At 60.0% G+C, this 390,372-nt stretch carries 364 protein-coding genes, 3 tRNA genes, 2 rRNA genes and 4 pseudogenes (2 of these 373 cut by a window edge); 172 read left to right on the plus strand and 201 right to left on the minus strand.

Annotation, left to right across the window (positions count from 1 at the left end):
- Nucleotides 1–1,659, minus strand: the 5' portion of a protein-coding gene (rpoD, locus tag O9X91_RS05005; RefSeq protein WP_077983090.1) for an RNA polymerase sigma factor RpoD. Its footprint begins 396 nt before the window's first position; only the first 1,659 of its 2,055 coding nucleotides appear in the window; its start codon is at nt 1,657–1,659; the stop codon falls past the left edge of the window.
- Between the two features lie 393 nt (nt 1,660–2,052).
- Nucleotides 2,053–4,038 carry a DNA primase gene (gene dnaG, locus O9X91_RS05010; protein ID WP_142911708.1) on the minus strand — a complete coding sequence of 662 codons (1,986 nt, stop codon included), beginning with the start codon at nt 4,036–4,038 and terminating at the stop codon, nt 2,053–2,055.
- A gap of 232 nt (nt 4,039–4,270) precedes the next feature.
- Here dnaG and O9X91_RS05015 point away from each other — a divergent pair, with 232 nt between their 5' ends.
- Together O9X91_RS05015 and O9X91_RS05020 are read left to right on the plus strand one after the other, a co-directional pair.
- Nucleotides 4,271–4,456: a BrnT family toxin gene (locus tag O9X91_RS05015; RefSeq protein WP_244614211.1), complete on the plus strand. Its 186-nt coding sequence runs from the start codon at nt 4,271–4,273 to the stop codon at nt 4,454–4,456.
- Nucleotides 4,407–4,739 (plus strand): BrnA antitoxin family protein, encoded by a 333-nt coding sequence (locus tag O9X91_RS05020; protein WP_142911709.1) that lies wholly within the window; start codon nt 4,407–4,409, stop codon nt 4,737–4,739. The genes O9X91_RS05015 and O9X91_RS05020 overlap by 50 nt, the downstream gene beginning before the upstream one ends.
- 381 nt (nt 4,740–5,120) lie before the next feature.
- Here the strand turns inward: O9X91_RS05020 and O9X91_RS05025 are convergent, their stop codons facing one another.
- On the minus strand, nt 5,121–5,573 hold the full coding sequence (locus O9X91_RS05025; RefSeq protein ID WP_077983088.1) for a GatB/YqeY domain-containing protein: 453 nt from the start codon (nt 5,571–5,573) through the stop codon (nt 5,121–5,123).
- Between the two features lie 335 nt (nt 5,574–5,908).
- Between O9X91_RS05025 and carA the strand changes: the two genes are divergently transcribed.
- Nucleotides 5,909–7,114 carry a glutamine-hydrolyzing carbamoyl-phosphate synthase small subunit gene (gene carA, locus O9X91_RS05030; RefSeq protein ID WP_077983104.1) on the plus strand — a complete coding sequence of 402 codons (1,206 nt, stop codon included), beginning with the start codon at nt 5,909–5,911 and terminating at the stop codon, nt 7,112–7,114.
- A gap of 37 nt (nt 7,115–7,151) precedes the next feature.
- Here the strand turns inward: carA and O9X91_RS05035 are convergent, their stop codons facing one another.
- Entirely contained in the window at nt 7,152–8,549 is a 1,398-nt protein-coding gene (locus O9X91_RS05035) for an MATE family efflux transporter (protein WP_142911710.1), read from the minus strand.
- A gap of 329 nt (nt 8,550–8,878) precedes the next feature.
- Here O9X91_RS05035 and mcpU point away from each other — a divergent pair, with 329 nt between their 5' ends.
- Entirely contained in the window at nt 8,879–10,969 is a 2,091-nt protein-coding gene (mcpU, locus tag O9X91_RS05040) for a methyl-accepting chemotaxis protein McpU (protein WP_142911711.1), read from the plus strand.
- Between the two features lie 122 nt (nt 10,970–11,091).
- The gene (locus O9X91_RS05045; RefSeq protein ID WP_142911712.1) at nt 11,092–11,571 is read left to right on the plus strand and encodes a DUF2938 domain-containing protein; all 480 of its coding nucleotides are present in this window, start codon (nt 11,092–11,094) and stop codon (nt 11,569–11,571) included.
- Between the two features lie 39 nt (nt 11,572–11,610).
- Here O9X91_RS05045 and ypfJ read toward each other — a convergent pair whose 3' ends face one another.
- Both ypfJ and O9X91_RS05055 read right to left on the minus strand, forming a co-directional pair.
- On the minus strand, nt 11,611–12,519 hold the full coding sequence (gene ypfJ / locus O9X91_RS05050) for a KPN_02809 family neutral zinc metallopeptidase (protein WP_142911713.1): 909 nt from the start codon (nt 12,517–12,519) through the stop codon (nt 11,611–11,613).
- A gap of 97 nt (nt 12,520–12,616) precedes the next feature.
- Entirely contained in the window at nt 12,617–13,105 is a 489-nt protein-coding gene (locus tag O9X91_RS05055) for a DUF2306 domain-containing protein (protein ID WP_142911714.1), read from the minus strand.
- A gap of 92 nt (nt 13,106–13,197) precedes the next feature.
- Between O9X91_RS05055 and O9X91_RS05060 the strand changes: the two genes are divergently transcribed.
- The 3 genes from O9X91_RS05060 (at nt 13,198) to O9X91_RS05070 (ending at nt 18,153) form a co-directional block, all read left to right on the plus strand.
- Nucleotides 13,198–14,019, plus strand: a complete 822-nt coding sequence (locus O9X91_RS05060) for a LytTR family DNA-binding domain-containing protein (protein WP_137410739.1) — start codon at nt 13,198–13,200, stop codon at nt 14,017–14,019.
- 157 nt (nt 14,020–14,176) lie between these two features.
- Complete coding sequence (gene carB, locus O9X91_RS05065; RefSeq protein ID WP_077983083.1) at nt 14,177–17,665, plus strand: carbamoyl-phosphate synthase large subunit; 3,489 nt, start codon at nt 14,177–14,179, stop codon at nt 17,663–17,665.
- Between the two features lie 299 nt (nt 17,666–17,964).
- On the plus strand, nt 17,965–18,153 hold the full coding sequence (locus O9X91_RS05070) for a type II toxin-antitoxin system antitoxin (protein ID WP_031233516.1): 189 nt from the start codon (nt 17,965–17,967) through the stop codon (nt 18,151–18,153).
- Between the two features lie 79 nt (nt 18,154–18,232).
- Here the strand turns inward: O9X91_RS05070 and O9X91_RS05075 are convergent, their stop codons facing one another.
- The 3 genes from O9X91_RS05075 to O9X91_RS05085 form a co-directional block, all read right to left on the minus strand.
- Nucleotides 18,233–19,372: a GGDEF domain-containing protein gene (locus O9X91_RS05075; protein ID WP_142911715.1), complete on the minus strand. Its 1,140-nt coding sequence runs from the start codon at nt 19,370–19,372 to the stop codon at nt 18,233–18,235.
- A gap of 151 nt (nt 19,373–19,523) precedes the next feature.
- Nucleotides 19,524–20,972: a UdgX family uracil-DNA binding protein gene (locus O9X91_RS05080; protein ID WP_269834284.1), complete on the minus strand. Its 1,449-nt coding sequence runs from the start codon at nt 20,970–20,972 to the stop codon at nt 19,524–19,526.
- Nucleotides 20,972–22,204 carry a putative DNA modification/repair radical SAM protein gene (locus tag O9X91_RS05085; protein ID WP_269833376.1) on the minus strand — a complete coding sequence of 411 codons (1,233 nt, stop codon included), beginning with the start codon at nt 22,202–22,204 and terminating at the stop codon, nt 20,972–20,974. The genes O9X91_RS05080 and O9X91_RS05085 overlap by 1 nt, the downstream gene beginning before the upstream one ends.
- A gap of 221 nt (nt 22,205–22,425) precedes the next feature.
- On the opposite strand from O9X91_RS05085, the gene greA reads away from it, so the two are divergent.
- Together greA and O9X91_RS05095 are read left to right on the plus strand one after the other, a co-directional pair.
- Complete coding sequence (greA, locus tag O9X91_RS05090; protein ID WP_003522847.1) at nt 22,426–22,902, plus strand: transcription elongation factor GreA; 477 nt, start codon at nt 22,426–22,428, stop codon at nt 22,900–22,902.
- 90 nt (nt 22,903–22,992) lie between these two features.
- A pseudogene (locus tag O9X91_RS05095) lies at nt 22,993–24,045 on the plus strand (glycosyltransferase family 4 protein); the annotation flags it as partial.
- Nucleotides 24,046–24,082: 37 nt separating this feature from the next.
- Here O9X91_RS05095 and O9X91_RS05100 read toward each other — a convergent pair.
- Nucleotides 24,083–24,550 (minus strand): Lrp/AsnC family transcriptional regulator, encoded by a 468-nt coding sequence (locus O9X91_RS05100; RefSeq protein ID WP_004430414.1) that lies wholly within the window; start codon nt 24,548–24,550, stop codon nt 24,083–24,085.
- A 250-nt stretch (nt 24,551–24,800) separates the two neighbouring features.
- Here O9X91_RS05100 and trxB point away from each other — a divergent pair, with 250 nt between their 5' ends.
- The 4 genes from trxB (at nt 24,801) to O9X91_RS05120 (ending at nt 28,822) form a co-directional block, all read left to right on the plus strand.
- Nucleotides 24,801–25,775 (plus strand): thioredoxin-disulfide reductase, encoded by a 975-nt coding sequence (gene trxB, locus O9X91_RS05105; protein ID WP_077983077.1) that lies wholly within the window; start codon nt 24,801–24,803, stop codon nt 25,773–25,775.
- A gap of 24 nt (nt 25,776–25,799) precedes the next feature.
- Nucleotides 25,800–26,696 carry a LysR family transcriptional regulator VtlR gene (locus O9X91_RS05110; protein WP_046798419.1) on the plus strand — a complete coding sequence of 299 codons (897 nt, stop codon included), beginning with the start codon at nt 25,800–25,802 and terminating at the stop codon, nt 26,694–26,696.
- 600 nt (nt 26,697–27,296) lie between these two features.
- Nucleotides 27,297–27,587 (plus strand): ArsR/SmtB family transcription factor, encoded by a 291-nt coding sequence (locus O9X91_RS05115; protein WP_137411041.1) that lies wholly within the window; start codon nt 27,297–27,299, stop codon nt 27,585–27,587.
- Nucleotides 27,588–27,709: 122 nt separating this feature from the next.
- Complete coding sequence (locus O9X91_RS05120; RefSeq protein WP_077983076.1) at nt 27,710–28,822, plus strand: alkene reductase; 1,113 nt, start codon at nt 27,710–27,712, stop codon at nt 28,820–28,822.
- A 54-nt stretch (nt 28,823–28,876) separates the two neighbouring features.
- Here O9X91_RS05120 and O9X91_RS05125 read toward each other — a convergent pair whose 3' ends face one another.
- Together O9X91_RS05125 and O9X91_RS05130 are read right to left on the minus strand one after the other, a co-directional pair.
- Nucleotides 28,877–29,266: a DUF6220 domain-containing protein gene (locus O9X91_RS05125; protein ID WP_142911718.1), complete on the minus strand. Its 390-nt coding sequence runs from the start codon at nt 29,264–29,266 to the stop codon at nt 28,877–28,879.
- The gene (locus O9X91_RS05130) at nt 29,266–30,303 is read right to left on the minus strand and encodes an NAD-dependent epimerase/dehydratase family protein (RefSeq protein WP_269833375.1); all 1,038 of its coding nucleotides are present in this window, start codon (nt 30,301–30,303) and stop codon (nt 29,266–29,268) included. The genes O9X91_RS05125 and O9X91_RS05130 overlap by 1 nt, the downstream gene beginning before the upstream one ends.
- An 88-nt stretch (nt 30,304–30,391) precedes the next feature.
- On the opposite strand from O9X91_RS05130, the gene O9X91_RS05135 reads away from it, so the two are divergent.
- A complete protein-coding gene (locus tag O9X91_RS05135; protein ID WP_077983073.1) occupies nt 30,392–31,336 on the plus strand; it encodes a LysR family transcriptional regulator in 945 nt (314 codons plus the stop codon).
- Between the two features lie 58 nt (nt 31,337–31,394).
- Here O9X91_RS05135 and O9X91_RS05140 read toward each other — a convergent pair whose 3' ends face one another.
- Entirely contained in the window at nt 31,395–31,661 is a 267-nt protein-coding gene (locus O9X91_RS05140; RefSeq protein WP_077983072.1) for a DUF2188 domain-containing protein, read from the minus strand.
- Nucleotides 31,662–31,855: 194 nt separating this feature from the next.
- On the opposite strand from O9X91_RS05140, the gene O9X91_RS05145 reads away from it, so the two are divergent.
- Entirely contained in the window at nt 31,856–32,962 is a 1,107-nt protein-coding gene (locus O9X91_RS05145) for a calcium:cation antiporter (RefSeq protein WP_142911721.1), read from the plus strand.
- Between the two features lie 58 nt (nt 32,963–33,020).
- Here O9X91_RS05145 and O9X91_RS05150 read toward each other — a convergent pair whose 3' ends face one another.
- Nucleotides 33,021–34,223: a pyridoxal phosphate-dependent aminotransferase gene (locus O9X91_RS05150; protein WP_077983070.1), complete on the minus strand. Its 1,203-nt coding sequence runs from the start codon at nt 34,221–34,223 to the stop codon at nt 33,021–33,023.
- A gap of 211 nt (nt 34,224–34,434) precedes the next feature.
- Between O9X91_RS05150 and O9X91_RS05155 the strand changes: the two genes are divergently transcribed.
- From O9X91_RS05155 to O9X91_RS05170, 4 genes are all read left to right on the plus strand, one after another.
- Entirely contained in the window at nt 34,435–35,361 is a 927-nt protein-coding gene (locus tag O9X91_RS05155; RefSeq protein WP_077983069.1) for an EAL domain-containing protein, read from the plus strand.
- Nucleotides 35,362–35,507: 146 nt separating this feature from the next.
- Nucleotides 35,508–35,819 carry a hypothetical protein gene (locus tag O9X91_RS05160; RefSeq protein WP_077983068.1) on the plus strand — a complete coding sequence of 104 codons (312 nt, stop codon included), beginning with the start codon at nt 35,508–35,510 and terminating at the stop codon, nt 35,817–35,819.
- A gap of 151 nt (nt 35,820–35,970) precedes the next feature.
- Nucleotides 35,971–36,873 carry a DMT family transporter gene (locus O9X91_RS05165; protein WP_269833374.1) on the plus strand — a complete coding sequence of 301 codons (903 nt, stop codon included), beginning with the start codon at nt 35,971–35,973 and terminating at the stop codon, nt 36,871–36,873.
- Nucleotides 36,874–37,318: 445 nt separating this feature from the next.
- Entirely contained in the window at nt 37,319–37,534 is a 216-nt protein-coding gene (locus O9X91_RS05170) for a cold-shock protein (RefSeq protein WP_003494703.1), read from the plus strand.
- Nucleotides 37,535–37,686: 152 nt separating this feature from the next.
- On the opposite strand, the gene O9X91_RS05175 is transcribed toward O9X91_RS05170, so the two are convergent.
- Entirely contained in the window at nt 37,687–38,331 is a 645-nt protein-coding gene (locus O9X91_RS05175) for an MBL fold metallo-hydrolase (RefSeq protein WP_142911722.1), read from the minus strand.
- A gap of 231 nt (nt 38,332–38,562) precedes the next feature.
- On the opposite strand from O9X91_RS05175, the gene O9X91_RS05180 reads away from it, so the two are divergent.
- The 4 genes from O9X91_RS05180 to O9X91_RS05195 all read left to right on the plus strand — a co-directional run bounded on the left by O9X91_RS05180 (nt 38,563) and on the right by O9X91_RS05195 (nt 42,030).
- Complete coding sequence (locus tag O9X91_RS05180; RefSeq protein WP_142911723.1) at nt 38,563–39,162, plus strand: DUF1236 domain-containing protein; 600 nt, start codon at nt 38,563–38,565, stop codon at nt 39,160–39,162.
- 240 nt (nt 39,163–39,402) lie between these two features.
- A complete protein-coding gene (locus O9X91_RS05185; RefSeq protein ID WP_077983063.1) occupies nt 39,403–39,903 on the plus strand; it encodes a MarR family winged helix-turn-helix transcriptional regulator in 501 nt (166 codons plus the stop codon).
- 2 nt (nt 39,904–39,905) lie between these two features.
- Nucleotides 39,906–40,619, plus strand: a complete 714-nt coding sequence (locus tag O9X91_RS05190; protein WP_077983101.1) for a response regulator — start codon at nt 39,906–39,908, stop codon at nt 40,617–40,619.
- Nucleotides 40,620–40,650: 31 nt separating this feature from the next.
- Nucleotides 40,651–42,030 (plus strand): ATP-binding protein, encoded by a 1,380-nt coding sequence (locus O9X91_RS05195; RefSeq protein ID WP_269834285.1) that lies wholly within the window; start codon nt 40,651–40,653, stop codon nt 42,028–42,030.
- A gap of 14 nt (nt 42,031–42,044) precedes the next feature.
- Here O9X91_RS05195 and O9X91_RS05200 read toward each other — a convergent pair whose 3' ends face one another.
- The 4 genes from O9X91_RS05200 to O9X91_RS05215 form a co-directional block, all read right to left on the minus strand.
- Nucleotides 42,045–42,386: a tRNA-binding protein gene (locus O9X91_RS05200; RefSeq protein WP_003522868.1), complete on the minus strand. Its 342-nt coding sequence runs from the start codon at nt 42,384–42,386 to the stop codon at nt 42,045–42,047.
- Nucleotides 42,387–42,398: 12 nt separating this feature from the next.
- The gene (gene proC / locus O9X91_RS05205) at nt 42,399–43,217 is read right to left on the minus strand and encodes a pyrroline-5-carboxylate reductase (protein WP_142911724.1); all 819 of its coding nucleotides are present in this window, start codon (nt 43,215–43,217) and stop codon (nt 42,399–42,401) included.
- A gap of 1 nt (nt 43,218) precedes the next feature.
- Entirely contained in the window at nt 43,219–43,719 is a 501-nt protein-coding gene (locus O9X91_RS05210) for a type III secretion system chaperone family protein (protein ID WP_052818067.1), read from the minus strand.
- Nucleotides 43,720–44,145: 426 nt separating this feature from the next.
- Nucleotides 44,146–44,409, minus strand: coding sequence for an accessory factor UbiK family protein (locus O9X91_RS05215; protein WP_077983100.1), 264 nt, complete (start codon nt 44,407–44,409; stop codon nt 44,146–44,148).
- A 310-nt stretch (nt 44,410–44,719) separates the two neighbouring features.
- Here O9X91_RS05215 and lgt point away from each other — a divergent pair, with 310 nt between their 5' ends.
- The 6 genes from lgt (at nt 44,720) to O9X91_RS05245 (ending at nt 50,723) form a co-directional block, all read left to right on the plus strand.
- Nucleotides 44,720–45,532 carry a prolipoprotein diacylglyceryl transferase gene (lgt, locus tag O9X91_RS05220; RefSeq protein WP_162520317.1) on the plus strand — a complete coding sequence of 271 codons (813 nt, stop codon included), beginning with the start codon at nt 44,720–44,722 and terminating at the stop codon, nt 45,530–45,532.
- A 15-nt stretch (nt 45,533–45,547) separates the two neighbouring features.
- Nucleotides 45,548–46,648, plus strand: a complete 1,101-nt coding sequence (locus O9X91_RS05225) for a class I SAM-dependent methyltransferase (protein WP_142911726.1) — start codon at nt 45,548–45,550, stop codon at nt 46,646–46,648.
- Between the two features lie 150 nt (nt 46,649–46,798).
- Nucleotides 46,799–47,593: a peptidoglycan editing factor PgeF gene (pgeF, locus tag O9X91_RS05230; protein WP_269833373.1), complete on the plus strand. Its 795-nt coding sequence runs from the start codon at nt 46,799–46,801 to the stop codon at nt 47,591–47,593.
- A 1-nt stretch (nt 47,594) separates the two neighbouring features.
- Nucleotides 47,595–48,746: a M24 family metallopeptidase gene (locus O9X91_RS05235; RefSeq protein WP_080790155.1), complete on the plus strand. Its 1,152-nt coding sequence runs from the start codon at nt 47,595–47,597 to the stop codon at nt 48,744–48,746.
- An 89-nt stretch (nt 48,747–48,835) separates the two neighbouring features.
- Entirely contained in the window at nt 48,836–49,570 is a 735-nt protein-coding gene (locus O9X91_RS05240; protein WP_173989848.1) for a hypothetical protein, read from the plus strand.
- A 220-nt stretch (nt 49,571–49,790) separates the two neighbouring features.
- A complete protein-coding gene (locus O9X91_RS05245) occupies nt 49,791–50,723 on the plus strand; it encodes a ribose-phosphate pyrophosphokinase (protein ID WP_010972147.1) in 933 nt (310 codons plus the stop codon).
- 250 nt (nt 50,724–50,973) lie between these two features.
- Here O9X91_RS05245 and O9X91_RS05250 read toward each other — a convergent pair whose 3' ends face one another.
- The 4 genes from O9X91_RS05250 to O9X91_RS05265 are packed head-to-tail and all read right to left on the minus strand — an operon-like array spanning nt 50,974 to nt 54,442.
- A complete protein-coding gene (locus O9X91_RS05250; protein ID WP_269833372.1) occupies nt 50,974–51,822 on the minus strand; it encodes a phosphatase PAP2 family protein in 849 nt (282 codons plus the stop codon).
- Nucleotides 51,812–53,320 carry an ArnT family glycosyltransferase gene (locus tag O9X91_RS05255; RefSeq protein WP_269833371.1) on the minus strand — a complete coding sequence of 503 codons (1,509 nt, stop codon included), beginning with the start codon at nt 53,318–53,320 and terminating at the stop codon, nt 51,812–51,814. Before O9X91_RS05255 ends, O9X91_RS05250 begins: the two co-directional genes overlap by 11 nt.
- The gene (locus tag O9X91_RS05260; RefSeq protein WP_269833464.1) at nt 53,295–53,582 is read right to left on the minus strand and encodes a lipid-A-disaccharide synthase N-terminal domain-containing protein; all 288 of its coding nucleotides are present in this window, start codon (nt 53,580–53,582) and stop codon (nt 53,295–53,297) included. The genes O9X91_RS05255 and O9X91_RS05260 overlap by 26 nt, the downstream gene beginning before the upstream one ends.
- Before the next feature lie 20 nt (nt 53,583–53,602).
- Nucleotides 53,603–54,442 (minus strand): glycosyltransferase family 2 protein, encoded by an 840-nt coding sequence (locus tag O9X91_RS05265; protein ID WP_077983054.1) that lies wholly within the window; start codon nt 54,440–54,442, stop codon nt 53,603–53,605.
- A gap of 198 nt (nt 54,443–54,640) precedes the next feature.
- On the opposite strand from O9X91_RS05265, the gene O9X91_RS05270 reads away from it, so the two are divergent.
- Both O9X91_RS05270 and O9X91_RS05275 read left to right on the plus strand, forming a co-directional pair.
- Nucleotides 54,641–56,905 carry a methyl-accepting chemotaxis protein gene (locus O9X91_RS05270; RefSeq protein WP_269833370.1) on the plus strand — a complete coding sequence of 755 codons (2,265 nt, stop codon included), beginning with the start codon at nt 54,641–54,643 and terminating at the stop codon, nt 56,903–56,905.
- Between the two features lie 92 nt (nt 56,906–56,997).
- Complete coding sequence (locus O9X91_RS05275) at nt 56,998–58,368, plus strand: IS1182 family transposase (RefSeq protein WP_269834286.1); 1,371 nt, start codon at nt 56,998–57,000, stop codon at nt 58,366–58,368.
- Nucleotides 58,369–58,599: 231 nt separating this feature from the next.
- Here the strand turns inward: O9X91_RS05275 and adh are convergent, their stop codons facing one another.
- The 3 genes from adh to O9X91_RS05290 form a co-directional block, all read right to left on the minus strand.
- Nucleotides 58,600–60,117: an aldehyde dehydrogenase gene (gene adh, locus O9X91_RS05280; RefSeq protein WP_191217506.1), complete on the minus strand. Its 1,518-nt coding sequence runs from the start codon at nt 60,115–60,117 to the stop codon at nt 58,600–58,602.
- Nucleotides 60,118–60,290: 173 nt separating this feature from the next.
- The gene (locus O9X91_RS05285; RefSeq protein ID WP_077981636.1) at nt 60,291–61,250 is read right to left on the minus strand and encodes a helix-turn-helix domain-containing protein; all 960 of its coding nucleotides are present in this window, start codon (nt 61,248–61,250) and stop codon (nt 60,291–60,293) included.
- A gap of 107 nt (nt 61,251–61,357) precedes the next feature.
- Nucleotides 61,358–63,439 carry a putative bifunctional diguanylate cyclase/phosphodiesterase gene (locus O9X91_RS05290; RefSeq protein ID WP_269833994.1) on the minus strand — a complete coding sequence of 694 codons (2,082 nt, stop codon included), beginning with the start codon at nt 63,437–63,439 and terminating at the stop codon, nt 61,358–61,360.
- 302 nt (nt 63,440–63,741) lie between these two features.
- On the opposite strand from O9X91_RS05290, the gene O9X91_RS05295 reads away from it, so the two are divergent.
- The 5 genes from O9X91_RS05295 (at nt 63,742) to O9X91_RS05315 (ending at nt 69,042) form a co-directional block, all read left to right on the plus strand.
- On the plus strand, nt 63,742–64,350 hold the full coding sequence (locus O9X91_RS05295; RefSeq protein WP_137410757.1) for a 50S ribosomal protein L25/general stress protein Ctc: 609 nt from the start codon (nt 63,742–63,744) through the stop codon (nt 64,348–64,350).
- Nucleotides 64,351–64,658: 308 nt separating this feature from the next.
- Entirely contained in the window at nt 64,659–67,046 is a 2,388-nt protein-coding gene (locus O9X91_RS05300; protein WP_269833993.1) for an EAL domain-containing protein, read from the plus strand.
- Nucleotides 67,047–67,063: 17 nt separating this feature from the next.
- Nucleotides 67,064–67,777 carry a substrate-binding periplasmic protein gene (locus O9X91_RS05305; RefSeq protein ID WP_077981583.1) on the plus strand — a complete coding sequence of 238 codons (714 nt, stop codon included), beginning with the start codon at nt 67,064–67,066 and terminating at the stop codon, nt 67,775–67,777.
- A gap of 88 nt (nt 67,778–67,865) precedes the next feature.
- Nucleotides 67,866–68,582 carry an aminoacyl-tRNA hydrolase gene (gene pth, locus O9X91_RS05310; RefSeq protein WP_077981582.1) on the plus strand — a complete coding sequence of 239 codons (717 nt, stop codon included), beginning with the start codon at nt 67,866–67,868 and terminating at the stop codon, nt 68,580–68,582.
- Between the two features lie 7 nt (nt 68,583–68,589).
- Nucleotides 68,590–69,042, plus strand: a complete 453-nt coding sequence (locus tag O9X91_RS05315) for a GNAT family N-acetyltransferase (protein WP_142911732.1) — start codon at nt 68,590–68,592, stop codon at nt 69,040–69,042.
- Between the two features lie 3 nt (nt 69,043–69,045).
- Here the strand turns inward: O9X91_RS05315 and clpS are convergent, their stop codons facing one another.
- Entirely contained in the window at nt 69,046–69,360 is a 315-nt protein-coding gene (gene clpS / locus O9X91_RS05320; RefSeq protein WP_373692756.1) for an ATP-dependent Clp protease adapter ClpS, read from the minus strand.
- A gap of 238 nt (nt 69,361–69,598) precedes the next feature.
- Between clpS and ychF the strand changes: the two genes are divergently transcribed.
- The 3 genes from ychF to O9X91_RS05335 all read left to right on the plus strand — a co-directional run bounded on the left by ychF (nt 69,599) and on the right by O9X91_RS05335 (nt 71,939).
- On the plus strand, nt 69,599–70,702 hold the full coding sequence (gene ychF, locus O9X91_RS05325) for a redox-regulated ATPase YchF (RefSeq protein WP_035260423.1): 1,104 nt from the start codon (nt 69,599–69,601) through the stop codon (nt 70,700–70,702).
- 299 nt (nt 70,703–71,001) lie between these two features.
- On the plus strand, nt 71,002–71,475 hold the full coding sequence (locus tag O9X91_RS05330) for a MaoC family dehydratase (RefSeq protein WP_080790123.1): 474 nt from the start codon (nt 71,002–71,004) through the stop codon (nt 71,473–71,475).
- Entirely contained in the window at nt 71,472–71,939 is a 468-nt protein-coding gene (locus O9X91_RS05335; RefSeq protein ID WP_077981578.1) for a MaoC family dehydratase, read from the plus strand. Before O9X91_RS05330 ends, O9X91_RS05335 begins: the two co-directional genes overlap by 4 nt.
- A gap of 44 nt (nt 71,940–71,983) precedes the next feature.
- On the opposite strand, the gene O9X91_RS05340 is transcribed toward O9X91_RS05335, so the two are convergent.
- From O9X91_RS05340 to petA, 4 genes are all read right to left on the minus strand, one after another.
- Entirely contained in the window at nt 71,984–72,526 is a 543-nt protein-coding gene (locus tag O9X91_RS05340; RefSeq protein WP_077981577.1) for an adenine phosphoribosyltransferase, read from the minus strand.
- Nucleotides 72,527–72,780: 254 nt separating this feature from the next.
- On the minus strand, nt 72,781–73,692 hold the full coding sequence (locus O9X91_RS05345; RefSeq protein WP_077981634.1) for a cytochrome c1: 912 nt from the start codon (nt 73,690–73,692) through the stop codon (nt 72,781–72,783).
- 22 nt (nt 73,693–73,714) lie between these two features.
- Entirely contained in the window at nt 73,715–75,037 is a 1,323-nt protein-coding gene (locus O9X91_RS05350; protein WP_077981576.1) for a cytochrome b, read from the minus strand.
- A gap of 14 nt (nt 75,038–75,051) precedes the next feature.
- A complete protein-coding gene (petA, locus tag O9X91_RS05355; RefSeq protein ID WP_035220195.1) occupies nt 75,052–75,630 on the minus strand; it encodes a ubiquinol-cytochrome c reductase iron-sulfur subunit in 579 nt (192 codons plus the stop codon).
- Between the two features lie 309 nt (nt 75,631–75,939).
- Here petA and O9X91_RS05360 point away from each other — a divergent pair, with 309 nt between their 5' ends.
- Nucleotides 75,940–76,872 carry an endonuclease/exonuclease/phosphatase family protein gene (locus O9X91_RS05360; protein ID WP_142911733.1) on the plus strand — a complete coding sequence of 311 codons (933 nt, stop codon included), beginning with the start codon at nt 75,940–75,942 and terminating at the stop codon, nt 76,870–76,872.
- A 9-nt stretch (nt 76,873–76,881) separates the two neighbouring features.
- On the opposite strand, the gene O9X91_RS05365 is transcribed toward O9X91_RS05360, so the two are convergent.
- Both O9X91_RS05365 and O9X91_RS05370 read right to left on the minus strand, forming a co-directional pair.
- The gene (locus O9X91_RS05365; RefSeq protein ID WP_269833995.1) at nt 76,882–78,750 is read right to left on the minus strand and encodes an ABC transporter ATP-binding protein; all 1,869 of its coding nucleotides are present in this window, start codon (nt 78,748–78,750) and stop codon (nt 76,882–76,884) included.
- 124 nt (nt 78,751–78,874) lie between these two features.
- The gene (locus O9X91_RS05370) at nt 78,875–80,725 is read right to left on the minus strand and encodes an ABC transporter ATP-binding protein (protein ID WP_142911734.1); all 1,851 of its coding nucleotides are present in this window, start codon (nt 80,723–80,725) and stop codon (nt 78,875–78,877) included.
- Between the two features lie 378 nt (nt 80,726–81,103).
- Here O9X91_RS05370 and O9X91_RS05375 point away from each other — a divergent pair, with 378 nt between their 5' ends.
- Nucleotides 81,104–81,565 (plus strand): tRNA (cytidine(34)-2'-O)-methyltransferase, encoded by a 462-nt coding sequence (locus O9X91_RS05375; RefSeq protein ID WP_191217501.1) that lies wholly within the window; start codon nt 81,104–81,106, stop codon nt 81,563–81,565.
- Between the two features lie 173 nt (nt 81,566–81,738).
- A complete protein-coding gene (locus tag O9X91_RS05380) occupies nt 81,739–83,391 on the plus strand; it encodes a Na/Pi cotransporter family protein (RefSeq protein ID WP_077981573.1) in 1,653 nt (550 codons plus the stop codon).
- A 104-nt stretch (nt 83,392–83,495) separates the two neighbouring features.
- Here the strand turns inward: O9X91_RS05380 and O9X91_RS05385 are convergent, their stop codons facing one another.
- Nucleotides 83,496–83,771 carry a hypothetical protein gene (locus O9X91_RS05385; protein ID WP_077981631.1) on the minus strand — a complete coding sequence of 92 codons (276 nt, stop codon included), beginning with the start codon at nt 83,769–83,771 and terminating at the stop codon, nt 83,496–83,498.
- Nucleotides 83,772–83,900: 129 nt separating this feature from the next.
- Here O9X91_RS05385 and hemF point away from each other — a divergent pair, with 129 nt between their 5' ends.
- The 3 genes from hemF to O9X91_RS05400 all read left to right on the plus strand — a co-directional run bounded on the left by hemF (nt 83,901) and on the right by O9X91_RS05400 (nt 85,511).
- Nucleotides 83,901–84,812, plus strand: a complete 912-nt coding sequence (gene hemF / locus O9X91_RS05390) for an oxygen-dependent coproporphyrinogen oxidase (protein ID WP_142911736.1) — start codon at nt 83,901–83,903, stop codon at nt 84,810–84,812.
- 123 nt (nt 84,813–84,935) lie between these two features.
- The gene (locus O9X91_RS05395) at nt 84,936–85,205 is read left to right on the plus strand and encodes a hypothetical protein (RefSeq protein ID WP_142911737.1); all 270 of its coding nucleotides are present in this window, start codon (nt 84,936–84,938) and stop codon (nt 85,203–85,205) included.
- A gap of 120 nt (nt 85,206–85,325) precedes the next feature.
- Nucleotides 85,326–85,511 (plus strand): DUF1059 domain-containing protein, encoded by a 186-nt coding sequence (locus tag O9X91_RS05400; RefSeq protein ID WP_004442982.1) that lies wholly within the window; start codon nt 85,326–85,328, stop codon nt 85,509–85,511.
- Nucleotides 85,512–85,537: 26 nt separating this feature from the next.
- Here O9X91_RS05400 and O9X91_RS05405 read toward each other — a convergent pair whose 3' ends face one another.
- Genes O9X91_RS05405 through O9X91_RS05415 form a run of 3 tightly spaced genes read right to left on the minus strand, consistent with a single transcriptional unit; the run spans nt 85,538 to nt 88,049 of the window.
- Complete coding sequence (locus O9X91_RS05405) at nt 85,538–86,794, minus strand: CCA tRNA nucleotidyltransferase (RefSeq protein ID WP_142911738.1); 1,257 nt, start codon at nt 86,792–86,794, stop codon at nt 85,538–85,540.
- On the minus strand, nt 86,791–87,423 hold the full coding sequence (locus O9X91_RS05410) for an NUDIX hydrolase (RefSeq protein WP_142911739.1): 633 nt from the start codon (nt 87,421–87,423) through the stop codon (nt 86,791–86,793). Before O9X91_RS05410 ends, O9X91_RS05405 begins: the two co-directional genes overlap by 4 nt.
- Nucleotides 87,420–88,049, minus strand: a complete 630-nt coding sequence (locus O9X91_RS05415) for a DUF1285 domain-containing protein (RefSeq protein ID WP_077981568.1) — start codon at nt 88,047–88,049, stop codon at nt 87,420–87,422. The genes O9X91_RS05410 and O9X91_RS05415 overlap by 4 nt, the downstream gene beginning before the upstream one ends.
- A gap of 138 nt (nt 88,050–88,187) precedes the next feature.
- Between O9X91_RS05415 and O9X91_RS05420 the strand changes: the two genes are divergently transcribed.
- The 5 genes from O9X91_RS05420 to O9X91_RS05440 all read left to right on the plus strand — a co-directional run bounded on the left by O9X91_RS05420 (nt 88,188) and on the right by O9X91_RS05440 (nt 95,559).
- Nucleotides 88,188–89,198, plus strand: coding sequence for an AAA family ATPase (locus tag O9X91_RS05420; RefSeq protein ID WP_077981567.1), 1,011 nt, complete (start codon nt 88,188–88,190; stop codon nt 89,196–89,198).
- Between the two features lie 38 nt (nt 89,199–89,236).
- A complete protein-coding gene (locus tag O9X91_RS05425; RefSeq protein ID WP_077981566.1) occupies nt 89,237–90,163 on the plus strand; it encodes a DUF58 domain-containing protein in 927 nt (308 codons plus the stop codon).
- A complete protein-coding gene (locus O9X91_RS05430) occupies nt 90,160–92,970 on the plus strand; it encodes a DUF4159 domain-containing protein (protein WP_269833992.1) in 2,811 nt (936 codons plus the stop codon). The genes O9X91_RS05425 and O9X91_RS05430 overlap by 4 nt, the downstream gene beginning before the upstream one ends.
- Before the next feature lies 1 nt (nt 92,971).
- The gene (locus tag O9X91_RS05435) at nt 92,972–95,056 is read left to right on the plus strand and encodes a hypothetical protein (protein WP_137410770.1); all 2,085 of its coding nucleotides are present in this window, start codon (nt 92,972–92,974) and stop codon (nt 95,054–95,056) included.
- A gap of 89 nt (nt 95,057–95,145) precedes the next feature.
- Nucleotides 95,146–95,559, plus strand: a complete 414-nt coding sequence (locus O9X91_RS05440; RefSeq protein WP_269833991.1) for a GNAT family N-acetyltransferase — start codon at nt 95,146–95,148, stop codon at nt 95,557–95,559.
- Nucleotides 95,560–95,577: 18 nt separating this feature from the next.
- On the opposite strand, the gene O9X91_RS05445 is transcribed toward O9X91_RS05440, so the two are convergent.
- Entirely contained in the window at nt 95,578–96,531 is a 954-nt protein-coding gene (locus tag O9X91_RS05445) for a LysR family transcriptional regulator (RefSeq protein WP_142911742.1), read from the minus strand.
- A gap of 88 nt (nt 96,532–96,619) precedes the next feature.
- Here O9X91_RS05445 and O9X91_RS05450 point away from each other — a divergent pair, with 88 nt between their 5' ends.
- Nucleotides 96,620–97,585 (plus strand): MBL fold metallo-hydrolase, encoded by a 966-nt coding sequence (locus O9X91_RS05450; RefSeq protein WP_142911743.1) that lies wholly within the window; start codon nt 96,620–96,622, stop codon nt 97,583–97,585.
- A gap of 59 nt (nt 97,586–97,644) precedes the next feature.
- On the opposite strand, the gene O9X91_RS05455 is transcribed toward O9X91_RS05450, so the two are convergent.
- Complete coding sequence (locus O9X91_RS05455) at nt 97,645–98,958, minus strand: MFS transporter (RefSeq protein ID WP_137410774.1); 1,314 nt, start codon at nt 98,956–98,958, stop codon at nt 97,645–97,647.
- A 124-nt stretch (nt 98,959–99,082) separates the two neighbouring features.
- Nucleotides 99,083–99,652 carry a GNAT family N-acetyltransferase gene (locus O9X91_RS05460; RefSeq protein ID WP_077981559.1) on the minus strand — a complete coding sequence of 190 codons (570 nt, stop codon included), beginning with the start codon at nt 99,650–99,652 and terminating at the stop codon, nt 99,083–99,085.
- 295 nt (nt 99,653–99,947) lie between these two features.
- Between O9X91_RS05460 and O9X91_RS05465 the strand changes: the two genes are divergently transcribed.
- On the plus strand, nt 99,948–100,940 hold the full coding sequence (locus tag O9X91_RS05465) for a glutathione S-transferase family protein (protein ID WP_077981558.1): 993 nt from the start codon (nt 99,948–99,950) through the stop codon (nt 100,938–100,940).
- Nucleotides 100,941–100,957: 17 nt separating this feature from the next.
- Here O9X91_RS05465 and O9X91_RS05470 read toward each other — a convergent pair whose 3' ends face one another.
- Nucleotides 100,958–101,434: an NUDIX domain-containing protein gene (locus O9X91_RS05470; RefSeq protein WP_202048244.1), complete on the minus strand. Its 477-nt coding sequence runs from the start codon at nt 101,432–101,434 to the stop codon at nt 100,958–100,960.
- 81 nt (nt 101,435–101,515) lie between these two features.
- Here O9X91_RS05470 and O9X91_RS05475 point away from each other — a divergent pair, with 81 nt between their 5' ends.
- Nucleotides 101,516–102,481 (plus strand): metallophosphoesterase family protein, encoded by a 966-nt coding sequence (locus O9X91_RS05475; RefSeq protein ID WP_137410777.1) that lies wholly within the window; start codon nt 101,516–101,518, stop codon nt 102,479–102,481.
- A gap of 42 nt (nt 102,482–102,523) precedes the next feature.
- On the opposite strand, the gene leuA is transcribed toward O9X91_RS05475, so the two are convergent.
- The 4 genes from leuA to O9X91_RS05495 all read right to left on the minus strand — a co-directional run bounded on the left by leuA (nt 102,524) and on the right by O9X91_RS05495 (nt 106,258).
- Nucleotides 102,524–104,233 (minus strand): 2-isopropylmalate synthase, encoded by a 1,710-nt coding sequence (gene leuA, locus O9X91_RS05480; RefSeq protein WP_077981555.1) that lies wholly within the window; start codon nt 104,231–104,233, stop codon nt 102,524–102,526.
- A gap of 317 nt (nt 104,234–104,550) precedes the next feature.
- On the minus strand, nt 104,551–104,793 hold the full coding sequence (gene brnA, locus O9X91_RS05485; RefSeq protein WP_020808480.1) for a type II toxin-antitoxin system BrnA family antitoxin: 243 nt from the start codon (nt 104,791–104,793) through the stop codon (nt 104,551–104,553).
- Nucleotides 104,750–105,043 (minus strand): BrnT family toxin, encoded by a 294-nt coding sequence (locus O9X91_RS05490; protein WP_142911745.1) that lies wholly within the window; start codon nt 105,041–105,043, stop codon nt 104,750–104,752. The genes brnA and O9X91_RS05490 overlap by 44 nt, the downstream gene beginning before the upstream one ends.
- Before the next feature lie 36 nt (nt 105,044–105,079).
- Entirely contained in the window at nt 105,080–106,258 is a 1,179-nt protein-coding gene (locus O9X91_RS05495) for a benzoate/H(+) symporter BenE family transporter (RefSeq protein ID WP_269833990.1), read from the minus strand.
- A gap of 277 nt (nt 106,259–106,535) precedes the next feature.
- Between O9X91_RS05495 and O9X91_RS05500 the strand changes: the two genes are divergently transcribed.
- A complete protein-coding gene (locus O9X91_RS05500; RefSeq protein WP_142911747.1) occupies nt 106,536–107,618 on the plus strand; it encodes an esterase-like activity of phytase family protein in 1,083 nt (360 codons plus the stop codon).
- 73 nt (nt 107,619–107,691) lie between these two features.
- On the opposite strand, the gene O9X91_RS05505 is transcribed toward O9X91_RS05500, so the two are convergent.
- The 3 genes from O9X91_RS05505 to O9X91_RS05515 form a co-directional block, all read right to left on the minus strand.
- Nucleotides 107,692–108,336: an NrsF family protein gene (locus O9X91_RS05505; RefSeq protein WP_142911748.1), complete on the minus strand. Its 645-nt coding sequence runs from the start codon at nt 108,334–108,336 to the stop codon at nt 107,692–107,694.
- Nucleotides 108,333–108,848, minus strand: a complete 516-nt coding sequence (locus tag O9X91_RS05510) for a sigma-70 family RNA polymerase sigma factor (RefSeq protein WP_162520318.1) — start codon at nt 108,846–108,848, stop codon at nt 108,333–108,335. Before O9X91_RS05510 ends, O9X91_RS05505 begins: the two co-directional genes overlap by 4 nt.
- 237 nt (nt 108,849–109,085) lie before the next feature.
- Entirely contained in the window at nt 109,086–109,667 is a 582-nt protein-coding gene (locus tag O9X91_RS05515) for an ATP-dependent Clp protease proteolytic subunit (RefSeq protein WP_077981551.1), read from the minus strand.
- A gap of 235 nt (nt 109,668–109,902) precedes the next feature.
- Here O9X91_RS05515 and O9X91_RS05520 point away from each other — a divergent pair, with 235 nt between their 5' ends.
- Complete coding sequence (locus tag O9X91_RS05520) at nt 109,903–110,493, plus strand: HupE/UreJ family protein (RefSeq protein WP_269833989.1); 591 nt, start codon at nt 109,903–109,905, stop codon at nt 110,491–110,493.
- A gap of 100 nt (nt 110,494–110,593) precedes the next feature.
- Complete coding sequence (locus tag O9X91_RS05525; RefSeq protein ID WP_142911750.1) at nt 110,594–111,340, plus strand: DUF2076 domain-containing protein; 747 nt, start codon at nt 110,594–110,596, stop codon at nt 111,338–111,340.
- A 24-nt stretch (nt 111,341–111,364) separates the two neighbouring features.
- On the opposite strand, the gene queF is transcribed toward O9X91_RS05525, so the two are convergent.
- The 4 genes from queF to O9X91_RS05545 form a co-directional block, all read right to left on the minus strand.
- Nucleotides 111,365–111,829, minus strand: coding sequence for a preQ(1) synthase (queF, locus tag O9X91_RS05530; protein WP_137410785.1), 465 nt, complete (start codon nt 111,827–111,829; stop codon nt 111,365–111,367).
- Nucleotides 111,830–111,845: 16 nt separating this feature from the next.
- A complete protein-coding gene (locus tag O9X91_RS05535; protein WP_137410786.1) occupies nt 111,846–112,760 on the minus strand; it encodes a cation diffusion facilitator family transporter in 915 nt (304 codons plus the stop codon).
- 156 nt (nt 112,761–112,916) lie between these two features.
- Nucleotides 112,917–113,318: a glyoxalase superfamily protein gene (locus O9X91_RS05540; protein WP_269833988.1), complete on the minus strand. Its 402-nt coding sequence runs from the start codon at nt 113,316–113,318 to the stop codon at nt 112,917–112,919.
- 67 nt (nt 113,319–113,385) lie between these two features.
- Nucleotides 113,386–114,492 (minus strand): branched-chain amino acid ABC transporter substrate-binding protein, encoded by a 1,107-nt coding sequence (locus O9X91_RS05545; RefSeq protein ID WP_077981545.1) that lies wholly within the window; start codon nt 114,490–114,492, stop codon nt 113,386–113,388.
- Between the two features lie 285 nt (nt 114,493–114,777).
- Here O9X91_RS05545 and O9X91_RS05550 point away from each other — a divergent pair, with 285 nt between their 5' ends.
- Nucleotides 114,778–115,953: a DUF3095 domain-containing protein gene (locus tag O9X91_RS05550; RefSeq protein WP_269833987.1), complete on the plus strand. Its 1,176-nt coding sequence runs from the start codon at nt 114,778–114,780 to the stop codon at nt 115,951–115,953.
- Nucleotides 115,954–116,083: 130 nt separating this feature from the next.
- Here O9X91_RS05550 and O9X91_RS05555 read toward each other — a convergent pair whose 3' ends face one another.
- From O9X91_RS05555 to O9X91_RS05570, 4 genes are all read right to left on the minus strand, one after another.
- Nucleotides 116,084–116,404, minus strand: coding sequence for an ArsR/SmtB family transcription factor (locus tag O9X91_RS05555; protein WP_006314636.1), 321 nt, complete (start codon nt 116,402–116,404; stop codon nt 116,084–116,086).
- 543 nt (nt 116,405–116,947) lie between these two features.
- A complete protein-coding gene (gene choV / locus O9X91_RS05560) occupies nt 116,948–117,994 on the minus strand; it encodes a choline ABC transporter ATP-binding protein (protein ID WP_077981543.1) in 1,047 nt (348 codons plus the stop codon).
- Nucleotides 117,991–118,842 carry a choline ABC transporter permease subunit gene (choW, locus tag O9X91_RS05565; protein WP_077981628.1) on the minus strand — a complete coding sequence of 284 codons (852 nt, stop codon included), beginning with the start codon at nt 118,840–118,842 and terminating at the stop codon, nt 117,991–117,993. The genes choV and choW overlap by 4 nt, the downstream gene beginning before the upstream one ends.
- Nucleotides 118,843–119,127: 285 nt before the next feature.
- The gene (locus tag O9X91_RS05570) at nt 119,128–120,030 is read right to left on the minus strand and encodes a choline ABC transporter substrate-binding protein (RefSeq protein WP_374635826.1); all 903 of its coding nucleotides are present in this window, start codon (nt 120,028–120,030) and stop codon (nt 119,128–119,130) included.
- An 8-nt stretch (nt 120,031–120,038) separates the two neighbouring features.
- Here O9X91_RS05570 and O9X91_RS05575 point away from each other — a divergent pair, with 8 nt between their 5' ends.
- The 4 genes from O9X91_RS05575 (at nt 120,039) to O9X91_RS05590 (ending at nt 122,955) form a co-directional block, all read left to right on the plus strand.
- On the plus strand, nt 120,039–120,389 hold the full coding sequence (locus tag O9X91_RS05575) for a hypothetical protein (RefSeq protein ID WP_165691079.1): 351 nt from the start codon (nt 120,039–120,041) through the stop codon (nt 120,387–120,389).
- 25 nt (nt 120,390–120,414) lie between these two features.
- A complete protein-coding gene (locus O9X91_RS05580; RefSeq protein WP_269833986.1) occupies nt 120,415–120,996 on the plus strand; it encodes a thymidine kinase in 582 nt (193 codons plus the stop codon).
- A 113-nt stretch (nt 120,997–121,109) separates the two neighbouring features.
- A complete protein-coding gene (locus O9X91_RS05585; protein WP_077981540.1) occupies nt 121,110–121,562 on the plus strand; it encodes a pseudoazurin in 453 nt (150 codons plus the stop codon).
- Nucleotides 121,563–121,797: 235 nt separating this feature from the next.
- Nucleotides 121,798–122,955: a DUF2333 family protein gene (locus tag O9X91_RS05590; protein ID WP_077981539.1), complete on the plus strand. Its 1,158-nt coding sequence runs from the start codon at nt 121,798–121,800 to the stop codon at nt 122,953–122,955.
- 27 nt (nt 122,956–122,982) lie between these two features.
- Here the strand turns inward: O9X91_RS05590 and O9X91_RS05595 are convergent, their stop codons facing one another.
- Nucleotides 122,983–123,699 (minus strand): helix-turn-helix transcriptional regulator, encoded by a 717-nt coding sequence (locus O9X91_RS05595; RefSeq protein WP_269833985.1) that lies wholly within the window; start codon nt 123,697–123,699, stop codon nt 122,983–122,985.
- Nucleotides 123,700–123,792: 93 nt separating this feature from the next.
- A complete protein-coding gene (locus O9X91_RS05600; protein ID WP_077981537.1) occupies nt 123,793–124,314 on the minus strand; it encodes a TIGR00645 family protein in 522 nt (173 codons plus the stop codon).
- Nucleotides 124,315–124,656: 342 nt separating this feature from the next.
- On the opposite strand from O9X91_RS05600, the gene O9X91_RS05605 reads away from it, so the two are divergent.
- Entirely contained in the window at nt 124,657–126,897 is a 2,241-nt protein-coding gene (locus O9X91_RS05605; RefSeq protein WP_269833984.1) for a TonB-dependent hemoglobin/transferrin/lactoferrin family receptor, read from the plus strand.
- 56 nt (nt 126,898–126,953) lie between these two features.
- Here O9X91_RS05605 and O9X91_RS05610 read toward each other — a convergent pair whose 3' ends face one another.
- Nucleotides 126,954–127,877, minus strand: a complete 924-nt coding sequence (locus O9X91_RS05610; RefSeq protein ID WP_142911759.1) for an extensin-like domain-containing protein — start codon at nt 127,875–127,877, stop codon at nt 126,954–126,956.
- A gap of 282 nt (nt 127,878–128,159) precedes the next feature.
- On the opposite strand from O9X91_RS05610, the gene O9X91_RS05615 reads away from it, so the two are divergent.
- On the plus strand, nt 128,160–130,349 hold the full coding sequence (locus O9X91_RS05615) for an anthranilate synthase (protein ID WP_142911760.1): 2,190 nt from the start codon (nt 128,160–128,162) through the stop codon (nt 130,347–130,349).
- A complete protein-coding gene (locus O9X91_RS05620) occupies nt 130,346–130,858 on the plus strand; it encodes a GNAT family N-acetyltransferase (protein ID WP_162520306.1) in 513 nt (170 codons plus the stop codon). Before O9X91_RS05615 ends, O9X91_RS05620 begins: the two co-directional genes overlap by 4 nt.
- On the opposite strand, the gene O9X91_RS05625 is transcribed toward O9X91_RS05620, so the two are convergent.
- Complete coding sequence (locus tag O9X91_RS05625) at nt 130,855–131,802, minus strand: cyclic di-GMP phosphodiesterase (RefSeq protein WP_142911761.1); 948 nt, start codon at nt 131,800–131,802, stop codon at nt 130,855–130,857. The genes O9X91_RS05620 and O9X91_RS05625 overlap by 4 nt on opposite strands.
- 271 nt (nt 131,803–132,073) lie before the next feature.
- Here O9X91_RS05625 and ade point away from each other — a divergent pair, with 271 nt between their 5' ends.
- Nucleotides 132,074–133,768 (plus strand): adenine deaminase, encoded by a 1,695-nt coding sequence (gene ade, locus O9X91_RS05630; protein WP_142911762.1) that lies wholly within the window; start codon nt 132,074–132,076, stop codon nt 133,766–133,768.
- 65 nt (nt 133,769–133,833) lie between these two features.
- On the opposite strand, the gene O9X91_RS05635 is transcribed toward ade, so the two are convergent.
- The 3 genes and pseudogenes from O9X91_RS05635 to bglA form a co-directional block, all read right to left on the minus strand.
- Nucleotides 133,834–134,385, minus strand: coding sequence for a hypothetical protein (locus O9X91_RS05635; protein WP_142911763.1), 552 nt, complete (start codon nt 134,383–134,385; stop codon nt 133,834–133,836).
- A gap of 305 nt (nt 134,386–134,690) precedes the next feature.
- Nucleotides 134,691–135,148 (minus strand): annotated as a pseudogene (aac(6'), locus tag O9X91_RS05640) (aminoglycoside 6'-N-acetyltransferase).
- Nucleotides 135,145–136,809: a beta-galactosidase BglA gene (gene bglA / locus O9X91_RS05645; protein ID WP_142911764.1), complete on the minus strand. Its 1,665-nt coding sequence runs from the start codon at nt 136,807–136,809 to the stop codon at nt 135,145–135,147. The pseudogene aac(6') and the gene bglA overlap by 4 nt, the downstream one beginning before the upstream one ends.
- Nucleotides 136,810–136,965: 156 nt before the next feature.
- Between bglA and O9X91_RS05650 the strand changes: the two genes are divergently transcribed.
- Together O9X91_RS05650 and O9X91_RS05655 are read left to right on the plus strand one after the other, a co-directional pair.
- Nucleotides 136,966–137,886, plus strand: coding sequence for a sugar kinase (locus O9X91_RS05650; protein ID WP_162520307.1), 921 nt, complete (start codon nt 136,966–136,968; stop codon nt 137,884–137,886).
- A gap of 258 nt (nt 137,887–138,144) precedes the next feature.
- Complete coding sequence (locus O9X91_RS05655) at nt 138,145–139,194, plus strand: bifunctional monoglucosyl/glucuronosyl diacylglycerol synthase (RefSeq protein WP_077981528.1); 1,050 nt, start codon at nt 138,145–138,147, stop codon at nt 139,192–139,194.
- Nucleotides 139,195–139,362: 168 nt separating this feature from the next.
- On the opposite strand, the gene O9X91_RS05660 is transcribed toward O9X91_RS05655, so the two are convergent.
- The 4 genes from O9X91_RS05660 to O9X91_RS05675 all read right to left on the minus strand — a co-directional run bounded on the left by O9X91_RS05660 (nt 139,363) and on the right by O9X91_RS05675 (nt 143,150).
- Nucleotides 139,363–139,971: a DUF2026 domain-containing protein gene (locus O9X91_RS05660; protein ID WP_142911765.1), complete on the minus strand. Its 609-nt coding sequence runs from the start codon at nt 139,969–139,971 to the stop codon at nt 139,363–139,365.
- Between the two features lie 204 nt (nt 139,972–140,175).
- Nucleotides 140,176–141,606 (minus strand): ribosome biogenesis GTPase Der, encoded by a 1,431-nt coding sequence (der, locus tag O9X91_RS05665; RefSeq protein WP_077981526.1) that lies wholly within the window; start codon nt 141,604–141,606, stop codon nt 140,176–140,178.
- A gap of 132 nt (nt 141,607–141,738) precedes the next feature.
- Entirely contained in the window at nt 141,739–142,410 is a 672-nt protein-coding gene (locus tag O9X91_RS05670) for a tetratricopeptide repeat protein (protein ID WP_142911766.1), read from the minus strand.
- Between the two features lie 155 nt (nt 142,411–142,565).
- Nucleotides 142,566–143,150, minus strand: a complete 585-nt coding sequence (locus O9X91_RS05675) for an NnrU family protein (protein ID WP_142911767.1) — start codon at nt 143,148–143,150, stop codon at nt 142,566–142,568.
- A gap of 149 nt (nt 143,151–143,299) precedes the next feature.
- On the opposite strand from O9X91_RS05675, the gene O9X91_RS05680 reads away from it, so the two are divergent.
- Nucleotides 143,300–144,283 (plus strand): polysaccharide deacetylase family protein, encoded by a 984-nt coding sequence (locus O9X91_RS05680; protein WP_142911768.1) that lies wholly within the window; start codon nt 143,300–143,302, stop codon nt 144,281–144,283.
- 50 nt (nt 144,284–144,333) lie between these two features.
- Here the strand turns inward: O9X91_RS05680 and bacA are convergent, their stop codons facing one another.
- The 4 genes from bacA to O9X91_RS05700 form a co-directional block, all read right to left on the minus strand.
- The gene (gene bacA, locus O9X91_RS05685) at nt 144,334–145,608 is read right to left on the minus strand and encodes a bacteroid development protein BacA (RefSeq protein WP_077981522.1); all 1,275 of its coding nucleotides are present in this window, start codon (nt 145,606–145,608) and stop codon (nt 144,334–144,336) included.
- A gap of 181 nt (nt 145,609–145,789) precedes the next feature.
- Entirely contained in the window at nt 145,790–146,980 is a 1,191-nt protein-coding gene (locus O9X91_RS05690; RefSeq protein ID WP_142911769.1) for an MFS transporter, read from the minus strand.
- 293 nt (nt 146,981–147,273) lie between these two features.
- Nucleotides 147,274–148,026, minus strand: a complete 753-nt coding sequence (map, locus tag O9X91_RS05695; RefSeq protein WP_142911770.1) for a type I methionyl aminopeptidase — start codon at nt 148,024–148,026, stop codon at nt 147,274–147,276.
- Between the two features lie 54 nt (nt 148,027–148,080).
- Complete coding sequence (locus tag O9X91_RS05700; protein ID WP_142911771.1) at nt 148,081–149,142, minus strand: LLM class flavin-dependent oxidoreductase; 1,062 nt, start codon at nt 149,140–149,142, stop codon at nt 148,081–148,083.
- A gap of 220 nt (nt 149,143–149,362) precedes the next feature.
- Between O9X91_RS05700 and O9X91_RS05705 the strand changes: the two genes are divergently transcribed.
- The 5 genes from O9X91_RS05705 (at nt 149,363) to O9X91_RS05725 (ending at nt 156,307) form a co-directional block, all read left to right on the plus strand.
- The gene (locus O9X91_RS05705) at nt 149,363–150,139 is read left to right on the plus strand and encodes a 3-hydroxybutyrate dehydrogenase (protein WP_142911772.1); all 777 of its coding nucleotides are present in this window, start codon (nt 149,363–149,365) and stop codon (nt 150,137–150,139) included.
- A gap of 139 nt (nt 150,140–150,278) precedes the next feature.
- Nucleotides 150,279–151,748: a xanthine dehydrogenase small subunit gene (gene xdhA, locus O9X91_RS05710; protein ID WP_142911773.1), complete on the plus strand. Its 1,470-nt coding sequence runs from the start codon at nt 150,279–150,281 to the stop codon at nt 151,746–151,748.
- A 3-nt stretch (nt 151,749–151,751) separates the two neighbouring features.
- Complete coding sequence (xdhB, locus tag O9X91_RS05715) at nt 151,752–154,091, plus strand: xanthine dehydrogenase molybdopterin binding subunit (protein WP_162520308.1); 2,340 nt, start codon at nt 151,752–151,754, stop codon at nt 154,089–154,091.
- 194 nt (nt 154,092–154,285) lie between these two features.
- A complete protein-coding gene (gene xdhC / locus O9X91_RS05720) occupies nt 154,286–155,140 on the plus strand; it encodes a xanthine dehydrogenase accessory protein XdhC (protein ID WP_162520309.1) in 855 nt (284 codons plus the stop codon).
- 237 nt (nt 155,141–155,377) lie between these two features.
- Nucleotides 155,378–156,307 carry a LysR substrate-binding domain-containing protein gene (locus tag O9X91_RS05725; RefSeq protein ID WP_142911775.1) on the plus strand — a complete coding sequence of 310 codons (930 nt, stop codon included), beginning with the start codon at nt 155,378–155,380 and terminating at the stop codon, nt 156,305–156,307.
- Here O9X91_RS05725 and O9X91_RS05730 read toward each other — a convergent pair.
- Nucleotides 156,283–156,621: a hypothetical protein gene (locus O9X91_RS05730; protein ID WP_162520310.1), complete on the minus strand. Its 339-nt coding sequence runs from the start codon at nt 156,619–156,621 to the stop codon at nt 156,283–156,285. The two genes, O9X91_RS05725 and O9X91_RS05730, sit on opposite strands and share 25 nt — an antisense overlap.
- 507 nt (nt 156,622–157,128) lie before the next feature.
- Here O9X91_RS05730 and puuD point away from each other — a divergent pair.
- The 4 genes from puuD (at nt 157,129) to O9X91_RS05750 (ending at nt 161,934) form a co-directional block, all read left to right on the plus strand.
- Entirely contained in the window at nt 157,129–158,391 is a 1,263-nt protein-coding gene (gene puuD / locus O9X91_RS05735; RefSeq protein WP_142911776.1) for a urate hydroxylase PuuD, read from the plus strand.
- Nucleotides 158,388–159,698, plus strand: a complete 1,311-nt coding sequence (gene guaD / locus O9X91_RS05740) for a guanine deaminase (RefSeq protein WP_142911777.1) — start codon at nt 158,388–158,390, stop codon at nt 159,696–159,698. Before puuD ends, guaD begins: the two co-directional genes overlap by 4 nt.
- Nucleotides 159,699–159,970: 272 nt before the next feature.
- The gene (locus tag O9X91_RS05745; protein WP_269833983.1) at nt 159,971–160,720 is read left to right on the plus strand and encodes a sulfite exporter TauE/SafE family protein; all 750 of its coding nucleotides are present in this window, start codon (nt 159,971–159,973) and stop codon (nt 160,718–160,720) included.
- Nucleotides 160,721–160,800: 80 nt separating this feature from the next.
- Nucleotides 160,801–161,934, plus strand: coding sequence for an alpha-hydroxy acid oxidase (locus O9X91_RS05750; RefSeq protein ID WP_162520311.1), 1,134 nt, complete (start codon nt 160,801–160,803; stop codon nt 161,932–161,934).
- A gap of 182 nt (nt 161,935–162,116) precedes the next feature.
- Here O9X91_RS05750 and O9X91_RS05755 read toward each other — a convergent pair whose 3' ends face one another.
- Both O9X91_RS05755 and O9X91_RS05760 read right to left on the minus strand, forming a co-directional pair.
- Nucleotides 162,117–162,461: a DMT family transporter gene (locus O9X91_RS05755; protein WP_137410809.1), complete on the minus strand. Its 345-nt coding sequence runs from the start codon at nt 162,459–162,461 to the stop codon at nt 162,117–162,119.
- Nucleotides 162,461–163,042, minus strand: a complete 582-nt coding sequence (locus O9X91_RS05760; protein ID WP_269833982.1) for a TetR/AcrR family transcriptional regulator — start codon at nt 163,040–163,042, stop codon at nt 162,461–162,463. The genes O9X91_RS05755 and O9X91_RS05760 overlap by 1 nt, the downstream gene beginning before the upstream one ends.
- A gap of 189 nt (nt 163,043–163,231) precedes the next feature.
- Between O9X91_RS05760 and O9X91_RS05765 the strand changes: the two genes are divergently transcribed.
- Nucleotides 163,232–164,497 (plus strand): D-alanyl-D-alanine carboxypeptidase, encoded by a 1,266-nt coding sequence (locus O9X91_RS05765; RefSeq protein ID WP_162520319.1) that lies wholly within the window; start codon nt 163,232–163,234, stop codon nt 164,495–164,497.
- Nucleotides 164,498–164,500: 3 nt separating this feature from the next.
- Here O9X91_RS05765 and O9X91_RS05770 read toward each other — a convergent pair whose 3' ends face one another.
- The 9 genes from O9X91_RS05770 to O9X91_RS05810 all read right to left on the minus strand — a co-directional run bounded on the left by O9X91_RS05770 (nt 164,501) and on the right by O9X91_RS05810 (nt 170,447).
- The gene (locus tag O9X91_RS05770; RefSeq protein ID WP_077981508.1) at nt 164,501–165,244 is read right to left on the minus strand and encodes a metallophosphoesterase family protein; all 744 of its coding nucleotides are present in this window, start codon (nt 165,242–165,244) and stop codon (nt 164,501–164,503) included.
- Between the two features lie 5 nt (nt 165,245–165,249).
- The gene (uraH, locus tag O9X91_RS05775; RefSeq protein WP_077981507.1) at nt 165,250–165,606 is read right to left on the minus strand and encodes a hydroxyisourate hydrolase; all 357 of its coding nucleotides are present in this window, start codon (nt 165,604–165,606) and stop codon (nt 165,250–165,252) included.
- Complete coding sequence (locus tag O9X91_RS05780; RefSeq protein ID WP_077981506.1) at nt 165,603–166,103, minus strand: ureidoglycolate lyase; 501 nt, start codon at nt 166,101–166,103, stop codon at nt 165,603–165,605. Before O9X91_RS05780 ends, uraH begins: the two co-directional genes overlap by 4 nt.
- 3 nt (nt 166,104–166,106) lie before the next feature.
- A complete protein-coding gene (locus O9X91_RS05785) occupies nt 166,107–166,469 on the minus strand; it encodes a HepT-like ribonuclease domain-containing protein (RefSeq protein WP_077981505.1) in 363 nt (120 codons plus the stop codon).
- The gene (locus tag O9X91_RS05790; protein WP_035220685.1) at nt 166,466–166,756 is read right to left on the minus strand and encodes a nucleotidyltransferase family protein; all 291 of its coding nucleotides are present in this window, start codon (nt 166,754–166,756) and stop codon (nt 166,466–166,468) included. Before O9X91_RS05790 ends, O9X91_RS05785 begins: the two co-directional genes overlap by 4 nt.
- 53 nt (nt 166,757–166,809) lie before the next feature.
- Nucleotides 166,810–167,307, minus strand: a complete 498-nt coding sequence (gene uraD, locus O9X91_RS05795; RefSeq protein WP_137410812.1) for a 2-oxo-4-hydroxy-4-carboxy-5-ureidoimidazoline decarboxylase — start codon at nt 167,305–167,307, stop codon at nt 166,810–166,812.
- Complete coding sequence (gene puuE, locus O9X91_RS05800) at nt 167,307–168,230, minus strand: allantoinase PuuE (RefSeq protein WP_077981503.1); 924 nt, start codon at nt 168,228–168,230, stop codon at nt 167,307–167,309. The genes uraD and puuE overlap by 1 nt, the downstream gene beginning before the upstream one ends.
- A 204-nt stretch (nt 168,231–168,434) precedes the next feature.
- Entirely contained in the window at nt 168,435–169,142 is a 708-nt protein-coding gene (locus O9X91_RS05805) for a DUF1045 domain-containing protein (protein WP_142911782.1), read from the minus strand.
- A gap of 96 nt (nt 169,143–169,238) precedes the next feature.
- A complete protein-coding gene (locus O9X91_RS05810) occupies nt 169,239–170,447 on the minus strand; it encodes an NAD(P)/FAD-dependent oxidoreductase (protein ID WP_142911783.1) in 1,209 nt (402 codons plus the stop codon).
- Between O9X91_RS05810 and mnmC2 the strand changes: the two genes are divergently transcribed.
- Nucleotides 170,446–171,201, plus strand: coding sequence for a tRNA (5-methylaminomethyl-2-thiouridine)(34)-methyltransferase MnmC2 (gene mnmC2, locus O9X91_RS05815; protein ID WP_269833981.1), 756 nt, complete (start codon nt 170,446–170,448; stop codon nt 171,199–171,201). The genes O9X91_RS05810 and mnmC2 overlap by 2 nt on opposite strands.
- Nucleotides 171,202–171,231: 30 nt before the next feature.
- Here the strand turns inward: mnmC2 and O9X91_RS05820 are convergent, their stop codons facing one another.
- On the minus strand, nt 171,232–174,906 hold the full coding sequence (locus tag O9X91_RS05820) for a PAS domain-containing hybrid sensor histidine kinase/response regulator (protein ID WP_269833980.1): 3,675 nt from the start codon (nt 174,904–174,906) through the stop codon (nt 171,232–171,234).
- Nucleotides 174,907–175,407: 501 nt separating this feature from the next.
- Between O9X91_RS05820 and O9X91_RS05825 the strand changes: the two genes are divergently transcribed.
- The gene (locus O9X91_RS05825; protein WP_080789972.1) at nt 175,408–176,880 is read left to right on the plus strand and encodes a DEAD/DEAH box helicase; all 1,473 of its coding nucleotides are present in this window, start codon (nt 175,408–175,410) and stop codon (nt 176,878–176,880) included.
- A 253-nt stretch (nt 176,881–177,133) separates the two neighbouring features.
- Here O9X91_RS05825 and O9X91_RS05830 read toward each other — a convergent pair whose 3' ends face one another.
- The 4 genes from O9X91_RS05830 to O9X91_RS05845 all read right to left on the minus strand — a co-directional run bounded on the left by O9X91_RS05830 (nt 177,134) and on the right by O9X91_RS05845 (nt 180,427).
- Nucleotides 177,134–178,042 (minus strand): DMT family transporter, encoded by a 909-nt coding sequence (locus O9X91_RS05830; protein WP_269833979.1) that lies wholly within the window; start codon nt 178,040–178,042, stop codon nt 177,134–177,136.
- 161 nt (nt 178,043–178,203) lie between these two features.
- Nucleotides 178,204–178,593: a DoxX family protein gene (locus O9X91_RS05835; protein WP_165691093.1), complete on the minus strand. Its 390-nt coding sequence runs from the start codon at nt 178,591–178,593 to the stop codon at nt 178,204–178,206.
- A 241-nt stretch (nt 178,594–178,834) separates the two neighbouring features.
- Nucleotides 178,835–179,452: a L,D-transpeptidase gene (locus O9X91_RS05840; protein ID WP_077981495.1), complete on the minus strand. Its 618-nt coding sequence runs from the start codon at nt 179,450–179,452 to the stop codon at nt 178,835–178,837.
- Between the two features lie 78 nt (nt 179,453–179,530).
- On the minus strand, nt 179,531–180,427 hold the full coding sequence (locus O9X91_RS05845; RefSeq protein WP_269833978.1) for a DMT family transporter: 897 nt from the start codon (nt 180,425–180,427) through the stop codon (nt 179,531–179,533).
- Between the two features lie 444 nt (nt 180,428–180,871).
- On the opposite strand from O9X91_RS05845, the gene O9X91_RS05850 reads away from it, so the two are divergent.
- The 7 genes from O9X91_RS05850 to O9X91_RS05880 all read left to right on the plus strand — a co-directional run bounded on the left by O9X91_RS05850 (nt 180,872) and on the right by O9X91_RS05880 (nt 186,372).
- Entirely contained in the window at nt 180,872–182,281 is a 1,410-nt protein-coding gene (locus O9X91_RS05850) for a circularly permuted type 2 ATP-grasp protein (protein WP_162520313.1), read from the plus strand.
- A gap of 3 nt (nt 182,282–182,284) precedes the next feature.
- Entirely contained in the window at nt 182,285–183,226 is a 942-nt protein-coding gene (locus O9X91_RS05855) for an alpha-E domain-containing protein (RefSeq protein WP_077981493.1), read from the plus strand.
- Nucleotides 183,227–183,247: 21 nt separating this feature from the next.
- On the plus strand, nt 183,248–184,069 hold the full coding sequence (locus O9X91_RS05860) for a transglutaminase family protein (protein WP_077981492.1): 822 nt from the start codon (nt 183,248–183,250) through the stop codon (nt 184,067–184,069).
- A gap of 4 nt (nt 184,070–184,073) precedes the next feature.
- Nucleotides 184,074–184,670, plus strand: coding sequence for a class I SAM-dependent methyltransferase (locus O9X91_RS05865; protein WP_191218307.1), 597 nt, complete (start codon nt 184,074–184,076; stop codon nt 184,668–184,670).
- Between the two features lie 117 nt (nt 184,671–184,787).
- On the plus strand, nt 184,788–185,246 hold the full coding sequence (locus O9X91_RS05870; protein WP_142911790.1) for a GNAT family N-acetyltransferase: 459 nt from the start codon (nt 184,788–184,790) through the stop codon (nt 185,244–185,246).
- A gap of 55 nt (nt 185,247–185,301) precedes the next feature.
- Nucleotides 185,302–185,718, plus strand: a complete 417-nt coding sequence (locus tag O9X91_RS05875) for a VOC family protein (RefSeq protein WP_269826904.1) — start codon at nt 185,302–185,304, stop codon at nt 185,716–185,718.
- Between the two features lie 18 nt (nt 185,719–185,736).
- Nucleotides 185,737–186,372 (plus strand): histidine phosphatase family protein, encoded by a 636-nt coding sequence (locus O9X91_RS05880; protein WP_269833977.1) that lies wholly within the window; start codon nt 185,737–185,739, stop codon nt 186,370–186,372.
- 97 nt (nt 186,373–186,469) lie between these two features.
- Here the strand turns inward: O9X91_RS05880 and araD1 are convergent, their stop codons facing one another.
- The 4 genes from araD1 to chvE form a co-directional block, all read right to left on the minus strand.
- A complete protein-coding gene (gene araD1 / locus O9X91_RS05885) occupies nt 186,470–187,465 on the minus strand; it encodes a 2-keto-3-deoxy-L-arabinonate dehydratase AraD1 (protein ID WP_269833976.1) in 996 nt (331 codons plus the stop codon).
- Between the two features lie 120 nt (nt 187,466–187,585).
- Complete coding sequence (gene gguB, locus O9X91_RS05890; RefSeq protein WP_077981486.1) at nt 187,586–188,782, minus strand: sugar ABC transporter permease GguB; 1,197 nt, start codon at nt 188,780–188,782, stop codon at nt 187,586–187,588.
- Entirely contained in the window at nt 188,779–190,317 is a 1,539-nt protein-coding gene (gene gguA / locus O9X91_RS05895; protein WP_077981485.1) for a sugar ABC transporter ATP-binding protein GguA, read from the minus strand. Before gguA ends, gguB begins: the two co-directional genes overlap by 4 nt.
- A 90-nt stretch (nt 190,318–190,407) precedes the next feature.
- Nucleotides 190,408–191,472, minus strand: coding sequence for a sugar ABC transporter substrate-binding protein ChvE (gene chvE, locus O9X91_RS05900; RefSeq protein WP_077981484.1), 1,065 nt, complete (start codon nt 191,470–191,472; stop codon nt 190,408–190,410).
- 255 nt (nt 191,473–191,727) lie between these two features.
- Here chvE and O9X91_RS05905 point away from each other — a divergent pair, with 255 nt between their 5' ends.
- Together O9X91_RS05905 and O9X91_RS05910 are read left to right on the plus strand one after the other, a co-directional pair.
- Complete coding sequence (locus O9X91_RS05905; RefSeq protein ID WP_089153201.1) at nt 191,728–192,732, plus strand: LysR family transcriptional regulator; 1,005 nt, start codon at nt 191,728–191,730, stop codon at nt 192,730–192,732.
- A 75-nt stretch (nt 192,733–192,807) separates the two neighbouring features.
- The gene (locus O9X91_RS05910; RefSeq protein WP_191218311.1) at nt 192,808–193,284 is read left to right on the plus strand and encodes a hypothetical protein; all 477 of its coding nucleotides are present in this window, start codon (nt 192,808–192,810) and stop codon (nt 193,282–193,284) included.
- A gap of 55 nt (nt 193,285–193,339) precedes the next feature.
- Here the strand turns inward: O9X91_RS05910 and O9X91_RS05915 are convergent, their stop codons facing one another.
- Nucleotides 193,340–193,603, minus strand: a complete 264-nt coding sequence (locus O9X91_RS05915) for a hypothetical protein (protein WP_077981480.1) — start codon at nt 193,601–193,603, stop codon at nt 193,340–193,342.
- Between the two features lie 260 nt (nt 193,604–193,863).
- Entirely contained in the window at nt 193,864–194,370 is a 507-nt protein-coding gene (locus O9X91_RS05920) for a MarR family winged helix-turn-helix transcriptional regulator (protein WP_077981479.1), read from the minus strand.
- 519 nt (nt 194,371–194,889) lie between these two features.
- Here O9X91_RS05920 and O9X91_RS05925 point away from each other — a divergent pair.
- A tRNA-Arg gene (locus O9X91_RS05925) sits at nt 194,890–194,966 on the plus strand.
- Nucleotides 194,967–195,017: 51 nt separating this feature from the next.
- Here O9X91_RS05925 and O9X91_RS05930 read toward each other — a convergent pair.
- Nucleotides 195,018–196,208 (minus strand): IS481 family transposase, encoded by a 1,191-nt coding sequence (locus O9X91_RS05930; protein ID WP_269834263.1) that lies wholly within the window; start codon nt 196,206–196,208, stop codon nt 195,018–195,020.
- A 336-nt stretch (nt 196,209–196,544) separates the two neighbouring features.
- Complete coding sequence (gene uppW, locus O9X91_RS05935) at nt 196,545–197,867, minus strand: Wzy-type polysaccharide biosynthesis protein UppW (RefSeq protein ID WP_269824461.1); 1,323 nt, start codon at nt 197,865–197,867, stop codon at nt 196,545–196,547.
- A gap of 459 nt (nt 197,868–198,326) precedes the next feature.
- Between uppW and O9X91_RS05940 the strand changes: the two genes are divergently transcribed.
- Nucleotides 198,327–198,467 carry a hypothetical protein gene (locus O9X91_RS05940; RefSeq protein ID WP_103036226.1) on the plus strand — a complete coding sequence of 47 codons (141 nt, stop codon included), beginning with the start codon at nt 198,327–198,329 and terminating at the stop codon, nt 198,465–198,467.
- Nucleotides 198,468–198,698: 231 nt separating this feature from the next.
- Here O9X91_RS05940 and O9X91_RS05945 read toward each other — a convergent pair whose 3' ends face one another.
- From O9X91_RS05945 to O9X91_RS05975, 7 genes are all read right to left on the minus strand, one after another.
- On the minus strand, nt 198,699–200,645 hold the full coding sequence (locus tag O9X91_RS05945) for a methyl-accepting chemotaxis protein (RefSeq protein ID WP_269834221.1): 1,947 nt from the start codon (nt 200,643–200,645) through the stop codon (nt 198,699–198,701).
- Nucleotides 200,646–201,025: 380 nt separating this feature from the next.
- Nucleotides 201,026–202,228: an MFS transporter gene (locus O9X91_RS05950; RefSeq protein WP_269834220.1), complete on the minus strand. Its 1,203-nt coding sequence runs from the start codon at nt 202,226–202,228 to the stop codon at nt 201,026–201,028.
- Nucleotides 202,229–202,366: 138 nt separating this feature from the next.
- A complete protein-coding gene (locus O9X91_RS05955; protein WP_269834219.1) occupies nt 202,367–203,281 on the minus strand; it encodes a homocysteine S-methyltransferase family protein in 915 nt (304 codons plus the stop codon).
- Between the two features lie 19 nt (nt 203,282–203,300).
- Entirely contained in the window at nt 203,301–203,990 is a 690-nt protein-coding gene (locus O9X91_RS05960) for an ABC transporter permease (protein WP_142913663.1), read from the minus strand.
- 11 nt (nt 203,991–204,001) lie between these two features.
- Complete coding sequence (locus O9X91_RS05965; protein ID WP_142913662.1) at nt 204,002–204,724, minus strand: ABC transporter permease; 723 nt, start codon at nt 204,722–204,724, stop codon at nt 204,002–204,004.
- A gap of 12 nt (nt 204,725–204,736) precedes the next feature.
- Nucleotides 204,737–205,513 (minus strand): transporter substrate-binding domain-containing protein, encoded by a 777-nt coding sequence (locus O9X91_RS05970; RefSeq protein ID WP_137410828.1) that lies wholly within the window; start codon nt 205,511–205,513, stop codon nt 204,737–204,739.
- A 42-nt stretch (nt 205,514–205,555) separates the two neighbouring features.
- On the minus strand, nt 205,556–206,335 hold the full coding sequence (locus tag O9X91_RS05975) for an ABC transporter ATP-binding protein (RefSeq protein WP_269834217.1): 780 nt from the start codon (nt 206,333–206,335) through the stop codon (nt 205,556–205,558).
- A 745-nt stretch (nt 206,336–207,080) separates the two neighbouring features.
- Here O9X91_RS05975 and O9X91_RS05980 point away from each other — a divergent pair.
- Nucleotides 207,081–208,151 (plus strand): GNAT family N-acetyltransferase, encoded by a 1,071-nt coding sequence (locus O9X91_RS05980; RefSeq protein WP_162520570.1) that lies wholly within the window; start codon nt 207,081–207,083, stop codon nt 208,149–208,151.
- Nucleotides 208,152–208,193: 42 nt separating this feature from the next.
- Here O9X91_RS05980 and uppG read toward each other — a convergent pair whose 3' ends face one another.
- Together uppG and uppI are read right to left on the minus strand one after the other, a co-directional pair.
- A complete protein-coding gene (gene uppG / locus O9X91_RS05985; protein WP_162520569.1) occupies nt 208,194–209,273 on the minus strand; it encodes a polysaccharide biosynthesis glycosyltransferase UppG in 1,080 nt (359 codons plus the stop codon).
- A gap of 2 nt (nt 209,274–209,275) precedes the next feature.
- Nucleotides 209,276–210,343: a polysaccharide biosynthesis UDP-hexose transferase UppI gene (uppI, locus tag O9X91_RS05990; RefSeq protein WP_142913658.1), complete on the minus strand. Its 1,068-nt coding sequence runs from the start codon at nt 210,341–210,343 to the stop codon at nt 209,276–209,278.
- Nucleotides 210,344–210,520: 177 nt separating this feature from the next.
- Here uppI and uppH point away from each other — a divergent pair, with 177 nt between their 5' ends.
- Together uppH and uppJ are read left to right on the plus strand one after the other, a co-directional pair.
- Entirely contained in the window at nt 210,521–211,432 is a 912-nt protein-coding gene (gene uppH / locus O9X91_RS05995) for a polysaccharide biosynthesis endo-1,4-beta-xylanase UppH (RefSeq protein WP_142913657.1), read from the plus strand.
- An 8-nt stretch (nt 211,433–211,440) separates the two neighbouring features.
- Nucleotides 211,441–212,385 (plus strand): polysaccharide biosynthesis UDP-hexose transferase UppJ, encoded by a 945-nt coding sequence (gene uppJ, locus O9X91_RS06000; protein WP_142913656.1) that lies wholly within the window; start codon nt 211,441–211,443, stop codon nt 212,383–212,385.
- 23 nt (nt 212,386–212,408) lie between these two features.
- On the opposite strand, the gene O9X91_RS06005 is transcribed toward uppJ, so the two are convergent.
- Nucleotides 212,409–212,657 carry a hypothetical protein gene (locus tag O9X91_RS06005; protein WP_162520568.1) on the minus strand — a complete coding sequence of 83 codons (249 nt, stop codon included), beginning with the start codon at nt 212,655–212,657 and terminating at the stop codon, nt 212,409–212,411.
- Between the two features lie 176 nt (nt 212,658–212,833).
- Entirely contained in the window at nt 212,834–213,634 is an 801-nt protein-coding gene (gene uppL, locus O9X91_RS06010; RefSeq protein ID WP_142913677.1) for a polysaccharide biosynthesis UDP-hexose transferase UppL, read from the minus strand.
- Between the two features lie 245 nt (nt 213,635–213,879).
- Here uppL and O9X91_RS06015 point away from each other — a divergent pair, with 245 nt between their 5' ends.
- The gene (locus tag O9X91_RS06015; protein WP_003509414.1) at nt 213,880–214,089 is read left to right on the plus strand and encodes a hypothetical protein; all 210 of its coding nucleotides are present in this window, start codon (nt 213,880–213,882) and stop codon (nt 214,087–214,089) included.
- Between the two features lie 22 nt (nt 214,090–214,111).
- On the opposite strand, the gene uppM is transcribed toward O9X91_RS06015, so the two are convergent.
- A complete protein-coding gene (gene uppM / locus O9X91_RS06020) occupies nt 214,112–215,734 on the minus strand; it encodes a polysaccharide biosynthesis protein UppM (protein WP_162520565.1) in 1,623 nt (540 codons plus the stop codon).
- A gap of 257 nt (nt 215,735–215,991) precedes the next feature.
- Between uppM and uppO the strand changes: the two genes are divergently transcribed.
- The 3 genes from uppO (at nt 215,992) to O9X91_RS06035 (ending at nt 218,321) form a co-directional block, all read left to right on the plus strand.
- Nucleotides 215,992–217,407, plus strand: a complete 1,416-nt coding sequence (gene uppO / locus O9X91_RS06025; protein ID WP_142913654.1) for a polysaccharide biosynthesis phosphomannomutase UppO — start codon at nt 215,992–215,994, stop codon at nt 217,405–217,407.
- 150 nt (nt 217,408–217,557) lie between these two features.
- Nucleotides 217,558–217,959 carry a globin domain-containing protein gene (locus tag O9X91_RS06030; RefSeq protein ID WP_142913653.1) on the plus strand — a complete coding sequence of 134 codons (402 nt, stop codon included), beginning with the start codon at nt 217,558–217,560 and terminating at the stop codon, nt 217,957–217,959.
- The gene (locus O9X91_RS06035) at nt 217,956–218,321 is read left to right on the plus strand and encodes a DUF423 domain-containing protein (protein ID WP_269834216.1); all 366 of its coding nucleotides are present in this window, start codon (nt 217,956–217,958) and stop codon (nt 218,319–218,321) included. The genes O9X91_RS06030 and O9X91_RS06035 overlap by 4 nt, the downstream gene beginning before the upstream one ends.
- A 6-nt stretch (nt 218,322–218,327) precedes the next feature.
- Here the strand turns inward: O9X91_RS06035 and O9X91_RS06040 are convergent, their stop codons facing one another.
- From O9X91_RS06040 to O9X91_RS06050, 3 genes and pseudogenes are all read right to left on the minus strand, one after another.
- Nucleotides 218,328–218,618 carry a hypothetical protein gene (locus O9X91_RS06040; protein ID WP_142913651.1) on the minus strand — a complete coding sequence of 97 codons (291 nt, stop codon included), beginning with the start codon at nt 218,616–218,618 and terminating at the stop codon, nt 218,328–218,330.
- Nucleotides 218,599–218,922, minus strand: a pseudogene (locus O9X91_RS06045) (DUF2325 domain-containing protein); the annotation flags it as partial. The gene O9X91_RS06040 and the pseudogene O9X91_RS06045, both read right to left, overlap by 20 nt.
- A gap of 260 nt (nt 218,923–219,182) precedes the next feature.
- The gene (locus O9X91_RS06050) at nt 219,183–219,824 is read right to left on the minus strand and encodes a TetR family transcriptional regulator C-terminal domain-containing protein (RefSeq protein ID WP_269834214.1); all 642 of its coding nucleotides are present in this window, start codon (nt 219,822–219,824) and stop codon (nt 219,183–219,185) included.
- A gap of 259 nt (nt 219,825–220,083) precedes the next feature.
- On the opposite strand from O9X91_RS06050, the gene O9X91_RS06055 reads away from it, so the two are divergent.
- The 11 genes from O9X91_RS06055 (at nt 220,084) to O9X91_RS06105 (ending at nt 233,783) form a co-directional block, all read left to right on the plus strand.
- Nucleotides 220,084–221,331: a Zn-dependent hydrolase gene (locus O9X91_RS06055; RefSeq protein WP_269834213.1), complete on the plus strand. Its 1,248-nt coding sequence runs from the start codon at nt 220,084–220,086 to the stop codon at nt 221,329–221,331.
- Entirely contained in the window at nt 221,328–221,954 is a 627-nt protein-coding gene (locus O9X91_RS06060; RefSeq protein WP_269834212.1) for an endonuclease domain-containing protein, read from the plus strand. The genes O9X91_RS06055 and O9X91_RS06060 overlap by 4 nt, the downstream gene beginning before the upstream one ends.
- Nucleotides 221,951–223,408, plus strand: a complete 1,458-nt coding sequence (hydA, locus tag O9X91_RS06065; protein ID WP_269834211.1) for a dihydropyrimidinase — start codon at nt 221,951–221,953, stop codon at nt 223,406–223,408. Before O9X91_RS06060 ends, hydA begins: the two co-directional genes overlap by 4 nt.
- On the plus strand, nt 223,405–223,848 hold the full coding sequence (locus tag O9X91_RS06070) for an NUDIX hydrolase (RefSeq protein ID WP_162520564.1): 444 nt from the start codon (nt 223,405–223,407) through the stop codon (nt 223,846–223,848). The genes hydA and O9X91_RS06070 overlap by 4 nt, the downstream gene beginning before the upstream one ends.
- Complete coding sequence (locus tag O9X91_RS06075) at nt 223,845–224,639, plus strand: ABC transporter ATP-binding protein (RefSeq protein ID WP_142913646.1); 795 nt, start codon at nt 223,845–223,847, stop codon at nt 224,637–224,639. The genes O9X91_RS06070 and O9X91_RS06075 overlap by 4 nt, the downstream gene beginning before the upstream one ends.
- A 351-nt stretch (nt 224,640–224,990) precedes the next feature.
- Entirely contained in the window at nt 224,991–225,866 is an 876-nt protein-coding gene (locus tag O9X91_RS06080; protein WP_142913645.1) for an ABC transporter permease, read from the plus strand.
- Nucleotides 225,863–226,735, plus strand: coding sequence for an ABC transporter permease (locus O9X91_RS06085; protein WP_142913644.1), 873 nt, complete (start codon nt 225,863–225,865; stop codon nt 226,733–226,735). Before O9X91_RS06080 ends, O9X91_RS06085 begins: the two co-directional genes overlap by 4 nt.
- Nucleotides 226,736–226,756: 21 nt before the next feature.
- Nucleotides 226,757–227,749: an ABC transporter substrate-binding protein gene (locus tag O9X91_RS06090; RefSeq protein WP_137410845.1), complete on the plus strand. Its 993-nt coding sequence runs from the start codon at nt 226,757–226,759 to the stop codon at nt 227,747–227,749.
- 360 nt (nt 227,750–228,109) lie between these two features.
- The gene (locus O9X91_RS06095; RefSeq protein WP_080789910.1) at nt 228,110–229,303 is read left to right on the plus strand and encodes an efflux RND transporter periplasmic adaptor subunit; all 1,194 of its coding nucleotides are present in this window, start codon (nt 228,110–228,112) and stop codon (nt 229,301–229,303) included.
- A gap of 13 nt (nt 229,304–229,316) precedes the next feature.
- A complete protein-coding gene (locus O9X91_RS06100) occupies nt 229,317–232,637 on the plus strand; it encodes an efflux RND transporter permease subunit (protein ID WP_142913643.1) in 3,321 nt (1,106 codons plus the stop codon).
- 456 nt (nt 232,638–233,093) lie between these two features.
- Nucleotides 233,094–233,783, plus strand: coding sequence for a Crp/Fnr family transcriptional regulator (locus tag O9X91_RS06105; RefSeq protein ID WP_269826881.1), 690 nt, complete (start codon nt 233,094–233,096; stop codon nt 233,781–233,783).
- A gap of 52 nt (nt 233,784–233,835) precedes the next feature.
- Here the strand turns inward: O9X91_RS06105 and ureG are convergent, their stop codons facing one another.
- From ureG to O9X91_RS06200, 20 genes and pseudogenes are all read right to left on the minus strand, one after another.
- Nucleotides 233,836–234,447 (minus strand): urease accessory protein UreG, encoded by a 612-nt coding sequence (gene ureG / locus O9X91_RS06110; protein WP_006315013.1) that lies wholly within the window; start codon nt 234,445–234,447, stop codon nt 233,836–233,838.
- Between the two features lie 250 nt (nt 234,448–234,697).
- Entirely contained in the window at nt 234,698–235,369 is a 672-nt protein-coding gene (locus O9X91_RS06115) for an urease accessory protein UreF (protein WP_269834210.1), read from the minus strand.
- A gap of 3 nt (nt 235,370–235,372) precedes the next feature.
- Nucleotides 235,373–235,882, minus strand: a complete 510-nt coding sequence (gene ureE, locus O9X91_RS06120; RefSeq protein ID WP_269834209.1) for an urease accessory protein UreE — start codon at nt 235,880–235,882, stop codon at nt 235,373–235,375.
- A 148-nt stretch (nt 235,883–236,030) separates the two neighbouring features.
- A complete protein-coding gene (locus O9X91_RS06125) occupies nt 236,031–236,567 on the minus strand; it encodes a peroxiredoxin (protein WP_010972294.1) in 537 nt (178 codons plus the stop codon).
- Nucleotides 236,568–236,721: 154 nt separating this feature from the next.
- Nucleotides 236,722–237,387 carry a TIGR02117 family protein gene (locus O9X91_RS06130; protein WP_142913640.1) on the minus strand — a complete coding sequence of 222 codons (666 nt, stop codon included), beginning with the start codon at nt 237,385–237,387 and terminating at the stop codon, nt 236,722–236,724.
- A gap of 11 nt (nt 237,388–237,398) precedes the next feature.
- Complete coding sequence (gene ureC / locus O9X91_RS06135) at nt 237,399–239,108, minus strand: urease subunit alpha (protein ID WP_173990028.1); 1,710 nt, start codon at nt 239,106–239,108, stop codon at nt 237,399–237,401.
- A 4-nt stretch (nt 239,109–239,112) separates the two neighbouring features.
- Entirely contained in the window at nt 239,113–239,757 is a 645-nt protein-coding gene (locus O9X91_RS06140; protein ID WP_269834208.1) for a Urease operon accessory protein, read from the minus strand.
- A gap of 4 nt (nt 239,758–239,761) precedes the next feature.
- Entirely contained in the window at nt 239,762–240,178 is a 417-nt protein-coding gene (locus O9X91_RS06145) for a lysozyme inhibitor LprI family protein (protein ID WP_269834207.1), read from the minus strand.
- A gap of 3 nt (nt 240,179–240,181) precedes the next feature.
- Nucleotides 240,182–240,538 carry a GFA family protein gene (locus tag O9X91_RS06150; protein ID WP_080789901.1) on the minus strand — a complete coding sequence of 119 codons (357 nt, stop codon included), beginning with the start codon at nt 240,536–240,538 and terminating at the stop codon, nt 240,182–240,184.
- A gap of 1 nt (nt 240,539) precedes the next feature.
- Nucleotides 240,540–240,845 (minus strand): urease subunit beta, encoded by a 306-nt coding sequence (locus tag O9X91_RS06155; protein ID WP_063948241.1) that lies wholly within the window; start codon nt 240,843–240,845, stop codon nt 240,540–240,542.
- Nucleotides 240,846–240,898: 53 nt separating this feature from the next.
- The gene (locus O9X91_RS06160) at nt 240,899–241,201 is read right to left on the minus strand and encodes an urease subunit gamma (protein ID WP_269834206.1); all 303 of its coding nucleotides are present in this window, start codon (nt 241,199–241,201) and stop codon (nt 240,899–240,901) included.
- A gap of 106 nt (nt 241,202–241,307) precedes the next feature.
- Nucleotides 241,308–242,162: an urease accessory protein UreD gene (locus O9X91_RS06165; protein WP_162520561.1), complete on the minus strand. Its 855-nt coding sequence runs from the start codon at nt 242,160–242,162 to the stop codon at nt 241,308–241,310.
- Nucleotides 242,066–243,322, minus strand: a complete 1,257-nt coding sequence (locus O9X91_RS06170) for a CE1 family esterase (RefSeq protein WP_269834205.1) — start codon at nt 243,320–243,322, stop codon at nt 242,066–242,068. Before O9X91_RS06170 ends, O9X91_RS06165 begins: the two co-directional genes overlap by 97 nt.
- A gap of 255 nt (nt 243,323–243,577) precedes the next feature.
- Nucleotides 243,578–244,273 carry an urea ABC transporter ATP-binding subunit UrtE gene (urtE, locus tag O9X91_RS06175; protein ID WP_142913633.1) on the minus strand — a complete coding sequence of 232 codons (696 nt, stop codon included), beginning with the start codon at nt 244,271–244,273 and terminating at the stop codon, nt 243,578–243,580.
- A 128-nt stretch (nt 244,274–244,401) separates the two neighbouring features.
- Nucleotides 244,402–244,470, minus strand: a pseudogene (locus tag O9X91_RS23870) (propionyl-coenzyme A carboxylase alpha polypeptide); the annotation flags it as partial.
- Complete coding sequence (gene urtD / locus O9X91_RS06180; protein ID WP_137410856.1) at nt 244,467–245,228, minus strand: urea ABC transporter ATP-binding protein UrtD; 762 nt, start codon at nt 245,226–245,228, stop codon at nt 244,467–244,469. The gene urtD and the pseudogene O9X91_RS23870, both read right to left, overlap by 4 nt.
- 4 nt (nt 245,229–245,232) lie before the next feature.
- A complete protein-coding gene (gene urtC / locus O9X91_RS06185) occupies nt 245,233–246,396 on the minus strand; it encodes an urea ABC transporter permease subunit UrtC (RefSeq protein WP_077981429.1) in 1,164 nt (387 codons plus the stop codon).
- Nucleotides 246,393–248,006 carry an urea ABC transporter permease subunit UrtB gene (gene urtB / locus O9X91_RS06190; protein ID WP_269834204.1) on the minus strand — a complete coding sequence of 538 codons (1,614 nt, stop codon included), beginning with the start codon at nt 248,004–248,006 and terminating at the stop codon, nt 246,393–246,395. Before urtB ends, urtC begins: the two co-directional genes overlap by 4 nt.
- Before the next feature lie 283 nt (nt 248,007–248,289).
- Nucleotides 248,290–249,579: an urea ABC transporter substrate-binding protein gene (urtA, locus tag O9X91_RS06195; RefSeq protein WP_077981427.1), complete on the minus strand. Its 1,290-nt coding sequence runs from the start codon at nt 249,577–249,579 to the stop codon at nt 248,290–248,292.
- A 346-nt stretch (nt 249,580–249,925) separates the two neighbouring features.
- The gene (locus O9X91_RS06200) at nt 249,926–250,132 is read right to left on the minus strand and encodes a DUF2735 domain-containing protein (RefSeq protein WP_162520560.1); all 207 of its coding nucleotides are present in this window, start codon (nt 250,130–250,132) and stop codon (nt 249,926–249,928) included.
- 482 nt (nt 250,133–250,614) lie between these two features.
- On the opposite strand from O9X91_RS06200, the gene O9X91_RS06205 reads away from it, so the two are divergent.
- The 5 genes from O9X91_RS06205 to O9X91_RS06225 all read left to right on the plus strand — a co-directional run bounded on the left by O9X91_RS06205 (nt 250,615) and on the right by O9X91_RS06225 (nt 257,811).
- Nucleotides 250,615–251,649, plus strand: coding sequence for a glutamine synthetase beta-grasp domain-containing protein (locus tag O9X91_RS06205; protein WP_077981426.1), 1,035 nt, complete (start codon nt 250,615–250,617; stop codon nt 251,647–251,649).
- Between the two features lie 218 nt (nt 251,650–251,867).
- Entirely contained in the window at nt 251,868–252,638 is a 771-nt protein-coding gene (locus tag O9X91_RS06210) for an SDR family oxidoreductase (RefSeq protein WP_137410858.1), read from the plus strand.
- 31 nt (nt 252,639–252,669) lie between these two features.
- On the plus strand, nt 252,670–256,065 hold the full coding sequence (locus tag O9X91_RS06215) for a hybrid sensor histidine kinase/response regulator (protein ID WP_269833974.1): 3,396 nt from the start codon (nt 252,670–252,672) through the stop codon (nt 256,063–256,065).
- Nucleotides 256,062–256,991, plus strand: coding sequence for a response regulator (locus tag O9X91_RS06220; protein ID WP_077981423.1), 930 nt, complete (start codon nt 256,062–256,064; stop codon nt 256,989–256,991). The genes O9X91_RS06215 and O9X91_RS06220 overlap by 4 nt, the downstream gene beginning before the upstream one ends.
- A gap of 283 nt (nt 256,992–257,274) precedes the next feature.
- Nucleotides 257,275–257,811: an AAA family ATPase gene (locus tag O9X91_RS06225; protein WP_077981422.1), complete on the plus strand. Its 537-nt coding sequence runs from the start codon at nt 257,275–257,277 to the stop codon at nt 257,809–257,811.
- Between the two features lie 130 nt (nt 257,812–257,941).
- On the opposite strand, the gene O9X91_RS06230 is transcribed toward O9X91_RS06225, so the two are convergent.
- The 6 genes from O9X91_RS06230 to O9X91_RS06255 form a co-directional block, all read right to left on the minus strand.
- A complete protein-coding gene (locus O9X91_RS06230) occupies nt 257,942–259,060 on the minus strand; it encodes a branched-chain amino acid ABC transporter substrate-binding protein (RefSeq protein ID WP_077981421.1) in 1,119 nt (372 codons plus the stop codon).
- Between the two features lie 117 nt (nt 259,061–259,177).
- Entirely contained in the window at nt 259,178–259,531 is a 354-nt protein-coding gene (locus O9X91_RS06235) for a DUF6867 family protein (protein WP_077981420.1), read from the minus strand.
- Between the two features lie 182 nt (nt 259,532–259,713).
- Nucleotides 259,714–260,442 carry an ABC transporter ATP-binding protein gene (locus O9X91_RS06240; protein WP_077981419.1) on the minus strand — a complete coding sequence of 243 codons (729 nt, stop codon included), beginning with the start codon at nt 260,440–260,442 and terminating at the stop codon, nt 259,714–259,716.
- On the minus strand, nt 260,442–261,320 hold the full coding sequence (locus O9X91_RS06245; RefSeq protein WP_077981418.1) for an ABC transporter ATP-binding protein: 879 nt from the start codon (nt 261,318–261,320) through the stop codon (nt 260,442–260,444). Before O9X91_RS06245 ends, O9X91_RS06240 begins: the two co-directional genes overlap by 1 nt.
- Nucleotides 261,320–262,672, minus strand: coding sequence for a high-affinity branched-chain amino acid ABC transporter permease LivM (livM, locus tag O9X91_RS06250; protein WP_373692762.1), 1,353 nt, complete (start codon nt 262,670–262,672; stop codon nt 261,320–261,322). The genes O9X91_RS06245 and livM overlap by 1 nt, the downstream gene beginning before the upstream one ends.
- A 49-nt stretch (nt 262,673–262,721) precedes the next feature.
- Nucleotides 262,722–263,624 carry a branched-chain amino acid ABC transporter permease gene (locus tag O9X91_RS06255; protein WP_077981416.1) on the minus strand — a complete coding sequence of 301 codons (903 nt, stop codon included), beginning with the start codon at nt 263,622–263,624 and terminating at the stop codon, nt 262,722–262,724.
- A gap of 334 nt (nt 263,625–263,958) precedes the next feature.
- Here O9X91_RS06255 and cysQ point away from each other — a divergent pair, with 334 nt between their 5' ends.
- The 4 genes from cysQ to O9X91_RS06275 all read left to right on the plus strand — a co-directional run bounded on the left by cysQ (nt 263,959) and on the right by O9X91_RS06275 (nt 267,109).
- Nucleotides 263,959–264,747 (plus strand): 3'(2'),5'-bisphosphate nucleotidase CysQ, encoded by a 789-nt coding sequence (gene cysQ / locus O9X91_RS06260; protein ID WP_077981415.1) that lies wholly within the window; start codon nt 263,959–263,961, stop codon nt 264,745–264,747.
- 348 nt (nt 264,748–265,095) lie between these two features.
- Nucleotides 265,096–266,136 carry a DUF2793 domain-containing protein gene (locus O9X91_RS06265; RefSeq protein ID WP_269833973.1) on the plus strand — a complete coding sequence of 347 codons (1,041 nt, stop codon included), beginning with the start codon at nt 265,096–265,098 and terminating at the stop codon, nt 266,134–266,136.
- Between the two features lie 191 nt (nt 266,137–266,327).
- Nucleotides 266,328–266,603 carry a CtrA inhibitor SciP gene (gene sciP, locus O9X91_RS06270; protein ID WP_004430042.1) on the plus strand — a complete coding sequence of 92 codons (276 nt, stop codon included), beginning with the start codon at nt 266,328–266,330 and terminating at the stop codon, nt 266,601–266,603.
- Between the two features lie 224 nt (nt 266,604–266,827).
- Nucleotides 266,828–267,109 (plus strand): GNAT family N-acetyltransferase, encoded by a 282-nt coding sequence (locus tag O9X91_RS06275; protein WP_003522924.1) that lies wholly within the window; start codon nt 266,828–266,830, stop codon nt 267,107–267,109.
- A gap of 219 nt (nt 267,110–267,328) precedes the next feature.
- On the opposite strand, the gene O9X91_RS06280 is transcribed toward O9X91_RS06275, so the two are convergent.
- Together O9X91_RS06280 and O9X91_RS06285 are read right to left on the minus strand one after the other, a co-directional pair.
- The gene (locus tag O9X91_RS06280; RefSeq protein WP_077981414.1) at nt 267,329–267,532 is read right to left on the minus strand and encodes a DUF1059 domain-containing protein; all 204 of its coding nucleotides are present in this window, start codon (nt 267,530–267,532) and stop codon (nt 267,329–267,331) included.
- Between the two features lie 287 nt (nt 267,533–267,819).
- Nucleotides 267,820–268,170 (minus strand): flagellar export protein FliJ, encoded by a 351-nt coding sequence (locus O9X91_RS06285; RefSeq protein WP_003491821.1) that lies wholly within the window; start codon nt 268,168–268,170, stop codon nt 267,820–267,822.
- Between the two features lie 480 nt (nt 268,171–268,650).
- Here O9X91_RS06285 and ctrA point away from each other — a divergent pair, with 480 nt between their 5' ends.
- Nucleotides 268,651–269,355: a response regulator transcription factor CtrA gene (gene ctrA / locus O9X91_RS06290; RefSeq protein ID WP_003491823.1), complete on the plus strand. Its 705-nt coding sequence runs from the start codon at nt 268,651–268,653 to the stop codon at nt 269,353–269,355.
- A 204-nt stretch (nt 269,356–269,559) separates the two neighbouring features.
- The gene (locus O9X91_RS06295; protein ID WP_173990064.1) at nt 269,560–270,075 is read left to right on the plus strand and encodes a GNAT family N-acetyltransferase; all 516 of its coding nucleotides are present in this window, start codon (nt 269,560–269,562) and stop codon (nt 270,073–270,075) included.
- Nucleotides 270,076–270,214: 139 nt separating this feature from the next.
- Here the strand turns inward: O9X91_RS06295 and O9X91_RS06300 are convergent, their stop codons facing one another.
- From O9X91_RS06300 to chpT, 4 genes are all read right to left on the minus strand, one after another.
- Nucleotides 270,215–270,553 (minus strand): DUF6616 family protein, encoded by a 339-nt coding sequence (locus O9X91_RS06300; RefSeq protein ID WP_269833972.1) that lies wholly within the window; start codon nt 270,551–270,553, stop codon nt 270,215–270,217.
- A 23-nt stretch (nt 270,554–270,576) separates the two neighbouring features.
- Nucleotides 270,577–271,098, minus strand: coding sequence for a MarR family winged helix-turn-helix transcriptional regulator (locus tag O9X91_RS06305; protein ID WP_269834287.1), 522 nt, complete (start codon nt 271,096–271,098; stop codon nt 270,577–270,579).
- Nucleotides 271,099–271,197: 99 nt separating this feature from the next.
- Nucleotides 271,198–271,725 (minus strand): GNAT family N-acetyltransferase, encoded by a 528-nt coding sequence (locus O9X91_RS06310; protein WP_269833970.1) that lies wholly within the window; start codon nt 271,723–271,725, stop codon nt 271,198–271,200.
- A gap of 86 nt (nt 271,726–271,811) precedes the next feature.
- A complete protein-coding gene (gene chpT / locus O9X91_RS06315) occupies nt 271,812–272,459 on the minus strand; it encodes a histidine phosphotransferase ChpT (protein WP_077981411.1) in 648 nt (215 codons plus the stop codon).
- A 248-nt stretch (nt 272,460–272,707) separates the two neighbouring features.
- On the opposite strand from chpT, the gene O9X91_RS06320 reads away from it, so the two are divergent.
- Entirely contained in the window at nt 272,708–273,304 is a 597-nt protein-coding gene (locus O9X91_RS06320) for a DUF1134 domain-containing protein (RefSeq protein ID WP_162520559.1), read from the plus strand.
- A gap of 309 nt (nt 273,305–273,613) precedes the next feature.
- Complete coding sequence (locus O9X91_RS06325) at nt 273,614–274,840, plus strand: coiled-coil domain-containing protein (protein ID WP_269833969.1); 1,227 nt, start codon at nt 273,614–273,616, stop codon at nt 274,838–274,840.
- A 236-nt stretch (nt 274,841–275,076) separates the two neighbouring features.
- Here the strand turns inward: O9X91_RS06325 and O9X91_RS06330 are convergent, their stop codons facing one another.
- Nucleotides 275,077–275,931, minus strand: coding sequence for a TrmH family RNA methyltransferase (locus O9X91_RS06330; protein WP_269833968.1), 855 nt, complete (start codon nt 275,929–275,931; stop codon nt 275,077–275,079).
- Nucleotides 275,921–276,313, minus strand: coding sequence for a hypothetical protein (locus tag O9X91_RS06335; RefSeq protein ID WP_137410868.1), 393 nt, complete (start codon nt 276,311–276,313; stop codon nt 275,921–275,923). Before O9X91_RS06335 ends, O9X91_RS06330 begins: the two co-directional genes overlap by 11 nt.
- A gap of 38 nt (nt 276,314–276,351) precedes the next feature.
- Here O9X91_RS06335 and O9X91_RS06340 point away from each other — a divergent pair, with 38 nt between their 5' ends.
- The 3 genes from O9X91_RS06340 to rpoH all read left to right on the plus strand — a co-directional run bounded on the left by O9X91_RS06340 (nt 276,352) and on the right by rpoH (nt 279,540).
- On the plus strand, nt 276,352–277,374 hold the full coding sequence (locus O9X91_RS06340; RefSeq protein WP_269833967.1) for an RluA family pseudouridine synthase: 1,023 nt from the start codon (nt 276,352–276,354) through the stop codon (nt 277,372–277,374).
- A gap of 271 nt (nt 277,375–277,645) precedes the next feature.
- Nucleotides 277,646–278,470: a class I SAM-dependent methyltransferase gene (locus tag O9X91_RS06345; RefSeq protein WP_077981407.1), complete on the plus strand. Its 825-nt coding sequence runs from the start codon at nt 277,646–277,648 to the stop codon at nt 278,468–278,470.
- Between the two features lie 167 nt (nt 278,471–278,637).
- Nucleotides 278,638–279,540, plus strand: a complete 903-nt coding sequence (rpoH, locus tag O9X91_RS06350) for an RNA polymerase sigma factor RpoH (protein ID WP_080789876.1) — start codon at nt 278,638–278,640, stop codon at nt 279,538–279,540.
- Nucleotides 279,541–279,837: 297 nt separating this feature from the next.
- On the opposite strand, the gene O9X91_RS06355 is transcribed toward rpoH, so the two are convergent.
- On the minus strand, nt 279,838–282,144 hold the full coding sequence (locus O9X91_RS06355) for a hypothetical protein (RefSeq protein ID WP_269833966.1): 2,307 nt from the start codon (nt 282,142–282,144) through the stop codon (nt 279,838–279,840).
- A gap of 70 nt (nt 282,145–282,214) precedes the next feature.
- On the minus strand, nt 282,215–283,513 hold the full coding sequence (locus O9X91_RS06360) for an adenylosuccinate synthase (RefSeq protein WP_077981405.1): 1,299 nt from the start codon (nt 283,511–283,513) through the stop codon (nt 282,215–282,217).
- 240 nt (nt 283,514–283,753) lie between these two features.
- Here O9X91_RS06360 and O9X91_RS06365 point away from each other — a divergent pair, with 240 nt between their 5' ends.
- On the plus strand, nt 283,754–284,641 hold the full coding sequence (locus O9X91_RS06365) for a DMT family transporter (RefSeq protein ID WP_162520557.1): 888 nt from the start codon (nt 283,754–283,756) through the stop codon (nt 284,639–284,641).
- Between the two features lie 91 nt (nt 284,642–284,732).
- Here the strand turns inward: O9X91_RS06365 and O9X91_RS06370 are convergent, their stop codons facing one another.
- Nucleotides 284,733–285,266: a transglutaminase-like cysteine peptidase gene (locus O9X91_RS06370; RefSeq protein WP_142913615.1), complete on the minus strand. Its 534-nt coding sequence runs from the start codon at nt 285,264–285,266 to the stop codon at nt 284,733–284,735.
- Between the two features lie 675 nt (nt 285,267–285,941).
- Between O9X91_RS06370 and O9X91_RS06375 the strand changes: the two genes are divergently transcribed.
- Entirely contained in the window at nt 285,942–286,526 is a 585-nt protein-coding gene (locus O9X91_RS06375) for a transglycosylase SLT domain-containing protein (protein WP_142913614.1), read from the plus strand.
- Between the two features lie 196 nt (nt 286,527–286,722).
- Here the strand turns inward: O9X91_RS06375 and O9X91_RS06380 are convergent, their stop codons facing one another.
- From O9X91_RS06380 to O9X91_RS06400, 5 genes are all read right to left on the minus strand, one after another.
- The gene (locus O9X91_RS06380) at nt 286,723–287,337 is read right to left on the minus strand and encodes an alpha/beta hydrolase (RefSeq protein WP_077981400.1); all 615 of its coding nucleotides are present in this window, start codon (nt 287,335–287,337) and stop codon (nt 286,723–286,725) included.
- A gap of 240 nt (nt 287,338–287,577) precedes the next feature.
- On the minus strand, nt 287,578–288,522 hold the full coding sequence (locus O9X91_RS06385; RefSeq protein ID WP_137410874.1) for a VOC family protein: 945 nt from the start codon (nt 288,520–288,522) through the stop codon (nt 287,578–287,580).
- Nucleotides 288,523–288,686: 164 nt separating this feature from the next.
- On the minus strand, nt 288,687–289,763 hold the full coding sequence (locus O9X91_RS06390) for a siderophore-interacting protein (RefSeq protein ID WP_137410875.1): 1,077 nt from the start codon (nt 289,761–289,763) through the stop codon (nt 288,687–288,689).
- A 71-nt stretch (nt 289,764–289,834) separates the two neighbouring features.
- Nucleotides 289,835–290,548, minus strand: a complete 714-nt coding sequence (gene ung, locus O9X91_RS06395; RefSeq protein WP_142913613.1) for a uracil-DNA glycosylase — start codon at nt 290,546–290,548, stop codon at nt 289,835–289,837.
- An 18-nt stretch (nt 290,549–290,566) separates the two neighbouring features.
- Complete coding sequence (locus O9X91_RS06400; protein WP_142913612.1) at nt 290,567–290,962, minus strand: VOC family protein; 396 nt, start codon at nt 290,960–290,962, stop codon at nt 290,567–290,569.
- A 253-nt stretch (nt 290,963–291,215) separates the two neighbouring features.
- Between O9X91_RS06400 and O9X91_RS06405 the strand changes: the two genes are divergently transcribed.
- Nucleotides 291,216–291,572 carry a YbaN family protein gene (locus O9X91_RS06405; protein ID WP_077981397.1) on the plus strand — a complete coding sequence of 119 codons (357 nt, stop codon included), beginning with the start codon at nt 291,216–291,218 and terminating at the stop codon, nt 291,570–291,572.
- A gap of 16 nt (nt 291,573–291,588) precedes the next feature.
- Here O9X91_RS06405 and O9X91_RS06410 read toward each other — a convergent pair whose 3' ends face one another.
- The 3 genes from O9X91_RS06410 to O9X91_RS06420 are packed head-to-tail and all read right to left on the minus strand — an operon-like array spanning nt 291,589 to nt 294,346.
- Complete coding sequence (locus O9X91_RS06410; RefSeq protein ID WP_137410876.1) at nt 291,589–292,371, minus strand: heme ABC transporter ATP-binding protein; 783 nt, start codon at nt 292,369–292,371, stop codon at nt 291,589–291,591.
- Nucleotides 292,368–293,456, minus strand: coding sequence for a FecCD family ABC transporter permease (locus tag O9X91_RS06415; RefSeq protein ID WP_077981395.1), 1,089 nt, complete (start codon nt 293,454–293,456; stop codon nt 292,368–292,370). Before O9X91_RS06415 ends, O9X91_RS06410 begins: the two co-directional genes overlap by 4 nt.
- Nucleotides 293,453–294,346 (minus strand): heme/hemin ABC transporter substrate-binding protein, encoded by an 894-nt coding sequence (locus O9X91_RS06420; RefSeq protein ID WP_269833965.1) that lies wholly within the window; start codon nt 294,344–294,346, stop codon nt 293,453–293,455. Before O9X91_RS06420 ends, O9X91_RS06415 begins: the two co-directional genes overlap by 4 nt.
- 187 nt (nt 294,347–294,533) lie before the next feature.
- On the opposite strand from O9X91_RS06420, the gene hmuQ reads away from it, so the two are divergent.
- Nucleotides 294,534–294,881, plus strand: coding sequence for a heme-degrading protein HmuQ (gene hmuQ / locus O9X91_RS06425; protein ID WP_003522597.1), 348 nt, complete (start codon nt 294,534–294,536; stop codon nt 294,879–294,881).
- 9 nt (nt 294,882–294,890) lie between these two features.
- Complete coding sequence (gene hutX, locus O9X91_RS06430) at nt 294,891–295,415, plus strand: heme utilization cystosolic carrier protein HutX (RefSeq protein WP_269833964.1); 525 nt, start codon at nt 294,891–294,893, stop codon at nt 295,413–295,415.
- A gap of 90 nt (nt 295,416–295,505) precedes the next feature.
- On the opposite strand, the gene O9X91_RS06435 is transcribed toward hutX, so the two are convergent.
- Nucleotides 295,506–296,573 (minus strand): ABC transporter substrate-binding protein, encoded by a 1,068-nt coding sequence (locus O9X91_RS06435; RefSeq protein WP_077981599.1) that lies wholly within the window; start codon nt 296,571–296,573, stop codon nt 295,506–295,508.
- Between the two features lie 80 nt (nt 296,574–296,653).
- Between O9X91_RS06435 and O9X91_RS06440 the strand changes: the two genes are divergently transcribed.
- Together O9X91_RS06440 and O9X91_RS06445 are read left to right on the plus strand one after the other, a co-directional pair.
- Nucleotides 296,654–297,334: a response regulator gene (locus tag O9X91_RS06440; protein ID WP_003491888.1), complete on the plus strand. Its 681-nt coding sequence runs from the start codon at nt 296,654–296,656 to the stop codon at nt 297,332–297,334.
- Complete coding sequence (locus O9X91_RS06445) at nt 297,331–298,725, plus strand: sensor histidine kinase (RefSeq protein ID WP_077981392.1); 1,395 nt, start codon at nt 297,331–297,333, stop codon at nt 298,723–298,725. Before O9X91_RS06440 ends, O9X91_RS06445 begins: the two co-directional genes overlap by 4 nt.
- A gap of 26 nt (nt 298,726–298,751) precedes the next feature.
- Here the strand turns inward: O9X91_RS06445 and purU are convergent, their stop codons facing one another.
- Nucleotides 298,752–299,636 carry a formyltetrahydrofolate deformylase gene (purU, locus tag O9X91_RS06450; protein WP_269833963.1) on the minus strand — a complete coding sequence of 295 codons (885 nt, stop codon included), beginning with the start codon at nt 299,634–299,636 and terminating at the stop codon, nt 298,752–298,754.
- Nucleotides 299,637–299,868: 232 nt separating this feature from the next.
- A complete protein-coding gene (locus O9X91_RS06455) occupies nt 299,869–300,645 on the minus strand; it encodes a YbaY family lipoprotein (protein WP_269824506.1) in 777 nt (258 codons plus the stop codon).
- 491 nt (nt 300,646–301,136) lie between these two features.
- Here O9X91_RS06455 and O9X91_RS06460 point away from each other — a divergent pair, with 491 nt between their 5' ends.
- The 9 genes from O9X91_RS06460 to dps all read left to right on the plus strand — a co-directional run bounded on the left by O9X91_RS06460 (nt 301,137) and on the right by dps (nt 309,246).
- Complete coding sequence (locus tag O9X91_RS06460; protein ID WP_142913607.1) at nt 301,137–302,081, plus strand: Bug family tripartite tricarboxylate transporter substrate binding protein; 945 nt, start codon at nt 301,137–301,139, stop codon at nt 302,079–302,081.
- Nucleotides 302,078–302,572, plus strand: a complete 495-nt coding sequence (locus O9X91_RS06465; protein ID WP_077981388.1) for a tripartite tricarboxylate transporter TctB family protein — start codon at nt 302,078–302,080, stop codon at nt 302,570–302,572. Before O9X91_RS06460 ends, O9X91_RS06465 begins: the two co-directional genes overlap by 4 nt.
- Before the next feature lie 106 nt (nt 302,573–302,678).
- Complete coding sequence (locus O9X91_RS06470; protein ID WP_077981387.1) at nt 302,679–304,196, plus strand: tripartite tricarboxylate transporter permease; 1,518 nt, start codon at nt 302,679–302,681, stop codon at nt 304,194–304,196.
- A gap of 127 nt (nt 304,197–304,323) precedes the next feature.
- Nucleotides 304,324–304,581 carry a hypothetical protein gene (locus tag O9X91_RS06475; RefSeq protein ID WP_077981386.1) on the plus strand — a complete coding sequence of 86 codons (258 nt, stop codon included), beginning with the start codon at nt 304,324–304,326 and terminating at the stop codon, nt 304,579–304,581.
- A 284-nt stretch (nt 304,582–304,865) separates the two neighbouring features.
- The gene (locus tag O9X91_RS06480; RefSeq protein WP_142913606.1) at nt 304,866–305,804 is read left to right on the plus strand and encodes a siderophore ABC transporter substrate-binding protein; all 939 of its coding nucleotides are present in this window, start codon (nt 304,866–304,868) and stop codon (nt 305,802–305,804) included.
- A 149-nt stretch (nt 305,805–305,953) separates the two neighbouring features.
- Entirely contained in the window at nt 305,954–306,919 is a 966-nt protein-coding gene (locus O9X91_RS06485) for an ABC transporter permease (protein ID WP_142913605.1), read from the plus strand.
- Nucleotides 306,912–307,880 (plus strand): iron chelate uptake ABC transporter family permease subunit, encoded by a 969-nt coding sequence (locus tag O9X91_RS06490; protein WP_142913604.1) that lies wholly within the window; start codon nt 306,912–306,914, stop codon nt 307,878–307,880. The genes O9X91_RS06485 and O9X91_RS06490 overlap by 8 nt, the downstream gene beginning before the upstream one ends.
- Nucleotides 307,877–308,635, plus strand: coding sequence for an iron ABC transporter ATP-binding protein (locus tag O9X91_RS06495; protein ID WP_137410886.1), 759 nt, complete (start codon nt 307,877–307,879; stop codon nt 308,633–308,635). The genes O9X91_RS06490 and O9X91_RS06495 overlap by 4 nt, the downstream gene beginning before the upstream one ends.
- Nucleotides 308,636–308,757: 122 nt before the next feature.
- Entirely contained in the window at nt 308,758–309,246 is a 489-nt protein-coding gene (gene dps / locus O9X91_RS06500; protein WP_137410887.1) for a DNA starvation/stationary phase protection protein Dps, read from the plus strand.
- A gap of 77 nt (nt 309,247–309,323) precedes the next feature.
- On the opposite strand, the gene O9X91_RS06505 is transcribed toward dps, so the two are convergent.
- Entirely contained in the window at nt 309,324–309,545 is a 222-nt protein-coding gene (locus tag O9X91_RS06505; RefSeq protein WP_004443464.1) for a hypothetical protein, read from the minus strand.
- A gap of 383 nt (nt 309,546–309,928) precedes the next feature.
- Here O9X91_RS06505 and O9X91_RS06510 point away from each other — a divergent pair.
- Nucleotides 309,929–310,003, plus strand: a tRNA-Gly gene (locus O9X91_RS06510).
- A 150-nt stretch (nt 310,004–310,153) separates the two neighbouring features.
- Here O9X91_RS06510 and O9X91_RS06515 read toward each other — a convergent pair.
- Complete coding sequence (locus tag O9X91_RS06515) at nt 310,154–310,987, minus strand: aldo/keto reductase (protein WP_077981380.1); 834 nt, start codon at nt 310,985–310,987, stop codon at nt 310,154–310,156.
- A 61-nt stretch (nt 310,988–311,048) separates the two neighbouring features.
- Complete coding sequence (locus O9X91_RS06520) at nt 311,049–312,230, minus strand: MFS transporter (RefSeq protein ID WP_142913673.1); 1,182 nt, start codon at nt 312,228–312,230, stop codon at nt 311,049–311,051.
- Nucleotides 312,231–312,480: 250 nt separating this feature from the next.
- Here O9X91_RS06520 and O9X91_RS06525 point away from each other — a divergent pair, with 250 nt between their 5' ends.
- Nucleotides 312,481–313,380, plus strand: a complete 900-nt coding sequence (locus tag O9X91_RS06525; protein WP_077981378.1) for a LysR family transcriptional regulator — start codon at nt 312,481–312,483, stop codon at nt 313,378–313,380.
- A 9-nt stretch (nt 313,381–313,389) separates the two neighbouring features.
- Here O9X91_RS06525 and O9X91_RS06530 read toward each other — a convergent pair whose 3' ends face one another.
- Entirely contained in the window at nt 313,390–314,289 is a 900-nt protein-coding gene (locus O9X91_RS06530; RefSeq protein WP_003522616.1) for a LysR family transcriptional regulator, read from the minus strand.
- 134 nt (nt 314,290–314,423) lie between these two features.
- On the opposite strand from O9X91_RS06530, the gene O9X91_RS06535 reads away from it, so the two are divergent.
- The 4 genes from O9X91_RS06535 (at nt 314,424) to O9X91_RS06550 (ending at nt 320,294) form a co-directional block, all read left to right on the plus strand.
- Nucleotides 314,424–315,233 (plus strand): alpha/beta hydrolase fold domain-containing protein, encoded by an 810-nt coding sequence (locus tag O9X91_RS06535; RefSeq protein ID WP_077981598.1) that lies wholly within the window; start codon nt 314,424–314,426, stop codon nt 315,231–315,233.
- A gap of 56 nt (nt 315,234–315,289) precedes the next feature.
- The gene (locus O9X91_RS06540) at nt 315,290–316,480 is read left to right on the plus strand and encodes an efflux RND transporter periplasmic adaptor subunit (RefSeq protein WP_142913603.1); all 1,191 of its coding nucleotides are present in this window, start codon (nt 315,290–315,292) and stop codon (nt 316,478–316,480) included.
- Nucleotides 316,481–316,612: 132 nt separating this feature from the next.
- On the plus strand, nt 316,613–319,807 hold the full coding sequence (locus tag O9X91_RS06545; protein ID WP_142913602.1) for an efflux RND transporter permease subunit: 3,195 nt from the start codon (nt 316,613–316,615) through the stop codon (nt 319,805–319,807).
- Between the two features lie 289 nt (nt 319,808–320,096).
- The gene (locus tag O9X91_RS06550; RefSeq protein WP_162520556.1) at nt 320,097–320,294 is read left to right on the plus strand and encodes a hypothetical protein; all 198 of its coding nucleotides are present in this window, start codon (nt 320,097–320,099) and stop codon (nt 320,292–320,294) included.
- Between the two features lie 33 nt (nt 320,295–320,327).
- Here the strand turns inward: O9X91_RS06550 and O9X91_RS06555 are convergent, their stop codons facing one another.
- Together O9X91_RS06555 and O9X91_RS06560 are read right to left on the minus strand one after the other, a co-directional pair.
- Entirely contained in the window at nt 320,328–321,173 is an 846-nt protein-coding gene (locus O9X91_RS06555; RefSeq protein ID WP_077981596.1) for an endonuclease/exonuclease/phosphatase family protein, read from the minus strand.
- A gap of 49 nt (nt 321,174–321,222) precedes the next feature.
- A complete protein-coding gene (locus tag O9X91_RS06560; protein ID WP_142913672.1) occupies nt 321,223–322,683 on the minus strand; it encodes a phospholipase D-like domain-containing protein in 1,461 nt (486 codons plus the stop codon).
- A 224-nt stretch (nt 322,684–322,907) separates the two neighbouring features.
- Here O9X91_RS06560 and pdxY point away from each other — a divergent pair, with 224 nt between their 5' ends.
- Nucleotides 322,908–323,783, plus strand: coding sequence for a pyridoxal kinase PdxY (gene pdxY, locus O9X91_RS06565; RefSeq protein WP_077981374.1), 876 nt, complete (start codon nt 322,908–322,910; stop codon nt 323,781–323,783).
- Between the two features lie 171 nt (nt 323,784–323,954).
- Nucleotides 323,955–324,596: a carbonic anhydrase gene (locus O9X91_RS06570; RefSeq protein WP_077981373.1), complete on the plus strand. Its 642-nt coding sequence runs from the start codon at nt 323,955–323,957 to the stop codon at nt 324,594–324,596.
- Nucleotides 324,597–324,879: 283 nt separating this feature from the next.
- Here O9X91_RS06570 and O9X91_RS06575 read toward each other — a convergent pair whose 3' ends face one another.
- Nucleotides 324,880–325,695: a lytic murein transglycosylase gene (locus O9X91_RS06575; protein ID WP_077981372.1), complete on the minus strand. Its 816-nt coding sequence runs from the start codon at nt 325,693–325,695 to the stop codon at nt 324,880–324,882.
- A 215-nt stretch (nt 325,696–325,910) separates the two neighbouring features.
- Nucleotides 325,911–326,945 carry an aspartate-semialdehyde dehydrogenase gene (locus tag O9X91_RS06580; protein WP_142913601.1) on the minus strand — a complete coding sequence of 345 codons (1,035 nt, stop codon included), beginning with the start codon at nt 326,943–326,945 and terminating at the stop codon, nt 325,911–325,913.
- 498 nt (nt 326,946–327,443) lie between these two features.
- On the opposite strand from O9X91_RS06580, the gene O9X91_RS06585 reads away from it, so the two are divergent.
- From O9X91_RS06585 to O9X91_RS06595, 3 genes are all read left to right on the plus strand, one after another.
- The gene (locus O9X91_RS06585; RefSeq protein ID WP_269824513.1) at nt 327,444–329,327 is read left to right on the plus strand and encodes an MFS transporter; all 1,884 of its coding nucleotides are present in this window, start codon (nt 327,444–327,446) and stop codon (nt 329,325–329,327) included.
- A 188-nt stretch (nt 329,328–329,515) separates the two neighbouring features.
- The gene (locus tag O9X91_RS06590; RefSeq protein ID WP_269833962.1) at nt 329,516–331,090 is read left to right on the plus strand and encodes a Re/Si-specific NAD(P)(+) transhydrogenase subunit alpha; all 1,575 of its coding nucleotides are present in this window, start codon (nt 329,516–329,518) and stop codon (nt 331,088–331,090) included.
- Nucleotides 331,091–331,110: 20 nt separating this feature from the next.
- Nucleotides 331,111–332,556 carry an NAD(P)(+) transhydrogenase (Re/Si-specific) subunit beta gene (locus tag O9X91_RS06595; RefSeq protein ID WP_077981369.1) on the plus strand — a complete coding sequence of 482 codons (1,446 nt, stop codon included), beginning with the start codon at nt 331,111–331,113 and terminating at the stop codon, nt 332,554–332,556.
- A 68-nt stretch (nt 332,557–332,624) separates the two neighbouring features.
- On the opposite strand, the gene rutF is transcribed toward O9X91_RS06595, so the two are convergent.
- The 7 genes from rutF to O9X91_RS06630 all read right to left on the minus strand — a co-directional run bounded on the left by rutF (nt 332,625) and on the right by O9X91_RS06630 (nt 337,876).
- Nucleotides 332,625–333,149 carry an NADH-dependent FMN reductase RutF gene (rutF, locus tag O9X91_RS06600; RefSeq protein WP_269833961.1) on the minus strand — a complete coding sequence of 175 codons (525 nt, stop codon included), beginning with the start codon at nt 333,147–333,149 and terminating at the stop codon, nt 332,625–332,627.
- 26 nt (nt 333,150–333,175) lie between these two features.
- Nucleotides 333,176–333,796 (minus strand): malonic semialdehyde reductase, encoded by a 621-nt coding sequence (locus O9X91_RS06605; RefSeq protein WP_269833960.1) that lies wholly within the window; start codon nt 333,794–333,796, stop codon nt 333,176–333,178.
- A gap of 20 nt (nt 333,797–333,816) precedes the next feature.
- Complete coding sequence (gene rutD, locus O9X91_RS06610) at nt 333,817–334,605, minus strand: pyrimidine utilization protein D (RefSeq protein ID WP_269833959.1); 789 nt, start codon at nt 334,603–334,605, stop codon at nt 333,817–333,819.
- 13 nt (nt 334,606–334,618) lie between these two features.
- Nucleotides 334,619–335,005 (minus strand): pyrimidine utilization protein C, encoded by a 387-nt coding sequence (gene rutC, locus O9X91_RS06615; protein WP_137410895.1) that lies wholly within the window; start codon nt 335,003–335,005, stop codon nt 334,619–334,621.
- A gap of 26 nt (nt 335,006–335,031) precedes the next feature.
- A complete protein-coding gene (rutB, locus tag O9X91_RS06620; protein ID WP_077981366.1) occupies nt 335,032–335,772 on the minus strand; it encodes a pyrimidine utilization protein B in 741 nt (246 codons plus the stop codon).
- On the minus strand, nt 335,769–336,860 hold the full coding sequence (gene rutA / locus O9X91_RS06625; protein ID WP_269833958.1) for a pyrimidine utilization protein A: 1,092 nt from the start codon (nt 336,858–336,860) through the stop codon (nt 335,769–335,771). Before rutA ends, rutB begins: the two co-directional genes overlap by 4 nt.
- 404 nt (nt 336,861–337,264) lie before the next feature.
- Nucleotides 337,265–337,876, minus strand: coding sequence for a biliverdin-producing heme oxygenase (locus tag O9X91_RS06630; RefSeq protein WP_173990113.1), 612 nt, complete (start codon nt 337,874–337,876; stop codon nt 337,265–337,267).
- Nucleotides 337,877–338,182: 306 nt separating this feature from the next.
- On the opposite strand from O9X91_RS06630, the gene O9X91_RS06635 reads away from it, so the two are divergent.
- The 9 genes from O9X91_RS06635 to O9X91_RS06675 all read left to right on the plus strand — a co-directional run bounded on the left by O9X91_RS06635 (nt 338,183) and on the right by O9X91_RS06675 (nt 347,107).
- Entirely contained in the window at nt 338,183–339,067 is an 885-nt protein-coding gene (locus O9X91_RS06635; RefSeq protein WP_137410897.1) for a dihydrodipicolinate synthase family protein, read from the plus strand.
- Between the two features lie 20 nt (nt 339,068–339,087).
- Complete coding sequence (locus O9X91_RS06640) at nt 339,088–339,744, plus strand: GntR family transcriptional regulator (RefSeq protein WP_077981362.1); 657 nt, start codon at nt 339,088–339,090, stop codon at nt 339,742–339,744.
- 105 nt (nt 339,745–339,849) lie between these two features.
- Nucleotides 339,850–341,178, plus strand: a complete 1,329-nt coding sequence (locus O9X91_RS06645) for an ABC transporter substrate-binding protein (protein WP_142913596.1) — start codon at nt 339,850–339,852, stop codon at nt 341,176–341,178.
- Nucleotides 341,178–342,116, plus strand: a complete 939-nt coding sequence (locus O9X91_RS06650) for a carbohydrate ABC transporter permease (protein WP_173990117.1) — start codon at nt 341,178–341,180, stop codon at nt 342,114–342,116. Before O9X91_RS06645 ends, O9X91_RS06650 begins: the two co-directional genes overlap by 1 nt.
- Before the next feature lie 14 nt (nt 342,117–342,130).
- On the plus strand, nt 342,131–342,952 hold the full coding sequence (locus tag O9X91_RS06655) for a carbohydrate ABC transporter permease (RefSeq protein ID WP_170985582.1): 822 nt from the start codon (nt 342,131–342,133) through the stop codon (nt 342,950–342,952).
- A gap of 27 nt (nt 342,953–342,979) precedes the next feature.
- Nucleotides 342,980–344,038 carry an ABC transporter ATP-binding protein gene (locus O9X91_RS06660; RefSeq protein WP_269824522.1) on the plus strand — a complete coding sequence of 353 codons (1,059 nt, stop codon included), beginning with the start codon at nt 342,980–342,982 and terminating at the stop codon, nt 344,036–344,038.
- 20 nt (nt 344,039–344,058) lie between these two features.
- The gene (locus tag O9X91_RS06665) at nt 344,059–345,018 is read left to right on the plus strand and encodes a sugar kinase (RefSeq protein ID WP_269833957.1); all 960 of its coding nucleotides are present in this window, start codon (nt 344,059–344,061) and stop codon (nt 345,016–345,018) included.
- Between the two features lie 144 nt (nt 345,019–345,162).
- Nucleotides 345,163–346,221, plus strand: coding sequence for a P1 family peptidase (locus tag O9X91_RS06670; RefSeq protein WP_269824524.1), 1,059 nt, complete (start codon nt 345,163–345,165; stop codon nt 346,219–346,221).
- Nucleotides 346,222–346,240: 19 nt separating this feature from the next.
- Nucleotides 346,241–347,107 (plus strand): D-amino-acid transaminase, encoded by an 867-nt coding sequence (locus O9X91_RS06675; RefSeq protein ID WP_077981356.1) that lies wholly within the window; start codon nt 346,241–346,243, stop codon nt 347,105–347,107.
- Nucleotides 347,108–347,114: 7 nt separating this feature from the next.
- Here the strand turns inward: O9X91_RS06675 and O9X91_RS06680 are convergent, their stop codons facing one another.
- The 7 genes from O9X91_RS06680 to O9X91_RS06710 form a co-directional block, all read right to left on the minus strand.
- Nucleotides 347,115–348,011, minus strand: coding sequence for a LysR substrate-binding domain-containing protein (locus tag O9X91_RS06680; protein WP_269833956.1), 897 nt, complete (start codon nt 348,009–348,011; stop codon nt 347,115–347,117).
- A 243-nt stretch (nt 348,012–348,254) separates the two neighbouring features.
- A complete protein-coding gene (locus O9X91_RS06685; RefSeq protein WP_142913590.1) occupies nt 348,255–349,766 on the minus strand; it encodes a serine hydrolase domain-containing protein in 1,512 nt (503 codons plus the stop codon).
- A 232-nt stretch (nt 349,767–349,998) separates the two neighbouring features.
- On the minus strand, nt 349,999–350,739 hold the full coding sequence (locus O9X91_RS06690; protein WP_004443516.1) for an ABC transporter ATP-binding protein: 741 nt from the start codon (nt 350,737–350,739) through the stop codon (nt 349,999–350,001).
- A complete protein-coding gene (locus O9X91_RS06695; protein ID WP_137410907.1) occupies nt 350,736–351,566 on the minus strand; it encodes an ABC transporter ATP-binding protein in 831 nt (276 codons plus the stop codon). The genes O9X91_RS06690 and O9X91_RS06695 overlap by 4 nt, the downstream gene beginning before the upstream one ends.
- A gap of 3 nt (nt 351,567–351,569) precedes the next feature.
- Nucleotides 351,570–352,472: a nickel transporter permease gene (gene nikC, locus O9X91_RS06700; protein ID WP_004443520.1), complete on the minus strand. Its 903-nt coding sequence runs from the start codon at nt 352,470–352,472 to the stop codon at nt 351,570–351,572.
- A complete protein-coding gene (locus O9X91_RS06705; RefSeq protein WP_063950297.1) occupies nt 352,469–353,482 on the minus strand; it encodes an ABC transporter permease in 1,014 nt (337 codons plus the stop codon). The genes nikC and O9X91_RS06705 overlap by 4 nt, the downstream gene beginning before the upstream one ends.
- A gap of 2 nt (nt 353,483–353,484) precedes the next feature.
- Entirely contained in the window at nt 353,485–355,080 is a 1,596-nt protein-coding gene (locus O9X91_RS06710) for an ABC transporter substrate-binding protein (RefSeq protein WP_142913589.1), read from the minus strand.
- Between the two features lie 234 nt (nt 355,081–355,314).
- Here O9X91_RS06710 and O9X91_RS06715 point away from each other — a divergent pair, with 234 nt between their 5' ends.
- Nucleotides 355,315–356,355, plus strand: a complete 1,041-nt coding sequence (locus tag O9X91_RS06715; protein WP_142913588.1) for a dipeptidase — start codon at nt 355,315–355,317, stop codon at nt 356,353–356,355.
- 58 nt (nt 356,356–356,413) lie between these two features.
- On the opposite strand, the gene O9X91_RS06720 is transcribed toward O9X91_RS06715, so the two are convergent.
- A complete protein-coding gene (locus O9X91_RS06720) occupies nt 356,414–356,707 on the minus strand; it encodes a hypothetical protein (RefSeq protein ID WP_077981591.1) in 294 nt (97 codons plus the stop codon).
- A gap of 275 nt (nt 356,708–356,982) precedes the next feature.
- Between O9X91_RS06720 and mprF the strand changes: the two genes are divergently transcribed.
- The 3 genes from mprF to telA all read left to right on the plus strand — a co-directional run bounded on the left by mprF (nt 356,983) and on the right by telA (nt 362,515).
- A complete protein-coding gene (gene mprF / locus O9X91_RS06725; protein ID WP_137410911.1) occupies nt 356,983–359,583 on the plus strand; it encodes a bifunctional lysylphosphatidylglycerol flippase/synthetase MprF in 2,601 nt (866 codons plus the stop codon).
- Nucleotides 359,580–360,965, plus strand: coding sequence for a virulence factor (locus O9X91_RS06730; RefSeq protein WP_416172083.1), 1,386 nt, complete (start codon nt 359,580–359,582; stop codon nt 360,963–360,965). The genes mprF and O9X91_RS06730 overlap by 4 nt, the downstream gene beginning before the upstream one ends.
- A 221-nt stretch (nt 360,966–361,186) precedes the next feature.
- Entirely contained in the window at nt 361,187–362,515 is a 1,329-nt protein-coding gene (gene telA, locus O9X91_RS06735; protein WP_142913586.1) for a telomere resolvase TelA, read from the plus strand.
- Between the two features lie 87 nt (nt 362,516–362,602).
- On the opposite strand, the gene O9X91_RS06740 is transcribed toward telA, so the two are convergent.
- The 7 genes from O9X91_RS06740 to graD all read right to left on the minus strand — a co-directional run bounded on the left by O9X91_RS06740 (nt 362,603) and on the right by graD (nt 369,208).
- A complete protein-coding gene (locus tag O9X91_RS06740) occupies nt 362,603–363,889 on the minus strand; it encodes an MFS transporter (RefSeq protein WP_269824534.1) in 1,287 nt (428 codons plus the stop codon).
- Nucleotides 363,890–364,074: 185 nt separating this feature from the next.
- On the minus strand, nt 364,075–364,413 hold the full coding sequence (locus O9X91_RS06745; RefSeq protein WP_269824535.1) for a YciI family protein: 339 nt from the start codon (nt 364,411–364,413) through the stop codon (nt 364,075–364,077).
- A complete protein-coding gene (gene graB / locus O9X91_RS06750; RefSeq protein WP_137410914.1) occupies nt 364,410–365,297 on the minus strand; it encodes a hydroxyquinol 1,2-dioxygenase in 888 nt (295 codons plus the stop codon). Before graB ends, O9X91_RS06745 begins: the two co-directional genes overlap by 4 nt.
- A 15-nt stretch (nt 365,298–365,312) precedes the next feature.
- On the minus strand, nt 365,313–366,368 hold the full coding sequence (gene graC / locus O9X91_RS06755) for a maleylacetate reductase (protein WP_269833955.1): 1,056 nt from the start codon (nt 366,366–366,368) through the stop codon (nt 365,313–365,315).
- A gap of 3 nt (nt 366,369–366,371) precedes the next feature.
- Nucleotides 366,372–367,355 (minus strand): gamma-resorcylate decarboxylase, encoded by a 984-nt coding sequence (gene tsdA, locus O9X91_RS06760; RefSeq protein WP_077981343.1) that lies wholly within the window; start codon nt 367,353–367,355, stop codon nt 366,372–366,374.
- A gap of 46 nt (nt 367,356–367,401) precedes the next feature.
- Nucleotides 367,402–368,631: an FADH(2)-dependent resorcinol hydroxylase oxygenase component gene (gene graA, locus O9X91_RS06765; protein WP_269833954.1), complete on the minus strand. Its 1,230-nt coding sequence runs from the start codon at nt 368,629–368,631 to the stop codon at nt 367,402–367,404.
- A 37-nt stretch (nt 368,632–368,668) separates the two neighbouring features.
- Nucleotides 368,669–369,208, minus strand: a complete 540-nt coding sequence (gene graD, locus O9X91_RS06770) for an FADH(2)-dependent resorcinol hydroxylase reductase component (protein WP_269833953.1) — start codon at nt 369,206–369,208, stop codon at nt 368,669–368,671.
- A 206-nt stretch (nt 369,209–369,414) separates the two neighbouring features.
- Here graD and O9X91_RS06775 point away from each other — a divergent pair, with 206 nt between their 5' ends.
- Entirely contained in the window at nt 369,415–369,846 is a 432-nt protein-coding gene (locus O9X91_RS06775) for a MarR family winged helix-turn-helix transcriptional regulator (RefSeq protein ID WP_004433168.1), read from the plus strand.
- Between the two features lie 130 nt (nt 369,847–369,976).
- On the plus strand, nt 369,977–370,366 hold the full coding sequence (locus O9X91_RS06780) for a hypothetical protein (RefSeq protein ID WP_142913583.1): 390 nt from the start codon (nt 369,977–369,979) through the stop codon (nt 370,364–370,366).
- A gap of 124 nt (nt 370,367–370,490) precedes the next feature.
- Here the strand turns inward: O9X91_RS06780 and O9X91_RS06785 are convergent, their stop codons facing one another.
- The 4 genes from O9X91_RS06785 to O9X91_RS06800 all read right to left on the minus strand — a co-directional run bounded on the left by O9X91_RS06785 (nt 370,491) and on the right by O9X91_RS06800 (nt 374,283).
- Nucleotides 370,491–371,120 carry an outer membrane protein gene (locus O9X91_RS06785; protein WP_142913582.1) on the minus strand — a complete coding sequence of 210 codons (630 nt, stop codon included), beginning with the start codon at nt 371,118–371,120 and terminating at the stop codon, nt 370,491–370,493.
- A 253-nt stretch (nt 371,121–371,373) separates the two neighbouring features.
- Complete coding sequence (locus O9X91_RS06790) at nt 371,374–372,768, minus strand: sensor histidine kinase (RefSeq protein WP_193559325.1); 1,395 nt, start codon at nt 372,766–372,768, stop codon at nt 371,374–371,376.
- Nucleotides 372,769–372,803: 35 nt separating this feature from the next.
- Nucleotides 372,804–373,478 (minus strand): response regulator transcription factor, encoded by a 675-nt coding sequence (locus tag O9X91_RS06795; protein WP_142913580.1) that lies wholly within the window; start codon nt 373,476–373,478, stop codon nt 372,804–372,806.
- A gap of 172 nt (nt 373,479–373,650) precedes the next feature.
- On the minus strand, nt 373,651–374,283 hold the full coding sequence (locus tag O9X91_RS06800; protein WP_162520551.1) for a TetR/AcrR family transcriptional regulator: 633 nt from the start codon (nt 374,281–374,283) through the stop codon (nt 373,651–373,653).
- A 139-nt stretch (nt 374,284–374,422) separates the two neighbouring features.
- Here O9X91_RS06800 and O9X91_RS06805 point away from each other — a divergent pair, with 139 nt between their 5' ends.
- Nucleotides 374,423–376,459 carry an NADH:flavin oxidoreductase gene (locus O9X91_RS06805; RefSeq protein WP_142913579.1) on the plus strand — a complete coding sequence of 679 codons (2,037 nt, stop codon included), beginning with the start codon at nt 374,423–374,425 and terminating at the stop codon, nt 376,457–376,459.
- Nucleotides 376,460–376,534: 75 nt separating this feature from the next.
- Here O9X91_RS06805 and O9X91_RS06810 read toward each other — a convergent pair whose 3' ends face one another.
- From O9X91_RS06810 to O9X91_RS06825, 4 genes are all read right to left on the minus strand, one after another.
- Nucleotides 376,535–377,596 carry an ABC transporter ATP-binding protein gene (locus tag O9X91_RS06810; protein WP_142913578.1) on the minus strand — a complete coding sequence of 354 codons (1,062 nt, stop codon included), beginning with the start codon at nt 377,594–377,596 and terminating at the stop codon, nt 376,535–376,537.
- On the minus strand, nt 377,593–379,824 hold the full coding sequence (locus O9X91_RS06815) for an ABC transporter permease (protein WP_077981588.1): 2,232 nt from the start codon (nt 379,822–379,824) through the stop codon (nt 377,593–377,595). The genes O9X91_RS06810 and O9X91_RS06815 overlap by 4 nt, the downstream gene beginning before the upstream one ends.
- Before the next feature lie 98 nt (nt 379,825–379,922).
- The gene (locus O9X91_RS06820) at nt 379,923–380,948 is read right to left on the minus strand and encodes an ABC transporter substrate-binding protein (protein ID WP_077981331.1); all 1,026 of its coding nucleotides are present in this window, start codon (nt 380,946–380,948) and stop codon (nt 379,923–379,925) included.
- Nucleotides 380,949–381,059: 111 nt separating this feature from the next.
- Nucleotides 381,060–382,058: an ABC transporter substrate-binding protein gene (locus O9X91_RS06825; protein ID WP_142913667.1), complete on the minus strand. Its 999-nt coding sequence runs from the start codon at nt 382,056–382,058 to the stop codon at nt 381,060–381,062.
- A gap of 239 nt (nt 382,059–382,297) precedes the next feature.
- On the opposite strand from O9X91_RS06825, the gene O9X91_RS06830 reads away from it, so the two are divergent.
- Nucleotides 382,298–383,032, plus strand: a complete 735-nt coding sequence (locus tag O9X91_RS06830) for a response regulator transcription factor (protein WP_137410927.1) — start codon at nt 382,298–382,300, stop codon at nt 383,030–383,032.
- Nucleotides 383,029–385,134 (plus strand): sensor histidine kinase, encoded by a 2,106-nt coding sequence (locus O9X91_RS06835; protein ID WP_137410928.1) that lies wholly within the window; start codon nt 383,029–383,031, stop codon nt 385,132–385,134. The genes O9X91_RS06830 and O9X91_RS06835 overlap by 4 nt, the downstream gene beginning before the upstream one ends.
- Here the strand turns inward: O9X91_RS06835 and O9X91_RS06840 are convergent.
- Nucleotides 385,131–386,465, minus strand: coding sequence for an aspartate aminotransferase family protein (locus tag O9X91_RS06840; protein ID WP_142913577.1), 1,335 nt, complete (start codon nt 386,463–386,465; stop codon nt 385,131–385,133). The genes O9X91_RS06835 and O9X91_RS06840 overlap by 4 nt on opposite strands.
- Nucleotides 386,466–386,568: 103 nt before the next feature.
- On the opposite strand from O9X91_RS06840, the gene O9X91_RS06845 reads away from it, so the two are divergent.
- The gene (locus tag O9X91_RS06845) at nt 386,569–387,417 is read left to right on the plus strand and encodes a LysR family transcriptional regulator (RefSeq protein WP_193559324.1); all 849 of its coding nucleotides are present in this window, start codon (nt 386,569–386,571) and stop codon (nt 387,415–387,417) included.
- Nucleotides 387,418–387,584: 167 nt separating this feature from the next.
- Here the strand turns inward: O9X91_RS06845 and O9X91_RS06850 are convergent.
- The 3 genes from O9X91_RS06850 to O9X91_RS06860 form a co-directional block, all read right to left on the minus strand.
- Nucleotides 387,585–387,661, minus strand: a tRNA-Met gene (locus O9X91_RS06850).
- 240 nt (nt 387,662–387,901) lie between these two features.
- Nucleotides 387,902–388,016, minus strand: a 5S ribosomal RNA gene (gene rrf, locus O9X91_RS06855).
- A 396-nt stretch (nt 388,017–388,412) separates the two neighbouring features.
- Nucleotides 388,413–390,372, minus strand: a 23S ribosomal RNA gene (locus O9X91_RS06860); it runs 1,099 nt beyond the window's last position.

Raw genomic sequence — 390,372 nt, forward strand, 5'->3', positions numbered from 1 at the left:
CTCTTCCGGGGTCGGTTCGCGGCCGATCTCGTGCAGCATCTGGCGCGACGTGCGAACGATCTTGTTGATCGTTTCGATCATATGCACCGGAATACGGATCGTGCGGGCCTGGTCGGCAATCGAACGGGTGATCGCCTGCCTGATCCACCAGGTCGCATAGGTCGAGAACTTGTAACCACGGCGATATTCGAACTTATCAACCGCCTTCATCAGGCCGATATTGCCTTCCTGAATGAGATCGAGGAACTGCAGACCGCGATTGGTGTATTTCTTCGCAATCGAGATCACCAGACGCAGGTTGGCCTCGACCATCTCCTTCTTGGCGATCCGCGCTTCGCGCTCGCCCTTCTGCACCATCGAAACGATGCGGCGGAATTCGGCGATGGAAATGCCGGTTTCCGTGGAGAGGTTCTGGATTTCCTGACGGATTTCCCGGATCGTGTTGCTTTCCTCGCGAGCGAATTCCTTCCAGCCGCGGGCGGCCAGATTGGCAATCGACTTCATCCAGTTCGGATCGAGTTCCGCACCGTGATACTGCTCAAGGAAGCTGTCACGCTTGACGCCATAGGATTCGGCAAGGCGCAGCAGCCGGCCTTCATTCTGCATCAGGCGCTTGGAAATATCGTAGAGCTGCTCGACAAGGCTGTCGATACGGTTCTGGTTCAGCGACAGCGACTTGACGGCCGTGATCAGCTGATCCTTCAGTTCCTTGTACCGACGCTCCTGGCCGGAAGACAGGGTGCCGGTGCAGGCGAGACGCGCTTCCACCTGCTGATCCTGAAGCTTGCGCAGCTTCTTGTAGGTGTCGGCGATGGTGTCGAGCGTTTCCATGACCTGCGGGCGCAGTTCGGCTTCCATCGCGGCAAGCGAAAGATTGGACTCGTCGTCGTCCTCTTCTTCCTCTTCTGGCGGAAGGCCGTCACCACCCACATCCGTCACGTCATCGTCACCGGAAGGTGCACGCAGCTTGCGGGTCTTTTCCTTCTCTTCGGCGGCCTTGCGGTCGGCCTCGATCTTTTCCGGACTCTGGAACTGGGGAGCCGCCTTGGCTTCCGGACCGGAATAGGTGGTTTCGAGATCGATGATCTCACGCAGCAGCGTCGTACCTTCGTTGAGTTCGTCGCGCCAGATAATCAGCGCCTGAAACGTCAGCGGGCTTTCGCACAGGCCGGAAATCATAGTTTCACGGCCGGCCTCGATGCGCTTGGCAATGGCGATTTCGCCTTCGCGCGACAGAAGCTCGACGGAACCCATCTCACGCAGATACATGCGCACGGGGTCGTCAGTGCGGTCGGTCGGTTCTTTCTTCTTTGCGGTCGCAAGCGCGGTGCCGCCGGAAGGAGCGAGTTCGCCGCCCTCGGATTCCTCACCATCGGAATCGCCGTCGTCGTCACTGCCGGCAGCTTCCTCGGCGTCCTCGTCCTCGATGACGTTGATGCCCATGTCGGACAGCATCGCCATCGTGTCCTCGATCTGCTCGGAGGTCACCTCTTCGGACGGCAGGACGGAATTCAACTCGTCCATCGTTACATAGCCGCGCTTCTTGGCGGCCTTGATCATTTTCTTGACCGCGTCATCCGAAAGGTCGAGAAGCGGGCCGTCCGTCGCACCGTCGCGTTCGTTTTCTGCTTCTTCGTTTTCTTTGACTTTGGTTGCCATCTATCTCGTCGCTTTCCCTGACGCTAACACCTGTTCCGCAGCATCGCCGTCCGCCCCTTGAGCATCCAGCGTTTGCCGCGAATCACTGTCAGACACCTAACGGAGTGATCTTTAATTGCCGATTAACCACGGCAGCCTCAGGCAGAATGCAAAGACAGTGCACCCGGAAATGCTTGCTCATGCAATTTCTATCCGCCAAGGCTCATTCCACTTTACTATTCATGAAATGGTGATTCCCGCTATTTCCCCCCCCGTCAAGCCTTTAAGGGCGAGACAGCCAAGGAAATTCTTAAAAAGAGCCGCATTTTGCGGGTTATCACCAGACTAACCCCTATTTAGGACGCCTGCCGCAAAAGGCAACCCCACCCGCCTTTCAATTCTTGGCCAGGCCTCTCAGCCATGGCCGAAGGCCGGCCCCTTCACCCGGCCGGACATGACCCCGAAACCATCGATGATAGCCTCCTGATTTTCCATACGACCGATTTCAAGCTGAACTTCGGCCAGCGCCCGCACCAGAAGTGTGCCGCGCTCGTCGTCTGTCGCTTCGGCGATTTCGCGCTCCAGTTCCTTTTTTTGCCAGAGCAGGGATTTCGTCCTCTTATGCAGGGAAAGAGCCTGCACGTATCCCTCGCGCGCATCCTCCATCGCCGCCTGCTCCGTCGCCGTCCACAGGCGGGCATTGCGAACCTGCTGATCCATCGCCTTCAGAAGCACCTCGAAACCCTGTTGCGACAGGCGCTCGATCAACCCGGCCCGCGAAATATCCGCCGCACTTTCCGCCGCATATGTCAGCACCGTCGACCACAGGCGCTGCAGATCGCGGTTCTCGTAATCGATGGCGGCGATCTCGTCATATTCCTCGAGCAGCAATTCGGGATGATTGACGATGGTGATGGCGAGAACGCTTTCCCGGAGCGAAGGCTTGGTCTGGTAACCCCTGACGAGACCCGATTGCGCCAGCCGGTCTGAAATGCTGCTGGCCGGTGCGGCCATCGCCCCGCCCCGCCCCGGCGCATTGCGCTGGAAACCGCGTCCCGCCGGCTGAGCGCCATTGCGACGGAAATTGCCGCCCTGTGCTCCGCCCTGCTGAAAACGCGGCTGGAAAAAGCCGTTCAGCCTCTCGCGCATATCCTGTTGGTAAAAGCGGCGCACCGTCTCGTCGCCGATCACGGCCACGATCTGCCGCAGCCGGCTTTCGAGCTGGGCGCGCTTTTCCGGCGTATCGAAAGTGACGCCGGAGGTCTCACGGCTCCAGATCATCGCGGCAAGCGGCTTGGCTTCCGAAAGCACCCGGTCGAAGGGCGCACGCCCCTCCAGCCGCACGAGATCGTCCGGGTCCTTGCCATCGGGCAGAAGCGCGAAGCTGACGGAACGATCCGGCTTGATATGCGGTAAGGCGAGATCGGCCGCACGGTTTGCGGCGCGAATGCCAGCGCCATCGCCATCGAAGCAGAGGACCGGCTGCGGTGACATTTTCCAGAGAAGGTCGAGCTGGCTTTCGGTCAGCGCCGTGCCGAGCGGCGCGACGGCATTTTCCACACCCGCCTGATAGAGCGCGATAACATCCATGTAACCTTCGACGGCAATGACCGAACCGCCTGCCGCCTGCGAGGCGCGCCGTGCGCGGGCGAAATTATAGAGAACATTGCCCTTGTGAAAGAGCTCGGTCTCGTTGGAATTGAGATATTTCGCCACCGCATCCGCCGCCATGGCGCGGCCGCCGAAAGCAATCACCTTTTCCCGTGACGACAGGATCGGGAACATGATCCGGTCGCGGAACCGGTCATAGGAGACGGGCACATTCTCATGCACCACCAGCCCGCAGGCTTCCATCTGCTCCTTCGTCACACCCTTGCTCGCCAGATGCTCCTTCAGCGCATTGCGGCTATCGGGCGCATAACCCAGCCGGAACGTCTCGATGGTGCGCCCGGTCAGCCCACGATCACGCAAGTAAGCCCGCGCCCGAGCGCCAAGCGCCGTTTGCAGCTGATCCTGAAAGAACAGCGTCGCCATTTCCATGACGTCCTGCAGCGAGGTCCGCTCGCGTTCCCGCTTTTCCGCCTGCGGATCGGGCTGCGGCATGGAAATGCCGGCCATATCGGCGATCTGCTGCACGGCCTCCGGAAAACTTAAGCCCTCAAGCTCGGTCAGAAAGCGGAAGTGATCGCCGGAAACGCCGCAACCGAAGCAATGGTAGCGCCCCTTGCGATCCTCGCAATGGAAGCTCGGGCTTTTCTCGCCATGGAACGGGCAGCAGGCCCAATAATCCCCGCGCGACGTATTGGTCTTCTTCTTATCCCAGGACACACGTCGGCCGATCACATCGGAGATGCTCACGCGGTCGCGTATCTCATCGAGGAAAGAATTGGAAAAGCGCATGGGTTACCTGTTCGAGGCCAGTCTTTCATATAAGCGCATAAGAGCCGCAATACAAAATGGAGAGATAAACAATACCCACTATTCACAGGCGGCATTGACATGGTGTATATACAGAAGAACATACGGGTGTATATACATATTCGACGCATGCGTGCCTATGAACTGACATCAGTTGTAGGCAGCGCATGGAATCGATTTCGAGGACGCTGTCGAGGCACTGTTCGAGCCTCATATCGAATTACCTTCTGACCAAAATGGAGAGGTTCGCATACGCGCTATTTGCCCATTCACGGGGCGCCTCATAGCTGTCGTTTATACGATGCGGGGCGAGACATGTCGGATCATATCGGCGCGCGCGGCGAGAAAAAATGAGCAACAACTCTATAATGCGAACTACCCTGGAAGAAATTCGCGCTAAGCGCGCTCGCGGCGAGAAGAGCGCGACCGACTGGGCGCGCGTCGACGCCCTGACCGACGAGGATATCGACCGCGCCACGCGCGATGATCCCGATTGGGCCGGCTTTGAAGATATCGATTGGTCGAAGGCCGAAGTGGTTTTCCCTACTCCCAAACAGTCAATTTCCATTCGCGTCGATCAGGATGTCGTGGATTTCTTCAAGGCCACAGGAAAGGGTTATCAAACCCGCATGAATGCCGTCCTGCGCCACTATGTGCACGAGCAAAAAAAGCGGCAAGGCTAAGGGCGGCAAAGCCCTTTCGCCTGCTTTGGGCAAATTTGTGGCACTGCATCATCACTAAAAATTATGTTTTTGTAATTTGAGCAGTCTCTCCGCGCGATGTAAAAACATAGCCACAGTCAAAGAAACGAAATCGCAGAAATCTGCCGACGCCCGCAGGCACGTCCCCCGAAAAACGCCTGCGTTTGAGAGCATTCTGATCCGCCGGAATGCGTTTTTGTCGACAGAAAAAAGGCAGGGCAGCCCACATCTGCCCTGCCTTTACTTTTTAGAGTGTTTTTCGCTTATCTTCGAATCGCAAAAATACTCTTACTCTTTGTTTTGGCGCATTTCCGGACGGAAAACCGGGTTCCACTTTTCCTGGAAGTGCTTGGATCCCCGAACTTACTTCAGCAAATCCTTGACGACGCCGGAAGCCTTCGCGAAGTCGATCTGGCCGGGATAACGCTCCTTCAGCGCGTTCATGCACTTGCCCATGTCACGCAGGCCGGCGGCGCCGGTCTCGGCTATGACGGCTTGGCAGAGTTCGCGCACCTTCTCGGCCGGGATTTCCTCCGGCATGAATTCCTTGATGATGACGATTTCCTCGCGCTCCTGAGCGGCAAGCTCGGGACGGCCGGCGCCTTCATAGATATTTGCGGATTCTTCCCGCTGCTTCACCATCTTGGTCAGAATCTGCATGATATCTTCGTCGCTGACGGGGTCCTTGCCCACGCCGCGATTGGCGATATCCCGATCCTTGATGGCAGTCTGGATGAGACGCACGGTCGAGGTGCGGCGTGCATCACGACCCTTCAATGCGTCCTTCAAAGCGGTTGCGAACGTGTCGCGCATCATTTTTCTTCTCCTTGGGAAAGCGCTTTCCGCAGCGTCTTGATACGGAAACTTTCCACCTCATTTTGCGAAACGACATAAACGAGCAGACACGCTCAAGCAAATCAAATGCATAAGACCTTGAAAATACGGTGGTTTAATTCCGCGTAAATCTTGGCCCTGCGGTTGACCGCTTGGGCTGCTTTCGTTATTTTCCGGCACCTGCACGAGATTTTAACGAAGGGTCGGAACGCGAGCTTTATCGCGCGCCCCTTTATGTCACGAAGCCTGCGACAAAAATGGCCCCTTACCCCCTGCCTTTCAAGAGGCGGGGTGCGAAGCGGCAGAAACGGAACGAGATGACCGAGACAGCGCCCTGGACTACCCGCAAACCGACCGCAATGCTTGTTCTTGCCGATGGCACGGTGATTGAAGGAACGGGCATCGGCGCAACCGGCAAGGTTCAGGCCGAGGTCTGCTTCAATACGGCGCTGACGGGTTACGAGGAAATCCTCACCGACCCTTCCTATCTTGGCCAGATCGTTACCTTCACCTTCCCGCATATCGGCAATGTCGGCGCCAATGACGAAGACATTGAAGACCTCACACCCGCCGCCCGCCGCGGCGCCGTCGGCGTCATCTTCAAGGCCGATATCACCGACCCTTCGAATTTCCGCGCCGTCAAGCATCTGGATGCCTGGCTGAAGGCCCGCGGCGTCATCGGCCTCTGCGGCATCGACACCCGCGCGCTGACGGCCTGGATCCGCGAAAACGGTGCGCCGAACGCGGTCATCGCCCATGATCCGAACGGCGTTTTCGACATCGAGGCGCTGAAGGCGGAAGCCAAGGCATGGAGCGGTCTCGTCGGCCTCGATCTCGCGATCGAAGCGACATCCGGCCAGTCCTCCACCTGGACGGAAACGCCATGGGTATGGAACAAGGGTTACGGCACGCTCGGCGAAGCCGATGCGAAGTACCACGTCGTCTGCGTCGATTTCGGCGTCAAGCGCAACATCCTGCGCCTCTTTGCCGGTTTGGACTGCAAGGTTACGGTCGTTCCGGCGCAGACGTCTGCGGAAGACATCATGGCGCTGAAGCCGGATGGCGTGTTCCTCTCCAACGGTCCGGGAGACCCGGCTGCGACGGGCGAATATGCCGTTCCCGTCATCCAGAACCTCATCAAGACCGACCTGCCGATCTTCGGCATTTGCCTCGGTCACCAAATGCTCGGTCTTGCCGTGGGCGCAAAGACCGAGAAGATGCATCAGGGCCATCACGGCGCGAACCACCCGGTGAAGGACTTCACGACCGGCAAGGTTGAAATCGTTTCGATGAACCACGGCTTTGCGGTCGATACCAAGTCGCTGCCCGAGGGCGTCGAGGAAACCCATATCTCGCTGTTCGATGGCACCAATTGCGGCCTGCGCATCACCGGCAAGCCGGTCTTCTCCGTCCAGCACCATCCGGAAGCATCGCCGGGCCCGCAGGACAGCCACTATCTCTTCCGCCGCTTCGTCAACCTGCTGCGTGAAAAGAAGGGTGAGGCAGCGCTCGCCGAGCGCTGATACTTTTCCAATCCGGAAGTTACATACGGCCCGCTTCTCAGCGGGCCGTTTTCATTTCACGCTTCACAAGCAACACGAAGCGGATGGTGAGAAGAACGGCAGCCGTCGAAAGACCGATCACGAAGCCGAACCAGACACCGCGTCCGCCAAAGCCGAGCGGAAAAGCCATGGTCCAGGCAAGCGCCAGGCCGATCGGCCAATAGGAAATCAGTGCCAGCATCGCCGGTATGCGTGCATCCTTCAACCCGCGCAGCAGGCCCGCCGTGACCGCCTGAATACCATCCACCAGCTGGAAGATGCCGGCAATCACCACCAGACTGCTGGCATAGGCAAGCACTTCCGCCGCCTCGGGCAATTTCGCATCCAGGAACCATTTCGCCAGGAATTCCGGCACGGCCGCAAACAGGATGCCGCCGCAAATGGCGATGCCGCAGGCAATGGCGTAAATCATGATCGAGGCACGGATGAGGTTCTTGAAATCCCCCTGCCCCCGCGCCACGCCTACACGAACCGTTGCCGCCTGGGAAAGACCGAGCGGTATCATGAAGGCGATGGAGGCGAGCTGCAGGGCAATACCATGCGCCGCAAGCTGCACGGTGCCGATCTGCCCCATCAAAATGGAGGCTGCAGCAAACAGCGTCACTTCGGCAAGAATGGTGATGCTGATCGGCAAACCAAGGCGCAGCACTTCGAAAAGCGCATGCCAATCCGGTCGCCAGAAGCGCACGAAGAGCTCGTATTTCTTCGTTTCGTCACGCGTCTGCACATAAGCGACGATGAAGATGAAGCTGAAAGCGTTGACGATGACGGCAACGACGGCTGCGCCATTCATGCCCATGGCCGACAGGCCGAAATGGCCGAACACGAGCGCGTAAGCCAATATACCATTCATGACGAGCATGATGATGGTTACATAAAGAATGACGCCAGCTCGGCCGATAGCGCTGACAAGCCCGCGCAGCACATAAAACAGCAATGCCGGTAGCAGGCCGAATTTGGCGATGGCAAGATAATGACCTGTCAATGCGGCCACGTCAGGGTTTTGCCCAAGCGCGAGCAAAATGCGCTCGGCATTCATGAAGATCGGGAGAGCCAGCAGCCAATAGGCGATCGCCACCCACATGCCCATGCGCAGCGATCGGCGCGCGGACGTTGCATCGCCCTGCCCGTAAGCCTGCGCTACCATCGGCACGACGGCGACGGAAAAGCCGGAGCCGAAAATGAAGACGACGAAAAAGAACTGCCCGGCCAACACCATCGCCGCCAGCTTCTCGGCTCCAAGCTGGCCGACGATGACCATATCCGTTGTATGGATGCCAAGCTGTGCGAGCTGCGCACCGATGAGCGGAATTCCGAGCGCAAGCGTAGCCTTAAAATGCGAAAACCACGACCCCGATCCGGAAGGAACGGTTCCTGCAACAACCGACGAAGACATTGTAATTCACCTGAACTTTGGCCGTTGCCCGCGAATTGCGCAACGGCAGCACAGGGATGAATAAAATAATCGCTGTCTGCATGCAACCGGCAGCAGTGCATGGTTAAAAATTACGCAGATCGGCAGCCAGGCGAAATCCGACCGTATTGCGCCCTGACGAAAGACAAATTTAGTCCAATTTTACCATTCGCCTCTATTTATTAGAACATCGGATAGTTCTTTAAAATCATAAGCTGCATGACGCAGAATATTCCCGCCTTTGAGGCATGTTTCCCCCATCAATGTTGAAGATGACCTCGACGGTACATCCGGCTTCAAGGATCTGTAGCTTGCCGAAGAAAACAAATCTCATGACGCGCATTCTTGTTGCCGCGTCATCTCTCGTCGTCGCAGCCTTTGCAGGCTTTTCCTATTACATCGACAGCCTACAGCATCGGGTTACGACCGAAGCAGTCGCGGAAAACATTGATTCCTCCGGCAAGCAGGCTGCGCAAAGCATCGCCAACTGGCTGAATGGCCGCATCATGCTGACGGAAACGGTGGCAGCGACCTTGGCCAAGCTCCCGGAGGACGACGCGAAGCTGCGGTTTCTGGAAAACGACGTGCTGACGGCACAGTTCATGTCGACCTATTTCGGCAATGCCGAGACAGGCACCTTTACAACCTTCCCGAAGACACCGCTGCCGGAAGGCTACGATCCGCGAAAGCGTCCGTGGTATCTGGATGCCGTGAAAGCCGGCAAGACGGTTCTGACCGAACCCTACAACGACGCCTCCACCGGCGGCCTCATCATCACCGCCGCCATTCCCGTTTCCATCGACGGCAAGCTTGCTGGTGTGACAGGCAGTGACTTCTCGCTGGATTCGCTGGTGAAGATGATCAAGTCGGTGGATGCCGGCACGGATGGATACGCCTTCCTCGTTAGCAAGGACGGCAAGATCCTCATCCATCCCGACCCAAAATTCGTCGACAAGCCGCTGGCCGATCTCTTCAAGGTCGACACGCCGGCGATTTCCTCCGCGATTTCAAAGACCGAGATCGACGGCAAGGGCAAGATCACCAGCTTCATTCCCGTAGCCGGCCTGCCTTCGGTCGACTGGTATCTCGGTTTCGTGGTCGATTCCGACGTCGCCTACAGCGCAATCGGCCAGTTCCGGCTGGCGGCAACCATCGCCACGATCCTCGCAGCCACGATCATGATCGGACTTCTCGCAACCGTCCTTTCCCGCTTCATCGTCCGCCCCGTCACGCAGATGACGTCGGCCATGGAAGGGCTTGCCGCCGGCAATCTCGATGTCGCCATTCCCGGTCAGGAACGCACCGACCAGATCGGCTCGATGGCCGCAGCCGTTGCCGTGTTCCGCTCGAACGCCATGGAACGCCTGCGCCTCGAAGACGACGCCGAGCAGAACCGCACGCTTTCCGAACAGGAGCGCAGCGACCGCGAGAGACTGGCGGCAAAAGATGCGGCGGACATCCAGTTCGCGGTCGACTCGCTTGCCAAAGGTCTGGCGCATCTTTCCGACGGTGATCTCAACTATCGCATCGATACGCCTTTCGTCTCCCGCATCGATCGCCTGCGCAACGACTTCAACAATTCCGTTGCCAAGCTGAATGCAGCGCTCAGCACCGTCGGCCAGAACGCCCGCGCCATCGACGCCGGCGCCGGCGAAATCCGCCAGTCCGCCGACGATCTCGCACGGCGCACCGAACAGCAGGCGGCGTCCGTGGAAGAGACTGCGGCGGCGCTTGAGGAAATCACCACCACCGTCAAGGATTCCGCCCGCCGTGCCGAAGAAGTCGGCCGTCTGGTCGACCGCGCCCGCAGCAACGCCGAACAGTCCGGCGTCATTGTCGAAGATGCGGTTCGCGCCATGGAGGGCATCGAAAAATCATCGTCCGAGATCAGCAACATCATCGGCGTGATCGACGAAATTGCCTTCCAGACGAACCTGCTCGCGCTCAACGCCGGTGTAGAGGCCGCCCGTGCCGGTGAGGCCGGCAAGGGTTTTGCCGTCGTCGCGCAGGAAGTACGCGAGTTGGCTCAGCGCTCCGCCAATGCGGCCAAGGAGATCAAGACGCTGATCAACGCCTCGACATCGCAGGTGCAGTCCGGCGTCGATCTCGTCGGCAATGCCGGCAAGGCGCTGGAAACCATCGTCCGCGAAGTGCAGGAGATCAATCGCCACATCGACGCTATCGTGACCTCATCGCGCGAACAGTCGACCGGCCTTCAGGAAATCAACACAGCCATCAACACCATCGATCAGGGTACGCAGCAGAATGCCGCCATGGTCGAGGAACAGACGGCCGCAAGCCATGGGCTCGCCTCTGAAGCGGCAGCGCTCAACGAGCTGCTCGCACAATTCCAGCTTGCTACGGCAACCCAGCGGCAAGCGGAATATGGGCGGGCTGCGTGATGGCAAAAAAGAAAATGGCCGGAGCGATCCGGCCATTTTCTTGTCCGCCCCGGCAATAGCCGGTTTCCGCCACCGGCGCGATCCGCTAGAGCTTGATCGATCATGATCATGCGGAGGGATTCATGCTGGAACTGATTTGGCGCGGCATTGCCATGGGCATTGGCGGCACCGTGTTTATGGATATATGGGCAATCGTGCTGCACCGGTTCTTCGGCCAGTCCGCGCCGAACTGGGCGCCGGTCGGCCGCTGGTTCTGGCACGTGCCGAAGGGCCGGATATTTCACCACAGCATCGCCACGGCTGAACCCTATGAGCACGAACTGGCACTCGGTTGGATTTCGCATTACGCCGTCGGCATTCTTTATGGCATCGTTCTTGCTCTGGTGGTCCCGGCCGCGTGGTTTGCCAATCCTTCCTTCATTGCGCCGTGGGTCGTCGGCATCATAACGGTCGGCGCGGGCTGGTTCCTGTTGCAGCCGGGACTCGGTATTGGCTGGGCGGCGTCGAAGACCCCCAACCCGAACAAGGTCCGCTTCCTCAACCTTGTGGCCCATACGGTTTTCGCCCTTGGCATGTATGTCGTGGCGCTTTTGATGCGCTAAATGAAAAGGGGGCTGAAAAGCCCCCTCTCCTGTTGATTCTCAGATATTCGCCGAAAACGTATCGCAATCCTCGACACGGCCGCTCTGGAAACCGCGCTTGAACCACTCCATGCGCTGAGCCGACGTGCCGTGGTTGAAGCTGTCAGGCACCACATAACCTTGCGTCTGCTTTTGCAGCGTATCGTCACCGATCTGGTGAGCCGCGTTCAACGCTTCCTCAAGATCGCCGGCCTCGAGAATGCCCTTCTGCTCGGTAAACTTGCCCCAGATGCCGGCATAACAATCCGCCTGAAGCTCGACACGCACCGACATCCTGTTGGCATCCACCTGGCTCATCGACTGGCGGCGACGGTTGAACTCCGGCAGGACACCGGTGAGATTCTGTACGTGGTGGCCGACCTCATGCGCAATGACGTAAGCCTGCGCGAAATCGCCGGCGGCTCCGAAACGCTGATCCAGTTCCTTAAAGAAGTTGGTATCGAGATAGACCTTGCGGTCACCAGGGCAATAAAACGGGCCGCTGGCAGCGGAAGCATTGCCGCAGGCGGAAGACACCTGGCCGGAGAACAGCACCAGTGTCGGTTTTTGATAGGTTTCACCGGCAGACTGGAAGATACCGCTCCAGGTATCCTCGGTCTCCGCCAGCACGGTGCGTACGAAGGCGGTCGTCTCGTCGGACGACTGGCCCTGCGGACGCGTGCCGGACTGCTGTTGCGTCGTGCCGCCGCCGTCCATCGACAAATCGCCGCCGGTCAGCAGCGTCAGCGGGTTGATCCCAAGCACCCAGCTGATCAACAGAATGACCAGAAGACCGCCGATCCCTATACCGCCGCCGCGACGCCCGACAGGTATGCGCATCCCGCCACGGGAAAAAGGATCGCCCGATCCCGCCGACATGCCGCGCCGGTCCTCGATATTGTCCGACTGGCGGCGCCCTCTCCATTCCATGCTCTTCTCCCGGCGGTTCCGCCTCAACAAGCTGCCTTATAACGGCACTATAATACATCTTGTTCCGGAAGAAAGCAGAGGCGGCAAACGGAGTCTCTCACGCAGTCCTGCGTCTTTGTTTCAGCACGATCACAAACAGGAAGGTAAACAGGACAGCGCCAGCCAAAAGCGCCACAAATCCGGCTCTGCCATCACCAAAAGCAACCTCGTGCATGATGCGTCCCGGAACGAAGGTGAAGCCTCCGGCAATCACGATGCCGCCGAGATAAACGCTCTGCATGATCCGCATGTGACGGGCGATAGCGCCGCGGCGCGCAAAATGGACCGATTGCAGACATCCATAAAGGGTGAAGGCGGAGAGCAGGTGGATGGGGCTGAAACCATAAAACATCTTCAGCTCATGGATGAAGAAGGTTGAAATGGAAGTCGTCACCATCAGCATCACCCAGATCTTGCCGAGCAGCCGGTGAACGGCGTCGCCCTTGGGACGCAGGAAAATGAAGGCGCCGAGAATGGCCGCAGGAACGACAGTGGCGACATGGAATTGCACGGCAAGCGGTGCGTCTAACAATGGCTGAAGTGACATGGGCGCTGTTTCGGCTCGGTTGAAATCACCGGCAATTTCGGCAAAACATGCGCTCAGGAAAAACGGATTGACGCCAACCGCAGGAAAACTTCGTGGATCACCCGTATCTGCAGTCCACGCTTCGTGAAATGCACGCCATCCTGCAATCGTCCAGGCTATGGCTGACATTTCTCGCGGTGCTGGCGATCTTCATCGTGACCGGACCTTTCGGCACGAGCGAAACCATGAGCTTCGCCGAGCGGCTGCTTTACTGGACAATCGTACAGGCCGGCGCCTGGATACTTGCCATATCCTTTTCCATCGTCGCCAACCGCGTCTTCGCCGATAATATCAGGAATATGCTGGCGCGCATGATGATCGGCTCGCTGACGGCCGCCCTGCCGATAGGGCTCCTGCTTACCATCACCAACCGGATCTTTTCGGGCACGGAAATGGGTTTCGGCCCATTTCTACAAAGCAGCCTGTCATCCCTGCCTCTTTGCGCCATCTTCTGCCTGCTAAGCTATCTCACCGCCAGCCAGTCGCTTGCAACAGCGCCAATCGCCATAATGGGCACAGGCAAAAACACCGGATGCGAGGTGAAAAGCACCGCGCCGCTGCTGGAGCGACTGCCGCCGCAAAAGCGCGGCGAATTGCTGCGACTGTCAGTGCAGGACCACTATACTGAAATCGTCACCACGCGCGGGCGTCATCTCGTTCTGCTGCGTTTCTCCGACGCGCTGAAGGAAATAGGCCATACGGAAGGCTTGCAGGTGCACCGGTCGCACTGGATTGCCGATGCCGACGTTACCTTGCTGCGCAAACGAGCCGGTCGCCTGCACGTGATCACGAAAGACGGTACGGAAATCCCCGTCAGCCGCTCCTATAGTGCAGCGGTCCAGGCCCGTTTCACCGCACATGCCCCTGCCCGTTAAGAGTTTCTGTCGATTCCGGAATTTATGGGGTTCCGTTCTCAAAAACATTTGCCTATAAGCCGCTTCTAGCCTGAAAACATTTGAATTGCGCTCCCCGGCCGGTGATCTTCCACCCTGGCCGGTGTTTTGCGCAACCAAAAAGCGGAACGAGAGAGCCATGCCGAAGCGCCAAGATATCAAGTCCATCCTCATCATTGGCGCAGGCCCGATCGTCATCGGTCAGGCATGTGAATTCGACTATTCCGGCACGCAGGCCTGCAAGGCGCTTAAGGAAGAAGGTTACCGGGTCATTCTGGTCAACTCCAACCCGGCCACGATCATGACCGATCCGGGCCTTGCCGACGCAACCTATGTCGAGCCGATCACCCCTGAAGTCGTCGCCAAGATCATCGCCAAGGAGCGTCCGGACGCGCTTCTGCCGACGATGGGCGGCCAGACGGCGCTTAACACCGCGCTTTCTCTCAAGCGCATGGGCGTTCTCGATCGCTACAACGTCGAAATGATCGGCGCGAAGCCCGAAGCCATCGACATGGCGGAAGATCGCGCGCTCTTCCGCGAGGCCATGGCCCGCATCGGCCTTGAAACCCCGCGCTCGATGCTGGCCAACGCCACCGAAATCAAGGATGCCGACCGCAAAAAGCACGAGGCCGCCCGCACCGAGCTGAAGAGCAAGCTTTCAGGCCCCGATCTCGACAAGGCGCTGGACGATCTCGAAAACCAGTGGAACCTCGGCGAAACCGACCGCAAGCAGCGTTATATGGCCCACGCCATGGCGATTGCCGCTCAGGCCATCGATCATGTCGGCCTGCCCGCCATCATCCGCCCGTCCTTCACGCTCGGCGGCACCGGCGGCGGCATTGCTTATAACCGCTCGGAATTCTTCGATATCGTCTCGGGCGGTCTCGACGCCTCGCCGACGACGGAAGTTCTGGTCGAAGAATCGGTGCTCGGCTGGAAGGAATATGAGATGGAAGTCGTCCGCGACAAGGCGGACAATTGCATCATCATCTGCTCCATCGAAAACATCGATCCGATGGGTGTCCACACGGGTGACTCGATCACCGTTGCACCGGCGCTGACCTTGACCGACAAGGAATACCAGATCATGCGCAACGCCTCGATTGCGGTGCTGCGCGAGATCGGCGTTGAGACCGGCGGCTCGAACGTGCAGTTCGCCGTCAATCCCAAGGATGGCCGCCTCGTCGTCATCGAAATGAACCCACGCGTCTCGCGCTCGTCTGCTCTCGCATCGAAGGCAACCGGCTTCCCGATTGCCAAGATCGCCGCCAAACTCGCTATCGGCTATACGCTGGACGAACTCGAAAACGACATTACCGGCGGCGCGACCCCGGCATCGTTCGAACCGTCGATCGATTACGTCGTCACCAAGATCCCGCGTTTCGCCTTCGAAAAGTTCCCGGGCGCGTCGCCGATCCTCACCACCGCCATGAAGTCGGTCGGTGAAGTCATGGCCATCGGCCGCACCTTTGCGGAATCGCTGCAGAAAGCGCTGCGTGGCCTCGAAACCGGCCTCACCGGTCTCGATGAAATCGAAATCCCCGGTTACGAAGAGGGCGAAGGCTCCAAGAACGCGATCCGCGCCGCCATCGGCACACCGACGCCAGACCGCCTGCGCATGGTCGCCCAGGCGCTGCGCATGGGCATGACCGAAGAGGAGGTCCACGAAAACTCCAAGATCGACCCGTGGTTTATCGCCCAGTTCAAGGCCATCGTGGATACGGAAGCCCGCATCCGCGAGCACGGCCTGCCGCAGGATGCCGAAAACCTGCGCATGTTGAAAGCCATGGGCTTCTCCGATGCCCGCCTCGCCAGCCTGACCTCCAAGCGCCCGAAGGAAGTGGCCGAGCTGCGCAACAGCCTGAACGTCCGCCCGGTCTTCAAGCGTATCGACACCTGTGCGGCCGAATTCGCGTCGCCGACCGCTTACATGTATTCGACCTATGAAATTCCCTTCGTCGGCGCAGCCCGCTCGGAAGCGCAGGTCTCCGACCGTAAGAAGGTCGTCATCCTCGGCGGTGGCCCGAACCGTATCGGCCAGGGCATCGAGTTCGACTACTGCTGCTGCCATGCCGCCTTCGCGCTGAAGGATGCCGGCTTTGAAGCGATCATGATCAACTGCAACCCGGAAACCGTTTCCACCGACTACGACACCTCCGACCGTCTCTATTTCGAGCCGCTGACCGCCGAAGACGTGATCGAGATCATGCGCGCGGAACAGGAGAAGGGCGAACTCGTCGGCGTCATTGTGCAGTTCGGCGGCCAGACCCCGCTGAAGCTTGCCGAAGCGCTGGAAAAGAACGGTATCCCGATCCTCGGCACCGCGCCTGACATGATCGACCTTGCCGAAGACCGCGACCGCTTCCAGAAGCTCTTGATGAAGCTCGATCTTGCCCAGCCGAACAACGGCATCGCCTATTCGGTCGAGCAGGCCCGCCTCGTTGCCTCGGAAATCGGCTTCCCGCTGGTGGTTCGCCCGTCCTACGTTCTGGGTGGCCGCGCCATGCAGATCATCCATTCGGAAGGCCAGCTCCAGACCTATCTGCTCGACACGGTTCCGGGCCTCGTACCCGAGGACATCAAGCAGCGTTACCCCAACGACAAGACCGGCCAGATCAACACCCTGCTCGGCAAGAACCCGCTGCTGTTCGACAGCTACCTGACCAACGCCGTTGAAGTGGACGTCGATGCGCTGTGCGACGGCGAAAGCGTCTTCGTCTCCGGCATCATGGAGCACATCGAAGAAGCCGGCATCCATTCGGGCGACTCGGCCTGCTCGCTGCCGGTCCGTTCGCTGTCGAAGGAAATCGTCGACGAGCTGGAGCGTCAGACGACGGCGCTCGCCAAGGCTCTCAATGTCGGCGGCCTGATGAACGTGCAATACGCCATCAAGGACGGCACGATCTACGTTCTCGAAGTCAATCCGCGCGCCTCGCGCACCGTGCCTTTCGTGGCCAAGACCATCGGCGCGCCGATCGCCAAGATCGCCGCCCGCGTCATGGCCGGCGAGAAGCTCGATCCGGCGATTGCCGCCTATGGCCAGAAGCCCGATCCGCGCAACCTCAAGCACATTGCCGTCAAGGAAGCTGTCTTCCCCTTCGCGCGCTTCCCCGGCGTCGACATTCTGCTCGGACCGGAAATGCGCTCGACCGGCGAAGTCATCGGCCTCGACACGGATTTCGCGCTCGCCTTCGCCAAGAGCCAGCTCGGCGCCGGCGTCGACCTGCCCCGCTCCGGCGCGGTCTTCGTCTCGGTGCGTGACGAGGACAAGGAAGGCGTTCTGCCGGCCATCCGCATTCTCGTGGAAAGCGGCTTCAAGGTGCTGGCCACCGGCGGCACCCAGCGTTTCCTCGCCGAAAAGGGCATCAACGCCGAAAAGATCAACAAGGTGCAGGAAGGCCGTCCGCATATCGAAGACGCCATCCGCAACCGTCAGGTCCAGCTCGTCATCAACACCACCGACAGCAACAAGGCGATTTCGGACTCGAAGTCCTTGCGCCGCGCGACGCTGATGCAGAAGGTGCCTTACTACACGACGATGGCGGGTGCGGAAGCAGCAGCGCTTGCCATCCAGGCGCTGAAGGCCGGCAATCTGGAAGTGAAGCCGCTGCAGAGCTACTTCCAGTAAGCTGCGGGAACCGCAGGTTCCAACGCTGAATGAAAACAAAGCGCCGCAGGTCACCATGCCCGCGGCGTTTTGCATTGCGTAATCCTGCTGCAATTCATTGCCGGTATCAAAACATCAGTTCGAACGAGGTCCATGATATCCCTATTGCGCAATGACGGATCGCCCGCAGCCATTCGCCGCGCCGTTGCCGAAGCTGAGGTCAAACGCTCCATGAAGATGCTGAAGCGCCCCGCCACAGGGACCCAGCGATGGGAACACCTGGCCCTGATGGGCCAAAACACCGCCTTGAGGACCTGATCATGGCTGGACGTCCACCGGGACCGGAGCGGGTGGCTTTTCCGTTGCGGATCGAACCCGCAATATTGAACATGATCCGGCACACCGCGAGCGGCGAACTGCGCAGCGTCAATGCCCAGATCGAGGTTCTTCTGAAAGAGGCCCTGTCCCGCCGCGCTACGGCGGATGAAGCAGACAAGCCGCCCTTTTAGACCGCAGGGTGACAACGACGCTACAAGACACAAAGATGCGAGGCGGTCCTGCGGAAAGATCGCCGGCCCGCAGCCCCGCCTACGCCGCCAGCGCCTCGCGAACGCAATTGCGCCCCTCGGTCTTTGCCCGGTAAAGCGCACGATCTGCCTTTTCTGCGAGCGTCTGGAGATCGCAGCGCATGTCGCCGGTGGCGGCAACGCCGATGCTGATGGTCACCCCGACACGCAGACCGCCGCAATCGACCTCATTTATCGCAACCGCGTTACGAATGCGTTCGCCGATCATGCAGGCCTTGTCCACACCGGCGCCCGGCAGGAAGATGATGAATTCCTCGCCGCCATAACGCGCCAGCACGTCTCCGCCACGGATGCTGCCGCCGATGCGCCTTGCCACTTCCTGTAGCACACTGTCGCCGACGGCATGGCCGAAGCGGTCGTTGATCGACTTGAAGTGATCAATATCAAGCAGCATGGCCGCGTCGTTGGGATCGGGGACGGCAGGCATCGTCTGAAAGAAGAAACGCCGGTTCTTGACGCCCGTCAGCGGATCGGTATTCGCCAGAACCAGCAATTTCCGCTCGGATCGCTCCGCCACCAGCATCATCACGAAGAGCGAGATGGCGAAGTTCAGCATGATAATGAAGAAGAACGCATTGACTAGGTTGATGCTGGCATAAGCGGGGAAAAGCACGCTTTTCATCACCGCAAGCGATATCAGGCCGGAGACGCCGGTAATCGCACCAAGCGCCAGCCGCGAAAGAAGCGGCTCTTTCCGCCACCGGGCAAAAAGCACACCCGCCCCGCCAAGATAGGCCAGAGCCGCGCAGCCATTAAAAAGCGCCGCGCGAAACGCGTTGTTGCCGGCCACCTGCAACGCAACGCCAATCGCCAGCACTGCAATAAGACAGGTGAACAGGATGGTTTTGCGATTGACGAAACGTCCATCGCTCAATGTCTTTAGACCCAGCCAGATAAGCGCATATCCGGCAATACCGAACAAAACGCTGCCAAGCTCCCAAACGATCGGCGACAATATTTTCCATTCGCCATAACCGGCAAGCGTCGAACCGACCGTCATCGCCGCAAAACCCGCAGCAAGAGGAATGGGCCCCGGTAGACCGCGGCTACTCATTTTGAGATAGATAAAGCTTAACAGACCAACGATGTAAGAACATTTTTGCATCAGTATTACTGTCGCGAGGTCGAGCTCACCCAAAATTAATTGTCCATACAATGAATAAATTTAAAACAACCAAATACAATATCAATTATAAAATTTCAATAAAAATAACGGAAAACCAATCGTTAAACGATAATACCGGAAGTTATGGCTCAAGTTTTCGATAAATCTCCGATATACACATCGAAATCTATTCGAATATTCTAATAAACTTTATATCCTCAACGAACCGCGTCATTTCCGCCTCTTTCGCCCGCCCACCAGCAAGGCGCAGGAGATAGGAGGGGTGCACGGTGACAAAAAGCGTTCGGCCCTCCTCCATCGGTATAGGACGACCCCTGATCTCCGAGAGCCTTTCTTTGCCGCCGGTCAGCGCATAAAGCGCAGTTGCGCCCATGGCAACGATCAGTTTCGGCCGGACGAGCGCGATTTCCTGATTGAGCCACCAGCGGCATTGCTCCACCTCGCCTGCATTCGGCCGTTGATGGATGCGTCGTTTGCCGCGCGTTTCATATTTGAAGTGTTTGACGGCATTGGTGACGTAGAGCTTTTTGCGCTCAATACCGACATCGGCAAGAGTCCGGTCGAAAAGCTGGCCAGCCGGGCCGACAAAAGGCTTTCCGGCGAGATCTTCACGATCGCCCGGCTGTTCGCCAACGATCATGATTTCCGCATCCTCCGGCCCGGAACCGAAAACCGTTTGCGTGGCGCTGCAATGCAGGGGACAGCGGGTACAGTGGCCAGCCTCCCGCGCCAGCGACGCAAGCGTTCCGTCTGGCGCCAGTTGCGGCATCTCCCGTGCAGCGGCCGCAGCCTGCAGGCGATGATGAAAGGGCTGCGGCTGGCTCGCCGTTCTGGCGGCCATTTCCAGCACCCGCGCCTCCGCACCGAGAATGAGGTCGGGAATGAGATCGGCTTCCGGCAGGTTCTTCCAGTATTTCTTTGGCATCTCCGCCGTCATGGCTTTGATCTTGAGGCGCGCCGGATTGAATATATTGGCATAATAGGTCCGCCAGAGTTCATCCGTCTCGTCCGTCAGATCAAGCTTCGCCGCCGCCTCCCGAGAGGTTTGCAGCTCGCTTCCATCCCATCGGGCGGACCCTTTCGGCGTGGCGATCAGCCAGTCCATATCGGTAAACCGTCGCTGGAAAAACGCTGCCGTTCGCTCGACGATGAAATGATCCGGCTCGAACCAGGCCACGAACCGCCGTCGCCCGCCCTGCCCCTGCGGCAAGCACAACTCCTTGAAACGGACGAAGGCCGTCATCTTGTGACAATCCCGACGCACCGATTTCTCGAGCAAACGGGCCTCTGCAACATCCGGATCGGACTTGAACTGCAACAGGGCGCGATCCCGCTTCAGCCGCCACAACAACCGGTAAAGCAGCGCAAACCGGCCGGGATCGCCATGGCAGATGACGGCCTGCGCCAGCGCCAAAAACGAGGCCGGAACGGAAACCTGCCCATTGCCGGCATCGACCGTCGGTAATGGCTCACCGGCGAAATCCAGCAGCCCTGCCCCGTAATCCTGCAACCGCCAGTCAATCGTCTCCGGTCGAATATCGGCGGCAAGGGCCGCACGCGCGGCATCGCGCCACTCGCCGAAATCGCCCCGCCCTTCCAGCACCGGGCAGTACATCACAACAGCGACAATTGTTCGGGCTGCGGTGCAAACATCGCCCGCAAATCCGGCCGCTCGGTCAGCTTGCCCGGCGTCCAGCCCTCTGCGACGATAAAAGCCTTCACCTTTTTCAGGGAAACGCCGAAACGCGCAATATCCTCCAGCCGCAGCCGCCGGAACCGCCGTGACGAGAGAACGGAGGCCACCGTCTTGGTGCCGAAACCGGGCACCCGCAGCAGCATTTCCCGATCCGCCGCATTAACGTCCACCGGGAAACGGTCGCGATGTTTCAGCGCCCAGGCCAGTTTCGGGTCGATATCGAGATCGAGCATGCCGTCCCCCCCGATCGCCGTTATCTCGCCAATGTCGAAGCCGTAAAAGCGGTAAAGCCAATCCGCCTGATAAAGCCGGTGCTCCCGCATCAGCGGCGGTTTGATCAGCGGCAGGTTTTTCGACGAATCCGGAATGGGGCTGAAGGCCGAATAATAGACGCGCCGTAAACCGTAGCTGCCATAAAGCCGGGCACTGGTGGAGAGAATGGTGTTATCGTCAGCGCCATCCGCCCCCACGATCATCTGCGTGCTCTGCCCGGCCGGCGCAAAGCGCTTGGTCTTTTTCGTCCTGACGGTCGGCTCCCCCGCCTCCTCAATCTTCAGGCGGATATCGGCCATGGAGCGGCGAATATTGGCGGGCTGCTTTTCCGGCGCGAAACGACCAATGCCGCTATCGGTCGGCAATTCGATATTGATCGAGAGACGATCCGCGTAAAGCCCCGCCTCCTCGATGAGCCTGGGCGACGCCTCCGGAATCGACTTCAGATGGATATAGCCTCGAAAACCATGCGTAACGCGCAGCTCGCGTGCAACCCGCACCATCTCTTCCATCGTATGATCCGACGACCGGATGATGCCCGACGATAGGAAGAGCCCTTCAATATAGTTGCGCCGATAAAACTCGAGCGTCAGCCACACCACCTCTTCCGGCGTGAAACGCGCCCGCTCCACATTGCTTGACGACCGGTTGATGCAATAGGCACAATCATAGATGCAGAAGTTGGTGAGCAGAATCTTCAAGAGCGAAATGCAGCGTCCATCGGGAGCATAAGCGTGGCAAATGCCCGACCCCTCCGTGGAGCCCAGACCGCCTGATGCTGCAGAGTTTCGCTTGGTCGTGCCGCTCGATGCGCAGGACGCATCGTATTTTGCCGCGTCGGAGAGAATGGCCAGCCGTTGCTTGATCGACTTCTTCATAGGTATGTTCACTATATGTTCTGACGACGAATGTCAATGAAACTGGTTAAGGCATTGATTACGAGAGGAAATATGCGCACCTCAAATTTGCTGGCATTTCGCTGCCGTCTTCTGATATAGTCGGCTCAGTTTTGATTTTGGCATGGTTCCGGAGTTCCTCTCCGGAACCTGTTTCTTTTTGTGTCTGCAAGTATAGCGACCGGAATGCGAAGGATAAAAAAATGGTAGAAAAAGTACCGATGACTCAGGGTGGATTCGTCAAGCTTCAGGAGGAGCTGCGCTGGCGCCAGCAGGAGGAACGCCCCCGTATCATCGAGGCGATTGCGGAAGCGCGCGCCCATGGCGACCTTTCGGAAAACGCCGAGTACCATGCTGCCAAGGAAGCACAGAGCCACAATGAAGGCCGCATCACCGAACTCGAAGACCTGACCGCGCGCGCGGAAGTCATCGATCTCTCCAAGATGTCGGGTTCGAAGATCAAGTTCGGCGCCACCGTCAAGCTGGTCGACGAGGATAGCGATGAGGAAAAGACCTATCAGATCGTCGGCGACCAAGAAGCCGATGTGAAGGCCGGCCGCATCTCCATCTCCTCGCCCATCGCCCGCGCGCTCATCGGCAAGGAAGTCGGCGACAGCATTGAAGTTAACGCTCCGGGCGGCGCCAAGGGCTACGAGATTCTCGCGGTTCAGTGGGGCTGACGCCCCCACATGCAATGCGCCCCATGCGGGCGCATTGCTTTTCTTGAAGTCTTCAATCCCCAAAATTAGCCGCAAAGACGGAAGCCCATCTTGTCCCACGTCAGTCTGAAAGATGTGCAGGTGCTTGCGCCGAACTTCAAACGCAGGCTCTCCGGCGTCACCTCAACCATCGTTCAGCTGATACCGGTGCAGAACCGGCTGGGACAGCAGGTCGCCGTCATCGGCCCCGGCCTGCCGCCGCATCTGCCGCATGTGCGCTTTCGTGATCTGTGGCGGCTCTGGCAGGACGGTCCGCAGGGCGGCCCGCGCATCTGGCATGCCCGGCGAAATCTTGAAATGTTGCCGGGTCTTCTCATGCGTGACGTGCTGCGCATGAAGGTGAAGCTTCTGTTCACCTCGGCAGCGCAGAGACGGCATTCCGCCTATACACGCTTTCTGATTTCGAAGATGGACGCCGTGGTTGCGACCAACGCGCGCTCCGGCTCGTTTCTGGAAGTGCCCCACCGCGTCGTCATGCATGGCGTCGATACCGAGCTGTTCCACCCCGCCACCGGCCCAGAAGACACGATCGCGGCAACCGGCCTGCCGGGGGAATATCTGATCGGCTGTTTCGGGCGGGTGCGCCACCAGAAGGGCACTGATCTCTTCGTGCGCGCCATGATCGAGCTTCTGCCCCATTACCCGCAATGGACCGCTGTAGTTTCCGGCCGCATCACAGCAGAACACAAGGCCTTTGGTGATGCGCTCAAGGCCGATGTGACCGCAGCCGGCCTTTCCGACCGAATCGTCTTTCAGGGAGAAGTTGACGACATCAAGCCCTGGTACCGGCGGCTGACGCTTTATGTCGCCCCGTCCCGCAACGAAGGCTTCGGCTTAACACCGCTCGAAGCCATGGCCTCGGAGACGGCCGTTGTCGCCAGCAACGCCGGCGCTTATGAGGAAATGATCGTCAGGGGCGAGACCGGGGCGGTTGTCGATGCGGGTAACTATGTCGCGCTGAGAGATGCGATAAAGATTTATCTCGCCGATCCTGCTCTGGCCAAAGCCCACGCAAGTGCCGGACTTGCGCACGTGCGCAGCACTTTTCCGCTGGAAAAAGAAGCGACAAGTCTCGGCGAAGTCTACGAGGCGTTGCGGCGGGGGGTAATGCCCCCTCCGAAGTCGACGAAAAGCCGGCCGATCAGATTTCCACCAGACCGACGCGCTTCACCTGACGGATGGTGAGCATGGTGCGCACCGTATCGACATTTTCGTCCGCCGTCAGAACCTCGATGACGAAATCCTGAAATTCCGTCAGGTTTTTGGCCACGCAATGCAGCAGAAAGTCGCTTTCGCCCGACACCATCCACGCCTGCCGCACCAGCGACCAGCCAGCGGTTGCCGCCGCAAAAGCCTTCAGATTGCTGTCCGACTGGCGTTTGAGACCGATCATGCAGAAGGCGACGAGATCGAAACCGAGCTTCGGCGCGTTCAACATGGCGTGATAGCCCTCGATCACACCCGCCTCTTCCAGCTTGCGGACGCGCCTGAGGCATGGCGGCGCGGATATACCGACCCTTTCGGCCAGCTCCACATTGGTCATGCGCCCGTCGCGCTGCAATTCGCGCAGGATTTTCAGATCGATGGCATCGAGTTCGACGCTGGTCACGGAGGAGTACCTCGTTAAGCTGTAGAACTTCCTTGTACTATTCGGCGCGGGATTCGCAACATTATGCCACCGCCCGGTCACAAAATTGCGCGCGCATCCACAACTGCCTTGTTGGTAACGCAAGGCTGCCCTTGAATAAAGACACTAGACAACCTTAAATACCGGGCAACGAAGGGGTTGCGGCCCGTCCGCCGTCCTGCGGCTGGAAGGCCCTCGAGCGAAGACCCCGTTATTGAGAAGGAATATTTCCATGTCTGCCCGCCATACGAAGGTATTGATCATAGGCTCTGGTCCCGCCGGCTATACGGCAGCGATCTACGCGGCCCGCGCCATGCTGAAACCCGTGCTGATTGCCGGCATGGAACAGGGCGGGCAATTGATGATCACCACGGACGTGGAAAACTATCCGGGTTTCGCCGATCCGATCCAAGGCCCATGGCTGATGGACCAGATGCTGAAGCAGGCGACGCATGTGGGGGCGGAAATCGTCAGCGACCTCGTCACCGAAGTTGACACCACCGTACGGCCTTTCGTGGTCAAGACCGATTCCGGTCAGGTCTGGACGGCCGATACGCTGATCATCGCCACCGGCGCCAAGGCCAAGTGGCTCGGCATCGAAAGCGAACAGCAATTTCAGGGCTTCGGTGTTTCCGCCTGCGCTACCTGCGACGGTTTCTTCTATCGCAACAAGGACGTGATCGTGGTCGGCGGCGGTAATTCCGCCGTGGAAGAAGCGCTCTATCTCGCCCATATCGCCAAATCCGTGACAGTGGTGCACCGCCGCGACAGCTTCCGCTCCGAAAAAATTCTGCAGGAGCGCCTGTTCGCCAAGGAAAACGTCAAGATCCTCTGGAACACGGAAATCGCCGAAATCACCGGCGCACCGGCCAAGCCGCCCATGCCGCCTTCTGTCTCCGGCGTGAAGCTGCGTGATACCAAGACCGGCGCGATCAGCGAATTCCCCATCGACGGTGTCTTCGTCGCCATCGGCCATGCGCCGGCAGTCGAGCTGTTCAAGGGCAAGGTGAAGCTGAAAGACAACGGCTACATGTGGACCGCCCCCGATTCCACCGCTACCGACGTGGAAGGCATTTTTGCAGCCGGTGACGTTACCGACGACATTTACCGCCAAGCGATCACCGCCGCCGGCATGGGCTGCATGGCGGCGCTGGAAGCGGAACGTTATCTCACCGCGCAACAACCGCTCGCGGTCGCAGCGGAATAACCGAAAGGCAGGATAGGCATGGCAATGCCATTGGACTGGGATAAACTGCGCATTTTCCATGCCGCAGCCGAAGCTGGGTCTTTCACCCACGCTGCCGACAAGCTGCATTTGTCCCAGTCGGCCATCAGCCGTCAGGTCAGCGCGCTGGAGCAGGATGTCGGCGTCAAGCTGTTCCATCGCCACGCTCGCGGCCTCATCCTCACCGAACAGGGTGAGCTGCTGTATCGCACCGCCCACGACGTGCTGCTGAAGCTCGAAACGGTGAAGATGCAACTCACCGAAACGACGGAAAAGCCGAGCGGCAAGCTGCGCGTGACGACAACCGTCGGTCTCGGCCAGGGGTGGCTGACGGACAAGGTACAGGAGTTCCTGCAGCTCTACCCGGAAATGTCGATCCAGCTCATCCTCGACAATGAGGAGCTGGATGTGAACATGCGCCACGCCGATTGTGCCATCCGCCTGCGCCAGCCGCAGCAGTCGGACCTCATTCAGCGCAAGCTGTTCACGGTGCATATGCACGTCTATGCCGCACCGTCGTATATCAACCGTCACGGAGAGCCACAGTCGATCGAGGATCTCGACAATCACCGCATCATTTCCTTCGGTGAACCGGCGCCAAACTACCTGCTAGACGTCAACTGGCTGGAGAATGCTGGGCGCTCCTCTGACAACACACGCATTCCACATCTGCAGATCAACAGCCAGACCTCGATCAAGCGGGCCTGTCTGCTGGGGATAGGTATCGCTTGTTTGCCGGATTATATCGTCGGTCGCGATCCTGGCCTCATCCAGCTGTCGCTCGCGGCAGATATTCCGTCATTCGATACCTATTTCTGCTATCCAGACGAAATGAAAAACGCTGCAAAGCTGAAGGCTTTCCGCGACTTCATCGTCGCCAAGGCGCGGAACTGGAACTTCTGACGTTAAAATAATCGACGTCAAAGAATAATCTTTCAAATTCAAAGCCTTACAAAGGCAGACGCAAGAGGGGCGTACAGGCGCCCCTTTTCAGCTTTGCACATAAAATATACCGGAAATATCGAGGGCTGCGCGGCGCGCATGTCTGACCTGCACAAAAAAGAGTTGTTTCGTGCACAAAAAAGCACCATATCGCTCTCAGCTGATGCACACGGTGGCTTTTCCTCCCAGTTCCACCGCATCAGCTGTTCCCCTCTGGAGGTTTTTGACCTTCACACTTAAAGGGCCCTGGATCTATCCGGCGGCCCTCTTTTTTTACCCGCAAGAATTTTCTCCGAATTGGCGAAATATCGCACGATGCAACCTTGTTTTGCATTGTTCCCACACCCATATCTTAGTTGGCTGTCACGTTCGCCCAAGGCACGCGACAGCTGTTCCCCTCTGGAGGTTTTTGACCTTCAAACTTGTCAGGCCGCGGAGAGATCCAGCGGCCTTCTTTTTTGGAACAGCCTTTTCGTCCCCGCAACGTTCACAGAGACGTGACTTGTATATCGATAATGATCGATATATATATCGGTCATGTCAGATATTAAAGAAGCACCGATGAACCCGGAGGAAGTCCTCAAGGCCCTTTCACACCCGGCACGGCTGAAATTCCTGGAATGGCTGAAAAACCCTGAAAATCATTTCTGCCAGGAGCATCCGCTCAGCATGGGGGTGTGCGCCAACCAGTTTCAGATCAGCGGCCTGTCGCAATCCACCGTCTCGTCGCATCTGGCGGTGTTGCAGGCAGCCGGCCTCATCCGGTCGAAAAAAGTTGGGCAATGGGTGTTTTTCGAGCGGAACGAAGAAACCATCGATGCCTTCCGCCATTATCTGCAAGCCAATCTCTGAGCCTCCCAAGCTTTGAGCCCCGGGGTGCCGGACTAGAGACCGCAGCGGGTTTCACGCCGGCACCCGAAAAACAAAGCGCGTCCACCGCGCAATTTCGCCAACCGACCAGAAAGTGAAGTCGCATGACCAGTCTTTTCGAACCGGCACAGGCCGGCGATATCGTGCTCGCCAACCGTATCGTCATGGCTCCCCTCACCCGCAACCGTTCGCCGGGCGCCATTCCCAACAATCTCAACGCTACCTATTACGAGCAGCGCGCCACGGCCGGGCTGATCGTCACCGAAGGCACGCCGATTTCCCAGCAGGGCCAGGGCTACGCAGACGTTCCCGGCCTTTACAAGCGGGAAGCGATCGACGGCTGGAAGAAGATCACCGACGGCGTGCATTCTGCCGGCGGCAAGATCGTTGCGCAGATCTGGCATGTGGGCCGCATTTCCCACGTCTCACTACAGCCGCATGGCGGCCAGCCGGTTGCTCCTTCCGCCATTCCGGCGAAGTCGAAGACCTATATCATCAATGATGACGGCACCGGCGCCTTTGCCGAAACCTCCGAGCCGCGCGCGCTCACCATCGACGATATCGGTCTCATCCTCGAGGATTACCGCAGCGGCGCACGCGCAGCACTGGAAGCCGGTTTCGATGGTGTCGAAATCCATGCCGCCAACGGTTACCTGATCGAGCAGTTCCTGAAATCCAGCACCAACCAGCGCACGGATGATTATGGCGGCTCTATTGAAAACCGCGCCCGCTTCCTGCTGGAAGTCGTTGATGCGGTTGCGGAGGAGATCGGCGCCGGCCGCACTGGCATCCGTCTTTCCCCCGTTACCCCGGCCAACGATATTTTCGAGGCCGACCCGCAGCCGCTCTACAATTACGTGGTGGAACAGCTCGGCAAGCGCAATCTCGCCTTCATCCATGTCGTTGAAGGCGCAACCGGCGGCCCGCGCGATTTCAAGCAGGGCGACAAGCCTTTCGATTACGCAGCCTTCAAGGCGGCTTATCGCAATGCCGGCGGCAAGGGCTTGTGGATTGCCAATAATGGTTATGACCGCGAGAGCGCCATCCAAGCCGTGGAGAGCGGCAAGGTCGATGCCGTCGCCTTCGGCAAGGCCTTCATCGCCAATCCGGATCTGGTCCGCCGCTTCAAGGACAACGCGCCCTTGAATGAACCGAACCAGCCTACCTTCTATGGCGGCGGGGCCGAGGGTTACACTGACTACCCGGCGCTCGCCTGATAAAGGATAAAACAAAGACGCCGCATTGCCTGAAAGCGATGCGGCGTTTTTCTCTCAGCACGGCCTTCGCGCCTGCCGCGCGGCGAAGTCGGAAAACGCGCCCATGACAAAAGCGTTGGGCACATGCAGCGCCTGCAGAAAACCATTGCCCGTTTCCCTGCCAATGCTCATCAGCGCCACCTGAAAACAATAGAGACCGAGCAGGACCAGCGCGCGGCCAAGATTGGGCCGCAACTCGTCGTATCGCAGAGCGAGGATTACCAGTGACAGGATCGGAACCGAAATCAGGAGACCGAGCCCCTTGTGCAGCGAAATCAGCGATCCGTCATAATAGATAGATAGCCCGGCCAGCAGCACCTGCGCGAAAATGAGTAACGGCACACTTGCCGAGATCACGACAAACAGGCGACGCCAAACCGACACCCCAATCCCGACCGTCGCCATCACACCCTGCCCCCGGCATCGACCGGTTGAGCAAGGCTCGCCGCACCCTGCCTTTGCTCGAGGCAGCCGAGGCTCGCCAATGTCGTCGATATCGCGACATCGATCGGTGTTCTGGGCTCCGTTCCGAGGAAATCCGTAAGCTTGCGATTGCTCATCCGGATCGGCATATGCCAGAGATATTGCATTTCCAGTACTTCACGGAACAGGGGAACGAAGGGCGCGGCCAATTTGATGCCCGCCCAAGACAGCCTCCGCCTCTTGACCGGATGACCGACAACCCGCTCGATGGCTTCAACCAGTTGCAGCCCGTCGAAATCCCAGAAACCCTCCATGTGATAGACGGCAAAAGCCGGAAGCTCATCTGCCCGGTCCAGCAGCCGACCGATCGTCTCCGCCACGTCAGGCAGATAGGCCCATTGGTGTCCTGCATGAGGGGCAGCCGGATTCTGGACGCTGCGAACCGGCTTTCCGGGCTTCACCAGCATCTGCGAAAACCAGTTGTTTCTGGCATCCGGCCCAAAAAAATCCCCTGCCCGAACAATCAGCACCGGCACGCCACGCATCGACGCCATTTTCAGCCGCCGCTCCATCTCCGCACGCAACGCGCCCTTGCGCGTAAACGGCGTTTGCGGGTTCTCTTCGGTCAGCAGCGGAAAGGCGTCCGAACCGAAATTATAGACCGTACCGGGAAAGACTATCCTGGCGCCGCAGCTTTCGGCGGCGGCGATCGTGTTGTCCAGCATCGGCACGACCTGCTTCTCCCAATCGCTATAGCCGGGAGGATTAACCGCATGGACGATGAGCTGAGCGCCCTGCGCCGCCTTGAGAACATCCTGCCGGTCCATCGCATCGCCTGTCACGAATTCAATGTCGCCAGCGACTTCAGACGCTGGCTTTCGGCGAGTCATCGCCCTTAGCCGCCAGCCCCTTTGCAGCAGCATTCGCGAAACCTGACCACCGACGCCGCCGTTCACTCCCAAGACGAGAGCCAGAGGCCGCCGATCCTGCACTGCACTTGCATCGTTCTCGATTGACATTGTCATACTCCTTTGTGTGTCTGGAGTATCGACCCGATGTGCGATATACGAAATTGTCGAAATCAGTGGAGCGGCTATACAAAATATTATGACGAAGAACCGCGATATCAGCTGGGATTTCTACCGCACCTTCCTCAGCGTGCTGAGCGACGGTTCATTGTCTGCCGCCGCCCGCGAGCTTGGCATCACCCAACCGACGGCGGGACGCCATATCGGCGCGCTGGAGGAGGCCGTTGGTTTTCCGCTGTTCATCCGCTCGCCCCACGGGTTGATGCCGACGGAAGCAGCACTTGCGCTCCGTCCCTATGCGGAAAATCTGGCAGCGACGACCGCCGCCCTTATGCGCGCCGCCTCCGGCGAAGTCGGCAAGATCGAAGGCACGGTGCGCATCAGCGCATCCGATATCATCGGTGTGGAAATGCTGCCGCCGATCATTACCGCCATGCAGGAGGTTCACCCGCGGCTTGAAATCGAGCTTTCGCTATCCGATACGCTGGAAGACCTTTTAAGGCGCGAGGCGGATATCGCCATTCGCATGACCGAACCGCTGCAGGATGCAATCGTCATGCGTTACATCGGCAATTTCCGCCTGGGATTTCACGCGACGCGCGACTATCTGGCAAGAGCCGGCGCCCCGGCGAGCATGGAAGATCTGAACCGCCACCGGATGGTCGGTTTCGACCGCAAGACGCCCTTTATCCGAGCGGCCATCCAGCGAATGCGCTCGCTTGACCCCGAAATACCCGATATTGAAGAAATTTCCTTCGAAATCCGCGCCGACAGCAATCTCGCCCAGCTTGCCATGATCCGCGCCAGCGCGGGCATTGGCGTCTGCCAGATCGGCCTTGCACGCAAGGACCCACGGCTGGTTCAGGTTCTCCCAAACATCGATATCCCGCTCCACACCTGGGTCGCGATGCACGAAAACCTCAAGACCTCGCCGCGATGCCGTGCCGTCTTCAGCGCCCTCGTCGAAGGCCTCAAGGGGCATCTTAAGGAAACCGACCCAAGTGCTCCGCCCAAACGGCGCTAATGCCGAACAACTCTCGGCGAAGTGATCCCGGCTTTGCTGGAAATCCACGGATCGCGCATCAAAACGGTCTGGCCTGCTGCGTCGTCTTGTCGACCACCTCGGCTTCCGGCCGGTCGCCGCCCTGGCTGTATTCTTCATGCCAATGGCCGCTCTCATCCTGATAGCTGATTTCCTCGTCATCGCCGCCCACCTGCTGTTCGGCAGCGACAATACGCGCAGCCTCACGGGCATCGGCATAGGTGGGAAACGTCTCGGAATAAGCGCCGTTCATGCGGTAGGCGAAGCCTCCGTCATGTTCGACGATCTCGTACACCACTTTGGTCATGCATGGTCCTCCTGTATCGGTAGGCGACATGGCAACCACAACCGCGTTTCAAGCATTGCACCCGATGGGACAGCGCGGCATGAGCAGCATGTCCTGCGACACCACTATCCTACCAAAAGCATTCAAGCGCAAATCCTGCTTGATCTGAAGGACGATACGTCACAGCCTGAGCCGATCAGGGGGAAAGGAAATCAATGGCGGGTTCTATTTTGAAACAGGAGCGGATGCTCTTGCTGGCTATACCGGCGGCAATCCTCGCCTATCTGGCCGAACATGCAATATTCGAAGCTGGAAAGACGGCGGCGCTGATTGCCGCGATAGCGCTGATCGGGCTCATCGTCCTCGTCTCGATGCGGGTTGCCCATCACGCCGAAATCCTTGCCACCAAGGTCGGCGATCCTTACGGTACCATGATACTGACGTTGTCGGCCGTCGCGGTAGAAGTGCTGATCCTCGCCATCATCATGAGCGAGTCCGCTTCGCCTACTCTGGTGCGGGATACGATTTACTCCGCCGTGATGATCGACATCAACGGCATTCTGGGTCTTGCAGCACTTCTCGGCGGTCTTCGCCACGGCGAGCAGCCCTATAATGACGATTCCGGCAAGACCTATGGCGTAATGATCCTCACCGCCATGGGTATTTCGATGATCGTGCCGGAATTCATTCCCAAGGAAAGCTGGCATGTCTACTCCGCCTTCACCATCGTCGCGATGATCGCGCTTTATGCGCTCTTCCTCAAAATGCAGGTTGGCCCGCACAGCTATTTCTTCAGCTATGCCTATCCCCGGAAGGCACATCCGGCCGGCCAGACATCCGACGGCCACGCGGAAGAGGAGGACGAAGGCAGCGTGCCCCTTTCCATCGGTCTCATCGTCGCTGGCGTGGTGTTGATCGGCGTATTGGCGGAATTCATGTCGACCTTCCTGAGCGAAAGCCTTGAGGGCACAAGCGCGCCGCCGGCGCTGATGGCGGTGGTGGTGGCCACGATCTCGGCATCGCCGGAAATCCTCACCGCGCTCCGCTCCGCCTTGCGCAACCGCATGCAGGCCGTGGTCAATATCGCCATGGGCGCATCCCTGTCGACGGTCATCCTCACCGTGCCCGTCATGGAGGGCATCGCGCTCTATACCGGTCAGCCCTTCATCATGGCGATGACACCGGTTCAGACCGTCATGGTCTTCATAACCCTCATCGCCGCCGCCATCAATCTCAATGACGGCGAAACCAACGCGATCGAGGGAATGACGCACTTCATTCTCTTCGCCACCTTCATCATGCTGCTGTTTCTGGGGCTTTGACCAAAACGAAAAAAGCCCGGCGTCGCTGCCGGGCTTCCTCATTTGAGATCATAACCGATCAGCGGCAATCGGCACAGAAGCGCTGAATGCGCTTGCAGGCCTCTTCCAGCAGCGCTTCGGACGTGGCGTAGGAGATGCGGAAGTTCGGGCCGAGGCCGAAAGCCGATCCCTGCACGACGGCGACACCTTCGGCTTCCAGAAGCTCGGACACGAAATCCGTATCGGTCTCGATGACCTTGCCCGACGGCGCGGTCTTGCCGATCAGGCCGGCGCAGGACGGGTAAACGTAGAATGCGCCTTCAGGCGCCGGGCAGCTGATGCCCTTGGCCTGGTTGAGCATGGAGACAACGAGGTCGCGACGGCCTTCGAAGATCTTCTTGTTTTCCGGAATGAAATCCTGCGTACCGTTCAGCGCTTCGACAGCGGCCCATTGGGCAATCGAGCTTGCGCCCGAGGTCTGCTGACCCTGGATCATGTCCATGGCCTTGATCAGCGGCAGCGGGCCGGCGGCATAGCCGATACGCCAGCCGGTCATGGCATAGGCCTTGGAAACGCCGTTCATGGTCAGCGTGCGGTCATAGAGCGAAGGCTCTACTTCCACAGGGGTGACGAATTTGAAATCGCCATAGGTCAGGTGCTCATACATGTCGTCCGTCAGCACCCAGACATGCGGATGCTTGACCAGCACGTCCGTCAGCGCCTTCAGCTCGTCATGCGAATAGGCCGCACCCGAGGGGTTGGACGGCGAGTTGAACACGAACCACTTGGTCTTCGGCGTGATCGCCTTTTCTAGCGCTTCCGGCTTCAGCTTGAAATTGTCTTCCAGCGTGGCGTTAACGAAAACCGGCGTACCGCCGCAGATCGCCACCATTTCCGGATAGCTGACCCAGTAGGGCGCCGGGATGACGACTTCATCGCCCGGGTTCAGCGTGGCCATGAAGGCGTTGAAGAGAATCTGCTTGCCGCCGGTGCCGACAATCGTCTGCTCCGGCTTGTAGTCCAGGCCGTTTTCACGCTTGAACTTGTCGGCAATGGCCTTGCGCAGTTCCGGAATACCCGAAACCGGCGTGTATTTCGTTTCGCCGCGCTTGATGGCGTCGATGGCCGCTTCCTTGATGTTTTCGGGCGTATCGAAATCCGGCTCGCCGGCGCCAAGGCTGATCACATCGCGGCCCTTCGCTTTCAGCTCACGGGCTTTCTGGGTAACGGCGATGGTGGCGGATGGCTTTACGCGGGAGAGAATGTCGGCAAGGAAGGCCATTTTTAATCGGTCCTATTGGGGTTGACATCAGCAGAGGTTGGAAAACTTGTCATCTGCGGCATTTTCTATGTCGAAAGACAGGCCTTCTTTCAAGGTCAAAAGCCGGCTTATGTGCCGCAGCGGAGAATTTAAACCTTCCTTAACCCGGAAGTAACGCTTGATACGCTACATTGGCGAGCCTAGGGGTCGTGTCTCTATAGCTGGTTGAAAAATGGCGCCCAAAAGCATCTTTTCCAGTCTTGTCCGCGAGGTCGATGGCACATGGTCCACGGCCTATCGCACCTTCAACCTGAAATCGGCCCTGCAGCCGATTTTCCGCCGCACGGCAAGTGGCAGGCTCGACATCGATTCCTTCGAAGGTCTGGTGCGGCCGCACCGCAACGGCGAGCCGGTGACGCCAGGTGAATTCTTCTCGCTTGTGGCGTCTGAAGACATCGAAAATATCGATAGCATCCTGCGCACGATCCACATTCTCAACACCGGCAGGCTCAACCGGTCCCGCGCCCGCATCTTCGTCAATTTCCATCCGGGCCTGTTCCAGACGCCGGCCAAGATGCGCCAGGAAGTGGAGCGCATGCGTCTTGCCGCTCACGAGGCGGGCATGACGGCGGACCGCATCGTCTGCGAAATCTCCGAGAAAAAAGCCTCCGACACGCAGATGGTCGCTGACTTCGCCTATCACATGCACGATATCGGCTTTCGCGTCGCGCTCGATGATTATGGCGCCGGCGATTCCGACATTGACCGGGTAAAGCTCATCAAGCCGGACTATGTGAAATTCGAAGCCGGCTGGGTGCGCGATTTCATGCAGAATTCAGCGGGCGCCGCCCTTCTGCGCGTCATCGTCAGCCAGTTTCGCGCCGATGGCATAGAGCCGGTCTTCGAGGGATTGGAAGCAGCATGGCAGGTCGATCTGTGCGAGGAACTCGGCGTCCTGCTGATGCAGGGCTACGTGCTGGCAAAGCCCGAACTTGCCCCCACCAGTTTCGACGCGCGTTTCCCGGAACTCGGCAGTGAATATCTCACCCCGCCCCGGGCGGAGAGGGGTCCTGCGCCACCGGCATTTTTCGGGGAAGAACGCCCGGCCGAGCCGCATCCGCTGCGCCAGACCCGAACCTTCGGAAAACGTCGCCTCTGACGCCATGGGCGACCAAACGGCTTCCATATCAGGCTTAGCCACAATATTGCCGCAATAAATACCGCAGAACGCCAGAATTCCGTCTCCAAGCCGTCCATTTCGAAGCCTCTCTTATAATTTAAGAACAGGGACAAGAGGCGATAGCCATGTTTACCAACGATCGGACTTCCGTTGAAAGGTTAAGGGCGCAGAGAACGCTGTTTTCCCTCTGGATGGCCGTTGCGGCTTTTCTCGTCATCGTCACCATGGCCGCCGGCATAGCAACGTCGGCGAACGCCGCCACGCAGGCGGTCGATACCCTGCATACGTCCGCCATCCCGCAGGTAGCCGCGACCACGCAGGCCGGGCCTCATATCCTGCTCATTGTCCTTTCGGCCGCAGCCTTCATCGGCCTTGGCGTCGGCGGCCTGATGCTCACCCGGCGCAGCCTGAAGGATGAGGCCCGCCGCTATAAATAAGCGGCCCTCCCCTCGACTTGCGGCCTCGGCATGTTGCTGCTAAAGCAGCCGGAAACAATCGTCCGCTTCGCGGATCGATATTTCAAAATTCCCCTGTTTGCCACGGCCGCGACTGAATGATCTTCCGGCCCTGCTGTGCTGGTGCCAAATAATGACGCGTATTCAGGCCAATATGCTGCTTCTGCTCGCCGCAGCAATCTGGGGCGGCGGCTTTGTCGCGCAATCCTCCGCCATGGCCTCGATCGGCCCTTTCTGGTTCGTCGGCCTGCGTTTCGCCATCGCCGCCATCGCCGTGCTGCCCTTCGCGCTCATGGAAACACGATCGCTGAAATCGCCGCCGCGCCGGCGCGAAATCGGCAGTTTCATCCTCGTGGGACTTGCCCTGTTCGGCGGGGCCACCACCCAGCAGGTCGGGCTTCTGACCACGACCGTCACCAATTCCAGCTTCCTGACCGGGCTTTACGTCATCTTCGTACCCGTGATCGCCGTCGTGCTTTACCGCCGCCATCCCCACTGGATCGTCTGGCCGGGCGCACTGATGATGTTGGGCGGCATATTCCTCCTCTCCGGCGGCGCTTTCGAGGCGCTGACCACGGGCGATATTCTCAGCATCATCTGCGCCTTCTTCTGGGCGATCCAGATCACGCTGGCCGGGCGCTTCGTCTCCGAAAGCGGAAGGCCGCTCGTGCTTTCCTGCACCCAGTTCGCCGTTTGCTCCCTTCTTAGTTGCATGATCGGTGTCGTGTTCGAACCGATCAGCATGGCCTCCATCGAAGCATCGCTGGCGGAAATCCTCTATGTCGGCCTCGTCTCCTCCGGCCTCGCCTTCGTGCTGCAGGTCATCGGCCAACGTTACACTACTGCCCCGCAGGCCGCGATATTCCTGTCATCGGAGGCGCTTTTCGGCGCTTTGCTGGCCTCGATTTTCCTGAAGGAAACCATTTCCGGCGCCGGCTATGTCGGCTGTCTGATCATATTCGTCGCGATCCTGATCGTCGAACTGGTGCCGGAACTGACGCGAAAACGGCAAAAATCCATGGCCGGAGCGGCCTGACGTAAAAAGAACTCATTTTTCTCATCCCGCCCCTAAATCCGGGCGTTGCACTCAAATTTTGTCGCAAAATCCTGCGGAGAACGGCTTTTATTTCATCGATTATCACTTCTGCGGAAAAATTATGCGATTACGCGCCGTTATTCTACCGCAGGTTTTTTATCTGACAAAAAGCCCGTGAAAACTTTTGCTTGCCAATTTTCGATAAACGCATCACTCTACCGCGGTTCGGGCAATTTGCGAGCATGGGAAGGCCTATAAATTTGCGCACTGGGGACGCTATAAACCTCGGGCGGTGGGACGAAAAACGTTGGATGAGAACGCCATTACTTCCCGCTGCGAAGGTCCTTTTTCTCAATAGTCAAAAACTGCCTGCCAACGCCCACGCGGGGCAAAACTGTAATGCTGCCTGTAGCTGAACGCGGGCAGAGCGAAAAGGACCTGATGCATGGCCGAAACTGGCACCGTAAAATTCTTCAATACAGACAAAGGCTTTGGCTTCATCAAGCCAGATAATGGTGGCGCTGATATCTTTGTTCACATCTCTGCCGTACAGGCTTCCGGCCTGTCCGGACTTTCAGAAAATCAGAAAGTGAGCTTCGACACGGAACCGGATCGTCGCGGCAAGGGGCCGAAGGCAGTCAATCTGCAGATTGCTGGCTGACCCTAAAACGGCTTTCTTTTCTAGTTGAAGCCCGGCAGGAATGCCGGGTTTTTTTGTGCGGTCCCGCAGGCCTTTGAGCATTTCCAGGAAAAGTGGAATTCGGTTTTCCGTCCGGAAAGGCGCCAAAACAAAGAGTTCTAATAGGCCGGCGCTCAGAGCCCTTTGAGATAGGGGTTGGTGAGCCGTTCCTCACCCAGCCGTCCTCCCGGGCCGTGGCCGCAGATGAAACCGACATCGTCGCCCAGCGGCAGGAGCTTGTCGCGAATGGACGCCATCAATTGCTCGTGGTTTCCGCCCGGCAGGTCCGTGCGCCCCACCGATCCCGAAAACAGCACATCGCCGACATGGGCAAAGTTCTGGTCGCGGTTGTAATAGATGACGTGGCCGGGCGCGTGGCCCGGACAATGATAGACTTCGAAGACGTGGTCCCCGAAAGATACCCTGTCGCCGTCCTTGAGCCATTTGTCGGGCGCGACATTCCGAAGGCCGCTAACGCCGTATTTTTCGGCCTGCGCCTCAATCCTTTCGAGCAATGGACGGTCGTCCTCATGCGGCCCGATGACCGGTAGCGACAGCTTCTCACGCAGTTCGTCAGCACCGCCGGCATGGTCAAGATGCCCATGCGTCAGCCAGATCTCCTTCAGCGTGACGCCATTTTCAGCGACGACCTGGAGAATGACGTCCACGTCCCCACCGGGATCGAAAACGACGCCCTCCTTGGTGTCCTGATCGAACAGGATAGTGCAATTCTGCTCGAATGGCGTAACCGGAATAATGCCCGCCTGCAACTTTCCCATATCCTGCGTCTCCTGTCTGAAAGCTCCCGCCTCCTATAGCCCGCGACCGGTTACGGCACAATGGCGACAGGTGACGCCCATTTTCAGCCCACCAATTCGTTAAGAAAATCCCTATGCCATACAGGCAGATAGCACGAACACGCCCTGTCTGTAGGCATCATCTCGTCGAAAAATGTGGAACGCCCGGATGGTTGCGACGTTGTAGCACCAGTCTTGAAAGGAGTGAGACACATGGACAAGACGCTTAAAATGCTGATCGCTGGTGGCGCCTTTGCCTTGATGGCAGGCTATGCAAATGCCGCCATGGTCGCAACAACCGCCTCGGATATTTCTGTTCGTTCCGGCCCCGGTGAGGATTATCCCGAAATCGGCCTTGCCACGCGTGGCAGCAACGCCGTGCTTGATGGCTGCATGGATGGCAGCAGTTGGTGCCGCATCGAGGTGAACGGCCTGCGCGGCTGGGCTCATGCGGATTACCTGAACGTGATGTATGAAGGTTCGCCCGTCATTCTGAAGGAACGCCGCGCGGAACTGAGCGTGCCGGTCGTAACCTATGAAAAGACCTCAAGCGTTCAGGCGGAGCCTAACCCCGGTGACCCGAACCTTGGTCGTGTCGGTGAAGTCGATCCGCCGCAGTCGGTCATTACCTATATTGATGAACACCCTGCCGATACCGTCACCTATGATGGCGATATTGCCATAGGTAGCGTCCTGCCGGCCGATACCCGCCTTGTGGAGGTACCTGACTATCAGTACCGCTATGTCCGGGTGAATGACGTGCCTGTTCTCGTAGAACCTTCGACCCGTCGTATTGTCTACGTTTACCAGTAACATCGTCATTACGACAAAAAATGAAGGAGAGCGCGGAGTTTCCGCGCTCTTTTCTATTTCAGGTAAGTGTCACTCAGGATTCCAGTTGCACCCGCACCCGCGCCATATTATCCACCGCAACAGAAAATGATCGGCGGCATTCTCCCGAGCGGACGCATTTTCGGCTATGTTTACAGAATATTGGCGCATCGACGCCTGTCAGCCTATGATCAGACAGCCGCAGGATATGAAGGAACCGCAGTGCCACCGCAATCGCTCAAAACCGCCGCCTCCAGGCAAACACCGGCACTCCCGAAGGTTGACGACGGCAAGATCGACTTCGACACGATCGAGGCGCTGTTTTTCGCCTATCGCGATTTCGTCTCCGATCCCGATGTCATTTTATCGAAACTGGAATATGGGCGGGCCCATCACCGGGTGGTCTATTTCGTCAGCCGGCAGCCGGGCATGACGGTGGCGGATTTGCTCGATACGCTGCAGATCACCAAGCAGAGCCTTGCCCGTGTGCTGAAGCAATTGATCGACGACGGTTACATTCGCCAGATGGCAGGTCCGGAAGATCGCCGTCAGCGCAGGCTTTACCCCACGCTGACGGGCCGCGAACTGGCGCTGGCGCTGAGCGAGCCGCAATCGCGCCGCATCGACCGCGCGCTGGAAGGTCTCGGGCCGGACGCCCGCGCCTGCGTGCGCAAATTCCTGGCGCAGATGCGCAGCCCGACGACGACCGTGGAGGACGAGTGACGATGGCGCAAGCACCGACAAAACGTCCACCGGCGGATGACGATGCGGCCCATCTCCTGATCGTTGACGACGACGCCCGCATTCGCGATCTCCTGCAGCGTTTTCTGGGCGACAAGGGCTATCGCATTTCCGTGGCGGCCGATGCGGCCGAAGCCCGGCGCAAAATGATGGGCATCCGTTTCGACCTGCTCATCCTCGACGTGATGATGCCCGGCGAGAACGGGCTTTCGCTCACCCGCTCGCTGAACGAGAACAAATCCGTGCCGGTCATCCTTCTGACCGCCCGTTCGGAGGCGGATTCGCGCATCGCCGGGCTGGAGGCGGGAGCGGACGATTATCTCGCCAAACCCTTCGACCCGCGCGAACTCGTCCTGCGCATCAACAATATCCTGCGGCGCAATACCTCGCCCGATACCCCCAAGATCGAACAGATCATGTTTGGCCCCTACAGCTTCTCCATCCCCAAGAAGGAATTGCGGCGCGGCCCCGAAACAATCCGCCTGACGGATCGCGAGCAGGAGATCATGCTGCTTTTTGCGCTGCGCGCCGGCGATACCATTCCCCGCCATGAGCTGGTGGAAGCGGAATCGGAAGTGGGCGAAAGAACCATCGACGTGCAGATCAACCGTCTTCGCCGCAAGATCGAGGACGACCCTGCCAATCCTGTCTATCTGCAAACGGTGCGCGGCATCGGTTACCGCCTGAGCGTGGACTGACGAGCAACCAACGAAGGGCGAACGCACGGTCATGGCGAGCCTCGATTTTCTGAGCACGGTCAAAAAAAGCGGCGTGGCCAGGGCCTGGCGCCTTTCCGGCAGGTGGTTGCGCCATTGGCTGCCCACCGGCCTTTACACACGCTCTCTGCTCATCATCATCCTGCCGATGATCTTGCTTCAGGGCGTGGTCGCTGCGGTCTTCATGGAGCGGCATTGGCAACTGGTAACGGAACGCCTCTCCTCCGCCGTGACGCGCGATATCGCCGCGATCATTGAGCTTTTGCAGACGGACCCGGAGGAAGACGACTATCAGCGCGTCATCCGCATTGCCCGCGACAAGCTGGGGCTGAGCGTCTATATCGAACCGAAGGCGGATCTGCCTGCTCCAAGACCGGAACCGCTGTTTTCCATTCTCGACAGAATCCTGGCAGATCAACTCACCCAGCAGATCGGCAGGCCTTTCTGGATCGACACTTATGGCAACGGTTCGCTTGTGGAAATCCGCGTACAGCTGGAAGACAAGACACTGCGCGTCTTTACCAGCCGCAGCGCGGCCTATGCCTCGAACACACATATCTTCCTTGTCTGGATGGTCGGCGCATCGCTGGTGCTGATCGCCATTTCGATCCTGTTCCTGCGTGGCCAGATCAAGCCGATCGAAGCCCTTGCCAAGGCGGCCGAAAACTTTGGCAGGGGCCAGAAGATCAGCGGTTATTCCCCACGCGGCGCGGACGAGGTGCGGCGCGCCGGCCTCGCCTTCATCCTGATGCGCGAGCGTATCGAGCGGCAGATGGAGCAGCGCACCGCCATGCTGAACGGCGTCAGCCACGATCTGCGCACCATTCTCACCCGTTTCAAGCTGCAACTGGCGCTCGCAGGCGAAAATCCCAATCTCGAGGGGCTCGACAAGGATGTCGAGGACATGCAGTCGATGCTGGAGGCCTATCTGACCTTCGCCCGTACCGATGTCGAAGAGGATGTCGGCACGCTGGAGCTTCCAGCCCTTCTTGAAAAAATCGGTCATGATTTCGAGCTGCACGGCAAGAAATTCAGCTACGAACTCTATAATATCGAGAGGATCATCGCGCGGCCCAATGCGCTGTCCCGGCTTGTCGCCAATCTGGCGGAAAATGCAAGGCGCTACGCCAGTAATCTCCACATCGATATCCGCAAGGCGCCGCGTTCCATCATCATGACATTTGACGATGACGGGCCGGGCATACCGGAGAATTCACGCGAGGATGTGTTCAAGCCGTTCTTCCGGCTGGACGAAGCGCGCAACCTCAATGCTTCGGGCACCGGCCTTGGCCTCTCCATCGTTCGCGACATCGCTCGCAGCCATGGCGGCGACGTGTCGCTGGATGAAAGCCCGATGGGGGGATTGCGGGTAATCGTCAAAATTCCGGCCTAGCGGCAGACCGGCCTTCAGCACATTTTCTCGCCGTTCGGCACCGGGCGCTCAACGGCCGCAAGCACGATATCGCCATTGGCATCGGCAAAACCGAGCGTCAGGACCTCGGACCGGAAAGGGCCGATCTGGCGCGGTGGAAAATTCACCACGCCCAGAACCTGCCGGCCGACAAGGCTTTCCAGCGTATAATGCACCGTGATCTGCGCCGACGACTTCTTGACGCCGATCTCCGGCCCGAAATCGATCTTCACCTTGAAAGCAGGCTTGCGCGCTTCGGGAAAAGGCTCTGCCTCGATGATGGTGCCGACGCGGATATCGACCTTCTCGAAATCGGCATAGGAAATTTCACCGCTCATGACCTTGCCCCTTCAGCCCGCCAGCTCTTCGGCGCGGGCTTTTGCGGCAGCGACCGCCCGGTCGAAAAGGGGCTGCATGCCGTCATCGGCCATCAACACGGAGAGCGCCGCAGCCGTGGTGCCGCCCGGCGAGGTCACATTCTGGCGCAGGCGCGCCGCCTCGTCGGAGGACTGATGCAGCAGCTCGCCAGCGCCGGCCACGGTTTCGCGCGCCAGACGCATGGCCACATCCGCTGGCAGACCGGCCTTGCGGCCGGCTTCGGCCATGCATTCCACTAGATAAAAGACATAGGCAGGGCCGCTACCCGAAACCGCAGTCACCGCGTCGATATCGCTTTCGGCATCCACCCATTCGACCGGGCCGCTGACTTTCAGCAGCCCGTCCACCACCGTTTTAAGCTCCGGCGTCACCAGTTCGTTGGCATAGGCACCCGTGACGCCACGGCCGACCATGGCCGGTGTGTTGGGCATGGCCCGCACGGCGGCAACCCTGCCGAAATGCGAAACGAACGTCCCGATGGTCGTACCCGCCGCGATCGAAACAACGACAGTATCCGCGCCGAGCAGGGGTTTCAGCGAGGGCAGCACGGCTTCCATCATCTGCGGCTTCACCGCCACGAAAAGAATACCGGCTTTCACGCCCTCGGGCACGCTTTCGCTGTGGGCAGCTCCGGCTTCCGCAATCGTCGTCCGCATGGCATCGGAAGGGCGCGGATCGATGACCATGACCTGCGATCCCGGCACACCTTTTTTCAGCCAGCCTGAAAGCAGAGCGCCGCCCATATTGCCGGCGCCCACCAGGACGAGCGGCCCGGAAGCCTTATACGCCATCTTACGCTTCTCCGACGGTCTCGAACATGACCGCTTCGATTGCACTTTTTGCATCCAGCCCAGACCAGACGACGAACTGGAATGCCTGATAATATTGTTCGCAGGCCTCCAGCGCGCTGGAAAGCAGCACTTCCACCTGCTGGTTGTTCGGCTCGGCGCCGCCCGCCAGAAGCAGGGATTGGCGGAAGATCACCACATCTTCCTGGCGCCACAGATCGAAATGCCCCATCAGCACCTGACCGTTGACCTGAGAAAGCAGACGAATGACTTCGTTGACCCGCTGGTCCGGCACCTTGATGTCGAAGGCACAGGCAAGATGCAGAGCTTCGAAATCCTCCATCCACGCAAAGGAAACGTGGTAGTCGGCCCAGTGGCCCGCCACAGTCATGGCAATCTCGTCTTCGCCCGACCGCTCGAAAGACCAGTCATTCGAGGCAGCGACAATCTCGATCATGTCGACTGGATTGGACTGACGCTCAATTTCAAATTCTATCAGACTCATGCGGCACCTTCTCAGCCGGTAGGGATGTCCTGTTTTGAACGCCGGGCACAAAACGCACATACAAACCGGGATAAACATTTGAGACGATTGCCCGACACCACCAGAATTACGCATTGACCCTGTCTGGAGCTTACCGGTCTTTTCGAATCATCATTTAAAATCAGTGTATAATGGCCGAGTCCTGCTGCCACCCCTTCCCCGCCATTTTTGCCTTTTGAACAGTGGATATCTCCTCCCCCATCACCTCAGGCGAGAGTCTTAAGCGACTCTGCCGATTGTGTTTTTTGGAAGTGTCCACAGGCCCAAAAAATTCGCGTCCGAGCACGACTTTCGGCAACCGGAGGTCAAGTCGGCCAAAGGGAGCCGAAAAACAAAAAGCCCCGGAATCGCCTGCGATCCGGGGCTTCTGAGAAAAGTGATGAAAAATCAGTCCTTGGCGGCCGAAAGCTTTGTTTCGAGAGCCTCGATGCGGGCGCGCAGCGCGTCGTTTTCATCCCGCGCCTGGATGGCCATCTCGCGGACCGCGTCGAATTCCTCACGGCGGACGACATCCAGGCTGTTCAGCCAGCGATCCGCCTGCGCGTGAAACGCCGCTTCGGCTTCCTTGCGCACACCCTGCGCGGCACCTGCCGCATCGGTCATCAGCTTGGCGAATTCATCCAGAAAACGGTTGGTGCCTGTCGTGCTCATGGCGCTCATCCTTCGTCGGTTCAGGGGCATCGTCTTGCCCGCTGTTGCTAGCCTTCAGGTAGGCACTCCATCGCCGCCTTGCAAGCGAAATCGAAAAATCACAAGAGCTTGCGTGACCCACGGTATCTTGAGCCGGAGCTTGAAGAATCACCTTGACCGCCGCCATCGCAATCGCCATTTTCCTTGGCGTCAGGGAGACCGGTGAGCATCATCGCCCGGCCCCTTGAGACAATGGCTCGTTCCGTTGTCCTCCCAACAACGATGACGGAATATATACGGATTGATAGCCGCTCCCACCCAACTCGCCATCATGCCCTTCCCCAATATCGATCCGGTGGCACTGTCCCTCGGCCCGCTCTCGATCCACTGGTACGGCATCGCCTATGTCGCCGGCATCATGCTCGGCTGGTTCTACGCCCGCCGCCTCGCCCGTACGGATCGGCTGTGGCCGAACGAAACGTCGCCGATCTCGGCGCAGCATCTTGACGATTTCATCCTCTGGGCAGCCGGCGGCATCGTGCTCGGCGGCCGCATCGGTTACATCCTGTTTTACGATCTCGCCGCTGTCGCTGCCAATCCCGTCAGGGCGTTCGAGATCTGGAACGGCGGCATGTCTTTCCATGGCGGCCTGATCGGCACCACCATCGCCATGATCCTTTTCGCCCGCAAGAACGGCATTCCGGTCTGGAGCATGTTCGACGTCGTCGCGGCCGTAGCCCCCATCGGCCTGCTGTTCGGCCGCATCGCCAATTTCATCAATGGCGAACTGTGGGGCCGCATTGCCGATGTGCCATGGGCGGTCGTCTTCCCGACCGGCGGCCCCTTTGCGCGGCACCCGAGCCAGCTTTATGAAGCGGGCCTCGAAGGGCTCGTGCTCGTCATCGTTCTTGCAATCGCCATCTATGCCTTCAGGGCGCTGAAGACGCCCGGCACCGTCACCGGTATTTTCGTCTGCGGTTACGCGCTGTCACGCATCTTCGTGGAATTTTTCCGCGAACCGGACGCCCAGATCGGTTATCTCGCCGGCAACTGGCTGACCATGGGCATGGTGCTCTCCACCCCGATGTTCGCCCTCGGCCTCTGGGCGGTCCTGCGGGCTCGCCGTGCGACAAAAAGCGCCTAAACGGTATGATTGCCCATGACGACACCGCTTGCGCAACGTATTAAATCACTTATCCGGCTCAACGGTCCGCTCAGCGTTACCGACTATTTTTCGCTCTGCCTCGCCGATCCTGAACACGGTTATTACAAGAGTCGCGAACCCTTCGGTCGTTCGGGTGATTTCATCACCGCGCCAGAAGTCAGCCAGCTTTTCGGCGAAATGCTCGGGGTCTTCGTGGTGCATGCCTGGCAACGGCATGGCGCTCCCGCACAAACGCAGCTGGTGGAAATCGGCCCCGGCCGCGGCACCATGATGTCGGATATGCTGCGCGTCATCCGCCGCATCGCACCGCCGCTCTATGCGACGATGCGAGTGCATCTGGTCGAAACCAGTCCCCGCCTTTCCGCCATCCAGAAGGAAACGCTGGCCGAACATTCAGGTCGGCTGACATGGCATGACAGTTTCGACAATGTGCCGGATGGTTTCCTGCTGCTTGTCGCCAACGAACTCTTTGACGCCATTCCCATCCGTCAATTCGTCAGAACACCGCAGGGTTTTCGCGAGCGCGTGGTCAACCTCGATGCCAATGACGAACTCGTCTTCTCAACGGGCCTTGCCAGCATAGACCCGTCCCTGCTGCCGCCGCAGCCCGAACGGCAGCCGCTCGGCACCATATTCGAGATTTCGCCGGCCCGCGAGGCAGTGATGACCGCGATCTGCCAGCGCCTCTCCGCCCATGGCGGCACGGCGCTCGCCATTGATTACGGCCATCTGGTTGCCGGTTATGGCGATACGCTGCAGGCCATGCGCAACCATGCCTTCGACCCGGCGCTTGCGCATCCCGGCGAAGCCGATCTGACCAGCCATGTCGATTTCGAAAGCCTCGTGAAAACAGCGGAAGCGACCGGCGTTCACGTCAACGGCGCGCTGCGACAGGGCGATTTCCTATATGGCCTCGGCCTCAAGGAACGGGCAGGCGCGCTTGCCGCCAAGGCGACGCCCGACCAGACGCTTGAAATTGCCGAAGCGGTCAATCGCCTCGCCGGCGAAGGCGCCGGCAAGATGGGGGAACTTTTCAAGGTCATCGCCGTTTCAAGTCCCGCGCTTCACCTTTTGCCGTTTCGAGCGGTGGATTGACAGCGCAATGGCCTCTGGGCCAACATCGCCGCGACACACGAAGCAGGCACACTGCATCACATCGCCGCGCAATGCCGCGGCAACAGGAAACATCTCGCTTAACCCTATTCCACTGGCCAACAGCGACATTCTCCAAGGAATTCCCACACCATGCAGAACGCAACGCTGCCGCTCCCGCTCCAGTCCCCCTTGCTCGCCGCGTCAGGCGAAAACCGTGTCCGCCACGGCTTCTTCACCCGGCAGGGCGGCGTCTCGGAAGGGCTTTATGAGGGCCTCAATGTCGGCCTCGGCTCCCATGACGAACCCGAAAAAGTGCAGGAAAACCGCCGGCGCGTAACGCAATGGTTCGGCCTGCCGCCGGGGCGCCTCGCCACCGTGCATCAGGTCCACTCCCCCGACGTCGTCGTTGTCGATGACAATTACGACGGCAGCCGTCCGCAGGCCGACGCGATGGTCACGGCAACCCCCGGTTTCGTGCTGGGCGTGCTGAGCGCCGATTGCGGGCCCATCCTGTTTGCGGATGCGGAAGCAGGCGTCGTGGGTGCGGCCCATGCCGGCTGGAAGGGCGCGCTCTTCGGCGTGCTCGAAAACACCATTGAGGCCATGACGAAGCTCGGCGCCAGCCGGGAGCGCATCGCCGCCTCACTTGGCCCGTCTATCAGCCAGGACAATTATGAGGTCGGGCCGGAATATGTGGCGCGCTTCACCGATATCGATCCGGCCTACGCGGATTATTTCGCTGGGACGGAAAGGCAAGGCCACGCCTTGTTCGACCTCAAGCAATTCACCGTCGACCGGCTGACGAAAGCCGGCGTGAAGACGGAAAACCTCGGCCTCTGCACCTATCCCGACGAACATCGCTTCTATTCCTACCGCCGCACCACCCACCGCGCCGAACCCGACTACGGCCGGCAGATTTCCGCAATCGCAATTCTGGAGGACTGACATGGCCCTGCATTTCGAGCTTTCGGAATTCGATGCCCGCCGCGAGCGTCTGCTCGCGAAAATGGCCGAGGAGAAGCTGGACGCCCTGCTGCTTTTTGCGCAGGAGAGCATGTATTGGCTGACCGGCTACGACACGTTCGGCTACTGCTTCTTCCAGACGCTGGTGGTGAAATCGGACGGCTCCATGACGCTTCTGACCCGCTCGGCGGATCTGCGGCAGGCGCGCAATACCTCCATCATCGAGAATATCCAGATCTGGGCCGACCGGCCCAATGCCGACCCGACGCTCGACCTCAAGAACCTGCTGAGCGATCTTGACCTTTTGGGTGCAAAGATCGGCGTCGAATACGACACACACGGCATGACCGGCCGCGTCGCCCGGCTGCTGGACAACCAGCTCGCCAGCTTTTGCCAGATGAGCGACGCTTCCTATTTGGTCAGCACCCTGCGGCTGGTCAAAAGCCCCGCCGAGATCGCCCATGCGCGCAAGGCGGGCCAACTGGCCGATGCCGCGCTCGACGCGGCGCTTCCGCTCATCAGGCCCGGCGCGGACGAGGCCGCGATCCTGGCAGCGATGCAGGGAGCGGTTCTGGCCGGCGGCGGCGATTACCCCGCCAATGAATTCATCGTCGGTTCCGGCGCGGATGCGCTGCTGTGCCGCTACAAGGCCGGCCGCCGCAGGCTCGACGCCAAAGACCAGCTGACGCTGGAATGGGCCGGCGTCAGCGCCCATTACCATGCCGCCATGATGCGCACGGTGGTGATCGGCGAACAGGATTTCCGCCAGAAGGAGCTTTACAGCGCCTGCCTGCAAAACCTCACCGCCATCGAAGAGGTGCTGCGACCGGGCAAGACCTTCGGCGATGTCTTCGACGTTCATGCCCGCGTGATGGATGAACGTGGATTGACGCGCCATCGGCTAAACTCCTGCGGTTATTCGCTGGGCGCGCGCTTCTCGCCATCCTGGATGGAGCATCAGATGTTCCATACCGGCAATCCGCAGGAGATCACCGCCGACATGACGCTCTTCGTGCATATGATCGTGATGGATTCCGATTCCGGTACGGCCATGACGCTCGGCCAGACCTATCTCACCACCGACGGCGCGCCGGAGCCGCTCTCGCGCCACAACCTCGATCTTCTCACAGCTTAAATCGCCGCCGGGTTTGACAGAGCGGGAAGACCGCCCTTACATTGCGCCACCTTGGGCAAGAAGGAGCGGAACATGAGAGGGAAAATCGCATGAGCCGGATGGGGTTTACCCCCCTTTTTCCAGCCATCATTGTTCCAGCGATGATGCTGGCCCTGTCAGGCTGCAACACGACGGAAGCGCTGACACCACAGGTGGATGTCGGCCATAACACCTCGCAATCGACACCCGTAACGCAGGGCGACCTCGACCAGATGGCCGCCGCCGCCGACCGCGCCCCCGCTGGCGCTCCGGCAACCGCGACATCCGTTCCTGCCTACGCACCGCAGAACTCGTTGCAGGCGCAGGCGCAAGCCCTGTCCAATGGCAGCCAATATGGCGAACCGCTTCGCCAGAGCCAGACCGCCGCCGCTCAACCCGCACCCGCACAGCAGACGGCGTCACTTGCGCCTGCGACCTCCGGTAATTCCATCCGCTTCCTGCCGATCATCGGTGCACCGGTTCAGGCGGTCACGCCGCTGTCGCGCCAGCTCGGGGCCGAAGCGCGGGCGAAGGGGCTGACCATCCGGGCCTCCAACGACAATTCGGCTGAAAACATCCTGAAGGGATATTTCTCCGCCTTTGCCGATGGCGGCAAGGTCAACATCGTTTACGTCTGGGACATTCTGGACGCCAATGGTGTGCGGCTGCACCGCCTGCAGGGACAGGAAAGCGTCGTAGCAAAAGGCAGCGATCCATGGGCCGCCGTGACCGACAGGGTCATGCAGGATATCGCTGCAAAAACGCTGGGTGAGTATACGTCATGGAAGCAGTCTCAACGCGGATGAGGTGAAACGGCGGGAGAAGTCACAGAGATTTCACGAAAATCATTGCGAAAGCGCGGAGTCCTCTTGCAATCGGAAGCAACAGCGCTATTAAGGCGCGCATGGCAACAAGGCGTATCCGGCAAAGGCTTTTCAGCCGGATGTTCCTCCCCTTGAACGACGCTTGGTTACGGTGGATTGAGCCCCGTAATGCAAGGCGATGGCATGGAAACAGGCGGCCGCAATGAAGGTTTTCGCAGGCAATTCGAACCGGCACCTTGCCGAAGCGATCTGCAAGTATCTGAACGTTCCTCTCGGAAATGCCACTGTAAAGCGGTTTGCTGACCAGGAAATATTCGTAGAAATCAGCGAGAACGTGCGCGGCGAGGACGTTTTCATCGTCCAGTCCACCTCCTTCCCGGCAAATGATCATCTGATGGAACTGCTCATCATGATCGATGCCATGCGCCGCTCCTCGGCAAAACGTATCACCGCGGTGCTGCCCTATTTCGGTTATGCCCGCCAGGATCGCAAGGCAGGCCCCCGCACCCCGATTTCCGCCAAGCTCGTCGCCAATCTGATCACCGAAGCCGGCGCCGACCGCGTTCTCACCCTCGATCTGCATGCTGGCCAGATCCAGGGCTTTTTCGACATCCCCACCGACAATCTCTTCGCAGCGCCCATTCTCGCCCGCGACGTGAAGGACCATTACGACACCAACAATGTCATGGTGGTTTCACCTGACGTCGGCGGCGTGGTGCGCGCCCGTGCCCTGTCGAAGCGTCTCGACTGTCTTTTGGCCATCGTCGACAAGCGCCGTGACCGTCCCGGCGAATCCGAGGTCATGAACGTCATCGGCGACGTCTCCGGCAAGGATTGTATCCTCATCGACGACATCATCGATTCCGGCGGCACGCTCTGCAATGCCGCAGAAGCCCTGTTGAAAAAGGGCGCGACCAGCGTTACCGCCTATATCACCCACGGTGTACTTTCCGGCGGCGCGGTTGCCCGCGTTGCCTCCTCGAAGCTGCGCGAACTCGTCATCACCGACAGCATCCAGCCGACCACCGGTGTCCAGTCCGCGCACAATATCCGCGTGGTCAGCACCGCCGGCCTGCTCGGCGAGGCGATCAACCGCACCGCGCAGGAACAGTCGGTATCCGGCCTGTTCGACTGAGAAGCTGCGGCAAACCTCGGCAATCATTCTGCGGCCTGGCGAATTGCCGCCCGGTTCAGATTTCCGGGCAGGCTGCGGTCCATCTCGAAATCGCTGGTTCCCTCGACGTCATCCTCGGCCCTGTGCCGAGGATCTTATCGCGGTGAATAAAATCAATAGGCCGCGGATCCCCGGGACAAGTACGAGGGTGGCGCAGGAGTATCTGGCGCGCTCGCCATTCACCTCATTGAAGCGAACTCCGAAGTTCCTCTTAAGACGATGCCGCACCCGCGTCCGGCGGCCGCTGCAGACGTGAGGCTGCAGCCTTGATTTTCGGCCACCAGCGCCGAAGCCGCGTGTAGACAGCATGGCGACCATTACGCCAGATGCTGACCGTATCGGCTCTGACCGCATTGACGGTGAACAGGTGACGGTGACGGTTTACCGCCAGCAGCCGATAGAGGAACAGGGTCGTCAAGGCGGAAAACAGGATCGACATCACCACATCGCTGAGGAAATGTCCGCCGGCCGCAATGCGCAAGCCGGACATAAGGACGATCATGCCGGCGGCGATGCTTCCCATCGCCAAGCGTCCGCGCCGTTGCAGCCGGGGCCAGACGAGCACGCAGAGCGGCAGGAAGAAACTGGCGATCAGCGCGGTTTCGCCGGAAGAAAACGAGCAGTTCGAATAACATTGCGCACTGTACTGGAAAGGCGGCGTGAAAAGCTGCTGACCGCCGAATTCGGTGACGCTGAATGGGCGGGCGCGACCGATAGTCGCCTTCAGCACACCATTGACGAGAAGCCCGGCACAAAGGATCACCGGCCCGCACAGGAAGGCCCACACTCGCCAGCCGGTTCTTTGCAGCGTACCCAGCCTAAGATTGCCGACAAGGATCATGAAAGCCAGAAGAGTGGCAAGCTCCGTACCTTCGCGCAGCGTATCCCGCAACCATTCGGGAAACGGTTCACGGCCGGACCATGGCTGCTCGACGGGCGAGAAAAACAGGGCGGAGAAGCTGAGATCGATGGAGGGAAAGGTCGCGAACAGGATGACGAGCGCCAATGTCGCGAATGTCACCCAGATCGTGATCCGCATATGCGAAAGATCATTGTCCATTGCTGCCCTCCGGCATGCATCGCGGCAGCAGGCGCCAGAGGCCGATTTCCCTGCCCTCGAGGAAGCCCGGCCCGGCGGTCCAGCGGGCGACCGGCGCCTCACCGGCAAGGCACGCCGGCAGGCCATCCGCACTTGCCAGGAACAAGGGATATTTCGCCTCGCCGGGTTTCAGCGGGTAAAGAAGGGCATAATGACTGGAAGGCACGCCGGTTTCGGGCAGTGCGCGCGTCTTCACCTGTTTTTCGTCCCGTAATTGATAAAAGAGCTCGGCGAGTATCGAACGGTCCGTAGCGACAATGGCGTCCGCCCCCGCCTCGCGCGCCCGTAACAGACCGGTCGACACCAGGTCGGCGCGCCCCAGATACCGCTTCATCGCCAGTTCACCACTCGGCAGGCGCAATTGCGTTCCGGCAATGGTCATCAGCGGCAGCGCCACGGCCACGATGCCGCCGAGCACGAGAGTGGACACGATGAGCCAGCGCCGCGACGCCAGGACCGGCACCGCCAGAAGCACGCCGGCCGCATAGGCCCCGACCGCCCAGTTGGCGAGCGCCCGCGACATCAAACCCTGCGCGGTGATCAGCAGAACAATCGGCACCGAAAGAGCGACCAGCGCCCGGGTTTCAGCATTCTTCGCACGAATTGTTGCGACGATCATGCCGACAAAAACGAATGGGCCGACCACGCCCGCCTGGGAGAAGAAGAATTCCAGCGCGGAACCGATCTTCAGCCGGACGCCATGCCAGTTCGCATTATCCGCCGTATGGCGTGCGGTCATGAAATCATGCGCCGCGTTCCACCACAGATTGGGCGCAATGACGACAACGCAGACGAGCGCGGCAAATGCCGCGTCACGCAGCCGGATGCGCCACGCCTCGCAGAGCCAGCCGGCGGCGATGAAGCAGGGCAGAAAATAGATCATCGCATATTTCGACATCAGCCCGAGGCCGAAGCACAGACCGAGGGCGATGCTCCAGCCCGACGACGCCCTGCCCTCGTAGCGGGCGAGCGCAAGCTTGCGCACGGAGATCATCGACAGCACGATGAACAGCATCATCGGTGTATCGGTGGAGATCAGCAGGCTACCGAGCGTTACCGCCGGCAAGGTCAGATAGATAAGGGCGGCCAGGGATGCCAGCCTGACATCATAGATCATGCGGCCGAGGCCAAGGATGGCCGCCGCCGCCACGCCATGCACCACGGGTGCGACCAGCCGCACCTGAAAAGTGCCCTCGCCGCCGCCCAGAACGGTTGCCGCGCGGATAAGCCAGCCGATCAAGGGCGGCTTGGAATAGGCGCCGAACGCCATCTCCCTGCCCCATAGCCAATATTGCGCCTCATCGACGAAAAGGTCGGTCCGGTTGAAGGCCAGCGCAAGGACGCGCAGCGCCGTCACGAGGACGATCGCCGCGAATGCAAATGTCAGCCACCGACGCTCATCGCCTGCCTGCGCATAAGGCAGGGTCGTCGCCTCATGCATGCTGGCGGCGTTCTGCATGAATCAACCAGAGATTTCGGGCATAGATAAAAAGGCCGGACGCCTGGCCCAGAATGAAGACCGGATCGCGCCGCCAGATGGCGTAGGAAAGCAGCACCAGACCGCCGAGAACGGAAAAATACCAGAACGCCACCGGAATGACCGAGCGGTTTGCCCGTTCCGAAGAAATCCATTGAACAAGAAAGCGCATGGTGAACAGCATCTGGCCCATGAAGCCGGTGCAGACCCACAGAAATTCATTCCAGCTGTTCACATGCAGCATGGACCATAAAGCCGGTGCGTTCACGGCGATGTCTCCGTTTTGAAAGTTTCAGCCCAGCTTGACCGCTTTCGCCGGCGCAGCAGCCAGGCGACGCCGATCAGATCGTGGATGCCGACAAGCGCGCGGCCGATATTGGTGTAATGGGAATTCCCGTGCAGCCGTGCCCGGTGCGTGACGTCGACATGGGCGACCTGCCAGCCGTCGCGATTGAACAGCGCCGGGAAATAGCGATGGTGATGATCGAAATAGGGCAAGGCGAGATAGGCGTCGCGGCGGAAGGCCTTTAGCCCGCAGCCGGTGTCACGCGTGCCGTCCTTTAAGATCCGCGCCCGAAGCCCGTTGGCAAAGCGGGAGGAAAGGCGTTTTCCGAGCGTATCGCGCCGGCCGACGCGCTGGCCGGCCACGAGACCGAGCCGGCTGGAGGCGCCTGCGGAGAGAAGCGGCGCAAGAAGTGCCGGCAGATTGTCCGGCGGGTTCTGCCCGTCTCCATCCAGCATGCAAATGACCGGCGCACGCGCCGCCTGCACGCCGCTGTGGATCGCCGCAGACTGGCCGCCCTGGCGATCGTGCCGGACGAGCCGCAGCATCGGATAACGGTCCCCGAGCGCAAGCACCGCGTCGACCGTGCCGTCGGAAGACGCATCGTCCACAACCACGATCTCGAAGGCGCCGACCGGCTGACAGGCGACGAAAATCTCCGCCACGAGCGTTTCCACACTCGCTTGCTCATTGTGCATGGGCACGACAACGGCGAAATCCGGCCTCGGTTTCACGCTGGCTCCGTCATATCCGTCTGCATTCAGTCCGCAGACATCATCGATAGTGGCGAGAGAAGGAGCGCGAAAAGCTTGCATGAACATGAACAGCCGTTGATCTTCGCTCGATATGCGCCTGTTCTATTGCAGTTTTATAACGGCACGTTTCGATGGAACCTCGATTGCTGTCGAAGTTTTTCTCACGGCATGCGGGAAATAATCCTACAATTCGCAACCCTTTAACGCGACCGTAAGCAATTTTTGCCACCGTGCGGCTACGTTTTTTTTGGGGGAGGGAACAGGATGCCGGGTGCAAATCCGACTGCTGTCAAAGCTAAATCATTGTCGATCAAGGCCAAATTCGCAGCGCTCGTCACGGGCGCGACGCTGGTCTCCTGCCTGTCCGTGGGGCTGTTATCCTACGAGATGGGCAAGTCGGGTCTTATAGACGCCAGCGAAATCAGGCTCGAAACAGTTGCAAGCAACCAGTCCAAGCAGCTTGATGCCTATACTCTGCGTGTCGAACAGAGCATCTCCGAACTGTCGCAGAATGCTGCAATCGCACAGGCGCTGGAAACGATGACCACCGTTGTGCCGACGGAAAAGGACGCCATCATCCAGGCTTTCCGCCGCGAGGGCGTTTCCGAGGAGGAGCGCGCCTCCTTCAACGGCGAAGGCCTGCGACTGCTTTACGCCATTCGCCACGCCACCATCAACGCCGCCATCGCCAGCGTCTGGCGCAACACCCGTGTCAGCGACATCTACGTGATCGACAAGACCGGCCTCATTATTTACACCGTGACCAAGGGGAAGAACTTCCTCACCAGCGTGACGGAACCGCAGAACGCTGCGATCAAGGAGCTGTTCGACCGCATCGAGGCCGGCAAGGACGGTGTCGTCAGCACCACCGGCTTCAGCGGTGGGGAAAATGATTCGGCCATGATCGGCATGCCGCTCGCCGTTTCCAACTGGGGCCAGATTCAGCGCAAGGGCGCCGTCATCATGCGCATCGCCGCCGACCGTATCGGCGCCGTTGTCACGCCCGAGGAAACCGGCAAGACCATCGATGACGCCGTTCTTCTGAGCGCGGAGGGCAAACGCCGCGCCGGGGTCCTCTCGGGCGGTGCGGATGCCACCGTTTCCGAAAATCTCGCGGCGCTGTCGGGCGCAAGCGATGCCGGAATGGTGATGGCGCAGACGCCTGCCGGTAACATCTTCTATGCCTATCGCCCGGTCTCCGTTTTCGGACAGAAACATCTTCTGGCCATCGGCCAGCAGGAAAGCAAGGTGCTGGCCGCCGCCAACGATCTCGCCTTCTGGGCAACCATCGCAACACTGGCGGTACTCGCGATCATGACGCTGATCGGTATTTTTGTGTCCGCCAGCCTCACCAAGCCATTGACCGGCCTTGCCGCATTGATGGAACGCCTGAACGGCGGTGATAGCAATATCGAGATCAAGGCCGTTTCCCGCGGCGACGAGATCGGCACCATGGCGCGCGCGCTGGAATCCTTCCGCCAGGGCATTCTGGACAAGCAGCGCATGGAAGAAGAAGCCCATCGCAAGGGCGAGGAACTGGACGAGGAACGCGCCCAGCGCGAGATGGAAAAGGCAAGAAGCGCCAAGGAACTGGAAGAGGCTGTCGACGCACTCGCCACCGGTCTTGCCAATCTTGCGGCCGGCAGGCTCGATCTCCGCATCGACAAATCCTTCGTGCCGTCGCTCGATCACCTGCGCGTCGACTTCAACAACTCCATGGCGGGCCTGGAAGCGACCATCTCCAACATCGGCGAAAGCGCCAATGCCATCCGCTCCGGCTCCGGCGAATTGAAAAGCGCATCGGAAGACCTGTCGCGTCGCACCGAACGCCAGGCCGCAGCCCTTGAGGAAGCGGCAGCAGCGCTCGGAGACATGACGCAGGCCGTCAATCTCTCGCTGTCGCGCTGCAATGTCGCCGTCGAGGCAACGGCCGGCACGATGCAGGACGCCCATAAATCCACCGCTGTCGTGAAAGAAGCGATTGTCGCGATGGAACGTATCGAGACCTCGTCGGCCAAGATCCGCCAGATCATCGACGTCATCGACCAGATCGCCTTCCAGACCAATCTTTTGGCGCTGAATGCCGGTGTGGAAGCCGCGCGCGCCGGGGAGGCCGGAAAGGGCTTCGCGGTCGTGGCGCAGGAGGTTCGTGAATTGGCCCAGAAATCGGCGGCCGCCGCGCGTGACATCACGACGCTGATCGCAACCTCTGCAGGCGATGTGGAAAGCGGCGTGGCGCTGGTGCTGAAGACCGGTGAAAGCCTCGAGCAGATCCAGAAACGCATCCAGTCGGTCAACGACCAGATCGGCGAGATCGCCACCGCATCGCGCGATCAGTCCGGCCGTCTCAGCGAAATCAACGCCTCCGTCAACGAACTCGACCATGTGACGCAGCAGAATGCGGCCATGGTGGAGGAAACGACGGCCGCCGCCTTCTCGCTGTCCAGCGAGGCCGACGGCCTGACCGAACAGGTGGGGCAGTTCTCGGTCGGCAGCCTCCGCCAACAAGACCAGCGTTACGCGGCATAAACCGCAACGAAAAAAGGCCGGAGGCAGAACCTCCGGCTTCAGACTGCTGACAAACCTCTGGCGTGAGCTGGGGGTTTATGATTCATTGGGACATGTTGAAGAAACCTGCTCCTGAACAGACCGCTCTCGAGATGGTGACGCTCGATAGCCTGGTCCCGAAAGATCACCTGCTTCGCAAGATCGACGCGGTGATCGACTTCTCATTTATCCATGATCGTGTTGCCGGTCTTTACTGTGCCGACAACGGCCGTCCGCCGCTCGATCCCACACGCATGTTCAAGGCGCTGTTCATCGGCTACCTGTTCGGTGTTCGCTCGGAGCGGCAGTTGATGCGCGAGATCGAGGTGAACGTCGCCTATCGCTGGTTTCTGCGCCTGAAGCTGACCGATCCTGTCTTCGATGCCTCGACGCTGTCGCAGAACCGCCGCCGTCGCTTCAACGGGACCGAGGTGGCACAGGACATCTTCGATGCCATCGTGGAGCAGGCGATCAAGCACGGTCTGGTGGATGGGACCGTGCTTTATACGGATTCGACCCATCTGAAGGCCAATGCCAATAAGGGCAAATACGATTTAGCCCTGCTCCAGAAGTCGCGGGCCGACTACTGGGCCGATCTCGACCGGGCAATCGAGGCGGAGCGCGCAGCCCATGGGCAGAAGCCGTTGAGGGAGAAACAGCGCGAGCCGGAGGTGAAGGAGACGAAGGTCAGCCGTACCGATCCCGATAGCGGTTATATGGTGCGCGACGGCAAGCCCAAGGGCTTCTTCTATCTCGATCACCGCACTGTTGACGGCCGCCATGCGATCATCACCGATACGCATGTAACGCCGGCCAATGTGCATGACAGTATCGTCTACCTGGAGCGGCTCGACCGGCAGCGCCAACGCTTCGACTTTCATGTCGGGGCGGTCGGGCTGGACGCAGGCTATGCCACGGCAGGCATTGCCAAGGGTCTGGAGGACAGAGATATCCTCGGCGTGACCGGCTATCGCAACCCGACCCCGCCCAAAGACGGGATGATGCGCAAGTCGAAGTTCGTCTACGAACCAGAGACCGATGGCTACCACTGCCCTGAAGGACAACTGTTGACCTATGCGACGACCGACCGCAGCGGTTACAGGCACTATCGCTCAGACCCCTCCATCTGCCGTGACTGCCCGCTTCTTGCCTCCTGCACGTCCAATGCCGGCTCGATACGAACCATCACCCGGCATGTCTGGCAAGATGCACGCGAACGCACGGATGTTCATCGAAAGACGGCGTGGGGCAAGGCGATCTACAAGCGGCGCAAGGAAACGGTGGAGCGCTCCTTCGCCGATGCCAAGCAGCTCCACGGGCACCGCTATGCCCGCTTCCGCGGCTTGATCAAGGTTAGATGGCAGTGCCTGCTCGCCGCGAGCGCCCAGAACATCAAGAAAATAGCGATGGCGCTCACGAAAGCACCCAAACCCGCCTGGGGATGAGGAAACGAGGCTCATCTTATCTCCCGTTCACCCGCAAAAGACGACAACAAAACGTCATCATCCCGAAAAAGAAAAAACCCGCCGAAAATATCGACGGGTTTGTCAGCGGTCTGAGGCCGGAGGCAGAACCTCCGGCCTTTCTGTTTGAAGCCGGGTTCCCAGGGGCCGAAACCCCTGGGAACACGCCGGCGATCTGGCGCCACAGCCCCTCGCCGGCTTCCGGGGAGGACCTCAGAAGAAACCGACCTTGTTCGGGCTGTAGGACACGAGCAGGTTCTTGGTCTGCTGGTAGTGATCGAGCATCATCTTGTGGGTCTCGCGACCGATGCCCGACTGCTTGTAACCGCCAAAGGCAGCACCCGCCGGATAGACATGGTAGCAGTTCGTCCACACACGGCCCGCTTCGATGCCACGCCCGGCCCGATAAGCGATGTTCGTGTCGCGGCTCCAGACGCCCGCACCCAGACCGTAAACCGTGTCATTGGCAATTTCGAGCGCTTCTTCCACCGTCTTGAAGGTGGTGACGGAAACGACAGGACCGAAGATTTCCTCTTGGAAAATCCGCATCTTGTTATTGCCTTCAAATACGGTCGGCTGGATGTAATAACCGTCCTTCAGGTCGCCCGTCAGCGTCTTGCGGTCGCCGCCGGTCAGAACCTTGGCACCTTCCTTCTTGCCGATCTCCAGATAGCTCATGATCTTGTCGAACTGTTCCTGCGAGGCCTGCGCGCCCAGCATGGTCGACGGGTTGAGCGGATCGTCCTGGCTTATGGCCTGAACGCGCTTGATCGCCTTTTCCATGAAGCGGTCATAGATCGATTCATGCACCAGCGCACGCGAGGGGCAGGTGCAGACTTCGCCCTGGTTCAGCGCGAAGAAGGCGAAACCTTCGAGCGCCTTGTCGAGGAAGGCATCGTCCTCGTTCATCACGTCGGCAAAGAAGATGTTCGGCGACTTGCCGCCCAGCTCCAGGGTGATGTTGGTGACGTTGTCAGCCGCATAGCGCATGATTTCCTTGCCGACCGATGTCGAACCGGTAAACGCGATCTTGGCGATGCGGTTGCTCTGCGCCAGCGGCTTGCCGGCTTCAAGGCCCGTGCCGTTGACGATGTTGAGAACGCCGGGCGGCAGCAGATCTTCAATCAGCTCCATTACGATGAGAATCGAGGCAGGCGTCTGTTCCGCAGGCTTCAGCACCACGCAATTGCCGGCAGCAAGCGCAGGCGCCAGCTTCCAGGCAGCCATCAGTATCGGGAAGTTCCACGGAATGATCTGGCCGACGACACCGAGCGGTTCATGGAAGTGATAGGCGACGGTATCGTTGTCGATTTCGCCGATCGTGCCTTCCTGAGCGCGGATGCAGCCCGCGAAATATCGGAAATGATCGATGGCGAGCGGAATATCCGCATTGGTGGTTTCACGCAGCGGCTTGCCATTGTCCCAGGTTTCTGCCCGGGCGATGAGATCGAGATTGTCTTCGATCCGCTGGGCGATCTTGAGCAGGATGTTGGAGCGCTCGGTTATGCTGGTCTTGCCCCATTTGTCGCGGGCCTTGTGTGCTGCGTCGAGCGCGAACTCGATGTCGGACGCATCCGAGCGCGGAACTTCGCAGATCTTGTGGCCGGTCACCGGCGAGAGATTATCCATGTAGCGGCCGGACTTCGGCTCCACCCACTTGCCGCCGATGTAGTTGCCGTATTTCAGCTTGAAGGGCGCTTCGCCCGCTTTCTGCTGAACCTGAATGTTCATGATTTCATCCTCCCTGATGAAAACGATCCTGAGCGGACCGCATGGGAGGAAGGTGGGCCTAGATGATGCGGTTCGGTAGAGGGGCGGCGCCGTTCCGCAGCGCACATTGTCTCACATCTGCGACAAAGACGCCGCGATCCGGCATGATTGGCCGGATCGTAACCGCGAGGACCTTAGTGCACGCCGAATTTCTTCATCTTGCGGTGAAGCGTGGCGCGGCTGATGCCGAGCAGCGAGGCCGCCTGCGTGACATTGCCGTTGGTGCGCGACAAGACGCGGCGAAGCGCCGAACGTTCCGCTTCCGCAAGGTCTGAACCGCTGTCGTGGCGCTGTTCCTGAAGAACATCCGCGGCAGGCAGTCCCTGCGCGATCCGGGCATCGTCCAGCTTCAGCGCAAGGCGTGCGGCGCGGGTCGCCCCCAGCACGAGATCGTCCTGATCCACGGCAAGCAGCGAAAGCGCCGCCCCGAAACCGCTCGGCACGACAACGATGCGCGCACCCGGAAAGGCCCGGCGGAAAAGATTGCCCTCGATTCGCTGCGCCGCATCCTTCACCGCCTGGGTGACGAAGGAGAAGGTCATCTCGTTGATATCGTCGCGGCAGGTGGAAATATCGAGGGCGCCGGTCACCCGGCCGGTATGGTCACGGATGGGCGCTGTCGTGCAGCAGAGTTCGGTATTCGACGTAAAGAAATGCTGATCGCGGTAGACCACCACCGAGCGCTCATCAACGAGCGCCGTACCGATGCCATTGGTGCCCACGCTCGCTTCGCTCCAGACCGCCCCGGACCAGAGACCAAGTGCCCGGAAATCACGATCATCGCCCGAGGCACCACGCCGCTCCAGCGCAACGCCCTGCGCGTCGGTCAAAAGCAGGCAGCAGCCGGATTTGCCGACGCTTTGGAAAATGCGGTCGAGTTCATCCGTGCTTTCGGCAATCAGGCCAGCCGCACTCTCACGGGCGCGGCGGAATTCAACCTCGCTAAGAAAGATCGGCTTGCGGTTTTCCTCGGGTGCAAGGTGATGTTTGACCATGCAGCGACGCCAGGAGGCCACAATCGGAGAACTTGCGGCGGCAGAACGGTGTCGCGCGGTTTCATACACGCGTTCCGCATGGGCGATGTCTGTCGGCATACGCTCCTCCCAAAGCTTTTGTGCGATGGTGCGCTGGAAGCGGCCATGTTTCAACAAAAAATTTCGAGACTGGCTTTGCCGGGCGCAAGCGTGGCTGCGCTAGACTGTCAGACGGCCTTGAAATAACGCCGGCCGGCGGTCACTTCCGTTTCGTCCTCGGCCGAGAGGAAGGTGTCGTCCACGAGATTGGCAATCGAGGTCAGCGGACCGGGTTTGCCGAAAAAGAAGCCCTGAACCTGCAGGCAGCCTTCACGCCGCAGGAACTCGATATGGGCCTTGGTTTCGACCCCTTCCGCAAGCACCGGAATATTGAGGCTGTGCGCCAGGATGAGCGTCGAGCGAACGATCGCCTCCGACTGCACGTTGGTCGAGAGGCCGTCAATGAAGGCACGGTCGATCTTGATCTTGTCGAAGGGGAAGCTCTGCAGGGTCGAAAGCGAGGAATAGCCCGTGCCGTAATCGTCCATGGCGATCTTGACGCCGAGCGCCTTGAGTTTGCGGATGGTGACGAGCGCGTGGCGATGATCGGCGATGATGCTGCCTTCGGTGATTTCAAGCTCCAGCCTCTCCGGCGCAAGCCCGGTTTCGGCAAGAATTCTCTCAACCTTGTCGGGGAAATCGTTGTCCGCAAGCTGCTGCGGCGCGACGTTGACGGCAATGGCGAGTGACTTTTTCCACCTCGCCGCCTGCGCGCATGCCTCTCTCAGAACCCACTCGCCCAATTCCACGATGAAGCCGGTCTGTTCGGCGATCGGAATGAATTCGACGGGAGAGACCATGCCGCGTTCGGGATGGTTCCAGCGCAAAAGCGCCTCGAAACCGACGATGCTGCCGCTTTTGGTGTCGTTTTGCTGCTGGTAATAAAGCTCGAACTCATTGTTGGCGAGGCCGCTGCGCATGGCGATGGCAAGTGCATTGCGCTCGCGCGCGGCCTCGTCCATGGATTTGTCATAGAAGCAGATCGTGTCCGAAGTACCGCTTTTTGCCCTGTACATCGCAACATCCGCCTGCGCCATCAAGGTATCGGCATCGATAGCACCAGTGTTACGCACAGAGATGCCGATGCTGGCGCCGACAGAAAATGTCTGGCCGTTCCACTCGACCGGCCTGCTGATTTGCTCGATCAGTCGTTGCGCGAATTCTGCCCCATCGGCCCGGGTGTAATAGGAATGGGTCATCGCCACGAATTCATCGCCGCCCATGCGCGCCAGGAACTCCCCGGCCTTCAGCACGGAACTCGCGCGGTCTGCGATGGCGCGCAGCACAGCGTCACCCGCCGCATGGCCATGCACGTCGTTGATTTCCTTGAAACGATCGAGATCGATCGACAGAAGCGCGGTATGCGCGCCTAACGAAATATGGAGTGTGCGGCGATTGAGATGTTCGATAAAGGCCGCCCGGTTGGGAATGCCCGTTAGCGGATCGTGCAACGAAAGATGACGATAGCGCTCGACCGCCTGCTGGGTGGACTGGGCATCGATGACATAGGTGGAAAGTCCGAGCGCCAGAAGCAGCAGCGTCACGGCGATTGCGCCCCCGCCCATGATGGCCGGCGGCAGCAGATTTTCCGGAATGACGATGCGCGGATCGAAAGCGAAGGACATGGAAGCCATGCCGGTATAGTGCATCGACGCAATGGCGAGGATGAGAAATGTCACCGCGCCATATTGGCAGAAACGGTTGAGAGGCCGGGCAATGCGATTGACTGCAAGGGCGCCAAGCACTGCCCCGAGCAACAGCGAAGCGATGACATAAGCCTGATCCCAGAAGATCATGCCTTGAACATTGTAGGCCGCCATGCCGGTATAATGCATTGCCGCAATGCCGAGCCCGAGGATCATGCCGCCGGCTTCCACCAGCACGCTGCGCCCTCCATAGGCGGAAATGCCGAAGCCGGCAGTCGTTGTGGTAATGGCGATCAAAAGCGACAGCCCGGTCAGATAAGGATCATACCCCACCTCACCGGCCGCGACATAGCCCAGCATCGCCACGAAATGGGTGGTCCATATCGCCGCCCCGCCATTGACGCCCGCCAGGAACAACCAGTTGACCTTCTGCACACCCGTCGCCAGACGCGCCTTCGAAAAAAGGCGCATCGAAACGAAACTGCCCAGCATGCAGACGAAGACTGCTGCGGCAGTGTATCGATAGTCGTGATCTATGGTGAGGCACTCGAGAACTTTGAGCATTGTCATCTACGCAATTGGAATTTTGCATAGCCTTATCATTCGCCAAGTTTTCACCGGGTTTATGTGCATGGATAAGCATATATTAAAGGTTGCAACAAACGGGTGAATTAGCGAATTCTAATAAAATTACAAAGCGTCAGCAGCCAAAACCTGGCCACTCTTGTCTTTGTCTGCCGTTTGTATTATAGCGCCCGCACCCGTGTAGACACCCTTGGAGGCAACGCGGGTGGGATGGTGCTTGCACCTCCCCAGTTCAGCGCCCGCGGGCATGAACTCTCCATATAACCTCGAAAGGAATTGCCATGAGCAAAGAATCGTATGAGCTCAAGGCCGAGGCGCGCGAACGAGTTGGTAAGGGGTCCTCTCGTGAACTTCGCCGCAACGGTTTGATTCCCGCTGTCATCTATGGTGACAAGCAGGCCCCCATTTCCATCGCTCTGTCGACCAACGAAGTCACCAAGCGTATCCACGCTGGCGGTTTCATGACGACGGTTGCGACCATCGACGTCGACGGCAAGAAGATCAAGGTTCTCCCGAAGGATTACCAGCTTGATCCGGTCCGCGACTTCACCATGCACGTCGACTTCCTGCGCGTTTCGGGCAACACGCTCGTCAACGTTGAAGTTCCGGTTCACTTCGAAAACGAAGAAAAGTCGGACATCAAGATCGGCGGCGTTCTGAACATCGTTCGCCACACCGTGGAGTTCCACTGCCCGGCCAACGACATTCCGGAATTCATCACGGTCGATCTCGCTGGTCTGAAGATCGGCGACAACGTCCACATTTCGAATGTGAAGCTGCCGAAGAACATCACGCCGGTCATCGCCGACCGTGACTTTACGATCGCAACGATCGTTGCTCCGGCTGCTGGCGTCGCTGAAGAAACGACCGAAGAAGCTTCCGAGGAATAATCGGCGGCCGTAAGGCCGTACGACTTTGAAGACAGCTTTGAAAAATGAGGCCCGTTCCGTATTCGGAACGGGCCTTTTAGTTTTCATGAACTTTAAAACCAGAAAGCTCGCCATCCTGACCTGATACGGAAACCGTTTCAGTGTCGATTAACACTTCCATGAAACGATACCCTCGCGCTGTCGTGGAACACCGGCCGGGCTGAGGAAATGCGTGGTGAAACGGGCTTTCGCCGGAAACCCTGCAAAACCCTCCGGGCGGACGAAACGCGGCGCAGCAAGTTTGGGGCAAAGGGTAGCTGCAATTTAACATGGCTCATTCCGTCGAAAGCCGCTTTATCGCGATAGTTTCCGGCGCACTTCTTACAGTGGTCGCCCCGCTCTTCACGCTTTTGCTGACGCTGTCCTATCACGAAGCCATTCGCAGCCAGCGTAACCACCTTGAGATTCTGCTGTCGACCAATGCGCAGGCGCTTGGACGACCACTGTGGGATCTTGATGACGACACCATAAACCAGATTACCGGAACGCTCATTTCCGACCCCGTGATCAGGATGGTCGAGGTCAGGGATACGTCCGGCCAACTCGATGTCGTCCAGACAGCCGGCAGCGACATCATTCAGGATGCAGCCTCGACGACGCGCGAAGTAACCTACAAGACCACGAAGGGCTCCGTCACCGTCGGGCAACTGACGATCTATTACGACAATGTCAGCCTTATGACCTCTTTGAGCCGCACCGAACTGGCTTTCATTACGATTTTCATCCTCGCCGTCCTCACTATCGTTCTCGCCGCCATCGCCGGCAACCGCTTCATGGTCATCCGTCCGCTGATGCGGCTTGCGGCGGCAATAGAAGCGACGCGGCGTCTCGGCTCGCGCCACCACGTCGACTGGCGTTCGAAAGACGAAATCGGCAGGCTGGCGAAAAGCTTCAACGAAATGCAGTCCCAGCTTGAAAAGGAAGAACTGGAGATCAAGAACGCACACGAGCGCAAGACGGAGATCTACAACCGGACGCCCGCCATGCTGTTTTCGCTCGACAGGCACGACCGCATTGCCGCCGTCAGCGACTATTGGGTGCAGGCGACGGGCTACGATCGTTCCCGGATACTCGGCCTGAACTTCGCCGATCTCATCCATCCCGATGACAGGCTTCTCTTCCAGCAGCGCAAGACCGCGCATCCCTTGCCCGATGCCTCGCATAGCGGCATTACCGTGCGTTTCCATTGCATGGATGGCGGCGTCATGGACGCTCTCATCCTGGAAAAGTCTCTTGATTCCGGCGATGCGGCCCATCAGAGCATCTGCCTCTGCGTCATGACCGACGTAACTGAACTGCGCCAGTCGGAAAAGCGCAACCGACAGCAAGCCATTTCAGACCACCTGACCGGCCTCTTCAACCGGCAGGGCTTCGAGGCGATTCTCGACGTGCAGATCCGCGATGCGGATCGCAATGGTAGCGAGTTGGCCTGCCTGTTCATCGACCTCGACCGGTTCAAGGCGATCAACGACAATCTCGGCCACGCTGCGGGCGACGCCGTGCTCAAACAATTCACGCTGAAGCTCGAACCGCTGCTGACGCCGCTGGACAGCGCATCGCGGCTCGGCGGCGACGAATTCGCCATTCTTCTGGCCGGTGACAAGGTGGAAGAGCGCGCCCTGCAATTCTGCGAGCGCATCTGCGCCATGCTGGACACGCCTTTCGAGATTGAAAGCAACAGCATCCGCCTCAGCGCCAGCATCGGCATGGCGGTCTATCCCCTGCACGCCGCCAGCGCCTCCGAGCTTCTGCAGAATGCCGACATGGCGATGTATACCCGCAAGCGCACGGGCAAGAACGGCTCGCAGGTCTTCGACAGCTCGATCATGGACCGGGCGCGCGAACATGCGGAGCTGGAACGGGATATCGCGCAGGCGCTTTCCGAAGACTGGTTCGAGGCCTATTTCCAGCCGATAGAAAACCTCGCCACCGGCCAGACGGCGGGTTTCGAGGCGCTGCTGCGTCTCAACCACCCGGACAAGGGCTTGCTTTCCCCGGCCGCGATCGTCAGCCTTGCGGAAGAAAACGGCACTATCCACCGCATCGGCAATGTCATTCTCGATCAGTCGATCGCCAATCTCGCCAGGCTGTCGCGCCTGCCGGGTATGGAACAGACCTATGTGGCGGTGAATTTCTCGCCGCTGCAATTCGAACCGGGATTGCCGACCCGCATCGCCGGCGTTCTGCACCGCCACGGCATTCTTCCGAAACGGTTGGTCATCGAGATCACCGAAGCCGTTATCATGAAGGACGATCCGCAAATCCGGGCGATCCTCAACGCCATCCACCAGCTCGGCTGCCGCATCGCGCTGGATGATTTCGGCACGGGTTATTCCTCGCTCAGCTATCTCAGCCGTTTTCCGGTCGATATCGTCAAGATCGACCAGTCCTTCACCCGCTCGATCTGCGACGACAGGATGGACATCAGGCAACGCAACCGAATGCTGGTCGAAGGCATCGCGGCCATTTCGCACAAGATGAACTGCGCTGTCATTGCCGAGGGTGTCGAGACGGAAGAACAGAAAGCGCTCCTGACCGACATAGGCGCTGATTTCGGACAGGGATATTTCTTCGCACGCCCGCAACCCGTGGAAAAACTGATCGCATCACTCGACACCGCGTCCGGGCAAGACCGCGCCGCGGCGCGACAAGCGTGAACCGCAGGGGGCCAGCCATGGGACTGATCCGCTTTTGCCTGATCTTCCTTGCGCTCGCCACTCCGGCCAGCGCCGCCAAGCTGTTCCTGACCACCGAGATTTATCCGCCCTATAATCTGCAGGCCAGCGACGGCAGCGTGCGGGGTGTCTATTTCGACCAGCTCAGAACCGTGCTCGAAGACACCGGTACCAGCTACGAAGTCGCCGTCATGCCCTGGGCAAGGGCCATCGCACTGGCCAGAACGCAGGCCATGCACTGCGTCTTCGCCGCTGCCAGAACGCTGGAGCGGGAGAAGCAGTTCAAATGGGTCACGCCGATCCATATCGACCGCAACATTCTCGTGGCGCGCCGCGACGCGAATATCGAAGCCTTCAGCCTCGAGGACGCGAGGAAATATCGGGTGGGAACCCAGCGTGGAGATTACACCGAGGCGCTTCTCGAAAAGCTCGGTTTCCCGCAGGTGGATGTCGGCGCAGATTTCGAGATCACCCTTCACAAGCTGAATGCCGGCCGCATTGACCTGATGCCCATGTCGGAGAGCACCTTCAAAAGCCTGCCGGCCGACACGTTCAGGGAAGTGATAACCCTCTCACGGCAGCAGCTTGGCCTTGCATGTAACAAAAGCGTACCAGACGAGGTGATCGCAAAATTGCAGGCCCGGCTGGACAGGTTGATCGCCGATGGAACACAGCAGCGAATATTCGACCGCTACAATCTCGTCAGTCCCTGAACCATCCGAAACTCCATAAAAAGATTGACAGCCGGCGGTTTTCGGGGTGGTGACAACAGCATCATCAGGCAAAACGCGGACATGCCCCATGAAGATCATCGCAGGACTTGGTAATCCCGGTGCGCAATATGCGGGAAACCGTCACAATATCGGCTTCATGGCCGTCGATGCGCTGCAGCGCCTGCCGTCCTTTGCGCCCTGGTCGAAAAAATTCAAGGCGGAGATTTCCGAAGGCGAGATCGGCGGTGAAAAGGTTCTGCTCATGAAGCCGCTGACCTATATGAACCTTTCGGGTGAGTCCGTCGGCGAGGCCATGCGCTTCTTCAAGCTTGCGCCGGCGGACATCATCGCCATCCATGATGAACTGGATTTGCCGGCCGGCCGCGCCCGTATCAAGACGGGCGGCGGCCATGGCGGCCATAACGGCCTGAAATCGCTCGACGCCCATTGCGGCAAGGACTATCGCCGCCTGCGCCTCGGCATCGGCCATCCCGGTGACAAGGAGCGGGTGCACAGCCACGTGCTCGGCGATTTCGCCAAGGCAGACCGGGTCTGGCTCGATCCGCTTCTGGACGCCATTGCCGACAATGCCGCCATGCTGGTGAAAGCCGAGGATTCGCAGTTGATGAACAAGCTGGCGCTGGCTACGGGCAGCAAGCCGGAGTCCGAAAAACCGGCCAAGGCAGCCAAACCCGCCGCACAGTCCCATATCCATCAGGCACGCAACAGCGCCCAGCCGAAAAAGCTGCCGGAAACCGGCCCTATGGCCGAAATGCTAAAGCGTATGTTCAGCAAGAAGGACTAGATCGCGAATGTCTTCGAAGCCCATCGTCCTGCGCGCAGCCGGAGCCGGCGATCTAGCCGGTTTGCTTGAACTCTACCGGGCGCTCAATCCGTCCGACCCTGAAATGACGGCAAAAGAAGCGAGCGCGGCTTTCGCGGCCATGCTCGCCCAGCCCGGCCTGACCGTGTTTCTTGCGACCGAAGGCGAAGAAGCGGTCGCCACCGCCACGCTCCAGATCGTGCCGAACCTGACGCGCGCCGCCCGCTCCTATGCCCTTATTGAAAACGTGGTGACGCTCGAAAACCGTCGCGGCCATGGATATGGTCGCGCGGTGGTGTGCCATGCCGTCGAGGCCGCTTTTGCAGCGAACTGCTATAAGGTGATGCTGCTGACCGGGCGACAACGCCCGGAGGTCCATGCATTTTACGAAAGCTGTGGCTTTGTGCAGAACAAGACGGGTTTCCAGAAAAGGCAGGATTAACGCTCACTCTTCCGGCTCAGTGGTGAACATCAGCGGAAATCCCGCTTCCTTGCCGAGATCGGTCGCTTCCTTGGCCTTGGTCTCGGCAATATCGCGCTCGCAGACAACGACGACCGCACTTCCGAAGCGGTGCGCCGTCATCATCACCCGGTGGCCGGTTTCCTCGCTCATGCGGAAGACAGCTTTCAACACCACGGTAACGAACTCACGCGGCGTATAGTCGTCATTCAGTAGAATGACCTTGTAGAGCTTCGGCCGCTCCAGCTTCGGTTTGACTTTCGGTTTCGGTTTGAGATCGACAGGACTGTCACCCATCATGGTCGCTCGTGCCTGTCGCTCATCGCGGTTGTTCATGGGAAAACCCCGTTGATGACGAAAGATCGGTCGCTTGACCCGCTTATATTGCGCCGCAACCGCGGCATCGGCAACCCTGCCAGAAATTCCGCACCATTAAAGGGGCTTTGCCCGCACAAATCCGCCCGCGGGCTTGACCTTGCCCTGCCGTTTCCGCAAAAGGCTCCTCAACGAATTCTTTCAAACGGGCAGGTTTCAAGCCATGGGCTTCAAATGCGGTATCGTTGGATTGCCAAATGTCGGCAAGTCCACTCTCTTCAACGCGCTGACGAAAACGGCAGCGGCGCAGGCGGCCAACTATCCCTTCTGCACCATCGAGCCGAATACCGGCGAAGTGGCGGTTCCGGATGCGCGCATGAAAATCCTCGCCGACATTGCCGGCTCGAAGGAAATCATCCCCACCCGTATCTCCTTTGTGGATATTGCCGGCCTGGTGCGCGGCGCATCGAAAGGCGAAGGCCTCGGCAACCAGTTCCTCGCCAATATCCGCGAAGTGGACGCTGTGGTGCACGTTCTGCGCTGCTTCGAAGATGACGACATCACCCACGTCGAAGGCCGCATCAACCCCGTGGCCGACGCCGAGACCATCGAGACCGAGCTGATGCTTTCCGATCTCGAAAGCCTTGAGCGCCGCACGGAACAGACCCGCAAGCGCGCCACCGGCAAGGATAAGGAATCGCTGGCGCAGCTGCCGCTGATGGAGGCCTCGCTGAAGCTTCTGAACGAAGGCAAGCCGGTCCGCACCCTGCTCTCCACGCTGGATGCCGAGGAGCTGCGCATCCTTCAGGGCCTCAACCTCCTGACCGCGCATCCGGTCCTCTACGTCTGCAACGTCGCCGAAAGCGACGCCGTCGACGGCAACGAACACACGAAAGCCGTTGCCGAAATGGCCAAGGCCCAGGGCGCCGAATCCGTCGTCATCTCTGCGGCGATCGAATCCGAAGTCGCGCAGCTTCCCGATGAAGAGGCGAAGGAGTTCCTTTCGGCCCTCGGGCTCGAGGAAGCAGGCCTCGACCGCCTGATCCGCGCAGGCTACAAGCTGCTCGATCTCATCACCTATTTCACCGTCGGCCCGAAAGAATGCCGCGCCTGGACGATTGAGCGCGGCACCAAGGCCCCGCAGGCCGCCGGCGTCATCCACTCCGATTTCGAACGCGGCTTCATCCGCGCCAACACCATCGCTTACAACGACTATGTCGCCTTCAAGGGCGAAGTCGGTGCGAAGGAAGCCGGCAAGGCTCGCGACGAAGGCAAGGAATACGTGGTTCAGGACGGCGACGTCATCCACTTCCGTTTCAATACCTGATCTGGCCTTTGGCGGCCTCGATAGGGTCGCTGAGAAGGGTAAGCCGAACATCGCGGCACGGTTTCTTCTCCCCGCCGGGGAGAAGGTGGCCCGAACGGTCGGATGAGGGGGCAAGCTCTCCGAATATCTCTACCCTCGCCCCCTCATCCCGCTGCCGCGACCTTCTCCCCTCGGGGAGAAGAAACAAGCGGCAGCCGCCTCGCCCCATTCCTCCGCAGCGCATCCCCGATTTGACCTTTACGTAAAGGGAAAAATCGTTTTAGATGCAGCCGATATTGACTGTGCGAAGGGAGGACGCCATGACGCCGGTCGCGACTTATGCCTATGAGGATTTTCCCGTCGGACAGGAATTTCCCCTTGGACCGCAATCGATTTCCGCAGAGCAGATCGTTGCTTTTGCGAGTGAATTCGACCCCCAACCCATGCACCTGTCCGAAGAGGCCGGACGCCAGAGCATTCTCGGCGGGCTAGCGGCTTCCGGCTGGCACACTTGCAGCCTGCTGATGCGGATGATGGCGGATAGCTACATTTCGAACTCGACCTCGGAGGGCAGCCCGGGCATCGATTTCGTTGACTGGAAAAAACCGGTTTTGGCGGGCGATACGCTTGCGGGAAAATCCATTGTTCTGGAACAGCGGCCCTCCGCGTCGCGCCCCGGCATCGGCCTCGTGAAACTACGCCACGAGCTTTATAACCAACACGGCGTCCTAGTATCGCACGGCGAAAACACCGTGATGTTCCGCATGCGCGACAATGGGGGCGCTGCAGCATGAAACTGGCAGAACTTTCTCCTATCGGCGAACGCGTCACACTCGATACGCTGCATTTCTCCGCCGAAGACATCATCCGTTTCGCCCGCGATTTCGATCCGCAGCCCTTTCATCTCGACGCGGAAGCCGCAAAGAACAGCATTTTCGGCGGTCTTTGCGCTTCCGGATGGCACACAGGTGCTGGCTGGATGAAGTGCTTCCTCTCCCACTGGGCCAAGGAGGTGAAGAGGCTGAAACTACAGGGCCTTGAGCCGCCCAAACTCGGCCCCTCGCCCGGCTTTCGAGAACTGAAATGGAAAAAACCGGTCTTTGCCGGAGACGATGTCACCTATTTCGTGACCCTGCTCGACACCCGGGCGCTGGAATCCAGAGCCGGCGTCTGGCTGAACACTACATTTAACGAGGGCGTCAACCAGTCAGGAGAAACGGTGCTGACCTTCCGGAGCGGGGTTCTGGAATTCGAATAGAATGAGCGCCGGGGCAATAGCGTCACCATTGCCCCGCTACCATCTCAATGGCCGGAAAATTCCACCAGCGTCCGCACCTCGACACCAAGGTTTTCCAGCTTCTTGCGGCCGCCAAGATCGGGCAGATCGATGACGAAGCAGGCGGAAACGATCTCCGCTCCCATCTGCCGCAACAGCTTGACCGCACCTTCAGCGGTGCCGCCCGTGGCAATCAGGTCGTCGACCAGAATGACCTTCTCACCCGGCTGGACCGCGTCCACATGCATTTCCATTTCGTCCACGCCGTATTCAAGGCTGTAGGCGACGCGGACGGTGGTGTGCGGCAGCTTGCCCTTCTTGCGGATGGGCACGAAACCGGCCGATAGCTGATGCGCCACCGCCCCTCCCAGAATGAAGCCACGTGCTTCCATGCCAGCGATCTTGTCGATCTTCGTACCCGCATAGGGCTGCACGAGTTCGTCCACGGCGCGGCGAAAGGCGCGCGGGTTGCCGAGCAGTGTCGTGATGTCGCGGAAGATGATGCCCGGCTTCGGATAGTCGGGAATGGAACGGATGGCAGCGGAAAGCTCCGAAGCGATAACGGTCATGGTATTTCCAGTTGAGATAAGGGAAATGGATCAGAAGGTTCAGGCCACCCTATCAACTTGGCGGCTGCGGACCAACTAAAAAGGACCCGCGCTCATTCCCTGGCATTGCTGTGACCGGGGCTCCGGCCCTGCGGCGTCTCTCAGCCGGGCAACCGATGCTTGCCGTTATCACCAGCACCCATGAAAAGGCACCCATGAAAAGGCCCCCACGAAAGACCGTGGGGGCCAATGACTGACAGGCATCTGGATATCGATCAATGTTCCTTGTTGGCGTAGACCGATTTCTTGGTGAGATAGATCAGCGCCGTAAAGATGAACAGGAACACCATGACCATGAAGCCGGTGCGCTTGCGCTCTTCCAGATGCGGTTCTGCGGTCCACATCAGGAACGCAGCCACATCCTTGGAATATTGGTCCACGGTCTGCGGCGCGCCGTCGTCGTAAGTCACTTGATCGGCGCTGATTGGCGGCGCCATCTTCAAGGAGGTGGCGCCGACGAAATAAGGGTTGAAGTGGGTGCCTTCAGGCACGGTGTAGTCCGAACCATCCGTGTTTTTAATGCCGGCCGGCGCGTCCTGATAACCAGTCAGCAGCGCGTGGATGTAGTCCGGCCCGCCTTCCTGATAACCGCCGATGATCGGGATCATGTCGATGATAAATTGCGGGAAACCGCGCTCTACGCCGCGCGCCTTGGCGAGCAGCGACATGTCCGGCGGGGCCGCCCCGCCATTTGCGGCGGCTGCCGCCTCATGGTTCGGGAAAGGCGAAGGGAAATGATCGGAAGGTACGGCCTTGCGATTATACATTTCACCATCGGCGTTCGGCCCGTCCTGCACTTCGTACTCAGCCGCGAAAGCCTTCACCTGGTCGTCCGAATAGCCGAGGTCACCCAGTGTGCGGAAGGAAACCAGGTTCATGGAATGGCAGGCGGAGCAGACTTCCTTGTAGACCTTCAGACCGCGCTGCAGCTGGCCCTTGTCATATTTCCCGAAGGGACCGGCAAAAGACCAGTTCTGTTCCTCGGGCTTAATGATCGGGAAGTGGTTGCCGGCGATAGCATGCGTGGCCTGTGCGGCGAGATCATGGCTCTCTTCCGCCGCCGAAACGACGGTGACGGAACAGCCGATGGCGGCGAAAAGCGCGATGCTTGTTACAAGCTTCTTCATTGTCGTCATCCTTCCTTCGCGCTCAGACTTCGGCAGCCGCAGATGCGGCACCCGTCTTGGCGGCGTTCTTTTCGAGAACGGCCTCGGTAATCGAATTCGGAATACGCCGGGGCGTTTCGACCAGACCGAGGATCGGCATGATGACGAGGAAGAAACCGAAATAATAAAGCGTGCCAAGCTGAGAATAGCCGACATAATTGCCTTTCAGATCGCCGGTGAGAAGACCAATCAGGCCCGTTCCTTCCGCCGGGCGCGAACCCAGCCAGCCGAGCATGATGGCATTCACCACGAAGACCCAGAAGAACATCTTGTACCAGGGACGATAAACGGCGGAGCGAACCTTCGACGTATCGAGCCAGGGCAGGAAGAACAGCACGACGATCGCGCCGAACATCACGAGAACGCCGCCAAGCTTGGAATCGATGACCCAGATGTTGAAGGTGATGGCGCGTAGCATGGCGTAGAACGGCAGGAAGTACCATTCCGGAACGATATGCGCCGGCGTCTTCAGCGGATCTGCCATGATGTAGTTGTCGGGGTGGCCGAGGAAGTTCGGCATATAGAAGACGAACCAGGCATAACCGATCAGGAACACGGAAACGCCGAGCGCATCCTTCAGCGTCGCATAGGGCGTGAAGGGAACCGTGTCGGTCTTGCTCTTGACTTCAACGCCGGTCGGGTTGGTCTGACCGGTGACGTGCAGAGCCCAGATGTGCAGGATAACGACGCCTGCGATCATGAAGGGCAGCAGATAATGAAGCGCGAAGAAGCGGTTCAGCGTCGGCTGGTCAACGGCAAAGCCGCCAAGCAGGAACTGCTGGATCCATTCACCGATGGCGGGGAATGCCGTGAAGAAGCCGGTGATGACGGTCGCGCCCCAGAAGGACATCTGGCCCCAGGGCAGAACGTAGCCCATGAAACCCGTCGCCATCATCAGCAGGAAGATCACGCAACCGAGAATCCAGAGGATTTCGCGCGGCGCCTTGTAGGAGCCGTAATAAAGGCCACGGGCAATGTGCAGGTAAACCGCGATGAAGAAGAACGACGCACCGTTGGCATGCATGTAGCGCAGCAGCCAGCCATGGTTGACGTCACGCATGATCTTTTCGACGGAATTGAACGCGACCGTCGTTTCGGCCGCGTAATGCATGGCCAGCACGACGCCGGTGAGGATCTGCACGATGAGCATGACGGAAAGCATCGCGCCGAACGTATAGGCGTAGTTCAGGTTACGCGGGACAGGGTAGGCAACGAAGCTGTCATAGATCATGCGCGGCAAGGGAAGCCGCGAATCGATCCACCTCTCGATGCCGGTGGACGGCTGATAACTGGAATGACCACTCATGAATATCTGTCCCCTTATCCGATCTTGATCACGGTATCGGATGTGAATGCAAATGTCGGGATGGCGAGGTTCTGCGGCGCCGGACCCTTACGTATGCGGCCCGCCGTATCGTAGTGCGAGCCATGGCAGGGACAGAACCATCCGCCGAAATCGCCGGCCTGGCCAAGCGGAACGCAACCGAGATGGGTACAGGAACCGACCATGACGATCCAGTTTTCCTTGCCCTGGCCGGCGGAGCGGTCGATATCCGTCGCCTGCGCGTCCGCGGCGATGTTGGCGTTGCGCGCCACGGGATCCTTCAGATCGCCGAGAGCGACGGCCTTGGCTTCCTCGATTTCCTTCTCCGTGCGGTTGCGGATGAAAATCGGCTTGCCGCGCCACTTCACGGTGAGCGACATGCCCGGCTCGACGGCCGCGACATCCACTTCGATCGAGGCAAGCGCCAGTGTCGATGCATCGGGACGCATCTGGTCAATAAAAGGCCATGCTACTGCGGCGGCACCAACGGCACCCGCCATTCCCGTCACTAGATAAAGAAAATCGCGACGGGTCGGTTCACCCGAAGCGTCGTGATTGGTTACGTGCTCGCTCACCGCTACACCATCCTCTGCGCTGTTTTTGCCGTAAATCGCATGAGTCCTCCCGCTAAGATTTGATCCAGGACAAACTCCGTCCCACCGTCCTGGACACAACTGCGGCATCAAGAAACCGCGTCACTCTGTGTGATCGCAAAATATTGACCGACTTGGCAAGAGCAAAGCACACAAAGCTGCCGTAATTCTGCCGGAGGGGGCCAATTTGGCTCTCATTTTTTCGCCGTACTCGGCAGGCGGGCAACATTGTGCGCATCCGTGCACCATGTTAGGAGACTTCAAGGGAGAGCACGGAAAGCAGGGATTCGGATGACGGCGAAGCTCTCTTGCATGGTCTCCACGGCAGTGGCTGCCGTTCTTTTCGTCGCCAGCCTGCGCTACCTCACCGATTTCTGGCTTCTCGCCTTCGTCACCAGCTTTCAGCTCCATATCGCCATCGTCTGCATCCTGCTGTCATGCCTCGTCTTCTGGCTGACGCGCGATGCGGTTTCGGCGCTCCTCGTGGTCTGGTCGCTTGCGCTCGCCATCCACGCCATTGCCATGCTCCTGGAATTTCCCACATCCGCCGCCCCCGCGCCGGGCGCCAAACCCTTCCGGCTGCTGTCCTTCAACGTGCTGATGGACAATGCCGCCAATGCCGATGCAATTGCCGACAAAATTCTCGAATCGGGCGCGGATGCGGTCTATCTCTTCGAAGCGGCGGCGCTTGAATCGGCCCTGCCGCGACTGCAGCAAACCTATCCGCACAGGCTTGGCTGTTACGCCGGCACGCCCGGATGCGATCTGGTCATCCTGTCAAAAAGACCATTGCTGGAAGGCCGTTTCCACAGCCTCAGCGATCTTCGGCGGGATCGGTTCGCCATAGCCCATATCGACCTCGACGGCACGGAACTGACGCTCGCCGCCGGGCATATCACCAAGCCCTATTTCGACGATTATCATCGCGACGAACTCGACGAAGTGAGCGAAATTCTCTTTCGTGTCACCGGGCCGCTCATTCTGGCCGGAGATTTCAATTCGGCCAGCATCGCGCCTGACATGCGCGCTTTCCTCGCCGCCAACGATCTGAAGAAGGCGACCTTCGAACCCGCCACATGGCCGACGGAGGCCGGTCGCTTCGGCATCGCCATCGACCACATCTTCGCCCGCGAACCGGCGACGCTGATGAAAACCACCCGCCTGCCCGACAGCCTCGGCTCCAATCACTTTGGACTGATGGCGGATTTCATGATCGGGAAATAGCCGAAGGCCCTATTGCGCCGCTTCGTCCGCGGCAAGAAAACCGCCCGACTGCCGCGCCCAGAGTTCCGAATAAAGACCGCCCTGCATGACCAGATCGGAATGGCTGCCCTCCTCCACGATGCGCCCCTGATCCATCACGATCAGCCGGTCGAGAGCAGCAATCGTCGACAGGCGGTGGGCAATGGCCAGCACCGTCTTGCCCTGCATCAGCTCATCCAGATTGCTCTGGATCGCCGCCTCCACCTCCGAATCGAGCGCCGACGTCGCCTCATCGAGCACGAGGATCGGTGCGTCCTTCAGCATCACGCGGGCGATTGCGATGCGCTGGCGCTGGCCGCCGGACAATTTCACGCCGCGTTCGCCCACATGTGCATCGAACCCCTTGCGACCGCGCTGATCCTCAAGCCTGGCGATGAAATCATCCGCCTTGGCGCGCCGCGTCGCCTCCTGCAATTGTGCTTCGGTGGCGTCGGTGCGGCCGAACAGGATGTTGTCGCGAATGGAGCGATGCAGCAGCGACGTATCCTGCGTGACCATGCCGATATGGGCGCGCAGCGATTCCTGCGTCACCCTGGCGATATCCTGCCCGTCGATCAGGATACGGCCTTTTTCGACATCGTAAAAACGCAAAAGCAGATTGACGAGGGTGGATTTTCCCGCCCCGGAGCGTCCGACGATGCCCACCTTCTCGCCCGCCCGGATATCGAGATTGAGATGGTCGATGACGCCGTTCGCGCGCCCGTAGTGGAAACTGACATTTTCGAAACGGATGCCCGGCTTCTTCACCTCCAGCACCGTCGCCTCCGGGGCGTCGACGAGACCGATCGGCTGCGAAATCAACTCGGCGGCATTCTGCACCGTGCCGAAATTGCGCATGATGCCGTTGAACTGCGTCATCAACCGGCCGAGCAGGAAGTTGAGGCGCAGCACCAGCGCCAGCGTGAAGGCGACCGCGCCGGAACTGATCTTGCCGGACAGCCACAGATCGGTGCAGAGCGCGGCCATGGATGTGATCATCACGCCCGACAGAAGCGCCATGGAGGCGCGCACGCCGGTAATGAAGCGCGTGAACGTCATGGTCGCATGCTGGAAAATGTCGAAGCCCTGCCGCATATAGCGGTCATTGGCGTCGTCGCGCCCGAACAGCCGCAGCGTCTGGATATTGCTATAGGCGTCCACCATGCGGCCGGAAAGCATCGAGGCGGCTTCCGCCGTTTCCTTGGAGTGGTGGCGGATACGCGGCACGAAATACCGCGCCAGCAGCGAGAATATCCCCACCCAGACGATGACAACGACCGCAAGACGCCAGTCCAGCCCGCCAATCAGGAACAGCATGGACACGGAATAAATGCCGACGAACCACACGCTTTCCATCAGCGATGTAACGAGATCGCCCGCCGCCTGTCCGCCGGACCAGACCTTGGTCACGATGCGGCCGGAAAAATCGTTCTGGAAGAAGGTCAGCGATTGCCGCGCCACATGCATGTAGGATTGCCAGCGCACCAGATTGTAAAAACCGGGAGTAATGATCTGCTGATCCACCAGCGCGGTCACCATGGTGACGATAAAACGCACGACGGCGATCAGCACCAGCATGCCCACCAGTTCGCCGCCATGGGCCGCAAGCAGCCCCGCCCAGCCCTCTTCCGGCTTTACCGTCGAGAGAATATCAACGAGCCGCCCGACGAACCAGAACAGCGCCGCCTCGATGGCCGCCGTCAGACCGCCCAGCACCAGCATGGCGAAAAACGGCGCCTTGGCCTGCGAGATATAAAACCAGATGAAGGCAAATGTGCTTTCAGGCGGCCGCACATCGTCCTTGCGGGCGAAGGGCTTTATCCAGTTCTCGAAATACTCGAAGATGCGGGTAATGACCATGATCGGGATATAGGCGGATTCCCGACTTGGGAACAGCCGTAGCGGCTTCGGGGAAAGATTATATTTCGGTAACATCAGGAAAATGAAAGAGGGCGGGGAATGTTCCTCGCCCTTTCGCTTTTGCTTACTCCGCGGCCACTTCCGCCTCGTGGTCGGCGATAAAGCCGCCGGACTGGCGACGCCACAGGTCGGCATAAATGCCGCCCATCGCCGCCAGCTCCGCGTGGCTGCCCGCTTCCACGATCCGGCCCTTGTCGAGAATGATGAGCCGGTCCATTTCGGTCAGCGTCGAAAGGCGGTGGGCGATGGCAATCACCGTCTTGCCTTCCATCAGCGCGAACAGGTTTTCCTGGATCGCCGCCTCGACTTCCGAATCGAGCGCCGAAGTAGCCTCATCAAGCACCAGGATAGGCGCGTTCTTGAGGAAAACGCGGGCGATCGCAATACGCTGACGCTGGCCGCCGGACAGCTTGACACCACGTTCGCCCACCTGGGCATCGAGACCCTGACGGCCATGCATGTCCACAAGCGTTTCGACGAAGTCCCAGGCATTCGCCCGCTTCGCCGCCGCGATCACCTGCTCGTCCGTGGCCTCGGGATGACCATAAGCGATGTTGTCGCGGATCGACCGGTGCAGCAGGGAGGTATCCTGCGTCACCACGCCGATCAGTTCGCGCAGGCTGTCCTGCGAGACCTTGGAGATGTCCTGCCCGTCGATGGTGATCCGGCCACCTTCGAGATCATAAAAGCGCAGCAACAGGTTCATCAGCGTGGTCTTGCCCGCACCCGAGCGCCCGACCAGACCGACCTTTTCGCCCGGCTTGATGTCGAGCGTCAGCCCGTCGATCACGCCCTTGTTCTTGCCATAGTGGAAACGGACGTTGTCATAACGGATGGCGCCCTGCGGTGCGGCAAGCTCAGGCGCCTTCGGAACGTCAACGATGTCATGGGGCTTCGTCATCATCGACATGCCGTCATAGACCGTGCCGATATTTTCGAACAGCGACGTGACTTCCCACATGATCCACTGCGACATGCCGTTGACGCGCATGGCAAGGCTGATCGCAATGGCGACCGAACCAGCCGTGACCGAACCCTGCATCCAGAAATAAAGACCGAGCGCCGCCGTGGAAAACAGCACCACGGCATTGTTGAGGTCGATCAGGATGTTGAAGCCGGAAATCTTGCGCATCTGGCGGTGAACGGTTCCAAGAAACACGTTCATGCCCTCACGCGCATATCTTTCCTCGCGCCCCGCATGGGAAAACAGCTTGATCGTCGAGATATTGGTGTAGCTGTCGACGATCCGGCCCGTCATCATCGAGCGCGCATCGGCCTGTTCCTGCGCCAGCCGGCCGAGTTTCGGCACGAAATAGGTGAGGATGCCCATATAGATACCGAGCCAAACCAGCAGCGGAATGACCAGCCGCCAGTCCGCCGCAGCCACCATGAACAGCATCGAAACCACGAAGCTGATGGCATAGACGAAGACGTCGATCACCTTCAGCGCCACTTCGCGGATTGCCAGCGCCGTCTGCATCACCTTGGTGGAAACCCGGCCGGCAAACTCGTTGGCAAAAAAGTTCATGGAATGGCGCAGCAGGAAACGGTGCATTTTCCAGCGTGCGATCATGCCGAAATTGCCGGCAAGCGTCTGGTGCATCGTCATGGTGTGGACCGCGCCCATCAGCGGCAGCACGATAAGCACCAGCCCTGCCATGCCGATCAGATGCCAGCCCTCATCGGCAAAAAACGTCTCGCGATTGGCCGTGGAAAGCCAGTCGACGATGTTGCCGAGGAATTTGTAAAGCATGGCTTCGGCAATGGCGATGCCCATCGACATCAGGCCGAGCAGCAGCAACCACGGCCAGGCGGGCTTCACATAGTGCCACAGGAACGGCAAAAGCTTCTGTGGCGCCACTGACGGCGCCGAAGCGGGAAAAGGATCGAGGCGTTTTTCAAACCAGCCAAACATAGGCCAAGCTCCGGCAATCAATCGCTCCATCGTCACAGGGTGAGCAGACACAAATATGGCTCACGACGGAACGGAAAAGTCTTTGAACATGGCCGCAACAGCCACATGGTGAATCAAAAAAGGGGAACGCGGCAGCGCCGCGGGATACCACCTAAGCCAGCAGGCGAACCACTGGGGCCGGGAGGCGAATGCGAATGTCATTTGGCATGAGAACCTCCTTTGGCTGGTGTTGAAGACGCCGATCTTTTATCGCAAAAGAAGACGAAACACCAGCCGCCTGCCTCAAAAAAGTGCAACCGTATATCGGCACGGATTTGCCCGTTCGATTTTCCCGGCAGTGCGATCTGGATTTGCCCGCAAAACATGGATCAGGAGACCATGCAGACAATCAGGATCGCCCTCTACCAGCCCGATATTCCAGGCAATACCGGCACCATCCTGCGGCTGGCCGCCTGTCTTGGCCTTGGCGTCGACATCATCGAGCCGGCGGGTTTCGATATTTCCGACCGCAATCTCAAACGGGCAGGCATGGATTACATCGCGGCGGCGGCGCTGACGCGCCATGTCAGCTGGGACCGTTTCGAGGAATGGCGGGCAACCACCGGCCGCCGCCTCGTTCTCGCCTCCACCAAGGCCGCCTTGCCCTATACGGATATCACCTATCGCGCCAACGATATCCTGCTGTTTGGCCGGGAAAGTGCTGGTGTGCCTGATCATGTGCATGACAAGGCGGATGAACGAATCATCATCCCGATGATGGCCGGACAGCGCTCGATCAACGTCGCCATGTCGGCGGCGATGGTCACCGGCGAAGCCCTGCGCCAGGTGGCATGGTCCTAATCTGCCATCTTTACAGCCAATTTTTCAGGCAAATATGAAAATTGAACGTTTTTACCGCGGAACTGTCGCAACCCGGCCTGTACCGAAGGCGTTCACGCTCCTATACTGATTAGCCGGACAACAAAAATCGTGCTCGCCGGAACCATCTGCCGGCGGGTGTGAGGAGACGTCGCATGCAATCCACCATTGTCATCGTCAACCTTCTCGGCGCCGTCGCGTTGCTGCTCTTCGGCCTTGCCCAGGTGAAGGACGGTGTCACCCGCGCTTTCGGCATGAAACTGCGAAGCGTGCTGGCCACAGGCACCCAGAACGGTCCGCGCTCCTTCTGTTCCGGCTTCTTCGCCACCGTCGCCCTGCAAAGTTCGACCGCGACGGCGCTGACAGTCGCTTCCTTCGCGGAACGGGATCTCATCAAGCCACGCATGGCACAGGTCGTGCTGCTTGGCGCCAATGTCGGCACCGCCGTTACCGCATGGATCGTCGCCGCCGGCGTCGAGTGGCTTTCGCCGCTGCTGATCCTTGCCGGCATTATCCTGAAAAAAGGCAGTTCCAATGCCAGACAGGGCGGCGGAACCGCCGTCATCGGTATCGGCCTGATGCTTCTGTCACTGCATCTCTTAAGCGGCGCCACCGAACCCATGCGCGCCTCTCCGGCGCTCGGCGTCTTCATCGGCCTGCTGGATGGCGCATGGCCAGTCGCGCTGATCTTTTCCGCCGTGCTCGCCTTCGTCTCCTCCTCCAGCCTCGCCGTCGTGGTGCTGATCCTGTCACTGGCCGCCACCGGCACCCTGTCCACGGGACTCATCATCGTTCTCATCCTCGGCGCCAATCTCGGCGGCGCCATTCCGCCCGTCATCGCCACGCTGTCCGGCCCGGCATCGGCGCGGCGCATCACCATCGGCAATCTTGTCGTTCGCACCATCGGCTGCCTGGTTGCCATGCCGCTCGCCTCCTATGGCGCAACATATCTACAGCAATTGCCGCTTTCGCCCGCCAAATTGCCCGTCGACGCCCACCTCATCTTCAATGTCATCCTCGCGGCGCTGGCCTGGCCCTTCTCCGGCCTGATTTCCGACCTGATGACAAAGCTGGTGCCGGGTGATCCGAAAGCCGAAGACGGGCCGAATTTCCTCGACCAGCAGGCGCTGGATATGCCGGTCGTTGCGCTTGCCAACGCCACCCGCGAGGTCTTAAGCGTCGGCGACAGCATCGAGCGGATGCTGATCCGCGCCGAAAACGCCTTCAAGCACAATGATCTGGCACCGCTTCAGGAAGTGTCCCTGCTCGAAAAGAAGGTCGACCGCCGCCAGCAGGAGGTGAAGGTCTATCTCTCGCAACTGGGCCGCAAAGGGTTGACCGACGAGGAAGCGCGTCGTTCGATCGCCATCATCGATTATGCCATCAACCTCGAACATATCGGCGATATCATCGAAAAGGGCATCTGCGAGCAGATCCGCAAGAAGGTGCTGAACAGCTTCAAATTTTCCGATGACGGTTATGAGGAGCTGAAGACCCTGTTCGACATGACCATCGAGAACCTGCGCGCCGCCCAGAGCATTCTGGTGACCGGCGATTTCGAGCTCGCCCGCCGGCTGATGGAAAGCAAGGTGGATATACGCCGCCTCGAAAAACAATCCTCCAACCGCCATCTGGAGCGGCTGCGCGACGGGTTGGCGGAAAGCATGCAAACCAGTTCGCTGCATCTGGACATGCTGCGGGATTTGAAGCGCATCAACGCCCATATCGTGACGGTGGCGCATCCCATTCTGGATGAAAGCGGCGTGCTGATCGAAAGCCGCCTGCGTTACGCGGAGCCACGCGCCTAGAGCATTTCCAGGAAAAGTGGCCCCGGTTTTCCGTCCGGAAATGCGACAAACAAAAAAATTAGAGCGTTTTCGCGACCCGAAGAAAAGCGAAGACGCTCCAAAATTCAATCGGCGGAGGGCAGACGCCGCATGGTGAATTCGATGCGGTCGCCTTCCAGCTGCCGCCAGCTTTCCACTTCCGTCCAATAGGCCGCTTTGGGAAAGCTGTCGAACCATTCGCGCGCCTTGGCGCGGGCTTCCTCGCGGCCAAGACAGAACGTCTGGCGCACGAACATGCCGTCGCGCTTTTGTTCACCGCCGGCGCTTTCACGTTCCCTGCGATGATTGGTGATCCTGCGCTTCAGCCCGTCGAGCGGCGGCGGTCCGGTAAATTTCGTCATGATATTCACCTCTGGCACCTACATCGATAAAGATAGTGCCCGCATGTGAACTTGGCGAGTCGAATTTGTGCGCGGGGCCTGCACCTGCTAGACGCGACAGGGAATCGACGTCACCAAAGGAGAATACGCATGGAACGGCCAATCTTGCCGAAGGGCTTGCCCGACGACATCGAGGACAAGAAGGCCCTTGCCCAAGCCTGGTTCCAGCATCTTCGCGACACCATCGTCGCCTCCTTCGAGACCCTCGAAAGCGACCTGACGGGCCCTCTTTCCGATCAGGAGCCCGGCCGTTTCGTGCAGAAGGACTGGCTGCGTGACAATGGCGAGGGCGGCGGCGGGAAGATGTCGATGATGGAAGGTCGCGTCTTCGAAAAGGTCGGCGTCCACACCTCCACCGTCTATGGCGAATTCTCGCCGGAATTCCGCAAGCAGATACCGGGTGCGGAAGAAGACCCGCAGTTCTGGGCGTCGGGTATTTCGCTCATCGCCCATCCGGTCAACCCTCATGTGCCGGCCGTGCACATGAACACCCGCATGGTCGTCACCACCAGCCACTGGTTCGGCGGCGGCGCGGATCTGACGCCGGTGCTGGGACGCAGACGGACGCAGGAAGACCCGGACAGCCAGCTTTTCCACCGCGCCTTCGAAATTACCTGCAACCGCCATCCGGTCGCCGATTATCCGCGCTACAAGACGTGGTGCGACGAGTATTTTTTCCTGAAGCACCGCAACGAAGCCCGCGGCATCGGCGGCATCTTTTTCGACTGGCTGCACCCACAGGAGGAAAATGGCGGCTGGGACGCGAATTTCGCCTTCGTGCAGGATGTCGGCCGCGCCTTCAATCTGGTCTATCCGAAAATCGTCCGCGCCAATTTCAACCAGAACTGGACGGAAGCGGACCGCGACGAGCAGCTTATCCGTCGTGGCCGTTACGTGGAATTCAACCTGCTTTACGATCGCGGCACGATCTTTGGCCTCAAGACCGGAGGCAACGTCGAATCGATCCTGTCCTCCCTGCCGCCGGTGGTGCGCTGGCCCTAAAGAACCTCACATAAATTTGACGCTTATCAGCCATTTCGTCGCAAATAGCGCAAATTAGGACTTATGGAAAAATCAAGGCAATGATAGTCTCCTCCTCGCAGACGTACTGGAGGAGCTATCGTCATGATTACTTCGAACAGCATGCCTATCTCTGCTTCCCCCGAGGGAGCACAGCAATCCATCGATACCCCGGAATTGATCGACCGCCTGGCAGCGGAAATGCGCGCCACGGGTGATCGCGAACTGCCGCATTCCTTTTATGTCGAACAGGTAAAACGCTCCCTTGCCGGACAAAAGACGGCGCGGCGGGCGGACAATGACGAAATGCCTCGTACAAAAATTCCGGCAGCCGGCACATCCTCTGTTTTCCAGTGCTGGGCGATGCCCGAATAGGGGCTTGAATAAGGTCGAGGGACGCCGCTGTGGAACATAAGCGGTGAACTTTCGTTTCTTGTTGGAGGGACAGCAGGCAATTGAATTGCTGTCCCTCAATCAAAACAGGGAGGCAAGACCATGAGACTGTTTGAATGTGGAACGCTCGTGCCCGGCTGCGCCTGGCACACCCGCGCAGACGACGATGCCGAAGTCGTGCGCCGAACCGTTGAACATATGCGCTCGGCCCATGGCGAAACCGTCATCCGCGAAAATATGATCGAAAACATCAAGGCGCGCATCCGCGACGAAGCGAATGCGGCGTAAGCCGAAGCGCCGCCACTATTGCGGCTTCAATTCTCCAGCATATCTTTCAGCCGGGCGGTCAAGGCTGCCCGGTCCAGCGAGAAGTTGACGTCGATCCACTTTTCCTCGAGGCTTTTCAGCACTTCGCCCACCTTCGGGCCGGCCTCGACGCCAGCGGCCATCACATCCGCGCCGCTCAGAGGAAAGCCCGGTTTGTGGAATTTTTCCGCCCGCGCCAGCAATGTCGAAAGCCGCGCCACTTTCCGCATGGCCGTGTCGCCAGCCGAAAGATCGGCGCGGGCTGAAGCAAGCGCCAGTTTCAGCCGCGTCTTCACGCCCTCCAGACCCTGGCGATATAGCAGCCGGTCGAGCGCCGTCTCCTTCAACTCAGGGTCAGCCGCCGGAGCCGAGGCCCAGTGGTTAAGATAAGCCGCTTCGGCTTTCGACAGCCGGAGGCGCGCGGCAAGGGCAGCCAGCCTGTCCCTGTCCGGCGGCACGATGGCGGCAAGCCGCAGCATCGGGTCCACCGCCCAGCCGAGAGTCTGCTCCGTCGCCACCAGTCCATAAATGGCGTCGATGCCCCATTTTTCCGTTTCGGGAAGAATTTCCGCCAGAACGCCCGATTGCCGCATCCACAAAAGGGCGCGCGAAGGATCGCGGGCGGAAAGCAGCTTTTTCAATTCGCTCCACACCCGCTCGGCCGAAAGGGTGCCCAGCTTGTCCTTGGCCCGCGCGCTTGCCCGCAAGCCGTCCGCATCCGGGCGGCCGGAACCGTAATGGGCAAAAAAGCGGAAAAACCGGAGAATCCGCAGATAATCTTCCGAAATCCGCATCGCCGCATCGCCGATGAAACGCACTGTGCCGGTCTCGATATCGGGAAGACCATCGACAAGATCGATGATCTCGCCCTTTTCATCGGCATAGAGGGCATTGATGGTGAGGTCACGCCGCTCGGCGTCGGTCTGCCAGTCGGTGCCGAAGGCCACCTGTGCGTGGCGGCCATTGGTTTCGACATCGCGGCGCAGCGTCGTTACCTCGAAACCTTCGCCATCGATTACCAGCGTTACAGTGCCGTGCTCGATGCCGGTCGGCACCGCCTTGATGCCCACAGCCTTCGCCCGCTCCACCACCACGTCCGGAGTGAGCGTCGTCGCCATGTCGACATCGACGACCGGCAGGTCCATCAGCGCATTGCGCACCGCGCCGCCGACGATCCGCACCTCGCCGCCATCGGCATTCAGAAGCGTAAAGATGCGCTTCAGCGCCGGTTTTTGAAACCAGTCCCGCCCGGCAAGGCTGCTCATGAATAAAACCTCTCGTAAATCGTCCTGACGATGCCCGCCGTAATGCCCCAAATGTAGCGTTCGCCATAGGGCATTTCGTAGAAAAACCGCTCCTTCCCCTGAAAGATGCGGCTGCCGCGCCCGTGATTGGCCGGGTCCATCAGGAAGGACAACGGCACCTCGAAAACCTCGTCCACTTCAGTGGGATTAAGCGTCAAATCAAAGCCGGGGCGAACGACCGATAGCACCGGCTTGATGCGAAATCCCGTCCCGGAAATGTAGTCCGGCAGACGCCCGACCGTCTCCACGAAAGACCGCGAAAGGCCGATTTCTTCTTCCGTCTCCCGCAACGCTGCCTCTTCCGGCGTGCGGTCCTCGGCATCAATGCCGCCGCCGGGAAAGGAAATCTGGCCGGAATGTTTGCGCAGGGTTGCCGTACGCTGAGTGAAGATCACCCGCGCATCGTTGCCATCGTCGATGACAGGTATCAGCACGGCGGCATCCTTCAGCCGGATGCCGTTGCCAGAAAGCACCACGCCCGGATTGAGCACATGGTCGCCATTTTCCCGCTCGGCCACGCCCTCGCCTTCCTGCAGCACCCGGCGGCGGAAATCGCTGGCGGTAAAACCTTTGAATGTCGTCATTGTCATTGCGAAAGCCGTTCCAGTTCCTTGGCGGGCATCACGGGAAAGATCACCCCGCCCGAGCGCAGGGCAAACATCTCAACGCCATCCACGTCGATCACCTCGCCAAGGGCGACGAGGTCATACATCACGGCCCGCGAGACGAGCGCTTCCAGCCTACCGCGCACCAGAAGATAGGGCTTCAATTCCCGGTTCTCACCGAAAACCTCGAACCGCAGCGGGTGCTCCGGCCCCGCCTCCACCACGTCGCCGACATTGGTGCGGAAGGTCAGCAGCGGCTCGCCATCGTCCTCACCCGCCGTCACCTTCATTTCCACGGCGACGAAAGGCGCGTCCACCACGCGGATGCCGACTTTTTCCACAGGAGTTACGAGATAGGTCTTCCCGTCCTCATCCTTGCGCAGAACGGTGGAAAACAGCCGCACCAGCGGCGCTCTGCCAATGGGCGTGCCGAGATAGAACCAGGTGCCGTCAGCCCGGATTTCCATGTCCAGATCACCACAATAAGGTGGATTCCAGCGTTCCACCGGCGCCGGCCCGCGCTTCGCATCGCCGGTCTGTTCCGCGGCGCGGGAAATCATCGCCGCAAGCCCGGCCGCATCGCCTGCCGAATTTATCGTCTCCGCTGCCATATTCGAGTCTCGCTTTGCCGATAAGGAAATACTAAGTCACGACATAGTCATTCGAATGGCGCTTGTCAGCGGCCAAGAGAGCAATAAGCTGTAAGCGGGGCGATATAGGCCCGGTGGCGAAGGTATGAGGAGAGCGACATGGGCGTGATGAATACCGGCGAAACCCTTGATGAAAAGGCCATCGTCGCTGCGGCCGAAAAGGCGCTTTCCGACATTGCGGCCATCCGCACGGAAGTCTCCAAGGTCATTTTCGGCCAGGAAAAAGTGGTGCAGAACACGCTTCTTGCCATCCTCTCGGGCGGCCACGCGCTGCTCGTCGGCGTTCCCGGCCTCGCCAAGACCAAGCTCGTCACCACGCTCGGCACCGTAATCGGCCTCGATGCCAATCGCATCCAGTTCACACCGGACCTGATGCCGTCAGATATTCTCGGCTCCGAAGTCATGGATCAGGACGAGAACGGTCGCCGTTCTTTCCGCTTCATCAAGGGTCCGATTTTCGGCCAGTTGCTGATGGCCGACGAAATCAACCGCGCCAGCCCGCGCACGCAGTCCGCCCTTTTGCAGGCCATGCAGGAATATCACATCACCATGGCCGGCCAGACCTACGAGCTGCCGAAGCCGTTCCACGTTCTGGCCACACAGAACCCGCTGGAACAGGAAGGCACCTATCCGCTGCCCGAAGCCCAGCTCGACCGCTTCCTGCTTCAGGTCGATGTCGGTTATCCCGAACTTGCCGCCGAGCGACAGATCCTTCTCGACACGACAGGCGCCGCCTCGGGCGAAGCGCGCGGCGTGATCGATGCCGGGCGTCTGATGGAAATCCAGTCCCTGATCCGCCAGATGCCGGTCAGCGACAAGGTGGTGGATGCGATCCTTTCGCTCGTCCGCTCCGCCCGCCCCGGCCATGGCAACAAATTGACCGACAAGCACGTTGCCTGGGGACCGGGTCCGCGCGCCGGCCAGTCGCTGATGCTGACGGCCCGCGCCCGTGCTCTTTACGAAGGCCGGCTCGCTCCGTCGCTGGACGATGTCCATGCGCTGGCCGAACCGGTGCTGGAACACCGCATGGCGCTGACCTTTGCGGCCCGCGCCGAAGGCATGTCGGTGCGCGATGTCATCGCAGCGCTTGTGGAGCAGGCGAAGAACTGAACGCATCCCAGGCCCAAATTTTCGCGAAAGGACGGCATGTGGCATCCATCGGCCAGATCGTAGACAAGACGCCGGGTAGCGAAGTTCTGGCGCGTGCACGACAGCGCGCCGCCCTGGTGCCGGACTGCATGGTCGAGGCAAAGCGCATCGCCAACACCGTTATCGCCGGCTGGCACGGCCGCCGCAAGCGCGGCATCGGCGAAAATTTCTGGCAGTTCCGCCCCTATGCCGAAGGTGAGAGCCTGTCACGCATCGACTGGCGGCGCTCGGCCCGCGACGACCACACCTATGTGCGAGACCGGGAATGGGAAGCGGCCCACACCATCTGGCTTTGGGCCGACATGTCGCCGTCTATGATGTTCAAATCCACCCTTGGCTCTGTTTCAAAGGAAAGCCGGGCGCTGGTGCTGATGCTGGCGCTTGCGGAAATCCTCGCGCGCTCGGGTGAGCGCATCGGTTGCCCCGGCATCATGGAGCCTGTGTCGGCCAGAAACGCCGCCGAACGACTGGCCGCCGCCATCATGCACGCGCCGCTGACCACTGGCATGCCGGAAACGGGCATGATCCGCGGCGCGAGCGACATCGTGCTGATCGGTGATTTTCTCGATGATGCACAGACCGTGATGGAGCGCATTTCGCCGCTCGCGCGGCGCGGCCTGCGCGGTCATGTGGTGGAAATTGCCGATCCGGCCGAAGAGACTTTTCCCTATTCCGGCCGCACCGAATTCACCGATCCGGAAACCGGTGAAAAACTGGTGTCGGGCCGTGCCGAAACCATTCGCGAGGATTACACCCGCGCCTATCTCGCAAGGCGTGAGGCTCTGTCCTCCTCGTTGCGCCGTCTCGGCTGGAACTTCGTGTTCCACCGCACCGATCATCTCGCCTCCGAGGCGCTCGTCGCCGTTCACATGTATCTTTCCGGCGCGCCGGCACAGGGCGGTGGGCAAGGCGGTGGCCGTCGATGAGCGCATTGCCTTTCGTCTTCACCAGTCCCTATATCCTCTTCGGCCTGCTGGCGCTGCCCGCCATCTGGTGGCTGCTGCGACTGACGCCGCCGCGCCCCAAGGCGGAAGTGTTTCCGCCGCTTAAGATATTGGCGACGGTGCTGAAACGCGAGGAAACGCCCTCGAAAAGCCCATGGTGGCTGACCCTCCTGCGCATGGCGCTCGCCGCCGCCGTGATTTTCGCGCTCGCCGATCCGGTGGTGAACCCGCGCAACAACAGCATTGCCGGCAGCGGCCCGCTGGTGCTGGTGGTCGACAACAGCTGGGCCTCCGCGCCAGACTGGGAAAGACGCGTTGCAACCGCTGAGGCCCTGATCGGCGATGCGGAACGGGCCGACCGCCCCGTCTCCATCAGCTTCACCGCCGATGCAGAACATGACGCTGTACCGGGAACGGCAGGCGTTGCACTGGAAAAGCTCGCCGCAGCAAAGCCGAAGCCGCTCGTGCCGGACCGCGTGCGCACGGCAGAAGCCATCACAGAGGCGCTGAACGGCACGCCCCCCGGCACGCTCGCTTATATCGCCGATGGCGTTCAAACCGCGCAGGATGAAAGCGCACTGAGGACGCTCGCCAGCCTCTCACCCGCCGAATTCCGCATTGTGAAAGGCGACGGCAAGGCGATCAACGCCATTACCGGCGCCAGCAACAATGCCGATGCCATGAGCGTCACACTGTCACGGCCCGACACGGCCGAAGCCGCCCGGCTGACCGTCAATGCGCAGGACAGCCAGGGCCGTATCCTCGCCAACGGCATCGCAAACTTCGCGCCCGGCGCGGCCGAAACCACGGCGACGGTGGAAGCGCCCTTCGAACTGCGAAACGATTTCGCCCGTCTCTCCCTCGAAGGTGTTTCGACGGCAGGCGCGGTGCATCTTCTCGACGACGGCTTCCGCCGGCGTCGCGTGGCGCTGCTGGCCGGCGAAACCGGCAATGATTTCCAGCCGCTGCTACAACCGCTTTATTATATCAGCCGTGCACTTCAGCCCTTCGTTGATCTCATTCCGCAGCGGCAGGCCGATCTCGCGCAGGCGATCCCGGAAATCCTGCAATCCAATCCTTCGGTCATCGTCATGGCCGATATCGGCCGCCTGCCGCAGGAAACCTATGAGCCGATGCAAAAATGGCTTGCGGGCGGCGGCACGCTCATCCGTTTTGCCGGACCGCGCCTTGCCGCAGCACCGGCCGACGATCCGCTGGTGCCTGTAACACTCAGACAGGGCGAACGCGCGCTTGGTGGCGCGCTCTCCTGGGCCGAGCCGCAGCCGCTGGCCGATTTCCCGAATTTCGGCGCTTTCGCCGGCATGCCGAAGGCCGATGGCGTCCTCGTCAAACGCCAGGTTCTGGCCGAGCCGACACCCGATCTGGCTGAACGCACATGGGCGAGCCTTGCAGACGGCACGCCGCTCGTCACCACCCGCAATGTCGAGGCAGGCCGCATCGTGCTCTTCCATGTCAGCGCCGAAGCGAGTTGGTCCGACCTGCCGATCTCAGGCCATTTCGTCGATATGCTGCGCCGTATCGTGCAATTGTCGAAGGCGGGCGGCGCTTCTGCCAACGCAAACGCCCCGGCCGCTGCCCTGCCCCCCTTCCGGCTGCTGACGGCCGAAGGCGCGCTTTCCGCCGAAATCGGCACTGCCCGGCCGCTGGAAATGCGCGCCGGCCAGCCGCCCCGCTCCGGTTTCGACAATCCCCCCGGCCTCTATGGCACAGAGGATGGTTTCGTGGCTCTCAATCTTCTGCCGGCTGGCGCCACGCTTCGCCCGCTCGATACCTCGGTCGCCGGTGTCAACACCACCAGCGAAGCACTGATCGGCGAAACGGCGAAATCGCTGCGCCCGGCCTTGTTCATCGCTGCCTTCCTGATGCTGATTGCCGACAGTCTCATCGTGCTCTTCATGAACGGCGCCTTCGCACGCCTGCCGAAAGCCCGCAGCGCGACCGCCGCCACCGTGCTTCTGGCGCTCGGCGCCTTTGCCGCCATGTCTCCAACGGACGCCCGCGCCGACGACCCCAAACCCGGTGACGAGCAGATTTTCGAGCGGCTGGACACGACGCATCTCGCCTATGTCCGCACAGGCGAAGACGATGTCGACCGCATTTCCGAGCAGGGTCTCCAAGGTCTCAGCGAATTCCTGACCTGGCGCACGACGCTGGAACCCGGCCAGCCTGTCGGACTCGATATTTCCAAGGATGAATTGTCCTTTTATCCCATCATCTACTGGCCGGTTTCGGCCTCCGCCCCGATGCCGTCTAGCGCCGCTATATCGCGCATCGATGCGTATATGCGTGCCGGTGGCACTGTTCTGTTCGATACGCGCGACCAGTTTTCTTCGCTCGACACCGGCGCGACCAGCCCCAACGGCGAACGCCTGCAGGCGATCCTTGCCAATATCGACATTCCGCCGCTGGAACCTGTGCCGGAAGACCATGTTCTGACGCGCTCCTTCTACCTGCTCACCAATTTCCCCGGCCGTTACAACGGCTCACCGCTATGGGTGGAATCGCGACAGGGAGCGGCGAAGACCACCTCCGGTCTCTCCTCCTCCGGCGATGGCGTGACGCCGATCATGATAACGGGCAATGATTTCGCCGGTGCCTGGGCCGTCGACGCGCAGGGCGCTCCGGTTCTGCCCACTGTGCCGCCAGACGAATTGCAGCGCGAACATGCTTTCCGCTCCGGCGTCAACATCATGATGTATATGCTGACCGGCAACTACAAGGCCGATCAGGTCCATGTTCCGGCACTTCTCGAACGGTTGGGGCAGTGACATGACATTGACCTTCGCCCCCTTCCTGCCGTGGATCGTGATTGCCGTTCTGGCTGTCGCCGCCCTTGTCCTCTCCTTCATCGGCCTGTGGCGCGGTGTCCGCGGCGCATGGCTGCGCGGGCTGGCGCTCGCCGCTTTGCTTGCCGCCATCGCCAATCCGCTTTTGACGCAGGAGGAGCGCGAACCGCTTTCCACCATCGTTCCCGTCATCGTCGACCGCTCGCAGAGTCAGGATGTGCAGGACCGGCCGCAAATGACCGACACCGCCCTGAATGCGCTGCAAGACCGGCTGTCCCGCTTCCCGCGCATCGAGCCGCGCATCGTGGAAGTGCGTGACAATGGTGAGAGCGATTCACCCTCGACGCAGCTTTTCTCGGCCCTTTCCTCCGCCGTTTCGGATGTCTCGCCATCCCGCGTCGGCGGCGCGATCTTCCTCAGCGACGGCCAGATTCACGATATCCCGAATGCCCTGCCCAATGCCGAACAGGTGCTGGGCTTCCGCGCCCCCGTCCACGGACTGATCACCGGCAAGGCCGATGAATTCGACCGCCGTATCGAGATCGTCCGCGCCCCGCGCTTCGGCATCGTCAACGAGGAACAACAGCTGACCTTGCGCGTCTTCGATGACGGTCGCCCCGCCGGCGGCGGTGCTGCGGAAGTGACGGTGAAGATGAACGGTGAGGAAATCGCGACGCTTCAGGCGACACCCGGCCAGCCGACGCCGTTCAGTTTCAAGGTTCCGCGCGGCGGCAACAATGTCATGGAATTTTCCGTCGCCGAGCTTCCCGGTGAAGTGACGGCTGCCAATAACCGCGCCGTTCACCTGATCGAAGGCATTCGCCAGAACCTGCGCGTGCTGCTCGTCTCCGGCGAACCCCACGCCGGGGAACGGGCGTGGCGTAACCTCCTGAAATCCGATGCCTCGGTCGATCTGGTGCATTTCACCATTTTGCGCCCGCCGGAAAAGCAGGACGGCACCCCAATCAACGAACTCTCGCTGATCGCCTTCCCCACCCGCGAGCTGTTCGTCGAAAAAATCGAGGATTTCGATCTCATCATTTTCGACCGTTACCAGCATCGCGGTGTGCTGCCGATCCTCTATTACGATTACATCGCCCAATATGTCGAAAAGGGCGGCGCGCTGCTGATCGCCGCCGGTCCGGAACATGCCGGGCAGGATTCGATCGCAATGACACCGCTCGCCTCCGTGCTGCCGGCGCAGCCGACCGGGCAGGTGCATCAGGCCGCTTTCTACCCGCGCCTTTCGGAAGCGGGCAAAAAACACCCTGTCACCCGTGGGCTGGATGGATCTGGCGCCGAGCCGCCGCAATGGGGCCGCTGGTTCCGCACCATCAGCGTCGACCCGCCGCAGGGCCAGACGGTGATGCTGGGCGACGGGCAGGACCCGCTTCTGGTGCTGAACCGCCAGGGCGAAGGCCGTGTTGCCATGCTGCTGTCGGATCAGGGCTGGCTCTGGGCGCGTGGTTATGAAGGCGGCGGCCCGCATGTGGCGCTTTACCGCCGTATCGCCCACTGGCTGATGAAGGAGCCCGAGCTTGAGGAAGAGGCTCTGACGGCGCGTGCCAATGGCCGTACCTTGCAGATCACCCGCCAGACTATCGGCGACGATCCCGGTCAGGCAAGCGTGCGTTTCCCTTCGGGCAAGACGGAGAACATGGCCTTCACCAGCACCGAGCCCGGTCTTTACAAAATCGAGCGCCGCATGGATGAAACCGGCCTGTTCGAGATCAAGAACGGCGATTTCACCACTCTCGTTCATGTCGGCGCGGTGGATGCGCCGGAATTCAAGGCGATGATCTCGACGACCGAAACGCTGAAACCGCTGGCCGATGCCACCAGGGGCAGCGTGCACCGGGTGGCCGATAGTTCCGGCCGCATCGCCCTTCCCGATATATTGCCGGTGCGCGGAGATATCAGGGTTGCCGATGAGGATCGCATGCTGATACGCATGACCGACGAGACGGTGCTGAAAGGCGTCAACACCCTGCCGCTCTTTGCCGGTTTTGCCGGGCTTGGCGCGTTGCTGCTTGCCTTTTCCGCGCTTTGGTGGCGTGAGGGCCGGTAAGGGCGTTTCAAGCGCAGAGCTTAAGACGATTCACGTCTCGGAACGGAAAACGGGAAACGGCTGCCGCCCGGCGGCCCGGGAAGATGAACATGAATTTCGTTTTGAGCGATGTCGCGGATGCAGAGGCCGAAAAGGCCATTCGCGATCCGCTGGTGGCCTATAATCTCGCCCGTTTCGGTGAAAGCGACAAACGTGAACTCAACATCACCATCCGCGACGACGAAAACATCGTCACCGGCGGCCTGGTGGGCCACACCGCTCGCGGCTGGCTTTACGTCCAGCTTCTTTTCGTGCCGGAAACCATGCGCGGTCAGGGCATAGGCCCGAAGCTGCTTGCCATGGCGGAGGCGGAAGCCAGAAAACGCGGCTGCATGGGCGCCTATATCGATACGATGAACCCGGATGCCCTGAGAACCTACGAACGCTACGGTTTTATCAAGATCGGCTCGCTCGGCCCCCTCTCCAGCGGCCAGTCGATCACCTGGCTGGAGAAGCGCTTCTAGAGCATCCGCTAAGCGCCTCTAAGCGGCGATCCCCGATACCCCACCGTCGACCGTTCGGCCCATGGCCTCGCGGATTTGCTGGCGAAGCCACACGGCTCCGGCATCCGCGTCAGTCTGCAATGTCCAGACCATGGCGACGGGCGGGAAACTGAGCGTCACCGGCACGGGGCTTATTTCCAGCCCCAGCATTGGCGCGTAACGAAGGGCGATGCGTGAGGACACGGTCGCCAGCACCGCTGAGGATCGCGCCGTCGCCAGAACCGAAAGGAAATCCGGCGCAGCCGCAACGACATCGATTTCCAAGCCGCTCAGTTCCAGTGCATCCTTGATGCAGCCATGCAGGCTGTCCGTCTGCGATATGACCGCATGTTTGGCCTCGATATAGGCGTCCAGTCCCACGGGATTGGGCAGATCGAGCAAAGCCGGGTTGAAGCAGCACAGCACGCTGGAGGAATAAAGCGGTTCGCAACGGTGGCGCTGCTCCTTCGAATAGGTGCATCCAACAGCCATGTCGATCACGCCCGTATCCAGCATCGCCGTGATCTCCTGCTCCTGCCCGCTGCGGGCCAGAATGCGGATGCCGGGCGCGATTTCGCGCAGCCGCGCCGTCAGATCCGGCAAAAGCAACAGCTCCACCTCGCTAGACATGCCCAGCCGGAACGTGCGGCGCTCGGTGGCCGGATCGAACACATCCGCCGTCAAAACCGCCGCCTGCGCCTGCCGGAGCGCCTGCCGCACCGGGCCAGCCAGATGGAGCGCTCGCGCCGTCGGCTTCATCTCCTGCCCCACGCGGATAAAAAGCTCGTCCTGAAACAGCGTCCGCAGGGTGGAGAGATTATGGCTCATCGCCGGCTGCTGGATTTTCAGCCGCCGCGCGGCGCGCGTAACGTTCATCTCCTCCATCATCGCATCGAAAGCGATGAGAAGATTGAGGTCGAAGGAACGGAGATTGAAATGATCGATAGTTTGCATAAGTCACATCGATTTGATTGCTGACCTGTCTACACTTAGCTGGAGTGCGGAAAGTTTCAAGACATTCCTTCAACCCAGGAGTCCCCCAATGCCGTCACGTCGCTCACTTCTAAAAGGCGCCGCCAGCGCCATCTTCGCCGCGCCTTTTGTTGCACCCGCCGTCGCATTCGCCAAGGCGCCCCTTGCCGCCACACAGGCCCCCGGCTTTCATCGGCTGATGGTCGGCAAGGCGGAAGTCACCGCCCTCTCGGACGGAGTCATCGCGCTGCCACTCGCCAAGATTTACACCAACACCACACCGGAACACGCCTCGAAGGTCTTACAGGACGCCTTCCTGCCGGAAGAGACGCCCACCTCAGTCAATGCATTTCTCGTCAACACAGGAGACAGGCTGGTGCTGATCGACGCCGGCACCGGCGCCTATCTCGGCCCGTCCCTCGGAAGGCTCGTCGCCAATATTGAGGCCTCCGGTTATAAAAGCGCTGAAATAGATGACGTTGTCCTCACCCATATCCATACCGACCACTCCGGCGGGCTATCGGCCGATGGCAAACGTGTCTTTGCCAATGCGACCCTGCACGTCAACGAGCGCGAAGCCGCCTTCTGGCTCGATGCGGCAAAGGCCAAGGCGGCCCCCGAAGCGCTGAAGAAGGGTTATGCCGAAGCGAAGGAGAGCATCCAGCCCTATATCGATGCCGGCAAATTCGAGACATTCGGCGATAATGCCGCGCCGGTTGCCGGTCTCGGCTCTGTCCTTTACGCCGGCCACACGCCCGGCCACAGCGCTATTGTTCTCGAAAGCGACGGCCAGAAAATCGTCTTCTGGGGCGATATCACCCATGGCGATATCCTCCAGTTCGATGAGCCGGATGTGGCGATCGAATTCGACGTCGACCAGAAGGCCGCCGTCGTGGCGCGTGATCTGGCGTTCCGGCAGGCGGTGGAAGGCAGATATCTGGTGGCTGGCGCACATATAGCCTTCCCCGGTATCGGCCATGTGCGCAGCGACAGCACCAATTACGATTGGCTGCCGGTCAATTATACGGCGCTCTAAGGGGCGAAACAGCCTGGCCTGATCCTCAACGGGTCAGGCCTTTGCGCGGGAACGACGCGTCAGGTCAGCGCCACCTGCCGCGTTTCCGCATTGATCATCGTCGCGGCAATGGCGGCAAGCACCAGCAGACCGGCGAAAATGCCGATTGCGACGCCAAAACCCTGCGCTATGGCATAGCCAAGCAGAGACGGCGCCAGCAGGCCGCCCAGCCTTGCCATGGCGCCCGCAGCCCCCATGCCGGTTGCGCGCGATTCGGTCGGGTAAAGCTCCGGCGTAAAGGCGTAGAGCGCGCCCCAGGTGCCGAGAAGGGCAAAACTCATGATCAGCAGCGAAGCGGCAATCATAACGCCGCCGACCGCGAGTGTGAACAGCAGGCAACCGAGCGCCGAGAGCAGGCAAAAACCGATCAGCGTCGGCTTGCGACCCCATTTTTCAACGCCATAAGCGGCAAGCGCATAACCGGGGATCTGCGCCAGCGCCACCAGCACCAGAAACCCGTAACCGCGCACGAAACCGAAACCGTCGCCCGCCAGTTTCGCCGGCATCCAGGTGAAGACGCCGTAATAGGAAACAGAGACGAGGAACCAGATCGCAAGGATCATGAGGCTGCGCTGCCTGAGCGCCGGTGAAAATATCCCCTGGCCCTTAGCCACATCAGGCTGGAAAAGCGCCGTCCCGGCATCGAGCGGCGCGCGCCCATTCGTCACCAGCATGCGGTTGACGACGGCCTTGGCTTCCTCCAATCGCCCGCTGCGCAGCAGGTAAAGCGGCGATTCCGGCACCAGAAAACGTAAGCCCAGCCCCAGAACGGCCGGGAACGCCGTCACGGCAAAAATGTAACGCCAGGCATCGGCGACGCCGGCAAGGCTCGCGCCCCAGGCCGCCAGCGCCACGATCAGCGTGCCGACAGCCCAGAAACCCTCCAGAAAGACCAGCCAGCGGCCACGATTTTTGGCGGGCAGGAATTCGGCCATCATCGCATAATCCACCGGCAGCGTGCCGCCCACGGCGGCCCCGGTGAGAAAACGCAGGACGAGCAGGATGGTAAAATCGGGAGCGAACACCGAAAGCACGCCGAACAGCGCATCGCAGGCCACGGTGACGATCAGCACACGGCGACGCCCGTAACGATCCGCCAGCCGCCCGAAACCGGCAGCACCCAGCAACATGCCGAAAAAGAACGCCGTTCCGGTCTGCAAGGCCTGCGGCACCGTCAGCCCGAAGGTTGCGGCAATCGAGGCGGCGGTGAAGCCGACGGCGAGAACCTGCATGGCATCCGCGGCCCAGACGAGGCCGAATATGCCCATCAGCCGCCGCTGATAGGCGCCTGCGCCCGCGCGCTCCAGCGCATCGTTCATGGTGATAGCCGTCATGCCCCGCCCCTTTGCAGAAATCGACTTTGACTTGCTATCGTATAGGGGGAGGAAACGGAATTGAATTCTGTGGAGGGTTTGCACGGTTGGAACGAAATGCACGCCGCAACGATAGACGAACCCCTCAGCCGTAAACCCTGAGCGGCTCCTCAAAACCCTCATCTGCCGCCATGGCGGCCGGCATGACGGCCTGGCAATTGCGCCAGCCGATCTTGCCCTTCAGCCGCTGATGCACGTCGTCTCCAATTGGCACCACCAGCACCCGGCTCGGGTCCACCGGACCCGGAAAATCGAGCGCCGCATAAGCGACCTTCTCGAAACCGAGCGGCATATAATAGGGCGGATCGCCAATCAGGATCACGGCTTCCGAGCCGTTGCGCCGGGCGGCGGCAATGGCGATCCGGACGAGTTCCCGGCCGATGCCCTTGTTCTTGTGCGAGGGCCGAACGGCAAGGGGCCCGAGCATATGGCCCTTCACCCCGCCGGCCAGAACCGGCGTCATGCGCACCGAAGCAATCGTCTCGCCATCATCGGCGCAGACGAAGGACAGCGACCGGTCATGCGGCCCCTGCTCGCGGATGCGCGCGGCCGCACGGGTATGCCGGCCGGGACCGAATGCTTCTTCGTTGATGACGTCGATGATGGCGTCGTGCGACGCGTCCTCGGTGAGGTAGACAAGATCGTGCTTGGACATGAAGAGACCGAAACTTCCAGAATACGGATGCGACAATAGATGACGGCTGCGCCGGTAAGGGCGTTCAGGAGCGTCAGCGTCGTCGGAGCATCCGTGGTTCGATCATAATCAAAAATTTCCTCAGAATTGTGAAAATCGCAATTATCAGGAAAATAACGGTCCGTCCAGAACAAATCGCTACGCCGTGCCATTCCCGCTATGCGAGGCGGAAACGCATTGTTCAATACCTGGCGGGTTCGCGCCTGACCGTGAAACGGGTAGGATCGGCCACAAGGAAACAACCAAGGAGATCATCATGGGTATGCTCGTGGAAGGCGTATGGAAAGACGTCTGGTACGACACCAAGGAAACCAAGGGGCACTTTAAGCGCAGTGCCTCGCAATTCCGCAACTGGATTACAGCCGACGGCGCACCCGGCCCTTCCGGAGAAGGCGGGTTCGAGGCGGGGAAGGACCGTTACCACCTCTACGTCTCCCTCGCCTGCCCCTGGGCGCACCGCACCCTGATCTTCCGCAAGCTGAAGAAGCTGGAAGACCTGATTTCCGTCTCCGTCGTCGATCCGCTGATGCTGGAAAACGGCTGGGAATTCAAGCCTGAGGGCGAGCGCACACCGGGCGCGACCGAGGATCACCTCTTCGGCTCCTCGGCGCTCTGGCAGGTCTACACCAAAGCAGACCCCAAATATTCGGGGCGTGTCACCGTGCCAGTGCTGTGGGATAAAAAACGCGGCACCATCGTCTCCAATGAATCGGCGGAAATCATCCGCATGTTCAACGTGGCCTTCAACGATCTCACCGGCTCGCAGGCCGATTATTATCCTGAAGCACTGCGCTCGGAAATCGACGCACTGAACGAGGTAATCTACGACACCGTCAATAACGGTGTTTACAAAGCCGGTTTCGCCACCACGCAGGATGCCTACCAGCAGAACGCCGTAAAGGTATTCGAAACGCTGGATATGCTGGAGGACCGCCTGAAGGATCGACGTTTCCTGTTCGGCGCGGAGCAGACGGAAGCGGACTGGCGGCTATTCACCACGCTGGTGCGGTTCGATCCTGTCTATGTCGGCCATTTCAAGTGCAACATCCGCCGCATCCACGACTATCCGCACCTGACAGCTTATCTGCGCGATCTCTACCAGACGCCGGGCGTACCTGAAACGGTCGATATGCGCCACATCAAGGAACATTATTACCGCAGCCACCGCACCATCAATCCGACCGGCATCGTGCCCGTTGGCCCGGAACTGGACCTGACCATGGCCCATGGCCGCGAGGCACTTGCCTGACGGCAGAAATGCCGCCGCTACCAGTAGTCGGCAATCGCCGCTTTGCCGGAAAGTTCGGCAAGGCGGCGGCGGGTGGCGGGTGTCACATTTTCCGGCAGGTCTGAGAGATCGAAAAAACCGCTTTCAGTGATTTCATGATCCGGTTTTTTCGGCGTGGTCTGGGTGACCTGAAGCCGGTAGAGCGCCACATGATCGCGGTTACTGCCTTCCAGATTGAGGTAGACATGCAAAAGCTCCGGCTTCGAGGAAGCCTCAAGATTGCCTTCCTCGCGAATTTCCTTGTGTAATGCCGCGAGCAGGGTTTCGCCGCGTTCCACCCCGCCGCCCGGCAGATACCAGCCGGGCAGATAGGTGTGCCGCACGAGAAAAATCCTGCCCTGTTCATCGTAGCAAGCGGCGCGCACGCCAAGGGTTGCACCGCGCGTGAACAGGAAAACGAAATGCAGAATGCGGATCAGCAGGCGCGTGTGGAACGGGCGGGCGTCCCGCCGCATTGTCTCATCACTCACTCTGGTTTCTCCCCGTCGGCAGGCTTTTGTTGGACGTGTGGCATATCATAGGTTATCTCTCCCGCCATGTTCAAACTTGCGCATATTTCAGACGTCCATTTGGGGCCTTTGCCGAAACTCACTTTCCGGGAACTTGCATCGAAACGGATCACCGGTTTCGTCAACTGGCATCGCAACCGCCGCAAGCATCTCTTCACCGATACGCTTGAAAAGCTGCTCGACGATCTCGAGACAAAATCGCCGGATCATCTGGCTATCACCGGCGATCTCGTCAATCTTGCGACCGGCATCGAAATCCGCGCCGCCGCCGATTGGCTGGAGGAAGTGGGCGATCCCGAAAAGACCTCCGTCGTTCCCGGTAATCACGACGCCTATGTGTCCGGCGCGCACGACAAGGCCATGCAGGCCTGGTATCCTTACGTGCGCGGTGATGGCGACCCTGCGGAATGGGATGATGACCGCAAGATTTTCCCCTATATGCGCGTGCGCGGCCCCGTCGCACTGATTGGCTGCTCCACCTCTATTGCCACACCGCCCTTCTCCGCAACGGGATATTTCGGTAACCGGCAGGCCCGCGCCACGGCGGAACTCTTAAAAAAAGCCGGTGAACAGGGTTTGTTCCGCGTGGTGATGATCCATCATCCGCCGATCCGGGGTGCCACTGCCGCCCACAAGCGCATGTTCGGCGTTCGCCGTTTTGCAGCGGCACTGGGCGTCGGCGGTGCGGAGCTGGTGTTGCATGGGCATACCCATTTGAACACGGTTTACTGGCTGAATACGCATCATGGGCTGGACCACATCCCGGTCGTCGGCATTTCCTCCGCGAGCCAGGGGCCGGGCGGCGAAAAACCGCGGGCGGCCTATAATCTCTTCAACATTTCCGGCGGTCCCGGCACCTGGAACGTTGCCTGCGAACGGCATAGCCTCAATGAGGCCGGCACGGGTGTGGCGCTTGAGGATATCAGGGTGTTTTATGAGAATGGTAGGCCGCTGGGCTTTTCGCGTCCTGCGGAGCAGAGTCCGGAGGAGTAAAGCGACGGAGGGTGGGGGGGTAAACCCACCCTCCAAGCAAGCTCACTTCGCCCGCTCTTCCAACACCCGGTTGGCCGCCGAAACGATTGCCTCCAGCGAAGCCGCCACGATATTCGTGTTGATCCCCGCGCCGAACAACTTACCACCCGGATGCTCCATCTCGACATAGGCGATGGCCGAAGCATTCGAGCCATGCTGCAGTGAATGCTCCGAATAATCGTTTACCGACAGATCAACCCCGAGATAAACCGACAGCGCATTGATGAACCCGTCGATCGGACCCGTTCCCTTGCCCTCGATGCGCTTCACCTCGCCATTGTCGGTGATCTCGGCGGCGACGATGCGCACGCCCTTGAAATCGCCGGCCGGATAGGTGTGGTGATCCACGAACTTGATGCGCGCATTCGGCTGTGTCACGTAGCGCTCGATAAAACGCTCGTAGATGCGCTTGGCCGGCAGTTCCACGCCCTCTTCATCGGTGATGCGCTGGATGTCCTCACGGAACTCCACCTGCAAATTGCGCGGCAGGTTGATGCCGTAATCCTGCTGGAGAATATAGGCGATACCGCCCTTGCCGGATTGTGAGTTGATGCGAATGATCGCCTCATAGGAGCGGCCGACATCCTTCGGATCGATCGGCAGATAGGGCACTTCCCAAACAGGGTGGTTGGCGACCTTGATCGCCTTCATGCCCTTGTTGATCGCATCCTGATGCGAGCCGGAGAAGGCCGTATAGACCAGTTCGCCCACGTAAGGGTGGCGCTCCGGGATCGTCATCTCGTTGGAATATTCGTAGACATCCTTGATGCGCTCGATATCGCGGCAGTCCAGCTCAGGATCCACACCCTGCGTATACATGTTCAGCGCCAGCGTCACGACGTCGACATTGCCGGTGCGCTCGCCATTGCCGAACAGCGTGCCTTCGACGCGATCCGCACCCGCCATCAGACCCAGTTCGGTCGCGGCAATGCCGGTACCACGGTCATTATGCGGATGCAGCGAGATGATGACGTTTTCGCGGTTATCGATATTGCGGCACATCCATTCGATCTGGTCGGCATAGATGTTCGGCGTCGCCATTTCGACGGTCGAGGGCAGGTTCAGGATCAGCTTGTTGTCCGCCGTCGGCTTCACCACCTCGACCACGGCATTGCAGATTTCCAGCGCCACTTCCAGCTCGGTGCCGGTAAAGCTCTCGGGCGAATATTCGAAACGATAACCGCCGCCAGCCTTCGCCGCCATATCGGTGATCATCTTGGCGGCATCGACGGCGATCTGCTTGATGCCATGCACATCCTTGCCGAACACCACGCGGCGCTGCAATTCCGACGTGGAATTGTAGAAATGGATGATCGGCTTGTTGGCGCCTTCCAACGCCTCGAAGGTGCGGCTAATCAGCTCCGGGCGGCACTGCACCAGCACCTGCAGGGAGACATCGTCGGGCACGTTGCCCTCTTCCACGCACCAGCGGGCGAAATCGAAATCCGTCTGCGAGGCGGAAGGGAAACCGATCTCGATTTCCTTGAAACCCATTTCGAGCAGCAGCTTGAACATGCGTGCCTTGCGGTCGTGACCCATGGGGTTGACCAGCGACTGGTTGCCGTCGCGCAGGTCCACCGAACACCAGATCGGCGCCTTGTCGATGGTCTTACCCGGCCATGTGCGGTCGGGAATATTGATGGTCGGGTAAGGGCGATACTTCACGCTAGCGTCAGCCATGCCCTTGGAAATATTGGTGATCTTACCGTCCATTTCGCTTCCTCCTTGCGCAGTCCGCGGGCGTCTTTCGCCATCGGCGGATGCGCGGCCCTTCAGGGCCTAAATCCAGTATAAAATGAGATTTCGAGATGAGGAGCGTTTGCGCCAGCGGGCTTTCGGCCGCCGGGCGCTCCTCACTGGACCCGGCAACCGCGTGTAAGGTCGAGGCTAAGAAGCGAGAGTGCACCGCACGGCGAGGCCTTCGCAGAAATCTGCGCGCTCATGCCAAAAATGGTTGCGATGCTGTTGCTCATGGCGATGTGTATAAACAGCGGCTGGCGGTCTGACAAGTGATCTTGTGATGCGCAGGCTTATTTTGCTTGACGGCCAGTCTCCAGCCTTTCAGCGATCCACAATTTGACAAGCGATTGCCGGGTCACACCGAGACGACGTGCTTCGTTGTCGAGATCGTTGACGACCCACGTCGGAAAATCGATGTTCACGCGCTTGGGTTCGATGTTCAGATGGCGCGCCGTCGACCAGTCGAGATATTCGCTGATGTCTTCGCCGTCATCGGCCATCCTGTCGAATTCTTCTGCGCTTATTGTCTTCATAATGATACCTCTCTAATTCTCGGACACGTCGCACGGAAATGATGCGAATACGGCCACCCCGCACTGTATGGACAGCCAACCACAACTTCTCGCCGAGAAGTGCGATGAGGGCGAACCGCTCTTCTCCAATATTCTGCGCTGTAACCGTCAAACCGTATTTATCGTGCCACAATGCCTGTGCATCGACAAAATCGATGCCGTGTTTGTCTTTATTGCCAGCGCTCTTTATCGGATCAAATTCGAATACCATAGGAATATAATATAAAAACTATACCATTTCCACCATCTAACCACGCTTCACCACCCGCTGCAACGCCATCATCAGCCCGCCACCGATCAGCCCCCAGAAGGCTCCGGAAATACCGCCGAAGGAAAGCCCGGACGCCGTGATGAGGAAAGTGATGGCCGCCGCCTCGCGAGTTTCCGGCTCCCTGAACGCCGCGACAGCCGAGCCGGAAAAGGCGCCAACCAGTGCCAGCCCCGCCACCGCCTGAACGAGGATGGGCGGCGCCAGCGCCACGAAGGCGGTGACCACGCCCGCCAAAAGACCGAAAATAATATAGCCGACACCGCCGATGATCGCCGCCCAGTAACGCCGCGTTGGATCGGGATGGGCGTCCTCGCCCGCGCACATGGCCGCCGTAATCGCCGCGAGATTGACCGCATGCCCGCCAAACGGCGCAGAGAGCAGCGAGAAAAAGCCGGTCGAGGCGAAAAGCGGTCCGGGCTGCGGATTGTAATGATTGACCTTGAGCACCGCGATACCGGGAATATTCTGCGAGGCCATGGTGACGATGAAGAGCGGCAGCGCGATGGAAACAACCGCGTGGAGACTGAAGACAGGCGTTACCCACTCCATCGGCGGCGTCAGCGATTGCGCCACGCTGTCCAGCGCACCCGCCGGAATGTCGACGCCGAAAATCATCACCAGCACGAAGGCGGCAAGGGCGGCGGGCACAGCGAACAGCCGTTTGAAGGCTCCCACCACGATCCAGGCAAGGATGATGGGCAATCCAAGCGCCGGGTTGAAACCGATTGCCTTGATGGGCGCGAAACACAGGCCGATGATGACGCCCGAAAGCATGGCGTTGGCAAGCGGCGCAGGAATGGAGGCGACAGCCTTTCCCAGCGGCCTGAATAGGCCCGCGATGATGATCAGGATGGCGCAGATGATGAAACCGCCGACGGCCGCCGGAAAGCCGCCCTCAATAACGCCGGTGGTCGCAAGCAGCGCAGCGCCCGGCGTCGACCAGGCGATGCTGATGGGAAGCCGGGTGGCGGCGGAAAGGATAATGGCGCAAAGCCCCATTGCTACCGAAAGCGCCATCAGCCCCGACGCCGCCTCGAAATCCGTCGCACCGACAGCTTTCAGGCCCTGCAGCACGACGGCGAAGGAGCTGGCGAAACCGACAAAGGCGGTGAGGCAGCCCATGAACAGGCTCTGGACGGAAAAATCTTTCAGCATGAAGCACTCTGCGGCCTGCTGCCTGTCGCAAACAACCGCAACGGTCCACATTGGCGACAGGCAGAAACAAAACTGAAGCGTGACGCGCGAATCCGGGGATGGCGACACGCTTCGGATGAAGCGTGATTATATTCAGGATCAAAAAAGACGCCGCTTGGCAAGATGAGCCGCCAGACTTCAGGTACGGCGGAGCGGAAAACGTCATCAAAGTTTAGCGGCGCGGCGCTAATCCTGCCTGCATCACGACCGATCATGCACAACAAGAGGGACCCTTGCCATGCTCCGCACCGTCACCATCGTCGCCTGCTGTTTTGCAGCTCTGCCGGCCGTAGCCCAGACCCCGCCGCCACCGGCGTTTCTGGGCCAGATCGTCGTTCCATCGGGTCTTTCCATTGATGGCGTTACCTTCGGCGGCATTTCCGATCTCGCCTTTGACAGCGAAACCGGACGTTATCTCGCAATTTCCGATGACCGCGTGGAAAAAGGGCCGGCCCGTTATTACGAGCTGGAACTGGCCGTGACGGAAGGCGCCGCCACGCTCAACATCGCCGCCACGCGCGAACTGAAGGATGAGACTGGCGCCGCTTATGCGCCGAAGGGCATCGATGCGGAGGGCGTCGCGCTCGACCGCAAGGGCGGCAAGCTCTACTGGTCGTCCGAACGCGACCTGAAGAACCAGCCGGCTCTCTACGTCGCGGACCTCGACGGCAGCAATGTGAAGCGGCTGGAGCTGCCGGCCGCCTATCTCGTCGACGACGCAAAGACCAAGGGCGTCCAGAACAACCTCGCTTTTGAAGGCCTGACCCTGATGCCCGGCCGGCTGATCGCCGCCACCGAAAATGCTCTCATCCAGGACGGCCCCAAGGCGACGCCGCAGGCGGGCAGCCCGGCCCGCATCCTCGTCATCGACACGGCGACGCTGAAGCCGGTCGCCGAGCACGTCTATGTCACCGAGGCAATCTCGAAGACGCCGACGGCCGCCGAGCCGAAATATAACGACAACGGCCTTTCCGCCATCGCCGCACTGCCGGATGGTCGTTTTGTCGCCGTCGAGCGCAATTTTGCCTCCGGCGTCGGTAACCACATCCGCTTTTTCATCGCCGACATGTCCCGCGCCGACAATATTCTCGGCAAGGACAAGATCGATCCGGCATCCGTGGCCGCCGTATCCAAATCACCCTGGTTTGAAATCAACGAAGGCGATTTCGGCCTCGATATCGATAATATCGAAAGCTTCGCCTTCGGCCCGGTGGTGGATGGCAAGCAGCTCTTCGTCATCGCCTCCGATGACAATTTCAACACGGGCAAGCAGTTCACCCAGTTTGCAGCTTTCGCAATTCCCGCCAACCTCAGTCAGTGAAATCCGCCAGAAGCGGAATGCCGGCTCTTAAACAGCTCAGAGCCGGCATCGGCAATTATTCCGAGAGGCGTCTTCACCAGCGAAGCAGACGTGAGCCGGCAAAAGCGCCGACGATGCCGGTCACCAAGATGCCCAGCGAATACCAGATCAACACGAAAGCCATGCCGTTTTCGGTGCAGAACCACGAATAGACCCAAGCTCCGGCCGCACCCGCGGCAATGCCTGCGGCAAATCCCGCAAGCGTGGGATCAGCGGGAGCCGAACGCTTGAGAACCGCAAAATTCGCCATAAACAGCGGCAGTGCAAAAGCAACGATGAAAAACGGGCAATGCAGCGCCGACGACCCGATAATAAGGGTGCTGTAGGTGCCGGGCACGGCAAATCCGAGTTGAACGAGCGCGATAAGCGCCATGGCGACAAAAATCAGCGCAAGCCACACAAACAGGAAACCCCGCTCGCCTTCCGGCCGCGCAAGCCGCATGACGGCGAAAAAGGCAACCGTGGCAAGAACGGCGTTATAGGCGGATTTGACCCAGAAACCCGGTTCGGTCATGGCGTCACTCATGTCGACGCGAAGCCCCAGAATGGCCAGCATCAGCACCAGCGAAAGGCCGAGCGCAGGCAAGACGGCGAACGCCAACCTCCGCTCCAGCGCGAAAGCGGCAACAGGTTTCAGATCGCCCGCCAATTGTTCGATGATGTCTTCCGTCTTCTTCACGTGTCCCCCCGCAACTTTGCCGCCAGGACTTTCAGCGTTCTGTGAATACCGACCCTCGCCGCAAGCTCGGTCTGGCCGGACTGTTGCGCCGCTTCGGCAATTGAGTGACCTTCTAGCTTCACCCTTCGAATGAGATCCCGTTGCCGTTCCGGCAGTTCGTCGAGCAACCGCTCCACATCCATGCGGGCTGTGACCGCGTCAACAGACGGTTCCGCCTCCAGCGTTTCATCAAGTTCGACTTCCGCCAACAGGCGCGCACCCCGGCCCCGATAGTGATCGATGAGCTTGTAGCGCGCTATCGAAAAGAACCACGCCGTGAAAGGTCGCGCACGATCATAGGTCTCTCGTTTGGCGTGAAGCGACAACAGGGTTTCCTGCACAATATCTTCGACATCGCCTCTGGCGGCGGCGGCCATGCGCCTGCCGTAATAGGCGATCAGCAGCCGTCTCAGGGCATGAAGCAAATGCCTGTAGGCACCTTCGTCCCCATCGAGGGAACGCAGCATCAGCATTTTCAGTGTCTCTTCCGAAGGGCTGCCTGTCATCGTCACTATCGGGTTATTCGCGCTCGGGAGGATATTGTTACATGGTGACTCAAAAAAAATCTCGCTCGAACTTGCCCTCACAAGCACGTGAAGATGCAACGGCCGGCCCAAGGCCTGCGACATGATGAAATAACACCGACCTTAAACGAAAAGCCCGCACCGGCTTCCACCGATACGGGCTTTCTCAACTGAAAAATCGAAAGCTCAGAGTTCCGACTGGCTCTCGACGATCTTGCCGACGAGGCCGTAATCCCTGGCCTCTTCCGCGCCGAGCCAATAATCGCGATCGATATCCTTGGCGATCTTTTCTTCGCTCTGGCCGGTGGCCTTGGAGAAGATCTTGATCAGGCGCTGGTTCATCTTGATGATTTCGCGGGCCTGGATTTCGATGTCGGAGGCCATGCCGCGCGTACCGCCGGAGGGTTGATGCAGCAGGAAGCGGGTGTTCGGCAGGCACAGGCGCCGTTCCTTCGGCACCGAAACGTAAATCAGCGCGCCGGCGGAAGCGACCCAGCCCGTGCCGATGATATAGACCTTCGGCTTGATGAACTTGATCATGTCATGGATGGAATCACCCGATTCGACATGGCCGCCCGGCGAATTGACATATACGCGAATATCGTCGTCGCTGGCGGCGGCAAGGGCCACGAGCTGCGTGCAAACCTTCTGCGCCAGTTCCTGCGTGATGCCACCATAGATGAAGATCGAACGCGACTTGAAAAGATTCGCTTCCGTTTCCTTGCCGATCGGCAGTTCCTTGCTCTTGTCGTCTTCGTCTTCGTTCATCAACGGCTCTCTCCAGCAAAATTCGTGCATGCCCTTCGGACATAGTGCGACTTGTTACGTAAGGCAATGAGCGAAAAAGGCAAGGTTTGCCCTCCAACAATAAACAGCACCACCGGCAGATGACGCATGGACAGCCTGTCTGCCTTCGCGATATCGTTGACGCCTCATTACAGCGCCGCCGGCTGCGGGAAGCCCAAGATCCCGTTGCGGGCGGTCATAATCTCAAGAGGGAACCATGCTGAAAAGACTAAGCCTCGCAGCCGCCGCGCTGGGCGTTACCGCCCTGCCCGCTTTCGCCCATTTGAACCCGGAAGAACACGGCTCCGTCATGGCCGGCGTCTCCCACCCCTTCTTTGGTGCGGATCACATTCTGGCGATGGTGGCCGTCGGCATCTGGGCCTCGCAGATCGCCGTGGCGCAGAACGACCGCAAGGCGCTGTGGATCGTGCCTTCCGCCTTCGTCGGCACCATGGCCGTCGGCTTCCTGATGGCGGTTTACGGCATCGGGCTTCCCTTCGTCGAACCGGCCATTCTCGCCTCCGTCATCGGTCTCGGCCTGCTCGTCGCCATGGCGACAAGGCTTCCCACGGCAGCGGCGGCGGCCGTCGTCGGCGCTTTCGCGCTTTTCCATGGCCATGCCCATGGCGGTGAACTCGGCAGCGCCGGCGCGCTTCAATTCGGCATCGGCTTCATGATCGCCACCGCCATCCTGCATGCGGCCGGCATTGCGCTCGGCCTCGGCATTGCCCGTTTCGGCTCAGTAGCCAGCCGCACCGTCGGCGCCTTGACAGCGATTGCGGGTCTCTCGCTCGCCTTCGGCGGCTGACGATCATTACCGAAATTTAAAATTCGGGCCGCTTTGAAAAGCCGGAATTGAGGCCTACCTCCTTATCGTGGATTTTCGCTTCACGGTAAGGAGGCAGCATATGTCACCGGAAGAAAGTCAGCTTCTCAAGGGCCTGTTCGAAAGAACCAGGGCCGCATCCGCCACCCCGCGTGACCGCGAGGCGGAAACATTGATCGCAGACGCCGTGCGCGATCAGCCCGCGGCCCCCTATTATCTCGCCCAGGCGGTCATCGTTCAGGAAAAGGGACTGGAAGCGGCCGCAGCCCATATCAAGCAGCTCGAAGACCGTATCCACGCGCTGGAAAGCGGCAATAGCGCCCCACAGGCCGCAGCGCAGGGCGGCTTTCTGAGTTCCATCTTCGGAACCGGCCAGTCACAGCCGCCAGCACCGACACCCGTCCCTGCCCCGCAAGCCTCATGGCGCAACGATACCGCCGGCCAGACGGCGGGTCCCTGGGGATCGCCCGCAGGCCAGCAACCCGGCGGCCCCTGGAGCCAGCAGCCCGCCGCATTCGGGCGCACATCAGGCGGTGGTTTTCTACAGGGGGCGCTCGGAACCGCCGCGGGTGTCGCCGGCGGCATGCTGCTCGCCAATTCGTTGAGCGGCATTTTCGGCGGCCACATGTCGTCGCTCGGCCTTGGCTCTCCCTTCGGCGGCAATAGCGGCATCGGCAACGCGCCAGTCGAGGAAACCGTCATCAACAATTATTATGGCGACAGCGCCAGCCCGCAAAACAACGACGATGACGATATCCAGCAGGCCGATTACGACGACAACGCCGACGATGCGGATTTCGATTCAGGCGACGACGGTTCGTTCGCCTGAATCATCGATCCCGACAAAGCCGGATCAGCCGCGACCGCGATAGGTGGGAACGCCCTGATCCGGCAGCCACACACCTTCAGGCGCCGGTCCGGTCTGCCAGAAGACGTCGATCGGAATGCCGCCACGCGGATACCAGTAAGCGCCGATGCGCAGCCATTTCGGCTGCAGCAGCTCCACCAGCCGCTTGGCAATATAGACCGAGCAATCCTCATGGAATGCGCCGTGGTTGCGGAAGGACTGCAAAAACAACTTCAGCGACTTGGATTCCACCAGGAAATCACCCGGAATATAGTCGATGACGATATGGGCGAAATCCGGCTGGCCGGTCATCGGGCAAAGCGATGTGAATTCGGGCGCAGTGAAGCGCACGACATAATCGGTGCCGGCATTGCCGTTCGGCACTTTTTCGAGCACGGCCTTTTCCGGGCTCTCAGGCGTATCGACCTTCGTGCCCAGCTGCGACAGGCCGGAAACATCCGTCACGGACATGGAAAACTCCTGTTTTTCAAACAATCACTTTGACGCCATGCGCCTTTTCGCCCTCAGGCTCGACGTGAATGGCAAGGCTGGCGCCGGGTATGACGTCCCTTATGGCATCTTCGAGGCGGTCGCAAATATCATGCGCCTCGCGCACCGTCATGACAGCAGGGACCACGACGTGAAAATCGATGAAGGCGGCCGAGCCGGCGCGACGTGTCCGCAGATCGTGTACGCCAATCACACCGCCGGAATGTTCGGCGATGGCCTTCTTGATCGCCTCGTCCTCTTCCGGCTCCACGGCCCGATCCATCAGCCCGCCAAGCGAATGCAGAATGACCTTCGATCCCTGGAACAGGATGTTTATGGCCACCAGAATGGCAAGCAGCGGATCGAGAATGGCGTAGCCCGTCAGCAATGCAAGGACAAGGCCGACGAGAACACCCGCCGAGGTAACGACATCCGACATGATGTGGTGGCCATCGGCCGCAAGCGCGGGTGAGGAATGTTTTTTGCCGACGCGAATCAGGATTATCGCCCAGACAGCATTAACGATACCGGCCACGGCATTGATCGCAAGACCAAGCACCGGCGCTTCCGGCAATCTCGGATTGAACAGAGCGCCCCAGGCCTCCTGCACGATCAGGAGCGCGGCAACGACGATGAGTACACCCTCCACGACCGCGGAAATATATTCCGCTTTATGGTGGCCGAACTGGTGGTCGTCATCGGCCGGCTTCTGCGCATAGCGAATGACGAAATAGGCGATGAAGGCCGCGACCACGTTCACGGTCGATTCCAGACCGTCCGATAAAAGCGCGACCGAGCCCGTGACCCACCAGGCCACGAGCTTCAGGCCAAGGACGCCGAAAGAAAGCGGGATGCCCCAGAATGCGAGCTTGCGAACCAGCGCCCCGCCCGGCATATTGCCTTCATTGTTCATTTTCTGCCCCCATGCGGATGCGAACGAATTGCATCATCAAGTGCCAAAACGCACGAACCGCGCGCACGGGGTCTCCGTGCGCGCGGTTCGCTATTTGCGCGTTCTATCCTTCAAACGGAGAACAAGGTCAAGGGCCTTGAGCCCTCGTCCAAAACGTCATGCTTCGCTTTTTTGCTCGCAGAAACGAATGCGGTTGCCAAACGGATCGGTCACTTCCATCACATCGCCCCATGGCAGTTCTTCAACGCCCGGCTTCATGAAGCGATAGTCCGTCGCCGCCAGTTCCTGTTGATAGGCGTGAACGCCGTGCATGGTGACGAAGATGTTGGAACCCGGCGTCGCATCCCCATGATGGCCGCTGAGGTGAAGCCCCATTCCGGCTCGTGAAACCTGCAAATAGAGCGGGAAATTATCGCCGAATCGGTGTTCCCAATCGACCCCGAAACCGAGAAAATCGACATAAAACTCCCGCGCCTTGGCCTCGTCGAAGATCCGGACAATCGGGAACGTCCGTCCGAAGCCGATGTCTCCAAAAATCTGTTTCCCGGCGTCGCCCATGCTGCCTTGACCCATTTTCGGCCGCAAAAATGAAACCGGCCGCACAGGTGCGGCCGGTAGGATCAGCTTATTCGGCTGCGACGATCTTGCCGTCCTGCCACTTGAAAAGCGAGAAGGCCTGCGAGGTCAGGTCGCCGTTTTCGCCGTAGGTCACCTTGCCGATTGCGGTCGGGAAAGCATCACCGCTTTTCAGGGCCGTGGCGACGGCTTCGGAATCCTTGGCGCTTCCGGCCTTCTCGATGCCGGCCTTCAGCACTTCAACAGCGGCATAGGCGTTGAGCGTGAAGGCTTCCGCCGGAATGTTGGCGGCCTTCAGCGCTTCGGCAGCGGCCTTGGAATCGTCGTTCTTCAGCGCGTCGGAAGCGTTGGTGAAGATCGTGCCTTCGCCAGCCTGCGAGCCGATGTTCCAGAACTCGCTGTTCGACAGGCCGTCACCGCCGATAACGGCAGCCTTGGAGCCGATATCCTTCAGCTGACGCACCAGAAGACCCGCTTCCGGATGGTAACCGCCGAAATAGACGATGTCGACATTGTCGGACTTCAGACGGGCCGTCAGCGCACCGAGATCCTTTTCGCCGGGCGTCAGCGCGTCGTAGAGCACTTCGGTCACGCCGCCGGCGTTCAGCGTGGTCTTGAAGGCGTCTGCCAGACCTTTGCCGTAAGCGCCCTTGTCGTGAATGATGGCGATCTTCTTATCCTTGAGGTTGGCGAGAACATATTTCGCCGCAACCTCGGCCTGCTGGTCGTCACGACCGCAGGTGCGGAAAACGTTGGAAAGGCCGCGGTTGGTCAGGCCCGGCGCGGTCGCCGTCGGCGTCACCATCAGCACGCCGTTTTCGGCAAAGACATCCGATGCCGGAATGGCGACGCCGGACGTCACAGGACCGACGACGAAGTGGATGCCCTCGGCAACAAGCTGGTTGGCCGCGGAAACGCCCTGCTTCGGCTCACCGCCGTCGTCGGCAAGCTTCAGCACGACCTGTTCGCCGAGGATGCCGCCCTTCTTGTTGATTTCATTGACTGCCGTCTGGGCGCCGTTCTTCACCTGGTCGCCATAGGCGGCGACAGGACCGGTGAGCGGCGCAATCAGGCCGATGACGATCTCGGCATGAGCAAGGGGTGCGAATGCGAAGGACGCTGCAAGCGTCACGCTGGTCAATGTCTTCAGTTTCATCCTGGTGTCTCCTTAAAGGGGGTCGCGGGACCCGGTGAGCGCCATGGGCGCCGACCGAATGAAACTATCGGACGCCTCCCGGCGAAAACTCGTTCCATTTTTGAATTCCGAGCCTTCCACTCAACTCATACGGAAGGTTTGATGATTTATGCAAGTCACCTTTGCTGGATTAGCTCTATTAGCGGTAAATCAATCGCCGGATCGACCGTGATTGCGCCATCGGAAAGGACGCATCGGCTTTCCGTAAACGCTTGGCGTTTGGTCGCCGCTGGAGGATAATACGCCATGATCGCAGCAGATGAAGAATTTCTGACGGGCCTGCCCGTCTTCCGGCATTTTGAAGATGTGGCCGACCCGACGCTTTATCGCGCCCTGCCGCCGGGATGGGGGCTGGCCATGGCCGATATCGTCGATTCGACTTCGGCCATCGGCACCGGCCGCTACAAGGCCGTCAATATGGCGGGTGCGGCGGTCATATCAGGCGTATCGAACAGTCTCGGGCGTCACGACCTGCCCTTCGTTTTCGGCGGCGATGGCGCCGCCGTCACGGTGCCGCCCCAGGGGCTGCCTGTCGCACGAACGGCACTTTCGAATGTGCAGCGTTGGGTAAAGGACGATCTCGATCTTGCCATGCGCGTGGCGCTGGTTCCCATCGAGGATATTCGTGAGAATGGTTTCGATATTCGCGTCGCGCGCTTTCAGGCAAGCGAGGATGTTTCCTACGCCATGTTCTCAGGTGGCGGCAACAGCTGGGCGGAAGCGCGGATGAAGGACGGGCAATATGCCCTGCCTGCCGCAGAAACGGGCGAACGCCCCGATCTCACCGGTCTTTCCTGCCGCTGGAACCCCATTCCGGCAACCCACGGCAAGGTGGTGTCGATTATCGCCGTGCCGGGACCGTCGCGGGACATGCCGGCATTCCGTCAGCTGGTCATCGATCTCGTTGATCTCGCCGAGCAGGATGCAAGACACGGCCACCCCGTGCCGGAGGATGGGCCGAAACTCGGTTTCGTGCGCGAGGGTCTTAGCCTCGAAGCCCGGGCTGGCGCTGCCTATCACGATGCCTGGGGCAGGATGCGCCGCTCGTTTCGCATCCTGGGTGAAAGCTTCCTCGTCAATCTCCTCGGTTTGACCAAACTGTCGCTTGGACGATTTAATGCGGATCGTTACAGACGCTCGGTCGCCAGCAACACCGATTTCAGGAAATTCGACGACGGTCTGAAGATGACCGTTGATATCGACGCCGCCCGACTCGAAAATATCCGCGCGCGGCTGGAACAGGGGCGCCTGTCGGGAAGCTGTTATTACGGCCTGCACGAACAGGATACCGCATTGATGACCTGTATTGTTCCATCTCCGCTTTCGAGAGACCACATGCATTTCGTGGATGGCGCCGACGGCGGATATGCCGCTGCAGCAACCCGCCTCAAACAACAGATACAAACGGCTGCGCCGGTATGAAAACCGCGCTAATACGCAGCCCCGATCCCTGTGCCGGAGGCAGCCGCGGGAAGGCCGCTGAAAAGAAAAACCGGCGTCGTGCGCCGGTTTCAATTGGGTGATGCTGCCGGGCCTTAACAGGACCTTGGGATCAAGCCGCAGTCTTGCTGCTTTTCTGCGCCTGGCAGTAGATGTCCTCGAGTGAAGCAAGGATCTTCTTCACGGATTCGGAGTTGCTGGAGTAATAGATGGTCTGCGCATCCCGTCGTGTCTTCACCAGTCGCTGCGCACGCAATTTCGACAAATGCTGCGAGAGAGCGGACTGACTGAGGCCAACCTGAGAAGCGAGAACACCAACAGGCACTTCCGTATCCACCAGCGTGCACAAGATCATCAGGCGCTTTGGGTTCGCCATCGCTGAGAGCAAGTCTGCAGCGGCGATGCTGTGTTCCGACAGAGATTGATTATCCATACGCTCAAGTCTCCTGATGACAGTCCGAGAGACGGTCATGGTGGCAATAATAGGTGTTCTAAAGGTGTTTTTATAATTCGGTCGATACGTTGTATATACCTAAATCTTGCTTATATCGCGCCCCTTCCAAAGACTATTCTTGACCGATTATTTACTTAATAAATTGTGATTAATTTATCGGCGTTTCGCCTGATTTTATGAAAAATATAATAAAATTATGTATTAGAAATAGCATCCATAAGAAATAAGAGATTAAAAATTAAGCACTTCAATACCAACGCTCGATGCCGGATTTTGACGCCACAATCTATTACCACCTTAAATTTAATAGCGAACCAAAGAATCTAGATTAACATTGCGCAATTTTCGCCGAATTTGCAATATGATTTTTATTAGTAATTATTTTAATGCATAACTTGTGAGGTCAAAAAATATTCTTTGCTGCCGTGGGAAGGTATAATTTGCGCCGCAGAGACCTCCCGGAAAAGACGAAGGGCCCTCCACGACGGAAGACCCTTTCTTTTTTGGGGGAGAGGCGAATCGCTATTTCTTGCGGTGACGCGTCAGCCCCGCCACAACTTCATCGGCGGAAATCGTGCCGACGATCGCACCATTGTCGACAACGCCGATCGCGCCGGAATGTTTTGAAAGCGCATCGAGAATATCGATCAGCGGCGATGACGGACGGGCGGTGGCGGCGACTGCCATTTGCCCATTGCGTTCGTCCACGCCCTTTTTCATCACATCGGCGGCGGTCAGCATGGAGATCGGGTTCATGTTCTGCACAAAATCCGCGACATAGGGCGTGGCCGGCTGCTTGACGATCTGCTGCGGCGTTCCGCACTGGATGATGCGTCCGCCTTCCATCATGGCGATACGGTTACCGATGCGGAAGGCCTCGTCCAGATCGTGGCTGACGAAGAGAATCGTTTTCTTCAGCCGGCTCTGGAATTCCAGAAGCTCGTCCTGCAGGCGGCTTCTGATGAGGGGATCGAGCGCCGAGAACGGCTCGTCCATCAACAGGATCGGCGCGCCGGTGGCGAAGGCTCTCGCCAGCCCCACGCGCTGCTGCATGCCGCCGGAAAGCTCGCCCACCTTGCGGTCGGCCCAGGCGGAAAGATTGACCAGTTCGAGCTGCTCGGCGACCATGCGCTTGCGCTCGGCTTCCGGCACGCCGGAAAGCTCAAGCCCGAAGCCGACATTGTCGGCCACATTGCGCCAGGGCAGCAGGCCGAATTGCTGGAAGACCATGGAGACCGTGTGCATGCGCAGGTCACGCAACGTTTTCGCAGGGCAGCGATAGGGATCGACATAACCCGAACTGGTCTTCACGCCGACATTGCCGCGCACCACGGGCGCAAGCCCGTTGACGGCCCGGAGCAGCGTCGATTTGCCGGATCCGGAAAGCCCCATGAGGACGAGAATCTCGCCTTCCTTGACGGACAGCGAGGCATTGGCGACACCGAGCACCAGCCCGGTTTCGGCATTAATCTCCTCACGCGTACTGCCCTTGTCGATCAGCGGCAAAGCAGCATCGGGCCGGTTGCCGAAAACGATATCGACATTTCCGAAGATGATAGCATCACTCATAGATCATCCTCCGCGCCGGGAAGTCGGAAAAGTCGGTCGAGAACGATCGCCAGTATGACGATGCACAATCCCGCTTCGAAGCCCATGGCTATATTGACGGTATTGAGCGCACGCACCACCGGCACCCCCAGGCCATTGGCGCCCACAAGCGCGGAAATGACCACCATCGACAGCGACAGCATGATCGTCTGGGTGAGACCGGCCATGATCTGCGGCGCGGCGAAGGGAAGCTCCACCTTGCGCAGAACCTGCGATGGCGTGGCGCCAAAGGCGACGGCCGCCTCCACCAGCGCCGGCGGGGTCGAGACGATACCGAGACGGGTCAGCCGCACGGGAGCTGGAATGGCGAAGATGACGGTGGCGATGAGCCCCGGAACCATGCCGAGACCGAACAGCACCAGCGCCGGGATGAGATAAACGAAGGTGGGGATGGTTTGCATCAGGTCCAGCACCGGGCGCATACCGGCATAAATCCATTTGCGCCTTGCCGCCAATATGCCGAGCGGTATGCCGATGATCATGCACACGGTGCTGGCGGCGATGACAAGCGCCAGCGTCTCCGTCGTCGCCTTCCAGTAGCCAAGGTTGATGATGAGCAGCAGGCCGAGCGCGGTGAAGACGGGCATGCCGACGGAGCGGCGCGTCCAGGCCGAAAGCGCCGTCAGGATCGCCACGATGATGAGCGGATGCGGCGCCTGCAACACATAAAGCAGGGCGTTGATGACACCTTGGAAAATGAAGGAAAGCCAATCGAAGAAAAAAGCGAGATTGCCGGTCAGCCAGTCGATGGCCTCCTTGGCATATCGGCCGACGGGCAGGCGGTTTTCAGAAGCGCTGAGCCATTCCACGGTAAGAAAAGACCTTTCGTGAACTAAAACAATTCCGGCAAAACTGCAGAGCGGTTTTGCCTCCGGAATTGCGCAGACAACAAAGAAATAGAGCATCGTCATCCCGTTTCACCGGGATTGCTCCAATGCAAAAATGACGGCCGGCAACAAAACTGCCGGACGCGGTGCTGGCGCATGACCTTCAATGTCTGAAAATTCACAGGCAAGGTCATGCATGGGCATCGTTATTTCCCGCTGATCCGGCCTGCCGCGCAGGCCGGATACAGTCATGCATCGTCTTGCGGCTTAGAGGCCGAGAGCTTTCTTGGCGGCAGGCAGGGCATCAGCGCTGCCGTCCTTGGTCTTGACATTGGCGAGCCAGGGCTCGATCGCCGTCGGATTGGCCTTCAGCCAGGCGGTTGCAGCCGCCTCGCCCTCAAGGCCGTCATTCAGGATTTTGCCCATGATCTCGTTTTCCATGGGCAGGGAAAATTGCAGGTTCTTGAGGAAGGCGCCCACATTCGGGCATTCCTCGACGTAGCCCTTGCGGACATTGGTATAGATCGTCGCGCCACCGAGATTGGGGCCGAAGACATCGTCGCCGCCGGTCAGATAGGTCAGTTTGAAATTCGCATTCATGGGATGCGGTTCCCAGCCGAGGAAGACGATGGGCTCGCCGGATTTTTCAGCGCGGGCCACCTGGGAGAGCATACCCTGTTCGGACGACTCGACCACCTCGAACGACTTCAGACCGAAGCTGTCCTTGGCCACCATGTCGAGAATCAGGCGATTGCCGTCATTGCCCGGCTCGATGCCATAGATCTTGCCGCCGAGCTCGGCGCTGTGGGTGGCGATGTCCTTGAAGTCCTTGATACCGAGTTCGGCGCCCTTGGCGTTGGTCGCCAGCGTGTATTTCGCGCCGGTCAGGTTTTCCCGTAGCGTCTCGACGGATTTGTCTTCGCGGTAAGGCGCGATATCGCCTTCCATGGTCGGCATCCAGTTGCCGAGGAAGACGTCGATGTCCTTGTTTTTCAGGGATGTGTAGGTGACGGGTACGGAGAGAAGCTTGACGTCAGTTTCATAGCCAAGGCTTTTCAGAAGCACGGTGGCGGTCGCCGTCGTGGCGGTGATGTCGGTCCAGCCGACATCGGAAAAGCGCACTGTGCCACAGCTTGCCGGTTCCGCAGCACCGGCCGCACTGAACGTCATGGAGGAGATTGCTGCGGCCAGGGCCAGACAGCGGCTTCTATTTGCAAACATATGGCTTGCTCCCTGTTTTTCGTTCCCTTGCCATTATCAATATCTGCCGGACACAATCAACTCGCGCGCATTTGCGTGCTTTGGCGCACCGTTTGCGACAAAATCGTGAAAATGTCGGTATTCAGCGGAGCAATGTCGAAAAAGGACAGACCGTAGAAATCTGTGTTTTTCACATAGCCATACTTTTCAACCCGCCTCTTCGCCGTCAAAAGACGCTGAATGCAGCATCGGCTGGAAATCCGGGACCGATTGTGAAACACGGTGTGCCGATTGATGAGGCTGGAGCATTCAAACGCACGTCGGAATGACGAAACGGTGCTCCTGGAGTGGATAATGGCAAAACTCTATTTCAATTATTCGACGATGAATGCCGGCAAATCGACCATGCTGCTGCAGGCCTCCTATAATTATCAGGAGCGCGGCATGCGCACGCTGATTTTCACCGCTGCCTTTGACGACCGGGCCGGCGTCGGCCGTGTTGCTTCGCGCATCGGTCTGTCCTCCGACGCCCTGACCTTCGATGACAAAACCGACCTGTTCGCCGAGGTATCGGCCCTCACCGCCGAAGCGCCGGTCGCCTGCGTTTTTGTCGATGAAGCCAACTTTCTCTCCGAACACCATGTCTGGCAGCTTGCCGACATTGTCGACAAGCTGAACATCCCGGTCATGACCTACGGCCTGCGCACGGACTTTCAGGGCAAGCTCTTCCCCGCCTCGAAAGAACTGCTCGCTATTGCCGACGAGCTTCGCGAAATCCGCACCATCTGCCATTGCGGCCGCAAGGCGACGATGGTGGCCCGCTTCGACAGTGAAGGAAAGGTCGTGACGGAAGGCGCGCAGATCGATGTCGGCGGCAACGAGAAATATGTTTCCTTCTGCCGCCGCCACTGGGTGGAGACGTTTAAGGGCGAGTGAACATCTGCGTCCGGTTGCCGCATTTGATTTTCCGCAAAGATGGCCGCCCTGCTCCCGGGCTAAGACGACGGCGACACATTCGCGTGGATGTGCTTTCTCTCAGGAGCAAAACTATGCAGAACAGAACTGCCAAATTCGCCGGCCTTGCCATTCTCGCAGGTCTTTTCGCCTTTCCCGCCCTTGCTGCCGAAATCGAAGTGAAGATGCTCAACAAGGGCAGCGACGGCCAGGCGATGGTCTTCGAACCCGCAACCGTCAAGGCCGCCGTCGGCGACATCATCACCTTCGTCCCGGTCGACAAGGGCCATGATGCGGCCGCCGTGAAGGACATGATCCCCGAGGGCGTCGCAGACTTCAAGGGCAAGATGAACGAAACGGTGAAGGTGATCGTCGAGAAGGAAGGCGCCTACGTCGTCAAATGCACACCGCATCTCGGCATGGGCATGATCGCCCTTGTCGTCGTCGGCGATGCGGCGCCGGCCAATCTTGACGCCGTCAAGAACGGCAAACTGCCGAAAAAGGCGCGCGACCGCCTGAATGACGAGATCGCCAAGCTCGGCCTCTAACCACATATGCCTTCGGTTCCGCGGCGGCTGTTCCACAATCCGTGTGAAAAGCCATGACGGCCGGCGCGGACCGCAGGTTGAGAAAAGTTTCGCAATCATGTTGTATCCCGGTTGACCGGGACATATCTGGAAGACAGTAAATGACCGCGGTTGACAGGCAACGCCAAAGGCACCCTGCCGAACCGCGGATTTTTCTTGCCGCATCCGGCCCACGGGCAGAGGAGACGATGACGACATGATAGACCGGATCACCGCTTTGATTCAGGCAGGTTTCAGCGCCATCGGCAAGGCTGCCGGTCTTCTCGTCGCATGGCTGTTATGGCCCTTCATGGCCGCGCATGGCTGGTACAGCGGTCGCAACTGGCTCATCAAGGGCCCGATTGCTCTGATCGTCATCCTGCTGGCCGGTTTCTACGGATATTTTGTCTGGCAGACGCAGGTCTGGACGAATTTCGATCCGGATTACATTTCCCGTTACAAACTTGCCGAACGCACCGTGCCCCCCGGACAGGAATTGCCGGCCGTAACCCCTGCTGCCGCCGCCGGCGCAACCGGTGTAGCCGCAAACACATCCGCGCCGGTCTGCCAGCGTTCGGCCATCGTTGACGCGGCCGCCGATCTCACCGATTTCAACGTCAACCAGAACGCATGGATTTCCTCCATGCTGCTCTATCGCCTCGGCCTCTTCGGCATGGACTGGGACAGCACGCCGTTTCTGGACAACAAGGCGTCTTTCCAGCGCGGCGTAAACCAGGCCGTGCGCCGCACCTCGGTGGAACTGGTGGATACGCTCGGCCGCGTGCGCGGAACCTCCGGCATCAACAACAATCTCCAGGAAGCACGCGGGAACATGCAGTTCAGCGAATATTCCTGGTATTTCGGCCTCGATCCCTTCGGCCCGAAGACGCCGACCCCCAGCTATTACCGCGCCGCCATCCGCAGCTTCCAGGCCTTCAACGGCGAACTCACGGCCTGCAAGGCGGTTTTTGACACCCGCGCCGACAACCTGATCCAGTTCATCGACCGTATCGCTGGCGACATCGGTTCGACTTCGGCGATCCTTCGCGAACGTTCGGAAAACTATAATGGCGGCTGGTTCGATACCCGCGCCGATGACCGCTTCTGGTTCGCCTATGGCCAGCTTTACGGTTATTACGGCGTGCTTTCCGCGGCCGGATCGGACTTCGCGCAGGTCATCCGCGAGCGCAACCTGACCAACCTGTGGAACGACACGCTGTCGCAGACCCGCGCAGCTCTGCGCATACAGCCGGCGATCATTTCCAATGGTGAGGAAAGCGGCTGGATCATGCCCTCGCACCTCGCCACCATGGGATTTTACGTCCTGCGGGTTCGCTCGAACCTCGTTGAACTTCGCTCTGTTCTCGACCGGTAATAGGAAAGCCGGTCCGTTGCGGCCGGCTTATTCTATCAGCCGCAAACGGATGGTCTTGGCCACCAGCTGTGTGCGATTGACGCAGTCGAGCTTGCGCATGGCATTGTTCATGTAAGTATTGACGGTGTGCTCCGAGATGGAGAGAAGCTCGGCAATCTCCACGGAGGTCTTCCCCTGCGCCGTCCAGCGAACCACATCGAGCTCCCGCTTCGTCAAAGGCGACGGCCCTTTCGAAGCGACGCGGCAAAGGCGGTCATAGGTTTCCAGCGCATGCAGCGCGATCATGCAAAGTTCGTTCAGAGACGCCTGCGGCAGGGTATCGCGATCGCCCGCGAAATTCATCAGATGCCGGTTTCCGGACATGCCGTTCACCGGCACCATGAGACCGGAAGTAATGCCCATGCTGCCGACCGAATCTACCGCTTCCACCAGCGACCCGCAGGCCATGTCCGGGTCTTCCAGCGACCAATATTGCGGCAACATCGACGAGGCACCACGCTTGATGACCGGACAGTCTCCAAGCGCACAATCCTTGGTCATCGCATTCACGACCCAGACCGGCAGGCTGCTTTCAACAACCACCGGCAAAGCAAAACCGTTCGGTCCGCCGGGTAACTTCAAGAGGGTGACATGGGCATAGCCAAATGCGTGCATCACCTCCTGTAGCGCCTCCAGCCACTGGAATTTATCGGCGGCGGCCGACAGATCCCGGCACAGTCTGGCCTGACGCTCCGTCTTCACCATTCACGCACCGCCGCCATGCCGGACTGGCCGGAGCGAAGAACAGGTGAGCGGTTCAAACGGGGGGCGACCTTCATGACGAGCCGACCAGATGACCTAAAGCACCGGCTTTTCGGATTTGCCTTTCGGCTTGGCCATCAGTTTTTCCAGGAAACCGAGCATGACCGCCGAGACGACAAAAGCCAGATGAATGATGGTGAACCACATCAACTTGCTGTCCGAATATTGACTGGCGTTGAGGAAGATTTGCAGCAGGTGGATCGACGAGATCGCCACGATCGACGACGCGACCTTGATCTTCAGGCTGCCGGAATCGAGCTTGCCCAGAAAGGAAACCTCGGCATCGGCATCGTCGAAGCGGCTGACGAAGTTCTCGTAACCGGAAATCATCACCATGACGATCAGGCTGGCAACCAGCGCCGCATCGATCAGACCCAGCATGGCGAGGATCATGTCCGCTTCGTCATAGGTGAAAACGTTCTTGGCAACTTTCAGAAACTTGAGCGCGAAGGAAAACGCATAAACCGCCAGCGCCGCGACGAGCCCGAGATAAAAAACGACGAGCAACCAGCGGCTGGAGAGGATGATCCGCTCAACGAGCAGTTCAAGAGACTTCATTTCCGTATCCGATTAATAGTCCATTTATTGTACCGCCATGTAAACTGGCTGCGAATATCCTAGCAAGCCGCCATGTCCGGACTTTGACCATACCGTGGCGTTTTCCCACCTATTCACCGATCAGGTCCGAGAACGGATAAGCGTCATATTTTTGCAACATGCCGTTATGCTTTAAAACATGATTGAAAAAATCATATATAATATGTTGACAGTTATCATCATGTTTTTTAGTCCTCGCTTATCGGCTCGCCCGTAACAATCAAAACAGTTTCAGCCGCAGCGGCAAGCGCGGCGTGCCTTCGCACGCCGCGGCCCGTTCGCGCGCCTACCTGGGGGTAATTAATGTCCATTTCGCGCACGCATTCCGCGCTGCTTTTGTGCACTGCCATCTCTCTTCTGCCGCTTGCCGGCCCCGCCCTGGCACAGAATGCCGCGTCGCAGGCGGACGGCGCCACCACGCTTGAAAGGATCGTCGTCAAGGGCAAGCGTGTCAAAAGCGCCAATGCCGCCGCTGACACGCCGCTGGCGAGCCAGACGACAGCGGAAGACATCCGCAAAAAAGACATCGGCAGCATCAAGGACCTCGGCAACAGCACGGAACCGGGCGTCGATTACGTCGATGCCAAGCCCGGCCGGCCCGGCGGCCTGTTCATTCGCGGCCTCGGCGGCGCGCGTGTCGTCACCTTGATCGACAATATTCCCGTTCCTTATTTCAACAATTTCGCCCGTCAGGGTCAGGCAACCACCACCCTCAGCGATACGAGTTCGAGCTTCGATTTTTCCTCGCTCTCGACGGTCGATGTGGTGCGTGGCGCAGATTCCAGCCGTATCGGCTCCGGTGCTCTCGGCGGCGCGCTGGTGCTGCGCACGCTCGAGCCGGAAGACCTGATCGGCGAAGGCAAGGACTGGGGCGGTGTGGCAAAGACCACCTATGACAGCGAAGACAGAAGCGTGGGCGGATCGCTCGCTGTCGCCAAGAAGATCGAGAATACGTCAGTTCTGTTCCAGGGCTCCTACAAGCGCGGCAACGAGACAGACAACAAGGGCACGGCCGATATCTACGGAACACGCCGCACCAAGCCAAACCCCGCCGACACCTACGAAAGCAACCTGATGTTCAAGATCCGCCAGGATCTGGAGGGCGGTCACAGCATCGGGCTGACGGCCGAGCGTTATTCGCTGAGAAACCGTAGCGACATGAAGACCCTGCAGGGCGTGAGCGTTTCAGGCTCGACCTACCGGATCGGCGACTACCGGGGCTACGAGGATACGGAGCGTGATCGCGTATCGCTCGATTACGAATACGAAGCGCCTTCGACCGACGGCGTGATCGATGCCGCCAATCTTTCGCTCTACTGGACGCGTCTTTCCAAGGAGTCCGGCGCCGGTGACCGCCTGACCAATAATTCGCTCTATATTCGCGAAGACAGCATGCGCAACAGCGCCTTCGGCATCGTCGGCGGCCTTGAATCCGGCTTCGAGCTTGGCGGCGTGCAGCACACGGTCCGTTTCGGTGGCAACGCCATGACGACCGATTTCAGCCAGGAGCTTTTCGCCAACACGGCCGGCGTGACCTCTTCGTCCCAGTCCGACATGCCTGACGTGAGCGGCAAGAGCCTCGGCCTTTATCTCGATGACGAAATCGCCTTCGGCAACGGCTTCCGCCTGACCCCCGGCCTGCGCTTCGATTCCTATGACTACGACCCGGACGGCTCGGTTTCGAGCAACAGCGGCTACAGAACGTTTGGCCTGCCGACCGGCAATAGCGGCTCGCGCTTCTCGCCGAAGCTTCTCGCGACCTATGACGTCACGCCGGAACTGCAACTCTTCGCCCAATGGTCGATGGCCTATCGCGCCCCAACGATTAACGAACTCTACCTGAACTTCTCCAACGTCAGCTCCGGTTACGCGGTGGTCGGCAATTCCGCCCTCAATCCCGAGACCAGCAACGGTTTCGAAATCGGCGCGAACTACGCCTCCGGCGACCTGACGGGAAGCCTGACGCTATTCCACAACAAGTACAAGAACTTCATCGAGCAGTACACGACCTCAACGACGCTCTTCCCCGGCTTCGGTGGCAGGGGCAACGGATCGCTCTTCACCTATCGCAACCGTAACAATGTCGAAATATCAGGTGTCGAAGCCAAGGTCCGCAAGGATCTCGCAAACGGCTTCTTCGCCCATGCTTCGCTCGCTTACGCCTATGGCAAGGACACCGACACCAACGAATTCATTCGCACGGTCGCGCCCTTCAAATCCGTCGTCGGCATCGGCTACGAGCAGGACGTCTGGGGCACGGAACTGACCGGTGTCTTCTCCTCCGGCATGCGTGACGACAGGGTGGCCAACACCTTCGACGCCCCCGGCTACGGCGTCTTCAACCTGACCGGCTGGTGGGAACCGGAACAGACCAAGGGCCTGCGTATCCAGGCCGGCATCTACAATCTGTTCGACAGGAAATACTGGAATGCCGTCGGTGTTCGCGACGTGAACCCGAATTCCGTCAGCACCGTCAACCAGCCGGTGGACTTCTATACCGAAGCTGGACGCACCTTCAAAATCTCTCTGACCCAGAAATTCTAAAACCGCGCAGAAACATCATCTCCAGTCGGGGCGGCCTTCGGGTCGCCCCTTTTTTGTCAGCGGCAATAAAGATAGCCGCCTTTTCGCTCCAGCACGTCGAGATGCAGGTGATCCTGATGGGTGGCGTCGCTGCCGGGCGAAAGAACCGTGCGGAAGAATAGGCAGGCGGCGGCGGTAATCGTGCGCTGGAAAGCGCCTTCCGGCGTTCCGTCCTCACCGCGCGGCTTCATCACCAGTGGCTCGCCCTTATCGAAGGCGATCGTGGAAATATCGACGGCATTGCCCTTGGCATGTTCGGAAATCTTGCCGTTTTCCGCGCTGTTGCGGTTGCGGCAGATATAGGTCGAGGCATTGGCGATAGACCTCACCTTTTTTTCCGGCATTGCCAGAGCCGCCGCCGGTAGCATCATCTCCTTTGCCCAGCGGGAAAGGGCAAGCGCGGTTTCGCAGCGCATGGTCCCCGATGGCTCCAGCTTGATACCGGGCAAAACCACGGAAAGCTCGACAGGCGCTTCGATACCGCAGCCCGGCTCCGCATCGCGGATCGGCTCAAGCTGTTTGAATTCCGCACCGATATCCTTCAACGCGCCAAGGCATGCCTGAAGCGCGGCCGGGTCTTCCGGCCTCACCGGCTCCGGCGGCTTCTCTTCCGGTTTTGCAGCGTCAACATCCGGTTTCGGTTGTTCACCCTCCTCTTTGCCCTCACCCGCCTTGTTCTCGACGCCTTTCTTGCTGTCATCGGGTCCCTTGTCTTCCGGCGTCATGCCGTCATCCGGTTTCCGCTCTTCCGGGACCTGCGGCTTCGGGGCCGGTTTCGGCGCTTCCGCCGGGCTTTGCGGCGGCTCGTCCGATGGCTTTTCCGAGGGAGTGGCAGGTTGCCCCTCACCCGGTTTCGGTTGCGGCACCGGCACCTGCGCCGGCGGTTCAGAGGCGGAAATGAATGCGAGGGTGGTTACCAGAAGACAGACGCGATGAAGCATTTTATGGGGCACTCCTGACCGTTTCGGCAGAAGTGCAACGCCGCCACGGCCCGTAAGGTTCATTCCCTCACCGAAATCCGCTTGCCAAGGCGGATCGTGCGCGCTAACAATTTTCCCATGAACATCGTGTCTAAGAACATTGCTAACTGGTGGTGGGGCAGCTTTTCGCGGCCTTGACCAGTCATGTCTTTAGACAAAGTCCAAGCCGCCCGAATTTTCAGGCGGCTTTTTTGTTATTATGCCGCCTGTCATCGGGCCTGAACAACGGGAAGTATGAGAGAAATGGTAACGATCATTCAGGATGACGGAGCGGAAACCTACGAGACGAAAGGCGGCATCAAGGTCAGCCGAAAGCGTCGGCCCGCCGATTACGCCAGCGCCATCGATAATTATATCGAAAAGCTCGATTCCCATCGCGGCGCGGTTTTTTCGTCCAACTATGAATATCCAGGCCGTTACACCCGCTGGGATACAGCCATTATCGATCCGCCGCTCGGCATTTCCTGTTTCGGCCGCAAGATGTGGATCGAAGCCTATAATGGCCGCGGCGAAGTGCTGCTCGATTTCATCACGGAAAAGCTGAAGACAACGCCCGACCTTACCCTCGGCGCCGCCTCGACCCGCCGCCTTGATCTCACCGTCAACGAACCGGACCGCGTTTTCACCGAAGAAGAACGCTCGAAAATCCCGACCGTCTTCACCGCACTGCGCGCCATCGTCGACCTCTTTTATTCGAATGCGGATTCGGCCATCGGCCTGTTCGGCGCCTTCGGTTACGATCTCGCCTTCCAGTTCGACGCGATCAAGCTGTCGCTGGCGCGGCCGGAAGATCAGCGCGACATGGTGCTGTTTCTGCCGGACGAAATCCTCGTCGTTGACCACTATTCCGCCAAGGCCTGGATCGACCGCTACGATTTCGAAAAAGGCGGCGTGACGACGGACGGCAAGTCCTCCGACATCACACTCGATCCGTTCAAGACCACCGATACGATCCCGCCCAAGGGCGATCACCGTCCGGGCGAATATTCTGAACTGGTGGTGAAGGCCAAGGAAAGCTTCCGCCGCGGCGACCTGTTCGAGGTCGTGCCCGGACAGAAGTTCATGGAGCGCTGCGAAAGCAATCCGTCGGCGATTTCTCGTCGTCTGAAGGCGATCAACCCCTCGCCCTATTCCTTCTTCATCAATCTCGGCCATCAGGAATATCTGGTCGGCGCTTCGCCGGAAATGTTTGTGCGCGTCTCCGGTCGCCGCATTGAGACCTGCCCGATATCAGGCACCATCAAGCGCGGTGACGACCCGATTGCCGACAGCGAGCAGATCCTGAAGCTGCTCAATTCGAAGAAGGACGAATCCGAACTCACCATGTGCTCGGATGTTGACCGTAACGACAAGAGCCGCGTCTGCGAGCCGGGCTCGGTGAAGGTCATCGGCCGCCGCCAGATCGAGATGTATTCGCGCCTCATCCACACGGTGGACCACATTGAAGGCCGCCTGCGTGACGATATGGACGCCTTTGACGGCTTCCTCAGCCACGCCTGGGCCGTCACCGTCACCGGTGCGCCGAAACTCTGGGCCATGCGCTTCATCGAAGGCCATGAAAAGAGCCCGCGCGCCTGGTATGGCGGCGCAATCGGCATGGTCGGCTTCAACGGCGACATGAATACGGGGCTCACGCTACGCACCATCCGCATCAAGGACGGCATCGCCGAGGTGCGCGCCGGCGCGACGCTGCTCAACGATTCCAATCCGCAGGAAGAAGAAGCCGAAACCGAACTGAAGGCGTCGGCCATGATATCGGCCATTCGCGATGCAAAAGGCGCCAACTCCGCCGCCACCAAGCGCGACGCCGCCAAGGTGGGCACCGGCGTGAAGATCCTGCTCGTCGACCACGAAGACAGTTTCGTGCATACGCTGGCGAATTATTTCCGCCAGACGGGTGCCACGGTCTCGACCGTCAGATCACCGGTCGCAGCCGACGTGTTCGATCGCTTCCAGCCCGATCTCGTCGTGCTCTCTCCCGGACCGGGCAGCCCGACGGATTTCGACTGCAAGGCGACGATCAAGGCCGCCCGCGCCCGTGACCTGCCGATCTTCGGCGTCTGCCTGGGTCTTCAGGCACTGGCGGAAGCCTATGGCGGCGAGCTGCGCCAGCTGGCCGTGCCGATGCACGGCAAGCCCTCACGCATCCGTGTACTTGAGCCCGGCCTCGTCTTCTCCGGTCTCGGCAAGGAAGTGACCGTCGGCCGTTATCACTCGATCTTCGCCGACCCCTCCACCCTTCCGCGTGATTTCATCATCACCGCGGAAAGCGAGGATGGCACGATCATGGGCATAGAACACGCCAAGGAGCCGGTGGCCGCCGTTCAGTTCCACCCGGAATCGATCATGACGCTCGGCCAGGACGCCGGCATGCGCATGATCGAAAACGTCGTGGTACATCTGACCCGCAAGGCGAAGACCAAGGCTGCATGATGCCGGCTGCCGACGCCATCAGCATCGAACCCATCCGGACAGAGCACGTTGAAAGCTTTCACCGTGCTCTCGATGCGGTGTCGCGCGAGCGGAAGTATCTTAGCTTCCTGGAGGCGCCGCCGCTCGATTCGGTCCGCGCCTTCGTTCTCGACATGATCGAAAACGACCATCCGCAATTCGTGGCGATTGCGGATGGCGAAGTGATTGGCTGGTGCGATATCCGCCGCCAGGACAGAGCGACCCGCGCCCATTGCGGCACGCTCGGCATGGGTATCCTGCCTGCCTATCGGGACAAGGGACTGGGTGGACGACTGATGCGGCGGACGCTCGATGCCGCCCGCGAATTCGGGCTGCATCGTGTCGAACTGAGCGTGCATGCGGACAACGCCAGAGCCATTGCACTTTATGAAAAGATCGGCTTTGTGCATGAAGGCCGGGCCCGCGATGCCGTTCTGATCGACGGGCGTTACATCGACAGCCTCAATATGGCGATCATCTTCGGCAACTAACCCCTCGGCAGCGAGGCGGAAATGCACAGCGCGAATTTCTTCAGCAGCTGCATGTCGAAATGCCCTTCCCGCCGCAGCATCCAAGTTAACGCATCATTCGCAGTCCACGGCTTCTTGTAGGGCCTGACCGAGGTGATGGCGTCATAGACGTCGCAAATCGCCGCGATACGCGCATAGAGGCTGATCTGGCTGCCCGCACGGCCGCTCGGATAACCGCCGCCATCCATCCGCTCATGATGATTGAAACAGACATCGAGCAGCATCTCCGGCATCTGCGCGTTGCGCGACAATATATCTCGGCCGAATGCGGGGTGGAGATTGATGATTTGCCGCTCGCTGGCGCTCAACCCTTCCGCCTTGTTGAGGATCGATGAAGGAATTTCCACCTTGCCGATATCATGTAGCAACCCGCTGATACCGAGCAGATTGACAGTTGCCCTGTCGAGCCCGAGATAATTTCCGAAAAGGATCATCAGCCCGCTGACGGAGACGGAGTGCACAAACGTCGTTTCGTCTTTGGATTTCAATCGGGTGACCCCGATGAAAATCGCCGGGTTCGACTGCACGGCGTCGGAAATCCTACCCGCTGCCGTCGCCATGCTTGTCAACGAGACACCGCCACCGGTTTCCGCAACCGCAAAGGTTTCCGCAACCGCATCGGCTGCCAAACGCACGGCATGGCTGATCACAGCGGTGGTCTCTGGGGAACTGTCCGTTTTCATCGACGTCGGTCCGCCAACACCCGACCTTGCTTCGACATCGTTTCCCCTGGCGGTATTTATGACGATGCTTTCCGCGCCGCTCGCTTTCAGCTGGCGCACCCCATCCTCATGCCGCAGGAGAAAGCGATGTCGTTGCATAATCTGCCGGTTCGACGCCGTTCCCTCGACCGCCTCGATAAACATGCCAACAGTTAATTGCCGGGTGGAAATTCGCTTCAACATCAGACGCTTTTATTTTCCTCCCCGGGAATGTTAACGTGGCCCGCTATTGATAAAGGCCGACATAAACCAGCCTCCAGATGGACAAATATAAGCCCGTTAAAATATTCAAGTATGCAACACTAAACACAACATAGCACAAATATGAAAATTGTTTACTCAGGATATATTTAAAATACGAAGAATCAATACGAAGACACCAAGAAACAACCCACGAATGTAAATACTGAAAATTCTCGCATATGACGCAAACCAGAAGTCGAAGAAGAGCCGCATGAATTCGAAACTTGAAACGCGCATCGATCAGGGTACGGGCCGCGAACCGGCAGATATGGTTCTCAAAGGCGGGCGATTCTTCGACCTGGTGACCGGGGAACTTGTTGCTTCGGACATTGCCATTTGCGGTGATACTGTCGTTGGCACATGTGGAGACTACAAGGGTCGGCGGGAAATCGATATTTCCGGCAAAATCGTCGTTCCCGGCTTCATCGATACGCATCTCCATATCGAATCGTCGCTCGTTACACCGCATGAATTCGACCGCTGCGTTTTACCCTATGGCGTTACCACCGCCATTTGCGACCCGCATGAGATTGCCAATGTTCTGGGCGTTGAGGGGCTTCAGTTCTTCCTCGACAGCGCCATGGAAACCATCATGGACATCCGGGTGCAGCTCTCCTCCTGCGTGCCCGCCACCCACCTTGAAACCGCTGGCGCCGATCTGCCCATCGAAAAACTGCTACCGTTCCGAAATCATCCGAAGGTCATCGGGCTTGCCGAATTCATGAATTTTCCGGGCGTCATCCACAAGGACCCGGTGTGCATGGCAAAGCTGGAGGCCTTTCAGGGCCAGCATATCGATGGGCATGCGCCGCTTCTCTCCGGCACGGCGCTGAACGGCTATCTCGCCGCCGGCATCCGCACCGAACATGAATGCACGAGCGCGGCTGAGGCGTTGGAGAAAATCCGCAAGGGCATGCATATTCTGGTGCGCGAAGGCTCGGTCTCGAAGGACCTGCACGCCCTGATGCCGATCATCACCGAGCGCCTCTCGCCCTATCTGGCGCTCTGCACAGATGACCGCAACCCGCTCGATATCGCCGAACAGGGCCATCTCGACTATATGATCCGCACGGCGATCGCCAGCGGCGTGGAACCGCTCGCCATCTACCGCGCCGCCTCGATTTCCGCCGCGAAAGCCTTTGGCCTGCGCGACCGCGGCCTTGTCGCACCGGGGTGGCGCGCCGATCTCGTGGTCATCGACAGCCTGCAGAACTGCAAGGCCAGCATGGTGCTTTCCGGCGGCAGGATCGTCGATGACGCGCTGTTTGCCACCCGCAAACCGGTCGCACCCGTCGGCCTTGATAGCGTCAAGGCAAGACCCGTGCTCGCCTCGCATTTCGGCGTGCCGGTCACAGAGGGCGAAAGCCCCGTCATGGGCGTGCTTCCCGGCAAGATCATTACCGAACACCGCCGCTACAAGCTGCCAACGGACGGCAACCAGACCACCGTCGATCTTGAAAACGACATCATCAAGGTCGCCGTCATCGAACGCCACGGCAAGAACGGCAATCACGCCAATGGCTTCGTTCAGGGCTTCGGCCTGAAAAAGGGCGCCATCGCCTCCACCGTCGGCCATGACAGCCACAATATCTGCGTTGTCGGCGTCAGCGAAGACGACATGGCGCTGGCCGCCAACCGGCTCGGCGAAATCAAGGGCGGCTTCGTGGTGGTGGAAGACGGCCGGGTGACGGGCGAGATCGCTTTGCCCGTCGCCGGGTTGATGAGCCTAGAACCCTACGAGACCGTTCGAGATACACTGCACACGCTCAGAAAAGCAGCCTATGCGCTCGGCACGACACTGGAAGAACCTTTCCTGCAGGTCGCCTTCCTGCCCCTGCCCGTCATCCCGCATCTGAAGATTTCCGATATGGGTATGGTGGATGTGGACAGGTTTACACTGATCTGACGGAGGCTTGCCGACCGGAGCAGCGGAAAACGCTCAATTCGCCCTTTGAGGCTGCGAGAGCGGCCTCATGCTTTCGCTTCCGAAGGCCAGGTGACGTAATAATATTTGCCCGCGACCCTGCCAAAATAGGCGTGTTTTCCTGTCGCATTGTCGATATAGCTGCCGCTTCCATCCCTGGAGAGCGCGCCGTCTTCGCTGCGCTTCAGCTGCGTATTGAGAAAATCCACCCAGTTGGTCTTGGCAATGTCAGTGGCTGTCGTCGGCTTGGCGTTTTTCTGGTTCGGATTCCACGCATTGATCGTTTTGCCTTGAGTGGGGTTCGAAACCTGCAAGGCCCCACGCTCGAGAGCACTCATCATCGACCGGGCGCGCAGATATTGCGCCGGATCGTCCCCCGCCAGAGAAAGCTTGGCCCTCAGATTCCGCATGAAGTCGGGCGATGCGATATAGTCGGCTGACGAGGTTTTGGGGGCTGGTTTCGGTGTTGATGCGCGGGCTGCCGATTGTCCGGAGAGAAAGACCTCTCGGATGGATGGAGGCGCGGCCTTAGCTTTGGCGCGCGACGAGGTGGAATTCGCGGTATTGGGCTGATTGAAATTCTTGATTGAAACGGACATGACAATCCCTGCTTCACTTTATGGGTGGAGACCGAAAAATCTGTAGGTTTCAATAATTAATACTGGAAGCTTGCCCAAGGCTCGCCAAAAGCGAAGTAAATGTGAAAAAATTGCTGAAAAATTTTCATTAATGCGAATACATGTGTTTTTTAATATTTAATTAATTCGAATTGAATCCATAATAAATTAATCAATACTTAAATATTACTATTCACCATCCAAGACGCGATCATGGCGCCGCATTTGATCAACGAAAGGCGGCCGCGAAGACTGACATCTTCCGCTGGCCGAAGAGCGCAGGGAGGCTATGAACCCAAAGGCAGGGACTTGCGAAAATAAACCACCCGCTGCGTTTCCTCAAATCCCAGCGCCGCATGCATGCGGTGTGAATCGACATTGGAAATGTCGGCATCGGAAGCAAGTTCGCTCACACCCTTGCTGGTCGCCCAACGGGTTACTTCGGCAATCAAAGCAGCCGCAACGCCCGTTTGCGAAAGGCCTCCTCCACATAAACGCCTTCGAGAAACGCCACGGGTGAGGTGTCGCATCCGTTGACATAATCATGCCGCAGGCTGGCTTCGGCAAAACCGATGGCCATGCCCGCCGGATCATAGGCAATAAATCCAACTTCATTGTCGGAGACGTCCTGCAACTCCGCCCGGTGTTCGGTGGGTGAAGCATCCGGCCACAAACGGTGCCGCAGAAGCGACCACTCATCGAGCGATGCTTCGCCAGCCGCCTCGATGGCAAATTGCCCGCTCATGCAACGACCCCGCAAAATACATCCAGCCCCTCGAGCGTCACGATCCCCGCATCGAATAACGGTGCGAAACCCGGCATCGGCAGTATATCGGTGACCCGCATGGCCTTCGGTATTGGGAATTCCACCGCCTCACGGGTGAGGTTGAAAACGAAGAGCAGTTTTTCATCGCCCTTCTGGCGCGTGAAGGCCAGCACGTCGAGATTGGTCTTGATAAAGTGCATATCGCCATCGCGCAGTGCGCCGTGACCTTTGCGGAAGGACAAAACCGCGCGGTAATGGTTCAGAACCGAGTCCGGCTTGCGCTCCTGCGCATCCACAGCCTGCATGGCATGAACATAGGGCACCGGCAGCCACGGCTTTTCAGCGCTGGAAAAACCGGCATTCGGCTTGCCTGTCTCCCACACCATCGGCGTGCGGCATCCGTCCCGCCCCTTAAAGGCGGGCCAGAAGCGGATGCCGTAGGGATCGCGCAGATCCTCGAAAGCAAGTTCCGCCTCGGTCAGACCCAGCTCCTCTCCCTGATAGAGACATATGGAACCGCGCAGGCTGGCGAGAACGCAGATGGCAAGCTTCGCCACGCGCACCTGCTCCTCCGCACTTTCGGAAAAACGGCTGAGGTGACGCACCACATCATGGTTGGAAAAGGCCCAGCACACCCAGCCATCCGTCACCACCTTGCCGAAGGTCTCGACCGAGGCGCGCAGATGCTTCGCGCTGAAATCCGGCCCCAGCAGGTCGAAAGTGTAGCACATGTTGAGCTTGTCATTGCCGGACGTATAGGCCGCCACCGTCTTCAGCGACCGCGCCCCGTCTCCCACCTCACCCACCGTGGCGCGGCCCTCATAGTCGTCGAGCAGCGCGCGAAAACGCTTGAGGAAGGCCACGTTTTCCGGCCGCGTCTTGTCGTACAGATGGTCCTGCATGCCATAGGGATTGACGTCGGAAGCATCGAGACCGAAACTTTCCTCGTCGAAAAGCGGCGGGTTGTCGCGCAAAAGCCTGTCATGGAAATAATGGTTGACGGTATCGAGCCGGAAACCGTCAACGCCGCGATCCAGCCAGAAACGCACGGTTTCGAGAAGCACATCCTGCACATCCGGATTATGGAAATTGAGATCCGGCTGCGACGCGAGGAAGCTGTGCATGTAATATTGCTTGCGCACGCCGTCCCATTCCCATGCCGGGCCGCCGAAGACGGAAAGCCAGTTGGTGGGGGCCGTGCCATCCGGCTTGGGATTGGCCCAGACATACCAGTCGGCCTTGCTGTTGGTGCGGCTCGCTCGGCTGTCCACGAACCAGGGATGCTGGTCCGACGTGTGCGAGATGACCTGATCGATGATGACCTTCAGCCCCAGCCGGTGCGCCTCGGCCATCAGCGCGTCGAAATCGGCAAGCGTGCCGAACATCGGATCGACATTGCAATAATCGGAAACGTCATAGCCCATATCGGCCATGGGCGAGGTGAAGAAGGGCGAGAGCCAGATGCCATCGACGCCGAGCGAGGCGATATAGGGCAGACGTTTCGTCACTCCGGCAAGATCGCCATAGCCGTCGCCGGTCGTATCCTGAAACGAGCGCGGATAGACCTGATAGATCACCGCTCCCTTCCACCAGTCCGATTGTGCTTGAGATTTGTGGACCGGGGCATGGGGCAGTGTCATCGGCGATCTCCTGAGGGTGTCACGCCGGGAGAATATAAAGCCCTTGCGCCCGCGTAAACCGGAACTTCGCACATGCACAAACGGCCACAACCGCCCTTGTCAGCGGCGCGCACTCGTCGTAAGCCGCATGGCTGGAAAAAACGGGAGGATGACGGCGTGGGCGGACGGTTTCTGTCGATTGGCGAATGCATGGTGGAACTGTCGCAGGCCGGCAACGGGCTGCTGCGCAAGGGTTTTGCCGGCGATACGTTCAATACCGCCTGGTATGCCCGGGCTTGCCTGCCGCAAGACTGGTCCGTCGATTATTTTACCGCGCTCGGCGACGATCCTCTCTCTGAAGACATGCTCACCTTCATCGCGGATGCCGGCATCGGCACGGAAAAAATCCGCCGCATCAAGGGTGGAACGCCCGGCCTCTATCTCATCAACCTGAAGGATGGCGAACGCACCTTCAGCTACTGGCGCAATGCCGCCGCCGCAAGGCAGCTTGCCACTGACGCGGACCACCTGCGCAAAACGGTCGAGAGTGCCGATGTGGTCTATTTCTCCGGTATCACGCTCGCCGTTCTCGCCTCTGCCCATGATGTCGATACGTTCCTCGCCGAACTGCGCCGCGCCAAAGCGGCGGGCAAGCTGGTGGTCTTCGATCCCAACATTCGCCCGCGCCTGTGGGCGGACAGGGATACGATGCTCGAAACCATCTCCAACGGTGCGCGCGCCGCAACGCTTGTCATGCCGAGCTTCGATGACGAGGCCCGCCATTTCGGCGATGTGTCCGTGGAAGCGACCATCGACCGCTACCGTTCACTTGGCGTTGAAAACATCGTCGTGAAGGACGGCGCCAAGGGCGCGACGCTCGATTTCGGCGGCAGTCGCACTCACGCCCCGGCAGTGAAAGCCGTGGACGTGGTGGATACGACAAGCGCCGGCGACAGCTTCAACGGCGCCTTCCTCGCCCGTTACGTGACCGGCAGTTCTCCCGAAGAGGCCGCCACCTTCGCGGCAAGGGCTGCGGCGACCGTCATCGGCCACCATGGCGCGCTGATCAGCCCCGAGTTGCTTCCACTGGTGGGATAGGGCTCGCTACACTGCGCGAACGTGGATTTTCGCATGCAGCCACCTCGGGTTCCCTCATTCCTGTTCCCCGGAACAAGTCCGAGGAACAGGGATAAGGACAGAAGGCAGCGCCGCCGACAACAGCAAAATTTTGAGCGCAACCACGATTCCCCACCGCCATACACCCTGACATGATCCTGTAACACGCACGCCGCATATACGGGCAGAAGCCGGGCAATGGGGATTCGCCCGCGCGCAGATGAGCAGGATCAGTGTTTCATGACCAGAATCACGATTGTCACAGATGCCTGGCACCCGCAGGTCAACGGCGTGGTTCGCTCCATTGAAAACACCAATACCGAACTCGCGCGGCTCGGCGTCGATGTGCACATGGTCACACCACAGAGTTTTTACAGCATCCCCTGCCCCACCTATCCGGAAATCCGCCTGTCGGTCGCCGGTTATCGTCGTGTGGCGGCGGAGATCGAAAAAAGCCAGCCCTCCTTTGTGCATATTGCCACGGAAGGGCCGCTGGGCTTCATGGCCCGGCGCTGGTGCGTGAAGAACCGTATGCGTTTTTCCACCAGCTACCACACCCGCTTTCCCGAATATGTAGCCGCCCGTTTCCCCGTCCCGGAAAGTTGGCTCTACGCCTTCGTGCGCTGGTTCCACAATGGCGGCAACACCTGCATGGTGGCCACGCCGAGCCTTGAGACCGAACTGGAAGCCCGCGGCGTGCGCAACCTCAAGCGCTGGAGCCGCGGCATCGACGCCGAGCTTTTCCATCCCCGCCCGAAAACCAAGCTGCCTTTCGATCTGCCGAGACCGATCTTCATGACGGTGGGACGTGTGGCGGTGGAAAAGAACCTGCCGGAATTCCTGGAACTCGACCTGCCGGGATCGAAGATCGTCGTTGGCGACGGTCCCGCCCGCCATGAATTGCAGGAAAAATACCCTGATGTTCTGTTCACCGGCATCAAGACCGGTGAGGAGCTGGCCGATGCCTATGCGCAGGCCGATGTCTTCGTTTTCCCCTCGAAGACCGACACCTTCGGCAACACCATTCTCGAAGCGCTGGCCAGCGGCGTTCCAGTTGCCGCCTTCCCCGTGACCGGACCGATCGACATTCTCGGCGGAAACCCCGCCGCCGGTGCGCTGGACACTAATCTGCGCGACGCCTGTCTGGCGGCGCTTCACTGCTCACCACAGGCAGCGCTTGCCCTTTCCAAAAGCTACAGCTGGGAAAAGGCCTCGCGACAATTCCTCGACAATGTCATCCATGCCGCCGGAAAATCACTGCCGCTTCTGTCGCGCTCGCGGCTTGCATGAGGCAATCCCCGAGATTTGTGCGGGAATGAGTGGACGAAACGGTACGGGAGTGTCACAAGGCGATCAGGACGCGACTGCCGTTATCTTTAGAACGGGGTCGGGCTGCTGATTGACGTCAGGCGGCTGCCGCGAGATTACGCTGGCCGTCCTTTTATCAGATCGACCCCCTCACCAGTTACCAGTGAGAGACCGGCCCGTCAGCGGCACGGTCCGCGCCTTGCCGTCCCGGTCGGTCACCGAAAGCGATGCCGCCATCTGCTTGGGGGATTTGCGGAACCAGTTGGCGGCAACGCTCGCCATATCGCCGATCATGGCCTGTTTGTGCCAGTCGGCAAAACGTCTGGCCGACGCTTCCGGCTCGGAACGGTAGAAGAAATCGCCGGATTGGCCGAGATCATTGATGGACGCCGCCATGGCCGACAGCGGCCGCTGGAACATCTTTGCCGGCACCGCAAGCGCATCGGCACCTTCGGAAAAGGCCGGCGCCATGAAATCGATCGCCCAGCCGTCCGCCTCGACCCAGCAATGGAAATTCTCGCCTGCACCCGTCACATAACCATCTTCCCGATGATCTGCGAACAAGAGAACCGTTCCGCCGAGATTATAGGCGGCAAGCCCGCCCTTCGGCACCGCCTTCACCTTGTAGTGCTGCTGCAGAATGAAGGCGCCGAAGGTGCTGAAATACATGGAGGCCGAGGCAGGATCGGCATTCTGGCTGATGAGCAGGCTGTTGATGACGCGGTAAATCCTGAAATAGTCGGTCTGCTTGATCAACATAGTCTTTTACTCTTCAAAGCCGGACAGTGAAATTGGAACGAGCGAATGCCGCTTGTTTCGTCTCCCCGCCGGGGAGAAGTCCGCGGCAGCGGGATGAGGGGGCGAGAGTATAGATATTCAGAGAGCGAGCCCCCTCATCCGACCCTTCGGGCCACCTTCTCCCCGGCGGGGAGAAGAAACAGGCCGAGACCCTTCACGTCAAAATCAACGCCGCTTCTTCGCCTTGCTCTCGAACGGATTGTCCGAACCCCGGTAATGCACCCGGATCGGCACACCCGGCATGTCGAAATCCTTGCGCAGACCGTTCACCAGATAACGCGTATAGCTTTCCGGAATAGATTCCGGTCGGGTGCAGGAAATCATGAAGGCCGGCGGGCGGGCCTTGACCTGGGTCATATATTTCAGCTTCAGGCGGCGGCCGGAGACGGCCGGCGGCGGATGCTGCGTGGTTTGCGCATCCAGCCAGCGGTTGAGACGGGCCGTGGAAATGCGGCGGTTCCAGACCTTGTCGGTATCGATGATGTTCTGCATCAACCGGTCGAGGCCATAACCCGTCTGGCCGGAAATCGGCACGGCGCGAATGCCGCGCGCCTGCGGCAGAAGCCGCTCGGTCTTTTCGCGCAGATCGGCCAGATAGGCCTGCGGGTCTTCGACCAGATCCCATTTGTTGAAGGCAAGCACGGCGGCGCGGCCTTCACGGATGACGAGGTCAACCAGCTGCAGATCCTGCTTTTCGAAGGGGATGGTGCTGTCGAACACGATGACGACGGTTTCCGCAAAGCGGATGGAACGCAGCGAATCCGCGACCGAAAGCTTTTCCAGCTTCTCCGTCACCTTGGCCTTGCGGCGCATGCCGGCCGTGTCGAACATCTTGATGGTGCGGCCGCGCCAGTCCCATTCGACCGAGATGCTGTCGCGGGTGATGCCGGCTTCCGGGCCGGTCAGCAGCCGGTCTTCACCGAGGAAACGGTTGATCAGCGTCGACTTGCCCGCATTCGGCCGGCCAATGATGGCGACGCGCAGCGGCTTGGTCTCGTCATAAACCGGCTCTTCGTCTTCTTCGTCCTCGCTGCCCGGTTCGCTGCGCGGCAGAACGATATCCGTCTCCGCCTCATCCACTTCCGGCGGGAAAGCCACGTCCTCGCCGATTGCCTCAACAATGGCGTCGCGCAGGTCGATCATGCCCTGACCGTGTTCGGCCGAGATCGGGCAAGGGTCGCCGAGGCCGAGCGTGAAGGCATCGTAGAAACCGGCGTCGGAACCGCGCGCTTCAGACTTGTTGGCCACCAGTACCACCGGCTTGCCGCGACGGCGCAGCATTTCGGCCAGCGTCTCATCGGCCGGCGTCAGGCCCGCCTTGGCGTCCACAACGAACAGCGTCACATCGGCATCGTCAATCGCCGCTTCGGTCTGCGCCCACATGCGGCCCTGAAGCGTTTCCGGACCGGATTGCTCCAGACCGGCGGTATCGATGATGGTGAAACGCAGGTCGACCAGCTTCGCCTCGCCGGGGCGACGATCACGGGTCACGCCCGGCGTATCGTCCACCAGCGCCAGCTTCTTTCCAACCAGACGGTTGAAAAGCGTGGACTTGCCGACATTGGGGCGCCCGACTATGGCGACGGTGAAGCTCATTGATCCTGGTTCCTTAAAGCACGTCTGCCCAAAACACTACCTGTTTTGGGCAAAGGACATGCGTAAAATAATGAGTTGGATCGCTTTGGCAATGCGGAGAATGCCGGCGCGATCTCGCGTGGCGAAGCGACCTTAAGCAGCCTTGCCTGAAGCGGTGATATTGTCGAGCATGATCTGCGCCCGGTTCGTCACGTTGCGCGGCGCCTGCGCGTCGCTCACGATCTGCTCGAACCATTGTTTGGCCTTGGCGAAATCGCCGGCCTTGTAGGCGGCGAGACCCAAAGCCTCGCGGGCGGAAGCCTTCATGGTCTGGCCTTCGCCGCTGAGGGGTTCCACCAGTGCGGCAACCTGATCGTAGGTGCCGTTGTCGACCAGCAGCCAGGCCGCGCGCACCTTGGCGGTATCGCGGAAGACCTGCGGTGCGGAGGTGTCGTTGCCGATGGCGGTGAAGGCAGCGATGGCGCCGGCCGCGTCACCCTTCTGCGAAAGCAGCGTGGCCGAGCGGAACTTCGCCAGAACAGGGTAATTGCCGTGACCGGAAGTTTCGAGATCGGCAAGGGCCTTCAGCGCATCATCCGTCTTGTTTTCCGAAGCGAGTTTCAGCGCCGCAAGGAACTGATCGCCCGAATTGGAAGCGCGGCTGGTGTTCCAGTATTCGTAGATACCGGCACCGGCGGCGCCGAGAACCACCAGGACGGCCGCACCCACGACCACGATACCGTAACGGCCCCAGAAGCGCGACAGCTGCTCGGAACGGATCTGCTCGTTCACTTCGCGGATAAAGGTATCATTTTCGTTTGCCATCAAATTCTCCGTTACCCGCGCGGAGATCGTCACCGATCCATCCGTTCGCGGACATACCAAGCCGCTTACCCGGGTCAGCGAAAGTCAGGCCAACCGGGTCATGGTCGGCCTTCTAGCCTATTTTGCCTGATATGTAAGGGGGAAACGTTGATTTCCTACATGGCGATAGGCTGAACGCCGATCAACCATTCGTGCAGTTTCAGGATGAATGCGCCCCACAGAACGATGCCGCCGACAACGGCCACCAGATCGTAGCGGCTTGAAACGAAGTCCCGGACCACTTTGTCACCCGCTCGCTCCCGGCGCTTCAACGAGATCCGCATCACCACGCCCCAGGCGAGGAACGATGCGAAAAGAAGAATGGACGACGTCTCGCCATTGGCCAGAAGATGCGCGAGCGCCCAGATTTTGACCGAGAGGATGAGCGGATGTTTCGTCTTCGTTGCGATATGGCCAGCCGGGATGAGGCTGGCGACAAGACAGATCATCGCGAGCAGCATCAGGGTGACGGCGATATGGCTCATCCAGACCGGCGGATACCACAACATGCCGGTCTCCTGCCGTGCTTCACCGAAGGCATAGATGACGAGGCCGAGCGTGACGAGGCTGACAACGGAATAGACGCCCTTGAAAGGCCCTTCGCCCATCGTCGCGATCATGCGGGCGCGAAATTGCGGCGCGACCACCTTCAAAAGATGCGTCAGCAGGAACAAGGCAAGACAGAGTGCGAGAAAAAGCATGGAATACGGTCCCCCGGTGGAACGAAGCGGCCCTATCACCGCGGTTGAGAACAGGAATTAGGCCGAAAGCCATGAAAACGCCAGCCACTTCAAAGCTTCGCCTTATTCCACCCGCAAAAGGCCACGGTGTTTCATATGACGGATAACTGATGTTTCGCCCCTTTGCCGCTTTTTCCCTGTCGCTTCTCGCCGCCCTTCCCGCTTTTGCGCAAGAGGCTGAGAAGCCGAAGCAGCTCGTGATCGTCTCCTTCGACGGCGCGGGCGACAATATGCTGTGGGAAAGAAGCCGGGCGACGAGCAAGCAGGTCGGCGCTCATTTCACCTATTTCCTCGCCTGCACGCTTGTCATGGACAGGAAGACCAGCGCCAAGACCTATCAGGGACCTGGCCAGAAGGCCGGCCGTTCCAACGTCGGTTTCGGCCAGTCACCGGAAGAGGTGGAGACAAGGCTCAGAAACATCTGGGCCGCCTATCGCGAGGGTCACGAGATTGGCAACCACACCTGCGGCCATTTCGATGGCGGCCAGTGGACCGCGGAACAATGGGACGGCGAATTCACCACCTTCACCAGTACGCTGGAAAATGCCTGGCAGATGATCGGCAAGAAGGGCGAGGAGCCCGAGGGCTGGCGCGAGATGGTCAAAAACATCAACGGTTTCCGTGCGCCCTATCTCTCACAGGGTCCGGCGCTGACCGCCGCCCAGAAAAAGCATGGCTTCATTTATGACGCCACCAGCATCACCAAGGGGCCGGAATGGCCGGTGGAGCGCGACGGCATAGAGCATTTCGGCCTGCCGCTCATTCCGGAAGGTCCGGGCAACCGCCCGATCATCGCCATGGACTACAATCTCTTCATCCGCCACTCCATCGGCATCGAAACGCCGGATCGCGCCCAGGAATTCGAGGAGCGCGCCTATACGGCCTTCCGCAATGCATTCGACAGGCAATATAATGGCGAGCGCATTCCGCTACAGATGGGCTTTCACTTCGTGAAGATGAATGGCGGCGCCTATTGGAACGCCTATGAGCGGCTGCTGCGCGAAGTCTGCGGCAGGCAGGATGTCGCCTGTGTGAGCTATGCCGAGGCGATGCCGATGATCGAGGCACGAAGGAAGCAGAAGACCGAGGGTTAAAATCTCTGAACTTATGAAAAAGGCGGCCAATTGGCCGCCTTCTTGTTTGCTCAGGGGCGGTTGGCATTCAACTCGCCGCCTTTGGCTTCTCGCAGTAGATATCGCTGGTCAATTTCGGGAAGCTCCTGCCCCTCGATCGCCGCTTCGAAGGCTTTCAGACGTTTGTAGATCGACAGGAGTTCGACAATGGTCGTCCAAGAGTTCACGAGATACTGGAACGAGCCGCGCACCTGTTCGAAAACATTCAGGACCTGGTTCATAAGTCCGAGCGTGACCTTGCCGGCGACGATCGACGGGATGAGAACCAACGTGCCAAAGATGTTGTCCGCCTGCAGATAAAAAATGCGGGCGACGTTGAAGTACAGATAGTGGAAATAGAGGCGGAAATAATTCTTCCGCACATTGGCAAACAACTCGCCGATCGTCAGAGGATCCGCGCGCTCTTCATGGTCTTCGCCATAGACCAGCTCCTTACGATAGGCAGCCTCCACGCGCTGATTGCGGAACTCCAGCCCGGGCAGCTTGATACCCACGAGCGCGAGAAAAACCGTGCCGAACACCGACCAGACGATGGCGGCCCACACGAGAGCATGGGGCACGGCTCCGAAAAGCGGCAGGTCCGTAATCGTTTCCGAGAATGTGAACAGCACCGGCAGGAACGCGATCAGCGTCATGATCGCCCGCACAAACCCCACACCCAGTCCTTCGACGGTGGAAGAGAAACGCATGGTGTCTTCCTGCACACGCTGCGAGGCGCCCTCGATGTGGCGAAGCCGATCCCAGTTCGACATATAAAATTCGTTCATCGCCGTGCGCCAGCGGAAGATATAATGGCTGACGAAAAACAGATTGAGCACACCGACGAAGATGGCGACGAAGGCGATACCCGCAAAACCGAGCGACCCCATGTAGAGTTGTTCGGCCGTCACAGGCGCCGTCCGCGCCAGAGCCTGCTGGATAAGGTCATAAAACGGCCCATACCAGGCATTCACTGCAACACTCACCTGCACGGAAAAATAGGTCGCGAAGATGATCAGCGCCGATCCAAGAACCGACCAGTTCTGCCAGCGATGCGGATGATACCAGAACCAGAACGCGGAAAAGATCAGCGCGGCAACGGCATAATAAATATAGAACCACAAGAACGGGGTGGACCAGAAAACCGAAACGCCGATGACCGGCTCTTGTCCGGCAGGCAGAGGCGGCAGACCAATTATGGCACCCCAATTGCGGCCGCCGGCGTACCACACGCCGATCATGGCCATCGCCCAGACGAAGGCCGACGTGAAGAACAATTTCGGTTTGGGAAAGAAGCAATGAAACACGTTTCGAACTCACGCGCGTTTGAAATCAGCCATTATTGGCGAAGCACTAGATGGCCCGAACCTAGGGCAGAAATTTGTGCACAGCAATGAAGAAGCACTGACCTTAACAAGATGTAAGGCGCAGACGGCGGGCGACGCCCCCGGAAACAGCGAATGAAAGGCGGAAGAGACGGTCAGCGGCCTAGCGCCGCCGCTCCGTGGCGAGCACCGGCAACATCAGCAGAATGCTGACAACGAGCACGGCGGAAGCGAGAATGCTGGGCGCGGTAAAACTTCCCGTCACCTCGGCAATCCAGCCGGCGGCAAGCGGCCCGACGATCTGGCCCGTGCCGAAAGCGGCCGTCATCAGCGCAAAGGCGCGACGTGGGCTCGGGCCTGCAAATTCCCGGCCGAGTTGCAGGCCATAAGCGGTGATGACCATGAAGGTCAGCCCGAGAAGCAGGCCGCCGGCGAGAACGCCCGGCACCGGCGGCAGCATCACCGAAGCGAAGACACCGACAGCTTCCAACGCCAGCACGATAACGAAAGCGCGCTTTAGCCCCTGCGATTTCAACACCGGTTTCCACAGGAACAGCGAAATGGCAGCTGCGCAGCCGGTGATGAACCAAGCCAGAAACTCCACGAAAGCACCGGCAGCGGCCATCCGGGCAATCGCCACGATAAAAGTGGCGGTGATGACGTAACCGAAGCCGAAAAGCCCATAAGCGAGCGTCGTCAGAAACAGGGGCCTTGTCCAGACAAGCGGCGGTTCCGCCGCCGAAGATGCATGCCGCGGCGGGCCAGCGGGAAGCACGCGAAAGACAAGGAGAAAGGTGAGAAAGGAAAAGACCGCGCCGGCAATCCATTCCTCTCTCCACGAGGAGCCGCCGCCGTCAAAAACGACGCCAATCAGATAGACCGCAAGCGAGGAGATCGCGATACCGGCCCCGACACCGCCATAATGCAGCGCCTGAACGCTGTCCCTGCCCGCCTTAACGGCATGGCCGATAACGATCTGCGAGGTGAAGATCATGGTCAGCGCACTGGCGACGCCGGCCAGAAACCGGATGACGGTGAAGGCCGCGACGGAATTGAAAGCCGCCATGGCAAGCAACAATGCCCCGGTGGAAAACAGGCCGCAAAGCGCCACCAGCCGTTCCCGCCCTGATCCCCACGAATAGGCCGCCAGAACCGCCCCGGCCAGATAACCGGCGAAATTCCCGGCCGCCACGATCCCCGCATCCCCCGCCGAAAGCGGAACGTCGGCCATCATGCCAGGCAGGATGGGCGTGAAGGAAAAACGGCCGAAACCCATGGCGGAGGCCATCATCAGCGCCCCGGAAAATCCGAGTGCGGTCAGATGTCTGGCGGAAAGTGGCTTGTCGATGCTCATGCATGGCTTATCGCAACCGGGCGGATAGGCGACAAGCGAGTTATTTTGATCGGCGTTATAAGCGGTCGTTATCGGTCACGCGGTGAGTGGCGATGCGCTCCGAGGGTGCCGTGATTCTTCTCCCCGAGGGGGAGAAGGTGGCCCGAAGGGTCGGATGAGGGGGAACGTTGCCGGACTTCGGAGAGCTTGCCCCCTCATCCCGCTGCCGCGGACTTCTCCCCCTCGGGGAGAAGAAACAAGCGGCACGCGCTCGCTCCGACCTTAAAAGTGAGGGTGACGGAGGCAGGTGGCCGTCAATCCGCAAGCGTCAGCACCAGCGGCCCGTTTTTCGTCGCCACCACGGTATGCTCATATTGCACCGTCGGCGCGCTCGGGTCACTATAGAGCGTCCATGGATCATCGTCGCCGTCCTCGGCCCAATAGGCCCCCGTCGAGAGAAACGGCTCGACAGTGAACACCATGCCTTCTTGCATGATGCGGCGCTCGTCCTTATCCGGCCAGGTCGCCAGTTCCTTTGGCTCCTCATGCAGGGAACGGCCAATGCCGTGGCTGGCGAGATTGGTGATCAGCGTGTAACGGTTCTTTTTGGCAAAGGCACCGATGGCATTGCCGATATCGGCGAAGGGCCGACCGGTTTTCACCTGCTGCAGGCCTGTCCACATGGCGCGCTTGCCATCGCGGCAAAGCCGCTCGATTTCCTTTTTGACAGGCGGCACGGCGAAGGACGAACCTGTATCGCCGAAAAAGCCGTTCTTCACCGCCGAAACGTCGATATTGACGAGATCGCCGGCCTTGATGATGCGCGGGCCGGGAATGCCATGGGCCACTTCCTCGTTGACGCTGATGCAGGTCGCGCCGGGAAACTTGTAGCAGAATTCCGGCGCCGATTGCGCACCGTTATCCTCCAGCACCTTACGGCCGATGGCGTCCAGCTCGGCCGTGGTGATGCCCGGTTCCAGCGCGTCCGCCATTGTCTGCATGGCAACGGCGCACAAGCGACCGATATCCTTCAGCAGATCAAGTTCTTCTTCGGTGGAAATGACCATGTCTCTGTCCGTTATTGTGTATGGCGGGTCTCGAAACGCCCACCTTGGTAATCATCAGGCCGTGGCTTTCACCGGATCGGCGCTCCCCGTCAATTCTTTTCTGACGAGTGGGGCGACTTTCGTACCATAAAGCTCAATGCCGCGCATGATCTGGTCATGCGGCATCAGGCCGATGGCCATCTGCAACAGAAAGCGATCATTCCTGAACACGCCATGCGCCTTGATGATCTTTTCCGCCACCAGCTCCGGCTCACCGAGGAAGAGATTACCCTCCGGCCCGCGTGCCGCATCGAAATGCGCGCGGTTCGTCGGCCCCCAGCCGCGTTCGCGGCCGATGCGGTTCATCACCTCCGCCTGCGGTCCGTAAAATTGGTCCGCCGCCTTGTCGGTGGTGTCGGCAATGAAGCCGTGCACATTGATGCTGGTGCGCAGCTTGGTCTTTTCCTGGCCCGCCCGGCGCGCGGCCTCGTGGTAAAGATCGAACAGCGGTGCGAAACGGCGATATTCACCGCCGATAATGGCAAGCGCCACCGGCAGGCCCATGGCGCCCGCCCGCGCCATCGATTGCGGCGTGCCGCCAACCGCGATCCAGACCGGCAGACGCTCCTGCAACGGACGCGGATAAACACCGCGACCATTGATGGCCGGATGTTTGGTGCCGGACCAGGTGACGATTTCCTGTTCGCGCAGCGCCAGCAGCAGATCGAGCTTTTCGGCGAAGAGCACGTCGTAATCTTCGAGATCGTAACCGAACAGCGGGTAGGATTCGATGAAAGAACCGCGCCCGGCCATGATCTCGGCACGGCCGTTCGAGAGGAGATCGACGGTCGAAAACTGCTGGAACACGCGAATGGGGTCATCTGAACTCAGCACCGAAACGGCGCTCGTCAGGCGAATATTCTTCGTCTTTACCGCCGCCGCCGCAAGCACGGTGGAGGGAGAGGAAACGACATAATCCGGACGATGATGCTCACCCAGGCCAAAAACATCGAGCCCGACCTGATCGGCAAGCTCGATCTCTTCGATGAGTTCTCGCAGCCGGCGTGCTCCCTCCGGCCCGCGGCCATCGGCGGGGTTGGGATTGACATCCGCGAATGTGTAAAGACCGAGTTCCATAAACGATACCTCTGTTTGCTTGCCTCAGAGATAGGGACGGGAGCCCCCGCAGGCAAACGCAAAATCTGCCGCAAAATCTGGATGCTTGGCGTCGAAAAAATCGATGGTCGCACCCACACGAGCCGCCTTGCGCGCTCAATCCTAAATGGCGATTGCCAGCCTGCCCCCTTTGGGCATAGGCTGCTTAAATATGTGCGAAGTAATGCAAAAAGGGGAAAGCATGCATCGGACAGTTATCGTGACAGGCTCCACAAGCGGCATCGGCCTTGGCATTGCCCAGCGATTTGCGCGCGACGGCGCCAATATCGTGCTGAACGGCTTCGGCGATGAGGACGAAATTGAGAAGTTGCGTCTGCTGCTGGAGGCCGAAAGCGGCGGGCGCGTGCTTTATCACCCTGCCGATATGACGAAACCGGACGAGATCGCCGATCTCATTCAATCCTCGCACGAAAAGCTCGGCTCGGTGGATGTGCTCGTCAACAATGCCGGTATCCAGCACATCGCGCCCATCGAAGAATTCCCGACGGAAAAATGGGACTGGATCATCGCCATCAATCTGACCAGTTCCTTCCATAGCATGCGCGCTGCGATACCACTGATGAAGAAGGCCGGAAAAGGCCGTATCATCAACATCGCATCCGCCCACGGCCTTGTCGCCTCGCCGTTCAAATCGGCCTATGTGGCGGCCAAACACGGCATCATGGGCCTGACGAAAACGGCGGCGCTGGAGCTTGCGCAGACCGGCGTCACCGTCAACGCCATTTGTCCCGGTTATGTGCTGACCCCGCTGGTTGAAAAGCAGATACCTGAGATGGCCAAGGTGCGTGGCATCAGCGAAGAGGCGGTGAAGAACGATGTGATGCTGGAGTTGCAGGCAACCAAGCAATTCGTCACCGTCGACGATGTGGCCGCCGCGGCCGTATTTCTGGCAAGCGATGCCGCAAGCAACATTACCGGCACGCATATTTCCGTGGATGGCGGCTGGACGGCGCAATAATTGCCGAACTTTCTTTCCGGTTTGGAAATAATGAATTGCCAAAACGGAAATCGATATGCGCGCGGCGGCGTGCATATGATGCGCAGGGATAATCACAAGAAACCGGCTCGGCAGCCGGTCAAAAAAAGCAGGGCATTGCATGAACGACGCGATCAGTTTCATCCTCAACAGCGAAACCATCTCGCTGAAGGGTTTCGGACCGACAGACACGCTTCTCGATTATCTCCGCATCAACAAGCGGTTGACCGGGACCAAGGAAGGCTGCGCCGAAGGCGACTGCGGCGCCTGCACGGTGCTGGTCGGGCGGCTGCTGGACGGTTCTCTGCGATATGAAAGCGTCAATGCCTGCATCCGCTTTTTAGGTTCGCTGCACGGCGCCCATATCGTCACGGTGGAGCATCTGGCCGCGCGCGACGGCACGCTGCACCCCGTACAGCAGGCGATGGTGGATTTCCACGGCTCGCAATGCGGTTTCTGCACGCCGGGCTTCATCATGTCGCTCTACGGCCTGTGGCTATCAAGCGAAAACCCCGGCGGCGCCGACATCGAAAAGGCGCTGCAAGGCAATCTCTGTCGATGCACGGGGTATGAGCCGATAGTCCGCGCCGCCGAAAAGATCGCCGCCGCGCGCCCGAGCGCCCTCTTCGACCCGCTGCAACGCGACCGCACCGATATCATGGCAAGGCTCTGGGCGATCCGCGCCAATGAAACGATCACCGTCACCCACGGCGAGGGCCGCACCATCATTCCAGCGACGCTGGCCGAGCTGACCGAGATTTACGCTGCCGAACCGAAGGCGACCATCGTCGCCGGCTCCACCGATGTCGGCCTGTGGGTAACAAAGCAGATGCGGGCGCTGAACCCTGTCATCTTCATCAACAATCTCGGCGACCTGCAGACCATCACCGTGGGTGAAGAGGGCGTGACACTGGGCGCCGGCGTCACCTACAGCCAGGCCTTCAAGACCATCGCGGAGCACTTCCCGCCGCTTGCCCGGTTGTTTGATCGGCTCGGCGGCGAACAGGTGCGCAATATGGGCACCATCGGCGGCAATATCGCCAACGGCTCGCCCATCGGCGACACCCCACCGGCGCTGATCGCCCTCGGGGCCACGCTCACCCTGCGCTCGTCCTCCGGCAGCCGCACCGTGCCGCTGGAAAGCTACTTCATCGATTACGGCAAACAGGACCGGCTGAGCGGTGAATTCGTCGAGAAGCTTTTCATTCCGTTCCAGACGCCGGAAAGTCACTACGCTGTCTACAAGATTTCCAAACGCCGCGACGAGGATATTTCCGCGCTCTGCGCCGCCTTCAATCTGACGCTCGATGCCGATGGCGCAGTCGACGACATCCGCATCGCCTTCGGCGGCATGGCCGGCACGCCGAAACGCGCTGCACATCTGGAGGCCGCGCTTCTCGGGAAAGAGTGGTCGCAGGAAACGATCGACGCGGCGCGCGATGCGCTGGATGAGGATTTCACCCCGCTGACGGATTGGCGCGCGACCGCCGAATATCGCCAACTGACGGCGAAGAACCTGCTGATACGATTCTTCCTGGAGACATCAGGCGAAAAGCAGGAACTTGCACGTTTCACGCTGGAGGAGGCTTGAACCATGGACACCACAAGCTTCGACAAGACCAAGACCGAAATCGACGGCCCGATGCACACCTCGCTCCGGCATGATTCCGCCCACAAGCATGTGACCGGCAGCGCCGAATATATCGATGACATTCCCGAACCCGCCGGCCTCGTCCACGGCGCACTCGGCCTTGCCGACCGTGCTCACGCGGAAATCATCACGATGGACCTCTCCGAAGTGGAGGCCACACCGGGCGTACTTTGGGTGATGACGGGCAAGGACGTGCCCGGCGAAAACGATGTCTCTTCCGGCGGTCGTCACGATGAGCCGCTGCTGGCGGAGACAAAGGTCGAATTCCACGGCCAGCCGGTCTTCGCCGTCTTTGCCGAAACCCGCGATATCGCCCGCAAGGCCGCACGCAAGGCAAAGATCACCTATAAGGACCTACCGCATTTCACAGATATCGATACCGCAATCGAAAATGGCGGCGCGCTCGTCATCGACCCGATGACGCTGAAACGTGGCGATGCGAAGCTGGAGATGGATGTCGCACCACGCCGCCTCACCGGCACGATGCGCATCGGCGGGCAGGAGCATTTTTATCTCGAAAGCCATATCGCCATGGCCGTGCCGGGTGAAGATGACGAAGTGACGCTGTGGAGTTCCACCCAGCATCCAAGCGAAATCCAGCATATCGTCAGCCATATCCTGCAGGTGCCATCCAATGCCGTCACGGTGCAGGTGCGCCGCATGGGTGGCGGTTTCGGCGGCAAGGAAACGCAGGGCAACCAGTTCGCAGCCCTTTGCGCCATCGCCGCCAAGAAGCTGAACCGGGCCGTGAAAATCCGCCCCGACCGCGACGAGGACATGAGCGCCACCGGCAAGCGCCACGATTTCCGCGTCGATTACGAGCTGGGCTTCGATGATGAAGGTCGCATCCACGCTGTCGATGCCACCTATGCCGCACGCTGCGGTTTTTCCTCCGATCTGTCCGGGCCGGTCACCGACCGTGCGCTGTTCCATGCCGATTCAAGCTATTTCTACCCGAATGTGCATCTGACCTCCCGGCCCCTGAAAACCCACACGGTCTCCAACACCGCCTTTCGCGGTTTCGGCGGCCCGCAGGGCATGCTGGGGGCGGAACGTTTCATCGAAGAAATCGCCTATGCCGTCGGCAAGGATCCGCTCGATATCCGCAAACTGAATTTCTACGGCGAGACCGGCTCCGGCCGCACCACAACGCCCTATCATCAGGAAGTCGAAGACAACATCATCGCCCGCGTCGTCGAGGAACTGGAAACCTCCAGCGACTATCGTGCGCGCCGGCAGGCAATCGTGGATTTCAACAGGACAAGCCCGATCATCCGCAAGGGTATCGCGCTCACCCCCGTCAAGTTCGGCATCTCCTTCACCATGACCGCCTTCAATCAGGCGGGCGCGCTGGTGCATATCTATAATGACGGCTCCATCCACCTGAACCATGGCGGCACCGAAATGGGTCAGGGCCTTTACACCAAGGTGGCGCAGGTGGTGGCCGATGCCTTCCAGGTGGATATCAACAGGGTGAAAATCACCGCCACGACGACGGGCAAGGTGCCGAACACGTCGGCCACCGCCGCCTCCTCCGGTACGGACCTGAACGGCATGGCCGCTTATGACGCCGCCCGCCAGATTCGCGAGCGCCTCGTCAAATTCGCCGCGGAGAACTGGAACGTGCCGGAAGAAGAGGTTGTCTTCCTGCCAAACCGGGTGCGCATCGGGCTTGAAGAAATCGCCTTCAACGATTTCGTCAAAAAGGCTTATTTCGCCCGCGTCCAACTATCGGCCGCCGGTTTTTACAAGACGCCAAAAATCCACTGGGATCGCGCCGCCGGCCGTGGCACACCGTTTTATTATTTCGCCTATGGCGCGGCCTGTTCGGAAGTGTCGATCGACACGCTGACTGGCGAATATTTGATGGAACGCACCGATATCCTCCACGATGTCGGCAAGTCGCTGAACCCGGCCATCGATATCGGCCAGATCGAAGGCGCTTTCGTGCAGGGCATGGGCTGGCTGACCACGGAGGAACTGTGGTGGGACGGCAAGGGGCGGCTACGCACCCATGCACCTTCCACCTACAAGATTCCGCTTGCCTCCGACCGGCCGAAGAGCTTTAACGTCAGGCTGGCGGAATGGGCGGAAAATGCCGAACCCACCATCGGCCGCTCTAAGGCCGTGGGCGAGCCGCCCTTCATGCTGGCGATCTCGGTTCTCGAAGCGCTCTCCATGGCCGTCGCCTCCGTCGCCGACTACAAGGTCTGCCCACGCCTCGATGCCCCGGCAACGCCGGAGCGCGTTTTGATGGCGGTGGAACGGTTGAAGAAGGTGTGAGGGGGAAGTGTCCATGCGGCCGAGCCCCCTCATCCGTCCCTTCGGGCCACCTTCTCCCCGGCGGGGAGAAGAAATATGCCGCGCCGTCTCGCACGTCCTTAAAACATTTGAGGTGGGCGGAGCCAGTGTTCCGGGTTTCTTCTCCCCGCCGGGGAGAAGGTGGCGCGCAGCGCCGGATGAGGGGGCCAGCCCCAATGCCTGACGCCTCCCTCTCCGCCTTCCTCGCCCGCCCTGCCCCCACCATCCTCGTGGAAATCGAGGCAGTGAAAGGCTCATCCCCACGCGAGGCTGGCACCTTCATGCTGGTCAGCCAGGAAGCCTTGTGGGAAACCATCGGCGGCGGGCAATTCGAATATATGGCGATAGACCACGCCCGCGCCATGCTGCGAACAGGGACGACCGAAGACCGCATGGATATTCCGCTTGGGCCGGAAATCGGCCAATGCTGCGGCGGGCGTACCCTCATCCGCTTCCGGCTGATAACGGCGGAGATATCAGCCACGCTTGAGGCGCGGCTGAAGGGCGAAGCCGAGCGGCAGTCCGCCGTCTTCATTTTCGGCGCAGGCCATGTCGGCAAGGCGCTGGCAGATGCCCTGTCGCTGCTCCCCCTCACACTCACGGTGGTGGAAACACGTGAAGGCGAGCTGCGCGATCTTTCACAGGCGGTGGCGTCGGTACTCACCCCCATGCCGGAAGCACTCGTTGCGAAAATCCCGGCAAACGGCGCGGCCGTCATCGTGACCCATGATCACGCGCTTGATTTCCTCATTGCGAAGGAGGCGCTTGCCCGCAGCGATCTCGCTTATGTCGGCATGATCGGCTCGAAGACCAAACGCGCCACCTTCGCCCATTGGCTGGAGCGGGAGGGAGAGCCCCTGTCCCGCCTTGCAAAGCTCACCCTGCCCATCGGCGGCACAGGCGTCAGGGACAAGCGTCCCGCCGTCATAGCGGCCCTTGTGGCAGCCGAGTTGCTGCAAGCATTTTCCGTTGCCGAAATCCGTCGCAGCGAAAATCGACACGGCCATCCTCAAGGCCAAGATCACGCCTGAGCCCATCCGGCAGGCTTTCATCCGCCAGATTGTCGGGTTGAAGGCTTTCAAGGGTAAACCGTTCCGCTGTCCGCAGACCCGCACGCAGGCGGGACCACGCGCGCAAGAGTGCTGTGCGCATGTTCGTCTCCATTCAAAAATGTCAGAAGCTCAGTTGATGAATTGAGCTAAAAATGCTCTGTTTTCCGGAGAAAAACCAATGAAACCTTCGGCAATTGACATAAAGAGAACTTATCCATGAAAATGTCGCGCCAGTTCCCGCTGAACGCCCTGCGGGTGTTCGAAGCCGCCGCAAGGCATCTCAGTTTCACCAAGGCCGGTGAGGAACTGGGCATGACGCAGACGGCGGTGAGCTATCAGGTGAAACTGCTGGAAGAGAATATCGGCGAGCCGCTCTTCATCAGAAGGGCGCGGCAGGTTTCGCTGACCGAGGCCGGGCAGAAACTCGCGCCGAAAGTCGCCGAAGCTTTCAATACGTTACAGGAGGCCGTAGATAGTGTGCGTGACACGCCTGACGCCACCTTGACCATCCATTCCACGGCCACCTTTGCTTCGCGCTGGCTCTCGCGGCATCTGGGAGCTTTCCAGCTCGAACATCCTTCCATCGCCGTGCGGTTGGAAACGTCGGGGACATTGATCGATTTTTCCCAATCCGATTGCGATGTCGCCATTCGCTGGAGCAAAGATAACGGCAAAGGGCTTATCTATCATCAATTGCTGCGCGGCGTTTATACGCCGATGCTGCATCCGAGCCTTGCCGAAAGCATCGGCGGATTGCACAAACCGGAAGACCTGCTGCGCCTGCGCATCATCGATCCCGGCGATATCTGGTGGAGCCAATGGTTCCAGGAAGTCGGCGTCGAAAATCCCGGCCTAAATCGTTATCCTCGCAGCCGCCTCAATGTACAGGCCTTCGAAGCCGCCGCCGCGATCGCCAGCCAAGGGGTGGCCATGCTCACCCCTGAACTCTATGCCGATGAGATTGCCCTCGGCCGCCTTTACCAGCCCTTCGAACACCTCAGCAGCGAAGGTAAGAACTATTGGCTGGTTTACCCCGAAAACCGCAGGAACATCCGCAAGATCAAACTGTTTCGCGACTGGATATTGAAGCGGATCGAAGAAAGCCATCCGCAGCAACCGCCTCAAAACCCCATGTCCGGCGCGTAAAAACAGCGCGGCGTATCCTCATCCGGAAACAGGCAGAGATGATATTCGCCATCTTCGGATCGTCTTGCCTCGCGCTGCGACCAGTTGAAGACGTGGCGTCGCGTGACCATGCGGTGATCGCCGGGCGCGAGCGAGACCTCGTAACCGTCGGACGTGACACGAACACTGCGCGTGGGGATCATCTGGCAGTCGCCGGTTTCGGCGTCGCCATTGCAGCAATAGCTTTCATATTTAAACCCCTTGTGGGATTCATGGGCAAGCGCGGTGGCGCTGAACGCCAGAGATAGGAAGAGGACCGTCAGAACAAGGCGCATCGGCATGGTCTCCGTTGAAACAACGGCGGCAGCCGGAAGATCATTGCGTCCCTTTATTCAAATTTCACATCAACACTTACCCGGACACAACGGCGCCGGGAACTGCGATACCTGCCCCCTGATCTGCCCCCACCCAGGGTTCGCAGCGCCCGCTTCCGGAAGAACCGCCAGCGAAACATGTCATGGAAGCCCTGCGTATCGCGCATAAAACCGGAATGGATTTCCGGCAAGACGCCCTACAGGACTCCGCAGCCTTATATTTTAGCACATCAGCAGACTGCACAAAGGATAATAGCTGAGTCGCGTTAGCCAGCTAAGCACAAACGATGCGACAGGAATGAGCTAGTGCAACTTTACCGGGCCAACCCACGCTAAAGGATACAACAAACTGATATTGCAGACACAAGAGCATCGGATTGTGAACAATCGCGCGCCAAGCTTTGCTTTCCCCTTCCCTAAAGGCCAAATTTCTCGCAAGGTGCGCTGCACAAGGATCAGGGGAACCGCATGTACGAATACGCCATTGCGTGGGAATGGATGGCCTTTGCCGTCCGCTGGCTCCACGTCATCACCGCCATCGCCTGGATCGGCTCATCCTTTTATTTCATCGCGCTCGATCTCGGGCTGGTCAAACGCCCGGATATGCCGCCGGGTGCCTATGGCGAGGAATGGCAGGTGCATGGCGGCGGCTTTTACCACATTCAGAAATATCTGGTCGCCCCTGCCCGCATGCCCGAGCACCTGACATGGTTCAAATGGGAAAGCTACGTCACCTGGCTTTCCGGCTTCGCCATGCTCTGCATCGTTTATTATGGCGGCGCCGATCTCTTCCTCATCGATCATTCGGTGCTGGCGCTCACCCAGTTCCAGGCCATCGGCCTGTCGCTTGCATCGCTGGCCATTGGCTGGCTGTTTTATGATTTCCTCTGCAAATCGCCGCTCGGCAACAATACCTGGGGCCTGATGGTCGTGCTCTATGTCGCGCTGGTGGCGATGGCCTGGGGTTATACGCAGGTCTTCACCGGCCGCGCCGCGTTCCTGCATCTCGGCGCGTTTACCGCCACCATCATGTCGGCGAATGTGTTCTTCATCATCATCCCCAACCAGAAGATCGTCGTCGCTGACCTGATCGCCGGGCGCACGCCGGACCCGAAATATGGCCGCATCGCCAAGCAGCGCTCGCTACACAACAACTATCTGACGTTGCCCGTCATCTTCTTCATGCTGTCGAACCATTATCCGCTGGCTTTCGCGACTGAGTTCAACTGGATCATCGCAGCGCTGGTGTTCCTGATGGGCGTCACCATCCGCCACTGGTTCAACACCACCCACGCCCGCAAGGGCAAGCCGACTTGGACCTGGCTCGCGACCGCGCTCATCTTCATCGTCATCATGTGGCTTTCCACCGTGCCGAAGGTGCTGACCGGCGAAGAAGAGCAGAAGGCCGCCACCCTCTCCCCCATGCAACAGCAATTCGTCAGCGACGCCCATTTTGCCAAGGCGCGTGATGTGGTTCAGGGCCGCTGTTCCATGTGCCATGCGGCCGAACCGGTGTGGGAAGGCGTGCCCTTCACACCGAAATCGGTGAAGCTCGAAACCGACGAACAGATCGCCGCCCATGCGCGCGAAATCTATTTGCAAGCCGGCCGCAGCCATGCCATGCCTCCCGGCAACATCACCGCCATCACCCCGGATGAGCGCAAGCTGCTGACCGCATGGTATGAAAGTGCGGTTTCCGGGGCTGGAAAAGCCGAAGGAAAAACCGAATGAGCATGGTTCTGCTGCGTGGCCGTCTGCTGAGCTTCCGCCGCGCGCCGCTCGCAATCGACGATACGCAAAGCTATGTCTATATCGAAGACGGTGGCCTGCTGATCGAAGACGGCAGGATCGCTGCCATTGGCGACTATGCCGATATCCGCAAGCAAGCCCCCGAAAACGTCGAGGAAAAGGACCACCGCCCGCATCTCATCGTGCCCGGCCTCATCGACATGCACCTGCATTTCCCGCAGATGCAGGTCATCGGCTCCTATGCCGCCAATCTCTTGGAATGGCTGAACACCTATACCTTCCCGGAAGAATGCCGTTTCGTCGAAACTGCCCACGCCCAGCGCATCGCCACGCATTTTTACGACGAGCTTCTGCGCCACGGCACCACCACCGCCGTTGCCTATTGCTCCGTGCACAAGACCTCCGCCGACGCCTTTTTTGCTGAGGCCCTGAAGCGCGGCATGCTGATGGTCGGCGGCAAGGTGATGATGGACCGCAACGCCCCGCAGGGCTTGCTGGACACGCCGGAAACTTCCTATGACGAGACCCGGGCCGTCATCGCCGACTGGCACGGCAAGGGTCGCAACCACGTCGCCATCACCCCCCGCTTCGCCATTACATCCACGCCGAAGCAGATGGAAGCCGCCCAGGCGCTGGCGCAGGAATTCCCCGATCTGTTCATCCAGACGCATCTTTCCGAAAATCTGGATGAGATCAAATATACCTGCGAGCTTTACCCTGAGGCGACCGACTATACGGATATCTATGTGCGCTACGGCCTGATGGGCGAAAAGACCCTGCTCGGCCACGCCATCCACCTCTCTGACCGCGAGGCAGATGTACTCTCGGAAACCGGCGCGGTCGCCGTACATTGCCCCACCTCGAACCTCTTCATCGGCTCCGGCCTGTTCCCGATGAAAAAGCTGCAACGGCGCGAAAAGCCTGTTCGTATCGCGGTTGCCACCGATATCGGCGGCGGATCGAGCTATTCCATGCTGCGCACCATGGACGAGGCCTACAAGATCCAGCAATTGCTGGGCGAACGTCTCAACCCGCTGGAAAGCTGGTATCTGATGACGCGAGGCAACGCCGAAGCCCTCTCCATGGTCGATCGCATCGGCACGCTGGAGGCCGGCACGGACGCCGACATCACCGTACTGAACGCCTCCTCGACACCCGCCATGGCGCTGAAGATGGAAGTGGTGAAAAGCCTGACGGAAGAACTTTTCCTGATGCTGACCATGGGCGACGACCGCACCGTCGTCGAAACCTACGTGGCCGGTAAGGCGATGAAAAGCACGCTTGCATAGTTCGGCTTGGGCCGAAACATCCGGTCACGATCTCGCTTAAACCAATATCTATGGAGCGAGCGGATACCCCTTGTTTCTTCTCCCCGCCGGGGAGAAGTCCGCGGCAGCGGGATGAGGGGGCAACGTCGGCGATATTCGGAGAGCTTGCCCCCTCATCCGACCCTTCGGGCCACCTTCTCCCCGGCGGGGAGAAGAAACCGTGCCGCACCCGCTCGCTTCATATGACTGGCTGGCGTCACCGGCCGAAATGCGAATGACCTCTGGAGTGCCCCATGCCGGATCTAGACCCAACCACCCTGCTCATGATCCTCGCGACCTTCATCGTTGCCGGCATCGTCAAGGGGGTGACCGGCATGGGACTGCCCACCGTCGCCATGGGCGTGCTCGGCCTCTTCATGCCGCCGGTCATCGCCGCCGGCCTGCTCATCCTGCCCTCCTTCATCACAAATATCTGGCAATTGCTGGCTGGGCCTGATTTCCGGGCCATCGTGAAGCGGCTGTGGCCGATGATGATAGCCATTGTGCTTGGCACCCTCATCGGCATCCGGCTGATGACGGCGGGCACCGGCGTCTGGACCACCTCGGCGCTCGGCCTGTGCCTTGCGGTTTACGCGACGTATAGCCTGCTTGCCAGACCGGTCTCGTTTCCGGCAAGACTGGAACCAAAACTCTCACCCGTCATGGGGCTGGCGACGGGCCTTCTGACCGGCGGCACCGGAATTTTCGTCGTGCCCGCCGTCCCCTATATTCAGTCACTCGGATTTAACCGCGACGATCTCGTGCAGGCGCTCGGCCTTTCCTTCACCGTTTCAACCATTGCACTGGCTACCGGGCTTGCCTCGCAGAATGCCTTTCACGTCGAGCATCTGTCACTTTCCGCGCTGGCCGTCCTGCCGGCCCTTGCCGGCATGTGGCTCGGTCAGAAGGTTCGGCGCATCGTCAGCCCGGCGACGTTCCGGCGTTGGTTTCTCATCTGCCTGCTTCTGCTCGGCTGCGAACTGTTCCTGCGCGCATTTTGGTAACAGTACGGCGACGATTTTGATGTCGCCACCACGCCATCCATGCTATGTGAAGCCTTCATTCAAATGTGAAGGCTTTATCCATGGGCAAAATCCTGACCATAGCGGACCTGAAGCAACAGGCTCAGCGCCGTGTGCCGAAAATGTTTTTCGACTACGCCGACAGCGGCGCATGGACGGAAGGCACCTACCGCGCCAATGAGGAGGATTTTTCCAAGATAAAGCTGCGCCAGCGCGTGCTGGTCGACATGACCGACCGGTCGCTTGCCACCGAAATGATCGGTGAGAAGGTTTCGATGCCAGTGGCTCTTTCCCCCACCGGCCTGACCGGCATGCAGCACGCCGATGGCGAGATGCTGGCGGCACAAGCAGCCGAAGAATTCGGCGTACCCTTCACGCTTTCCACCATGAGCATCTGCTCCATCGAGGATGTCGCCTCGGTCACGTCGAAACCCTTCTGGTTCCAGCTCTATGTGATGAAGGACCGCGACTTCGTCAACAATCTGATCGACCGGGCGAAGGCCGCCGGGTGCTCGGCACTGGTGCTGACGCTCGATCTGCAAATTCTCGGCCAGCGCCACAAGGATCTGCGCAACGGCCTCTCGGCCCCGCCAAAATTCACCCCGAAACACATCTGGCAGATGGCGACCCGGCCGAAATGGTGCCTGGACATGGCGCGCACCAAGCGGCGCAGCTTCGGCAACATCGTCGGCCACGCCAAAAACGTCTCCGACCTCTCCTCGCTCTCCTCCTGGACGGCGGAACAGTTCGATCCGCGCCTGTCGTGGAAAGACGTCGAATGGATCAAGCAGCGTTGGGGCGGCAAGCTTATCCTCAAGGGCATCCTTGACGAGGAGGATGCGCGCGCCTCGCTCGATACCGGCGCCGACGCCATCATCGTTTCCAACCATGGCGGCCGCCAGCTTGATGGCGCGCATTCCTCCATCGCCATGCTACCGAAGATCGTCGACGCCGTCGGTGACAGGGTCGAGGTGCATATGGATGGCGGCGTCCGCTCCGGTCAGGATGTGCTGAAAGCCGTGGCGCTCGGCGCCAAAGGCACCTATATCGGCCGCCCCTTCCTCTATGGCCTCGGCGCCGATGGCAAGCGGGGCGTAACCACGGCGCTGGAGATCATCCGCAAGGAGATGGATGTCAGCATGGCGCTTTGCGGCAAGCGGCTGATTACGGATGTGGATCGCAGCATTCTGGCGTGATGGTGATAACTCAGAGCCAGTGTCTCAGAACGCCCCGTCGTACTTTGCCTCCCTCATCCCTGTGCTCCTCACAGGGAGCCAGCCCAAGTCCTTGGGCCGAAAGGACTCTCCCCGTCGCGCAGACGCGCGCCGGCTGGATTCCTGTGACGGGCGCAGGAATGAGGAAGGGTGCAGGGGTGCCGTTAATGCCCCACCGTCTTCGAAAAAACATTCACAATCACCACCCCCGTCACGATAAACCCGAGGCCGATGACGGCGGCGATATCCAGCGTCTGGCGGAAAACGAAATAACCGATCCCGGAAATCAGCACGATGCCAAGCCCGCTCCAGATCGCATAGGCCACGCCGACCGGCATGGCCCGCAGTGTGAACGACAGCAGATAAAAGGCCGCACCGTAAAACAGCGCCATCAGCACCGTCGGCAAAAACCGGGAAAATTGCTGCGACTGTTGCAGAAAGGAGGTCGCGATGACTTCGCAGACGATGGCGGCGACGAGCGCTCCATAGGTCAAGACAGCTGCATTCATCACCCTGCATCCTTCTTCGTCTGCGCGATCATGCGCGCTCTGAGAGCCGCCCTGTCGCCACCTGCCCTGCCATCATCGGCCAGAAGATCGGCGAACCAGATGCCGTCAGCGGCAAGCCGCACCAGCTCCAGTACCACCCCATTATCCGTTTCCTTATGACGGGCAAGCCGCCCCTCGATCCAGCTGTTCCACATGCGTCGAAGCGACGGTTCACCGACCATGGAAACCGAAATCGCGGCCCACTGTTTCCCCGAATCCCTGCCCCGATCCGAGAAAACTGCATTCACATAGGCCCTCGTGAAGCGTCCGAAAGCTTCACAATCCTGTGAGAGGAGGTCATCGATTTCACAGTCCAGAGCCGCCAGAAGGTCCGCCATGACCGCTTCCAGCAGCGCCTGCTTGGATGGGAAATGATGGAACAACCCGCCTTTCGTCACCCCGGCCGCGTCCGCAACCGCCTGCACCGAGAGCGCCGCAACACCCTGTTCAGCAGCAAGTCTGGCCGCGCAATCGAGAAGATTGCGGCGCACGAGTTCGGGTTGCTTCTTGCGTTCATATGCATTTGTCATGACACAAAACATACCGGATGGTTGGTTTCTTTTCAAGGAAATAGCAGGGCCGCCCGCCAGCTTGAAATTCATACTTAATTAAGCATGAAAGCGATCTCTAAAGTTTTAGCGGTTTTGTTGCCGGAAAGTGTCAGTAAAACTTCGCCCATCGCGGCGATCGAACAAAAGGGGTGAATTATGTCGGGAACGGTCAAACGGGGAATGGCGGGTGCATGGGTCTTCGCGCTCGCCTTCTTTTGCGCGATCCTCTCATTGCAGGCGTCGCCTGCGCAGGCGGGTTATGCCCATTTCATCATGGACGCCAATACCGGCAAGGTTCTGGCCGCTCGCAACGCCGATGTGCTCAACCACCCCGCATCGCTCACCAAGATGATGACGCTTTACATGACCTTCGAGGCCCTGCATTCCGGGAAACTGCGCTGGGACCAGAAGATAAAGATGTCAAAGAACGGCGCGTCGGTCATCCCCTCGAAGCTCTATGTACGCCAGGGCCAGACCTTCACCGTGCGCGAGGCCGTCTATGGCATGATCGTCAAATCCGCCAACGACATGGCGGAAGGCATGGGCGACCATCTCGGCGGCTCGGAGGCGCGCTTTGCCCAAATGATGACCCGCAAGGCCCGCCAGCTAGGCATGACGAAAACGGTGTTCCGCAACGCCTCCGGCCTGCCCAGCAAATCGCAGGTGACGACAGCGCGCGACATGGCGAAACTCGGCCTGGCGCTGCAGCGTGACTTTCCCAAGGAATACCGCCTCTTCGCCATGGAATCCTTCAGCTTTCGGGGAAAACGCATCCGCGGCCACAACAATCTGATGTATCGCTACAAGGGCATGGACGGCATCAAGACCGGTTACACCAATGCCTCCGGCTTCAACCTCGTCAGCGCCGTCAATCATAATGGCCGCCGTGTCGTTGGCGTCGTGCTAGGCGGCAAGACCGCCCGCAGCCGCGATGCCCAGATGGCCGCCCTTCTCGACAAGGCCGTGCCGCAGGCATCGAGAAGCCGCAATACCGAACAGCTCGTCGCCAGCGCGAGTGTCAGCCGTACCTTCGATGTGCCGCCCGCAGCCGTGCCGCTGCCCATGTTTGCCGAACGCCGCCGCGCAGATCCGGTCGCCATGCAGATCGCCACAGCGAACGATCAGGTGGCCGACATGATGCAGGTTTCAGCCATTCCGCGGCCGGCACCCGCTGCAGCCTCCGTCGGCCAGCGCAGCCGCTGGGAAGTGCAGATCGCCGCCACCGACAGCGAAGCCGCCGCCCGCTCGCTGCTCGCCAATGCCCGCTCCAACATCGCCAGAAACCATGCCGGGATCGCTCCCTATACCGAAGCGGTGCAAAGCGGATCGGCAACGCTTTACCGCGCCCGGTTCACCGGCTTCGAAGACCAGTCTTCGGCGGTTGCCGCCTGCAAGGCGCTGAAGGCGCAGTCCTATGCATGCGTGGTGATGACCAGTGAGGGGTGATCCTTACCGCTTCAGCCAGCCGTTCTCCAATGCATCAGCCAGATAGGGAATGCCGTTGACCCTCGCCATTTCCGACATGGCCAGATTGTCGTAGCGGATATTCCGGAAATAGACCTGCCAGCCGCGCCCGGTCTCTTCCAGCACGGCATAGGTGGCGAGCGCATGGCCCGCCTCGACATGATGATCGAAAGGCGTGTCGTCCTTCCAGCCGGGGCAACCGACGCTACCGGGATTGACGATCAACCGGCCGTTGGAAAGCTGTACCGCACGGGGAATATGCGTGTGCCCGCACAACATCAGCGGCTGGGAGATACCTTCCGCCCGCTCCTCTATTTCGGTCAGCGGCCGCAGTTTCAGCACGCCTTCCGGCGACAGCGTTTCCAGCCAGTAGTCGAGATCACCAAGCGGCGAGCCATGGCAGCAATAGGCGATATCCTTGAACACCATGCTGAAGGGTAAGGTTTGCAACCAGTCCAGATGGGCGGCGCTCAGCTGCGCATGCGCCGGTCTTTCCCAGCTTCCCATCTCCTCCGGCGCGCGCTCGATCAGTTCCCGGTCATGATTGCCGCGAATGCTGGGAATCCAGTTGCTAACAAGCACGTCGCCGGTAAAACCCGCTTCCAGCGGGCCGCTGAAACAATCGCCGAGATTGACGATGTCCTTGATGCCAAGACGGGCGATATCCTCCAGCACGGCTTCAAGTGCTGCGCAGTTTCCGTGAATATCGGCAATGGCGGCAAAGATCATGGCAATCAGCTTCCTCGATAGGTGGAATAGCTATAGGGCGAAAGCAGAAGCGGCACGTGGTAGTGGCCGCTCTCGTCGGCAATGCCGAAACGGATCGGGATAATGTCGAGAAAGGCCGGCTCCGCCAGCACCACGCCCTTGCCGCGCAGGTAATCGCCGGCATGGAAAACCAGCTCGTATTCGCCGGCCTTGAAACTGTCGCCGACGAGCAGCGGTCCCCCATCGACACGGCCGTCGCTATTGGTCTGCACCGTCTTCAGCTTTTCGCGGCGATCGCCGGAGAGCCGGTAAAGCTCGATCGTCAGCCCTTGCGCGGGCGTGCCATGGGCGGCATCGAGGACATGGGTGGTCAAACCGGTCATGGCTTGGGCTCCGCGATCATATAGGGCTCATCGAAAAAATACTCTTCCAGATTGTTACCCGGCCCATCGCGGTCGGCAACCAGAAAATCCGAAACCGCCTGCAACGGCATCAGCGGATAGTGCCAGACATTGCGGCGATAGTTCACGCCCTGATCGCCCCTCGCCAGAAACACCTGCGGCCGGCCGGGCCGGCCGCCATCGTCATCGGCGACGACCACGAGGAAAGGCCGGCCGGAGAGCGGCGAAAAACTCTGGCTGCCGAGCGGATGCCGCTCCATCATTTCAATCTCGTGCGGAAAGACCCGCGGCTGCCCGCGGAAAATATTGAGGATGACACGCGCACCCTCGCCCGCAGCCTCCGGCGCTGCAAGCGCATGGTGCCGCTCGGTCTGGCCGCCATTGATGTGCCGCATGGAAGAGGGTGTCGTTTCGATCACATCGCCAAAGGATGCGAAAGCCTCTTTGGTGAGAGGTTTTATGTCGAGAAAATCAGTCAAATGTCATTCACCTTGGGCATGCCAGTTTCGGAGAAGGGAGAGACGCGCCTGCAAATCCGGAATGCTCTGCGTTATCGTTTTCCAGACGACCGAGAGTTCCGCCCGGAAATAATCATGCACGATTAGATTGCGCATACCCTTCATCTTGATCCAGGGGATCTCCGGGTGCTGCTGTAAAAACGCGGGGTATTGCTTATCCAGCTTGGCGACCGCCTCGCCAATCACGGCAAGACCCATCATGACCGCCATCTGCGTCCGCGTGTCGGAAGAAAAAGCGGCCTCATCCATATCGTGAACGAAATCACGTATTCTGGAGGCGGCAACATCCATCTCCTTCAGATAGAGCAGAAGCCGATCCGTACTCATACCGCTTTGGCTTCCTTCAGAACCCGCGCCCGTATGTCCGAATGCAGGCCGCCTGAGGTGACGACGTCGACCTCCACACCAAGCAGCGCCTTCAATTCCTCCAGCAAGCCGCCAAGGTCGAACAATGTCGTGCCCGGCAGCGCATCCACCAGAATATCGAGGTCGCTGTCCGGCCGGTCCTCGCCGCGGGCGACGGAGCCGAACACGCGCGGGTTCGCCGCGTTGAAGCGTTTCGTCGCTTCGCGGATCGCTTCCCTGTTCTTTTCCAGCACCTCGGAAGGTCTCATGATCTTCATCTCCAGACGGCACGATTCTAGCAGAACGGCCACCGCTCGCCAATTCAGCCTTCCGGCAGCATCGAGGAAAGGCGCAGCCAGGCGATCTTCTCCACCTGCGCCATCGCCGTCTCAAATTCTTCGGCCGCGCCGTTGCCGATGCGCGTCTCGAAGGCGGAAAGAATATCGTGCCTGTTCAGCCCCTTGACCGCGATGATGAAGGGAAAGCCGAATTTTTTGGTATAGGCGCCGTTCAACGTGGTAAAGCGGGCGTGCTCTTCGGGGGTAAGCCGATCCAGCCCGGCGCCGGCCTGTTCGTTGCGGCTGTCGGCCGTCAACTCGCCCGCAATCGCCAGCTTGCCGGCCAGATCGGGATGCGCCCGCAATACGCCGAGCCTCTCCGCCTCCGAAGCCGCGCGAAACTGAGCGCTGAGCACGGCGTGAACAGCCTTGGCCGTTAGCTCCAAACCCGCTCCGCCGGCGTCATAGGCCCGTTCGGCTATGAAGGGCGAATGTTCGAACACGCCCCCGAATCGGGTGACAAAGTCCTCGCGCGTCACCATCAAAACACCTCCGGCCTGTGATGTTCATGCCAGTGACGGGCGATCTCGATGCGCTGCGGGATCCACACTTTCTCATGACCGAGCACATATTCGATGAAACGGCGAAGTGCCGCCGCGCGCCCGGGACGGCCGACAAGACGGCAATGCAGGCCGACGCTCATCATCTTCGGCGCGCCCTCGACACCTTCCTGATAAAGCACGTCGAATGCATCCTTCAGATAGGTGAAGAACTGGTCGCCGGAATTGAAGCCCTGCGGCGTGGCGAACCGCATATCGTTGGTTTCAAGCGTATAGGGAATGATGAGGAAAGGCTCTTCCTTCGGACCTTTCACCCAATAGGGCAGATCGTCGGCATAGGAATCCGACGAATAAAGGAAACCGCCCTCTTCCATGACGAGGCGCAGCGTATTGTCGGAAGGCTTACCCTGATACATGCCGTAAGGGCGCTCGCCGGTAACCTCCGTGTGCAGACGCACGGCCTCAACGATGTGCTTGCGCTCTTCCTCTTCGGAAAAATCCTTATATTCCAGCCAGCGATAACCATGGCTGGCGATTTCCCAACCCGCTTCCTTCATCGCCGCTACGGCCTCGGGGTTACGGGCCATGGCGGCGGTCACGCCGTAAACGGTGGTGGTGACGCCAAGCCCGGTGAACATGCGCCACAGCCGCCAGAAACCGGCGCGCGAGCCATATTCGTAGATCGATTCCATGTTCAGGTTGCGCTGGCCCGGCCACGGCTGCGCGCCGACGATTTCCGAAAGCAGCGATTCCGACGCCTTGTCATTGTCGAGAATGCAGCTCTCGCCGCCCTCCTCGTAATTGATGACGAATTGCACGGCGATGCGCGCGCCGCCCGGCCATTTCGGATCGGGAACATTGCGGCCATAGCCCACCAGATTACGGGAGTAATTTTCGGAAATCATTCAGCCACCCAGACCATCTCTCCCAAGGCGGAAACCGATTTCGGGAGACATAAAACAGACCTCCGAAGCGCGATGACCCGCAACGGGCACAACACACGCTTCAGATATGCGATATCCGAACGGTAGCATCCGCTTCCGGAATGTCGAGATCAATTTTGCTGACATTCCGATGCTTTTTTGTATACGATTGTGCCGTTGCGCTCTTCAGGCGATCTTTCGGGCGGAAACACGGCCCATGGGGTGAAGCGAGTGCACCCGGAAAGGCGCGCCCGGCTCATCCTCAATGAAAAGCGCAAGGCTGGAAAACTGCAGGGACCGGGTCAGCAGCGGCTCGAAAACCTTGCGCACGGCCCGCTCTATCCTCTGGCTGCTGGACGCTTCCACACCGCCGGTCAGCGACATCTGGAAACGGAACTCATCCATCACATGCGGACTACCCCAGCGATGCAGATTGGTGAGCTGCGAGGCCGACAGCCGGTCGGGATCCGCCCGCTCGATTTCCGCGTCGGAGAGCGGCGCCCGATAACGGTCGAATTCCTGCACCACGCGGGCGGCGAAAAAATGCAGCACTTCACAGGGACGCTCGGGAACGAGACTGAAGATATTCTCCTGTCTCGCCACCACAAGTTGCGGCAACATGAAGGGCTCATGCTTGCCGGAAAAATACATCAGGTCGCGCAAAAGCGCGGCCTCGGAATGGCCTTCGGCAAGGCGGAAGGGAGCCTTGATCGTGCCATGGAAACCATACCTGCGCGGCAGGGCCGTATGGTAGGAAATCTCCTGCATGCCGAGGTCGATCGTGCCGGGAGGTTCCACAGCCTGACCTGAATAGACATCGCGCCCCAACCACGCGGCCGCCGCCTGCGTCAGGGGGTCATTGGGGGAAGGCGTGAAATGAATGGCGTATCGCATGCACTGTCACCTCGCCGCAAATGCGGACAAACCGGCCTCTTTGCAGGCCAGCAAATAAGTGATTTGCGTGACAGATTAACGACGTGGGCGGCCTTGTCAGAACTTTCTAAAGGCCGCGACGGCAATACTCACGTGTTGTTGAAGGTGAAAGCCCGAGGGGATGACAGGCGTGTGACCGCACACGGTTTGCAACGCCGCATCGGCAAGAAAATGCGCCAGCCCGAAGCTGACCTTGAAGCCGCCGGTCAGCGCAACGAGCCTCGGATGGCCGGGGATCGCGCCCACCATCGGGTCCCTCCCCACCGCTTTCGGGCGCAGCCCCGCCCAGCGTTCCAGCACCGGCGCGCGGACAAGCGAGGGAACAACGGCAGACGCATCCGCAAGCAGTTTTTCAAGTTTTTCATCGGTACTTAAGGGATCGGAAAAACAATCTTCGCTGGTACTGCCGATCGCAACAGTGCCGTCTTCATGCGGCACGATATAAAGACCGTTCAGAAACACCACCGGCATCGCCGCGTCGGCCGCCGCATCGAGAAGCGCCGCCTGCCCCTTCACCGCCTGCCCGAGCGTCACACCGGCATCCACACCGAGGGCGTCGCGGATAAGGGGAAAAGAACCATGGCCGTTGGCGACGATGACATGGCCGAAAGAAACCTCCTCGCCCGACGACAGCACCGCCCGCCCGGCATCCGCATCGAGCAAAAGAACGCCACGACCTTCCGCCAGCCGCACATGCCGCGCCTTGCCGAGAAAAGCCGAAAGAAGGGCGATCAGCGCACGCGGCGAAACCCGCGCCGCCAGCGTATCGAACACGAAACCCGCCTCACCCGCCGCATCATCCACCCAGCCCGCGACCGAAGGGCTGTCGCCGACATGCCAATGGAACCGGCGCTCACCCGAAACCCAGTTCTCCAGCGCATCCCGTTCGTGTCGCTCGGCAATGGCGCGCAGATGCGGCTTCGGCAGCGGAATGATCCGGCCTGAGCGACGGTAGCCGGCGGAAAGCCCGGTCTCCGCCTCCAGCCCGGCAATCTCTTTTTCCAGGGCAACGAGAGCGTCGAACTGGAACTGCTTCTTGTCCGACCAGCGGTCCGGCATATGCGGCATCAGTGCGCCCAGCAGCCCGCCGCTGGCGCCGCCGCCGGTGCGATCCGCCTCCACCAGCAATGTCTCGATGCCGAGCCGTTCCGCCTTGACGGCGGCCCACAGCCCCATGATGCCGCCGCCGACGACGAGGAGCGGCACGGAAGCCGGCAATCTTGGAGATTGACCCTTTTCGAAAGCAGGATTATCGGCTTTAGCCATGAAAAATTCCAACGAAAATATCACAGAGACCGGCGCAGCGGCCGGTTCATCGGTCGGGGAAGCCTCAACCGCGCTCGACTGGCGTGAAGGGGATATGCCCTATTCACTGGCCTTTGACGACCATTTTTATTGCCAGACGGATGGCCGGCTGGAATGCGGCCATGTCTTCCTCTCCGGAAACGGCCTGCCGGAGCGCTGGCTCGAACGCGAGGGCGTCTTCCGCATTGGCGAACTGGGCTTCGGCACCGGGCTTAACCTCTGCGAGACATGGCGCCAATGGAAAGAGATGCGCAACGGCCGCTCCACGCTGCATTTCATCTCCTTCGAACTCTACCCGATGAAGGCGGAGGAAATCGACCGGGCGCTTTCCCGCTGGCCGGAAGTGGATGCCGAACGCAAGGCGCTCACCGCCCTCTGGCCCGCCGAGCCGAAAGGACGGGTCGAAATCCAGCTCGATGACGAAACGCGCCTAACAGTGGTTTGCGGCGAAGCGCTCACCGGCATTTCCGCAAGCGAGGAAAGTTTCGACGCCTGGTTTCTCGATGGCTTCGCACCCGCGCGCAATCCGGACATGTGGTCGCTGGAGATCATGCAGGCGCTTTTCGCAAAGACGGCGCCCGGCGGCACATTCGCCACCTATGCCGCCGCCGGCTTCGTTCGCCGCAACCTCATCGCCACCGGTTTTGAGCTGGAGCGTCGGAAAGGATTTGCCGGAAAGCGGGAGATGCTCTGCGGCATAAAACCATTCGGCTGACGCCAGCACAGCACTGTTCTGGTCGAAAAGTCAGACGCGCGGCGCATCGCGGCGCGGCATGTTTTCGCCCAGCCATTGCGCGATCTTGTCTTCCAGCGTTTCGGGGCTAATGGGCTTCGACAGATAGTCATCCATACCCGCCTCCAGGCATAGTTCACGGTCCGCCTCCTGCGTATGGGCGGTTACGCCGATGATCGGCACATGTCGGCCGTCGGCAGCGGTCCGTTCCGCGGCGCGTATGGCCTGCGTCGCCTGATGCCCGTTCATGACCGGCATCGAGACATCCATCAGGATAAGGGCGGGATTATTCTCCTGCCACGCCTGCACGGCTTTCTTGCCATTGCCGACAATCAGAAAGCGCAGACCCGCCTGCTGCAGTATCTGGCTGAAGACTATCTGGTTGACGTCATTGTCTTCCGCCACCAGCACATCGACCAGATTGGACCGATGCCGTAAAGGCACTGCCGTGGCTGTGTCAGCCCGCTGTTTCCTCACCACGGGGCCGTTTTCCGGCCGGACGGCGCGCGCATCGCGGCCTGCCTCAAGTAGCGCCGGAGCCTGGCGAGCGCGTTTCAGCCGCACATCCCGCACTACATCGAACAGGGTGGAACGGAGCAGCCGCGCCCGTGCCGGCTTCATCAGATGCGCCTGCACGTTGAGATCGGTGAACAGCGTCTCGTCACCGACGACATCCATGGAGGTCAGGAAAACAATGGCGATATCGTCAAAACGCGCATCCGCCCGGATCCGCTCCACCACATCCAGCCCGTTCATGACGGGCATGTGATAGTCGAGAATGACGGCGTCGATGGCAAATCCAAGCGCCACCGCCTCCTCCAGCACCGCAATGCCAGTAGGTCCGTCACCCACCGCGTGGCCGTCTATGCCCCAGCTTCTCAACTGCTCCGTCAAAATACGGCGGTTGACGTCGTTATCGTCAATGACGAGCACGCGAATATCGTCGATCGCCACGGAAAGAAACGGGAGATCGCGCTGTCTCTCGGTCACCTGAAACGGAATATTGACCTCGAAAGTCGATCCCTTTCCAACGTCGCTGACGACATTGATCGCGCCATCGAACAAACCGACGAGCCCGACCGTAATCGCCAGCCCCAGCCCGGTTCCCTCGTGCCGGCGCGTGGCGGAACCATCGACCTGGCTGAACTTGTCGAAGATGGTTTCAAGCTTGTCGGCCGGAATGCCGATCCCGCTGTCTTCGACGCGCAATGACAGAATGGCCTCGGACGTTTCCGCCGACCGCGCCGAAAGCTCGACCAGCACATGCCCCGTTTCCGTAAACTTGACGGCGTTTCCAACGATATTGGTGACGATCTGCCGAAAGCGGCCGGCATCGCCGATAACCTTGCCGAAGACAGAAGCATCAATCCGGACGATCAACTCAATGTCCTTTTCAAGCGCCGCCGAGGACAGGAGCGACACCACATCCTCGACCGCCTCCGCCGGATCGAAGGGCACGCTGCGCAGCCTCATCTGCCCGGCCTCGATCTTCGAAAAATCGAGAATGTCGTTGATGATCGTCAGAAGCGCATTGCCGGATTTGACGATGATATCGGTAAAGGTCTTCTGCCGCGTATCGAGATTGGATTTGGCCAGAAGCTCCGCCATGCCGAGAACGCCATTCATGGGCGTGCGGATTTCGTGGCTCATATTGGCCAGGAATTCCGATTTGGCCCGATCCGCCGCTTCCGCGCGTGACAGAAGCCGCTGCAATTCCTCTTCACGCAGCTTCATCTCGGTCACATCGGTGACGATGATGAGCCAGTAATTGCCGGAACTGTTGGTGGCTTCCAGATTGAGCCAGCTTTTGCCAGCGACATGGATGAGCCACGAAAACGGCCGGTTGGCGGCAATATTCTCCCTCCAGGCGCGCAGCGTCTCCGCAGCCTCCTCGGCCGTGCCGAAATCGCCGCGGCCGGCGCAATGGGCGAAGAAACCCGACCAGTTGCAGCCCTTTTCCAGGAGATGCGGCGGCACGTCGAACATGCGCGCCATCGCCTCGTTGGACATGATGATCGTGCCCTGCTCGACCAGCACCAGCCCCTGCGCCATGGCGCGCGTGGCTCCCTGCATATATTCGCCGACCCGCTCCAGTTCGGCCTTCGCCTTGCTGATCTCGACATCGCGCATGCGCACATCGGTGACATCGGCATAGGTGCTGAGGATTTTCCCGCCTTCGAGCCGGGTTTTCGAAATGACCGTGACCTTGCCGCTTTTGCTTCGCACCTCACGGGGCGCAAAGACCTCCTCCTTTAAAAGCCGCTGCACCCGCTCGCCATAGACCTCATCGAAAGGCCTGTCGCCATAGTCATAAAGGCCGCTGTCGAAATTCATCTCCATGAATTCGCGATAAGTTTTGCCGACAAGCGACTTTTCGCCGCCGATCTCTCCCCAGACCTCATAAAAGAACGGATTGACATATTCGATGACGAGATCGGCGTCGAGCAGCAGCACGCCCACCGGCAGGGCATGAAGAACCGCTTCAAGCTGGCGGTGCAGCTTCTCGGCTTCGGCCTGGGCGGCGATCAGCGCCTTTTCCCGCTCCTGCAAAAGGCTGACATCGGTAACGGAACCCACCAGATAATATTCGTCATCCGGCGTCGCAACCCGGCCGAGCCGGGTGATGACGGGAATGGCCTGTCCGTTGCGCTGAGGCATGTTTCCCGTGCGTTCGAGCGCCTCTCCGGTCTGCAAAATCCGTTCGTTTTCCTGCTGGAACTGGGAGCCGTTCTGCGGGAACATTTCGGATTCGGTCTTGCCCATATAGTCGGCGAGATTACCGCCCAGGAATGTATCGTAGGCGGCATTGGCGTAGGTCAGCCGCCTGTCCTGATCCCTCAGGAACACGCCGACCGGCAATTGTTCAAGCGCAGCGCGCAGCAGCCATGTCTCGCGGATTTGTGTGCTCAGAAGAGTCTCATGCGCCTTGAACTCGGTCACATCTACCCTGAGCCCGACAAGCATGCCGTTTTCCAGCCGCTTGTTGATCATGCGCACCCAGCGGCCGTCGGCAAACTGTTCGACCCTTTCGAGATAGGGGAGGGAAAAATCACGCAGCTGCTTCTGCATCCAGTCTTCGAAAGACGGCGCGTCACCCTCCAGAAAACGATATCCGCTCGAAAAATAGAGCGTTTTCATCAATGCTTCGAGCCGGATGCCGGGTTTCAGCTCGATGTCGAGATCACCGTAAAACTCTGCGAAGCGCGCGTTACAATAGACCAGCCGATTATCCCGGTCATAAACGACGATGCCGGCATCGATGAAATCCATGACGCCGCTGCTGAAAAAAATATCCGACGCACCGCCCACGGCCGTGCATTTGCGCGAAACAGCCGACGGCGTCTCCTCGAACATTTCGAACAGGAAAAGATTGCCGTCTTCACCGACGAAGCGTTCGCAGCGAAGCAGGGACGATTCCACACTGGTCGGGACATGACAGGCTATCGTCTCGTCAGTCGCAAAGACCAGCGAACGACGCTCACGATCCTCCCGCTCTGCATCGCGAATGTCGGCGGAGAGGGAAAGAGTGGTATGACCTTCAAATACTGAAGGCTCTTGCCCCATGACCCGGGCATAGGCGGCATTGACCACGACATAGCGCAGCTCGCTGTCCTTGATGCACGCGGGCAGGTCGAGGGCGGCAACTGCCTTGCAAGCCTTTTCCAGCAACCCGCAGCCTTCGGTCAATCGATACTCCACACCTTGCAGTCCATCCCTGTCGAATCAAATATTTCCGGACGCCATCTCAGAAAACGTTATGTGAGAAAATCGATCTTTGCTATGTATTCGAGGGTGTCGTTACCCTTTTTTAACCATAATTCTTCGGCTGCACCCGCGTCGTTGCGGCAATCGCCGGCCACCGATGCGCATGGCTGCCATGCGCCCGCCTGCGGCCATGTTACAAAACTATCGCTTGACTTTGATGCGCAAAACGCCCACATCCCCGTCAAGCTTTCACCTTCGGCAGCCGCGTGAGCTGCAGCGTATGACCGGAAAACACCCTTAAGGTATCCGGCCCGCATGAAGGAAAAGCGCAGAGAATACAGAAGACGGCATGTGCCGCACTGATGCGCAGAAAGTTATTCCAACCCACAAGTTCCCAATTCACGCGGGGTTCTTGACGCCGAAACCGCCGGACAGCAGCTCTGCTCCGGACGAATGGTTTTTGGCGCCCCGAAAGGCATTATATTGACCAGTTTTAGCGAACTCGGCCTCTCCGAAAAGATCGTGGCCAGCGTTACCCAGCTTGGCTATACCGCTCCCACCCCTATTCAGGCAAAGGCCATTCCGCTGCTGCTTGAAGGCCGCGACCTGATCGGCCTCGCACAGACCGGCACCGGCAAGACCGCCGCTTTCGGCCTTCCGATCATCGAAATGCTGATGAAGCAGGCCGACCGCCCGGCAAACCGCACCTGCCGCACCCTCATCCTCGCCCCCACCCGCGAGCTGGTGAACCAGATCGGCGAAAACCTGCGCTCCTTCGTGAAGAAGACGCCGCTGCGCATCAACCAGGTTGTCGGTGGCGCATCGATCAACAAGCAGCAGCTCCAGCTCGAAAAGGGCACGGACATTCTGGTGGCCACCCCCGGCCGTCTGCTGGACCTCATCGCCCGCAACGCCATCTCGCTCTCCAAGGTTACCTATCTGGTGCTCGATGAAGCGGACCAGATGCTCGATCTCGGCTTCATCCACGATCTGCGCAAGATTTCCAGAATGGTTCCGGCCAAGCGCCAGACGCTTTTGTTCTCGGCCACCATGCCGAAGGCGATTGCCGATCTGTCGCACAGCTACCTGACCGATCCGGTCAAGGTCGAAGTCACGCCTCCTGGCAAGGCTGCCGACAAGGTCGAGCAATATGTGCATTTCGTTGCCGGCAAGAACGACAAGACCGATCTCCTGAAAAAGTCGCTGAACGAAAACCCGGATGGCCGCGCCATCGTTTTCCTGCGCACCAAGCATGGCGCGGAAAAGCTCTACAAGCATCTCGAACATATCGGCTTCAAGGTCGCTTCCATCCATGGCAACAAGAGCCAGGGCCAGCGGGAGCGGGCACTGAAGGGCTTCAAGGACGGTGATATCAAGGTTCTGGTTGCAACCGACGTTGCCGCCCGCGGCATCGACATTCCGGCTGTGACGCACGTCTTCAACTACGACCTGCCGGAAGTGCCTGACGCCTATGTTCACCGCATCGGCCGTACCGCCCGCGCCGGCCGTGACGGCATCGCCATAGCTTTCTGCGCACCGGACGAAACCCGCCTGCTGCACGACATCGAAAAGCTGATGAAGATCGATATTCCGGTTGCCTCGGGCGAACGCCCGTCCGTGCTTGCCAGCCCGACGCGCCCCAACAACAACCGTGGCGGCCGCAACAACAATGGCGGCCAGCAGCGCGGACCGCGTGAAGGCGGCCGTCACAACGGCGAATCCCGCCCGTCCCGCCACCATGCGCCGCGCGATGCCGACAACGATCTGGAAGTCACCTCCGACTTCAAACGCGTGAAGCAGGCAGAAGGCGATGCAGGCCGTCCGGCCGGCCCGCGCAAGCACCGCCGCCCGGCCCGCAAGCCCGGCGGCAGCGGCGCCAACCGCCACGCCCCTGCTGGCGGCAACGGCCAGGAAAAGCGCGCTTCCGGCAACGGCAATCGCGGCCGCAACCGCTAAGTCGGCCTGAGGCGCTCGGCGCTGCCGCGCCTTTCTTCTCCCCGCCGGGGAGAAGGTGGCCCGAAGGGTCGGATGAGGGGGCAAGCTCTCCGAAATCCGGCGAGGGGCGCCCCCTCATCCCGCTGCCGCGGACTTCTCCCCCTCGGGGAGAAGAAACAAGCGGCACCCGCTCGGTCTACATGCGGTTGTCGTGCACCCAGGCGCTTTTAAATTTCACCCCGCAAGCCCAGGCTTTGCGGGGCTTTTCTTTGCCTCAACCGCCCTGCCCAACCGCCCGGCGTCGTGACGGCAAGGTCATGGCCAGCACGCCGGCGATGACGCAGACGAGCCCCACCCACATGACCGGGGTCGGCACCTCGCCGAGAAATGCCATGCCAATCGCGACACCCACCGGCACCCGGAGATAAGCCTGCGAGGTGGTGCCGACCGAACCGAGCGTCTGCATCAGCCGGAAATAGATCATGAAGGCGAGCGCGGTGGAAAAGACGCTGAGGCACACAAGTGCCATCAGTGAAGCCGCCGAAGGTGACAATGTCCAGGGTCGGTCAACGATCAGGCTCACGGGCAACAGCAGGACAGCACCGCAGATGAGTGAGCCGGCGGCCGGCATGATCGGATCGAGCCCTTTGAAATTTTTACTGAAAATGGCCGCGCAGGCATAGGAAAACGCCGCCGTCAGCACGGCGAGCTGGCTCCATATCGCCTCGCCCGCTCCATCAAGCGCTTCCATACCGATGATGAGGCAAACGCCCGTCATGCCGGCAATGGTGCCGAACAGCTTGCGCCCGCTGACCGCCTCGTGCCGGATGACCAGCGCGGTGAGAAGAAAGGTGAAGATCGGCGTCGTTGCATTGAGAATGACGGCAAGCCCGGCATCGATGCTCTGTTCCGCCCAGGCGATTAATGTGAAGGGCAGAACGCTGTTGATGCAGGCCTGAATGAAAAACAGCCGCCACGTCGCCAAATCCGTGGGCAGACGCAGCCCGCGCAGGCGGATCACCGCAAAAAGCAGCAGACCGGCTATCATCGTACGCGACGCGATGAAGGTGATCGGCGGTATCGTCTCCACCCCGATCTTGATGAAAGTATAGGATGCGGCCCACAGCGTGGACAGCAAGGCGAGAAACAGCAATTCACGGGCTATGGTGTTCTGAGGGGTCACGGATCGATCTTCCAACGTCGTTCAGGATGAACCGTTGCTAACCCGAAAACACGCACCAATGCTTCGGCGACGGCCGAAGTTTCTGCCACTTCAAGACACAAGGCCCCGCATGGCTCCAGCCATGCGGGGCCTCGATAAAGATCAGTGACCATCTCGGCCAATCAGGCGCGGCGCTCATCCACAGAGAAAGCGCCTGGACCGGCAACGAACAGATAGAGGAAGATGAAGCAGAACAGAATGGCGGCGTCGCCACCGTTCAGGGCCGGGAAGAAGCTCTTCGGTCCATGCGCGATGAAATAGGCAACGGCCATCTGACCGGACAGGATAAAGGCGACCGGACGCGTGAACAGGCCGATCAGCACGAGAACGCCGCCGACGAATTCCAGAAGCGCCGCCACGAGCAGCATTGTCGGCAGGGAGCCTTCCATCTGCGATGCCGGAAAACCGAACAGCTTCTGCGTTCCATGCGAAATGAAAAGTAGCGCCGTCATGATGCGCAGCGCCCCGAGCGCCTGCGGGCGATAGCGGGAGAGAGAGTCGAAAGTTGCCATGGTCATGTGTCCCCGTTGAAGTGGTGCCGCGCTCGATACAGTGCATTTACGCCTTTATGGATACACGTCTCTGACACCGGAAATCACGTTTCCGATATAGCAGAACTCCCTTAAATACAGAAAGGGAGGCATTCTACACATGGTTGATTTTCAAGCGCAAAATTGACCTTTTGCCAAAAAAATCAACTCAAGGATACAGGCATTTTCTGGCGTGCCAAAGGCGGAAAAATCCGCCTCTTCCTCATGCCTGCAAGACAACAACCTTCGAACCCACCGGCACGCGGCTGTAAAGATCGATGATGTCGTGGTTCAGCATGCGAATGCAGCCGCTCGACATGGCGTGGCCGATGGATTGCGGCTGGTTGGTGCCGTGCAGACGGAACATGGTGTCGTTGCCGCCGCGATAGAGATAGAGCGCGCGTGCGCCGAGCGGATTATTCGGGCCGCCCGCCATACCGCCGGCGAATTTCAGATTGCGCGGATCACGGCGCATCATGTTCGCAGTCGGCGTCCAGGACGGCCATTCCGCCTTGCGGCCGATATAGGCATCGCCCTTCAGTGCAAGACCCTGCCGGCCGACACCGACGCCATAACGCATGGCGCGGCCATCGCCCATAACGTAATAAAGCCGCCGCGCTGGCGTATCCACGACAACCGTTCCTGCCGGGTGTCTGGTGTCGTAGCTGACTTCCTGCCGACGAAGCTCCGGCTTGACCTTGTCGAGATGCATGGCGGGAAGCGGGAATTTCTCCTCCGGCTTTGCCGCATAATTCAGCCTCTGCTGACCAATACCGGTATTCGCGCAGCCAGCCAGAAACAACGGCAATCCGAACAGAACACCACGACGTGAAATAGACATGTAACCCCCGCCAAATCTTTGGATTAACGAGAGGTATAATTTTATGGTTAACAAACCCCTAATATGCGGTTGTAGTAATTAACGCGTCGCAACCGCTGCGGCAGGCCTGCGATTGGCGAGATAAACCCCCGTTACCGCCAGAACGGTGCCGGCAATCATGGCGGGTGTCAGCGTTTCGCCGAAAAGCAGCGCGGCTTCCACGGCGGCAAGCGGCGGCACGAGATAGATCAGCGAGGCGGCCCGCGAGACCTGCCCGCGCCGGATCAGATAAAGAAGCAACGCCACGGCGCCGATGGAGATCGCACCCACGGACCAGGCAAGCGTGGCGGCAAGGCCAAGGCTCCAGTCCACATGCCCATCCTCCAGCAGAAGCGCGAAGGGAACGGTGACCAGCAACGCACCGACATATTGCAGCGTGGCTACCGCCATGATGTTTCCGCCATGGACATATTTCTTCTGGTAGAGCGTGCCATAGGTCACCGACGTCATGCCCAGCACATTGACCGCCACGGCGTAGAGCGGCACCGACAGGCCGACAGCACCGGTGGCCATGACCTTCGGCAGCACGGCAATGGCGATGCCGGCAAAGCCGATAAGCAGGCCGGCGCGCTGCAGGGGCGAGATTTTCTCACCGATCATGAAACGGGCGGCCACCGCCGTCATCAGCGGCTGCAGACCGGCGATGATACCGCCGATCGCCGCCGGCACGCCCTGCCCGATCGCCCACCAGATCATGCCGAGATAAAGACCGTGCAGGAAGACGCCGGACAGGATCGCCCGGAAGACATCGGCACGTCGCTGAGGCCACTGGATGGAGGAAACGCGGCAGATCGCCCACAGCAGCGTCCCCGCCAGCAGATAGCGCAGACAGAGAAAGGTGAGCGGTCCGGTATAATAGACCGCATATTTGGCGGTGACCCAGCCGGTCGACCAGAGAAAGACGAAGATGGCCGGAGCCAGACGGTCGAGCGACATGGGAACATCCCCTGTGCCGCACGATGCCCGTAACCGAACGCGGTGTAGGACAGGCGGCGAATTGACACTTCTGCGACTTGACGCAAAACCCGCGCGTGATCGAGCTGAGTATTCAGCAAGGCGGTATCCGCATCCGAAAAAAAGGTCAAAGGTGTTTTGGTGATCACATCTTTCAGATTTTCTGATGCAACGTCCGACATTCTTCAATCGAAAGCGATCGACTAAAATTTATGCATTCGCCCAGGGCGTACACAGCACGGCCACCTCATTACACCCCTCGCCACCGCGCAACCAATTTGCCAATGCCGCATTTATAGGCTGAAACTCAAAAAACGCTTCTTTTTTAAAACTCTAAGGCGACAAAAAATCTTCTCGGGGAGGCCTGCATAGTTCTTGCATTGCATTTCTCGTTGTATTCAAATGGCAAAAAAGGGGACATCGAAGTTGGCATTTGACGAAATGATAAATGCGGACGACACGCCGCGAAGCCCATATGAAAACTATAACGAGTGGTACAGCCGACAGGACAGGGCGCACCTGATCCAGAAATCAAAAGACGCGGAAAACATCTTTCGAAAAACCGGTATTACTTTCGCAGTCTATGGCCATGCCGACAGTTCAGAAAAACTGATCCCCTTCGATATCATCCCGCGCATCATCTCCGGCCGCGAGTGGCGCAAACTGGCCCAGGGCATCGAACAACGCGTCCTCGCCCTCAATGCTTTCCTCGACGATATCTATCACAAACAGGAAATCATCCGCGCCGGGCGCATTCCCCGCGAAATCATCGAGAAGAACGAAGCGTTCCTGCCGGAAATGATCGGCTTCACCCCGCCCGGCGGTGTCTATACCCACATTGTCGGCACTGACATTGTCCGCACCGGCGAAGACCAGTTCTACGTTCTGGAAGACAATGCCCGCACGCCTTCCGGTGTCAGCTATATGCTGGAAAACCGCGAAACGATGATGCAGATGTTCCCGGAACTCTTCCATGAAAACCGCGTGCGGCGGGTGGAGGATTACCCCTATCTGCTGCGCCAGTCGCTCGCCTCGCTCGCCCCGCCTGGCTGCACCGGCAAGCCGCGCGTCGCGGTGCTGACCCCCGGCATCTACAATTCCGCCTATTACGAACATTCCTTCCTCGCCGACATGATGGGCGTGGAGCTGGTGGAAGGATCCGACCTGCGTGTCATGGACGGCAAGGTCAAGATGCGCACCACCCGCGGTTATGAAGCAATCGATGTTCTCTATCGTCGCGTCGACGACGACTTCCTCGATCCGCTGACCTTCCGGCCGGATTCGGCGCTCGGCGTGCCCGGCATCATGGATGTCTACCGCGCCGGCAACATCACCATCGCCAATGCCCCCGGCACCGGCATTTCCGACGACAAGGCGATCTATTCCTACATGCCCGAGATCGTCGAGTTCTATACCGGCCGCAAGCCGCTCCTGGAAAATGTGCCGACCTGGCGCTGTTCCGAGCCCGACAGCCTGAAATATGTGCTCGACAACCTCGCCGAACTGGTTGTCAAGGAAGTCCACGGTTCGGGCGGTTACGGCATGCTGGTCGGCCCCACGGCGACGAAACGCGAACGCGCACTGTTTGCCGATAAGCTGCGGGCGCGCCCCTCGAATTACATCGCGCAGCCGACGCTGTCGCTCTCCACCGTGCCGATCATGGTGAAAAACGGCATCGCGCCGCGCCATGTCGATCTGCGCCCCTACGTGCTCGTCTCGGACAAGGTGCAGATCATTCCAGGCGGCCTGACCCGCGTGGCGCTGAAAAAGGGCTCGCTGGTGGTCAATTCCAGCCAGGGCGGTGGCACCAAGGATACCTGGGTACTGGAGGATTAAGCCATGCTGGGCAGAACGGCAAACGGGCTCTACTGGATGTTCCGGTACATCGAGCGCGCTGAAAACATCGCCCGGCTGATCGATGCGGGCCTGCGCGTTTCATTGACGCGCAGCGGCAGCGGCGATGAGGACTGGGATGGCGTGCTGCAAAGTGCGGGCGTGCGCGAAGCCTTTCTCGAAAAGCAAGAGAAGGTGACGACGGCGGATGCGATCGATTATCTGCTTCGGGAAAAATCGAACCCTTCCAGCGTCATGTCCTGCATAGAGGCGGGCCGCAACAACGCCCGCATGGTGCGCACGGCGCTGACGCGCGAGACATGGGAAGCCACCAATGAATTCTGGATCGAGCTGAAGAATATCCTCGGCCGCAAGCTCAACCACGCGGAACTGCCGCAGACAATCGATGTCATCAAACATCGCGCCGGTCTGGTGCGTGGCGCCTTCCACGGCTCGATGCTGCGCAACGATCTTTACAATTTCTCCCGCATTGGCACGTTCATCGAGCGGGCGGACAACACGGCGCGCATTCTCGACGTCAAATATTACGTGCTGCTGCCGGCGGTCGCCCATGTGGGGTCGTCGCTGGACAATGCGCAGTGGGAATCCATCCTGCGTTCGGTCTCGGCGCACCGTTCCTATGGCTGGGTCTACGATGCGGAATACAAGCCGGCCAATATTGCCGACTTCCTCATTCTCAATGGCCGCATGCCGCGCTCGCTGGCCTATTGTTATGAAAAGATCGCCAGCAACCTCAACCATATAGCCGAGGATTACAGCGAGAGGCACAAGGCGCATGACACGGCGGAAAGCATTCGCGACAGCCTGCGCGCGACCACCATCGCCCGGGTCATGGACGAGGGCCTGCACGAATTTCTGGAGAGGTTCGTCAACCGCAACGGCCAACTGGGACAGGAAATCACGGAAGGCTACCGCTTCTATCAATAAGCGCGTGGACGGGGACAGCTTATGCGTCTGAAAATCACCCATACGACGGAATATGTCTATGACGAGCCGATGCCCTATGCGTTGCAGCGGCTGCGCCTGACGCCGCAGACCGGCCCGGGCCAGACGGTGGAAAACTGGGATGTCTCGGTCGATGGCGCCACCGTCGAAGTGGCCTATGACGACCATTTCGGCAACCGCGTTGCGCTGGTGGAAACCGAAGGCCCGCAAAAGCGGGTGAAGGTCGTGGCAAGCGGCACGGTGAGCACACAGGACAAGGCGGGCGTGTTCGGACACCACATCGGCAACGCACCGCTCTGGCTTTTCCTGCGCGAGACGCCGCTTACCAAACCGGGAAAGCTGGTGCGCGAACTGGTGAAGGTGAGCGCCGGCGACAGCGAGCTGGCCCGCCTGCACGACCTCATGGAAAATATTCACCGCAAGGTGGAGTATATGCCCGGCGCGACCGATATCGAAACCACGGCGGAAGCGGCGCTGGAAGCGGGCAAGGGCGTCTGCCAGGACCATGCCCATATCCTGATTTCCGCAGCCCGGCTGATGGGCCTGCCCGCGCGTTATGTTTCCGGTTATCTGATGATGGAAGAGGTGGAGGAACAGACCGCCACCCACGCCTGGGCCGAGGTTCATCTTCAGGGGCTGGGCTGGGTGGGCTTCGACGCTGCCAACAATATCTGCCCCGATGACCGTTACGTCCGCATCGCATCCGGCCTCTGCTACCGCGATTGCGCGCCTATATCCGGTATGCGCGTCGGCCCTGCCGGTGAGACCCTGAATGTGTCGGTCACCGTGCAGCAATCGCAGGGCCAGAGCCAGTCGCAAAGCTGAGACCATGGTTGCCAAGGACGACGATACAATCGGCTTTTATACGGGTAACGCCGCAGCCTATACCTCGCGCGGGCAGGCGGCAGATCGCCCGCATCTGGAAACATTCCTGGCGCGGCTTCACGAGGGTGCAAGCATTCTCGAACTGGGATGCGGCGGCGGGCAGGACAGCGAATTCATGCTGGCCGCCGGTTACGATGTCCACCCCACCGATGGAACACCTGAAATCGCCAAAGCGGCGCAGGCCCGGCTCGGCATTCCTGTCCGGACATTGCTGTTCGAGGATATCGACGAGCGTGAGCGATATGACGGCGTCTGGGCCAATGCCTGCCTGCTGCATGTGCCCCGCCCTGCCCTGCCGGGCATTATCGGTCGCATCCACATCGCGCTGAAACGGGGCGGCGTTTTTTACGCCAGCTTCAAGGCGGGAGAAGCGGAAGGCCGCGACATGTTCGGCCGTTATTACAATTACCCTTCGAAGCCCTGGCTTGAAGACGTTTACGGCCAGTTTGGCTGGGCGATGGTGGAGATCGAGGCAAGGCAGGGCAGCGGTTACGACCAGCTCCCGACCGCATGGCTGCATGTGACGGCAACGAAACTCTGATCCGACGCGACAAGTTGGCGGTTGCGAAACGCCGTCCCACCCGGTTTAATCCCCGCATCGATTTGAAAGCATGATCCGGCTTCCACCCACGGGAGGAAAGTCGGCCGGGAGACGGCATTGTACAGCATTTCCGACTATCGCGACTGCCAGTCGCATGGACCCATCATAGCAGAAAGGGTCTGGACGGCCTGGTGGCAGGATAGCGGCCTTCAGGTGGGCGACGTCGCCGAGCACCTGAAGGACATGACCAACCCCCATGCGCTGCCCACCGGCTTTGTCGCCCATGACGGCGGCGATTATGTCGGCTCCTCCTTCCTCATTCATTGCGACCTGGAAGAGCGTCCGCAATATCTGCCCTGGGTCGCAGCCCTGTGGGTGGAAGAAGACCGTCGGCGCTCGGGCGTGGCGCGAGCCTTGTTGCAGGCCGCGACGCAAAGGGCGGCCGAACTTGGCCACGACACCAGCTATCTCTGCTGCCAGCGGGGACTCGAAGACTATTATGTCAACTGCGGCTGGACCGTTCTGGAACGTGGCGTCGGCAAACACGATCTGACGGTGCTGACCTACAAGACGTGACGCCGCCTGCTATTTGCCCATCATTCGCCACCGCGTCTGAACCATCGGAGGGACCATGCGACCGCCAGCAGCCATCATGGAAACCGCAATTTATGTGGACGATCTCGATGCCGCCGAAGCCTTTTACCGGGATGTCTTCGAGCTGGAGATCGTCCGCAAACTGCCCGGGCAATTTGTGTTTTTCAGATGTGGGCAGCAGATGTTGCTGGTTTTCGATCCCGAGAAGTCGCGCAAGGCTGATCCAGAAAATCCCATTCCCCGCCATGGCGCGGTAGGCGAAGGCCACTTCTGCTTTTATGCGAAAGACAAACAGGACGTGGAAGCCTGGAAGACGCGTTTTGAAGCATTCGGAATCCCCATCGAACATTACCACCGCTGGCCGAATGACAGCTATTCCGTTTATATCCGCGACCCTGCGGGCAACTCCGTGGAAGTTGGCGAAGGCAAGCTATGGGGAATTGAACAGGCCTGACGACAACAGGAGACAATCGTGAAGAACATTTTTGTGGTGACGCACCCGCAATCCTTTCACCACATCGAAAACAAGGTTGGCGGCTGGTATGATACCGAACTGACGCCGCTCGGCAGAGCCGGTGCGGCAGCGGCGGCCGCCAGGCTGGCGACGCTGGTTGGCGGCGAGCCCGTGGAAATCTTCAGCTCCGACCTGCTTCGGGCCTCACAGACGGCCGAGATCATCGCCGAAGGCTTTGGTCAGCCGATCGAGCTCACGCGGGACTTGCGGGAAATGAGCTACGGCGAAGCCGAGGGTATGCCGCAGCAATGGCTGGACGACCGCCAAATCCCGGCACCGCACCATAATCGTCTGGATCACCGCGGCGGCATAGCCGATGGCGAGACCCGGCGCGAATTCGCCGAAAGGGTATATCGGACCGTAAACATGATCATCGCGCGGCCATGCGCCACGCAGATCATCGTGACCCATGGCTTCGCTCTAACATTCGTCATCGCGGCATGGATCAAGATGCCGATCGACAGCGCCGGTTATGTCAGCTTTCCGGCGCGCCCCGGAAGCATCACGCATTTGAAGGAAGACGATTACTGGCAGAACCGCGCCGTTGTTTCATTGGCGGACGTTTCGCATCTGGAGGATTTTGCCCCACGGTAACCTGACGCAGACAATATGACTTGCGTCATTCCGGCCTTGTGTGGACGAATGGAGGGAGCAATAGCTCCCCCCATCATTCGCAAAGATGGCCTGCAGATCATATCTGCCGAACGCTGATCTCTTCTTCCGCGTCAACGGCCAGCGGATTCTTCAGAGGCAGGCCGAAACCGGCGGCTTCGATTTCGAAGACGTCGCCCGCTTCCGGTTTGATGCCGTCTGCGAAGGAGAGCGTCGCGGTGCCGAACATATGCACATGAACGTCACCGGGGGCGCGGAACAGGCCGTATTTGAAGTGGTGATATTCGAGGTTCGCGAAGGTATGGGACATGTTGTCCTCACCCGAAACGAAGGGCTTTTCGAAGATGACCTTGTCGCCGCGACGGATGCGCGAAGTGCCGCGAATATCCGACGGCGGGGCGCCGACGCGGATTTCCGGGCCGAAGCTTGCCGGACGCAGCTTGGAATGGGCGAGGTACAGATAGTTGATCCGCTCGGTAACGTGATCGGAAAACTCGTTCGACACGGCAAAACCGATGCGCACCGCTTCACCCTTGTCGGAAATCACGTAGATGCCGGCCATTTCAGGCTCTTCGCCACCATCGAGCGCGAAGGATGGAGAGGTGAGCGCCGCACCCGGTGCTGCCGCCACATCGCCGTTGCCCTTATAGAACCACTCGGGCTGAACGCCCTTTTCGCCAGCCTTGGGCTTGCCGTTTTCCAGACCCATGCGGAACATCTTCATGGAGTCCGTCAGGCTTTCTTCAGCCGCTTCCGTGGTCTTCTTGTGCATGCTGTCGCGGGTCGCGGCCGACCCTAGATGGGTAAGGCCGGTGCCGGTCAGATGCAGATGCGCCGGATCGGGATGGGTGATCGGCGGCAGGAAACGACCTTCGGCATAAGCCTTTTCAAGATCGACGGCATCGCCGAGACCATGGGCGGAAATGACGTCGGCAAGGCTCTTGCCGCCATTGGCGGCTTCCATGGCAAGCGCGTAAACCGACGCCGCACCCTTGACGGCGTGCGCCTGCCCGCCTTCTTCGCGAACCGCTACGGTGATGTTGCCGCTGGCATCTTTGATCTGTGAAATGAGCACGGGATTTCCTTCCTCCGGCGCTAGGCGCCTTTATCTCTTCTAAGCGGCGCCTTGCGCCTGCATCTTATGAAAGTGGCCGGAAACCGGCCACTTTTTTGACTGCGATAGGGGTTGGGCCGATCAGCCCTTGTTCTTGTTGTAGACGTCGAAGAACACGGCGGCGAGCAGCACGAGGCCCTTGACCATCTGCTGGAAGTCGATGCCGAGGCCGACGATCGACATGCCGTTGTTCATGACACCCATGATGAAGGCGCCGATGACTGCACCGGTGATCTTGCCAACGCCGCCGGATGCCGAAGCGCCGCCGATGAAGCAGGCCGCGATGACGTCAAGCTCGAAGCCCACGCCGGCCTTCGGCGTCGCCGAATTGAGGCGGGTCGCGATGATCATGCCGGCAAGACCCGCCAGCACGCCCATGTTGACGAAGGTGAGGAAGCTCAGGCGTTCGGTGTTGATACCCGAAAGCTTGGTCGCCTTCTCATTGCCGCCCATGGCGTAGACGCGGCGACCGATGGTGGTGCGACGTGTTACGAAGCTATAAAGCGCGATCAGAACCAGCATCACGATCAGCACGTTCGGCAGGCCGCGATAGGTGGAAAGCTGGTAGCCGAGGAACAGGATCGCGGCCGCAATCAAAAGGTTCTCGGCGATGAAGAAACCGAAAGGCTCGACATTGATGCCGTGCTTCACGTTCACCACGCGGCGACGCCATGCGAGATAGAACATGACGACCGTAATCAGTATCGTCAGGATCATCGAGGTGGTGTTGAGACCTTCAATGCCGCCGATGTCAGGCAGGAAGCCGGTGCTGATGATCTGGAAATCGGCAGGGAACGGGCCGATATTCTTGCCGCCAAGCACAAACAGCGTCAGGCCGCGAAACACCAGCATGCCCGCCAGCGTCACGATGAACGACGGAATACGGTGATAGGCGATCCAGTAACCCTGGGCAGCACCGATGATGCCGCCGATGACAAGACAAATCAGCGCCGCCAGAAACGGGTTCATACCCCATTGCACGGTCAATATGGCGGCTATCGCGCCGACAAAGGCGACGATGGAGCCGACCGAAAGGTCGATATGCCCCGCCACGATGACGAGCAGCATGCCCAGCGCCATGATGACGATGAACGAGTTCTGCAGGATGAGGTTGGTCAGGTTCACAGGGCGGAACAGGATGCCGCCGGTGTAGAACTGGAAGAAAACCATGATGGCGACGAGCGCGATCAGCATGCCGTATTCGCGGATATTGGAGCGAATATAGGACGTGACCGAGACGACGTTACTTTCTTCGTTTGTTGTGTTTGCCGAACTCATGAGTTCTTCTCCCCTGAGCGCATGATAGCGCGCATGATGCTTTCCTGGCTCGCCTCTCCCTTCGGCAATTCAGCGACGATGCGGCCTTCGTTCATGACGTAGATGCGGTCGCAATTGCCGAGCAGTTCGGGCATTTCCGATGAGATCATCAGAACGCCTTTGCCGTCGGCAGCGAGCTGGTTGATGATGGTGTAAATTTCGTATTTCGCGCCGACATCGATACCGCGGGTCGGTTCATCGAGGATCAGGACATCGGGATCGGAGAACAGCCACTTGGAGAGCACGACCTTCTGCTGGTTGCCGCCCGAAAGATTGACCGTTTCCTGGAAAATGCCTGAAGACCGGATGCGAAGACGCGTGCGAAAATCGCTCGCCACCTTCATTTCCTTGATGTCGTCGATGATGCTTGCATTCGACACACCGGCCAGATTGGCAAGCGTGGTATTGTGCAGGATGTTGTCGTTGAGCACGAGACCGAGATGCTTGCGGTCTTCCGTCACATAGGCAAGACCGGCATCGATCGCCTTGCGCACGGTGCTGACGTCAACGGGCTTGCCGTCGATCAGCACCTCGCCACTGATCTTGTGACCATAGGACTTGCCGAACACGCTCATGGCGAATTCGGTGCGCCCGGCACCCATCAAACCGGCTATGCCAACGACTTCTCCCTTGCGCACGGTCACGTTGATATCATGCAGAACCTGGCGGTCGCGGTGCTGCTGGTGATAGGCGTTCCAGTTCTTAACTTCGAAAATGGTCTCGCCGATCGGCACGTCGCGCGGCGGATAACGATCTTCGAGATCGCGCCCCACCATGTTGCGGATGATGACATCCTCGCTGATTTCTTCCTGGTGGCAGTCGAGTGTCTTCACCGTCATACCGTCGCGCAGCACGGTGATCTGGTCGGCCACCTTGCGCACTTCGTTGAGCTTGTGGGTGATGATGATCGAGGTCATGCCCTGCTTGCGGAATTCCATCAACAGGTTCAGCAGCGCCTCGGAATCGCTTTCGTTGAGCGACGCCGTCGGCTCGTCGAGGATAAGCAGCTTCACGCTCTTCGACAGCGCCTTGGCGATTTCGACCAGCTGCTGCTTGCCGACGCCGATATCGGTGATCAGCGTCTCCGGCGATTCCTTCAGGCCCACCTTCTTTAAAAGTTCGCGGGTGCGGTTGAAGGTCTGCTGCCAGCTGATGACGCCATTCGTGGCGACTTCGTTGCCGAGGAAGATGTTTTCTGCAATCGACAGGAGCGGTACGAGCGCCAGCTCCTGGTGAATGATGATGATACCAATATCTTCGCTGTCGTTGATGGCGCGAAAGTTTCGCACTGCGCCTTCATAGTGGATTTCGCCCTCATAGGTACCGGCGGGGTAAACACCGGAAAGGACCTTCATCAAGGTCGACTTCCCTGCGCCGTTCTCACCGACGAGTGCGTGGATCTCACCCTCTTTAACCTTGAGGTTGACGTTCTCAAGCGCTTTCACGCCCGGAAACGTCTTGGTGATGTTCCGCATTTCGAGAATGGTATTGGCCATATCGCAATCCAGCGCCCGATTAATTCAGGCGTTTTTATTTTTATGGAAAAACGGGGATGACGCCAAGCCATCCCCGCATGTGTGTCGAGCTTATTTCAGCTGATCTTCGGTGTAATAACCACCATCGACGAGAACCTGCTTGTAGTTCTCCTTGGTCACGGCCACCGGCTTCAGCAGGTAGGACGGAACAACCTTGACGCCATTTTCATAGGTCTTGGTGTCGTTTACCTCAGGCTCCTTGCCTTCCATGACAGCGTTGACCATGTTCACGGTCACCTTGGCGAGTTCGCGGGTGTCCTTGAAGATAGTGGAATACTGTTCGCCGGCAATGATCGACTTGACGGAAGGAACTTCAGCGTCCTGACCGGAAACGACCGGCAGCGGCTGGTCCTTCGTGCCATAACCAACGCCCTTCAGCGAGGAGATGATGCCGATGGAAAGACCGTCGTAAGGCGACAGGACGGCGTCAACCTTGGCGTCGGTGTAATAAGCCGAAAGCAGGTTGTCCATGCGGGCCTGGGCCGTCGCCGGGTCCCAGCGCAACGTACCGACCTTGTCCATGCCCATCTGGCCGGACTTCACGACAAGCTTGCCGCTGTCGATGTATGGCTGGAGAACCGACATCGCGCCGTCATAGAAGAAGAAGGCGTTGTTGTCGTCCGGAGAGCCGCCGAAGAGTTCGATGTTGAACGGACCCTTGCCGTCCTTCAGACCGAGCTTGTCGACGATCGAAGTCGCCTGCAGAACGCCGACCTGGAAGTTGTCGAAGGTCGCGTAGTAGCTGACGTCGCCGCTGTTGCGGATAAGGCGGTCATAAGCGATGACCTTGATGCCCTGCTCGCCGGCCTGCTTGAGGACGTCCGACAGCGTCGTGCCGTCGATCGATGCGATCACGAGGACCTTGACGCCCTTGGTGACCATGTTTTCGATCTGGGAAAGCTGGTTCGGAATATCGTCATCGGCATATTGCAGATCGGTCGTGTAACCGGCTTCCTGCAGCTGCTTTACGATGTTGTTGCCGTCGTCGATCCAGCGTGCGGACGACTTGGTCGGCATGGCGATACCAACGGAACCCTTGTCCTGCGCGAAAGCCGGCGCTGCGAAAGAAGCAGCACCGATGGCACAAGCCGCCATCAGCGAAATAATGGACTTCATAAACTCTCTCCCTTGAGCCCTTCTCTGGAGCCCGCATGCTGCGGTGCACCATGAAATTCATGCCGTCAGAGGAAGAAGCCGCATCGCGCTCACTCCGATTTCGCAATTGCGAAATGGAACAGCTGCCGCTCCTCCCCGGCATTCCGCAAATTGTTCTGAATCCATATAACTGTCAAATAGAATAAATCAGTTTCCATATATCAATTATGATATATTAAATCGATACAAAAACCGATGAGGGGTATAAAACGACGAATGAACAACCTAAAAGTGTATGAGCAAGCGCAAACAACAGAGGCCCTTTTCGTCTTTGAAGACAACCCCTTGCTGCGGGCCGGATTGAAGATGAGCCACCTGCGCATGCTGGTCATGATCGAGGAACACGGACAGGTGAGCGCGGCCGCCGCGGCCATGAACATGACGCAGCCTGCAGCCTCGCGCATGCTTTCGGAAATGGAGGCGATCGTCAAATCACCCCTCTGTCAGCGGGCGTCGCGCGGCGTGGTGTTGACGAAATTCGGCGAGGCGCTGGCGCGCCGGGCGCGCACCATATTGCTGGAGCTGCGCGAGGCGAGCCGCGAACTGAACCAGATGAAATCCGGCAGCGGCGGCTCGGTCTATATCGGCGCCGTCACTGCACCGGCGATCAGCCTCGTCGTTCCCGCCATAAGGCGCGCCATGGACACCTATCCCGGCATCGAAATCAACGTGCAGGTGGAAAGCAGCAACGTGCTGGCCCGCGAACTGCTGGCGGCCCGCCACGATTTCATCATCGGCCGCATTCCCGACGATTTCGATCCCGGCCTCTTTTCCATCCATGAAATCGGCATAGAACGCGCCTGTCTGGTGGTGCGCGAAGGTCACCCGCTGCTTCAGGGCGCGCCCGTGACCTTGCAAGACCTTTCCGGCTACGACTGGGTCTTCCAGCCGCCCGGCGCGCTTTTACGCAGAACCATGGAAGATGTGTTCCTTACCCACGGCGTCGCCATGCCGCGCAACGTCATCAACACGCCATCCGTGGTGCTCACCCTTGCGCTTGTCTGCAACACGGACGCCATCGCCCCGATTGCCCAGGACATGGCCGAATTCGTTACCGGCCAGCAGGCGGATATCGGCCGAACCCGAATATTGCCGACGGATTTCGAGCTCGTTGTTAAGCCCTACAGCATCATCACCACCAAGGGCCGTGTTTTGCCGCCCAGCGCCCGCCTGCTTTACGATCTGGTTCTGGATGAAAGCCGCAAACTGACCACCACATGACGAGATGGCAAGCCCGACTCCACCTTCATCCCCTATGAAGGCCGGATCATTGAGGCCGGCGCAGGGAACAGCCGCATGCTCTTCGGACAATCCGTTTTCCAATCGGTCGTCGAAAGACTGAAACAGGAGGAGGAAGAACAAGGCGCGGAGCCTTCACCGCCCGCCGGCCACCGTATTGCCGGTTTCAGCTCGGGGTTCGTTGTCGATACCCAGATAGAAGCGCCACCGCCCGCGAACGGTAATCTCGATGCCTATCTCGCCTTCCTGGCCGACCCCGCGCCGCCGCCGGAACCGGAGCAGGAACCCGAACCGGAACCGATGCCGGCTCATCTCGAAAAGACGTCGCTTGCCGATGTTTCGGTGGAACTGGCGATCCACGACGCGGACACGGCCGCAACGCTTGCGGAGAAGCGTCGCGCCTTTGCCCGCCTCAATCATCCCGACCGGGTGAAACCGCAGTTCCGGCACAATGCGACGCTGCGCATGACGGCTGCCAATCTCCTGATCGACCAGGCGATAAGGATGCTGCGGGCGCGGGAGCATTTCCGGTAAAAGTGACGGACGGCCTTATCCTGCAAGATACCTCAAACGAAAGATAGAAGGCGCTTCAGCCCGCATCGTTCTTGTCGGCGGGCGCGCTTTCGGCGGCGTGCTCATTCGTGCCGTCCCCGCTTTTGGCGGCATCGCTAGCGGGTTTGAACTTCAGCAACAATTCATAGGCCGCATAGGCCCCGATGCCGGCAACGATGGTTCCCCAGAAAAACTCGCGATTGACGAATTCGATGACGGCCCATGCGGCGCAAAAGCCGACGATGAGCAACCGGACCCACAAGGGACGATAAAGCGGATGACTCGTATCGATATTCAGCATGGCGTTCCCGTCCCGGGCCTCTCCAGTCGATCGCATGATTGCGGTTCCACGCCCAACGGCGTGAAGATGCTTACGCGTCTTGGCGGTTTCACAGGAAAATTGCAACGCAATTCAGCCCCGCCGCCGATCAGGCTCGCGTGAAAGACCAGCGCAGCAAGATCGTCACCGGCGCCGCAGACATGGGAAGACAGGAATATCTGCAAACCAGGCCGCACCTTGCGGCTGCCTGCGCCATTGTGACCCATCGCTCTCTTCGAATGTCAGTCGCGCAGGCGTCCGAGCAGCGCCAGAAGCTGATCGCGGGCCTTCTTGCCGCCGATCCTGTCGATCAGCTTGTCCTCACGATCCCGCCAGGTGTTGGAAAGCCGGTCGAGAAGGTTGCTGCCCTCCTCCGTCATGTCGAGGAAGTGAACGCGCCTGTCCTCTTCCGATTTGCGGCGGACGAGTAATCCCTTCTCTTCCATGCTGTCGACGATGGCGACGAAATTGGCGCGCTGTATGCCGAGCGCTTCGGCCACATCGCTCTGCTTGAGACCCGGATTGCCGCCGACGATGACGAGAACGGAAAAATCGGCCGGCCGCAATCCCTGCTCCGCCAGCACATCGGCAAAACCGTTTGCCACGGCAAGTTGCGAGTGCCGCAAATGATAGCTGATCGCAGTCGTCAGCAACCCATAGTCGATAGCCGTGATATGCGCCGCTTCCGCGCTGCCGTTTTCGGCCTTTTCCGTCCGCGGCCCGTTGCTGTGTGCCAATCGCAAAGCCATCCGATCCCCCGCCTGATTCGTTCCTTTACCTTGCCGAAATCATAACCGACAACGTCGCGAAACTGTATCCCAAATAAATGTAGATGATACTAATATTGTATAATAATTTGACAGTTAATCGCCGACGACGCAAACCCTGACACCAGATCGCCACGCGGCGAGCAAAATAAGTATGACTATTTACCCGCCAATTTTGAGGGGATAAAACCGCTTCCCGAGCCGCTTTTGAAAGGCGTTGACCTCATCCGAGCACCTCTTCATGAAGGCGGCAAAACAGCGTTTCGACCCGGCAATAACATACTACTTATAAGAGAAACCCCGTTCCAACAAAAAACAATACGTCAAACGACGCATCGCCCCGCCACCGCGCAAAGGGCGGCGGCCGCCGCGAAACACGCCCCACAACGAGTTCCGCCCAAAAACAGACAACGTTTCGCAAAACTCTGATTTTTAGACATTGATGCGCAAACAAAGCTGGGGTATGAACCAACCGCTGCACGCGATTCAAGCGTGACCGCTGCACCCGTAGCTCAGCTGGATAGAGTGTTGGATTCCGATTCCAAAGGTCACAGGTTCGAATCCTGTCGGGTGCGCCATTAAAATCAATGTCTCGTGTCCAGACCGGAGACATAGGTAACAGTTTGTACCTAAGACATAGGTGACAATCTCGTGCCGAACGGATTGTCGATTGTTTGCAGCGTTCTCTGTTCCAGGTCGATATATCCTAGATCGTAATGCATGAAGCTGACGAGCCAAATGCCGTCTTCCACCTCCTTTAATCCCAGTTTCTGTCCGGCCAGTACGGTCGATATATTGATCTTCTTGCGAAAGAGGCAGGCGCGTCCGCAATTGGTGACGATGATGTCTCGATCATGGAAGGGATAATCGATCTCCGGCAGGCCAAGGTAGGGGCGCAAAGAGGCGGTATAGAGATCAGCAGGCACTTTCATGCTGATCGCCTCATGCGGCCTCTCGCCATTGAATTCGCTGACGAATGCATCAAAGCGTACCTGTTGCTGGAGAAGGCTACGTTCGGGTGGGCGAGTTGCCTCCTTCTTCAATGTCAGATGCATACGCTCATGCCGGCCGTTCTGCTGTGGATGGCCCGGTTTGATGCGCTCGATCGCTATCCCAAGCCTCAACCAGAAAACCGACAGCTTCGACAGATTGTACAGCCCGTTTGGTGAGGCAAAAGGTAGCCCGTTGTCCGAGCGTATCGCCTGAGGCAGGCCATGTTCGGCAAACAGGCGGCGGAAGGCTTCGATCACGGCTTGCTCTCGTGTCGATTCGAAGGCTTCGCAAGCCAATAGATAGCGGGATGCCTGATCGGTTACGGTCAAAGGGTAACAATAACGGCCATCCCCAAGTTTGAACTCGCCCTTGAAGTCGGCGCACCACAGATCGTTGGCATTGACGGCTTGCGACAGCGTGGTGCCCATGGCCTTGTTTGCCCGGTTCCTCTTGCGGGCCTGGCGCACAAGGCCATGGCGGTCGAGCACCGCATGTACGGTGCTGCTCGCCGGAATACGGACGTCGCCAGCGAGCTTTTTCACCAGCAGTTCGCGGATCTTGCGCGCACCCCAATGAGGCTTCTCCTTTTTGAGGCGCACGATCATTGCCTCGACGGGATCGGGGAGTTGGTTGGCGTAGCGCACCGGACGCCGGGAGCGGTCCGTCAGAGCTTCAAGCCCGTCGTCCTTGTAGCGATAGAATATCTTGTAGCCGGTCTTGCGCGATATGCCGAAGTCCCGGCACACCTCGCTCATTCCTTCGCCCTCCAGCAAACGGGCGACAAAGCGTAGACGTTCTTCCATAACCGAAGTCTCTCTCCACGGCATCAACACCTCCCGCAAAGCGAAAAGTGTTACCCATGTCTCCGGTACAAAACGTCACCTATCTCTCAAGTCGGACACAACTATTTATTGATTTTCGAGCAACCAAGCATGAAGCCTTGAGCAGCTTGCTCTTCGATACGCTTGGAAGCAAACGTTTCTGAGGCCATGGCACAAGCAATTTCAGACATCCTCATAGGGCTTCAGGCAACATCGCTGATCGCACATTCACTGTACGAGCTCGTGCTCGACACAGCCGATGGGTCGCATCTGCCCGAAGCCCGCCGTGCTCCAGGCGACATTGAGAACATTCTTCACTTTTTTGGAGATCAAGCTTTTTAATTACATAATCGCATCGCTCCCGGTCAGGGCGGGTTTCGCCTCCACCTCGTCTTCGGCAAGGCTGGCGTTTGCCTGCAGGTGCAGGCCCATGACCGCGACGAGGAGAAAAAACCAGACGAAGCCCGAACTGAGCAAGAACAGCGTTTCCAGAAAGCCGTAGAGCAGGACATAAAGCCAGACGCCGACATAAAGCCGCGTCAGGGGGCTATTGCGCGTGGCCTCATCCATTTTGCCGAGATAGTGAAGCGGCAGCAGGAAAATCCACATTAGCACCAGCCCAAACCCCGGGACGCCGCCCGCAAGCAGCAGGTCGAAATACCCATTATGCGAATCCGGCGCGGTCGTCGCCCAGGTGTTGTTCTCGGTGAAACTCGACATCAGGGCGTCGCTGCGCCAGAAGGCCTGATAGCCGTATCCGAGCAGCGGGCTTTGACGGATGTAATCGATGGCGACGGTCCAGATATCCCGTCTGCCGGTAAAGCTGGCATCGAGCCCCAGCTTCGTCAGCATCTGCGAAAAGACGGGATCGACCGTGGTGCCGACGGTCACGAGCGCGAAAACCGCCAGAAACAACGTGACGACAGGGTAGCGCCAACGGGGCCAGCGCAGGATGAACCAGCCTGTCGCAATGATGATAGGCATCAGGCCGAGCGCGGTCTTGCCGCCTGACTTCACCAGAAAGAGCAGCGACAGCAACAGCACCGACAACCCGCCGATGAACGACCAGCGCTTGCAGAGATAAATACCGACGATGATCAAAACCGCCATGACCGAGGCGGCCTCGTTCTTATGGCGGAAAACCCCGCGCCAGTCCCCTGCCAGCAATGGCTCCAGCGCATCGCTGGCCTGATGGATCGAGCGTGAGGGCAGCACGATGATTCCGAAATAGCACAGGAACAATATGATCAGGGTGCATGCGGCAAGCAGCGTGGTAAAATGCCGCTCGGTGCGCGGCAATTGCAGGAAGCCGCCGGCAAGCACGCAGATGATGGCGCACATGGCAAGCCGCCGCAGCGAAAACGCCGGCGCCTCGCCCATCAGCGAGGTGAAAACAAACCAGCCGAAAACCGCCGCCATCAGCAGACGCGGTGAGAAGACGAGGGAAAACGAACGCTCCTTCGCCATGAACGCCAAGAAACTGAAAAGCAGAATGATCGCGGTAAGCTGGTTCAGCAGGTTGGACCCTGCCGCCATGGCGGATCCCTGATAGGTCGAAGAAAGCGAAATATAGGGCGAGAAGCCGACCGTGAAATAAAGGAACGTCACATAAAACAGTGTATTCCGCCAATATCCACGCGCCTGTTCTTCGTGCGCTGCAGCCATAAGGGGGGCTTCTCTGTCTTTTTCCATGCGTGCCACATCGTACCCGATGCTTCATTGCGGTACCATGAGTATCCCGCCAAAAACCTATTTTTTAGTTATTCCGAATTCACGGATGAATAGCAATTCCTGTGCACGGCCTCGCCTATCTGCCGCTCGATCAGGTTCGGCCGCATCTGGATGCAGGCCGATCGATGCGGGTGCCCGGCAAGTTTACGCCCGACCTGCCGGGCTATCACCTCTATTATCCCTGCCGACGGCATCCATCCGCCGCCTTCAGCCTGTTTGTCGAGACCCTGCGGTTTCGGGGGTAAGATTGAAGAGCTCCGGATGAAACGATCCGGCCCGGGCTGCGTCAAAAAGACCCTGCACGAGGGCATAAAATGGCGTTGTTGAAGCAGTGGTTTTAAGGTAGCCCTACCCTCGATAGATTGTGTCAAGTAACAGACTGGAAATACGAAAATGATGGATTGGGATTGGGTAGATTTGTTTCCCTTAGTCTTCTTTCCTTTCAAGATTCTCGTGCTGGGCACGGGCATGTTCTTCGCCATCAAGTGGCATCACGATCAAGCAAAGAAAGAAAAGGACCCCAGCGGGCCGTGAGTGTCCGCCGGTCGGGTTCGGACTTCACCAATTGAATGTTTTCCCGCTTGAGCCGGCGCCGACCCCCATGGCGCTGGTTGCGGATGCGGATGATCTGGCTGTCGCGAAAATATTGCGTTTCACACGGTGGACATCGATTTCGCCAGAACGGCTTTCCATTGCGCCGCATCGCCGTTGAACGCCGGCGGTGATGTCTCCCCGCCGAAACGCATGCTGGAAACGGACCGCCGCTCAGAACTCCCGCCAGTCGCCTTTTGTATCGACGGCGGCATTGCCCGAAAACGCAGAGGCGATCTTGCGACCCAGCGCGCGGACCGGGGATGCCACATATCTGTCGTTATCGCCTGCGCTGCGAACCGGCGCAGGCTGGTTTTTCGGCTGCTGGGTGCCGTCGGCGAGCCGAAACTGGGAGAGCAGCTGGTTGAGCGACGCCACTTCCTTGGCGAGGCTGTGGCTTGCGGCATTGGTTTCTTCCACCATGGCCGCATTTTTCTGCGTGTCCTGGTCCATCTGGTTGACGGCCGTATTGATCTGCTGAAGACCGGAAGACTGCTCCTGCGCGGCCTCCACAATGGAGACGACGTGCCGGTTGATCTCCTGAACTTCCGAAACGATCGTTGCCAGCGCCTTGCCGGTGTCGCCCACCAGTTGAACACCCTGCTGCACCTGGTCGTTCGAGGTGGTGATCAGCGCCTTGATCTCTTTGGCCGCGCTGGCGGAACGCTGCGCAAGCTCACGCACCTCCTGCGCAACGACGGCGAAACCCTTGCCGGCCTCACCAGCGCGGGCTGCTTCCACGCCCGCATTCAGCGCGAGCAAATTGGTCTGGAAGGCGATTTCGTCGATCACGCCGATGATGTTGCTGATCTCATTGGCGGATTTGGCGATCTGCTCCATGGCGACCACGGCGCGGCGCACCACCTGGCCGGATTGTTCGGCACCCGCCTTGGCGCGGCTGACGATCTGGCCCGCCTCCTGCGCGCGCTTGGTGGAATCCCTGACCGTCGTGGTGATTTCTTCCAGAGCGGCGGCGGTTTCCTCCACGGCCGCGGCCTGCTGCTCGGTGCGCTTGGCCAGATCGTCGGCAGCAGACTTGATCTCGTCCGCACCCGCGCCGATGCCGCTGGCGTTCTGAGCCACCTTGGTCAGCGCCGCCTGCAGCTTTTCAGCGGACATGTTGAAATCGTTACGAACGGCGTCGAGCGTCGCGGTGAACGGCTGGCCGATGCGATAGGAAACATCGCCTTCCGAAAGCTTCGAGAGGCCGGCGGCAAGATTGTCGACGGCGAATTTGACGTCGGCGGCTTCCCTTGCCTTCTGCTGTTCCCGCTCGATACGGTCTTTCTCCGAGAGGGTGCGATTGGCATCTGTTTCCTGTTCGAGACGAATGCGCTCAATAGCGTTTTCCCGGAAGACCTGCACGGCTTTCGCCATCTGGCCCACCTCATCCCGACGCGCCATGCCATCGATCTCCGTGGCCGTCTCGCCGCCGGCAAGCGATACCATGCGCTCGCGCAGGCGGGCGATCGGGGTGGTGATGCCACGGGACGCCACGAACAGCGCCAGAATGATACCGACCGCAAAAGCGATGCCGACAATCACCAGCGAGGCCATGATGGTCGAATTGGTCTGATCCGTCAGTTGGGTGCTTCCCTTGACGACACCCTTGGCAAGCTTGTCCAAGAGGTCGGCGATATCACTTCCGACCGAGCGGATTGCAACATCGGCCTTTAGCAGTTCCGCAGCGGATTCTTGGTTGCTGTTGGCAGAGCCAAGTTCCACAGCCTTATCGGTAATTGCAATAATGCCCTGAACTTGCCCCAACAACCTGTCCACCGTCGCGGCCTCTTCCGGGAAAATGGCTTTGACATTGTTCAGGCGCGATATCAAATCTCCCTTGTCTCTCTGATATTCCCGCATGACGATCTTGAAGTCGGGAGCCTTCGCATCGTAGGCCATGACCTGATAGGCGCCATAGGCCATCGCCTCCAGATTGCGATTTGCGCGGGAAAGCTCCACCAGCGCGGCACTGTCAGTAGCGATAAAGAAAGAATAAGCCGTGTCCGCTTGCTTGTAATGGGTGGACATGTAAGCCGTGGCGCCAAGGCCGACGATGCAGAGCGGGAGAATGAGTGACAGGATTTTGGTGCGAATACTGGCGTTTTGAAGAAAAGACACGGAAAGCCTCACGTCATTAAAAACCGCTCCTTCCCCGTGCCGGAGGTGTTCGGCAAGACTGACATTGCACGTCAAGCGCCCCGATCATCGAGGCTTCGCTAGCCGCATCATAGGCTCTGGTCGCATCTGCATCATGCATGCGCCGCAGAAAGCAGCCCGTCCCCTCAAATGCGGGGAGGCCGCTTCCCGCGTTGGCGCGGCGACCCGCCAGCAGGCGGAAACGCCGGGCCTAATTTCCGGGAAAAAGCGAAAGCATGCGAGCTTTCAGCCGTCACCATCGATTTATTTTACAGTAAAATGATTATAATCAAAAACTTTACAATTCCTTCATGCCGTGGCGGGCAAAACCCGCGTGTTTTTTGCCCGTCGAAGACCGGTCGTCAGTCGCCCGGCGTGAAGGGTCGCGCCCTTCGCATGAGCGTCCATCGTTGCAAAATGGCGGCCATGACGGCAAGTCCTGCCATGGCGGCGAATATCGAGGCGATGTCGCGATAGGCGGCGGCAAAACCGAAGCGGGCAATCCATGGCTGGCTTGCCAGCGGCGAGATGAAATGCCCGAGAAACATCGAGGCGGTGACGATGCCGGCGATACGCCCGCGCAGTCTGAGCGGTGCCAGCAAGATGGTGGTGGACATGATGCCCGGCATCACCAGGCCGAGGCCAAACCCCACCACCGCAAGCGATGACAGCAAGGCAACCAGCCCTTCGGCCCTGGCAAGCAGCGCAAAACCCGCCGCCATCGACACCAGCCCGACGGCAATGATGGCGGTGACGGTGACCCTTGCCCGCAATCGTCCGAAATTGAGCGCCGCCAGCGCCCCTGCCAAATTGAAAATGCCGATGGCGTATCCCGCAATGCTACCGGAAAACACCCCAAGCTCCCGCAGGAAAAACGGCAGCTGCGAGGGAATGGTGTAGAACAGGGCATTGACGAGAAACACCGCCAGCGCCAGCACGCCCACCAGCAGCCAGTTGACCGCAAAATCCCGTTCGCCTCCGGCCTTGACAGCGCCATCGTTCCTCACCGGCTCCGTCAGAAAGAACAGGGCTGCCGGCAGAATGAGCAGGGCGACGGCATAGACCGCGAAGGGCGCGCGCCAATGCAGATCCGCCAGCAAACCGCCCGCCACCACAAAAACCACACCGCCGATCTGGGTAAAGGCCTGTTGCAGGCCGAGATAGCGCTCCCGCGCCGAACCTTCGAAATAATCGCCCACCAGCGCCGTGCCGATCGTCATGATGGCGCCGATCGCCAGCCCCAGAAAAGCGCGCCCGACGAGCAGGCCGACAAGACTTTCGGAAAAAAGGCCGGACATGCCGGAAAAGCTGTAAAGCAGGATCGCGCCGAGCAGCAGTCGCTTGCGGCCGAAGCGATCCGCCAACACGCCGGCGACCGGTGCACAGAGCGCCACGAACACCGATGGCAATGTCAGCACCATGCGGCTCATGATCTCAACATCAGGCGTCGACAGGAAGCTCTGTTCGATGGCGGGCAACGAGGGCGCGACCGTGGTTCCGGCCATGATGGTGAGTGTGGCAACGAATAGCAGCGTGAGCTTCAACGCCTTGGAATTCTCGATCATGGAACGTCCTTAGATAGTGTTCCATGCACTGATAATTCCTCAACTATGGTTGAGGTCAATAGCCGCAGACAAAAAAGCGGCCGGCCTTTCAGCCCGCCGCATTCATTCCCGATAGTGCGTTAAAAGCCGCCGACCGCGTCAGGCGGCCGCGCGCCGCAATGCCGTTGCCACCTTGTGGATATGGGCTGCACCGATGCCGCAGCAGCCGCCGATCATGGTCGCGCCCGCATCCGCCCAGGAGCAGGCAAAACGGGAATAGACATCGTCTGTCAGGTCGGCGCGGGTGCCGTGCAGGCCTTCATTGGCGGCAGAATCGCCCTGTTCGCCTTCAAAGGCATTGGCATAAACGCCGATCTCGAGCGAAGCACCCTTGTCCGCAAAGACGGCGGAGGCGGTTTCGACGGCGGCTTTCATGATTTCCGGCTTGCTGCAGTTGAACAGCAGGGCGGCAGCACCCGATTGCGCCGCCCATTCGGCAGCAGCCTTCACCGTTTCGCCTGACCGTAGCGCGGGTTCGCCACCGGCAACCGCAGCGGCGTCATCGTTGAGCGTAAAGGAGATCCAGAACGGCTTACCCGTTGCGGCAACGGCTTGCCGCACCGCCTCGCCCTCGGCGATCAGGCTCAGCGTCTCGCCGAGCCAGACATCGACTGAAGGAGCGAGATTGTCGACCAGCACCTTGAGATAGTCCTGCACCCGGCCCGCATCGAAATTCTGCGGCTCATAGGAGCCGAAAATCGGCGGCAGCGACCCGGCCACCAGCACATCACGGCCGGAAGCATTCGCCGCCTCGCGCGCCAGCCTGCCGGAAAGGGCGATCAGCGAGGCGCCATCCTTCTGGAAACGCTCTTCGCCGATGTGGAAGGGCACCAGCGCATAGGAATTGGTGGTGACGACATCGGCACCGGCCTTGATGAACTCCGCATGCACCTGCCGCACGATATCGGGGGAATTGATCAGCGCCAGCGCCGACCATTCCGGCTGTTTCAGCTCGGCGCCGAGCCGCTGCAATTCGCGGCTCATGCCGCCGTCGAGGATACGGATAGTGCCCATGGTGATACTCCTTGAATGTTTACCGCCGGACCGGCACCTGCCGTTCGACAAGGCCGAAACAGCGGGCGATGATGGCGGTGAGAATGAGATAAAAGACGGTGACGACGATCAGCGGCTCATAGACCAGAAGCGTATCCTGCCGCACCTTGTAGGCGACGGCGTAGAGGTCCATCACGGTGACTGTAAAGGCAAGCGGCGTTGCTTTGAGTTGCATCACCACCTCGCCGGCAATGGTCGGCAGCGCGATACGGATCGCGCGCGGCAGCCAGATGCGGCGAATGAGGGTAAAGCGGCCCATACCGAAAGCCCTACCCGCCTCCAGCTCGCCTTTCGGCACCGCCAGCAGCGCACCGCGCAGCACCTCCGCCTCATAGGCCGCATAATTCAGCGTGAAGCTCACGGCCGCGAAGAAGAACCCTTCGCGCAGCACCGGCCACATAAAACTTTGCCGGAGGCCTGGGACCATCGGCAGAAGCGAGCCGACGCCGTAATAAAGCAGCCAGAGCTGGATGAGCAGCGGCGTTCCGCGAAAGAAGGTGCAATAGCCCCGCGCCAGAATTTTCGTCACCCGCCCGCCGCTGACCTGCGCGAAGGCAAGCCCGATGGCGAGCACGAAGCCGATGCTGACGGAGATGACGAGCAGCGCCAGCGTCTGCCAGGCACCGGATAAAAGCAGCGGCCAATATTTGGCGACCCAGGAAAAATCCATGCCGTTCCCCCTTACGCCAAAGCCGGCTGGCCGCGCCGCACCCGGCGTTCCAGCAGCGAAAAGACGAGATTGGAGACGAGCGTGATGGCGAGATAGAGAAATGCCGCCGCGAGGAAGAACAGGAAATATTGCTTGGTGCTGGCGCCTGCCAACCGCGTCGCGAGCGCCAGTTCCTGATAACCGACGACGGCCACCAGCGCACTGTCCTTGGTCACCGCAAGCCAGAGATTGGCAAGGCCCGGCAGTGCATTCGGCAGCAGGGCCGGCAGGACCACGCGGCGGAAACGCAGGAACGGCGACATGCCGAAGGCGCGCGCCGCCTCGATCTGCCCGCTCGGAATGGCAAGGATCGCGCCGCGCAGCACCTCTGTCATATAGGCGCCCTGCACGAAACCCAGAACTGCAACGGCGGCAACGAAACCGTTGACCTCCAGCGGCGGCATGCCGGCGAGCAGCAGCAGCCGGTTGAGACCGTCCGTCCCGGCATAATAGAGCCCGACAATGAGGATCAGTTCGGGAACGGCGCGGATGGCCGTGGTGTAGAGATTGAGCAGCAGGCCGAGCGGCCTGTTGCCCGAAAGCTTGCCGAGTGCGCCGGCAAGCCCGATGACGATGCCGATGAGGTAAGCACCGGCGGAAATGGCAAGCGTCGACGCCGCACCCTTCAAAAGGGTGCCGCCCCATCCCGGAGGATAGGGTGACAGCAACTGCAACGTGGTTTCAAGGCTTGCCATCGATGTGACCGATCAGGGCTTGCTGCCGTAAATATCGAAGCTGAAATACTTCTTGGTGATTTCGTCATATTTCCCGCTGGCGCGGACGGCGGCGAGAGCGGCGTTCAGCTTGGTCTTCAGTTCCGTATCGTCCTTGCGCAGGCCGCCGGAAACGCCAAGACCAAGGATTTGCTTGTCGTCGGCCACATTGCCCATGTCGGCGCAGCAATCCTTGCCGGCATCGCTCTTCACGAAGGCATCGAGAACCAGCGAGTCACCGAAGACGTAGTCGATACGGCCGGCGGCCAGATCCTGAAACGCCTCGTCCAGCGTCTGGTAGGTCTTTTCGTCAGCGACATCAGCGAAATATTTCTTGTAATATTCAGACTGGATGGTCGCGACCTGAATGCCGATGGTCTTGCCCTTGACGTCCTCGGCCGTCGCACCCGCCTTTTCACCCTTGGCGCCGATCAGCTTGCTCGGTGTGTTGTAATATTTGTCGGTGAAATCGATCACCTTCTGGCGCTCTTCCGTGTTGGACATGGACGACCAGATGACGTCGAACTTCTTGGTCTGCAGCGCCGGGATCAGGCCATCCCAGGATAGCTCGACGATCGAGCATTTTTCCTTCATTTCCGCGCAGACGGCGTCCATGAGATCGATTTCCCAGCCCTGCCACTTGCCGGTAGCGTCTTTGGCGAAGAAAGGCGGGTAGGATTCGTTCATGATACCGAAGCGGACATCGGCGCTGGCGGTGAAGGCGGAAAACGCAAATGCCGTTCCGGCAAGCAGCGTAGCGAAGAATTTCATTTAAAGTCTCTCCTGTTGAATACGAACTGTCAGGCAAAAGGGTCAATTGGCCAGCGCGCCGGTGAATTCACGACACCGGGCGCTTGTGGGGTTGCCGAACACCTGCGCCGGCGGCCCCGCTTCCTCCACCCTACCCTGATGCAGAAACACGACTTGCGAGGAAACATCCCGCGCAAAGCGCATTTCGTGGGTGACAAGCAGCATGGTGCGGCCTTCCTCGGCCAGATCGCGGATGACCTTCAGCACTTCGCCCACCAGTTCCGGGTCAAGCGCCGAGGTGGGTTCGTCAAACAGCATCACCGCCGGTTCCATGCAGAGCGCGCGCGCAATGGCGGCGCGCTGCTGCTGTCCGCCGGAAAGGAACGCCGGATAGGCGTTTTTCTTGTCATAAAGCCCGACCTTGTTCAGCAGAGCCTCGGCTTTTTCGACCGCCTCCTGCCGCCTGACGCCCAGAACGTGAACCGGCGCCTCGATGACATTTTCGAGAACGGTGCGATGGGCCCAGAGATTGAAATTCTGGAACACCATGCCAAGCCCGGTGCGCAGTTTTTCCACCTGCCGCCAGTTTTTCGGCACGGCCTTGCCGTCACGACCGGTTCTCGTGGCGATTTCCTCGCCATTGACGATGACGCGGCCGCGATCCGGCGTTTCGAGAAAGTTGATACAGCGCAGAAAGGTGCTTTTGCCGGAACCGGAGGACCCGATAATGGAGATCACATCGCCCTTGTGGGCCTGCAGCGAAACGCCCTTCAAAACTTCATGCGTGCCGAAGCTCTTGTGGATGTCATCCGCCTCGAGCGCACAGGCGCCTTCATCTGTCATCGATTGACCTTGCCGATCCGTTTTTAGTGCCGCCTCGCCAATAGCCAGGGTCTCGCGGTGCGACGTGCACAATAACAAAGACTTGAGCCGCGCATGTTTAGCGAAAATAGCAACAGACGCGCGCAACAATCGGCTCTTTTACATATTTGCAACGAAAAATCATTTCAAAATATCACCTTGGACGAACAACAGCGGAAACCTGTGCGTCTGGGGATGTCGGAGCGACGCCCGCTCCTGGCCCTGTCCGGTTCCCCTCCGTCTTTCTCCACAATGGCCGGCCCGCCAATGCGATTTTTTTGGTTATCCGCGATGCACGAGGAGATAGCGCCGTGAACGCACGCTTTGCCCTCGGGAAATCAAAATCGGGAGACAAAAATCAAGACAGTCATTTCCAAAATTTAAACTTCGACACCCAAAAAAGCATCCGCAAAAAATGATCCACATTTCATCCACCGGTTGCTTATGGGAGTATATTTTGTTAACCTCGAATAGCGCAGGATTATAAATCCAACTTGTTGATATAAATGTGATTTATCTTCAATTCGATATTTCACACCCGAGCGGATCGCAGGTTTTATATCTATATTAATACATTAAAATATACGCTGCCTATGGTTGATTTCATCTATGCGCAAAAGCTTGGGGGCCGACGGTGGACGTTCCGATACACACCAAAATGGACGACGGCGATAGTGGTCAGTCGCCACAACGCCCGGTTCAGCCAGGTGTCTCCGGCGTTCGCCCCATGCGCAGGGATGACGTGCCCGCCGTCGAAGCCGTCCTCAACAGCGCTTTCAGGAAGACCGGGCAGGAGCGCAATTTCGACTTCCGCTCTTATATAGAAAAACTGTTTTTCGGCAGTCCCGCCTTCAGCCCGGAAAACGGCAGCGTTGTCTACGACGCCGGGGAAAACGGGGTCACCAGCGTCATTCTCGCCGTGCCCATGCGCTTCGTTGCGAATGGAAAAACGATTACCGCCCGGCTGCTTTGCGCCTTCGCATCGGACGGGAAACGCGGCGCGCTCGGCGCGGCGCGCCTGTCCCGCGGCATGCGGGCATCCAAACACGACATGTTGTTCTCGGATACGGCTTCTCCTGTCAGCGCCGATCACTGGGTGGCGACCGGCGGCGACATGCTGCCGATTGAAAGCCTGCAATGGCACAAGGCGCTCAAGCCCTTCTGCACCATAGCGTTGCGCATGCCGCGCCGCTCGAAACTGGCCAAAACCACGCTGGCGCTCGCCGCGCTTGGACTTGTGGATGGAATCCTGCGGCGGTGGAAAAAGGGTCTGAGGCCGCAGGAGGCCGCTGGTGCCAGGGTGAGAACCGTGGATTACGAAACCTTCCGACGCAGCGCGCTCGCGATGATCGAGCGTTTTTCCATCCGCCCGGAATGGTCTCAAAAAGAGTTCCACTGGCTGATAGAGATGAGCAAGGCCAATGAAAGCCTCGGCGAACTGAAAAGCGTGATGATCGAGAATGCCGAAGGTCACGCCATGGGCGCCGCACTGTTTTTCGGCCAGCGGGGAAGAACGGCCTATGTGCTCAATCTCGTCTGCGATGCCGGCTGCGAAAACGATGTACTCAACACCCTGTTCCGCCATTTCGATGATGAAAACTATGCCCATGTCACCGGCATGGCGCAGCCCTTTCTCATCAACGCGCTTTACCGCCAGAACCACATGAGCTTCCGCCACGACGGTTATTTCTGCATGGCGACGCGCGATGACGCGCTGAGGGAAAAGGCGCTGGGCGGCGACATCTATATTGGCGGGTTGTGCTCGGAAAGCTGGAGCAAACTCATCACCGACTATTGAGGTTCCTGCCCGGCCCCGGAGCGGAACACGGGCGCGACGCCCTCAAGCCTTGCGGAACCGCCCGACATTCGCCGAGATGAGATGGCGCAGCGCTTTCGCATAACGTTTGGAGCGCGTCTTGGCCGCCAGCGCGCTTCCCCAGTCCACCATCGACCCGTTGATATCGAAATCGCCGAGCTGGCCTTCGGGAATATCGCCCTTCTCGATGCGCTCGACGATGGAGGGTAGAGCCGCATAGAATTCCGGCGAACGATAGGGCGGATGCAGCGAATACATGCCCTTGCCCGTGCCGAGAAAATCGAGCCGGTGAACGCCGGTGCGCATCATGTTGGTGCTCAGCACTTCCTCGGCAGGCATGGAGACCGGCTGCTGGTTATAGGCATAGGAGCGGATACGCCGTTTGACATCGGGCCTGAGCAGTTCCAGCGAGCCGATCCTTTTCGCAAGACGGTCCATGTCGATCATGAACAGCCGCGTCGAAACGGTGGCGAAACGCCAGGTGGGAATGCGCGACGGCAGCTTGCGCGGCGCAGGGATGTTCTTCACGCCGGGCATGCCGACATGGCGGGAAATATCCAGATCGCCGCGAACCGTCGGCGGCCCGGAAAAGGGCGTGATGCACAGCGCATCCGGATTGGCCTTCTGCAATGCAATCGCCTCACTGAACCAATTCTGGCTGCCGCCACCGAACATCATGTCGCTGTCCATGTGCATCACGTAACGGGCATTGGCGCGTTTCAGCCCGTAGAAATAGACATGGAAAGGCCCGCCATCGAAAGCCTTGGCGGGATAGGGGATGGGAGAGCGCGAAAAGAAGGTCTGCGTCACCGTATCACGCGCCGCATCGCTGTAATCGACGATATCCACAGAGAGATGCGGATAATTGGTCTGCATTTCCTCCAGCATGTCGAAGAGACGCTGGCGCGCCGCATCGAAACCATTGCCCTTGTACCGCCCCGCCCCCACCTGGCCCGTATCGACCGTCAGCAAAATGCGGTCCACCTGCCCGCCCCAGACCCTGAGCTGATGCGGCAGCGTCAGGGCCGCATGCGGGGCATCGAAGGGATGGAGGTTGATTTGCAGCGCCTTTTGCACAGGAGGAAGCGGCATTTCAGCATTCATAGTCATGCACCACGGTTGCGGAATTCATTGATGACGGCCATCATGGGTTTTTCGTTGAAACTCCAGTCGAGCGGCAGCGGCCGGTTGGCGGTGCCGTCCCGGCGAGGATAGGCCCAGCGGATCCAGGTATATTGATCCGAGATGCCCCATGTGGTGATGGAGGAAAGCGCGCCGCCCGCCGAGGCGGCCTCCAGAAACTCGCGGACCTGGCCGTTGATCAGCATATCCCGTTCGGCCTCAGGCGCGGGCAGCGTCTGGTCCATCACGTCAAGCTCCGTCACCAGAACGGCAAGACCGTAGCTGCGCATTTCCGTCGTGAAGGCGGCAAGCTCGTCCTTGGCGATCGGCCAGCCGCCGCGCAAATGCCCCTGCAGGCCAACGGCGTTGATCGGTGCGCCCTTTTCCAGCAGTTCGAGGATGAGATTGCGGAAAGCGGCGCGTTTGGCCGGCGATTTCTCGGCGGCAAATTCGACATCATATTCGTTGAGCACGAGCTGCGCCTTCGGATCGACCGCATGGGCGATCTCGAAAGCCTTCTTGATGGCGTCAGGCCCCGCGCCATAATACCAGGCATCGCGCCGCGCACGCACATTGCCCGGCACGTCGGGGATCGGTTCGTTGACCACGTCCCAGCTGTGGATCACGTCCTTATACCGCTCCATCACGGTGACGATATGGGTTTCCATCAGCTTCTCGACCTTGGCGCCGCCAACACTGGCAAGCCAAGGCGCGTTGGAGGCATACCAGATCAGCGGATGGCCATGCATGGCTAGCTTGTGCTGGCGCGCGAAATTGGCGAGTGCATCGGCAGCGGCGAAATCGAAAACCTCCGCCGAAGGCCGCATCACCTCCCATTTCATTTCGGTGACAGGGGTGATGCGCGAGCAATATTTCACCACCGCCTCGCCGATGCGGCTATCGGCATTAAGGTCAGGCAGGTAGACGGCCGCGCCATAGGGGGCGGTTTTGATCGTGGCTTTCTTCTGCGCGGCAAAGGCCGGGCCGGCCACGGCATGCAGCAGGCCAGCGCTTGCCGCACCGCCTATAAAATTCCGCCGCCCGATCCGCATTCGCCCGCCTCCGCAACCTATATTCCCAAAACATAACATCCCTATCATAGGAAAAGGATATTAAAGATTTGCAAGGTTAACCGACGTTATACCACGTCATAATTGGCCAGACCCGCTTAATGCGATAGTAACTTCGCTGTGCGAATTCTTGACCCACGCCGCAGGGAGTTTGAAGTCTTGGTTTCCGTTTCGATTGTCATTCCCGTTCGCAATGGCGAGCGTTACATCGTGGAAGCGATCGAAAGCGTGTTGCTGCAGGGCGAGACCATCGGTGAAGTGCTTGTCGTCGATGACGGCTCCACCGACACCACCGCGCAGAAAGTGGAGGGTTTTTCCGACCCTCGCGTCAAATTGCTTGCCCGGCCGCAGGGAAGGCAGGGCGTTTCCGCCGTGCGCAATTTCGGCCTGTCGCAGGCGCGCGGCGAATGGACGATGTTCCTCGATGCCGACGATCGCCTGAAACCGGGCGCCATCGCGGCCCTTTGCGCCGGCATCTCCGGGCCGGATGTCGTCGCCGTCTATGGCGATTACGAACGCATCGATGAAGATGGCTTCAAGACCGGTCGGCGCAACCTCATCCGCCGCCGGGAAAAACCCGATGGTTTCATTCTCCAGCCGCTGCTCGGCGGAAACTTCATCGTCAATGGCGGCATCATGCTGGTCAGAACCCGCATCTTTCAGGAATTCGGCGGTTTCGACGAGACCTTGCGTTATGCCGAAGACTGGTATGGCTGGTGCAGGCTGGCCGCCGCCGGCCGTTTCGTTTACCTGCCCGGCTGCCATGTGCTCGACTACCGGGTGCACAGGACGAGCGTGATGATGAACAGGCTCTTGACATTCCGGGATTGCGAGCCGGCCATCGAGGCCGTCTTTTCCGATCCCGCCATCGTCGCCGCCATTTCGCCGCCGGAACTGCGACGGCTTCGCCGCCGTTCGGAGAACCATATGAACGCCTATACAGTGGCGCAGGCCTTCCGCGCCCGCCGTTACCGCGAGGCTTTTTCGGCGCTGGCCGACACCTTCCTCAACCGCCCGCGCCAAAGCCTTAGGGCCGTCGTTTTTTCCGCCGCAGCGCTTGCCGGAATTTAGGAGTTTCCATGTCCGAGATCATGCCGGAAGCGGTGGTGTGCATTCCGAGTTTCCGCCGGCCGGAAGGCCTGAAAAAGACGCTTCGGTCACTCGCGGCCCAGAAGGTTGATTTTCCCTTCGCCATCGTCGTGGTCGATAATGACGGCGCAGGCCAGCAGGGTCTCGCCGTCGCACGCACATTTTTCGCCGAGAGCGGCGTGAACGGTCAGGCGCTGGTGGAGCCGACGCAGGGCAATTGTTACGCCATCAACACGGCCTTCCGCACCGCCCGGCAAAGCTATGCTTCGGCTGAGTGGTTCCTGATGATCGATGACGACGAGGCCGCCTCCCCCCAATGGCTTGCCGAAATGGTTTCAGCGGCGAAATCCTTCGGCGTCGACATCGTCGGCGGCCCGGTCAACCGGGAATTCGACGCACCGGCTTCGAAGGCGGTTCTCTCGCATCCGCTGTTCGGCTCCATCGAAGCGCCGACCGGTCTCGTCGAGCAAATCCACGGATCGGGCAATTGCCTGATCTCACGTCGAGTGTTCGAAAGCCTGCCGAAACCGGAATTCGACGTGCAGTTCAACTTCCTCGGCGGCGGCGACATGGATTTCTTCACCCGCTGCCGCAAGGCAGGTTTCAAATTTGCCTGGAATGCCCGCGCCGTCATCATTGAATATGTGCCGGAAAGTCGGATGGCGCCGCGCTGGATCATGGAGCGCTCGCTCCGCACCGGCATCATCAATTACAGCATCGACCGCGCCCGCCACCCCGGCCTGAGGGGCGGACTGCTGCTGACCGCCAAAAATGCCGTCAGCCTGTGCCTGTCTCTGCTGCGCGCCGTTTCCGCCGGGCTGAAAACCGGCGCCTGGCTGCCCGCCACACATCCGCCGCTGATGTCCATCGGCCGGGTGATGGCAAGCCTCGGCATCACACTCACCCCCTACAAGGCGCCGGCGAAGAAGAGCTGACCGCAATCGCTCGCGCCGCCGGTTTAGCTGAGGGTCTTTTCCCTGCCGAACGACAGCACGTTCTCGCGTCGTTTTTGCAAACCGAGCGCCGAAAAAGCCGTCGCAACAACGAGAAGCGGCACCAGCAGCGGCCAGAAGAAACAAAGGACGATGCCGGTCACCCGGTAAAAATCCCAATTCTTATCGCGGCGGGCACCTTCAATATAGGTCATGGCGAGAGAGGTGGCGGTGCCAATTCCATATATGAAAAGAGAAATGGACGTAATCACCATGGGTGTCCCCAAAATATCTCTGATTCGAATAAATTTATAATATTGGGACAGTGTAGCGCGCTGCTTCGCAGTTGCAACGAATTTCAGCGGCAAAGTCCGTTTTCTCAATATGTTAGGGAAAACTGATTAACTGACGCGATGCAATATGCCTGCCGCCTGCGGGGCTTGCCGCAGCTTTACCGGCCCTGACCCGACGCTCCGAAGCGATACTTCAGCAGCGAATATATGGCGATCGGATTGGTCAGCAAATATCGTTTTCCGAGACGCTTCGGCTCGAGCATTGCCCGATAGAGCCATTCCAGCCCCATATCCTGCATCCATTGCGGCGCCCGGCTGTTCTTGCCGGCAAGGAAGTCGAAAAGGCCGCCGCAGGTCTTGATCACGGCGATGCCGGAAAGCCTGTCGAGATTGCGCGAAACGAAGCGCTGCTCCAGCGGAATGCCAAAGCCGACCCAGAGAATATCCGTTTTCGAAGCGGCGATATCGGCAAGGACTGCGTCTTCCTCGGCGCGGCTGAAATAACCGTTGCGCCGTCCCGAAAATACGAGACGCGGATAGAGCCTCTGCATTTCTTCGACCGCCGCACGGTTCACCTCTTCCGAACCGCCGAGGAAATAAAACCGGCTTCCCGTCTCTTCGGCACGCTTGGCGACCGCATGAACGAGATCGGTCGTCGCGACCCGTTCCCTCAGCGCCTGCCGGCAGAATTTTCGGGAGAAGATCACCAGTGACATACCATCGGCATGAATCTGGTCCGCCTGCCGCAGTATGGCGTCGAATTCCCGGTCGTGATGACAAAGCGCAATGACCTGGCCGTTCGCCGAGGTCGAATAAAACGGTCTTGCACCAGCCACGCGCTCGCTTCCCGCACGCAGGATGAAATCCCGCGCCGTTTCATCGATGGTCGCGTCAGTGATGGGCAGTGCCGCAAGGGAAATAACCGGCCATGCCTGGCCCGGCGCTCCCGCATCCGGCATCTCTCTCCCTGTCATGATCTGTCCGGTGTCCAAGATAGGCATCGTTTCATTGTTATAGTCACGCTTATGCATAGGGTATAAGGCTTCAGACACTACGAAGAACTATCATTAATATTTTTATAAATCCCCGTATGCAGTGGGCATTTTACACGCCTGAAGGTTGTGCGCCACATTTTCTGACTATTCCGGTTTTCCAGCCGATGGGTTAAGGGACGCGGAAATCAAACCACGGAAGGGCTCCGGCCATGGAAACAATCTCGATCGACAATCGCGGCGATTTCGGCCTCTGGGCGATAGAACGGGCAAAAGAAATCGTCGCCAACGAAGCGTCCGACCTTGCCATTTCGGTTCGCGATGGAGACGAGGCCGGTATTCGCGATGCCGGCAATGCGCTGGGCGCGGCCATCGCCGCCGCCCTGCTCGAGGTTTATGACGGTCTGATTTCGGAAGAATAAGGCGACACGCAGCCGCCTCGTCTTACCGCGCCACGACATCCGCGTGATCGTCCCGGCGCAGATAACCCCAGAGGCCGAGCGCCACGGCAATGCCAAGACCGAGGAACAGGCCGCCCATGCCGCCGGCGATCAGGAAGGTCAGCTTGCCCGGCGGCCAGCTTCTGGAATTGGGCGCAACCGGCTGCGAAATCACCCGCACATTGGTGGAATCGATCGACTGCTGTTCGGCAAGCTGGCGCGAGCGGGTGAGGTAAGTCTCATAGATCGCCGCCGCCGAGCGGGCGTCACGCTCCAGATCGCGCAGCCGCACCTGCGCCTCATTGTCGGTAAAGACATTGGCGCGTTCCGCCACGGCCTTCAGCCTCAGCGCATCCAGCGAGGAGCGCGCTTCGGCGACATTGATCTTGGCCGCCTGCAGGATGCGCCGCGCCTCGTCCGCCATGCCGCGTTCCAGCATTGCCCGCTCCGCACCCGCCGTCGCCAGACGCGGATGGCGTGCGCCATAGGTCAGCGTCATCGCGCCGATCTGCTGCTGCAGGGTGCTATATTGCGCGCGGATGGTGTTCATGGTCTGGCTGTCAAAGATGGCGTCGCTTTGCGTGCGGTTCTGGGCAATCGCCGCCTCCATCTGCTTCAGGCGGGATTCCTCCTGGATCAGCCGCTGCTGGGTCGCAAGCACCTGCGCATTCAGCTCGCCGGAGGCGAGATTGCTGACGAGTTGGCCATTATTTTCCTGCAAACCGTTCTCGCGGCGGAAATCGGCCACGCGCTTTTCGGCGATGGTCACATTTTCGCGCATTTCCTCCAGCCGCTTCTTGAGATCGTCAACGACACGCTGGCTGCTGTCGGAGGTCGTCTGGAACAGTTCGCTTTCGAAAGCTTTCACGATGGCCTTGGAGACCGTCACCGATTTTTCGGCATCATTGGTCCAGACCGAAAGCGTGACCACGAAGGAGCGCGGGTCGCGTTCCGCCGCCACCCGATCACCCAGTGAACGAAGCGCGCCGACGCGGTTGTCATCGTCTTCCGGCTTCGATGAGAACATTGCCTTCAGCCGCGCAAGCGGCGGCGGGCTGATGAATTCAGGATCCTGATCGAGCTTCAGCTCGTCCACCACCCGCGCCAGCACGTTGCGCGAAGTGATGGTGCGCAGCTTGCTTTCCACCTCGAGTATCTGTGTGTCACGCTGCTGGTTGGGCGAAAACACCCCATCATTAACGACGTTCAGATTGGAGGGATTAACGACGATATCCGTATAGGCCTTGTAGCGCGGCGGCGTCATAGAGGCGTAAGTGAGTGCGCCGGCGACGCAGAGAATGATCGCCAGCACGATCCAGACGACACCTCTGCGAAGCCAGAGGATGACGTCATCCACACCGATCCTGTCGATATGTTTCAGGCCCGGCAGCGCAGCAGCCAGATTGCCGCTCGGCGAAACAGTCTTTACCGGCGTCTCGGCAGCGGCCGGCGCAGCGGCGGTCTTCGGCGGTTTCGGCTCAAGATGCTCCTTCAGCACCGTGCGCTCGAAAACCTCGTCCTCGTCCACCAGATCGTCCAGCAGGGAACCATGGGTTCTCGCGGCAGGCGCCGTTTTTTCATCGAGCGGGCGTGCCTGCTTATGTCCCGCCTTTTGAAGCCTGTACATCAGCCAATCCAACTCGAACGAACCACAAAAAGGCCGGCAACAGAGGGTTCCCACCGTCGCCAGAGCCGCCATCGACGGACAAGTTTAAATATGACGGGTGAATTTTAGGTTACCCGCACCAGTCCCGCTATCATCGCCTATTCGCGGCCACGTTGAAAGGGATGATTGACTTGGATGGATCGATACGGTTCTTTCAACCGTTATATTTTTGCATTATCCATTTGACCCTCAAAGATTTTATCGAAACGGAGTTTGGCATGAGCCTGAAATTTGGAACGAGCGGCCTTCGCGGCCTCTCCGTCGATCTGAAAGGAAAAGCCTCGGCCGTCTATGCCACGGCATTTGCAAAACACCTTCTCATATCGGGCCAGGCAAAGGCGGGCGACCCCATTCTCGTCGGCCGCGATTTCCGCGATTCGAGCCCGGAAGTTTCCGCCACCTGCATCGCCGCGCTCAAAAAAGCCGGCCTGAACCCGTTCGATTGCGGCGCCGTGCCGACACCGGCGCTGGCGCTTTACGGCCTGTCGCTGAAGGCCGGCGCGCTGATGATCACCGGTTCGCATATCCCGGCCGACCGCAACGGCATCAAGTTCTACCGCCCGGACGGCGAAATCGACAAGCAGGACGAGACGGCGATTGCCGCTCTTGCCGCCGAAATCGAAGCCGAAGGCATAAGCGCCGAGGCGGCGACCGCCGAAGACCATTCCGCCACCGCAGCCGAACTTTTCTACGAGCGCAACATCGCGTTGCTGCCGGAAAAGGCGCTGTCCGGCCTCAGGATCGGTGTTTACCAGCACAGCACGGTGGCGCGCGATCTCTTTGTCGACGTGCTTGCCCATTATGGGGCGGAGGTCGTTCCGCTCGGCCGCTCCGAAACCTTCATCCCCGTCGATACCGAAGCGGTCTCCCCGGAAACGCTGGCCCTTCTCAAAAAATGGTCGCCGGAGCACGGTCTCGACGCCATCGTTTCCGCCGATGGCGACGGCGACCGCCCCATGCTGACCGATGAAAACGGTGTGCCGCTGCGCGGCGACCTTATCGGCCTGATCACCGCAAATTTCCTCGGCGCCGGCGTGGTCGTCACCCCCGTCACCTCCAATTCGGGTATCGAGGCCAACGGTTCGTTCGACGTCGTCCGCACCAAGGTCGGCTCCCCCTTCGTGATCGCGGGCATGGCTGAGGCGCTCGCCGCCGGCAAGAACGGCGTCATGGGCTTCGAGGCCAATGGCGGCCTGCTGACGGCCTCCGCCTTCACGCTCAACGGCAGGCCGCTTTCGCCTCTGCCGACGCGTGACAGCTTCCTGCCGGTTCTCGCCGTGCTGCTTCTCTCGGCGGAACAGAAAAAGCCGCTGTCGCAGATCGCCGCCGCCTACAACCTGCCGGTCGCCGCCGCCGACCGCCTGGAAAATTTCGCCCAGGAAAAGAGCACCGCGCTGATGACACATCTGCGCGCCTCCCGCGACAATCTCGAAACCTTCCTCGCCCCGGTCGGCACGGTAAAGGCGCTGAGCGACATCGACGGCCTGCGTGTGGCGCTCACCGATGGCAGCACCATTCATTTCCGCCCTTCCGGCAACGCCCCGGAAATGCGCTGCTACGTCGAAGCCACCAATCAGGATGAGGCCGAAACGCTTCTGAAAAAGGGGCTCGACCTCATCCGCAATTTTGGCTGAGTGTAGATGCTTGCGCGTCATTTCAGCCTGAAACCGGAATGACGCGCTTCAGCAGTCGAGACCGATGTCCCAAATGTCGCATCCCGCCTTTCCCTGTTGCACTCGCTGCCCCGGAAAGCGATAAGGACCGCAGGGTCCAAGGAGGCGACGATGAGCGGCGAGACCGTTACCCTTTACGAAGCGATCGGTGGCGATGCGACCGTCAGGGCGCTCACCCGGCGCTTCTATGAATTGATGGATACCCTGCCCGAGGCCGCACGCTGTCGCGCCATCCACCCTGCCGATCTTTCCGGCAGCGAGGCGAAGTTTTACGACTACCTGACCGGATATCTTGGCGGACCGCCCGTCTATGTCGAAAAACACGGCCACCCGATGTTGCGCCGTCGCCATTTCGTCGCCCCTATCGGCCCGGCTGAGCGGGATGAATGGCTGCTGTGCTTCCGCCGCGCCATGGATGAGACGATAGAAAATGCGAAGCTGCGCGAGATCATCTGGGCGCCGGTGGAGCGGCTGGCCTTTCACATGCAGAACCAGGAAGCGGATAAGCCATGACCCACGAGAGACTGCGCGCCTTCATTCTGCTGCTTGGTAGCCTCCTGGGTGCTGCCGGCGTCATGCTTGCCGCCGCCGCGACCCATACCGGCGAAACCTATATGCTGGGCAATGCCTCGGCCATGGCGCTGGCGCATGCGCCGGTGCTGGTGGCGCTCAATATCGGTGCGGACCGCATCAGAACCGCCATTCCGGCAGGCCTAGTCCTCGGCCTCGGCACGGCGATCTTTGTCGGTGATCTCGCCGTCAGGCATTTTTCCGGCCACAGTCTGTTCCCTTACGCAGCACCCCTGGGCGGCCTCGGCATGATCGGCGGATGGTTGGTGCTCTGCGCCGGCGCGTTCCTGAAGCCGAAAGGCTGATCGACCTTAACGCCGCCGCGTCCAGCGAAACGGCAGGATGTTGCGGCCTTTTTCCGCCGCCTCGCCGAGAGCGAAGGGCGGGGCTTCGCCGGGCTGGCGGGTGCGCAGGTGGGGAAAGATCGCCACATTGCCGCCGGCGGTCGCGGCGCGGTTGCGCCTTCGACGTTCGCCGACGATCTCAAACATTTCCATCAGGGCCGGATCGGCGGCCTGCTCGGCCATCTTGTGAAGTTCCGCGCGGCAGGCTTCCCCTACCGCCGGATAGTCTTCGGTCACTTCATTGCGCTCGTCGCTCATCGCTGGAGGTCCGTTCATTCATCGTCTGCAGCGCCCGCTCCAGACTGGATTTGCTGCCGTTGCGCAACGGAACGAACGTCTTGCCGAATTTCTTGCAACCGGACTTCACCCGCAGACACGCATCGTGGCTGATACAGTCGATCGGGCAGAAAACGCAGTCGACGGAGGGAAGAACGGTATCGATGCGGGAGACGGCTTCACGCAGGCCGCCGTCGTGATGAATGAGCTCCGCGCCGAAATTGCTGGCGATCTGGCGAAGATGGGCAACCTGACAGTCACGGCCGCCGACATAAAGAAAGCTTTTCGGACCGGAAAGCTGCTGTTCGGACACATCCTTTTCGGTCTGTGGCGCGCCCTTGCCCTGCTTGCCGCCGCGTTCGGCCTTCTTCTTTTCCTTGCGTGCCATTCCCTCACCTGCCGGTTGGTTTTTGATACCCCGATATTGGGCCCCGACATTCGGGATGCGGGCACCATAATAAAGATGAGTTTTCTAGTAAAGTATAAAGGTGATAATTTTCATCATGTTTTTCGCAGCACGCTCAGGCGCTGAAAATCCGGCGATGCTCAGCCGGTTATCCGTAATCCGCCCATGAAAAGCTGCTCGAGATGGCGGGCCGCATCTTCGAAACGCCCGTCGCCGCCGTGTCTGTCCCCCAGCACCGCCCGCACCTGCACATCGAAATCGGCATAGTGCTGAGTGGTCGACCAGATAGAGAAAATGAGGTGGTAGGGGTCGCATTTGGCCATCCGCCCGGCCTTCACCCAGGCGCGGATCACCTCTGCCTTCTCATCCACCAGCAGTTTCAGCGGGCCTTTCAGTTCGTCCTCGATATGGGGCGCGCCCTGCAGGATTTCATTGGCGAAGAGCCGGCTTTCACGCGGAAAATCCCGCGACATTTCCAGCTTGCGGCGAATGTAGGAGCGGATTTCGCTTTCGGGATTACCCTCGGCGTCAAAGGCGCGCAGCGGGTCGAGCCATGTATCCAGCACTCGCTCGATCAGCGCGCGATGCATCGCCTCCTTGGTGCGGAAATAATAAAGCACGTTCGGCTTGGACATGCCGGCCGCCTCGGCAATCTGGTCGATGGTGGAGCCGCGGAACCCATTCGTGGAAAAAACACTGAGCGCAGCTTCAAGAATCGCTTCCTGCTTTTCCTCCTGAATGCGGGTCCGCTTCTGTGTTTTCGCTGCGCGCGGTATGGCCATTCTCAGCTCTCTGTTTCTTTTCAATGCAATTGCCGCTACAGTATGCTTAAAAAATAATCGCCGTTCATAGCTTAGGCAAAATTACTGCGATTCGTCACAAAATCCCTTGCTGACGCCAGTGCGAATTTGCAATGTTTACCAGCCGGTCAATTTATCCACCATCGCCGCCACAAGGCAATGGCTGTTATCTTAACCGGCAAAAAAGGGAACGGCACAAGCTTTGCTTTGATAAAAACAAAACAGGTGAGGACGACACTGCATGACGGCGGGTAAGAACTTGACGGTCAATGGCGACCGTCTGTGGGACAGTCTGATGGACATGGCGAAGATTGGCCCCGGCATCGCCGGCGGCAATAATCGCCGCACACTGACGGATGAGGATGCGGAAGGCCGCCGCCTTTTTCAGCGCTGGTGCGAGGCGGCGGGTATGACGATGGGCGTCGACCGCATGGGCACCATGTTCGCCACCCGCCCCGGCGAAGACCCGGACGCGCTGCCGGTCTATATCGGCAGCCATCTCGACACCCAGCCGACCGGCGGCAAGTACGACGGCGTGCTTGGCGTGCTGGCCGGGCTGGAAGTGGTGCGCAGCCTGAACGACCTCAATATCAAAACCAGACACCCGATCACCGTCACCAACTGGTCGAATGAAGAAGGTGCGCGCTTCGCGCCCGCCATGCTGGCCTCCGGCGTCTTCGCTGGCATTCACGATCTCGATTACGCCTATAGCCGCACCGATACCGACGGCAAGACCTATGGCGAGGAGCTGAAGCGCATCGGCTGGCTGGGTGAGGAAGAGGTCGGCGCGCGCAAGATGCACGCCTATTTCGAATATCACATCGAGCAGGGGCCAATCCTGGAGGCGGAAGGAAAACAGATCGGCGTCGTCACCCATTGCCAGGGCCTGTGGTGGCTGGAAGTAACGTTGACCGGCAAGGAAGCCCATACCGGCTCGACGCCGATGGCCATGCGCGTCAATGCTGGCCTCGCCGCCGCCCGCATTCTTGAAAAGGTGCAGGAAGTGGCTATGGCCCACCAGCCGGGTGCCGTCGCCGGCGTCGGCCAGATGATCTTCACGCCCAATTCCCGCAATGTCCTGCCCGGCAAGGTGGTTTTCACCATCGACCTTAGAACCCCCTCGCAGGCGAAGCTCGACAACATGCGGGCCATCTTCGAACGCGAGGTGCCCGCTATCGCCGAAGAACTCGGCGTCGGCTGCTCGATCGAGGCCATCGGCCATTTCGATCCCGTCACCTTCGATCCGGTGCTGGTGGGCCGCGTGCGCAATGCCGCCGAAAAACTGGGTTATAGCCACATGGACATCATCTCCGGCGCCGGCCACGATGCCTGCTGGACCGCACGGGTCGCCCCTTCCACCATGATCTTCTGCCCCTGCGTGGACGGGCTTTCGCACAACGAAGCGGAAGAGATTTCGCCGGAATGGGCAAAGGCTGGCTGCGATGTGCTGCTGCATGCGGTGCTGGAGACTGCGGAGATCGTGGAATGATCGTGCCCACGAGGCCAAGCCCCCTCATCCGGCCCTTCGGGCCACCTTCTCCCCGGCGGGGAGAAGAAACACGCGGCAACACCCCCGACCCTACCACCAGCGTCATGAAAATCTGCGACGGTGCCTCCCATTTCTTCTCCCCGCCGGGGAGAAGGTGGCCCGAAGGGCCGGATGAGGGGGCAAGGCTCATGGTGGACCACACGGGCAAAAAAGCAGCAAAACGCCAACCTGGCAAAACCACGCAAGCCCGAAAACTCCGCCGCGACGAGACCGACGCCGAATACCGCCTCTGGTATGAACTCAAAGGCCGGCGGCTAAACGGCTTCAAGTTCAGTCGGCAAGTCCCGCTTGGCGCTTACATCGCCGATTTCGTCTGCCGCGAGAAAATGTTGATCGTCGAACTTGACGGATCGCAGCACGCCTCTTCCCCCCACGACCGGCAATGGACGCTCTGGTTAAACGGGCAGGGCTATGCCGTGCTCCGGTTCTGGAACCACGAAGTTTTCGAAGACCTCTCCTCCACGCTCACCACCATCCTCGCCGTCCTGAAAGCCGAGACTTTCCTGCCCGATCATACCGACCGTTATTCGCCAGCCCTCGTCACCGGGAACACGCCACAATGACCGCCACCATCATCAAGAACGGCACCGTCGTCACCGCCGACCTCACCTACAAGGCCGATGTGAAGATCGAAGACGGCAAGATCACCGAGATCGGACCCGATCTCACCGGCGGCACCATCCTCGATGCCACCGGATGTTATGTCATGCCCGGCGGCATCGATCCGCATGTGCATCTGGAAATGCCCTTCATGGGCACCTATTCCGCCGATGATTTCGAGAGCGGCACGCGGGCAGCGCTGGCCGGCGGCACGACCATGGTGGTGGATTTCTGCCTGCCGGAGCCGGGGCAATCGCTTCTCGATGCCCTGCAACGCTGGGACAACAAGGCAGCGCGTGCCAATTGCGATTATTCCTTCCACATGGCCGTCACCTGGTGGGGCGAGCAGGTCTTCGATGAGATGAAGACGGTGGTTCAGGAAAAAGGCATCAACTCGTTCAAGCACTTCATGGCCTATAAAGGCGCGCTGATGGTGAATGACGACGAGATGTTCGCCTCCTTCTCGCGCTGCGCGGAACTCGGCGCCATTCCCTTCGTGCATGCGGAAAACGGCGATATCGTCGCGCAGATGCAGGAAAAACTGATGGCGCAAGGCAATGTCGGGCCGGAGGCACATGCCTATTCCCGCCCTCCCTCGGTGGAAGGCGAAGCCACCAACCGCGCCATCATCATCGCCGATATGGCCGGCGCTCCGCTTTATGTCGTCCACACCTCCTGTGAGCAGGCCCATGAAGCCATCCGCCGCGCCCGCCAGAGCGGCATGCGGGTCTATGGCGAACCGCTGATCCAGCACCTGATCCTCGATGAAAGCGAATATACCAATCCCGATTGGGATCACGCCGCCCGCCGGGTGATGTCGCCGCCCTTCCGCAATCGCCAGCATCAGGACAGCCTCTGGGCCGGTCTCGCCTCCGGTTCGCTGCAATGTGTGGCGACCGACCATTGCGCCTTCACGACCGAGCAGAAACGCTTCGGCCTCGGCGATTTCCGCAAGATACCGAACGGCACCGGCGGGCTGGAAGATCGCATGCCGCTGCTGTGGACCCATGGCGTGGCGACCGGCCGGTTGACGATGAACGAATTTGTCGCCGTCACCTCCACCAACATTGCGAAAATCCTCAACATCTACCCGAGAAAAGGCGCGATCCTCGTCGGCAGCGATGCCGATATCGTCGTCTGGGATCCGGCGCTGACAAAGACCATCAGCGCCGCAAGCCAGCAATCGGCCATCGACTACAACGTGTTCGAAGGGCAGAAGGTGAAGGGCATGCCGCGCTACACCCTGTCGCGTGGCCTCGTCAGTGTCGAGGAGGGCACCATCGAGACACAGGAAGGCCACGGCCAGTTCGTCGCCCGCGACCCCTACCCCGCCGTCAGCCGTGCGCTTTCCACCTGGAAAGAACTCGTTTCGCCGCGCAAGGTGGAGCGTAGTGGCATTCCGGCATCGGGCGTATGACCATGAGCAGCGAGCCGAAACGCGAAATCCTCATCGCCGCCGCCGTTCTCCTTAATGAGCACCGGCAGATGCTTGTGGTGCGCAAGCGCGGCACCACGCAGTTCATGCAACCGGGCGGCAAGATCGATCCGGGCGAAACGCCGGAGCAGGCGCTGCACCGCGAACTGGCCGAGGAAATCGGCCTGACGCTGCCCGAACATGCCGTTCGTTATGAGGGCATCTTTCGCGAGGAAGCCGCCAATGAACCGGGCGCCGATGTCGTCGCCCACGCCTTCACCGCCAGACTTCAAGCCGAGGTCACCCCGCAGGCGGAAATCGAGGAAGTGCGCTGGCTCGATCTCGACCGTAACACCGGCGTGACCATCGCCAGACTGACGGAAACCCAGATGCTGCCGCTGGCGCGCGCAGCGCTCACGGAAAGCGACAATCAGCAAAGATGAACCAGGCCCCTTCCTATTCCGTCGTTTCCGCCAGAAAACTGGGCCTCACCTTCGAAACGGGGGATGGACCTGTCCACGCGCTATCCAATGTCGATCTGGATGTAAAAAAGGGCGATTTCGTCTCCTTCATCGGCCCTTCCGGCTGCGGCAAGACCACGTTTCTGCGGGTCATCGCCGATCTTGAAAAACACACATCCGGCGAGATCACCGTCAACGGCACGACGCCGGAAAATGCCCGCAAGGACCGGTCCTACGGTTACGTCTTCCAGGCCGCCGCCCTTTATCCCTGGCGCAGCATCGAAAAGAACATCGCGCTGCCGCTTGAAATCATGGGTTACAGCAAGGCCGAACAGCGCGAGCGCATCGACCGCACGCTCGACCTCGTCAACCTCACCGGCTTCGGCAAAAAATATCCCTGGCAACTTTCCGGCGGCATGCAGCAGCGCGCCTCCATCGCCCGCGCGCTTGCCTTCGATGCCGACCTGCTGTTGATGGACGAGCCTTTCGGCGCGCTGGACGAAATCGTTCGCGATCATCTGAACGAACAGCTGCTGAAACTCTGGGATACGACCGGCAAGACCATCTGTTTCGTCACCCATTCCATTCCCGAAGCGGTCTATCTCTCGACGAAAATCGTCGTCATGTCGCCGCGGCCGGGGAGAGTGACTGATGTGATTACATCCACGCTGCCGCGGGAAAGGCCGCTGGAGATCAGGGAGACGCCGGAGTTTCTAGCCATTGCCCATCGGGTGCGAGAGGGGTTGAAGGCGGGGCATAGTTATGACGGGTGAGGTCAGCGCCAGCATTGGCTCATTTGGCGGGAGGTTGCCACACGTTTCTTCTCCCCGCCGGGGAGAAGGTGGCCCGAAGGGTCGGATGAGGGGGCAAGGTTGCGGCCTACCGCTACCCTTGCCCCCTCATCCCGCTGCCGCGACCTTCTCCCCCTCGGGGAGAAGAAGGCAGGCGGCTCTACCTCCATTCCATTCGCAAACAGTGAGATGGCCGAGACCCACCCACGAGTCGATCTCCCCCCTTGAGGGGGAGATGTCCGGCAGGACAGAGGGGGGTAAGCTCCACCCACAAGTTAGAGGTAAGCCCCACCCTCAACGCGCAAATAAAACACACCCATCGAGGGCCAACCCATGACCCTCCTCCGCCACCGCGTCCTTCCCATCCTCACCGTCCTCCTCGCCATCCTCGTCCTCTGGCACATCGCCGTCATCTACCTCAACATGCCCTTCGCCCGCGATCAGGCCACCCGCGCCGGGCAGACGCCGGGTTTCTTCGAACTCCTGCCGCAAACCTTCGCGCAGGAGCGCCCGGTCCTCCCGGCCCCGCACCAGATCGCCGCCGAACTCTGGGACACGACCGTCAACAAGGCCATCACCTCCAAGCGCAGCCTCGTCTACCACGCCGGCATCACGCTTTCGGCCACCCTGCTCGGTTTCGCCATTGGCGCAGTGCTGGGCATTCTCCTCGCGGTCGCCATCATCCATAACCGAGCCATGGACCGCTCGGTCATGCCGTGGATCATCGCCAGCCAGACGATCCCCATTCTCGCCATCGCGCCAATGATTATCGTCGTTTTGAACTCCATCGGCATTTCCGGGCTGTTGCCCAAGGCGCTGATCTCGACCTACCTCTCCTTCTTCCCCATCGTCGTCGGCATGGTGAAGGGCCTCAGAAGCCCGGAAACCCTCCAGCTCGATCTGATGCACACCTATAATGCCTCCTCGGCGCAAATCTTCTGGAAGCTGCGCTGGCCCGCCGCCCTGCCCTATCTCTTCACCTCGCTGAAGATCGCCATTGCCATCGCGCTGGTCGGCGCCATCGTCGGCGAATTGCCGACAGGGGCTGTCGCGGGTCTCGGTGCGCGGCTTCTCTCCGGCTCCTATTATGGCCAGACGGTGCAGATATGGGCGGCGCTGTTCATGGCCGCCGGTGTGGCGGCGTTGCTGGTGTCGATCATCGGCATTGCCCACGCCGCCGTCCTCAAGAGAATGGGAGCACGGCCATGACGAACCCCTTCTGGTTTATCGGCGCGATCCTGTTCTGGCTTGCCGCCTGGGCCTTCAACGAATGGCTGGTGCGGCGCAATTTCACCTCGACCTCTGGAAAGCGCATCGGCCGCATCGCCGTGCCCCTCCTCTTCGGCCTTGCCCTTCTGGTTCTGTGGGAAGGCATCGTGCGCGGCTTCTCCGTGCCGCCCATCCTGCTGCCGGCCCCGAGCGCCATCCTCGCCCGCCTTCTCGGCTCGCTGCCGATCCTCTGGGCGGATTTCCGCCAGACCTTCCTCAAATCGGTGCTGACGGGTTATGTGCTCGGCTGCGGCCTCGGTTTTATCGCCGCCATCCTCATCGACCGCTCGCCCTTTCTCCAGCGCGGGCTTCTGCCCATCGGCAATTTCGTCTCCGCCCTGCCGGTCGTCGGCATCGCACCCATCATGGTCATGTGGTTCGGTTTCGACTGGCAGTCGAAAGTCGCCGTCGTCGTCATCATGACCTTCTTCCCGATGCTGGTGAACACGGTGCAGGGACTTGCCGCCGCCAGCCACATGGAGCGTGATCTGATGCGCACCTATGCCGCCGGCTGGTGGCCGACGCTGATAAAGCTGCGCCTGCCCGCCGCCTGGCCCTTCATCTTCAACGCGCTGAAGATCAATTCCACGCTGGCGCTGATCGGCGCCATCGTCTCGGAATTCTTCGGCACGCCCATCGTCGGCATGGGGTTCCGCATATCCGCGGAAATGGGCCGCAGCAATGTCGATATGGTCTGGGCCGAAATCGCGGTCGCCGCACTCGCCGGCTCCGGCTTTTATGGTCTCGTGGCGCTCGCAGAGCGGGCCGTCACCTTCTGGCATCCGTCCGTCCGTGGGGGACGAACGTAAATAACGAAAAAGGGAACAGCGATGAAAATGAAACTTGCATCCATGCTTCTTGCCGGCGCGTCACTTCTGACCGCATTCGGGGCTGAGGCCGCCGACAAGATCACCCTGCAGCTGAAATGGGTGACCCAGGCGCAGTTCGCCGGTTATTACGTCGCCAAGGACAAGGGCTTTTATGAAGCCGAAGGTCTCGATGTCGATATCAAGCCGGGCGGCCCGGATATCGCACCGGCGCAGGTTCTGGCTGGCGGCGGGGCCGATGTGATCGTCGACTGGATGCCATCAGCACTCGCCACCCGCGAAAAGGGCGTGCCGCTGGTCAATATCGCGCAGCCGTTCAAATCGTCGGGCATGATGCTGACCTGCCTGAAGGAAACCGGCATCACCAAGCCTGAAGATTTCAAGGGCAAGACGCTGGGCGTCTGGTTCTTCGGCAATGAATATCCGTTCCTGTCTTGGATGGCGCATCTGAAAATCCCGACCACCGGCGGCGCGGATGGCGTTACCGTGCTGAAACAGGGTTTCAACGTCGATCCGCTTTTGCAGAAACAGGCCGCCTGCATTTCCACCATGACATATAATGAATATTGGCAGGTGATTGACGCCGGCATCAAGCCGGAAGAACTCGTCACCTTCAAATATGAAGACGAAGGCGTGGCGACGCTGGAAGACGGACTTTACGTTCTCGAAGACAAGCTGAAAGACGCCAAGTTCAAGGAGGACATGGTCAAATTCGTCCGCGCCTCCATGAAAGGCTGGAAATGGGCCGAAGAAAACCCTGACGACGCCGCCGATATCGTTCTCGAAAACGACGCCTCCGGCGCGCAGACGGAAAAACACCAGAAGCGGATGATGGGCGAGGTTGCCAAACTCACCGCCGGTTCCAAGGGCGCGCTTGACAAGGCAGACTACGAGCGAACGGTAAAAACCCTGCTCGGCGGCGGCTCCGATCCGGTCATCACCAAGGAACCGACAGGCGCCTACACCACTGAAATCACCGATGCGGCGCTAAAATAGCCGAATTAAACCCGAATGAAGGGAACGCGCGGCGCCATCCGCGCGTTTTTTTCGCTGGTAACCCATTCGACGAATTACAATATCCAGCCCCATACAAAAATGTATATCAACCATCGCGGCTATGCGGATTGATTTGCACGGCAACAGGAATTACAGTCCCGCCTACAAGACTGCCAACTTTGATCTAGTAAAATAAGCACAGGGCAAAGGTGCTTAAGATTCGCGTTGAGGGGCGTTTGAATCGGGAGGATCGAAAAGGAAGTATTGTGATCCCTTGTTTCACATTCGCTATCGCATGACCTTTTAAGACACGCCTTGGGCTGCAGGACATGCGATCGGATATTGCGCGAGCCAAGACACATGCAGCATAAAGTCACGTTTAACCGGTTTGTATTCCTTCTTCTTTCAGCAACGGCGCTTCCCCTCTCAGCAGCCGCCGAGGGAGAGACGCAGGCGCCGGCCAAACAGCAGAACCTGCCATCGATCATCGTCGCGCATGCGGCAAAACGCGATCTCGTGGACCGCATCATCGCCACCGGCACGATCCGCCCCGTGGACGAGATTTACGTCCAGCCGCTGGTCGACGGTCTGTCGATCGACACGCTGAACGCCGATATCGGCGACCGGGTGGAAGCGAATGCGGTTCTCGCGGTCCTTTCATCGGACAGTCTGATCCTTCAGAAAAGCCAGCTTGAGGCCAATAAGGCCAAGGCACAGGCCGCTGTTGCGCAGGCCAAGGCACAGGTTCTGGAAGCGGAGGCGAGCGCCAACGACGCGAACCGCCAGCGTGACCGCGCCGCAAAGCTCGGCCAGAGCGGTTCCGGATCCGTCTCGCAGGTTGAGCAGACGCAGGCGCAGGCGGAAGTCGCCGCCGCCAAGCTGAACGCCGCCCGCCAGGCCGTTTCCGCCGGCGAAGCCGATATCAAGGTTGTGGATGCGCAGATTGCCGATATCGACCTGAAATTGACGCGCACCGGCGTGAAAACCCCGGTCGCCGGTATTGTTTCGGCCAAGAATGCCAAGGTCGGCGCGATTGCCAGCGGCGCCGGTGATCCGCTGTTTACCGTCATCAAGGATGGCGCGATCGAACTTGTCGCCGATCTGTCCGAGACGGATATCCTCAAAGTGAAACCCGGCCAGAAAGCCTATTTGACGGTTGCCGGCGGAGCTGAGAAAATAGAGGGCAAGGTGCGCCTCGTGTCGCCCACCGTCGATCCGACCACGCGCCTCGGTTCCGTGCATGTGGTGTTGCCCGAAGGTAGCCCGGCGCGATCCGGCATGTATGCCAGCGCGGCGATCATCGTCGAGGAGACGAATGCGCTCGCCTTGCCGCTGTCGGCCGTCACCTCCGGGCGTGAAGGTTCAACCACCCGCAAGGTGGAAGGCGACGTCGTCAAACAGGTAAAGATCGAGACCGGCATCGAAGACGGCGGTTTTATCGAGATTGTCAGCGGTCTTGCCGCTGGAGACAAGGTTGTCGAGAAAGCTGGGGCATTCGTGCGTGATGGGGACCGGATCAGACCGGTGGAAGCCCAGACGGCTGCGTCCAACTGACTGAGGGAATGAGATGAACTTTTCCGCATGGTCAATCCGTAACCCGATTGCGCCGCTGCTCGGCTTCGCGCTTTTGATGATCCTCGGCATGCAGGCGTTCAACACCCTGCCCATCACCCGTTTTCCGAACATCGACGTTCCCGTCGTGGCCGTCACGGTCACCCAGAGCGGCGCTTCGCCGTCCGAGCTGGAAATGCAGGTGACGAAGGAAATAGAGGACGCCGTCGCCGCCATCAGCGGCGTCGACGAAATCCAGTCCACCGTGGTCGATGGCCAGTCCACCACCACGGTCGTCTTCCGCATCGAAAAGCCGACGGAAGAAGCGGTTCAGGATACGAAGGACGCCATCGACAAGATCCGCAGCGATCTTCCCGCCGATATCGAGGAACCGATTGTCAGCAAGATCGACGTCGAGGGTCAGGCGATCCAGACCTTCGCCGTCTCCTCGCCCAACATGACGCTGGAAGAACTGTCCTGGTTCGTGGATGACACGATCAAGCGTTCGCTCCAGGGCCAGTCGGGCATCGGCAAGGTGGACCGTTATGGCGGCGCTGACCGCGAAGTGCGCGTTTCACTGAACCCCGAAAAGCTCGATGCCTATGGCATTACCGCCACCGAGGTGAACAGCCAGCTGCGCGGCACGAACGTCGATCTCGGCTCGGGCCGAGGTCAGGTTGGCGGCAACGAACAGACCATCCGCACGCTCGGCGATACGCGCGACGTGAGCCAGCTTGCCAATACCACGATAGCGCTGTCCAACGGTCGTTTCGTCAAGCTCTCCGAACTCGGCACGGTCACCGACACCTATGAGGAGCAGAAATCCTTCTCGCGCTTCAACGGCAATCCCGCCGTCACCTTCGCGGTGTTCCGCTCCAAGGGCGCGAGCGAGGTCTCGGTCGCCGAAACCGTGGCGGCAAGCCTCGATCAGGTGCGCAAGGATCATCCCGACGTCTCGATCGAAATGGTCGATGACGCCGTCTATTTCACCTATGGCAATTACGAGGCGGCGCTGCATACGCTGATCGAAGGCGCTATCCTCGCCGTTATCGTCGTCCTGCTCTTCCTGCGCAACTGGCGTGCAACGCTGATTGCCGCCGTGGCGCTGCCGCTTTCCGCGATCCCGACCTTCTGGATCATGGATATCATGGGCTTCTCGCTCAACCTCGTCAGCTTCCTGGCCTTGACCCTCGCCACGGGTATTCTCGTCGACGACGCCATCGTGGAAATCGAGAACATCGCCCGCCATATCAAGATGGGCAAGACGCCCTATCGGGCAGCGCTGGAAGCGGCGGATGAAATCGGCCTCGCCGTCATCGCCACCAGCTTCACCATCATCGCCGTTTTCGTGCCCGTCTCGTTCATGCCTGGTATTCCGGGCCAGTACTTCATCCAGTTCGGCCTCACCGTCGCCTTCTCGGTGTTCTTCTCGCTCGCCGTCGCCCGCCTCATCACACCGTTGATGGCGGCCTATCTGATGCGCGCCGAAGATGCGATGGACGATCACCACGACAACGACAGCCGGCTGATGAAGGCCTATACGCGCATGGTCACCGCCACCACCCGCAAGTGGTGGGCGCGATATCTGACGCTGCTCGGCGCCATCGGCTTCCTCGTCGCTTCCGTCATTCTGCTCGCCGGCGTTCCGGGGAGCTTCCTGCCGCCGGACGACGCCTCGCGCGTGACGCTTTCGGTGGAACTGCCGCCCAATGCGACGCTCGACGAAACCGACCGCACGACAACGCAGATTTATCACGCCATCCGTGACATCGATGGCGTGGAAAGCGTGTTCATCCTCGGCGGCGCTTCGCCCAAGGGGGACCTGGAACTGCGCCGCGCCACCGTCAACGTCATCCTGCAGCATATCGACCATTCGCTGCTGAAAACCCTTGTCAACAAAGGCCTCGGCTCCCTTCCGCTCATCGGTCAATATCTGCCGAAGGTGGAAGAGAAGGGCCGCACACGTCCGCAATGGGATGTGGAGCGGGATATTTTCGCGCAGGTGCGCGGCATTCCCGATGTGCGCATCATCAAGCTCAACGACCGTGCGGAACGCGAGCTTTCCTTCAACTTCCTCTCCTCAAACGAGAAGGACCTGAACGACGCCGTCGGTATTCTAGAAAGCCGCCTGCGGGCCTCGCCGATCCTTGCCAATGTCAGCTCGGAAGGCGCCCTGCCCCGGCCGGAACTGCAAATCCGCCCGCGCAAGGATGAAATCGCCCGCCTCGGCATCACCCCGCAGCAGATTTCGCAGACCGTGCGTGTCGCCACCATCGGCGATATCGACGCGCAGCTGACGAAGATTTCGCTGGATGACCGGCAGATTCCGATCCGCGTGCAGGCGTCGCTCGACACCCGCCGCGACCTCGCCACCATCCGCGCGCTGAAGATCAAGACCGCCTCCGGATCGCTGGTGCCGCTCTATAGCGTTGCCGATATCGATTATTCGGAAGGTCCAAGCTCGATCAAGCGCAACGACCGCAACCGCGTCGTCTCCATCGGCTCCGACGTTCCCTTCGGCACGGCGCTCGATACGTCGACGGCCGAATTCAAGCGCATCGTGTCGGAAACCGAACTGCCGGCGAGCGTTCGCCTTGCCGAAAGCGGCGACGCCAAGGTGCAGGGCGAAATGCAGCAGGGCTTCGTCAATGCCATGCTGCTCGGCCTGATGCTGGTGCTGGTCGTGCTCATCCTGCTCTTCAAGGATGTCATCCAGCCCTTCACCATCCTGTTCTCGCTGCCGCTTGCCATCGGTGGTGTGGCAGTGGCGCTCATTATCACGCAGAACGCGCTCTCCATGCCGGTTCTCATCGGCATCCTGATGCTGATGGGCATCGTGACGAAGAACGCCATCCTGCTGGTGGATTTCGCCATCGAAATGCGCCGGCACGGCATGGAACGGGTGCATGCCATGGTGGAAGCCGGCCGCAAGCGCGCCCGCCCGATCATCATGACCTCCATCGCCATGTCGGCGGGCATGTTGCCCTCCGCCCTCGGCGTCGGCGAAGGCGGTTCGTTCCGCGCGCCGATGGCGATTGCGGTGATCGGCGGCATCATCGTCTCGACGGTGCTGTCGCTCATCGTGGTGCCGGCCTTCTTCCTGATCATGGACGACCTCTCGCGCCTGCTCGCCCACCTCTTCGGCCGCTTCGTCGGCAAGAAGGAAGTGGAGGAGGAAGCCCTCTCCAACGAGAAACTCTCGGAGATCGCCCACGAAAACAGCCTCGCCCTTTCCTCGCTGGAGGCCCGCGTCGCCAACATGGAAAAGGGCACCGGCGAAAAGGCAGGCGAAAAGGGCAGCAATATATTGCGACTGCCGCCGCTCGCTGCGGAGTGAAACCTGTAGCGCCGGGCCTAGTGCCCGGCGTTTCTCTTTAGCTGATACGTGGGGGCAAAACGTCGCCGCTTGTTTCTTCTCCCCGAGGGGGAGAAGGTGGCACGAAGGGTCGGATGAGGGGGCAAGCTCTCCGTATATCCCGACCCTCGCCCCCTCATCCCGCTGCCGCGGACTTCTCCCCCTCGGGGAGAAGAAATATGTCGCAATCGCCCGCTCCATATTTCCCCCTGCTTATAAGCACGAATGGACGAACCATTTCCGCCCCTGTGACGACTGCAAACCCGTTTGATCGAAATCAATTCGCTTTCCAGATGAACTGCTAGTCTCCCTCGCATCGGGAATTGCCGGTTGAGGATTAATGCTATGGGTTCTTTACAGATAGGCGTGAGGGAGAAGGAACTTCCCCGGTTTCGTATCGCTTCGGACAGCCCGGCAAAAGGTTTAAGCGGGAGCCGGATGGACGTGAACAAGACCGTGAAGCTGAGCAACAGGGACAGGAACATTCTGCTGCGCGCACCCTTGATCGGGATAGCGGATGATGCGGCGGCGCTGAAGCTGATGGAGGCGGCGACCATCACCAATGTCAATACCCGCCACGTACTCTTCAAGGAAGGTGAAGCGGCGCAGCATTTTTACTGCGTGCTGTCGGGTTATATCAGGCTTTACCGGCTGGACCGGCACGGACGCGAGGCGGATGTGCGCGTCAGCGGCCCCGGCGATACTTTCAATGAGTGCCTGATCTTCGGCAGCGATACCTATCGTTACAGCGCGCAGGCGGCGGAAAACTGCACCGTGGCGCGGTTCGAACTCACGAGAATCCGCAGCCTGATCGACCAGGAGCCGGCCATCGCCAAGGCCGTCATGCGCTGCTTGTCCAACAGCCTGCTCGGCACCATGGATTGCATCGCCAACGACCGGCTGCAAACCGCGCCGCAGCGGGTCGCCCATTACCTCATCAATCAGGGCCCGCGCGACGCCACGTCCTTTTCGCTGCGGCTGCCGTTCCAGAAAAGCCTGCTCGCCGGCAAGCTCGGCCTCGCGCCGGAAGCGCTGTCACGCGCCTTTTCCACCCTGAAAAAGGCTGGCGTCACCGTGCGCGGCCGCATCGTGCAGGTCAACGACGTGGCCGCATTGAAGCAAATCTGACATACGGGGAGAGGATGGAGGGCGGGATGCCTCAGGGCGTTCCGCCCTTCTCTTACAAACCGCCCTGCTCTTTCAGGAAACCAACGATGCGATCCACGCCATCGCCGCGCTTCATGTCGGTAAAGACGAAGGGCATGGCGTTGCGCATGCGGGTCGCATCGCTGTCCATGACGGTCAGATCGGCGCCGACATAGGGCGCAAGGTCCTTCTTGTTGATGACCAGCAGGTCCGAGCGGGTGATGCCCGGCCCGCCCTTGCGCGGAATTTCCTCGCCCTGGCAGACGGAAATGACATAGATGGTGATATCGGCGAGATCGGGCGAAAAGGTCGCGGCGAGATTGTCGCCGCCGGATTCGATGAAGACCACATCGAGATCGGGAAACCGCGCATTGAGCCCGGCAATCGCCTGCAGATTGATCGTGGCGTCCTCACGAATGGCGGTATGCGGGCAACCGCCCGTCTCCACCCCGACGATACGCTCGGACGGAAGCGCCTGCATGCGCACCAGCGCCTCAGCATCCTCCTTGGTATAGATATCATTGGTGACGACGGCGACGGAATAATCCCCACTCATCGCCTTGCAGAGCTTCTCCGTCAGCGCCGTCTTGCCGGAACCCACCGGCCCACCAATGCCGACGCGCAGAGGCCCATTACCCGATTTCATCACTCTGTTCCCTTCATCATGCTGTGGTCCAATTTTACGACAACCACTCAAATTTCAGCTCAAATATACGCAAGGATCGTGCCACTTGTTTCTTCTCCCCGCCGGGGAGAAGGTGGCCCGAAGGGTCGGATGAGGGGGCTAGCTCTCGGTATATCTCTACCCTTGCCCCCTCATCCCGCTGCCGCGACCTTCTCCCCGGCGGGGAGAAGAAACAAGTGGCATGCGCTCGCCCCATCGATTGCCGTCGCTTTCACGACCGGAAAAGCCGCGTACCCTGTGTTTCGTGCCGCATCGCCGCCGTATCGGCGATAACAGTGGCGCTGCCGAGGTCATCGAGCGTGGACAACAAGGCCCGTGCCGCAACGTCCGCGATCACCGCCTCGCTTGCGGCCAGAATGGCGACACCATCCTTTTGCCCCGCGACGCCAAGGCGGATGCCGGCCGAAACGATCTGCGAAACGCCGGCATGCAGAAAGGCCGCAAGCGTCTCGCGCAGCGGTACTCCATGTCCGGCAGCAATAGCGCCTATGGCGACGGGATAAGGAGCCTCCTTCGGCAACAGCTCCAGAACCGCGTGCGGCCATGCGCCGGCAGCGGCAACGAAAGCATCGCCCAGAAGCACGGTCTCACGATAACGCTCCGCCGAGCCGGCCAGCGCGCGGCCGAGATCAGCCGTTTCGCTGAGCGCACCGGCATCCTTCGCATTTCGCCAGGCATGCGCCAGAAACACCGCATCGTTCCAGAGGCTGCCATGGCGCAGCAGCGTTTCCACCCAGCCGTGAAGCGCCACGGCATCGCGCACGCGCCCGTCTTCGACAGCCTTTTCCAGCCCGCCGGAATAAGAAAACCCGCCAACCGGAAAGGCCGGCGACAGCCAGGCCATCAGCCGCAACAGCGCGGCAACGCCGCTTTCCGCGCTCACGCCTCAGCCGTGGTCATGATGGTGGTGGCCATGCCCGTGATCATGGCCATGGGAATGATCATGGCCATGGGAATGACCGCCATGAGCGTGGTAAGCGCCGCGTGCCGGCTGGAACGGTTCTTCGACCTCCCGCACGGTAGCGCCCAGACCTTCCAGCATGGCACGAATGACGTGGTCGCGCAGGATGAGAATTCGCTCTTCCTCGATCTGCGCCGAAAGATGCCGGTTGCCCAGATGCCAGGCAAGCTCGATCAGGTGAAGACGATCCTTCGCTTTGATTTCGAACAGCTTTTCATCCGCCGCACGGACCTCGATCAGGTCGCCGTTTTCCACCACCAGAAGATCGCCATGGGCAAACAGCACCGCTTCCTTCAGGTCCAGCATCACCATTTCGTCATTTTGCAGATGCAGCAGCTTGCGGCGCAGATGCCGTTGGTCATGCGCCAGGGTGACATAGCCGGAAGCTTCGTCGGCAGGAGTTCCGGCCGGATGATAGGAGGTGACGCGCAGCATGGGATGATCCGTTTCAGAAACAGTCTTGGGAGGCTGATTTTTGACGGATAGGCGGAGGGATTTCAAGAAGCGATTTCAGCAAGAGGCACCCCGGACAACGAAAGGCCCGGCATCGCTGCCGGGCCTCCCCGAAATAACAAAACCGAAATCAGGCCGCAGCGCGGCTTTTCAGGTTTTCGAGAATATTCTGCGGCGAAGAAACGCCGTAAGGGTCGGATTCGCAATTGTCGGAATAACCCTCTTCCTCGAACCACTGCTCCACCAGACCGTCATTGATGACGGCGGCGTAACGCCAGGAGCGCATGCCGAAACCGAGATTGTCCTTGGCGACCAGCATGCCCATCTTGCGGGTGAACTCGCCCGAACCGTCAGGAATGACCTTGACGTTTTCGAGGTTCTGGCCCTTGGCCCAGGCATTCATGACAAAGGCATCGTTGACCGACAGGCAATAGATTTCGTCGACGCCCAGCGCGCGGAATTCACCCGCCAGCTTTTCGAAATCCGGAAGCTGGTAGGTCGAGCAGGTCGGCGTAAAGGCGCCGGGCAGCGAAAACAGCACGACCTTCTTGCCCTTGAAATAATCGTCGGAGGTCATGTCCTGCCAACGGAACGGGTTGGGGCCACCAACGGCCTCATCGCGAACGCGCGTGCGGAAGGTTACGGCGGGCACTTTTTTGCCGAGCATGTCTTGTCTCCTGTTCTGGCGTTTTGCGGGATCGCTTGGGATCGATCCGCGCGGACTTGTTTAGCAGTTTCCATAGCGCATGACGCGCTGCGGTGCAGCATAAAAAAAGGATTTCAGCCGCCAAATACGCGAAATGGCCGCACGGAATTTGGGATCAATTGTGCATATCTATCGACCAACGCAACAGCGGCGGCAAGGGCGTCCACCAGCCGGTTTGAATGCCCGCGTCCCGCAACATCGCGGCTGACCATGTGTTGCATCCGGCGACCGCATTGAACCAGCCATTTGCCTCGAAAAACGCGTCCGTCAGGCCGTAGCCGGCACCGGCAACCGGCCTGACACCGTTGTCGTTTCCGGCAAAACTTGCCCTGATGCCCGCGACAAGGCGCTGATAGCCCGCTTCGGAAATGCGAAGCCGTTTCACGCCGGCGAGACTGGCGGGAAAATCGCCTGTCACATCCACATGCATGACGGCGCTGTCCAGCGTGAAGGAGCGCAGCACTGGCATCGGCTTCAGATCGGCCCAGGTGGGCGTTTGGATGTAAAACGAGCGGCCGCCCCAGCCGAACACCAGATAGGCGGCGGCCGGATGATTGACCGCAATGCCGCCCTCCTGCAACTCGGCAAAAACCCGCCGCAGATCGTCATCGACCGGCAGGGCAATGTCCGTGTGGATCCGGTTGGACAACAGCAGGATTTCGCGATCTTTCCCACCGTTTACATCATCCGCGAAAAAGGGACGCGGCACCACGGTGCCGAGCACGAAAAGCAGGACGACCAGCAGCAAGCCGCCGCCGATCCATCTGAGAACAGTCCGCAACGCAACGTCCGTTAAAACAGGAAATAACGCTGCGCCATCGGCAGCACGGTGGCCGGTTCGCAGGTCAGCAACTCGCCATCTGCCCGCACTTCATAGGTCTCCGGATCGACCTCGATATGCGGCGTCAGCGAATTGTGGATCATCGACGCTTTCGAGATACCGCCACGCACGTTCTTAACCGCCAAAAGCTTCTTGGCGACCCCGAGGCGCTGGGCAAGGCCACCGTCGAGCGAGGCCTGCGACACGAAAGTGACCGAGGAATTGGTGCGCAGCTTACCGTAGGCCGCAAACATCGGCCGGTAATGCATCGGCTGCGGTGTGGGAATGGAGGCGTTCGGATCGCCCATCGGTGCCGCGGCGATGGAACCGCCGAGCAACACCATTTCCGGCTTCACGCCGAAAAACGCCGGATTCCACAACACCAGATCGGCGCGCTTGCCGACTTCGACGGAGCCGATCTCGTGGCTGACACCCTGGGCGATGGCCGGGTTGATGGTATATTTGGCGATGTAACGACGAACACGGAAATTGTCGTTTTCACCCGTCTCTTCCTTCAGGCGGCCGCGCTGGCGCTTCATCTTGTCGGCGGTCTGCCAGGTGCGGATCGCCACTTCGCCGACCCGGCCCATGGCCTGGCTGTCGGAAGAGATGATCGAAAAAGCACCGATATCGTGGAGAATATCCTCCGCCGCGATGGTTTCCTTGCGGATGCGGCTTTCGGCGAAGGCGATATCCTCGGGAATGGATGGCGACAGGTGGTGGCACACCATCAGCATGTCGAGATGTTCGGCGAGCGTATTCACCGTGTAGGGCCGGGTCGGATTGGTGGAGGACGGAATGACGTTCGGGTTGCCGCAGACCTTGATGATGTCAGGTGCGTGCCCGCCGCCCGCACCTTCGGTGTGGAAGGCATGGATGGTGCGGCCCCGGATGGCGGCGACCGTGTCTTCGACGAAACCGCTTTCGTTCAGCGTATCGGTGTGGATCATCACCTGCACGTCATAGTCGTCGGCCACCGTCAGGCAATTGTCGATGGCGGCGGGCGTCGTGCCCCAGTCCTCATGCAGCTTCAGCGAGGAGGCGCCGGCAAGAATCATCTCTTCCAGCGGCGCTGGCAGCGAGGCATTGCCCTTGCCGGCCAGCGCGAGGTTCATGGGGAATGCATCGAAGCTTTCGATCATCCGCTCAATGTGCCAAGCACCGGTGCAGGTGGTGGCAAGCGTGCCGTGCGCCGGGCCGGAACCGCCGCCCAGCATGCAGGTCACACCACTCATCAGCGCTTCTTCGATCTGCTGCGGGCAGATGTAGTGGATATGTGCGTCCATACCGCCTGCCGTCAGGATCTTGCCTTCGCCGGCAATTGCTTCCGTCGAAGGGCCGACGATAATCGTGACACCCGGCTGCGTATCCGGGTTGCCCGCCTTGCCGATGGCATGAATGCGGCCGTTCTTCAGGCCCACATCCGCCTTGTAGATGCCGCTATGGTCAACGATGACGGCATTGGTGATGACGGTATCGACGGCGCCTTCGGCCCGCGTCGCCTGGCTCTGGCCCATGCCGTCACGAATGACCTTGCCGCCGCCAAATTTCACTTCCTCGCCATAGGTCGTGTGGTCCTTCTCGATCTCGATGAAGAGTTCGGTATCGGCAAGACGCACCTTGTCGCCAACGGTCGGGCCAAACATACCGGCATAAGCGGCGCGGGAAATCTTGTAAGGCATGGGCTCAGGCTCCTTCGGACGCGGAGAAAATCGATGTGGGAGAAATTCGTTTGAGCCGGCCCTCGCCCGCGAGGGCTTCGACCAGCTGTTGTTCGGCGGTAAATGGATGTCCGCTCCAGCCCTGATGGCCGAAGCCGGCAATCGCCACCTCGTCATCCTCATCGCTAACATTCTCAAGAACATGGGCGATGGCGAAAAGGCCGGTGCTGGGGCAGACATAGGGCGCGGGCGCATAGGCTTCGAGCGCGACATCGAGCCGTTCGTGAACGCCCCGATGGATAACAACATGGCTCTTGCCGCCCGCCCGCGCGATTGCCGCAAAGGCAGCTGTGTAATCGGCGCAGAAATCGGTGAGTTCCGGCCAGCGCGCGCGGATATCAGGTTCCATTTCTGCAAATTTTGCGGGATCACGCACCGACCAGATGGCAGCCGCCTGTCGCACTCCGTCGCTTTCGCGCCATTCGGTCCCTTCGGTCATCTCGCGACCCGGCCGCCCGGTATTGCAGACGGCAACGACATCGGTGCGCGTGCCGCCAAGCCCGAGGGAGCGGCAGTCGTTGAAACGGATGACGATATCCGAACGGTCGATGAGCCGGGCGGCGCCGGGCGGCAACTCCCCATTTCCAACAATCGTGATCTGCCGCCCCATGCGTTCAGAAGCCTTCCGACAGCTGGCGCAGATCATCGGCACGCTTAGTGCTCATCTCGGCCAGGCAGGAAGAAATCAGCATCGGCTCCATCGAGCCGCCCCGCGCCTGAAAGCCTGATAGCGCGCAATTCGCATCGCGAAACGCCACCCAGGCGCGCTGGGCAGTGACCAGAGCATCGGCCGCACCCTTGCCATCCGCATCCGCCGCTTTGTCACGTTCGACAAGCAGCTTGCGCAGCTTCTGATAGTCGACATTGAGCTGTTTGTCGGCCTTTTCGTAATCCTTGCCGGCGCAAATCGTCATGTCCGCCTGCGTCTGCGGTTCCTTGCAGTTCGGCTCCTGTGCGGCAACCGGCATCGAGATGCCTGCAGTCACGCAGACGAGGGCGGTCATGACGAGATTGTTTTTGCTGATCGCCATCGCTCAGGCCGCCGCGCCGTCAAAAGCCTGCGGCTTCAGCGCCCGGGGGTCGACACCGTCGAGACAATTGGCATTGACCGCCACCATCGGCGTTCCATCCGGCCCATCGGCATAAGCAAAGCTCTCGATGCCGCAGGTGGAGCAGAAAAGATGATGGATCTTGTGTTTGTTGAAGAGATATTCGCTGAGCTTGTCCTCGCCGGAAAGCAGCGTGAATTTCTCACGCGGCGCAAAAGCGAGCGTGGAACCCAGACGCTTGCAGCGCGAACAATTGCAGACGACGGTATGGTCGAGATCGGCATCGACCTCGAAGCTCACATCGCCGCACTGGCAGCTTCCATGATAATGCGCCGTCGCCATTTCATAACCTCCCCATGACCTGTTGACGGAAACCATAAACCTCGCGCTTGCCGGACAGCGGCACCAGCGTCACTTCCCGTTTCTGGCCGGGCTCGAAACGTACCGCCGTGCCGGCCGGAATATCGAGGCGCATGCCGCGCGCCTTGTCGCGGTCGAACAGGAGACCCGCATTGGTCTCGAAAAAATGGTAATGACTGCCCACCTGCACAGGCCGGTCACCCGAATTGGCCACTTCAATCGTCACGGTCGGCTGGCCAGCATTGAGTTCGATGGTGCCCTCTGCGGCAATGATTTCGCCTGGTTTCATGGAATTTCCCCTTTTATCTCAGGCAGCGTTGGCCGCCATGCAGCCTTTGCCCCTCACCTAATCGGTTCGTGAACGGTCACCAGCTTGGTTCCATCGGGAAAGGTCGCTTCCACCTGCACATCATGGATCATCTCGGCGATACCATCCATCACCTGATCGCGGGTAATGACATGCGCGCCCGCCTCCATCAGCTCGGCCACGGCGCGGCCGTCGCGGGCGCCCTCGACCACGAAATCGGTAATCAGCGCAATCGCTTCGGGATAGTTCAGCTTCACGCCGCGTTCCAGCCGGCGGCGCGCCACCATGGCGGCCATGGAAATCAGCAGCTTGTCTTTTTCTCTTGGGCTAAGGTTCATCGTGGTCCCGCAGCTTGGAATCTGTTCCGCCAGCATGGTTGCGGCAAGCAGATCCGACGTGTTGACAGACCCCGAGGGACGCCTGATACGAAGCGATCCGAAGGGTTTACAGATTCCAGACTTTCGGCACTGGCGCGCCGTTTCGCAAGAGCGAAATGATCGGAAAAAGCAATTTTCTCAAGGAGAAACCGTCTGCGGCGGCAACCCGCACCACAAGCTTGCCCTGCCATTGGCTGGCGCCGCCGCTTTCCCCGGCAATAGCCCGGATTTTAGGCAGAAGCGCCTCGGCCAGCGGTCCGATATAAAGCAGCGTGGCAAAGGCGACCTGGCCGGCGAGAACCGCCGGTTTCGCCGTCAGCGCCGCCACCTCGCCCGAAAGCAGAAGCTCTTCGGCATGCACAAGCGTGCCCCCGTGGCGAATGCGCCAGCGGTCACGAAAAAGCCCATGCGTCATCGCCTCGCCCATGGCCTGGCGACCGAGCAACACGGCTTCGACGGCGATGAATTCGGAGGATTGGTCGAGATCGGCCTCGAGCCGACGGGTGAGCGATGCCCGGTCGAAGAGAATGGTTTCCTGCGGCAGCCAGTGCAGTTTCGCGCCCGGCCCGGCAGAAATGCGGGCGGTAACCGTGGCTGTGCCTGATGATGCCTTGTAGACTTTCTCACAGGCCTGCGTTGTCACGACAAGCGAGGTGCCGGCACCGGCGACCGCCTGCCATTCGATCTCGTCTCCGCCGGTGAGCCCGCCGGAGGAATTGATGAGAATGGCCTCGGCTTCGTTCGAAAAAGTGTCCGGCAGGCGGATCTTGGCGCAGCCTTCCTGAAACAATTCGTCCAGCCGGCTGCGCCCTTCAACTGCCTTGGTTACAATGCGTCCTCTGCCACGGGCGCGTTGCTGCCGGACAGGCTGTTGAGCGTCTTCACAACCGGAAGGGACGATGACTTGCTGTTGCTGCTGCACGCGGTCTCCGAAGCACTTGCGGAAGCGGACGAGGCTTTTGCGCCGCAATCCTTCTTGACGACGGCGTCCACCACCAGCTGTCCTTCCGTATTGCGGAAGAAATCCCACATTCTTTCGGCCGCATCAACCGTGCGCGTCACTTCGCCTGTGGGCATCTTGCGCTCCACGGCCGGTTCCGCCTTCGGCGTCTGTTCGCCGCCCGGCTTGCGGGTGACGACAGCGGCCGCGGCCAGCACTTCCGCCTTCATGGTGGCGCGCGGCCAGGCGTGGTCCCAATCGTTGATGACATAGGACTGAATGCGTGCGCCAGCCTTGCAGACATCATAGGAATTGACGGTAAAACTCTCACCCGGCTTGGTTTTTGCGCCGCCCTTGCAGCCGTCCATTTCGGCCCAGCGCTTCAGCGCCGTTTCGCCACCATATTGCCAATAGGACTTGCCGCCGCCCTGATAGGGGTTGGCGGGGTCTTTCAGCCCGGCAAAGGCGATGATCGACATCGGCCGCGCCGGTTTGCAGCTTGCCACATCCGGTCCCCATTTGCCTTCCGTCTCCAGCGGATAACCCGCGCGCAGCGATGCAACGAAACCGGCAGCAGTGAAATCCGCGCTGCCATTGCAGATGAATTGCGACAGCATGCGCCCGCCGCCGGAATAACCGGAACCGTAAAAACGCTCCTCATCCACGCAGAACCTGCCCTTCACCATGGTGATGGCATCGCGGATGAAACCGACCTCGTCCAGCCCGCCCGGGCGCTTGGTGACGCCGGGAACATTCCAGGCATGGGTGCCGGGCAATTCGCCATTCAGGCTGCCGGCCAGCGCCACCACCACCACACCGTCCCGTTCGGCAAGCTTGTCCCAGCCGCTGCGGTTCAGCTGGCCATGCGGATTGCTGTTGGAGCCATGAAAATCGAACACCACGGGCAGCGGCTTTTTTCCATCATAGGCGGATGGAACAAAATAGACGCCGTCGCGTTTCTGGCCATTGGAAAGAATGGAAAAATCATGCCTGCCCGGTTCCATGCCGGGTCCGGGCAATTGACCGCAGGTCGATGCCGACGCTGCGACACCGGCGCTCGCGCACATGGCAAGACCCAGAAAGAGGGTGCGTGCGGAGAGGAACAGCCGGGCGGCCCGGCCAATGGCAAAATCTTGATGCATTGACACGCCTTTATTGGGCACGGTTTTCCCGACGATACGTCGGACGTGCGTGGAATGTAAGGGATCAACTGTCGCGGCGTGCGAATAGACTTTTCCTGTGTCCCGCATGCAGCATTTGCGCTGCCAATATCACAGGCTTTTATTCAACGAAATGCTAAGATTGCGCATAAAAGCCATGCAGACACGCATAGACTTTCAAAATATTAATCGGCCGTTTGCACATCGTGATCGGCGTGCGGCATCTTTAGTCTCGGTTTATACTGTCAGGTGACGCCGCGCCTCGGGCGTATCCAGCGTCTCGGCCAGGCCCTGATGCACGATCTCGCCGCGATCCATGATGTAGACGTAATCGGCGAGCTCGCGGCAAAAATCCAGATATTGCTCGACCAGCAGGATCGCCATGCCGGTGGAATCGCGCAGATATTTGATCGCCCGGCCGATATCCTTGATGATCGATGGCTGAATGCCCTCGGTCGGCTCGTCGAGAACGAGGATCTTCGGCCGCGTCACCAGCGCCCGGCCAATGGCAAGCTGCTGCTGCTGGCCGCCGGAAAGATCGCCGCCGCGCCTTCCCAGCATGGATTGCAGCACGGGAAACAGGCTGAAAATATCATCCGGAATGAACCGTTCCTTACGCGGCAGCGGCGCATAACCGCTCTCCAGGTTTTCCTGCACGCTGAGCAGCGGAAAGATTTCCCGCCCCTGCGGCACGTAACCGACGCCGCGCTTGGCCCGGTGGTAAGGCGCCAGCCCATCCAGCGGCGCACCGCCAAAGCTGATCGAACCGCCACTGATGGCATGCTGGCCGGTGACGGCGCGCAAAAGCGAGCTTTTGCCTACACCGTTGCGGCCGAGAACACAGGTGATCTTGCCCATTTCAGCATTCAGCGAAACGCCGCGGAGCGCCTGGGCTGCGCCGTAGTGGAGGTTGATGTTTTCGACGTTCAGCATGGTAAAGCTCCAATGACGGTATGGTGGGCGGTGCTACCCCCCTCTGCCCTGCCAGGCATCTCCCCCTCAAGGGGGGAGATCGGCAAGCGGCGAAAACTCTGCCCATGGAACGGGCGGGTGCGGCATCTGATCTCCCCCCTTGAGGGGGAGATGCCCGGCAGGGCAGAGGGGGGTAAAGCCGCAAACACCACCATCACCGCCCCAGATAATTCTCGATCACCTTCGGATCGCTCGACACGAAATCGATTGACCCTTCGGCCAGCACCGAGCCTTCGGCAAGGCACGTCACCTTCACCCCAAGCTCGCGGATGAAGCCCATATCGTGCTCCACCACGACCACCGAACGGGTCTTGGCGATTTCCTTCAGGAGCACGGCGGTTTCGGCGGTTTCTGCGTCCGTCATGCCAGCCACCGGCTCGTCCACCAACAGCAGCTTCGGCTCCTGCGCGAGCAGCATGCCGATCTCCAGCCACTGTTTCTGCCCATGGGAGAGATTGGCGGCGAGGTCGCCGCGGCGGTGGGAAAGGCGCACGGTGGCGAGGATTTCCTCGATGCGTGCCTTGTCCTCGTCCGTCAGCCGGTAGAACAGCGTAGCGAACACGCCGCGCTTGCGGTTCAGCGCCAGTTCCAGATTGTCCCAAACGGTATGGCTTTCGAACACCGTCGGTTTCTGGAACTTTCGCCCTATGCCGAGCTGGGCGATGTCCGCCTCGTCCTTTTTGGTGAGGTCGATGCTGTCTTCGAACAGCACCGTGCCGGTATCCGGCCGGGTCTTGCCGGTGATGATATCCATCATCGTCGTCTTGCCAGCACCGTTCGGGCCGATGATGGCGCGAAGCTCGCCCGGCTCCACCACGAAGGAGAGAGAGTTCAGCGCCCTGAACCCATCGAAGGAAACGGAAACACCGTCGAGATAAAGCAGGCTCTTGGTTCTGTTTTCGGAAACCGTGTTCATGGGCTTACTCCGCCGCCTGTTGCGCAACCGCGCTGTCGTTGCCAGCTTCACGCGCCGCGCCCGCCGCCCGCTTTTCGCGCCGTCCGGCCAGATAATGCTGCACGGTGCCGACGATGCCCTTGGGGAAGAACAGGGTTACAGCGATGAAGAGGCCGCCGAGCGCAAACAGCCAGAACTCTGGAAATGCGCCAGTGAAATAGCTCTTGCCGCCATTGACGAGCAGAGCGCCGATGATCGGCCCGATCAATGTGCCGCGCCCGCCCACCGCCGTCCAAACCACCACTTCGATGGAGTTGGCCGGGGAAAATTCGCCGGGATTGATGATGCCCACCTGCGGCACGAACAACGCACCGGCAATGCCCGCCATCATGGCAGACACGACGAAGGTGAAGAGCTTGATGTTTTCCACCCGAAAACCGAGGAAGCGCACCCGGCTTTCGGCATCGCGCACGCCCACCAGCACCTTGCCGAATTTGGAGTTGACGATGCCCGAGGCAATCAAAAGCGAGATCGCCAGCATCACCGCCGTCATGGCAAACAGGACGGCACGGGTGCCATCGGCCTGTACGGAATAGCCAAGAATATCCTTGAAATCGGTCAGCCCATTATTGCCGCCGAAACCCATGTCGTTGCGGAAGAAGGCAAGCAGCAGCGCATAGGTCATGGCCTGGGTGATGATCGAGAGATAAACGCCATTGACGCGCGAGCGGAAGGCAAACCAGCCGAAGACGAATGCCAGCAGCCCCGGCACGACAAGCACCATCAGCGCCGCAAACCAGAACATGTCGAAGCCGTGCCAGAACCAGGGCAGTTCCTTCCAGTTGAGGAACACCATGAAGTCAGGCAGCACGGGATGACCGTAAACCCCGCGCGTGCCGATCTGCCGCATCAGATACATGCCCATGGCATAACCGCCGAGCGCGAAGAAGGCGGCGTGGCCGAGCGAGAGAATGCCGCAATATCCCCAGACCAGATCAAGCGCGAGCGCGAGCAGCGCATAGGCCAGATATTTGCCGAGCATCGACATGATGTAGGTCGGGATGCGGAACGCGCTGTCTTCAGGCAACAGCAGGTTGGAGGCGGGCACCAGAACGGCGATGGCGAGAATAATGCCGATGGCGATGGAAATGCGGCGATCGAGCGCGCGCAGGAGGAAGCCGGTAATCATGCTTCGATCGCCCTTCCCTTGAGTGCGAAGAGACCGCGCGGCCGCTTCTGGATGAACAGGATGATGAGGACGAGCACGAGGATCTTGCCGAGCACGGCGCCTACCGTCGGCTCGAGGAACTTGTTGAGCACGCCGAGCGACAGTGCGCCCACCAGCGTTCCCCAGAGATTGCCGACGCCGCCGAACACCACGACCATGAAACTGTCGATGATGTAGCTCTGGCCGAGATTGGGCGAGACATTGTCGATCTGCGACAGCGCCACGCCGGCGAGCCCGGCAACACCGGAACCGAGCGCGAAGGTGAAAGCATCCACCCAAGGGGTGCGAATGCCCATGGAGGAAGCCATGCGGCGGTTCTGGGTGACGGCGCGCATCTGCAGGCCGAAGGCCGAACGCTTCAGAAGCACCAGCAGCGCAAAGAACACGGAGAGCGAGAAGCAGACGATCCACACCCGGTTCCAGGTGAAATTGAGATAACCGACGCTGAAGGAGCCGGACATCCAGCCGGGGCTGCCGACCTCACGATTGGTGGGGCCGAAGATGGAGCGTACACCCTGTTGCAGGATCAGCGAGATGCCCCAGGTGGCAAGCAGCGTTTCCAGCGGTCGTCCATAGAGATAACGGATGACGCCACGTTCCATGATGAGGCCGACGCAGGCCGTGACGAGAAAGGCGGCTGGCAGGGCAATCGCCAGCGACCAGTCGAAAAGGCCGGGGAAATGGCTGCGTATCAGTTCCTGCACCATGAAGGTGGAGTAAGCGCCGATCATCACCATCTCGCCATGCGCCATGTTGATGATGCCCATGACGCCGAAGGTGATGGCAAGACCGATGGCGGCGAGCAGCAGCACGGAACCGAGCGACAGGCCATACCAGACATTCTGGGCGTAATCCCAAAAGGCAAGGGAACTCTCGATGCTGGAAATCGCCTCGTCCACATCCGGCTTCAGGCTTGGATCGACGGATGGCGTCGCCGCCATCAGAATGCTGATCGCATCGCGCCCGCCAAGCGCCTTGATGGTCGCGATCGCTTCTTTCTTCACCTCGAGGGGGCGGTCGGAGGAGAGCAGCGAGACAGCCCGCGCCTCCTCCATCCGGGTCCGCACCTCACTGTCGGTTTCCTTTGCTATGGCCGCTTCCAGCAATTCGAGATTTTCAGCGCTCGGGGCTTTCAGGACGGCGTCAGCCGCCGAAAGCCGCACGGATTTTTCCGGGCTGAGCAACGTCAGCCCGCCCATCGCGGCGCGGATAACGCGGCGAAGATTATTGTTGACCCTGATCTTGGAAACCGCCGCCTTCGGCGCCGAACCGGCGCTTTCACCCGTCAGCGGGTCGATCAGCGTGAAATCGGAACCGGCGGGCTTGGTCATGAAGACGAGATTGTCGGACTTGCGCACATAGAGATCACCCGCCGCAAAAGCCTCCAGTGCCGGAACGACGCGCGCATCGCCCGTTGCGGCAAGCTGCCCGATCAGCACTTCGGCCTGCTTGAAATCAGCCGTGCCGAGCTGGTCGATCAGCGCCTTTGGGTCGCTTTGCGCGACGGCGTGGGCTGCGATCCCCATGGTGAGCCAGAGGAAGATGGCTCCGAGAAAAGATCGGATCGTCATGTCGGGTTCCTTGGAGCGTTTGACGGCAGGCGTGTGAACTTGGTGGCCGTTGAGTATGCGGCTTTACCCCCCCTCTGCCCTGCCGGGCATCTCCCCCTCAAGGGGGGAGATCGATCTGAGGCTAGGTTCCGCCCATCTCAAATGTTGAGGTGAAGCGATGGAGTTTGTCTTGCCGATCTCCCCCCTTGAGGGGGAGATGCCCGGCAGGGCAGAGGGGGGTAATGCTTGCTGAATTTCCAAATAGGTCCGCCCCTCCTGCGAGGGGCGCCCAACACCCCGCCTATCAGCTACCCTTGCCGCCGCACTTGCCCGTGGCCACGTTGAAGTTGCCGCAGGACATCGGCTTTCTCCAGTCCGAGATCAGATCCTTCGAGTCCGGCAGGTAATCCGACCATTCGTCACCCACCACCTGCGGTGTCTGCTGCACGATCTCGAACTGGCCGTCGGCCTGGATTTCGCCGATCAGCACCGGCTTGGTGATGTGGTGGTTCGGCATCACGGTGGAGTAACCGCCCGAAAGGTTCGGCACGGAGACGCCGATGATACTGTCCAGAACCTGGTCCGTATCGGTGGTGCCGGCGGCCTCGACAGCCTTTACCCAGGCGTTGAAGCCGATATAGGCGGCTTCCATCGGGTCGTTGGTCACGCGCTTGTCGTTCTTGGTGAAGGCATGCCAGGTCTTGATGAACTCGGCATTGACGGGAGCATCGACGGACTGGAAATAGTTCCAGGCGGCAAGGTGGCCGACCAGCGGCGCGGTATCGAGACCGGCAAGCTCTTCTTCACCCACGGAGAAGGCGACGACCGGAATGTCCTCGGCCTTGATGCCCTGGTTCGCCAGTTCCTTGTAGAAGGGCACGTTGGCGTCACCATTGATGGTGGAGACAACGGCGGTCTTCTTGCCGGCCGAGCCGAATTTCTTGATGTCGGATACGATCGTCTGCCAGTCGGAATGACCGAACGGCGTGTAGTTGATCATGATGTCCTCTTCCTTGACGCCCTTCGACATCAGGTAGGCCTTCAGGATCTTGTTGGTGGTCTGCGGGTAGACATAGTCCGTACCGGCCAGAACCCAACGCTCGACGCCTTCGGTATTGGCGAGGTAATCGACGGCCGGAATGGCCTGCTGGTTGGGTGCTGCACCCGTGTAGAAAATGTTGCGCGAGGATTCTTCACCCTCATACTGAACCGGATAGAACAGGATGGAGTTCAGCTCTTCGAAAACCGGCAGAACGGATTTGCGCGACGACGAGGTCCAGCAGCCGAAAACGGCGGCGACCTTGTCCTGCGAAATCAGCTGACGAGCCTTTTCGGCGAAGAGCGGCCAGTCGGAGGCCGGATCGACCACGACGGCTTCGAGTTTCTTGCCGAGCACACCACCCTTCTTGTTCTGCTCGTCGATGAGCATCAGCATGGCGTCTTTCAGCGTCGTCTCTGAAATCGCCATGGTGCCGGACAGCGAATGCAGCACGCCGACCTTGATGGTGTCGTCTGCGGCGAAAGCGCCGTGGAAGGCGGTGGTGGACAGGATCGCGCCAAGCAGCGCGGCACTAAGCGTCTTGCGGAATATCATCGGAAGAACCCCTCTCCTTGTTGGCCTCTCGTGGAGGCTCAGCGGCATCTGCGGCCGCTGCTGGGAGGGACTATCGATCTCGCGAGCGCGAAACCGTATACGTCAATTGACGTAGTCGGGGTGGCGAAAGCTGCAGTGGGGGGTTGGGAGATTAGCGCCCAGGGCGGAACTACCTATATGAAGAGAGACGTCTCCCCTTGTTTCTTCGCCCCGCCGGGGAGAAGTCCGCGGCAGCGGGATGAGGGGCCGAGCGTCAATATATACGGAGGGGGTTACCCCCTCATCCGACCCTTCGGGCCACCTTCTCCCCCCTCGGGGAGAAGAAATTCGCGGCAACGTCCTCACATCAAGAATGCGGCTTGCCGTCCCGCTCTTCGTCACGGATCGCCTCGTCGTGATACCACGAGCCAAAATCCACATGCGGCTCCCGCGCCTCGCGCTCGAGGTCACTTAGCCCGCTGTTGCGGAACTTGGACACGCCCGCGCGCCCGCCATTCGGGAATTGATAGATCGTCGCCGTCTCACGATGAAAGCCAGTCGCCATTTCGGTCATCTCACTCTGTTTGCATCGAAGCACTTTGGTATCGGGAGCAAACCCTTAAAACCCGGATTCGCTCCGTTTGATTAAAAAAAAATCACCCTGCGAAAAATATAGGCATTAATCGCCTCTTCTACAAGAAAAACCATTCCGAAAGCGCCGGTTTTTGGGGCAATTGCCAATCCCTCGCGCGCAATCGAAATCATTGCACCGCAGCAGGGCATTTCCCAAGAGCATGCCGGCTATCTATCAGGATTCAATGATGAAACATGAGGGGTGAATTTGCCTGCCGCAGCGCAGCAGAAGCGCGCGTGGGCGATATCGCAGCCGCTGAGCGACATGGGCCTTGAAAGATTTTTCGAAAAAATCGCCAGATATCGCCAATCTGGCACGCGGCATGCATCTAAGGGGTCAGCCCTTGAACGCGAATGCGCTTCCGGTGGCGAAAGCCACGGGAGGCCTCAAGGCTTCGCATTGTTACCTATGAGAGGTTCGTAATGACTAAGTTCAAACTCGAGTACATCTGGCTGGACGGATACAAGCCGGTCCCCAACCTGCGCGGCAAAACCCAGATCAAGGAATTCGATGAATTCCCGACACTCGAGCAGCTGCCGCTTTGGGGCTTTGACGGCTCTTCCACGCAGCAGGCCGAAGGCCACTCTTCCGATTGCGTGCTGAAGCCCGTCGCGATCTACCCGGATCCGGCCCGCTCCAACGGCGCGCTCGTCATGTGCGAAGTCATGATGCCCGATGGCGTCACCCCGCATCCGTCGAACAGCCGCGCCACCATCCTCGACGACGAAGATGCATGGTTCGGCTTCGAGCAGGAATATTTCTTCTACCAGGACGGCCGCCCGCTCGGCTTCCCGGAACAGGGTTACCCGGCTCCGCAGGGTCCTTACTACACGGGCGTCGGCTTCAAGAACGTCGGTTCGGTTGCCCGCGAAATCGTTGAAGAGCACCTCGATCTGTGCCTCGAAGCCGGCATCAACCACGAAGGCATCAACGCCGAAGTGGCCAAGGGCCAGTGGGAATTCCAGGTATTCGGCAAGGGCTCCAAGCGCGCCGCCGACCAGATCTGGATCGCCCGTTACCTGCTGCTGCGCCTTTGCGAACAGTACGGCATCGACGTCGAATTCCATTGCAAGCCGCTCGGCGACACCGACTGGAACGGTTCGGGCATGCACTGCAACTTCTCCACCAAGTTCATGCGCGAAGTTGGCGGCAAGGAATATTTCGAAGCCCTCATGGCCGCTTTTGCCAAGAACTGGAAAGAGCACATCGACGTTTACGGTCCGGACAACCACATGCGCCTGACCGGCAAGCACGAAACCGCTCCGTGGAACAAGTTCTCCTACGGCGTTGCCGACCGTGGCGCCTCGATCCGCGTTCCGCATTCCTTCGTCAACAACGGTTACAAGGGTTACCTCGAAGACCGTCGTCCGAACTCGCAGGGCTGCCCGTACCAGATCGCTTCCGTCGTTCTGAAGACGATCGCAGAAGTGCCGCTCGCAAAGTCGGCTGCTGCCTGATAACCCAAGACATGGCGTCGCCCGCAACCGGGCGACGCCATTTTTATGTCCACCGAACGGCCGGACCGGACAGGCGACCTTTCGCCGAGCGCCGCACACGGCATAGTCTTCCCATACGCAAGCTCAAACAAGCGGCGTGGCTTTGACCAACAGCCTCGGGTTTTCCGAAAACCGCAACATCGTTTTCGGTCCGATGCTCTCAAGCAAGAAGGTGAGCGATGGGCATTCTCCAGAAATTCTCTCTCGAAAACCGCATCGCCGTTATTACCGGCAGCGGTCGCGGCCTTGGTTTCGAAATCGCCAGCGCCTTTGCCGAAGCGGGCGCCCATGTCTGGCTGACCGGCCGCAACGCCAAGACGCTGCAACAGGCGGTCGACACGCTGCGCAAGGCTGGTGGCAAGGCCGATTACGCCGCTTTCGATATCGCCGATACCGCCGCCGGAAGCGCCCTGGTCCGCCGTATCATGGGCGAGTTCGGCCATCTCGATATCCTCGTCAACAATGTCGGTGCGCGCGACCGCCGTCCGCTTGCCGAATTCAGCGACGAGGACGTGCTGGATCTTATCCGCACCGACCTCACCTCCTCCATCTCGCTCTCGCGCGACGCGGCTGAAGCCATGAATGCCAATGCTTACGGCCGCATCATCACCATCACCTCCATTCTCGGCCACATCGTCAGGCCGGGTGATGCGATCTATCCCGTTGCCAAACAGGGGCTGACCGGACTGATGCGCGCAATCGCTGTCGAATATGGCGCGCGCGGCATCACCAGCAACGCCATTGCGCCAGGCATGTTCGCCACCGAAACCAATGCGGCCCTCGCCGAGAACCCTGAGATGGTTGCCTTTGCCAAGCTGCGCGTGCCGCTGGAGCGCTGGGGCAGGCCGGATGAAATCGCCGGTGCCGCCCTGTTTCTGGCGAGCGACGCGGCCTCCTTCGTCAATGGCCATGTGCTGACGGTGGATGGCGGCATGTCGGTGCGGCTGTGAGAGGCCCCTTGCGGAAAGGCGCTCGATAGGCATGGCGGCACGGCAACGCATCATCCCCGTCAGGCGCGAATATAACCGCTGGGTCGCCAACCAGACGCTGGAAGATTATGCGCTGCGCTTCACCGCCAAGAGCGCCCGGCAATTTTCCTCCAACCGCATCTCCCACACCGCCATCGGCGCGATTTCCTTTCTGGCGCTGGAAGCCATCGGCGGCGCGATCACGCTGTCCTATGGCACCACAAATGCCTTTTACGCCATCCTCGTCGCGGCCATTGCCATGCTCGCGGTCGGACTGCCGATCAGCCGTTATGCCATCCGCCACGGCGTCGATATCGATCTCCTGACGCGCGGCGCGAGCTTCGGTTATATCGGCTCCACCATCACTTCGCTGATCTATGCCGCCTTCACCTTCATGCTCTTCGCCATCGAGGCGTCGATCATGTCCGGCGCGCTGGAGCTGGCGCTCGGCATACCGCTCTGGATCGGCTACATCATCTCCGCCGTCATGGTCATTCCGCTCGTCACCCATGGCGTGCGCCTCATCAGCCGTTTCCAGATCATCACCCAGCCTTTCTGGATCGTGCTGAACATCCTGCCCTTCATCTTCATCGCCCTGATGGACTGGGAAAAATACGATCTCTGGCGCGCCTTTGCCGGCATTCACCACGCCTCCGGCCCGCCCGGCACCGTGGCGGATTTCAACCTCGTGGAATTCGGCGCGGCCTCGGCCGTCATTCTGGCGCTGATGTCGCAGATCGGCGAACAGGTGGACTTCCTGCGCTTCCTGCCGGCCGAAGGCCAGAGCCGGCTGCGCCATCGCATCGCGGTGTTTCTGGCCGGTGCCGGCTGGGTCGTCGTCGGCGTGCCGAAGCTGCTGGCCGGTTCCTTCCTTGTCGTGCTCACCTTCAGCTCCGGCGTCTCGGTGGACCGCGCCGCCGATCCGGCCCAGATGTATCTCACCGCCTTCGGCTACATGATCCCCAACCAGACGGCGGCGATGCTGCTGATGGTCGCCTTCGTCGTCGTCTCGCAGCTGAAGATCAATGTCATGAACGCCTATGCGGGTTCGCTCGCCTGGTCGAATTTCTTTTCGCGGCTCACCCACAGCCATCCCGGCCGCGTCGTCTGGCTGGTCTTCAATGTGGCGATCGCGCTGCTTCTGATGGAACTCGGCATCTACCGCCTGCTGGAAGAAACGCTCGGCATCTTCTCCATCATCGCCATGGCGTGGCTCTGCACCATTTCGGCCGATCTCTTCATCAACAAGCCGCTCGGCCTTGCCCCACCGGGCATCGAGTTCAAGCGCGCCCATCTCTACGATATCAATCCCGTCGGCGTCGGTTCCATGACGCTTTCGGCCACAATTGCGCTAATGGCGCATTTCGGCGCCTTCGGGCCGCTCGCCGCATCGCTCGCGCCCTATCTGACGCTCATCGTCGCTTTCATCGCCTCGCCGCTGATTGCCTGGGGCACAAAGGGTAAATTTTATCTCGCCCGCAAACCGCGCCAGAAATGGCGCGAGGAGAGCAGCATCACCTGCTCCATCTGCGAACACCCCTTCGAACCGGAAGACATGGCCTGGTGTCCCGCCTATGCCGCGCCGATCTGTTCGCTCTGCTGCTCGCTGGACAGCCGCTGCCATGACATGTGCAAGCCGAAGGCCAAGCTCAACTATCAGGTCGCGACTGTCGCAAAAACCTTTCTCCCGAGACAGCTGGTGGCCAAACTCGCCACCCGGCTGGGGCGTTATGGGATGGCGGCGGCCATCGCCGTCACCGCCATCGGCGGCATATTGGCGATGATCGCCCATCAGGTCGGCACCGCCTCGCCGGCAACGGCAGATGTGGTCAACCGCACCATCCTCATCGTGTTTTTCGTCTTCGCCGTCATTGCCGGCATCGTCTGCTGGTTCCTTGTGCTTGCCCATGACAGCCGCGTGGTGGCGGAAGAGGAATCCTCGCGCCAGAACACGCTACTGCTGAAGGAAATCGCCGCCCACAAGAAGACCGACGCCGCCCTTCAGGACGCCAAGGAAACGGCGGAAGCCGCCAACCGCGCCAAGAGCCGGTATGTCGTTGGCCTCAGTCACGAATTGCGCACGCCGCTCAACGCCGTTCTCGGTTATGCCCAGATCCTCGAGCGGGACGAGACCATCCCCCCTCCCCGCCAATCGGCGATCAAGGTCATCCGCCGCTCCGCCGACCACCTCTCGGGTTTGATCGACGGGCTTCTCGACATTTCCAAGATCGAGGCGGGCCGCCTGCAGGTCTATTCCAACGAGATCAACATTCAGGATTTCCTCGATCAGATCGTCGATATGTTCCGCCCGCAGGCGCAGGCCAAGGGCCTGGAATTCCGCCACGACCGCTCGCCCGCTCTGCCGCAATATGTCCGCACCGATGAAAAGCGGCTGCGCCAGATCCTCGTCAACCTGCTCTCCAACGCCATCAAATTCACCGATGAGGGCGCGGTCACCTTCGATGTCGGTTATCGAAGCCAGGTGGCAAGCTTCACCGTGTCCGATACCGGCCGCGGCATCGCGGAAAAGGACCTCGCCCGCATCTACGAACCCTTCCAGCGCGGCGAGGCCGAAAGCGTGCGGCCCATGCCCGGCCTTGGCCTGGGGCTGACGATTACAAGGCTTCTGACCAATACGCTCGGTGGCGAGATTTCCGTTTCCAGCGAAAAGGATGAGGGATCCACCTTCCGCGTGCGCCTCATGCTGTCTGCCGTGCACCGGCCAAGCACGACGCCAGCGGCGGAAAAGACCATCCGCTCCTATTCCGGGCCGCGCCGCACCATTGTCGTGGTCGATGACAATGAGGATCACCGCGAACTAATGCGGCAGGTGCTTTCGCCGCTCGATTTCGTGGTGCTGACGGCGCAATCCGGCCCCGAATGCCTCACCCTCATCGAAGGGGTGAAGCCAGACCTTTTCCTCATCGATATTTCCATGCCCGGCATGACCGGCTGGCAGCTGGTGACGAAGCTTCGCGAGGCAGGGCAGACGGCCCCGCTCATCATGCTCTCGGCCAATATCGGCGACGGCACTGTCGCTGGCGCGGGGGAGGACAACCACAATGACGCCATCGCCAAGCCGGTCGATATCCGCCATCTCTGCGACAGGCTCGCCGTGCATCTCGGGCTGAAATGGATTTACGATACCGATCTGCCGCCCGCGCCAAAGCAGCAGCCCCCTGCCGAGATCATCCATCCCGGCGCAATTCATATCCAGGATTTGCAGCGGCTCGGCGAAATAGGCTACATACGCGGCATCGAGGCGAAACTCGCCGATCTTGCCCGCAACACGGATAACCTGCCCTTCACGCGGGAGCTCGGCACCTATGTGCAGGCCTTCGATCTGGCCGGTTACGCGCATTTTCTCAAACGGTTTGCAGATAAAGACACGGGAGACGGCAAGGCATGAGCGGTCAGGCGGCGGCAGCCCCGAGAGACATCGTATTGCTGGTGGATGACAGCCCGGAAGCTCTGGGGTTCCTCACCGACGCGCTGGAACAGTCAGGCTTTTCCGCCCTCATCGCCACCTCCGGCCAAGCCGCGCTCAACATTGCCGAACGCATTACGCCCGACATCATCCTGCTCGACGCCGTCATGCCGGCCATGGACGGTTTCGAGACCTGCCGCCGCCTGAAGGCCAATGCGGCGGTGGCGCAGGTGCCGGTCATCTTCATGACCGGGCTGACAGAGACCGAACATGTGGTGCGGGCGCTCGAATCCGGCGGCGTCGATTATCTGACCAAACCAATCAATATCGACGAGCTGCGCGCCCGCATCCGCGTGCATCTCTCCAACGCCCGCTCGGCGCAAAGCGCCCGCGTCGCCCTCGACGCCGCCGGCCGCCATCTGCTGGCCGTGCGCGCCAATGGCGCCATCCACTGGTCCACCCCGCAGGCGACGCGGCTGGTCAACGCCGCGACCGGCCGGGATGATGGGCTGGAGATTGTCGTTGCCCATATTTCCGGCTGGCTTTCGCACCGGGCAACGGTGGATGCCGCCCGCGACACGCCGCTGACGATCACCGAGGCCGGGCGGCCCGCTTTGCAACTCTCCTTCCTCGGCGCGATGGGACCGGACGAATATCTCTTCCGCCTGACCGCCGCCAATGAGAAATCCGACGACCATCTGCTGAAGGACCACTTTGCGCTCACGACGCGGGAATCGGAAGTTCTGTTGTGGATTGCCAAAGGCAAATCCAACCGCGATATCGGCGATATCCTCGGCCTTTCCGCCAGAACCGTGAACAAACATCTGGAGCAGATCTATGTGAAGCTCGGCGTCGAAAACCGGGCATCGGCCGCGGTCAAGGCCGCGCATGTCCTGCATCAGGGGTGACGACCGCCGTTAATATGCTAAGGTTCGTCCGGCATATATTTTCCGCTTGAGTGCACGCCACCCGCTTATTGGCCGGGCGGCCGCCGCTTGTTTCTTCTCCCCGAGGGGGAGAAGTCCGCGGCAGCGGGATGAGGGGGCGAGGTCTCCGAATTCCGGCGAGGTTGCCCCCTCGTCCGACCCTTCGGGCCACCTTCTCCCCCTCGGGGAGAAGAAACCAGCGGCGACCCACCACCCAAAAAATCACTGTTCGACCAACTGCACCCTGTCACAGGATAGAAATTCCATGGACCGTTTCATCATCCTTTCCGGCTGCTCCGGCGGCGGCAAATCCACCCTGCTTGCCGAACTAGCCCGACGCGGTTTCGCCACCGTCGAGGAACCAGGCCGCCGTATCGTCGTCCAGGAAACCCGCAATGGCGGCACCGCCCTGCCGTGGATCGACATGCAGGCCTTCGCCCGCCGGGCCATCGCCATGGCGCTCGAGGACCGGCAGAATGCGCCACCGGAGGGCCTCGTCTTCTTCGACCGCAGCCTGATCGACGCCGCCTCAGCACTTCGCCATGTAAATGGCGATACCTTCATCGAGGCGCTGCGGGCTTCACACCGCTATAACCGCCTGGTTTTCCTAACCCCGCCATGGCCTGAAATTTACACGGGCGACAGCGAGCGCAAACATGGCTTCGATGCGGCGGTCGAGGAATATGGGCGTTTGCTCCGCGACTATGACGAGCTGGATTATGAAACGATAATATTGCCGAAGGTACCGGTATCGGAGAGAGCCGGCGTGGTATTGGAGCAGCTTGCCAAGAAAACGCGCTGAGGCCGGGATTGCAGTTGACCCGCGCGCCAATTTGGCTGGGGTCAGTTATTGCGAAGATTGGAGGCGTCCGCCTCGAAAATAAAAGCCCGGCATCGCTGCCGGGCTTCGATAGGCTATGATCCAGTGAGACTCACGTTCCCTGCTGAATGTAGGTGAACTTGCCGTCCGGACCCTTCTTCCACTCGTACATGACGTAACCGGGAAGCTTCGGGTCGCCCTTCTCATCGAAGGAGATTTCGCCAAGCGCGGTCGGGAAAGTGCCGGACTTCAGGGCCTCGGCAACCTTTTCCGGATCCACGGAACCGGCGGCCTTCGCCGCACCGGCAATCGCCTGCATCGCGGCATAGGAATAGAGCGTGTAGGCTTCCGGGTTGAAGCCGGCGGCCTTGAACTTCTCTACCAGTTCCTTGTTTTCCGGGCGCAGTGTCGGATCGGGGCCGAAGGTGTTGAGCGTGCCTTCGACGGCGTCGCCGGCGATGGAAGCAAGTTCGTTCGAGACGATACCGTCGCCCGAAACGAGCTTGGCCTTCAGGCCCTGGTCAGCCGCCTGGCGGATGATCAGGCCGGCTTCGGTGTGCAGGCCACCCCAGTAGATGATGGAAACGCCGGCTTCCTTCATCTTGGAGATCAGCGCGGAGAAGTCCTTGTCGCCGACATTGACGCCTTCATACATGACTTCCGTCACGCCGGCGGCATTGGCAGCCTTTTTGGTTTCATCGGCAAGGCCCTGACCGTAAGGCGTCTTGTCGTGAATGATGGCGACCTTGGCATCCTTGAAATGATCGGCCAGGTACTTGCCGGCAATGCCGCCCTGCTGGTCATCACGGCCGCAGGTGCGGAAGGTGTTCCACAGGCCGCGTTCGGTGAAGACCGGGTTGGTTGCAGCAGGCGTGATTTCGAGAATGCCGTTTTCGGCGTAAACTTCAGAGGCCGGAATGGAAACGCCCGAGTTGAAGTGACCGACAACGAATTTCACGCCGTCAGCGACGAACTTGTTGGCAACCGAAATACCCTGCTTGGGGTCGGATACGTCGTCGCCCAGCACGATCTTGATCTGCTCGCCATTGATGCCGCCGGCGGCATTGATGTCTTTCGCAGCCTGTTCGGCGCCCTTCTGGATCTGAGCGCCGAAAGCAGCGTTCGGGCCGGTCAGCGGTGCGCCGACAGCGATCACGACATCGGCCCAGGCCGAACCGCCAAACGCGACCATGGCGGTCAGCGCAACAGCGGAAAGAAGAGACTTCTTCATTACTTTACTCCCAGTTCCTTGGATGGGTTGATTGCAAGGACCTGTTCGACACCCACCTTAACCGAACAGAAACCGTTCCACTCTGACGAGCATTGTGCAGCCGGAAAAATCCGCCTGTCAATCTTTCTTCTTGTAGGAAAATGCCGACGTCCGGTCGTAGAGCCAATAGTAGTTATTGACCATCTGGCTCGTCCGGCGCATGCGGAAACCGACGCTGGAAAAAGCCAGAAGAAGAACGACGTCAAACACGTAATAGAAACCGTTGATGAACGGCCCGGCAAAGAGCGCGTAGTGCAGAAACCGCATCACTACACCCAGAGCGAGCGTATAGATCACCACCCGCGTATAACCGCCCCAGCCATCGGCCACGGACTTGCCCGTGCGCCATGCTGTCCAGAAACCCAGAAGAACAACCAGCGCGCGCAGAACATACCGCACGCCGTTATCCGTTTCGAAAAAAAGGCCCTGCATCTCTTTCCCCATCAGTGCCGGGCTGAAACGCCCTGGCCCTGCCTTGTCTGTCGTCCCGTCGTTTTCCCGCCGGGCATTTTATTGTTTGCACCCCGCCATGGATCCTTAAGGTTTGGCCGAAAGGACGACAGGCCACCGTTTGCAGTCTTGCGCCGCAAAATTTCCGGCGCAAGTAAAATCTTTCAGTGCCGTCCGCCTTCGAGATAGGCGGCGCGGACCTGCGGATCGGCGAGCAGTTCTCTGCCCGAACCGCTCATGGTCACCTTGCCGTTGACCATCACATAGGCGCGGTCGGAAAGCTTGAGCGCGGCAAAGGCGTTCTGCTCCACGAGGAAGACGGTCAGCCCCTCTTCCTGGTTGAGTTTCTTGATCGCCTCGAAAATGCCCTTGACGATCAGCGGTGCGAGACCGAGCGACGGCTCGTCCAGCAGCAAAAGCTTCGGCCGCGCCATCAGCGCGCGGCCGATGGAGAGCATCTGCTGCTCGCCGCCGGAAAGCGTTCCGCCGCGCTGGCTCTGACGTTCTTTCAGGCGCGGGAACATCACGAAGATCTTCTCGACGTCTTCCTTGAAATATTTCAGATTATCGAGATTGGCGCCCATCTGCAGGTTTTCCAGCACCGTCATGCGCGGGAAAATCCTGCGGCCTTCCGGCGACTGGGCGATGCGCTTGCGGGCGATGAGATGGGTCGGCAGCCGGGTGATATCCTCGCCGTCGAAGATCACCTGGCCGGCGCGCGCCTGCGGGCTGCCGCAGATGGTCATCATCAGCGTCGACTTGCCGGCGCCGTTGGCGCCGATCAGGCTGACGATCTCACCCTTTTTGACCTCGACATCGACACCGGCCAGAGCGCGGATATTGCCATAATAGGTTTCGACACCCTGGACTTTCAGAAGCGGTTCACCAGACATCAGGCCGCTCCTCCGTCGAGTTCTTCCGCAATCACGTCTTCCACTTCATCATCCTCGACACCTAGATAGGCGGCGATGACCTTCGGGTCGTTCTTCACATGGTCCGGCGTGCCGTCGGAAATCTTCTGGCCATATTCCAGAACCACCACATGGTCGGAAATCTGCATCACCACGGACATGTCGTGCTCGATCAGCAGCAGCGACGTGCCCTCGTCGCGAATGCCGCGCAGGAGCGTGTTGAGCGCCAGCGATTCCTTCGGGTTGAGGCCGGCGGCCGGCTCGTCGAGGCACAGAAGCTCCGGCCCGGTGCACATGGCGCGGGCGATTTCCAGACGGCGCTGCGCGCCATAGGGCAGATCGCCGGCCGGATCGTCGGCACGGTCGATCAGATCCGCCTTTTCCAGCCAATACTTGGCCTTCTCGATCGAGGCGTCCACCGCCCGCCGGTAAGCGGGCAGGCCGAGAAGACCGAGGATCGTGTAACCCGAGGCCTTCATCAGCACGTTGTGCTGGGCCACCAGCAGGTTTTCCAGAACGGTCAGGCCCGAAAACAGCCGGATGTTCTGGAAGGTGCGCGCCACCTTCGCCTTCTTGGTGATTTCGAAATCCGGCAGGCGCTCGAGAAGATGCGCCTCGCCGCTTTGCTGGCGCATGGTAATCATGCCCATGGTCGGCTTGTAAAAGCCGGTGATGCAGTTGAAGACCGTGGTCTTGCCCGCACCGTTTGGGCCGATCAGCGCCGTGATCTCGCCGCGCTTCGCCTCGAAGGAGAAATCGTTGATGGCCATCAGGCCGCCAAAGCGCATCGAGAGATGTTCGACCTTGAGGATCGTATCGCCAGTCGTATTGGGTGTCATTGTTGCCGTTCCGGAAGCCATCAACCGTGACCTTCCTTGGTAAAGCTGCCGGAGACGGCCTTGCGTTCTTTAAGGAAAGCCGTGGGTTCACGCGAGCCGACGAAACCGCGCGGCTTGAACAGCATGACGATGACCATGCCGAGACCGAAGAGCAGCATACGGTAGAGCTCCGGTGTGAAATCGGGCCCGAAGACATGCTTCAGGAACTCCATTTCACGCAGCGCCTCGGTGCCGCCGACCATGACCAGCGCCGCAATGGCGATGCCCGTGAGCGACCCCATGCCGCCGAGAACGACGATGGCGAGGATGACGGCGGATTCCAGGAACACGAAGCTCTCCGGCGAAACGAAACCCTGGCGCGCGGCAAAGAAGGAACCGGCAAAACCGCCGAACATCGCACCCGTTGCAAAGGCGGTGAGCTTGGTGATGACGGTATCGATGCCGAGCGAACGGCAGGCGATTTCGTCCTCGCGCAGCGCTTCCCATGCCCGGCCGATCGGCATGCGGCGCAGGCGGATGGTGACATAGGCCGTCAGCATGCAAAGCAGCAGAATCACGTAGAACAGGAAAATCTTGTAATAGGCCGAAGACATGGACAGGCCGAAAACCTTGGCGAAATTGTTCGGCGCGCCGATATCGAAGGACCAGATGCCGAAAACCGACGCCTTGGCGATGCCCGAAATACCGAAGGTGCCCTTGGTCACATCCGTCCAGTTCAAAAGCACGAGGCGGATGATCTCACCGAAGGCGAGCGTCACGATCGCCAGATAGTCGCCGCGAAGACGAAGAACCGGGAAACCGAGAATGATGCCCCAGAAACCGGCGAGAATGCCCGCGACCGGCAACAACACCCAGAAGGACAGGCCGAACTGGCTGGAGAGCAGCGCATAGGAATAGGCGCCCACCGCATAAAAGGCCACGTAACCGAGATCGAGCAGGCCGGCGAGGCCGACGACGATGTTGAGGCCCCACGCCAGCATCACATAGATCAGGATCTGGATGCCGAAATTGTCGACGAATTTCAGCGAGCCCTGAAAGCCGAAGAGCTGCACGGCGATCACCGGATAAAGCAGCAGAAGGACCAGCGCCAGCTTCAGGAAGTGCTTGTGGAAAAAGCCCTTTTCCTCGGAAATCTCCGGCACGCCGCTTTTGGCCTTTGCCAGCTTGCGGCGGTCCAGCGACGGCTTGATGAAGCCGACCATCAGGAACCGGCCGACGGCGGCAACGGCGACGAAAATCGCCAGAAGGCCCCAGCGCGTACCCCAGATCAGCTGGTTGTTGATATCCTGATAAGTGATGATGCCGACATAAAGAATGAACATGCCGAGCGATACGAGGCCCGCAATCAGGCCCTCCTTCACAGCCGTCGCCATCAGGCTCGGGCTGGAAGCAGCATTGTCGGAAGCGATATTGGTCATGGGATCACACCTTCTCGACTTCCGGACGACCGAGAATGCCGGTCGGCTTGAAGATCAGTACGAAAGCCAGGATGCCGAACGCCGCGACATCCTTGTAGGCGATGGAGAAATAGGCCGACCACAGCGATTCGATGAGGCCTATCAGCAGACCGCCGAGCACGGCGCCCGGCAGAGAGCCGATGCCGCCGAGAACGGCTGCGGTAAACGCCTTGACGCCAGGGATGAAGCCGTCGCTGAAAGACGCAACGCCGTAATACATCAGATACATGGTGCCCGCGACAGCGGCGAGCGCCGCGCCCATGATGAAGGTGATCGAAATCGTCTTGTCGACATCGACGCCAAGCAGCGCGGCCATCTTGCGGTCCTGTTCCGTGGCGCGCTGCGCCCGTCCAAGCGGGGTCTTGTTGACGATATACCAGAAGGCGAAGAGCAGCACCGAGGTAACGACCATGATGATCAGCTGCTTAAGCGACACGGTGATGTCGCCGAAATGATAGCTTTCCGTCACGAGCGACGGGATCGGCTTGTTGCGCGGACCCTGCGTCACCTGAATGAAGTTGGACAGCACGATCGACATGCCGATGGCCGTGATCAGCGGCGCGAGACGGAACGACCCTCTGAGCGGGCGGTAGGCGACGCGTTCGATAACCCAGTTCCACAAGCCGGTCATCAACATGGCGACGACCATCATCAAAAGCAGAAGAAGCGCCACCGGAATGCCGGCGACAAAGGATGTCACGATCAGGAAAACGATCAGCGCGGCGAAGCCGCCAAGCATGAAAATGTCACCATGGGCGAAGTTGATCATGCCGATGATGCCGTAAACCATCGTATAGCCGATAGCGATGAGGCCATAGATCGATCCAAGAGTCAGCCCGTTGATGAGCTGCTGGATAAAATACTCCATGTCTTTCCCCCGGGTATGGCCTCAAATGGGCCACGCCTCGTTATGTTAATTATAGGGGAAGCCTTTCAGGCAGACCCCCACCCTCAAAATGCATATCGTGTTCGTTAAAAATGTGAAGTCAAAAACGGGCGATCCTGCACAAAATTTGGAATTTCCACATGGACTGCCGCTTTCCCGGTCAAAAGAGCCATGATTTTGGCAGGAAGTGCTGAAAAAATGACGGCCGGATGCTTATTTCAGCATTGTCCGACGCCATTATTTGACGGGCGGCGGGCAAAGGAGTAGCGAAGATCGGAACGGCGATATCCCGCAGGCGGGATCAATTGGCAAAGAGATGATCGACATATTGACGAAAGCGGCGCTGGACGCCGGGCAGGCCATCATGGCGGTCCACCGTGCCGGCCCGCATGTGTCGTATAAGGACGACTGCTCGCCGGTGACCGAGGCCGATCAGCGGGCCGAGACGATCATCCTTGCGGCACTGGCCGCCCATTTTCCCGATATCCCCGTGGTTGCCGAAGAAGCGGTGTCGAGCGGTATCCTGCCGGAAACCGGTGCGGAGTTCTTCCTCGTCGATCCGCTGGACGGCACCAAGGAATTCATTTCCGGCAAGGACGATTTCACCGTCAACATCGCGCTCATCCGCAACGGCGTACCCGTGGTCGGCGTGGTCTACGCCCCCTGCCGCGGGCAGGCATGGACGGGCGAGCACAATGCCGCCGAAAAGCTCACCATTTCCGGCGAAGGCGTCGTCCTTTCGCGCCGCCCCATCCGCGCGCGCCGGCGCGGCGCTTCCCCCGTGGCGCTGATCAGCCGCTCCCACTGTACGGCAAAAACGGAAGCCTTCGTGGCCGAACACGGGCTGAAGGACTGTATTTCCGTCGGCTCCTCGCTGAAATTCTGCATGCTGGCGGAGGGCGCCGCCGATATCTATCCTCGCTTCAGCCGCACCATGATGTGGGACACGGCCGCCGGCGACGCCGTGCTGCGCGCCGCCGGCGGCAGGACGCTCGATTGCGAGGGTAAGCCGCTTGCCTATGCGGTGAGGGGTGACGGCGAGGATGCGCTGGCCAATCCGGATTTCATTGCCGAAGGGGCGATGGCGGTGGAACAGGCGGGGTAATACCCGCTTGCCGTCTCCTGCGGCTACTGCAACGGGTGGATCGGATTTCTGCCTTGGTGAGCTTCGGCGTATGCCGCTTCACCCCCCTCTGCCCTGCCGGGCATCTCCCCCTCAAGGGGGGAGATCGGCAGGAGGCGCTACCACCGCTTCATTCGTAAACGTCGTGATAGGCGAGACCTATCCACGAGTCGATCTCCCCCCTTGAGGGGGAGATGCCCGGCAGGGCAGAGGGGGGTGAAGCGGCATACGCCGAAGCCTCCAAAAAATAATCCATCCCCGCTCATCCCCACCCCACGCCACCGCCCCACAATGCCCCGCAACGAAACACCGCAGCGCGGAAGGCACACCATGACGGAACAGACGGCAAGACTTCGGCTTCCCTACATCCTGCCCTCGCAGGCCCAGAAGCACGTCACCCACAACGAAGCCCTGCAAAGGCTGGATGCGATCGTGCAGCTCGTCGTCAGGGCCACCGTCGCGACACCGCCCGAAGATGCAGTGGAAGGAGACTGCTTCCTTCTCTCCGCCGGCGCCACCGGCGACTGGGCCGGCAAGGGCGGCAGACTTGCCTTCCGGCAGGATGGCGCATGGCTTTCGATCACGCCGCAGCCCGGCTGGACGGCATGGTTCGCGGCCGAAAGCAGATACCGGGCCCTGCAGGACGGAAACTGGCGCGACTTGCCGCTGCCGGCAAGCGGTCGGCTGGAAAGGCTGGGCATCGGCACGGAGGCAGACGCCGCCAACCGCATGGCGCTCGCCTCCCCCGCCAGCCTCTTCACCCATGGGCCGGAAGACGGCAGCCACCGCATGACGGTCAACAAGGCAGGCAAAACCGATACCGCCTCGCTGCTGTTCCAGTCCGGCTGGAGCGGCCGGGCGGAAATAGGCCTTGCCGGCAGCGACGGTTTTTCGATCAAGACGAGTGCGGATGGCGCCACCTGGCATACGGCGCTTTTGTGCAGCGGCGATGGCCGGGTCTCGATGCCCAACCGCGCGCTCACTGTTGCCGGCCTGCCGGCGGGCACGACGAAACCCGCCAACGGCTCGGCGGCAGGTTTTTCCGTGCTCTTCATCGCCGAGGGCGGCTTTACGCTCGGTGATGTAGTGAGCGGCGGCGGGCGTGAACTCGTCGTTCCGGCAAAAGGCCTCTATCTGGCGGTATTGGGGCTTGCCATCGCGTCTTCCTCCGGCCACCGGGTAACGCTGTTCGTGAACGGTGCGGCGACCAGCTTCAGCATCGCCGGCAACGTCTCCGCCACCGGCACCCAGCAGTCGGCCACATCCATTCTTCCGCTCGATGCCGGCGACCGCCTGCGGCTGCAGCATGAGGGAACGGCGGAATTTACCCAGGGCGATGGGAAAACGTGCCTTTCGCTTGCGACACTTTGACGGAAACAACCGATGAGAGAGAAAAATTGCGATTTTTGGAAAAATTTTTTCCCGGCAAAATAAGGCGACTCGAACAAATCAGGCGAAACCGTTCAAATTCTTAATAAATTGTCACGAGCTGCTTAGGCAATTTTTAAAGGTACCGGGATAGAGTTCCCGTCATATGGTCTTGAGTTTGTATAGAGTGTCCAATGACCGAAATGATACGCCCACGAGTTAAATATGTCATCGGCCCCGATGGCAGCCCTCTGACGATTGCGGATCTTCCGCCTGCCAATACCCGTCGTTGGGTCATTCGCAGAAAGGCCGAGGTGGTTGCCGCCGTACGCGGAGGACTGCTGAGCCTCGAGGAAGCCTGCGAGCGTTATACGCTCACCGTCGAAGAATTCCTGTCCTGGCAGTCCTCGATCTCCGATCATGGCCTTGCCGGCCTGCGCACCACGCGCATCCAGCAATATCGCCACTAAACAGTGCGCCGGCGCGGCAACGCGCCCAGACCGAGTGTAGAGAACGCCCCGCCGGATTATCGACGGGGTTTTCGGTCTAATTTCGGATGTCCATCTGAGAACTGCGCCACTGAGCCGGTGATTGTCGCCGGTTTGTGTCCGCTGCGTTTGCTATCGTGCTGTTTCAATTCAGGCTGAAGCCGGTACAGTGGCGACAACGAACAGCAATGCGGAAGGCGCTCATCATGGACATCAAGACAACCGAAACCGGATCGCACGGCGAATATTCGGCAACCATCGACGGCCACAAGGCGGAGATGACCTATTCGCGCACTTCCCCTTCCCTCATCATCATCGACCATACCGGCGTGCCCGATGCGCTGCGCGGTAAAGGCGTCGGCCAGGCGCTCGCCGCCCATGCGATCGATGAAGCCCGCAAGGGCGGCTGGAAAATCATTCCACTCTGCCCCTTCTTCAAGGCCCAGACGTTGCGCCATGCCGAATGGGCGGATGTTATCCAGGGGTAACCCGGCAGTATAGCGCAAGCGTCACGGCATATTTCTTCTCCCCGCCGGGGAGAAGGTGGCCCGAAGGGTCGGATGAGGGGGCTAGCTCTCCGTATATCTCCACCGTCGCCCCCCTCATCCCGCTGCCGCGGACTTCTCCCCGGCGGGGAGAAGAAACAAGCGGTTCACACCTGATCCCTCAACAACCGTTCCAGATATCGCGTTATTCATAAAAGGACGTCACGCCACCTTCAGCGGCGGTGTTCCCGCATGCATGCTGTGACGGACTTCCTCGCGAAATTCAGGCGTATCCTTTGCGCCATGCACAGCCACGGCATGTTGCACGGCTGCTTCCATAAGCTCCTCCGGAGAATCGGCGGAGATGGCAACGGTGCATCTGCTGTCACTGGGGAATTCGCGGCAATCTATATATTGGCGGGCCATTTTTTCCTCCCTGCAAGTGCCGCCCGCACCCGCACGGGGCGCGTGCGCGTAAAAGCCTCCGGCTCACGGTCGGAACCTCCGTAAAATACGCCTTTCCCCAGGTCCGGACAATCGAAATCAGGCCCGACCGTCCCGGCGGAAAACACCGGCGACGCGGCAAAACAAAAGGCCGCCCTGAACGAGCGGCCTTTCGAAAAAATGCATGGCGTCCCGTCATTGAAAGCCGCCTCCTGATCCACCGGCAGCCGTCAATGAGGACGATCCTCGTAACCTCCTGCGCCTATAGGTCAGGCGCGGGCGCGGATGGCTCCGTCGCGGTTTTCGAGGGCAGCGGCCTTTTCATATTCGGCCTGCACCTCTTCCAGCGAAGCTTCGGCGGCTTCCTGTTGGGCCTTCAGCTCACGGATCGAGACCTGAAGATTATCCGCCCGCTGGCGCGCGGCCTTGGCGAAGGTCGGATAGGCGAAATGCGTCGGATCGGTAATGCCCGACTTGCTTTCCTCCAGAGATATCTGATGCACCAGTTCCTTTGCCATCCGCTCGAACTCGGACATCATCTGCTGCAGCTGGTTAAGCTGCCGGCGTTTTTCATTGACCTGAAATTCCTTCAGGCGAACCAGGCTGTCACGCGACTTCATACGCAATACTCCATGGATAGCGAGACCCGGATCAAAAAGGCACTATGCCACCCTGATCGGCCCGTTTAACCCGCCCGTTTTTCCGCAAGGGTTGCCCCCTGTCCCGGAATGATTCCCAAAAGTTACCCGGCGTTAATAAAAAACCGCCGCCGTTAACCTTTCGTTTACGGGCATCGTTAATGATAAACACGATCATTTAAGGGTCGGTAAATGCCAGGTCCAAAAAAATGGACCCGACGATGTAAGAGTCGATTGAATCACTTAACGGGATTTCCTCACGTTAAGCTTCAATTTTGGCGATGGTGGATTCACGTGCAAAAACAGCGAAATGCCTACTTTGCTTAATAAATTCGATACACCTTGCCAAAGGCAATTAGAATTTGTTAACCATTTGGTGGCAGCCTGCAAATCAGGCAACGTCTGGATCCGCATCGCGCGAGGCAATGATTTACCGGTTCGCGGGCGGCAAAGGGGATAATTATGCGGGTTCTACTTATTGAAGACGACAGCGCGACAGCGCAGAGCATTGAACTGATGCTTAAGTCGGAAAGCTTTAACGTTTACACGACCGACCTCGGTGAGGAAGGCGTGGATCTGGGCAAGCTCTACGACTACGACATTATTCTTCTCGACCTCAACCTGCCCGACATGTCGGGTTACGAGGTTCTGAGAACGCTTCGCCTCTCCAAGGTCAAGACGCCGATCCTCATCCTGTCCGGCATGGCCGGCATCGAGGACAAGGTTCGGGGCTTGGGCTTCGGCGCAGACGACTACATGACGAAGCCGTTCCACAAGGATGAGCTTGTTGCCCGCATTCACGCCATCGTCCGCCGTTCCAAGGGCCATGCGCAGTCGGTCATCTCCACCGGCGAACTGATCGTCAATCTCGATGCCAAGACGGTTGAAGTGGGTGGCCAGCGCGTTCACCTGACCGGCAAGGAATATCAGATGCTCGAGCTGCTTTCGCTGCGCAAGGGCACGACGCTGACCAAGGAAATGTTCCTGAACCACCTTTATGGCGGCATGGACGAGCCGGAACTGAAGATCATCGACGTCTTCATCTGCAAGCTGCGCAAGAAGCTCGCAAACGCCGCCGGCGGCGCCAACTACATCGAAACCGTCTGGGGCCGCGGCTATGTTCTGCGCGAGCCAGATGGCGCGACGGAATTCCTCGAAACCGCCTGATCCATTCCGGGACAGGACAGTTTTTAAAAGACCCGCTGGAAACGGCGGGTTTTTTGTTGTGATTTGAAGGTCGCAGGTAACGGTGTCATTGGCATATTACGACACACGATCATATTCCGGCGCATGGATACTCCCTCTTTCCTGTGCTTGTACAGGAATGAGGGAAGAAGAGCTTGGCTATGCGCCGCAAAAGGATGATGGCACATGAACCACCCTATCCCCACCCTCAGGACCGAACGCCTGACGCTGCGCCCGCTGATGATCACAGACTTTCCGGCCTATCGGGATTTCATGATGTCATTGCGCTCTATCGGTGTGGGCGGGCCTTACGACCTGCCCTCGACATGGGGTGTGTTCTGCCACGATCAGGCCAACTGGTACTTTTTCGGCCATGGCGCACTAATGATCGAGCTTGACGCAACGGGACAATGTGTCGGCCAGGTCGGCATCAATCACGGTCCGCTGTTTCCGGAAAAGGAACTGGGCTGGCTGCTTTACGAAGGCCATGAAGGATACGGCTATGCGGCGGAAGCCGCCTCGGCGCTGCGCGACTGGGCCTTCAAGACCCTGAACCTGCCTTCGCTTGTCAGCTACGTCTCGCCGCAGAATCGGAAATCTGCAGCCGTTGCCGAGCGAATCGGCGGCATGCTCGATCCGAAAGCGCCCCGTTCAGATCCCGAAGACCTCGTTTATCGGCACCATCCGGCAAACGCCGTTTGAAAGAGGAACACCTCAGGATCATCCCGCTCACGACGCGTCCCGAAACATATGGCAACGCTTAGCAGACCTCGAACGTGTTCACAGTCGTTCTCGATCGCGATCGAGACCGCCACGGCGGCAGCCTCGATCAGGCGGCGGATCAGACCGCTGCAAGCTGCTGGAGATGGTTTGCCATGCCGGCACCCTCCCCGCCCGCATTCACCGTCTCGAAATAGTCATGCCATCCGCTGTCAGCGATTGCCTCCACCAGAAGAGAAAGGGCCTGCCGGTCACGGCAACGCCACAGCGCAAAGAATTCATGGGGGGATGCGTGACCCAGCGAGGTATCGACCGCGCCCGTTGTGATCACCTCGATACCCGCCTGAGAAAGCGCGCTCATGCCCGCGCCGATCCGGGCAAAAAAAGCTGCCCGCGCCTCGCCGCTCAAGGCCTTCCAGCTTGGTTTGGCCGAATAAAGTTCAGCGAGAAAATAAGACATGTCATCAGTCTCCATATTTGGAATCAATTGTCGGGAAGGCGGGCCGAAACAGTGGCCGCGCCCGTCTTTGTCCGCACCTTCACAAGAAGCTTGCTCAACAAACAGCGCTCGCTTTGGTCGAGGCCGGAAAGCAGCGAGGATATCCATTCGGCATGTTCAACAAACAATGTCTCCACCAGCGTCTTGCCGCTGACAGTCAGGGAGACCAGAAGCTTGCGGCGGTCGTCATAAGCGGGTCGGCGCGTCACGAGCCCATCCTTCTCCAGCCCGTCAAGCAGGCCGGTAATGGTGGCGCGCGTGACGCCGGAAGCGTCGGCAAGTTCATGCGGCGAAAGGCCCTCCACCCTGTCTCGCAAGAGTACAAGAAGCAGAAATTTCCCTTCCGACAGACGGTGCGGCGAGAGCCGCGCGGCGCAATCCCGGTCAATAGCCGCAGCAAGCGACAGAAGCTCGAAACAAAGCCTGATCCCGCCGGGCTCTGCGGTGATTTCGTTTGTTAGGGGCCTTCCCGGTTCAGAAACGCCCGATTGCAATGTGCGCGCCAACAGCGCTTCATATTTCTTTTCCAGCATCATAAGCCGGCATATAGTATGCCGCCTTACCATCCGTCAACCCTTTTATTCCTTGGCCCCGCCCCCGCAGATTTATGTTCCCATAAGTCTTTCGAAAAGCCGCACCGGGCTTTTCCGGAACGTCGTCTCCCGGAAAGGACGGAAGCCGAAGCGGGCGGCGATTGCGAGAGAGGGCGTATTCAGCGGATCGATCATGCAGACGACACGGCTCGATATGCCCGCGGTGTCAAACCAGCCGAGCGCGGCTTGCACGGCCTCGCTGGCCGCGCCTTTGCCTGTCAAATCCCTGTCGATCTTCCACATGGCCTCCGGAGCGGTGTCGAAATCCGCGCCATTTCCACGGCGCATATGGGCAAGACCGACCTCGCCGACGATTCGTCCCGTGGCAGCCTCCTCAACCACGAAGGGGCCGAAGCCGAAGACGGACCAGTGACCGATGAAGCGCAGGAGCCGCGCAAAGGCGAGTTCGGGATCGAGCGGCGCGATTGAGCTCACCCCTGGTATCGGACGAACATCCGCGCCCCAGAAGGAGCAATAAAGTGCTTCGTCCTCAATGGCGTGAGGCCGCAGCACAAGACGCGCGGTTTCGACACGGATCATGAGACCTTCTCCTCGGAAAAGAAAAAGGCCGGGCGCAGGCTAAAGCCGCACCCAACCCTGGTGGCATCCTTGTCGCATTGAAACGATCACGCCGTAATCGTCTTGGCGGTAAACACGATGCGGTCGTCATGCACCTTGTATTCCACCGCCATATTGGCCTCCTCGGCCAGAAGCAGCGTGTAGTAGGGCTGCACGGAATGGGCGTCGACCGCCTCTTCCAGCCTGCCCTCGTAAATTTCCACGAACTTGGCCGGCACCCGCATCATCCGGCCCTTGACGGTGATTTCGAACCTGGCGTCGCCGTCGGGGTTTTCCAGCAGCACGTCCACATTGCCGCCGCGCGGAATGGAGCCGTAAGCGACGAGGAAGAGGTTGAGCAGAAGTTTGACACGATTCTTCGCAACGATGGCGCGCGGGCCGTTCCAGCTCACTTCCGCCTTCTTTTCGGCGGCAGCGAAATCCTGGGCGGCTTTTTCGGCCTCACCGGTGTCGATGGAGGCGCCGGCCGAACCGGAAGCGCCGAAAGCAAGGCGGGCGAACTTCAGCCGCACGGATGCGTTAAGGGCTGACGTGCGGATGAGATCGAGCGCATCGTCATCCGTGCCGCCCTCGTCCAGAAGCTCGAGGCCGTTATTGATGGCGCCGACAGGAGAAATCACATCATGGCACACACGGCTGCACAGAAGAGCCGCCAGATCGGGACCGGACAGCGTGATATTGAGTTTGCTGGTCATAAAATTCTCTCCTGCGCAAGGGAGGCGCGGACGGTGTGGAAATTGTTAAGCCATAATGACACCATATTTGGTAAACCGATTGTTAATAGGATGGTTTCAAAATGCCAAATGGCTTAACAGGCCACACTGGAGCCATGTGTATCCGCAAGGATGCGCGAAATATGCTGTAGAATTTTTTCTGCACGCCAGTCCTCAAGAAAACCGATTCGGATTTCGGGCTGGTGCGCTAACGAAACAGACGGACGGACATGACGATGCGCCTTACGAAAACCCGCACCATTGCACGCCTGGGACTGGGAAAGATTGTCGCGCTCCTTGCGAGCCTCCTGATATGGGCCGCACCGGCCGCAGCCCAGAACAGCGATCAATATTCTTTCCAGGAAGTCATTGATGCGGGCCACGGATTCTTCGGTGAAACCACCGGCGGCCTTGCCAAGGTGGTGGAGCGCGCCTTCCAGCAATACGGTCTTCCGAACGGTTACATTCTCGGCCAGGAAGGCTCCGGCGCCTTCGTCGCGGGCCTCACCTATGGCGAAGGTACGCTTTACACCAAGAACGCCGGCCAGCACCCCGTCTTCTGGCAGGGCCCCTCCCTCGGCCTCGATTACGGCGGCCAGGGAACCCGCGCCATGATGCTGGTCTACAACCTGCCTTCGGTCGATGCGCTTTACCGCCGTTACGGTGGTGTGAGCGGCTCCGCTTTCATCGTCGCCGGCGTCGGCATGACCTATCTGAAGAGCAGCGACGTCACGCTTGCCCCCATCCGCACCGGCATCGGCGCGCGCCTCGGCATCAATGTCGGTTACCTGAAGCTCACCCAGCAGCCGACCTGGAACCCCTTCTGATTCGCCGAGGTCTGAGTGGAGCTAACGGTGGTCTACAGGATGAGGCATTGCGGCAGGTTTCTTCTCCCCGCCGGGGAGAAGGTGGCCCGAAGGGTCGGATGAGGGGGCAACGTTGCCGTATCTCATAACCCTTGCCCCCTCATCCCGCTGCCGCGGACTTCTCCCCCTCGGGGAGAAGAAGCAAGTGGCAACGTCCCGCCCGCTAACTGCCTAGGGGAAACCCCTCCCCACGGTTGCAATAATAGCGTAACGTGCTTTCGCGCCCTCTTTCCGAATGCGCGCGTATCTGAGTTTCGGAGACTGTCCCGCGTGATCGAATATGCCATTCTTTTTGGATTGGGTTTTCTCACCGCAACCCTGCTGGCCCTGTTGATCGCACCCGCGATCCACCGCCGCATCGTCGCCTATACGGAAAATCGCATACGCGCGACGATGCCCATCAGCCCGCAGGAAGTTCGCGCCCAGAAGGACATGGCGCGTGCGCTTTACGCCGCAGAAAACGCCAAGATCCGCCAGGAGCTGGATACGGAACGGGAAAAAAACACCTCCCTGCGCCTCGCCAACGAGGCCGCCTCCAGCGATGCCTACCGCCTTGGCGAGCAGAACCGCGGTTTCTCCCTGAAAATCGAGGAGCTGACGCTGGAAATCGGCGAATTGCGCGCGGCCCTCGATGCCGCCGAAGAACACGCCGGCGCCCTACAGGCGAACCTCGCGCAACAGGAGCAGGCCGCCAACGAGCGCGCCGGCCAGATGTCCGATCTCACCGCCCGCCTCACCCATCTGACGCGCGAGCTGGATGATTCGAAAATCCTCGCCGCCACCCGCGATCTGGAAGCCGAACAGGCCAAGCAGAGCGCCACGCGTTTCCGCAAGGAGGGCGAGACCGCCACCCGCGAATTGCAGGATGTGGCGGCCCGCAACAAGGAGGCGATGACGGCGGTTGCGCGCGAAAGCCGCAAGGTCACACGGCTCGAGGAGCAGGTCGCGACCGTCATGGCGAAAAACGCCGATCTCGACACGATGCTGACACTGCGCAACCAGGAAGTCGCCCGGCTTAAGGAACAGCTTGCGGCAACCGGCGGCCGCAGCAACGACATGATCATCCGTCTGCCGAACCCCGCCGTCTCGGACGACAAAACGGTCAGCCCATCGCAACCGACGGCCCCTGCCCCAGCCGCCGCGCTTGAACCCGCATCCGCCGCCGAAGAGGCGATACCGGCTGCCGCCGCAGAGGAACCAGCCCCCCCGGTATCGACCGAGCCAGCGGCGTCGCAAGGCCTGGAGCAGGAAATCGAGGATATCCGTAATCAGGGCGCCGCGCTCACCGAACGCCTGCTGAATGTGCGCGGCGTCGGCAATGACGAACCCATCCGCCGCGAAATCGCAAGGATCGCCGCCGAGATGATCGCGCTCACCGCCGCGCAGGAGGGTGAGGCCTCGCCTATTCCGGGGTTGCTGGCCAAGGCCTCCGGTTCGTCAGGGCGGGAGAGCCTTGCGACGCGGGCGAAGGTGGTGATGGAGAAGCGGGAACGCTAGGTTCGCCGAGGGTCTGGTTTACCTCAACGTTGAGTGTGCGGCTCACCCCCCTCTGCCCTGCCGGGCATCTCCCCCTCAAGGGGGGAGATCGGCAGGAGGCGCGACCACCGCTTCATTCGCAAACGTTGAGAGGGGCGAGGCCTCACCACGAGTCGATCTCCCCCCTTGAGGGGGAGATGTCCGGCAGGACAGAGGGGGGTGAGCCGCATACGCCGAAGTGCTAAAGCGGCTCTGATCTACACCCGCCCCATCACCCCCGCCATCTGATAAAGCGCCAGCCCCGAAGCCGTCCCCGCGTTCAGGCTATCCAGCTGCGGCGACTGCGCAATCCGCGCGGTATGAAACCGCGAGAGCACCGATTGCGGCAACCCCTCGCCTTCTGTGCCGATCACCAGCGCCATGCGCTGTGATCGGGGAATATCGCGTATCTCCGTCTCGCCATTCGGAGACAGGCTCCAGATAGCAAACCCCGCCTCGCAAAGCCGCTCCAGCATGTCCACCGCCCCGCCACCGCGATGATAGGGAACCGACAGCACCGAGCCCACGGAAACCCTGAGCGCCTTGCGATAAAGCGGGTCGCAACACGTCTCGTCCAGCAGCACCGCATCGGCGTAAAAGGCCGCCGCATTGCGGAACATCGCGCCGAGATTATCGTGGTTGGAAATGCCGCAGCCGACAAGCACCAGGGAAGATGCGGGAAGTGCCGCCGTCATTTCTTCCAGTCCGCGATCCTGAACCCGCCGTCCGAGCGCCAGAATGCCGCGATGCAGGTGAAAACCGACGATGCCGTCCAGCACCGGCGCTTCCGCCACATAGACCGGCACATCCGGCGGGAAATCCGCAAGGATATCCGCAACGCCGGAAAGGCGGTTGCGCAGGATCAGGATGCTCTCGGCTGCAAATGCGCCTCCCGCTTTGTGGGCGGCGGCCAGCATGCGCAGCACCACCGTGCCTTCCGCAATGAACCGACCTTGACGGCCGGTGAGATCACGCTCGCGAATATCGCGAAACGCGGCGATGCGCGGATCGGCGGGATCCTCGACCGGGATCAGCGGTCGCCCCTCCAGCAGGTTATTGGCCTCACTGGCCATCGACCGTCACATCGGCGAGGAACCGGCCGGTCGCAACATTGAAGACCAGCGCCTTGCGGGTGCCATTGGAGAGCCGGCCATAAAACAGCATGTCGCCGCCGGAATAGCTGACGTTGTCGATCGTGAAGCCCTGCGGCAGGCTGGCGGTGACCGCCATCGGGCCATTGCCGGTGGGAACGGCAAGGTTCGGCGCTTCCGCCTGTGTCTGAACCGCCTTCGACGGCCCCATCGCCTTGTAGACAACCGCACCGAAGACAGCCATAAGGCTGATAAACATCACGGAGCCCGACACGATCTGCAAACGGATCATCTTGCGGCGAACTTTTTCCATGGCCGGATCAAGCGGCTTGTCTTCCTGTTCGTCTTGCTCGATCTGCGTCATCGGGTTCCCTGAAATGCTGATGGATCGGAAAAATAAGAATGAACGACCCCTTTAAACAAGGCGGAGACGCAAGGAAAGTCCTGATTGCCGGGGAAGACGCCGAAGGCCGCCTCGATTCATGGCTGGCAGGCGAGGTGGGCGGCGACTTCTCCCGCAGCCGCCTGAAGGCGCTGATCGAACAGGGCGCGGTTTCCCTCAACGGCAATCCGGTGACGGAGCCGAAGAAGAAGGTGCATCCCGGCGACCGTATCGAAATCGTCATGCCCGAGCCGGAAGACCCGGAACCCAAGGGCGAGGACATTCCGCTCGACGTGGAATATGAGGATGAAGACCTGATCGTGCTGGTCAAACCGGCCGGTCTCGTTGTGCATCCGGGCGCAGGCAACTGGACCGGCACGCTGGTGAACGCCCTCATCCACCATTGCGGCGACAGCCTGTCCGGCATTGGCGGCGTCAAGCGTCCGGGCATCGTGCACCGGCTGGACAAGGAAACGTCAGGCGTCATGGTCGTTGCCAAAAACGACAATGCCCACCGCCATCTCGCCGCGCAATTTGCCGATCATGGCCGCACCGGCCCGCTGGAGCGCGCCTACAAGGCCGTCGTCTGGGGCCGCCCGCGAACCCTGCGCGGCACCATCGACGCAGCACTCGGCCGCAGCACCGACCGCACCAAACGCGCCGTCAAACACGAGGATGCCGACGATGCCCGCGAGGCGATCACCCATTACGAGGTGATGGAGCGTTACCATGAGCGGCCGGACGCCACCTGCCTCGCCTCCATGGTGGAATGCCGGCTGGAAACCGGCCGCACCCACCAGATCCGCGTTCACATGGCCCATATCGGCCATCCGCTGATCGGCGATCCCGAATATGGCGCGGCCTTCCGCACCAAGGCGAACCTTCTCGAAGAACCGGCCAAAAGCGCCGTCCGCGGCTTTCCGCGCCAGGCCCTGCATGCCTATCTGCTCGCTTTCGAACATCCGCGCACCGGCGAGGTGATGGAATTCGAAACCGACCTGCCCGAGGACATGGAAGCGCTGACCGCCGCATTGCGTGGCTGAAAACCTGCATGGCGCGGTCAAAAAACCGCGCCATGCATTTCGCCGGAAGCCCCGGATAATAAAAAAAGATTAGCGGATAGCGATATTCCGCAGTCGGTCCTTTTTATAGACCGCCCCAATTTCGCTTCAATCGTCACACCTCCTCGGCCCCGCAAAGCCTGAAATCGCGGCCATTAAACCGTGACGATTTCAAGCCTGCCAAATAAAGCGCAGAGACGCCATTCGTTCGATCCGCCCCGAACGGAACCGGCATGATGACGGGATCTATCGCATGAATATCGAAGACCGCCGGTTTATATTTCAGGAGTTGCGCAGCGTCGAAGGTTATATCGACCCGCCCGATGCGCTCGTCTTCAAAGCGCTGTTGCAGGCCCAGACGAAAAGCGGCCTCCATGGCGGCCTGGCGGAAATCGGCGTTTATTATGGCCGATCCTATTTCCTGCTGCGCAAATTCGCGCAGCCGCAGGAAAAGGTTCTGGGCGTCGACTTGTTCGATCTCGACCCGCCGGAAGACGGCAGCCTCGACCAATATGAGCGCCTGATGGAAAACGGCCGCCGGCTGGACTTTCCAATGGACGAGAACCTCATCATCAAGGGCGACAGCACCCGGCTGGCGCCCGCCGATATCACCTCCCGCATCGGCCCCGCCCGCTTCTTCAGCATTGATGGCGGCCACACCCTGCACCATGTGCTGGCCGATGCGAAACTGGCCATGGAGGTGATCGCGCCGCATGGCGTCATCGTCTTCGACGACACTTTCAACCCCGCCTGGCCGGAAGTGACGGTGGGCGTCGCCGATTTTCTGCGCACCCATGGCCATAGCCTCGTCTGCTTCGGCATGACGAAATACAAGACCTATGTCTGTCACCGGGAATTTCACGCCACCTATGCTGCTGCCATCGCCGCCGATCACGATCTGCAAGCGCTTTCCCATGTCGAAACGCAGTTCCTCGGCTCGAAGGTGGTGCGCCTGCACAATCCCATGCGCAGACGGGTGATGTATGAACTGATGGTGCGCTCCGGCCTTGGCGGCTTCTCGGAACGAATCTACCGTTCGAAAGTTAAACAGATCAAGGAAGGTGTGACTGGAATATAACGTATGTGTGAACGCAGCGTTCGCTTGAAACGCGGCGGGCGCGTACATATTTGTCACATGGGTTCGTGCGGGGTCGGTAACGACCCGCAGCTTACGGTGTGCCTCGGGCGGGTGATTTGCCATGCCAAAGAGGGTGCCGTTCCAGACCATAGATAAGGGGGTGCTTTATGGCCCGCAATAGTTTGCCTACGATTACAGCCGGCGAAGCCGGCCTCAATAGATATCTCGACGAAATCCGTAAATTTCCGATGCTGGAGCCGCAGGAAGAGTACATGCTGGGCAAGCGTTATGCCGAGCATGGCGACCGCGACGCCGCACACAAACTCGTCACCAGCCACCTGCGTCTTGTTGCCAAGATCGCCATGGGTTACCGCGGTTACGGCCTGCCGATCGGCGAAGTCGTGTCCGAAGGCAATGTCGGCCTGATGCAGGCGGTGAAGAAGTTCGATCCGGAACGCGGCTTTCGTCTGGCCACCTACGCCATGTGGTGGATCAAGGCCTCGATCCAGGAATATATCCTGCGCTCGTGGTCGCTGGTGAAGATGGGTACGACCGCCAACCAGAAGCGTCTGTTCTTCAACCTGCGCCGGCTGAAAGGCCGCATCCAGGCGATTGACGATGGCGATCTGAAGCCGGAACACGTCAAGGAAATCGCCACCAAGCTGCAGGTGTCGGAAGAAGAAGTCATCTCGATGAACCGCCGCCTGCATGGCGACGCATCGCTGAATGCGCCGATCAAGGCGTCCGAAGGCGAGTCCGGCCAATGGCAGGACTGGCTGGTGGACGACCATGACAGCCAGGAAGACGTGCTGATCGAGCAGGACGAGCTGGAAACCCGCCGCCGCATGCTTGCGAAAGCCATGGGCGTGCTGAACGAGCGCGAACGCCGCATCTTCGAAGCCCGCCGCCTTGCCGAAGACCCGGTGACGCTGGAAGAACTCTCATCCGAGTTCGACATCAGCCGCGAACGCGTCCGCCAGATCGAGGTTCGCGCCTTCGAGAAGGTGCAGGAAGCGGTGCAGAAGGAAGCGCTGGAAGCCGCGCGTGCATTGCGCGTGGTGGATGCGTAAGCGCTCCTTAAAACGCTAGTCGACATAAAGCCCGCAGATCGCAAGACCTGCGGGCTTTTTGTTTGAAACCGGCGTTATTCAAGACGGTAGGTGCAGCCCCCTCATCGCCTCGCTGCGCTCCGGCACTTCTCCCCGGCGGGGAGAAGAAGCTGGGGCACCGTCTCATTCCACAGGGGATTTCAGACTGATGCTTTGAGAGGTCGATAGGTTGCCGCAAATTCTTCTCCCCGCCGGGGAGAAGTGCCGGAGCGTAAGCGAGGCGATGAGGGGGCCAGCTCTCGGCAAGCCCCCGGATCATCACTGTCCGGTCGTCGGCGTTGCCGCCGCCCATTCGCTGAGCGCCTTGTCGAAGGCGGCGATGCCGTCATTGCCCTTTTGCAGGGTCAGCAGCGCACGCCGGCCATTGCGATAGGAAACCGGAATGTCGATCCAGTTGCGACTCTTCAGAAGCTCCAGATTGGTCTTCATCGCATCCGGGAAATCGTTGAGCGCAATCATGTGGAAATCGTCGGTGATCTTGGCCGGAACCGCAATCAGGGCGTTGCCGCGATCCTGCTCGGTGCTCTTCATCGCGATGCGCTGGACGCTGTCGATAGCGCCGCCTTCGAAGCCGGGCGATACCGAGAAGACGATCTCGATCAGATGGCTGGCCGGCAGCGACGGGTCGGTATTGCGCTTGAAGGTGATCAGTGCGCTGAGGCCACGGCCGGGAACGTTGATCTGACCCTGCACGGTGGGCGAAGGTTTGCCATCGCCGTCATTTTCCTGCTGCAGCGACCAGGAAACGCTGCCCTGAATGGCGGTCGGCACCGTCTGACCCAGCACTTCCTCATAAAGGAACATGCGGTCGCCGGCGGCGGCGGCGGGCTGCTGCGCCGGCGTGCCGGCAGGCGTTCCGGCTGGCGCACCGGCATTATTGGCCGGAGCCTCGCCCGCAGCCGGCGGCGCGACATTCTGCTCATAGACCGACTGGCCTTCGGCGGTAACGGGCTGGCCGTTCGCGCCCGGCGCAGGTCCCTCGTCCCGCTCTGTGCCGTCGGCCAGAAGCCGCTGGGTGAACTTGGTGCCGGTGACGGAGCCGTCATCGCCATGGGCCGGCGTCTGTTGGTTGGTCGGGGACGTCGGCTGCTGCCCCGTGGCGGGCGGCTGCTGGGTCGCCGGCGGTGTCGAGGTCTGCGCCTCACCCGTCCCGTTCGAAGCCGTCTCGCTTGAGCCGCCGTTCTGTGCGGAGCTGACCAGCCCGCCGACCATATCGTTCAGCGCATCGCGGTTCATCCACACGGCATAACCGCCGCCGGCTAGCAGCGCCACGCCGGCAAGGGCAAGCACCACCGACGCATAATTGCGACGCGGCTTCTTCTTGACCATATAGGCGGGCGTCGCGACGGCAGCGCCCACACCATTCGGTTCGCCCGGAGCCTGACTAGTCGAGGACGACGCGCCGTCATAACCGATCAACTCGTCCAGATCGTCCCAGGGCGTGCGTTCCTTATTGTCCTTTGCCGCTGCCTGATCGCCGAAGAGATCGTTATCGGCGCGCGGCAGCGCTGGCGCGTCCTTCGGCGGAATGGCGATATCCGCATCCTGGAAATAGGACGAAAAATCCTCGACCACGGCTGCCTTTTTCGGGGCCTGCTCTTCCGTCTGGCGATGTTCGTCGAAATCGTGCCGGCCACCAAAGGCGGGCGCGTGCTCCACGGCGGCGGGGCCGAAATGGTCGTCCGCCTCGCGACGCTCATGCTCGTCGTAAGGGGCCGGCTCGAAGCTTACCTCCGGTTCCTGGTAATGCTGAGCGGCATAACCGGCAACGAGCGGACCTTCGTCGGTCTCGTTACGAACCTCTTCATATTCCTCTCCGGCCGGACGCACATCGTCGTCCTGCGCGTCCTCGAGCTTGCGCCAGTCGTCCTCATCCACCGGCTGCGCCCAATGGGACGGAACGGAATCATCAGCAGGGGCGGGCGCCGTTTCAGGCTCCACATAGTCATCCTGCGGCTGGTGAGCCGGCTCTTCTTCCGTACGGACGAAATAGGTGCCGACGGCTTCGTCGGAGCCGTGTGCCGGAGCGTGAGCGGCATGAACCGTTTCCGGCGCATCATAAAGCTCTTCCGGCTCGCGGCCGCCGTGATGCGGCTCCTCATCGGCAGCGGTGTCAGCGTGCCGGGGCTCTTCCTCTTCGACCGCGTCTTCGTAAACCGGCTCCGATTGCGTGGGTTCAGCGGCTGCCGGTTCTTCGTAGACCGGCTCGTGCCGCGCCTCTTCCCGGTCTGCATCCTCCGCCGGCTCGGCGGCGCGGGCGTCGTCTTCGTCGGCGGAATCCTGCTGGTAATAGGACGCCGCCGTCTCTTCCGCAGCGGGAGAGACAGCGTCATCTTCCTCCAGCGCCGGAAGCGCCTCTGCATATTCGCTGTCCACCTCGGCGATTGCGGCGTCCAGCTTGGCGATCTGCCGGCGCAACAATTCTTCCGGCGGACGTGGCTTCATATTCTCGAGCTGGCGCACAACAGCACTGCGCGCCTTGTCGTAAACCTTCGCCCGGTTTTCGGGAGTATTGTTCGCCAAGCCATCCACGGCCTTGCGAATGACTGCTACAAAATCCGCCATAAGCACTTTCTCGTCGTGACCGGCGACGTACCGGCCCGATATGGTTTATGAATCTAGATCGCCGAGGACATTAATCCTCAAACGGATCAGTCACAAGTATGGTGTCGTCACGCTCCGGACTTGTCGACAGAAGCGCGACAGGCGCCCCGATCAATTCCTCGACCTGACGGACATATTTGATTGCCTGAGCAGGCAAATCCGCCCATTTTCGGGCACCGACGGTAGATTCCTTCCAGCCTTCCAGTGTGACGTAGATCGGCTCGACCCGCGCCTGCGCGCCCTGGCTTGCCGGAAGATGATCGATTTCCTGCCCGTCCAGCTTGTAACCGACGCAGATTTTCAGCTCGTCGAGACCGTCGAGAACATCGAGCTTGGTGAGCGCGATGCCGGTAATACCGTTGGTGGCGACCGACTGGCGCACCAGTGCGGCATCGAACCAGCCGCAGCGGCGCTTGCGGCCGGTGACGGTGCCGAATTCATGACCCTTTTCGCCCAGGAACTGGCCGATCTCGTCGTTCAGCTCGGTCGGGAACGGACCTTCGCCAACACGGGTGGTGTAGGCCTTGGTGATGCCGAGAATGTAACCCAGGGAACCCGGACCCATGCCCGAACCGGCAGCGGCCTGACCGGCAACCGTGTTGGAAGAGGTCACGTAAGGATAGGTGCCATGGTCGATATCGAGCAGCGACCCTTGAGCGCCTTCGAACAGGATGCGCGCACCGGCGCGGCGCTTCTTGTCGAGCAGCAGCCACACGGTTTCGCTGAACGGCAGGATGCGTTCGGCAATCGAGCCCAGTTCTTCCATGATCGTCTCATGCGCCACTTCAGCCGCGCCGAAACCGCGACGAAGCGCATTGTGATGCGTGAGGATGCGGTCGACCTTGGCGGAAAGCGCCTCCATGTCGGCCAGATCCATGACGCGGATGGCGCGGCGGCCGACCTTGTCTTCATAGGCCGGGCCGATGCCGCGGCGGGTGGTGCCGATCTTGGTGCCGCTGTTGGAGGCCGCATCTTCGCGCATGCCGTCCAGTTCTCGATGCAGAGAAAGAATAAGGGTGGCGTTGTCGGCGATGCGCAGGTTTTCCGGCGTGACCTTGACGCCCTGCGCTTCCAGACGGCCGATTTCGGCGATCAGGGCATGCGGATCGACCACGACGCCATTGCCGATGACGGCAAGCTTGCCGGGACGCACGACGCCGGACGGCAGGAGCGAAAGCTTGTAGCTGATGCCATCGATGACAAGCGTATGGCCGGCATTATGGCCGCCCTGATACCGCACGACGACATCTGCCCGCTCGGACAGCCAGTCGACAATCTTGCCTTTGCCTTCGTCGCCCCATTGCGAGCCGACCACCACAACATTCGTCATTTCTTGCTTTCCTGCTCATGGCGCTTGCACGCCCGATAACCCGATGGGAAACCCAAACCCGCGAATGTATACTGCGTTGTTTTACGGAAAGCGACCCTGTTTCTTATGGAGAATTTTGCTTTTTCCGTGACAAGACGCGGATTTCCCGCATTATCTCGCCCCGTGGGGGCCAAGCGCGGGCGCAAGGCCGCCATCCACCCCTCTCCGTTTTCCCACCCATTGAAGAAGCGAAACATCAGCGTGCCTTCGAAAGCCTATATCGCCCTCATCATCGCCACGCTCTGCTGGGGCGGCAACACCGTTGCCGGAAAGCTGGCCGTCGGCCACATCAGCCCCATGGCCTTCACCTTCCTGCGCTGGGTCTTCGCCGTCGCCATCATCTTCGCCATTTCCGTGCCGCAACTCATCAAGGACTGGCCGGTGGTGAAACAGCGCCTGCCCTATTTCTTCGTGCTCGGCAGTGTCGGTTATACCGCCTTTAACGTGTTTCTCTACACGGCCCTGCAACACACCTCGGCCATCAATGCCGCCGTCATCCAGGCCGGCATTCCCATGGTCATCTTCGTCCTGAACTTCATACTGTTCCGCACCCGCGTGCTGTTCGGCCAGATCGCCGGCTTCTGTCTCACCATCGCCGGTGTGGCGCTGCTCGCCTCGCATGGCGATCCGGTCTCGTTGCTGCAACTGGAAATGAATGTCGGCGACGCCGTCATGCTGCTCGCCGTGCTTGTTTATGCGATCTACACCGTCATCCTGCGCTGGAAACCGGCCGTCGACTGGCGCACGCTGATGGCCATCCCCGCCTTCTTCGCGCTCCTCACCTCGGTGCCGCTGGTCTTCTGGGAAATCTCCCGCAACAGCGTCGTCTGGCCGGATCAGAAGGGTTGGGTGCTGGTGGTCTATGCCGGCATTTTTGCCTCACTCGTCGCGCAGATCCTGTACATCAAGGGCGTGGAACAGATCGGCGCCAACCGCGCCGGCCTCTTCATCAACCTTGTGCCTGTCTTCGGCACGCTGCTGTCCGTCTTCGTGCTCAGCGAAACGCTGCACACCTATCAGATAGCCGCACTCATCATGGCGCTGGCGGGCATTGCCGTCGCAGAACGAAAAAAATCGCCGGCTTCCTGAACCAACAGGGTCAGGAAAACCGGCGCAGTCTGGCAGGCATGAAAGAATGGAGCATCGGATCGCAAACTGTTTCCGATGCTCGAACCAAAGGTCAAAGCGCGGTTTCGCGCTCTGCCGGAGAAAAGACGGCGTTGCCAAGGACGATATCGCCCCTGTCGGTGGTAACGATCAGCACTTTTTCGAGCGATCCGTCATTGTTCAGCGAAAAGGCGAGGCGCAGCGCGCTGGAGGACCAGCCGGCGCCGGCAAGGGCCGTGCGCTTGATGGCGGCGCAATCACCGCAATCGCCAAGGCTCAAAGACGGCGTTGCCGGAACATCGGTTGCAAAACCGGAGACATAATCGTCGAGCGCGCCCATTGTGGCGTTCACGTCGCGGTTGACGCGCAGCAGTTCCTCACGGCGCTCGACCGTCAGCGGCGCTGCGATGGCAGAGACGCACTGGCCGGCGGAAAGAACGCAACCGTCGAAACCATCAGGCGCGGAAACACCGATCTGCGTCACGGCGGATTTCTCGACGGCGGCGAAACCGCGGGCAAAACCGGCAGCGCCAGCAGCGTCGGCATGGTTGGACATGGAAGCAACGGCAATTCCGCAGATGGCGGCAGCAATAATCTTCTTCAGCATTTCATACCCCGTTTGCGATCCGCCGGCTTGTGCCGGTCTCGATTTCTGTTTTGTGGAGCGCCTCTTGCAAGGGCCGCTCTCCGTCTGTGATCCCACAATGGCACAGCACTGTTTTCAGGCGCTTTAAGCCGATTGCTACAATTTTATCGGTTTTGATTTTTGGGACACCGAGCACATTTTCAGACATGCGCCGATGCCGTCGCCGCGACAGTCGCGGCAACGTGGCGGGAGAGAAAGGGCCGCATCGCTGCGGGGCATGGATTGGTATTGGAGGGTTTGCAGACGATGCGGCCCGGCTCCGATATTTTAACCTGTAACGCACCCGCCAAACCGGTTCCTGTTTGGAAGGAGGTCACATGCCGGCCGCCTTAACCGTGACATTGGGAAACTCCCCAGTCTCGGCCGCCTGCCCCGCCCATCTCGCGCCGCGCGCACGTTTGATGACCGGTATGGAGACAAGCCTACCGCGCAGATAGACACCGGGGATGCACGGGGAAGAAAAAAGTCGAAAGATGACAGGAAGCGACGATGCGCGGCTGGTTTTGCCCCATCCCCGCCACAGGAATTTTCAGCGGGTTAACGGCCGCGCGATGTCAGGCATTTGAATTAACCTTGTCTTAAAACCCGACGTTAATGGTTAGCAATTTAAGAATAACGGAACGAAAGGGTTCCGTTATGCGTGGCGTATTTGCCGTTGTTTTTCTGATGCTCGTCCTGGCCGGCTGCGCCACCGCACCGTCGCAGGTCACCAATGCCTGTGCGATTTTCGAGCAGCGGAACGGCATCTTCAACAACTGGCGGCGTGATGCCAAGGCGGCCGAGCGCGAATTCGGCGTGCCCGTGCCGGTCATGATGGCGACGATCTACACCGAATCCGCCTTCCGCCCCTATGCACGGCCGCCGCGCACCAAACTCTTGGGTTTCATTCCCTGGAAACGCCAGTCGAGCGCCTATGGTTATGCACAGGCGCTGGACGGCACATGGAGCGTTTACCAGCGCGAAACCGGCCGCTGGTCGGCAAGCCGCACCGATTTCACCGATGCGATCCATTTCGTCGGCTGGTATCACGCCAAGAGCCGGCGCGAAAACGGCATTGCGCTGAACGACCCCTATAATCTCTACCTCGCTTATTATTCCGGCCATGCCGGTTATGCGAAGGGCAGCTGGCGCAACAATTCCGCGGTCCAAAAGGCCGCCCGCCGCTCCGCCAACATGGCGATGCGTTACGAGGCGCAGTTGCAGCAATGCGGATATCGCTGAGGCGAGACTGGACAAGTTCACTCGAGAACAAGGGACGGAGTAGCAACCACCTCCGTCATCCTCGGGCTTGACCCGAGGATCCATGGTCACGCCGGGCGGTGGATCCTCGGGTCAAGCCCGAGGATGACGTTTTGTCGGGAGCGGCATGGTGCCGGAATGGTCGCGCCAGACGGAGAACGCCTGTGCAGCCACACGCCTATTCCCCATAAGCCGCCAGAAAACCCCTGACCGCATCGATCTCGCCGGCGCGGATTTCATGCCCACCCGGATGCCATACGGTTTCCACCGTGCCGCCCTGTGCCTTGAGGCTCTGTTCCAGCGCCTTCGTCAGCGGCACCGGGCAGATAGGATCGCGCTCGCCGGCCGTAATCAGCACCCGGCGCGAGGCCTTGGCGGGAGAAATCTTCGGCTCGAACGGGATGAGCGGATGCATCAGCACCGCCGCATCGAAAAGTCCGGGTTCTTCGATCAGCACATTGGCGAGAATATTCGCACCATTGGAAAAACCGAGGCCGATGACCGGACCCGCCTGGTAATGCTCCCGGTTCGCCTTGATGAAATCCGCCATCTTGACGGTCGCCCGTTGAAGGTCGGCCATGTCGTAGACGCCCTCTCCCGTGCGCCGGAAAAACCGCGCCGCACCGTGTTCGGAGACATCGCCGACGGGTGAGAGAATGGTCGCCTCAGGCAGCAGGCGCGAGCCGAAATCGAAGAACTGGTTTTCATCGCCGCCGGTGCCGTGCAGCAAAACGAAAAGCGGTGCACCGGCAACGCCGGCGCGGGATTTGTGGAAATAGCTGTCCCTGGTCATGGGAGAATCCTTTCTGAAAGGAAGAAGGTTCAACGATACACGCGGCTTCTTCAGCCAAGCGGAGCAATCATGGGGAGCGAGCGGGTGGCGCCCGTTTCTTCTCCCCGCCGGGGAGAAGTCCGCGGCAGCGGGATGAGGGGGCAAGGGCGGTGAGATACGGCAACGGTGCCCCCTCATCCGACCCTTCGGGCCACCTTCTCCCCGGCGGGGAGAAGAAACGGGCGGCCAAGTCCCTGACAATTAAACCGTCTTTTCATCCCCAAGCGGTTCCAGCTGCTCTTCCAGCACGGAGCGCAGATGCGCGTGCTGGGTCGGCAGTTTCAGCGCCTCGCCGAGATGGGCGGTGTCCTCGTCGCGGTCGAAACCGGGTTCGTTGGTGGCCACTTCGAACAGCACACCGCCCGGCGTGCGGAAATAGATCGCCCAGAAATAATCGCGGTCGATCACCGGCGTCACCTGATAACCGGTATCCATCAGCGCCTTGCGCACCTCCAGCTGCTTTTCACGGTTTTCGACCGCAAAGGCGATGTGGTGCACAGACCCCGCACCCAGCCGCGCGCCAGAAATATTCGGCATGGTCTCGATGTCGATGAAGTCGGCACCGTTGCCGCCGGGAATGCCGAGGCGCAGTACGCCATCCTGACGATCCACTTCCTGATAGCCCATGAATTTCAAAAGCTCGGCCGTCGCACCTTCATCGCGAAGGCGCAGCGACGCACCCTGAAAACCATGGATCGCCTGATCCGCGCCGACACCGTTGCCGATCCATTGCGCACGGTTGTCGTCCCTGACCTCGACCAGCGCGAAACCGTCTCCATCGGGACCTGCGAAATGCAGGCGCTTGTTGCCGAAGGCTTCATCACCCTTCAGGCCGTCCACGCCAGCCTTCGAAAGACGATCCTGCCAGTAGCCGAGCGATCCTTCCGGGACGGAAAACAGCGTCGTGCCCACCTCACCGGTGCCGGGACGGCCACGGGCGATGTGCGGGAACGGAAAGTAGGTCATGACCGAGCCGGGCGTGCCGACCTCATCGCCATAATAGAGATGATAGACGTCAGGCGCGTCGAAATTGACCGTCTTCTTCACCCGGCGCAGGCCGAGCGTATCGGTGAAAAAATTGTTGTTCTGGCGCGCGCTCGCCGCCATGGACGTGACGTGGTGCAGGCCCTTGATCTGGTTGAGCATGATAAACCCCTTTTGCCTGGCGGGCCTCACGGTTGGGGCCTGCCCTGTTCATGGGGTAAAGATGGGGTAAGAGCGCTCTTGCGCATAGAGTGGGCAACGGGAACGGATTGTTCCCGAATGATGAACGATAAATTCGACTGTTCAACGAGCCCGATAAGGCAGCCTCAATGATCGTCGGCAGCGCCCAAAGTCCAGTAACCGACGGCGCGCAGCGATGCTTTCGGGAAAGCTATCTCGTCGGTGAGGAAGGATTTTGCCGCCCTCGCCTCGGATTTTTCGCAGGCGACAAAGACATGCAGACCGTCATGATCCGCGCTCCAGCCATGGTCGCGCAGCGCCTTTTCGATGAGGCCGGCGGTGCCGGCGGGCTTGCCGCGGCGATAAAGCCATGTCCACTCGACATTTGCCGCGCAGACGATCTCCTGCCGCTCGGCTTCGTCATCGATTTCGGCGTAGACGCTGAGCTTTTTCCCGGCCGGCATTTCGGCCGCCATGCGCAGCATCACCGGCAACGCCGTCTCGTCACCGGCAAAGACATAACGCTCGGCTTCCGGGCAAACACCGCTCGGGCCGATGATGCCGAGAACATCGCCGGGCTTCGCCGTCGCGCCGAAGGTCGCGCCCGGCATGTTCTCACCCTCATGCATGACGAAGTCGATATCGACTTCACCGCGCGCGATATCCCCGGAACGAATGGTGTAAACACGCCGTGTGAGAAGATCGTCGCCCGCCGGCCAGACGATCGCCCCGGTGGGCGCAAGATAAGGCCAGACCGGCGCACGGGCCTGATCCGGCACCAGAAGCAGGCGCACATGCATGCCGCCGGTCAGCAGCCTTTCGATGCCGCTTTCGACGGAAACCACCAGCCGGCGCATATGCGGCGTCAGATTATAGGCGCGGGCAACCTTGCCGACGAAAAGATTGGGCAGTTCACGCTGCTCGGCGCCATGGCCGCTCCAGCGGAAATCCAGCCCCGTCTCGCCGGAGAATTCGACGATATGCTCGGCTACCATCGCCTTTACCGACATCAATATATGTTCGGAAATGCAGCTGACCCTTGCGGCGAAACGGCCGCTCTCGGCGCTGAAGCTGCCATGACCATATTCGGTCTTGAACCGCACCGTCGCACCTTCGCGTTCCATCTCCATATGCTCGGAAAAATGATCCTCGAAAGCATCGACGATCGACAGCGGATCGGACAGCGAGACGGAGGTTTCGGCAGACAGGAGAGACACGGGCATAATCCTTCACTTCATAGTCTGGTTATCTTTAATCCCGACAACCGCGAAGCGTAAAGGTATTTTATGAGTGTCTAGAGAAGGTTTTTGTCGCTTCCCACCGTTTCCGGCAATTGCCAGTCGATCGGCTGGCGGCCATGGGAGACGAGAAAGGCGTTTGCCTTGGAAAAATGGCCATTGCCGAAAAAGCCATTATGGGCCGAAAGCGGAGACGGATGCGGCGAGCGCAGCACGAGGTGCTTGCGCTGGTCCACGAAGGCCGCCTTCTTCTGGGCATAGGAGCCCCAGAGCAGAAAGACGACAGGGTCGCACTCGTCGTTGACGGCGCGGATGACGGCGTCGGTGAATTTTTCCCAGCCCTGCCCCTGATGCGAGGCGGCGCGGGCCTCTTCCACCGTCAGCACGCTGTTGAGCAAAAGCACGCCCTGTTTCGCCCAGCTTTCCAGAAAGCCGTGACCGACCGGGCGAATGCCGAGATCGTTCTGCAATTCCTTGTAGATATTGACGAGCGAGGGCGGAATGCGCACGCCGGGCTGGACCGAAAAGCACAGCCCATGCGCTTGGCCGAGCCCGTGATAGGGGTCCTGGCCTAAAATGACGACCTTGACCTCATCGAGAGGCGTGAGATCCAGCGCCCGGAAATAGTCCGCGCCCTTCGGGAAGATGCGCTTGCCGGCGGTCTTTTCGGCAAGCAGGAACTCCTTCAGCTTGAGCATATAGGGGCTGGCGAATTCACCGGAAAGAACGCGCTTCCAGCTATCCTCGAGTTTCACGCCTGCCTCCGCCATGCCTGTCTCCATTCGAGCTTATTTGAACCGGTTGCCGCGTTGCAGCACTTCGATCTTGTAACCGTCCGGATCGCAGATGAAAAAGTATTTCGCGAAGGGCTGGCCCTTATAATCGGCTTCGATGATCTTGCCCGGAGAAAGCCCCATGTCGATGAAACGTTGGTGTTCGGCGTCCACATCGGCAACGCTGACGGCAAGGTGGCCGTAACCGTCGCCCAGCGCATAGGGCACCTCACGGCCGCGATTGACGGTCAGTTCCAGCTCGAAATCGCCCTCGACATTGCTGAGATAGATCAACGTGAAATTCTCGAACTCGGCGCGTTCCGCGATCTCAAGCCCGAAAGCCTGCCTGTAAAATTCCACCGAACGCTTTTCGTCCAGCACCCGGACCATCGAGTGGATCAGCTTGGCCATGGTGTTTTCCTTCTTCTTCCTGTTGACGGCCCGGTTATGCTCCGTGCATCGCGGCCCAAGGGAATAAGGATTGAGCGTCACGCTTTCAACCCTAAAGGCGGTCTGCGACAGGACCTAGCGGCCAGATCACGGCAAATGTGATAGCGGAAACCCCTGATTTTTTGTGGTGTGGCCGGGGCATGCGGCAACGGGACCGCATGGTTTTGAGCCCGCCGCTCTATCCTGAGTAACGAACTCATGATACCGGCTAGGCATGCGCCTTTTATACCTCTGTCTTGGCTGGGTGATGGTCGCGACCGGCATTGTCGGCGCGTTTCTTCCCGTTTTGCCCACCACGCCGTTCCTGCTTCTGGCGCTCTGGTGTTTTTCCCGCTCCTCGCCAAAACTCGAAGCGTGGCTTCTGGCCCACCCCCGATTCGGCCCTTCGCTGCGGCGCTGGCGTGAACGCGGCGCAATTGCCCGCAATGCCAAGGTCGCAGCACTTTCTGCCATGTCCGTCAGTTACGCCGCCTTCTGGTTTCTCAGCGAGCCGCCGCCGCTGCGGGCGACAATCGTCGCCGTCGTCATGCTGGGTTCCGCGCTCTTCATCGCCACCCGTCCGGAAAGCTGAAGCGAAGGACAGGCCCTTAACGGTGGCGCGACTGCGGCAGCACGTAAGGAATATGCCGCGCCGGCAATCGGCCGACGACACCGCCGATGCCATAGACACGCGCAATCGTCTCGTCGCTGATCGTTTCCAGCGAGGGGCCGCTCGCCGTCACGCGGCCGCCATGCATGACGATGAGTTGATCGGCAAATTCCGCCGCAAGATTGAGGTCGTGCAGAATGGCGAGCACCAGCCCGCCGCCGCTTGCAAAGTCACGCGCCGTTTCCAGCACGGCGATCTGGTGGCCGATATCGAGACTTGCGGTGGGCTCGTCGAGAAAGAGCGCCCGCGCCTCGCCGTTTTCCATCGGGTTTGGCACCTGTGCCAGCGCCCGGGCAAACTGCACCCGCTGCTGCTCGCCGCCGGAGAGCAGGTTGTAGGACCGCTGCTCAAAACCGCGCAGCCCGGCCTTGGCGAGCGCCCGGCGGGCCTGTTCCTCCGGCGTACGAGCCCCCTGTGCAACCGCTCCCATGCGCACGATTTCGAGCGCCGTGAAAGGAAACGCCAGCTGGGTGCTCTGCGGCAGTACGGCCCTGAGACGGGCAAGCTGGAGCGGCGTGAAGGCCGGCAGATCGACATCGTTATAGGTCACCGACCCGGCCTCAGGGCGCATCTCGCCCGAGAGAACCTTCATCAGCGTGGATTTGCCAGCACCGTTGGGGCCGATGATGACATTGACCTTGCCGGGCTTCAGATCGACGCTGACCGCATCGAGAAGCCTGCGGCCGGAGCGGATGAGGGTGATGTTTTCAGCCCGGATCATGACATGTTCCGCATGGAAAACCCGCCGCGTCCCAAGAGCAGGAACAGGAAGACCGGCGCGCCGATGAGCGCCGTGACGACGCCGATGGGCAGTTCCGCCGGTGACGCAACGGTGCGGGCGAAACTATCGGCCAGAAGCAGAAGTGCCGCCCCGCCAAGTGCGGAGGCCGGCAGCAGGAAGCGGTGCGACGGACCGATGGCGAGGCGAAGCAGATGCGGCACGACGATACCGACAAAACCGATGGAACCGGCCGCCGCCACGCTTGCGCCGCAGGCGGCGGCAACGGCGAGAATGACGATCCGTTTCAGCCGCTGCACCGGAATACCCATGTGGAAGGCGGCGGCATCGCCGAGAATGAGCGCATCGAGCCCGCGGGCAACGAAGGGAATGATGGCGAGAACGACAATGATGAATGGCAGGGTGGCGAGCACCTTGGCGGGCGTGGCCCCGCCGAGCGACCCGAGCGACCAGAAGGTGATGTCGCGCAGCGCCCGGTCATCCGCCACGAAGATCATCAGCCCGGTCAGCGCACCGCTGATCGCCGCAACCGCAATGCCGGCGAGAATGAGCGTGGTGGTGGAGGTCGCGCCGTCCTTGGTGGCGATCAGGTAAAGCACCCAAGTATTCAACAGCCCGCCGAAAAACGCCATGAGCGGCAGGAAATGCGGGCCGAAAAACACGGCAACCGTGGCGAGCGCGCCTTCCCCCAGCGAAATCGCCGCAACCGCAAACAGCGCCGCACCCGAGGTGACGCCGACAATGCCGGGATCGGCCAGCGGATTGCGGAACAGGCCCTGCATCATCGCCCCCGAAACGGCAAGTCCCGCACCGATCAACATGCCGAGCGCCGTACGCGGCAGGCGCACCGCCTCGAGAATGACCCTGTCGCGCGCATCGAGTTGATCCGCGCCGCCCGTGAAATAAGCCCAGAGTTCGGACATGCCGACACCCGTGGGTCCGCTGACCAGCGACACGCCACAGGCAAACAGCAGGATGCCGACGAGCACGGCAAGGGTGACGACCCCCTGGCGGGATCTGTCGCCCGCAACCCTGCCTTCAGCGGAACTCAAGGCGGCAAGGCTCACGGCTTCACCACGTCGGGATAGAGCTTAGCTGCCAGCTCGCGGCCCGCAGCGGGCGTGCGCGGGCCAAAACCGATGAGATAAAGCCCATCCATGCTGATGAGCGCCTTGCTTGCGGCGGCAGGCGTGGACTGGAAGGCCGGCAACGCGAAAATCTCTTCTGCCTTGGCGGCATGGTCGCCGCGCGCCATGGTCAGCACCACATCGGGTGCTGCGGCAATGACCGCCTCGTCCGTCAGTGGTTTATAACCCGTGATCTCCTGCGCCGCATTGATGCCGCCTGCCATTTCGATGATCGCCGCCGCTTCAGTATCCTTGCCCGCCGCCATGATGCGGCCGCCAGCCGTGGAAAGCACGAAGAGAACGCGCTTTCTGCCCTTTTCCGGCACAGCCGAAACATCTTTGGCGAGCGTGTCGAGCCCGGCTTTGGTCTCGGCTGCCAGTGCCTTCGCCCTGTCCGACAGCCCCACGGCCGCGCCGACATCCTCGATCTTTTTGGGGATGGCATTACCGCTCGGCGGCGTATCGACGGTGACGAAAGGCACGGCGCTTGCCTTCAGGATGGCGATGACATCGGCCGGGCCGGAACCGTCTTCGGAGAGGATGAGATCGGGCTTCTGCGACAGGATGCCCTCCGAAGAAAGCGCCCGCATGTAACCGATGTCAGGCTTGGTCAAGGCGTCAGCCGGGTAGCTGCTGGTGCTGTCACGCGCCACGATACGGTCCTGCGCACCCAGCGCATAAAGGATTTCGGTGACCGTGCCGCCCACCGCAACGATGCGCTTCGCCTCCGGATTACCTTTGTCCGAAGCCATGGCAGCCGGCGCTGCAAAGGCGATTGCGACGGGCACGAGGGCGGCGAAAACGAAGGAACGAAGGCTGGAATTCAACATGGCGCTATCCTGAAATACGACCCGGCACGGCTTTGCCCGCGTCACTTAATCTTGAGTTCTTTGCACATGTTTATGGACGGCGCAATCGATAAGTGGAGTATTTTTGTTTGCTTTGTCATGACCCCCTTCCCAACCTCCCCTCGGCTGGATATCCTGACTCAAACTGGAAACTTAAAGGGAGACTTTCATGTTTATCGCAATGAACCGCTTTCGCGTGGTGCCGGGTTATGAGGAAACCTTCGAATCCATCTGGCGCGAGCGCAAATCGCACCTCAGCGAATTGCCGGGCTATATCGAATTTCACATGCTGAAAGGCCCGAAGGCGGACGACCACACGCTTTATGCCTCGCACACCGTCTGGGCCACCAAGGACGATTTCCTTGCCTGGACGAAATCCGAACAGTTCCGCGCCGCCCATGCCAAGGCCGGCGAAAACCGCGGCAAGGTTGAATATCTTTCCGGCCCGCATTTCGAAGGTTTCGACGTCATCATCCATGAAGACAAGAATGGCGAACGCCGTTCGATTGCGGCCTGAGGCCGCCCGATGAGCATTGCAGCCCAAAAGACCGACGACGAGAGGCGGGCCCGCGCCGCCGCTGCGCTCGCCGAAAAGCCTGACGGCGTCGTGGAGGCCATCGCCGCCAAGGCCGAGGTGACGCCAGCCGAAATTCTGGCGATCCTGCCGCAAGGCGCCGCCGTTTCCGCTGCCGCCGACCGGTTCGACACGATCTGGAACGAGATGCGCGGCTGGGGTGAGGTCCTGATGATCGTGCAAACCGGCGATATCGTGTTCGAAGTGCCGGGCCACCTGCCGGAAGGCAACGAAAGCCACGGCTGGTTCAACATCCATGGGGACAGCCCCATCGGCGGTCACATCAAGAAGGACAATTGTGCCGGCATCACCTTCGTCGATCGCGGCTTCCATGGCCGCCGCTCCTGTTCCGTCTGGTTCATGAACGCCGCCGGCGGCGCCATGTTCAAGATTTTTGTCCGCCGTGACGAGAACAAGGAGTTGCGCCCGGAGCAGCTGGCGAGGTTCGAAGCGCTGCGGGACGGTTTCCGCGGCTGAGACCCTGGGAGGAGAGGCTGCCCCGCCTCTCCCAGCCTCCTGTGACAAGCACAGGATGAGGGGAATTCCAGCATTCGCCATTCTCCACGCTTACTGCGACCGCAAGGCCTCGTTCCAACGCTCGATCAGGCGGCTGCGCTTGACCTGATCCAGATAGACCATCAGGCCGGGGCTGACCGGGACCGGGCGCAGTTGCGCGCCGTGGATGGCCTGCATGGTGTTGGCGGTGTTTTCGCCCGCCACTTCCGGGCTGACGGCGGGGATCTGCAACTGCCGGGCCATGATCGTCTGACCTTCCTTCGACATGAAGAATTCCAGATAACGGCGGCCGAGCGCCGGGTTGGCGGCGGCTTCCGGCACGAGCCCGATGCGTGACATGACTACGGTATAGTCTTTCGGCAGCACGATGCCGACATCCGGGTGGCGCGAGGCCCAGTCCGCCGCATAGGAGCCGAGAATGTTGTAACCCATCACGAAGCGACCGTCCGAGACACGCTCCAGAATGGCGGACGAGGTGGAGTAGACCTTCACGCCCGCCGCGCCCATGGCCTTGATGACGCTCCATATATCGCCGAACTGCTCCTGGTCGCGCGACATGAAGAGGAAGCCGACGCCGGAGCGCTCGATGTCGTAAGTCGCGATACGGCCATGCACTTCTTTCGCATGGCGTTCGAGATAATCGACGAATTCGGCGCGGGTTGCAGGCGGTTTTTCGGTTGTGAAGCTCGGCTTGTGATAAACGAAAACCGCCGGCTCGAAAGTTAGCGCGTAAGCGGTGTTGCGCCAGTTCGCCCAGGCGGGCCAGCGGGCGCTCATGGCCAGATCCGAGCGCTGGGCGTAACCGTCATTGCTCAGCTTCACCTGCAAATCCATGGCGGAGGAGAAGGCGAAATCGGCGGTCTTTTTCCCCGCATCGGTTTCTTTCACGATGCGGTCGTAAATCTCGCCGGTCAGCATATCCTCGTAATGGACGGCGATATCGGGATTGGCCTTCTGGAAACCCTCGATCATCGGCGTCGCCAACGGCTCGTCCAGCGAGGAATAGACGACCAGCGTTTCGGCATCCGCCTTGCCTGACGGCGCCGGAAAGATGGCGACCTGGGCAAGCGCCGGCGAGGCCATGCAAAGACAGAGGCAGAGAAGAAGGCGGATACGCATGAAAAGATCATGCCGCAGGCGGCGGCCATTCACAAGCGCTGAGGGTCTGGTTAAACTCGGCAATGCTGTGGGAGGAAGATTTGCGCATTTTACTGGTCGAGGACAATCAGGTGCTGTCGGAGGGGTTGTCGGCGCTTCTGCGCGGCAGCGGTTATGCCGTGGATGTGGTATCCGACGGCGCTTCCGCCGATGCGGCGATTGCGGCGGAAAGTTTCGATCTCGTCATTCTCGATCTCAACCTGCCGGAAATGGACGGCATTGAGGTGCTGCGCTCCATGCGTTCACGTCAGGACAAGGCGGCGGTGCTGATTCTGACGGCGCGCGGCACGCCGGAGGAAAAGGTCAAGGGGCTCGATCTCGGCGCTGACGACTACATGATCAAGCCTTTCGACATCACCGAATTCGAGGCGCGGGTGCGGGTGCTCCTGCGCCGCAACGCCGGGCTGCGCTCCTCGGCGCTGAGTTTCGGCAAGGTGCTGTTCGATCTCAATTCCCGCACCTTTTCGGCCGATGGGCGCCCGCTCGATATTCCGGCGCGCGAGGTGGCGCTGCTTGAAGTGCTGTTCATGCGGGCCGGCAAGGTCGTCGCCAAGGAGGCCATCGTGCAGTCGCTGACCGGCTTCGACGACGATATTTCCGCCAATGCCATCGAGCAATATGTCAGTCGCCTGCGCAAGCGGCTCGCCCCCCACGGGCTGACGGTGAAGACGGCGCGCGGCATCGGCTATTATCTGGAAAAGCTGCCGGAGATGGCTGAATGAGACAGGCCGGCTATTCGCTCAGGCGGCGACTTTTAGGCTGGCTTCTTATTTCAACCGCCATCATCGGTTGCGTGGCGCTCACCGATACCTGGCGCGAGGCGGTCAATACCGCCAATGTCGTTTCCGACCGCGTGCTTTCCGGTTCCGCACTTGCCATCGCCGAGCGGGTGGTTGTGGCCGAGGACGGCTCGCTGGAAGTGGACATTCCCTATGTCGCGCTGGAAATGCTGACATCGGCCGCGCAGGACCGGGTATTTTACCGTGTCGACGGGCCGAACGGGCAATTCCTCACCGGTTACCAGAACCTGCCGACGGTGGAGAACAAAAATGGCGATACGCCCGCCTATCGCGATGCGGTGTTCCGCGATGAGCCGATCCGCGTCGCCGCCATCAGACGGTTTGCGTCCACCGGCATCAATTCCGTGCCCTTTTCCGTCACGGTTGCCGAAACCACCATTGCCCGCAGCCAGCTTGCGCAGGCGATCATCCTGCGATCTGCGCTGCGCCTGCTTTTGATGATCGTGGGGGCGGCGATCATCGTCTGGATCGCGGTGACGATTTCGCTCAGGCCGCTTTACCGGCTCAGCGAAGCCATTGCCGAGCGCAGCCCGAACGACCTGCACCCCATCCGTCAATCCGTGCCGGTGGAGGTGGAAAACCTGGTGGAAACGGTGAATTCTTTCATGGTGCGGCTGCAATCGGCGCTCGATGCGCTCCGGCATTTCACCGGCAATGCCAGCCACCAGCTGCGCACGCCGCTTGCCATCATCAGCACCCAGCTCGCGCTTTCCGCCCGCGCTGCAAGCCTTGAGGAGGCGCAGGCGGCGGCGCTGAAGGGCGGGGCATCGGTGGCCCATGCCGAACATATCCTCGCCCAGCTGCTGCGCATGGCCAATATCGATGCCGCCGGCTCCAGTGAGAAACACGATTTTTCCGCGATCGACCTCGTGGCTGTGGCGCAGAACGTGACGGCCGATTTCGTGCCGCGCGCCGCAGAGGCGGGTATCGATCTCGGTTTCGAAGGCGAAGGCGAGGCGACAATTCTGGCTGAGCCTCTGCTCATCGGCGAGCTGATCGGTAATCTCGTCTCCAATGCCATCAATTATGCCGGACGCGGCGCGGAAGTCACCGTGCGGGTCGGCAGGCAAACGGGCGCCGTCTGGCTGGAAGTGGAAGATAACGGCCCCGGCATCCCACACGAAAAGCGCGCCATGGTGCGCCAGCGTTTTGCACGCGGCGAAGCCAACGCCGCCCCCGGCGCCGGTCTCGGCCTCGCCATCATCGAGGAGATTGCCGGGCTGTTCGGCGGGCGCCTTACGCTGGAGGATGGCACGGACGGGCGTGGGCTGAGGGCGCGGGTGGTGTTTGGTGGTCCGGAAAGAGCGGCGTAGCAGGGCGGCTTGTCAGGCAGCCGTTATCACCCCATCCGCTCGGAAGCATAACTTCCCGGGCTTGGCGGGAAGACGACCGTGCGGTTGCCGTTGATGAAAGTGCGGTGGTGGATATGGGCGTGGATGGCGCGGGCCAGCACCTGGCTTTCGACATCGCGACCAAGCGAGACATAATCGTCGGCCGATTGCGCGTGGGTGATGCGCACCGTGTCCTGCTCGATGATCGGGCCTTCGTCGAGATCGGCGGTAACGTAATGGGCCGTGGCGCCAATCAGCTTCACGCCGCGCTCATAGGCCTGCTTGTAAGGGTTGGCGCCCTTGAAGCTCGGCAGGAAGGAGTGGTGGATGTTGATGATTTTGCCAGACATCTTCCGGCACAGGTCATCCGAGAGCACCTGCATGTAACGCGCCAATACCACCAGTTCGGTTCCGCTGGTCTCGATCAGCTCCATCAGCTGCGCTTCGGCCTTTGGTTTATTCTCCTTCGTCACCTTGATGTGGTGGAAGGGAATGTCGTGGTTGACGACGACCTTCTGATAATCGAAGTGGTTGGAGACGACGCCGACGATATCGATAGGCAGCGCGCCGATCTTCCAGCGGTAGAGCAGGTCGTTGAGGCAATGGCCGAAACGCGACACCATCAGCATCGCTTTCATGCGCTGGCCGTCCGGGTAGATATCCGCATCCATGCCAAACTTTTTCGCCACCGGCTGGAAGCCTTCGGTAATGGCCTCAAGCGAGGCGCCCTCTTCGGAGATGAAGGAGACGCGCATGAAGAACTTGCCGGTCTCGAGGTCGTCGAACTGCGAACTATCGACGATGTTGCAGCCTTTTTCCGCCAGATAACCGGAAATCGCGGCCACAATGCCACGGGTCGATTTGCAGGCTACGGTCAGAACATAGGATGTCATTCGTTTTCCCTCACAGACTTGGCGTCGGCATCAGCCGGCACAGTTCAGCGCGTTCCATAGCGCAGCTCTGCGGCGGTGCAAAGCGTCGAGACGAACGCAGCCAAAGTCATAGGGCGGGAAAGGGCAGCGCGCCGTGCCGGAAGCGACATGGAATGTTCCATGGCCAGCACAGTTGGGCCAGCACAGTTTGGGCCAGCACGGCGACGCAGCGTGTTTCGGCAGGTTGTCGGCCTCAGGCGCGGCGCAGACGCATCGCCGTACGGCCGCGGCCGTCGATCAGTTCCAGCGTACCGCGACGCGGCTCCAGCCTAAAGGAGCGGGCCTGTTCCAGGGCTTCGATGAACTGCCGTTCCTGGCGCATGATGTCCGGGGCGCAGGCCATCTGGGTGGAAATCATCCGGCCGAAATCGACACGGTTGCGGCGGATTTTCACCTCGCCGCCGATGCCGTTGCAGCCGGCATTGCCCGAAACGCGGCCCTCGCGGGTAATTTCCAGCGTCGCCTGACGGCGGCCGCGAACCCGTTCGCCGCGGATCTCCTGCACCAGCCAGCGCCCGTCGATGCTGGCTTCCGGCTCGGGTCTGCCGGGACCAGCGCCCACACGCTCCAGCACGAGGTCGGTATCGTCGCGACCGCCGGTCAGCACGGAGTAACGCTGCGTGGTGGTGAAGAGCAGCCGGTCGCGGTCGCGGATTTCGGCGCTCAGCGCATAGGAACGGCGGCCCCTGATGTCGCGGTCGTCATAACGCAGCACGAAGGGCACGGGCACCTGACCGCGCGGGCGGATTGTGGTTTCGGCAATTGTCTGCGACGGCGCATCCGCCAGCGAAACATCGATCAGGCGCACGGTGACGGTCGCGCCCGGCGGTAGCGCGATGCGCTCGCGATAGGAGACGCTGCCGCGCAGGCTTGCCGGTGCGGCAGCCGCGCCGCCCGCTGCAAAAAGCGGGGCGAGAGCCAGGAGACCGGCAAAACTGCGGCGCGAAAGAAGAGGTTGGCGGTCGGTCATGGTGCTTGCTCCGTGCTGGTGCGGTTTGAGTTTGAACGGATGATAGAAAACGGCACTGAACGGGCGATGAACCGTGGATATTTCAGTCGTGTGCAGAGGGCGAGATCAGCCGGATGGTGGCGGGCGCGATTGTGAGAGTTGTGTCCGGCGCGTCCCCATAGCCTCATCCCTGTGCTTGTCGCAGGAATGAGGGCGGAACAAGCATCGAAAGCACAAAGCAAAGCCATCCCACGCGCCACAGTAGACGTCCGATACAAATTAATAGAGAGTAAATGCGCAAGGACTTGCGTAGCGTCAGTTAGATGACAGCTTTTTGTGATGCTCTGCAATCCTTCTTCATTCCGTGGAGGCGGAAGAAGATGCGGGAGGAAATTCAGGACGGTTGCCAGGTCACCACGCTGAGCATTCAGCGCTGGCGCACGCGTGTCTAAAAAGCCCCCCGCATAAACGAAAAACGACGCCCAAAAGGGCATCCTGAGGAGGGTTTTCAAGTGAAGCATTTTCTTATCGGCACATTTCTGGCGGGCGTGATCGCCCTTCCGGCAGCGGCAGCGGATTACACCATCATCGCGCCGGCCAACCCCGGCGGCGGCTGGGACCAGACCGCGCGCTCCATGCAGACCGTGCTGCAGGAAGAAGGCATTTCCAAGAGCGTGCAGGTGCAGAACGTACCGGGCGCCGGCGGTACCATCGGTCTCGCGCAGTTCGCCAGCCAGCAAAAGGGCAACCCTAACGCCCTCATCGTCGGCGGTTACGTGATGGTCGGCGCTATCCTCACCAACAACGCGCCCGTCACCCTCAAGGAAGTGACGCCGATCGCGCGTCTGACCGGTGAATATGAAGCCATCGTCGTTCCGGCGTCCTCACCGCTGAAGACCATTGGCGACCTCGTCGACCAGCTCAAGAAGGATCCCGGCAGCGTGTCCTGGGGCGGCGGCTCCGCCGGCGGCACCGACCATATCGCCGTTGGCCTGATCGCCAAGGCGGCCGGTGTCGATCCGACCAAGATCAACTACATCGCCTATTCAGGCGGCGGCGAAGCGCTTGCCTCGATCCTCGGCTCGCAGGTGACGGCCGGCGTTTCCGGCTACGGCGAATTCGAAGGCCAGATCAAGGCCGGCACGCTGCGTCTGCTCGCGGTCACCAGCGAAAACCGTCTGGACGGCGTGGACGCGCCGACGCTGAAGGAAAGCGGCCTCGACGTCGTCGTGCAGAACTGGCGCATGGTGGCGGCTCCTGCCGGCCTTTCCGCCGATCAGGAAAAGGCGGTGAATGCCGACATCGAGAAGCTGGCAAAATCCGAAAAATGGCAGGAAACCCTGAAGACCAAGGGCTGGATGGACACCTATCTCGCTGGTGACGCCTTCAAGGAACAGCTCGCCAAGGATACCGCCGCCACCGAAACCATTCTCAAAGACATCGGACTGGTAAAATGAGCCAGGGTTCCAACCCTTCGCAGCATCAAAAGCGCCGCCCTGACTGGGCGGCGCTGGCGATCGCCGTCTTCCTCGTCATCATCGCCTGCGTGATCTTCTGGGACAGCGCCCGTCTTGCAAGTGTCACCGGTTATTCGCCGGTCGGCCCGGCGACGGTGCCTTACGCCATCGGCTTCTGTCTTGTCGGCCTGGCGCTGTGGACAGCCATCGAGGCCTGGCGCGGTGATTTCCCCGCGCGCGACAAACAGGAAATCGCCCCGGTTATCTGGGTCGTCGCTGGCCTTGCCGCGCAGATGTTGCTGCTCAACGTCGCGGGGTTCTCCATTGCCACCGGCCTGCTTTTTGCCTTTACGGCGCGTGCCTTCGGCAAACGCAAGCTCTGGTATTCGATCCCCATCGGCATCGCGCTCAGCTTCTTCATCTGGTTCATCTTCGCGCGGCTGCTGCAGCTTTCGCTGCCTGCCGGGCCTCTGGAGCGGCTGTTCTTCTGACAGCCATTCCGACCAAAATTCGAGATCACGGGAACAGCCGGCGCGCAATGACGCAAAAGCCAGCCGTTCCGCCCGCTCATTTGCTCGACTTGGGGGACATCTGCCCATGAGTACCTTTGAATTCCTGCTGCACGGTCTTGAGGTTGCCGCCCAACCCATGAACCTGCTCTATGCGCTGATCGGCGTCACGCTCGGCACCGCCGTCGGCGTTCTGCCCGGCATCGGCCCTGCGCTGACCGTGGCGTTGCTTCTGCCCGTTACCTATAGGCTCGATCCCGCCGGTTCGCTCATCATGTTCGCCGGCATCTATTACGGCGGCATGTATGGCGGCTCGACCACCTCGATCCTGCTCAACACACCGGGCGAGAGCGCCTCGATCGTGACCGCGCTCGAAGGCAACAAGATGGCCCGCAAGGGCAGAGGCGGTCCGGCGCTGGCCACCGCCGCCATCGGTTCCTTCGTCGCCGGCCTCATCGCCACCATCGCGCTCGCCTTTATCGCGCCCTATATCGTCAAGCTGGCGCTGGTTTTCGGCCCGCGTGAATATTTTGCACTGATGGTGCTCGCCTTCGTCACCGTTTCTTCGGCTTTCGGGGACTCGGCGCTACGCGGCCTTACCTCTCTGTTCATCGGTTTCGCACTCGCCATCGTCGGTATCGACCAGCTGACCGGCCAGACCCGCATGAGCTTTGGCATTCCCGACCTGCTCGACGGCGTGGAAGTGACGACGCTTGCGGTTGCGATGTTCGCTATCGGCGAAACGCTGTTCATCGTGGCCCAGGGCCAGAGCGGCCCCGACAAGGTCGAGGCCGTCAAGGGCTCGGTCTGGATGAGCGCGCAGGACTGGTCGCGCTCCTGGAAAGCCTGGCTGCGCGGCACGCTGATCGGCTTCCCCATCGGCGCCATGCCGGCGGGCGGTGCTGAAATCGGCACTTTCCTCTCCTATGCCACCGAGAAGAAGCTGACCAAATATCCGGAAGAATTCGGTGAAGGCGCCATCGAAGGCGTGGCCGGTCCGGAAGCCGCCAACAATGCGTCCGCCGCCGGTACGCTGGTGCCGCTCTTGACGCTCGGCCTACCGACCACCGCAACCGCCGCCATCATGCTCGCCGGCTTCCAGCAATATGGCCTGCAGCCCGGTCCGCTGCTGTTCGCCACCAATCCGCAGCTCGTCTGGGGCCTGATCGCCAGCCTGTTCATCGCCAACCTGATGCTGCTGGTTCTGAACCTGCCGCTCGTCGGTCTCTGGGTGAAGCTGCTGACCATCCCGAAGCCATGGCTTTACGCCGGCATCCTGCTGTTTGCGACGCTCGGCACCATCGGCGCCAACCCATCGGTCTTCGAACTCGGCATGCTGCTCGCCTTCGGCATTCTCGGTTACATCATGCGCATCTTCGGTTATCCGATCGCGCCTGCGGTCGTCGGCCTCATCCTCGGCCCGCTTGCCGAACAGCAGCTGCGCCGCGCGCTCGCCATCGGCCAGGGCGACCCGACGGTGCTGTTCACCTCGCCGATCGCCATTGGCCTCTTCATTGTGGCAGCCGCAGCCTTCATCATCCCGCTCATCATGCGTATCCGCGGCCGTGGCGACGTGCTGACGCAGCTTGCCGCCAACGAGGACTGAGAAACCGGAAACCTCTCAAGGCAACTGGCCCCGCATCTCCGGATGCGGGGCCTTTTTTATTCACGCCAACGGGATGTGTCATGCGGACACGCCCATGATAGAATTGCGCCAACCGCAGGAGAAAGACATGCGCACTATTGCGATCATGATGGTTCTGGCGCTTGCCGGCTGCACCACCGCCCCCGATGTCGAGCCCATTCCCGGCAGCATCACCTATGGCGGACAGCCGCGAACCAAACTGACCAAGTCCCCCATCGGCAGCACGCTCAGCAACGAATTCGTGATGGGTGACGGACGGCTGGCGATTGAGACTTATCGGGTGCAGCCGGACCGGTCCCTGAAACTTGAAAGGCGCGCAATCGTCGGCGACTGGCCGCCGGATTGAGAACGGTGCTTCCGTCATCCTCGGCCTTGTGCCGAGGATCTGCGGCCTGTCGATTTTGTTCAACGTGATTAGATCCTCGGCACAAGGCCGAGGATGACGTCCGGACAGATTGCAGGCCATGCTTTTCCACCCGCACATTTCCCGCTCACCGCAATTCAGAACCATTCTAAAACATAATTTTGATTTCCGCCGACCTTGCCAATAAAGCTGACAGCGAACATCAAGTTAACCCTGCGGAAAAATCTTCCTCTGGGGTTCAGAACTATATTGCAAGGGACATATAAGTGGCCATCAACTTCACCTTCCCCGTTCGGCTGCTGGCGGCAGCGGCCTTCAGCCTCGGCGCAATCACGGCAAATGCCGAAGACATGACGATCAAGCACGCCCAGGGCGAGACCGTGCTGAAAGCGGCCCCGAAGAAAGTTCTGGTTCTCGATATTCCCTCGCTCGACAATCTCGATGCGCTCGGCGTCGATCCAACGGGTGTCGTCGGCTCCAACCTGCCTGTCTATCTGCAGAAATATGCCGACGGAAAATATCTGAAGGTCGGCACGCTGTTTGAGCCCGATTATGAGGCGATCAATGCGGCCGAGGCCGATCTCGTCATTGTCGGCGGCCGTTCGCGGGCGAAATATCCGGACGTTGCGAAGATCACGCCCGCTATCGACATGTCGGTGGATTCCAAGGAATTCATCGGCAGCGTGAAAGCCAACATCACCAAGCTCGGCGATATCTTCGGCAAGCAGGAAGAAGCCAAGAAGCTCGATGCCATGATCGATGAAAAGGTAGCGAAGCTGAAGGAGATCGCACCCAATTCCGGCACGGCGATGATCCTCGTCACCAATGCCGGAAAGGTCGGCGTTTATGGCCCCAGTTCGCGCACCGGCTGGCTGCACACCGAAATCGGCTTCAAGCCGGTCGCGGCCGACATCGACGACCGTTTCGACCGCGGCGACGTCGTCTCCTTCGAATATCTGGCCGAGGTCAATCCCGAATGGCTGTTCGTGATCGACCGCGACGCCGGCATCGGCCGTGCGACCGACCCCGGCAAGGCGGCCGCACAGGTGCTGGACAACGAGCTGGTGCACCAGACCAATGCCTGGAAGAAAAAACAGATCGTTTATCTCGACCCGCAGGCCGCCTATATCGTCAGCAGCGGTTATACGGCGCTCACCACCCTGCTCGACCAGGTCTACAAGGCCGTCTCCGAGCAGAAATCGTAAAAGCCTCTAGGCATCCGCTTCTGAAGGCAGCTCCATACTCGACGTCATCCTCGGGCTTGACCCGAGGATGACCAAGGAGAGGTCGGACGCCTGTTTCGGCAGCCTGCCAAACCACGGAGAGCTTTCACCATTTTCGAAAAACCGCCAACTTGAAATCCCTGTCCCTCATCCTTGCCCTGTTGCTAACGCTGACGCTCGCCATCACCAGCCTGTTCGTCGGTGTCAGCAATGTCTCGCTCGCCACGCTCTTCGCACCGGATACGAGCGCGGACGCCCTGCGCGTGCTGCTCGTCAGCCGCATTCCGCGCACGCTGGCGCTGATACTCGCCGGAAGCTCGATGGCGATTGCCGGGCTCATCATGCAGATGCTGGTGCGCAACCGCTTCGTGGAGCCTTCGACGGCGGGCACCACCGAATCCGCCGGCCTCGGCCTGCTCACCGTCACCCTGCTGGCACCGGACACGCCGATCTTCGGCAAGATGCTGGTGGCCGCCGTTTTCGCGCTCGGCGGTACGGCTCTTTTCCTGCGTATCCTGAGGCAGGTGCCTTTGCGCGACGTGCTGCTGGTGCCGCTGATCGGCATCATGCTGGGCGGCGTCATTGCCGCCGTCACCACCTTCTTTGCCTATCGTTTCGATCTCCTGCAATCGCTGGGTGCATGGATGACAGGGGATTTTTCCGGCGTGCTGCGCGGCCGTTACGAACTGCTGTGGGTCGGCTTCCTTTTCGCCATCGCCGCCTATCTCGCCGCCGACCGTTTCACCGTGGCAGGCATGGGCCGCGATTTCACCACCAATCTCGGTCTGAACTACCGCCGCGTCATGGCGCTCGGCCTCACCATCGTGTCGCTGGTGAGCGCTGTCGTCGTCGTCACGGTCGGCATGATCCCCTTTTTAGGCCTGATCGTTCCGAATGTCGTCAGCCTGATGATCGGCGACAATATGCGCCGCTCCGTGCCCTGGGTGGCAACGCTCGGCGCGGGCTTCGTACTTTCCTGCGATATCATCGGCCGCACCGTGCGCGCACCTTACGAAATACCCATCGGAACCGTGGTCGGCGTCATCGGCAGCGCGCTCTTCCTCTATCTCCTGCTGCGGAAACGCCACCATGCGTGAGAGACATCCCGACCGGCGTGCAAAAACCGTTCTCATCGTGCTTGCGGCATTCGCACTCCTCTCCATGGCCGCCTTCATGACGCTCGGCGCAAAAGGGAGCTGGAGCTTCGTGTTGCCGTTTCGCGGCATCAAGCTTCTGTCGCTCTTGCTGGTGGCCTATGCCATCGCGGTCTCCACCGTGCTGTTCCAGACGGTGACCAACAACCGCATCCTCACTCCTTCGGTAATGGGTTTCGATTCGCTTTACGTGTTGATGCAGACCGGGCTGATCTTCGTTTTCGGCTCGGCAACGGTCGTCATGATCGATCCGCAACTGAAATTTCTCACTGAAACCAGCCTGCTCGTCGCTTTTTCCGCCCTGCTTTATCGCTGGCTTTTTGTCGGTGCGGAACGCAGCCTGCATCTGCTGGTGCTGGTCGGCATCGTTTTTGGCGTCTTCTTCCGCAGCCTCTCGGGTTTCATGCAGCGCGTGCTCGACCCCAATGAATATACCGTGCTGCAGGATGTGCTGTTTGCCAGCTTCAATTCCATCGATCCCACGCTTCTTGCCGTCTCCGCCGTCATCATCGGCGTGGTGACCATCATCGGGCTCAGGCTCACGCACACGCTCGACGTCCTCTCGCTCGGCCGCGCGACGGCCATCAGCCTCGGCGTCGAATATAAGCGCACGGTCACTATCATCCTCGTGCTGGTCTCCGTGCTGGTCGCCGTCTCCACAGCGCTGGTCGGCCCCGTCATGTTCTTCGGTCTGCTGGTCGCGGCCCTTGCCCATTATCTTACCGGCAACGGCAAACACGCCTATGTGCTGCCCGCGGCAATCCTCATCGCCGTAATCTGTCTGGTGGGCGGCCAGGTGGTGCTGGAGCGGGTTTTCGTCTTCGATACGGCGCTCTCGATCATCATCGAATTTCTCGGCGGTATCGTCTTTATCGGTCTAATTTTGAAACGGGGTGCGCGATGATCATCGCCAGTCAGATCAGCAAATCCTATGGCGACAGCCTCGTCGTCGATGGCGTCTCCGTCTCCATTCCGGCAGGCGGCGTCACCTCCATCATCGGGCCGAACGGGGCGGGAAAATCGACCCTGCTCTCCATCGTCGCAAGGCTGATGTCGATGGATGCCGGAACGGTGACGGTGGACGGTCTGGATGTGACCAAAACCCCATCCGATACGCTGGCGAAGCGGCTTTCTATCCTGCGGCAGGACAACCACATCTCCTCGCGCCTGACGGTGCGAGACCTCGTCGGTTTCGGCCGTTACCCCTATTCCAAAGGCCGCCCCACCATCGAGGACAAGGTCCATATCGACCGGGCGCTCGAATATCTCAATCTCGAAGCCCTTGCCGGCCGGTTTCTGGACGAGCTTTCCGGCGGCCAGCGCCAGCGCGCCTTCGTGGCCATGGTGCTGTGCCAGGACACGGATTACGTGCTGCTCGACGAGCCGCTCAACAACCTCGACATGAAACACGCCTCCAGCATGATGAAGATCATGCGCCGCGCCGCTGACGAGCTGAAGAAGACCGTGGTTCTGGTGCTGCACGACATCAACTTCGCCTCCTGGTATTCCGACACCATCATCGCCATGCGCGAAGGCCGCATCCGCCATCAGGGGCCGGCGAACGAGATCATCCGTCCGGACGTCCTCAAGGACATCTACGACATGCCGATCCGCGTCAATGAGATAGACGGCCGACGCATCTGCCTGTTTTACGAATGACACGATGATTGTGCAGGATTTTTGCTGTCCCAGCGCCTGGCATGGAACAGGGCCGCAGGCCCGGACGTTAAACGACGGACTTTTCCAAAGCGGCATTCCGTCCGCAACTTCAGGAGACATCGATGAAGACGCACAAGACGAAGAACGACCTGCCTTCCAACGCCAAGTCGACCGTGATCGGCATTCTCAATGAATCGCTCGCTTCCGTCATCGACCTTGCGCTCGTCACCAAGCAGGCGCACTGGAACCTCAAGGGCCCGCAATTCATCGCCGTCCATGAACTTCTCGACACGTTCCGCGCCCAACTCGACAATCACGGCGACACGATTGCCGAGCGTGTGGTCCAGCTTGGTGGCACGGCGCTCGGCAGCCTGCAATCGGTCTCCTCAACGACAAAGCTCAAGGCCTATCCGACCGATATCTACAAGATCCATGACCATCTGGACGCCCTGATCGAGCGTTATGGCGATGTGGCCAACATGATCCGCAAGGCGATCGACGATTCCGACGAGGCCGGTGATCCGACGACGGCCGACATCTTCACCGCCGCCTCGCGCGATCTCGACAAGTCGCTCTGGTTTCTCGAAGCGCATGTGCAGGAAAAAAGCTGAGCGGAAAACGGCTCTCGCCTGCCCAAACAGCAAAGCGCCCGAGATACCCGGGCGCTTTTTTTAACGGAATGGCGCAATCAATGCCGACGTAAGACCGCAAGCCCTATATCGCGCAACATTTCATGGTCGAGAATGCCGCGCTGGGCGCTTCGGATCAAAACCGCTGCGCACTCATTGGCGACATGGCTGCTGCGATCTTGAAGGCACTCGAAACATACGCCATCGAAAATATTCTGTAGATCGGTGATCTGCTCTGGCGACAATTGTGCGCCAACTCTTTCAAAAGCTGCGTACGACAAGGCTCATCCTCCCGATGATGATATGCCAAGTATCGTTCCCAATATCGTTTCGGATTTTCGTGGACAGGCAATTTGTACACCCGAACGAATCACTTGTCGAATCAGATTTTAACCAAATGTAAACAGGTTATTTTCTGGCCTTCCCGCCGGCCGCCACCCCCGTCATAGGGAGATAAAAACCAACTGAAACAACATCTTCAGCGGAAATTCCCTGCGCTTGCGCCCGTAATGGCCGCCAGATTTCGGATAAATCCGCACACAGGCGGATTTCCACCGAAACCGCAAAAGAAACTATTGCATTCCAAAAACGATTGAGCGATATAGCACCCGTCGCCACTTGGCGGCCCACGGTTCAGCGAACTACCCCGGACCGGTGGATTTGAGCGGGTGTAGCTCAGGGGTAGAGCACAACCTTGCCAAGGTTGGGGTCGAGGGTTCAAATCCCTTCGCCCGCTCCAGTTTCCCAAAAAAAGACGGATAAATCGTCACCACGTCCGATGTGAGATGCATCGTTTCTATGGGCTGTGATGCGCATCGCCATGCGCAATGCGCGAAGATTTCTCACACTAAGAAAACCGGGAAGAGCGTTCCCTCCCCGGCTCTCATTGTCAGGCAGCTTCGTCCCAGACAGGCGCAAGCCCGTCCGGCGAAACAATGCGGCCATCCGGTCCGGCGAGCGCATGGATCGCCGCCATTTCATCGGCAGAAAGTTCAAAGTCGAAGATGGCGAGATTTTCATCGACGCGGGCTTCGCTGACCGTTTTCGACAATGCGACGACACCCGGCTGCTGCACGAGCCAGCGCAGCACCACCTGCGCCACCGACTTGCCACGGCCTGCGGCGATTTCTTTCAGCACCGGATCGGTGAAGACCTTGCCATCGGCCATGCCGTAATACCCCGTCACCGACATACCGGCGGCCTTTGCCGCGGCGATAACCACATCCTGATCGATATAGGGGTGGTATTCGATCTGGTTGGTCACGATCGGGGCTCTGGACAGCTTCACCGCCTCGGCCATCAGTGCCGTGCTGAAATTGGAAACGCCGATATGGCGAACCTTGCCGGCCTGCCTCACCGCGTTCAGCGCGCCGATCTGTTCGGCAAGCGAAACCGCCTCATTCGGCCAATGCAGCAGCAGCAGGTCGACATAGTCGGTCTTCAGCTTTTTCAGGCTCTCATCCACGGAGGCGAGGAAGGCATCGTGCCTGTAATTCTCGACCCAGACCTTGGTGGTGAGAAACACCTCGCTGCGCGCCACGCCCGAAGCAGCAATGGCTTCGCCGACCTCGGCTTCGTTGCCGTAGATCTGGGCGGTATCGATATGGCGAAAGCCGGCCTTCAGCGCATGGGGAACGATGCGCAGCACATCGGCGCCGGGGATACGAAACGTGCCGAAGCCGAGCGCCGGGATCGAAACGCCATTCGCGGTGACATCAAACATATATTTTCTCCTTTGGGGTTATCCGGCCAGCTTGGGGTATGGCCGGGAATCTTGTGAAAGCTCAGGCGGTTTTCAGCGTCAGCGCGGCGCGGCGGTCGAGTGCGCTGCTCCAGAGGGTGAGCAGCAGGGCGACGGCGACGAGGATGGCGCCAACCCAGGGGGTTGCGGCAAGACCCATCGGCGATTCCACCACCAGACCGCCAAGCCATGCGCCAATGGCGATGCCGAAGTTGAACGCGGCGATGTTGAGCGCCGAGGCGACATCGACGGCACCGGGGCGATGCTCCTTGGCAAGTTGCACCACATAAAGCTGCAGGCCGGGAACATTCGCGAAGGACAGGAAACCAAGCGCCGCAAGCGTGATGAGCGCCAGCATCGGCGAGAAGGCGGTGAAGGAAAAGACGAGCAGCACGATGGCCTGCGCCAGGAAAAGACCGATCAGCGCCTTGGCCGGGTTATGGTTGGCGATCCTGCCGCCGCCGATATTGCCGGCTGCAATGGCGACGCCATAAAGCACGAGGATCAGGCTGACGCTCTTTTCCGAAAAGCCGGTCACATCCTGCAGGATCGGTGCAAGGAAGGTGAAGGCGACGAAGGTGCCGCCGTAGCCGAGCGCGGTCATGGCGAAAACGATGAGCAGCCGGCCGGAACCGAGAACACGAACCTGATCGAAGAGGCTCGCCGGCGGCGCCTTTTTGAGCGTGCTTGGCAGAAGCGCGGCAATGCCCAGGAAAGCAATGACGCCAAGGGCGGTGACGGCCCAGAAGGTGGCGCGCCAGCCGAAGACCTGCCCGATATAGGTGCCGAGCGGAACGCCGGTGACGATCGCGACCGTGAGCCCCATGAACATCATCGCAATGGCGGAAGCGCGACGGTTTTCCGGCACGAGATCGGCGGCGATGGTGGAACCGACCGAGAAAAAGACGCCATGGGCGAAAGCGGCGATGACGCGGGCGACAAGCAGCATCTCATAGCTCGGCGACAGGGCCGCAGCGCTGTTGCCTATGATGAACAGGGCCATCAGGCCCAGCAGCAGCGGCTTTCTTTCGATCCTGCCCGTCAGCGCCGTCAGGATCGGCGCACCGAAGGTGACCCCCAGCGCGTAGACGCTGACAATGAGGCCGGCGAGCGGCAGGGTGATGTGAAGATCGGTCGCGACCGTCGGCAGAAGACCGACAATCACGAACTCCGTGGTGCCGATCGCATAGGCCGCGATCGTCAGGGCAAATATGGCCAATGGCATGACGAATACCTCTTCGCCCGGAGCGAGATCGCGGGCGTTCTGGACAGCAACGCTGTCGGTTTGGATCATTTGGACAGCAACGCTGTCGGTTTGGATCATTTGGACAGCGATGCTGTGGTTTAGATCATTTGGACAGCGATGCTGTCCGGTTGGATCAAATCTATGGACGCAATATGGGCGAAGGGGACTTGCATGATAATCGGCAAGGTGGGACAAATACCTTTGAATTTATTTCAAAGGCGGTGCGGCGATGGATAACAGGGCCGGAGAAATGGAAGTCTTCGTGGCGGCGGCCGAACTCGGCAGCTTTTCCGCCGCCGGGCGCAGGCTGCAGCTTTCACCGTCCGCCGTCAGCAAGCTCGTCACCCGCATCGAAGACCGCCTCGGCACCCGGCTGCTCGCCCGCTCCACCCGGCTTGTCACGCTCACACCGGAAGGTGAAGTCTATCTGGCCCGGGCAAGGCGCATTCTCGCCGACATAGCCGAGACCGAGCAGATCGTGGCGAGCGGCGGCAAGGTGGTGCCGCGAGGCCTTTTGCGCGTTAACGCCACTCTGGGCTTCGGCGAACGTTATCTCCTGCCGCTGGCGCCGGAATTTTTGTCGCTTTATCCGGAAATCGAGCTGGATATCTCCCTGACCGACGGCGTCATCAGGCTGATCGAGGAACGCACCGATATCGCCATCCGCTCGGGCGCCATGGGAGATTCATCGCTGAAGGCGAGAAAGCTGAAGGAAGTCCGTCGCGTCATCGTCGCCTCCCCCGCCTATATCGAACGACACGGCATGCCGGAAAAACCGCAGGATCTGGCGCGGCACAATTGCTTCAGCTTCAATTTCAGCCGCAGCCTCAACGAATGGCCGTTTCGCAACCCCGGCTCTGCGCAAGTCTACCGCCTGCCTGTCAAGGGCAACGTCTCGGTCAACAGCGGCATGGCCATGCGAAGGCTCTGCCTGACGGGCCTGGGGCTGGGAAGGGTCGGCGAATTTCATATCGAGCCGGATATCGAGGCGGGCCTGCTCGTGCCGGTTCTGGAAGACTACAATGCAGAGGAGATGGAAGTGATCCACGCGGTTTATGCCGGTCATGAACACCTGGCCGCCCGCGTTCGCGCCTTCATCGATTTTGTCGCAGCAAGGGTCGGGCGGTGACTGGCCGCCTCAGACCAGGCCGTGCACCAATTTGGCAAGCCAATCGACAAAAACGCGCACCTTGTTGGTTACATGCCGGGTCTGCGGGTAAACCACATAGATCGGCATCGCCTCCCGTCGCCATTCGGAAAGCACCGGCACCAGTTCTCCCCGCGAAAGCGCATCCTTTACCATGAAGACGGGAAGCTGCACGATACCCATGCCGGCCAGCGCGGCATTGAGATAGGTACGGCTGTCATTGACTGAAACGACATAATTCGGGGTCAGCTCGACGCTGCGCACACCGTTATCGAAGGAGGCCGGCATGATCTGACCGGTGGTGGCATTGAGGTAGCCCACCGAATAATGTTCCTTCTCCAGATCCTCCGGCTCTTGCGGCATGCCGAAATTTTCGATGTAGGACGGCGAGGCGAATGTCTCGAACCGGAGTTCGCCCACTTTACGGGCAATCAGCGACTGATCGCGAAGCACGCCGACGCGCAGCGCACAGTCGACATTCTCCGCTATATAATCGACCAGACGGTCACCGACACCGAGGTCGAGGCGGATTTGCGGATAACGCTGGTAAAATTCGCAAAGATGTGGGATAACCACCAAGTCCGCGAAGACACCGGCCATTTCCACCCGCAACCGGCCGGAGGGCTGCACCTGCGCGCTGGACATGCTGCCGTCAAGTTCTTCGATTTCCGATAAAATCTGTGAGGCCCGCTCATAATAGAGAGCGCCGTCCGTTGTCAGCATCACCCGGCGCGTGGTGCGGTTGAGAAGTGTGGTGTGCAAATGCGCCTCCAGCGCCTGCACCATGTTGGTGACGGTGGTCTTCGGCATATTCAGCGCTGTCGCGGCGCGGCTGAAATTGCCGGTTTCCACGACCCGCGTAAAAACCCGCATGGCGGAGAGCTGATCCATGATGAGATTATCCGTCTTTATGGAATAGTGTTTTCATTTTAGAGCACTTGATCGTTTTTCTCCGAACAATAATATGAATTTCAGATTTTGCAAATATGGTGCGCCTCTCATGGTGGTGCACGGGACCGGATCAGATGAACGCGCACTGGGAAAACATCAAAAGCTGCGGGGGCCTCGCATCCCAGCTTTCCGTGCGCCGATATGAGGGTGCAAAGCTTTGCAGCCAGCCGCCCGTGGTGCTTTACCTGCGCGGCGGATCGTTTCTGCAACCCGGTCTTGAGCCGGGCGGTAATTGCCCCGAGCTTCCGGTGGCCCGCGCGCTTGCGGAAAGCGGCGCGGTGGTCGTGGAAGCCGACTATAGCAAGCCGTCCGGCAACGAGTTTCCGATGGTTATCGACTGCGCCTATGAGGCGCTCGATCATCTGAGCCGGGATCGTAAACATTATGGCGGCGCGAAATCGCTGCTGTTCGTGGCCGGCGAAGAGGCTGGCGGCAATGTGGCGGCGGGGCTTGCCTTGAAGGCCCGTGACCGCATGCCGGGCAAACTCGCAGGCCAGATTCTTCTGTCGCCTATGATCGACCCGATGATGACGACGGAATCCTTCCGCAACGCGGACAGGATCGGCATGCGCCAGCGCTGGGCCGATGGCTGGAGCCATTACCTTGCCAAGGCGTGCGGGTTTTTCCACCCCTATGCCGCGCCCTGCCAGTGCACGCGGCTGAACCGGGTGGCGCCGGCGCTGATCTTTACCGCCGAGGATGACCCTCTGCGCGACGAAACGGTCAATTATGGAGACCGCCTCATCGCCTCGGGTGTCAGCGTCCGGAGCCATGTTTTCCCCGCCGGCATCGGCTGGACGGGGCTTTATCAAGGAGAGGGCGGCGGATGGGTCTCATCCGTCTGTTCGGAGTTCAAGACTTTCGTTGACCAGTTAAAACACTGAAAATTCGCATTTATTTATGAACGACCTGCTCCCGATCGGGGGCCAAGGAGATACCCATGACGCTGAACACAAAGCGCCGGGCCCTGACGGGCGCCGGTATCGGGCTTGCCATGTCCGTTGCAGCCGCAGCACTGTTTTTCGACCTCCCCACCAGCCGTGACGCGACGGCCGCTTCCACGCCGGCTGAAACACCGGCAATCCCGGTCACCGTCGCCAAGGTGGAAAGCCGCGACGTGATGCGCTGGGAAGAATTTTCCGGCCGTCTCGAAGCCGTCGACCGGGTGCAGATCCGCTCCCGCGTCGCCGGCCAGATCAAGGCCGTGCATTTCCGCGAAGGTGCGCTCGTCAAGGAAGGCGACCCGCTCTTCACCATCGACCCGGCCCCCTATCAGGCCGCTGTTGCCGGTGCTGAAGGACAGGTCGCTTCCGCCGAAGCCAAGGTAAGCCTTGCAAAAACGGAACTGGAGCGTGGCCGCCGGCTTTCCGACAACCGCACCATTTCCCAGAGCGATCTCGACCAGCGGCAAAGCTCGTTTGCGGATGCCGAAGCCCAGCTTCGCGCTGCCCGCGCAGCACTCACCACGGCTGAGCTCGATCTCGGTTACACCGAAATCCGCGCTCCGGTTTCCGGCCGGGTCGGCAGGATCGAAATCACCGCCGGCAACCTCGTCGCTGCCGGCTCTACGTCGCCGGCGCTCACGACGCTGGTATCGGTCAACCCGATCTATGCCAGCTTCAACGCCAGCGAAGGCGTTGTAGCCAGGGCGCTTGCCGAACTGCCGAAAACCGATGACGCCCTGCCCGCCCTCGAACAGATCCCGGTGGAAATCGGCACGCTTTCGGATGAGGGTACGCCGATCAAGGGTACGCTGCACCTGATCGACAACCAGGTGGATTCGGCAAGCGGCACCATCGGTGTCCGCGCCGTCTTTGAAAATCCGGACGGCAGGCTGATCCCCGGCCAGTTCGTGCGGGTACGCATGGGTGAACCGAAGCCAGAAAACCGCATCGTCATCAGCGACCGGGCCATCGGCACGGATCAGGACAAGCGGTTCGTCTTCGTGGTGGACGCCGAAAACAAGGTGAGCTACCGCCAGATCAAGCCGGGCGCACCGGCCGACGGCCAGCGCATCATCGAAAGCGGCCTTGCCGCCGGCGATACGATCGTCGTCAACGGTCTGCAACGCATTCGCCCCGGCGCGACCATCGCACCGCAGACGGAAGACAAGGTTGCTGCTTCGCAGTAACCCGCCCCTTTGATCAGCAGGCGTCCCGCGCTGTCGCGAGACGCCCCCTTTAGACAGAACCGGCCTTCACCGGCGGCAGGATTGCCGCCGGAACGGCCTTCGCATTCCCAAAGACCCGGAGAGGGACTGGATATGAATATTTCCAGATTTTTTGTCGACCGGCCGGTATTCGCCGGCGTGTTGTCGATCCTGATTGTGGTGGCAGGCCTTCTCGGCATGCGCGCCCTGCCGATTTCGGAATATCCCGAAGTCGTTCCGCCATCTGTCGTCGTGCGCGCCACCTATCCCGGTGCGAACCCTACCGTTATCGCTGAAACCGTCGCGACACCGCTGGAAGAACAGATCAACGGCGTCGAGGACATGCTCTATATGGGCAGCCAGGCGACATCGGATGGCGTGCTGACGCTGACCGTGACCTTCAAGCTCGGCACCGACCCCGACAAGGCGCAACAGCTGGTACAGAACCGCGTGTCGCAGGCCGAACCGCGGCTGCCGGCGGAAGTGCGCGCACTCGGCATCACCACCGTCAAAAGTTCGCCGGACTTCATCATGGTCGTCAACCTCGTCTCGAAAACCGACGACTACGACATCACCTATCTGCGCAACTATGCGACGCTGAACGTCAAGGATCGCCTCGCCCGCATCGAAGGTGTCGGCCAGGTGCAGGTCTTCGGCGCAGGCGACTATTCCATGCGCGTATGGCTCGACCCGCAGAAGGTTGCCGAGCATGATCTGGCTGCAAGCGATGTTTCCGACGCCATCCGCCAGCAGAACGTGCAGGCCGCAGCCGGCGTCATCGGCGCTTCCCCAAGCCCGAATGGTGTCGACCTGCAGCTCAACGTCAATGCCCAAGGCCGTCTGACGACGCCGGAAGAATTCGGCAACATCATCGTCAAGAGCGGTGCGAACGGTGAAATCACCCGCCTGCGCGATGTCGCCCGCATCGAGCTTGGCGCTGCCGACTATACGCTGCGCTCGCTGCTCGACGGCGAGCCCGCCGTGGCTGTCGCCGTGCTCCAGGCCCCCGGCTCCAACGCCATCGAGATCGCCGACAATGTCCGCGCGACCATGGACAATCTGCAACTGGCAATGCCTGACGGTGTGAAATACGAGATCGTCTACGATACGACGAAATTCGTGCGCTCCTCCATCGAGAAAGTTGTCGATACACTCCTCGAGGCCGTTGGCCTCGTGGTGCTTGTGGTCATCCTCTTCCTCCAGACCTGGCGCGCCTCGATCATTCCGCTGATCGCCGTTCCGGTCTCGATCATCGGCACCTTCGCCGTCATGTATGCCTTCGGCTTCTCCATCAACGCCTTGACGCTGTTCGGCCTTGTGCTTGCCATCGGCATCGTGGTGGATGACGCCATCGTGGTCGTCGAAAACGTCGAGCGAAATATCGAAAACGGGCTCTCGCCGCGGGACGCCACCTATAAAGCCATGCGTGAAGTCTCCGGCCCTATCATCGCCATTGCGCTGGTTCTGGTCGCCGTCTTCGTGCCGCTCGCCTTCATCTCCGGCCTGTCCGGCCAGTTCTACCGGCAGTTCGCACTGACCATCGCCATCTCCACCGTCATTTCGGCCATCAATTCGCTGACGCTGTCACCCGCGCTTGCGGCCCTGCTGCTCAAGGAACATGGTGCGCCGAAAGACTGGCTCACCCGTTTCATGGACAAAATCTTCGGCTGGTTCTTCCGCGGCTTCAACCGCGCCTTCGGTGCCGCCTCCAACGGCTATGGCAAGACCGTCGGCGGGCTGGTGACGCGAAAGAGCCTTGTCATGATCGTCTACATGGCGCTGGTGGCCGCCACCTACGGCATGTTCACGACAGTGCCGAGCGGCTTCGTGCCGGCGCAGGACAAGCAGTATCTGATCGGTTTCGCCCAGCTTCCCGATGGTGCAACGCTCGACCGCACCGAAAGTGTGATCAAGCGGATGAGCGCGATCGCCATGGAAACGCCCGGTGTCAGCCACGCCATCGCCTTCCCCGGCCTGTCGATCAACGGCTTCACCATCGGCTCCAATTCCGGCATCGTCTTTGCGGTTCTCGATGATTTCGAAAAGCGCAAGACACCGGAACTCTCCGGCGGTGCCATCGCCATGCAGCTGAACCAGAAGTTCGCCGGCATTCAGGATGCCTTCATCGCCATGTTCCCGCCGCCGCCCGTCAACGGTCTCGGCCAGACAGGCGGCTTCAAGCTGCAGATCGAAGACCGCGCCGGTTACGGTTACCAGACGCTGGATGAAGCCGCGAAGGCCGTGATCGCCAAGGCATATCAGACCCCGGAGCTGGCAGGCATCTTCTCCAGCTACCAGATCAACGTGCCGCAGCTCTTCGCCGATCTCGACCGCGCCAAGGCGGAACAGCTGGGCGTCTCCGTCAGCGACGTCTTTCAGACGCTGCAGATCTATCTCGGCTCGCTGTATGTGAACGACTTCAACGCCTTCGGACGCACATACAGCGTGCGGGTGCAGGCAGATTCGCAGTTCCGCGCCCATGCCGAAGACATCGGCCGTCTGAAGGTTCGCTCGGCGACCGGCCAGATGATCCCGCTGTCGACGCTGCTGAAGGTGGATGCGACGACGGGACCGGAGCGCACCAACCGTTATAACGGCTTCCTTGCGGCCGATATCAACGGCGGCCCGGCGCCGGGCTTCTCCTCGGGACAGGCGCAGGCGGCTATGGAGAAAATCCTTGCCGAGAACCTGCCCGCCGGCATCGATTACGAATGGACCGACCTGACCTACCAGCAAATCCTGGCAGGCAACTCCAGCATCGTGGTCTTTCCCTTGGCGCTGCTGCTCGTTTATCTCGTGCTCGCCGCGCAATATGAAAGCCTCACCTTGCCGATTGCGATCATCCTGATCGTCCCGCTCGGTGTGCTTGCGGCCCTCACGGGCGTCTGGCTGACGGGAGGGGACAACAACATCTTTACGCAGATCGGCCTTGTCGTCCTTGTCGGTCTCTCGGCGAAAAACGCGATCCTGATCGTGGAATTCGCCCGGGAACTGGAATTCGAGGGACGAACGCCGCTTCAGGCGGCCATCGAGGCAAGCCGGCTTCGCCTGCGCCCGATCCTGATGACCTCGCTCGCCTTCATCATGGGCGTGGTGCCGCTGGTCGTCTCGACAGGTGCCGGTGCGGAAATGCGTGCGGCCATGGGCGTCGCCGTCTTCTCCGGCATGATCGGCGTGACGTTCTTCGGCATCTTCATGACCCCTGTTTTCTACGTGCTGGTGCGCAAGCTCGCGGGCAACCGTCCGCTCATCCAGCACAGCCGAGAAGAACCGGCCAATTCGGACTACAAGCTCGAAAAGGCCGGCTAAGATCACACTCCCATCCACCGCAACCTTCGACGCAAGCCCGCCGCGCATCCCAAGATGCGCGGCGTTTTTCATGGTTGGGACGCTCATGCGACATCGCTGAAATAGAATCTGTTTCAAATAGTTAAGTAGAGATCACACTCATATTGCGCTGCATTAAAACTGACAAAAGGCAATATATCCGCAAGGGTAAACCAGCGCCGAAAGAAACAATGCTATTTTATGCTTTATATTTTGTGGTAATTTTCGAAATCAGGGTGATTCGGACTAAATGATTTAGTTCAGGGGCGACATGATGGAGCAGGATTACGAGAGCTGGGCAACCACCGTTGCCTATTCGATTGTGATGCATGAGGGGCTTGATCTCGCCCTTTCCGCGCAAAATCTCGACAGGGGCAAAACCCGGAACAACCGGGAGCGGCTGATGGAAGCCATCCGCACCTCGCTGCTCGAAGCCCGTTCGAGAAGCGGCCAGTTGACGACGGCGTGAAGGACTGCCAGTCGCGCCGGATAGGGTAGCGGCTCAGGCCGGAAACAGGTCGGTCCGGATCGCCGCTTTCAGCGGCAGATGGTCCGAGGCGATGCGCGCCAGCGCGCTGTCATGCGCCTCCACCTGCTCGATCAACCCTTCGCGATTGGCAATGATCCGGTCGAGCGCCAGCACCGGCAGGTTGGACGGAAAGCTCGGGACAGCCGGCGGCAAAGCACCAAAAGCATCCCGGAACGTATTGAGCGACGAACCATTACCGAGGCGCCATTCGTTCAGGTCTCCCATGAGAACGGTCGCGCATTCATTGCGCGCTTCGAGAAGGCTGATCAGTGCTTTTGCCTGCTGGGCGCGGGAATGTCTGAGAAGCCCGAAATGGGCGGCGATGACCCTCAGCGTGCCGCCGCTTTTCAGGTCCAGTTCCACGACGAGCGCACCGCGCGGCTCCAGCCCCGGCAATTTCAGCGTATGCACATCCCTGACCGCGCCTTCCTTGAACAGCACGACATTGCCGTGCCAGCCATGGGCCTTCACGCCGGCCTGCACGGGCACGGGAATGAGGCCGCTTTCCCGCTCCAGCCGGGCGAGATCGAGCAGGCCCGTGCGCTCGCCGAAACGGCTGTCCGCTTCCTGAAGGGCGATGATGTCAGCGCCGATTTCCTGAATGACGCGGCTCGTGCGGTCGGGATCGAACTTGCGGTCGCGGCCGACGCATTTATGCACATTGTAGGAGGCTATGACGGGAAAGGAATGATCTTTGGTCGCTGGCGCCGCATTCTGGCGCTGGCGGCGGTCGCGCAGCGACTGCATGACGAAGGCGGACAGGCTGGTGTTTTTCGTCAAGGCCGCTTTTTCATCATCCAGCAAACCGTTCTTTTTCACGCGTTTATGCCTCCGGTCTCGCGCAGCGCCCTGCCGGACGCACCGCACACTAAAGATAAGGCGAAGCGAGCCACAGGACACGCTCCACAAAACGGACAACGAATGGCCGCGCATTCAGTTCGCTGAGCCGCACGGGCAAGGCGGTTGCCCGTGCATCCCGGATGCGCTCGCCGATTGTCGCGGCGAATTCCTCATCCATAACTTCGAGATCGATCTCAAAGTTCAATCGCAGCGAACGCGGATCGAGATTGGAAGAGCCAATGTAGCTCCAGCGCCCGTCAATCACCAGAAGCTTGGAGTGATTGAAAGTCCCCGTCGCCCGCCAGATGCGGCAATAGTTCCTCAGCATCTGGTCGAACTGCGCCGTCATCGCCCTGTCCACAAGCACCAGATTGTTGCTTTTCGGCACGATGATATCCACCACCACTCCCCGCCTTGCTGCGGTTATGAGCGCTGAAATAAGCTCCCTATCGGGGAGAAAATAGGGCGACATGATGAGAATGGAGGAGCGGGCGACGGAAAACGCGCCCATCAGCATCTTGTGACTGGTCTCGATGCTTTTGTCTGGCCCCGAGGAGCAGACGCGGGCGACGATTTGCGAACCCGGCACGCCGTCGGGAATGGCGATATCCCAGACTGGCGCATCCAGAAGCTCCCTTGTCGTGAACCGCCAGTCCTCCGCCGCGATGGAGAAAAAATCCGATACAACCGGCCCGGTGATCTTGAAATGCGTGTCTTGCGACCGGTTTTCGCCGCCGAATTCCTCTGTGAACCCCTCACGGATATTCATGCCGCCGCTGAACGCGATGCGACCGTCCACCACAAGAATCTTGCGGTGGGTACGCAGATTGGCATAGGGCAGCCGCAACCCCATGATGACATTGCCGTTGAAGACATCGCAGACGATGCCCTTTTCCCTGAGCGTCGGCAGGATGCTCGGCACGGAATAACGCGCACCCACCGCGTCCACCAGCACGCGCACCTCCACGCCACGGACCTTCGCCCTTTCGAGCGCGGCGACAAAACGCGCGCCGATCCGGTCATTGTCGAAAATATAGGTTTCGATAATGATCGACCGCTTCGCTTCCCCAATGGCCTCCAGCATGGCGGCATAGGCGGCATCCCCCGTGACCAGCGGCTCTATGCCGTTACCGGTCGTCAGCGCATGGCGGGTTACCCGGTCACCCAGCGTCTTCATCGCCTCGAAACGGCGTCCGAAGCGCGCGGCTATCGTCTCGCCGCTGGCGTCCAGACGCGCCACGCGATCCATGATCTCGTCCTGCATGAAGGACCGTTGTTGCGTGATGTTGGACCGGCGAATGCGGTTAATGCCGGCAATGGCATAAATGACCGCGCCGACGATGGGCGACAGCACGATAACCCCGACCCAACCGAGCGCGGAGCGGACCTCCTCCTTCGTCATCGTGGCATGCACAGCGGCCACGGTTCCCATCAAAATCGAGAGAACGGCAAGGATATGCGGCCAATAGGCAATGACGAGATCGAGCATGGTACAACTATAGAGTACTTCGGCAATCTCGCAATGACAGGCAGGTAGTGCTGGCAGAGACAAGAACCTGACAGCGCCATGCTTTTGCGGGACAGACCCTTGCGGGATTAACGGTGGAAACCGGCCTTGCGATATGTCATGAGAGCGCATCTTGATCTTTGGGCAGTGGCAAGGCGGGGTGCACTTGCGGGCTTTCTGCCTCGTTTGAAAGCAAGAAGGCCGTGATGCAGGAAAATACACAGGGCGCCGTCATCGTCATTTCCAGCCATGTCATGCGTGGCTCCGTCGGCAATCGTGCCGCTGTCTTTGCGCTGGAGACACTCGGTTATCCGGTTTGGGCGGTGCCCACCATCGTCATGCCCTGGCATCCCGGCCACGGCCCTTCCACCCGGATGCGCTTTCAGGACGACGATTTCGACAAGGCGATGACCGACCTCGAAAACGCCAAATGGATCGGCGAGGTCAAGGCTGTCCTGACCGGTTATTTCGGCAGCGCTGCGCAGGTGCGCTCCGTCGCAAGGCTAATCCGCAATCTGAAGGAAAAGAACCCGTCGCTGATTTATGCCTGTGACCCGGTCATGGGCGATCTTGGCGGGCTTTACATTCCGCTTGAAACAGCGGAAGCCATCCGCGATCACCTCATCCCGCTTGCCACCGTCGCCACGCCAAACCGTTATGAACTGGCCTGGATGAGCGGCGCGGAACTTGAGACCAACAATGCCATCATGGATGCCGCGCTCGCACTCGGCCCCCCGAAAATGCTGGTCACCTCAGCCGTCCCGATGATGACGGGCGGCACCGGCAATCTTTATCTCAGCGGCCGCCACGCACTGCTTGCCGAACATCGCGCCATCGAGAATGCGCCGAACGGCCTCGGCGACCTGATGTCGGCGCTATTCCTCGCCCGTCTGCTGGAAGGCGTGGATGACGAAAAGGCGCTGCAGCTCGCAACCGCCAGCGTCTTCGAAATTCTGGCCCGCACCAAAAAACGCGACATGAACGAACTGACGCTGGAAACGGATTCTTCAAGCCTCTCCACACCCATGGCCATGGTGCAGATGCGTCATCTCTTGCATCCTTCGCGCAGCAAGCGCAAATAGCGGCTAGAGCATTTCCAGGCTGGACCTCGGTTTTCCGTCAGGAAATGCGGCAAAAAAGGAGTTGGAGCAATATCGCGGTTCGAAGAACAGCAAGAATGCTCCAAAGGATTGGTCTTCAACGCACCGAGTTCTTCTCTTGATCTCGGTCCAACCACAACGGTAATGCGATAGATGAAAGATTTTCCGGAAAACCTTCTCAACGGCTACAAGAGCTTCATGAGCGGCCGCTACGCCGATGAGCGCGAAAGATACCGCGTTCTGGCAGATACCGGACAGAAACCGCAGACCCTGTTCATTGCCTGTTGTGACTCCCGCTCCGCGCCGGAAACCATTTTCGACTGCGGACCGGGAGAGCTTTTTGTCGTCCGCAACGTCGCCAACATGGTGCCGCCTTTCGAGCCCGACGGCCAGTACCACGCCACCTCGGCGGCCATCGAATACGCCGTTCAGGTTCTGAAGGTGAAGGATATCGTCGTCATGGGTCACGGCCGCTGCGGCGGCATTCAGGCGGCGCTCGATCCCAATCTCGAGCCGCTGTCTCCCGGCGACTTCATCGGCAAGTGGATGAACATGGTCAAGTCCGCCGCCTCGCAAATCCAGAGCAACGACGTCATGACCGCTTCCGAGCGGCAGACCGCGCTGGAACGGGTCTCGATCCGTAATTCCATCGCAAACCTGCGCGGTTTCCCCTTCGTCAAGGCGCAGGAAACCGCCGGCAAGGTGAAACTGCACGGCGCATGGTTCGATATTTCAACCGGCGAATTGTGGGTGATGGACGGCAAAACGGGCGATTTCCGTCGTCCAGACCTGTGATAAACAGGTTTTAGGTTAAAGGAGCGACGAGGTCGTATCAGCCACAAGTACCAACGGCTACCAACCTCTCCGTCGGCCACCAAACTCTCCTTCGGCTACCAACCTCTCCTTCGTCATCCTCGGGCTTGACCCGAGGATCCATTGCGCGTCAGGTTGTGGATCCTCGGGTCAAGCCCGAGGATGACGTCGATCATGCGGGGAACCTCTGTCAGACACGCCGTGGCTGGATGCCGGATCAAGTCCGGCATGACGGAAGTGAAACTTTGGCTCTTAGAAAACGGCCTTATTGGCCGTCGATCGCCTTGCCGATAAACGCAATCGCCTGCTGGTAGACGCTGGCGGCGTTCCAGCCCTGGATGGCCGCGTAATTGGCCTGTCCCTGCTGATAACCGGCGCCGCGCTGCCAGCCATGGCCGACGAGGAAGTTCGCGGTGGAAGCCAGCGCGTCGGCGCGCGAGCCGACGAGATCGATCCGGCCGTCGCGGTCGAAATCGACGCCGTAACGCACGACGTTCAGCGGCAGGAATTGCGTCTGGCCGATTTCACCATGGGCAGCACCCTTGGCATTGACGTTCAGCGAACCGCTGCCGACGAGCTTGAGGGCCGCATAAAGCTGCTCGGTGAAATAATCCGAACGACGGCAATCGAAGGACAGCGTCGCCACGGCGGAAAGCGTATGCTGGTTGCCAAGGAAGCCGCCAAAGCCGGTTTCCATGCCCCAGATGGCGAGCAGCGGACCGGCTGGCACGCCATAGGCGCGCTCGATGGACGCAAAGAGAGAAGCATTATTCTTCTTCATCGTCTTCCCGCGCGAGATGATCGTCTGACCGCCGCGCTTCTGCATGAACTGTTCGAAGGACAGCTTGAAGCTGTGCTGGCCGCGGTCAGCGCGGATCGTCGCCTGGTTGTAGGAGACGCCGGAGAAAGCACGGTCGAGCACCGAGGCGCTGACGCCGCGGCCCGTCGCTTCCTGCTTGAAGGCTCTGACCCAGGCATCGAAGCCCGCCGAAGTGTTGCCGCATTGCGCAGCCATCACCGGCGCCGCTGCCAGAACCGAAACCATGGCCGCACCAGCCAGAATTACCTTCATTGCCCGCATCAAAATCTGCCTTCGATATACTTTGGGGAGTTTTTCCCGAGAACCAAACCGTCAATACTGTATGATTCAGGTGCCAAAACCATCTTTTGGCGGCCTAAATTGCCTTTCGGCAGCAAGGCCTGCAAATAAACTGGCCGTGATCGTCGCCAATTATGAAACCCGCCTGCCCCACACAGAACAGACGGGTTATACTTAACGAACCTTAAAAAATCGTATCAGGCTGCCGCCTTGCGGGGCTTGATGAAACCACGATTGATCAGGAGTTCGGCGATCTGCACAGCGTTGAGAGCCGCACCCTTGCGCAGATTGTCGGAAACGACCCACAGGTTGAGGCCGTTTTCGACCGTCGCATCTTCGCGGATGCGCGAGATATAGGTCGCGTCCTCACCGGCGGATTCAACCGGGGTGATGTAGCCGCCGTTTTCGTGCTTGTCGATGACGAGGCAACCCGGCGCTTCGCGCAGGATGTCCCGCGCCTGATCGGCAGTGATCTCGTTTTCGAACTCGATATTGACCGATTCCGAATGGCCGATGAAGACCGGAACACGCACGGCCGTGCAGGTTACCTTAATCTTCGGATCGAGCATCTTCTTGGTTTCGGCCAGAACCTTCCATTCTTCCTTGGTGTAGCCGTCTTCCATGAAGACGTCGATATGCGGAATGACGTTAAAGGCGATGCGCTTGGTGAACTTCTTGGCTTCCACCGGATCTGCCACGAAGACAGCGCGGGTCTGCTGGAACAGTTCGTCCATGCCTTCTTTGCCGGCGCCGGAAACGGACTGGTAGGTGGAGACGACGACGCGCTTGATCTTGGCAAAGTCATGCAGCGGCTTCAGCGCAACGACGAGCTGTGCAGTGGAGCAATTCGGGTTGGCGATGATGTTCTTCTTGGTGAAGCCCGCAACCGCATCGGCATTGACTTCCGGAACGATCAGCGGAACGTCCTGATCGTAGCGCCATGCGGACGAGTTGTCGATGACGACGCAGCCCTGCTGGCCGATCTTCGGCGACCACTTCTTGGAAACATCGCCGCCGGCAGACATCAGGCAGATATCCGTGTCGGAAAAATCGTAGTTCTCGAGGTTCGAGACCTTCAGTGTGCGGTCGCCATAAGAGACTTCCGTGCCCTGCGAACGGGCGGAAGCGAGCGGCACGACTTCATCGGCGGGGAAACCGCGTTCGGCCAGGATATTGAGCATTTCGCGACCGACGTTGCCGGTGGCGCCTGCAATTGCAACTTTGAAACCCATGATCAAGCTCTCTTTCTGTCTCTCCTCTTTTTGGTGAGGTGGGAACCCGCATCAGATCGCGGCTTCCTCGTTCCCCAGCCAAACCGGGGAGAGAGCGGTGGCCAGAGACGTTAGACGGTTTTAATCGTCGTTTTGGCCGTAATTCGGGTAGAACGAGAAAGGCGCGGATCATCGCCGGCCAATTGTGCCGGTCCTTCCATGACGAACATGTCTGCAACATGCATGCGCAAGGTGATGCTCCTTCTTCGCGAGAAGCTATTAGAAGGTTTCTCGGTTGTGTCAAGAAAAAAGGCGCTTGCGCAAACAAGCTGTAATCAGCCCCGCGACATTTTCGGGACGCTTTATATTAGACTAAAGTCATAATCCGAAAGCATCGCTCTTACTGGGGTTAATTTTCTGTCACTCTCATGGTCCGCGCATTGCAGCCGAAAGGTTGAGTCCAGAGGAGAGAGCTGGGCTCCGCAATGCGTCGATTGGGACATCTGTGGAGGACAGACAATGGCAAATGTTGCAGCCGTGAGCGGCGCCGCCCGTCCAATGACGGGCGAAGAGAAGAAGGTGATTTTCGCCTCTTCTCTCGGAACAGTCTTCGAATGGTATGATTTTTATCTCTACGGCTCGCTCGCGATCTATATCGGCGCGAACTTCTTCAGCCAATATCCGGAAACGACGCGCAACATCTTCGCGCTGCTGGCCTTTGCCGCCGGCTTCCTCGTGCGGCCTTTCGGCGCGCTGGTCTTTGGCCGCCTCGGTGATATCGTCGGGCGCAAATATACCTTTCTCATCACAATCCTCATCATGGGCGTTTCGACCTTCCTCGTTGGCGTCCTGCCCGGCGCATCGCAGATCGGCATCGCCGCTCCGATCATTCTGATCGCGCTGCGCATGCTTCAGGGTCTGGCGCTCGGCGGTGAATATGGCGGTGCGGCAACTTACGTCGCCGAACACGCGCCGAACGGCCGCAGGGGCTATTACACCTCGTGGATCCAGACCACGGCGACGCTCGGCCTGTTCCTGTCGCTGGTGGTCATTCTCGGCGTGCAGTTCGCGCTCGGCAAGGAAGCCTTCGCCGCCTGGGGCTGGCGCATTCCCTTCCTCGTTTCCGTTCTGCTGCTTGGTGTCTCAGTCTGGATTCGTCTGAAAATGAATGAATCGCCCGCTTTCAAGAAGATGAAGGAAGAGGGCAAGACCTCCAAGGCGCCGCTGAGCGAAGCCTTCGGCCAATGGAAGAACGCCAAGATCGCGATCATCGCACTTATAGGCGCCGTCATCGGTCAGGCCGTCGTCTGGTATACGGGCCAGTTTTACGCCCTGTTCTTCCTGCAGAGCATTCTGAAGGTGGACGGCCAGTCGGCCAATATCATGGTTGCCGTCGCACTCGTCCTCGGCACCAGCTTCTTCGTGATCTTCGGCTGGCTTTCCGACAAGGTTGGCCGCAAACCAATCATCATGGCCGGCCTCATCCTCGCCATGCTGACCTACTTCCCGCTGTTCAAGGCGCTCACCTGGGCGGGCAACCCGGCGCTCGCCGAGGCTCAGTCCACCGTACGCGCCACCGTGACTGCGGCGCCGGGCGACTGCAAGTTCCAGTTCAACCCGACGGGCACTGCGAAATTCACCACATCCTGCGATATCGCCACCTCGTTCCTGACGCGCAATTCCGTGCCCTATGACGTGGTTGCGGGGGCCGCCGGCGAACCGGCAAGCGTGAAGATCGGCAACGCCACCATCGCCAGCTACGATGCGATTGCGGCTGGCGCGGATGCTTCCGCGAAGGACAAGGCCTTCCAGAAGCAAGTCAATATCGCAATGCATGACAGCGGTTATCCGCTGGTACGCGGTGCAGCACAGGTGCCGGATGCGAAACTGGACGCCTTCATCGCCGCAAACCCGGAACTCGGCCTCAATGCCGATGCAGTCCGCGCCACCGACAAGAAGATGGTGGCGACCGACAAGCTGGTGGCTGACAAGCTGCTGACGCCTGCCGAGACCGGCGGTGCGGCGGAAATGGCCGTCTACACCATTGCCGGCGGCGGCGCGTTCTCGATGGTAGCCGACCCGGCCGCCGTGAATTGGGTCGTCATTATCGCAGTGCTGACCGTCCTCGTCATCTACGTGACGATGGTCTACGGCCCGATTGCGGCCCTGCTGGTCGAACTGTTCCCGACCCGCATCCGCTACTCCGGCATGTCGCTGCCCTATCACATCGGCAACGGCTGGTTCGGCGGCCTTCTTCCGGCCACCGCCTTTGCGATGAGCGCGGCGAAGGGCGATATCTATTATGGTCTCTGGTACCCGATCATCTTTGCAGGCATCACGCTGGTCGTCGGCCTGCTGTTCCTGCCGGAAACCAAGGATCGCGATATCCACGCCATGGATTGAGCGAAAAGCACCCGAAACAGTCACCCGGCGCCTCGGCGCCGGGTTTTTTATTGCCGCCGTACCGCGACCGCCCCAAATGGCCTTTTCCCTGATGTCAATCCGCCGCAGGTAGAAAAACAGCAAGAACAAGACAAAAATACTCGAAATGGTCTATGACGGCTTATCAGGACGGGAATGGGAGAGCAGTTTTGAGAATCGGGACACCTAAGGAACTCTATGAAGGCGAAGCGCGTGTCGCCATGACGCCGGACAGCGCGCAGGCTTTGCAAAAACTCGGATATGATTGCGTGATCGAGGCTGGCGCTGGCAAGGCGGCCGGTTTTTCCGACGACGCCTATCGCGCGGCAGGCGTGACGGTGGTCGAAAGCGCTGAGGCGCTCTACACCGGTTCCGACATCATCGCCAAGGTTCGCCCGCCGGAAACGTCAGAGATTGATCGGCTGTCTTCCGACAAGACGCTGATCTCGTTTTTCTACCCCGCCCAGAACAAGGATCTTTTGGAGCAGGCCAAGGAAAAGGGCGCAAACGTCATCGCCATGGACATGGTGCCGCGCATTTCCCGCGCCCAGAAAATGGACGCCCTGTCTTCCATGGCCAATATCGCCGGTTATCGCGCCGTGATCGAGGCCGGCAATAATTTTGGCCGTTTCTTCACCGGCCAGGTCACCGCCGCCGGCAAGGTGCCGCCCGCCAAGGTTCTGGTCATCGGTGCCGGCGTCGCCGGTCTTGCCGCGATCGGCACGGCCACATCGCTTGGCGCGATCACCTATGCCTTCGACGTTCGCCCTGAGGTGGCCGAACAGATCGAATCCATGGGCGCTGAGTTCGTCTATCTCGATTTCGCCGATCAGCAGCAGGACGGCGCCGCCACCGGCGGTTATGCCGCCCCCTCCTCGCCGGAATTCCGCGAGAAGCAGCTGGAGAAGTTCCGCGAACTCGCGTCGCAGATCGATATCGTCATCACCACCGCGCTGATCCCTGGCCGCGACGCCCCGAAGCTGTGGCTTGCCGACATGGTGGCGATGATGAAGCCGGGTTCGGTCATCATCGACCTCGCCGCAGAACGCGGCGGCAATTGCGACCTCACGGTCCCCGACCAGCGTGTGGTTTCCGACAATGGCGTCATCGTCATCGGCTACACCGATTTTCCGAGCCGCATGGCGGCGCAGGCCTCGACGCTCTATTCCACCAACATCCGCCACATGATGACCGATCTGACGCCCGCAAAAGACGGCAAGCCGGTTCACAATATGGAAGACGATGTCATCCGCGGCGCGACCGTCACCTATCAGGGCGAGATCACTTTCCCGCCGCCGCCGCCGAAAATCCAGGCCATTGCCGCGCAGAAGCCGAAGGAACGCGCCAAAGAGCTGACGCCTGAGGAAAAACACGCGAAAGAACGGGCCGAGTTCAAGGCACAGACCAAAAGCCAGGTCGGGCTGCTGGTTGTCGGCACCGCGCTTCTGCTTCTCGTCGGTCTTTTTGCACCGGCAAGTTTCATGAGCCACTTCATCGTCTTCGTGCTCGCCTGCTTCATCGGTTTCCAGGTCATCTGGAATGTCAGCCACTCGCTGCACACGCCGCTGATGGCGGTGACAAACGCGATTTCCGGGATCGTCATCATCGGTGCACTGCTGCAGATCGGTTCCGGCAACTGGCTGGTGGTGATCCTTGCCTCGCTTTCCGTCCTGATCGCGACGATCAACATCGTCGGCGGTTTCCTCGTGACACGGCGCATGCTCGCCATGTTCCAGAAGTCCTGAGCGTGCGGGGATTTAAATAAATGACCATTGGTATCGTTTCCGCGGCCTATGTTGCCGCAGCCGTTCTTTTCATCCTCTCGCTCGGCGGTCTTTCCGGACAGGAAAGCGCTAAGCGCGCCGTCTGGTACGGCATCGTTGGCATGGGCCTCGCCATCATCGCCACCGTCTTCGGCCCCGAAATCAGCAAGGGCGTCGGGCAGTGGCTCGTCGTGCTCTTGATGCTGGCCGGCGGCTCGGTTCTCGGCTACTTCGTCGCAAGCCGGGTGCAGATGACTGAAATGCCGCAGCTTGTGGCCGCGCTTCACTCCTTCGTCGGCCTTGCCGCCGTCTTCATCGGCTTCAACGCCCATATCGAGGAAGCGCATGTCGCCTCGCTCGATGAGACGGCACGATCGTTGCTGACCGGCTTTTCCGCCATTCTCGCCCACAAGACGCCGGTGGAACTGGCGATCATGAAGGTCGAAGTTTTCCTCGGCGTCTTCATCGGCGCGGTCACCTTCACCGGTTCGGTCGTCGCCTTTGGCAAGCTTGCCGGCAAGGTGGACGGCAAGGCGAAGAAGCTGCCCGGCGGGCATCTTCTGAACGCCGGTGCTGCGATCCTGTCGCTCCTGCTGCTCATCATGTATTGCAATGGCGCCGGCGCATGGACGCTCGTCCTGATGACGCTCGCCGCCTTCTTCATCGGTTATCACCTGATCATGGGCATCGGCGGCGCCGACATGCCGGTCGTCGTCTCGATGCTGAACAGCTATTCCGGCTGGGCGGCGGCGGCCATCGGCTTCACGCTTGGCAACGATCTCTTGATCGTGACGGGTGCACTCGTCGGCTCTTCGGGGGCGATCCTCTCCTACATCATGTGCAAGGCGATGAACCGCTCCTTCATCTCGGTCATCCTCGGCGGCTTCGGCGGCACGACGGGTCCGGCGATGGAAATCGAGGGCGAGCAGGTGGCGATCGACGCCGAGGGCGTGGCCGCAGCACTCAACGACGCCGACAGTGTCATCATCGTGCCCGGTTACGGCATGGCGGTGGCGCAGGCGCAATCGGCCGTGTCGGAACTGACCCGCAAGCTGCGCGCCGACGGCAAGACCGTGCGTTTCGCCATCCACCCCGTCGCTGGCCGCCTTCCCGGCCACATGAACGTGCTGCTCGCCGAAGCCAAGGTGCCCTACGACATCGTGCTGGAAATGGACGAGATCAACGACGATTTCCCGAGCACCGACGTCGTCATCGTCATCGGCTCCAACGACATCGTCAATCCGGCGGCGCAGGACGATCCGAATTCACCCATCGCCGGCATGCCGGTTCTGGAAGTATGGAAATCGAAGCTCGTCATCGTCTCCAAGCGGGGACAGGGTACCGGTTATTCCGGTATCGAGAACCCGCTGTTCTACAAGGACAATACCCGCATGTTCTATGGTGACGCCAAGAAGTCGATCAACGATCTACTGCCGCTGATCAAGTAAATGAAAAGGGCGTTTCCGGGGGATCGGAAACGCCCTTTCTACGTTCAGGCAGGGAAATTCCGACTGCTTCAAAGCACCCGGTAACGCCGGTTGAAATACATCAGCGCTTCATCACCCGCATTGATCTTCATATCGACGACAGTGCAGATCAGAATGTCATGCGTGCCGCCGTCATGCGCCTCGCGGATGCGGCAGTCGAAAGAGACGAGCGCGTCCTCCAGAACAGGCGCGCCGGTTTCGAGCACGCCCCAGCTGCCGGCAGCAAAACGTTCATTAGCAGGTGTCTTGCCGCCGAAAAGCGTGCTCAGAACCTCGTGATGGGCGGCAAGCGTATTGATGCAGATAACGCCATTAGCCTTCACCACCTTGTAGGCTGAGGCATTGCGGTTGAGGCAGACGAGAAGCGTCGGCGGATTGTCGGAAACGCTGCAAACCGCCGTTGCGGCAAAACCGGCACGGCCTGCCGCGCCATCCGTCGTCACGATATTGACCGCCGCACCGAGCCGCGCCATGGCGTTTCTATAATCGAGGCTGCGCTGCTCAGCAGTCTTCGTCTCCATTTCCGCTTCCTTTTCAAGAGACATCATCTGCATCTAACCCATCCTTCCTTAACAGGCCATCAAGCCAGGAGACACGCGTCTTCAAAGCCAAGACGCGGCAGGCGGCCGAACAGCTTCGACGGATCGCCATAACCGAGATTGATCAGGAAATTGGATTTCCACGTCGTGCCCGCGAAAAATGCCGCATCCACCTTGGCCTTGTCGAAGCCGGACATGGCGCCGGTATCCAGCCCCAGAGCGCGCGCGGCAAGGATCAGATATCCGGCCTGAAGCGTGGCGTTGCGAAAAGCCGTTTCTTCGGCCACATCAGGGCTGGACGTGAACCACGAACGCGCATCGGCATGTGGAAACAGTTCCGGCAATTTCTCGTAAAACTCGCCGTCGATGGCGGCGATGACAGTCACCGGCGCGGCCATGGTTTTTTCGAGATTGCCCGAAGAGAGTGCCGGCCGAAGCTTTTCCTTGGCTTCCGGGCTGCGCACGAAAACGAAACGCGCGGGCGAGCAATTGGCCGAGGTCGGCCCCATCTTCGTCAGATCGTAAAGCGCCTTCAGCGTCTCGTCGCCAATTGGCTTGTCCGTCCAGCCATTGTGGGTGCGTGCTTCGGTGAAAAGCGTTGCCAGTGCAGCGTCGTCAAGTGCCCCGTTGTCCAGTACATTGTCATCAAGTGCTTTCGTCATCTTGCTCTAAAATCCTGTCATCATGTCTGGTCGGCTGGCAGCAGGAACTGCAATAGCCGCTCGTTAAAAAGGTCGGGCTCGGTGATATTCACCGCATGGGCGCCGAAATCGAGTAGCCCAAGTTCGCTATGCCGCAAGCCTTCAGCCAGCCGCAACGAGCGCGTATAGGGCACCAGAAGATCGTCCTTCGTTGCCACCACCAGCACCGGATTGCCGATCTCGCCAAGCCGGGCGTCGACGTCGAAAGCCCGTAGCGCCGCTATACGACGAAGCACATTTACCTTGCCCTGAAAATGCGCGACGCCATGGGCATCATCCCGCGCCAGCCGTTCCTGATGCTCCGACATCCAGGCGGCCGGATAAAGAAACAGCGGCTGGGCTTTGACGAAGGCCTCGACACCGGATTTCTCCAGAAGCTCGATCCGCACGTCAAAGCAGCGTCCCGAATGCGGATCGGCCTTGCTCCACGCATTGATAAGCACCAGCCGGTCGATAAGGCCGGGCCGCCGCAGCGCGATATCGAGGCCGATCAGGCCGCCGAGCGCATGGCCCATGAAATGGAATTTTTCGAGGTTCAGGGCCGAGGCAATCTCCAGCACATCATCCGCCATGGCAGATATGCCGCCCTCCTCCGGCACCTCGCCGCCCGTCCTTCCGGTTCCGCGGTGGTCATAGGTGACCACGCGGAAATGACGGGAAAGGGCTTCGATCTGCGGCGCCCAATAGGCACCCGATCCGCCCAGCCCCGAAGACAAAAGGATGGTGGGCGCCTCGGCATCAGTACGGCCATGAACCTCGAAATGCATCATCTGCCGTTTCGCCCTATTTGCCGATATGGGCGACGGTGGCGATTTCCACCAGCGCATCTGGCTTCACGAGGCCGCACTGGATGCAATAACGCGCCGGCTTGTCGCCGGGGAAATATTCGGCATAGACCGTGTTGATGGCCTGATAATTGGCCCAGTCGGTGATGAAGATGTGGTTCATCGTCACGTCTTCCATCGTGCCGCCCGCGGTTTCGATGACCGACTTGATGGTTTCGAGAACGTGGCGGGTCTGGGCGCTCGCATCGCCCACATGCACGACATTATTGTCCTTGTCGAAGGGCAGCGTGCCGGACACATAAACCACGCCATCGGCAAGCGTTCCCGGCGAAAAAGGGGCGATGGGTTTGCTGGTGCCGGCAGGCACGACGATCTTCTTCGGCATTTCGTTCTCCTCTTTGTGGTTGGATATCAAGCGCTGACGGGTGCGGCCTGCGAGATGACGCCGCAGAAATCATTGACGGTGGCGACCCAGCCGAAAAATTTCTCGACATTGTAGACCGTCGCCTGCTGGATATAGTCCGGTCCCAGATGATGCGTGGCATCCTCCAGCATCACCCCGAAATATTCGAGATGGAAGGCGTCGCGCAGCGAGCTTTCCACGCAGACATTGGTGGCGATGCCGACGAAGACCAGATTGCGGATACCGCGGGCGCGCAGCACGCTGTCCATATTGGTGTTGAAGAACCCGCTATAACGCGTCTTCGGCACCAAGATATCGCCTGGCTGCGGTTGCAGCTCGTCAACGATGGCGTAGTCCCACGTCCCCTTGGCCAACAGCTGGCCCTGCAATTCGGGCCTTTTGCGCATAGTTTTCAGGGCGTTGGACTTGTGCCAGTTGGGCGAACCAGGTCCACCCGCCTCGACATAGTCCTTGTCCCAGCCATTCTGGAAATAAATGACCTGGACACCCGCCGCGCGCGCCGCATCCAGCGTCTTCTTGATGTTGGCGATGGTGCTTTTGGCGCCTGATATGTCGAACCCGGCAAGATCGACATAACCGCCCTCGGTCGAATAGGCGTTCTGCATGTCGACCACGACAACGGCGGTCTCGCTGGGTTTGAGGGTAATCGGCTCCGGCCTTGCGGGAAGTGTGACGCTTTCCGAACGGCTTTCCGGCCCCTTGTAACCCGCCACGACGGCTTCACTCATTCCGCTGCCTCCAGTTCGGCCAGCACATGCCGGCGGCTCTTCATCAGCGGCTGCACATATTTGCCGAATTTTTCGACGCCCTCGAGGAAGTCGTCGAAAGTCAGCATCACGCCGCCAGTCCCCGGCACCTCGCTCATCTCGTCCAACATGGCCGCCACTTCCTCATAGGAACCGATCAGCGTTCCCATGTTGATGTTGACCGCCGAGACGGGATTGGACATGTGCCGGACATTGGTGTCGGAGCCGGATTTGGTATCGACGGCGCTCTGCAAGCCGAGCCACTTGATCGCATCCTCATCCGCACCCGCCTTGTAATGCTCCCACTTCGCCCAGGCATCCTCGGATTTTTCCTCGGCAAGGATCATGGTCAGCACGACGGATTTAACCTCGCGGCCGCTTTTTTCCGTTGCCGCCAGAAGTCGCTCATTGGTGGGCGCAAAAGCCTTGGGCGTATTGACGCCAACACCGAAGCAGAAGCTGTGATCGGCGAACTTGGCCGAAAACGCCATGCCGGAATTGGAGGAACCGGCGCAGATGAGCTTCACATCCCCCTGCGGCACCGGCTTCATACGGCAATCGTCCATTTGGAAGAACTTGCCCTTGAAGTCCGACTGGCCCTCCGTCAGCAGCTCTTTCAGCACGGAGGTATATTCGCCGAGATATTCGTAACGATCACCAAAATAATCGTCACCCGGCCAAAGCCCCATCTGGCTATATTCCGGCCGCTGCCAGCCGGTAATCAGGTTGATGCCGAAACGACCGCCGGAAATGGAATCGATCGTCGTCGCCATACGCGCGACAATGGCCGGCGGCATGACCAGCGTGGCGGCGGTGCCGAACAGCTTGATCTTGGAGGTAACGGCAGCGAGGCCCGCCATCAGCGTGAAGGATTCCAGATTATAATCCCAGAATTCGGTCCTGCCGCCAAAACCGCGCAGCTTGATCATCGACAGCGCAAAGTCGAAACCATATTGCTCCGCCTTCAGCGTGATCGCCTTGTTGAGATCAAAGCTCGGCTTGTATTGCGGCGCATTCTCGGAAAGAAGCCACCCATTGTTCCCGATCGGGATAAAAACACCAACTTCCATTTTGCTGTTCCCTTTTTTTACGTCAGGTGTCTCCTGACTTGAGAAAAGAGTAGCAGGTTCTGTGCCAGACCAAATACAATAATTTTATCAAATGGATAAAATTTTGGGACGCATCTAGCCTTGTCCGAAAGGCAAAATTTTTATCATTTGGTAAAAATATTTGCCTGTTTATTCGGCAGATATTGAGAGCGATACGTGAAAGGTGAGCGGCTCTCGCAGTAGGCCTGAAAGTGCCGCGAGGCTCGCCTCACACTCTTCGTCATTCTCGGGCTTGTCCCGAAGATCTAACCATGTTGCGTAAAATCAATCGGTTGCAGATCCTCGGGATAAGCCCGAGGATGACGCTTACCGTTTCAGGAACTACGATCAGCCCGCGATAGCTCTCTGGAAGCTATGCCAAAACCTCAACCCATCCGCTGCTGCGCATAGGCATGCACCGCCCGGAATGCCGCCTCGGCACCTGCGACAACGCGCTCTTCCTCTTCCACCGTCAGCGAAATTTCATCAAGCGCCGCGGTGAAGGTGCGCCAGTGCAGGCCACGACCTTCGGGAGCGCCAGCGAGATGGCGGGCGCCGAATTCTTCGCCAAGCCCAAGCTTTGCCGCGTCCTTCAGCAGGAAGGCCGCACCGAGATTGGATCCTTCGACCACATAAAGCCAGCCCATGGCCTCCGGCAGATCGAAGGGCGTCTCGGCGGAAAAACGCGGCGCGGCCGTTTCGGGAATGGCAAGACCGAGATCGGAAAGATCCTGCTCGATCATGGAGAGACGACGGCGGCCCTTGAGGTCGGGCAGCAGGCCATCAAGCGTGGCATTGGAGAAAAAGGCATCGAGATCGCGATGGAAAAGATATTGCGTTTCGACGAACTTGCCGAAGTTCTCGCGGCTCTCGAACGGCTTCGATGCCATGATGAAACTATCGAGATCGCCATGCGCCCCGCGCGTCGCTGCCTTCAGGCGCTTGACGCGGCTCTGCTCGGTCTCCGCTACAGGCGCTGCCGACTCCACAATAGTCATGATGATGGTCCCTTATCCCTATATTCAGACTGCCTGATAAAAATCTTTACTCCGACAGTCAAATTTTATTTTCGCATTTTTCCGTCTCCCTGCCCATGATGCTTGTGCGTCTCGACCGCGATAAACCCATGCCCATCCGGACCAATCCAATCAATCCTCATCGGTCCTCGCAAACCCACCCCAGAACTCATTTCCCCAGTAAAGTCCTGAACACTCACGCTCCGAGCAATCCTCTTGCAATTACTGCTTTACAACTAACATGTCAGTATGCCATCAATTCGCGGTCACCTTGGAGGAGCATCTTAATTGACCCAGAAATTCGGCCTTTCGGCAGCCCTGACAACCCCTTTCAAAACGGACGGAACGGTCGATATCGATGCCATGATCGCCCATGCCCGCCGTTGCCTGTCCAATGGCTGCGACAGCGTAACACTCTTCGGCACGACGGGTGAAGGCTGCTCTGTCGGCAGCCGCGAACGGCAGACGATCCTCTCCAGCTTCATTGCAGCAGGCATTGCACCGTCGCGTATCGTCACCGGGGTTCTGGTGGATTCCATCGAAGATGCGGCAGACCAGTCGGCGGAAGCCCTGAAAGCCGGCGCCCGCAATATTCTGCTCGCCCCGCCTTCCTATTTCAAGAATGTCAGCGATGACGGCCTGTTTGCCTGGTTCTCGGCGGTCTTTTCGAAGATCGGCAAGGATGCACGCGACATTCTTGTCTACAATATCCCCTCCGTGACGATGGTGACACTGTCTGTCGAGCTGGTCGGACGGCTGAAAGCGGTGTTCCCCGGCATCGTTACCGGCGTCAAGGATTCCTCCGGCAACTGGAGCCATACCGAGCGCCTGCTGAAGGAACACGGCGATCTCGCCATCCTGATTGGCGATGAGCGTGATCTCGCAAGAGGCGTCCGCCTCGGCGGTCAGGGCGCCATATCCGGCGTTGCCAATTTCCTGACGCAGGAAGTCCGCGCGATGGCCGTTGACGGCAAGGATGATCCCCGCATTGTCGATCTTGTTGTGGAACTTCTGAAATTCCCGGTTACGCCTGCCGTCAAGGTGCTGGTATCACACACGACAGGGGAAACTATCTGGTCGGATGTGCGTGCACCGCTCGTCGCGATTTCACCTGAGGATCGGCGGCAGATCGAGGGCGCTTTCGACGCGCTGTTTCGCAGGCAGGCCGCCTGAACAAAGCTGAAAGGTTGAGCATGGACGATACCGGCGAACAGACATTGCGGGAACGGGCGTATGAGAGCTTTACGCACCACCTTCTCTCGCGCGACGTTCGCCCGGGGCAATTCATCTCGCAGCGCCGGCTCGTGGAACTGACGGGCCTGCCGCTCGGCGCGATCCGGGAGGCAATTCCGCGGCTGGAGGCGGAAGGTCTGATCAAGACGGTACCGCAGCGGGGATTGCAGGTCGCCCATATCGACATCAACCTCATTCGCGAGGCGTTCCAGTTCCGTATCTTTCTCGAGAAGGAGGCCGTGGCGCTCTTTACCCGTTCGGCCTCGGACGAGACCATCGCCAGGCTGCTGAAACAGCACCGCGATATCGCCGAGGCGACGGAAAACGGTGGGGAATCGCCGGAGCTCGATCAGCATGCCCAGCAGGTGGACTGGGGCATGCACGATGCCTTCATCGATAGTCTCGGCAACTCGATCATCTCGAACGCCTACAGGGTCAATTCCATCAAGATGCGCCTCATCAATCAGGAGCGCTTTCGCATCGCAGGCCACGTCAAATCGGTGATGAAAGAACACCTCGCCATTCTCGAAGCCATTGAGAAGCGATCCGTCGAAGACGCCGTAGAGCGCCTGACCGCCCATATCCGCAACGCAAGGGACAGGGCGCTGGCAGTATAGGGCAATTCCGGCAGGGCAGCAGAACGGTCCTGCGCCGGAATTGCATGAAAATAAGCAACAAGCCGGAGGTGAGGAGAATTTCCGGCTAACTGGAGGAGAACTGACATGAGGCATTCATTGCTCAACCCCACGCGTCGCGCCTTTCTGGCAGGCACGGCCGCGATTGGCGGCAGCGCGATGCTCGGCATTCGCCCGGCATCGGCGGCGGTGAACTGGAAAAAACACGCAGGCACGACGCTTGAAGTCAACCTCGTCAAAAGCCCGCGCAGCGAAACGCTGATCAAATATCTCGGCGAATTCGAAGAGCTGACCGGCATCAAGGTCAATGCCGAAGCAACGCCTGAACAACAGCAGCGCCAGAAGGTGGTGATCGAGCTTTCTTCCGGCAAGCCGAGCTTCGACGTGGTGCATCTGAGCTACCACGTCCAGAAGCGGCAGTTCGAAAAGGGCAAGTGGCTGGCCGATATCAGCGGCTTCCTGAAGGACCCGTCGCTCACCGATCCGTCGCTCACCGAAAAGGACTTTGCCGAGGCCGGCATGCTGTTTGCGAAGGATAGCGACGGCGTGCTGCGCTCGCTCCCCTTCTCGGTGGATTACTGGATCGTCTACTGGAACAAGGAGCTCTTCGAAGCCAAGGGCCTTAAATACCCGGAGACCTTCGAGGAGCTGGTAACGGCGGCGGAAAAGATCACCGACCCCGCAACCAACACCTATGGTTTCGTGGCGCGCGGCCTCAAGAACGCCAATACACCTGTCTGGACCTCGCTGATGCTGGGTTACGGCGCAAAACCAATCGTGGACGGCAAGATCAATACCGAATCCAAGGAAGCGGTTGAAGCTGCAAAGCTCTATCAGCGTCTGATGACCAAAGCCGCCCCTCCCGGCGTCTCCGGCTTCAACTGGGCGGAAGCGCAGTCGGCCTTCCTTCAGGGCAAGATCGGCATGTGGTTCGATGGCGTCGGTTTTGCGCCGCCGATCGAAAACCCGGAAAAATCCCGCGTTGTCGGCAAGGTCGGTTACGGCGTCATGCCGAAGGGTCCGGCAGCACAGGCCGCCGGCACCTTTGGCGATGGTCTCGGCGTCGTCGAAGCCAGCAGCAAGAAGGAAGCCGCCTATCTCTTCTGCCAATGGGCGATTTCGCATGAAATGGGCGCGCGTCTCTTGCAGGCCGGTGCGGGTGTTCCGTTCCGCCAGTCCATTCTCGAAGATCAGAAGGTCCGCGAAGGCGTCAAGATGCCGGCCACCTGGTTGGACGCCGTCGTCGGCTCCGGAAAGGTCTCGCAGCTGGCGCTCCCCGTCATCATTCCGGTGACGGAATTCCGCGACATCTACGGCGTCGGCCTCACCAACATGATCGGCGGCGCGGACCCGGCAACTGAGCTGAAAAAGGCAACGGAACAGTTCGCACCCGTTCTGGCGCGTAGCGAGGGATAATGGCCTCCGTGAGCATCGAAAACACCAAGACAGGCGCGAGCCGGAAAGAAGGGAGCAGGCCCGCAAGGCTTGCTCCCAATTACTGGCCCTTCGTCATACCGGCACTTGTCGTCATTTCGGCGGTGATCGTTTTTCCGTGGGTCTTCACCCTCTGGATGAGCGCGCATCGCTGGACGCTCGGACAGGAGCAGAGCTTTATCGGTTTCGAGAACTATATCAGGCTTGCAAGCGATATCAGGTTCTGGGAATCGCTCTGGCATACGCTCATCTATACCGTGCTGTCGGTCGTCGCTCCGCTTATCCTCGGAACATTGGCGGCGCTGGTTTTCGATGCACAGTTTCCGCTGCGCGGTTTTCTGCGCGGCGTCTTCGTCATGCCAATGATGGCGACCCCGGTCGCCATCGCGCTGGTCTGGACCATGATGTTCCACCCGCAGCTCGGCGTCCTGAATTATCTCCTGTCCTTCATCGGCATTGGGCCGCTGGAATGGATCTACAACCAGTCCACCGTCATCCCCTCGCTGGTTCTGGTGGAAACCTGGCAATGGACACCGCTCGTCATGCTGATCGTGCTCGGCGGTCTCGCCGCCGTGCCGCGCGAACCCTATGAAAGTGCTGAAATCGACGGCGCCAACGCCTGGCAGAAGTTCCGTTACCTGACCATGCCAATGATCGCGCCGTTCCTGATGATCGCCGTCATCATCCGCTCCATCGATGCCGTCAAAAGCTTCGACATCATCTATGCGATGACTCAAGGCGGACCCGGCACGGCATCGGAAACCATCAACATCTATCTCTACAACACGGCCTTTGCCTATTACGACATCGGTTACGGCTCGGCCATGGCGGTGGTCTTCTTCATCATCATCGTGGCGCTGTCCTTCGTGCTTCTGATGGTGCGCCAGCGCTCGCAATGGAACGAGATGGAGGATCGCTGATGTCTGCAAAAATCCTGAAACGCAAAAATCTCGACCGGCTCGGCCTGTTCTTCGTGGCGCTGGTGATGATCTCTCCCGTCATCCTGTTCTTCATCTGGATGATCTCGCTGTCGCTGAAATATGAAATCGACAACGGCGCCTATCCGCCGATCCTCATTCCCGAACGCTTTGCCTGGTCGAACTATGTGAAGGTGTTCGAGGAGAATAATTTCTTCCTCTATTTCTGGAATTCGGTCCTCGTCACCGGCGCCGCCACCATTCTGGCGTTGGTGATCGGCGTGCCGGCCGGCTACGGCATTGCCCGACTGAAGGCTGAAAAATCGGCCGTCGTCATCATGATCGCCCGCATGACGCCCGGTCTTTCTTTCCTCATTCCGCTGTTCCTGCTGTTCCAATGGCTGAACCTCTTGGGCACGCTCTGGCCGCAGATCATCATCCATCTTGTGGTGACGGTACCGATCGTCGTCTGGATCATGATCGGTTATTTCGAAACGACGCCGAAGGAGCTGGAAGAGGCGGCAAGCATCGATGGCGCATCCTCCTGGCAGGTGTTCCGGCTGGTGGCGCTGCCGATTGCCAAGCCCGGCATCGTCGTTTCCTTTATCCTCGCGGTCATCTTCTCGTGGAACAACTTCGTCTTCGGCATCGTGCTGGCCAGCCGCGAAACGCGCACCCTGCCGGTCGCGGTCTACAACATGCTGTCATTCGAACAGGTGAGCTGGGGACCGCTGGCCGCAGCCGCGCTGATCGTGACGCTGCCGGTGCTGCTGCTGACCATGTTCGCACAGAAACAGATCGTGGCGGGTCTTACCGCCGGCGCCGTCAAGGGCGGCTGAATTCAAATTATAACGGGAACCAAAACCATGGCACCGGTCAATATTCAAAACGTCCAGAAGCGCTTCGGCTCTGTCAACGTCATCCATGGCATCGATATCGACATCAAGGACGGAGAATTCGTCGTGCTCGTCGGCCCTTCCGGCTGCGGCAAATCCACCCTGCTGCGCATGATCGCAGGCCTGGAAGAGCTGAGCGACGGCGAGATCCACATCGGCCCGCGGGAGGTGAGCCACCTGCCCGCCCGCGACCGCGATATCGCCATGGTCTTCCAGAACTACGCGCTTTATCCGCATATGACGGTGAAGGATAATATGGGCTTTGCGCTGAAGCTGAAGAAGGTGAGCGCGGACGAAACCAAGGCCAAGGTCGACAGGGCCGCCGCCATTCTAGGGCTGGAAAAGCTGCTGGACCGTTATCCACGCCAGCTTTCCGGCGGCCAGCGCCAGCGTGTCGCCATGGGCCGCGCATTGGTGCGCGATCCGCAGGTCTTCCTGTTTGACGAGCCGCTTTCCAACCTCGACGCCAAGCTGCGTGTGCAGATGCGCGGCGAGATCAAGGCCATGCACCAGCGCATCGGCACGACAACCATCTACGTCACCCACGACCAGGTGGAAGCCATGACCATGGCCGACAAGATCGTGGTGCTGCATGATGGCGTCATCGAACAGATCGGCGCACCGCTGGAGCTTTACGACAATCCCGCCAATCTCTTCGTTGCCGGTTTCATCGGCTCGCCCGCCATGAATTTCATTCGTGGTCGGGTGGAGGAAGGCGTCTTCCGCACCGCAAAGGGCCTCAGCCTGCCGCTGCCCGCCCATGCCGATCTCGGCAAGCTCGGCGGCCGCGATCTCGTCTACGGCGTGCGACCGGAGCATATCCGCGCGGCCGAGACCGGCATCGAAGGCCGGGTCGAACTGGTCGAAGGCACCGGCTCGGAAATCTACGCCAAGCTCGATTGCAAGGGTGACGATATCGCCTGCCTGTTCCGCGAGCGCCTGAATGTCCGCTTCGGCGATACGATCCACATTGCCATCGACCCGGCAACGGTGCATCTGTTCGACAAGGACAGCGGCAAGCGCATCTGAACACGGCAGGAGCGGAGAGAATGGTAAAGGAAGCGGGCGGCAAGCATGTGCTCTGCGTGGGTGCCGCCGTGCTCGACACCCTGTTTCGCGTGGCAGACATGCCGAAGGGCGAAGGCAAGGTCCTGCCTTATGAAATGTTGCAGATCGCCGAAGGCATGGCGTCCAGTGCTGCCTATGCCGTGCATCGCATGGGCGGCCGCGCCAGCCTGTGGGGCGCGGTGGGCGACGACGAGACCGGAAGCCGTATCCTGCGCGATCTCTCCGAAAGCGGCATTGATGTTGCCGGCATGACCGTTGCTTCCGGCGCGCGCTCGGCACTCTCGACGATCATCATCGATGATCGTGGTGAAAGGCTGATCGTGCCTTTCTACGATCACCGCCTTCACGAGAAAAAACGCGCCTGCACGCCGGAAGATATTGCCCCCTTCGATGCCGTTCTCGTTGATGTGCGCTGGCCGGAACTGGCGTTCGATGTGCTGACCGTGGCGCGAGCGCTTGGCAAACCCGCCATTCTGGATGGTGACGTTGCACCCGTCGAAACCCTTGAGAAGCTTGCGCCCGCCGCAACCCATATCGTCTTTTCCGAACCCGCCGCCGCCCGGCTGACGGGGCTTGAAACGGTGAAAGACATGCTGCCGGTGCTGCATGCCCGTTATCCGCAAACCTTCATCGCCGTCACCGCCGGTCCGGCGGGCTGCTGGTGGACGGAGGCCGGCGATCCGACGGTGCATTTCCAGACGACGATGCAGGTCAAGGCAGTGGACACGCTGGCGGCGGGCGATATCTTCCACGGCACCTTTGCGCTGGCGATGGCTGAAGGCATGCAAAGCCGCGCGGCCATCCGCCTCTCCTCCGTTGCCGCCGCGCTGAAATGCACCGTCTTCGGCGGCCGGGCCGGCGCGCCGACGCGCGAAGAGACAGAAGACGCGATGCGGCAATGGCTGGAGCGGGAAGGCGAAGCCGCGTTGCGCGCCTCCTGAGCGCATCCATTGCCCGCATAAAACTATTCCATTTTTGCGATGCCGTTTCACGGCGAAGTAGTCTAACGTCATGTCAGAGCAAAGCTTTTCATGAAGCCGCGCCTGTTCCACCTTGAGCCTGCATTCCGCAAAAGTGATCGCCCGATGCATCAGACGACCCGCCCGAGACTGCGCGATATCGGTTTCCGGCCCGGCCATTTCGAGACCGGCCCGCTCAACGCCATCACCGATGTCGAAGGCGTGACCATCGGCCATTCGACCGTCATCGAAGGCGAGACGATCCGCACCGGCGCAACCGCGATCCTGCCGCATGGCGGCAATCTTTTTCAGGACAAGGTGCCCGCCGGCTTCGCCGTCTATAACGGCTTCGGAAAATTTGCCGGTTCGACCCAGATCGACGAACTCGGCGAACTCGAAACACCTGTTATTTTGACCAATACGCTGGCGACAGGCCGTGCCATCGAGGCGATCAATCGCCATACGCTATCGCAACCGGGCAATGAAAAAGTGGTGTCGATCAACTCGGTGGTCGGAGAGACCAACGATTCCCGCCTGAATGACATCCGCGCCGGCCGCCCGACCGTCGAGGAGATCTCGGCCGCGCTGAAAAACGCTACCACAGGCCCGGTGGCCGAGGGTGGCGTTGGCGCCGGAACGGGCACGGTCGCCTTCGGCATGAAAGGCGGCATAGGCACCGCATCCCGCATCGTCCCCATCGCCGGGGAGACTTACACACTCGGCGTTCTCGTGCAGTCCAATTATGGTGGCCATCTGCTGGTCTGCGGTAAGCCCTATGTCAGCCCTGAGCATAAAGACAAGGACGGCTCCATCGTTATCGTGGTCGCAACCGATGCGCCGCTCTCCCCCCGCAATCTGAAGCGCCTCGCTGCCAGAAGCTTCGGTGGACTGGCCCGCACGGGCGCCGCACTCAGCAACGGCTCCGGTGACTATTCGCTGGCCTTTTCCACCGATGAGCGGCTGCGTCGCACGCCTGCGCGCCGCAAGACCGTCGCGGACTATCCAGAACTTTCCAACGATGCGATTTCGCCGCTCTTCGAAGCTGCGATTGAGGCGACGGAGGAGGCGATCCTCAATTCGCTCTGCGCAGCCACAACGACATCGGGCTTCAATGCCGGCACCGGCAAGGCCGCCACGGTTGAAGCCATTTCCATCGACACCCTTAAAACCCTTGTTTCAGCCTGATCTTCCAGACGGAGTTTTCATGACCAGCCCATCCGGCCGCATCGTTTACGTCAACGGCGAATTTCTGCCCGAAGCGGACGCCCGCCTTTCCATCTTCGACCGCGGTTTCCTGTTCGGCGACGGAATTTACGAAGTCACGTCGGTTCTGGAAGGCAAGCTGATCGACAGCGACCTGCATATGACCCGGCTGGAACGCAGCGCCCGTGAAATCGATGTGGCCCTGCCGGTCACGACGAAAGAGATCGTTGAAGCCGAACGTCGCCTGATCGCCGACAACAACCTCGTCGAAGGCATGATCTATCTGCAGCTGACGCGTGGCGCCGAAGACCGCAACTTCCTGTTCTCGGCCGATCTGAAGCCGACGCTGGTCATGTTCACCCAGGCAAAAAAGCTGCTTGGCACCGCCGTCGAGGAGGCCGGTATCGCCGTCAAATCGGTTCCCGACCAGCGCTGGGAACGTCGTGACATCAAGACCGTCTGCCTGCTCCCACAGGTCATGGCCAAGCGCATCGCTAAGGCCGAGGGCTGTGATGAGGCGTGGATGATCGAGGACGGGTTCGTCACCGAAGGCGCGTCCTCGACCGCTTATATCGTCACCGCCGATAAAAAGATCATCACCCGCGGCAACAGCAACAAGACCCTGCCCGGCTGCACCCGCCTTGCCGCTCTGCAATTGGCCAAGGAGGCCGGGTTTACGCTGGAAGAACGCCCCTTCACGCTGGAAGAAGCGATGAATGCCGACGAAGCATGCCTGACCAGCGCCTCCAACTTCGTCGTCTCGGTCACCAAGATCGACGGCAAGCCGGTAGGCAACGGCAAGCCCGGCCCGATGGTGAGCCGCCTGCGCGCCCTCTACCTCGAAAACGCCCGCCGTACGGCGATTTAAGCAGGTATCAGCCTTCGAGAACCGCCCATATACGCTCGACAACGGGCCGGCGGTTCTCCTTCGAACGATAAAGCCTTATATCGACGGCAATGTCGAAACTCGGATCGGCGGCGCGCACAAGGGTGCCGCTGTCCAGCTCCTGCCGCATCAGGCTTTCCGGCACCCAGGCGACCCCCCAACCTGCCATCGCCATGGCTTTCAGCCCCACCGACATGCTGCCCTCATGCACCCGCTCGAATTGCGGCAGCCTTGCGCTTAAGAGATCGCGCAACAGCGGCCCGAAGAACGAGGCCTTTTCATAATCCAGATAGGCAAAGGGCTTTTTCGCATTCTCCACCAGCGCATGCAGCGGCGTGCCATCCTTAGTCGGGGCTGAGACCGGAATTATATTCTCTGCACCCAGCACACGAAATTCGAATAGCTGCGCATCAAGCAGCATCGGCACTTCATGGTGGGCATAGGTCAGAAGGAAATCGCTCTGCCCGTCCACCAGCGAGTTGAGGTTTTCCTCCATGCTGCCGGAGTCGGGCCGCAGCACGGAAAACAGGGGGCCAGCTGTGTCATTCACCCGTTTCAACCAGCCAGGAAAAAAGGTGAAGGACAGAGTATGGAGGGCGGTCAGCCGTACGGTCTTCGCATCCTCGCCATCTTCCTGTAACAGGGTGCGCCGCGCATGGTAGAGCTGTTTCAGCGTCTCCTGCGCCACTGGCACGAACTTCGCTCCTGCCTCCGTCAATCGTGAGGGATAGGATGCGCGGTCGACCAGCGTCGCGCCCACCCAGGCTTCCAGCTGCTTGATGCGCCGGCTGAAGGCGGATTGCGTCACATGCCGCTCATCCGCCGCCTTCGAGAAATTGAGCGTTCCGGCCAGCGCCAGGAAATCCTCGAGCCATTTGACTTCCAAGGGCCTGTTCTCCCACAAAGATGTTGTCCCGGCCTGCCGGGAACACGGGTCTTTATTAGGAGCAATGGAAGCCGATTGAAACCCTTTAGAAAGCTTCGGGTCGTTTAACAAACTGACTAGAGCCCGCTTGCGTCATCCTCGGGCTTGACCCGAGGATCCACAACCAAGTGCGACAATGGATCCTCAGGTCAAGCCCAAGGATGACATCGAGTTTGTAGGGCGCACCGGGATAGGCCTCAGTCGTTAGCGGCTTCTGGAATATTCGATCATCCGCGCCCGGCTGGACACCAGTTCGATCCGGTAGTCACCCAGCCGGTTGAGGCAGACCCGCTTCGTCCAGGGCCCATCGGTGAGCGTGAAAAGGAAACGGCCATTGCCGAGCGCCTTGAGCGGCATGCTGCGGCGGGTCGGGCCGATGCCCATTGTCAGCGAGGAACCGCCGATGATAAATTCCGCTCCCTCATCCGAATGCCATGCTCCCGAAAGATCATTCGGCACCATATGCTCTCCGACAGGCAGGAAACGGCGGGTGGCGTGACCGGCCTCGCCCACAATCGCATCGCCGTCTAACCTGAGACGCATGGGAGATGAGGCGGAACGGGAAGAAACCCAACCATCGACAGCTTCATAAAGCGTGTCGTCGCTATCGATGAAGGTGGCGGTGCTGCCCTTGATCTCCAGCCACCACGGCCCGCTTTCGGTCACATAAAGACCATCAGGCAGGCTGGCGGCGGGTTTGGGCAAAGGCAGACCGGTCAAAGCCGCCATGCTTTCCAAAGCGATCTTGAAGCCGTTGGTATCCTCGCGGTTCGACACAATGACGAAGCCTGTGCCGTTTTCCGGATCGAGCAGAAAGTAAGTCTTGTAACCGGGATGCGAACCGCCGTGTCCGACAAACCGGCGCTCGCCCAAATGCGACCAGCGCAGGCCGAGGCCATATTCGCTCATCCGCCCGTCGGCGAGCGGCCGCTCAGCCGAAAGCCTGTCGAGAACACCCGCAAAGCTGCCCTCGCCTCGCATCAGCCCCTGCAACCAACGAGTAAGTGCTTCGGCGCTGCCGGCAAGGCTGCCGGATGCAGAGATATGCAGGCCGGCGGCAGAGAGCTGCCAATTCTCTTCAGACTTCCAGTAACCCGGGACAAGTCCATTGACCGGATCGTTCCAGACATCCGGCGCCTTGAGAAACACGCCGAACGGCCCGGAAATCTGTGTCTGCACGAAATCATCGAAACGGAAACCCCGGCGCTCCAGCACCGCTTCCACCAGACGATAACCCGTGTTGGAATAGGACACCTCGCTGCCCGCCGAAAAATTCAGCCGCGTCAGTCGAGAAAGATAGTCGAGGAGCGGCCCGGCTTTCGTTTCGGTATAGACAGAAAGGCCAAGCAAAGAGAGGCACTCGCGCGTATCCGGCAGGCCGCCGCTCATATCCAGCGCCTGCCCGACCGTAACGTCGCGCAGCGGCGATTGCAGCTCCGGCAAATGTTTGCCGAGCGGATCGTTGAGCCCGATCAGATCGGAATGGGCGAGCACCATGGCGCAGAAGGCGTGTTTGGTGACTGAGGCATAACGCACGACGCTCTGCGGCGTGAAGGGTGCGAAGGTCGAGAGACTTTCGACGCCGCCCGCATGGGCAAAACGGATGCCATCGAGATCAAAACCAATGACCGCTCCGCCCGGCTCGTTGCCCGCCCATTGCGAGACGAAGGTCTCTGAAAGGGTTGACGCGGCGTTCCAATCGAATTGATGTGGCATGGTTTGGTCTCGTGTGTTTATGGGTCGAATGCACACGCGAGGACAACGGTTTATCGCCGCCATCGCAGCTTGTTTCTTCTCCCCGCCGGGGAGAAGGTGGCCCGAAGGGTCGGATGAGGGGGCAACGTCAGCGATAAACTGAGAGCTTGCCCCCTCATCCCGCTGCCGCGGACTTCTCCCCGACGGGGAGAAGAAACGAGCAGCACCCGCTCGATCTATTAGCGACCCGACCTCAGGCCGGTTCTTCCAGCCGAATGCTCAGGCTGCGCAGCTCTTCCGTATGCGGATGTTTCGTGCGGCCCTCGCGCAGATCGCCCGCGCTCAGTTGCTCCACCATTTCCCCGTTCAGCATCACGCCAACCTGCGGGCACAGATGCGCGATGACAGCCAGATTGTGGCTGACGAGGATATAGGTGAGGTTGCGCGCCGCCCGCAGATCCTGCAACAGGTTCAGGATTTCCGCCTGCACCGAAACATCGAGCGCCGAGGTCGGTTCATCGAGCAGCAGAACCTGCGGATCGGCAATCAACGCACGCGCAATCGCCACGCGCTGGCGCTGGCCGCCGGAAAGCTGGTGCGGGAACCGGAAACGCACGGCCTGCGGCAGCGCCACATCCGAGAGCGCCTGCTGGATGCGTTTTTCGATATTGTCCATGCCGTGCACCAGCGGCAGTTCGCTGAGAATGCGGTCGATGGTCTGGCGCGGATGCAGCGAGCCGTAGGGGTCCTGAAACACCATCTGCACCTGCCGGAAGAATTCCGGCGTACGGCGTAGCGGCGCGTCCTTGCCGGCAAAGGCGATGCGGCCTTCCCAGCTTTCATTGAGCCCGGCCATGGCGCGCAGGATGGTGGATTTGCCCGAGCCGCTTTCACCGACGATGCCGAAGCTGCCGCCCTTTTCGACCGAAAAGGACACGCCCTTCACCACTTCACGGTCGCCGAACTTGATACGGAGATTATCGACGTCGATCATTGGCTGGACCACGCTGCATCACGGTTGAGAACGGGAAGACGCTCACGCGGATGCGTCAGCGAGGGAATGCAGTTCAGAAGTCCCTTTGTATAGGGATGTTCGGCTTTCAGAAGTTCGGACGCCTTCAGCTCCTCCATCACCCGGCCGGAATACATCACGGCGACGCGGTCGCAGAAATGCGAGACGAGCGGCAGGTCGTGGCTGATGAGGATGAGACCCATGCCGCGTTCCGACACCAGCTCCTCGATCAGCCGCAGGATTTCCGCCTGCACCGTGGCATCGAGAGCACTCGTCGGTTCGTCGGCGATCAGAAGCTCGGGATCGGGCGCCAGCATCATGGCGATCATCACGCGCTGACCCATGCCGCCGGAAACCTCATGTGCATAGGACGAGGCGACCTGACGCGGATTGCGGATCTTCACCTGATCGAGAAGCGCGATTGCCGCTTCCATGGCTGCCCGCTTGCTGCCGCCCTTGTGGGCACGCCAGGCTTCAGCGATCTGTGCGCCCATGGTCTTGACCGGGTTCAGCGAATATTTCGGATCCTGCAGAATGAAACCCGCCCGCTTGCCGCGGATCTGGCGCATCTGCCTTTCGCTGGCAGACAGCACGTCGATGCCGTCGAAGGCAAGCTTATCGGCGCGGATATCGGCATTGGAGGGCAGAAGCTTCATCAGCGCCCGGGCCGTCAGGCTCTTGCCCGAACCGGATTCGCCGACGATCCCGAGCTTTTCGGTACCGAGCTTCATGGAAACACCACGCACCGCCTCGAAACGGCTGGTGCGGGTCTGGAAGGCGATCTTCAGATTTTCGATTTCGACCAGCATGGCTCAATGTCCCTTCGGGTCGAGAACGTCGCGCAGGCCATCGCCGAGGAAGTTGAAGGCGAGCGAAACGAGGAAGATGGCGATGCCGGGAATGGTGGCGACCCACCATTGTTCGAAGATGAAGCGCTTGGCCGTCGCAATCATCGCGCCCCATTCCGGCGAAGGCGGCTGCGCGCCCATGCCGAGGAAGCCGAGGCTTGCGGCCGTGATGATGATCGAGCTCATGTCGAGCGTGATGCGCACGATAAGGCTCGGCACGCAGAGCGGCGCAATATGCCGGGCAATGATGCGCCAGGCGGAAGCACCGGTCAGGCGATAGGCCGCGACGAAATCACTGCCGCGCACCGTCATGGTTTCGGCGCGGGCGAGACGCGCATAGGGTGGCCATGCGGTGAGCGCGATGGCGAGAATGGCGCTTTCGACGCCCGGCTTCAGCGCCGCAACAAAGGCCAGCGCGAGGATGAGGCGGGGGAAGGCCAGGAACACATCCGTCACCCGCATCAGCACCGTATCGACGATACCGCCAAAATAACCGGCGATGCAACCGATGGCGAGACCGATGGGTGCTACGAGAACGACGACGGCAATGACCATGCCGAGCGTGACGCGGCCGCCATAGAGAATGCGCGAGAGAATGTCGCGGCCCAGCTCATCAGTGCCAAACCAGTGCTCGGCGCTCGGGAAGGCAAGGCGGTTGCCGAGGTTCTGCGTCGCCGGATCGTAGGGCGCGAGCAGCGGCGCCAGCAGCGACAGGGCGATGAAGAGGACGATGATGGTCAGACCGACCACCGCCAGCGGATTGGACTTGAGATTGAGCCAGATGCGATACCGGTTGCCCCAGGCAGCCTGTGTTCGCGAATGCGGCGTCTCATCCAGCGCCCAGTTTCTGAAATTAGCTAACATCATCGAACGCGAGGATCCATAACTCTGTAAAGCACGTCTGCGAGCAGGTTGAGGGCGACATAGATGAAGCCGATCAACAGGGTTGCTCCGACGACCGGGTTCATGTCCGCGTTCATGAGCGAGACGGTGAGATATTGGCCGAGGCCGGGCCAGCTGAAGACGGTCTCCGTTACCACGGCACCTTCGAGAAGGCCGGCATAGGTCAGCGCGAGAACGGTAACAAGCTGCACGGCGACCGTCGGGAAGGCGTGGCCCCATATAACGGTCATGGCGGAAAGGCCCTTGGCGCGGGCGGTGATGACATATTCGCCCTTCAGCGCGTCGATCATGAAGGCGCGCGTCATGCGGGTGATATAGGCCATGCTGAAATAGGCGAGAATGCAGACGGGCTGCACCATATGGGCGATGGCGTCGTAAAAGGCGTCCCAGTCGCCGGCAAGCAGCGTATCGACCGTCATCAGGCCGGTGACCTGCGTGATCATGCCGTCATAGATGATATCCTGCCGGCCCGGTCCGGGTGCGACGCCGAGCGTGGCGTAAAAGACAAGCAGCGAAATCAGCGCCAGCATAAAGACAGGCACGGAGTGACCGGCAAGGCAGACGACGCGGATCACCTGGTCGGTCAGCTTGCCCTGCTTCACGGCGGCCCAGACACCCAGCGGAATGCCGATGAGAGCGGCGAGGATAAGCGCTGCCGTGGCAAGTTCGAAGGTGGCGGGGAAAACGCGCTTGATATCGATCCAGACCGGATTGCGGGTCAGGATCGAATTGCCGAAATCGCCATGCAGGACCTGCGAGACATAGTGGAAGAACTGCACGACCAGCGGCTGGTCGAGACCCATTTCGGCCCGCACCCGCACGATGACGTCTTCGGGCGCATTGTCGCCGACCGCCGCGATGACGGGATCGACAGGCATGACGCGCCCGATCATGAAGGTGATGATCATCAAACCGAACAGCGTCAGGAGGACGCTGCTCAGTATCGACGATATGCTTTTAACGCGCTTGTTCAATGTCACGCTTTCTTCGCATCGTGGTAGGAATTGCCTTCGGAGAGAACGCCGAGTTCAAAGCCGGAAACGCCCTTGCGGAAGGCTGCCGTCTTCGTGGTCTGGAACATGAACACGAAGGGGCTGTTTTCCATGTGCTCGCGCTGCAGCGCTTCATAAAGCTCCACGCGCTTTGCCGGGTCTTTCTCGTCACGGGCAGCTTCCGCCTTAGCGGCGAAGTCGTCGTTCTTGAAGCGCGAACGCCACAGGAAGGGTTTCGACTTCGCGTCGTCGCCATTGTCCTTGTTGATGTTGAAGACATCGGCGTTGGAATGCGGATCAAAATAATCCGTGCCCCATGCCGATAGCGCCATCTGGTGTTCGCGGGCACGCATCTTGGTCAGAACCTGACGGTTCTCGGCCGATTGCAGGCGCACCTTGATGCCGATATCGGCAAGGTTTGCCTGAATGGCCTGTGCCAGATCCGGATAGGGCTGGGCGGAATAGTGATCCATGGTGATCTCGAAACCATCGGCAAGGCCGGCTTCCGCCATCAGCGCCTTTGCCTTCTCGACATCGCGCTGGAACGGCGTGTCGTTGACGGCGCCGGGGAAGCCCTTCGGCTCGAAGCTCTGGTGGATTTCGTGCGTCAGCGGCACGATGTTTTCCTGCATGCCCTTATAGTCCAGCGCCCACTTGATGGCCTGCCAGACCTGCGGCTTGGCGAGGTTTTCATTGCCCTGATTGAGCGAAATCAGGACCAGCGAGGCAATGGACTTGCGCTGCAACTCGATATTGGCGTCGTCCTTGACGGTCCGCAGCTGTTCGGATGTCAGGTCGCGGGCAATGTCGATATCGCCCTTTTGCAGCATCAGAAGCTGGGAAGACGGATCGGTGACGTGGCGCAGCACAATGCGCTTGATGTTACCCTTGTAGGGACCGTTGGGGTTGACGGTGAGCGCAACGCTTTCGCTCGGCTTCCAGGCCTGCAGCATGAAATCACCGGAACCGGCGCTGTTCTTTTGCAGCCAGCCATTGCCGAGGTCTTCACCCGAAGCATTGGCGAGAACCGCCTTCTTTTCAACGATCGCGCCGATATTGGCGGAGAGGCAATAAAGCAGGAAAGAAATAGCGGTCGGCTTGGCCGTCGTCAGCTTCACCGTCTTGTCGTCGGCGGCAACAATGGTCGTCTCGGCATTTTCAGGCGTGAAGCCGAACTGACCGATGATGAAGGCCGGGCTCTTGTTCATCTTGATCGCGCGCTGCAACGAGAAGGCAACGTCTTCCGCAGTCACTTTCGCGCCGCTGGAGAAGGTCGCATCGTCACCGATCGTGAAGGTAAAGACCTTGCCGTCCGCATCGGCTTCCCAGGATGTCGCGACAACCGGATCGACCTTGGTGGAATCCTCACGGTTGGCCCGCACCAGCTTCTGGTACATGTTGGAGATGATTTCACCGCCGACAGCTTCGAAACCTTCATGCGGGTCAAGGCTCGTCATATTGTCCAGCTGCTGGGCGACGACCAGAATATCCTTGGGCGTTGCGGCAAAGGCCGGAATGCGCGCATAGGACAGGAACGGAACGGCAGCGCCGGCGATCAGCAGGTTGCGTCTTGAAATCATCGAAAATCCCCTTTCGGACCTTATTTTTCAGAAAATGATGGGTTTGCCCCAATCCAGTCGTTTTTTTTATGTTTTCCCGCGATTACCACGAGCAAACGAGGCCCGACCAATTCCAAATTTGGCAGAGCCTATGCATGGATTGCATTTGCTCCCGCCTTGACCTTTCCTCTACCAATTCCCAAAAGTCTGATGGACGCGCGTCCGCGCCCTCCCGCTATCCGAAGGTGAATGACCATGACCGATCAAAAACCCGTACCCGTCTTCGACGGTCACAACGACGTACTTCTGCGGTTATGGAAATCGGGCAATGTCTCTCCCGAAACGCTTCTCGTCGAAGGCGACACCGTTGGCCATATCGATCTGCCACGTGCGAAAAAGGGCGGGCTGGCCGGCGGTCTCTGCGCCATGTATGTGCCGTCACCCAGCATGGAGAAGGACGCCAACGGTGACTTCCCGACACCTGCCGAGGCTGATGCGCTAAAGGCGACGCATGCCATGGCCGCCCTGCTGTTCCGCGCCGAGAAACAATCCGCAGGCGCACTCAAGGTCTGCCGCACCGCCGCCGATATCCGCAGCGCCATGGCAGAAGGCGCCTTCGCCTCCGTTTTCCATATCGAAGGCGCGGAAGCGATCGGCGCCGATCTGGATGCGCTCTACGTTCTCTACGAAGCGGGCCTGCGCACGCTTGGACCGGTCTGGAGCCGCCCGAACATCTTCGCTTACGGCGTTCCGTTTCGTTTCCCCTCGACGCCGGATATCGGCCCGGGTCTGACCGACACCGGCAAGCGGCTGGTAAAAACCTGCAATGAGCTGAAGATCATGGTCGATCTCTCGCACATGAACGAACAGGGTTTCTGGGATATCGCCAAGATTTCAGACGCGCCGCTGGTGGCATCGCATTCCAACGCCTACGCAATCTGCAATCACAGCCGCAACCTCACCGACCGCCAGCTGGACGCCATCCGCGATACGGGCGGCCTTGCCGGCATCAATTTCGGCGTGCTGTTCCTGCGTCAGGACGGCGTCAAGAACCCGGACACCGACCTCAACGAACTCGTCCGCCACATCGACTACATCGTCAATCGCATCGGCATCGACCACGTCGCGCTCGGTTCGGATTTCGACGGCACCACCATTCCCGCCGCCATGAAGGATGCGGGCGACCTGCAATTGCTGGTCGAAGCCCTGCGCAAGGGTGGTTATGACGACGAGGCGCTTGCCAAAATCTGCCACGGCAACTGGATTCGCGTGCTGGAAAAGACCTGGGGCGCGTAAGACCTCCCATCAAGTGCATCTCCGGCGCAGGACGCCGGAGACATCAAGCGGCAGGCCGTTAAGCCTTTGCCGCTTTTTTCTTGCCGCTCGCCCGGAAGGCCAGAAGCCCGGCGACGACACCGACCATCGCCCATTTCATCGGCAGCACATCCGCCGTCTCGCTGCGGATCGGCAACACGGTCACGGTACCCGGACGGGATTCATAACCCATCTGCCCTTTCGCCTTGGCCTCCGCAATCTGCTGCGGCGAAACGACCCATTCGGCGCCGCGCATCTTGTCCACCGCCATGTATCCGCCGCCCGCCACAAGGGCGACGACCACCGAAAGCGCTATTCTTGATGGCGTATTCATCTGCATCTCCTTCAATCAAAAGGAGCGTGTAATGGCATCAAACACCACCACCAGGCAACCGCCGCGGTCAATTTTGTCCCTTTGGGAACGATCTCCAAAATCTTGCATTCTTCAGTTGTATTTGCGCGATTAAACTGTTGGTTATTCCCGAATAACCGGCGACAAAGTTCACATCGACACTTCATGCTTTTCTGCTAATCACATTTCCTCAACCGCAACGAATTAGCGACACAATCCTGTGGTTCGCCAACAGGAACTGGCGCTGGGCAAAATAAATGGCAGACAAGAGCGAAATTACACAAACCGATGTTACGGAATCTGCGGTTGAAAGCTTTTTTGCCAGAAACCGCCCCTATCTGACTGCGATCGCCATTACGCTGGTCTTCGTGATGATGACGTTCGCCATCTATCACCTGACCTCCGAAGTCCGTTATGACGACGTCATCGATGCGCTGACGCAGACCTCGGCGTCGGCGGTGCTGCTCGCCATCGTCTTCACCGGGCTCAGCTTTCTGGCGCTGATATTCTACGACGCCAATGCCATCGAATATATCGGCCGCAAGTTGCCCTTTCCGCCCATGGCGGCAACGGCGTTTGCGGCCTATGCCATTGGCAATACTGCCGGTTTCGGCCCCTTGAGCGGTGGCGCGATCCGCTTTCGCGCCTATTCCCGGCTGGGTCTTTCACCGGGTGAAATCGCCCGCGTCATCGCCTTCGTCACGCTGTCCTTCGGGCTTGGGCTGCTTTCGGTCAGCGCCATCTCCACCTTCATCGTCGCGCCGCGCATCGCCGCTATCATCGACGTCGATGCCGCTATCCTCAGAGGCGCGGCGCTTGCCATAATCGCGGCTCTCGGGGCGGCGGCCTTTGTCGGGCGCAACGGGCGTATCATCCGGCTCGGCGCATGGCGTCTGCGCCTTCCGGACAGCCGGACATCATCGCGGCAATTCCTCGTTTCCGCCTTCGATATCGCCGCTTCCGCTTCCGTGCTTTATGTCCTCCTGCCCGACACACATCTCGGCTGGCCGACATTTTTCGCCATCTACGCCACCGCCGTCGGCCTTGGCGTCCTCAGCCATGTGCCCGCGGGCCTTGGCGTCTTCGAAACCGTCATGGTTGCGGGGCTTGGCAATGCCATCAGCGTCGATCAGTTGCTCGGAAGCCTCGTTCTCTACCGTGTGATCTATCATGTGCTGCCGCTGGTGGTGGCCATTCTGGTCATGCTCGTCTCGGAGATGAAGCAGTTCGCGGCAAAGCCTGTTGTCTCCGATATCAGCCAGCTTGCCGTCAGGCTCGCGCCGCCGCTGTTATCGACCTTCGCGATGATCCTCGGCGCCATGCTCATCTTTTCGAGCGTGACGCCGACACCGGACAGCAATCTGGATTTCCTCTCCAATTTCGTGCCGCTTCCCATCGTCGAGGCCGCGCATTTTCTGACAAGCATTCTCGGCCTCGTACTTGTCGTTGCCTCGCGCGGCCTCGGGCAGCGGCTGGACGGCGCCTGGTGGATTGCGCTCGTCGCCGCCTCGCTGGCGCTGGTCCTCTCGCTCCTCAAGGCCATCGCCGTGTTTGAAGCCGCCATCCTCGGCGTCTTCATCGCGGCCCTTTCCGTCAATATGCGCAGCTTTAACCGCCATGCCTCGCTGGTGAAGCAGGCGTTGGGGCCAAGCTGGCTCGCCGCCATGGCCGTCATCATTGCGGGCGCGGCGACAATCCTGCTCTTCGTCTATCGCGATACGGATTACAGCCAGACATTATGGTGGCAGTTCGAATTCTCCGAGGAAGCGCCGCGCGGATTGCGCGCCCTTTTAGGCCTCGTGCTCGCCTCCTCCACGATAGCCATCTTCAGCCTGATGCGGCCGGTGGCCTTCAGGCCGGAGGCCATCAAGGCCGACGACGTCACGAGCGCGACCGGTATCGTCATGACGCAGGATGCGGCCGACGCCAATCTGGTGCGCATGGGCGACAAACACGTAATGTTTTCCGAAAACGGCAACGCCTTCATCATGTATGGGATTCAGGGCCGCTCATGGATCGCTTTCGCCGATCCGGTCGGCGACGAGAATGATTTCCCCGATCTGGTCTGGCAATTCGTGGAAGCCGCCCGTGGCGCCGGCGCGCGCGCCGCCTTCTACCAGATTTCGCCTTTTCTCCTCTCCCATTGCGCCGATGCGGGCCTGCGCGCCTTCAAGCTCGGCGAACTGGCATTGGTCGATCTCACCGCATTCGAACTGAAGGGCGGAAAGCTCGCCAATCTTCGCCAGTCGCTGAGCCGAGGCGCGCGCGACGGACTGACCTTCGAGGTGGTCGAGCAAGCGCAGGTCGCGGATATTCTGGATGAGTTGAAACAGGTCTCCGACGGCTGGCTTGCCCACCACAATACCCGGGAAAAGCGCTTCTCGCTCGGTGCTTTCGAGCCGAATTACATCCTGTCGCAACCAGTCGCCGTGCTGCGCAAGGATGGAAAGATCACCGCCTTTGCCAATCTCATGGTGACGGACACGAAAAAGGAAGCCACCGTCGATCTCATGCGTTTTTCGCCGGATGCGCCGCGTGGCTCGATGGATTTTCTCTTCGTCAGCATCATGCAATATCTGCGCGATGCGGGCTATGCGAGCTTCAATCTCGGCATGGCCCCCATGTCCGGCATGTCGAAACGCGACGCCGCCCCCGTCTGGGACCGCATCGGCAGCACGCTGTTCGAACACGGCGAACGGTTCTACAACTTCAAGGGACTTCGCGCCTTCAAGGCAAAGTTCCACCCGAAATGGGAACCGCGTTACCTTGCCGTGCAGAACGGCGCAGACGCCGCTCTGGCGCTGATGGATGCGACGGTTCTCATCAGCGGCGGCGTCAGAGGAGTGATCGGAAAATGAGAAAATCCAGCATGCTGAAAGCGGTTCTTGCCGCCTCCGCCCTGTTCGCCGCCCCCTTGTTGGCTTCTGTTATCGTTTTTGCGCAGGACAAGCCCGCTTACGAGACCGGCATGATCCCCGCCGGACACATCATGGTGCCGGATGGCGAAATTCTCGCCAGCGTCTTCCTGATTTCCGATGCGGACGGATGGACGGCCGCCGATGAGACCCGCGCCAAGGCGCTGGTGGAAAAGGGTGCTGCCGTGGTCGGCATCGACTTCAAGGAATATCTGAAGGCGCTCGAGGCCGATGACGACGAGTGCATCTATATGATCTCGGACATCGAGTCGCTCTCGCAGCAGATTCAGCGCACCGCCGGCACGAGCAGCTATCGCCAGCCCATCCTCACCGGCATCGGCAAGGGCGGAACGCTGGCGCTGGCGATGATTGCGCAGAGCCCCGTCTCCACCGTCCGCGAAGCCATTGCCGTCGACCCCAAGGCCGGCCTGCCGCTTGAGAAAATTCTCTGTACCCCCGCCACCAAGGACAAGGCGGATGGCGAAACGGTCTATGGCCTGACCGACGGCCCGCTGCCTGCACCCGTCAGCGTGCTGTTCACCTCTGCCGCGGATCAGAAGGGCCGCGACCACGTCAATGCGCTCGTCAAGCTGCATCCCGATATCGACGTGACGGATGTGGATGACAAGGCGGACGAGGTTCTGACCCAGACCCTGTCCGACCAGATCGACGCCGCAGGCGACACCGACAGCCCGCTCGGCCTGCCGATCAAGGTTCTGGAAACCAGCCCGGTGATGGACACCATGGCGGTGATCTATTCCGGCGACGGCGGCTGGCGCGATCTCGATGAGGAAGTGGGCGGCGCCTTCCAGAAGGAAGGCATACCCGTCATCGGTGTCGATTCGCTCCGCTATTTCTGGAAGGAAAAGAAACCGCAGGAAGTCGCCACAGATCTCGGCCGCATCATCGACACCTATCGCAAGGAATGGAAAGTCCGCAATGTGGTGTTGATCGGCTATTCCTTCGGTGCCGATATTCTTCCCGCCACCTATAATCTGCTGCCTGACCGCGACAAGTCGCATGTCGTGCAACTGACCCTGATGGGACTTTCGACCGAAGTGGATTTCGAGATTTCCGTCGAAGGCTGGCTTGGCGTTGCCGGTGAAGGCAAGGGCGGCAAGACGGTGGATGACATCGCCAAGATCGATCCGAAGCTGGTGCAATGCATCTATGGCACGGAAGAAGAAGATGAAGACCCCTGCCCCGGCCTGAAAACCAAGGGCGTGGAAACGGTCGGCATCGAGGGCGGCCACCATTTTGATGAGGACTATGAGGGGTTGGCCAAGCGTATCGTGACATCGCTGAAGACCCGGCTGCCGAAATAGCCTGCATCACCACAGGCCGATATTCCACATCTCGGATAATCTTTGACGGCGAACGCATCGACGACGCGTCTTCGCGTCGCGGCCGTGCTTGCGGAATCGCCTAAACTATTATTCAAAAGAAACCGGCCTGCAGTGGATGTTCATCACATTTCCGCAACCGTGCTGCTGTTGATCGCCAACCATGGATTTTGTATTTCCGGACGGGTTCAGGGAGCCGCCGCATGCCCGCTTTAAAGCGAAAGACGAAAACACCAGTCCTCGTGGAACGCATCGATCATTTCGTCGGCCAGGTCAAAGAGGCGATGAAAAGCGATGAGACCCTGCGCAACAGAAAAATCCGCGACCTTTGGGATGCCGAGGTCCGCTACCATTTCGAAAATGGCCGCACCGAAAAGACGCTCGAACTCTACATCATGAAATATCGCAATGCGCTAAAGGCCGAGTTCGGGCCGAAGAGCACGCCGCTTGCCATCTGCAACATGAAGAAGCTGCGCGAGCGGCTGAACACCTATATTGCGCGCGCCGACTATACGAAGACGGGTGTGGCGACCTCCATCGTCGAGAAAATCGAACGGGCGGAGTTCAATACCGCCGGTCGCAAGCCGACCGTTCTGCTGCGCATCGCGGATTTCATTTCGGCGATGAACGGTATGGGAACGAAAGAAGAGATGCAGACCCTGTGGAACGCTGAAATCAGCACCATGCAGGGCAGGGCCCAGACAACGATCATCTCCTACATCACCAAATATCGCAACGCCATCCGCGAGGCCTTCGGCGACGACCATCCGATGCTGAAGATCGCCACCGGCGATGCCGCGATGTATGACGATGCGCGCCGGGTCAAGATGGAGAAGATCGCCAGAAAGCACGGCGCGCTGATCACCTTCGAAAATTACCGGGAGGTTCTGAAGATCTGCGCCGATAAGCTCCTGTCCGCCGATCCGCTGATGATCGGCATCGGCCTCATCGGCATGACCGGACGCCGCCCCTATGAGGTCTTCACCCAGGCCGAATTTTCGCCTGCCCCCTATGGCAAGGGCGTCTCCAAATGGAGCCTCCTGTTCAACGGCCAGGCCAAGACGAAACAGGGCGAAGGAACGAAATACGGGATTACCTATGAAATCCCGGTGCTTGCCCGCTCGGAAACCATTCTCGCCGCCTATAGGCGCCTGCGTGAAAGCGGCCAGGGAAAATTGTGGCATGGCATGTCGATCGACGATTTTTCGTCGGAAACCCGTCTGCTGCTCCGGGACACGGTTTTTAACCTGTTCGAGGATATCTGGCCGAAGGAAGAGCTTCCCAAGCCCTATGGCCTCCGGCACCTCTATGCAGAGGTGGCCTTTCACAATTTCGCGCCGCCGCATGTGACCAAGAACAGCTACTTCGCCGCCATTCTCGGACATAACAACAACGACCTCGAAACCTCGCTGTCCTATATGACTTATACATTGCCGGAAGATCGCGACGATGCGCTGGCACGGGCCAAACGCACAAACGAGCGGACGTTGCAGCAGATGGCGACGATAGCGCCGGTGTCCCGTAAGGCATGATGCTTCCGGGCGTAAAATCGCTCGGCAGCGTTATCGGAGATGGTCCGGCCGCAGAGTTCAGTCCTCCGCGGCCGGCCGTTTCATTCATCAAGCCCGCGCATCACCGGAGGTGCGGTAAAGCAGGGTCAATACCGTCAGCATCAGCCCTACAAGTGCGACCGAGCCGAAAATATAGAAGTTCCACTCCGGCGCCAGACCCCGCTGCAGCACAACGCCGCCGATCATCGGGCCGGCAATGCCGCCAAGCCGCCCGACCGCCAGCGAAAAGCCGAGACCCGTACCGCGAATATGGACGGGATAAAGCCGCCCGACCAGAACATTGGCGAGGATCTGCGTTCCGATGGTGCCCGCACCCGCAAGGGCGACGAAGGCATAAAGAAGCGGACCCTTGTTCACCGTCAGGGCAAAGATCGAGGCGGCGCCGATGGCAAACAGGATCGCCACGACCACCTTGACGTTCCCCTTATCCGCAAATCGCCCGCCGATGAGAATGCCGATCGCAGCCCCGACATTGAGCATGACGGAAAAGCTGAGCGCGGAACTGATGTCATAACCCATCTTGTTCATGATGGTGGGCAGCCAGTTGACCATGCCGAAGGTGAGAAGCAGCGAGCAGAAGTGGATGCCCCAGGCATTCAGCGTTGAGAGCATCCGGCCTTCCGAAAACAGCGCGCCGACCCCGCCCTTTTGGATTTTTGCATGCGGCACGATGCGTTGCAGGCCATAGCTGTCGCAAATGCCATCAGCCTCCGCCTGCCGACCCTTGCTTGCCAGCCATTCGGGCGATTCCGGCAGGAACCGCATGAAGATCGGTAAAAGAACAAGCGGCAGACCGCCGATCAGCATCAATGGCCGCCAGCCATAGGTCTCCAGAAGAAGGATGCCCATGACGCCGGAAATGATGCCGCCAATAAGATAACCGAGGAAAGACAGGGAGTTGGCCTGCGCCCTGCGATGCGGCGGCGAAAATTCCAGCACCAGCGCGGTGACCGTCGGCAAAAGCGCGCCAAGCCCGAGACCGGCGAAAAAGCGTGTGATTTCAAAGGCGAGAAAATTCGGCGTCATGGCCGAGGCGATCATCATCGCCGAAAAGCCGGCGAGGCTGAGAAGAACCACCTTGCGGCGGCCGATGCGGTCGGCCATGGTGCCGGCAAACAGCGCGCCCAGCAGCATGCCCACCAGCGTCAGCGCGGCGGCGCGCCCGACCATGGCCGGGTTCAGCGCCCATGCGCTTTCTTTCAAGAGTGCCGGTGCGACGGCGCCATAAACGACAAGATCGTAACCATCAAACATGATCATCAGGCCGCATGTCGCGATAACGCCGGCCGGGTTCTTCGTCCGCACTGACGCGGCGCTCAGATAATTCGTGGACATGTTCCTCCCTTTCACGCAAGAACGCGCCATCCGGAATGGATAAGCGTCTTCCCGTCCCTGCGATATCCTCCGTGAGTGCCCGGCTTGCTCCACCCTGATACATGCCTCGCTCCCGTCAAGCACATATCGCCAGTATCACCCGCCTTCGATTAAATGTTGCATTTGCAAAAATTGCAAATGAAATGTTAGCCGGCCTCCAGCCCGGAAATCGTCGACAGCGTTGGCGTCCAGTTCAAAATACGAATCCTGTTATAGACACCGTGAATGACGAAGGGGTCGGCCTCGCTGAAAGCGATGATGTCCTCGATCGAGAGAGCTTCGGCAATGACAAGCGCGGCCGAAGAGACGCCGGAAACGGCGCTCATTGGGCCGGAAGCGAGAATTCTAAAACCGTCGGCCATCGCGTCGCCATTGCGCAGGTGGGCCTTGTGGGCGTCCAGATGGGCTGCACGTTGCGAAGCCGTAGCGGGATCGCTTTCGGCGAAACGCACGTAAAGCCGTGTTGGGTTTCTCGGGCCGCTCATCTGGCAAGTACGAAATCATGGTTCACCGACCAGAACCAATCGTTGGTAAAACCCAGTTCTTTCGCCTTCCGCGCATCGTCAACCCGCTGGAAATCGGCAAGCAGGCTTTCTTTTACGCCGAAGACCGCATCCGAACGGATATAGGGGTCATCGGGATCGAAAATATGCGTGACGAGCGTGGTAAAGCCTTCCGCCGAGACGATATAATGCAAGTGCGCCGGCCGGTAGGGATGCCGCCCCATGGCGCGCAACAGCTGCCCGACCGGACCGTCATCCGGGATCGGATAATATTTCGGCTTGGCGGCCCGGAACCAGTAGCGCCCGTCCTCGCCGGTGATGAAGACGCCGCGCAGGTTGAAATCGGGCTGGATGCCCTTCTGCTGCACATCGTAAAAACCTTCGTCATTGGCTTGCCAGACATCGATGCGCGCGTCGGCGACCGGCGCCCCCTCGGTATCGAGGATGCGGCCGGTGACCACCATATCCTCGCCCTTGCCATCGAGGCAGATGTTTGCACCCATCGGCATTTCCGGCGCATCGGCCACATGGAAGGGGCCGAGAACGGTCGATTCCGACGCACCGCTCGGCTTGCGATGGTTGATGGCGTCAACCAGCATGGAGACGCCGAGAATATCGGAAAACAGGATCCATTCCTGCCGCCATTCATTGCAGATCTGGCCGACCTCGGTGAGAAAATGAATGGCCTTCATCCACTCCTCCTCAGTCGGTTCGATTTCCTTCACCGCCTCATGCAGCTTGCGTGTTACGACCGCCATGATTTCCTTCAAACGCGGATCGTCACAATCGCGCATGCGCGCGATCACGGTTTCAGCCGAACGTTCCTCGATGAAGTAGCCGTCATCATTGCTCATCTTCATATCCATCGTCTCCTCCTCCCGTTACTCCGGCCGCGTGCCCTCGAAGGCGCGTTGCAAAAGGTCGCGGATCGCAGTTTTTTCGATTGGCCGCGGGCACCAGTAAGGATTGGCCGTTGCAAGCTCTGCCATGGGATCGAGATCGTCCGACCGGACCCCGAGAGCCGCAAGGCTTGCCGGCGCGCCAAGTCGGGCGGCGAAATCATAAAGCCCCGCCCCTGCCCTGCCGCCGACAAGAGCGGCAAGGGGTGCAAGCAAATCCGGCACCGCCTGTTCCACATATGCGATGGTGTGCGGCAGAAGCACCGCATGGGTTTCCGCATGTGGCAGATCGAGACTGCCGCCCAGCGTGTGACAAAGCTTGTGATGCAACGACATGCCGACGGCGCCAAGCACCGAGCCGCACAGCCATGCACCATAAAGCGCGGTTTCGCGCGCCTCGATATCCCGCGGCTCGGCCTTCACGCCGGGAAGGGCTCCGATCATCGCCCGCAGCCCCTCGGCCGCCATCAGGCTGGCGATGGGATTGCGGTCCTGCGCATAAAGCGCCTCCGCCGCATGCGCCATGGCGTTCAGCCCGCTCGTCATGCTGATGTCGACCGGCAACCCAAGCGTCAGTTCCGCATCGTAAATCACCACTTCCGGCAGGATTTCCGGCCCGCGGATGGTGGTCTTCACCCCGTTTTCCGTCTGGCCGAGAATGGGCGTCACCTCGGAACCGGCATAGGTGGTTGGGATGACGATCTGCGCCGCATCGGTGCGCAGCGCAATGGCCTTGCCGAGGCCGGTGGTGGAACCGCCGCCGAGCGCCACGACGCAATCCGCACCGGCGGCGCGATAGGCTTCGACCGCGTTTTTCGTCACCTCGACCGGCGTATGCATGGCCGCATCGGAGAAGACGCCGGCAGCAAGCCGGCCGAGCCGGGCGGCAAGCGCCTCCGCGTCGCCCTTCTGCTGCGGCGTGGAAAGCACCAGCGCCCGCGACAGGCCAAGGCGGTGGATTTCCTCCGCCGCGCCCGCCGAGCTGCCCGCCCCGAAAACGATGCGGGCGGGCGCGGCCGTGTAGACGAACGGCTGCATGGGTCAGTTCCCGTCGAGTTTGAACAGGCGGCGCGCATTGGTGCGGCCGATCTTCACCCGGTCGGCCTCGGCAATGGTCGTCGCGTTGAACCAGTCGGAGGCATGGTCGATATTCTCGAAGGGCCAGTCCGTGGAAAACAGAATGCGGTCGGCGCCGATTTCCAGGATGGCGTCGATCAGCGTCTGGGTGCGGAAATTGCCCGAGGTAGTGATGTGGAAATTCTCGTTGAAATAATCCACGAAACGGCGCTTGGCCGGATAACGCGGCGGCAGCTTCACCCAGGCATTGCGGTGGTCGATACGCCACATCATGTAGGGCAGGCCCTCGCCCATATGGCCGAGAATGATGTTGAGGCGCGGATGCTCGTCGAACAGGCCGGACGCCATCAGACGCAGCGCATGCACAGCCGTTTCCTGCGCGAAAGCCCAGGTGGGGCCGAGCAGCCAGGGATGGCCGTCATAAATGCGAGAGTCCTGGGGCAGCGGATTGCGCGGATGCAGGTAAAAAGGCACGTCGAGCTTTTCGACTTCGCCCCAGAACGGGCGATATTGCGGCAGGTCGTAATAAAGCGGCGTCTGCCCATCGCCCTCCTGGCTGAAGCCGTTAACGAGCGCGCCGACGAAACCGAGATCGTTGACACAGCGCTGCAATTCCTCCGTCGCCGCATCCGGGTCCTGCAAAGGCAATGCTGCGAAGGCAAGGAAGCGATCCGGCCGCTTGGCGCATTCTTCGGCAAGCACGTCATTCGCCCGCCGCGCGATTTCGATCGCCTTCTTCCTGTCGGGGATTGCCTGCACCGCCGGTGCGTTCAGCGACAGGATCATGGTTTCGATGCCATGCGCATCCATCAGCTTCAGGCGCGTATCCTGAATGTCGAGCAGGCGGTGCTGCAATTCCTTCCAGTAGTCGCCGGGTACGAAACCGGCCGAGTCCTGAAGAGTTTCCGGGATTGCGAAATGCTCCTCGAGAGCGACCTTGCCTTGCATGTTATTTCCTCCGAATTCACTGTATGATTTGCCGCCTGAGAAGCGATCAATATTGGCCCTTGGGTTCCAGCCCGAGCATGCTCTGACCGATCATGGTGCCGACGGCGTCCCAGTTCATGCTGATATGGCGGCCGACCGCATTGGCATCGCGCCACGCCCGCTGCACCGGGTTGGAAAGATCGAGCCCGACGCCGCCGGTGGAATCGTTGAGCGCCTGCACGGCGCGCAGGGCGAGAGACACCGCAAAGGACTGGCCGCGGCGGCTGAGAAGGCGGTCATCCACGGTAAACTCCGCCCGACCTTCGATCCTCGCCTGCGAAAGCGCCTGCGCCCGGGCGACATCGCGCAGCAATATTTCGCAAGCCGCATCGACGCTCGCCGCTGCTTCCGCGACGCGCAGCTGGATGGTTGGAAATTCGGCCATGCGATTATTGCCGCCCGCCACCGCACCGCGCGTCACCCGGCTGCCGACGTGATCGACATAGGCGGCAAGCGCGCCCCTCGCCGCACCGACGCCCGTCGCCGCGAGACAGGAGGGGATTCCGGTCAGAAGCGGCATGTTGAACAGGCCTTCCTCCGCATAATAATGCCCGCCGGGCGTCTTCCCACTGGTGGCGTCGGGGAAGGTCAGAACCCGGTGTTTGGGAATAAAGACATCATCGAGAACGAGCGTCTTGGAACCCGTGCCGGCCAGGCCCACCACGTGCCAGGTGTCCTCAATCACATATTGCCCGGCGGGAACGAGCAAGAAGGCCGGAACCGGCTTTCCCTCGCCCTGCGGCGGCAGGATGGCGGCGCAGAGGGACCATTGCGCGTTCTCACAGCCTGAGGCGAAGGCCCATTTGCCGCTCAGGCGATAACCGCCATCGGCAAGCTCCGCCATCTTCACCGGCGCATAGGAACCGCACAGCAGTGCGTCGGGGTTTTCACCCCAGACATCGGCCTGCGCCTCTTCGGGAAACATCGCCAGAAGCCATTGATGGGCAGACAGCAGGCCGGCGACCCAGCCCGTCGACGCACAGGCGGCCGAAAGCTCGATATTGGCTTCCACCAGCTCGGCGAAATCGCCGCCGTTGCCGCCGAAGGCGCAGGGCTTGACGATATCGAAATAACCGATGCCGCGAAGCGCCTCGATGTGGCTGGCGGGAACGCGCCGGGCCTCCTCCGTCTGTCTGGCGCTCGCCCGGAAAAGATCGGCTATGCCGGCAACGCGGCTGGCGAGGCGGGCACGCGGGTTCGTTTGCACCGGCTGCGGCGCATGGCTCATATCGTTCATGATTGTCTCCTTGCGGGAATGCTCTGATCGCGGAAATTCAGGCAGGTTCGTGCGAGGGGCTTGCCGCGCAATATTGGGCGTTTTCGTAAAGCAGCGGCCGTGTCACCTCGCTGACATCGGCCGAAACAACCTGCCCGATGAAAACGGTATGGGTTCCGTAAGGCATGGCCGCGACCCGGCGGCAGGCGATGGCGGCATGGGCCGTGGGCAGATAGAGAACGCCATTGTCGTGGCGATGCCATTGACCGTCGCGGAAACGCTCTTCCGGCGACACCTTGCCGCTAAAGGCATCCGATACGGCAATCTGATCCTGCGTCAGCACATTGACGATGAAATCGGGCCGGCACAGCAACAGCTCATGCAGCAGGGTGCGATTGTTCAGGCAGACCAGCAGGGATGGCGGCTCCATCGAGACCGAAGTGACGGCCGTGACCGTCATGCCGTGATCGCGCTGATCACCCGAAGCACAGGCCGTGATAATCGTCACAGTCGCCGGAAAACGACGCATCGTTGAACGGAAATTTTGACCGACGCCTTCGGGCGCAAGGCTGCCGAGGCCAAACAATGCTGATGTCATGAGATCCTCCCAAATCCTGTGCTCTTATTTATTTGCATTTGCAACGTTTGTCAATGCAAATGTTATTCGCCATTTTTTGTGAAAGGGAGAACGCCGCATTCCCCCGTCTTATGGGGCGAAGCTATTGAAACGGATGGATTGTGCCGGTACAGCCGATAGGCGCACATCAGCATCTGCGCAGATGGCTCTCAAACGGGGATTTGCTCGTGTCCTATCAATTCACCGACTCGGTACCCTACCTGCTCAACTGGGTGGGCGTTCGGCTTGGCGAGCGCTTTTCCGTGAGACTGGCCTCCTATGACATTACCCTGCCGATGTACCGGGTGCTGGCCACATTGCGGCAGCAGGAGAGCAAGACGCTGACCGAGCTTTCGGACATGGTGTCGGTGGAGATTTCCACGCTTTCCCGGCTGGTGGGGCTGATGGTCCGGCGTAACCTCGTCAGCCGCGAACGACCGCTCGACAATGCGCGCATCGTGCGCATCACCCTCACCCCGAAGGGCGAGGAACTGGCCGATGAACTCATGCCCATCGCCGCCATGTTCGAAAAAACCGCGATCGAAGGCCTCGACCCGGCCGAAGTAAAACTCTTCAAAAGCATACTACGCCATATCGGCCGCAACATTGCCGGCCTCTGACACAGATAACCGGCGAACTAGCTAAGACCAACCGGCAGTCACGGCCCGCCCAGCGATCTTGCCGTGCAATGTACTTGCAACAAGCTGGTCCTATCCCTGCGGTATGTCCCCGCAGCTGAAAGGAATTCCCATGTCCAGCAGAGCCTCACTCGCAGTCCCGACAGCAATCATCCTTATCGCCGGCGCGTCCATGCTGCTCACGGCCTGCGCCTCAACCGTCATGAAAAGCTATATTGGCGCGCCCATTACCAGCGTGATGCTGGACTATGGGCCGCCAGACAATATTTATAGTCTGGGCCCCGGCCAGCAGGCCTTTCAATGGCGGAAGAAAAAGACACAGGTTGTTTCCGGGTCATCGAGTGGCGAGGTGCGGACAACGCGGCGCGGTGAGCGATATGAAGTGTCGGAAACGCCAGGTTATGTCGAACGCATCGATTGCTATTATACGTTCTATACGCGCAGTTCCGGCAACGAGTGGTACGTAACAAGTTTCCGGCAGCCGTCGCTTGAATGCGAATGATCATTTCCGGATTTCATCTGGCGCCGCCTGTTTTGCGGTCCATGTTATTGTACCGCCGCCTTCACCTCGAAAGCGGCGGCGTTCTTTTGAAAATTCTCCCTGGGCCTGTCATGGGGCGGGCCGATCAGAAACGATAGTTCAGGCCGGCCTTGATGACATGATCGCTGATATCGGTCTTCGACCTGCCGCTTGAAGTCGTCGTGGCCACATTTCCTGTGCTCACATAATTATATTCGAACTTTGCCGACAGGCCGCCGCCGAAGCTCTGTTCAACGCCTGCCCCGACTAGATAACCCTGTTTCCAGCCATCGGGACCCGTCACGCCATTGCCGTCCTTGAACTTCGTCGTGGTCAGGCCGGCAGTGCCGTAAATGAGCGTCTGGTCAAGCGCCACGCCGGCCTTCATCTTGGCCGCGCCACGGAAACGCTCCCGCAACCGGCCGTTCGGCACACGCGCCTCGTTCCCGAGATAGGACCCTTCGAGTTCCGCACCGACCACGCCCGAACCGAACTGGAAGTTATACCCGGCCTGCACACCGCCCGTCAGGCCGCGGCCGCTGGCCAGTGGGTTGAATTTCGGGGAGGAGACGCCACCATGCACACCCACATAGGCCCCGCCCCAGGAGAAGGCTGGCGTATTGCCATAATCGAAGGATTGCTGCGTATTGTAGTTGGTGAGATCAGCGGAGTAGGCATTGCCTGCAACCGCGACGGCGATGGTCACGGCGACAAGCGATTTCTTGATGATCGACATGAATGACTCCAGACGAAACCGATGCGCCATCTTGTGGCGCAGCCAAGTTTCAGTTCGCGTTGAAGAACCGGAAACCGGCTCCCGTTAGTCTGCTGCGCCAGCCGACATGACATGCGGATGCGTTCAGCAGATAAGGGGATTTTCCCCACGAGAATTGCGTCTGCATTACATCGGGCGAACTTTATTAGAAATTATTTATTTATTTAAATGGTTTGGATGTTTTTTCTTAACCGAATCGTAAGAAATTTCACTATCAGCGCGCGGTCGCAGCCCCTTTGGAAACTATCGATCGAATTTCGAGCCGGACACAGAAGCCGGGATTGAGATCGAGGAACAGAACACGGCCGCAATGAAGCTCCGCCGCCTTCTGGATCAGATTTAACCCAAGGCCTGCTCCGGGCGAATTCGTGTTGATACGGTGAAACGGCTCGAATACCTGCCCGCGCTCCGAAACGGCTATGCCCGGCCCTTCATCGCAGACCTCAATGGCTCCGGCCGGATCGATCCGGATCGTAATTGCGCCTTTGCCCCCGGCATGGTCTATCGCGTTGCGCACGAGATTGACGACCGCCATCTCGATGATCGAAGTCTGCACCGTGAAAACGACGTCGCCCACGCCTGGCTCGAAATCGAATTCGTAACCGGCATCCATCGCAATCGGGGCGAGATCGGTCGCGATGCGCTCGACAAGCCTATTGAGATCGCGCGGCTCAGCCGGCAGTTTCACCGCACCCACCGCCTGCATTTCCAGCAGCTGCTGCGCAACGCGGGTCAAGCGGTCGATATCGGCCCTGATCTGACGGCTCAGTGCATCATCGGGCAAGAGGTCGGCTCTGGTGCGTACGATTGCGATCGGAGTCCGCAGTTCATGCGCCGCATCGGCAAGAAAGCGGTTGCGGCGATTATACCCGTCATCGAGCCTCGACAGCGCGACGTTGAAGGCATCCACCAGCGGGATAATTTCAAGGGGAACTTTCGAACGGTCGATCCGCTCAGACCGGTTCTCGAAATCGATGGACTGCGCCTGTTTGACGGTTTCCATCAGCCCGCTCAAAGAGCGGCCGACCGCCCGAGGGGTCACGAGCAGTGTCGCGATGCCCGTCAGGATCAGCATGGGCACGACGGCGATGAGGATGATGAAACCCAGCGCTGGCAGCACGGTCAGCCAGCGGATGGCGCCCTCGGCATCCTTTTCCAGATCCAGCTGAACATTGATCCAGATACTTAGCCCGTCATTGGGAATTCCTTCCTCCGTCCCGGCAATGAACTGAAGCCGCCCGGCGGATGTATCCCGGTTTTCCACGGTGGCGCGCACTGTACCGGCCGCCTCCAGCCGCGCGCGGTCAAAACTCCAGGGAAAAGCCGCCGACAGGGCAGACGCCGGAACAACGCCGTATTGCAAGACGATGTCCTTGGCGTCCCGCACCACAAACCAGAGATTAGGATAGCGCCGTTTCAGCTCCGCCAGCTCCGGCGTCGCCGAAAGTTGCGGCCTGCCCTGTCCATCCTTCGTCACGCTCTCCGCGACAATTCGGGCGGCCTCTTCATTCGCACCTTCGAGCCGCGGATCGATGATCCATATCCAGCCTATGAGAAGGATGACGAAAAGCACGAGCAGAAACGCCTGCAATGCGAAAAGGCGCTTCATCAGCCCCCATCGCAGGGATCGATTGCGCTCCTGTGTCATGTCTTCAACCGGACGAGATAACCGATATTCCGCACGGCCCTTATCTCCACCGAGGCTTCCGCCTGCGCCAGCTTCTTCCTGATACGGGAAATGTGCGCATCGAGAGCGTTGGACTCGATCTCGTCATCGAGCGTATAGACCGCCTCGATCAGGTTCGCCCGCGTGACGATGCGGTTCGGACGACGCATCAGCGCCTCCAGCACCAGATATTCCCGACGCCGCAACTCGATGATGGAGCCGGCAATGCTGACCTCATTGCTGCGCGGATCGATGCTCAGATTTCCGAAATGCGCATATTTGTCGGAAAGAGAAGAGCCGCGTCTATGCAGAGCCCTGAGGCGAGCGAGCAGCTCCTCGATTGCAAAGGGCTTGGCAAGATAATCATCCGCTCCGGCATCGAGCCCGTCGACACGGTGATCGACACTTCCAAGCGCCGTCAGAACAAGGATAGGCACGGAATGCCTGCTCCGGCGAAGCGAAGCCACCAGATTCAGCCCCTCGCCATCGGGAAGGCGGCGATCCAGAACCAGAACATCGTATGACCCGTCCCGCGCAAGGGCTTCAGCATCGCTGATGGTGCGGACATGATCGGCAAGCACATCGCGCCGACGCAGGGCTTCAAGAAGCGCGCGCGCCATTTCGGGTTCATCCTCAAGAAGCAAGATACGCAATGACGTTCCCCAGATGAATCCTTGCCACCCTCACCACTGTTCGCTGAATGTTGCAGCTACATTGCACGAGGACGCACGGACAGTTCATCTTCTACCACCCTGCCTGCCAAAATCCGACGGCATTGCGTGTGTTTTCGCAAAAGGGAGGTCTTATGGACGTGTCGCCTAAGGTTTACGAACCCGGTCTGTACCCGTGTCTCGCATAAAACCGGTCAAGCTCACGCTGCTGCGGCATCTCACCGGTATAGATGGCGATATAGTCTGGAATCCTCTGCATCCGCACCGCCACATCTTCCTCGGACTGCATGGAAATGTAGCCGATCTGCACCAGATAGGTGGTCCGGGCACGCACATCCGCCGTGTTTTCATTGTGACCGAACCGCACGAACATGCGTGAAAGCGCCGCCATTCTCATCTCGTCAGCCTTGCGAACTTCCGCAAGAATCTCATCGGACTGAAGAGCCCAGCTTCGAACGGCGAACTCAAATCTGCTGTCGAAGAGCGAGGAATCCAGCCAGCAATCGAAAACATTCAGCATGGCTTCGGCCATCGTCTCGGCGTAGGCTTCGGATTGCGTGACGATGTTTCCGGTGTTTTTTTCCCGCCAGCGGGCGACGAGCGCGGCCAGCAATTCCTCCCGGTCCTTGAAGAACCAGTAGAAACTCGTGCGCGACAGATTTAGCTTCTTCGCCAACGGCAGGATTTTGACGGAATCCACGCCCGATTCCAGCAAAGCCTGATAGGCGGCCTCAAGCCACCCCTCCTGCGATCCACGCCAACCGGTGTCGTTCAATGTCGCTTCCATAACGAGTTCGTAGCAAATAGGCCTCTTCGCGACAAGCGGATGTACACCCATGTCGAAAAGAAAGACAATTGTGTTTTGTAAATTGACACAAGTGTACATTAACGCTTAGCCTTGAGATAGAAACCTTTTGGAGCAGGCTATGTCGAGCGATCCACTTCTGCAGCCCTACCAGCTAAAACACCTCACGCTGCGCAACCGCATCATCGTCACATCGCACGAACCCGCCTATCCCGAGGATGGCATGCCGAAGGGACGTTACCGCGCCTACACGGTGGAGCGGGCAAAGGGCGGCGTTGCGCTGACAATGACAGCCGGTTCCGCCGCTGTCTCCAGGGACAGCCCGCCCGTCTTCAACAATCTGCTCGCCTATAAGGATGAAATCGTCCCGTGGATCCGGGAAATGACCGACGCCGTGCATGAACAGGGTGCGGCGATCATGATCCAGCTCACACATCTCGGCCGCCGCACCCGCTGGGACAAGGGGGACTGGCTGCCAATCCTTGCGCCGTCTCATCATCGCGAAGCGGCGCATCGGGCTTTTCCGAAGAAGATCGAGGACTGGGATATCGAGCGTATCATCAAGGACTTCGCCGACGCCGCCGAACGCATGAAGGCGGGCGGAATGGACGGCGTGGAGCTGGAAGCCTATGGCCATCTGATCGACCAGTTCGTCTCGCCGCTGACCAATGAACTGGACGGTCCCTATGGCGGCCCACTCGAAAACCGCCTGCGCTTCTGTCTCGACGTCTTCAGGGCGATGCGCGAACGCGTGGGCGACGATTTCATCCTCGGTGTCCGTTATACCGCCGACGAATGTCTTGAGGGCGGCACCGGAAAGGCAGAGGGCATCGAAATCGCCAGACGATTGAAGGATAGCGGCCTGATCGACTATCTCAATGTCATCAGGGGCCATATCGATACCGACCCCGGCCTGACCGACGTCATCCCAATCCAAGGCATGGCCAACGCGCCGCATCTCGATTTCGCCGGTGAAATCCGCGCCGCGACCAGTTTCCCAACCTTCCACGCCGCCAAGATCCCCGATGTCGCCACCGCCCGCCACGCCATCGCCGCCGGCAAGGTGGACATGGTGGGCATGACCCGCGCCCACATGACCGACCCGCATATCGTGCGCAAGATCATGGAAAAACGCGAGGACGATATTCGCCCCTGCGTGGGCGCCAATTATTGCCTCGATCGCATCTATCAGGGCGGTCTCGCCTTCTGCATTCACAATGCGGCAACGGGCCGTGAGGAAACCATGCCGCACGAGATACCCAAAGCGGCGGAGCGCCGGAAGGTGGTGATCGTCGGCGCCGGTCCGGCCGGGCTCGAGGCCGCGCGCGTTTGTGCCGAACGCGGCCATGAGGTCGTTGTGTTCGAGGCCGCCAACAATCCCGGCGGCCAGATCCGGCTAACCGCGCAAAGCGAACGCCGCCGGGAAATGATCAGCATCATCGACTGGCGCATGAGCCAGTGTCAAAGGCTGGGCGTCACCTTCCACTTCAACAACTGGGCCGAAGCGGACACGGTTCTTTCGGAAAACCCTGACGTCGTTCTCATCGCCACCGGCGGTCTGCCGCACACCGATGTGCTTTCCAGCGGCGCCGATCTCGTCGTCTCGGCATGGGATATCATTTCCGGGGACGTCAAACCGGGAACGAATGTGCTGGTGTTCGATGACGCCGGCGATCACGCGGGCCTGCAGGCCGCCGAATTTCTGGCAAAGGCAGGCGCAAGGGTTGAGATCATGACGCCCGACCGCGCCTTCGCCCCGGAAGTCATGGCGATGAACCTCGTTCCCTATATGCGCTCGCTGCAAAAGCTCGACGTCACCTTTACCGTTACCTACCGGCTGGAAGCGGCCGAAAGAAATGGCAACCAGCTTGTCGCCCATGTCGGCAGCGACTATGGCGGCGTGGCGAAATCGAGAACCGTCGACCAGATCGTCGTCAACCACGGCACGATCCCGCTGGATGACCTTTATTTCGAACTCAAGCCCGGTTCGAAGAACCTTGGCGAAATCTCCTATGACGCCCTGCTTGCGGGAACGGCCCAGACGGTTGAGCGCAACCCGGAAGGCGCCTACCGGCTCTTCCGGATCGGCGATGCGGTCGCCGCGCGCAATACCCATGCGGCGATCTACGACGCGCTGCGTCTGGCAAAGGATATTTGAGACCGGCGCTCCCGACGGACAGAGGCAGAACAAATCTGCCTCTGTCGTCATGTAATCCTGAGTGCAGGAGCGGCTTCAAGCCTGAATCAAGGCAATGCCCCGGTTCTTGAACCCCAGCGTCACATTGCTCGCTGCCGGCAGGCTGGTCTCCACGGCATGGTCGACAATGAAAAGCGTACCGATATCGGTTTCCACCTCATATTCGACGTGACCGCCGAGGTAGGCGCTGTGCAGCACCCGGCCGGCAAGGCCCAGCCCGCCAGGCTGTCCGATGGAAATCGAGCCGGGACGCACAGCAAGTTTCGCCGGGCCGGGTTTTGCGTTGCGCGCCGAAACCCGATGATCGATGCCGCCAACGCGGATCAGTGCGTCCGAACCCTCAATGCTGATCACTTCGCAGCCGACAACATTCGCCTCGCCCATGAAATCGGCGATGAAGGCGGAGGCCGGGGCTTCGTAAAGATCGCGTGGCGCACCCGACTGAGCGATCTCGCCATCCTTCATCACGATGATCCGGTCGGAAACAGCCAGCGCCTCATCCTGATCATGCGTCACATAGACGGCAGTAAAGCCAAGCCGCTGCTGCAATTCGCGGATTTCCGTGCGGACCCGGCGGCGAAGGCGGGCATCGAGGTTGGAAAGCGGCTCATCGAGCAGCAGAACCTGCGGCTCGAGCACCAGAGCGCGGGCGACCGCGACACGCTGCTGCTGCCCGCCGGAAAGTTCGGCGGGCAGGCGATGCCCCATGCCGGCAAGGCCGACAAGCTTCAAACCCTCTTCCGCCTTTTCCCGCGCTTCCGCCTTGCGCAGCCCGGAGGATTGCAGGCCGTAGGCAACATTGTCGAGCGCCGTCATATGCGGGAAAAGCGCATAGGACTGGAAGACCATCGAGACATCGCGCTCATTGGCAGGCAGCATGGTCACATCCTTGTCGCCGATGAGGATACGGCCCGAGGTCGGATGCTCGAGGCCCGCCAGCATGCGCAGCGTCGTCGTCTTGCCGCAGCCGGAGGGACCGAGCAGCGTCACCAGCGTGCCGGGCTCAATGGTGAGCGACAGGTCGGGAATGGCGGTGAAGGCGCCGAAGGTCTTGCGGACATTCTGAAAGGTGACGGAGCCGGGCTTTACGGAAATCATGCGGTTTTCTCCTGGGCAAGAGGAACGGAGGAAGCAGAGGGCAGGCCGGCGACGCGGTTTTCACGCCGCAGGCGACGCTCGCCGACAATGAGCTGGAAGCCTGTGATGACGGTGATCATCACCACGATCAGCATGGAGGAATAGGCGATCGCCACCCCATATTCACCGTTCTCGACCAGGCCGACGATATAGGAGGTCGCCATGTTGTATTCGGCGCTGACGAGGAAGATGACAGCGCTGATGGACGTGATGGCGCGCACGAAGGAATAGACCAGCGCGGCCGTGATCGCGGGTCTCAAGAGCGGCAGGATGACCTTGCGGATGGTGCGGAAACTATTGGCCCGCAGCGTCAGCGAGGCCTCGTCGAGGCTCTTGTCGAGCTGGCTCATCGCCGCAATGCCGCCGCGCACGCCGACCGGCATGTTGCGGAACACGAAGCAAGCGATGAGGATGAGTGCCGATCCCGTCATTTCCACCGGCGGCAGGTTGAAGGCCATGATGTAGCTGACGCCGATGACCGTGCCGGGAATGGCAAAGCTCATCATCAGCGCGAATTCGAAGAGGTTCCGCCCGGCAAATTTCTGCCGCACGATGATATAGGCGGTCAAAAGACCGACGGCGGCGGTCAGCGGTGCGGAAACCAATGCGATCTTCATGGTCGTCCAGAACGAATTCCAGGCAACGCCTGTCCAGGCAATCGAGCCATTGGAGAAGCTGATGGAAAAGGCGCGGACGTAGTGGTCTAGGGTCAGGGAATTGTCGAGACCCCAGGTCTTCACGAAACCGCCCACAAGGATCATGCCATAAACAACGATGGTGAAGACCATCCACGGCACGACGACAGCGTGGACGCCGATGGACAGGCCACGCGGAAGCGCGATATGCGCGCCGCTGTCACCCTTGCCCGTCACCGTCGCAAAATTCTTGCCCGCCAGCCAGAAGCGCTGGGCAAGGAAGGCCGAAAGCGTGAAGCACAGCAGGATGATCGCCAGAACCGCAGCGCGGGACGGATCGTTCTGTGAGCCGACGACGGCAAAGAAGATTTCCGTCGACAACACGCCATGCGTGCCGCCGAGCACCAGCGGATTGCCAAAATCCGCCATGCTCTCGATGAAGCCGATCAGGAAGGCATTGGCGAGACCGGGCTTCATCAACGGCAGAGACACCCGCCAGAAGGTGCGCCAGCGGTCGGCGCGCAACGTCTGAGAGGCTTCTTCCATTGACGGGCTGACGCCTTCGACCACGCCGATCAGCACCAGAAACGAGATGGGCGTGAAGGACAGAACCTGTGCGATCCAGATGCCGGTCATGCCGTAAAGCCAGCGGCCCGGTTCTATGCCGAAGAGGTAAGAAAGCCATTCGGTGACAACACCGGCACGGCCGAAAAGCAGCGTCAACGCAAGTCCGATGACGAAAGGCGGCGTGATGATCGGCAGAACGGTGAGAAGGCGCAGGCCCTTCTTGAAAGGAAAGCGCGTGCGGGTGGCGATCAGAGCAAAGCCGAGACCGAGCACGGTCGAACCGAAGGCCGTCATCAAGGCAAGAAACAGCGTGCGCCAGGCAACGCCGCAACGCTCTTCCCCCGTAACGCAGCCAAGGCTCCAGATGCCGGGATCCTGAATATTGCGAATAAAACCATCGGCATTGAAGGAGCCGTCGAAATCCTGAACGGACGCGATCAGCATGCTGCCGATCGGATAGAAGACAAAAACCGCGACGAGGAAGACCAGAACCGAAATGGCGGCGACGACAAAGGCGTCGCCTTTCATGACTCCGCGTTCTGCAAGCCCGAAGGCGAAGAGAAGCACGAAGACCAGCGACATGACGACGGCACCGGCGCCCATGGAGGGTTGGCCGTCGGCAAGCATGCCGAAGAGGTTTTCGCTCGCCGTCCAGGTCCAGCCGCTGAAGCCGATCGCCAGCCCCTGCAAGGCGAGGAAAAAGAGACCGGCGGCGCCTATGAAGGCAAGCAACCCGCCACGCCGCATTGGATCACGCATCGGCCGAACAAGGCACGCGGCAAGGAAAAAGAGGACGATGCCGACGAGCCATGGTTTTCCATAGGACAATATTTGCAGCACACCGGGCGCATCGCTGGCCGAAGAGAAAAATCCGGACAGCCAGCGGAAGCTGAAAAAGCCGCCTTCGATGCGATACCAGGGGAGAAGAATGAGGGCAAAAGCCCCGAGCGCCAGGACGATGTCCAGCCTGCGATTGCCACGTGTCATGGCCGACCTCGCTTGTTTCATGCCGATGAAAGAGTGGCGGACACCCCGGCTTAAAAAGCCGGGATGCCTGTCGCCTGAGTTCAGATCAGTGGTTCAGATCAGTTTGCGATCGCACCGACTTCGCGGTCCCAACGCTCCAGCAACGACTTGCGCTTGGCCGGATCGCCATAGGTTTTGAAGTCATAGTCGATGAGCTTGATATCCTCGAACTTCGGCGCTTCCTTCGGCACTTCCGCCGTCTTGTTGGAGGGAAGCTGGAAGGACTTGGCGTCCTTCATGCGCGACTGGACTTCGGGCTTCAGCGCCCAGTCGTACCAGATCTTCGCATTGTCGAGATTGCGGGCGCCCTTGATGATCGACATCGAGCCGATCTCGTAGCCCGTGCCTTCGCACGGCGCGATGGATTTGACCGGAAAGCCTTCCGCCGTCTGCGCCACCGCATCGTGCATGAAGACGATGCCAAGCGCCGTTTCTCCGCGCGCCGCCGCCTTGACCGGCGCAGAACCCGACTTGGTATATTGCGAGATATTGGCGTTAAGCTTCTTCAGATAATCAATCGCCTGATCCTCGCCCATGATCTGCACGAGCGACGCGAGCGCCGTATAGGCGGTGCCGGACGAATTAGGATTGGCGATCTGGATTTCGCCCTTCAGCTCCGGCGCCAGCAGGTCGGCCCAGCACTTCGGCTCCTTGTAACCCTTGGACTTGAAGATTTCGGTATTGTAGCCCCAGCCAAGTGCACCGGCATAAACGCCGACAGTCTTGTAACCGGTGCTTTCCGCCTGCTTCACGGCCCAGTCCTGCAACTGGTCCAGCATCGGCGACTTGTATTCGAGCGTCAGGTTTTCGGATGCCGCCTGCATATGCGGATCGCCGGTGCCGGCCCACCAGATGTCTGTCTTCGGATTGCGGGCTTCCGCGCGAACCTTGGCGTAGGTCTCGCCTGAAGACAGGCGCACCATATTGACCTTGATGTCATGCGTCTTTTCGAAATCGCCCTTCATCTGCTCGCAGATGACGACATCGGCCGAGCAGATCAGGTTGAGTTCGCCCGCCGCCTGCGCGGAAACGGCGCTGAGTGCCGTGCCGGCAAAAAGCAGGGTGGAAAATATCGTCAGTCGCATGGTTATCCTCCTGTAGCTTGCGTCTGAATTCTTGGGCCGCGCGCAGACATGGCGCTGCCGGTCGCGGCGTCTTGCAGCACGCGCTGTCTCTTCGGGATGTTGGTTTTGGCCCTACTGGGTCTGGGTGGGGTGGATTTCGCTGTCGAAGCGGCTCAATAACCGACTTCGCTCTTCCGGCTGTCCGAAGGTGGCGAAATCGTAATCCACCATCTTGATCATCGATATGTCAGGTGCGGTCAGCGGCAATGTCGCCCGGGCATTGGAAGGAACCTGGTTCTGGCCGGCCTGGGCCCCGGTCGCCTGCCCTTCCGGGCTCAGCGCAAATTCCACGAAATCCTGTGCAAGGGCCGAATTGCGATTGCCCTTGACGATGCTCACAGCCCCGATTTCATAACCGGTGCCCTCGCACGGCGCGACGATGACCAGCGGAAAACCTTCGATCTTCTGGGTCACGGCATCGTGCATGAAGGAAATCCCGATCATGATCTCGCCCCGCGCCGCCGCCTTGACGGGCGCAGCGCCCACCTTGGTATAGCTCACGACATTCTGGTTGAGTTTCGCCATGAAACCGAAAGCCTCCTCCTCGCCAAACAGCTGGACGAGGGTGGCCAGCATGGTGAAGGCCGTACCGGAATAGTTCGGATTGCCGGTCAGGATATGGCCGCGATAGACATCCTTCGCCAGGTCCTTCCAGCAGGTCGGCGCTGGCAGATTGTTCTTCGCAAGCATTTCCGAATTATAGGCAAAACCCAGCGCGCCAGCATAAATTCCCGCAGACCGCGATCCCGACATTACCGAGAAATTCTGCGCCCAGGGCAACAAATCCTGCTGGTGGACGGGCCGGTATTCATCCAGCAATCCTTCCGAGCCGGCCTGCAAATGGGTGTCGCCGGTACCGCCCCACCAGACATCGACAGTGGGATGGGATCGTTCGGCGCGAATCTGGTCGAGGATTTCACCGGTGCTCTTTCGCACCATCGAAATCTCGAGCCCGGTCCTGGCTTCGAAAGCCTGCTTCATGGTCAAACACCAGGCCTCGTCGACGCCGCACAGGACGTTCAACTTCGGCTCGGCCATGCCATGCCCTGCGCCGCACAGCCATAGGACCATGCTCGCCGCAAGTGCGGTCAATGCTTTCAATTAAGCCTCCCTGCCTGGAACCTCCCCGTTCCAGTCTCCACCAACAGCATGTCACATCCAGCCCGCACCGCAATCGAAGAATGGTTACCAATCTTTCACCGCACCGCCGAACAAGATTACAGATATTACATTTATGACAGCAGCGATAACCAGCGAGCCTTTGAAGATCGCCGCTGCCATGCCTATGATGGTGATGGGAGGAAAGTGCAGTGCTTAATCAGAAGGTTCGCATTCTGATCGTCGAGGACGATCCGGATATGGCCGAGCTCATCTCGGACCTCATTGAGGCGGAGGGCTGGCTACCCACCTGCGCGCGCTCCGCCGAGGAGGCGGACGAGATATTGGCGCGCGAAAGGATGCAGCTTGTGCTCGTCGATCACAATCTGCCCGGCACGTCCGGACGCACCTTCGCCCAGCGGCTGCGCAGCCAGATCGACATCGGTATCGTCATGGTCACCGCCGCCGGCAGCGCCGCTGACCGGGTTCTCGGTCTGGAAACAGCCGCCGACGATTATGTTGTCAAACCCTTCGAACCGATCGAACTCACCGCCCGGATCAAGGCCGTCCTGCGGCGAACGATCCCTTCGCTGAAACAGGACAAGGACAGCGATCAAGGGCGCGGGGCGCTGTGCCTTGGCGACTGGGCGATCGATCTCGACGCCCGCCGGGCGGTCTGCCTGAGCGATCATAGCCGAACGCTGACGACTGCGGAGTTCGCGCTGCTGGAAATACTGGCGCAAACACCCAACCAGCCCGTCAGCCGCTCCCAGATCCTCGACAGGCTGGGTTCGGAAAGCGACCGTTATATCGACCGAAATGTCGACGTGCTGGTTTTGCGGCTCAGGCGCAAGATCGAGATAAACCCCGACCTGCCGCGCCACATCAAGACGCGGCGCGGCAAGGGTTATGTTCTGCATACCGACGAGGGCGAGCTTTCCCCGTGATCAGCCGCTCCTTCCTGTCCTCCATCGCCTTCCGCCTGCCCTTTGCGATCGTCTTTACCTGCCTCCTCGTCTTCAGCCTTTCCGCCATCGCCATTTATGGTCTGCAGCGCGCCCGCGATGAAATGGCGGCTTATGGGTTGCAGGCCTTTTCCAGTCTCGCCAAGGCTTCGCTGGTCTCGCGGCAGGTCTCCGATCTCGTCTCCAGCGCACCGTTTCTGATGAACGCCGCCTCACCCTACCGCGTTTCCAGCGAAAGCCGCTCGGTGGTCCAGCAGGTCGATATTTTGCTCGAAATGACAGGATCGGGCGGCGGCGAACGGATTACCCGCGGCTTTGCCAGCGAACGCATCGTTGAACTCCTCCAGATTATCCGGGAACAGACGCTCGATCTTGCGAAGGATGCCGATGCGGCACAGGGCCATAAAGCGGAAGCGGCAGCAGCACTCGGCGAAATCGCCACCGGTCAGGGCATCTTAGATCCGGAACTGCGCCGGCGAATGAACGGCATCGTGCAGGCCGCATCCGCATCCGACAGCCTCTTCCAGCTTGGTGAACTGCGCCGCCGTTACGTGGCGGAAACAACAGCGCGCCAACAGGGCTATCCCGGCGAACGCCTGCCCGTGTCCGAGCTGCACCCCTATGAGCGGGTCTTCGAGGCCCAGAGCCGCTACCTTCTGGAAATGTTCGCCATCCGTGCCTCGGTGTCCCGTCTTCACACCGTGTCGCGCGATCTTTCCCACGCAACCGAGACCCAGGGCGATGCGGTTGCGCGCAGGCTGAACGAAGACCTGATTTCGACCTCCGATGCTCTCAACCGACTGTTGATCATTGTCGCCGTCGCCTCGCTTCTGGTTCTCATCGTGGCGATCTTCTCGATCCGCTCAGTGATGCGTGTCTCGCGCGGGATAGTGACGCTCTCCAACGGCATGAATGCCCTTGCGAAAGGAAATAAGGATGTCGGCCCGCCCTCGTATACTGGTCCCGAGACGGAGTTGATCCGGCTGCTCGATGCGTTTCGCGCCTTCCATGACAGCGTCGACCGCGTCTCGCGCCTCAGGCGCACGGCGGAAGCGGCAGCCCGGACCATCCGCTCGACATTCCGCACCATGAATGAGGGAATAGCACTCTTCGATCCGGCCGGCAGGCCCATCACCATGAACCGCCGCATCATCGAACTCGTCGGACGCTCCGGCTCATCGCGAAAACTGCCGCTTCGCCGGTTTGTCGAGCCGATCCCGGAAATCGACCCGGCCCTGCTGCCCTTCGAGGCAGAGCGGGGAGAACTGCTCGACCGCGCAGTCCTGCGCCACCGCACTGACGATCAGCGGGTGATCGAAGTATCGATGTCGCGCCAGCCGGACGGCGGCATCGTGCTGCTCGCCCGCGATGTGACCGCGCTCGATCGCCAGGAAGCGGAAGCCGTCAAAGCCCAGAGACTTGATGGCATCATGCGCATGACCCACCAGGTCAGCCATGAGGTGGGCAACATGATCGGCATCATCACCGGCAGCCTCGGTCTTCTGGAGCGGGAGGCCGGTTTCAACGACCGCCAGAAGCGGCACATCGCCCGCATCCGCAAGGCGGCGGATCGCGGCCGCTCTCTGGCCAGCAGCATGCTTACCATCGGCAGCCAGCAACCGATACATCCAAGCGTCATCAATGTCGCCAGCCTGCTGCGCGGCATGGCCGATATTCTCGAAATCGCTGTCGGCCCCAAATGCCGGATCGCGCTCCATATCGATGACGATCTTCCCTCGATACCGCTGGACCCGGCCCTTTTCGAACAATCCATCCTCAATCTCTGCCTGAACGCCGCAGCCGCCATGCCCGATGGCGGCCTGATTTCAATCGAGGCCGCTTCGGGCAAAGATTCGCTGGTGATCGCTGTCGCCGACGAGGGCATCGGCATGACGCCGGAGGCCGTGGACAAGGCCTTCGAGCCCTATTTCACCACGCGGGGCGACCATGGCGGCGCAGGTCTCGGCCTCGCCATGGTCTACGGTTTCGTGCGCCAGAGCGGCGGCGAAGCGCATATCACTTCCAGACCCGGCGAAGGCGCAAGGGTTGAACTGACCTTCCCGGCAAATGCCGGCCACACCTAGCGGGCAAGCTGTGCGGATTCGATCGAATCCGCCAGTATCTCCAGCCCAAGATCGATTTCCGGCTCGGATACCGTCAACGCCGGCGCAATGCGGAAGACGCCGCCCATGCCGGGCAGCTTGACGATGTTCATGCTGAGGCCACGCAACATCGCCTCCTGCATGATGCGTGCACCGAGTTCGAAACCCGGGGCTTTCGTATGCCGGTCGGCGACGACTTCAAGTCCGAGTAAAAGCCCGCGCCCGCGCACGTCACCAACGCATTCGAAGCGCTGCTGCAACGAGAGCAACCCCTCCTTCAAACGGTTTCCGCGGGCAATCGCCTGTTCCACCAGCCCATCGCGTGCCACCACATCGAGAACCGTCACGCCGACAGCCGCCGGCAGGGGATCGGAAACATGGGTCGTATAGAACAGGAAACCCCTCTCGAAGGCCTTCTGTTCGACCTCCGCGCTCGTCATCACCGCCGCAAGCGGCAGGCCGGCGCCGAGTGTCTTCGACAGCGTCATGATATCGGGGGTCACACGATCGCGCTGGAAGGCGAACATATGCCCGGTTCGGCCAACACCGGTCTGGGCTTCATCGAGGATGAGCAGCATGCCGCGCTCCTCGCACTTTTTCTTTAGCGCAGCGAGATAGCCGACCGGCAGTTCGAGGATACCGCCACTCGACAGGATCGGTTCGGCAATGAAGGCGGCAAGATTGCCGGTCGACTGGCGATCGATCAGTTCGAAGGCATCGTCGAGTTCCGCTTGCCAGTCATTCGATCCATCGGGATTCTTGAAGCGCGGACGATAGGCGTTCGGCGCGGGAATAACGAGTGAGCCAGCCGCGGCAGGGCCATAGCCCCTGCGGCCGGCACTATAGGTAGCGGAGGCCGCAGCGCCCGTCATGCCGTGCCAACTCTGCGCGAAAGCGACGATTTCATGCCCGCCGGTCACGAGCTTCGCCATGCGGATCGCCGCCTCGTTGGACTCAGCCCCGGTGGTCAGCAATTGCACACGATCGAGACCAGGCGCAAGCGCCGCCAGCCGCGCCGCCAAGTCGACGACCGGGCGAGACAACATGCCCGAGAATAGATGCGCGACCGATGCCATCTGCCGGTTGACGGTGGCGACGATATCCGGATGGGTATGCCCGAGCAACGCGCTCATCTGGCCGGAGGTGAAATCGAGAATGGCGCGCCCATCCGCATCATAGACGAAACTTCCCTCAGCCCGCTCGACGATGATCTCCTCGAAGGCCGGTCCGTAGCGCGTCAGATGTTTATTGGCGGCCTCCCAGAAAGCCGGTTCGTCATTGAGCGAGGCGAAGGTCTTCGCAGGCTTGTCCATGGCACATTCCCCAAAAGTTTATCTTGCGGAAACATAACCCCCCATTGCCCCCTCAGTCCAATTGATAGTATTATACTCCGGTATCGATAATCTTGATATCACCATGCTCGATCTCACCCTGCTGAAGAACTTCATCATCGTCGCTCGCGCCGGCTCCATCAGTGTCGCCGCAATGCAGATTGGCCGCACCCAATCTGCGCTCAGCACGCAGATGCAGCGGCTGGAAGGGCTGGTAGGCCATATCCTGCTGCAGCGAACGGGTTCTGGAGTGCGTGTAACCGCAGCGGGAGAGAGACTGCTTGCCCATGCCAGCGCCCTGCTTGCCCGGCATGACGAAATCCTTGCCGATATGGGCCAGGCGACGCTGCAGGGAACCGTCAGCCTTGGCTGCCCTGAAGATTATTCCATTGCCTTCCTGCCGGAACTGCTAAGAGGCTTCTTCGGCACCTACCCTAAAATCGACCTGCGCATGGTCTGTGCGCCCACGACGGAATTGCGTCCCCTCCTGCAGCGCCGCCAGATCGACATGGCCCTGGTTTCGCAATCCGATCCGGATCACCGCGATGTGCTCCGCAGGGAAAGTTTCGTCTGGGTGGCGGACAGGCCTGAGCCGGATCTCCTCGCCAAGGATGTGCTGCCGCTCGCACTCTCCGCGCCCGTGACGCTGGATCACCGCGCGGCGTGCGCCGCCATGGAAACCGCCAATCGCCGCTACCGCGTCGCCTTCGCCAGCAACAGCCTTTCCGGCCTCATCGCAATCGCGCGCTCCGGCCACGCCATCAGCGTGCTGACAAGGACAGCCGTTCCAGCCGACCTTCATATCGTCAAAAACGGGCTACCACCCCTACCGACGATCGGCATTGCCATCGAGTTTGCCGACGCGCAGACATCTTCAGCAGCCAGGGCGCTGGGTAACCACATCCGCACCGTCCTTCCGGATCTCAGCCTTTAGCCTGGAGCGTTCCCGCAACCCGCATATCCGGCTTTTCCACCATCTCAGGTGACAAAAGGCTGGAAATCGGGCCGATCATTGCAGGCGCAGAGCTGAAGTGTTTTCATCAGTCCAGAAACGCAAAAAGCCCTTGCGTGGCAAGGGCTTGGCGCAATCACAGGGATCGTTGGTTGCGGGGGCAGGATTTGAACCTGCGGCCTTCAGGTTATGAGCCTGACGAGCTACCGGGCTGCTCCACCCCGCGTTACCAGCGCATTCGGCGAAGCCGAATGTCGCGTCTGCGTCGTTGCTTTAGCGACGACGGAACTCTGGCGGAGTAAATTGCGGAGCAATTTATCTCCTTTAAGGGGCGCACATGATTTTGTACGCCATTTTTATTGCCTTTAAATCTTTGCCTTGAATGACAAAAGGCCGCATGTAGCGGCCCTTTTTGTCGGCTGGGCCGAAGAGTGTGATTGAGAAGATTTTGAGTTGCGTTTTGCAGACCTGGCAGCGACCTACTCTCCCGCGTCTTGAGACGAAGTACCATTGGCGCTGGGGCGTTTCACGGCCGTGTTCGGAATGGGAACGGGTGCGGCCGCCCCGCGATAACCACCAGGTCGGCAAAACGCAACATATGATCCATGCGTTTCGCATGGATCATATGATTGCTTGTTTATTGGTGTACCTTATCCTGTTCGCTTGCCGCTCACAGGGGACACCAATTGGCCATACGGTCACCTCGCATATGAGGCAACGTCTGATCCAAGCGATCACAGACCATGTTTTCACATGGAAACTGTTGTTTCGAGAAGCTGGGTGGCATTGCCACTTTTTATCTTAATTACACGTCTTTCTGTGACCTGTCGGTATTCCACCTTTGCTCAACAATGAGCATGGCAGCCATACAGACCAGAGGTCGTCGCGCCCTGTGGCGCGGCCCGTCCGGAGCCCTTCGGGCGTCAGGACAGAAGATGATGTCATCGAACTTTGTTCGATGAACATAATCAATGGGAACGAAGAAGTCGATCGAGCTATTAGTAACGGTAAGCTTCACACATTGCTGTGCTTCCACACCCGTCCTATCGACGTGGTCGTCTTCCACGGCTCTGATAGGGAACACTCGTTTTCAGGTTGGTTTCCCGCTTAGATGCCTTCAGCGGTTATCCATTCCGTATATAGCTACTCTGCTATGCCCTTGGCAGGACAACAGATCCACCAGAGATACGTCCATCCCGGTCCTCTCGTACTAGGGACAGATCCTGTCAATATTCCTACACCCACGGCAGATAGGGACCGAACTGTCTCACGACGTTCTGAACCCAACTCACGTACCGCTTTAAATGGCGAACAGCCATACCCTTGGGACCTGCTCCAGCCCCAGGATGCGATGAGTCGACATCGAGGTGCCAAACAACCCCGTCGATATGGACTCTTGGGGGTCATCAGCCTGTTATCCCCGGCGTACCTTTTATCCGTTGAGCGATGGCCCTTCCACACGGGACCACCGGATCACTATGACCGACTTTCGTCTCTGCTCGACTTGTCAGTCTCGCAGTCAGGCTAGCTTATGCCATTGCACTCGACGACCGATTTCCGACCGGTCTGAGCTAACCATCGCGCGCCTCCGTTACTCTTTCGGAGGCGACCGCCCCAGTCAAACTACCCACCATACACTGTCCCGGATCCGGATAACGGACCGCGGTTAGACATCCACGAAGATAAGGGTGGTATTTCAAGGATGGCTCCACAGAAACTGGCGTCCCTGCTTCAAAGCCTACCACCTATCCTACACATGCCTTGGCGAATGCCAGTGTAAAGCTATAGTAAAGGTGCACGGGGTCTTTCCGTCTGACCGCAGGAACCCCGCATCTTCACGGGGAATTCAATTTCACTGAGTCTATGTTGGAGACAGCGGGGAAGTCGTTACGCCATTCGTGCAGGTCGGAACTTACCCGACAAGGAATTTCGCTACCTTAGGACCGTTATAGTTACGGCCGCCGTTTACTGGGGCTTCAGTTCAGAGCTTGCACCCCTCCCTTTAACCTTCCAGCACCGGGCAGGCGTCAGACCCTATACGTCGTATTGCTACTTCGCAGAGCCCTGTGTTTTTGATAAACAGTCGCTACCCCCTGGTCTGTGCCACCCCATCATACTTGCGTACAAAAGGGTCACGCTTCTTCCGAAGTTACGCGTGCAATTTGCCGAGTTCCTTCAACATAGTTCTCTCAAGCGCCTTGGTATACTCTACCTGACCACCTGTGTCGGTTTCGGGTACGGTCTATACGGTGGAGCTATTTCCTGGAACCTCTTCGCCGCCCAACCAATCCAATAAGGTTGAACAACACACGAGATCCGTCACTACCACCAGGCCCACGAATATTAACGTGGTTCCCATCGACTACGCGTGTCCGCCTCGTCTTAGGGGCCGGCTAACCCTGCTCAGATTAACTTTAAGCAGGAACCCTTGGTCTTTCGGCGAGGGAGTCTCTCACTCCCTTTATCGTTACTCATGTCAACATTCGCACTTCCGATATCTCCAGCAGCCCTCACGGGTCCGCCTTCACAGACTTACGGAACGCTCCGCTACCACTGAAGCAACCCGAAGGTTGCCACAATCCTCAGCTTCGGTGCATGGCTTTAGCCCCGTTACATTTTCGGCGCAAAGACCCTTATTTAGACCAGTGAGCTGTTACGCTTTCTTTAAATGATGGCTGCTTCTAAGCCAACATCCTGGTTGTTTTGGGATCCTCACATCCTTTCCCACTTAGCCATGACTTGGGGACCTTAGCTGGAGGTCAGGGTTGTTGCCCTTTTCACGACGGACGTTAGCACCCGCCGTGTGTCTGCCGACTAGTACTCCTCGGTATTCGGAGTTTGGTTAGGATCAGTAAGACGGTGAGTCCCCATAGCCCATCCAGTGCTCTACCCCCGAGGGTATAAGGTCGACGCTCTACCTAAATAGATTTCGCGGAG

It is taken from the genome of Agrobacterium salinitolerans, assembly GCF_027498475.1.
Classification (GTDB): Bacteria; Pseudomonadota; Alphaproteobacteria; order Rhizobiales; family Rhizobiaceae; genus Agrobacterium; species Agrobacterium salinitolerans.

Coding starts and splice junctions, on each gene's coding strand:
- O9X91_RS06400 (WP_142913612.1), bottom strand. CDS start 290,962: ATGGCCAAGCTGATCCACTCGATGGTCCGGGTGCTGGACGAAAAGCGT.
- cysQ (WP_077981415.1), top strand. CDS start 263,959: ATGATCGACATATTGACGAAAGCGGCGCTGGACGCCGGGCAGGCCATC.
- carA (WP_077983104.1), top strand. CDS start 5,909: ATGACCGAGACAGCGCCCTGGACTACCCGCAAACCGACCGCAATGCTT.
- O9X91_RS05055 (WP_142911714.1), bottom strand. CDS start 13,105: ATGTCACTTCAGCCATTGTTAGACGCACCGCTTGCCGTGCAATTCCAT.
- O9X91_RS06380 (WP_077981400.1), bottom strand. CDS start 287,337: ATGACCAGGGACAGCTATTTCCACAAATCCCGCGCCGGCGTTGCCGGT.
- O9X91_RS05510 (WP_162520318.1), bottom strand. CDS start 108,848: ATGCTGATGCTGCGTTCCCTCGATGGGGACGAAGGTGCCTACAGGCAT.
- O9X91_RS06815 (WP_077981588.1), bottom strand. CDS start 379,824: ATGACACGTGGCAATCGCAGGCTGGACATCGTCCTGGCGCTCGGGGCT.
- graA (WP_269833954.1), bottom strand. CDS start 368,631: ATGAACGATATGAGCCATGCGCCGCAGCCGGTGCAAACGAACCCGCGT.
- hydA (WP_269834211.1), top strand. CDS start 221,951: ATGACCGCCACCATCATCAAGAACGGCACCGTCGTCACCGCCGACCTC.
- O9X91_RS06790 (WP_193559325.1), bottom strand. CDS start 372,768: ATGAAGCGCCTTTTCGCATTGCAGGCGTTTCTGCTCGTGCTTTTCGTC.
- O9X91_RS06050 (WP_269834214.1), bottom strand. CDS start 219,824: ATGGCCATACCGCGCGCAGCGAAAACACAGAAGCGGACCCGCATTCAG.
- O9X91_RS06210 (WP_137410858.1), top strand. CDS start 251,868: ATGGGCATTCTCCAGAAATTCTCTCTCGAAAACCGCATCGCCGTTATT.
- pth (WP_077981582.1), top strand. CDS start 67,866: ATGAAGATCATCGCAGGACTTGGTAATCCCGGTGCGCAATATGCGGGA.
- O9X91_RS05135 (WP_077983073.1), top strand. CDS start 30,392: ATGACGAAGAACCGCGATATCAGCTGGGATTTCTACCGCACCTTCCTC.
- O9X91_RS06720 (WP_077981591.1), bottom strand. CDS start 356,707: ATGAATACGCCATCAAGAATAGCGCTTTCGGTGGTCGTCGCCCTTGTG.
- hmuQ (WP_003522597.1), top strand. CDS start 294,534: ATGTTTATCGCAATGAACCGCTTTCGCGTGGTGCCGGGTTATGAGGAA.
- queF (WP_137410785.1), bottom strand. CDS start 111,829: ATGTCCGTGACGGATGTTTCCGGCCTGTCGCAGCTGGGCACGAAGGTC.
- O9X91_RS05330 (WP_080790123.1), top strand. CDS start 71,002: ATGACGCCGGTCGCGACTTATGCCTATGAGGATTTTCCCGTCGGACAG.
- ung (WP_142913613.1), bottom strand. CDS start 290,548: ATGGCGGAGGCAGGCGTGAAACTCGAGGATAGCTGGAAGCGCGTTCTT.
- O9X91_RS05395 (WP_142911737.1), top strand. CDS start 84,936: ATGATTACTTCGAACAGCATGCCTATCTCTGCTTCCCCCGAGGGAGCA.
- O9X91_RS05805 (WP_142911782.1), bottom strand. CDS start 169,142: ATGCGATACGCCATTCATTTCACGCCTTCCCCCAATGACCCCCTGACG.
- uppM (WP_162520565.1), bottom strand. CDS start 215,734: ATGTACAGGCTTCAAAAGGCGGGACATAAGCAGGCACGCCCGCTCGAT.
- O9X91_RS05255 (WP_269833371.1), bottom strand. CDS start 53,320: ATGCAGAACGCCGCCAGCATGCATGAGGCGACGACCCTGCCTTATGCG.
- O9X91_RS05625 (WP_142911761.1), bottom strand. CDS start 131,802: ATGTTGAAGCGAATTTCCACCCGGCAATTAACTGTTGGCATGTTTATC.
- O9X91_RS05300 (WP_269833993.1), top strand. CDS start 64,659: ATGGCTCATTCCGTCGAAAGCCGCTTTATCGCGATAGTTTCCGGCGCA.
- O9X91_RS05980 (WP_162520570.1), top strand. CDS start 207,081: ATGCGCAGGGATGACGTGCCCGCCGTCGAAGCCGTCCTCAACAGCGCT.
- O9X91_RS05760 (WP_269833982.1), bottom strand. CDS start 163,042: ATGTTTTGTGTCATGACAAATGCATATGAACGCAAGAAGCAACCCGAA.
- O9X91_RS05365 (WP_269833995.1), bottom strand. CDS start 78,750: ATGGTCATTACCCGCATCTTCGAGTATTTCGAGAACTGGATAAAGCCC.
- O9X91_RS06225 (WP_077981422.1), top strand. CDS start 257,275: ATGGACCGTTTCATCATCCTTTCCGGCTGCTCCGGCGGCGGCAAATCC.
- gguA (WP_077981485.1), bottom strand. CDS start 190,317: ATGGCCAATACCATTCTCGAAATGCGGAACATCACCAAGACGTTTCCG.
- O9X91_RS05675 (WP_142911767.1), bottom strand. CDS start 143,150: ATGCTTTTTCTCGCACTCTGTCTTGCCTTGTTCCTGCTGACGCATCTT.
- O9X91_RS06465 (WP_077981388.1), top strand. CDS start 302,078: ATGAGCCAGGGTTCCAACCCTTCGCAGCATCAAAAGCGCCGCCCTGAC.
- O9X91_RS06275 (WP_003522924.1), top strand. CDS start 266,828: ATGGACATCAAGACAACCGAAACCGGATCGCACGGCGAATATTCGGCA.
- rpoH (WP_080789876.1), top strand. CDS start 278,638: ATGGCCCGCAATAGTTTGCCTACGATTACAGCCGGCGAAGCCGGCCTC.
- O9X91_RS05930 (WP_269834263.1), bottom strand. CDS start 196,208: ATGCCGTGGAGAGAGACTTCGGTTATGGAAGAACGTCTACGCTTTGTC.
- O9X91_RS06520 (WP_142913673.1), bottom strand. CDS start 312,230: ATGCCATTGGCCATATTTGCCCTGACGATCGCGGCCTATGCGATCGGC.
- O9X91_RS06740 (WP_269824534.1), bottom strand. CDS start 363,889: ATGTCCACGAATTATCTGAGCGCCGCGTCAGTGCGGACGAAGAACCCG.
- O9X91_RS05725 (WP_142911775.1), top strand. CDS start 155,378: ATGAAAATGTCGCGCCAGTTCCCGCTGAACGCCCTGCGGGTGTTCGAA.
- ypfJ (WP_142911713.1), bottom strand. CDS start 12,519: ATGGAATGGAGAGGGCGCCGCCAGTCGGACAATATCGAGGACCGGCGC.
- O9X91_RS06095 (WP_080789910.1), top strand. CDS start 228,110: ATGCAGCATAAAGTCACGTTTAACCGGTTTGTATTCCTTCTTCTTTCA.
- O9X91_RS06150 (WP_080789901.1), bottom strand. CDS start 240,538: ATGGCGACGGCGCATTATCATGGAAGCTGCCAGTGCGGCGATGTGAGC.
- O9X91_RS06160 (WP_269834206.1), bottom strand. CDS start 241,201: ATGAACCTTAGCCCAAGAGAAAAAGACAAGCTGCTGATTTCCATGGCC.
- O9X91_RS06295 (WP_173990064.1), top strand. CDS start 269,560: ATGAACCACCCTATCCCCACCCTCAGGACCGAACGCCTGACGCTGCGC.
- graB (WP_137410914.1), bottom strand. CDS start 365,297: ATGGATATGAAGATGAGCAATGATGACGGCTACTTCATCGAGGAACGT.
- ychF (WP_035260423.1), top strand. CDS start 69,599: ATGGGCTTCAAATGCGGTATCGTTGGATTGCCAAATGTCGGCAAGTCC.
- dps (WP_137410887.1), top strand. CDS start 308,758: ATGAAGACGCACAAGACGAAGAACGACCTGCCTTCCAACGCCAAGTCG.
- O9X91_RS05915 (WP_077981480.1), bottom strand. CDS start 193,603: ATGCTGAATATCGATACGAGTCATCCGCTTTATCGTCCCTTGTGGGTC.
- O9X91_RS05170 (WP_003494703.1), top strand. CDS start 37,319: ATGGCCGAAACTGGCACCGTAAAATTCTTCAATACAGACAAAGGCTTT.
- O9X91_RS05350 (WP_077981576.1), bottom strand. CDS start 75,037: ATGAGTGGTCATTCCAGTTATCAGCCGTCCACCGGCATCGAGAGGTGG.
- O9X91_RS05190 (WP_077983101.1), top strand. CDS start 39,906: ATGGCGCAAGCACCGACAAAACGTCCACCGGCGGATGACGATGCGGCC.
- choV (WP_077981543.1), bottom strand. CDS start 117,994: ATGAGTGATGCTATCATCTTCGGAAATGTCGATATCGTTTTCGGCAAC.
- O9X91_RS06080 (WP_142913645.1), top strand. CDS start 224,991: ATGACCCTCCTCCGCCACCGCGTCCTTCCCATCCTCACCGTCCTCCTC.
- O9X91_RS05340 (WP_077981577.1), bottom strand. CDS start 72,526: ATGACCGTTATCGCTTCGGAGCTTTCCGCTGCCATCCGTTCCATTCCC.
- O9X91_RS06435 (WP_077981599.1), bottom strand. CDS start 296,573: ATGCGTATCCGCCTTCTTCTCTGCCTCTGTCTTTGCATGGCCTCGCCG.
- O9X91_RS05250 (WP_269833372.1), bottom strand. CDS start 51,822: ATGGACAATGATCTTTCGCATATGCGGATCACGATCTGGGTGACATTC.
- O9X91_RS05420 (WP_077981567.1), top strand. CDS start 88,188: ATGGGCGTGATGAATACCGGCGAAACCCTTGATGAAAAGGCCATCGTC.
- leuA (WP_077981555.1), bottom strand. CDS start 104,233: ATGGACGGTAAGATCACCAATATTTCCAAGGGCATGGCTGACGCTAGC.
- uppL (WP_142913677.1), bottom strand. CDS start 213,634: ATGCCGGATGCGGGAGCGCCGGGCCAGGCATGGCCGGTTATTTCCCTT.
- O9X91_RS06340 (WP_269833967.1), top strand. CDS start 276,352: ATGAACGACCCCTTTAAACAAGGCGGAGACGCAAGGAAAGTCCTGATT.
- clpS (WP_373692756.1), bottom strand. CDS start 69,360: ATGATGGGTGACAGTCCTGTCGATCTCAAACCGAAACCGAAAGTCAAA.
- O9X91_RS06145 (WP_269834207.1), bottom strand. CDS start 240,178: ATGGCGATCAGCAAAAACAATCTCGTCATGACCGCCCTCGTCTGCGTG.
- O9X91_RS05490 (WP_142911745.1), bottom strand. CDS start 105,043: ATGGTATTCGAATTTGATCCGATAAAGAGCGCTGGCAATAAAGACAAA.
- O9X91_RS05110 (WP_046798419.1), top strand. CDS start 25,800: ATGCCATTGGACTGGGATAAACTGCGCATTTTCCATGCCGCAGCCGAA.
- O9X91_RS06665 (WP_269833957.1), top strand. CDS start 344,059: ATGGTAAAGGAAGCGGGCGGCAAGCATGTGCTCTGCGTGGGTGCCGCC.
- O9X91_RS06410 (WP_137410876.1), bottom strand. CDS start 292,371: ATGATCCGGGCTGAAAACATCACCCTCATCCGCTCCGGCCGCAGGCTT.
- O9X91_RS06005 (WP_162520568.1), bottom strand. CDS start 212,657: ATGGTGATTACGTCCATTTCTCTTTTCATATATGGAATTGGCACCGCC.
- O9X91_RS06015 (WP_003509414.1), top strand. CDS start 213,880: ATGGAAACAATCTCGATCGACAATCGCGGCGATTTCGGCCTCTGGGCG.
- O9X91_RS06105 (WP_269826881.1), top strand. CDS start 233,094: ATGGACGTGAACAAGACCGTGAAGCTGAGCAACAGGGACAGGAACATT.
- O9X91_RS05430 (WP_269833992.1), top strand. CDS start 90,160: ATGAGCGCATTGCCTTTCGTCTTCACCAGTCCCTATATCCTCTTCGGC.
- O9X91_RS06690 (WP_004443516.1), bottom strand. CDS start 350,739: ATGATCGACGTCGATAATCTCCGTATCAAGTTCGGCGACCGTGAAGTG.
- O9X91_RS05515 (WP_077981551.1), bottom strand. CDS start 109,667: ATGAACGAAGACGAAGACGACAAGAGCAAGGAACTGCCGATCGGCAAG.
- O9X91_RS06245 (WP_077981418.1), bottom strand. CDS start 261,320: ATGGCTTCCGGAACGGCAACAATGACACCCAATACGACTGGCGATACG.
- O9X91_RS05975 (WP_269834217.1), bottom strand. CDS start 206,335: ATGACAGATGAAGGCGCCTGTGCGCTCGAGGCGGATGACATCCACAAG.
- O9X91_RS05155 (WP_077983069.1), top strand. CDS start 34,435: ATGGCGCCCAAAAGCATCTTTTCCAGTCTTGTCCGCGAGGTCGATGGC.
- O9X91_RS05705 (WP_142911772.1), top strand. CDS start 149,363: ATGCATCGGACAGTTATCGTGACAGGCTCCACAAGCGGCATCGGCCTT.
- O9X91_RS05940 (WP_103036226.1), top strand. CDS start 198,327: ATGATGGATTGGGATTGGGTAGATTTGTTTCCCTTAGTCTTCTTTCCT.
- O9X91_RS06385 (WP_137410874.1), bottom strand. CDS start 288,522: ATGCTCAACCAGATCAAGGGCCTGCACCACGTCACGTCCATGGCGGCG.
- O9X91_RS06605 (WP_269833960.1), bottom strand. CDS start 333,796: ATGACGAAAGCACTTGATGACAATGTACTGGACAACGGGGCACTTGAC.
- O9X91_RS06215 (WP_269833974.1), top strand. CDS start 252,670: ATGGCGGCACGGCAACGCATCATCCCCGTCAGGCGCGAATATAACCGC.
- O9X91_RS05730 (WP_162520310.1), bottom strand. CDS start 156,621: ATGCGCCTTGTTCTGACGGTCCTCTTCCTATCTCTGGCGTTCAGCGCC.
- O9X91_RS05335 (WP_077981578.1), top strand. CDS start 71,472: ATGAAACTGGCAGAACTTTCTCCTATCGGCGAACGCGTCACACTCGAT.
- O9X91_RS05670 (WP_142911766.1), bottom strand. CDS start 142,410: ATGGCAAACGAAAATGATACCTTTATCCGCGAAGTGAACGAGCAGATC.
- rutF (WP_269833961.1), bottom strand. CDS start 333,149: ATGCAGATGATGTCTCTTGAAAAGGAAGCGGAAATGGAGACGAAGACT.
- O9X91_RS05545 (WP_077981545.1), bottom strand. CDS start 114,492: ATGAAACTGAAGACATTGACCAGCGTGACGCTTGCAGCGTCCTTCGCA.
- O9X91_RS06525 (WP_077981378.1), top strand. CDS start 312,481: ATGGATAACAGGGCCGGAGAAATGGAAGTCTTCGTGGCGGCGGCCGAA.
- O9X91_RS05555 (WP_006314636.1), bottom strand. CDS start 116,404: ATGGATAATCAATCTCTGTCGGAACACAGCATCGCCGCTGCAGACTTG.
- O9X91_RS06530 (WP_003522616.1), bottom strand. CDS start 314,289: ATGGATCAGCTCTCCGCCATGCGGGTTTTTACGCGGGTCGTGGAAACC.
- O9X91_RS05465 (WP_077981558.1), top strand. CDS start 99,948: ATGGGTATGCTCGTGGAAGGCGTATGGAAAGACGTCTGGTACGACACC.
- O9X91_RS05025 (WP_077983088.1), bottom strand. CDS start 5,573: ATGATGCGCGACACGTTCGCAACCGCTTTGAAGGACGCATTGAAGGGT.
- urtA (WP_077981427.1), bottom strand. CDS start 249,579: ATGATATTCCGCAAGACGCTTAGTGCCGCGCTGCTTGGCGCGATCCTG.
- O9X91_RS06550 (WP_162520556.1), top strand. CDS start 320,097: ATGATGGAGCAGGATTACGAGAGCTGGGCAACCACCGTTGCCTATTCG.
- O9X91_RS05115 (WP_137411041.1), top strand. CDS start 27,297: ATGAACCCGGAGGAAGTCCTCAAGGCCCTTTCACACCCGGCACGGCTG.
- O9X91_RS05035 (WP_142911710.1), bottom strand. CDS start 8,549: ATGTCTTCGTCGGTTGTTGCAGGAACCGTTCCTTCCGGATCGGGGTCG.
- O9X91_RS05950 (WP_269834220.1), bottom strand. CDS start 202,228: ATGATCGAGAATTCCAAGGCGTTGAAGCTCACGCTGCTATTCGTTGCC.
- O9X91_RS05380 (WP_077981573.1), top strand. CDS start 81,739: ATGCAATCCACCATTGTCATCGTCAACCTTCTCGGCGCCGTCGCGTTG.
- O9X91_RS05455 (WP_137410774.1), bottom strand. CDS start 98,958: ATGACGGCTATCACCATGAACGATGCGCTGGAGCGCGCGGGCGCAGGC.
- O9X91_RS06630 (WP_173990113.1), bottom strand. CDS start 337,876: ATGACTATTGTGGAGTCGGCAGCGCCTGTAGCGGAGACCGAGCAGAGC.
- O9X91_RS06785 (WP_142913582.1), bottom strand. CDS start 371,120: ATGTCGATCATCAAGAAATCGCTTGTCGCCGTGACCATCGCCGTCGCG.
- O9X91_RS06650 (WP_173990117.1), top strand. CDS start 341,178: ATGGCCTCCGTGAGCATCGAAAACACCAAGACAGGCGCGAGCCGGAAA.
- livM (WP_373692762.1), bottom strand. CDS start 262,672: ATGGCGACGGCTGTGAAGGAGGGCCTGATTGCGGGCCTCGTATCGCTC.
- O9X91_RS06805 (WP_142913579.1), top strand. CDS start 374,423: ATGTCGAGCGATCCACTTCTGCAGCCCTACCAGCTAAAACACCTCACG.
- O9X91_RS06540 (WP_142913603.1), top strand. CDS start 315,290: ATGACGCTGAACACAAAGCGCCGGGCCCTGACGGGCGCCGGTATCGGG.
- uppJ (WP_142913656.1), top strand. CDS start 211,441: ATGTCCGAGATCATGCCGGAAGCGGTGGTGTGCATTCCGAGTTTCCGC.
- purU (WP_269833963.1), bottom strand. CDS start 299,636: ATGACATCCTATGTTCTGACCGTAGCCTGCAAATCGACCCGTGGCATT.
- ureG (WP_006315013.1), bottom strand. CDS start 234,447: ATGAAATCGGGTAATGGGCCTCTGCGCGTCGGCATTGGTGGGCCGGTG.
- ade (WP_142911762.1), top strand. CDS start 132,074: ATGAATTCGAAACTTGAAACGCGCATCGATCAGGGTACGGGCCGCGAA.
- O9X91_RS06090 (WP_137410845.1), top strand. CDS start 226,757: ATGAAAATGAAACTTGCATCCATGCTTCTTGCCGGCGCGTCACTTCTG.
- O9X91_RS05570 (WP_374635826.1), bottom strand. CDS start 120,030: ATGACGTTCAGTGCGGCCGGTGCTGCGGAACCGGCAAGCTGTGGCACA.
- O9X91_RS05865 (WP_191218307.1), top strand. CDS start 184,074: ATGGTTGCCAAGGACGACGATACAATCGGCTTTTATACGGGTAACGCC.
- urtE (WP_142913633.1), bottom strand. CDS start 244,273: ATGCTGAACGTCGAAAACATCAACCTCCACTACGGCGCAGCCCAGGCG.
- O9X91_RS05960 (WP_142913663.1), bottom strand. CDS start 203,990: ATGGATTTTTCCTGGGTCGCCAAATATTGGCCGCTGCTTTTATCCGGT.
- uraH (WP_077981507.1), bottom strand. CDS start 165,606: ATGACCGGTTTGACCACCCATGTCCTCGATGCCGCCCATGGCACGCCC.
- O9X91_RS05910 (WP_191218311.1), top strand. CDS start 192,808: ATGCTCTTCGGACAATCCGTTTTCCAATCGGTCGTCGAAAGACTGAAA.
- der (WP_077981526.1), bottom strand. CDS start 141,606: ATGAGCTTCACCGTCGCCATAGTCGGGCGCCCCAATGTCGGCAAGTCC.
- xdhC (WP_162520309.1), top strand. CDS start 154,286: ATGCCTGACGCCTCCCTCTCCGCCTTCCTCGCCCGCCCTGCCCCCACC.
- O9X91_RS05315 (WP_142911732.1), top strand. CDS start 68,590: ATGTCTTCGAAGCCCATCGTCCTGCGCGCAGCCGGAGCCGGCGATCTA.
- hemF (WP_142911736.1), top strand. CDS start 83,901: ATGGAACGGCCAATCTTGCCGAAGGGCTTGCCCGACGACATCGAGGAC.
- rutB (WP_077981366.1), bottom strand. CDS start 335,772: ATGAGTGAAGCCGTCGTGGCGGGTTACAAGGGGCCGGAAAGCCGTTCG.
- O9X91_RS05240 (WP_173989848.1), top strand. CDS start 48,836: ATGAGCCGGATGGGGTTTACCCCCCTTTTTCCAGCCATCATTGTTCCA.
- map (WP_142911770.1), bottom strand. CDS start 148,026: ATGGTCATTTCCACCGAAGAAGAACTTGATCTGCTGAAGGATATCGGT.
- O9X91_RS06040 (WP_142913651.1), bottom strand. CDS start 218,618: ATGAGCGACGAGCGCAATGAAGTGACCGAAGACTATCCGGCGGTAGGG.
- bglA (WP_142911764.1), bottom strand. CDS start 136,809: ATGACACTGCCCCATGCCCCGGTCCACAAATCTCAAGCACAATCGGAC.
- O9X91_RS05445 (WP_142911742.1), bottom strand. CDS start 96,531: ATGCAAACTATCGATCATTTCAATCTCCGTTCCTTCGACCTCAATCTT.
- O9X91_RS06075 (WP_142913646.1), top strand. CDS start 223,845: ATGAACCAGGCCCCTTCCTATTCCGTCGTTTCCGCCAGAAAACTGGGC.
- O9X91_RS05595 (WP_269833985.1), bottom strand. CDS start 123,699: ATGGTGAAGACGGAGCGTCAGGCCAGACTGTGCCGGGATCTGTCGGCC.
- O9X91_RS06560 (WP_142913672.1), bottom strand. CDS start 322,683: ATGCTCGATCTCGTCATTGCCTATTGGCCGCATATCCTTGCCGTTCTC.
- O9X91_RS06730 (WP_416172083.1), top strand. CDS start 359,580: ATGAGAAAATCCAGCATGCTGAAAGCGGTTCTTGCCGCCTCCGCCCTG.
- O9X91_RS06370 (WP_142913615.1), bottom strand. CDS start 285,266: ATGCTGAAGAAGATTATTGCTGCCGCCATCTGCGGAATTGCCGTTGCT.
- O9X91_RS06685 (WP_142913590.1), bottom strand. CDS start 349,766: ATGCCACATCAATTCGATTGGAACGCCGCGTCAACCCTTTCAGAGACC.
- O9X91_RS06570 (WP_077981373.1), top strand. CDS start 323,955: ATGAAAGATTTTCCGGAAAACCTTCTCAACGGCTACAAGAGCTTCATG.
- O9X91_RS05265 (WP_077983054.1), bottom strand. CDS start 54,442: ATGTTCATGCAAGCTTTTCGCGCTCCTTCTCTCGCCACTATCGATGAT.
- carB (WP_077983083.1), top strand. CDS start 14,177: ATGCCGAAGCGCCAAGATATCAAGTCCATCCTCATCATTGGCGCAGGC.
- O9X91_RS06825 (WP_142913667.1), bottom strand. CDS start 382,058: ATGGTCCTATGGCTGTGCGGCGCAGGGCATGGCATGGCCGAGCCGAAG.
- O9X91_RS05765 (WP_162520319.1), top strand. CDS start 163,232: ATGGCGGGTGCATGGGTCTTCGCGCTCGCCTTCTTTTGCGCGATCCTC.
- O9X91_RS06060 (WP_269834212.1), top strand. CDS start 221,328: ATGATCGTGCCCACGAGGCCAAGCCCCCTCATCCGGCCCTTCGGGCCA.
- O9X91_RS06375 (WP_142913614.1), top strand. CDS start 285,942: ATGCGTGGCGTATTTGCCGTTGTTTTTCTGATGCTCGTCCTGGCCGGC.
- uppI (WP_142913658.1), bottom strand. CDS start 210,343: ATGCGGATCGGGCGGCGGAATTTTATAGGCGGTGCGGCAAGCGCTGGC.
- O9X91_RS05955 (WP_269834219.1), bottom strand. CDS start 203,281: ATGGGCACTATCCGTATCCTCGACGGCGGCATGAGCCGCGAATTGCAG.
- O9X91_RS06285 (WP_003491821.1), bottom strand. CDS start 268,170: ATGAAGTCGCGTGACAGCCTGGTTCGCCTGAAGGAATTTCAGGTCAAT.
- graC (WP_269833955.1), bottom strand. CDS start 366,368: ATGCAGCCGTTCGTCTACACGGCCGCGCCCGCCCGCATCGTTTTCGGG.
- O9X91_RS05755 (WP_137410809.1), bottom strand. CDS start 162,461: ATGAATGCAGCTGTCTTGACCTATGGAGCGCTCGTCGCCGCCATCGTC.
- rutC (WP_137410895.1), bottom strand. CDS start 335,005: ATGCCGAAGAAGATCGTCGTGCCTGCCGGCACCAGCAAACCCATCGCC.
- telA (WP_142913586.1), top strand. CDS start 361,187: ATGCCCGCTTTAAAGCGAAAGACGAAAACACCAGTCCTCGTGGAACGC.
- O9X91_RS05615 (WP_142911760.1), top strand. CDS start 128,160: ATGGTAACGATCATTCAGGATGACGGAGCGGAAACCTACGAGACGAAA.
- O9X91_RS05680 (WP_142911768.1), top strand. CDS start 143,300: ATGTTTCGCCCCTTTGCCGCTTTTTCCCTGTCGCTTCTCGCCGCCCTT.
- O9X91_RS05700 (WP_142911771.1), bottom strand. CDS start 149,142: ATGGAACTCGGTCTTTACACATTCGCGGATGTCAATCCCAACCCCGCC.
- O9X91_RS06330 (WP_269833968.1), bottom strand. CDS start 275,931: ATGGCCAGTGAGGCCAATAACCTGCTGGAGGGGCGACCGCTGATCCCG.
- O9X91_RS05920 (WP_077981479.1), bottom strand. CDS start 194,370: ATGGCTTTGCGATTGGCACACAGCAACGGGCCGCGGACGGAAAAGGCC.
- O9X91_RS06515 (WP_077981380.1), bottom strand. CDS start 310,987: ATGTTTGATGTCACCGCGAATGGCGTTTCGATCCCGGCGCTCGGCTTC.
- O9X91_RS06575 (WP_077981372.1), bottom strand. CDS start 325,695: ATGCGGGCAATGAAGGTAATTCTGGCTGGTGCGGCCATGGTTTCGGTT.
- dnaG (WP_142911708.1), bottom strand. CDS start 4,038: ATGCGCTTTTCCAATTCTTTCCTCGATGAGATACGCGACCGCGTGAGC.
- O9X91_RS06100 (WP_142913643.1), top strand. CDS start 229,317: ATGAACTTTTCCGCATGGTCAATCCGTAACCCGATTGCGCCGCTGCTC.
- puuE (WP_077981503.1), bottom strand. CDS start 168,230: ATGATTTCCGAAAATTACTCCCGTAATCTGGTGGGCTATGGCCGCAAT.
- O9X91_RS05305 (WP_077981583.1), top strand. CDS start 67,064: ATGGGACTGATCCGCTTTTGCCTGATCTTCCTTGCGCTCGCCACTCCG.
- O9X91_RS06715 (WP_142913588.1), top strand. CDS start 355,315: ATGACCGATCAAAAACCCGTACCCGTCTTCGACGGTCACAACGACGTA.
- O9X91_RS05745 (WP_269833983.1), top strand. CDS start 159,971: ATGCCGGATCTAGACCCAACCACCCTGCTCATGATCCTCGCGACCTTC.
- O9X91_RS05550 (WP_269833987.1), top strand. CDS start 114,778: ATGATCGCAGCAGATGAAGAATTTCTGACGGGCCTGCCCGTCTTCCGG.
- O9X91_RS06670 (WP_269824524.1), top strand. CDS start 345,163: ATGCATCAGACGACCCGCCCGAGACTGCGCGATATCGGTTTCCGGCCC.
- rutD (WP_269833959.1), bottom strand. CDS start 334,605: ATGATGCATTTCGAGGTTCATGGCCGTACTGATGCCGAGGCGCCCACC.
- brnA (WP_020808480.1), bottom strand. CDS start 104,793: ATGAAGACAATAAGCGCAGAAGAATTCGACAGGATGGCCGATGACGGC.
- O9X91_RS05200 (WP_003522868.1), bottom strand. CDS start 42,386: ATGAGCGGTGAAATTTCCTATGCCGATTTCGAGAAGGTCGATATCCGC.
- O9X91_RS05635 (WP_142911763.1), bottom strand. CDS start 134,385: ATGTCCGTTTCAATCAAGAATTTCAATCAGCCCAATACCGCGAATTCC.
- O9X91_RS06585 (WP_269824513.1), top strand. CDS start 327,444: ATGGCAAATGTTGCAGCCGTGAGCGGCGCCGCCCGTCCAATGACGGGC.
- O9X91_RS05525 (WP_142911750.1), top strand. CDS start 110,594: ATGTCACCGGAAGAAAGTCAGCTTCTCAAGGGCCTGTTCGAAAGAACC.
- O9X91_RS06640 (WP_077981362.1), top strand. CDS start 339,088: ATGGACGATACCGGCGAACAGACATTGCGGGAACGGGCGTATGAGAGC.
- O9X91_RS05275 (WP_269834286.1), top strand. CDS start 56,998: ATGTTGAAGAAACCTGCTCCTGAACAGACCGCTCTCGAGATGGTGACG.
- O9X91_RS05840 (WP_077981495.1), bottom strand. CDS start 179,452: ATGTCTATTTCACGTCGTGGTGTTCTGTTCGGATTGCCGTTGTTTCTG.
- O9X91_RS05270 (WP_269833370.1), top strand. CDS start 54,641: ATGCCGGGTGCAAATCCGACTGCTGTCAAAGCTAAATCATTGTCGATC.
- pgeF (WP_269833373.1), top strand. CDS start 46,799: ATGCAGAACGCAACGCTGCCGCTCCCGCTCCAGTCCCCCTTGCTCGCC.
- O9X91_RS06405 (WP_077981397.1), top strand. CDS start 291,216: ATGCGCCTTTTATACCTCTGTCTTGGCTGGGTGATGGTCGCGACCGGC.
- O9X91_RS06230 (WP_077981421.1), bottom strand. CDS start 259,060: ATGAAGAAGTCTCTTCTTTCCGCTGTTGCGCTGACCGCCATGGTCGCG.
- O9X91_RS06300 (WP_269833972.1), bottom strand. CDS start 270,553: ATGTCTTATTTTCTCGCTGAACTTTATTCGGCCAAACCAAGCTGGAAG.
- O9X91_RS05080 (WP_269834284.1), bottom strand. CDS start 20,972: ATGTACTGCCCGGTGCTGGAAGGGCGGGGCGATTTCGGCGAGTGGCGC.
- nikC (WP_004443520.1), bottom strand. CDS start 352,472: ATGATGTTAGCTAATTTCAGAAACTGGGCGCTGGATGAGACGCCGCAT.
- O9X91_RS05655 (WP_077981528.1), top strand. CDS start 138,145: ATGACCAGAATCACGATTGTCACAGATGCCTGGCACCCGCAGGTCAAC.
- urtC (WP_077981429.1), bottom strand. CDS start 246,396: ATGATTACCGGCTTCCTCCTGCGCGCGCTCGATCGCCGCATTTCCATC.
- O9X91_RS05260 (WP_269833464.1), bottom strand. CDS start 53,582: ATGCTGCATGTGAACAGCTGGAATGAATTTCTGTGGGTCTGCACCGGC.
- O9X91_RS05150 (WP_077983070.1), bottom strand. CDS start 34,223: ATGGCCTTCCTTGCCGACATTCTCTCCCGCGTAAAGCCATCCGCCACC.
- O9X91_RS06335 (WP_137410868.1), bottom strand. CDS start 276,313: ATGACGCAGATCGAGCAAGACGAACAGGAAGACAAGCCGCTTGATCCG.
- uraD (WP_137410812.1), bottom strand. CDS start 167,307: ATGGTGACGCGCGAGGACTTTGTCACCCGATTCGGGGGCGTGTTCGAA.
- O9X91_RS06170 (WP_269834205.1), bottom strand. CDS start 243,322: ATGCATCAAGATTTTGCCATTGGCCGGGCCGCCCGGCTGTTCCTCTCC.
- O9X91_RS06030 (WP_142913653.1), top strand. CDS start 217,558: ATGAGCGGCGAGACCGTTACCCTTTACGAAGCGATCGGTGGCGATGCG.
- graD (WP_269833953.1), bottom strand. CDS start 369,208: ATGACATCAGCATTGTTTGGCCTCGGCAGCCTTGCGCCCGAAGGCGTC.
- lgt (WP_162520317.1), top strand. CDS start 44,720: ATGCCCTTCCCCAATATCGATCCGGTGGCACTGTCCCTCGGCCCGCTC.
- O9X91_RS05580 (WP_269833986.1), top strand. CDS start 120,415: ATGGCAAAACTCTATTTCAATTATTCGACGATGAATGCCGGCAAATCG.
- O9X91_RS05385 (WP_077981631.1), bottom strand. CDS start 83,771: ATGACGAAATTTACCGGACCGCCGCCGCTCGACGGGCTGAAGCGCAGG.
- chpT (WP_077981411.1), bottom strand. CDS start 272,459: ATGACCAGCAAACTCAATATCACGCTGTCCGGTCCCGATCTGGCGGCT.
- O9X91_RS06545 (WP_142913602.1), top strand. CDS start 316,613: ATGAATATTTCCAGATTTTTTGTCGACCGGCCGGTATTCGCCGGCGTG.
- O9X91_RS06140 (WP_269834208.1), bottom strand. CDS start 239,757: ATGGGGCGGCAGATCACGATTGTTGGAAATGGGGAGTTGCCGCCCGGC.
- O9X91_RS05435 (WP_137410770.1), top strand. CDS start 92,972: ATGACATTGACCTTCGCCCCCTTCCTGCCGTGGATCGTGATTGCCGTT.
- guaD (WP_142911777.1), top strand. CDS start 158,388: ATGAGCATGGTTCTGCTGCGTGGCCGTCTGCTGAGCTTCCGCCGCGCG.
- O9X91_RS05375 (WP_191217501.1), top strand. CDS start 81,104: ATGCAGACAATCAGGATCGCCCTCTACCAGCCCGATATTCCAGGCAAT.
- O9X91_RS06695 (WP_137410907.1), bottom strand. CDS start 351,566: ATGCTGGTCGAAATCGAAAATCTGAAGATCGCCTTCCAGACCCGCACC.
- O9X91_RS05540 (WP_269833988.1), bottom strand. CDS start 113,318: ATGGGCGACGCCGGGAAACAGATTTTTGGAGACATCGGCTTCGGACGG.
- O9X91_RS06535 (WP_077981598.1), top strand. CDS start 314,424: ATGAACGCGCACTGGGAAAACATCAAAAGCTGCGGGGGCCTCGCATCC.
- O9X91_RS06495 (WP_137410886.1), top strand. CDS start 307,877: ATGATCATCGCCAGTCAGATCAGCAAATCCTATGGCGACAGCCTCGTC.
- O9X91_RS05085 (WP_269833376.1), bottom strand. CDS start 22,204: ATGAAGAAGTCGATCAAGCAACGGCTGGCCATTCTCTCCGACGCGGCA.
- ctrA (WP_003491823.1), top strand. CDS start 268,651: ATGCGGGTTCTACTTATTGAAGACGACAGCGCGACAGCGCAGAGCATT.
- O9X91_RS05290 (WP_269833994.1), bottom strand. CDS start 63,439: ATGCTCAAAGTTCTCGAGTGCCTCACCATAGATCACGACTATCGATAC.
- O9X91_RS06390 (WP_137410875.1), bottom strand. CDS start 289,763: ATGCCCGTGTCTCTCCTGTCTGCCGAAACCTCCGTCTCGCTGTCCGAT.
- O9X91_RS05415 (WP_077981568.1), bottom strand. CDS start 88,049: ATGGCAGCGGAGACGATAAATTCGGCAGGCGATGCGGCCGGGCTTGCG.
- O9X91_RS05605 (WP_269833984.1), top strand. CDS start 124,657: ATGTCCATTTCGCGCACGCATTCCGCGCTGCTTTTGTGCACTGCCATC.
- O9X91_RS05245 (WP_010972147.1), top strand. CDS start 49,791: ATGAAGGTTTTCGCAGGCAATTCGAACCGGCACCTTGCCGAAGCGATC.
- xdhB (WP_162520308.1), top strand. CDS start 151,752: ATGGACACCACAAGCTTCGACAAGACCAAGACCGAAATCGACGGCCCG.
- hutX (WP_269833964.1), top strand. CDS start 294,891: ATGAGCATTGCAGCCCAAAAGACCGACGACGAGAGGCGGGCCCGCGCC.
- O9X91_RS05460 (WP_077981559.1), bottom strand. CDS start 99,652: ATGTCCAAGCACGATCTTGTCTACCTCACCGAGGACGCGTCGCACGAC.
- uppO (WP_142913654.1), top strand. CDS start 215,992: ATGAGCCTGAAATTTGGAACGAGCGGCCTTCGCGGCCTCTCCGTCGAT.
- O9X91_RS05360 (WP_142911733.1), top strand. CDS start 75,940: ATGACGGCGAAGCTCTCTTGCATGGTCTCCACGGCAGTGGCTGCCGTT.
- O9X91_RS06810 (WP_142913578.1), bottom strand. CDS start 377,596: ATGATTTCCGTAAAGCCCGGCTCCGTCACCTTTCAGAATGTCCGCAAG.
- mnmC2 (WP_269833981.1), top strand. CDS start 170,446: ATGAAAAATTCCAACGAAAATATCACAGAGACCGGCGCAGCGGCCGGT.
- O9X91_RS05835 (WP_165691093.1), bottom strand. CDS start 178,593: ATGGCAACTTTCGACTCTCTCTCCCGCTATCGCCCGCAGGCGCTCGGG.
- O9X91_RS06085 (WP_142913644.1), top strand. CDS start 225,863: ATGACGAACCCCTTCTGGTTTATCGGCGCGATCCTGTTCTGGCTTGCC.
- O9X91_RS05175 (WP_142911722.1), bottom strand. CDS start 38,331: ATGGGAAAGTTGCAGGCGGGCATTATTCCGGTTACGCCATTCGAGCAG.
- O9X91_RS06490 (WP_142913604.1), top strand. CDS start 306,912: ATGCGTGAGAGACATCCCGACCGGCGTGCAAAAACCGTTCTCATCGTG.
- O9X91_RS06280 (WP_077981414.1), bottom strand. CDS start 267,532: ATGGCCCGCCAATATATAGATTGCCGCGAATTCCCCAGTGACAGCAGA.
- O9X91_RS06800 (WP_162520551.1), bottom strand. CDS start 374,283: ATGGAAGCGACATTGAACGACACCGGTTGGCGTGGATCGCAGGAGGGG.
- O9X91_RS06200 (WP_162520560.1), bottom strand. CDS start 250,132: ATGACCGAAATGGCGACTGGCTTTCATCGTGAGACGGCGACGATCTAT.
- O9X91_RS06445 (WP_077981392.1), top strand. CDS start 297,331: ATGAGACAGGCCGGCTATTCGCTCAGGCGGCGACTTTTAGGCTGGCTT.
- O9X91_RS06355 (WP_269833966.1), bottom strand. CDS start 282,144: ATGGCGGATTTTGTAGCAGTCATTCGCAAGGCCGTGGATGGCTTGGCG.
- O9X91_RS05855 (WP_077981493.1), top strand. CDS start 182,285: ATGCTGGGCAGAACGGCAAACGGGCTCTACTGGATGTTCCGGTACATC.
- O9X91_RS05160 (WP_077983068.1), top strand. CDS start 35,508: ATGTTTACCAACGATCGGACTTCCGTTGAAAGGTTAAGGGCGCAGAGA.
- O9X91_RS05475 (WP_137410777.1), top strand. CDS start 101,516: ATGTTCAAACTTGCGCATATTTCAGACGTCCATTTGGGGCCTTTGCCG.
- O9X91_RS06155 (WP_063948241.1), bottom strand. CDS start 240,845: ATGAAACCAGGCGAAATCATTGCCGCAGAGGGCACCATCGAACTCAAT.
- O9X91_RS05180 (WP_142911723.1), top strand. CDS start 38,563: ATGGACAAGACGCTTAAAATGCTGATCGCTGGTGGCGCCTTTGCCTTG.
- chvE (WP_077981484.1), bottom strand. CDS start 191,472: ATGAAGTCCATTATTTCGCTGATGGCGGCTTGTGCCATCGGTGCTGCT.
- O9X91_RS05845 (WP_269833978.1), bottom strand. CDS start 180,427: ATGTCGCTCGACCGTCTGGCTCCGGCCATCTTCGTCTTTCTCTGGTCG.
- O9X91_RS05750 (WP_162520311.1), top strand. CDS start 160,801: ATGGGCAAAATCCTGACCATAGCGGACCTGAAGCAACAGGCTCAGCGC.
- O9X91_RS06125 (WP_010972294.1), bottom strand. CDS start 236,567: ATGCTCGGCAAAAAAGTGCCCGCCGTAACCTTCCGCACGCGCGTTCGC.
- O9X91_RS06645 (WP_142913596.1), top strand. CDS start 339,850: ATGAGGCATTCATTGCTCAACCCCACGCGTCGCGCCTTTCTGGCAGGC.
- uppW (WP_269824461.1), bottom strand. CDS start 197,867: ATGGCTGCAGCGCACGAAGAACAGGCGCGTGGATATTGGCGGAATACA.
- puuD (WP_142911776.1), top strand. CDS start 157,129: ATGTACGAATACGCCATTGCGTGGGAATGGATGGCCTTTGCCGTCCGC.
- O9X91_RS06310 (WP_269833970.1), bottom strand. CDS start 271,725: ATGATCCGTGTCGAAACCGCGCGTCTTGTGCTGCGGCCTCACGCCATT.
- O9X91_RS05020 (WP_142911709.1), top strand. CDS start 4,407: ATGAGCAACAACTCTATAATGCGAACTACCCTGGAAGAAATTCGCGCT.
- tsdA (WP_077981343.1), bottom strand. CDS start 367,355: ATGCAAGGCAAGGTCGCTCTCGAGGAGCATTTCGCAATCCCGGAAACT.
- O9X91_RS06265 (WP_269833973.1), top strand. CDS start 265,096: ATGACGGAACAGACGGCAAGACTTCGGCTTCCCTACATCCTGCCCTCG.
- O9X91_RS06035 (WP_269834216.1), top strand. CDS start 217,956: ATGACCCACGAGAGACTGCGCGCCTTCATTCTGCTGCTTGGTAGCCTC.
- O9X91_RS05535 (WP_137410786.1), bottom strand. CDS start 112,760: ATGAACAATGAAGGCAATATGCCGGGCGGGGCGCTGGTTCGCAAGCTC.
- O9X91_RS06580 (WP_142913601.1), bottom strand. CDS start 326,945: ATGGGTTTCAAAGTTGCAATTGCAGGCGCCACCGGCAACGTCGGTCGC.
- O9X91_RS05370 (WP_142911734.1), bottom strand. CDS start 80,725: ATGTTTGGCTGGTTTGAAAAACGCCTCGATCCTTTTCCCGCTTCGGCG.
- proC (WP_142911724.1), bottom strand. CDS start 43,217: ATGGCGTATAAGGCTTCCGGGCCGCTCGTCCTGGTGGGCGCCGGCAAT.
- O9X91_RS06455 (WP_269824506.1), bottom strand. CDS start 300,645: ATGACCGACCGCCAACCTCTTCTTTCGCGCCGCAGTTTTGCCGGTCTC.
- O9X91_RS05500 (WP_142911747.1), top strand. CDS start 106,536: ATGCTCCGCACCGTCACCATCGTCGCCTGCTGTTTTGCAGCTCTGCCG.
- O9X91_RS06845 (WP_193559324.1), top strand. CDS start 386,569: ATGCTCGATCTCACCCTGCTGAAGAACTTCATCATCGTCGCTCGCGCC.
- O9X91_RS05410 (WP_142911739.1), bottom strand. CDS start 87,423: ATGACAATGACGACATTCAAAGGTTTTACCGCCAGCGATTTCCGCCGC.
- O9X91_RS05875 (WP_269826904.1), top strand. CDS start 185,302: ATGCGACCGCCAGCAGCCATCATGGAAACCGCAATTTATGTGGACGAT.
- O9X91_RS05690 (WP_142911769.1), bottom strand. CDS start 146,980: ATGAGCATCGACAAGCCACTTTCCGCCAGACATCTGACCGCACTCGGA.
- O9X91_RS05520 (WP_269833989.1), top strand. CDS start 109,903: ATGCTGAAAAGACTAAGCCTCGCAGCCGCCGCGCTGGGCGTTACCGCC.
- O9X91_RS06070 (WP_162520564.1), top strand. CDS start 223,405: ATGACCATGAGCAGCGAGCCGAAACGCGAAATCCTCATCGCCGCCGCC.
- O9X91_RS05810 (WP_142911783.1), bottom strand. CDS start 170,447: ATGGCTAAAGCCGATAATCCTGCTTTCGAAAAGGGTCAATCTCCAAGA.
- O9X91_RS05790 (WP_035220685.1), bottom strand. CDS start 166,756: ATGAGACCTTCCGAGGTGCTGGAAAAGAACAGGGAAGCGATCCGCGAA.
- O9X91_RS05660 (WP_142911765.1), bottom strand. CDS start 139,971: ATGTTGATCAAGCAGACCGACTATTTCAGGATTTACCGCGTCATCAAC.
- gguB (WP_077981486.1), bottom strand. CDS start 188,782: ATGAGTTCGGCAAACACAACAAACGAAGAAAGTAACGTCGTCTCGGTC.
- O9X91_RS06745 (WP_269824535.1), bottom strand. CDS start 364,413: ATGAGCGGCCCGAGAAACCCAACACGGCTTTACGTGCGTTTCGCCGAA.
- O9X91_RS06470 (WP_077981387.1), top strand. CDS start 302,679: ATGAGTACCTTTGAATTCCTGCTGCACGGTCTTGAGGTTGCCGCCCAA.
- O9X91_RS05590 (WP_077981539.1), top strand. CDS start 121,798: ATGATAGACCGGATCACCGCTTTGATTCAGGCAGGTTTCAGCGCCATC.
- ureC (WP_173990028.1), bottom strand. CDS start 239,108: ATGCCTTACAAGATTTCCCGCGCCGCTTATGCCGGTATGTTTGGCCCG.
- O9X91_RS06420 (WP_269833965.1), bottom strand. CDS start 294,346: ATGTTGAATTCCAGCCTTCGTTCCTTCGTTTTCGCCGCCCTCGTGCCC.
- O9X91_RS05235 (WP_080790155.1), top strand. CDS start 47,595: ATGGCCCTGCATTTCGAGCTTTCGGAATTCGATGCCCGCCGCGAGCGT.
- urtD (WP_137410856.1), bottom strand. CDS start 245,228: ATGAACACGGTTTCCGAAAACAGAACCAAGAGCCTGCTTTATCTCGAC.
- O9X91_RS05440 (WP_269833991.1), top strand. CDS start 95,146: ATGAATTTCGTTTTGAGCGATGTCGCGGATGCAGAGGCCGAAAAGGCC.
- O9X91_RS06475 (WP_077981386.1), top strand. CDS start 304,324: ATGCGCACTATTGCGATCATGATGGTTCTGGCGCTTGCCGGCTGCACC.
- O9X91_RS05770 (WP_077981508.1), bottom strand. CDS start 165,244: ATGATCTTTGCCGCCATTGCCGATATTCACGGAAACTGCGCAGCACTT.
- greA (WP_003522847.1), top strand. CDS start 22,426: ATGGTAGAAAAAGTACCGATGACTCAGGGTGGATTCGTCAAGCTTCAG.
- O9X91_RS05470 (WP_202048244.1), bottom strand. CDS start 101,434: ATGCGGCGGGACGCCCGCCCGTTCCACACGCGCCTGCTGATCCGCATT.
- rutA (WP_269833958.1), bottom strand. CDS start 336,860: ATGGAAGTTGGTGTTTTTATCCCGATCGGGAACAATGGGTGGCTTCTT.
- uppG (WP_162520569.1), bottom strand. CDS start 209,273: ATGAATGCTGAAATGCCGCTTCCTCCTGTGCAAAAGGCGCTGCAAATC.
- ureE (WP_269834209.1), bottom strand. CDS start 235,882: ATGCTGCGCGTCACCTCCTATCATCCGGCCGGAACTCCTGCCGACGAA.
- O9X91_RS05215 (WP_077983100.1), bottom strand. CDS start 44,409: ATGAGCACGACAGGCACCAACCGTTTTCTGGATGAATTCGCCAAGCTG.
- O9X91_RS06320 (WP_162520559.1), top strand. CDS start 272,708: ATGACGATGCGCCTTACGAAAACCCGCACCATTGCACGCCTGGGACTG.
- O9X91_RS06660 (WP_269824522.1), top strand. CDS start 342,980: ATGGCACCGGTCAATATTCAAAACGTCCAGAAGCGCTTCGGCTCTGTC.
- adh (WP_191217506.1), bottom strand. CDS start 60,117: ATGAACATTCAGGTTCAGCAGAAAGCGGGCGAAGCGCCCTTCAAGCTG.
- O9X91_RS05130 (WP_269833375.1), bottom strand. CDS start 30,303: ATGTCAATCGAGAACGATGCAAGTGCAGTGCAGGATCGGCGGCCTCTG.
- O9X91_RS06710 (WP_142913589.1), bottom strand. CDS start 355,080: ATGATTTCAAGACGCAACCTGCTGATCGCCGGCGCTGCCGTTCCGTTC.
- O9X91_RS06235 (WP_077981420.1), bottom strand. CDS start 259,531: ATGCAGGGCCTTTTTTTCGAAACGGATAACGGCGTGCGGTATGTTCTG.
- O9X91_RS06240 (WP_077981419.1), bottom strand. CDS start 260,442: ATGTCTGGTGAACCGCTTCTGAAAGTCCAGGGTGTCGAAACCTATTAT.
- O9X91_RS05195 (WP_269834285.1), top strand. CDS start 40,651: ATGGCGAGCCTCGATTTTCTGAGCACGGTCAAAAAAAGCGGCGTGGCC.
- O9X91_RS05600 (WP_077981537.1), bottom strand. CDS start 124,314: ATGAAGTCTCTTGAACTGCTCGTTGAGCGGATCATCCTCTCCAGCCGC.
- O9X91_RS06840 (WP_142913577.1), bottom strand. CDS start 386,465: ATGGACAAGCCTGCGAAGACCTTCGCCTCGCTCAATGACGAACCGGCT.
- O9X91_RS05785 (WP_077981505.1), bottom strand. CDS start 166,469: ATGAGTACGGATCGGCTTCTGCTCTATCTGAAGGAGATGGATGTTGCC.
- O9X91_RS06255 (WP_077981416.1), bottom strand. CDS start 263,624: ATGGAGTATTTTATCCAGCAGCTCATCAACGGGCTGACTCTTGGATCG.
- urtB (WP_269834204.1), bottom strand. CDS start 248,006: ATGACGATCCGATCTTTTCTCGGAGCCATCTTCCTCTGGCTCACCATG.
- pdxY (WP_077981374.1), top strand. CDS start 322,908: ATGCAGGAAAATACACAGGGCGCCGTCATCGTCATTTCCAGCCATGTC.
- O9X91_RS05905 (WP_089153201.1), top strand. CDS start 191,728: ATGAACAACCTAAAAGTGTATGAGCAAGCGCAAACAACAGAGGCCCTT.
- O9X91_RS05610 (WP_142911759.1), bottom strand. CDS start 127,877: ATGCTTCATCGCGTCTGTCTTCTGGTAACCACCCTCGCATTCATTTCC.
- O9X91_RS05070 (WP_031233516.1), top strand. CDS start 17,965: ATGGCTGGACGTCCACCGGGACCGGAGCGGGTGGCTTTTCCGTTGCGG.
- O9X91_RS05045 (WP_142911712.1), top strand. CDS start 11,092: ATGCTGGAACTGATTTGGCGCGGCATTGCCATGGGCATTGGCGGCACC.
- O9X91_RS05620 (WP_162520306.1), top strand. CDS start 130,346: ATGATGCCGGCTGCCGACGCCATCAGCATCGAACCCATCCGGACAGAG.
- O9X91_RS05295 (WP_137410757.1), top strand. CDS start 63,742: ATGAGCAAAGAATCGTATGAGCTCAAGGCCGAGGCGCGCGAACGAGTT.
- O9X91_RS05860 (WP_077981492.1), top strand. CDS start 183,248: ATGCGTCTGAAAATCACCCATACGACGGAATATGTCTATGACGAGCCG.
- O9X91_RS05405 (WP_142911738.1), bottom strand. CDS start 86,794: ATGAGCAGCCTTGCCGGGCGGGACTGGTTTCAAAAACCGGCGCTGAAG.
- O9X91_RS05285 (WP_077981636.1), bottom strand. CDS start 61,250: ATGCCGACAGACATCGCCCATGCGGAACGCGTGTATGAAACCGCGCGA.
- O9X91_RS05965 (WP_142913662.1), bottom strand. CDS start 204,724: ATGGCAAGCCTTGAAACCACGTTGCAGTTGCTGTCACCCTATCCTCCG.
- sciP (WP_004430042.1), top strand. CDS start 266,328: ATGACCGAAATGATACGCCCACGAGTTAAATATGTCATCGGCCCCGAT.
- xdhA (WP_142911773.1), top strand. CDS start 150,279: ATGAACGACGCGATCAGTTTCATCCTCAACAGCGAAACCATCTCGCTG.
- O9X91_RS05970 (WP_137410828.1), bottom strand. CDS start 205,513: ATGAAATTCTTCGCTACGCTGCTTGCCGGAACGGCATTTGCGTTTTCC.
- O9X91_RS06780 (WP_142913583.1), top strand. CDS start 369,977: ATGTCCAGCAGAGCCTCACTCGCAGTCCCGACAGCAATCATCCTTATC.
- O9X91_RS06675 (WP_077981356.1), top strand. CDS start 346,241: ATGACCAGCCCATCCGGCCGCATCGTTTACGTCAACGGCGAATTTCTG.
- O9X91_RS05165 (WP_269833374.1), top strand. CDS start 35,971: ATGACGCGTATTCAGGCCAATATGCTGCTTCTGCTCGCCGCAGCAATC.
- mprF (WP_137410911.1), top strand. CDS start 356,983: ATGGCAGACAAGAGCGAAATTACACAAACCGATGTTACGGAATCTGCG.
- O9X91_RS05345 (WP_077981634.1), bottom strand. CDS start 73,692: ATGAAGAAGCTTGTAACAAGCATCGCGCTTTTCGCCGCCATCGGCTGT.
- O9X91_RS05495 (WP_269833990.1), bottom strand. CDS start 106,258: ATGCTGAAAGATTTTTCCGTCCAGAGCCTGTTCATGGGCTGCCTCACC.
- O9X91_RS06360 (WP_077981405.1), bottom strand. CDS start 283,513: ATGACGAATGTTGTGGTGGTCGGCTCGCAATGGGGCGACGAAGGCAAA.
- O9X91_RS06205 (WP_077981426.1), top strand. CDS start 250,615: ATGACTAAGTTCAAACTCGAGTACATCTGGCTGGACGGATACAAGCCG.
- O9X91_RS05400 (WP_004442982.1), top strand. CDS start 85,326: ATGAGACTGTTTGAATGTGGAACGCTCGTGCCCGGCTGCGCCTGGCAC.
- O9X91_RS05145 (WP_142911721.1), top strand. CDS start 31,856: ATGGCGGGTTCTATTTTGAAACAGGAGCGGATGCTCTTGCTGGCTATA.
- O9X91_RS05140 (WP_077983072.1), bottom strand. CDS start 31,661: ATGACCAAAGTGGTGTACGAGATCGTCGAACATGACGGAGGCTTCGCC.
- O9X91_RS06055 (WP_269834213.1), top strand. CDS start 220,084: ATGACGGCGGGTAAGAACTTGACGGTCAATGGCGACCGTCTGTGGGAC.
- O9X91_RS06220 (WP_077981423.1), top strand. CDS start 256,062: ATGAGCGGTCAGGCGGCGGCAGCCCCGAGAGACATCGTATTGCTGGTG.
- O9X91_RS06345 (WP_077981407.1), top strand. CDS start 277,646: ATGAATATCGAAGACCGCCGGTTTATATTTCAGGAGTTGCGCAGCGTC.
- O9X91_RS05585 (WP_077981540.1), top strand. CDS start 121,110: ATGCAGAACAGAACTGCCAAATTCGCCGGCCTTGCCATTCTCGCAGGT.
- O9X91_RS05450 (WP_142911743.1), top strand. CDS start 96,620: ATGCCGTCACGTCGCTCACTTCTAAAAGGCGCCGCCAGCGCCATCTTC.
- O9X91_RS05210 (WP_052818067.1), bottom strand. CDS start 43,719: ATGAGTCTGATAGAATTTGAAATTGAGCGTCAGTCCAATCCAGTCGAC.
- O9X91_RS05225 (WP_142911726.1), top strand. CDS start 45,548: ATGACGACACCGCTTGCGCAACGTATTAAATCACTTATCCGGCTCAAC.
- trxB (WP_077983077.1), top strand. CDS start 24,801: ATGTCTGCCCGCCATACGAAGGTATTGATCATAGGCTCTGGTCCCGCC.
- O9X91_RS05125 (WP_142911718.1), bottom strand. CDS start 29,266: ATGGCGACGGTCGGGATTGGGGTGTCGGTTTGGCGTCGCCTGTTTGTC.
- O9X91_RS06820 (WP_077981331.1), bottom strand. CDS start 380,948: ATGCGACTGACGATATTTTCCACCCTGCTTTTTGCCGGCACGGCACTC.
- O9X91_RS05120 (WP_077983076.1), top strand. CDS start 27,710: ATGACCAGTCTTTTCGAACCGGCACAGGCCGGCGATATCGTGCTCGCC.
- O9X91_RS06595 (WP_077981369.1), top strand. CDS start 331,111: ATGACCATTGGTATCGTTTCCGCGGCCTATGTTGCCGCAGCCGTTCTT.